Annotated in this window: 404 protein-coding genes, 5 pseudogenes and 3 riboswitches (2 of these 412 cut by a window edge); of the genes and pseudogenes, 245 read left to right on the forward strand and 164 right to left on the reverse strand. The window is 73.3% G+C overall.

Going from position 1 to position 461,373, the window contains the following annotated elements; genetic code table 11:
• On the forward strand, positions 1-615 hold the 3' portion of the coding sequence (locus tag OG989_RS20480) for a response regulator transcription factor (RefSeq protein ID WP_327028106.1). 132 nt of this gene lie to the left of the window's left edge; the window shows 615 of its 747 coding nt (coding positions 133-747); the start codon falls outside the window, past its left edge; it ends in the stop codon at positions 613-615.
• A 28-nt stretch (positions 616-643) separates the two neighbouring features.
• A complete protein-coding gene (locus OG989_RS20485) occupies positions 644-2,080 on the forward strand; it encodes a sensor histidine kinase (protein ID WP_225852400.1) in 1,437 nt (478 codons plus the stop codon).
• Between the two features lie 104 nt (positions 2,081-2,184).
• Here the strand turns inward: OG989_RS20485 and OG989_RS20490 are convergent, their stop codons facing one another.
• The gene (locus OG989_RS20490) at positions 2,185-3,039 is read right to left on the reverse strand and encodes an arginase family protein (RefSeq protein ID WP_151456522.1); all 855 of its coding nucleotides are present in this window, start codon (positions 3,037-3,039) and stop codon (positions 2,185-2,187) included.
• A gap of 37 nt (positions 3,040-3,076) precedes the next feature.
• Between OG989_RS20490 and OG989_RS20495 the strand changes: the two genes are divergently transcribed.
• Positions 3,077-3,760, forward strand: a complete 684-nt coding sequence (locus tag OG989_RS20495; RefSeq protein ID WP_151456521.1) for a helix-turn-helix transcriptional regulator — start codon at positions 3,077-3,079, stop codon at positions 3,758-3,760.
• 134 nt (positions 3,761-3,894) lie between these two features.
• On the opposite strand, the gene OG989_RS20500 is transcribed toward OG989_RS20495, so the two are convergent.
• Entirely contained in the window at positions 3,895-4,290 is a 396-nt protein-coding gene (locus OG989_RS20500) for a VOC family protein (RefSeq protein WP_151456520.1), read from the reverse strand.
• Between the two features lie 189 nt (positions 4,291-4,479).
• On the opposite strand from OG989_RS20500, the gene OG989_RS20505 reads away from it, so the two are divergent.
• The 4 genes from OG989_RS20505 (at position 4,480) to OG989_RS20520 (ending at position 10,249) form a co-directional block, all read left to right on the forward strand.
• Positions 4,480-4,629 (forward strand): hypothetical protein, encoded by a 150-nt coding sequence (locus OG989_RS20505; RefSeq protein ID WP_165947858.1) that lies wholly within the window; start codon positions 4,480-4,482, stop codon positions 4,627-4,629.
• Positions 4,630-4,638: 9 nt separating this feature from the next.
• Positions 4,639-6,063 (forward strand): class I SAM-dependent methyltransferase, encoded by a 1,425-nt coding sequence (locus OG989_RS20510; RefSeq protein ID WP_327028107.1) that lies wholly within the window; start codon positions 4,639-4,641, stop codon positions 6,061-6,063.
• An 82-nt stretch (positions 6,064-6,145) separates the two neighbouring features.
• Positions 6,146-8,248: a sulfatase-like hydrolase/transferase gene (locus tag OG989_RS20515; protein WP_442791960.1), complete on the forward strand. Its 2,103-nt coding sequence runs from the start codon at positions 6,146-6,148 to the stop codon at positions 8,246-8,248.
• Between the two features lie 717 nt (positions 8,249-8,965).
• Entirely contained in the window at positions 8,966-10,249 is a 1,284-nt protein-coding gene (locus OG989_RS20520; protein ID WP_151457762.1) for a citrate synthase, read from the forward strand.
• Between the two features lie 148 nt (positions 10,250-10,397).
• On the opposite strand, the gene OG989_RS20525 is transcribed toward OG989_RS20520, so the two are convergent.
• The 4 genes from OG989_RS20525 to OG989_RS20540 form a co-directional block, all read right to left on the reverse strand.
• Positions 10,398-11,792 carry a glycosyltransferase family 4 protein gene (locus tag OG989_RS20525; protein WP_327028108.1) on the reverse strand — a complete coding sequence of 465 codons (1,395 nt, stop codon included), beginning with the start codon at positions 11,790-11,792 and terminating at the stop codon, positions 10,398-10,400.
• 322 nt (positions 11,793-12,114) lie between these two features.
• Positions 12,115-12,789: a fasciclin domain-containing protein gene (locus OG989_RS20530; RefSeq protein ID WP_327028109.1), complete on the reverse strand. Its 675-nt coding sequence runs from the start codon at positions 12,787-12,789 to the stop codon at positions 12,115-12,117.
• An 88-nt stretch (positions 12,790-12,877) separates the two neighbouring features.
• A complete protein-coding gene (locus OG989_RS20535; protein ID WP_327028110.1) occupies positions 12,878-14,971 on the reverse strand; it encodes a M14 family metallocarboxypeptidase in 2,094 nt (697 codons plus the stop codon).
• A gap of 178 nt (positions 14,972-15,149) precedes the next feature.
• Positions 15,150-15,815, reverse strand: coding sequence for a response regulator transcription factor (locus OG989_RS20540; protein ID WP_327028111.1), 666 nt, complete (start codon positions 15,813-15,815; stop codon positions 15,150-15,152).
• A gap of 307 nt (positions 15,816-16,122) precedes the next feature.
• On the opposite strand from OG989_RS20540, the gene glgX reads away from it, so the two are divergent.
• Genes glgX through treZ form a run of 3 tightly spaced genes read left to right on the forward strand, consistent with a single transcriptional unit; the run spans position 16,123 to position 22,293 of the window.
• On the forward strand, positions 16,123-18,240 hold the full coding sequence (gene glgX / locus OG989_RS20545) for a glycogen debranching protein GlgX (protein ID WP_327031212.1): 2,118 nt from the start codon (positions 16,123-16,125) through the stop codon (positions 18,238-18,240).
• A gap of 1 nt (position 18,241) precedes the next feature.
• Complete coding sequence (gene treY / locus OG989_RS20550; protein WP_327028112.1) at positions 18,242-20,563, forward strand: malto-oligosyltrehalose synthase; 2,322 nt, start codon at positions 18,242-18,244, stop codon at positions 20,561-20,563.
• Entirely contained in the window at positions 20,560-22,293 is a 1,734-nt protein-coding gene (gene treZ, locus OG989_RS20555; protein ID WP_327028113.1) for a malto-oligosyltrehalose trehalohydrolase, read from the forward strand. The genes treY and treZ overlap by 4 nt, the downstream gene beginning before the upstream one ends.
• Positions 22,294-22,362: 69 nt before the next feature.
• Here treZ and OG989_RS20560 read toward each other — a convergent pair whose 3' ends face one another.
• On the reverse strand, positions 22,363-23,238 hold the full coding sequence (locus OG989_RS20560) for an alpha/beta fold hydrolase (RefSeq protein WP_327028114.1): 876 nt from the start codon (positions 23,236-23,238) through the stop codon (positions 22,363-22,365).
• Between the two features lie 100 nt (positions 23,239-23,338).
• On the opposite strand from OG989_RS20560, the gene OG989_RS20565 reads away from it, so the two are divergent.
• From OG989_RS20565 to OG989_RS20590, 6 genes and pseudogenes are all read left to right on the forward strand, one after another.
• The gene (locus OG989_RS20565; protein WP_327028115.1) at positions 23,339-23,887 is read left to right on the forward strand and encodes a YciI family protein; all 549 of its coding nucleotides are present in this window, start codon (positions 23,339-23,341) and stop codon (positions 23,885-23,887) included.
• Between the two features lie 141 nt (positions 23,888-24,028).
• Positions 24,029-24,382, forward strand: coding sequence for a nuclear transport factor 2 family protein (locus tag OG989_RS20570; protein ID WP_327028116.1), 354 nt, complete (start codon positions 24,029-24,031; stop codon positions 24,380-24,382).
• Between the two features lie 198 nt (positions 24,383-24,580).
• Positions 24,581-24,676: pseudogene (locus tag OG989_RS20575) on the forward strand (IS5/IS1182 family transposase); the annotation flags it as partial.
• A 99-nt stretch (positions 24,677-24,775) separates the two neighbouring features.
• A complete protein-coding gene (locus tag OG989_RS20580; protein WP_327028117.1) occupies positions 24,776-25,987 on the forward strand; it encodes a pectate lyase in 1,212 nt (403 codons plus the stop codon).
• A gap of 226 nt (positions 25,988-26,213) precedes the next feature.
• Positions 26,214-26,423: a hypothetical protein gene (locus tag OG989_RS20585; protein ID WP_327028118.1), complete on the forward strand. Its 210-nt coding sequence runs from the start codon at positions 26,214-26,216 to the stop codon at positions 26,421-26,423.
• Positions 26,424-26,468: 45 nt separating this feature from the next.
• Positions 26,469-26,816: a hypothetical protein gene (locus OG989_RS20590; RefSeq protein ID WP_327028119.1), complete on the forward strand. Its 348-nt coding sequence runs from the start codon at positions 26,469-26,471 to the stop codon at positions 26,814-26,816.
• Between the two features lie 286 nt (positions 26,817-27,102).
• Here OG989_RS20590 and OG989_RS20595 read toward each other — a convergent pair whose 3' ends face one another.
• Entirely contained in the window at positions 27,103-27,525 is a 423-nt protein-coding gene (locus OG989_RS20595; RefSeq protein ID WP_327028120.1) for a hypothetical protein, read from the reverse strand.
• Positions 27,526-27,537: 12 nt separating this feature from the next.
• Between OG989_RS20595 and OG989_RS20600 the strand changes: the two genes are divergently transcribed.
• A complete protein-coding gene (locus OG989_RS20600) occupies positions 27,538-28,266 on the forward strand; it encodes a hypothetical protein (protein WP_327028121.1) in 729 nt (242 codons plus the stop codon).
• 62 nt (positions 28,267-28,328) lie between these two features.
• On the opposite strand, the gene OG989_RS20605 is transcribed toward OG989_RS20600, so the two are convergent.
• Both OG989_RS20605 and OG989_RS20610 read right to left on the reverse strand, forming a co-directional pair.
• Positions 28,329-28,811 carry a cation:proton antiporter regulatory subunit gene (locus tag OG989_RS20605; protein ID WP_151453887.1) on the reverse strand — a complete coding sequence of 161 codons (483 nt, stop codon included), beginning with the start codon at positions 28,809-28,811 and terminating at the stop codon, positions 28,329-28,331.
• Positions 28,812-29,003: 192 nt separating this feature from the next.
• Positions 29,004-29,624 carry a hypothetical protein gene (locus tag OG989_RS20610; protein WP_327028123.1) on the reverse strand — a complete coding sequence of 207 codons (621 nt, stop codon included), beginning with the start codon at positions 29,622-29,624 and terminating at the stop codon, positions 29,004-29,006.
• A gap of 130 nt (positions 29,625-29,754) precedes the next feature.
• Here OG989_RS20610 and OG989_RS20615 point away from each other — a divergent pair, with 130 nt between their 5' ends.
• Positions 29,755-30,642: a GNAT family N-acetyltransferase gene (locus OG989_RS20615; RefSeq protein WP_327028124.1), complete on the forward strand. Its 888-nt coding sequence runs from the start codon at positions 29,755-29,757 to the stop codon at positions 30,640-30,642.
• Between the two features lie 72 nt (positions 30,643-30,714).
• Here OG989_RS20615 and OG989_RS20620 read toward each other — a convergent pair whose 3' ends face one another.
• A complete protein-coding gene (locus OG989_RS20620; protein WP_327028125.1) occupies positions 30,715-31,278 on the reverse strand; it encodes an RBBP9/YdeN family alpha/beta hydrolase in 564 nt (187 codons plus the stop codon).
• Positions 31,279-31,365: 87 nt separating this feature from the next.
• On the reverse strand, positions 31,366-32,040 hold the full coding sequence (locus tag OG989_RS20625; RefSeq protein WP_151453884.1) for a uridylate kinase: 675 nt from the start codon (positions 32,038-32,040) through the stop codon (positions 31,366-31,368).
• 426 nt (positions 32,041-32,466) lie between these two features.
• Here OG989_RS20625 and OG989_RS20630 point away from each other — a divergent pair, with 426 nt between their 5' ends.
• Positions 32,467-33,480, forward strand: a complete 1,014-nt coding sequence (locus OG989_RS20630) for a trypsin-like serine peptidase (RefSeq protein WP_370518926.1) — start codon at positions 32,467-32,469, stop codon at positions 33,478-33,480.
• A 93-nt stretch (positions 33,481-33,573) separates the two neighbouring features.
• On the opposite strand, the gene OG989_RS20635 is transcribed toward OG989_RS20630, so the two are convergent.
• Together OG989_RS20635 and OG989_RS20640 are read right to left on the reverse strand one after the other, a co-directional pair.
• On the reverse strand, positions 33,574-34,419 hold the full coding sequence (locus OG989_RS20635) for a CHAP domain-containing protein (protein ID WP_327028126.1): 846 nt from the start codon (positions 34,417-34,419) through the stop codon (positions 33,574-33,576).
• 144 nt (positions 34,420-34,563) lie between these two features.
• Positions 34,564-35,556, reverse strand: a complete 993-nt coding sequence (locus tag OG989_RS20640; protein WP_327028127.1) for an alpha/beta fold hydrolase — start codon at positions 35,554-35,556, stop codon at positions 34,564-34,566.
• A 170-nt stretch (positions 35,557-35,726) separates the two neighbouring features.
• Here OG989_RS20640 and OG989_RS20645 point away from each other — a divergent pair, with 170 nt between their 5' ends.
• From OG989_RS20645 to OG989_RS20660, 4 genes are all read left to right on the forward strand, one after another.
• A complete protein-coding gene (locus OG989_RS20645) occupies positions 35,727-36,362 on the forward strand; it encodes a TetR/AcrR family transcriptional regulator (protein WP_151453881.1) in 636 nt (211 codons plus the stop codon).
• A gap of 238 nt (positions 36,363-36,600) precedes the next feature.
• Positions 36,601-37,554 (forward strand): SRPBCC family protein, encoded by a 954-nt coding sequence (locus tag OG989_RS20650; protein ID WP_225852104.1) that lies wholly within the window; start codon positions 36,601-36,603, stop codon positions 37,552-37,554.
• A 26-nt stretch (positions 37,555-37,580) separates the two neighbouring features.
• Positions 37,581-38,753: a zinc-dependent alcohol dehydrogenase gene (locus OG989_RS20655; protein ID WP_151453880.1), complete on the forward strand. Its 1,173-nt coding sequence runs from the start codon at positions 37,581-37,583 to the stop codon at positions 38,751-38,753.
• Between the two features lie 66 nt (positions 38,754-38,819).
• Positions 38,820-39,398, forward strand: a complete 579-nt coding sequence (locus tag OG989_RS20660; RefSeq protein WP_151453879.1) for a GNAT family N-acetyltransferase — start codon at positions 38,820-38,822, stop codon at positions 39,396-39,398.
• A 112-nt stretch (positions 39,399-39,510) separates the two neighbouring features.
• Here OG989_RS20660 and OG989_RS20665 read toward each other — a convergent pair whose 3' ends face one another.
• Complete coding sequence (locus OG989_RS20665) at positions 39,511-40,509, reverse strand: hypothetical protein (protein ID WP_225852103.1); 999 nt, start codon at positions 40,507-40,509, stop codon at positions 39,511-39,513.
• Between the two features lie 432 nt (positions 40,510-40,941).
• Here OG989_RS20665 and OG989_RS20670 point away from each other — a divergent pair, with 432 nt between their 5' ends.
• Positions 40,942-42,567, forward strand: coding sequence for a pentapeptide repeat-containing protein (locus tag OG989_RS20670; protein ID WP_327028128.1), 1,626 nt, complete (start codon positions 40,942-40,944; stop codon positions 42,565-42,567).
• A gap of 63 nt (positions 42,568-42,630) precedes the next feature.
• On the opposite strand, the gene OG989_RS20675 is transcribed toward OG989_RS20670, so the two are convergent.
• Positions 42,631-44,109, reverse strand: coding sequence for a glutamate--cysteine ligase (locus tag OG989_RS20675; protein WP_151453896.1), 1,479 nt, complete (start codon positions 44,107-44,109; stop codon positions 42,631-42,633).
• A 183-nt stretch (positions 44,110-44,292) separates the two neighbouring features.
• On the opposite strand from OG989_RS20675, the gene OG989_RS20680 reads away from it, so the two are divergent.
• Positions 44,293-44,631: a DUF3817 domain-containing protein gene (locus OG989_RS20680; protein WP_132237982.1), complete on the forward strand. Its 339-nt coding sequence runs from the start codon at positions 44,293-44,295 to the stop codon at positions 44,629-44,631.
• A 4-nt stretch (positions 44,632-44,635) separates the two neighbouring features.
• Here the strand turns inward: OG989_RS20680 and OG989_RS20685 are convergent, their stop codons facing one another.
• Positions 44,636-45,496, reverse strand: coding sequence for an alpha/beta fold hydrolase (locus OG989_RS20685; protein WP_327028129.1), 861 nt, complete (start codon positions 45,494-45,496; stop codon positions 44,636-44,638).
• Between the two features lie 47 nt (positions 45,497-45,543).
• Positions 45,544-46,092 carry a hypothetical protein gene (locus OG989_RS20690; RefSeq protein ID WP_151453895.1) on the reverse strand — a complete coding sequence of 183 codons (549 nt, stop codon included), beginning with the start codon at positions 46,090-46,092 and terminating at the stop codon, positions 45,544-45,546.
• A gap of 142 nt (positions 46,093-46,234) precedes the next feature.
• On the opposite strand from OG989_RS20690, the gene OG989_RS20695 reads away from it, so the two are divergent.
• The 3 genes from OG989_RS20695 to OG989_RS20705 are packed head-to-tail and all read left to right on the forward strand — an operon-like array spanning position 46,235 to position 50,252.
• Entirely contained in the window at positions 46,235-47,359 is a 1,125-nt protein-coding gene (locus tag OG989_RS20695) for a baeRF2 domain-containing protein (RefSeq protein WP_151453876.1), read from the forward strand.
• Positions 47,352-49,112 (forward strand): thiamine pyrophosphate-binding protein, encoded by a 1,761-nt coding sequence (locus OG989_RS20700; RefSeq protein ID WP_151453875.1) that lies wholly within the window; start codon positions 47,352-47,354, stop codon positions 49,110-49,112. The genes OG989_RS20695 and OG989_RS20700 overlap by 8 nt, the downstream gene beginning before the upstream one ends.
• Before the next feature lie 51 nt (positions 49,113-49,163).
• Positions 49,164-50,252 (forward strand): iron-containing redox enzyme family protein, encoded by a 1,089-nt coding sequence (locus OG989_RS20705; RefSeq protein ID WP_327028130.1) that lies wholly within the window; start codon positions 49,164-49,166, stop codon positions 50,250-50,252.
• 222 nt (positions 50,253-50,474) lie between these two features.
• Here OG989_RS20705 and OG989_RS20710 read toward each other — a convergent pair whose 3' ends face one another.
• Positions 50,475-50,705, reverse strand: a complete 231-nt coding sequence (locus OG989_RS20710; RefSeq protein WP_311410258.1) for a CDGSH iron-sulfur domain-containing protein — start codon at positions 50,703-50,705, stop codon at positions 50,475-50,477.
• A gap of 223 nt (positions 50,706-50,928) precedes the next feature.
• Here OG989_RS20710 and OG989_RS20715 point away from each other — a divergent pair, with 223 nt between their 5' ends.
• Together OG989_RS20715 and OG989_RS20720 are read left to right on the forward strand one after the other, a co-directional pair.
• Positions 50,929-52,341 (forward strand): hypothetical protein, encoded by a 1,413-nt coding sequence (locus tag OG989_RS20715; RefSeq protein WP_151456369.1) that lies wholly within the window; start codon positions 50,929-50,931, stop codon positions 52,339-52,341.
• Between the two features lie 228 nt (positions 52,342-52,569).
• On the forward strand, positions 52,570-53,712 hold the full coding sequence (locus OG989_RS20720; protein WP_151456362.1) for a SigB/SigF/SigG family RNA polymerase sigma factor: 1,143 nt from the start codon (positions 52,570-52,572) through the stop codon (positions 53,710-53,712).
• Positions 53,713-53,771: 59 nt separating this feature from the next.
• Here OG989_RS20720 and ctaD read toward each other — a convergent pair whose 3' ends face one another.
• From ctaD to OG989_RS20745, 5 genes are all read right to left on the reverse strand, one after another.
• Positions 53,772-55,772, reverse strand: a complete 2,001-nt coding sequence (ctaD, locus tag OG989_RS20725) for an aa3-type cytochrome oxidase subunit I (RefSeq protein WP_151456363.1) — start codon at positions 55,770-55,772, stop codon at positions 53,772-53,774.
• A gap of 105 nt (positions 55,773-55,877) precedes the next feature.
• The gene (locus tag OG989_RS20730; protein WP_327028131.1) at positions 55,878-56,606 is read right to left on the reverse strand and encodes an STAS domain-containing protein; all 729 of its coding nucleotides are present in this window, start codon (positions 56,604-56,606) and stop codon (positions 55,878-55,880) included.
• Positions 56,607-56,710: 104 nt separating this feature from the next.
• Positions 56,711-57,163 carry a DUF4383 domain-containing protein gene (locus OG989_RS20735; protein WP_151456370.1) on the reverse strand — a complete coding sequence of 151 codons (453 nt, stop codon included), beginning with the start codon at positions 57,161-57,163 and terminating at the stop codon, positions 56,711-56,713.
• A 172-nt stretch (positions 57,164-57,335) separates the two neighbouring features.
• A complete protein-coding gene (locus OG989_RS20740) occupies positions 57,336-58,493 on the reverse strand; it encodes a glycosyltransferase (protein WP_327028132.1) in 1,158 nt (385 codons plus the stop codon).
• Between the two features lie 73 nt (positions 58,494-58,566).
• Complete coding sequence (locus OG989_RS20745) at positions 58,567-59,565, reverse strand: glucosyl-3-phosphoglycerate synthase (protein ID WP_192581519.1); 999 nt, start codon at positions 59,563-59,565, stop codon at positions 58,567-58,569.
• 208 nt (positions 59,566-59,773) lie between these two features.
• Between OG989_RS20745 and OG989_RS20750 the strand changes: the two genes are divergently transcribed.
• The 6 genes from OG989_RS20750 (at position 59,774) to OG989_RS20775 (ending at position 67,711) form a co-directional block, all read left to right on the forward strand.
• Complete coding sequence (locus OG989_RS20750; RefSeq protein WP_327028133.1) at positions 59,774-60,781, forward strand: Gfo/Idh/MocA family protein; 1,008 nt, start codon at positions 59,774-59,776, stop codon at positions 60,779-60,781.
• Positions 60,774-61,862 carry a zinc-dependent alcohol dehydrogenase gene (locus tag OG989_RS20755; RefSeq protein WP_151456367.1) on the forward strand — a complete coding sequence of 363 codons (1,089 nt, stop codon included), beginning with the start codon at positions 60,774-60,776 and terminating at the stop codon, positions 61,860-61,862. Before OG989_RS20750 ends, OG989_RS20755 begins: the two co-directional genes overlap by 8 nt.
• 51 nt (positions 61,863-61,913) lie before the next feature.
• Entirely contained in the window at positions 61,914-63,728 is a 1,815-nt protein-coding gene (locus tag OG989_RS20760; protein ID WP_327028134.1) for an ABC transporter ATP-binding protein, read from the forward strand.
• A 97-nt stretch (positions 63,729-63,825) separates the two neighbouring features.
• Entirely contained in the window at positions 63,826-66,117 is a 2,292-nt protein-coding gene (gene secA2, locus OG989_RS20765) for an accessory Sec system translocase SecA2 (RefSeq protein WP_151457510.1), read from the forward strand.
• A 183-nt stretch (positions 66,118-66,300) separates the two neighbouring features.
• On the forward strand, positions 66,301-67,041 hold the full coding sequence (locus OG989_RS20770) for a GAF and ANTAR domain-containing protein (protein ID WP_151457511.1): 741 nt from the start codon (positions 66,301-66,303) through the stop codon (positions 67,039-67,041).
• Positions 67,042-67,207: 166 nt separating this feature from the next.
• Positions 67,208-67,711, forward strand: a complete 504-nt coding sequence (locus tag OG989_RS20775; protein ID WP_132237952.1) for a DUF2231 domain-containing protein — start codon at positions 67,208-67,210, stop codon at positions 67,709-67,711.
• 225 nt (positions 67,712-67,936) lie between these two features.
• On the opposite strand, the gene OG989_RS20780 is transcribed toward OG989_RS20775, so the two are convergent.
• Both OG989_RS20780 and OG989_RS20785 read right to left on the reverse strand, forming a co-directional pair.
• Positions 67,937-68,896, reverse strand: coding sequence for a DUF3500 domain-containing protein (locus OG989_RS20780; RefSeq protein WP_327028135.1), 960 nt, complete (start codon positions 68,894-68,896; stop codon positions 67,937-67,939).
• Between the two features lie 45 nt (positions 68,897-68,941).
• Positions 68,942-69,340 (reverse strand): ankyrin repeat domain-containing protein, encoded by a 399-nt coding sequence (locus OG989_RS20785; protein WP_311414913.1) that lies wholly within the window; start codon positions 69,338-69,340, stop codon positions 68,942-68,944.
• 165 nt (positions 69,341-69,505) lie between these two features.
• Here OG989_RS20785 and OG989_RS20790 point away from each other — a divergent pair, with 165 nt between their 5' ends.
• From OG989_RS20790 to OG989_RS20825, 8 genes are all read left to right on the forward strand, one after another.
• Positions 69,506-69,961, forward strand: coding sequence for a cysteine dioxygenase (locus OG989_RS20790; RefSeq protein ID WP_327028136.1), 456 nt, complete (start codon positions 69,506-69,508; stop codon positions 69,959-69,961).
• Between the two features lie 110 nt (positions 69,962-70,071).
• The gene (locus OG989_RS20795) at positions 70,072-70,566 is read left to right on the forward strand and encodes a rhodanese-like domain-containing protein (RefSeq protein WP_327028137.1); all 495 of its coding nucleotides are present in this window, start codon (positions 70,072-70,074) and stop codon (positions 70,564-70,566) included.
• Positions 70,567-70,613: 47 nt separating this feature from the next.
• The gene (locus OG989_RS20800; RefSeq protein WP_151454318.1) at positions 70,614-71,168 is read left to right on the forward strand and encodes a winged helix-turn-helix domain-containing protein; all 555 of its coding nucleotides are present in this window, start codon (positions 70,614-70,616) and stop codon (positions 71,166-71,168) included.
• A gap of 382 nt (positions 71,169-71,550) precedes the next feature.
• A complete protein-coding gene (locus OG989_RS20805; protein ID WP_151454317.1) occupies positions 71,551-72,153 on the forward strand; it encodes a winged helix-turn-helix domain-containing protein in 603 nt (200 codons plus the stop codon).
• 163 nt (positions 72,154-72,316) lie between these two features.
• Positions 72,317-72,955: a uridine kinase gene (locus OG989_RS20810; protein WP_132237939.1), complete on the forward strand. Its 639-nt coding sequence runs from the start codon at positions 72,317-72,319 to the stop codon at positions 72,953-72,955.
• 162 nt (positions 72,956-73,117) lie between these two features.
• Positions 73,118-73,516: a TraR/DksA family transcriptional regulator gene (locus OG989_RS20815; RefSeq protein WP_089000644.1), complete on the forward strand. Its 399-nt coding sequence runs from the start codon at positions 73,118-73,120 to the stop codon at positions 73,514-73,516.
• A 48-nt stretch (positions 73,517-73,564) separates the two neighbouring features.
• The gene (locus OG989_RS20820) at positions 73,565-74,437 is read left to right on the forward strand and encodes a DUF72 domain-containing protein (RefSeq protein ID WP_327028138.1); all 873 of its coding nucleotides are present in this window, start codon (positions 73,565-73,567) and stop codon (positions 74,435-74,437) included.
• Positions 74,438-74,738: 301 nt separating this feature from the next.
• Complete coding sequence (locus OG989_RS20825; RefSeq protein ID WP_327028139.1) at positions 74,739-75,167, forward strand: DUF2267 domain-containing protein; 429 nt, start codon at positions 74,739-74,741, stop codon at positions 75,165-75,167.
• Positions 75,168-75,224: 57 nt separating this feature from the next.
• Here OG989_RS20825 and OG989_RS20830 read toward each other — a convergent pair whose 3' ends face one another.
• Both OG989_RS20830 and OG989_RS20835 read right to left on the reverse strand, forming a co-directional pair.
• Complete coding sequence (locus tag OG989_RS20830) at positions 75,225-76,034, reverse strand: DUF72 domain-containing protein (protein ID WP_327028140.1); 810 nt, start codon at positions 76,032-76,034, stop codon at positions 75,225-75,227.
• A gap of 10 nt (positions 76,035-76,044) precedes the next feature.
• On the reverse strand, positions 76,045-76,824 hold the full coding sequence (locus tag OG989_RS20835) for a PIG-L deacetylase family protein (RefSeq protein ID WP_327028141.1): 780 nt from the start codon (positions 76,822-76,824) through the stop codon (positions 76,045-76,047).
• A 191-nt stretch (positions 76,825-77,015) separates the two neighbouring features.
• Between OG989_RS20835 and OG989_RS20840 the strand changes: the two genes are divergently transcribed.
• Both OG989_RS20840 and OG989_RS20845 read left to right on the forward strand, forming a co-directional pair.
• The gene (locus OG989_RS20840) at positions 77,016-77,303 is read left to right on the forward strand and encodes a hypothetical protein (RefSeq protein WP_151454313.1); all 288 of its coding nucleotides are present in this window, start codon (positions 77,016-77,018) and stop codon (positions 77,301-77,303) included.
• 9 nt (positions 77,304-77,312) lie between these two features.
• On the forward strand, positions 77,313-78,581 hold the full coding sequence (locus OG989_RS20845; RefSeq protein ID WP_327028142.1) for a cupin domain-containing protein: 1,269 nt from the start codon (positions 77,313-77,315) through the stop codon (positions 78,579-78,581).
• A gap of 97 nt (positions 78,582-78,678) precedes the next feature.
• Here the strand turns inward: OG989_RS20845 and OG989_RS20850 are convergent, their stop codons facing one another.
• The 5 genes from OG989_RS20850 to OG989_RS20870 all read right to left on the reverse strand — a co-directional run bounded on the left by OG989_RS20850 (position 78,679) and on the right by OG989_RS20870 (position 84,226).
• Complete coding sequence (locus tag OG989_RS20850; protein WP_151454311.1) at positions 78,679-79,344, reverse strand: hypothetical protein; 666 nt, start codon at positions 79,342-79,344, stop codon at positions 78,679-78,681.
• Positions 79,341-82,013, reverse strand: coding sequence for an FtsK/SpoIIIE domain-containing protein (locus tag OG989_RS20855; protein ID WP_327028143.1), 2,673 nt, complete (start codon positions 82,011-82,013; stop codon positions 79,341-79,343). Before OG989_RS20855 ends, OG989_RS20850 begins: the two co-directional genes overlap by 4 nt.
• The gene (locus OG989_RS20860; RefSeq protein WP_442791878.1) at positions 82,006-83,424 is read right to left on the reverse strand and encodes a hypothetical protein; all 1,419 of its coding nucleotides are present in this window, start codon (positions 83,422-83,424) and stop codon (positions 82,006-82,008) included. Before OG989_RS20860 ends, OG989_RS20855 begins: the two co-directional genes overlap by 8 nt.
• Positions 83,425-83,433: 9 nt before the next feature.
• The gene (locus tag OG989_RS20865; RefSeq protein ID WP_089000636.1) at positions 83,434-83,694 is read right to left on the reverse strand and encodes a hypothetical protein; all 261 of its coding nucleotides are present in this window, start codon (positions 83,692-83,694) and stop codon (positions 83,434-83,436) included.
• 133 nt (positions 83,695-83,827) lie between these two features.
• On the reverse strand, positions 83,828-84,226 hold the full coding sequence (locus OG989_RS20870) for a hypothetical protein (protein ID WP_327028144.1): 399 nt from the start codon (positions 84,224-84,226) through the stop codon (positions 83,828-83,830).
• Between the two features lie 195 nt (positions 84,227-84,421).
• Between OG989_RS20870 and OG989_RS20875 the strand changes: the two genes are divergently transcribed.
• The 3 genes from OG989_RS20875 to OG989_RS20885 are packed head-to-tail and all read left to right on the forward strand — an operon-like array spanning position 84,422 to position 87,508.
• Positions 84,422-86,977, forward strand: a complete 2,556-nt coding sequence (locus OG989_RS20875; RefSeq protein ID WP_151454308.1) for an ATP-dependent Clp protease ATP-binding subunit — start codon at positions 84,422-84,424, stop codon at positions 86,975-86,977.
• Positions 86,978-86,990: 13 nt separating this feature from the next.
• On the forward strand, positions 86,991-87,158 hold the full coding sequence (locus tag OG989_RS20880; RefSeq protein WP_165947855.1) for a hypothetical protein: 168 nt from the start codon (positions 86,991-86,993) through the stop codon (positions 87,156-87,158).
• A complete protein-coding gene (locus tag OG989_RS20885; RefSeq protein ID WP_132237915.1) occupies positions 87,158-87,508 on the forward strand; it encodes a DUF3140 domain-containing protein in 351 nt (116 codons plus the stop codon). Before OG989_RS20880 ends, OG989_RS20885 begins: the two co-directional genes overlap by 1 nt.
• Before the next feature lie 49 nt (positions 87,509-87,557).
• On the opposite strand, the gene OG989_RS20890 is transcribed toward OG989_RS20885, so the two are convergent.
• The 3 genes from OG989_RS20890 to OG989_RS20900 all read right to left on the reverse strand — a co-directional run bounded on the left by OG989_RS20890 (position 87,558) and on the right by OG989_RS20900 (position 89,534).
• Positions 87,558-87,800 carry a hypothetical protein gene (locus OG989_RS20890; RefSeq protein WP_132237913.1) on the reverse strand — a complete coding sequence of 81 codons (243 nt, stop codon included), beginning with the start codon at positions 87,798-87,800 and terminating at the stop codon, positions 87,558-87,560.
• A gap of 19 nt (positions 87,801-87,819) precedes the next feature.
• Complete coding sequence (locus OG989_RS20895) at positions 87,820-88,815, reverse strand: LysR family transcriptional regulator (protein ID WP_151454307.1); 996 nt, start codon at positions 88,813-88,815, stop codon at positions 87,820-87,822.
• A gap of 110 nt (positions 88,816-88,925) precedes the next feature.
• Complete coding sequence (locus tag OG989_RS20900; RefSeq protein ID WP_327028145.1) at positions 88,926-89,534, reverse strand: hemerythrin domain-containing protein; 609 nt, start codon at positions 89,532-89,534, stop codon at positions 88,926-88,928.
• Between the two features lie 172 nt (positions 89,535-89,706).
• Here OG989_RS20900 and OG989_RS20905 point away from each other — a divergent pair, with 172 nt between their 5' ends.
• Positions 89,707-91,035 (forward strand): M20/M25/M40 family metallo-hydrolase, encoded by a 1,329-nt coding sequence (locus OG989_RS20905; protein ID WP_151454305.1) that lies wholly within the window; start codon positions 89,707-89,709, stop codon positions 91,033-91,035.
• A 60-nt stretch (positions 91,036-91,095) separates the two neighbouring features.
• The gene (locus tag OG989_RS20910; RefSeq protein WP_311414919.1) at positions 91,096-91,749 is read left to right on the forward strand and encodes a hypothetical protein; all 654 of its coding nucleotides are present in this window, start codon (positions 91,096-91,098) and stop codon (positions 91,747-91,749) included.
• A gap of 77 nt (positions 91,750-91,826) precedes the next feature.
• On the opposite strand, the gene OG989_RS20915 is transcribed toward OG989_RS20910, so the two are convergent.
• On the reverse strand, positions 91,827-92,018 hold the full coding sequence (locus OG989_RS20915) for a DUF5703 family protein (protein ID WP_121399254.1): 192 nt from the start codon (positions 92,016-92,018) through the stop codon (positions 91,827-91,829).
• A 139-nt stretch (positions 92,019-92,157) separates the two neighbouring features.
• Between OG989_RS20915 and OG989_RS20920 the strand changes: the two genes are divergently transcribed.
• The 3 genes from OG989_RS20920 to OG989_RS20930 all read left to right on the forward strand — a co-directional run bounded on the left by OG989_RS20920 (position 92,158) and on the right by OG989_RS20930 (position 93,084).
• Positions 92,158-92,637, forward strand: coding sequence for a DUF2975 domain-containing protein (locus OG989_RS20920; protein ID WP_151454303.1), 480 nt, complete (start codon positions 92,158-92,160; stop codon positions 92,635-92,637).
• Positions 92,637-92,843, forward strand: coding sequence for a helix-turn-helix domain-containing protein (locus OG989_RS20925; RefSeq protein WP_026874506.1), 207 nt, complete (start codon positions 92,637-92,639; stop codon positions 92,841-92,843). The genes OG989_RS20920 and OG989_RS20925 overlap by 1 nt, the downstream gene beginning before the upstream one ends.
• Before the next feature lie 85 nt (positions 92,844-92,928).
• Positions 92,929-93,084 (forward strand): hypothetical protein, encoded by a 156-nt coding sequence (locus OG989_RS20930; RefSeq protein WP_192581375.1) that lies wholly within the window; start codon positions 92,929-92,931, stop codon positions 93,082-93,084.
• Between the two features lie 22 nt (positions 93,085-93,106).
• On the opposite strand, the gene OG989_RS20935 is transcribed toward OG989_RS20930, so the two are convergent.
• On the reverse strand, positions 93,107-94,186 hold the full coding sequence (locus tag OG989_RS20935; protein ID WP_327028146.1) for an SseB family protein: 1,080 nt from the start codon (positions 94,184-94,186) through the stop codon (positions 93,107-93,109).
• The gene (locus tag OG989_RS20940) at positions 94,183-94,602 is read right to left on the reverse strand and encodes a YbaB/EbfC family nucleoid-associated protein (protein ID WP_151454301.1); all 420 of its coding nucleotides are present in this window, start codon (positions 94,600-94,602) and stop codon (positions 94,183-94,185) included. Before OG989_RS20940 ends, OG989_RS20935 begins: the two co-directional genes overlap by 4 nt.
• Positions 94,603-94,694: 92 nt before the next feature.
• Between OG989_RS20940 and OG989_RS20945 the strand changes: the two genes are divergently transcribed.
• Genes OG989_RS20945 through OG989_RS20955 form a run of 3 tightly spaced genes read left to right on the forward strand, consistent with a single transcriptional unit; the run spans position 94,695 to position 97,001 of the window.
• Complete coding sequence (locus tag OG989_RS20945) at positions 94,695-95,024, forward strand: hypothetical protein (RefSeq protein WP_121397959.1); 330 nt, start codon at positions 94,695-94,697, stop codon at positions 95,022-95,024.
• Positions 95,021-96,082, forward strand: coding sequence for a WXG100 family type VII secretion target (locus OG989_RS20950; RefSeq protein ID WP_327028147.1), 1,062 nt, complete (start codon positions 95,021-95,023; stop codon positions 96,080-96,082). The genes OG989_RS20945 and OG989_RS20950 overlap by 4 nt, the downstream gene beginning before the upstream one ends.
• A gap of 22 nt (positions 96,083-96,104) precedes the next feature.
• Entirely contained in the window at positions 96,105-97,001 is an 897-nt protein-coding gene (locus OG989_RS20955) for a hypothetical protein (RefSeq protein WP_151454299.1), read from the forward strand.
• Positions 97,002-97,029: 28 nt separating this feature from the next.
• Here the strand turns inward: OG989_RS20955 and OG989_RS20960 are convergent, their stop codons facing one another.
• On the reverse strand, positions 97,030-98,001 hold the full coding sequence (locus OG989_RS20960) for an aldo/keto reductase (protein ID WP_132237889.1): 972 nt from the start codon (positions 97,999-98,001) through the stop codon (positions 97,030-97,032).
• 177 nt (positions 98,002-98,178) lie between these two features.
• On the opposite strand from OG989_RS20960, the gene OG989_RS20965 reads away from it, so the two are divergent.
• Together OG989_RS20965 and OG989_RS20970 are read left to right on the forward strand one after the other, a co-directional pair.
• Positions 98,179-99,231: an LLM class F420-dependent oxidoreductase gene (locus OG989_RS20965; protein ID WP_151454297.1), complete on the forward strand. Its 1,053-nt coding sequence runs from the start codon at positions 98,179-98,181 to the stop codon at positions 99,229-99,231.
• The gene (locus OG989_RS20970) at positions 99,228-100,064 is read left to right on the forward strand and encodes an undecaprenyl-diphosphate phosphatase (protein ID WP_151454296.1); all 837 of its coding nucleotides are present in this window, start codon (positions 99,228-99,230) and stop codon (positions 100,062-100,064) included. The genes OG989_RS20965 and OG989_RS20970 overlap by 4 nt, the downstream gene beginning before the upstream one ends.
• Before the next feature lie 386 nt (positions 100,065-100,450).
• Here OG989_RS20970 and OG989_RS20975 read toward each other — a convergent pair whose 3' ends face one another.
• Complete coding sequence (locus tag OG989_RS20975; RefSeq protein WP_327028148.1) at positions 100,451-101,047, reverse strand: hypothetical protein; 597 nt, start codon at positions 101,045-101,047, stop codon at positions 100,451-100,453.
• A gap of 882 nt (positions 101,048-101,929) precedes the next feature.
• On the opposite strand from OG989_RS20975, the gene OG989_RS20980 reads away from it, so the two are divergent.
• From OG989_RS20980 to mshC, 4 genes are all read left to right on the forward strand, one after another.
• Positions 101,930-102,643 carry a histidine phosphatase family protein gene (locus OG989_RS20980; protein WP_327028149.1) on the forward strand — a complete coding sequence of 238 codons (714 nt, stop codon included), beginning with the start codon at positions 101,930-101,932 and terminating at the stop codon, positions 102,641-102,643.
• Positions 102,644-102,920: 277 nt separating this feature from the next.
• Positions 102,921-103,508, forward strand: coding sequence for a DUF3090 domain-containing protein (locus OG989_RS20985; protein ID WP_151457714.1), 588 nt, complete (start codon positions 102,921-102,923; stop codon positions 103,506-103,508).
• On the forward strand, positions 103,505-104,323 hold the full coding sequence (locus tag OG989_RS20990) for an SCO1664 family protein (protein ID WP_327028150.1): 819 nt from the start codon (positions 103,505-103,507) through the stop codon (positions 104,321-104,323). Before OG989_RS20985 ends, OG989_RS20990 begins: the two co-directional genes overlap by 4 nt.
• 87 nt (positions 104,324-104,410) lie before the next feature.
• Positions 104,411-105,649 (forward strand): cysteine--1-D-myo-inosityl 2-amino-2-deoxy-alpha-D-glucopyranoside ligase, encoded by a 1,239-nt coding sequence (mshC, locus tag OG989_RS20995; RefSeq protein ID WP_327028151.1) that lies wholly within the window; start codon positions 104,411-104,413, stop codon positions 105,647-105,649.
• 172 nt (positions 105,650-105,821) lie between these two features.
• Here the strand turns inward: mshC and OG989_RS21000 are convergent, their stop codons facing one another.
• Positions 105,822-106,613: a GntR family transcriptional regulator gene (locus tag OG989_RS21000; RefSeq protein ID WP_311412242.1), complete on the reverse strand. Its 792-nt coding sequence runs from the start codon at positions 106,611-106,613 to the stop codon at positions 105,822-105,824.
• A gap of 127 nt (positions 106,614-106,740) precedes the next feature.
• Positions 106,741-107,610, reverse strand: a complete 870-nt coding sequence (locus OG989_RS21005) for a PAC2 family protein (protein ID WP_101409578.1) — start codon at positions 107,608-107,610, stop codon at positions 106,741-106,743.
• A gap of 261 nt (positions 107,611-107,871) precedes the next feature.
• Here OG989_RS21005 and metH point away from each other — a divergent pair, with 261 nt between their 5' ends.
• Entirely contained in the window at positions 107,872-111,387 is a 3,516-nt protein-coding gene (gene metH, locus OG989_RS21010) for a methionine synthase (protein ID WP_327028152.1), read from the forward strand.
• Positions 111,388-111,919: 532 nt separating this feature from the next.
• Positions 111,920-116,239 carry a LamG domain-containing protein gene (locus OG989_RS21015; protein WP_327028153.1) on the forward strand — a complete coding sequence of 1,440 codons (4,320 nt, stop codon included), beginning with the start codon at positions 111,920-111,922 and terminating at the stop codon, positions 116,237-116,239.
• Positions 116,240-117,087: 848 nt separating this feature from the next.
• Here the strand turns inward: OG989_RS21015 and OG989_RS21020 are convergent.
• On the reverse strand, positions 117,088-118,869 hold the full coding sequence (locus OG989_RS21020; protein WP_327028154.1) for a family 43 glycosylhydrolase: 1,782 nt from the start codon (positions 118,867-118,869) through the stop codon (positions 117,088-117,090).
• A gap of 554 nt (positions 118,870-119,423) precedes the next feature.
• Between OG989_RS21020 and OG989_RS21025 the strand changes: the two genes are divergently transcribed.
• Positions 119,424-122,618, forward strand: coding sequence for a beta-N-acetylglucosaminidase domain-containing protein (locus OG989_RS21025; RefSeq protein WP_327028155.1), 3,195 nt, complete (start codon positions 119,424-119,426; stop codon positions 122,616-122,618).
• Between the two features lie 19 nt (positions 122,619-122,637).
• On the opposite strand, the gene OG989_RS21030 is transcribed toward OG989_RS21025, so the two are convergent.
• Positions 122,638-123,411: a GntR family transcriptional regulator gene (locus OG989_RS21030; RefSeq protein WP_151452717.1), complete on the reverse strand. Its 774-nt coding sequence runs from the start codon at positions 123,409-123,411 to the stop codon at positions 122,638-122,640.
• A gap of 160 nt (positions 123,412-123,571) precedes the next feature.
• On the opposite strand from OG989_RS21030, the gene OG989_RS21035 reads away from it, so the two are divergent.
• From OG989_RS21035 to OG989_RS21080, 10 genes are all read left to right on the forward strand, one after another.
• Complete coding sequence (locus OG989_RS21035; RefSeq protein WP_327028156.1) at positions 123,572-124,843, forward strand: ABC transporter substrate-binding protein; 1,272 nt, start codon at positions 123,572-123,574, stop codon at positions 124,841-124,843.
• Positions 124,822-125,772, forward strand: coding sequence for a carbohydrate ABC transporter permease (locus OG989_RS21040; RefSeq protein ID WP_225851932.1), 951 nt, complete (start codon positions 124,822-124,824; stop codon positions 125,770-125,772). Before OG989_RS21035 ends, OG989_RS21040 begins: the two co-directional genes overlap by 22 nt.
• Positions 125,773-126,669 (forward strand): carbohydrate ABC transporter permease, encoded by an 897-nt coding sequence (locus OG989_RS21045; protein ID WP_151452719.1) that lies wholly within the window; start codon positions 125,773-125,775, stop codon positions 126,667-126,669.
• Positions 126,666-127,595 carry an N-acetylglucosamine kinase gene (locus tag OG989_RS21050; protein ID WP_327028157.1) on the forward strand — a complete coding sequence of 310 codons (930 nt, stop codon included), beginning with the start codon at positions 126,666-126,668 and terminating at the stop codon, positions 127,593-127,595. The genes OG989_RS21045 and OG989_RS21050 overlap by 4 nt, the downstream gene beginning before the upstream one ends.
• Positions 127,596-127,642: 47 nt before the next feature.
• Complete coding sequence (locus tag OG989_RS21055) at positions 127,643-128,836, forward strand: hypothetical protein (RefSeq protein ID WP_327028158.1); 1,194 nt, start codon at positions 127,643-127,645, stop codon at positions 128,834-128,836.
• A complete protein-coding gene (locus OG989_RS21060) occupies positions 128,829-129,578 on the forward strand; it encodes an SIS domain-containing protein (RefSeq protein ID WP_327028159.1) in 750 nt (249 codons plus the stop codon). The genes OG989_RS21055 and OG989_RS21060 overlap by 8 nt, the downstream gene beginning before the upstream one ends.
• 282 nt (positions 129,579-129,860) lie before the next feature.
• Positions 129,861-130,955, forward strand: a complete 1,095-nt coding sequence (locus tag OG989_RS21065) for a golvesin C-terminal-like domain-containing protein (RefSeq protein ID WP_225851933.1) — start codon at positions 129,861-129,863, stop codon at positions 130,953-130,955.
• A 342-nt stretch (positions 130,956-131,297) separates the two neighbouring features.
• A riboswitch (cobalamin riboswitch) is annotated at positions 131,298-131,512 on the forward strand.
• Between the two features lie 140 nt (positions 131,513-131,652).
• Positions 131,653-134,064 carry a ribonucleoside-diphosphate reductase subunit alpha gene (locus OG989_RS21070; protein ID WP_327028160.1) on the forward strand — a complete coding sequence of 804 codons (2,412 nt, stop codon included), beginning with the start codon at positions 131,653-131,655 and terminating at the stop codon, positions 134,062-134,064.
• 35 nt (positions 134,065-134,099) lie between these two features.
• Complete coding sequence (locus OG989_RS21075; protein WP_151452723.1) at positions 134,100-135,095, forward strand: ribonucleotide-diphosphate reductase subunit beta; 996 nt, start codon at positions 134,100-134,102, stop codon at positions 135,093-135,095.
• A gap of 162 nt (positions 135,096-135,257) precedes the next feature.
• Positions 135,258-137,714 carry a right-handed parallel beta-helix repeat-containing protein gene (locus OG989_RS21080; protein ID WP_327028161.1) on the forward strand — a complete coding sequence of 819 codons (2,457 nt, stop codon included), beginning with the start codon at positions 135,258-135,260 and terminating at the stop codon, positions 137,712-137,714.
• 46 nt (positions 137,715-137,760) lie between these two features.
• On the opposite strand, the gene OG989_RS21085 is transcribed toward OG989_RS21080, so the two are convergent.
• Both OG989_RS21085 and OG989_RS21090 read right to left on the reverse strand, forming a co-directional pair.
• A complete protein-coding gene (locus tag OG989_RS21085; RefSeq protein WP_442791879.1) occupies positions 137,761-141,102 on the reverse strand; it encodes a hypothetical protein in 3,342 nt (1,113 codons plus the stop codon).
• 89 nt (positions 141,103-141,191) lie between these two features.
• Positions 141,192-143,615 carry a low temperature requirement protein A gene (locus tag OG989_RS21090; protein WP_327031213.1) on the reverse strand — a complete coding sequence of 808 codons (2,424 nt, stop codon included), beginning with the start codon at positions 143,613-143,615 and terminating at the stop codon, positions 141,192-141,194.
• Positions 143,616-143,799: 184 nt separating this feature from the next.
• Here OG989_RS21090 and OG989_RS21095 point away from each other — a divergent pair, with 184 nt between their 5' ends.
• On the forward strand, positions 143,800-144,468 hold the full coding sequence (locus OG989_RS21095; RefSeq protein WP_327031214.1) for a M23 family metallopeptidase: 669 nt from the start codon (positions 143,800-143,802) through the stop codon (positions 144,466-144,468).
• A 27-nt stretch (positions 144,469-144,495) separates the two neighbouring features.
• Here OG989_RS21095 and OG989_RS21100 read toward each other — a convergent pair whose 3' ends face one another.
• Entirely contained in the window at positions 144,496-145,224 is a 729-nt protein-coding gene (locus OG989_RS21100) for a DUF899 domain-containing protein (RefSeq protein WP_327028163.1), read from the reverse strand.
• Positions 145,225-145,658: 434 nt separating this feature from the next.
• On the opposite strand from OG989_RS21100, the gene OG989_RS21105 reads away from it, so the two are divergent.
• From OG989_RS21105 to OG989_RS21155, 11 genes are all read left to right on the forward strand, one after another.
• Positions 145,659-146,282, forward strand: a complete 624-nt coding sequence (locus OG989_RS21105; protein WP_327031215.1) for an alpha/beta fold hydrolase — start codon at positions 145,659-145,661, stop codon at positions 146,280-146,282.
• 144 nt (positions 146,283-146,426) lie between these two features.
• Entirely contained in the window at positions 146,427-147,188 is a 762-nt protein-coding gene (locus OG989_RS21110; RefSeq protein ID WP_327028164.1) for an SIR2 family NAD-dependent protein deacylase, read from the forward strand.
• A gap of 258 nt (positions 147,189-147,446) precedes the next feature.
• Positions 147,447-148,436, forward strand: coding sequence for a LacI family DNA-binding transcriptional regulator (locus tag OG989_RS21115; protein ID WP_327028165.1), 990 nt, complete (start codon positions 147,447-147,449; stop codon positions 148,434-148,436).
• 251 nt (positions 148,437-148,687) lie between these two features.
• On the forward strand, positions 148,688-150,286 hold the full coding sequence (locus tag OG989_RS21120) for a glycoside hydrolase family 64 protein (RefSeq protein WP_327028166.1): 1,599 nt from the start codon (positions 148,688-148,690) through the stop codon (positions 150,284-150,286).
• A gap of 174 nt (positions 150,287-150,460) precedes the next feature.
• Positions 150,461-151,597 carry a CaiB/BaiF CoA transferase family protein gene (locus OG989_RS21125; RefSeq protein WP_327028167.1) on the forward strand — a complete coding sequence of 379 codons (1,137 nt, stop codon included), beginning with the start codon at positions 150,461-150,463 and terminating at the stop codon, positions 151,595-151,597.
• 424 nt (positions 151,598-152,021) lie between these two features.
• A complete protein-coding gene (kdpF, locus tag OG989_RS21130) occupies positions 152,022-152,111 on the forward strand; it encodes a K(+)-transporting ATPase subunit F (protein WP_151452733.1) in 90 nt (29 codons plus the stop codon).
• Complete coding sequence (gene kdpA / locus OG989_RS21135; RefSeq protein WP_327028168.1) at positions 152,111-153,766, forward strand: potassium-transporting ATPase subunit KdpA; 1,656 nt, start codon at positions 152,111-152,113, stop codon at positions 153,764-153,766. The genes kdpF and kdpA overlap by 1 nt, the downstream gene beginning before the upstream one ends.
• Before the next feature lie 20 nt (positions 153,767-153,786).
• A complete protein-coding gene (gene kdpB, locus OG989_RS21140) occupies positions 153,787-155,973 on the forward strand; it encodes a potassium-transporting ATPase subunit KdpB (RefSeq protein ID WP_327028169.1) in 2,187 nt (728 codons plus the stop codon).
• Entirely contained in the window at positions 155,973-156,854 is an 882-nt protein-coding gene (locus tag OG989_RS21145) for a potassium-transporting ATPase subunit C (RefSeq protein WP_327028170.1), read from the forward strand. Before kdpB ends, OG989_RS21145 begins: the two co-directional genes overlap by 1 nt.
• A gap of 91 nt (positions 156,855-156,945) precedes the next feature.
• Positions 156,946-159,498 carry a sensor histidine kinase gene (locus OG989_RS21150; protein ID WP_327028171.1) on the forward strand — a complete coding sequence of 851 codons (2,553 nt, stop codon included), beginning with the start codon at positions 156,946-156,948 and terminating at the stop codon, positions 159,496-159,498.
• A complete protein-coding gene (locus OG989_RS21155) occupies positions 159,495-160,178 on the forward strand; it encodes a response regulator (protein ID WP_151452738.1) in 684 nt (227 codons plus the stop codon). Before OG989_RS21150 ends, OG989_RS21155 begins: the two co-directional genes overlap by 4 nt.
• An 87-nt stretch (positions 160,179-160,265) precedes the next feature.
• Here OG989_RS21155 and OG989_RS21160 read toward each other — a convergent pair whose 3' ends face one another.
• Positions 160,266-161,609 (reverse strand): carbohydrate-binding protein, encoded by a 1,344-nt coding sequence (locus OG989_RS21160; protein WP_327028172.1) that lies wholly within the window; start codon positions 161,607-161,609, stop codon positions 160,266-160,268.
• A gap of 221 nt (positions 161,610-161,830) precedes the next feature.
• Here OG989_RS21160 and OG989_RS21165 point away from each other — a divergent pair, with 221 nt between their 5' ends.
• Positions 161,831-162,190, forward strand: coding sequence for a hypothetical protein (locus OG989_RS21165; RefSeq protein ID WP_327028173.1), 360 nt, complete (start codon positions 161,831-161,833; stop codon positions 162,188-162,190).
• 57 nt (positions 162,191-162,247) lie between these two features.
• Here the strand turns inward: OG989_RS21165 and OG989_RS21170 are convergent, their stop codons facing one another.
• Positions 162,248-164,116 carry an adenylyl cyclase gene (locus OG989_RS21170; protein WP_327031216.1) on the reverse strand — a complete coding sequence of 623 codons (1,869 nt, stop codon included), beginning with the start codon at positions 164,114-164,116 and terminating at the stop codon, positions 162,248-162,250.
• 370 nt (positions 164,117-164,486) lie between these two features.
• Between OG989_RS21170 and OG989_RS21175 the strand changes: the two genes are divergently transcribed.
• On the forward strand, positions 164,487-164,681 hold the full coding sequence (locus tag OG989_RS21175) for a hypothetical protein (protein WP_327028174.1): 195 nt from the start codon (positions 164,487-164,489) through the stop codon (positions 164,679-164,681).
• A gap of 79 nt (positions 164,682-164,760) precedes the next feature.
• On the opposite strand, the gene OG989_RS21180 is transcribed toward OG989_RS21175, so the two are convergent.
• The gene (locus OG989_RS21180) at positions 164,761-165,048 is read right to left on the reverse strand and encodes a DUF1905 domain-containing protein (protein ID WP_151457058.1); all 288 of its coding nucleotides are present in this window, start codon (positions 165,046-165,048) and stop codon (positions 164,761-164,763) included.
• Between the two features lie 116 nt (positions 165,049-165,164).
• Between OG989_RS21180 and OG989_RS21185 the strand changes: the two genes are divergently transcribed.
• The 4 genes from OG989_RS21185 (at position 165,165) to OG989_RS21200 (ending at position 169,582) form a co-directional block, all read left to right on the forward strand.
• A complete protein-coding gene (locus tag OG989_RS21185) occupies positions 165,165-166,013 on the forward strand; it encodes an ATP-grasp domain-containing protein (protein ID WP_327028175.1) in 849 nt (282 codons plus the stop codon).
• A gap of 289 nt (positions 166,014-166,302) precedes the next feature.
• A complete protein-coding gene (locus tag OG989_RS21190; RefSeq protein ID WP_327028176.1) occupies positions 166,303-167,700 on the forward strand; it encodes an endo-1,4-beta-xylanase in 1,398 nt (465 codons plus the stop codon).
• An 82-nt stretch (positions 167,701-167,782) separates the two neighbouring features.
• Positions 167,783-168,811 (forward strand): SDR family oxidoreductase, encoded by a 1,029-nt coding sequence (locus OG989_RS21195; protein ID WP_327028177.1) that lies wholly within the window; start codon positions 167,783-167,785, stop codon positions 168,809-168,811.
• Positions 168,812-168,931: 120 nt separating this feature from the next.
• Entirely contained in the window at positions 168,932-169,582 is a 651-nt protein-coding gene (locus OG989_RS21200; RefSeq protein ID WP_151457690.1) for a dihydrofolate reductase family protein, read from the forward strand.
• Between the two features lie 115 nt (positions 169,583-169,697).
• On the opposite strand, the gene OG989_RS21205 is transcribed toward OG989_RS21200, so the two are convergent.
• Positions 169,698-172,328: a CHAT domain-containing protein gene (locus OG989_RS21205; RefSeq protein ID WP_327028178.1), complete on the reverse strand. Its 2,631-nt coding sequence runs from the start codon at positions 172,326-172,328 to the stop codon at positions 169,698-169,700.
• 187 nt (positions 172,329-172,515) lie between these two features.
• Between OG989_RS21205 and OG989_RS21210 the strand changes: the two genes are divergently transcribed.
• From OG989_RS21210 to OG989_RS21220, 3 genes are read left to right on the forward strand one after another with little or no spacing between them, the layout of a single operon-like run.
• Positions 172,516-173,826, forward strand: coding sequence for a S8 family peptidase (locus OG989_RS21210; RefSeq protein ID WP_225852317.1), 1,311 nt, complete (start codon positions 172,516-172,518; stop codon positions 173,824-173,826).
• Between the two features lie 34 nt (positions 173,827-173,860).
• Positions 173,861-174,499, forward strand: coding sequence for an RNA polymerase sigma factor (locus OG989_RS21215; protein ID WP_132237817.1), 639 nt, complete (start codon positions 173,861-173,863; stop codon positions 174,497-174,499).
• Positions 174,474-174,938, forward strand: a complete 465-nt coding sequence (locus OG989_RS21220; RefSeq protein ID WP_151455746.1) for a hypothetical protein — start codon at positions 174,474-174,476, stop codon at positions 174,936-174,938. The genes OG989_RS21215 and OG989_RS21220 overlap by 26 nt, the downstream gene beginning before the upstream one ends.
• Positions 174,939-175,051: 113 nt before the next feature.
• Here the strand turns inward: OG989_RS21220 and OG989_RS21225 are convergent, their stop codons facing one another.
• From OG989_RS21225 to OG989_RS21235, 3 genes are all read right to left on the reverse strand, one after another.
• Positions 175,052-176,095 (reverse strand): hypothetical protein, encoded by a 1,044-nt coding sequence (locus OG989_RS21225; protein WP_327028179.1) that lies wholly within the window; start codon positions 176,093-176,095, stop codon positions 175,052-175,054.
• A gap of 174 nt (positions 176,096-176,269) precedes the next feature.
• Positions 176,270-176,698, reverse strand: a complete 429-nt coding sequence (locus OG989_RS21230) for a hypothetical protein (RefSeq protein ID WP_327028180.1) — start codon at positions 176,696-176,698, stop codon at positions 176,270-176,272.
• A complete protein-coding gene (locus OG989_RS21235) occupies positions 176,688-176,879 on the reverse strand; it encodes a helix-turn-helix transcriptional regulator (RefSeq protein ID WP_121399264.1) in 192 nt (63 codons plus the stop codon). Before OG989_RS21235 ends, OG989_RS21230 begins: the two co-directional genes overlap by 11 nt.
• 288 nt (positions 176,880-177,167) lie before the next feature.
• Here OG989_RS21235 and OG989_RS21240 point away from each other — a divergent pair, with 288 nt between their 5' ends.
• Together OG989_RS21240 and OG989_RS21245 are read left to right on the forward strand one after the other, a co-directional pair.
• Positions 177,168-178,475 (forward strand): hypothetical protein, encoded by a 1,308-nt coding sequence (locus OG989_RS21240; protein ID WP_327028181.1) that lies wholly within the window; start codon positions 177,168-177,170, stop codon positions 178,473-178,475.
• 110 nt (positions 178,476-178,585) lie between these two features.
• Positions 178,586-178,882: a hypothetical protein gene (locus tag OG989_RS21245; RefSeq protein WP_151455739.1), complete on the forward strand. Its 297-nt coding sequence runs from the start codon at positions 178,586-178,588 to the stop codon at positions 178,880-178,882.
• A 128-nt stretch (positions 178,883-179,010) separates the two neighbouring features.
• Here OG989_RS21245 and OG989_RS21250 read toward each other — a convergent pair whose 3' ends face one another.
• Together OG989_RS21250 and OG989_RS21255 are read right to left on the reverse strand one after the other, a co-directional pair.
• Positions 179,011-179,733, reverse strand: a complete 723-nt coding sequence (locus OG989_RS21250) for a VOC family protein (RefSeq protein WP_327028182.1) — start codon at positions 179,731-179,733, stop codon at positions 179,011-179,013.
• Positions 179,734-179,893: 160 nt separating this feature from the next.
• The gene (locus OG989_RS21255; protein ID WP_192581466.1) at positions 179,894-180,295 is read right to left on the reverse strand and encodes a nuclear transport factor 2 family protein; all 402 of its coding nucleotides are present in this window, start codon (positions 180,293-180,295) and stop codon (positions 179,894-179,896) included.
• A gap of 79 nt (positions 180,296-180,374) precedes the next feature.
• On the opposite strand from OG989_RS21255, the gene OG989_RS21260 reads away from it, so the two are divergent.
• The 8 genes from OG989_RS21260 to OG989_RS21295 all read left to right on the forward strand — a co-directional run bounded on the left by OG989_RS21260 (position 180,375) and on the right by OG989_RS21295 (position 196,206).
• Positions 180,375-180,824 (forward strand): MarR family winged helix-turn-helix transcriptional regulator, encoded by a 450-nt coding sequence (locus tag OG989_RS21260; RefSeq protein ID WP_327028183.1) that lies wholly within the window; start codon positions 180,375-180,377, stop codon positions 180,822-180,824.
• Positions 180,825-181,170: 346 nt separating this feature from the next.
• Positions 181,171-182,028 carry a DUF4132 domain-containing protein gene (locus OG989_RS21265; RefSeq protein ID WP_327028184.1) on the forward strand — a complete coding sequence of 286 codons (858 nt, stop codon included), beginning with the start codon at positions 181,171-181,173 and terminating at the stop codon, positions 182,026-182,028.
• A 5-nt stretch (positions 182,029-182,033) separates the two neighbouring features.
• Positions 182,034-187,136, forward strand: a complete 5,103-nt coding sequence (locus tag OG989_RS21270; RefSeq protein WP_327028185.1) for a hypothetical protein — start codon at positions 182,034-182,036, stop codon at positions 187,134-187,136.
• 49 nt (positions 187,137-187,185) lie between these two features.
• Positions 187,186-188,376 carry an ATP-binding protein gene (locus OG989_RS21275; protein ID WP_192581506.1) on the forward strand — a complete coding sequence of 397 codons (1,191 nt, stop codon included), beginning with the start codon at positions 187,186-187,188 and terminating at the stop codon, positions 188,374-188,376.
• The gene (locus OG989_RS21280) at positions 188,373-192,053 is read left to right on the forward strand and encodes a vWA domain-containing protein (protein WP_327028186.1); all 3,681 of its coding nucleotides are present in this window, start codon (positions 188,373-188,375) and stop codon (positions 192,051-192,053) included. The genes OG989_RS21275 and OG989_RS21280 overlap by 4 nt, the downstream gene beginning before the upstream one ends.
• Positions 192,050-193,951, forward strand: coding sequence for a hypothetical protein (locus OG989_RS21285; protein ID WP_327028187.1), 1,902 nt, complete (start codon positions 192,050-192,052; stop codon positions 193,949-193,951). The genes OG989_RS21280 and OG989_RS21285 overlap by 4 nt, the downstream gene beginning before the upstream one ends.
• Positions 193,952-194,205: 254 nt before the next feature.
• Complete coding sequence (locus OG989_RS21290; RefSeq protein WP_327028188.1) at positions 194,206-194,985, forward strand: SDR family NAD(P)-dependent oxidoreductase; 780 nt, start codon at positions 194,206-194,208, stop codon at positions 194,983-194,985.
• 213 nt (positions 194,986-195,198) lie between these two features.
• Complete coding sequence (locus OG989_RS21295; protein WP_327028189.1) at positions 195,199-196,206, forward strand: hypothetical protein; 1,008 nt, start codon at positions 195,199-195,201, stop codon at positions 196,204-196,206.
• A 7-nt stretch (positions 196,207-196,213) separates the two neighbouring features.
• Here the strand turns inward: OG989_RS21295 and OG989_RS21300 are convergent, their stop codons facing one another.
• From OG989_RS21300 to OG989_RS21340, 9 genes are all read right to left on the reverse strand, one after another.
• On the reverse strand, positions 196,214-197,113 hold the full coding sequence (locus OG989_RS21300; RefSeq protein ID WP_327028190.1) for an ECF transporter S component: 900 nt from the start codon (positions 197,111-197,113) through the stop codon (positions 196,214-196,216).
• Positions 197,110-198,741: an ABC transporter ATP-binding protein gene (locus OG989_RS21305; protein WP_327028191.1), complete on the reverse strand. Its 1,632-nt coding sequence runs from the start codon at positions 198,739-198,741 to the stop codon at positions 197,110-197,112. The genes OG989_RS21300 and OG989_RS21305 overlap by 4 nt, the downstream gene beginning before the upstream one ends.
• Positions 198,738-200,000 carry a CbiQ family ECF transporter T component gene (locus OG989_RS21310; protein ID WP_327028192.1) on the reverse strand — a complete coding sequence of 421 codons (1,263 nt, stop codon included), beginning with the start codon at positions 199,998-200,000 and terminating at the stop codon, positions 198,738-198,740. Before OG989_RS21310 ends, OG989_RS21305 begins: the two co-directional genes overlap by 4 nt.
• Positions 199,993-200,913, reverse strand: a complete 921-nt coding sequence (locus tag OG989_RS21315; RefSeq protein WP_327028193.1) for a hypothetical protein — start codon at positions 200,911-200,913, stop codon at positions 199,993-199,995. The genes OG989_RS21310 and OG989_RS21315 overlap by 8 nt, the downstream gene beginning before the upstream one ends.
• Positions 200,910-202,376, reverse strand: coding sequence for a cell wall anchor protein (locus OG989_RS21320; RefSeq protein ID WP_327028194.1), 1,467 nt, complete (start codon positions 202,374-202,376; stop codon positions 200,910-200,912). The genes OG989_RS21315 and OG989_RS21320 overlap by 4 nt, the downstream gene beginning before the upstream one ends.
• Positions 202,377-202,513: 137 nt before the next feature.
• A riboswitch (cobalamin riboswitch) is annotated at positions 202,514-202,631 on the reverse strand.
• Between the two features lie 112 nt (positions 202,632-202,743).
• Entirely contained in the window at positions 202,744-203,229 is a 486-nt protein-coding gene (locus OG989_RS21325; protein WP_151455235.1) for a hypothetical protein, read from the reverse strand.
• A gap of 35 nt (positions 203,230-203,264) precedes the next feature.
• The gene (locus OG989_RS21330) at positions 203,265-204,332 is read right to left on the reverse strand and encodes a prenyltransferase/squalene oxidase repeat-containing protein (protein WP_327028195.1); all 1,068 of its coding nucleotides are present in this window, start codon (positions 204,330-204,332) and stop codon (positions 203,265-203,267) included.
• A 101-nt stretch (positions 204,333-204,433) separates the two neighbouring features.
• A riboswitch (cobalamin riboswitch) is annotated at positions 204,434-204,557 on the reverse strand.
• Between the two features lie 83 nt (positions 204,558-204,640).
• A complete protein-coding gene (rph, locus tag OG989_RS21335; RefSeq protein WP_327028196.1) occupies positions 204,641-207,238 on the reverse strand; it encodes a rifamycin-inactivating phosphotransferase in 2,598 nt (865 codons plus the stop codon).
• 213 nt (positions 207,239-207,451) lie between these two features.
• Positions 207,452-208,165, reverse strand: a complete 714-nt coding sequence (locus OG989_RS21340; protein WP_327028197.1) for a hypothetical protein — start codon at positions 208,163-208,165, stop codon at positions 207,452-207,454.
• A gap of 196 nt (positions 208,166-208,361) precedes the next feature.
• Here OG989_RS21340 and OG989_RS21345 point away from each other — a divergent pair, with 196 nt between their 5' ends.
• Entirely contained in the window at positions 208,362-209,255 is an 894-nt protein-coding gene (locus OG989_RS21345; protein ID WP_151455239.1) for an SGNH/GDSL hydrolase family protein, read from the forward strand.
• Positions 209,256-209,355: 100 nt separating this feature from the next.
• Here OG989_RS21345 and OG989_RS21350 read toward each other — a convergent pair whose 3' ends face one another.
• From OG989_RS21350 to OG989_RS21365, 4 genes are all read right to left on the reverse strand, one after another.
• Entirely contained in the window at positions 209,356-209,634 is a 279-nt protein-coding gene (locus OG989_RS21350; protein ID WP_327028198.1) for a hypothetical protein, read from the reverse strand.
• Between the two features lie 72 nt (positions 209,635-209,706).
• Positions 209,707-210,165 (reverse strand): hypothetical protein, encoded by a 459-nt coding sequence (locus OG989_RS21355; RefSeq protein ID WP_327028199.1) that lies wholly within the window; start codon positions 210,163-210,165, stop codon positions 209,707-209,709.
• Positions 210,166-210,168: 3 nt separating this feature from the next.
• Positions 210,169-212,604, reverse strand: a complete 2,436-nt coding sequence (locus OG989_RS21360; RefSeq protein WP_327028200.1) for a molybdopterin oxidoreductase family protein — start codon at positions 212,602-212,604, stop codon at positions 210,169-210,171.
• A gap of 242 nt (positions 212,605-212,846) precedes the next feature.
• A complete protein-coding gene (locus tag OG989_RS21365; RefSeq protein WP_327028201.1) occupies positions 212,847-213,560 on the reverse strand; it encodes an RICIN domain-containing protein in 714 nt (237 codons plus the stop codon).
• A 112-nt stretch (positions 213,561-213,672) separates the two neighbouring features.
• On the opposite strand from OG989_RS21365, the gene OG989_RS21370 reads away from it, so the two are divergent.
• The gene (locus OG989_RS21370) at positions 213,673-214,107 is read left to right on the forward strand and encodes a hypothetical protein (protein ID WP_327028202.1); all 435 of its coding nucleotides are present in this window, start codon (positions 213,673-213,675) and stop codon (positions 214,105-214,107) included.
• A gap of 28 nt (positions 214,108-214,135) precedes the next feature.
• On the opposite strand, the gene OG989_RS21375 is transcribed toward OG989_RS21370, so the two are convergent.
• Positions 214,136-214,927 carry a TioE family transcriptional regulator gene (locus OG989_RS21375; RefSeq protein ID WP_327028203.1) on the reverse strand — a complete coding sequence of 264 codons (792 nt, stop codon included), beginning with the start codon at positions 214,925-214,927 and terminating at the stop codon, positions 214,136-214,138.
• Between the two features lie 58 nt (positions 214,928-214,985).
• Between OG989_RS21375 and OG989_RS21380 the strand changes: the two genes are divergently transcribed.
• Positions 214,986-216,215: an erythromycin esterase family protein gene (locus tag OG989_RS21380; protein WP_327028204.1), complete on the forward strand. Its 1,230-nt coding sequence runs from the start codon at positions 214,986-214,988 to the stop codon at positions 216,213-216,215.
• Between the two features lie 60 nt (positions 216,216-216,275).
• Here the strand turns inward: OG989_RS21380 and OG989_RS21385 are convergent, their stop codons facing one another.
• From OG989_RS21385 to OG989_RS21395, 3 genes are all read right to left on the reverse strand, one after another.
• Entirely contained in the window at positions 216,276-217,604 is a 1,329-nt protein-coding gene (locus tag OG989_RS21385; protein WP_327028205.1) for an extracellular catalytic domain type 1 short-chain-length polyhydroxyalkanoate depolymerase, read from the reverse strand.
• Positions 217,605-217,767: 163 nt separating this feature from the next.
• Entirely contained in the window at positions 217,768-218,664 is an 897-nt protein-coding gene (locus OG989_RS21390) for a bifunctional helix-turn-helix transcriptional regulator/GNAT family N-acetyltransferase (RefSeq protein WP_327028206.1), read from the reverse strand.
• 164 nt (positions 218,665-218,828) lie between these two features.
• Positions 218,829-220,193, reverse strand: coding sequence for an endo-1,4-beta-xylanase (locus OG989_RS21395; protein WP_327028207.1), 1,365 nt, complete (start codon positions 220,191-220,193; stop codon positions 218,829-218,831).
• A 555-nt stretch (positions 220,194-220,748) separates the two neighbouring features.
• Between OG989_RS21395 and OG989_RS21400 the strand changes: the two genes are divergently transcribed.
• From OG989_RS21400 to OG989_RS21425, 6 genes are all read left to right on the forward strand, one after another.
• Entirely contained in the window at positions 220,749-220,955 is a 207-nt protein-coding gene (locus OG989_RS21400) for a hypothetical protein (protein WP_132239043.1), read from the forward strand.
• 138 nt (positions 220,956-221,093) lie between these two features.
• Positions 221,094-221,864, forward strand: coding sequence for a rod shape-determining protein (locus OG989_RS21405; protein ID WP_327028208.1), 771 nt, complete (start codon positions 221,094-221,096; stop codon positions 221,862-221,864).
• A gap of 113 nt (positions 221,865-221,977) precedes the next feature.
• Positions 221,978-222,244: a potassium transporter TrkA gene (locus OG989_RS21410; RefSeq protein ID WP_151454595.1), complete on the forward strand. Its 267-nt coding sequence runs from the start codon at positions 221,978-221,980 to the stop codon at positions 222,242-222,244.
• A gap of 31 nt (positions 222,245-222,275) precedes the next feature.
• The gene (locus OG989_RS21415; RefSeq protein ID WP_327028209.1) at positions 222,276-223,493 is read left to right on the forward strand and encodes a D-arabinono-1,4-lactone oxidase; all 1,218 of its coding nucleotides are present in this window, start codon (positions 222,276-222,278) and stop codon (positions 223,491-223,493) included.
• Complete coding sequence (locus OG989_RS21420) at positions 223,490-223,867, forward strand: sensory rhodopsin transducer (RefSeq protein WP_327028210.1); 378 nt, start codon at positions 223,490-223,492, stop codon at positions 223,865-223,867. Before OG989_RS21415 ends, OG989_RS21420 begins: the two co-directional genes overlap by 4 nt.
• 34 nt (positions 223,868-223,901) lie before the next feature.
• Positions 223,902-225,029, forward strand: a complete 1,128-nt coding sequence (locus tag OG989_RS21425; RefSeq protein WP_327028211.1) for an FUSC family protein — start codon at positions 223,902-223,904, stop codon at positions 225,027-225,029.
• 3 nt (positions 225,030-225,032) lie between these two features.
• Here OG989_RS21425 and OG989_RS21430 read toward each other — a convergent pair whose 3' ends face one another.
• From OG989_RS21430 to OG989_RS21445, 4 genes are all read right to left on the reverse strand, one after another.
• Entirely contained in the window at positions 225,033-225,614 is a 582-nt protein-coding gene (locus OG989_RS21430; RefSeq protein WP_327028212.1) for a TetR/AcrR family transcriptional regulator, read from the reverse strand.
• 14 nt (positions 225,615-225,628) lie between these two features.
• Complete coding sequence (locus tag OG989_RS21435) at positions 225,629-226,306, reverse strand: ABC transporter ATP-binding protein (protein ID WP_327028213.1); 678 nt, start codon at positions 226,304-226,306, stop codon at positions 225,629-225,631.
• Entirely contained in the window at positions 226,303-227,430 is a 1,128-nt protein-coding gene (locus OG989_RS21440) for an ABC transporter permease (protein WP_327031218.1), read from the reverse strand. Before OG989_RS21440 ends, OG989_RS21435 begins: the two co-directional genes overlap by 4 nt.
• 103 nt (positions 227,431-227,533) lie before the next feature.
• On the reverse strand, positions 227,534-228,649 hold the full coding sequence (locus OG989_RS21445; RefSeq protein WP_327028214.1) for a DUF4185 domain-containing protein: 1,116 nt from the start codon (positions 228,647-228,649) through the stop codon (positions 227,534-227,536).
• A 309-nt stretch (positions 228,650-228,958) separates the two neighbouring features.
• Between OG989_RS21445 and OG989_RS21450 the strand changes: the two genes are divergently transcribed.
• The 3 genes from OG989_RS21450 to OG989_RS21460 all read left to right on the forward strand — a co-directional run bounded on the left by OG989_RS21450 (position 228,959) and on the right by OG989_RS21460 (position 232,723).
• On the forward strand, positions 228,959-230,950 hold the full coding sequence (locus tag OG989_RS21450) for a SpoIIE family protein phosphatase (protein ID WP_327028215.1): 1,992 nt from the start codon (positions 228,959-228,961) through the stop codon (positions 230,948-230,950).
• Positions 230,951-231,074: 124 nt separating this feature from the next.
• Positions 231,075-231,425, forward strand: a complete 351-nt coding sequence (locus OG989_RS21455) for a YciI family protein (protein WP_151454603.1) — start codon at positions 231,075-231,077, stop codon at positions 231,423-231,425.
• Between the two features lie 5 nt (positions 231,426-231,430).
• Positions 231,431-232,723, forward strand: coding sequence for an RNA polymerase sigma factor (locus OG989_RS21460; protein WP_327028216.1), 1,293 nt, complete (start codon positions 231,431-231,433; stop codon positions 232,721-232,723).
• 87 nt (positions 232,724-232,810) lie between these two features.
• Here OG989_RS21460 and OG989_RS21465 read toward each other — a convergent pair whose 3' ends face one another.
• Positions 232,811-233,749 carry a MaoC/PaaZ C-terminal domain-containing protein gene (locus OG989_RS21465; RefSeq protein WP_327028217.1) on the reverse strand — a complete coding sequence of 313 codons (939 nt, stop codon included), beginning with the start codon at positions 233,747-233,749 and terminating at the stop codon, positions 232,811-232,813.
• A gap of 216 nt (positions 233,750-233,965) precedes the next feature.
• Here OG989_RS21465 and OG989_RS21470 point away from each other — a divergent pair, with 216 nt between their 5' ends.
• From OG989_RS21470 to OG989_RS21505, 8 genes are read left to right on the forward strand one after another with little or no spacing between them, the layout of a single operon-like run.
• Complete coding sequence (locus OG989_RS21470; protein ID WP_225852184.1) at positions 233,966-234,886, forward strand: ABC transporter substrate-binding protein; 921 nt, start codon at positions 233,966-233,968, stop codon at positions 234,884-234,886.
• The gene (locus OG989_RS21475; RefSeq protein WP_327028218.1) at positions 234,883-235,767 is read left to right on the forward strand and encodes an ABC transporter ATP-binding protein; all 885 of its coding nucleotides are present in this window, start codon (positions 234,883-234,885) and stop codon (positions 235,765-235,767) included. The genes OG989_RS21470 and OG989_RS21475 overlap by 4 nt, the downstream gene beginning before the upstream one ends.
• Positions 235,764-236,591: an ABC transporter permease gene (locus OG989_RS21480; protein ID WP_151454607.1), complete on the forward strand. Its 828-nt coding sequence runs from the start codon at positions 235,764-235,766 to the stop codon at positions 236,589-236,591. The genes OG989_RS21475 and OG989_RS21480 overlap by 4 nt, the downstream gene beginning before the upstream one ends.
• A 50-nt stretch (positions 236,592-236,641) precedes the next feature.
• A complete protein-coding gene (locus OG989_RS21485; protein WP_327028219.1) occupies positions 236,642-238,651 on the forward strand; it encodes a hydantoinase/oxoprolinase family protein in 2,010 nt (669 codons plus the stop codon).
• 3 nt (positions 238,652-238,654) lie between these two features.
• Complete coding sequence (locus tag OG989_RS21490; protein ID WP_327028220.1) at positions 238,655-240,232, forward strand: class I adenylate-forming enzyme family protein; 1,578 nt, start codon at positions 238,655-238,657, stop codon at positions 240,230-240,232.
• On the forward strand, positions 240,232-241,590 hold the full coding sequence (gene purB / locus OG989_RS21495) for an adenylosuccinate lyase (RefSeq protein ID WP_327028221.1): 1,359 nt from the start codon (positions 240,232-240,234) through the stop codon (positions 241,588-241,590). The genes OG989_RS21490 and purB overlap by 1 nt, the downstream gene beginning before the upstream one ends.
• Positions 241,587-242,348 (forward strand): enoyl-CoA hydratase/isomerase family protein, encoded by a 762-nt coding sequence (locus tag OG989_RS21500; protein ID WP_327028222.1) that lies wholly within the window; start codon positions 241,587-241,589, stop codon positions 242,346-242,348. Before purB ends, OG989_RS21500 begins: the two co-directional genes overlap by 4 nt.
• On the forward strand, positions 242,345-243,964 hold the full coding sequence (locus OG989_RS21505; protein WP_327028223.1) for a thiamine pyrophosphate-binding protein: 1,620 nt from the start codon (positions 242,345-242,347) through the stop codon (positions 243,962-243,964). Before OG989_RS21500 ends, OG989_RS21505 begins: the two co-directional genes overlap by 4 nt.
• A gap of 8 nt (positions 243,965-243,972) precedes the next feature.
• Here the strand turns inward: OG989_RS21505 and OG989_RS21510 are convergent, their stop codons facing one another.
• A complete protein-coding gene (locus OG989_RS21510; RefSeq protein ID WP_151454612.1) occupies positions 243,973-244,797 on the reverse strand; it encodes an IclR family transcriptional regulator in 825 nt (274 codons plus the stop codon).
• Positions 244,798-244,964: 167 nt separating this feature from the next.
• On the opposite strand from OG989_RS21510, the gene OG989_RS21515 reads away from it, so the two are divergent.
• The 12 genes and pseudogenes from OG989_RS21515 to OG989_RS21570 all read left to right on the forward strand — a co-directional run bounded on the left by OG989_RS21515 (position 244,965) and on the right by OG989_RS21570 (position 255,703).
• Complete coding sequence (locus OG989_RS21515) at positions 244,965-246,983, forward strand: hydantoinase B/oxoprolinase family protein (RefSeq protein WP_327028224.1); 2,019 nt, start codon at positions 244,965-244,967, stop codon at positions 246,981-246,983.
• On the forward strand, positions 246,980-247,963 hold the full coding sequence (locus OG989_RS21520) for a tRNA U-34 5-methylaminomethyl-2-thiouridine biosynthesis protein (RefSeq protein ID WP_132239083.1): 984 nt from the start codon (positions 246,980-246,982) through the stop codon (positions 247,961-247,963). Before OG989_RS21515 ends, OG989_RS21520 begins: the two co-directional genes overlap by 4 nt.
• Positions 247,956-248,795, forward strand: coding sequence for a 2-amino-5-chlorophenol 1,6-dioxygenase subunit alpha (locus OG989_RS21525; protein WP_327028225.1), 840 nt, complete (start codon positions 247,956-247,958; stop codon positions 248,793-248,795). The genes OG989_RS21520 and OG989_RS21525 overlap by 8 nt, the downstream gene beginning before the upstream one ends.
• A 35-nt stretch (positions 248,796-248,830) precedes the next feature.
• A complete protein-coding gene (locus tag OG989_RS21530; protein WP_151454615.1) occupies positions 248,831-249,121 on the forward strand; it encodes a BMC domain-containing protein in 291 nt (96 codons plus the stop codon).
• Positions 249,122-249,144: 23 nt separating this feature from the next.
• Positions 249,145-249,483, forward strand: coding sequence for a BMC domain-containing protein (locus OG989_RS21535; protein ID WP_089000517.1), 339 nt, complete (start codon positions 249,145-249,147; stop codon positions 249,481-249,483).
• The gene (locus tag OG989_RS21540; RefSeq protein ID WP_151454616.1) at positions 249,470-249,733 is read left to right on the forward strand and encodes a EutN/CcmL family microcompartment protein; all 264 of its coding nucleotides are present in this window, start codon (positions 249,470-249,472) and stop codon (positions 249,731-249,733) included. Before OG989_RS21535 ends, OG989_RS21540 begins: the two co-directional genes overlap by 14 nt.
• Before the next feature lie 20 nt (positions 249,734-249,753).
• On the forward strand, positions 249,754-251,265 hold the full coding sequence (locus OG989_RS21545) for a 2-hydroxymuconic semialdehyde dehydrogenase (protein WP_327028226.1): 1,512 nt from the start codon (positions 249,754-249,756) through the stop codon (positions 251,263-251,265).
• Positions 251,266-251,440: 175 nt separating this feature from the next.
• Positions 251,441-252,235 (forward strand): 2-keto-4-pentenoate hydratase, encoded by a 795-nt coding sequence (locus OG989_RS21550; protein WP_327028227.1) that lies wholly within the window; start codon positions 251,441-251,443, stop codon positions 252,233-252,235.
• 79 nt (positions 252,236-252,314) lie between these two features.
• Positions 252,315-253,229, forward strand: a pseudogene (locus OG989_RS21555) (acetaldehyde dehydrogenase (acetylating)); the annotation flags it as partial.
• A 110-nt stretch (positions 253,230-253,339) separates the two neighbouring features.
• Positions 253,340-254,410 (forward strand): 4-hydroxy-2-oxovalerate aldolase, encoded by a 1,071-nt coding sequence (dmpG, locus tag OG989_RS21560; protein WP_151456632.1) that lies wholly within the window; start codon positions 253,340-253,342, stop codon positions 254,408-254,410.
• A gap of 55 nt (positions 254,411-254,465) precedes the next feature.
• Positions 254,466-255,239: a 2-keto-4-pentenoate hydratase gene (locus OG989_RS21565; protein WP_327028228.1), complete on the forward strand. Its 774-nt coding sequence runs from the start codon at positions 254,466-254,468 to the stop codon at positions 255,237-255,239.
• Positions 255,236-255,703: a RidA family protein gene (locus OG989_RS21570; RefSeq protein WP_327028229.1), complete on the forward strand. Its 468-nt coding sequence runs from the start codon at positions 255,236-255,238 to the stop codon at positions 255,701-255,703. Before OG989_RS21565 ends, OG989_RS21570 begins: the two co-directional genes overlap by 4 nt.
• 47 nt (positions 255,704-255,750) lie before the next feature.
• Here the strand turns inward: OG989_RS21570 and OG989_RS21575 are convergent, their stop codons facing one another.
• From OG989_RS21575 to OG989_RS21595, 5 genes are all read right to left on the reverse strand, one after another.
• On the reverse strand, positions 255,751-257,397 hold the full coding sequence (locus OG989_RS21575) for a DUF2075 domain-containing protein (RefSeq protein ID WP_225852415.1): 1,647 nt from the start codon (positions 257,395-257,397) through the stop codon (positions 255,751-255,753).
• Between the two features lie 394 nt (positions 257,398-257,791).
• Complete coding sequence (locus OG989_RS21580) at positions 257,792-258,133, reverse strand: nucleotide pyrophosphohydrolase (RefSeq protein WP_151456629.1); 342 nt, start codon at positions 258,131-258,133, stop codon at positions 257,792-257,794.
• A gap of 137 nt (positions 258,134-258,270) precedes the next feature.
• Positions 258,271-259,041 (reverse strand): DUF4352 domain-containing protein, encoded by a 771-nt coding sequence (locus tag OG989_RS21585; RefSeq protein ID WP_327028230.1) that lies wholly within the window; start codon positions 259,039-259,041, stop codon positions 258,271-258,273.
• Between the two features lie 259 nt (positions 259,042-259,300).
• Positions 259,301-259,513, reverse strand: coding sequence for a DUF397 domain-containing protein (locus OG989_RS21590; RefSeq protein ID WP_151456627.1), 213 nt, complete (start codon positions 259,511-259,513; stop codon positions 259,301-259,303).
• A complete protein-coding gene (locus tag OG989_RS21595; RefSeq protein WP_151456626.1) occupies positions 259,506-260,393 on the reverse strand; it encodes a helix-turn-helix domain-containing protein in 888 nt (295 codons plus the stop codon). The genes OG989_RS21590 and OG989_RS21595 overlap by 8 nt, the downstream gene beginning before the upstream one ends.
• A gap of 262 nt (positions 260,394-260,655) precedes the next feature.
• On the opposite strand from OG989_RS21595, the gene OG989_RS21600 reads away from it, so the two are divergent.
• Together OG989_RS21600 and OG989_RS21605 are read left to right on the forward strand one after the other, a co-directional pair.
• Entirely contained in the window at positions 260,656-260,943 is a 288-nt protein-coding gene (locus tag OG989_RS21600; protein ID WP_327028231.1) for a DivIVA domain-containing protein, read from the forward strand.
• A complete protein-coding gene (locus OG989_RS21605; protein ID WP_327028232.1) occupies positions 260,940-261,191 on the forward strand; it encodes a hypothetical protein in 252 nt (83 codons plus the stop codon). Before OG989_RS21600 ends, OG989_RS21605 begins: the two co-directional genes overlap by 4 nt.
• A gap of 43 nt (positions 261,192-261,234) precedes the next feature.
• On the opposite strand, the gene OG989_RS21610 is transcribed toward OG989_RS21605, so the two are convergent.
• From OG989_RS21610 to OG989_RS21625, 4 genes are read right to left on the reverse strand one after another with little or no spacing between them, the layout of a single operon-like run.
• Entirely contained in the window at positions 261,235-261,558 is a 324-nt protein-coding gene (locus tag OG989_RS21610; protein ID WP_151454901.1) for a hypothetical protein, read from the reverse strand.
• Complete coding sequence (locus OG989_RS21615; protein WP_327028233.1) at positions 261,558-262,754, reverse strand: WXG100-like domain-containing protein; 1,197 nt, start codon at positions 262,752-262,754, stop codon at positions 261,558-261,560. Before OG989_RS21615 ends, OG989_RS21610 begins: the two co-directional genes overlap by 1 nt.
• A complete protein-coding gene (locus tag OG989_RS21620) occupies positions 262,751-263,071 on the reverse strand; it encodes a type VII secretion target (protein ID WP_327028234.1) in 321 nt (106 codons plus the stop codon). The genes OG989_RS21615 and OG989_RS21620 overlap by 4 nt, the downstream gene beginning before the upstream one ends.
• Complete coding sequence (locus tag OG989_RS21625; protein WP_327028235.1) at positions 263,058-263,459, reverse strand: YbaB/EbfC family DNA-binding protein; 402 nt, start codon at positions 263,457-263,459, stop codon at positions 263,058-263,060. Before OG989_RS21625 ends, OG989_RS21620 begins: the two co-directional genes overlap by 14 nt.
• Before the next feature lie 303 nt (positions 263,460-263,762).
• Here OG989_RS21625 and OG989_RS21630 point away from each other — a divergent pair, with 303 nt between their 5' ends.
• The gene (locus OG989_RS21630) at positions 263,763-264,092 is read left to right on the forward strand and encodes a hypothetical protein (protein WP_327028236.1); all 330 of its coding nucleotides are present in this window, start codon (positions 263,763-263,765) and stop codon (positions 264,090-264,092) included.
• 170 nt (positions 264,093-264,262) lie between these two features.
• Here OG989_RS21630 and OG989_RS21635 read toward each other — a convergent pair whose 3' ends face one another.
• Together OG989_RS21635 and OG989_RS21640 are read right to left on the reverse strand one after the other, a co-directional pair.
• The gene (locus OG989_RS21635) at positions 264,263-265,018 is read right to left on the reverse strand and encodes a formylglycine-generating enzyme family protein (RefSeq protein WP_327028237.1); all 756 of its coding nucleotides are present in this window, start codon (positions 265,016-265,018) and stop codon (positions 264,263-264,265) included.
• A gap of 69 nt (positions 265,019-265,087) precedes the next feature.
• On the reverse strand, positions 265,088-265,687 hold the full coding sequence (locus OG989_RS21640; RefSeq protein ID WP_327028238.1) for a hypothetical protein: 600 nt from the start codon (positions 265,685-265,687) through the stop codon (positions 265,088-265,090).
• Between the two features lie 430 nt (positions 265,688-266,117).
• On the opposite strand from OG989_RS21640, the gene OG989_RS21645 reads away from it, so the two are divergent.
• From OG989_RS21645 to OG989_RS21660, 4 genes are all read left to right on the forward strand, one after another.
• Complete coding sequence (locus tag OG989_RS21645) at positions 266,118-267,002, forward strand: carbohydrate ABC transporter permease (RefSeq protein WP_225852222.1); 885 nt, start codon at positions 266,118-266,120, stop codon at positions 267,000-267,002.
• Positions 266,999-267,829, forward strand: coding sequence for a carbohydrate ABC transporter permease (locus OG989_RS21650; RefSeq protein ID WP_151454906.1), 831 nt, complete (start codon positions 266,999-267,001; stop codon positions 267,827-267,829). The genes OG989_RS21645 and OG989_RS21650 overlap by 4 nt, the downstream gene beginning before the upstream one ends.
• A 20-nt stretch (positions 267,830-267,849) precedes the next feature.
• Positions 267,850-269,259, forward strand: a complete 1,410-nt coding sequence (locus tag OG989_RS21655; protein ID WP_327028239.1) for an ABC transporter substrate-binding protein — start codon at positions 267,850-267,852, stop codon at positions 269,257-269,259.
• Between the two features lie 130 nt (positions 269,260-269,389).
• Positions 269,390-270,754: an outer membrane protein assembly factor BamB family protein gene (locus tag OG989_RS21660; protein ID WP_327028240.1), complete on the forward strand. Its 1,365-nt coding sequence runs from the start codon at positions 269,390-269,392 to the stop codon at positions 270,752-270,754.
• 54 nt (positions 270,755-270,808) lie between these two features.
• Here OG989_RS21660 and OG989_RS21665 read toward each other — a convergent pair whose 3' ends face one another.
• Positions 270,809-271,573 carry an ABC transporter permease gene (locus tag OG989_RS21665; protein ID WP_327028241.1) on the reverse strand — a complete coding sequence of 255 codons (765 nt, stop codon included), beginning with the start codon at positions 271,571-271,573 and terminating at the stop codon, positions 270,809-270,811.
• Positions 271,570-272,301 carry an ABC transporter ATP-binding protein gene (locus OG989_RS21670; protein WP_327028242.1) on the reverse strand — a complete coding sequence of 244 codons (732 nt, stop codon included), beginning with the start codon at positions 272,299-272,301 and terminating at the stop codon, positions 271,570-271,572. Before OG989_RS21670 ends, OG989_RS21665 begins: the two co-directional genes overlap by 4 nt.
• A gap of 112 nt (positions 272,302-272,413) precedes the next feature.
• Between OG989_RS21670 and OG989_RS21675 the strand changes: the two genes are divergently transcribed.
• Entirely contained in the window at positions 272,414-273,520 is a 1,107-nt protein-coding gene (locus OG989_RS21675; protein ID WP_327028243.1) for a sensor histidine kinase, read from the forward strand.
• Between the two features lie 41 nt (positions 273,521-273,561).
• On the forward strand, positions 273,562-274,206 hold the full coding sequence (locus OG989_RS21680) for a response regulator (protein ID WP_151454911.1): 645 nt from the start codon (positions 273,562-273,564) through the stop codon (positions 274,204-274,206).
• A gap of 184 nt (positions 274,207-274,390) precedes the next feature.
• Here the strand turns inward: OG989_RS21680 and OG989_RS21685 are convergent, their stop codons facing one another.
• The 3 genes from OG989_RS21685 to OG989_RS21695 all read right to left on the reverse strand — a co-directional run bounded on the left by OG989_RS21685 (position 274,391) and on the right by OG989_RS21695 (position 281,707).
• On the reverse strand, positions 274,391-275,437 hold the full coding sequence (locus OG989_RS21685; RefSeq protein WP_327028244.1) for a hypothetical protein: 1,047 nt from the start codon (positions 275,435-275,437) through the stop codon (positions 274,391-274,393).
• Positions 275,438-275,589: 152 nt separating this feature from the next.
• A complete protein-coding gene (locus OG989_RS21690) occupies positions 275,590-281,052 on the reverse strand; it encodes an ATP-binding protein (protein ID WP_327028245.1) in 5,463 nt (1,820 codons plus the stop codon).
• A 274-nt stretch (positions 281,053-281,326) separates the two neighbouring features.
• Complete coding sequence (locus OG989_RS21695) at positions 281,327-281,707, reverse strand: MmcQ/YjbR family DNA-binding protein (RefSeq protein WP_151454914.1); 381 nt, start codon at positions 281,705-281,707, stop codon at positions 281,327-281,329.
• A gap of 324 nt (positions 281,708-282,031) precedes the next feature.
• On the opposite strand from OG989_RS21695, the gene OG989_RS21700 reads away from it, so the two are divergent.
• Both OG989_RS21700 and OG989_RS21705 read left to right on the forward strand, forming a co-directional pair.
• Positions 282,032-283,255 (forward strand): multidrug effflux MFS transporter, encoded by a 1,224-nt coding sequence (locus OG989_RS21700; protein ID WP_327031219.1) that lies wholly within the window; start codon positions 282,032-282,034, stop codon positions 283,253-283,255.
• 92 nt (positions 283,256-283,347) lie between these two features.
• Positions 283,348-284,184: a TIGR02452 family protein gene (locus OG989_RS21705; protein WP_327028246.1), complete on the forward strand. Its 837-nt coding sequence runs from the start codon at positions 283,348-283,350 to the stop codon at positions 284,182-284,184.
• 42 nt (positions 284,185-284,226) lie between these two features.
• On the opposite strand, the gene OG989_RS21710 is transcribed toward OG989_RS21705, so the two are convergent.
• Positions 284,227-284,757: an SRPBCC family protein gene (locus tag OG989_RS21710; RefSeq protein ID WP_327028247.1), complete on the reverse strand. Its 531-nt coding sequence runs from the start codon at positions 284,755-284,757 to the stop codon at positions 284,227-284,229.
• A gap of 267 nt (positions 284,758-285,024) precedes the next feature.
• Between OG989_RS21710 and OG989_RS21715 the strand changes: the two genes are divergently transcribed.
• The 5 genes from OG989_RS21715 to OG989_RS21735 all read left to right on the forward strand — a co-directional run bounded on the left by OG989_RS21715 (position 285,025) and on the right by OG989_RS21735 (position 289,941).
• Positions 285,025-286,350, forward strand: coding sequence for a flavin monoamine oxidase family protein (locus OG989_RS21715; RefSeq protein ID WP_327028248.1), 1,326 nt, complete (start codon positions 285,025-285,027; stop codon positions 286,348-286,350).
• Between the two features lie 158 nt (positions 286,351-286,508).
• Entirely contained in the window at positions 286,509-287,885 is a 1,377-nt protein-coding gene (locus OG989_RS21720; protein ID WP_327028249.1) for an FAD-dependent oxidoreductase, read from the forward strand.
• A gap of 137 nt (positions 287,886-288,022) precedes the next feature.
• Complete coding sequence (locus OG989_RS21725) at positions 288,023-289,003, forward strand: helix-turn-helix domain-containing protein (RefSeq protein WP_151455687.1); 981 nt, start codon at positions 288,023-288,025, stop codon at positions 289,001-289,003.
• Positions 289,004-289,103: 100 nt separating this feature from the next.
• A complete protein-coding gene (locus tag OG989_RS21730; RefSeq protein ID WP_151455688.1) occupies positions 289,104-289,538 on the forward strand; it encodes a hypothetical protein in 435 nt (144 codons plus the stop codon).
• Positions 289,539-289,593: 55 nt separating this feature from the next.
• A complete protein-coding gene (locus OG989_RS21735; protein ID WP_327028251.1) occupies positions 289,594-289,941 on the forward strand; it encodes a hypothetical protein in 348 nt (115 codons plus the stop codon).
• A 141-nt stretch (positions 289,942-290,082) separates the two neighbouring features.
• On the opposite strand, the gene OG989_RS21740 is transcribed toward OG989_RS21735, so the two are convergent.
• The 4 genes from OG989_RS21740 to OG989_RS21755 form a co-directional block, all read right to left on the reverse strand.
• On the reverse strand, positions 290,083-291,603 hold the full coding sequence (locus tag OG989_RS21740) for a VCBS repeat domain-containing M23 family metallopeptidase (RefSeq protein WP_327028252.1): 1,521 nt from the start codon (positions 291,601-291,603) through the stop codon (positions 290,083-290,085).
• A gap of 172 nt (positions 291,604-291,775) precedes the next feature.
• Positions 291,776-292,771 (reverse strand): alpha/beta hydrolase, encoded by a 996-nt coding sequence (locus tag OG989_RS21745; protein WP_151455691.1) that lies wholly within the window; start codon positions 292,769-292,771, stop codon positions 291,776-291,778.
• Positions 292,772-292,846: 75 nt separating this feature from the next.
• Positions 292,847-294,913 (reverse strand): N-acetylmuramoyl-L-alanine amidase, encoded by a 2,067-nt coding sequence (locus OG989_RS21750; RefSeq protein WP_327028253.1) that lies wholly within the window; start codon positions 294,911-294,913, stop codon positions 292,847-292,849.
• Positions 294,914-294,933: 20 nt separating this feature from the next.
• Entirely contained in the window at positions 294,934-296,385 is a 1,452-nt protein-coding gene (locus tag OG989_RS21755; protein ID WP_327028254.1) for an FG-GAP repeat domain-containing protein, read from the reverse strand.
• A 295-nt stretch (positions 296,386-296,680) separates the two neighbouring features.
• On the opposite strand from OG989_RS21755, the gene OG989_RS21760 reads away from it, so the two are divergent.
• The 7 genes from OG989_RS21760 (at position 296,681) to OG989_RS21790 (ending at position 309,091) form a co-directional block, all read left to right on the forward strand.
• Positions 296,681-299,956 (forward strand): DUF2961 domain-containing protein, encoded by a 3,276-nt coding sequence (locus tag OG989_RS21760; RefSeq protein ID WP_327028255.1) that lies wholly within the window; start codon positions 296,681-296,683, stop codon positions 299,954-299,956.
• Positions 299,956-302,079: a family 43 glycosylhydrolase gene (locus tag OG989_RS21765; protein ID WP_327028256.1), complete on the forward strand. Its 2,124-nt coding sequence runs from the start codon at positions 299,956-299,958 to the stop codon at positions 302,077-302,079. The genes OG989_RS21760 and OG989_RS21765 overlap by 1 nt, the downstream gene beginning before the upstream one ends.
• A 121-nt stretch (positions 302,080-302,200) precedes the next feature.
• Positions 302,201-303,757 (forward strand): sugar ABC transporter ATP-binding protein, encoded by a 1,557-nt coding sequence (locus OG989_RS21770; RefSeq protein ID WP_327028257.1) that lies wholly within the window; start codon positions 302,201-302,203, stop codon positions 303,755-303,757.
• A complete protein-coding gene (locus OG989_RS21775) occupies positions 303,754-304,836 on the forward strand; it encodes an ABC transporter permease (protein WP_327028258.1) in 1,083 nt (360 codons plus the stop codon). Before OG989_RS21770 ends, OG989_RS21775 begins: the two co-directional genes overlap by 4 nt.
• A gap of 26 nt (positions 304,837-304,862) precedes the next feature.
• Positions 304,863-305,864: a substrate-binding domain-containing protein gene (locus OG989_RS21780; RefSeq protein ID WP_151454158.1), complete on the forward strand. Its 1,002-nt coding sequence runs from the start codon at positions 304,863-304,865 to the stop codon at positions 305,862-305,864.
• Between the two features lie 63 nt (positions 305,865-305,927).
• Complete coding sequence (locus OG989_RS21785) at positions 305,928-307,460, forward strand: FGGY-family carbohydrate kinase (protein WP_151454159.1); 1,533 nt, start codon at positions 305,928-305,930, stop codon at positions 307,458-307,460.
• Positions 307,457-309,091, forward strand: a complete 1,635-nt coding sequence (locus OG989_RS21790) for a fucose isomerase (protein WP_151454160.1) — start codon at positions 307,457-307,459, stop codon at positions 309,089-309,091. The genes OG989_RS21785 and OG989_RS21790 overlap by 4 nt, the downstream gene beginning before the upstream one ends.
• A 25-nt stretch (positions 309,092-309,116) precedes the next feature.
• On the opposite strand, the gene OG989_RS21795 is transcribed toward OG989_RS21790, so the two are convergent.
• The 4 genes from OG989_RS21795 to OG989_RS21810 all read right to left on the reverse strand — a co-directional run bounded on the left by OG989_RS21795 (position 309,117) and on the right by OG989_RS21810 (position 316,300).
• Positions 309,117-310,169 (reverse strand): LacI family DNA-binding transcriptional regulator, encoded by a 1,053-nt coding sequence (locus OG989_RS21795; protein WP_151454161.1) that lies wholly within the window; start codon positions 310,167-310,169, stop codon positions 309,117-309,119.
• Between the two features lie 319 nt (positions 310,170-310,488).
• Positions 310,489-312,951: a DUF4127 family protein gene (locus OG989_RS21800; RefSeq protein ID WP_327028259.1), complete on the reverse strand. Its 2,463-nt coding sequence runs from the start codon at positions 312,949-312,951 to the stop codon at positions 310,489-310,491.
• A gap of 53 nt (positions 312,952-313,004) precedes the next feature.
• Positions 313,005-314,597 (reverse strand): hypothetical protein, encoded by a 1,593-nt coding sequence (locus tag OG989_RS21805; RefSeq protein WP_327028260.1) that lies wholly within the window; start codon positions 314,595-314,597, stop codon positions 313,005-313,007.
• Positions 314,594-316,300 (reverse strand): DUF4127 family protein, encoded by a 1,707-nt coding sequence (locus OG989_RS21810; RefSeq protein ID WP_327028261.1) that lies wholly within the window; start codon positions 316,298-316,300, stop codon positions 314,594-314,596. The genes OG989_RS21805 and OG989_RS21810 overlap by 4 nt, the downstream gene beginning before the upstream one ends.
• A gap of 187 nt (positions 316,301-316,487) precedes the next feature.
• Here OG989_RS21810 and OG989_RS21815 point away from each other — a divergent pair, with 187 nt between their 5' ends.
• Both OG989_RS21815 and OG989_RS21820 read left to right on the forward strand, forming a co-directional pair.
• Complete coding sequence (locus OG989_RS21815; RefSeq protein ID WP_327028262.1) at positions 316,488-317,546, forward strand: LacI family DNA-binding transcriptional regulator; 1,059 nt, start codon at positions 316,488-316,490, stop codon at positions 317,544-317,546.
• Positions 317,547-317,565: 19 nt separating this feature from the next.
• Positions 317,566-317,862, forward strand: a complete 297-nt coding sequence (locus OG989_RS21820) for a hypothetical protein (RefSeq protein WP_327028263.1) — start codon at positions 317,566-317,568, stop codon at positions 317,860-317,862.
• A gap of 15 nt (positions 317,863-317,877) precedes the next feature.
• On the opposite strand, the gene OG989_RS21825 is transcribed toward OG989_RS21820, so the two are convergent.
• The 3 genes from OG989_RS21825 to OG989_RS21835 all read right to left on the reverse strand — a co-directional run bounded on the left by OG989_RS21825 (position 317,878) and on the right by OG989_RS21835 (position 321,250).
• Positions 317,878-319,143 (reverse strand): glycoside hydrolase domain-containing protein, encoded by a 1,266-nt coding sequence (locus OG989_RS21825; RefSeq protein ID WP_327028264.1) that lies wholly within the window; start codon positions 319,141-319,143, stop codon positions 317,878-317,880.
• A gap of 103 nt (positions 319,144-319,246) precedes the next feature.
• Entirely contained in the window at positions 319,247-320,707 is a 1,461-nt protein-coding gene (locus tag OG989_RS21830) for an SDR family NAD(P)-dependent oxidoreductase (RefSeq protein ID WP_327028265.1), read from the reverse strand.
• A 318-nt stretch (positions 320,708-321,025) separates the two neighbouring features.
• Entirely contained in the window at positions 321,026-321,250 is a 225-nt protein-coding gene (locus OG989_RS21835) for a hypothetical protein (protein WP_327028266.1), read from the reverse strand.
• Between the two features lie 278 nt (positions 321,251-321,528).
• On the opposite strand from OG989_RS21835, the gene OG989_RS21840 reads away from it, so the two are divergent.
• From OG989_RS21840 to OG989_RS21870, 7 genes and pseudogenes are all read left to right on the forward strand, one after another.
• The gene (locus tag OG989_RS21840; RefSeq protein ID WP_327028267.1) at positions 321,529-322,077 is read left to right on the forward strand and encodes a TetR family transcriptional regulator; all 549 of its coding nucleotides are present in this window, start codon (positions 321,529-321,531) and stop codon (positions 322,075-322,077) included.
• On the forward strand, positions 322,074-322,451 hold the full coding sequence (locus OG989_RS21845; protein WP_327028268.1) for a DMT family transporter: 378 nt from the start codon (positions 322,074-322,076) through the stop codon (positions 322,449-322,451). The genes OG989_RS21840 and OG989_RS21845 overlap by 4 nt, the downstream gene beginning before the upstream one ends.
• Complete coding sequence (locus OG989_RS21850) at positions 322,448-322,777, forward strand: DMT family transporter (protein ID WP_327028269.1); 330 nt, start codon at positions 322,448-322,450, stop codon at positions 322,775-322,777. The genes OG989_RS21845 and OG989_RS21850 overlap by 4 nt, the downstream gene beginning before the upstream one ends.
• A 144-nt stretch (positions 322,778-322,921) precedes the next feature.
• Entirely contained in the window at positions 322,922-323,665 is a 744-nt protein-coding gene (locus OG989_RS21855) for a glyoxalase (RefSeq protein ID WP_327028270.1), read from the forward strand.
• A gap of 43 nt (positions 323,666-323,708) precedes the next feature.
• Complete coding sequence (locus OG989_RS21860) at positions 323,709-324,809, forward strand: calcium:proton antiporter (protein WP_327028271.1); 1,101 nt, start codon at positions 323,709-323,711, stop codon at positions 324,807-324,809.
• Between the two features lie 633 nt (positions 324,810-325,442).
• A complete protein-coding gene (locus OG989_RS21865; RefSeq protein ID WP_327028272.1) occupies positions 325,443-326,267 on the forward strand; it encodes an endonuclease/exonuclease/phosphatase family protein in 825 nt (274 codons plus the stop codon).
• A 148-nt stretch (positions 326,268-326,415) separates the two neighbouring features.
• A pseudogene (locus tag OG989_RS21870) lies at positions 326,416-327,207 on the forward strand (neutral zinc metallopeptidase); the annotation flags it as partial.
• 9 nt (positions 327,208-327,216) lie between these two features.
• Here the strand turns inward: OG989_RS21870 and OG989_RS21875 are convergent.
• The gene (locus tag OG989_RS21875; RefSeq protein WP_151454175.1) at positions 327,217-327,771 is read right to left on the reverse strand and encodes a hypothetical protein; all 555 of its coding nucleotides are present in this window, start codon (positions 327,769-327,771) and stop codon (positions 327,217-327,219) included.
• A gap of 184 nt (positions 327,772-327,955) precedes the next feature.
• On the opposite strand from OG989_RS21875, the gene OG989_RS21880 reads away from it, so the two are divergent.
• Positions 327,956-328,609 carry an HAD family hydrolase gene (locus tag OG989_RS21880; protein ID WP_151454176.1) on the forward strand — a complete coding sequence of 218 codons (654 nt, stop codon included), beginning with the start codon at positions 327,956-327,958 and terminating at the stop codon, positions 328,607-328,609.
• 79 nt (positions 328,610-328,688) lie between these two features.
• On the opposite strand, the gene OG989_RS21885 is transcribed toward OG989_RS21880, so the two are convergent.
• The 5 genes from OG989_RS21885 to OG989_RS21905 all read right to left on the reverse strand — a co-directional run bounded on the left by OG989_RS21885 (position 328,689) and on the right by OG989_RS21905 (position 335,374).
• Entirely contained in the window at positions 328,689-331,238 is a 2,550-nt protein-coding gene (locus OG989_RS21885) for an ABC transporter permease (protein WP_327028273.1), read from the reverse strand.
• Complete coding sequence (locus OG989_RS21890; protein ID WP_151454178.1) at positions 331,238-332,005, reverse strand: ABC transporter ATP-binding protein; 768 nt, start codon at positions 332,003-332,005, stop codon at positions 331,238-331,240. Before OG989_RS21890 ends, OG989_RS21885 begins: the two co-directional genes overlap by 1 nt.
• Before the next feature lie 339 nt (positions 332,006-332,344).
• Complete coding sequence (locus OG989_RS21895) at positions 332,345-333,031, reverse strand: response regulator (protein ID WP_132237447.1); 687 nt, start codon at positions 333,029-333,031, stop codon at positions 332,345-332,347.
• Positions 333,032-333,056: 25 nt separating this feature from the next.
• Positions 333,057-334,253 (reverse strand): sensor histidine kinase, encoded by a 1,197-nt coding sequence (locus OG989_RS21900; RefSeq protein WP_151454179.1) that lies wholly within the window; start codon positions 334,251-334,253, stop codon positions 333,057-333,059.
• A gap of 212 nt (positions 334,254-334,465) precedes the next feature.
• Positions 334,466-335,374, reverse strand: a complete 909-nt coding sequence (locus OG989_RS21905) for a RecB family exonuclease (RefSeq protein ID WP_327028274.1) — start codon at positions 335,372-335,374, stop codon at positions 334,466-334,468.
• A 248-nt stretch (positions 335,375-335,622) separates the two neighbouring features.
• On the opposite strand from OG989_RS21905, the gene OG989_RS21910 reads away from it, so the two are divergent.
• The 3 genes from OG989_RS21910 (at position 335,623) to OG989_RS21920 (ending at position 338,339) form a co-directional block, all read left to right on the forward strand.
• Positions 335,623-336,681, forward strand: coding sequence for a site-2 protease family protein (locus OG989_RS21910; protein ID WP_442791961.1), 1,059 nt, complete (start codon positions 335,623-335,625; stop codon positions 336,679-336,681).
• A complete protein-coding gene (locus OG989_RS21915; RefSeq protein ID WP_425855197.1) occupies positions 336,678-337,685 on the forward strand; it encodes a tRNA (adenine-N1)-methyltransferase in 1,008 nt (335 codons plus the stop codon). The genes OG989_RS21910 and OG989_RS21915 overlap by 4 nt, the downstream gene beginning before the upstream one ends.
• 81 nt (positions 337,686-337,766) lie before the next feature.
• A complete protein-coding gene (locus tag OG989_RS21920) occupies positions 337,767-338,339 on the forward strand; it encodes a hypothetical protein (RefSeq protein WP_327028276.1) in 573 nt (190 codons plus the stop codon).
• Positions 338,340-338,421: 82 nt separating this feature from the next.
• Here the strand turns inward: OG989_RS21920 and OG989_RS21925 are convergent, their stop codons facing one another.
• Complete coding sequence (locus tag OG989_RS21925; RefSeq protein ID WP_132237457.1) at positions 338,422-338,718, reverse strand: ferredoxin; 297 nt, start codon at positions 338,716-338,718, stop codon at positions 338,422-338,424.
• A gap of 177 nt (positions 338,719-338,895) precedes the next feature.
• Between OG989_RS21925 and arc the strand changes: the two genes are divergently transcribed.
• The 9 genes from arc (at position 338,896) to OG989_RS21970 (ending at position 347,693) form a co-directional block, all read left to right on the forward strand.
• Complete coding sequence (gene arc / locus OG989_RS21930) at positions 338,896-340,677, forward strand: proteasome ATPase (RefSeq protein WP_151457627.1); 1,782 nt, start codon at positions 338,896-338,898, stop codon at positions 340,675-340,677.
• 166 nt (positions 340,678-340,843) lie between these two features.
• On the forward strand, positions 340,844-342,361 hold the full coding sequence (dop, locus tag OG989_RS21935; RefSeq protein ID WP_151455852.1) for a depupylase/deamidase Dop: 1,518 nt from the start codon (positions 340,844-340,846) through the stop codon (positions 342,359-342,361).
• A gap of 104 nt (positions 342,362-342,465) precedes the next feature.
• Positions 342,466-342,681, forward strand: a complete 216-nt coding sequence (locus OG989_RS21940; protein WP_088993750.1) for a ubiquitin-like protein Pup — start codon at positions 342,466-342,468, stop codon at positions 342,679-342,681.
• A 105-nt stretch (positions 342,682-342,786) separates the two neighbouring features.
• Complete coding sequence (locus tag OG989_RS21945) at positions 342,787-343,185, forward strand: endonuclease VII domain-containing protein (RefSeq protein WP_327028277.1); 399 nt, start codon at positions 342,787-342,789, stop codon at positions 343,183-343,185.
• Positions 343,104-343,943: a proteasome subunit beta gene (gene prcB / locus OG989_RS21950; RefSeq protein WP_192581475.1), complete on the forward strand. Its 840-nt coding sequence runs from the start codon at positions 343,104-343,106 to the stop codon at positions 343,941-343,943. The genes OG989_RS21945 and prcB overlap by 82 nt, the downstream gene beginning before the upstream one ends.
• Before the next feature lie 61 nt (positions 343,944-344,004).
• Positions 344,005-344,826 carry a proteasome subunit alpha gene (gene prcA, locus OG989_RS21955; RefSeq protein ID WP_121398240.1) on the forward strand — a complete coding sequence of 274 codons (822 nt, stop codon included), beginning with the start codon at positions 344,005-344,007 and terminating at the stop codon, positions 344,824-344,826.
• Between the two features lie 457 nt (positions 344,827-345,283).
• A complete protein-coding gene (pafA, locus tag OG989_RS21960; protein WP_151455849.1) occupies positions 345,284-346,642 on the forward strand; it encodes a Pup--protein ligase in 1,359 nt (452 codons plus the stop codon).
• A gap of 70 nt (positions 346,643-346,712) precedes the next feature.
• Entirely contained in the window at positions 346,713-346,898 is a 186-nt protein-coding gene (locus OG989_RS21965) for a hypothetical protein (RefSeq protein WP_151455848.1), read from the forward strand.
• A 246-nt stretch (positions 346,899-347,144) separates the two neighbouring features.
• On the forward strand, positions 347,145-347,693 hold the full coding sequence (locus OG989_RS21970) for a carboxymuconolactone decarboxylase family protein (RefSeq protein ID WP_327028278.1): 549 nt from the start codon (positions 347,145-347,147) through the stop codon (positions 347,691-347,693).
• Positions 347,694-347,780: 87 nt separating this feature from the next.
• Here OG989_RS21970 and OG989_RS21975 read toward each other — a convergent pair whose 3' ends face one another.
• Both OG989_RS21975 and OG989_RS21980 read right to left on the reverse strand, forming a co-directional pair.
• Positions 347,781-348,866: a DUF3866 family protein gene (locus OG989_RS21975; RefSeq protein WP_327028279.1), complete on the reverse strand. Its 1,086-nt coding sequence runs from the start codon at positions 348,864-348,866 to the stop codon at positions 347,781-347,783.
• 63 nt (positions 348,867-348,929) lie between these two features.
• Entirely contained in the window at positions 348,930-349,886 is a 957-nt protein-coding gene (locus OG989_RS21980) for a cation diffusion facilitator family transporter (protein WP_151455845.1), read from the reverse strand.
• A 126-nt stretch (positions 349,887-350,012) separates the two neighbouring features.
• Between OG989_RS21980 and OG989_RS21985 the strand changes: the two genes are divergently transcribed.
• The 7 genes from OG989_RS21985 (at position 350,013) to OG989_RS22015 (ending at position 355,926) form a co-directional block, all read left to right on the forward strand.
• The gene (locus tag OG989_RS21985) at positions 350,013-351,011 is read left to right on the forward strand and encodes a helix-turn-helix transcriptional regulator (RefSeq protein WP_151455844.1); all 999 of its coding nucleotides are present in this window, start codon (positions 350,013-350,015) and stop codon (positions 351,009-351,011) included.
• Complete coding sequence (locus OG989_RS21990) at positions 351,008-352,072, forward strand: helix-turn-helix transcriptional regulator (RefSeq protein ID WP_327028280.1); 1,065 nt, start codon at positions 351,008-351,010, stop codon at positions 352,070-352,072. Before OG989_RS21985 ends, OG989_RS21990 begins: the two co-directional genes overlap by 4 nt.
• A gap of 10 nt (positions 352,073-352,082) precedes the next feature.
• The gene (locus OG989_RS21995; protein ID WP_151455842.1) at positions 352,083-352,331 is read left to right on the forward strand and encodes a DUF5320 domain-containing protein; all 249 of its coding nucleotides are present in this window, start codon (positions 352,083-352,085) and stop codon (positions 352,329-352,331) included.
• Between the two features lie 208 nt (positions 352,332-352,539).
• The gene (gene tatA / locus OG989_RS22000) at positions 352,540-352,866 is read left to right on the forward strand and encodes a Sec-independent protein translocase subunit TatA (protein WP_121398247.1); all 327 of its coding nucleotides are present in this window, start codon (positions 352,540-352,542) and stop codon (positions 352,864-352,866) included.
• Positions 352,867-352,884: 18 nt separating this feature from the next.
• The gene (gene tatC, locus OG989_RS22005) at positions 352,885-353,838 is read left to right on the forward strand and encodes a twin-arginine translocase subunit TatC (protein WP_327028281.1); all 954 of its coding nucleotides are present in this window, start codon (positions 352,885-352,887) and stop codon (positions 353,836-353,838) included.
• Between the two features lie 678 nt (positions 353,839-354,516).
• Positions 354,517-355,122, forward strand: a complete 606-nt coding sequence (locus OG989_RS22010) for a response regulator transcription factor (protein WP_225852331.1) — start codon at positions 354,517-354,519, stop codon at positions 355,120-355,122.
• A gap of 225 nt (positions 355,123-355,347) precedes the next feature.
• The gene (locus tag OG989_RS22015) at positions 355,348-355,926 is read left to right on the forward strand and encodes a response regulator transcription factor (protein WP_151455839.1); all 579 of its coding nucleotides are present in this window, start codon (positions 355,348-355,350) and stop codon (positions 355,924-355,926) included.
• Positions 355,927-355,950: 24 nt separating this feature from the next.
• On the opposite strand, the gene OG989_RS22020 is transcribed toward OG989_RS22015, so the two are convergent.
• The 5 genes from OG989_RS22020 to lanKC form a co-directional block, all read right to left on the reverse strand.
• Positions 355,951-357,819, reverse strand: coding sequence for an ABC transporter ATP-binding protein (locus OG989_RS22020; protein WP_327028282.1), 1,869 nt, complete (start codon positions 357,817-357,819; stop codon positions 355,951-355,953).
• Entirely contained in the window at positions 357,819-359,546 is a 1,728-nt protein-coding gene (locus OG989_RS22025; RefSeq protein ID WP_327028283.1) for an ABC transporter ATP-binding protein, read from the reverse strand. The genes OG989_RS22020 and OG989_RS22025 overlap by 1 nt, the downstream gene beginning before the upstream one ends.
• 72 nt (positions 359,547-359,618) lie before the next feature.
• Positions 359,619-359,738 carry a SapB/AmfS family lanthipeptide gene (locus tag OG989_RS22030; RefSeq protein ID WP_089003486.1) on the reverse strand — a complete coding sequence of 40 codons (120 nt, stop codon included), beginning with the start codon at positions 359,736-359,738 and terminating at the stop codon, positions 359,619-359,621.
• Between the two features lie 71 nt (positions 359,739-359,809).
• On the reverse strand, positions 359,810-359,929 hold the full coding sequence (locus tag OG989_RS22035) for a SapB/AmfS family lanthipeptide (RefSeq protein WP_013734295.1): 120 nt from the start codon (positions 359,927-359,929) through the stop codon (positions 359,810-359,812).
• A 6-nt stretch (positions 359,930-359,935) separates the two neighbouring features.
• Positions 359,936-362,536, reverse strand: coding sequence for a class III lanthionine synthetase LanKC (lanKC, locus tag OG989_RS22040; protein ID WP_327028284.1), 2,601 nt, complete (start codon positions 362,534-362,536; stop codon positions 359,936-359,938).
• A 245-nt stretch (positions 362,537-362,781) separates the two neighbouring features.
• On the opposite strand from lanKC, the gene OG989_RS22045 reads away from it, so the two are divergent.
• Positions 362,782-363,717 carry a diacylglycerol kinase gene (locus OG989_RS22045; RefSeq protein ID WP_327028285.1) on the forward strand — a complete coding sequence of 312 codons (936 nt, stop codon included), beginning with the start codon at positions 362,782-362,784 and terminating at the stop codon, positions 363,715-363,717.
• Positions 363,718-363,867: 150 nt separating this feature from the next.
• On the opposite strand, the gene OG989_RS22050 is transcribed toward OG989_RS22045, so the two are convergent.
• Together OG989_RS22050 and OG989_RS22055 are read right to left on the reverse strand one after the other, a co-directional pair.
• Entirely contained in the window at positions 363,868-364,578 is a 711-nt protein-coding gene (locus OG989_RS22050; RefSeq protein WP_327028286.1) for a TetR/AcrR family transcriptional regulator, read from the reverse strand.
• Between the two features lie 60 nt (positions 364,579-364,638).
• On the reverse strand, positions 364,639-365,412 hold the full coding sequence (locus tag OG989_RS22055; RefSeq protein WP_151456251.1) for an HAD family hydrolase: 774 nt from the start codon (positions 365,410-365,412) through the stop codon (positions 364,639-364,641).
• A gap of 86 nt (positions 365,413-365,498) precedes the next feature.
• Between OG989_RS22055 and OG989_RS22060 the strand changes: the two genes are divergently transcribed.
• The 3 genes from OG989_RS22060 (at position 365,499) to OG989_RS22070 (ending at position 371,217) form a co-directional block, all read left to right on the forward strand.
• On the forward strand, positions 365,499-368,294 hold the full coding sequence (locus tag OG989_RS22060; RefSeq protein ID WP_151456252.1) for a DEAD/DEAH box helicase: 2,796 nt from the start codon (positions 365,499-365,501) through the stop codon (positions 368,292-368,294).
• A gap of 165 nt (positions 368,295-368,459) precedes the next feature.
• A complete protein-coding gene (locus OG989_RS22065; protein WP_327028287.1) occupies positions 368,460-369,344 on the forward strand; it encodes an MHYT domain-containing protein in 885 nt (294 codons plus the stop codon).
• A gap of 223 nt (positions 369,345-369,567) precedes the next feature.
• Entirely contained in the window at positions 369,568-371,217 is a 1,650-nt protein-coding gene (locus OG989_RS22070) for an esterase/lipase family protein (RefSeq protein ID WP_327028288.1), read from the forward strand.
• A gap of 8 nt (positions 371,218-371,225) precedes the next feature.
• Here the strand turns inward: OG989_RS22070 and OG989_RS22075 are convergent, their stop codons facing one another.
• The 4 genes from OG989_RS22075 to OG989_RS22090 form a co-directional block, all read right to left on the reverse strand.
• Entirely contained in the window at positions 371,226-371,660 is a 435-nt protein-coding gene (locus OG989_RS22075) for a DUF7144 family membrane protein (protein WP_151456254.1), read from the reverse strand.
• Between the two features lie 216 nt (positions 371,661-371,876).
• A complete protein-coding gene (locus OG989_RS22080) occupies positions 371,877-372,548 on the reverse strand; it encodes a hypothetical protein (protein WP_327028289.1) in 672 nt (223 codons plus the stop codon).
• A 262-nt stretch (positions 372,549-372,810) separates the two neighbouring features.
• Positions 372,811-373,731: a 5'-3' exonuclease gene (locus OG989_RS22085; protein ID WP_327028290.1), complete on the reverse strand. Its 921-nt coding sequence runs from the start codon at positions 373,729-373,731 to the stop codon at positions 372,811-372,813.
• 52 nt (positions 373,732-373,783) lie between these two features.
• Positions 373,784-374,011 carry a hypothetical protein gene (locus tag OG989_RS22090; RefSeq protein ID WP_327028291.1) on the reverse strand — a complete coding sequence of 76 codons (228 nt, stop codon included), beginning with the start codon at positions 374,009-374,011 and terminating at the stop codon, positions 373,784-373,786.
• 113 nt (positions 374,012-374,124) lie between these two features.
• Between OG989_RS22090 and OG989_RS22095 the strand changes: the two genes are divergently transcribed.
• A complete protein-coding gene (locus OG989_RS22095) occupies positions 374,125-375,213 on the forward strand; it encodes a DUF4037 domain-containing protein (RefSeq protein ID WP_327028292.1) in 1,089 nt (362 codons plus the stop codon).
• 159 nt (positions 375,214-375,372) lie between these two features.
• Here the strand turns inward: OG989_RS22095 and OG989_RS22100 are convergent, their stop codons facing one another.
• On the reverse strand, positions 375,373-376,752 hold the full coding sequence (locus OG989_RS22100; protein ID WP_327028293.1) for a glycosyl hydrolase family 18 protein: 1,380 nt from the start codon (positions 376,750-376,752) through the stop codon (positions 375,373-375,375).
• Between the two features lie 222 nt (positions 376,753-376,974).
• On the opposite strand from OG989_RS22100, the gene OG989_RS22105 reads away from it, so the two are divergent.
• From OG989_RS22105 to OG989_RS22115, 3 genes are all read left to right on the forward strand, one after another.
• A complete protein-coding gene (locus tag OG989_RS22105) occupies positions 376,975-378,090 on the forward strand; it encodes a M24 family metallopeptidase (RefSeq protein WP_327028294.1) in 1,116 nt (371 codons plus the stop codon).
• Positions 378,087-379,229: an acyl-CoA dehydrogenase family protein gene (locus OG989_RS22110; RefSeq protein WP_327028295.1), complete on the forward strand. Its 1,143-nt coding sequence runs from the start codon at positions 378,087-378,089 to the stop codon at positions 379,227-379,229. Before OG989_RS22105 ends, OG989_RS22110 begins: the two co-directional genes overlap by 4 nt.
• Positions 379,230-379,311: 82 nt before the next feature.
• A complete protein-coding gene (locus tag OG989_RS22115) occupies positions 379,312-379,818 on the forward strand; it encodes an Lrp/AsnC family transcriptional regulator (RefSeq protein ID WP_151456848.1) in 507 nt (168 codons plus the stop codon).
• On the opposite strand, the gene OG989_RS22120 is transcribed toward OG989_RS22115, so the two are convergent.
• Positions 379,748-380,359 (reverse strand): histidine phosphatase family protein, encoded by a 612-nt coding sequence (locus tag OG989_RS22120; RefSeq protein WP_327028296.1) that lies wholly within the window; start codon positions 380,357-380,359, stop codon positions 379,748-379,750. The genes OG989_RS22115 and OG989_RS22120 overlap by 71 nt on opposite strands.
• A gap of 167 nt (positions 380,360-380,526) precedes the next feature.
• Here OG989_RS22120 and OG989_RS22125 point away from each other — a divergent pair, with 167 nt between their 5' ends.
• A complete protein-coding gene (locus OG989_RS22125; RefSeq protein WP_327028297.1) occupies positions 380,527-380,721 on the forward strand; it encodes a CsbD family protein in 195 nt (64 codons plus the stop codon).
• A 178-nt stretch (positions 380,722-380,899) separates the two neighbouring features.
• Here the strand turns inward: OG989_RS22125 and OG989_RS22130 are convergent, their stop codons facing one another.
• The 4 genes from OG989_RS22130 to OG989_RS22145 all read right to left on the reverse strand — a co-directional run bounded on the left by OG989_RS22130 (position 380,900) and on the right by OG989_RS22145 (position 384,042).
• Complete coding sequence (locus OG989_RS22130; protein WP_442791880.1) at positions 380,900-381,352, reverse strand: methyltransferase family protein; 453 nt, start codon at positions 381,350-381,352, stop codon at positions 380,900-380,902.
• A 38-nt stretch (positions 381,353-381,390) separates the two neighbouring features.
• The gene (locus OG989_RS22135; RefSeq protein ID WP_327028298.1) at positions 381,391-382,110 is read right to left on the reverse strand and encodes a cation transporter; all 720 of its coding nucleotides are present in this window, start codon (positions 382,108-382,110) and stop codon (positions 381,391-381,393) included.
• Positions 382,110-382,439, reverse strand: a complete 330-nt coding sequence (locus OG989_RS22140) for an ArsR/SmtB family transcription factor (RefSeq protein WP_151456844.1) — start codon at positions 382,437-382,439, stop codon at positions 382,110-382,112. Before OG989_RS22140 ends, OG989_RS22135 begins: the two co-directional genes overlap by 1 nt.
• A 196-nt stretch (positions 382,440-382,635) precedes the next feature.
• The gene (locus OG989_RS22145; protein WP_151456843.1) at positions 382,636-384,042 is read right to left on the reverse strand and encodes a KamA family radical SAM protein; all 1,407 of its coding nucleotides are present in this window, start codon (positions 384,040-384,042) and stop codon (positions 382,636-382,638) included.
• 154 nt (positions 384,043-384,196) lie between these two features.
• Here OG989_RS22145 and OG989_RS22150 point away from each other — a divergent pair, with 154 nt between their 5' ends.
• The 9 genes and pseudogenes from OG989_RS22150 to OG989_RS22190 all read left to right on the forward strand — a co-directional run bounded on the left by OG989_RS22150 (position 384,197) and on the right by OG989_RS22190 (position 394,525).
• The gene (locus OG989_RS22150) at positions 384,197-385,246 is read left to right on the forward strand and encodes a zinc-binding alcohol dehydrogenase (protein WP_192581549.1); all 1,050 of its coding nucleotides are present in this window, start codon (positions 384,197-384,199) and stop codon (positions 385,244-385,246) included.
• Positions 385,247-385,251: 5 nt separating this feature from the next.
• Positions 385,252-386,820, forward strand: a complete 1,569-nt coding sequence (locus OG989_RS22155) for an amidohydrolase (protein ID WP_327028299.1) — start codon at positions 385,252-385,254, stop codon at positions 386,818-386,820.
• 58 nt (positions 386,821-386,878) lie between these two features.
• Positions 386,879-388,462, forward strand: a complete 1,584-nt coding sequence (locus OG989_RS22160; RefSeq protein WP_151457593.1) for a lysine 5,6-aminomutase subunit alpha — start codon at positions 386,879-386,881, stop codon at positions 388,460-388,462.
• On the forward strand, positions 388,459-389,235 hold the full coding sequence (locus OG989_RS22165) for an OAM dimerization domain-containing protein (protein ID WP_132237542.1): 777 nt from the start codon (positions 388,459-388,461) through the stop codon (positions 389,233-389,235). The genes OG989_RS22160 and OG989_RS22165 overlap by 4 nt, the downstream gene beginning before the upstream one ends.
• A complete protein-coding gene (locus tag OG989_RS22170; RefSeq protein ID WP_151457592.1) occupies positions 389,232-389,624 on the forward strand; it encodes a hotdog domain-containing protein in 393 nt (130 codons plus the stop codon). Before OG989_RS22165 ends, OG989_RS22170 begins: the two co-directional genes overlap by 4 nt.
• Positions 389,621-390,958 (forward strand): glutamate mutase L, encoded by a 1,338-nt coding sequence (locus OG989_RS22175; protein ID WP_327028300.1) that lies wholly within the window; start codon positions 389,621-389,623, stop codon positions 390,956-390,958. Before OG989_RS22170 ends, OG989_RS22175 begins: the two co-directional genes overlap by 4 nt.
• Positions 390,959-391,559: 601 nt before the next feature.
• Positions 391,560-393,091, forward strand: a pseudogene (lnt, locus tag OG989_RS22180) (apolipoprotein N-acyltransferase); the annotation flags it as partial.
• Positions 393,092-393,099: 8 nt separating this feature from the next.
• Positions 393,100-393,906, forward strand: coding sequence for a polyprenol monophosphomannose synthase (locus OG989_RS22185; protein WP_327028302.1), 807 nt, complete (start codon positions 393,100-393,102; stop codon positions 393,904-393,906).
• A gap of 85 nt (positions 393,907-393,991) precedes the next feature.
• A complete protein-coding gene (locus OG989_RS22190; RefSeq protein ID WP_327028303.1) occupies positions 393,992-394,525 on the forward strand; it encodes an FxsA family protein in 534 nt (177 codons plus the stop codon).
• A gap of 62 nt (positions 394,526-394,587) precedes the next feature.
• Here OG989_RS22190 and OG989_RS22195 read toward each other — a convergent pair whose 3' ends face one another.
• The 4 genes from OG989_RS22195 to OG989_RS22210 form a co-directional block, all read right to left on the reverse strand.
• Complete coding sequence (locus OG989_RS22195) at positions 394,588-394,929, reverse strand: RNA polymerase-binding protein RbpA (protein ID WP_007460094.1); 342 nt, start codon at positions 394,927-394,929, stop codon at positions 394,588-394,590.
• 292 nt (positions 394,930-395,221) lie between these two features.
• Entirely contained in the window at positions 395,222-395,812 is a 591-nt protein-coding gene (locus OG989_RS22200; protein ID WP_151456917.1) for a pyridoxamine 5'-phosphate oxidase family protein, read from the reverse strand.
• Positions 395,813-395,865: 53 nt separating this feature from the next.
• Positions 395,866-396,966, reverse strand: coding sequence for a winged helix DNA-binding domain-containing protein (locus OG989_RS22205; protein WP_327028304.1), 1,101 nt, complete (start codon positions 396,964-396,966; stop codon positions 395,866-395,868).
• 78 nt (positions 396,967-397,044) lie between these two features.
• Positions 397,045-397,665, reverse strand: a complete 621-nt coding sequence (locus OG989_RS22210) for a DinB family protein (RefSeq protein ID WP_225852450.1) — start codon at positions 397,663-397,665, stop codon at positions 397,045-397,047.
• A 62-nt stretch (positions 397,666-397,727) separates the two neighbouring features.
• On the opposite strand from OG989_RS22210, the gene OG989_RS22215 reads away from it, so the two are divergent.
• Positions 397,728-398,717 (forward strand): helix-turn-helix transcriptional regulator, encoded by a 990-nt coding sequence (locus OG989_RS22215; protein ID WP_327028305.1) that lies wholly within the window; start codon positions 397,728-397,730, stop codon positions 398,715-398,717.
• Positions 398,718-398,728: 11 nt separating this feature from the next.
• Here the strand turns inward: OG989_RS22215 and OG989_RS22220 are convergent, their stop codons facing one another.
• Together OG989_RS22220 and OG989_RS22225 are read right to left on the reverse strand one after the other, a co-directional pair.
• Positions 398,729-399,853: a hypothetical protein gene (locus tag OG989_RS22220; RefSeq protein WP_327028306.1), complete on the reverse strand. Its 1,125-nt coding sequence runs from the start codon at positions 399,851-399,853 to the stop codon at positions 398,729-398,731.
• A 146-nt stretch (positions 399,854-399,999) separates the two neighbouring features.
• Positions 400,000-401,349, reverse strand: coding sequence for an MFS transporter (locus OG989_RS22225; RefSeq protein ID WP_327028307.1), 1,350 nt, complete (start codon positions 401,347-401,349; stop codon positions 400,000-400,002).
• 70 nt (positions 401,350-401,419) lie between these two features.
• Between OG989_RS22225 and OG989_RS22230 the strand changes: the two genes are divergently transcribed.
• The 4 genes from OG989_RS22230 to OG989_RS22245 all read left to right on the forward strand — a co-directional run bounded on the left by OG989_RS22230 (position 401,420) and on the right by OG989_RS22245 (position 404,825).
• Positions 401,420-402,070, forward strand: coding sequence for a TetR/AcrR family transcriptional regulator (locus OG989_RS22230; RefSeq protein ID WP_225852478.1), 651 nt, complete (start codon positions 401,420-401,422; stop codon positions 402,068-402,070).
• Between the two features lie 61 nt (positions 402,071-402,131).
• Positions 402,132-403,451, forward strand: coding sequence for a flavin-containing monooxygenase (locus OG989_RS22235; RefSeq protein ID WP_327028308.1), 1,320 nt, complete (start codon positions 402,132-402,134; stop codon positions 403,449-403,451).
• Positions 403,448-404,305 (forward strand): SDR family NAD(P)-dependent oxidoreductase, encoded by an 858-nt coding sequence (locus OG989_RS22240; RefSeq protein ID WP_327028309.1) that lies wholly within the window; start codon positions 403,448-403,450, stop codon positions 404,303-404,305. The genes OG989_RS22235 and OG989_RS22240 overlap by 4 nt, the downstream gene beginning before the upstream one ends.
• A gap of 10 nt (positions 404,306-404,315) precedes the next feature.
• Positions 404,316-404,825, forward strand: coding sequence for an NUDIX hydrolase (locus OG989_RS22245; protein ID WP_151457142.1), 510 nt, complete (start codon positions 404,316-404,318; stop codon positions 404,823-404,825).
• Positions 404,826-404,883: 58 nt separating this feature from the next.
• Here the strand turns inward: OG989_RS22245 and OG989_RS22250 are convergent, their stop codons facing one another.
• From OG989_RS22250 to OG989_RS22265, 4 genes are all read right to left on the reverse strand, one after another.
• The gene (locus tag OG989_RS22250; RefSeq protein WP_327028310.1) at positions 404,884-407,109 is read right to left on the reverse strand and encodes a glycosyl hydrolase family 95 catalytic domain-containing protein; all 2,226 of its coding nucleotides are present in this window, start codon (positions 407,107-407,109) and stop codon (positions 404,884-404,886) included.
• Positions 407,106-408,164 carry a LacI family DNA-binding transcriptional regulator gene (locus tag OG989_RS22255; protein ID WP_151456477.1) on the reverse strand — a complete coding sequence of 353 codons (1,059 nt, stop codon included), beginning with the start codon at positions 408,162-408,164 and terminating at the stop codon, positions 407,106-407,108. The genes OG989_RS22250 and OG989_RS22255 overlap by 4 nt, the downstream gene beginning before the upstream one ends.
• On the reverse strand, positions 408,161-410,617 hold the full coding sequence (locus OG989_RS22260; RefSeq protein ID WP_327028311.1) for a glycoside hydrolase family 3 C-terminal domain-containing protein: 2,457 nt from the start codon (positions 410,615-410,617) through the stop codon (positions 408,161-408,163). Before OG989_RS22260 ends, OG989_RS22255 begins: the two co-directional genes overlap by 4 nt.
• A 223-nt stretch (positions 410,618-410,840) precedes the next feature.
• Positions 410,841-412,061, reverse strand: coding sequence for an ROK family transcriptional regulator (locus OG989_RS22265; protein ID WP_151456475.1), 1,221 nt, complete (start codon positions 412,059-412,061; stop codon positions 410,841-410,843).
• A 193-nt stretch (positions 412,062-412,254) separates the two neighbouring features.
• Here OG989_RS22265 and OG989_RS22270 point away from each other — a divergent pair, with 193 nt between their 5' ends.
• From OG989_RS22270 to OG989_RS22280, 3 genes are read left to right on the forward strand one after another with little or no spacing between them, the layout of a single operon-like run.
• A complete protein-coding gene (locus tag OG989_RS22270; protein ID WP_151456474.1) occupies positions 412,255-413,916 on the forward strand; it encodes an extracellular solute-binding protein in 1,662 nt (553 codons plus the stop codon).
• Positions 413,913-414,950 carry an ABC transporter permease gene (locus OG989_RS22275; protein ID WP_151456473.1) on the forward strand — a complete coding sequence of 346 codons (1,038 nt, stop codon included), beginning with the start codon at positions 413,913-413,915 and terminating at the stop codon, positions 414,948-414,950. The genes OG989_RS22270 and OG989_RS22275 overlap by 4 nt, the downstream gene beginning before the upstream one ends.
• Complete coding sequence (locus tag OG989_RS22280) at positions 414,947-415,918, forward strand: carbohydrate ABC transporter permease (protein ID WP_151456472.1); 972 nt, start codon at positions 414,947-414,949, stop codon at positions 415,916-415,918. The genes OG989_RS22275 and OG989_RS22280 overlap by 4 nt, the downstream gene beginning before the upstream one ends.
• A gap of 49 nt (positions 415,919-415,967) precedes the next feature.
• Here OG989_RS22280 and OG989_RS22285 read toward each other — a convergent pair whose 3' ends face one another.
• Positions 415,968-418,307, reverse strand: a complete 2,340-nt coding sequence (locus OG989_RS22285; protein WP_327028312.1) for a TIM-barrel domain-containing protein — start codon at positions 418,305-418,307, stop codon at positions 415,968-415,970.
• A gap of 160 nt (positions 418,308-418,467) precedes the next feature.
• On the opposite strand from OG989_RS22285, the gene OG989_RS22290 reads away from it, so the two are divergent.
• Positions 418,468-420,504, forward strand: coding sequence for a beta-galactosidase (locus tag OG989_RS22290; RefSeq protein ID WP_327028313.1), 2,037 nt, complete (start codon positions 418,468-418,470; stop codon positions 420,502-420,504).
• A 76-nt stretch (positions 420,505-420,580) separates the two neighbouring features.
• Here the strand turns inward: OG989_RS22290 and OG989_RS22295 are convergent, their stop codons facing one another.
• Entirely contained in the window at positions 420,581-421,231 is a 651-nt protein-coding gene (locus tag OG989_RS22295; protein WP_151453162.1) for a LysE family translocator, read from the reverse strand.
• A 117-nt stretch (positions 421,232-421,348) separates the two neighbouring features.
• Between OG989_RS22295 and OG989_RS22300 the strand changes: the two genes are divergently transcribed.
• Both OG989_RS22300 and OG989_RS22305 read left to right on the forward strand, forming a co-directional pair.
• Entirely contained in the window at positions 421,349-421,915 is a 567-nt protein-coding gene (locus tag OG989_RS22300; RefSeq protein WP_327028314.1) for a GNAT family N-acetyltransferase, read from the forward strand.
• 63 nt (positions 421,916-421,978) lie between these two features.
• Positions 421,979-422,449, forward strand: coding sequence for a J-domain-containing protein (locus OG989_RS22305; protein WP_327028315.1), 471 nt, complete (start codon positions 421,979-421,981; stop codon positions 422,447-422,449).
• Between the two features lie 7 nt (positions 422,450-422,456).
• Here the strand turns inward: OG989_RS22305 and OG989_RS22310 are convergent, their stop codons facing one another.
• A complete protein-coding gene (locus tag OG989_RS22310) occupies positions 422,457-423,032 on the reverse strand; it encodes a maleylpyruvate isomerase N-terminal domain-containing protein (RefSeq protein ID WP_151453165.1) in 576 nt (191 codons plus the stop codon).
• A 319-nt stretch (positions 423,033-423,351) separates the two neighbouring features.
• On the opposite strand from OG989_RS22310, the gene OG989_RS22315 reads away from it, so the two are divergent.
• The 3 genes from OG989_RS22315 to OG989_RS22325 all read left to right on the forward strand — a co-directional run bounded on the left by OG989_RS22315 (position 423,352) and on the right by OG989_RS22325 (position 425,266).
• Entirely contained in the window at positions 423,352-424,182 is an 831-nt protein-coding gene (locus OG989_RS22315; protein WP_151453166.1) for a nitroreductase/quinone reductase family protein, read from the forward strand.
• 171 nt (positions 424,183-424,353) lie between these two features.
• The gene (locus OG989_RS22320; protein ID WP_151453167.1) at positions 424,354-424,794 is read left to right on the forward strand and encodes a DUF6194 family protein; all 441 of its coding nucleotides are present in this window, start codon (positions 424,354-424,356) and stop codon (positions 424,792-424,794) included.
• 106 nt (positions 424,795-424,900) lie between these two features.
• A complete protein-coding gene (locus OG989_RS22325) occupies positions 424,901-425,266 on the forward strand; it encodes a nuclear transport factor 2 family protein (RefSeq protein WP_327028316.1) in 366 nt (121 codons plus the stop codon).
• 11 nt (positions 425,267-425,277) lie between these two features.
• Here the strand turns inward: OG989_RS22325 and OG989_RS22330 are convergent, their stop codons facing one another.
• The 3 genes from OG989_RS22330 to OG989_RS22340 form a co-directional block, all read right to left on the reverse strand.
• Positions 425,278-426,117, reverse strand: a complete 840-nt coding sequence (locus OG989_RS22330) for a M55 family metallopeptidase (RefSeq protein WP_151453169.1) — start codon at positions 426,115-426,117, stop codon at positions 425,278-425,280.
• Positions 426,118-426,173: 56 nt separating this feature from the next.
• Entirely contained in the window at positions 426,174-427,124 is a 951-nt protein-coding gene (locus OG989_RS22335) for a hypothetical protein (protein WP_327028317.1), read from the reverse strand.
• 85 nt (positions 427,125-427,209) lie between these two features.
• Entirely contained in the window at positions 427,210-428,028 is an 819-nt protein-coding gene (locus OG989_RS22340) for a CPBP family intramembrane glutamic endopeptidase (RefSeq protein ID WP_327028318.1), read from the reverse strand.
• A 963-nt stretch (positions 428,029-428,991) separates the two neighbouring features.
• On the opposite strand from OG989_RS22340, the gene OG989_RS22345 reads away from it, so the two are divergent.
• The 4 genes and pseudogenes from OG989_RS22345 to OG989_RS22360 all read left to right on the forward strand — a co-directional run bounded on the left by OG989_RS22345 (position 428,992) and on the right by OG989_RS22360 (position 430,508).
• On the forward strand, positions 428,992-429,522 hold the full coding sequence (locus OG989_RS22345; protein ID WP_327028319.1) for a pyridoxamine 5'-phosphate oxidase family protein: 531 nt from the start codon (positions 428,992-428,994) through the stop codon (positions 429,520-429,522).
• A 29-nt stretch (positions 429,523-429,551) separates the two neighbouring features.
• Positions 429,552-429,737 (forward strand): hypothetical protein, encoded by a 186-nt coding sequence (locus tag OG989_RS22350; RefSeq protein WP_192581286.1) that lies wholly within the window; start codon positions 429,552-429,554, stop codon positions 429,735-429,737.
• A 278-nt stretch (positions 429,738-430,015) separates the two neighbouring features.
• Positions 430,016-430,177, forward strand: a pseudogene (locus OG989_RS22355) (DUF4158 domain-containing protein); the annotation flags it as partial.
• 73 nt (positions 430,178-430,250) lie between these two features.
• Complete coding sequence (locus tag OG989_RS22360; protein ID WP_225852000.1) at positions 430,251-430,508, forward strand: helix-turn-helix domain-containing protein; 258 nt, start codon at positions 430,251-430,253, stop codon at positions 430,506-430,508.
• Here the strand turns inward: OG989_RS22360 and OG989_RS22365 are convergent.
• Positions 430,451-431,143, reverse strand: a complete 693-nt coding sequence (locus OG989_RS22365) for a class I SAM-dependent methyltransferase (protein ID WP_327028320.1) — start codon at positions 431,141-431,143, stop codon at positions 430,451-430,453. The two genes, OG989_RS22360 and OG989_RS22365, sit on opposite strands and share 58 nt — an antisense overlap.
• A gap of 67 nt (positions 431,144-431,210) precedes the next feature.
• A complete protein-coding gene (locus OG989_RS22370) occupies positions 431,211-433,190 on the reverse strand; it encodes a Tn3 family transposase (RefSeq protein WP_327028321.1) in 1,980 nt (659 codons plus the stop codon).
• Here OG989_RS22370 and OG989_RS22375 point away from each other — a divergent pair.
• Positions 433,189-433,629 (forward strand): hypothetical protein, encoded by a 441-nt coding sequence (locus OG989_RS22375; RefSeq protein ID WP_327028322.1) that lies wholly within the window; start codon positions 433,189-433,191, stop codon positions 433,627-433,629. The genes OG989_RS22370 and OG989_RS22375 overlap by 2 nt on opposite strands.
• 215 nt (positions 433,630-433,844) lie before the next feature.
• Here the strand turns inward: OG989_RS22375 and OG989_RS22380 are convergent, their stop codons facing one another.
• Entirely contained in the window at positions 433,845-434,435 is a 591-nt protein-coding gene (locus tag OG989_RS22380; RefSeq protein WP_327028323.1) for a dihydrofolate reductase family protein, read from the reverse strand.
• Between the two features lie 66 nt (positions 434,436-434,501).
• Positions 434,502-435,341, reverse strand: a complete 840-nt coding sequence (locus OG989_RS22385; RefSeq protein ID WP_225851995.1) for a helix-turn-helix domain-containing protein — start codon at positions 435,339-435,341, stop codon at positions 434,502-434,504.
• A 181-nt stretch (positions 435,342-435,522) separates the two neighbouring features.
• On the opposite strand from OG989_RS22385, the gene OG989_RS22390 reads away from it, so the two are divergent.
• The gene (locus OG989_RS22390) at positions 435,523-436,005 is read left to right on the forward strand and encodes an NUDIX domain-containing protein (protein ID WP_327028324.1); all 483 of its coding nucleotides are present in this window, start codon (positions 435,523-435,525) and stop codon (positions 436,003-436,005) included.
• Here OG989_RS22390 and OG989_RS22395 read toward each other — a convergent pair.
• A complete protein-coding gene (locus OG989_RS22395) occupies positions 435,983-437,830 on the reverse strand; it encodes an ABC transporter ATP-binding protein (protein WP_327028325.1) in 1,848 nt (615 codons plus the stop codon). The two genes, OG989_RS22390 and OG989_RS22395, sit on opposite strands and share 23 nt — an antisense overlap.
• 232 nt (positions 437,831-438,062) lie before the next feature.
• Between OG989_RS22395 and OG989_RS22400 the strand changes: the two genes are divergently transcribed.
• The 3 genes from OG989_RS22400 to OG989_RS22410 are packed head-to-tail and all read left to right on the forward strand — an operon-like array spanning position 438,063 to position 441,035.
• Complete coding sequence (locus OG989_RS22400) at positions 438,063-439,271, forward strand: NAD(P)/FAD-dependent oxidoreductase (RefSeq protein ID WP_151453180.1); 1,209 nt, start codon at positions 438,063-438,065, stop codon at positions 439,269-439,271.
• Positions 439,272-439,318: 47 nt separating this feature from the next.
• Positions 439,319-440,215: an RNA polymerase sigma-70 factor gene (locus tag OG989_RS22405; protein ID WP_327028326.1), complete on the forward strand. Its 897-nt coding sequence runs from the start codon at positions 439,319-439,321 to the stop codon at positions 440,213-440,215.
• A gap of 52 nt (positions 440,216-440,267) precedes the next feature.
• The gene (locus OG989_RS22410; protein WP_425855286.1) at positions 440,268-441,035 is read left to right on the forward strand and encodes an MBL fold metallo-hydrolase; all 768 of its coding nucleotides are present in this window, start codon (positions 440,268-440,270) and stop codon (positions 441,033-441,035) included.
• A 40-nt stretch (positions 441,036-441,075) separates the two neighbouring features.
• Here OG989_RS22410 and OG989_RS22415 read toward each other — a convergent pair whose 3' ends face one another.
• The 3 genes from OG989_RS22415 to OG989_RS22425 all read right to left on the reverse strand — a co-directional run bounded on the left by OG989_RS22415 (position 441,076) and on the right by OG989_RS22425 (position 444,323).
• Positions 441,076-442,536: a hypothetical protein gene (locus OG989_RS22415; RefSeq protein ID WP_327028328.1), complete on the reverse strand. Its 1,461-nt coding sequence runs from the start codon at positions 442,534-442,536 to the stop codon at positions 441,076-441,078.
• Positions 442,537-442,626: 90 nt separating this feature from the next.
• Positions 442,627-443,307, reverse strand: coding sequence for an ABC transporter ATP-binding protein (locus tag OG989_RS22420; protein ID WP_327028329.1), 681 nt, complete (start codon positions 443,305-443,307; stop codon positions 442,627-442,629).
• Positions 443,304-444,323, reverse strand: coding sequence for an ABC transporter permease (locus tag OG989_RS22425; protein WP_327028330.1), 1,020 nt, complete (start codon positions 444,321-444,323; stop codon positions 443,304-443,306). Before OG989_RS22425 ends, OG989_RS22420 begins: the two co-directional genes overlap by 4 nt.
• A 231-nt stretch (positions 444,324-444,554) precedes the next feature.
• Here OG989_RS22425 and OG989_RS22430 point away from each other — a divergent pair, with 231 nt between their 5' ends.
• From OG989_RS22430 to OG989_RS22455, 6 genes are all read left to right on the forward strand, one after another.
• Positions 444,555-445,757 (forward strand): sensor histidine kinase, encoded by a 1,203-nt coding sequence (locus OG989_RS22430; protein WP_327028331.1) that lies wholly within the window; start codon positions 444,555-444,557, stop codon positions 445,755-445,757.
• Positions 445,754-446,386: a response regulator transcription factor gene (locus OG989_RS22435; RefSeq protein WP_151453187.1), complete on the forward strand. Its 633-nt coding sequence runs from the start codon at positions 445,754-445,756 to the stop codon at positions 446,384-446,386. The genes OG989_RS22430 and OG989_RS22435 overlap by 4 nt, the downstream gene beginning before the upstream one ends.
• 61 nt (positions 446,387-446,447) lie before the next feature.
• On the forward strand, positions 446,448-446,966 hold the full coding sequence (locus tag OG989_RS22440) for a DUF2087 domain-containing protein (RefSeq protein WP_151453188.1): 519 nt from the start codon (positions 446,448-446,450) through the stop codon (positions 446,964-446,966).
• A gap of 69 nt (positions 446,967-447,035) precedes the next feature.
• Positions 447,036-447,521 (forward strand): GNAT family N-acetyltransferase, encoded by a 486-nt coding sequence (locus OG989_RS22445; RefSeq protein ID WP_225851998.1) that lies wholly within the window; start codon positions 447,036-447,038, stop codon positions 447,519-447,521.
• Positions 447,522-447,616: 95 nt separating this feature from the next.
• The gene (locus OG989_RS22450) at positions 447,617-448,042 is read left to right on the forward strand and encodes an Hsp20/alpha crystallin family protein (protein WP_151453189.1); all 426 of its coding nucleotides are present in this window, start codon (positions 447,617-447,619) and stop codon (positions 448,040-448,042) included.
• A 150-nt stretch (positions 448,043-448,192) separates the two neighbouring features.
• On the forward strand, positions 448,193-449,191 hold the full coding sequence (locus OG989_RS22455) for a tyrosine-type recombinase/integrase (RefSeq protein WP_151453190.1): 999 nt from the start codon (positions 448,193-448,195) through the stop codon (positions 449,189-449,191).
• A 58-nt stretch (positions 449,192-449,249) separates the two neighbouring features.
• Here OG989_RS22455 and OG989_RS22460 read toward each other — a convergent pair whose 3' ends face one another.
• Entirely contained in the window at positions 449,250-449,735 is a 486-nt protein-coding gene (locus tag OG989_RS22460) for a cation:proton antiporter regulatory subunit (protein ID WP_327028332.1), read from the reverse strand.
• On the reverse strand, positions 449,735-451,255 hold the full coding sequence (locus OG989_RS22465; RefSeq protein WP_151453192.1) for a potassium/proton antiporter: 1,521 nt from the start codon (positions 451,253-451,255) through the stop codon (positions 449,735-449,737). The genes OG989_RS22460 and OG989_RS22465 overlap by 1 nt, the downstream gene beginning before the upstream one ends.
• A 650-nt stretch (positions 451,256-451,905) precedes the next feature.
• Here OG989_RS22465 and OG989_RS22470 point away from each other — a divergent pair.
• The 3 genes from OG989_RS22470 (at position 451,906) to OG989_RS22480 (ending at position 454,092) form a co-directional block, all read left to right on the forward strand.
• Complete coding sequence (locus tag OG989_RS22470) at positions 451,906-452,862, forward strand: HAMP domain-containing sensor histidine kinase (protein WP_327028333.1); 957 nt, start codon at positions 451,906-451,908, stop codon at positions 452,860-452,862.
• Entirely contained in the window at positions 452,859-453,506 is a 648-nt protein-coding gene (locus OG989_RS22475; RefSeq protein WP_132237626.1) for a response regulator, read from the forward strand. Before OG989_RS22470 ends, OG989_RS22475 begins: the two co-directional genes overlap by 4 nt.
• A gap of 127 nt (positions 453,507-453,633) precedes the next feature.
• On the forward strand, positions 453,634-454,092 hold the full coding sequence (locus OG989_RS22480) for an Rv0361 family membrane protein (RefSeq protein ID WP_327028334.1): 459 nt from the start codon (positions 453,634-453,636) through the stop codon (positions 454,090-454,092).
• Positions 454,093-454,096: 4 nt separating this feature from the next.
• On the opposite strand, the gene OG989_RS22485 is transcribed toward OG989_RS22480, so the two are convergent.
• The 3 genes from OG989_RS22485 to OG989_RS22495 form a co-directional block, all read right to left on the reverse strand.
• Positions 454,097-454,810, reverse strand: coding sequence for a thymidine kinase (locus OG989_RS22485; protein ID WP_151453195.1), 714 nt, complete (start codon positions 454,808-454,810; stop codon positions 454,097-454,099).
• Positions 454,811-454,872: 62 nt separating this feature from the next.
• Positions 454,873-456,261 (reverse strand): MFS transporter, encoded by a 1,389-nt coding sequence (locus OG989_RS22490; RefSeq protein ID WP_151453196.1) that lies wholly within the window; start codon positions 456,259-456,261, stop codon positions 454,873-454,875.
• Positions 456,262-456,279: 18 nt separating this feature from the next.
• Positions 456,280-457,041 (reverse strand): glycerophosphodiester phosphodiesterase, encoded by a 762-nt coding sequence (locus OG989_RS22495; protein WP_225851999.1) that lies wholly within the window; start codon positions 457,039-457,041, stop codon positions 456,280-456,282.
• 149 nt (positions 457,042-457,190) lie between these two features.
• Between OG989_RS22495 and OG989_RS22500 the strand changes: the two genes are divergently transcribed.
• From OG989_RS22500 to OG989_RS22510, 3 genes are read left to right on the forward strand one after another with little or no spacing between them, the layout of a single operon-like run.
• Positions 457,191-457,871 carry a hypothetical protein gene (locus OG989_RS22500; RefSeq protein WP_327028335.1) on the forward strand — a complete coding sequence of 227 codons (681 nt, stop codon included), beginning with the start codon at positions 457,191-457,193 and terminating at the stop codon, positions 457,869-457,871.
• 1 nt (position 457,872) lies between these two features.
• Entirely contained in the window at positions 457,873-459,576 is a 1,704-nt protein-coding gene (locus OG989_RS22505; RefSeq protein WP_327028336.1) for a hypothetical protein, read from the forward strand.
• A 19-nt stretch (positions 459,577-459,595) separates the two neighbouring features.
• The gene (locus OG989_RS22510) at positions 459,596-459,952 is read left to right on the forward strand and encodes a hypothetical protein (RefSeq protein ID WP_151453200.1); all 357 of its coding nucleotides are present in this window, start codon (positions 459,596-459,598) and stop codon (positions 459,950-459,952) included.
• Between the two features lie 31 nt (positions 459,953-459,983).
• On the opposite strand, the gene OG989_RS22515 is transcribed toward OG989_RS22510, so the two are convergent.
• Positions 459,984-460,763 (reverse strand): lysophospholipid acyltransferase family protein, encoded by a 780-nt coding sequence (locus OG989_RS22515; RefSeq protein ID WP_327028337.1) that lies wholly within the window; start codon positions 460,761-460,763, stop codon positions 459,984-459,986.
• Positions 460,764-460,936: 173 nt separating this feature from the next.
• Here OG989_RS22515 and OG989_RS22520 point away from each other — a divergent pair, with 173 nt between their 5' ends.
• Positions 460,937-461,373 carry the start of a cytochrome ubiquinol oxidase subunit I gene (locus OG989_RS22520; protein ID WP_327028338.1) on the forward strand. Its footprint extends 979 nt past the window's final position, so 437 of the gene's 1,416 nt are visible here — the first part of the coding sequence; the start codon lies at positions 460,937-460,939; its stop codon lies off the right edge, out of view.

A 461,373-nucleotide genomic window follows, 5' to 3' on the forward strand; every position in this document is an offset into this window, starting at 1 on the left:
GGCTGGCAGGTGCGTACGGCGGGCGACGGCACGTCGGCGCTGAACGCGGCGCGGCAGTTCCGGCCGGACGCCGTGGTGCTCGACGTGATGCTGCCCGACCTGGACGGCTTCCAGGTGCTGCGCCGGCTGCGTGAGCAGGCCCCGACGGTGCCGGTGCTCTTCCTGACGGCGCGGGACGCGGTGGAGGACCGGATCGCCGGGCTGACCGTCGGCGGCGACGACTACGTCACCAAGCCGTTCAGCCTGGAGGAGGTGATCGCCCGGCTGCGGGCGCTGCTGCGCCGCTCGGGCTTCGCCGTCGCCGCCCGCCCGGACGCGGTGCTCACCGTCGGCGACCTCAGCCTCGACGAGGACAGCCACGAGGTGCGCCGCGACGGCTGCCCCGTCACGCTCACCGCCACCGAGTTCGAGCTGCTGCGCTACCTGATGCGCAACCCGCGCCGGGTGCTCAGCAAGGCGCAGATCCTCGACCGGGTCTGGAACTACGACTTCGGCGGCCAGGCCAACGTGGTGGAGCTGTACATCTCGTACCTGCGGAAGAAGATCGACGCGGGCCGGAAGCCGATGATCCACACGTTGCGCGGCGCGGGGTATGTCCTCCGGCCGGCGGAGTGAGCGGGCCGCCGGCCGGCTGCGCCACCGGCTGGCCGGGGTGTCGCTGCGGACCCGCCTGGTGGTCACCCTGGTCGCCCTGCTGGCCCTGGTCAGCGTGGCCATTGGCGGGATCACCACGGTCGCGCTGCGGCAGTTCCTGATCGACCGGGTCGACGACCAGTTGACGCCGATGCGGACCGGTCCCGGTCGGGGCGTGCCGTCGCCCTTCGAGGCGCCACCCTTCGGGCCGGACGCCCGGATTCCCCGGGGGCTTCCGCCGGGGACCGTCGCCGCCGAGGTGGCCGACGGCCGGGTGGTCCGGGCCTGGACCCTCGCCGACCGGGAGGAACGCGCCGTCCCCGCCGGGGACCTGGCCGGCCTCGCGGACCTGCCCACGGACGGCCGCCCCCGCACCCGTGAGCTGGGCGAGCGCGGTGCCTACCGGGTGGTGGCGCGCCAGCTTCCGGGCGGGACCGTGCGGGTGCTCGGCCTGCCGCTGTCGGGCGTGTCGGAGACCGTCTGGTGGCTGGTCGCCGCGCAGGCCGGTGTGGCGACCGCGGGGCTGCTCGTCGCCGGCGGGGCCGGAGCCCTGATCGTGCGGGCGACCCTGCGCCCGCTGCGCCGGGTCGCCACCACCGCTGGCCGGGTCAGCGAGCTGCCCCTGGACCGCGGCGAGGTCGCGCTGTCGGTGCGGGTGCCGGCCGCCGACACCGACCCGCGCACCGAGGTGGGGCAGGTGGGCGCGGCGCTGAACCGGATGCTGGGGCACGTCGGCGCCGCGCTCGCCGCCCGCCAGGCCAGCGAGACCCGGGTACGCCAGTTCGTCGCCGACGCCAGCCACGAGCTGCGGACCCCGCTGGCGGCCATCCGGGGGTACGCCGAGGTCGCCCGGCGCGGCCGGGACGAGGTGCCGCCCGACGTGGCCCACGCGTTGCGCCGGGTCGAGTCCGAGAGCACCCGGATGACCCGCCTCGTCGACGACCTGCTGCTGCTCGCCCGGCTGGATTCGGGCCGGCCGCTCGTGGTCGAGCCGGTCGACCTGTCCGCGCTGGTGGTGGACGCGGTCGGCGACGCGCACGTGGCGGGGCCGGAGCACCGGTGGCGGCTCGACCTGCCGGACACCGTGGTCCGCGTCCCCGGCGACCCGGCCCGGCTGCACCAGGTGCTGGCGAACCTGCTGGCCAACGCCCGGGTGCACACCCCGCCCGGCACCACGGTCACCACCACCCTGCGGGTCGACGGCGACGTCGCCGTGCTCGGCGTCGCCGACGACGGGCCGGGCGTGCCGCCGGCGCTGCGGGCCGAGGTGTTCGAACGCTTCTCCCGGGGCGACAGCTCCCGGTCCCGGGCGCACGGCAGCACCGGCCTGGGCCTGGCGATCGTGGCCGCCGTGGTGGAGGCCCACCACGGCACGGTCGAGCTGGACGGTCGGCCCGGCCGGACGGTGTTCACCGTCCGGCTGCCGGGAGCCAGCTCCGGCGGGTGACCCGTGCCGGACCGGGCCACGGGCCGGCGCCGCTGCGACCGTCGGGCGGACCGGGCCACGGGCCGGCGCCGCGGTGACCGTCGGGCGGGCCGGACGGGCGACGGTCAGTCGGCCAGCAGTTCGGCGAGGGCCTGCCCGACACGCTCCGCGTGCCGCCCGTCGGGGTCCTCGTCTGCGTTGAAGTCGGTGACGCTCATCCCGATCAGCCGACCCGAGCGGACCAGCGGTCGGGCCAGCGCGACGAGGTCGGCCCAGTCCAGCCCGTCCGGCTCGGGATAGCTGACCGCCGGGAGTACCAGCGGGTCGAGCACGTCGAGGTCGAGGTGCAGCCAGGCCGGCGTCGTACCGGCGGCGAGATCCCGGCCCACCGCCGCGGCGTCGGCGCCCCGCAGCCGGGTGGCCGGCACCAGGTGGACGGCGGGGTCGATCCGGTAGGCCTCCTTCCCGTCCGTCGCGGCCCGGTCGAGCGGCCGGTGGCCGAGCAGGTGCACCTGGTCGGGGTCGACCAGCGGCCCCTCCCGGTCGAGCACTCCCGCCGGGCCGTGGTCGGTGACGATCGACAGGTCCATGTCCGCCGCCTCACCGGTGGGCGAGGTGCGGCCGTCCTCGAAGTCGAGGTGGGCGTCGAGGAACCACAGGTCGAAGCCGGCGGGCAGCCCCGCCAGGATGCCGGGCAGGATCGCGCAGTCGCCGCCGAGCACCAGCGGATGCCGTCCCGAGCCGATCAGCGTCGTCGTGCGGGCGGCGATCGCCCGGCCGGCGCGGCGCACCTGGTCGACGCCGATCACCCCGGTCTCCGGGTCCCGGACCGGGTCGGTGATCAGGGCGTCGACGGCGCCTGCGTCGGCCGCGCCCAGCCGGCCCAGCAGCCCGGCGGTCCGCAGCGCGGCGGGCGCCCGGTGCTCGCCCCGGCCGCGTCCGGAGGAGTCGAGGGGAGCGTCCAGCACCGACCATCGCACATCCGGAGGCTAGCCCGGCCGTGGCAGGCTGGGCGGCATGTACCGGGAACGTCCGGCCGGGTTTGCCGGCGCGGTGCTCTGGACCAGCGCCACGACGGCGGGCGCCGCACCGGCCAGGGTGCTCCCCGACGGCTGCCTCGACCTGCTCTGGTCGAGCCGCTGCGGGCTGACGGTGGCCGGGCCGGACCGCACCGCGCACCTGAGCGGCGGCGGGCCGCCGGAGCGCTGGGTGGGGCTGCGGCTGCCGTCGGGCACCGGACCGGCGGTGCTCGGCGTACCGGCCGTCGAGCTGCGCGACCGGCGGGTCCCCCTGGCGGAGCTGTGGGGCGACCGGGACGTCGCCCGGCTGGCCGAGCGGGCGGAGGCGGCCCCGGCCGACGTGCTGACGGAGATCGCCGTCCGGCGGCTGCGGGCGGCCGGCGGGCCCGATCCGATCGGCGCCCGGGTCACCGCCGCGTTGGCCGCCGGCGCCAGCGTGACCGCGACCGCCGCCGGGATCGGCCTCGATCCGCGCGCCCTGCACCGCCGGTGCCAGCACCTGTTCGGGTACGGCCCGAAGACCCTGGCCCGGATCCTGCGGATGGGGCGCGCGCTGGCGCTGGCCCGCGCCGGCACCCCGCTGGCAGAGGTGGCGGCCCGCTGCGGCTACGCCGACCAGGCCCACCTGACCCGCGACGTGCGGGACCTGGCCGGCGTGCCGCCCACCGCCCTGCTGAGCTGAACGCTCGGCGATCTTCCCGGCCGGGTGACCGCTGACGCTCCGCGCGTTCCCGGTGCGGTTCCGCGTGGATCCTCACCATCGACCACGAGGCCCGACGGGTCGGGTTTCCGGTGTCCGGCGGGGCCGGTCCGCGTTCAGCTCGCGGCGAGCGGGGCGAACAGGTCCACGCCGTTGCCGTCGGGGTCGAGCACCACCGCGTACCGCTGGCCCCAGTAGGCGTCCCACGGGGGCAGGTGACCCTCGTGGCCCTCGGCCACCAGCTCCGCGTAGAGCCGGTCCACCTCCGCCGGGTCGGCGCACAGGAAGGCGAGGCTGGCCCCGCCGCCGCCCCCGGGCTTCCAGCCGGGGTCGAACGCGCGGACGGTGTCGGCGGTGTCCCAGGCCAGCCGGATGCCGCCCGGCAGGGTGACCTCCACGTGCGGCGCGGTGTCGGCGTCGGCGGGAATGTCGAGGCCGAGCCGCCGGTAGAAGGCGAGGGAGCGGGACAGGTCGCTGCTGACCATGCCGATGAGATCGAGTCTGGGTGCCATGGCTCCCACCGTAGGGAGGCTCCCGGCGCCCGTCTTGAACGAAACGGACAACGGGCGGAGTGTCGGGTGTGCCCCTCACGACCGGGACGATCGGCGTAGCGTGTTAGACAAGTCCGGCTTTACGGGCAAATCCCTCAAGGATCCTGCCCGCGTACGCCGAACATCGAGACGCGAGGAAAGGAGCGGTCGGTGGAACACCTGGCCTACCTGGACGCGGGGTCCGGCAGCCTGATCGTGCAGGCGGTGGTCGGCGGGGTGGCCGGCGCCGCGGTGGCGGCCAAGCTCTACTGGCGGCGACTGGTCGACCGGTTCCGCCGCCAGCCCACCGACCAGCGCTGACCCTGGCCGATGGCGAACTCCCGCACCGGCCTGCGCGCCGAGCCAGGCTCCTTCCGCGACCCCGCCAACCGGGTCTTCCACCTCGACGGCGACGTGCTGCGTGGGCTGGACGAGCAGGCCGCCGGGGAGTGGCGCGCGCTGACCGCCAGCGAGTTCTTCCCGCCGCTGCTCGCCGCCGGCAAGGTGTGCGGCACCGAGGCGGTCGACTCGCCGGCCGTGCCGTCGGCCGACCGGTGGGCCGCCGTCCTGCGCCACGAGCGCATCCCGTTCGTCTCCCACCCGTACGAGTGGTCCTTCACCATGCTGCGCGACGCGGCGCTGCTGCACCTGGAGATCCTGCGCGCGGCCCTGCCGGCCGGGTTCACCACGAAGGACGGGTCGGCCTACAACCTCCAGTGGCGGGGCGCCGAACCCGTGTTCATCGACGTCGGCTCGTTCACCCCGGCCCGCGACGGCGAGCCCTGGGCCGGCTACCGGCAGTTCTGCCAGACGCTGCTCTACCCGCTGCTGCTCGACGCCCACCTCGGGCTGGACTTCCAACCCTGGCTGCGCGCCCGGGTCGACGGCATCGAGCCCGAGCAGATGCGCCGGCTGTTCGGCGGCGTCCGGCGGCTGCTGCCCGGCGTGCCCACCCACGTGCACCTGCACGACGCCATGCAGCGGCGCAACGCCCGGGCCAGCACCGCCGACGTCCGGTCCCAGCTGCGGGCCGCCGGCTACTCGCGGGAGCTGGCGCTGGCCACCGTACGCGGCATCGAGAAGCTCGTCCGGCGGCTGGAGCCCCGCCGTGCGGCCAGTCACTGGGTCGACTACCAGCGCACCTGCGCGTACACCGCCGACGACCGGGCCGCGAAGGAACGCTTCGTCGCCGAGGCGCTGGCCGACGGACCACGGCCCCGCCTGGCGCTGGACCTCGGCGCCAACGACGGCCGGTACGCCCGCCTCGCCGCCCGGCACGCCGACTACGTCGTCGCGGTCGAGCAGGACCCGGGCGTGGTGGACGGGCTCTACCGGGACCTGCGCGCGGCGGGGGAGCGGCGGATCCTGCCCCTGGTGATGGATCTCGCCGACCCGTCGCCCGGCGGCGGCTGGCGCGGCGTCGAGCGGGCCTCGTTCGCGGACCGGGTGGAGGCGGACGCGATCCTCGCCCTGGCCGTGGTGCACCACCTGGCGATCGGGCGCAACGTGCCGCTGCCCGAGGTGCTGGACTGGCTCGTCGGGCTCGCCGCCCCGGGCGCCCGGGTGGTGGTGGAGTTCGTCCACCCCGAGGACCCGATGGCCCGGCGGCTGCTGGCCAACAAGCCCGAGGGACTCTTCCCCGACTACCGGCCGGCCGAGTTCGAGCGGCTGCTCTCCGCGCGCTGCCGGATCGCGCGGCGACTCGACCTGCCCTCGGGTACCCGGACGCTCTACGCGGCGGTCGTGGGTGGCTGAGCCGGCGCCCCCGCCGGACCGCACGTGCGGCGACCCGCCGCCGGGCGACCCGCCGCCGGGCGACCGGCCGCCGGGCGACCGGGTGTCGGGCGACCCGCCGTCGGGTGACCGGCTGTCGGACGGCCCGCCGTCGGGTGACTGGCCGTCGGGCGAGCCGTCGTCGGGCGACCGGGTTTCCGTAGGCCAGGTTGCCGGTGGTCGGCCGGGTGGCTGGCGTACCGAGCTGGGTCGGCTGGCCGAGGTGGCGGGGCTCGTCGGGCTCGTGGTCACCCAGCCGCTGCTGGACGTCCTCGGGCGCAGCCCCGACTTCTTCCTGTTCCACCGGGCCGACCGGGGGGAGATCATGCTGCTGGTGGCGTTGGTCGCGCTGGTGCCCACCGCCGCCGTCGCGCTGCCCGGCGCGCTGTCCCGCCTGGCCGGACGCACCGCCCGCTCGGCCACGCACACCCTGCTGGTCGGCCTGCTGCTCGCCGCGCTGGCCGTGCAGATCGGCCGGCACGGTACGCCGCTGCGGGGCGTACCGCTGCTGCTGCTCGCCGCGGTGGCCGGAGCCGCCGGGGCCGCCGCGCACCGGCGCTGGCGCGCGCCCGGGCGGATGCTGCGGCTCGCCGCGGCCGGGCCGCTGCTGTTCGTGGGGCTGTTCGTGTTCGCCTCGCCCACCTCCACGGTGGTGCTGCCCCGGGGCGAGGGCGGCGCCGCCGGGGTGGCCGGGCCCGGCAACCACCCGCCGGTGGTCGTGCTGGTCCTCGACGAGCTGCCCCTGGTCTCCCTGCTCGGCGCGGACGGGCGGATCGACGCCGCCCGGTTCCCGCACTTCGCGGAGCTGGCCGGTGGCTCCACCTGGTACCGCAACGCCACCGGCGTCAGCGGCTGGACGCCCTACGCGCTGCCGGCCATGCTCACCGGCCGCTACCCGCAGCGGGCGGCCGCGCCGCACTACTCGCAGTACCCGGACAACCTCTTCACCGCCCTCGGCGGCCTGTACGACGTCCGCGCCGAGGAGAGCATCACCCGGCTCTGCCCGCCCAGCCGCTGCGAGCAGCCGGTCAGCCCGGAGCAGGGGATGGGCGTGCTGATCCGGCAGGCCGGCGGGCTGCTGCGGCAGGTCACCGCCCCGGTCGACAGCCGAGTCGACCCGGAGGACTCGTACCGCGAGCGGACCCGCGCGGAGGCGGGCGTCGACGCCGCCGAGCCGGTGCCGGCGGACCCGAAGTTCCGCTGGGACAGCCTCGACGACAACCAGCCCGCCCGCTTCGCCAGCTTCCTCGCCGGGCTCCGGCCGGCGCCCCGGCCCACCCTGCACTTCCTGCACCTGCTGATGCCCCACTCGCCGTGGGCGTACCTGCCCTCGGGGGCGCGCTACGACGCCCCGCCGGACCTGCCGAACGACGGCGACGGCTGGGCCGAGCTGGCCCGCCGGCGGCACCTCGCGCAGCTCGGCTACACCGACCGGCTGATCGGGGAGACCCTGCGTACCCTGCGCTCCACCGGCCTCTACGACCAGGCCCTGCTGGTGGTCACCGCCGACCACGGCGTCAGCTTCACCCCCGGCGCCCAGGGCCGGGGCATGGGCGCCATCCGGGCCGCCCCCGGCGAGGTCGCCTGGGTGCCGACGTTCGTCAAGGCACCGGGCCAGCGCGCCGGCCGGATCGACGACCGGAACTGGCAGCACGTCGACCTGCTCCCCACCATCGCCGACGAGGCGGCCATCCGGCTCCCGTGGCCCATCGACGGCCGGTCCGCCCGGCAGACCCCGCGCGCCGAGGCGGGCAAGGTCTTCTACGACCGCCCCGGCCAGCCGACCCCCGTCGCGGGCGGCCTGCCGGCCCCGATCGCGCCGCCCGCGCCCCACCCGCTGGTGGGCGCCGCCGTCGGCGACCGCCCGACGGGCGGCACCGCCCGGGTCGCCGACCTGGCCGCGTTCGACGCCGTGGACCCGGACACCGGACGGCTGCCGGCCGCCGTCTGGGGCGACGTGCCCGACGACGTACCCGACGGCACACAGCTGGCCATCGCCGTCAACGGCCGGATCGGCGCGGTCGTCCCCGTGGTACCCCGCGACGCCGGCGGCCGCCGCTTCGCCGCCCTGCTCGCCGACGACCGCCTCTTCCACGCCGGCGCCAACCGCCTCACCGTCTACCGCGTAGCCCCCGACAACACCCTCCTCACCCTCACCCTCACCTGACTCCACCGCCCCGCCCGGTCCCGCCCCGGTCCCGCCCGGTCCCGCCCCGGTCCCGCCCGGTCCCGCCCCGGTCCCGCCCGGTCCCGCCCCGGCCCCGCCCGGTCCCGCCCCGGCCCCGCCCCGGCCCCGCCCGGTCCCGCCCGGTCCCGCCCCGGCCCCGCCCCGGCCCCGCCCCGGCCCCGCCCCGGCCCCGCCCGGTTCCCGCCCGGTCCCGGCCCGGTCCCGGCGCCGCCCGGTCCCGGCGCCGCCCGGTCCCGGCCCCGCGCAGACCCGGCCTGGGGCCCTGGGCCCCGGCCCCCCGCCTTGTCCTGCCCGCGCTCCTCGCACCCTTCCCCGGCGTTGATCATGAAGTTATTGCCCTGGAATGCGCTTTCCGGAGGCAATAACTTCATGATCAACGTGCGCGGCGCGGCGCGGCGCGGCGCGGGGTGGGGTGGGGCAGTGCGGGCGGGCAGCGCGGGGCCGGGGCGGAGTGGGTGGCGTGGGGCGGGGTGGCGCGGCGGGGGCGGAGTGGGGGCGGGGCGGTGGGTGGTGTGGGGTGGTGTGGGGCTTGGCGGTGGGTGGGCGTCCGGATTGCGCGGGTTTCCCGGGTCGCTGGTCGGGAAACGGGTGACGCATGCCTCACCGTCGAACCACGACGGGCGGTATCTCCTCGACCGTGATTACGGTAAAAGCGAAGGCAATTCAACGCAGATCTGCCGGCGAAGCGAGGGAACCATGACGGAAGTCAAGCTCGATCACCCCGGTGGGCAGCTTTCGATGCCGGTGCAATCCGCGGTCGAGGGCCCCGCCGGCATCGGGGTGGGCAAGCTGCTGAAGGAAACCGGGATGACGACGTACGACCCCGGTTTCGTCAACACCGCCGCCTGCTCGTCCGACATCACCTACATCGACGGCGACGCGGGGATCCTGCGTTACCGTGGGTACCCGATCGAGCAGCTCGCGGAGAAGTCCTCCTTCCTGGAGGTCTCCTACCTACTGATCTACGGTGAGCTGCCGACCCAGCAGCAGTTGACCGAGTTCACCGAGCGGGTCCGCCGGCACTCGCTGCTGCACGAGGAGATGCGCCGCTTCTTCGACGGCTTCCCGCGCGACGCGCACCCGATGGCCGTGCTCTCGTCGGCCGTCAGCGCCATCTCCACCTTCTACCAGGACAGCCTGGACCCGTTCGACTCCTCGCACGTCGAGATGTCCACGGTGCGGCTGATGGCGAAGGTGCCCACCATCGCCTCGTACGCGTACAAGAAGTCGATCGGGCAGCCGCTGCTGTACCCGGACAACTCGCTGGGCTACGTGGAGAACTTCCTGCGGATGACCTTCGGCGTGCCGGCGGAGCCGTACGAGGTCGACCCGGTGATGGCCAAGGTGCTGGACATGCTGTTCATCCTGCACGCCGACCACGAGCAGAACTGCTCCACCTCGACCGTGCGGCTGGTCGGCTCCAGCAACGCCAACCTCTTCGCCTCGGTCTCGGCGGGCGTGAACGCGCTCTTCGGCCCGCTGCACGGCGGCGCCAACCAGGCCGTGCTGGAGATGCTGGAGAAGATCCAGGCCGACGGCGGCGACGTCGGGTCCTTCGTCCGCAAGGTGAAGGACAAGCAGGACGGCGTGAAGCTCATGGGCTTCGGCCACCGGGTCTACAAGAACTACGACCCGCGCGCGGCGATCGTGAAGAAGGCGGCCCAGGACGTGCTCGGCCGGATGGCCAAGCCCGACCCGCTGCTGGACATCGCCATGCAGCTGGAGGAGATCGCCCTCGCCGACGAGTTCTTCGTCTCCCGCAAGCTCTACCCGAACGTGGACTTCTACACCGGCCTGATCTACAAGGCCATGGGCTTCCCGACCAAGATGTTCACGGTGCTCTTCGCGCTAGGCCGGCTCCCCGGCTGGATCGCGCAGTGGCGCGAGATGATCAACGACCCGGAGACCAAGATCGGCCGCCCGCGGCAGATCTACACCGGTGCCCCCGAGCGGGCGTACGCCCCGTTCTCGGAGCGCTGAGTTCCGGCCGTACCGACGACGGAGGCCGCCGACCCGCACCGGGTCGGCGGCCTCCGTCGTCTCGTACCCACCGCCGTCGCGCCCGACGGGGTGCAAGGAAGGGCACCTTCCAACGCAAAGCGATAGGAAGGTGCCCTTCCTTGCCCCGTCAGCGGAGGCCGGCGGCGGCCAGCAGGTTGCCCTCGGCGATCGACGGCACGGCGCGACCCCGGGTCACCCGCTCGGCGGCGAACGACCCGGCGGTGGCGATCGCGGCCGCGTAGGCGGCGGCCGTACGCTGCGCGATGGCCGACCAGCCGTAGCGCTCGTGCACCATGACGCGGGCCCGGCGGGCGAGCTGACGGGCCCGCTCCCGGTCCGACAGCAGCGCGTCGATCGCGTCGGTCAGCCCGTCCGGGTCGTGCGGCCGGAAGGTCATCCCGGTCACCCCGGGCTCGACGATCTCGGCGAGCCCGCCGGTCGCGGCGACGGCCAGGGGCGCGCCGGCGGCGGCACCCTCCAGCGCCACCATGCCGAACGGCTCGTAGATGCTCGGCACGGCGAAGCAGTCCGACGCGGCCATCACGGCGGGCAGGTCGGTGCCGCCGAGGAAGCCCGGCAGGCTGACCGTGCCGCCGAGACCCAGGCGGTGCACCTCGGCCTCCAACTCGCCGCGGTACGGCCCGTCGCCGACGATGACGGCGCGCAGCCCGGGGTGCCGCTCGCGCAGCCGGGGCAGCCCGGCGATCAGGTGCTGCACGCCCTTCTCGTAGACCAGCCGGCCGGCGAAGGTGACCAGCGGCCCGTCCCCGGCGAAGCGGGCGCGGGCCTGCGCCACCGCGGCGGCCGGGACGCGCCAGCGGTGCGGCTCCACGCCGTTGGGCACCACGTCGACCCGGCCCGTCGGCACGCCGAACAGCCCCGTCACCTCGTCACGCATGTAACCGGAGCAGACGATCACCCGGCCCGATTCGCCGGCCAGCCAGTGTTCGACGCCGTGGATGGTGCGGTTCATCTCCTCGGGCAGCCAGCCCTGGTGTCGGCCGGCTTCGGTGGCGTGGATGGTGCTGACGAGGGGGATGTCGAGGTGTTCGCGCAGGGTCATGGCGGTGTGGGCGACGAGCCAGTCGTGGGCGTGGATGACGTCGTAGGTGCCGGCTTCGGTGGCGCGTAGTGCGGCGCGGGTGAGGGTGTGGTTGAAGGCCATGGTCCAGGCGAGCAGGGAGGAGGTGGCCAGGGGGAAGGTGACGGGGTCTTCGGCGGCGCGGACGATGCGGACGCCGTCGGCGTACTCCTCGAGGGGTGCGCCGTCGGTGTGGCGGGTGACGACGGTGACTTCGTGGCCGGCGGCGGCGAGGGCGACGGAGAGGGCGTGCACGTGCCGGCCGAGGCCGCCGACGAGGACCGGCGGGTACTCCCAGGAGAGCATGAGGATGCGGCGGGTCTGCGGGGGCGTGCCCGTCGTTCCGGACTGCGCCGGGACCTGGGGCCGGGAGGTGAGGGTGGGCCGGTGGACCCGGCCCGGGGTGCTGGTGGGCTGCTCGTCGACCCGCAGGGTCGTCACAATCGATCTCCGTCCGTGCATGGTGGGACGCGCCGGCAGCGGTGGCGGCGGAACGGTGCTGAGGGATGGCCGAATGGCCGGGCAGGGGCGCGCGGGCGCGCCCCTGGGAACAAGCAAAGGGCATCCCGACCGATCCCGCATCTCGAAAGGGGCCAAGGTGACGGAGGACACCTGAAAGTGCCGGTTCGTGTCAGTCGGGTGGATTCCGGTCGTCGGCCGGCCGGGTGAGAAGACGGCGGGACCTGCGGCGACCGCCCCGAGGACGGGAATGGCCGCCGACCCTCTTGTGCGGGGTCGGCGGCCGTTCGTCGGGCGGCACCGCTCAGTGGGCGTGGTCCTCCTCGTGGGCGGTCTCCGGCAGGTTGCCGAGCACCTTGTCGATCACGTGGATCCGGGCGCCGCCGGCCCGGAAGTCGGCGCAGATCGTCTCGGCCCGGTCGGCCAGCCGGACGCCCGACCCGGCCGTGGCGACGGCGAGGGTGGTACCCGCCAGGGTGGTGACGGTGCCGGCGGACGCCAGGTCGGCGACCGGGCGAGCCCCGGCGACCAGGTGCTCCCTCAGCAGCCCGCGCAGCGTCGCGGTGTCCTTGAGCAGCAGTTGGTCCAGGTTGGCGGTGGAGAACCTGGCCCGGAAGGCGTCGTCGGTGGGGGCGAGGATGGTGAGCCCGCCCGCGACGGACAGCTCCTCGGTCATTCCGGTGGCCCGCACCGCCGCCTCGAACGTGGTGAGCACGGGAATCCAGGTCAGGGCCTGGGCGGGGGACCGGTCCACCAGCGAGCCCGGACTACCCGGCTCGGTCCCCGAGGGCAGCGCGTCGCACAGCGGTCCCGTGACCGCGACCGGTGTGCCGTCGCCGGTGCGGTCGGCCGCGGCGGGGGACTCCTGCGAGCCGGTGCATCCGGTCACCGCGACCAGGAGGGCCAGGGCCGCCCCGGCCGCCGCCCGCCGACGGCGGGCGGCCCGGGGCGGGGGGCCGGGGATGAGGGTCTGGGACACGGTCTCTCCACTCCAGTACCGGTACGGCAGGTGCCGGCAGGTCGGCGGTGGGCCGACCTGCCGGCACCTCGGCGGGGGACTCAGCAGGTCACAGCTGGACGCACTGGCCGAACTTCGGACCATTCACGGAGTTGGCGACCTCCAGGTTCGTCGGTGCCGGGGAGTTGCCGGTGCAGTCCAGCGGGCCGTTGACGGTGTTGCCCGCCACCAGCGGGGCCACGGTCTTGCCGTTGACCACGCCGACCGGGCCGGTCAGCGTGTTGCCGACCACCACGACCGGGCCCTGGGTGCCGGTGGCGCGCACCGGGCCGTTGACCTTGCTGTCGGTCACGACGAACCCGGCGGCGCCGGTGGCGTCGACGGGACCGTTGATCGAGCTGCCGTTGACGATCAGCACGGCGCCGGGCTGAACCCGGATCGGACCCCGGACGGTGGCCCCGTCCAGGCAGGCGACGCCGGAGACGACCAGCGGGCCGTTGCGGGTACCGGTCAGGGTGGGGGCGACCCGCTCGCCGGCGACCAGGCCCTCCACGGCCTGCTCGTCGAGCAGCAGCGGGATCAGGCCCCGCTGCGGCTGGGACAGCGGAACCAGGTAGCTGTCGCCGACCTTGATCACCTTCCAGCCGTGGGCGGCGAGCCGCTGGGCCACGGTGGTGCGCTGGCCGGTCGGGCCGTCGGTGCGCTCGCCGTGGTACTGCTCCTCGGTCAGCCGGTACGCGCACGGCGCCTGCTCGAGGATCCGCTCCGGGGTGGGGGCGTCCGCGGGCGGCGGGGCCTCACCCGGGTGCGGGGCGGGGTACGCCTCGATCTTGCGGGAGCCCCGGAACACGATGCGTCCCTCGTTGGCGGACTGCGACAGGATCCCCTCGGCACGGGCCTTGGTGATGCCCTTGACGCTGGCGCCGTGGTACGTGAGGAACTGGTTGAACGTCCACAGCGCGGAGTAGGTCTTGCGCCGGCGGTTGTTCGCGGTGTTGGACTCGTCGGGCCGGGTCGGGCCACCGGAGCTGCGCAGCTCCAGCAGGGAGTTGACCACGTTCTTCAGGCCGAGGGTGTTGCGCAGGATGGTCTCCTCGCTCAGCCCCACGTTGGCCCCGGTGGTGCACCCGTACGGACAGGCCCACCAGCCGTCCCGGGCGCCCTCGGTGTACATGTGGCCCTCGATCATCTTCTGCGACTCGTCGAAGATGCCCTGCGCCACGTTCTGGTGCCGCGGCGGCAGCATCGGCAGGTCACCGGTGTTGGTGTTGCCGTACTCGTGGCCGTCGTAACCGGCGATCGGCCGGTAGTCGCGCACCATCTCGGCGAGGGCGCGGGTCTCCGGCTGGCGGATCAGCGAGTGGTCCCGGTTGAGGTCCTGGCCGGTGGAGTTGCCCCGGGAGTTGGCCGCCCGCCCGTCGCCGTTGAGCGTCGGCACGATGAGCATGGTGGTCTTCGACAGCAGGTCGAGGGTCTTGGCGTCCTTGGTGAAGGCGAGCTGCCGGGCCATGATCAGGCAGGCCTCGCGGTCACCGGGCTCGTTGCCGTGCACGTTGCAGTTGACCATCAGCGGGTTGGTCGCGGCCACCGCCTCCGGCGTCGCCGCCGGCCGGGGGTAGCCGATGACCAGCATGTTGATCGGCCGGTTCAGGACGGTACGGCCGATCTCGACGACGCGGACCCGGTCGCTGGCCCCGTCGAGCGCGGCGGTGTACGCGTACTCGTTGACGTCGCTGGTGTACTGCGCGCCCAGCGTCTCCTCCCACTGGGTGCGCAGGTTCTCACCCGGGGTGCCCGGGTCGCCCCAGTGGCCGCGGGTGGTGCCGCTGACCGGCGCCGAGTAGGGCTGGACCTCGGTGCCGAAGCGGGCCCGTACCCGCCACTGGAAGCCGTTGCCGGGGGCGAAGCCGGCGTCGGCGAAGGTCGGCTCGTCGTTGTTGACCTGCCGGTTCGGGCGCCACACACCGGCGATGACCGGCGTGCCGGGCGTGCCGTCCGTGGCGAGCGGGGTCCGCTCGATCTGGTAGTCGGTGGCCCCTTCCACCCGGGTCCACGCCAGCGTGGCGTACCCGTCACCCTGCACGACCGTGAGGCCCTGCACCTGGTTCGGCTCCGCCTGCTGCAGGGCCGCGCTCGGCTGCCCCTGCGCCTGCGCGGGCACCGCCGTCGCCACGAGGGCGGCGGCGAGCAGCGCGGAGAACACACCGGCCGTTGTCCGTCTGTATCTCAAAAGGATCTCCAAACAGGAGGGATGGCTGGGTGCGCCCAGCACACCCGTACTCGGCCCACCGGTGGCGGGCAGCCTGCGATTCTTGAGGATCACCTGAGATTCCCGACGCGGTAACCGGGACGCGGGTCGCGGTTCAGGTCACCAAGGGTCCTCACCCGGTACGCAACCGGTAGCCGACGCCGCGCACCGTCTCGACCAGGCCGGCGTCGTCGAGCTTGCCCCGCAGGGCCGCGACGTGCACGTCGAGGTTGTGTCGGGTGCCCCAGGTGGTCTGCCAGACGTCCAGCTGCAAGCGGTCCCGGGGCACCACCGTGCCGGCCTGCCGGGCGAGCGCCACCAGCAGGTCGAACTCCTTGCGGGCGAGGTTGACCTCCCGGTCGCCCACCCAGACCTGCCGGGCGTGCACGTCGATGCGCAGCCTGCCGGCCCGCAGCTCGCCCGTGCTGCGGGTGCCCCGGGTGCTGCGGGCGGTGCGGCGCATCACCGCCTCGATGCGGGCCTGCAACTCCACCATCGAGAACGGCTTGACGACATAGTCGTCGGCGCCGGCCCGCAGGCCGGCCACCCGGTCGTACTCCTCGGCGCGGGCGCTGACCGCGATGATCGCGACGTCCTCGTCGACCTGCCGCAGCCGCCGGCAGACCTCCAGGCCGTCCCGGTCGGGCAGGTTGAGGTCCAGCAGGACGAGGTCGACGGCGTCGGCCCGGATCGCCTCGGCGGCCGTCAGCGCCGACACCACCTCGTGTCCCCGACGGCGCAGCGCCTTGGCGAGGGCAGACGCCACGCGTAGGTCGTCTTCGACCAGGAGCACCCGCACGCACACCCCCCCGGACCTCGTCCCCCGCCGGATCCTGCGAGTCTGTCCGATGATCATCGACTTGACCAGTGCGGACGCAAGATGGTGACCGCAAGCATGATCCGTTCCGGACCGACTGCGGGGCCACGGTGACCGGGGGCGTCGAAACGTTCACCCGCTATCAGCCGGGTGCATTACGGTCATCCTCCGATCGGGTGGATTGGCGGCGGAGCGCGTGGGGCAATACCCGCACGCGCGCCACCCGGCCCCGTCGTGTGGTGCGCTCATGGTGCGGTGCGCGCTCATGATCTTGCGCAAAGGGAGCGACATGCAGGTCTGGCCGGGTGAGCGGTACCCCCTGGGGGCCACCTACGACGGGATGGGCACCAACTTCGCCATCTTCTCCGAGGTGGCCGAGCGGGTCGAGCTGTGCCTGTTCGACGAGTGGGACACCGGGGCCGAGCGGCGGATCGAGCTGCGCGAGGTCGACGCGTACGTCTGGCACGCGTACATCCCCGGCATCGAGCCGGGGCAGCGCTACGGCTACCGCGTGCACGGCCAGTACGATCCGGCGAACGGGCTGCGCTGCAACCCGGCCAAGCTGCTGCTCGACCCGTACGCCAAGGCGATCGACGGCGACGTGCGGTGGGACCCGGCCGTCTACGACTACGAGCACGGCGACCCGGAGCGGATGAACACCACCGACTCGGCGCCGTTCATGCCGAAGTCGGTGGTGGTGAACCCGTACTTCGACTGGGGCAACGACTCCCCGCCCCGCATCCCGTACCACCACTCGGTGATCTACGAGGCGCACGTGCGCGGCCTGACGATGCGCCACCCGGACATCCCCGACGAGCTGCGCGGCACGTACGCCGGCCTGGCCTCCCCGCCGATGATCGAGCACCTGACGAAGCTCGGCGTGACCGCCGTCGAGCTGATGCCGGTGCACCAGTTCGTGCACGACCACCGGCTGGCCGACCTGGGGCTGCGCAACTACTGGGGCTACAACACCATCGGCTTCTTCGCCCCGCACCACGGCTACTCGGCGCTCGGGCACCTCGGCCAGCAGGTGCAGGAGTTCCGGGGCATGGTCAAGGCGCTGCACGCCGCCGGCATCGAGGTCATCCTCGACGTGGTCTACAACCACACCGCCGAGGGCAACCACCTCGGCCCGACGCTGAGCTTCAAGGGCGTCGACAACCCCAGCTACTACCGGCTCAGCGAGGAGGACCGCCGCTACTACGTCGACTACACCGGCACCGGCAACAGCCTCAACGTACGCAGCCCGCACTCGCTCCAGCTGATCATGGACTCGCTGCGGTACTGGGTGACCGAGATGCACGTCGACGGGTTCCGCTTCGACCTCGCGGCCACCCTCGCCCGCGAGTTCTACGAGGTGGACCGCCTCTCCACCTTCTTCGAGGTGGTGCAGCAGGACCCGGTGGTCAGCCAGGTCAAGCTCATCGCCGAGCCGTGGGACGTCGGGCCGGGCGGCTACCAGGTCGGCAACTTCCCGCCGGTGTGGACCGAGTGGAACGGCAAGTACCGCGACACCGTGCGCGACTTCTGGCGCGGCGAGCCGGCCACCCTCGCCGAGTTCGCCTCCCGCATCTCCGGCTCCGCCGACCTCTACCAGGACGACGGGCGCCGCCCGTTCCACAGCATCAACTTCGTCACCTGCCACGACGGGTTCACGCTGCGTGACCTGGTGTCGTACAACGACAAACACAACGAGGCCAACGGCGAGGAGAACCGCGACGGGGAGGGCCACAACCGGTCCTGGAACTGCGGCGTCGAGGGCGACACCGACGACGAGACGGTACGCGCCCTGCGGGCCCGTCAGCGGCGCAACTTCCTGGCCACCCTGGTGCTCTCCCAGGGCGTGCCGATGATCGGCCACGGCGACGAGCTGGGCCGCACCCAGCGCGGCAACAACAACGCCTACTGCCAGGACAGCGAGCTGGCCTGGGTCGACTGGGACGCCGCCGACGCCGACCTGCTGGAGTTCACCCGCAAGCTGGTCGACTTCCGCCGCCGCCACCAGGTGTTCCGCCGGCGGCGCTTCTTCACCGGCCTGCCGGTGCGTTCCCGGCTCGTCGACGAGCCCCTGCCGGACCTGGCCTGGTACACCCCCGACGGGCGGGAGATGACCGGCGAGGACTGGGGCAACGACTTCGGCCGCTCGGTGGCGCTCTTCGTCAACGGCGAGGGCATCCGCGAACGCGGCCAGTACGGCCAGCGCCACCTGGACGCCTCCTTCCTGCTCTGCTTCAACGCCCACGACGCCCCGCTGGACTTCACCGTGCCCGGCCCCGAGTTCGGGCCGCGCTGGGAGGTGGTGATCAGCACGGCGGAACCGGAACCGGAGAAGACCACGGTCGTCGAGGCGGGCGGCACCCTCTGCGTGCCCGACCGGTGCGTGGTGGTGCTGGAGAGGAAGGCCTGACATGTCGAGCACCCCTCGACCCGACGCGCCCCGGGTGGGCACCACCTACCGGGTGCAGGTCCGCCCCGGCTTCGACCTGGACGCCACCGCCGAGCTGGCCGACTACCTGGCCGGCCTCGGCGTCACGCACCTCTACAGCGCGCCCCTGCTCACCGCCACCCCCGGCTCCGCGCACGGCTACGACGTGGTCGACCACCGTGCCGTCAACCCCGAACTGGGCGGCGAGGCGGCCCGGCAGCGGCTGCTGCGGGCACTGCGCGCCGCCGGGCTCGGGATGGTCGTCGACATCGTGCCCAACCACGCCGGCGTGGCCGTGCCCGCCGCGAACCCCGCCTGGTGGGACGTGCTGCGCCGGGGCCGCGACTCGGCGTACGCCGGTTGGTTCGACGTCGACTGGGACCGGGGCCGGCTCCTGCTGCCGATGCTCGCCGACACCCCGGACGCCCTCGACGACCTCAAGCTCGCCGACGGGGAACTGCGCTACCACGAGCACCGCTTCCCGATTGCCGACGACACGGGAGACGGCAGCCCCCGCGAGGTGCACGACCGGCAGCACTACGAGCTGGTCTCCTGGCGGCGCGGCGACACCGAGCTGACGTACCGCCGGTTCTTCGCCGTCTCGGACCTGGCCGGGCTGCGGGTGGAGGACCCGGAGGTCTTCGCCGCCACCCACGAGCTGGTGCTGCGGTGGGCGGCGGCCGGCGAGGTCGACGGCATCCGCGTCGACCACCCGGACGGGCTGCGCGACCCCTCGGCCTACCTGGCCCGGCTGCGCGCCGCCGCGCCCGACGCGTGGCTGGTGGTGGAGAAGATCCTGGAGTACGGCGAGGAGCTGCCGGACTGGCCGGTGGAGGGCACCACCGGCTACGACGCCCTCGCCGCCGTCTGCGGGCTCTTCGTCGACCCCGACGCGGAGGGCGACTTCACCGCCCTGGACACCCACCTCGTCGGCCGGCACACCTCCTGGCAGGACCTCACCCACGACACCAAGCTCGCCGCGGCCACCCGCCTGCTGTCGGCCGAGCTGACCCGCCTCGCCGCGCTCGCCGATGACGTCGAGCACGACGCCGCCCGCGCGGCGCTGGCCGAGCTGGCCGCCGCGTTCCCGGTCTACCGGGGCTACCCGCCGCACGGCGCCCGGCACCTGGCCGCCGCCCGCGCCGAGGCCGGCCGCCGCCGCCCCGACCTGACCGCCGTGCTGGACGCGCTCACGCGCCGGCTGCGCGACCCCGACGACGAGCTGGCGAAGCGCTTCCCGCAGCTCACCGGCGCGGTCATGGCCAAGGGCGTGGAGGACACCGCCTTCTACCGGTGGAGCCGCTTCGTCGCGCTCAACGAGGTCGGCGGCAGCCCCGCGCACTTCGGCGTGCCGCCGGCCGAGTTCCACCGCTTCGCCGCCGCCCGGCAGGTGCGCTGGCCGGCGAGCATGACCACCCTCTCCACCCACGACACCAAGCGCTCCGAGGACGTCCGGGCCCGCCTCGCCGTGCTCAGCGAGCTGCCGGGGCGGTGGGCCGACCTGGTCGCCCGGTGGACGGCCCGCGCGCCGCTGCCCGACCCGGCCTTCGCGCACCTGCTGTGGCAGACCGCCGTCGGCGCCTGGCCGATCGAGCGGGAGCGGCTGCACGCGTACGTCGAGAAGGCCGCCCGGGAGGCGTCGGCGTCGACGAGCTGGGCCGACCCCGACCCGGTCTTCGAGCGGGCCATGCACGACGTGGTCGACGCGATGTACGACGACGCGCAGCTGCACGCCGAACTGACCGCCTTCGCCGCCGAGATCGCGCCCGTCGGCTGGTCCAACTCGCTCGGGCAGAAGCTCGTGCAGCTCGCCATGCCCGGGGTGCCCGACACCTACCAGGGCACCGAGCTGTGGGACAACTCGCTGGTCGACCCCGACAACCGCCGCCCGGTCGACTTCGCCGTACGCCGGGAGCTGCTGGCCCGCCTCGACGCCGGCCCGCCCCCGCCGGTGGACGCCGGCGGCGCGGCGAAGCTGCTCGTGGTGTCGCGGACCCTGCGGCTGCGCCGCGACCGCCCGGAGCTGTTCACCGGCTACCGGCCGGTGCCGGCCCACGGGCGCGCCGGGCGGCATGCGCTCGCCTTCGACCGGGGCGGCGCGGTCGCGGTCGCCACCCGCCTGCCGCTCGGGCTGGCACGCGCCGGCGGCTGGGGCGACACGACTCTGTCACTTCCCGTTCACGAGGTGACCGACCTGTTCACGGGCCGGTCCTACAGTGGCGGGCAGACCCCGCTGGCCGACCTGCTGGCCACCTACCCCGTCGCGCTGCTGGCTCCCACCACCGAGTCCGTGGAGGCTTCATGACCGAGTTCACGGTGTGGGCGCCGCAGGCCGCCCGCGTCCGGCTGCGCCTGCCGGGCGTCGCCGACCACGAGATGCGCTCCGGCCCGGACGGCTGGTGGCGGGTCGAGGTGCCCGCCGCCGGCCCCGGCACCGACTACGCCTTCCTGCTCGACGACGACGAGCGGGCGCTGCCCGACCCCCGCTCGCCCTGGCAGCCGGAGGGCGTGCACGGGCCGAGCCGGCGCTACGACCACGCGGCGTTCGAGTGGACCGACCAGGCCTGGACCGGCCGGCAGCTGCCCGGCGCCGTCCTCTACGAGCTGCACGTCGGCACCTTCACCCCCGAGGGCACCTTCGACGCCGCCATCGGCCGCCTCGACCACCTCGTCGACCTCGGCGTCGACATGATCGAGCTGCTGCCCGTCAACGCCTTCAACGGCGAGCACAACTGGGGCTACGACGGGGTCTGCTGGTATGCCCCGCACCAGCCCTACGGCGGGCCGGACGGCCTGAAACGGCTGGTCGACGCCGCCCACGCCAAGGGCCTGGGGGTGATTCTCGACGTCGTCTACAACCATTTCGGGCCCTCCGGGGCCTACGCGCCGATGTTCGCGCCGTACCTCACCGAGCAGAGCAACACCTGGGGCCGCACCGTCAACCTCGACGGACCGCACTCCGACGGCGTGCGCCGCTACATCGTCGACAGCATCCTGATGTGGCTGCGCGACTACCACGTCGACGGCCTGCGGCTCGACGCCGTGCACGCCATGCCCGACTCCCGCGCCACACCCTGGCTCGAGGAGGTGGCGATCGAGGTCGAGGCCCTCGCCACCCACCTCGGCCGGCCGCTGTCGCTGATCGCCGAGTCCGACCTCAACGACCCCCGGCTGATCACGCCCCGGGAGGCCGGCGGCTTCGGCCTGCACGCCCAGTGGAACGACGACGCCCACCACGCCCTGCACACCCTGCTCACCGGCGAGCGGCAGGGCTACTACGGCGACTTCGGTTCGCTGGAATGCCTCACCGACGTGCTCACCGGCGGGTTCTTCCACGCCGGCACCTGGTCCAGCTTCCGCAACCGCCAGCACGGCCGGCCGGTGGACCGGCAGCGCACCCCCGGCCACCGGTTCGTCGCGTACCTGCAGAACCACGACCAGATCGGCAACCGGGCCACCGGCGACCGGATCTCCGCCACCCTCTCCCCGGGGCTGCTGCGCGTCGGCGCGACGCTGCTGTTCACCGCCCCGTTCACCCCGATGCTGTTCATGGGGGAGGAGTGGGCCGCCAGCACCCCGTGGCAGTTCTTCACCAGCCACCCCGAGCCGGAGCTGGCGACCGCCGTCGCCACCGGACGCAAGCGGGAGTTCGCCGCGCACGGCTGGCCGGAGGGCGACGTGCCGGACCCGCAGGACCCGCAGACCTTCGTCCGCTCCCGGCTCGACTGGGCCGAGCTGGACAAACGCGAACACCGCGAGATGTACGAGTTCCACAAGCGGCTCATCGCGCTGCGCAAGAGCCGCCCCGACCTGTCCGACCCGAGGCTGCACGCCGTGGACGTACGCCCCGGCGACCAGTTCCTGGTGATGCGCCGGGGCGGGACCCTCGTGGCGGCGAACCTGGCCGCCAAGCCGCAGCGGATCACGCTGCCGGGGGTGGCGCGCCGGGTGCTGCTCGCGACGGGGGAGGGGGTCACGGTGATGCGTGACCGCATCGAGCTGCCGGCGGAGACGGCGGCGATCGTGGCGCTCTGAGCGGCGCCCATCGTCGCTTTGCCGCCGGCAGCACGGTGGCGGCTGCCGGCGGCGACCGGCCGTCGGCGGTCAGCCGGCGTCCAGCACCTCGCGCAGCCTGGCCGCGAACTCGGCGGGCTTGCCGGCGTAGCCGAACTCGCCGTCGAGGAAGCCGCCGTGGTGGCTCGGGAACACCACGGCCTCCTGGCCGAGCAGCGCCGCGGTGGCGACGGCCGTACGCGCCGTGTAGGTCCCTTCCGTCTCCTCGCCGACCGCGATCACGATCCGGGTCGGCGCCGCCGTGAGCGCCGCCGCGTCGGGCCGGTAGTCGGTGACCGTCCCGGAGGCCTTCGACAGCAGCGGGTCGTCGCGGGAGCCGTCGTCCTCGGTCGGCAGGCCGAACGCCGCCGGGTCGGGCGCGGGCTGGGCGAAGTAGGCGTCGGTGAACTCGCCCTGCCAGGAGACCAACGCCATGAAGGCGGCCATGCCCGCGCCCATGCCCTTCGCCTGGTACGCCTCGTGGACGGCGGCCTGGGCGCGCTCGGCCGCGGCGGCGTCGGGCAGCACGGTGGTGATCGGCGGCTCGTGCGCCACCAGCGTCGCCACGTCGCCGGGGTGGACCGAGACCAGCTCCAGCGCGGTCACCGCCCCGCCGCTGCTGGCGAACACGTCGACCGGAGCTGCGCCGAGCGCCTCGATCAGCAGGTGCAGGTCGGCTGCCTGCTGCTGCGGCGTGTGGTCCGACCGCCCGTCGCTGCGGACGCTGCGGCCCAGGCCGCGCGGGTCGTAGGTGACGACCGTCCGGTCGGTGAAGTGGGTCGCGAGCGCGTTGAAGCCCTCCGCCGCCATCGGTTGACCGATCATGAGCAGCGTGCGGTGCCCGCCGGAGGCCGACAGTGGACTGCGCACGTCGTAGACCAGGTCGACGCCGGGCGCGGCGAGGGTGTGGGTCTCCATCGTCGTCATGACGGCGAGCGTACGACCGACGGGTGACAGATCCGGTGCTACGCGCGGGAAGCGGCACCCACCCGCCCCGGGTTTCGGCACCGGCGTCAGGATCTGCGGTATGGAGTTCTTCTGCTACCACCGCGACCGGCGCGACTCCCTGGCTCTGCGCGAGGAGCTGCGCGAGGAGCACTGGTCCTACATGGACCGGTACGCGGAGCGGATGATCGCCCGTGGGCCGACGTTCGCCGCCGACGGGAAGACGCCGACCGGCAGCGTGCACATCGTCGACCTGCCCGATCCCGCCGCCGCCCGGGCGTTCGCCTTCGACGAGCCCAACTACCAGGCCGGCGCGTACCGGGACGTGCTGCTGCGCCGGTGGCACAACACGCTGGGGCGCACCATGTGGGACTTCCCCGGCGGCCGGACGGGCGGTGACCGGTACCTGGTGCTCGGCCTCGGGGCGGGGGAGGCCGCCGACCTGGACGTGAGCGCGGACCGGGACGACCTGATCGCGTACGGGCCGCTGCTGTCGGACGACGGTGTCAGGTGGCTCGGCACGGCGGCGCTGGTCCGTGCGGAGGACCCGGACGAGGCCCGTGCTGTGCTGACCCCGGACCGGTACGCCGAGATCGAGGTCCACGCGTGGGCGTTCGGCGGACGACCGTGACTCCATTGGCCCTCTCAGTTGGGCCGTCCAGGGTCGTGCCGAGGTTCGCTTGTGCCGTGAACGCCCTACCGGGCTGACGTCGCCGTTCTGCCGCGAGCGAACCTGCTTGTCTTGTTGCGGCGCGCTGCGGAGGATCGGTGGATGGATCTCCTCGCCGCGGAACGGCAACTCCAAGCCGCCCAGCGCGCCGCCGACGTCGAGTCCCTCGACGCGCTACTGCACCCGCAGGTCGTGGGTGCCGGACCGGACGGCACGGTCTTCACGAAGGAAGACGACTTGGAGGGCTACCGCTCCGGTGCACTGCGAATCACCAGCCTGGTGGAGGAGTCGCTCGACGTTCAGGAAGACGGTCAGACTGGGGTGACTCGCATGGTCGCTGCGGTGGATGCCGTTCAGGGCGGTGCCGCCATGTCCGCGCGGTTGCGCTACACCCGACTCTGGGTGCGTGAGGGCGGCAGCTGGCGGGTGTTGGCCGCCACCTTCGTCCCGGTCTAGGGGACGTCTCGTAACTGGGTGAAGGCGTTGCCCGGCATCGGACCGGTGGTCAGCCGGCGAGGATGATGTCGGCTTAGGCTGCGCTGCCCGGGGGCTTGGGCGACCGCCGACACGCGTGCGCCTGGTTGCCTGCTGTGCGACCCCACGCCCATCCATTGGCCGTTTTCGCCCTGACCTTGCAGGTCAGGGCGATACGCCCCGGCCCACCTGCGCAACGGTGACACCTACACCCGCCTCGCCGCCGGATCCGCCGTCGGGGTCACCACCGCATGGCACTACGCACAGGAAGCGATCGTCAACAAGAAGTGATCCTTGCCTCTTCATTGGTCAGTCTCTATCGTTGTCGGAAAGCGCTTTCCCGTCCCCGTGCTCATGCCTGAAAGGTGAACTCAGATGAGACGCAAAGTCGCCACGCGGTGGCTGGCCGGTGGTGCCACTGCGGTCGCAGGTGCCGTCGTCGCCCTGGCGCTGCAGGTTCCCAACGCCTCGGCCGCCACGAACCTGAGCCTCGGCGCCAGCGCTGACGGATCCAGCAAGGCCAGTGGTACCAGCTATGGCAACGTCATCGACGGCAACCCCAGCACCTACTGGTCGCCGAGCGGCTCGACCGGCACGGTCTCGGTCAAGTGGGGCAGCGCCACGACGGTGTCCTCGGCCGCCATCGTGCAGGCCTCGGGCGGCGGCTCGATCAGCGGCTGGCAGCTCAAGAACCACGACACGGGCTCCGTCCTGGCCAGCGGCAGCAGCGCCCCAGGCACCATCAACTTCTCCTCGACGTCGCTGAAGAAGATCTCCTTCGTCATCACCAGCGCGTCCGGCACCCCACGGATAGCCGAGTTCGAGACGTACTCCAGCGGCGGGTCGACCCCGACCACCAGTCCGACCAGTGGCCCCACCAGCAGTCCGACGGCCAGCCCGACCAGCAACCCAGGCACGCCGACTGGTGCGTGGCCGTCGTCGGCCGGCTCGGTGAGCATCTCGGGCACGGTCAACGTCTCCGGCACCTTCGACGGCGGGATGAAGACGTACTGCTGCATCGGTGACGGTGGACAGGGCGAGTCGCAGGACCCGATGTTCAAGATCGCCAATGGTGGCACGCTGCAGAACGTCATCCTCGGTTCGCCCGCCGGTGACGGCGTGCACTGCGAGGGCACCTGCACCCTCCGCAACGTGTGGTGGAACGACATTGGTGAGGACGCCGCCACCTTCAAGCAGACCAACGGCGGTACCTCCTACGTCATCGGTGGCGGCGCGCGCAACGGCAGCGACAAGACCTTCCAGCACAACGGCAACGGCACGGTCAGCATCTCCGGCTTCTACCTCAAGGGGTCCGGCAAGCTGTACCGGGGCTGTGGCAACTGCTCCACCTCGCACACCCGTCACGTGCGTATCGACAACGTCCTCGTCGACGACATCGACATGCTCGCCGGCATCAACAGCAACTGGAACGACACCGCGACGATCACTCGCGTGGTCGTAATCGGCTCGGCCACCATCTGCGGCAAGTACAAGGGTGTGCCCAAGGGCAGCGAACCCAGCTACCTCGGTGAGGGCTGGAACGACGCCAACTGCAAGGTCAACAGAAGTGACGTCACCTTCCGGTAGTCACTAGACACGTATGTTCGCGAAGGGGCACCCGCCGCCAGGCGGGCGCCCCTTCGGTGTCCGTCGTGCGGGGGCGAGTTCACTGAACCCGTGCTCCACTTCGGCGGCATTCTGATGTCTTCGAAGCCATAGATTCTCCCTGTCAAGGGAGGGCACGGCCTTCGGGCTGGGCGAGAATCGCAACTCTACGGTCCACACTCCGCGTGGCGTCGATGCGCTCGAGGGCGTGAACGGCCTGGGCCAGGTGCGCGGGGTTGATGGCTTCGAGAGCCTGTTGAAGGAGCTGCCGGCGCGCGGCGTGGACGCTTTCGAGGGCACGGATGCCTACAGGCGTGATCGTGATGAGGAAGGCTCGGATCCGGTTTCTGTTTGGTTGACACAGAAACTTTCTGGATGGATCGTGGCATCGACGCCGATAAGTTTGGTCCTGGGTTGAGCCGAGCTTCGGTCTCTCCCCGAGCACCATCCCGGAAGGACACTCATGCGCAGGTCCGCCTACCGAGTCGCCTCAGGTCTCGCCGCCGCCCTGCTCACCATGCTGACCGCGACGCTGTCGGCGTCACCGGCCGCTGCTGGCGAGCCGTTTCAGAGCCCCGACGCGGGCCTGGTCTTCTACTCGAGCTACCCGACCGAGGTGGTCGGCAGGCAGGCCACGCCTGACGGCGTCTGCCGTCAGGTCCCGGCCGACGCGACCTGGCTGCTGGCCTGGAGCGGTGGCTTCCAGAGCGTCCCCGGCTACCGGACCCCCGACTGCAGCGGTCAGGCCTCTGAGCTCAACAACTTCCACAGTTGGCCGAAGGGCTATTACCTCACCTACAAGGCCAGTTGACCAGTGCTTCCCTGTGGTCGTTCGCGGCCGGCCACCGGGAAGGCGGCGACCCGCGTTGCGAAGGGCCGCGTTTCCGAACGCGGCAGCGACGGCCGCATCCTGTTTGTTCCGCACGACCTCTCGACGGTGACTGCTTGCCGTCCATGGACAGAACCACCGTTACCGCAGACCAGAACGGATCACCTGCTGGAGTGCCAGTTCTTGGTTGACGCCGATTGGCGTGTGGGGCGCCGCCGGCAGACGACGACCCCACACATTGCCTACCGTTGTCGTCGGACGGTTCGCTTCAGTAGATTCGGCCGCTAGAAAGGTTGATGCAGTTGGTGTTGTTGTTCACGAGGCACTCCTGCCCTGTGATCCTCGTGACGTTTCCGGCGAAATTGAACTCTTTGGTGACGGTCTTGCCGGCCCCGCTGGAGTTCCCCACGCCCTCGGTCCGCGTGCCGCCGTCGTTGTAACTGGCAGTAAGGCTTACGACGGCCGCGTAGCCGTCGGATTTGGTGTCCTTGACCTTCACCTCCACGTACAGGCGCCCGCCGGACCACCACCAGGTGCCGTACGCCCAGGCGCCGGCGACGTCACCGGGAGTGCCGGTCAGGTCCCAGCCGGTTGCCGCCTGGGCGGGTGCCGGGGCAATAGCCACCGCACCGAACGTCGTGACTGTCGCTGCGGTCAGGGCGGCGACGAACCGGCGCATCCTCTGCTGCACGCCGCGCAGGGCGTGCGGGCGCAGGAGCCGGTGCTGCTGGTGCAGGCGTACCGGATCACCTCGGCGGTGCTCGTGAAGCTCGGCGAGGCCGACCTGGGGTGGCTGGCCGCCGACCGGGCGGTGGCCGTGGCCGGTGGCGATGCGGTGCTGGCGGTGGCGGCGACGGTGGCGGTCGGTCAGGCGCTGCGTGCGCTGGGCCGGGACCGGCTGGCGCTGGTGGCGACGCTGGCCGCCGCGCGTCGCGTCGCGCCCGCGTCGGAGCCGGTGCACGGGACCCTGCTGATCCAGGCCGCGCTGGCCGCCGCCGGCTGCGGCGACACCGGCCGCAGCGAGGAGCTGGTCGAGCGGGCCGCCCGGGTGGCGGCGCGGGTCGCCGGTGACGACCTGTACCGGACCGGCTTCGGGCCGGACGCCGTTGAGGCGGCCCGGGTGGTCGCGGCCCTCGAGCGGGGGGACGCCGGGGAGGCGGTGCGCCGGCACGAGCAGGCGGTACGGCAGGAGGCGTGGCGGCGGCTGCCGGCCGAGTACCGGGCCGCCTACCTCGTGGACGCCGCGCGGGCGTACCTCCAGGTCGGCGACCTGTGCGGCGCGGGCCGGGTCCTGGTCCACGCGGATGCCGTCGCGCCCGCCGAGGTCCGGTGCCGGCCGTTGGCGCGTACGGTCGTCGCCGAGGTCGCCCGGGCCCACCCGGCGCCGGCCGGCGTGGCGCGCCTGGCGACGCTGGTCGGCCTGACCCGCTGACCGGACCACCAGACGGGCGTTCGGCGGGTGGCCAATGCTCCCGTCACCGTTGGCGGCGGTCGTCAGCCGTTGGTGAAGAGCTCGCGGAGCTTGACGAGGCTGGCACCGTCGCCGACGACCACCAGCGAATCACCGGACTGGATGGTGAAGTCGGTGTCCGGCGAGGGGATCACGTGATCGCCCCGGACCACCGCGACGATCGACGCGCCGGTGCGGGTCCGCGCCCGCGTCTCACCGAGCCGGCGCCCGACGAACGGCGACCGGGCGGGAACCGGCATGCGTACGGTCTCGACGCCTTCCAACGGCGGCGTCAGCTCCGTCAGGTGGTCCATGACCAGGGGCAGACCGAGCAGTTCCGCGATCGTCCGCGGCTCCGTGCCCTCCAGCGTCAACGTGTGCCTGACCCGTTCGGGGTCGCTGGGGTCGTAGAGCACGATGTCGCGTCGGCCGTCGAAGTGCACGATCACGGCGCCTCGCTGGCCCGCCGCGGTGGTGAAGCCGTACGACTCTCCCACGCCGAACAGCCGGGTCCTCTCCAGGTCCACGTTTTCACCTTCCGAGGATGAGGCGTCGCGGTCGAACACCTTGCCGCCCAGACTAGTACTCCGGCCGGCATCATGAGGATGGCGCGGTGGAGGCCTGCCGGGCGTGGTAGCTGTGCAGGGTCTGGCTCCGGTGACGGCGACGGCCAGGACGTCCGGGCCGGGGCCGTCAGGTGTTGACCGGGCGGCGGGCGATCAGACGATCTCGAAGCCGACGTCGGTGAGCAACGACTTCCAGTCGGCGTACTCCAGGCCGCAGAACTGTTCCTGGGTCTCCGACAGCCAGTTGTCGGTGTAGTCCTTGCGGGTGAGGAAGTCCATCGCCGCGCCGAGGGTCAGCTCGACCACGCCGTCCGCCCCGTCCACCGGGCGGTACGCGAACGGGAACCGGTAGTCGACCGCGAACTGGTCCAGCCGGGCCCGGGTCGACAGCGCGTCGACGTACGCCGTCACCTCACCGGGCGGCCCGGCCGCCAGGTCGGTACGCGGCGCTGGCGGGTTGACGCCGTCCGTCGTGGCCAGGCGCAGGTGCACCGTGCGGTCCCGGCCGTCCGGCCCGCACACGTCGCTGTTGATCCACACCCCGCCGGGCACGGTGTGGTCGTAGAGGGCCTGCACGAACCGGCGCAGCGAGGCCATCCGCTCGCCGTACGACCAGATCTCGTGGGTCAGCGCGAAGGTCATCGTGGTGTCCACCGAGCGCGGCGCGAACACCGCCCCGCCGAGCACGTTGCGCCGGTAGAAGAAGACGTTCGGGTTGGCGAAGACGCCCTGCGCCTTCTTGTGGACGCACTCCTCGAACAGGTGCCGGGCCACCTCGACGTTCCGGATCGGCTATCGACAGCCTGGTGACGGCCTGGAACAGGCATTCGGCGAACCGTGACGAGAACGCCGGCTCCCTACAAAATCGATGGTGCCAGGTCGCTCTTTGGGGTTTGGATGCACCGTGAGCATCATCTTGAGCACCCCGAGCGTTGATGAGTTGTCACCAGCGGTGGACGCGCTCAAGGGGTGGCAGTACGACGGGGGACCGCTGCATCTGCATTCCGGCGATCTCGGGTGGCACTCGTTAGGTGGTGCCGAGGCTACGGCGGCTGCCATCCGGATGTGGTCGCGCGACGGGGAGGTTCTCGCGATCGGGCTGCTGGACGGCCCCGAACTGGTGCGCATGGCCGTCGCTCCCGACTGGCGTGATGACGAGGCACTGGCCCGTCGGCTCGCCGCTGATCTGGACGAACCAGGGCGTGTCCTGGCTCCCCACGGTGCGACCGTCGAAGCCCGAGGTGCGGGGCTTTTCACCCAGTTGCTGCTGAAGCGGGGTTGGGAGCGGGATGAGCCGTGGACAACGTTCCACCGCGGTCTCTCGGACCCGGTACAGGACTGCGGTCTGCGCATCGAGACGATCGAGCCCGATCGCGCCGAGGTGTGGGTCGCCGTCCACTGGTCCGCGTTCCGCGGGTCGCCCTTCACCGATGCCGACCGGCGCCGTACGGTCGGAGGTTGGCTCGCGATGGCCGGTGGCCCGTTCTACGCTGACGCACGCTGCCTCGCCGCATTTGATCAGAATGACGACGCCGTGGCGGTGGCGGCTGTGTGGTCAGCCGGCCCGGGGCGGCCTGGACTGCTGGAACCGATGGGCGTGCACCGCAGTCACCGAGGCCATGGTTACGGCACTGCGATCACGCTTGCCGCCGCTGCGGCGCTTCGCGACATGGGTTCGTCCAGCGCGAGTGTGTGCGTGGAGAGTTCCAACGTCGGCGCCGTAGCTACCTACGCCTCGGCCGGCTTCACGCCGTCAGACGAGGTGGCCGATCTGCGCCGCGGTTCCCGGTGAACACCGGGCGAAGGTCGATACCCCTCGTGCAGATAGTCGTAGCCAGCGGGCCGCACTGATCTTGGTTCCAGTCTAGTACTCCAACGTCACCTGTGCGGGCTGGGCCAATGATCGGACCAGGCGCTCGCCGTCGGGCCACGCGCCGAACCCGGTCTTGGAGTCCAGGTGCCCGACTGCGCCCGCGTCGAACAGTTCCGAGCCCCAGTCTCGCGCGTACGCTTCGAATTGCTCGAGCGTGGTAATTGGGTCGTTGTGACTGGCGACCAGGATCGAGCGAAAGGGCAGTGGCTCGCGTGGCACGTGGTCGATGACGACATCGACGGTCTCGTGAGGGTCGGGAGTCCAGTCCGGATCCAGGTACGGTGGCGTGACCAGCAGGGCGGCACGGACGGGACCGACATGCTGGCTGGCCCAGACGGCGACGGTCAGGCATCCCGCACTGTGCGCCACGAGGATCGCCGGCTCATCGTCGGCGCTTATGGCAGCGTGCAGCGCGGCGACCCGTTCGGCGGCGACGTACGGTGGCCCGGGCGGTTCGGGCGCCCACTGGTACTTCGGGTAGTCCCTGACCCAACTGCGCGACCAGTGGTCGGGGAATGGAACGCCTCGACCGGGCACGACAAGGTAACGCGTCATGCTGGGGAGGGTAGCGCGACGATCCCCCGGACTCTTGCGGTGCCAAATGTCGTGGTTGAGTCGAGGGCTTTGCCGAATCGGGTGCGGTCAGCGTCTTCGAGTCTCCCAGATCGGCCGCTGAGGCTCGTCGTTGTGCACGACGATGTCGGCGTGATCGGTCGGGCGGACGGTAGCGAAGTACAGCTGCTGGGAGGGGATGTAACGCTCGCGCCAGCGCCGTTCGATTTCAGCCCGGGACGACGTCCGGCGCTCTCGGATCACGGCACGGTCCACGGTCTTCTCAAGCGCGGTTGACACGAAGATGCGCAGGTCCCACCTGTCGATCAGCTCCGGACGCATGAGGAAGACGCCGTCGAAGACCAGCACGGCGTCGGCGGTGGCAGTGGCGGCCGGCGGGGACAGCACACTATCCGCGGTACGGTCGTAGACCGCGTGTCGAAAGCGTCGATCCCCGCCCGGGCCGAGCGGATCGAGCAGAACCCGGTTCAGCGCGTCGTAGTCGTGGGTGTCGAAGTAGCAGCCTTCGGCCGAGAATTCGCCGCGCGGATAGCGCTGTGCCCGGGGAAAGAGGAAATCGTCGATCGTCGCGCGGATGACGTCGCGGCCCTGGTCGCGCAGGATGACGGCGAGCTCGTCGGCGAGGGTGGTCTTGCCTGCGGCGGGCGGTCCGTCGACGGCAACCCGCGTCGGGTGCGCGACGGTGATGGACCCGACTGCCTCAGCCAGGCGGCCGAGCACCTCGTTGCGGGTGCCTTGGTCCATGTGCTGTCCCGTCCTGTCCTCGCGAAGGTTGCCGGGTCGAGCCGACCTTATGCGCGTCAGCCCCTCCGTGCCGGCCCCTCCCCGGGTGAGCGAGATTGCCGCGTGCACGGGTGGCTGCGGTCGCGGCGCGAATGGGCAGCCGGACGCGTCCGGGCAACGTCTCAACTGCCGCGGTCCGCAATTCCCACCTGTCGACAGCGGTGAGCGTCCTCAAATTGAGAGTGCGAATTCGCGGCGATGGGATTTGCGAGTCAATTTTGACGCTTCTGTTCGGGGTGGGGGTGCTTTGTTTGCCCGCCGGCTGTGGTCCTTTTCGGACGCCAGAAAGTCAATGTCAATTACCTGTCATTCGATCACGTTGTGATCAAAGCAATTTGATCGATAGGTTTCGCTGGTCCGAGTTGGAGTACCCGAAAAAGGGGGCAACTGTTGAGATCAACCCTGCGCTGGTCCGCATCGGCCAGCCTGGCACTTGCGCTGGTCGTGACCGCTCCGGCGGTCGCCCAGGCGAAGCCGACCACGGTCGAGAGGAACGGCAACACCACCGCCGTCGCCCGCACCAGTGACGGTCGTGCGATCACCAACGAGAAGATCGCCGAGGAGGTCGCCAGGTTCTGGACGCCGGAGCGCATGGCGAACGCCGTCGACCTCGACATCGCGAAGTCGGCGAAGGCCACCGAATCCACGAGCCGGGCGCCGAAGCCCGACGGACCGGCGGGCTCGGTCGCGCCGGTGCGACCGAGCGCCGCCAGCGGCGCCGACGTCGGCATCCAGCTCAACGAGTCGGCGGTCGTCGGCAAGGTCTACTTCACCACCCCCAACGGTGGCGGCGCCTCGTGCTCGGCGAGCGCGGTCGCCAGCGGCAAGGCGCGACTGGTCATGACCGCCGGGCACTGCGTGCACCAGGGCGCCGGCGGGCAGTGGTACAGCAACTGGCAGTTCGTGCCGCGCTACCGCGACGGCGCGCGGCCGTTCGGCACGTTCGTGGCGTACCAGCTCGCGGCCCGCACCGCGTGGATCAACAGCAGCAGCTACGACGAGGACATGGCCATCGCCATCATGCACAACGGCGGTAACTGGGGCCTGAAGGTCGTCGAGACGGTCGGCGGCCACGGCATGCGCTGGAACTGGGGTTACAACATCTCCCTGATGACCGCGCTGGGCTATCCGTCCAACCTCGGCGGCGGCGAGAGCCAGTACTTCTGCCAGAGCGGCACCTGGCACGCCGGCGCCCAGCAGATCCGGATGTGGTGCAACATGACCTACGGCTCCAGCGGCGGTCCCTGGCTGCAGGAATACAACGACCAGAATGGTCTCGGATTCATCAACAGCGTCGTGAGCCACGGCGACAACCCGGGCAACGGACAGTTCGACGGCCCGTACTTCGACAACGACATCAAGAGCCTCTACGACTTCGTGGAGGGTCTCTCCCCGGCGTAAGGGCACGTGATCGGCAGAGCCCCGGCCATGCGGCCGGGGCTCTGCGCGCGGTGTTCCGTCATCGGCGGAGAAGTTTCCGTCCGAGGCGCGGGGTCACTTGAAGCGGATGAACTTGGAGAACTGGTTGTTGGCGGTTCCCACCGACACCGTCCGGTGGCTGTACCTGTCGGCCGAAACGTAGTTGTACTCGTCGATCTCGAAGGTGCCGTTCGCGTTCACCCTGGTCACGAACGCGACGTGACCGTAGGTGCCGCCCAGGCGTACCGCGACGTCACCGGCCTTCGGGCTGTTGTACACCGGCACGCCGGCGCGTCCGGCGGCGGCGACCCACTCCTTGGCGTTGCCCCACCGCGCCTGGCCCTTGTACTGGTTGTGGAAGGCGACGCCGACCCGGCTGCGCACCGCCCAGGCCGCGAAGCTGGTGCACTGCCCCTTGTAGAAGTTCCACGGATCGATGCCCGAGGTCTGACCCTTGTAGGGGTAGTCGTCCTTCGCCGGGTAGCTGGCGCCGGCGGAGATCAGCTGGTGGGAGGCGTTGTTGTTCTTCAGCGTGGAGCTGAGGTTCTTCTTCGCCCCGGGCGCGAAGTCCTGGTGCGCCTGGGAACCGTTGTAGCCGGTGTTGTAGTAGACACGCACCGTCTTGCCGGTGCGGTTCCACGCCGAGGCGGCGTTGTTCTTGATGCACTGGCCCTTGCCGCTGCCGGCGCCCTTGAACTCGTAGCAGCCCGGCTGGGCGGTGCCGTAGTCGGCCAGCGAGCCGGCGTGATCGGAGATCGAGCCCGCGTGGTTGCTGTTGTAGTAGTAACAGAACTCGCCGGTGTTGCAGGCGCCGTCGCGGGACGCGGCCTGGGCGGGCGCGGCGACCGCCAGGACGCCGAGAGTCGCGCTCAGCACGCTGGCGCTGAGGGCACCGAGAACGCGAACGGTGACCGTGGGCATGATCACTTCCCTCCTGGGGTGGGTGAGGAGGGCCCACGCTACAAGCCATCGATCGATTGCCATACCCCTCAATTGAGGGCGGTCCGTCGCCGCGCCGCGAACCGGTACCGGGGGCGGCGGCCGGTCGGGCGTGTGGGTCCTGCGTCAGGGCAGGGGTGCCAGGTGCGCGGCGACGTCGGCGGCGATCTGCTCCGGATGCTCGCCGTTGATGGCGTGCGAGGCTTCCGGGTAGACCTTCACCGCGGCGTGCGGCAGGACGCGCCGGGCGTGCGCCGCCCCGGCCGCCGTGTCGTGCATCCGCGACCTGCCGGCGAGCAGGGTGAGGACCGGCACCCGCACGCCGGCGAGCTGTTCGTCGGTGAGTCGTTCGGGAGCGGAGAGCTTGAGCACGTACGACTGCATCCCGGCCTCGATCATCTCGGCGACCGGGACGTCCTCGACCGGCGCGCCGTTCGCCGTCCAACTCGCGAAGTCGTCCCGCCAGGACCGGGGGAACCAGCGCACGCTCGCCGGGATGGAGCGGACGATCGCTGCCGGCGACAGATCGGTGAAGACCAGGACCGGATCCAGCAGGACCACGCTTGCGACCTTCTCCGGCCGGTGCGCCACGAGGTTCATCGCGGTCCAGCCGCCGATGGACAGGCCGAGCAGGTGCAGCCGCTCGTCGGGCAGGCCCCGCATCAGCTCGTGCAGCCACTGCGCGTGGTCACGGGCGGAGCCGATCGGTCGTTGCTGGACGCTCATTCCCGGCTCGCCGAGCAGGTCCACCGTGTACACGCTCCGCGTGCGCAGCAGCAAGGGCAGGTTGTCGGCCCACACGGGGGAGGGCGCGGCCCGGCCCGGCAACAGCAGCAGCGGAGCGGCGGGGGAGGAGTCGGCGCCCGCGAAGTGGTAGACGCGGACCACCCCGTAGCTGGTCCGCACGTCGAGCGTGCGGTCCGGCTGGGGCAGGTCGGCCATCGCCCGTTCGTAGGCGCGCAGGAAGCGGTCCTGCGCCCGCGCGGAGACGTAGTAGCCGACGGGCGCGGGGTGGTGCAGGGCGACCCCCGCGGCCACCGCCAGGGTGGTGACGAGCGCGACGCCGCCGCCGACGATCCAGCGCCGGCGATGCCTGATCCGAGGTACGCGCGCTCGCATGGTGCCCCCCTCCGTTTCCGTGGTGGTCGTGGACGTCGTTGCCCATCCCAGGATTCTACCGGTCGGTCAGATTTTCAACCAGTCGGTAGAAAGTCTGACCGGGGGGTTACCCTGTCCGTGCCGCGGCTACCCGGCCCGGCAGGGCCGCCACGACACCCCGAGGACACCGAATGACGCCGGACGCCACCACCCGCAAGGACCGTTCGCGCCGGCCGCTGACCATCACCGAGCAGGCCCGTCGCGCCCAGCTCGTCCGGGTGACCACCGACCTCGTCGCCCGCCACGGCTACGCCGGCACCTCGCTGGCGCGCATCGCCGAGGCGGCCGGCCTGTCCAAGGCGGCGGTGCTCTATCACTTCCCTTCCAAGGACGCCCTGGTCCAGGCCGCGTACGCGGCGGTGATCGAGGCCCTCACCACCGACGTCGGCGCGGCCGTCGAGCGTGCCCGCGGGGCCGCCGCGCTGGAGGCGTACGTCCGCTCGCTCGTCGCCCACCTGCGGGAGCACCCCGAGCACGCCCGCATGATCATCGAAGCCATCACCGAGGAGACCGGCATCTCCGACGGGCCGGACGCGCCCAGCCGGCGGCAGAGCGTCGTGGACCTCATCGGGGCGGCGCGCTCGGCCGGTGACTACCGCGAGGACACTGACGCCGAACTGCTCGCCGTCATGATCAACGGCGCGATCGACGCCATCGTCGCCGAGCAGCTCGCCCGAGCCGGGTTCGACGGCGCCCGCGCCGCCGACGAACTGATCGCGATCCTGGACCGGGCGTACCGCCGCCGGCCGGAGTCCGACGGGCGCTGACGGATACGGCGGTGCCCGCCCGCGCCGCAACGGTGCTGGCGGCGCCCGTGCCGGCGAGCGTGAGACGGTCGCCGGCGCGGCCCCGGCCGACGGGCGGAAACAGGGCGGCAGCGGGCGTCGAGTTGTGTGCCGATTCGGGGTTCGTTAGGCGATTCGCGGGCATAGCGTCAGGCGTGGCGGCTTCCCGCCGCCGGGCCTGCCCCGGGGGCGGGTCAGGACGATCTGACGGTGGTGCGACGTGGACGAGACCGATCCGATGATGCTGGACCAGCGGGGACGACGCGGCCAGGGCGCCGGGCTGCCCCGGCTGCTGGGCGCGGTCAGCCTCGCCCTCGGGGCCGGCAGCCTGCTCGCCCCGCGCGCGGTGGCCCGGCTGACCGGCGTGGACGACTCACCCGCCGCGGGCGGGGTGATCATGGCCGTGGGCGCCCGCGAGCTGATCCACGCGGCGGGCCTGCTCGGCGGCCGCCGGCCGGCCGGCTGGGCGTGGACCCGGGTGGCCGGCGACGCGCTGGACCTCACCCTGCTCGGACGGGCCTGGGCGGAGCGGTGCGGCGAGCGGCGCCGGCGGGTCGGCCTCACCACCGCGGCCGTCGCCGGCATCGCCGCCGTCGACCTGATCGCCGCCGTGCGCGCCGGACGGGCCCGGGCCGCGCACCGGCGGGTGATCGACATGGAGGTCTCGGTCACCGTCAACCGGTCCCCGGCCGAGGCGTACCGCTTCTGGCGGGACCTGGAGAACCTGCCCCGGTTCATGTCCCACCTGGAGTCGGTACGCGCCGACGACCTGCGCCGGTCGCACTGGACCGCGCACGGCCCGGCCGGCCGCCGGATCGAGTGGGACGCGGAGATCGTCGACGACCAGCCGAACCGGTCGCTCGCCTGGCGGTCGCTGCCCGGCACCCGCGTGCCCAACGCGGGTCGGGTCCGGTTCGTGCCCGCGCCGGGCGATCGCGGCACCGAGGTCCGGGTGCGGCTGCGCTACGCCCCGCCGGCCGGCGCGCTGGGCCGGGCCGTGGCGAAGCTCTTCGGCGAGGAACCCGAGCAGCAGGTACGCGACGACCTGCGCCGGTTCAAGCAGGTGGTGGAGACCGGCGAGGTGGTCCGCTCCGAGGGCAGCCCCGACGGCATCTCCGTACGCCAGCAGGTCATGCAACGCCCCGCCCAGCCGCTGCCCATCGCCCGCCGCTGACCGCCCGCCACCCGAGAGGACGAACGATGAAGGCCACCGCCTGGATGGGCAAGGACAGCGTCAAGGTCGTCGACGTACCAGACCCGACCATCATGAACGCGCGCGACGCGATCGTACGGATCACCTCGACCGCCATCTGCGGCTCCGACCTGCACCTGTACCACGGGTACATCCCCGCCATGCGCAAGGGCGACATCCTCGGCCACGAGTTCATGGGCGAGGTCGTGGAGGTCGGCCCGCAGGTGCGCAACCTGCGCCCCGGCGACCGGGTGGTGGTGCCGTTCCCGATCGCCTGCGGGCACTGTTCCTCCTGCCAGCGCGGGCTCTTCTCGGTCTGCGAGAACTCCAACCCCAACGCCGGGGTGGCCGAGAAGATCATGGGGCACTCGCCGGCCGGCATCTTCGGCTACTCCCACCTGCTCGGCGGCTACGCCGGCGGCCAGGCCGAGTACGCCCGGGTGCCGTTCGCCGACGTCGGCCCGATCAAGGTGCCCGACGAGGTCCCCGACGACCAGGCCGTGATGCTCGCCGACGTGCTGCCCACCGGCTTCATGGGCGCGGAGATGTGCGACATCAAGCCGGGTGACGTGATCGCCGTGTGGGGGGCCGGCCCGGTGGGCCTGCTCGCCGCCGCCAGCGCCCGGATGCTCGGCGCGGAGCGGGTGATCGTCATCGACCGGTACCCGTACCGGCTGCGGCTCGCCGAGGAACACACCGGCGCGGAGACCATCAACTACGACGACACCGACGTGCTCGACGCGCTCAACGCGATGACCGCCGGCCGGGGGCCCGACGCCTGCATCGACGCCGTCGGCCTGGAGGGGCACCACGGCAACACCGCCGTCTACGCGTACGACCGGGCCAAGCAGGCCGCCCGGGTCGAGACGGAACGCCCGTTCGCGCTGCGCCAGGCCATCCTCGCCTGCCGTAGCGGCGGCGTCGTCTCGGTGGTCGGGGCGTACGGGGGCTTCGTCGACAAGTTCCCGATGGGCGCGTTCATGAACCGGTCGTTGATCATGCGTACCGGTCAGTGTCACGTCCAGCGCTACACCCGTCCGCTGCTCAACCGCATCCAGCGCGGCGACATCGACCCCAGTTTCATCATCAGCCACCGGATGCGGCTCAAGGACGCGGCCAAGGGCTACAAGATCTTCCAGAAGAAGCAGGACGAGTGCACCAAGGTCGTCCTCAAGGTCTGAGCCGGCGGTCGGCAGGGCCCCGCCTTCGGGACCGCGCCGGTGCCGGCGGGTGGGTACCGTGCCGGGATGGTGACGGACCGATCGAGGTACCCGGGCGCGGAGGTGGCCCGCGACGGCGTGCGGCTGCGCCCGGTGGCCGAGGGGGACCTGCCGATGCTCGTCCGGTTCGCCGTCGAGCCGGGTCTGGTCGGGCTGGACTGGCACGGGTTCCGGGACCCGGGGGCGCCGGCGCGACGATTCGCCGCCGACGGCTGGCTCGGCGAGGAGGATGGCCGCCTGGCCGTCGAGGTCGAGGCGGAGCAGGCCGCCGCCGGCGTCGTCGGCTACCGTGCCGGCCGGTACGGCGGCGCGGCGATCCACTGGGAGATCGGCATCGTGTTGCTGCCGGAGTGGCGGGGGCGGGGAATCGGCTGGCGGGCGCAGGCGCTGCTCTGCGACTACCTGTTCTGTCACACCCCGGCGCAGCGCGTCCAGGCCGGCACCCACCCCGAGAACGCCGCCGAGCAGCGGGCGCTGGAAAAGGCCGGATTCCAGTTGGAGGGCGTGCTGCGCGCCTGCGAGTTCCGGGCCGGCCGGTGGCGCGACGGTTGGCTCTACAGCCGGCTGCGCGACGACCCGTCGCCGTGGGACCGCCCGGAGGACTGACCGAGCCGGACGCCGGTCCTGTGGGACGGACGCTCCGGTGGGTCGTGCTGCCTCGCGGTCGGCCGGGTCCGGGGACGACGGGGCACCGCCGTCCCCGGACCTCGTCACCGGCTCAGGCCCAGGGGGCCGTCGGGTACCAGGGGATGATCTCGCGGCGGGCGAGCAGCCGCACGTCCCAGTAGAGGAACGTGAAGGCGCCGGCGACGATGAACGCGACCGCGGTCAGGACCGCCAGCCGGCTCGGCCGGGCGCTGAACCAGCGTTGCAGGCGGGAGCCGGCGAGCCAGGCCAGCAGCAGGAACAGCACCGCCATGATGACGATGTTGCCGAGGGACTGAAGCGTGAACGCCGCCGCGCCGTAGAGCGGGTTGCCGCTCTCGGCGGCGTCGCGGAACATCTGCCGGAACAGCGCGAAGGGCCGGCCGATCAGGAAGCCGGCGATCAGCGCGCCCATGAAGACCATCGGGGCGTTGGGGAACCGTCGGGCGATTCGGGCGAACGGGTCCGGCACGACGCCCAGCGCGGCCAGACCGAGATAGATCATGATGATCCCGATCACGCCGAAGACCACCATGGACTGGATGCTCCTTGGTGACAGCCCGCCGGGGGCGTTGGGAGCGGTGGAGAACTGCGGCATCGACGTGCCGACGAGGCCGACGACCGCGCCGTAGGCGGCCGACACCGCGACCATGCCCACCGACATCCAGCCCAGCGGCTTCAGCGGCGCGACGATCCGGCTGAACCTGCCGCCCGTGGTGCCGGTCAGCGGGGCCAGGGCGCCGAACGCGGCGATGTTGCAGGCGGTGAACGTACCCGCGATGCCGGAGACGAAGGCGAACATGATGCCGGCCGCGATGCCCTGGATGGGCGTCTCCTTGGCGTCGTGGCCGAGCATTGTGTTGGCGACGTTGTCGCCGATGGTCCGGTCCACGAACTCCGCCGACCAGATGACGGTCAGCAGGAACCCGCCGAGGACGCTGAGGAGGATGATCAGCCCTCGCCGCCGGGGAAAGTGCCCGTTGACGAACGCGGACGTCGCGGTCCGCGCGGTGTCGGGGCCGAACCGGACGGGCGCGTCGGGTCGCTGGGGGGACCTCTGGGTCTGCGTCACATGCGCTCCTCGAAGGTGAGGGAGGGGCCGGTGGGAAGGGAAGGCGGGCGCCGACGCCCGCGACGAATGGCCACCGGTCGACGTGGACGCGCCCACGCGACCCTCCGTGAGCGGCGAGTCACGTGGAGCGATGTCCGCGTTTCATGATGGGCCGACCGTCGTCACCTCGTTTCTTCAATCGTGCGCGATTTCCTGACCCGATCTGCCCCCGTCAGGGCGCCGGCGACTCCGAAACAGGCCGACCGGCCGCCTCCGGCAGCGGGTGGGCCGACGGTCGCGGTTGGCAGCCGCGGGGCAGGCGGTGACGCCGTCGGAGAGCGCCATGACGACGGGGTGTGTCGCCCCCAGCCGCTATCCTGCGCCGGCACGTCGGGGGACGGCCCCGGCGGGAAACCCCGGCGGGCGGGCTGTCGCGTCGGTTCTGGAGGGCGCATGGCAGTCGAGGAGAGGGGCGTCGAGGCGTGCCGGACCGCCGCCCAGGTCGTCGAGGCGACGGGCCCGGAGCGGGGGTCCGCCCTGCGGCGGCTCGCCGAACTCGGCGCGGCCCGTCCCGCGCTGCGCCAGGTCGCGGCCGACGCGGTCTGCGCCTACCTGCGTACGCCGCCCGCCCCGGACGGCACGGACGCCGACGCGCGACGCGAGGCGTCGCGGGTGCTCGCCGGGCTGCTGCTGCGCCCCGCTGCCGGGGCGGTCGACGGCGCGGGCGAGGGCGCCGGGGCGGGCGAGGGTGCCAGGACGACCGACGCCGCCGGAGCGGCCGAGGGCGCCGGGGCGTCGCCGGGGCCGGACCTCGCCGTGGACCTGTCCGGGGCGACCCTGGTGGATGCCGACCTTGGCCGCTGCGAGCTGGCCGAGGCCCGCTTCGCCGACACGCGGTTCTTCGGGTCGACCTCCTTCGCCTTCGCCCGGTTCACCGGCGACGCGGTCTTCGCCCGTGCGGTCTTTCACGGCGAGACCCGGTTCGACGACGCCCGGTTCGCCGCCGACGCCGTGTTCGGCCGAGCCCGGTTCCGGGGCCCGGCCAGCTTCGACCGGGTCGCCTTCGCCGGGATGGCGTGGTTCGGGCGGGGCGAGGAGGAGCTGTGGGAGGACGACCCGGCCTGGGACGACGTCGAGAACGTCGACCCCGCCCCGTGGGACGAGCCGAACGAGGACGACCCGGGCTGGCCGGCCGCGGTCCTGATGGGTGACTACCAGGGCTGGGCGGAGGGCGGGGACGGGGCACGTTTCGTCGGGGCCGCGTCGTTCCGGTGGGCCCGCTTCGACGGCCCTGCCTGGTTCGGCAAGGCGCGGTTCGGCGCGGAGGCGACGTTCCGGGACGCCGAGTTCGGCGGGCTCGTGCACCTGGACCAGCCCGCCGTGGACCTCACCGGCGCCCGGTGGGCCGGCGCGGCCGACGGCGAGCCGATGTGCTGGCCCCTCGGCTGGGTGCCCGAGCCTGGGCCGGACGGCGCGAGCGTGCTCGTGCGGGACGGACCCGTCGCGCCCCGCACCCGCCAGCTCGCCGACCGGGATTCCGCTGTCCGCCGCGTGGGGCTGCGGGCTCTCGGCGAACTCGGCGACGCGAGGCCGGAGCTGCGCCAGCGCGTGGTCGACGCCGTCTGCGCGTATCTGCGGGTGCCGCTGCCGTTCGACGTGACCGGCGAGCTGACCCCCGCCCAGGCCGGGGAGGTCCAGGCGCGGCGCGACGCGCAGCGGCTGCTCGCCGAGCGGCTGCGTCCGGCGAGCGCAGTGCCGGGCGGGGCGCGGCCACCGCACTGGCCGGAGACGAACCTGCCGCTGTGCGGCGCGACGCTGGTCGACCTCGACCTCAGCGGCTGCCAGGTCGGCTACGCGGACTTCACCGGCGCTCAGTTCCACGGAACCACCCGGTTCGACGCCAGCGGGTTCGCCAGCGCCGCCTTCCGGCTCGACGGTCGGCAGGGGCGGGCCTCGTTCCACGGCGACGTCACCTTCGCCGGGGCGCGGCTCGACCGCTGGCACAACGTCCGGGAGGTCCTCGGCGGCGTCGTGTTCCACGCCAAAGCCGTGCTCGACGACCCGGACGTCGAGCCCTGACCGTGTCCCGGACCGACGCGCGTCCGGGCCGGCGGGGCACCCCCGCCCCCGTCGTGGTCCCGGTCAGGGGATGGGCCACTCGTGGACCGGCCGGTTGGTGTGCATCAGCGTCACGTAGTGCCGCACCACCTCACGCAGCGCCTCCGGCCGGTCGAGATGGTCGGCGGACTCCAACCGGTGCAGGGTCTCCACCTGCCAGCTCGCCCCGTTGCGGCCGGTCAGGCAGCGTTGCTCGATGACGCCGAGCAGCCGGTCCCGCTCGGCGGGGTCGAGGCCCCACCGGTCCAGCCCGTGGTGGGCCAGCGGCAGCAGCCGGCGCAGCACCAGCTCGGTGACCGGGAGATAACCGAGGCCGGGCCAGAAGACCTGGGCGTCGATGCCGTAGCGGGCGCAGGCGTTGAAGTTCTCCTCGGCCGCGCTGAACGACATCTGCGACCACAGCGGCCGGTCGGCCTCGGCGAGCGCCCGGACGAGACCGAAGTAGAAGGCGCCGTTGGCCACGGTGTCGAGCACCGTCGGCCCGGCCGGCAGCACCCGGTTCTCCACCCGCAGGTGCGGGCGGCCCTTCAGCACGTCGTACACGGGGCGGTTCCAGCGGTAGACGGTGCCGTTGTGCAGCCGCAGCTCGGCGAGCCTCGGCACGTCCCCCCGGGCCAGGGCCTCGGCCGGGTCCTCCGCGTCGCAGACGGGCAGCAGCGCCGGGAAGTAGCGCACGTTCTCCTCGAACAGGTCGAACACCGTGGTGATCCAGCGCTCGCCGAACCACACCCGGGGGCGTACGCCCTGGGCCTTGATCTCCTCCGGCCGGGTGTCGGTGGCCTGCTGGAACAGCGGGATGCGGGTCTCCCGCCACAGCTCCCGGCCGAAGAGCAACGGCGAGTTCGCCCCGAGGGCCACCTGGATACCGGCGATCACCTGCGCGGCGTTCCAGTAGTCGGCGAACTGGGCCGGGCTGACCTGGAGGTGGAACTGGGTGCTCGTGCAGGCCGCCTCCGGGGTGATGGTGTCGGCGGTGACCGCGAGCCGTTCCACGCCGTTGATCGCGATCCGCAGGTCCTCGCCGCGGGCGGCGAAGATCTGCTCGTTGAGCAGCGCGTAGCGCGGGTTGGCCGACAGCGTCTCGGCGGTCAGGTGCTCCGGCCGCAGCGTCGGCAGGACGCCGATCATCACCATGTGCGCGCCCACGTCCCGCGCCTTGGTCTCGGCGGCGTTGAGGCTGGCCCGCACGGACTCCTCGAACTCGCGGGTGCCGGTGCCGGCCAGCCGGCGCGGCGCCACGTTGATCTCGACGTTGAACTGGCCCAGCTCCGTCTGGAAGGCCGGGTCGGCGATGGCGGCCAGCACGTCGGCGTTGCGCATGGTCGGCAACGAGTCGTCGTCGACCAGGTTCAGCTCGATCTCCAGCCCGGTCATCGGCCGTTCGACGTCGAACCGGGACTCCCGGAGCATCTCGGCGAAGACGTCCAGGCACCGCCGTACCTTCTCGCGATAGCGGGCCCGGTCCTCGCGACTGAAGGTCCGTACGCCGACGTCCTCGCCCATGGTCACCGCCCTGTCACCGTTGGTTCCCCTAACCTCGCACGCTTAGGGCGGGCCGGGGAAGACCCGAAGCTCCTTGTACGTACCCAGCTCGGGCCCGCGTGATCCCTGTCGCCTCCGCCCGTCGTGCCGTCGGCGCGGCCGGCGGGGTGGTTAGCATGTGCGGCAACCGGTGGGGGAGTGACGATGCGCGAGAAGATCACCAGGCTCTTCGTGGCGGCGGCGATCGCCGAGGCCTGCTCCTGGCTGGCCCTGCTGATCGGCATGGCCGTCAAGTACGGCCCCCCGGGCAACGAGATCGGCGTGCAGATCTTCGGCCCGATCCACGGCGCGCTCTTCGTCGCGTACGGCCTGCTGGTCCTCGCGATGGCCCGGCTGCACCGGTGGCGGCCCTGGCCCACCCTCGTGGCCCTGGCCTGCGCCGTACCGCCGTTCGCCACCCTGATCTTCGAACGCTGGGCCGCCCGGCGCGGGATGCTGCGCACCGCGGGCGAGCCGGACCGGCCGCTGACGCCCGTCGGCTGACCGGTCAGCCGGCGAGGAAGTCGGCCAGCGCGGCGGCGAGCTGCTCCGGGGCCTCCTCGGCCATGTGGTGGCCCGAGTCGATCGCGGCCACCCGCACGTCGTCGGCCCAGTCCCGCCAGATCGCCGCCGGGTCGCCGTACAGGTCGACCATGTCGTCCCGCTCCGACCAGCAGAACAGCACCGGGCAGGCGATCCGCCGCCCGGCGGCCCGGTCGGCGTCGTCGGCCGCCCGGTCGGGGCCGAGCCCGGCGCGGTAGTCCTCGCACATCGCGTGCACCGTCGCCGGGTCGTGGATGGCCCGGCGGTAGTCGGCGTACGCCTCCTCGCCCATGGCCGCCGGCGACCCGCCGTACCAGGCGTCCGGGTCGGCGGTGATCACCCGCTCCGCCGGCTTGTCCGACTGGCCGAGGAAGAACCAGTGCCACCAGCGGGCCGCGAACCGGGCGTCGGCGCGCGCCAGGGCCTCGCCGATCGGCACCCCGTCGAGCACGCCCAGCCGGCTGACCCGCTCCGGGTGGTCCAGCGCCGTGCGCATCGCCGCGTAGCAGCCCCGGTCGTGCCCGATCACCGCCGCGCGGTCGTGGCCGAGCGCGTCGAGCAGGCCCACCACGTCGCGGGCCATCGCCCGCTTGGCGTACGTGGTGTGCCCCGGGTCGCTCGGCGGCTTCGACGAGCCGCCGTAACCGCGCAGGTCCGGGCAGATGACGGTGTGCCCGCGGGCGAGCAGCGGCGCGACCCGGTGCCAGGTCGCGTGGGTGCGTGGATGGCCGTGCAGCAGCACCACGGGTGGCCCCGAGCCGCCGTGGCGTACCCGCAGTTGGACCTCGCCGACGTCGATCCGCTCCAGCGTGAATCCCTCGAACATGTCCGCCACCGTGCCCGCGGGCGCGCCGCCGGAAACCGCGCCGGCCGTCAGGTCAGCGTGGACCAGGCCAGCACGGCGGCGACCAGCGCCGCGCCCAGCACCGCCTGGAGCAGCAGCGGCGGCCCGAGGTGCGACCACAGGGTGGCGGTACGCGGGGTGAGCAGCTGGCCCGTCGTCAGGTTCACGATCCGCTCGATCTTCGGCGGCAGGTCCGGGTCGCCCTGCGGGCGCAACGTGAGCTGCACGTGGTCGGCCGGGTGCAGGGCGCTCTGCGGCAGGTGCCCGTGCAGCTCGACCTCGCAGAGCCGCCCGGCGGCGTCGCGCAGCCGCACCGGGGTGACCAGGTATTCCGGGCCCTTCTTCAGGTCCTTGAAGCTTCGTCGGGCCGCGCCGGAGCTGGCGGAGAACAGGGAACGGGCCAGCGCCATCAGCAGGCCGGCGATCCCGGCCGCCACGAGCACCGCGACCAGCACCGGCTGGCCGATGCGCACCTCGCGCGGGTAGCCGTCCATCAGCCGGACGATCCGCCCAGTGACGATCCGGCCGGTCGGATGGACGATCCGCCGGATGTGCAGGTCGCTGTCCATCTCCACCACCCAGAGTCCGGTTGCGTTCACTCATGGTATCGGTCGTCCGGGTTGAACGACATGAATGAAATGCGGTCACGCGCTCGCGGCGGCCAGGTGACAACCGCAGCGGCACGGGTAAGCGGGGGGCCGAGCTGGAAAGGGGTCGAGCATGCAGCTGTCCTTCCTGCGCCCGCTCTACGACCGGCCGGGGCCGTGGGTCTCGGTGTACCTGGACGCGTCCGCCAACACCGAGGACGCCCACCCGGCGCTCGATCTGCGCTGGCGCGCCCTGCGTGACCAACTTCAACAGCAGCGCGCCGACGTGGACACCATCGACGCCGTCGAACGCGTCGTGCGGGGCCACGATCCGATGCCCGGCGGCTACGGGCTGGCGGTCTTCGGCGCCCGGGGCCGGGTGGTGCTGTCGGAGTACCTCTCCGCCCCGCCGCTGCGGGACCTGGCCGCGTACACCTCGTTGCCGCACGTGATGCCCATGCTGGCGCAACGCGGCGAGCAGGTTGCCTGGGTCCGGGTGCTGGCCGACCGGACCGGCGCCGACGCCATGGCGATCAGCGCCGGCGGCGTGCCGCGCCGGGCCCACGTGAGCGGCCGGGAGGACTTCCAGCTGCGCCGGGTGCAGCCCGGCGGCTGGTCGCAGTCGCACCACCAGCGGGCCGCCATGGAGGCCTGGCACCACAACGCGGGCGACGTCACCGCCGCCACGGTGGAGCTGGCCGAGAAGGTCGGCGCGGAGGTGGTGGTGGTCGCCGGCGACGTGCGCGCCACCGGCGTGATCGCCGCCCAGATGCCCGAACGTTGGCAGGACCTGATGGTGCGCACCGACGCCGGGTCCCGGGGCGGCGGCGCCGACCAGAGCCTGCTCGACGACCTCACCGTGCAGACCATCGCCGAGGTGGCCGACCAGCGGATCACCGCAGTGCTGGACCGGTTCGGCATGCAGGAGGACGTCGGCGCCGGGCTGGACGCCGTGGTGTCCGCCCTGCAACGCAACCAGGTCGAGACGATGCTCATCGTCGACGACCCGTCCGCCACCGGGGAACTCTGGATCGGGCCGGACCCGACCGAGATCGCCACCGACCCGGGGCAGCTCGCCGCCATGTCCGTACGCGACCCGGAGAAGGTCCGCGCCGACGCCGCCCTCGTGCGCGCGCTGGTCGGCACCGACGCCGAGCTGACCGTGCTGGGCCCGGACGAGGCACCGGAGCTGACCGACGGCGTCGGCGCGGTGCTGCGCTACGTCGACTCCGGCACCCCGGGGCGTGGCGATGGCTGAGCGTACGGTGGCCGACCTGGTGGTCGAGCGCCTGCGCGCCTGGCGGGTGCCGCGGGTCTTCGGCTACCCCGGGGAGGCCATCGCCCCGGTGGTCGAGGCGTTGGACGCCTCGGGCGGGGACCCGGAGTTCGTGCCGGCCCGGCACGAGGAGACCGCCTCCTACATGGCCACCGGGCACGCCAAGTTCACCGGCGGGATCGGGGTCTGCCTGGCCACCCAGGGGCCGAGCGCCGTGCAACTGCTCAACGGCCTCTACGACGCCAAGCTGGACAGCAAGCCGGTGGTGGCGATCGTCGGCGAGGACGTCTCGGGCCCGCTCGGCGGCGCCCACCAGGAGATCGGCCTGAGCCGGCTGTTCGCCGACGTGTGCAACCAGTTCGTCCGCTACGGCCGTACGCCCGACGGGGTGCCGGCCCTGCTCGACCAGGCGTTCCGCACGGCCGCCGCCACCCGCAGCCCGGTCTGCGTGGTGCTGCCGCGGCAGTTGCAGGAGGCCACCGTGCCCGACCTGCAGTCCCACGCGGCCGGGGTGCTCTCGGCGACGCCGGGCGAGCCGCTGGCCCGGGTCCTGCCGCACGACGCCGACCTGGACGCGGCCGCCCAACTGCTCGCCAACGGCCGGCGGAGCGCGATCCTGGTCGGCCAGGGCGGCCGGGGCGCGGCCGGAGAGATCGTCGCCCTCGCCGACCGGCTCGGCGCCGGGGTGGCGACCTCGCTGCTGGGCAAGCCGGTGCTCGACGAACGGCTGCCCTTCCACGCCGGCGTGCTCGGCGAGGTCGGCACCCCGGCCGCCGCCGAGCTGATGGGCGGCTGCGACACGCTGCTGCTCATCGGCACGAACGATCCGTGGACGGACTACTTCCCGATGCCGGGGCAGGCCCGCACGGTGCAGATCGACATCGACGGCCGCCGGATCGGCACCCGCTACCCGGTGGACGTGCCGCTCGTGGGCGACGCCCAGGAGACGCTGCGGGCGTTGCTGGCCCGGGTGCCCGACCGGCCGAACGCCCGGTGGCGGGAGACCGTCGAGGGCTCGGTCGACCGGTGGCGGGCCGAGCGGGCCGACCGGGCCGCCGCCCCCGCCGAGCCGGTGAACCCGCAGCTCGTGCTGCACGAACTCTCCACCCGGGTCCCGCCGCGCGGGGCGGTGGCGGTGGACGTCGGATCGGTCATGTACTGGTACGCCCGGCACCTGGAGCTGCCGCCGGGCGTCAACGCGCAGCTCTGCGGCACGCTCGGCACGGTGGGCTGTGCCCTGCCGTACGCCGTGGCGGCCAAGCTCGCCGCCCCGGACCAGCCGGTGGTCGCCCTGCTCGGCGACGGCGCGATGCAGCTAAACGGGCTGGCCGAGCTGATCACCGTGGCACACCACTGGCGGGAGTGGCGCGATCCCCGCCTGGTGGTGCTGGTGCTCAACAACCGCGACCTGTCCGGCATGGGCGGCGGTCGTACGCCGACCGACCCGACGCGCCGCCGGCCCGACGTGCCGTACGCCGGCTGGGCTCGCCTGCTCGGCCTGCACGGGGTGCGGGTCGACCGGCCGGAGCTGGTGGGGGCGGCCTGGGACGAGGCGCTGGCGGCCGACCGGCCCTGCGTACTGGAGGCGGTGGTCGACCCGGCGGTGCGGCTGGCGCCGCCCGAGCCCGCGTTCGCGGACCTGCGCGAGGTGTTCGCCGAGGGCGACGCCGCCCGGCGGGTACGCGACCGGATGCTCGCCGCCGGGGTGGCCGTGGAGGTCGACGACCTCGTTTAACGCTCCAGTCGAGGGGCACTGAGGACGGGCAGTACGACGCTGGAGGTCACCTTGTCAGAAGCCCCGGACCGCCGGTACGGCCCCGCGCCCCTGCCGCAGCCCCGTGGGCCGGTGTCGACGGCGCTGCTGGACGCGCTGCGGCGGGCGCCGCACGACCTTCCGGCGGGGCTGGGCGCCGGGCTCGCCCCCGCCGACGCCCTCACTGACGAGGACCTCCAGCTCACCCTCTTCTGCTGCTACGAGCTGCACTACCGGGGCTGGCAGGGCGTCGACGAGGACTGGGAGTGGCAGCCGTCCCTGCTCGCGCTGCGCGCGTACGCCGAACGGCACTTCGAGGCGGCGGTGCGCGCGCTGGTGGGGCTCCTGCCGGCGGCGCTGCCCGGCGGGGTGCCGGCGGCGCTGGCCGACGTGGTCGCCGCCGACGACGGGCCGTCGCTCGCCGGCCACCTGCAACGCCGGGCGTCGCTGGCCCAGTTCCGGGAGTTCGTCACGCACCGCTCGATCTACCACCTGCGCGAGGCCGACCCGCACAGCTGGGCCCTGCCGCGCCTCGGCGGGCCGGCGAAGGCCGCCCTGGTGGAGATCCAGATGGACGAGTACGGCAACGGGCGGCTGGACCGGATGCACGCCGAGCTGTTCCGGGTCACCCTGGCCGAGCTGGGACTGGACACCGGATACGCCGCCCACCTGGACACCGTACCGGCGGTCACCCTGGCCACCAACAACCTCATGTCGCTGTTCGGGCTGCACCGGCGGTTGCGCGGGGCGCTGCTGGGGCACCTCGCCGCGTACGAGATGACCTCCTCGCTGCCGAACCGCCGGTACGGCAACGGGCTGCGCCGCTTGGGCCTGGGCGAGGCGGCCACGCGCTTCTACGACGAGCACGTCGAGGCCGACGCGGTGCACGAGCAGATCGCCGCCTACGACCTGTGCGGCGGGCTGGTCCGGGTGGAGCCGGCGCTCGCCCCGGACGTCCTCTTCGGCGCCGCCGCCGCGCTGGCGGTGGACCGGCTCTTCGCCGCGCACCTGCTGGACGCCTGGACCGCCGGCCGCACCTCCCTGCGCGCCACCGCCGCGCCGATCCGCATCGACCTGCGCGACCGCCCGCGCCCCGGCGGCAGACCCGCCGCCGTCGCCTGACCCACCCGGCTTCACCCCGCCCCGCCGTGCGGCCCGCCCCGCCCCGCAGTGCGGCCCGCCCCGCCCCGCCGTGCCGTCCGTGGATCATGCAGTTGTGGCGCCCCGTAAAAGCCCCGAAACACCAGCTTCCGCCCACCAGAAGTGCATGATCGACGCGTCCAATCGCCGCAGCCGGCCACCGGGGCGCGCGTGGGTGGGGGCAGGGCGGGGCAGGGGCAGGGGTCAGGGGGTTTCGCGGGTGGGGGCGGCGCGGAAGTTGACGGCCTTGTGGGTGCCGTCGCAGAACGGCTTGAGCGCCGACTTCCCGCAGCGGCACAGGGCCACCGTGCCCCGCCGCGCGTCGATGGTCTCCCCGTCGGGGGTGACCAGGGCGAAGTCGCCCCGGACCAGCAGCGGGCCGTCCTGGTAGGGGGTGATGGTGGCTGCCGCGGGAGTGTCGTCGTCGGTGCGCATGGGCGCTGAAGTGCCCCTTGCTCCGGCACTGAAACCCCAGCTCACCGGCGTGCCGTCGCGGTGCGTGACCGGCGTCGTCACCCGGTTCGGCGGTTCGGCGGCGGCCCGCCCGGGATCTTCTGATTGCTCCCGCCCGGTGGGGGATGCCCCGTTTGAACCCCATCGGGACGGGAAGCCGGGCCGCGTGGTGAGCGAACGAGGCAAGGTGGAGCCGGGGCACAAGGTGCGCAAGGGGCTCACGGCCGAGGGTGCCGGGCTGGCGGGCGACCGGGTGGTGGCCGCCGGCAGCGCCGCGCGGGTGCTGGTGGCCGCCACCGCGCGGGCGCTGCGCGGCACCGACTGCGCCGACCTCGGACACCCGGGACACCCGGGGCCGCTGTCTCGGTTCGTCGGCGCGCCCGAACCGGTGCGCCGGGCGGCGGTGATCCGGGCGGCCGGCCGGGTGGCGCTCACCCCCGGCCAGACCGCCGAGGTCGACGCGGGCCGGGTCGCCCGCTGGTTCGCCGAGCAGTACCCGCGCCGCCGCTACCCGGGCGCCCTGATCGGCTCCCCGCACGGCGCGGCCGCGCACCTGGCGATGGCGCTCGGCGTACCCTGGCTACCGGCCGGGTTCGAGATGACCGTGCACTGGGCGCAGGGCGCCGTCGACCGGCCGCAGGCCGCCCTGGACCACGGTGCCGCCCTCACCGCCCGTCTCCTCGGCGGCAACGCCGACCTGCACGTCCGTCAGGTGCACTGCCCCGCGAGCCGGGGCGCGCTGGCCGGCGCCACGGTGTCGCTGGCGGCCCGGTGGCGGTCCCTGCCGGCCGCGTACGCGCGGTTCCTGGCCGACCGGCTGGAGCCCGGCGCCCCGGTGCTGCTGCTGCGCGACGCCCGCACCTGGCCGGTCTTCGACTCCGCCCCGGGGCACAGCTTCCAGGTCGGCTGCCCGGGCAGCGGCCTCGACCCGGTCGACTTCCACCCGGACAGCCATGCCCTGCGCCAGGTGCTCCGTTCGGCTGGCGGGGACGGCGCGCACTGGGAGCCGCCGGAGGTCGCCTCGCCGCCCGAGCCGGCGGAACACGGCGTGGAGTCCGGTTTCGAGGCCGGCGTCCAGGAGTGGGCCGGCGGGCACGGGCATCCGCTGCACCGGGTCCTCGTGCCGCGGCCGGAGGCGCTCAGCGCCGCGACCGCCGACCTGTACCGGCGCTGGCTGCGCGCGGCCGGCAAGACCGGTGACCGGCTGGTGGTGGAGTGCGGCCGGCTCCTCGACCCGTGGCAGGTGGTCCGGGCCGGCATGGTGCCGTACTGGTGCGAGAACGCCACCCGGCGCAGCGTGGAGGCGGCGGAGTGGTGGCTCGCCGGGAGCGAGCCGTTCAGCTCGGTGGACGTGCTGCCCGAGCCGCCCGGCCTGCGGTCGCCAGCGCTGGCCGGGCTGCCCCAGTGGCTGGCCGTCGCCGGCTTCGGGCGCCGCCGGCGGGCGCTGGACCGCACCTCGGCGCGCGGCTACCCGGTCACCTCGGTGCCCACCCGCCGGGCGACGGAGGTGCTGCGGGCGCAGCCGTACGACCTGCCGACGCCGCCGCCGATGACCGTCCCCGAGGCTCTCGCGGCGCTGCGCGACGGCGGCTCCCACCAGGGGTTACTCGTCTGTTGAGTCGGCCCTTTCGAAACATCCTCGCGAACCCCGGGTCCCGTGATTGAGTACCTACGGAGCGGGAACACCGCTGGCTGCGACGGCCTGATCACGCCGTCCGGCGTGGCGCCGTCGCCCGCTGACATCCCAGTCATGTGACCCATTTTCCGGCCCGGGCGTGGTGCGACCACGCGCGCGCACGACCGGTTTCCTGAATCCGGGCGGGGGACCTTCCTGAGGGAGGCGCGGATGTTCGGACAGACCACCACGACCACACCACCTCCGACCGATCGGGGTCTGGAGGACCTCGACGCGGCCGCACTGGCGTACGCGGCGCGGATCGAGGGCCTACCGCCCGAACGACGCCAGGAGGCACGTGACGACCTCGTCCGGTTCGCCCTGCCGTTCGCGGGCCGGCTGGCCCGCCGCTACCGGGGGCGGGGCGAGCCGCTGGAGGACCTGGAGCAGGTCGCCCGGCTCGGCTTGGTCAACGCCGTCGACCGGTACGACCCCGAGCGGGGCTCCTTCACCGCATACGCGGCCATCACCATCGTCGGCGAGATCAAGCGGCACTTCCGCGACCGCACCTGGGGCGTGCACGTGCCGCGCCGGCTGCGCGACCTGATCCTGGAGGTCGGGCAGGCCACCTCCGCGCTGACCAGCGAGCTGTCCCGGGCCCCGACGGTCGCCGAGCTGGCGGAACGGCTGGAGACCCCGCAGGAGGAGATCCTCGCCGCGCTGGAGTCGGCCGCCGGCTACAGTCCGGCCTCGCTGAACGCCCCCGTCGGCGGGGAGAGCTCGGCGGAGTTCGGCGACCTGGTCGGCGAGTCCGACAACGCGCTGGAGTCCGTCGACGACCGGGTGACGGTCAGCGGGCTGCTGCACCGGCTGCCCTGGCGGGAGCGGCGCATCCTGGCCATGCGCTTCTACGGCAACCAGACCCAGGCGGAGATCGCCGCCCGCTTCGGCATCTCCCAGATGCACGTCTCCCGGCTGCTGTCGCGGGCGCTGACCTGGCTGCGTCAGGCGATGCTGGCCGACGCCCCGCCGCCGTGGCAGAACGGGACCGCCGAGTCGTCCGAGCCGGCGAAGACCAGGATCTCGGTGCGGCACAACGGCGACCGGGTGGTCGTGGAGGTCGGCGGGGAGGTCGACCGGGACGGCGCGGACCAGCTCCGCCGGGCGATGCTGGAGGCGGTGACCGGGCAGCCCGCCGAGGTGGTGGTCGACCTGGTGGGCGCCGGTGGCTTCGACGCCGGCGGCATCGCCGCGCTGATGGCGGGCCGCGAGGCCGCCGCCCGCACCGGGGTACCGCTACGGCTGACCCGCGTCCAGCCGGCCGTGCGCCGCTCACTCACCGCGGCGGGCCTGGCGGCGGCCCGCGAGGGCTGAGACCACGTCGCGAAGAGGGCCGGCACCCCCGGGGTGCCGGCCCTCTCGCGTACGCCCGCTCAGCGCTCGGGCGTGTCGCCGGGCCCGCGCGGATGCCGCCAGCGCTCCCTGGCCTGCGGCTCCCGGTCGCCGCCGGGGCGGGTCTCCTCCGGCTCGTCGGTCTGCTCGAAGCTGGGCCGACGGATGTCGTCCGGCTCGGGGACGTCCACGGGCCGGGCCCCGGACTGCGCCGCGGGCTGGAACGCGGCGGCCTCCCGCGCGCCGTGCGCCCCCTCGGCGGCCGGCGCCTCGGGCACGTGCCTCTCGCGGTGCAGCTCGTCGCCGAAGTCCTGCGGCGGCTTCGTGGTGCGCTGGGGCAGGTCCCGGCCGAGGTCGGCGACGAGCGGACCGTACTTGGCGTCGAAGGCGGGTCGCTCCGAGCGGATCCGGGGCATCCGGTCGAAGTTGCGCAGCGGCGGCGGGCAGGTGGTGGCCCACTCCAGCGAGTTGCCGAAGCCCCACGGGTCGTCGACGTTCACCATCGCCCCGTAGCGCCAGGACTTCCAGGCGTTCCAGATGAAGAAGAGCGTGGACGCGCCGAGCACGAAGGCGGAGATGCTGGAGATGGTGTTCAGGGCGGTGAACCCGTCGGACGGCAGGTAGTCGGCGTACCGGCGGGGCATGCCCTCGTTGCCCAGCCAGTGCTGGACGAGGAAGGTGCCGTGGAAGCCGAGGAACATGGTCCAGAAGTGGGCCTTGCCGAGCCGGTCGTCGAGCAGCCGTCCGGTCATCTTCGGCCACCAGAAGTAGAAGCCGCCGAAGAGCGCGAAGACCACCGTGCCGAACAGCACGTAGTGGAAGTGCCCGACGACGAAGTACGTGTCGTGGGTGTGCCAGTCCGCCGGCGGGCTGGCCAGCAGCACCCCGGTGAGGCCGCCGAAGAGGAAGGTGACCAGGAAGCCGATCGCGAAGAGCATCGGCGTCTCGAAGGTGATCTGCCCCTTCCACATGGTGCCGATCCAGTTGAAGAACTTCACGCCGGTGGGCACCGCGATCAGGTAGCTCAGGATGCTGAAGAACGGCAGCAGCACCTGGCCGGTGGCGAACATGTGGTGGGCCCACACGGTCATCGACAGCACGGTGATCGCGATGGTGGCCAGCACGAGGCCGGTGTATCCGAAGATCGGCTTGCGGGAGAAGACGGGGATGATCTCGGTGATGATGCCGAAGAACGGAATCGCGATGATGTAGACCTCGGGATGGCCGAAGAACCAGAACAGGTGCTGGTAGAGCATCGGGCCGGCGGTCCCCGGGTCGTACACGTGGGCGTTGAGCAGCCGGTCGGCCGCGAGCGCCAGCAGCGCGGCGGCGAGCAGCGGGAACACCAGGATCACCAGCACGCTGGTGAAGAGCATGTTCCAGGTGAAGATCGGCATCCGGAACATGGTCATGCCCGGCGCGCGCAGGGTGAGGATCGTGGTGATCAGGTTGACGGCGCCGAGGATGGTGCCCAGCCCCGAGATCACCAGGCCGATCACCCACATGTTGGCGCCGACGCCGGGGGAGTGCTCCTGGCTGCTCAGCGGCGAGTACGCGGTCCAGCCGAAGTCGGCGGAGCCGCCCGGGGTGAGGAATCCCCCGAGCACCATCAGGCCGCCGAACAGGTAGAGCCAGTACGCGAGGGCGTTGAGCCGGGGGAACGACACGTCGGGGGCGCCGATCTGGATCGGCACGATGTAGTTGGCGAACCCGAACGCCGCGGGGGTGGCGAACAGCAGCAGCATGACCGCGCCGTGCGAGGTGAAGAGCTGGTTGTACTGCTCGGCCGAGAGGAACTGCAGGTTGGGCCGGGCCAACTCGGCGCGCATCAGCATCGCCTGGATCCCGGCGACCAGGAAGAAGCCGAACGAGGTCAGCAGGTAGAGCAGGCCGATCTGCTTGTGGTCGGTGGTGGCCAGGAACCGGGTCAGTTTGCCGCCGGGAAGCGCCTTGCGCAGCGGCCCGGGGTAGCCGCCGAAGCGTGCCGGCGCCAGGATCGCCGGTCCTCGGTCGCGTGGTTCCGTGGTTACCCGCTTGGGCATGTGACTCTCACCCCGCCAGACGACAGATAGGACGGCGCGGCTACCCGCCCCGCATCCCATGAAACCAGGCGACAGCGGTTATTCAGGCGAGAGTGGTAAATTCGGTCAATTCGCGGGCAGTATGGCCCAGACGACCTTCCCGTCGCCGGCGGGGGCGCTGCCCCACCGCTGGGCCGTCTCGCGGACGAGCAGCAGCCCCCGGCCGCCCTCGGCGCGCAGGTCGGCGGCGCCGGCCCGGACCGCGGTCCGGCTGCCGTCGGCGACGACCAGGTGCAGGTACGGCCGGCACAGGGTCAGCGTCACCTGCATCGGCGTGCCGGCGTGCCGGACGACGTTGCCGACCAGCTCGCTGAGCACCAGCGACGCCGGCCCGACGGTCTCCGGCAGGTTCCAGCGGGCGCACGCGTCGGTGACCAGCTCCCGCGCCCGCCGGCAGGCCTCCGCCACCGGTTCGAGCCGGGCCCGCAGCCGGGGCGCCGCCGCCGCGTTCGCCACCCGGGTCGCCTCGTCGCAGTCGCGGCGCACGGGCACCACCCGGCAGGCGGTCGACTGGGCCAGCCAGGTCGCCGCCTCGCCCGGCGGGGCGCACAGCACGACGGGCACCGCCGGCCAGCCGGCCGCGCGACGGGCGATGGCGGCGAAGACCGAGAGGGCGAGCCGGTCACGGACGGTGACGTCGGTGAGGTCGACCACGAGCGCGTCGGGCTGGCTGGCGAGGCAGCCGTCGAGCGCGTCGTGCACCGTGCGCATCGTGCCGAGATCGAGGTCGCCACGCAGGCGTACGACGGTCACCGGCGACTCGTCGTGCACCTCGCAGGTGATCCGGCTCGGCATCGGGCGCCCTCGTTTCGCATCGTCGGGGATCTGCGAACTACCCGGCCGCGCGGAGGGTCAAACGGACCGGCCGGGGCGTCGCCGCCCCGGCCGGTCACGATGCGTCACCGGCGGGTCCGGTCCCGCGTGGTCAGGATGCCGAGCGCGATCATGCCCAGGCCCAGGAACAGGTGCAGCCAGTTGTCGGCGTTGTTGACCGGGATGAAGTTGGCCGCGCTGTCATGGTCGATCACCAGGCCGTAGAGCCAGAGCACCAGGTAGATCGCGCCGCCGCCGACCAGGTACGTCCGCGCGCCCGTGACGGTGCGGGCCAGCAGCAGCCCGGCCACCCCGAAGAGCAGGTGGACGATGTTGTGCAGCACCGAGACCTGGAACAGGCCGAGCAGCTTGGATTCGGAGTCGTGCCCGGCGAAGCGCAGGTCGCCGAAGTTGCTGGTGATGCCCGGCACGAAGCCGAGCACGCCGACCAGGAGGAAGACCACCGCCACGGCGGTGGCGGCCCGCCGGACGGGAGCCCTGCCGTCGGCCGGGTTGTGCCGGGCGCGGGAGTGCGCCATGGGACCGGTCACCGCCGTCTCCTCACTGTGCGAGAACGCTGAGTGGATCGCGCCTTCCCGCTGCCCCCACCGTCAAACCCCACCGCCGGGGGACCGCCCCATCCAGGCGCCGGCACACAGCCGGGGCCGGCCCACCGTGACGGCGGGCCGGCCCCGGGGTGCGGATCGCCGGTCAGGCCGGTTGCAGGCGCGGTGCGGCGGCGAGCTGGCGGACCCGCTCGTAGAGGCCCACGTACTTCTCGGCCATCACCGCGGGGGTGAAGCGGACGGCGGCCTCGCGCCGGCACTCGTCCGGATCCAGCAGGCCGGCGGCCAGCAGCAGATCGCCCAGCTCATCCTCGTCGGCGGTGAGCAGGCCGGTGCGGCCGTGCTCGATCAGCTCGGGCAGGCAGCCCCGGGCGGTGGCCACCACCGGCGTGCCCAGGGCCAGCGACTCGACCACCGCCGTGCCGCCCGGCTCCTCCCAGCGCAGCGGGAACAGCGAGGCCCGGGCGCCGGCCAGCAGGTCGTCGCGTTCCTGCCCGGCCACGGTGCCCACCCAGCGGACCAGGTCACCATCGACGTGCGGCGCCACCTCGTCGTAGAAGAACCGGACGTCCGGGTTCTGCCGGGCCTCGTCCCCGGCGGCGGCCAGGTCCTCCGGCCGGTGGTACGGGCCGACGGGCCCGGCGAGCACCAGCGGCACCCCCACCCGCCGGGCGAGGCGCGCGCCCACGTCCTGGCCCTTGCCCGGGTTGATCCGGCCGAGGATGATCAGATAGTCGCCCTTCTCCACCCGGGGCCGACGGTCCGCGTCGACGGCGAGCGGGGTGGACAGGTGCACGTGGCCCACCGAGTGCTCCCGCAACGCTTGGGGCGCGCGGGCCAGCTGCGAGGCGGAGACCCCGTTGACCCGGACCCGGTCGCCGCCGTCGACGTTGCCGTAGAGCGCCGGGTGCTTGGCCAGGTCCCAGTGCAGCGTGTGCAGGGCCGGCGGGGCGTCCGGGCCCATCGCGGCGAGCGTCGCCAGGCCGACCGCCTCCACATGGTCGTGCACCAGGTCGATGTCGTCGCGCGAGTGCAACGCGCGCACCACGCCGTTCAGGTGCGCCTGGGAGATGCCGCAGACCTGGTTGTACGGCCGTTGCAGGGCGTGGAACTGCCCGTCGGGAAAGACGGAGAACTTCTCGTCGACCGGCAGGGTGCTGCTGTCGACCGACGCGAGCACCACCCGTACGCCGAGCCGGCGCAGCTCCGGCACCAGCGTCGCGATCACGTTCTCGATGCCGCCGTAGCCGGGCGGCGGCACGGACAGCCACGGACCGGCGTTCATCAGGACGGTGAGGCTCATGCGGGATTCCTTCCCTCGGCGGGGGCCTGGGCCGTCCGCGTCCGGTCGTTCGCGGTCACGGGGGGTCGCGTGGTCACGCCGCGGCGACCCGTCGGCGGGGGATCCGGTGCCGCAGCTCGGCCAGGGGCGGCCGTTCCTCGACGGAGACGTCGCTGACGACGATCTCCCGGTCCAGGTTCGGCAGGGCGTCGGAGCCGCCGCGCCGGAACTGGGTCAGCAGCGCGGCGGGCATCGCCCCCGGTGCCGCCCAGCCGCGCCGCTGCAGCCGCGACCAGGCGGTGAGCATGATCTGGGCCGACATCCGGCCCAGCGCGGCCGTGTCCTGGTGGCGGTGCTTGCGCTCGCCCAGGTCCACCTGGGCCAGCGCGTCCAAGCCGACCAGCTCGAGCAGGTCGATGAGCATCGCCGTCTCGACCCCGTAGCCGGAGACGAACGGCACCCGCTCCAGCACCTCCCGGCGGCCGGCGTACTCACCGGCGAGGGGCTGCACGAAGCCCGCCAGCTCGGGCCAGAACAGGTTCAGCATCGGCCGGGCCATCAGCTCCGTCACCCGCCCGCCGCCGTCGGCCTCCACACTCGACGCCCCGACCAGCGGGCGGTGGTAGAAGCCCTTCACGAAGTCCACCGAGGGATCGGTCAGCAGGGGACCGATCAGCCCGGTCACGAAGTGCGGACGGAACTCGCGCAGGTCGGCGTCGATGAACGCCACCACGTCGCCCTCGGCCGCGGCCAACCCGGCCCAGAGCGCGTCGCCCTTGCCGGTCAGCCGGGGCAGGCCCCGGGTCATCGCGTCCTGGCTCACCACCTCCGCGCCGGCGGCGCGGGCCACGCTGGCGGTGCGGTCGGTGGACCGGGAGTCCACCACGATCAGCTCGTCGACCAGGGCCACCCGCTCCATCAGGTGCTCGCGGATCGTCGACACGATCGCACCGACCGTGGCCTCCTCGTTTCGGGCCGGCAGGACCACGCTGACCCTGCTGTCCCCCTTGGCGCGGATCAGCCGCCGCGCCGGCCAGTCACCCGCCGACGTGGTGCGGTAGGTGGCCCACGCCTCCACCACCGGTGACACCATCGTTTCCGTATTCCGCACAGGCACCCCCAGATCGTGGCGGAAAAACCTTCCCTGTTTTTCCCACTACCGCACTCGCGCTAACGCAGCATGCCTAACAGCTTGATCACGTCAGTGACGTGACCGGGTTCCGCCCTGGTGAACGTTTGGTTGCGCGCACGCGGGGGGAGTGCAGTCGCCGAACGCGAAACTGTGGCGAAGGGGCTCTTACATGCGCACGTGCCGGGTGGGACTGGTTGGGGCCGGCGGGGTGGCGCAACGCCACGCCCGGGTGTTGGGCGGCTTCGCGGACGTGGAACTGCTCGGGGTGACCGACGTGGTGCCGGAGGCGGCGGCGGAACTGGCGGACGCGCACGGCGCCCGGACCTTCGGCGACGTCGGGGAACTGCTGGCCGCCGGGCCGGACGCGGTCTACGTCTGCGTGCCGCCGTTCGCCCACGGGCCGGCCGAGGAGACGGTCGTCGCGGCCGGTGTGCCGATGTTCGTCGAGAAGCCGGTCGCCGTCGACCTGGTGACCGCCGAGCGCATCGCCGACCTGGTGGCCGGGCGGGGGCTGCTCACCGGCGTCGGGCACCACTGGCGGTACCTGCCGGTGGTGCAGCAGGCCCGGGAACTGCTCGGCGACCGTCCGGTGCGGATGGTCAGCGGCGCGTGGTGGGACAAGGTGCCCCCGGTGGCCTGGTGGTCGCGGCGGGACCGCTCCGGCGGCCCCGTGGTCGAGCAGGCCGCCCACGTGCTGGACCTCATCCGGTGCCTGGTCGGCGAGGCCACCGAGGTCACCGCGTACGGCAACGGCACCCCGCCGTCCGTCGACGGCGCCGACATCGACTCGGTGACCACCGCGACGCTGCGCTTCGCCGGCGGCGCGGTCGGCACGCTCACCGCCGCCTGCGTGCTCGGCTGGAAGCACCGCGCCGGACTGGAGATCCTCGCCGACGGGCTGGCCCTCTCGCTCAGCGAGGACGGCCTGGTCGTACGCGACGCCGACGGGGAACGCCGCTTCGACGCCGACCCCGAGGCCGCCCGGGTGGCCGTGGACCGGGCCTTCGTCGACGCGGTCCGGGGCGTCGGCGACGACGTCCGCGTCCCGTACGCCGAGGCCCTCGGCACCCAGCGGCTCGCCCTCGCGGTCGCCGACTCCGCCCGCACCGGCCGGCCCGTACGGCTGGACACGCCCGTCGCCGCGCCGCTCGCCGCGGGGGTGACCGTCGATGCGTGACCACGTCGTGGTGGTCAGCGGCCCGGGCCGGGTGGAGCTGGTCGAGCAGGACGCCGCCGAGCTGACCGACGGCACGTTCCGGGTCGAGACGCTGTTCAGCGGCGTTTCCGCGGGCACCGAACTCAGCTACGTCAAGGGCACCAACCCCTACCTCAACGTCACCTGGAACGCCGACCTCGGGCTCTTCCAACCGGGCGCGGCCAGCACCCCGTACCCGGTGACCCGGCTGGGCTACATGCAGGTCGGCCGGGTGGTGGAGAGCCGTACGCCCGCCGTCGCCGTGGGCACCGTCGGCGCGATGACGTACGGACACCGCACCGGTTGGGTCGCCGACCCGGTCGCCGAGCGGTTCGTGCCGTTGCCCGAGGACCTCGACCCGCTGCTCGGCGTCTACGTCGCGCACATGGGGCCGATCTGCGCCAACGGGGTGTTGCACGCCGCCGCCGACCTGCACGGCGCCGACGTGCGGTCGCTGGGCGACGGGGTGCGGGGCCGCCGGGTCGCGGTCGTCGGCAGCGGGGTGGTGGCCCTGCTCACCGCCCTGTTCGCCAAGCGGCACGGCGCCGCCTCGGTGGTGGTGCTCGACCCGACCCCGCAGCGGCGGGCCGTCGCCGAGGCGCTGGGCCTGGAGACCCTCGACCCGGAGGCCGACGACCCGGCGGTGGTGCTCAAGACCCGCTGGGCGCACGGCCCCGGCGACCGGGGCGCCGACGTGGTGTTCCAGTGCCGGGGGCAGGCGTGGGCGTTGCAGCTCGCGCTGCGCCTGCTGCGCCCCCAGGGCACGGTCGTCGACCTGGCCTTCTACCAGGCCGGCGCGGACGCGGTCCGGTTCGGCGAGGAGTTCCACCACAACGGACTGTCGCTGCGGTGCGCGCAGATCGGCCGGGTGCCGCGCGGGCTCGCCCCCACCTGGGACCGGGAGCGCCTCTCCGCCGAGACGATCGACCTGCTGCGCGCGTACGGGGACGTGATCCGCAAGCACCTCGTCTCGGCGGTGGTGCCGTTCGAGCAGGCCCCGGCCCTGCTGACCGATCTCGCTGAGCGGCGCCGCCAGGAGCTCCAGGTGGTGCTGACCGCCTGAGGCCCCGCGTCGCCCCCCGGGCGGATGGTGCGGCCCGATACCGTGCCAGCCATGACCGCCGCCGCTCCCGTGACGACCGCCGACGACCCCGTGCCGACCGCCGCCGGCGGTCCGGGCGCCCCCGTGGACGACCGGCGGATCGGCCTGGTCGCCCTGCTGCCGTACCTGCGCGCCCACCGCGGCACCCTCGCCGTGGTGGGCGCGCTGTCGCTGGCCGGCGCGGCGGCGTCACTGGCACAACCGCTGCTCACCCGCTCGGTGCTGGACGGGCTCTCCGGCAGCCGATCGGTGGCCGGCCTGGTCGCGGCGCTGGTCGCCCTGGTGCTGGTGGCCGCGGCGATCGGCGGGGTGCGGGACTACCTGCTGCAACGCACCGCGGAGGGGGTCGTGCTGGGCACCCGGCGGCGGCTGGCCGGCCACCTGCTGCGGCTGCCGATCGCCGAGTACGACCGCCGCCGCACCGGCGACCTGCTCTCCCGCGTCGGCTCGGACACCACCCTGCTGCGCGCGGTGGTCACCTCCGGCCTGTTCGAGGTCGTCACCGGCGCCGTGATGGTGCTCGGCGCGGGGGGCGCGATGGTCCTGCTCGACCCGGTGCTGTTCGGGGTGACCCTGCTCGGGGTGGCCGCCGGCATCGGCATCGCCGTCGCCTTCGCCCACCGGGTGCGGGGCCTGGCCCGCGCCGCCCAGGAACGCGTCGGCGAGATGACCTCGGCGGTGGAACGCGCCATCTCCGCCGCCCGGACGATCCGGGCGGCGCGGGCGGAGCGGCGCGAGGCCGACGCGATCGGCGTCAGCGCCGCGCGGGCGTACGCGGCGGGCCTGCGGGTGGCCCGGGTGCAGGCGTTCGTCGGCCCGGCTAGCAGCGTCACCATCCAGGGGGCGTTCCTGCTGGTCCTCGGGGTGGGCGGGGCGCGGGTGGCGGCGGGCGCGATCACCGTCGGCGACCTGGTCGCCTTCATCATGTTCCTGTTCTTCCTGGTCCTTCCGCTCGGGCAGGCGGTGCACGCCTACACCCAGTTGCAGACCGGGCTGGGTGCGCTCCAGCGCATCGAGGAGATGCTCGCCGTGCCGGTCGAGGGGGCCGCGGACCGGCCCGCGTCCGTCCCGGCCCGGGCGCTGCCCGGCGGGGCCCCGGCGTCCGTCGAGTTCGACCGGGTGGGCTTCGGCTACCCCGGCGGCCCGCCGGTGCTGCACGAGGTGAGCTTCACCGTGCCGGCCGGCACCCGCACCGCCCTGGTCGGCCCGTCGGGCGCCGGGAAGTCGACGCTGCTGGCGCTGGTCGAGCGCTTCTACGAGGTCACCGAGGGCGCGCTGCGCATCGACGGGGTCGACGTGCGGGACCTGCCCCGCGACGCGCTGCGCGCCCGGATCGGCTACGTCGAGCAGTCCGCGCCCGTGCTGGCCGGCACGCTGCGGGAGAACCTCCTGATCAGCGCGCCGGAGGCCACCGAGGCCCGGCTGCGCGCGGTGCTCGACGAGGTCAACCTCGGCCACCTCGCCGAGCGCGCTCCCGAGGGGTTGGACGTGCAGGTGGGCGAGGGCGGGGTGCTGCTCTCCGGCGGCGAGCGGCAGCGGCTGGCGATCGCCCGCGCCCTGCTGGCCGGACCGCCGGTGCTGCTGCTCGACGAGCCGACCAGCAACCTCGACGCCCGCAACGAGGCCGCGCTGCGCCGGGCCATCGACGCGGTCGCCGCCCGGCGCACCCTGCTGATCGTGGCGCACCGCCTCTCCACCGTCGTCGACGCCGACCAGATCGTGGTGCTCGACGGCGGCCGGGTGGCGGCCACCGGCACCCACGACGAGCTGACCGGGACCAGCCCGCTCTACCGTGAGCTGGCCACGCACCAGCTCCTGGTGAGCTGAGCGGTCCACGACCGCGACCCGCCCGGCGACGACACCCGCGCGGCGGCGCGCCGGGCGGGCCGCCAACGCGGGCTCCGGTCGCGTACCGTTGCCGCTCATGGGTGTGTCGCAACGCTTGAAGACCAGGTTCCGCCGGTTCCTCCAGCGCCCGGGGACGACGGTCGACCTGGGGCCGCTGGAGAAGCTGCTGCCGGCCGTCGAGGCGCGCGAGGACGAGCTGTCGGCGCTCGACGACGCCGAGCTGACCGAGGCCGCCGGCAAGGCCACGGGCTACGAGGAGATCTGCGCGATCGGCCGCGAGGCCGCCCGCCGCGGCCTCGACCAGCGGCCGTACGACGTGCAGCTGCTGGGCGCGATGGCGCTGCTCTCGGGCAAGGTCGCCGAGATGGCCACCGGTGAGGGCAAGACGCTCACCGCGACCATCGCCGCCTACGGGCACGTCCGGCTGGGCAACGGCCCGGTGCACGTGCTCACCGTCAACGACTACCTGGCCCGGCGCGACGCCCTCTGGATGGAGCCGGTCTACAAGCTGCTCGGCCTGAGCGTCGGCTGGGTCAACGAGGCGTCCACCCCGCAGGAGCGGCGCGACGCGTACGCCTGCGACGTCACCTACGTCTCGGTCAGCGAGGCCGGCTTCGACTACCTGCGCGACCAGCTCGTCACGGACGTGGAGGACCGGGTGCAGCCGCCGCTGCGCACGGCGATCGTCGACGAGGCCGACTCGATCCTCATCGACGAGGCCCGGGTGCCGATGGTCCTCGCCGGCTCGGTCGCCGGCGAGCAGGACCCGGTGCACGCCGCCGCCGCGCAGGTGCGGGGCCTGCGCAAGGGCAAGCACTACACGGTGGCCGAGGACGGCCGCAGTGTCGCCTTCACCGCCGCCGGCCTGGCCGCCGTCGAGGCCAAGCTCGGCATCGACCTGTACGACGAGGAGCACGTCGCGCAGCTGTCCGCCGTGAACGTGGCGCTGCACGCGCACGCCCTGCTGCACCGCGACGTCGACTACATCGTCCGCGACGGCTCCGTCGAGCTGATCGACGAGATGCGGGGCCGGGTCGCCCAGCGCCGCCGGTGGCCGGACGGGCTCCAGGCGGCCGTGGAGGCCAAGGAGGGCCTCGACGCCACCGCCGAGGGCGAGGTGCTCGGCACGATCGCCGTGCAGGCGTACATCGCGCTCTACCCCAAGGTGTGCGGCATGACGGCGACCGCGGTGCTGGTCGGCGACCAGCTCCGCGAGTTCTTCGGCCTCGAGGTGGCGGTGATCCCGCCGAACACCCCGTGCGTGCGCGAGGACGAGACGGACCGCATCTACGCCACCCGGGCCGAGAAGGAGGAGGCGCTGGTCGACGAGATCAAGCGCCACCACGAGCGCGGGCGGCCGGTGCTGGTCGGGACCCTGGACGTGAAGGAGTCCGAAGGGCTGGCGGCCGGCCTGAACGCCATCGGGGTGCCCTGCGTGGTGCTCAACGCGAAGAACGACGACGAGGAGGCGACGATCATCGCCGAGGCCGGCGCGTACGGCGCGGTGACCGTCTCCACCCAGATGGCCGGCCGGGGCGTCGACATCCGCCTCGGCGGCAGTGACCAGACCGACCGGGACCGGGTCGCCGAGCTGGGCGGCCTCTACGTCATCGGCAGCGGCCGGCACGACAGCCGGCGCGTCGACGACCAGCTGCGCGGCCGGGCCGGGCGGCAGGGCGACCCGGGCGGATCGGTCTTCTTCGTCAGCCTGGAGGACGACCTGGTCGCCCGGCACGCCGGCGACGCCGTTCCCGCCTCGCCCCGGATGAACGCCGACGGCCTGGTCACCGACGACCAGGTCGAGTACGCCGTCGAGCACGCCCAGCGGGTCGCCGAGGGCGTCAACCACGAGATCCACCGCAACACCTGGCGCTACAGCGTCGTCATCGAGCAGCAGCGCAAGGCCCTCGCGGAGCGCCGGGAACGGCTACTGACCAGCGACGTCGCGGCGCTGATGCTGCTGGACCGGGTGCCGGAGAAGGCCGGCGAGATGGACGAGGACCTGCTCGCCCGGGTCGCCCGCTCAATCGCCCTCTACCACCTCGACCGGCTCTGGACGGACCACCTCGCGGAGCTCTCCGAGGTGCGCGAGGGTGTGCACCTGCGCGCCCTGGGTCGGCTCGACCCGCTGGACGAGTTCCACCGGGCGGCCGTGCCGGCGTTCAACAACCTGATCCCGGAGATCGAGCGGCGGACGATCGAGACCTTCGAGGAGACCGAGTTCACCGACGACTGGGAGCCGGACGAGGCGAAGCTGGTGCGGCCGAGCGCGACCTGGACGTACCTCGTGCACGACAACCCGTTCGGCTCGGAGCTGGACCGGTTGATCGCCTCGGTGGGGCGGCGGCTCAGCTCCGCGTCGCGCTGACGCTCCGGGCCCCTTCCGGCGCCTTCGGGCACCGGAAGGGGCCCCTTTTGCGCCGTTTCGATCCCGGTTTGCGAGGGTAGTAGGCCGGGTCCGAGGAGTCGGGAGAGACCAGACGATGGAACACGTGACGGCGCCGGTCGGCCGTGCGGAAGCACGCCCCGGGACGGTGGGGGCTGTGGAGCGGTGAACCTGGAGATGTGGGACCCGGCGGTGGAGCGGCTCGGTGTCCTGGAGACCGCCGCCCTGCTGCGCGAGCTGACGGCCGCGCTGATCGCGGTCGAGGACTTCGACGAGGCGCTGGACGCGCTGGTGCGTACCGCCCGCGAGGCGGTGGCCGGCGTGAGCTGGTGCGGCTTCACCGCGCTGCGCGCCGGCGAACCGGCCGGGGTGGCGGCCTCCGACGCGCGCCTGGCGGGGCTGGACGACCTGCGGCACGGCCCCGACTCGCCCGCGATGGACGCGATCCGGCGGCGGGAGATGATCCTCTCCGACCGGCTGGACCGCGAGGTGCGCTGGCCGTCCTGGACGCCGCGGGCCCGGGAGTTGGGCGTGCACGGGGTGATCTCCGCGCCGGTCGACGTCGACGAACAGGTGATCGGGGCGATCAACCTGTACGCCGGCCCCGACGACCTGCTCACCCCGGGGCACCAGCTCACCGCGATGCTGCTCGCCGAGCACGCCGGGCTGCTCCTCGCGGCGGTCCGCGACCGGGCGCGCAAGGCGGCCGAGGCCGGGGAACTGGAGCCCTCGGTGCTCGGCGACGGGGTGATCGGCCAGGCGATCGGCGTGATCATGACCCAGCGCGGCTGCGCGGCCGGCGAGGCGCTCGACGTGCTGCGCAGCGCGGCGTCGTCGCTGGACATCCCGCTGCGGGAGGTGGCCGACCGGCTGGTCGCCACCGTGTCGCGCCCCCGGGACAACTGAACCCGCCAGCCGGCCGGTGCTGCGGTGACGCCGCGGGCCCTCCGTGGCCGGCGTGACCATCGGGACCTGCGTGACGCTGGTGGCCGGCGGGCCGCGTGTCGTTTCGGCGTACGGGCGCCCGGGTAGCACCCTGGACTGGTGACGTGTGCCTACCTGGGGAGGAACCATGCAGAGCCGGCTGCGGGTGCAGGGGCACCCGATCCAACCGATGCTGGTGACGTTCCCGTTCGGGCTCTTCGTGAGCGCGACCGTGTTCGACCTGACCGACGTGCTCGGCGGGCCGGCCTTCCTCGGTGAGGTGGGCTACTGGACGTCCGTGGCCGCCCTGGTCGCCGCCGCGCTGACCGCCGTGGCCGGCATGATCGACCTGTGGGACGTGCCGGTCGACCGGACCCGGCGCACGGCGGTCACCTTCAACCTGGTGAACGTGGCGATGGCCGCGCTGTTCCTGATCTCCTGCCTAGTCCGCGCGGACGCGCCGCAGCGGGGCGCCTCCGTCGTGCTGCTGCTCACCGAGCTGGTGGCCCTGGGCATCGGCGCCGTCGGCGTCGCGCTGGGCGCCCGGCTGGTGCGCCGCTTCGACGCCGGTCGCCGGGCCGAGCCCACCACCTTCGACGCGCTCTCCAGCGCCTCCGACTCCACCGTCGACCTGGCTCACCACCGCCCCTGACCCCCCACCCCTGCCCGGCCCCGCTCCGTCCGTCCCGCCCCGCCCCGCTCCGTCTGCCCCGCCCCGCCCCGCTCCGTCCGCCCCGCCCGCCCCGGCGGCGCCGATCATGCAGCTGTGGTGGCCGGTTGAGGACTGTTCGCCCCTTTCGCGGGGCGCCACAACTGCATGATCGACGAGGCTGGGGGTGGGCGGGGCGGTGCTGGGGGCAGCTAGCGGGGGAGAGGGCTAGCGGGGGTGGGGGTGGGATTCGGCGTGGTGGGCGGCGAGGACGTCCGCGCCGAAGTCGCTGGCCGGGCGGCGCAGGACGGTGTGCGCGTGGTTGCCGTCGTCGGTGGTGTTGTCGTACTCGATGAGCAGGTCGTCGCCCTGCACGCGGTAGTAGTGGCGCCGGCCGGGCGCCGTCGGGCCGGCCCAGGCGAAGTGCAGCTGCCCGGAGTCCAGCCGGCGCGCCTCCCGGACCGCCAGCTCGGGTGGGAGCCGGTCCAGGTAGAGCGCCACGAGCTGGTCCAGCAGGGCCCGCCCGGTGGGCCCGAGCCGGTCGGCGGGCACCCCGAGCGGCTCCAGCGGCCCGTCCACCCGGGCGCGGGTGGCGCTGATGATGTCCCCGGGCGCCTCGTCGGCGACGATCGCCGCCGTCCGGCCCGCCGGGCCCATCGCGTCGAGCAGGGCGCGGGCCAGGTCCTCCTCCACGCCCAGCGGCCGGGAGACCGGGCGGCCGGCGTACCGGACGGTGGCCGGGTTGGCGCCGAGGAAGATCGGCGCGGGGGAGACCTGGTCGGCCACCACGGTCATGCTCACCGAGAGGTGGTGCCCCTCCAGGCGCCACGCCCAGGCGTCGTCGCGGGCCGGGTCGCCGAAGACTGCCACCCAGTAGTCGCCGCTGTGCCGGCCCCGGCGCCATCCCTCCGCCCGGTCCAGCACCTCCTCCAGCGCGACGATGGCCATCGCCTGGGCGTACGCCGGTGGGCTCAGCGCGGTGGCCAGCAGCCGGTGCGCGGCCTTGCGCCCGGCGCGGTCGAGGTCGGCCAGGCAGACCCCGGGCCGGGGTCGCGGCCGGTACTCGAGCCAGCGGCGGGCCGCCTCGTCGTCGAACCGGTGGGTGGCCTGGGCGCGGGCGGGTTCGTCCAGCGCGGCCAGCAGCGCCGTGGCGGCGGTGCGCATCTGTTCGGGCAGCGGATCCTCCACCGACCCTGTATACCGGGCGCGGACCGGATGCGCCGGGCGTCGGCGTCAGCCGGTCGGCGCGGCCAGCAGCGCGAGCATCTCGGGCAGGTCGAAGAAGCGGGCGGTCTCCACCGCCGACGGGTTGCCGTGGTGCGGGTCGGCCCCGGCGGCGAGCAGCGCCCGGACGGCCTCGGCGCTGCTGCGGAAGGTGGCGGCGGCCAGCGCCGTCTGGCCCCGGTCGTTGGTCCGGGAGTGGTCGGCGCCGCGGGCGAGCAGCGCGGCGACGGTCTCGGCGTGGGCGTGGTACGCCGCGAGGATCAGCAGGGTGTCGCCCTTGTCATTGGTCAGGTCGATCGGCAGCCCCGCGTCGACGTAGTCGGCGAGTTCGGCGGTGGCCCCGTCGCGGGCCAGGTCGAACATCCGGTGCGCGAACGCCAGCGTCTCCGCGTCGAGTTCCTCACTCACCGGTCCAGGTTAGTCGGACGCTCCCCTGGTGCGTTGCTCGGCCGGCCTGCCGGGTGGATCCGCCGGTCCGCCGCTGCCGCGTCCCAGCCCCTGGGAATGCCTACTAAACCAATAGGGTTTGCAGCCTATGCTTGGTCGACGCACCGCCGAACCGCGAGGACCGCCATGCCCGACCGACGCCCACCCGACCTGCTCGCCACCGCCCGGCGGTGGGCCGCCGACCCCGCCCGCTGGCCGGTGCCGCTGCGCTTCGACCCGGTCTCCCGCTGGTACGCCCGGCTCGCGCACGAGACCGACCACGAGGTGTGGGCGCTGAGCTGGCTGCCCGGCCAGGGCACCGATCTGCACGACCACGGTGGCTGCGGCGGCGCGTTCCTGGTCGTCTCCGGAGTCCTGACCGAGGAGGCGGTCGGCGGGGGCGTGCTCCGCCCGCACCGGCTGCCGGCCGGGTCCGGGCGTCGCTTCGGCCCGCGGCACGTGCACCTGGTGTCCAACCGGGACGACGAGCCGGCGGTGAGCGTCCACGTCTATCGGCCCGCACTGCGCCGGATGACCAGCTACCGGCTCACCGACGGCCGGCTGCGCGTCGCCGAGGTGGCCGAGGCCGGGGTGGCCTGGTGAGCGCGGCGCCGTCGCGCCCGGGCCGCCCGCGACCCCCTGCGCGCCGCCCGCCCCGCGCCGGCGGCCCGCCGTCGTACGTGCACCGTCAGCAACCAGTGGAGGGAACGACCATGCCGCAGACCGACGACCCGCACGCGTGTCCGGCCCCGGTGGCGCCGCCGGGCTCCCGGGGCATCGACGAGATCCTGGCCGCCGCCCGGGTGCGGCTGGACCGGCTGGACCCGGAGCGCGCACACCTGGCGCACCGGGGCGGGGCCCTGCTGGTGGACATCCGCCCGGCCGCCCAGCGGGCCGCCCACGGCACCGTGCCCGGCTCGCTGGTGATCGAGCGCAACGTGCTGGAGTGGCGGTTCGACCCCCGCTGTCCGGCCCGGCTGCCGCAGGCCGTCGGCTACGACCTGCGGGTGATGGTCATCTGTCAGGAGGGCTACACCTCCTCGCTGGCCGCCGCCGCCCTCCAGGATCTCGGGCTGCGCCACGCCACGGACGTCGTCGGCGGCTTCGTCGCCTGGCGGCTCGCCGGCCTGCCCGTGCTCGGCCCCACCCCGCCGCAGCCCACGTCCACCCCCGCGCCCCCGGTGACCGCCGGTCGGGCGCCGTCCTGACCGTCACGCTCCACCGGGCGTGGCGGCACCGCCGCCCAGGAGGCTCCATGTCCGTCGTCGCCATCCCCACCCGACACCACTCGACCGCGCGCCCCGAGCGGATCGGAGCGGGCCGACCGCGCTCCGCCCCGACCGTCACCATCACCCTCGACCTCGTCCCGGGGCCGGTGAGCCCCCGCCTGGCCCGGCTGCTGGAGCTGATCGGCGAACTCGCCGAGTCGGGGGAGGGGCGGCTGGGTCCCGGCGTCGCCGAGGACCGGCCGGCGGCGCCCCGGCCGGTGCCGGCCGTCGTGGACCCCCAGGCGATCCGGATCGCCACCGGCTCGCGGGTGGTCCACCAGGGCTCCCGCGTGATCCCGCTGACCCGCATCGAGTACGACCTGCTGCTGTTCCTGGCGGAGCAGCCCCGCCGGGTGTTCACCCGGCTCCAGCTGCTGAGCCGGGTGTGGGGCTACGAGCACGCGGTGGCGCGCACCGTCGACGTGCACGTCCGCCGGCTGCGCGCCAAGCTCGACCCGGACATGCCGGTGGTGACCACCGTCTACGGCGTGGGCTACCGCCTCGCCGACGAGGCCCGGATCGAGATCGAGCGCAGTCGCTGACGGCGCCACCCGCGCGGCGTGCCCGGCCTTGGGCGCGCCGCGCCGCCGCGTCCGCAGTGTCCCGTCGCCGGTACGCCGCGAGGCGCCCCGGTCGCGCGCCCACGACCCTCCGGAGGGCCGACGCGATCCACGCTCATCCATTCCCGGCGCACCCGCGCCGACCACCGTGAACCGGGCGGGCACCCCCCTATCGGGTCAACCCGGCGGCTCTGCTGTAATCATCAGGCTTCGTACGCAGAGCGAGCATCCGGCTCCGATGCGTTCGTCAATTGTCACATTCATGCAACGCAGCCGCCCCTTGACCCTCGCCCGGGCGCCGGGAAGCATCGATGGAGCGGCGTCCCGGGCCGTGGGGAGATACCCGGACCAGCCAAGGAGGACCATGTCGGTCAGCCCCGCCTCGTCGCGCGCCGGATGGCATACGTCCCAGCCCGCTGTTCCCGGACGACCCCCGGGGGGCCAGCGTCGCCCCGCCAACACCGCCGCACCGATGCTCACGGTGACCCTGAACATCCCGTTGGCATCCGAGGAGTCGCTGACCGCGCCCGCCCGACGGCTGCTGGAGGCCGCCCGGGAGATGCTGGAACGCGGCGAGGGCACCGTCATCACCGCCACCGTCGAACGCCGCCCCGACCCGGTGCCCGCCGGCCGCGCGCCGTCGCGCCCGGTCGCCGCCACCATCCCGACCCTGCACATCCTCGCCTCGTCCCGGTCGGTGCTGCGCGACGGCGAGCCGTTGCCCCTGACCCGGCTGGAGTTCGACCTGCTGCTGCACCTCGTCGCCCACCCCCGCCGGGTCTTCACCCGGTTGCAGCTGCTCAACGCGGTCTGGGGCTACGAGCACGCCGGCGTGCGTACCGTGGACGTGCACGTCCGTCGGCTGCGTGGCAAGGTCGGCGTCGACGTCCCGCTGGTCACCACCGTCTACGGCGTCGGCTACCGGCTCGCCGACGACGCCCGCGTCACCATCGACCGCAACGGCTGACGCCACCCACCGCGCGGGCACCGTCCACGGCGCGAGCACCGGCTGCGCGAGCACCGTCCACCGCGCGCGTTCGGCCGCGCGAGCACTGGCCTTACGAGCACCGACCGCGCGGGCGCCGGCCGCCGCGCCCCGTCCGGGGCGGCCGGCGGGGCACCATGGTCGGATGCGGATCCGACCCATCTCCCCGGAGCTGCTCGTCGCCGAGCTGACCGAGCGCCTCGCCGGCACCGACGCCCCCGGCCGGCTGCGGGTGGCCGTCGACGGCGCCCCGGCGGCCGGCCCGGACGAACTCGCCGCCGCGCTGGTCGACCCGCTGCGCGCGCTCGGCCGGCCCGTGCTGCACGTACGCGCCGCCGACTTCCTCCGCCCCGCGTCGGTGCGCCTCGAGTTCGGCCGGACCAACCCCGACGCGTTCTACGAGGGCTGGGTCGACGAGCCGGGGCTGCGGCGGGAGGTGCTCGACCCGGCGGGGCCCGGCGGCTCGGGACGGGTGCTGCCCTCGCTGTGGGACGCCACCACCGACCGGGCCAGCCGCGCCGCGTACGTCGACCTGCCGCCCGGGGGAGTCGTGCTGGTCAGCGGGGCACTGCTGCTCGGCGGGGGCCTGCCCTTCGACGTCACGGTCCACCTGGTGCTCTCCCCGGCCGCCCTGGACCGGCGCACCGACCCCGCGCAGCGGTGGACGCTGCCCGCCTTCGCCCGGTACGCCGACGAGGTCGCACCGGCCTCCTTCGCCGACGTCGTGGTCCGCGCCGACGATCCCCGGCATCCGGCGCTGGTGGAGTCCCCGGTGTCGCCCTGACGCCGTGACACGGCGAAAAGTCGTCGGTTTGACGGTCGACGTGCCGGGGTATTCGCCCGGCTCACAGAGCGCGGGTGATCCGCCCGCGCGCAGACCACCACGGCGCCGGGCGCACCTACCCGGTGCCCCGGCGGATCTTCCAGGCCAGAAAGGCAGGCAGCGATGCTCGTCCACGACACGATCGGTACGGGCCGATCCCAGGCGGAGATCGACCAGATCCGGCGCTCCCTGCAGGCCCGCTACGACGAGCTGTCCGCGGAGTACGAGCAGGCGGTGCTGCAGAGCCAGGTGCTGCGACTGGTGGAGGTGGGTGACACCGCCGGTGACGACCAGGCCGACAGCGGCACCAAGACGGCGGAGCGGGACACCGCGCAGTCCCTGCTGCGGACCATCCTCGACCGCCGCGCCCAGTACGAGCACGCCCTCACCCGGCTGGAGGAGGGCACCTACGGCTTCTGCGAGGGCTGCACCTCGGCGATCCCCGTCGAGCGGCTGGAGATCTTCCCCTCCGCCACCACCTGCGTGCAGTGCAAGCAGAACCGGGAACGTCGGGCGGCCTGATCCCCGCCAGCGGTTGCCGGTCGGTCCGGACCGCGGCGAGGTCGACCGATGGGTGAGATCAAGGTCGGCACCGCCTCCTGGACCGACCGGACCTTGTTGGACTCCGGCTGGTATCCGCAGACCGCCGACACCCCGGAGAAGCGGCTGGCGTACTACGCCCGCCAGTTCCCGCTGGTCGAGGTCGACGCCACCTACTACTCGCCGCCCGCCGAGCGGACGGCGAGGCTGTGGGCCGAGCGCACCCCGGCCGGCTTCACCTTCAACGTCAAGGCGTTCAGCCTGCTCACCGGGCACCCGACCCGGGTCGGCGCGCTCTACAAGGACCTCCGGCCGGACACGGGGAAGAAGAACCTGTACCCGGACGACCTGCCGCCGCAGGCGTACGAGGAGGTGTGGACGCGCTTCCTCGCCGCGCTGGACCCGCTGGTCGAGGCGGGCAAGCTCGGCGCGCTGCTGTTCCAGTTCCCACCCTGGTTCACCATCAGGCGCGACAACAAGCAGTACCTGCTGGAGGTGGCGAAGCGCTGCGCCCCGCTGCGCCCGGTCTACGAGTTCCGGCACGCCTCCTGGTTCGACGGCGACAACGCCGACGAGACCCTCGCCTTCCTGCGCGAGCACCGGCTGGCGTACGTCTGCGTGGACATGCCGCAGGGGCACCGCTCGTCGGTGCCCCCGGTGTTGGCCGCCACCGCGGACCTCGCGGTGGTCCGCTTCCACGGGCACAGCGACAAGTGGACCAGCAAGGACATCCACGAGAAGTTCGGCTACCGCTACGCCGACCGGGAGCTGCGCGACTGGGCGCCGAAGCTGCGCGAGCTGGCCGACTCGACCGGGCAGACCCACGTCCTCCTCAACAACTGCTACCGCGACTTCGCGCAGACCAACGCCGCGACCCTCGCCGGGCTGCTCGACGCGGACTGAGCCGGGCGGTTCACTCCGTCGGGGTGAGGGCCGCTCACCCCGGCGCCACGCAGCATGGACGGTGTGTGCGGCAGACCGTGGCCGCGGCAGGCGACACCACGGAGGTGGGTGGAGATGACGGTTCGGGTGGTCCCGGGTCGACGACGCGGCCCCGTGCTGCACGTCGTCGGGTCGTCCCCCGACGCCCGGTGGGCGCCGCGCCCTGCCCGGGTCGGTCCGACCCGGCAGCCGCGCGGCCCGGTGGGGCCGCCGCGACGTGACGACGACCGACGGTGGGAGACCGACGTACGGGGGTGGACAGATGGCTGAGCAGCTGCATTCCGCGTTCGAGTCCTCGATGGACAAGACCAACATCATCCTCAAGGACATCGAGCAGGCCTACGGCTGGCCCAAGGAGCAACGCAACCAGTCCTACTGCGCGCTGCGCACGGTGCTGCACCTGCTGCGCGACCGGATGCCGGTGCAGGAGAGCGTGGAGTTCGCCGCGCAGCTCCCGGTGCTGGTGCGCGGGATCTACTTCGACGGCTGGAAGCCGTCGGACGTGCCGATCAAGCTCAACCGGGACGACTTCCTGCTGGAGGTCCGGCAGGGCTTCCCGTACGACGCCGAGGGCGGCCCGGAACGCGTGGTGCAGGTGGTGCTGGACACCCTGCGCCGCCACGTGACCCAGGGCGAGTGGGAGGACGTGAAGGCCACGATGCCCCGGGACATGGCGAACATCCTTCCCTGACGCGCCGCACGTCCGCGACGGTCCGCTCCGCCCCTGGCGGAGCGGGCCGCGCGCCGTTCACGCCGGCCCGCTCGGCGCCACTTCTCCCTCGCCCTCGTCGTCGGGGGCCGGGGGCGTCCCGGGTACGCGGCTGACCGACCGGCCGGCCCGGCGGGCGAGCGCGGCGAAGGCGGTCGCGTCGACGATGGCGGCGCCGCCCGGGTCGTTGTTGAAGTAGACGTACGCGGGCTCGTCGTCGCCGAACGCGTCGGCCAGCCGGCGCACCCAGGAGGCCAGCGACGTGCGGCCGTAGCGGGGCCAGGGCTTGGCCCGTCCCTCGTGCAGCCGCAGGTAGCCGAAGTCTGCGGTACGCCAGCGGGGCGCGACGGGCCGGCCGAGCCGGTCCGCCCAGACCAGCGCCGCCCGCCGCCGCTCCAGGACGGCGCGGGTGGCGTCGGTCCACCATGACGGGTGCCGCGGCTCGACCGCGACCCGCACCTCGGCGGGGAAGAGCCGCAGCGTGGCGTCCAGCGCCGCCGGGTCGGCGGGCAGGTTCGGCGGCAGTTGCACCAGCACGGGGCCGAGCCGGTCGCCGAGCGCGGTGGCCCGGCCCAGGAAGCGGGCCACCGGCTCGGCGGGGTCGCGTAGGCGCTTGACGTGGGTGAGGTAGCGGCTCATCTTCACCGCCACGCAGAAGTCGTCGGGGGTACGGGCCCGCCAGGCCGCGAAGGTGTCGCGCTCGGGCAGCCGGTAGAAGGCGTTGTTGACCTCCACCGTGGCGAACCGGGCGGCGAAGTGCTCCAGCCAGAGCCGCTGCGGCAGCCCGGCCGGATAGAAGCGGCCCCGCCAGTCGCGATACTGCCATCCCGAGGTGCCGAGCAGGATCATCCGCCGTCCCTCACCAGAGGTCGAAGTGGAAGACCTCGAAGGCGGTGCCGTAACGGACGCCCAGTCGGGCGCCGACGGGGCGGCAGAGCCCTTCGAGGAACTCCTCGGGGTCGAAGCTGCCGTCGCCCAGCCCGCTCAGGTACGCGTCGTGCGCCCGCAGCGAGGCCACGCCCCGCGCGAAGGTGTCGGTGACGTCCACCCCGTGTGCGGCGAGGGGCGAGGAGGCGGCCCAGACCTGGCGCACCCCGTTCCACGGCCCGATCCCGTCGACGAGTTGCTCCGGGAACACCCACCGGTTGCCGGCGTCGCGGACGGCGTCCAGCACCGCCCGGCCGGTGGCGATGTGGTCGGCCTGGTTGAGGGCGTACGCACCGTCCCAGGTGTCCCGGAAGTTGTTGGTGACGACGATCTCGGGGCGGTGCCGGCGGACGACCCCGGCCAGGGCGCGACGCAGCGGTACGCCGTACTCCAGGATGCCGTCGGGCAGGCCGAGGAACTCCACGGTCTCCACCCCGACCAGGGCGGCGGACTCGCGTTGCTCCCGCTCCCGCACCTCCCTGGCCCGCGGCGGGGGCATCGCGTCGATGCCGGCCTCGCCGCTGGTGACGAGGCAGTAGACGACCTGTCTGCCCTGCGCCGTCCAGCGGGCGACCGCGGCGGCGGCGCCGAACTCCAGGTCGTCGGGGTGCGCCACGATCGCCAGCGCGCGCTGCCACTGCTCGGTCACCGGTTCCAGCGGGCGCGGTCCGGTCGGCTCGATCATCGCCACCTCCTGCTCGAACAGGACCATCCTGTCACCGTCGGAGCCGCACCGCGCGCCGCGACGTGCCTGCTGGCGGCCCTGACCGGGCACGGCGAACCGCCGGTGTGAACCGGAAAGGACGTCTACGGTGTGGTTAGAGAAGATCGCGTGTGGGGTACCACCCGCTGCACGACGGACCCCGGCGCAACGGCGGGGCGGCACATCCCTAGGGAGCACCGATGGCACTCAACGACGACGACATGCAGACCAGCAGCGGTGGCGGCCCCGAGGGCCCGGCCGACGGCGGCGCGACCCCGGGCCAGCAGGACGGTGGCGCCGACGGCGGTGCCGACCGCGGTGCCGAGCGTGGCGCCGACCAGGGCGCTGACCAGGGCGCGGAGGGTCCCGCCGACGGCGGTGCGACCCCGGGCCAGCACGACGGTGGCGCCGACGGCAGCGCGGAGGGTCCCGCCGACGGCGGTGCCACGCCGGGCCAGCACGACGGTGGCGCCGACGGCAGCGCCTGACGGACCGCCATGACCGACATCGACCCGCCGGGCGGCGACGGCCGCCCGGCGGTCCCGTCCGAGGCCTCGGCCGCGCTCGCCCGCTGCGTGTCGGTCGAGCCGGCGAAGTTCGCCGCCGCCCACTGGGGACGCACCCCGCTGCTCTCCCGCGCCGACGAACTGCCCAACCGGGCCGGCTTCACCGACCTGCTCAGCCCCGCTGACGCAGACGAGTTGCTCAGCCGCCGCGGCCTGCGTACGCCGTTCCTGCGGATCGCCAAGGACGGCCAGCTCGTGCCGGCGGCCCGCTTCACCGGCGGCGGCGGCGCCGGCGCCGAGATCGCCGACCAGGTCCTCGACGAGCGGGTGCTGGAGCTGTACGCCGGCGGCGCCACCCTCGTCCTGCAGGGTCTGCACCGCACCTGGCCGGCCCTGACCGACTTCACCCGCGAACTCGGCACCGCCGTCGGGCAGCCGTTGCAGGTCAACGCCTACCTGACCCCCGCCGGCAGCCAGGGTTTCGCCACCCACTACGACACCCACGACGTCTTCGTCCTCCAGGTCGACGGCCGCAAGCACTGGCGGATCCACCCGCCGGTGCTGCCGGACCCGCTGGAGAAGCAGCCGTGGGGCGGCCGGGCCGACGAGGTCGCCGCCACCGCCGACGGGCCCGCCACGCTGGACGTCGTGCTCGCCCCCGGCGACGCGCTCTACCTGCCCCGCGGCTGGCTGCACAGCGCGCAGGCCCAGGAGTCCAGCTCGCTGCACCTGACCGTCGGCGTCCGGGCGCTGACCCGCTACGCCCTGGTCGAGGAGCTGCTCGCCCTCGCCGCCGAGGACCCGCGGCTGCGCGCCACGCTGCCGTTCGGCACCGACGTCGCCGATCCGGACGCGATCGAGCCGGAGCTGACCGAGACGGTGGAGGCGCTGCGGGACTGGCTGCTGCGGGCCGACCCGGCGGCCGTCGCCGCCCGGCTGCGGCAGCGCGCCTGGCCGGCCGCGCGGCCCGCGCCCATCCGACCCCTGGCCCAGGCCGCAGCGCTGGCGGCGCTGGACGCCGACACGCGGCTCGCCCCGCGACCCGGCCTGCGCTGGCGGCTCACCCCACGGGGCGACCAGGTCGCGCTCGTGCTGTTCGACCGCACGATCACCCTGCCCGCGTCGTGCGCGCCGGCCGTGCACGCCCTGCTCGGCGCCGGGTCCGTCCGGGTCGGCGACCTGCCGGGCCTGGACGACGACGCCGACCGGATCACCCTGGCCCGCCGCCTCCTGCGCGAGGCGGTGCTGGTCCCCGCCTGAGCGGGCCACCGTTTCGGCGGCGGGGCGACGACCCCGGCTGCCGTCGGCCGCGTGTGCGGCCGGCCAGCCGGCGCTGGCACGGCGACGGAGCCGCGGTTCAGCGGCCGGCGACCAGCAGCGCGACCGTGGTCACCAGCCCGGCGACGAGCACGACGGTCATCGGCCGGGGGCCGAGCACGGCGTGCCGACGGTCGGCGAGGACCTTCGCCGGCACCAGACCGACCAGCGGACCCAGCAGCGTCACCACCAGGGCCAGCACCGGCAGCCCGACCCCGAGCTCGCCGCCGTACCGCTCGCCCGCCGCCCGGGCCGCGCCACCGAGGGCGTACGCGAGCACCGCGCCCGCCACCCCGCACAACGCCAGCAGCGGGTTGACCGAGCCCGGCAGGTCACCCGGCTGGCGGGTGCGGTTGAGCAGGTCCCGCACGCCGGCCAGCAGCGGAGCCGGGTCGCCCGTCGCGCCGGGCACCGGCGCCGGTGGCCCGCCCGCCCGGCGACCCGAGCCGCCGAGCCGGCCGCGCAGCAGTTGCCACAGGTCGGCGACCTCGGCGTCCACCCGTTCCTGCTCCTCCCGCGCGTCCACCAGCTCCCGCTCCGCGCGCCGCAGCTCGGCCTCCGCCTCGGCGACGGCCCGCTCGGCCGCCGCGCACTGCTGGGCGTGCCAGGTGTGCGCCTCGGCCCGCTGGACGCGCACCCGCGCGCTCAGCTCGGCCAGCCGACGGATCTGGGCCGCGTACGACTCACTGGTCACCGGTTCGTTCATCGCGCCGGCCCGTAGGGAATGATCACCTGGCCGGTGCGGTGCACCGCCCGATCGAAGAACAGCCCCCGCCAGGGCCGGGGATACCAGTCCGGGCCGCCCGTCCCCGGATACAGCGACGAACCCAGCTCGCCGCCGTGGGCGTCCAGCGCCACCCAGGCGCCGATCTGGTCCGTCCGGGCCGCCGGCCCGCCCAGGTCGGCCCGCATCCGGGCGACGCCCCGCCACCAGGCCAGCACGTGGGTGCGCCGCTCCGGCCCGTCGTGCAGGATCCGGCGCAGCTCCTCCAGCCCGGTGCGCCGGCCGATCCGCGTGGCCAACGCCCCGGCCGCCGCGTCGACGGCGAACAGCAGCAGGTAGTGCGGCATGCCCGGCGCACCGAGCCCCTCGGCGGTCTCGGCCATCAGCTCGCCGACGGTCTCCTCGTCGTACCAGGCGGCGTCCTCGGCGAGATCCTCGTAGAGGGACCGGGCGGCCGGGTCGGCGTCCGGGTCGAGGCAGGCGATCGAGAACCGGGCCGTGCCGGGGCGGTGCTGGCGGGCCAGGGAGCGGGCCGCCGCGTCGAGCACCGCGCACGCCTCGTCCACCCGGGTGCCGAGCACCGCCAGGTTGCGGCCGGGAGCCCGGGGCAGCCGCAACGCCGCCGAGCGGGACTGCACGTCGATGATCTCGCCGAGCAGCGCGACCGGCGTACGCGGGTGCCCCGTCTCCGGCGCGGCCAGCGCCCGGAAGTCCGGCGCGTCGGCGAGGCGGGGGATCGCGTCGCCGTCGAAGAGCCGGGCCGGCGCGGCGTCCTGCGGGCGCATCCGCCACAGCCGGTGCTGCAACTCGCTCCACGTCTCCCAGTCGCTGGCCGACGGGATCCGGGCCACCTGGTTGCCCTCCGCCATGCCGGACTCCGCGTTGACCACCGCGTGGTGGCGCGGCAGGGACTGGGCGGCGTCGTTGCGCTCGGCGAGGATCCGCAGCGCCTTCGGCAGCGCGATGCGCAACGTGAACTGCGCGACCAGGGCCGGCCGTCCCCACAGCGCCTCGATGCCGCGTACGTCCTGCGAGGCGAGCACCAGGTGGATGCCCTGGGACCGGCCGCGCCGGGCCAGGTCCTCCAGCAGGTCGGCGGCCTCCCGGGCGACCACGTCCCGCCCGGCCAGCAGCATCTGGAACTCGTCGACCACCGCGACGATCCGCGGCCAGTGCCCCGTGGGGTCGACCGCGCGCAGCTCCGCGAGCTTGGTGACCTCGTGCTTCTTCGCGGCGTCGGCCCGCCGCCGCAGCTCCTCGGCGAGGAAGCGCAGCAACGCCAGGCCGAACTCCCGGTCGGTGTTGACGTTGATCCCGACGAGCCGCATGTGCGGCAGCCAGCTCGGGTCCCGCCGGCCCTTGGCGAACCGGGCGAACGACACCCCCTCCTTGAAGTCCAGCAGGTAGAACTCCAGCTCGCTGGGGGAGTAGCGGGCCGCCAGCGCGCCGATCCAGGCGAAGATCAGGTTCGTCTTGCCGGTGCCGGACGGGCCGCCGATCAACGCGTGCGGCGGGTAGTCGCCCAGGGTGAGCAGCACCGGCCGGCCGTGCGGGCCCTCGCCGATCGGGGCGGTCAGCCCGGTGGCGGAGTCCTCCCGCCACATCTGCTCCACCGGCGGCAGCAGGTCGGTGAACGGAGTCGGGGCGGGGCCGGCGTTGACCCGCGCCGCCACCTCCCGGCAGGTCTCGGTGACCAGGACCGGCGGGGGCGGCGGATCGAGGCGTACGGGCAGGCCGTTCGGCCCGCCGATCCGGGCGCCGTCGGCGTACGCGCCCACCCGGGTCACGGTGGGATCCTCGGGCAGCGACACGCCCCGCACCACCAGGTGCACGCCGCAGGCCGCCCCGGTGCGGACCACCCGGTCGAGCTGGCCGCGTTCGTGCCGCGACAGCTCGTCCCCGCCCAGCAGCACCGCCACCCGCCACGGCTCGGGCCGGCGACCGGTGGCGGCGGCCAGCTCGCGCAGCGAGACGTACTCCCCGGCCAGCACCGTCTCGTTGATCCGGCGGATCTGCTCCACCAGGTCGTCGAGGAGCCGGGCCAGCCCGCCCGGGCCGACGAAGGTGAGCAGCCCGGCCGTGCCGAGGGGGGCGAAACCGGCCAGGCCGCCGCCCAGGTGCTCGGGGTCGTAGCCGACCAGCCGTACGGCGCCCGGATCGGCGCGCCCGACGCCGCGCAGCAGCAGCGCCGACACCACCGCGTCGCAGCCCTCCCGGTCGTCCCCGGTCAGCTCGACGTGGCCGGCGTCGAGCAGCGGCACCAGCGCCGGCACCGGTTCGGCGCCGGGGATGCGTACCGTGCCGATGCGCAGCGCGCCCGGCGGTTCGGCCCGCCGGGTCGGGGTCGGGTGCCACCGCGTCCAGTCCGCAGAGGCCGCCCCGGGGGCCTCCCGCTGCGCCGCGTCCGCCGCCCGCCGGGCCAGCTCCGCGATGCGTGCGGCGTGCCGATCGTCGATCTCGGCCAGCCGCCGGTCGCGCTGCGCGCCCACCCGCTCCGGTACGACCGACGCGGCCCGCCGGACCTTCGCCAGCCGCTCCCGGGCCGTGGTCAGCTCGGCCTGCGCGCTGGACAGCCGGGTCCGGGTGGCGCCGAGGGCCTCGCCCAGCATGCCCCTGGCCCGGGTGACCAGCTGGCTCCGCCGGTCAGCCATCGACGCCCCGCCCGCGCGGGCCCGGGGTGCCACCCGACGCCGGCCGGCCCGCGGGCGGGCTCGACCAGACGCGGCCGGCCGATCCGGGCCGTCCCGCGGCGGCACCGTCGGCGGCCGGTCCACCGCGGCCCGCCCACGCGCCGCCATCGCCCGTCGATCCGCCGCTGCCCGGTGCGCCACCGTTGGCCGGCGCGCCGCCAGCCGACCCGCCGTTGCCAGCCGACCCGCCGTTGTCCGTCGACCCGCCGGGCCGGCCGTGCGCCGCCGCCCGGTCGGCCGTCGGATCGGGCCGGCCTTGTGTCGTCGTCCGGTCCGGCTTCGGGGCGGCCTGGCCGGCGGTCGCCGCCCGCTCCCGGGCCGCGGTCGACTGGTCGTGTGCCGCCTCCGCCCGGTCCCGTGCCGCCGCGACCCGCTCCCGTGCGTCGGCAAGCCGGCCCTTCGCGGCGGCGGCGCGTCGCTGCCACTCGGCGTCGTCGGCCCGGTCGCGGGCGGTCTCCGCCTGCCGGTCCCGCTCGGCGGCGGCGCGTTGCTCCCGGGCCGTCTCGGCCTGCCGGGCCCGCTCGTCCTCGGTGGGCAGGTCCCGGCCGAGCCGGGCCAGCAACACCCCGGTGAGCACCCCCGCGGTGACGGCCGGGTCGGCGGCGTGCGGCTGCTCCGCCTCGCCGCGCCGGGGCGGGGGCATCCGGCAGATCCGGGTCAGCAGCGTGTCCAGCACCGCGGGGGGCAGGCCGGGCAGCAGGTCCCGCACCCGGCCGTCCAGCTCGCGGTGCAGCCGTCCGAGGTCCTCGGCGCGCGGCGGGTGCCCGAGCAGCTCACCGGCCAGCTCGCGCAGCAGCGGCGGGGCGACCGCCGCCAGGCCGAGGCCGACGTCGGCGTGCGCACGACGCAGTTCGGTGTGCAGCCGGTCGCGGTCGCCGGCGCGGACCCCGCCGACGACCCGGCGCAGCAGCTCCCGGGCGTCGTCGACCTTCTCGTCGGGCTGCTCGGGCGCACCCTCCCGGCCGCCCGTCAGCTCGGCCACCCGTACCGCCCACCAGCGGCGGGGCGTCACGTCGGCGGCCGGCTCCGGCGCCGGCTCCCCGGGGGCCGCCTCGCGCGGCGCGTCGTGCGCGGGCCGGCGCCGCTGCTCCTGCGGCCTGGGGGCGGGGGAGCCGTCGGCGGCCAGCCCGATCGCGGCCAGGTACGCCGAGAGCTGCTCCTGCGCGACGCGTAGCGCGTAGCCGGCGGTCTCGGCGTGCTCGGTGGCGGCGGAGAGCTCCGGCACCCCCATCGGGTCGGCCGACTCCTGGCGGACCCAGCGCAGCCGCTCGGCGGCCAGCCCGAACTTCTCGAGCGCCAGGGCCAGCTGCGCGAGCGGCAGGTCATCGGCGGCGGCGCGGACCTGCGCGCCGACGTCCTCGACGATGGACACGGCCGAACCTCAGAGCGTCGCGACGTAGAGTTGCGCCTGCTCGACGGCGACGAGTGTCGCGGCGAGGCACTCCTCCAGCTCCTGGCTGGCCTGGGTCAGCGAGGACTGGGCCGCCTCGACGGTCTCGTGCCCGCTGCCCTCCAGCGCGCCGGCCAGCGTCTGCTGCGCCTCGGCCAGCTTCTCCCCGGCCGCCTGCACGGCACTCTGGCCGTCGCCGATCTGTTGCAGCGCGACATCGATGGCTGCCTTGAGCTCGGCGACGCTCGCCACGGCGAAACCTCCTGGGGGCGGGGAGGCCTCCATTAGAGCCTATCCCTCACGGTGAGAGAACATCCGCCCTGTCAGTGTTCCTGCCCCGCTGACCGGTTGTCGACCGGAAGCGCTGCTAGTCCGGTTGACGGGACTACCCGGGCGGGGCCGGACGGTCCCGCAGCCAGCGCGGCCCGTACACCTCCGCGCCCTGCGCGACGACGCGTTCCCGCAGCTCACGGTCGGCGGTGACGACCAGCCGCCGGCGCTGCGGCGCGGCGGCGACCAGGTCGACGACGGCGTCGTCGCCGGACCCGGGCGCGGCCACCACCCGGACCCCGGCCGTGCCCGGCACGTCCCGCGCCCGGCCCTCCACCACCAGCACCACCTCCACCGGGGGCGGCAGGTGCGGGGGCAGCCCGGCGGCGGCCACCGGGGCCAGCGAGTCGCGCAGCCGGGCGGTCGCGCCCGCGCGGTCCCGCCACCAACCATCCGGGCGGGACCCCACCACGTTGGCGGCGTCCACGATCAGCAGCGGCATCGTCGGCTCCATCCCGCCAGCCTGCCACCCGCCGGCTGAGGTGCAAGGAAGGGACCCTTCCGCTACCGCAGGCGTTTGACGAGGGGCCCTTCCTCGCACACATCGCACGGGGCCATCGTGGCGGGTCGCGGCGCGGGTGGTGGCGTTTGTCGGGCGGACCGCCGGGTAGCCCCTGGCGACCGTCGCGCCCGACTGCGGAGGACAGACATGATGGGACCCGGTGACTTCGGCTCCGACCCCTGGGACGAGTTCCTGGCCCGGTACTTCGGCCGGGGCGAGGGTGGGCGCCGACCCGCGCACCGGGTCGACATCACCCGGCTGATGACCGCCGACGCCAGGGAGATGCTGGCCGACGCGGCCCGCCGGGCCGCCCAACGCAAGAGCAGCGATCTCGACACGGACCACCTGCTCTGGGCCGCGCTGCAACGCGAACCGCTGCGCGACCTCGTCCGGCGCGCCGGCGCCGACCCGGACACGCTGCTCAACGCGCTCGGTGGGCGCGGCGACGGCGCGCCCAAGGGCGAGGTGCCGCCCAACCTGTCGCTCACCCCCGCGGCCAAGCGGGCGCTGCTCGACGCCCACCAGCTGTCCCGGGCGATGGGCGCCAACTACATCGGCCCCGAGCACATCCTGATGGCGCTGCCGCTGAACCCGGAGTCTCCGGCCGGCCGGATGCTCGCCGCCGGCCGGATCCAGCCGGAGTCGTTGCAGGCGGCCAGCGCCGAGCGCGGGCCGATGACCGGGCCGAAGCCCGACCGCGGCACCCCCACCCTCGACCAGTACGGCCAGGACCTGACCGACCTGGCCCGCAACGACCAGATCGACCCGGTGATCGGCCGGGCCGACGAGATCGAGCAGGCCGTCGAGATCCTGTCCCGGCGGACGAAGAACAACCCGGTGCTGATCGGTGAGGCCGGCGTCGGCAAGACCGCGATCGTGGAGGGCCTGGCGGAGCGGATCTGCGACGGCGACGTGCCGCAGACGCTGCTCGGCAAGCGGGTGATCCAGCTCGACCTGGCCGGCCTGGTGGCGGGAACCCGCTACCGGGGCGACTTCGAGGAGCGGCTGAAGAAGGTCATCGACGAGATCCGGGCGCACCGCGACGAGCTGATCGTCTTCCTGGACGAGATCCACACCCTGGTCGGCGCGGGCGGGGCGGGCAGCGAGGGCGGCATGGACGCCTCGAACATGCTCAAGCCGGCGCTGGCCCGGGGCGAACTGCGGGTGATCGGCGCGACCACGCTGGACGAGTACCGCAAGAGCATCGAGAAGGACGCGGCGCTGGCCCGCCGCTTCCAGCCGGTGTTCGTGCCGGAGCCCACCGTCGACGACACCGTGGCGATCCTGCGCGGGCTGCGCGACCGCTACGAGGCCCATCACCAGGTGCGGTTCACCGACGAGGCGCTGGTCGCCGCGGCCGAGCTGTCCGACCGGTACGTGACCGACCGGTTCCTGCCGGACAAGGCGATCGACCTCATCGACCAGGCCGGCGCGCGGGTCCGGCTGCGCACCCGCACGCCGGCGTCCGACGTGCGGGAGCTGGAGACACAGCTCGAGGAGGTACGCCGGGACAAGGAGCAGGCCGTCGCCGACGAGCAGTACGAGAAGGCGTCCACGCTGCGCGACCAGCTCGCCGAGGTGGAGGAGCAGATCCGCCGGGCCCGGGGCGACGAGGGCGGCCCGTCGCAGGTGCCGGCCGTCGGGCCGCAGGAGATCGCCGAGGTGGTCTCCCGCGCCACCGGCATCCCGATCAGCCAGCTCACCGAGGAGGAACGCGACCGGCTGCTGCGCCTGGAGGGCCACCTGCACGAGAAGGTGGTCGGCCAGGAGGACGCGGTCACCGCGGTCGCTGAGGCGGTCCGCCGCTCGCGTGCCGGGCTGGCCGACCCGGACCGCCCGATGGGCAGCTTCCTCTTCCTCGGGCCCACCGGCGTCGGCAAGACCGAGCTGGCCCGGGCCCTCGCGGAGGCGCTGTTCGGCGAGGCCGACCGGATGGTCCGGGTGGACATGAGCGAGTTCCAGGAGCGGCACACGGTCAGCCGGCTCGTCGGTGCCCCGCCCGGGTACGTCGGCTACGAGGAGGCCGGCCAGCTCACCGAGGCGGTCCGCCGCCGCCCGTACGCGGTGGTGCTGCTCGACGAGATCGAGAAGGCCCACGCCGACGTGTTCAACATCCTGCTCCAGGTGCTCGACGACGGGCGGCTCACCGACAGCCAGGGCCGGACGGTCAACTTCAAGAACACCGTACTGATCATGACGAGCAACCTCGGCTCGGAACTGATCACCGGCGCCCAGCGCGCCGTCGGGTTCGGCACCGGCGCGGAGGGCGGCGAGCAGGAGCGCGACGAGCTGCGCGAGCGGCTGATGCGCCGGCTCCAGGAGAACTTCCGGCCGGAGTTTCTCAACCGCATCGACGAGGTGATCATCTTCCGCCGGCTGGAGGCCGAGCAGCTGCGCCAGATCACCGGCCTGCTGCTGGAGGAGACCCGCCGCCGCCTGCACGCGCAGGACATCCAGGTCCACTTCACCACCGCCGCCGTCGACTGGATCGCCGAGCACGGCTACCAGCCGGAGTTCGGCGCCCGGCCGTTGCGCCGGGTCATCCAGCGGGAGGTGGACAACCAGCTGTCCCGGATGCTGCTGGAGTCGGCGGTCTCACCCGGCCAGAAGATCACCGTGGACGCCCGCGACGGGCGACTCGCCTTCGACGTGACGGCCGGCGAGCGCGGCTACACCCCGGCCACGACGTCCCATCCCCGATGACCGGAGGGCGGACATGAGCGAACCCGAGGAGACCCGGGACGAGAGCGAGCGCACCGATCCGATCGTGGCCCCGCCGACCGCCAACCCCGCCCGGGTGCGGATGCCGCCGGAGGGCGTGGGCCAGCAGGGCGACGACCCGGAACCGGCGGAGTCCGACCGCCGCCGTCGAGAGGAGGGCTGATGGTACGCGAGCAGCGGCTCGAACCCGAGGTGGAGGTGCTCTGGGACGACTTCCACGCCCAGGTGAACGTCCCGTCGGAGCAGTTGCGGCAGTGGTTGCTCACCCGCGGCTCCGGGGAGGAGTCGTTCGGGCCCGACCCGGACCTCGACCTGCCCGGGATGGGCCGGCGGATCCTGCGGGTGCTGGCCAAACGCAAGGTGGACCTCACGCCGGAGGACATCCGGGTGATGCGGGACGCGATCGACGAGATCCAGTCCCTGCTCGACGAGAAGCCGCCCCGCGGCAACGCCGACGACGAGTGGCGGCACGCCCTGCTCGACCTGGGCCACGACGTCCTCGTCGAACGCTGAGCCGGCGGTAGGGCGGCGCCCGGGAGGACCCGGGCGCCGCCCGCCGTGGTCAACCGTGGTCGCTCTCCAGGCTGCCGATCGTCAGGCCCGCGGCGTCGGCAGCCGCCTCGCGGTCGGCGCGCGCCCGCTCCTCGCGGGTCAGCAGGTTGGCGTACTCCGTGACGTCCGCCGGGTCGGGCACCTCGGGCAGGCGACGCAGGAACGCCTCCACGTCGCGGGCGGCGGCGGTGTGCGTGGCGGCGGCCTGCCGGAGGATCTCCCGGTCGTCGGCGGCGGGGTAGGCATCGGTCATGTCCGCCTGATACCCGGCGCTACGCCGTTCGCACCCCGTCGGCCCCGGCGGCCGTCAGCCTCCGGGCCCCGTAGCTCGGGTTGCGCAGCAGCCAGGCCAGGTATTCCGGGTGCGCCGCCAGCGAGTCGGTGTACGCGGCCAGCGCGAACTCCAGCACCAGTTCGGCGTCGCGGGCGGCGGGGGAGTCGGGATGCCAGCCCAGCATCAGCCGCCAGCGCAGCGGAGTCCCGGTCAGCATCCGGGTGACCAACCCGGCGACCGGGCGGAAGGTGGCCTGGCAGAGCGCGATCGCCTCGCCGGAGTCCACCATGTCGATGCAGCAGCGCACGTCGGTCTCGTACACCTTGCGGGGGGTGAAGCCGGCGCGGGCGCAGGCGGCGGCGAAGCAGTCGCCGAAGCAGCCGTCGCCGGGCGCGGCGACCCACTGCTCGTGGCTCAGGTCCACCAGGCTCACCTCGGCGTGCTCGGCCAGCGGGTGCTGCTCCGGCAGCAGCACCAGCACCGGGTCGACGGCCACCTCCCGCCAGCTCAACCCGAGCTCGGCGGGCGGGGCCGCGTCGCCGCACACCCCGATCAGCGCGAAGTCCAGCCGGCCGCCCGCGACGAGCTGGGCCAGCTCGTCGGCCGACCAGGAGGCGTGGGTGGTGATCTGGGCCGGTGGGGGCTCCGCGGCGAGCCGGTGCACGAGCCGGCCGAGGATGGGGCTGTTCACCCCGCCGAACCGGTAGCGGCGGGGCACGTCCCCGGCCCCGGCCAGCCGCGCCGCCTCGTCCTGCAGGCCCTTCATCGCCGGCAGCAGCACCCGCGCCCGGGCGAGCACCAGCTCGCCCAGGGCGGTCGGGCGGGCGCCGCGGCGGTCCCGCTCGAACAGGGGCCCGCCCAGGGTCCGCTCGATGCGCTGGAGCTGGGCGGTGAGTGCCGGTTGGGCCAGGCCGAGCGTCGATGCCGCCTTGGTCACGCTCCCCGTCTCCGCGATCGCGCAGACCACCCTCAGGTGTCGCAGCTCCAGATTCATACCGTGACGGTATGACCCCGTAGCGGCCGACGGAAGGCCCTGGACGGATCAACGCCTCCCAATGTGTGCCCGATCTGCTCCGGCGCGCCGCGTCCGCGCCCGCCGCCGGCTCAGCCCGGCGGCCGCTCGGTGAGATCGGCCAGGTAGGTGGGCCGGCCGGTGACGGCGTCGCGGACCTTGTCGACGACGCCCACCGCGGGCTCGACGACCCGGTTCCACGGCGGGGTCGCCGGGGTGCCGGGGTGCGGGCGCGTCGGGGCCGCCTCCTCGGCGATCTCCAGCCGGTTGCCCAGGCGGATCAGCTCCTCGGCGCTGGCCACCTCGCGCAGCGCCGCGACGAGCGCGCCGGCCTCCTCGAGGTGGCGGCGGACCCGCGCGGCGACGTCGGCGAGCCCCTCGTCGGCGAGCGCCTTCAGGGCGGTCAGCAGGGCCCGGTCGTCCGCGATGGCCCGGTCGATCCGCTCCGCCGCGTCGGGCAGCGCGGCCCGGACGGCGGGCAGCAGGTACTGCTCCTCGGCGGACAGGTGCCGCGACAGCGCCGCCGTGAGCACCTCCAGGCCGCGCTCGGGGGCGGGCTCCGGGCCCGGGTCGGTGAGCCGCCGCAGCAGCTCCCGCAGTTGCCGGTGCTCGGCGTCGAGGATGTCGGCGATGCTGCGGCCGCCCGGCCGGAAGCCCTCGTCCTCTCCGGTCGGCGGCAGCGGTGGCAGGGGAACGGTCATGGTGCCCTCCTCTGTGGCGGGCGGCGTAGGTGGTGGGGAGCGGTCGCGAGCGGCGGTACCCGGCGGCGTCGGCGGCGAAACCGGGCCCGCTCGCCGGTCGTGCCCCGCCATCGGCGTCGATACGGCGGGGCGGGGCGACCGCTGCGGGCCCGTGGGCTGGTATGAAGAACCGATGACGAGCGACGCCGCCTCCGCCCGACCAGACCCCACCGACGAGGTCGTCGACCTCTGCCGTGACCTGCTGCGGATCGACACCACCAACACCGGGGACAACGACACCAGCGCCGGGGAACGCCTCGCCGCCGAGTACGTGGCGGAGAAGCTGGCCGAGGTGGGCGTCGAGTCCGTCATCCACGAGTCGGCGCCCGGCCGGGCCAACCTGGTCGCCCGCATCCCCGGCACCGACCCGAGCCGCGGGGCGCTGCTGGTGCACGGCCACCTCGACGTCGTCCCCGCCGACGCCGACGAGTGGTCGGTGCACCCGTTCTCCGGTGAGCTGCGCGACGGCTACCTGTGGGGCCGGGGCGCCATCGACATGAAGGACTTCGACGCGATGGTGCTGGCGGTGGTGCGGCACTGGCAGCGCACCGGGGTCCGCCCGCCCCGGGACATCGTGCTCGCGTACACCGCCGACGAGGAGGCGGGCAGCGACTACGGCGCGCACTTCCTGGTCAACCGGCACCGTGGGCTGCTCGACGGCTGCACCGAGGCCATCGGCGAGGTCGGCGGCTTCTCGTACTCGGTCAACGACAGCCAGCGGCTCTATCTGATCGAGACCGCCGAGAAGGGCATCGACTGGCTGCGCCTGCACGCCAAGGGCCGCCCCGGGCACGGCTCGATGATCCACGACGACAACGCGGTCACGGCGCTCGCCGAGGCGGTGGCCCGGGTCGGCCGGCACCGCTTCCCCGTGGTGGTCACCGACACCGTCCGGGCGTTCCTGGAGGAGGTCTCCGACCTGCTCGGCGTCGAGCTGGACCCGGAGGACCCGGAGACCGCCATCGCCAAGCTCGGCCCGATCGCCAACATCATCGGCGCGACGATCCGCAACACCGCCAACCCGACCCGGCTCGCCGCCGGTTACAAGGACAACGTCATCCCCGGCCGGGCCACCGCCACCATCGACTGCCGCAGCCTGCCGGGGCAGTCGGAGCTGCTGGAGCGGCAGCTGCGCGAGCTGGTCGGCCCGGACATCGTCATCGAGTACCTCCAGCGCCAGCCGGCGCTGGAGACGACGTTCGACGGCGACCTGGTCGACGCGATGTCCGCCGCGCTGCGCGCGGAGGACCCGGGGGCGCGGCCGGTGCCGTACATGCTCTCCGGCGGCACCGACGCGAAGGCGTTCTCGCAGCTCGGCATCCGCTGCTTCGGCTTCGCGCCGCTGCGGCTGCCGGCCGACCTGAACTTCTCCGCGCTGTTCCACGGCATCGACGAGCGGGTTCCGGTGGACGGACTACAGTTCGGCGTGCGGGTTCTCGACCGGTTCCTCCGCACCTGCTAGCCCCCGCCAGGAACCCCGGTGTCCCGGCGGGAACCACTGATCGTGAAGGGACTGACCCACATGACCGACCAGCACGGTGAGCTGGACGCCGCCCTCGAGCGCGTGATCGATGCGGCCCGCCACCACCTGGCCGCCGTCCGCGCCGCACAGGGCCGCGTCGACGACGACGACGTCTGGCAGGCGTACGTCGCGCTCAACAACGCGTCCTTCGCGTACGACGAGCAACTCCTGGACGCCTTCGGCGAGGTCACCCCGTGGGACGTCGAGTCGATCGACCCGGAGGAGGCCGACCAGCGCTTCGGGGCCGCGGAGGGCGTGGAGCCCACCGACCCGCACCCGCGGGTGATCTCGGTACGGCAGCGGCGCGACTACCGGGTGCCGAGCGTGTCGGCGCTGATCCGGGTCGCCGAGGCCGCCCGGCGGGAGGGCACCCCGGCCGAAGACGAGCCGGAGCCCGTCGAGGGGGTCGGCGAGGCGGTGCTGGAGCTGCTCCAGAGCGGTGACGGCTCGCTGGGCGCGCTGGACGTGCCGGAGCTGGAGCCGCTCGACGGCGTGGTGATGGTCAGCGAGGTCGGCACTCCGGTGGACCTGGAGTCCTTCGACGACGACGACCCGGTGGGCCCGTTCCAGCCGGCGGCCGACGACCGACTGGTCGGCCGGCTCGACGAGCACCCCTTCATGGAGCTCGACGAGGAGCACGACCACGCCCACTAGGCGGTGACGGCCCGCCAGTCAGGCGGCGCAGGCCCGGGGCCCGACCGGACGGTCGGCCCCGGGCCTTGCTGTCGTGGTCAGTACGACAGTCCCGGCTGCGGCTGGTTGACCCGGCGGCGGCGCAGCACCACCTGCCGCGTGCCGTCGCGGTACAGCCGTACCCGCGCCAACTCCCACCCGGAGAACTCCGCCTGGATCGCCAACTGCGCCGCGGCGGTCAACCGGTCGACGTCCGGCGGCAGCCGCAGCGGCGCGTACTCGTAGTCCATGACCTCCATGCTGCCCAGCCCGGGAGGCCTTCGCCACCCCCTCGCCGGTGACCCGCGCCGCTGCCAGGCGTGGCCGCCCGGCTTCCCGGCCATCGCCAAACCGATTGACTTTCGATAGGTTAAGAGCGATAGTCGATGCATGTTCAACGAGCATCGAGCGGTAGCCCCGCTCAGAGTCTTCCTCGTCGTGCTGTTCGGGATCCTGGTCATGCTCCAGACCTTCTCGCTGCCCGGGCAGTTCGCCCACATGGCAGAGGAGTCCCCGGAGCAGGCCTACCTCAGGTGGCCGATGACCGCCGTGGCGGTGTTCTGGGTGCTGTGCGTCCAGGTGGTGGTCGTGTCCACCTGGAAGCTGCTCACCCTGGTCAAGCGCGACCGCATCTTCAGCGACGCCTCGCTGGCGTGGGTGGACGCGATCGTCTGGGCGATCGTCGCCGCCTGGGTGGTGCTGCTGGGCGTCTTCCTCTACGTCGGCTTCAACGCCACGGACCCCGGGCTGCCGCTCCTGCTGTTCCTGCTGCTGGTGGGCGTCGCCGTGCTGGGCCTGCTGATGGTGGTGATGCGCGCGCTGCTGCGGCAGGCCACGACGCTGCGCACCGACATGGAGGCGGTGATCTGATGCCCATCGTCGTACGCATCGACGTCGAACTGGCGAAACGCAAGATGAGCGTCGGCGAGTTCGCCGAGCGCGTCGGACTCACGCCGGCGAACGTGGCGGTGCTGAAGAACGGCCGGGCCAAGGCCGTCCGGTTCAGCACCCTGGAGGCCATGTGCCGGGTGCTCGACTGCCAGCCCGGTGACCTGCTCGAGTGGGTCGACGAGTGAACCCCCACGGCGCGCCGCCCCGGACCGACGGCCACGAACCGCCCACCAGCAGGTCCGAGACCCCGGCCGCCACCAGGGAGACGCCGTGAAGTACCTGCTCGCCCTCCTCGCCGGCGCGCTCGGCGTCGCCGGCGTCGTGCACGGGGAGGCCGACGACTCGCCCGGCCTCCAGTTCCTGGGCGTCGTGCTCGTCGTCGGCGCGGTCGTGTTCGCCGTGCGGCTCGCGCGGCGCGGCCGGTAGCGGTAGGACTGCCGGCCGGCGGTCAGCCGGCGGGCGGGTTCGCCGCCAGCAGGGCCGCCAGCGACGCCGCCCCCAGGGCCAGGGCGCGCGGGGTGCCCGCGTCCACCACCAGCCCCCACGCCGGGTCGGGCCAGTCCGCGAGCAGGTCCGCGCAGGGCACGGCGACGAACGGCACGCCCTCCCCGGCGAACGCGGTCAGCGCGTCCGGGGAGGTGAAGACGGGCAGCAGCGGCGCGCCGGTAGGGTCGGTGACGATCGTCCACGGCACCTCGCGGTCCGGCCCCGGCTCCGCCGCCAGCGGTACGCAGACCGCCGCGGCGGCGAGGATGCCGAGGTAGCCGGGCAGGTCCCGCCGCGCGCCGGCCTCGCTGAGCAGGTCGAGCACGGACGGCCCGCCCGGGTCCGCCCCGTTCCGCGCCTCGTCCACGGCGGGGCCCGCGGGCGGATCCGCGGGCAGTTCCGCGGGCGGCGGGTCGGGCACGCGCGCGTCCCCGGCCCCGGCCGCCGGCTGCTCGACCCCGGCGACGGGCTGCTCGACCCCGGCCACGGGCTGCTCGACCCCGGCCACGGGCTGCTCGACCCCGGCCACGGGCCGCTCGACCCCGGCCACGGGCTGCTCGACTTGGGCAGCGGGGCGTTCGGCTCCGGCAGCGGCGTGCTCGGTTTCGGCGACGGGCTGCCCGGCTCCGGCAGCGGGGTGCCCGGCCTCGGCATCGGGCGCCGCGACCCGGACGCGGGGCACGGTCGGCTCCGGGCGCACCCGGGGACCGGTGGGCGGGAGGATCTGGCAGGACAGCGCTGCGGGCTCCGTGGTGAGCACCGTGGCGGCGGTCTGCGCCGCGAACCCGCTCCACCAGCGCAGGCCCTCGGCGTTGCGCGGCGTCTCGTACCACCAACCGCCGACCCCGCGCGGCGCCTGCCAGCCGAGCTCGGCCAGGCGTCGCTCGTCGTAGGGCGGGCAGACCCCGCGGACGGTGTCCCGGCGTACCATCAGGTGCAGCCGGCGGGGGCCGGCGGCGAGTTCCAGGTCGGTGTCGCGGTCGCAGCCCGACAGCGTGTCGTGGAGCCGGGTGACGATGTCTGGCCAGCCCGGCGACGTCATGCCGGCGGTCCCGGCAGGCGGCCGTCGAGCCGGCCGAGCCGTCCCATCGCCTCCTCCAGGCGGCCCAGCGAGGCGAAGTCGCCGGGGGTGCCGAAGATCCCGTTCAGGCCCGCGCCGAGCGTCGCGTCGAGACCCCCGGTGCGCTCTTCGAGCTGCGCGGTCGCCGCCGTGCGGGCCTGCCGGTACGCCTGCAGCACCATGGCCGCGAGGTCCTCGGTGCCCACCCGCAGCGCGGTCGGGGCGAGGCTCAGGTCGGTCAGCTCGCCGGTGGCGTCGACGGTCGCGGTGACCAGCCCGCTGTCGTCGGTGGCGGTGGCGCTCAGCTCCTCCAGGTCGTCGGTGAGCCCGGCGAAGCGGCGTTCGATGTCGGCGAGCCGTCCGGCGAGTGCGTCGAACGCGGACAGCGGGTCAGACATGAGAACCTCCCGTGCGCGGTGCCGTCCGGGGTGGCGCCCGGCGGCGGCATGATCGTATCGTCGTCCCGCCGGGCGAGTGGGGGAGGAACGGCGTGCCTGACATCGACGTCGACGTGCAGGCGGTGCGTCGGCTGGAGGCGGCGGCGAAGCGGGTGGCCACCTCGCTGACCGCGCTGGAGAGCCGGATCACGTCAGCGGGCGACATACCGGACGGGGCCTTCGGGCACCTGCCGTTCGTCAGCGACATGCTCCGCGAGAAGTACGCCGAGCAGGTCACCGGGGGGATGGAGCTGTTCCGGTCCGGCCACGACGCGTTCGAGCGGGTCGGCGGCGCGCTGGGCGGGACGGCCGAGGCCTACGAGCGCAACGAGCAGGACATCGACGCATCCTTCCGCGCCATCGGCGCCGGGATGCCCCGGTGAGTGGGCCCGCGGGCACCGCCGTCGAGCTCTGGAACGGCATCGACAACGCCCTGTCCGGCGTGGACAAGGTGGTCGACAGCGTCTGCCGCACTCTCGCCTGGCCGTTGATCCAGCTCGTCGACCTCGTCGACGGCGAGCCGGCCGCGCTGCGCGCCAAGGCCACGGAGTGGGACGCGCTGGCCGGGCAGGTGCGGGAGCTGGCGATGGGCCACCGCAGCGTGCGCGAGGCCGAGCAGGCCGGCTGGCGCTCCCCGTCCGGCCAGGCGTACGGGCGGCGGATGGCCGAGGTCGAGCAGCAGCTGCTGGACGTCGCCGAGCAGTTCGCCGCCACGGCCGAGTACCTGCGCGGGGTCGCCGACGCGCTCCAGACGGTGCACGACGTCCTGGTCGACATCTGCGTCGAGTTCGTCAACTTCCTGCTGGTGACGCTGGTCACCGCGCTGCTGATGGCCCCGTTCACCGCCGGGGCGTCCTGGGCGGCCGGGGTGGCGCTGGGAGTCACCCGGGGCATGATCGCGCTGACCCGGATGTTGAAGATCATCCGGCCGCTGGCGACGCACCTGCAGAAGGTCATCCGGCTGCTGCAACGGGTCCTGCTCCACCTGCGCAAGCTGCGCAACCACCTGGACAAGCTGGTCGACAAGCAGAAGGCGCTGCGCGCCGGCCAGAAGTACGCCGACAAGCGCCGTGCCGCCGGCGCCGCCGACAAGTGGCACCACAAGTTCATGGACCCGGCGAAGGGCACCTGGAAGCTCGGCAAGTCCGGTTCGCCGTTCGACATGAGCACGTTCGAGCGCCTCGGGGCGCTGCGGGCGCACGGCATGGCCGACGGGGCGCGGATGATCGGCCGGGACTGGGCCACCAACCTGCCGTGGAACATCCCGAACTCCGTCGTGCACGGCGCCACCTGGGGCACCGTCGCGATGGTCTCCGGCCTGTCGGTGCCCGGCATGGACCAGGTCGGCGACAAGGTCGACGCGGCGGTGCAGGGCGGCGCCGAGTGGATCGACCAGAATGTCTTCGGGCAGCCGCCGGCGCAGCAGCCGGCCGGCAGGTGACGGCCGATCGAGGGGGTGGGGCGTGTCCGAGGGGCGCAGTCGGCTGGGCCGGCTGACCGACGCGGTGCTGGGCGGTGCGCGGGCCGCCCGGGACAAGGCCCGTGAGCTGCGCGACGAGTTCCGCACCACCGACGAGCCCGAGCGCGCCCTGGTGGCGCCCCTGCTGCCCGACGAGGAGATCCGCTACGTCGGCCTGGCGCCGGTCCGGGCCCCGGAGAACCACCGGGCCGGCAGCCAGCTCGCCGACCGGGTGAACGCCGAGCTGGCCGAGGCGCTCGATCCGCGCGCGCTGTTCGGGCTGCTCAACATCGTCAACCCGGTCGCCTGGGTGGACGCGGTGCTGACGCCCGTACGCATCGCCGCGGGCGTCCTGCTGCTGCCCGGCAAGGCCGCCCTGCTCGCCGCCGGCACCCCGGAGACGGCCGAGCCGGAACCGGCGCCGGGCGGCGCGCCCCGGGAGCCGCTGCCGCTCACCGACGAGCAGGAGGCGTTCCGGGCGCTGTTCCGGCTCAGCCGCTACCGCCCGCTGGCCGACCAGCTCGCCGAGATCGCCTACCGGCGGCGGTACGTCTTCAGCGGCGACCTGGCCACCCTCGCCGGCAGCCTGCTGCTCTTCCTCGAGCGCTACACCGGCACCCCGCTGGCGGTCACCGACACCCACCTGCACCTGCTGCGGATGGGCCGCCGCCCCGACCCCGACCGCGAGGACCGGCGGCGCCCCCAGGTGCTGTGGAGCGTGCCGCGGCGGCGCATCGCCCGCATCGAGTCCGAGCACGGGGCCCGCCTCATGCAGTTCCCGTCCACCATCGTGTTCGACGACGGGTCCTGGATCCGGATCGTCAACCCGGCCACCCGCGACGACCAGTCCCGCTTCCTCGCCGCCGTACGCGACCTGCCCGGCCAGCGCCCCACGGCCTGACCGCGCACTCGCCCCGCGCGACGCGGGGTCAGCCGTCGCGCTCGGGGTAGCCCACCGGCACCGCCGACACGTCGTCCAGCGCGGTGACGATCTCCTCCGGCAGGGTCACCCGCTCGACCTGGAGCGCGCCGAGCAGCTGCCCGACCGTCCGCGCGCCGAGGATCGGGGCCACCACCCCGGGCCGGTCGCGGATCCAGGCCAGCGCCACCTCCGTCGGGGAGACGCCCAGCCCGCCCGCGGCGATTGCGACCGCCTCCACGATGCTGGAGCAGCGGGGCTCCAGGTAGGTGGCGACGAAGCGCTCGAAGTGCGGCGAGGCCGCCCGCGAGTCGGCGGGCCGGCCGTGCCGGTACTTGCCGGTGAGCACCCCGCGGCCCAGCGGCGACCACGGCAGCACCCCCAGCCCGAGGGCCTCGCACGCGGGCAGCACCTCCCGCTCCACGCCCCGCTCCAGCAGCGAGTACTCCACCTGCGCCGCCACCACCGGGGCGCGCCCCGGCCAGGCGGTCTGCCAGGCCGCCGCCCGCGCGGTCTGCCAGCCGGCGAAGTTCGACACCCCGACGTAGCGGACCCGGCCGCTGGCCACCGCGTGGTCGAGCGCAGCGAGCGTCTCCTCCAGCGGCGTGTCGGGGTCGTAGCCGTGCAGTTGGAAGAGGTCGACGTGGTCCGTGCCCAGCCGGCGCAGCGAGGCGTCCAGCGTGCGCAACAGGTGCCCCCGGGAACCGTCCCGACGCCGGCCGCTGCCCGGCCGCAGGCCCGCCTTGGTGGCGATCAGCAGCTCCTCGCGCGGCACCAGGGAGCCCAGCAGCGACCCGATCACCGACTCGGCGTCGCCGTCGCCGTAGACGTCGGCGGTGTCGATCAGGTTGCCGCCCGCGTCGAGGAAACTCTTCAGCTGGGCGGCCGCATCGTCGGCGTCGGTGTCCCGGCCCCACGTCATGGTGCCGAGCGCGAGCCGCGAAACCGCCAGCCCGCTTCGGCCGAGCGGTCGCTGTTGCATGGGTGAACCTTATTTCGAACGAGGGCCCGCCGATATCCTCGCTCCCGTCAAGTGAGCCGGGCGCGTCGCGTTTCCGACCGTCCGGGCACCGCCCCCGGTGGTGGCGACCGGTGAACGGGTCGACTTGCGGCATTGCGTAACCTGATGCGACCTGTGGTGCGGATGGGGGAGGACCTAGTGCGACTCGGGCTCAGCCTCGGATACCAGACGGCGTGGAGCACGCCGGCCGATCACCTGGCTTTCGCCCAGGAGGCGGACCGGCTCGGCTACTCGGTGGTGTGGGCGGCGGAGGCCTACGGCTCCGACTCGCCGAGCATGCTCGCCTGGATGGCCGGGCAGACGGAGCGGATCGACCTGGGCAGCGCGGTGATGCAGATCCCCGCCCGTACCCCGGCGATGACCGCGATGACCGCAGCGACCATCGACGCGCTGTCCGGCGGCCGGTTCCGGCTGGGCCTCGGCGTGTCCGGCCCGCAGGTCTCCGAGGGCTGGCACGGCGTACGGTTCGCCAAGCCGCTGGCGCGGACCCGCGAGTTCGTGGACATCGTGAAGCTGGCCGTCGCCCGCAAGTCCGTCGCGTACGACGGCGAGTTCTACACGCTGCCGCTGCCCGACGGGCCGGGCAAGGCGCTGAAGCTGGGCTTCCACCCGCCGCGCGAGCACATCCCGATCTACCTCGCCGCCGTGGGCCCGAAGAACCTGGAGCTGGCCGGCGAGATCGCCGACGGCTGGCTGGCGATCTTCTACGCCCCCGAGTTCGCCGAGGAACAGCTCGCGTCGGTGCGCGCCGGGCGGGCGAAGGCCGGCAAGGAACTCGCCGGCTTCGACGTGGTCCCGTCGGTGCCCGTGGTGGTCGGCGACGACATCGCCACCTGCGCCGAGCTGGTCCGTTGGTACGCGGCCCTCTACGTCGGCGGCATGGGCAGCCGCCAGCAGAACTTCTACAACCAGCTCGCCACCCGGATGGGCTACGGCGACGCCGCCCGCGAGGTGCAGGATCTCTACCTGGCCAAGCGGCAGCGCGACGCCGCCGCCGCGGTGCCGCTGGAGTTCATCGACCGCACCTCGCTGCTGGGCCCGAAGGAGCGCATCGCCGAGCGGATGCGGGAGTACGCCGCCGCCGGCGTCACCACCCTGTCGGTGACCCTGTTCGCGGCCGACCGGGACAGCGGCGTGCACACCCTGCGTACCGTCGCCGAGGCGCTGGACCTCTCGGGAGTCGGGGAGTGACCTGGATCGAGGCCATCGTCCTGGGCATCGTCCAGGGACTGACCGAGTTCCTTCCGGTCAGCTCGTCCGGTCACCTGCGGATCACCTCGGCGATCTTCTTCGACCGGGACGCCGGGGCGTCGTTCACCGCGGTCACCCAGTTGGGCACCGAGGCGGCGGTGTTGATCTACTTCGCCAAGGACATCTGGCGCATCACCCGTACGTGGCTGGTCGGCATCAGGGACAAGTCGGTGCGTTCCAGCCTCGACTACCGGATGGGCTGGTACGTCATCGTCGGCTCGATCCCGATCGGGCTGTTCGGTTTCCTGTTCAAGGACCAGATCCGCACCGCCGGCCGGAACCTGTGGCTGGTGGCGACCACGCTCATCGTGTTCGCGTTCGTGCTGGCGTTCGCCGAGTACTGGGGGCGGCAGACCCGCACCCTGGTGAACTTCAAGATGCGCGACGGCGTGGTGATGGGCTTCGCCCAGGCGATGGCGCTCATCCCGGGGGTGTCGCGCTCGGGCGGCACGCTCACCGCCGGGCTGTTCCTCAACCTCACCCGGGAGGCGGCGGCGCGCTACTCGTTCCTGCTGGCCATCCCGGCGGTGGTGATGTCCGGGATCTTCAGCGTCGGCGACGTCTTCGAGCCGGCGGCGCCCGGCACGTCGGTGCCGAGCATGGCCCAGATGATCATCGCCACGATCATCGCCTTCGGCGTCGGCTACGCGGCCATCGCCTGGCTGCTGCGCTACGTCGCCCACCACACCCTGTACGTGTTCGTGCTGTACCGGGTCGCGGTGGGCACCCTGGTGCTCGCCCTGCTGATGACGGGCACCATCAGCGCCACCTGATCCGCCCGAGCCCGCGCCGGCCCCCGTCCCCGCACCACCGGACGGGGGCCGGCCCGTGTCCGACCCACCGCCGGCCGTCACCGCCTGCCTGGCGCCTTTGCGCTCTGGCATCTGGCGCCGCGATTCGCACCCGGACCACAACCCCGGCGACCCGAAGGCCGAGGGGCGTATTCTCTCTCGCCGGATCGCGTAAGCCGTGCTCGCCGTCCTCACGTCGAGATCTTGGACGGTTGTCGTCGGGTGCGAGCGGTAACTGTCCAAGATTTTCAGGTGGAGATGCCGGCGCCCCTGTCGGGGTGCCGGCCGTGTCGTGTGGACGTGCCGCTGGCCGGCACCGATTGATCGGTGCCGGCCGGCGGTCCCCCTTGTGGTGGAAAGTCTGTGTGTCAGCTGTTCCAGTGCCCGGTGACGAGGTCGGCGGCCTGCTGCTCCCACTGGGCGTAGTGGTCGGGGTACGCCGACACCTGCACCGTCTGGGCGGCCTTGGTCAGGGGCATGTCCTGCCACCCGTCGACCTGCTTCAGACCCTTCAGGAACGCCATGGTCGAGTACTCGGGGTCGGTGATCTGCTCGATCGTGCCCCACCCGCTGGACGGGCGCTGCTGGAACAGGCCCTGCGAGTCGTGGTCGTTGCGGTCACCGAGGTGACCCAGGTTCTCCAGCTTCGACTCCTGCAGTGCGGTGGCGATCGACACGACGGCGGCGCGCTCGTCCATGCCGGCCTTCTTCGTCGCGGCGATGATGGCCTTGACGTTGGCGACCTGCTCGTCCGAGAGGTCGACGTGCGACTGGGCGCCCTGCACACCGTGCGGGATCAGCTTGGCCTTGTCGACCGACGGCTTGTCAGCCTGCATGGCCACAGCCGCCACGGGCGTGGTGTCGACAGTCGTCGGGGTGCTGTCGGTCATCGGGCCGGCGGCCACACCACCGGCGAACGCGAGACCAGCAATACCGAGAACGCTGTTACGAATGAACGTGTTCATGGGGGACGCTCCATTCGGGGGTTGGCACCACACACCGAAGGGGGATCGGCTCTGTGTGCGGGTGCAAGCACCGTCCGGCGCTCGATGAACAACGGGGAACCTCCGGCGTCCTGCCGGAGGAAAGATCAGAGTCGGCCGCGTGGGGCGGAGGGGGATGCCCTGCACGTGGGCCGGGACCATGTGTAACGACCGGCCGGCCGCCATCATTCCGGGGCCCGGGCTGACCACCTGCCCGGGAGGCGGGGCGTGCCCTTACTCGGTCGTACGCATGGTGTAACGACCCGGGGCCGGCCACGATTCCGCCCCCACGATGCCCCCGGTCACACCCTGAAACCGGACAAAGCGTCTCGTCGTCGACTCGTTTCGGGCGGGTGTGGTGCGGGTCGTGGTGGGCGTTCCGGATTGGTGTCGGACAGGGCGATCGGTCGGGGTGGAGGGCTGCTGAAGCCGCGTGTGAGGGGATGAACCGGACATGCGGGCGTCGAGTGATGTCCGTTGGTGCCCCCGGGCATGGTCAACGGTTAGTCGAGCCTGTCGGGCCGGCCCCTGTTGCGAGATCTTGGCAAGGATCGGCCCCTGGAGGGGCACTCTCGTTCCAAGATCTGCCGACGCCGACGCCGACGCCGACGCCGACGCCGACGCCGACGCCGACGCCGACGCCGACGCCGACGTGGTGTGGCGCGGGGCCGGCAGACGCGGGGGCGGTGCGGGATAAGTGCGGGCCGTGGGTGTTGCGCCTGGTGTGGGACTGCCATCGTCGATTGGGCGGTCAGCGCCGTCGAGGTGAGTCGGGCCCGGGGCCGTAGCGCAGATGGGGGAGCGCGGGTCATACCGCGCACCGGGGAGGCACCCGTGGCCGGACGCAGGTCATAGGGTGGTCCCGTGGCGACCCTTCTGCTTCTGCGACACGGCCGGACGACCGCGAACGCCGACGGCGGGCTGGCCGGCCGTCAGCCCGTGGAACTGGACGAGACGGGCCGGGCCCAGGCGAGCGCGGTCGGCGAGCGGCTGCGGACGGTGCCGCTCGCGGCGGTGGTGACCAGCCCGCTGATCCGGTGCCGGCAGACCCTGGAGCTGGCGTTGCCCGGGGCCGCCCCGGTGGTGGAGGAGGGGCTGATCGAGTGCGGCTACGGCGCCTGGGAGGGGCAGCCGCTGAAGAAGCTCGCCAAGGAGCCGCTCTGGCCGGTGGTCCAGCAGCACCCGAGCGCGGCGGTCTTCCCGGAGGGGGAGGCGATGGCGGCGATGGCGGCGCGGGCGGTCACCGCGGTGCGTACGTGGGACGCCCGGATCACGGCGGAGCACGGCCCCGAGGCGGTCTGGCTGGCGTGCAGCCACGGCGACGTGATCAAGGCGATCGTCGCCGACGCGCTCGGCGTACACCTGGATCTGTTCCAGCGGATCGTGGCCGACCCGGCCTCCGTGACGGCGATCCGCTACACGCCGCTGCGGCCGTTCCTGATGCGACTCAACGACACCGGCGGCGACCTGGCCGGGCTGGTGCCGCCGCCGCGTAAGCGGCGCCGACGGGCGACGCGGGCGGCCGGCGCGGCCGACTCCGACGCGCCGGTCGGCGGCGGCGCGGGGGCGGGCCGGTGACGGGCCGACGGCGCCCCGACCCACGGCCTCGCGGCGGGGCGCCGCGTCCGGTGGGGCGCTCGGCCGTCCCGCTCGCGACGCTCGCCCCAGCCGACGAGGAGTCCGCGCGCCGCTGCGGGCCGAGAGTCCCGTCCGCGACCACGCTGCGGCGCGGGCCCGGGGCCTCGCCGGCCGCCACGCCCGGGCGCGGCGCACGGTGTGCCGGGCGCGGCGGGGGTACGGCGATTCGCGTCGGTGGGGTGCGCGGCGCTGTGGCGCGCCGGATAGGGTCGTGGGTATGACCCACCAGGTGCACGCCTTCGAGCCGCCGGAGCGGTTCGTCGCCGGGACGGTCGGGCCGCCGGGGGAGCGCACGTTCTTCCTCCAGGCGCGCGGCGGTGGCCGGCTGGTCAGCGTCGCGCTGGAGAAGGTCCAGGTGTCGTTGCTGGCCGAGAAGCTCGAGGAGCTGCTCTCCGAGGCGCAGCGCCGCTTCGGGGTGGACCTGCCCGAGCCGGTGGCCGTCGTCGGCGACAACGACCCGCTGGACACGCCCGTCGACGAGGAGTTCCGGGTCGGCACGCTCGGGCTGGCGTTCGACGTCGACACCGCGACCGTGGTGATCGAGGCCATCGCCGTGGGCGAGGCGGAGGTCGAGGTCGAGCTCGGCGAGCCCGACGACGACGATGAGGACGCCGAGGACGAGGACGAGGAGCCGGACGAGGACCTCGACCGGCTCCGGGTGCGGCTGACCCCCGAGGCGACCCGACAGTTCATCGAGCGGGCCCGGCGGGTGGTCAACGCCGGTCGTCCGCCCTGCCCGCTCTGCGGCCAGCCCCTCGACCCCGCCGGTCATCTCTGTCCGCGCCACAACGGTTATCACCGGTGACGTCGTCGGATCTCCAGCCCCGACAGGACGGCGAGGCCGCGCTCCGCTTGCTGCGTGACGGTCACCTCGACCTGGAGGGGCGGCTCGTCGACGCCTCCAACACCACCCTGCGCGGCATCCTGACCCTCGACGGGGTGACGGCCCGCTGCGTCTACAAGCCGGTGCGGGGCGAGCGCCCGCTGTGGGACTTTCCGGACGGCACGCTGGCCGGTCGGGAGGTCTCGGCGTACGTGGTCTCCCGGGCCACCGGCTGGGATCTGGTGCCGCCGACCGTGCTGCGCGACGGCCCGTTCGGCCCGGGATCGTGCCAGCTCTGGATCGACGAGCCGGAGGCGGCCGAGCCCCTGGTCGGGTTCGTGCCGGCCGACTCGCTACCGCCCCGGTGGTTCCCGATCGCGGCGGCCCGCGACGACGACGGCACACCGTACGCGCTGGCGCACGCCGACGATCCGCGGCTGGCCCGACTCGCGGTGCTCGACGCGGTGATCAACAACGCGGACCGCAAGGGCGGGCACGTGCTGGTCGGTCCGGACGACCGGATCTACGGCGTCGACCACGGGGTGAGCTTCCACGTCGAGGAGAAGCTGCGCACGGTGCTCTGGGGCTGGGCCGGCCGGCAACTGCCGGCGGACGCCGTGGAGATGCTCGACGCCCTCGCCGGCCAGCTTTCCGGGGCACTCGGCGACGAGCTGGCCGACCACCTGACCCTCCGGGAGGTCGCCGAGCTGGCGGCCCGGGTCGACCGGCTGCGGCACACCGGCCTGTTCCCGCAGCCGTCGCAGGACTGGCCTGCGGTGCCCTGGCCCCCCATGTGAGCGCGCCCGGTCCGTCCCTCGGCGCTGTCATGTTGATCACTGTGGGCCGGGCCTGCCGCGCCGCGCCGGCTGGTTAGGCTGACGGTCATGGACTCTTGGGCGGGACATGAGGTGCCGCGGCTGCCGGGCAGGGGCCAGCCGCTGTCGTTGTTCGACTCGGCGCGGCAGGGCGCCCACCCGAGCGACCCGGCCGGCACCGCGACCATGTACGTCTGCGGCATCACCCCGTACGACGCCACGCACCTGGGCCACGCCGCCACCATGATCGCGTTCGACCTGGTGCAGCGGGTGTGGCGGGACGCCGGCCGGGACGTGCACTACGTGCAGAACGTCACCGACATCGACGACCCGCTGCTGGAGCGGGCCGAGCGGGACGGCGAGGACTGGAAGGTCCTGGCGATGCGGGAGACCGCGCTGTTCCGCGAGGACATGGAGGCGCTGCGGATCATCCCGCCGGCGCACTACGTCGGCGCGGTGGAGTCGATCCCCGACATCGCCGACAAGGTCCTCCTGCTGCTCAAGGACGGGGCCGCGTACCGCCTGGAGGACGGCACCGGCGACGTCTACTTCGACATCGCCGCCACCCCCCGCTTCGGCTACGAGTCGAACCTGACCCGGGAGCAGATGCTGGAGATCTTCCCCGAGCGCGGGGGCGACCCGGACCGGGCCGGCAAGCGCGACCCGCTCGACCCGCTGTTGTGGCGGGGCGCCCGCGAGGGTGAGCCGTCCTGGCCGGGTGGCGAGCTGGGCGCCGGCCGTCCCGGCTGGCACATCGAGTGCACGGTCATCGCGCTCAACCTGCTCGGCGACCGGATCGACGTGCAGGGCGGCGGCAACGATCTGATCTTCCCCCACCACGAGTGCTCCGCCGCACACGCCGAGCGGCTCACCGGCGCCGCGCCCTTCGCGCAGCACTACGTGCACGCCGGCATGATCGGCCTCGACGGCGAGAAGATGTCGAAGTCCCGGGGCAACCTGGTCTTCGTCTCCCGGCTGCGCGCCGACCAGGTCGACCCGATGGCGGTCCGGCTGGCCCTGCTCTCGGGGCACTACCGCACCGACCGCGCCTGGACCGACGAGCTGCTCGCGACGTCGCTGGAGCGGCTGGCCCGCTGGCGGCGGGCCGCCGCCGCGCCCGCCGGTCCGTCGGGCGAGGAGTTCCTGGCCGGCGTACGCGCCCGCCTCGCCGACGACCTGGACTCGCCGGGCGCCCTGGCGCTGGCCGACGGATGGGCCGAGGCGACCCTCGCGGGCACCGCCGACGACCCGGCCGCCCCCGCCCTCTTCGCCGCCACCCTGGACGCCCTCCTCGGCATCCACCTCTGACAGTGATGATGTGGGAGCGGGTCACCCGGTCGGTCTGACTCAGCCTCTGACTGACCGTGGGCCCCGCCCCTCGCGACGTCGATCATGCAGTTGTGGTGCCCCGCAAAAGGCGCATAACGGCGGTAGCCGCCCACCCCAAGTGCATGATCGACGGGGTGGGGTGGAGGGTTGGTTAGCCGAGGACGAGGCCCGGGTCCGGGGTGGGGTCGGGGGCCGGGGCGGGGATCTTGTACTCCTCGGTCAGCGTGGTGACCGGGCCGGGCCAGGTGGCCTGGGCGACCTCGATCGGCTTGCGGTGGCCGTCGTAGGCCACGTGCAGCAGGTGCAGCACGGGGGTGTCGGGGCGGATCTGGAGGATCTCGGCCTCCTCCCGGCTGGGCTGACGGGCGCTGATGGTGTCGGTGGCGGAGACGTACCGCCGGCCGGTTGCCTCCTCGGCCTCCTGGTAGAGCGGCCGGCCGAACGCCTCGGCGCGCTCCAGCGAGGTGCCGGCGGTGTCGGCGGGCAGGAACCACGAGGCGCCCACCTCGACGGGGGAGTCCTCGGTGCGCACGAGGTGGCGGCGGCAGAGCAGGTCGGTGCCGTCGGCGACGCCGAACGCGTCGGCCACCTCCGGCGGGGCGGGGGCCCTGCCGACGGAGACGAGCTGCTGCCGGTACCGCGCGGCCAGGTCGGTGTGGTAGCCGCGGAAGCCGCCGTAGCGGCCCCGGGAGAGCCGGTTGAGCCGCCGCCGGGTGCCTCGGACGTACGTCCCGGAGCCGGGCTTGGTGATCAGGATGCCCTCGACCCGCAGCTGGTCGACGGCGCGCTGCACGGTCTGCTTCGCCACGCCGAACATCTCGGCGATGGCCGGGATGGACGGCAGCCGCTCGCCCGGTGCCCAGTCGCCGCGGCGGATCTGGGCCTTGAGCTGCGCGGCGATCTGCCGGTGCGGGAACTCGGCCGCCCCCGGATTGATCTGCATGCCCGCCTCCTCGATGACAGCTAGGTTCCTAGGATGCCCTAGGGGTGGTGACCGCGCCACCCCGGACACGCCAAAAGACCGGCCCCGGACGACACGCGTCCGGGGCCGGTGCGGCAGGGGATGGGTGCTACCAGGAGCCGGCCGTGGGGCCGGCGGAGCCGCCGCGACGGCGCAGGTACTTCTCGAACTCCTGGGCGATCTCGTCACCCGTCAGCGGGGTGATGCCCGCGTCGCCGACGCGTTCCTCCAGCTCGCGCACGTATTCGCCGAGCTCGGCGTCCTGCTCGGCGGCGCTGCGCACCCGCTGCTCCCACTCGGCGGCCTCCTCGGCCAGGTCGGCCATGGGCACCGGCAGGTCGAGCACCTCCTCGACCCGGTGCAGCAGGGCGAGGGTGGCCTTCGGGCAGGGCGGGTTGTTGGCGTAGTGCGGCACGTGCACCCAGAACGAGACGGCGTCGACCTCGGCCTTGTTGCAGGCGTCGTGCAGCACGCCGACGATCCCGGTCGGCCCGTCGTAGCGGGTGGGGGTGAGCTGGTAGCGCTGGGCGGCCTCCGCGTCGGAGGCGCTGCCGCTGATGGGCAGCGGCCGGGTGTACGGCACGTCGGCCAGCAGCGCGCCGAGCACGACGACCCGCTCGACCTCCAGGCTGTGGCAGATCTCCAGCACCTGCTCGCAGAAGGTGCGCCACCGCATGCTCGGCTCGATGCCGCGGATCAGCACGACGTCCCGTTCGGTGCCCTCGGGGCTGGCCACCATGAAGCGCGTCGTCGGCCACTCCACCCGGCGGGTCTCGCCCTCGGCCATGGTGATCGTGGGGCGGCTGACCTGGAAGTCGTAGAAGTCCTCCGGGTCCAGCTCCGTGACCTGCCGGGCCTGCCACACCTGCTCCAGGTGCTCGACGGCGGCGGTGGAGGCATCGGCGGCGTCGTTCCAGCCCTCGAACGCGGCGATCGCCACGGGGGACCGCAGCACCGGCAGTCCGTCGAACTCGGTCACGCCGTCACCTCACCCTGCTCGTCGGGGCCGGCGCCGGGACCGGACCCGGTCGTCCGCCCGCCGGGCGTGGTGCTGTCGCTGTAGTCCTTCACGTCCGTCAGCCTACGTGTCGGGGCGGGATGCGGCCCGCCGGCCGCGCCGGTCGAGCCCAGCGACGGTCGGCCATACCACGATGAACCGGACAGCGTGATCCCGCTGACACAATGTGGGAAGGCACGTGCGGGGGAATCCATCGGCCGGCGACGGCACTAACCTGATCCTGTGCGGACCTCATTGCTCGACGTACTGGCAGACCGGATTCTCATCGCCGACGGCGCGATGGGCACGATGCTGCAGGCGGCCGACCTCACCCTGGACGACTTCGAGGGCTACGAGGGCTGCAACGAGGTCCTCAACGCCACCCGACCGGACGTCGTGCGCGGGGTGCACGAGGCGTACCTGGCCGCCGGCGCGGACTGCGTCGAGACCAACACCTTCGGCGCCAACCTGGCCAACCTGGGTGAGTACGACATCCAGCACCGCATCCGCGAGCTCTCCGAGGCCGGGGCCCGCCTCGCCCGGGAGGCCGCCGACGCGTACGCCACCCCCGAGCGGCCCCGCTTCGTGCTGGGCTCGATCGGCCCGGGCACCAAGCTGCCCACCCTGGGGCACGCCGACTACGCGACCCTGCGCGACGCGTACCAGGAGAACGCCGAGGGCCTGATCGAGGGCGGGTCGGACGCGCTGATCGTGGAGACCTGCCAGGACCTGCTCCAGGTCAAGGCCGCCGTCGTCGGCTCGAAGCGGGCGATGGCCCGGCTCGGCCGGACGGTGCCGATCATCTGCCACGTCGCCGTGGAGACCACCGGCACCATGCTGGTGGGCAGCGAGATCGGGGCGGCGCTGGCGGCCATCGAGCCGCTGGGGGTCGACCTGATCGGGCTGAACTGCTCGACCGGTCCGGCCGAGATGGGCGAGCACCTGCGCTACCTGTCCCGGCACTCCCGGATTCCGCTGTCGGTGATGCCGAACGCGGGCCTGCCGGTGCTGACCGCCGACGGGGCGTACTTCCCGCTGACCCCCGTGGAGTTGGCCGACGCGCTGGAGCGGTTCGTCACCGAGTACGGCGTCTCGCTGGTGGGCGGCTGCTGCGGCACCACTCCCGAGCACATCCGGGTCCTCTCGGAGCGCCTGCACGGCACGCGCCCGGCACCCCGCGAGCCGCGGCACGAGGCCGGTGTCTCGTCGGTCTACCACCCGGTTCCGTTCGCCCAGGACGCCTCCCTGCTGATGGTGGGGGAGCGCACCAACGCCAACGGCTCCAAGGCGTTCCGCGAGGCCATGCTCGCCGGCGACTGGCGGGCCTGCGTGGAGATCGCCCGCAGCCAGGCCCGCGACGGCTCGCACCTGCTGGACCTGTGCGTCGACTACGTCGGCCGCGACGGCACCCAGGACATGCGGGAACTCGCCGGCCGCTTCGCCACCGCCTCCACCCTGCCGATCATGCTCGACTCGACCGAGCCGCAGGTGGTCGAGGCGGGCCTGGAGATGCTCGGCGGCCGGTGCGTGGTCAACTCGGTCAACTTCGAGGACGGCGACGGGCCGGAGTCCCGCTACGCCCGGGTGATGCCCATCGTCAAGGAGCACGGCGCCGCCGTGGTGGCGCTGCTCATCGACGAGGAGGGACAGGCGCGTACCGCCGACTGGAAGGTGCGGGTCGCGGGGCGGCTCATCGACGACCTCACCGGGCGGTGGGGGATGGACCGCGCGGACATCCTGATCGACGCGCTGACCTTCCCGATCGCCACCGGCCAGGAGGAGACCCGGCGCGACGGCATCGAGACGATCGAGGCGATCCGGGAGATCGCCCGCCGCTGGCCGGGCGTCAACTTCACCCTCGGCATCTCCAACGTCTCGTTCGGGCTCAACCCGGCGGCCCGGCAGGTGCTCAACTCGGTCTTCCTGCACGAGTGCCGCGAGGCCGGCCTGACCAGCGCCATCGTGCACGCCAGCAAGATCCTGCCGTTCAACAAGATCCCCGACGAGCAGCGGGAGGCGGCGCTGGACCTCGTCTACGACCGCCGCCGCGAGGGCTACGACCCGGTGCAGAGGTTCATCGAGATCTTCGAGGGCGTGGACGCCGCGTCGGCGCGGGCCGGGCGGGCGGAGGAGTTGGCCGCGCTGCCGCTGGAGGAGCGGCTCAAGCGGCGGATCATCGACGGCGAGCGCAACGGCCTGGAGGCCGACCTGGACGCGGCGATGGCGCAGGGGCGCAGCCCGCTGTCCATCATCAACGACATCCTGCTCGACGGCATGAAGGTCGTCGGCGAGCTGTTCGGCTCCGGTCAGATGCAGCTGCCGTTCGTGCTCCAGTCCGCCGAGGTGATGAAGACCGCCGTGGCGTACCTGGAGCCGCACATGGAGACCGCCGAGGACGGCGGCAAGGGCCGCATCGTGTTGGCCACGGTGCGTGGTGACGTGCACGACATCGGCAAGAACCTGGTGGACATCATCCTGTCCAACAACGGCTACGAGGTCGTCAACATCGGCATCAAGCAGCCGATCAACGCGATCCTGGAGGCCGCCGAGCAGCACCGGGCCGACGCGATCGGCATGTCGGGCCTGCTGGTCAAGAGCACCGTGATCATGAAGGAGAACCTCGCCGAGATGGCGTCGCGCGGGGTCGCGGAGCGCTGGCCGGTGCTGCTGGGCGGGGCGGCGCTGACCCGGGCGTACGTCGAGGACGACCTGCGGGCGATGTTCCCCGGCCAGGTGCACTACGCCCGGGACGCCTTCGAGGGACTGTCCCTGATGGACCGGGTGATGACGGCCAAGCGCGGTGGGGCGCCCGTGATCGACGCGGAGCGGGAGGCGGCCCTGGCGGCCCGGCGGGCGCGCCGCGAGCGGCAGCGCGCCATCGTCAGCGAGTCGTTGCCGGAGCTGGACGACGCCTCGGTGCGCTCCGACGTGGCCACCGACGTGGAGGTGCCCGCCGCGCCGTTCCTGGGCACCCGGGTGGTCAAGGGCGTGCCGCTTGCCGACTACGCGGCGCTGCTCGACGAGCGGGCCACCTTCCTCGGGCAGTGGGGCCTGCGGGGCGCCCGCAGCGGGCAGGGACCGTCCTACGAGGAGCTGGTGGAGACGGAGGGCCGGCCCCGGCTGCGCTACTGGCTGGACCGGCTGATCGCCGACCAGGTGCTGGAGGCGGCCGTGGTGTACGGCTACTTCCCGGCGTACGCCGAGGGCAACGACCTGGTGGTGCTGGACGAGAACGGACACTCCGAGCGGGCGCGGTTCTCCTTCCCCCGGCAGCGGCAGGAGCGGCGGCTCTGCCTGGCCGACTTCTTCCGTCCGCGCGGCGACGAGCTGGACGTGGTGGCGTTGCAGCTGGTCACCGTGGGGCAGCCGATCAGCGAGTACACGGCGAAGATGTTCGCCCGCAACGAGTACCGCGACTACCTGGAGGTGCACGGGCTGTCCGTACAGCTCACCGAGGCGCTCGCGGAGTACTGGCACCGGCGGATCCGCGCCGAGCTGACCCTGCCGGGCGGCCGTACGGTGGCCGACGACGACCCGGCGGATCTGGCGGGTCTGCTGCGCACCGACTACCGGGGCTGCCGGTACGCGTTCGGCTACCCGGCCTGCCCCGACCTGGAGGACCGGGCGAAGATCGTGGAGCTGCTGGGCGCGGAGCGGATCGGTGTGCAGCTGTCGGAGGAGTTCCAGCTGATGCCGGAGCAGGCGACGGACGCGATCGTGGTGCACCACCCGGAGGCGAGCTACTTCAACGCCAAGTGACGCCGTCACCCTGTCCGAGCTGCGCGAACATCCCCTCGGGTCCTGCCGGGCGTCGAAGGCGCCCAGGCTGTGGCCGAAAGGCCGCATCGATTGCGGCGGTGCGGTCGTCGCTGCCGGCGTGCTGACCTAGCCCGTCACCCTGGTACTGCCGTGAGTGGGGACATCTTCCTGACCGGCGATCCTGCTCATCGGGGTTGAACGCGCGTGCGGGCCGCAGGGGCGGAGCGCACGCGCAGTTCCCTCGACGCCCTGTTCGGCGAACATCTGCACACCTCCTCGACCATCCGCACCGCTCGCTCCCGCAGCACTGAGGATTCGATTCCGTTTCTGCTGTCTGGCGGTTCCTCCGAATCCGGGAAGTCTCTCCAGGAGCCGGGACGGTACACAGCAGACAGCCCGCGCTCGGGTCGATCGTCGTGACGCGCCCTCGTGAAAGGGGTGGGCAGTCGGAGTGTTGACACCGGCGAGGAGGGTGCTCCAGAGTTACTGGACTAGTCCAGTATTCGCAGTACTCCACACGAAGGTGGATCGAATGGCCACAAGATCGAGATCGAGGGCCGCGCTGTCGCTGCTGACGGTGGTGACGTTGGCGGCCGGCCTGCTGGCGCAGGAATCCGAGGACGTCCAGGCGGCCGGCGTCCAGGCGGCCGGCGAGCGGGCGGCCGGCGAGCGGGCGGCCGGCGAGCAGAAGGCTCACGGCCAGTCCGGCCCCCGCGATGACCTGACCCTGCCCGACGGCTACGCCGATCGAGTGAACCACGCGCTGGAGCAGGGATCCGACCACTGGGGCGAGAAGTTGCTCGGCCTGCCCGACGGTCCGACCCTGACCAACGTCAAGCCGCTGCTGGTGCCGGCCAACCACGGTGGCACGACGGACGCCGCCTCGCCCTGGTACTACCTGCCCTTCACCTACCCGGCACCGGACCCCACCCGGTGGGCCGAGGAGCGGGACTTCTCGCTGCACGTCGCCGACGGCAGCGAGCTGATGTCGCAATGGTCGGACTCGCGGGCGACCCAGCGCGTCCGCTTCTTCGTCGGCGCGGACGGGGCCGAGCGCTACGGCCAGGCCGAGGCGAGGTCGGGTGCCCCCCGCCTGACCGGCGGATACCTGCCGATCCTCGCCAACACCTATCGTGACGCCGCCGGGGTCCGCTACGAGCGCGAGTCGTTCGTCACCGAGCTCACCCCGGGTGGCCCGGCAGTCAGCATGCTCCGGTTCGTCGTCAGCGGGCCGGCGAAGGCGCGCCCGAGGCTGCGGCTGAACGTGAGCCGTGACAAGGTGGCGGACGTCGTCGCCACGCCCGGACGGCTGACCCTCGATGGGAAGACCGTGGTCGCGTACAGCGGTGCGGCGACCTGGTCCGCGCCCGACCTGAGCTTCACGCCCGACCTGAGCCGCGGGAAGGCCGAGTTCTATCTGGTCGTGCCGAACGAGCCGGCCGAACTGCCCGCCGACCGTCCGTCGGCCAAGCTCTACGACGCCGCGAAGTCCCGCACCGGCGCCTACTGGACGGCGCAGCTCAACGCCGGCGCCAAGGTCCGGCTTCCGGAGCGGTACGCCGCGGACGCCATGCGCAGCACGCTGCTGAACAACCTGGTGATGGGCTTCAACCTCACCGTCGGGAACGGCTACGAGTCGCTGGACAAGTCCTTCGCCTGGGTGCCGGAGATCGCGGCGACGGTCACCTCGCTCGGGGACTTCGGCTACCAGGACAAGGCGCGCGCGAACCTCACCGAGATGCTGCGACGCGGCCAGGGCAGCTTCTTCGTGTCCTGGGAGCGCGGGATCAAGCTGCAGACGGTGGCGACGTACTACCTGCAGAGCAACGACGGGTCGTTGCTGCTGGAGAACCTGCCGACGTTCCGTGACTGGCTCGCCGACTTCAAGCGGCAACGCGTCGCGGACCCGAACGGTCTGCTGGCCAAGACCCGCTACGCCTCCGACATTCCGGAGCCGGTCTACGGCCTGCACCACCAGTCGGAGGTCTGGCGCGGACTGCGCGACGTCGGTGTCGCGTTGCGGCTGATGGGCCGTGCCGACGAGGCGAAGCCGTTCCTCGACGAGGCGGCCGGCCTGCGCGCGTCACTGCTGGGCGCGGTGGAGAAGTCGAAGACGGTGCTGCCGGACGGTTCGGTGTTCGTGCCGATCGCGCTGCTGGATCCGGCGTCGTCGAAGCCGTACGACAAGGTCACCACCGACTTCCTCGGCAGCTACTGGAACCTGATCATGCCGTACGCACTCGCGACCGGGCTGTTCGAGCCGGGCAGCGCGACGGCGACCGGACTACGGGACTACCTCTACAAGCACGGGTCGCTGTTCCTTGGCCTGACCAGGTTCAACCTTTCGACCGCCGATCCCGGCGTCTGCCAGAACATCCGGCACAACCAGTGGCCGGCGGTGCCTGGATACAAGTCCAGCGGCATCGACCAGCAGTACGGCTACTCGCTGATGCGGTTCCTGGCCGACAATGCCGAGTCCGATCGCCTCGACCTGAGCTTCTACGGGATGCTCGCGCACAACTTCACGCCGCACACCTACGTCGGCGGCGAGGGCGCCACGATCTCGCCGTGCCCGCAGTTCGGTGAGTACTACCGGTCGCAGTACTGGCCGCCGCTGTCGCCGAACAACGCCACCTATCTGGAGGCGGTGCGCGGCCTGCTGGTCAGCGAGGACCTGAACGCCGACGGCGTGCCGACCCGGCTGCACCTGGCGCCGGCCACGCCGCGCCCCTGGCTCGCGGACGGGGAGCGGATCGAGGTCGCCGACCTGCCGACGTCCTTCGGCCCCGTGGGGTTCGCCTCCTCGTCGGAGCTGACGGACGGCCGGCTGACCGTGCGGGTCGACCCACCGCGCGCGGCCACCGGACGGGCGCCGCTGACGGACGTGGTGCTGCACCTGCGTGCGCCGCGCGGTCACCGGCTGACCGGGGTCACCGTCGACGGCCGTTCGGTGACGTTTGACGCCGAGCGCGAGCTGGTCGACCTCGGCCGGCCGACGACGGCGGTCACGGTCCGGGCGACCTACCGGGCGGTGAAGGTGGCCACCGCGCCGAGCGCGGAGGCTACGAAGGTGACGACCCCGCGTATGTTGCTGGAGCCGGGTGAGACGTTTGCGCTGGACCTGGAGGTCGAGGCGCTCGGGCAGGGCACGGTCGGCGGCACCGTCGGTGTCGGTGTTCCGACCGGGTGGACGGTGCGCGACCCGAAGCTGCCGTTCCGCGTGAGCAGCAACCAGAGGCTGGCCTGGTCCGAGCTCGCGACCTCGGTCCGGATCCCCACCGATGCGGCGCCCGGGAGCTACCGGATCGACGTGGTCACCCGTCCGTCCGGTGGTACGGCGCGGACCACCTCGTTGTCGGTCCGGGTCGCCCGACCGGATCCGGCTGACTACGCCGCGCTGGTGAAGCGGGACGCGCCGGTGGGCTACTGGCGGCTCGGCGACGCCCAGGGCCAGCCGGTGGTCGATGCCTCCGGCAACGGAAACGCTGGTGCCTACCGTGGCAGCGTCGGTCGGTCCCAGCCAGGGGCGATCGCCGACTCCGCCGACACCGCGGTCCGGCTGGACGACGGCTACGCCGAGATTCCGGACAGCGCCTCGCTCAGTGTCACCGGGGCCTACACGCTGGAGGCGTGGGTCAAGGACGCGGCGGGTGGACCGCAGGGCATCGTCGAGAAGTACGACGGCGGCGACTGCCTGCCGTCGCGCAACGGCTACGCCCTGCGCCTGGTCAACGGCAACAAGCTGCAGGCGCTCACGATCGCCGACGAGGCGCAGTCCGGCGCGTCCAGCCCGCGCAGCGTGCAGCAGGTGCGATGGCACCACGTGGTGGCAGCGTATGACGGGACGACGCTGCGGACCTACCTCGACGGGCAGCTGCAGACGTCCACCCCGGTGGCCAAGGCGCCTACCGACGGCAGGAGCAGCCTCAAGCTTGGCGCCCGTGGAGACGACGCGGCGGACCGCTTCTTCGGCGACCTCGACGAGGTCGCGATCTACCACAAGGCCCTGACTCCGGGGCAGATCGACTCGCACTACGTCAAGGGTGTGCTCGGCAACCCCGGCCCCTCGCCCAGTGCGCAGCGCTCGGGTGGGAGTGCCGTGCAGGGCAGCTCAGCGCCGGCTCCGGCGGTTTCGGCAGCCGGGCAGACGCCGACGAGCAGGCAGCCGGCGGCCATCGCCCAGTCCTCCTACGCGGCGCAGGTGCTGGCCGACAAGCCGGTCGGCTACTGGCGGCTGGGTGAGCGATCCGGCACGAGCGCCGAGGACTCCTCCGGCACCGGCAACCGTGGCGCGTACGCGGACGCGGTGGCACTGGGCCGCCCGGGCGCGCTGACGGGCGATCCGGATACCGCCGCCGAGCTGACCGGCGGCTACGTCGCCGTACCGGACTCGGCCTCGGTGAGCGTCAGTGGCTCGTTCACCCTCGAGGCGTGGGTGAATCTCAACGACGTCTGCGGTCAGTACGGCGTGGTCGAGAAGTACGACGCGCCCGCCTACAACGGCTACGCGCTGCGCGTCCTGCCCGGAGGCAGGATCAGCGCCCTCACGTTGGGCGCAGCCGGGCAACTGGCGTCGGTCGAAGGGCAGACGGTGGTCACGCCGGACAAGTGGCATCACGTGGCCGTGGTCTACGACGGGTCGACCCTGACGGTCTACCTCGACGGACGACCCGACGGCTCGGCCGCCACGAAGGTGAGCCCGACCGACGGGGCCGGAAGCCTCAAGCTGGGGGCCCGTGGTGACGATGCCGGTGCCAGGCTCGCCGGGCTGCTCGACGAGGTTGCCGTCTACGACCATGCCCTCACCGCCGACGAGGTCGCGCGACACCACTCGGCCGGCACGACGGGCTGACCCCGGACGCCACGTGTGAGGCGTGGCGAGGGCATGAGGGCGGCCACCGCACGATCGTCGACAGTCCGTGAGGACCACCGGAGATCGTGCGGTGGCCGCGGCGTAGACCCTGGCCGGTGGCACGTCATGCGCAACAAGGTGGCGTGTCACCGGCCGTCTCGTGCGTGCGCGTGGAGCCGGGCCGCACCGCGACGGCGTCCGTGCGGAGGCTGCTGTCGACGGGTGGAACGCACGACGTGTTGGTCCCTGGCCGACCGCGGGCCCGGCGACCCCGGCGGGCGCACGCGTCGCGGAGGCACCGCGATCCGCAGGCGATGCGGCGGCAGCACACCGGCACTGTCGGGCGCATCGAGAACGCCCAGGCCAGGCCGTTCCTGGGCCCCTGGACCGCGGACGGCCGACCGCCGGCTCCACCTACCCGAGACGACCTGGTGCGCCCGGCCGGCCCCGAGCCGCGGAGCGGCCGGCGTCCACGACGGGGCGACCGCGGCCATGGCGATATCACTGCGGCGCTGGCCTGCGGTGTCGCCGCACAGGGGATGACCGGCGACGACGTCCACGGCGCCGGGGCTGGGCTCCGGGCCGAGCAGGAGCGTCGCGGCCCGGGTCGGCTCCGTGCGGTCGGCTGCGGCCGGCGTCGTACCGTCGACGCCGGCCGCACCGCGCCGTACGAAGATCGACTGGGCGGCGGCGGCCTCCGTGCGAGTCGACGACCACGCCGGCTCACCGCTGAGGGTGGCCGCGCGGCTGCGGACCCGGCGGCGCGAAAGGACCGGCCCCGAGTTCACCGGACCGACGTAGCCGCGCCGAGCAGCGCCCTGCTCGTGGTGCTGGTGTCCGAGCCCGGATCAGATGAAGATCGTGCGGGCCGGGTCGAGGAAGTCGGTCGCGATGACCTGGGCGGCGCCGTACGGCATGGTGTCGAAGCCCCTGTAGTTGTGCCAGGCCTTGATCTGCCCGTCGGTCTGTATCAGCGCGATCTCGGAGCGGCCGTCGTCGTTGAGATCCATGAACCGCACCCTCGCGGGGTCGGTGAACCCGGCCGCGATGACGACGGTGTAGCCGTACGGCGAGGCGGCGAAGCCGAGGTCGTTGTGCCAGGCCTTGATCTGGCCCTCGGTCTGGATCAGGGCGATCTCGGACCGGCCGTCATCGTCCAGGTCGGTGAACACGGTCCGGGTCGGGTCGGTGAATCCGGTCGCGATGACGACGGAGTTCCCGTACGGCGAGGCGGCGAAGCCGAGGTCGTTGTGCCAGGCCCTGATCTGGCCGTCGGCCTGGATCTGGATCAGCTCGGACCTCCCGTCGTTGTCCAGGTCGGCGAGGCGTACCCGGGTCGGGTCGGTGAATCCGGTCGCGATGACGACGGAGTTCCCGTACGGCGAGGCGGCGAAGCCGAGGTCGTTGTGCCAGGCCCTGATCTGGCCGTCGGCCTGGATCTGGATCAGCTCGGACCTCCCGTCGTCGTCGAGGTCGGCGAAGCGCACCCGGGCCGGGTCGGTGAAGGAGGTCCCGATGACCGCGGCGGCGCCGTACGGCATGTTGTCGAAGCCCTTGTAGTTGTGCCAGGCCTTGATCTGCCCGTCGGCCTGGACCAGGGCGATCTCGGCGCGGCCGTTGCCGTCGAGCGAGGACTTGCGGCTGCCGCCCTGCACCGGGAGGCCGTTGACCCAGCGGAGGTTGATCGAGTACATGTGCCTGCTGCCGTCGGCGACCGCCGCGTGCATCACGACCTTGTCGCCGCCGCCCAGCCCGTCCTGGGCCGTCACGACGTCCGCGCCACCCGGACCGCAGAGTCCCGTGTCGGCCTGGGTCATGAAGGCGTTCGGCGCCGGCGTCCAGGGGCCGATGACCGTCGGCGCCGTGGCGTACGACGTGTAGTAGCCGCAGCTGGCGAAGGACCCACCGGAGTAAAAGAGCACCATCTTGTCGTCACGCTGGACCAGGTCCGGCGCCTCGATGATCTGGCCTGCCGCGACGGTCAGCATTGCCGTCGTCGGACCGACCAGGGCGGTGCCGTTGTTGGTGACCTGGCTGACCCAGAGCGTGGACGGCCGGTTGATGGCGTTGCCGTCGTTCTTCCAGGTGAGGTAGCGCGTTCCGTTCCGCGCGACGAAGGTGTTCGCGTCGATCGCGCCGCCCTGGCTGAGGGGGCAGATGAGCGGCCCCGATCCGTAGGGCACGAACCCACCGAGCGGCGAGGACGCGAGCGCCACACCGATGCACTGACGGCCAGAGGCGGCGTCCTGGGCCGTGTAGGTGAGGGTCAGACTGCCGTCAGGGTTGGGGTGCACGTCGGGTGCCCAGGTTCTGCCGGCGACGGCCCAGCTGCCGGGTCCGCCCGGCATCGCGTCACCGAGGACCTGCCACGGCCCGTCGATGGTGGGCGCGCTGGCCACCGGGAGGTGCCTGAAGTCGTTGGTGGCGTAGGCGTACCAGGTCTGGCCGATGCGGACCACGTCCGGGTCTGCGAACCCTTGTGCGATGAGCTTTCTGGGACCTTCGGCTACCGCGGTGACGGCACTCGGGCCCGCCGCGACCGGCGCGGCCGGCACGACGAGGGCGACGGAGGCAAGCGCTGCGAGCATGGCCGCGTGGGCCTGGCCGCGGCGGATGGGCGGGATACGCATGGCGATCTCCCTTCGGGGTCGGCCGTCGATGTCCACGGCACGACCAGATACCGGCCTAGGCCAGTATCGTGAAGTCCGACCGAGTTGATGTCAATGGCTCGCTACGCGCAGCGACCCGGACCAGCGCTGTCGTACGACGGTAGGGGGTTGACGTGACCGGGTGTGGCATGGATCCTCGTCATCGGTATAGACCGGTCGGCCACAACCGATCCCACGCGCGGATGCCAGCCCGGCCCGGACGATCCTCCGGGAGCCCCTTTCGCGCGGCCGTCGGCTCCGACCCCGACGGCCGGCCTCGTCCCTGCTGACTCGACCAGACCGGCGGTTGCCATGTCGGCCGGTCCTCGCGGTGGTCCGCTCACCGCACGCCACGCCGGACCCTTTACGGAACCACGGCTGGCCCATATCGCATGAGTGGAGGTTCGATGTTTCTGTTGCGCTCGTTTCGCGGCTGTCGCCGCACCGGCGTGTTGGCCGGATCGGTCGTGCTCGCCGTTGGCCTGGTGAACCCCGTGCCGGCTCGGGGGGAGGCCCAGGCCCCTGATCGGGTGGGCGTGGCGCGCGTCCTTCCGACGCCGCAGCGCGTGCAGGCGCGTGCGGGATCGGTCGTCCTGCCCGACCACGTCGACGTCGTCGCGGGTGCGGCAGCCGATCCGGCCGCCCGGCAGTCTCTCGTGGACGTGCTCGACGCGCGCGGGGTCACCGCCAGGGTCGTCGGAAGCGCGGACATGTCGACATCGCGTCCGGTGATCCTCCTCGGCGGCCCGAACGAGACGTCGGCGAGCGTCGCCGCGCTGAGTGCCCTCGGGGTGCAGGGGCCAGCGGGACTGCCCGGTGAGGGGTACGTGCTGGCGGCCGGGCACGATCGGCTCGGGCGACCGCGGATCGTCCTCGCGGGGGTGGACGGCGCGGGCACCTTCTACGCGGTCCAGTCGTTGCGTCAGCTGCTCGTGTCGCGAGGCGCCCGGGTGGCCGTCGACGGCGTGGCGGTGCGCGACTGGCCGGGTTACCGGATCCGTGGGGGCATGGAGTCGTTCTACGGACCCGTGTGGTCGCAGGAGGACCGGCGCTCGCAGATCGAGTTCCTGGCCCGGCACAAGATGAACCAGTTCTTCTACGGGCCGGCGGACGACCTGCGTACCGGATCGCACTGGGACTCCCTGTACGACGAGGCGGAACTGGGCCGGTTGAAGGAGATCCTCGACCTGGCGACGTCCCGTCATGTCGATTTCGTGTACCGGATCTCGCCGGAGGCGCCCCTGGCGCCGGGCAGGGGGATCTGCCACGTACGCGACACCGATCGGGCCAAGTTGCTGGCGCGTCTGGCGCAGTTGTGGGAGATCGGGGTCCGCAGCTACGTCATCGCCTGGGACGACGTGTCCGGAAACTTCGCGTGCCAGGAGGACCGGGACGCCTACCAGGGCGATCCGTCGCCGCTCGCGGCGGCCCAGGCCGGGGTCACCAACCTGGTCCAACGCGAGTTCATCGAGAAGCGCCCCGGCGCCAGCCGCATGGTGACGGTGCCGACGGAGTACTGGGGCATGACGCCCACGCCGTACAAGAACCGGTTCGACGAGTTGCTCAGCACCGAGGTCGACCTCTACTGGACGGGCTCGGAGGTGGTCTCGCCGCGCATCACCGAGGACGACCTGCGGGCCGCTCAGGGCGTCTGGCCGCGGCACCGGATCATGATCTGGGACAACTACCCGGTCAACGACTACAGCCCCAACCGACTCCTGCTGGGCCCACTGGTGAACCGCGACGCCGGCATGGCGGACGACGTCCTGGGCATCTCGTTCAACGGACTCGTCCAGCACCAGGAGGCCTCGCAGATCCCACTCGGCACGCAGGCCGACTACGCCTGGAACCCCGGGGCCTACGACGCCGAGCGCTCATGGACGCGGACTCTCGAGATCATCGGCGGCGACGCGTACGCGCAGCTGCGACTCTTCGCGGAGAACAACAAGGCCAGCGCCCTGGACAACACCGCGCGGCCCCAGTTCGCCGCGCTCGTCAACCGGCTCATCGCCGACTACTCGGCGGGCCGAGCGGTGGACGCCCAGCTCGACCAGCTCGACCGCGAGCTGCGCCGTCTGGAGGAACTCCCCACCACGCTGCGGGCGCAGCTAGACAACCCTCTGCTGCTCAAGCAGATCGAGCCCTGGCTGGACCGGGTCGGCACGACCGGCCAGGCGGGCCGGGCGGCGCTGGCGATCCTGCGGGCGCAGGACCGGGGGAACGGCGAAGCCGCCTGGCTGGCCCGGCGGGAGCAGGCGCGTGCCCGCGGCATCCTCGACAGGACATCGCACCAGATCAGCCCCGGCCCGGTCGACGAACTGCTCAGCTTCGCGGCCGCGCAGAGCGACGGCTACATCGGCGACCGCTGGTACGGCGACCTCGGGGCCCCCACGGGCCTACCGGCTGCCGCCCAGGGGTCCGCGCTGGGCAACCTGACCGACCGGCGCGACGACACGGCCTACGTCGCGGCCGGCAAGCCGCAGGACGGCGACGCGATCACGGTTGCGATCACCAAGCCGCACCGGCTGTCGGCGGTGACCGTGGTGCAGGACGCGACCGCTCCCGCCGACGGCGTGATCCAGGCGCTGGTCGACGGCGCCTGGGTGGATCTCGGACCGCTCGCTGACGGGTTCACCAAGGTGCCGGCGGCGGACCTCTCGGCCGGCGCGGTGCGGATCCGGTGGGCGTCGGGCAGCGCGGCCCCGCGCGTCTACGAGATCGTCCCGCACTACTCCGACGTGTTCAGCGGTGCCGTCTCGGTCGATCCGCCCGGGTCGCTGATCGCGCCGGGGGAGACGAAGCGGTTCCAGGTCGCCGTCGAGGTGTTCGCGGATCACCGGCTCAGTGGACGGGTGACCGCCACCGGCCCGGACGGCTGGACCGTCGACCCGGCGACGCAGGTGTTCCGTGCCCGGCCGGATGGCCGGACCATCGTCGCGAGCGTGCCGGTGAAGGTGAGCGTACCGGCCGGCGCGGAGCCGGGGCGCCACCAGGTCACGGTGGCCTTCAACGAGGACGGCGCGCCCCCGGTGAAGGTGTCGCTGCCGATCCTGGTCGGGCAGCAGAGCTACCCGAACCTCGTGACCGGGGCGGACCCGGCCGGCTACTGGCGCCTCGGCGACCCGGCCGGCTCAAGCACCGCCGTGGACAGCTCCGCCAGCGGACGGAACGGGACCTACCTCGCCGGCGCCCAGCCGGTCGCCGAGGGCGCGATCACCGGTGACCGGGCGGCGGACCTCTCCGCCGGCTACATCGAGGCGCCGCGAGGCCCGCGGACCGACCTTCAGGGCGCCTTCACGTTGGAGGCGTGGGTGAAGCTCGACAGGCTCGCCCCGGCGCCGGGGCAGGCGGTCATCGAGAGCTACTCCGGGCCGGCGGTCAACGGTTACGCCCTGCGGGTGACCGACGGCGTCCTGCAGGCGTGGTCGCTCGGCGCCGCCGGGAAGGGGCACGGCCTCGTGACCGGCCGTACCCGGCTGACGGTCGACGAGTGGCACCACGTCGCCGCCGTCTTCGACGGATCGCGACTGACCGTGTACCTCGACGGCGTCGCGGACAACAGCGTCGCGACGTCGGTGCCGCCCGGCAGCGGTACGGCGAGCGTCAAGCTCGGTGGCCGTGGGGACGACACGTCCCAGCGGTTGCAGGGTGACCTCGACGAGGCGGCGATCTACGACCGCGCCCTGACGGCAGCCGAAATCGAGGCGCACCATCTCACCGGTCTGCGCTGACCGGCCCTGCGGATGCGCGTCAGCCGCCCTGGGACGGGGGGCTGACGTGCATCTGGATGGCGTACCGGTCGCCGCGGTAGAGCGAGCGGCCGTACTCCACGACCTTGCCCATGTTGTCGACCGAGATGCGCTCTATCAGGAACGCCGGGGTGTCCTCGCCGACTTCGAGCCGTTTCGCCTCGGTGCCGGTCAGCCGGGCGATGGTGACGGTCTGCCGGGCCGATTCGAGCCGCACCCCGAAGACACGGCCCAGAACCTCGTACAGCGAGTCGTCGCGCTCCATCACCTTCAGCAGGCTGGGGAACCGTGCCGCGGCGAGGTTCGTCCGCTCCAACGCCATCGGGATGCCGTCCGCCGTGCGGATCCGCTCGATGTAGTGGGTCGGGTCGCCCGGGGCGATGTCGAGGTTGGCGGCGACCTGGCGGGCGGCCGGGCGGGTGCGGGCGCGGTACGACTTGGCGCCCGGTGTCATGCCGCGCATCCGCATGTCCTCGCTGAACGAGCGGAAGATCTCCGAGTGGGTCAGCGTGGGGTGCTGCACGAAGGTCCCACGCCCGGGCACGCGCCGGACCATTCCCTTCGACTCCAGCGCGTCGATGGAGCCCCGGACGGTCATCCGGGCGACTCCGAACCGTTCGGCGAGGACCCGCTCCGAGGGGAGCAGCGCACCGTCCCGCGAGTTCAGGACCATGGCGGTGAGGACGTCCCTGATGTGCTCGCCCTTGCCGCCGTTGCGCTCCGCCGGCAGGGACTCAAGGGCCCCGTCGCTCGGCTCATGTCGCGTCCTTGGCACGAACCAGTTCTCCTTCCTACGCAATTCAAGCCATCGTACGGGCAAACGCCCGGACGGCTGGTGAGGTCGGCGTAACCGTTGACCTCCGGTCTATACCAGTATTAGCCTCGGCTGGTCCGCCACGTCCAGCGGGGTGGCGGCCACGACGATCGGAGATGCGATGCCCAGAAGACGCGGTGTGCTGGGGGCGGCAGCGCTGCTCGCCATCACCCTTACTGCGTGTGCGCCAGGCAGCGGGGACGGCGGCGACGACGCCGTCAACCTGAAGGTCTGGGGCTGGCGGCAGGAGGATGTCGCGGCATACAACAAGATCTTCCAGATCTACGAGAAGGCCCATCCGGGCGTGACGGTGGAGTACCTGCCCTACAAGAACACCGAGTACGACACGATCCTCAAGACCGGCCTCACCGACTCCAGCGGCCCCGACGTCGCGCAGCTGCGCTCCTACGGGCTGCTCCAGCCGCTGGTCGCCGCCGGCAGCCTGGTGCCCCTCGACGACCAGGTCGACAAGCTCGGCGGCTTCCCGAAGCCGGTCCTCGACGGCGCGAAGGGCGAGAAGGACGGGCGCGTCTACGGCGTTCCGTTCGCGCTCCAGACCCTGCACGTCATCTACAACAAGAAGATCTTCGCCGACAACGGCATCGCCGCCCCCACCACGTGGGCGGACATGATCGCGGGCTTCGACAAGCTCAAGAAGGCCGGCGTCACCCCGCTGGCGAACACCGTCACCGACAAGTGGATGCTCCCGATCGAGCAGGAGATCTTCGGCGCCACGACGTACGGCGGCCCCGACTACCTGACCAGGATGCTCGACGGCTCGGCGAAGTTCACCGGCACGCCCTGGGTGAACTCCCTCGAGGCGTGGAAGAGCACCCAGAAGTACTGGCCGGCGCAGGCGTCCGGGGTGAGCTACGCGGACGCGCAGGCACTCTTCACCTCCGGCCGGGCCGCCGCGTTCCCCGGCGGCGTGTGGGAGATCGCCGGGTTCAAGAAGGCCAATCCGCAGCTGGACCTGGGCATCTTCAACGTGCCGCCCGCGCCCGGCGCGGCGGTCGACAAGACGCTGGTTCCCGGCTACGTCGACGGGTCGTTCGGCGTCTCGGCGAAGTCGCCCCGGCGGGACGCGGCTCTGGAACTCGTGCGGTGGATGGCGACCGAGGAGTTCGGCCGCGCCCTGGCCACCGAGCTCCACCAGATCTCCGCGGTGCCGGGCGTCCAGCCGCAGGACGAACTGCTGGCCCAGGCACTCCGGGAATACCAGGCGAACCCGAGTCCGTACGTCACCTACGCGTACTTCTCCGGCGGCACACCCACCGGCTGGGACCTCGCCTCCGAGGCGTTCTCCGACTACGTCCTCGGTCGACGCAGCGCCGCTGACACGGCCGCCCACGTCCAACGAGGGGTCGATCAGTGGTTCCGGCCCAAGAACTGACGGTCCGTCCTGCCCGGCGGTCACGCCGCCGGGCGGGACGGGTCTCGGCAGGGTGGATCACGACCTTCTGCCTGCCGGCCCTCGCGCTCTACGGCCTCTTCGTCGTGGTGCCGCTCGTCACCGCCTTCTACTACGGGCTGTTCCACTGGGACGGCACCCGGCAGGGGGAGTTCGTCGGGATCGGCAACTACCAGGAGGTTCTCGCCCGCTATCCGTTACGCGACGAGATCCCCGCCGCGCTGGGGCACAACGTCCTCTTCTTCGTCGGCACCATGGCGATCCAGAACACCGTCGGACTGGGCCTGGCGGTGCTCCTGCACCGCAATCCCTGGGGCAAGCGGCTGTTCCAGACGCTCTTCTCGCTTCCCTACCTGATCAGCCCGCTGATCGTCGGGTACATCTGGTCGCTCCTGCTGAGCCCCACCTTCGGCCCGATCAACTTCGCGCTCCGCGCGGTCGGCCTGGACGCATGGGCGCGTCCCTGGCTCGGTGAGCCGGACCTCGCCCTGCCCGTACTGATCCTGGTCAACGCCTGGCAGTGGATCGGCGGACCGATGCTCATCTTCGGCGCCGCCCTGGGCGGCATCCCCCAGGAGCTGGAGGAGGCGGCCGCGATGGACGGCGCGTCCGCGACCCGGGCGTTCTGGAGCATCCGGTTCCCGCTCCTGATGCCGGCGGTCGGCGTCATCACCGTGCTGACGTTCATCGGGTGCTTCAACATCTTCGACCTCGTCTACGCGCTGGGCGGCTCCGACGGCGGACCCGGCGGCGCGATGGACGTGCTCGGCCTGCTCTACTACCGGACTGCCTTCCAGGGCGGCAGCAACGCGATCGGAGAGTCCTCGGCGTTGGCCATGCTCATCTTCGTGTTCATCTTCGGGGTCTCCCTAGGCCTGGAGCGGGTGCTGCGCCGCCGGGAGGTCCACTAGATGACGACCCTGCGCGCCGCCCCCCGCACGGCACAAAAAGCCAGGGGCGATATTGAACCTCCGCGTGGCACCCGCCAGCGTTCGCTGCTGCGCACCGCCGGCGGCCAGTTCGTCCTGTGGGCCTACGCCGCGATCGCCTTCGGCCCGCTGCTGCTGGTGCTGATCGGATCGCTGCGGAGCAACGCGGAGATCCTCCAGGCACCGGTCGGGCTGCCCAGCTCGTTCGACCTGAGCAACTACACCCGGGCCTGGCAGACCGCGTCGATCTCGACGTACTTCGTCAACTCCCTGACCGTCACCTGCGCCTCGGTGGCGCTGTGCGTCAGCGTGTCGGCGATGGCCGCCTACGCCCTGTCCAGGTGGAAGTTCCGGGGCCGCGCCCTGCTGGCGGCGTTCTTCCTGTCCGGGTTGATGATCCCCGCGAAGCTCGGCCTGCTGCCGGTGTTCTACATGTTCCAGTCGATGGGTCTGATCGACAGCCGGATCGGGTTGGTGCTGCTCTACGCGGCGAGCGGAATCCCGTTCTCGATCTTCGTGATCATGGGCTTCATGCGGGGACTACCCGGTGAGCTGGAGGAGGCCGCGCGCATCGACGGGGCACACGAGGGCCGGCTGTTCGTGTCGGTCGTCCTGCCCCTGATGCGGCCGGCGCTCGCGGTCGCCACGGTCTTCCAGTTCGCGCCGACCTGGAACGACTTCTTCTATCCGTTGGTGCTGCTGCGCAGCGGGGACAAGTACACCGTACCGGTCGGGCTGACCCGGTTCTTCGGCGAGTTCGCCGCCGACCGCGGCACCCTCTTCGCCGGACTCGTGATCGCCCTGGTGCCGCTGGCCGTGGTGTTCGCCCTCGCGACCAAGCAGATCGTCGCGGGCCTGACCGCAGGGATGTCACGTTGACGACGACGATCACCATCGACGGCGGCAAGTCGGAGCTTCGGCTGCTGCTACGCGCGGCGGCGGGCCGCCAGCTCGGCGTCGGCCCGGGCTTCTCCTACCAGCCCCACGAGGACGGCGTCGACCGGATCCTGGCCGCGGTTCGTGGCGCCGCGGCGACGATCTCCCTTCCCGAACAGGTGGCGGGCGTGGTGGCCGGCCTGACCGGCGTGCCAGGGGAGTCGGCGGAACGCCGGCGCCTCGCCCTCGCCCTCGAACGGCAGTTCGGCGGTCCGGCCGTGGTCGTGGAGGACAGCATCCTCGCGCACGCCGGCGCTCTCGGCGGCCCCGGCGTACTGCTGTGTGTCGGGACCGGAACGACCGTGCTCGCCGTGGACGCCGACGGCGACCACGCCCGGCTCGACGGATGGGGTCCCCACCTCGGTGACCGGGGCAGCGCGCACGCCATCGGGCTGGCCGGAATGCGCGCCGCGACCGCGTCGTACGACCGGGTGGGGCCGGCCACCGGGCTGGCCGACCGCCTCGTCGCGGCGCTCGGCGGCGTGGACCTGGCCGCGCTGCAGCGGTACTACCGGGACCCGGCCATGATCTCGCGTACGGCGGCCTTCGCCCGCGAGGTGCTCGACGCGGCCGCCGGGGCCGACCCGGTGGCGGGCCGGATCTGCGCCGGGGCCGCGGCCGACCTCGCCGACGCGGCACAGGCGGCAACCGAACGGCTCAATCTCGGCGGGCCAGCCCGCCGGGTGTCCTTCAGCGGACGGCTGCTGACGCCGGGTAACCCTCTTCACCAGGCGCTGTCGGCCGAACTCGAGGCCAGAGGGCTGCCCCTGGTGACGCCCAGAGCGGAGCCGCTCGACGGCGGTCCGGCGCTCCTGAGCGGTGCCGCCCCCTACGCGCGCCTGCTGGCGCGCCAGGGCGGCGACGCGTGAGGGCCGGGCACGGGGTGGCGCGACTCGAGGTCGTGCCGGGGGAACCCATGGGTGGGTACGCCGACCGCTCGGACGGCGTGCGGAACGTGCTCGACCCGCTGGAGGTCCATGTCGTGACCTTCGCCGACGAGGGCCACCGCTTCGCCCTGGTGGTCGCGGACCTGATCTGCGTCAACGTCGACGTCGTCGACCGGATCCGGGCCGCCATGCGAGACGTCGGCGTGCAGTCCTGCTGGGTCGCCGCCACCCACACCCACGCGAGCCCCGAGGCGGGCTGCAGCCCTGGCGGCGACGCCACGCCACGGCACGTCGCCGACCGGCTCGAAGCCGCGTCCCTCGTGGCCGCGCGGTCTGCCGTGGCGTCCGAGCGTGCCGCCCGACTCGGCTCCGCCCGCACGCTGGTTCCCCAACTGGCCGGTCACCGTAACGTCGCTGATCCGGCTCCCCTGGACATTCCCGTCGACACCATCGTGGTCACCGCGGGCACCGAAGTGGTGGGGCTGGTCGTGGTCTCACCGGTCCACCCGACCATCCTTCCCGCCGACAACAACCATGTGAGCGCGGACCTCAACGGCGGCATCCGCCGGGCGCTGGCCACGCCGGACCGGTGGGTGGTCGTCGCCACCGGTGCGGCCGGCGACATCAGCACCCGGCACACCCGTCAGGGGCGGGGGCTCGACGAGGCGGACCGGCTCGGCGCCTGGCTGGCCGACCGGGTCGAACCGGTGTCGCCGCGCGTCGGCGAGGGTGCGGCGCCGCCGGTACGCCCGCCGGTCGTGCGGACGGTGACGCTCGCGCCGAAGCAGCCGGCGGAACTCGACGTCGCCGTGCGTCAGACCCCGCCGCCGGGGGGCGGGAACGAACGCATCCACCGGGTCATGCAGCAGGGGCTGCGGATCGCGGCGGAACAGGCTGCCCGGCAGCGCACGGAACCGTACGTGATCGACGTGGAGGCGGTGGACCTCGACGGCGTCACGGTCGTGGCCGTTCCCGGCGAACTGTTCCTGGAACTGGGCGAGACGATCCGGGCCGCGGCGCCGGACCAGGCACGGGACGTCGTGGTCCTCGGCTACACGAACGGCTACCTCGGCTACCTACCCGCCCGTGACACGCAGCCCTGCTACGAAACCTATGCCAGTCCGGTCACCTCGGGCAGCAGCGAGATCGTCGTCGAGGCCGCAGTGGCGGCCGTCGCGGCGGCCGTCGGCAACCGGGACCACTCCAGGAGGATCAATGCCTGAGCCTGCCTACGCCAACATCGCCCGGACCGCACTCGAACAGGTCCTGTCAACGCAGCTCGACGCCATCGAGGCAGCGGCCGGGCTCGTCGCCGACGCCATCGCCGCCGGTGGTGTCCTGCAGGCGTTCGGGACCGGCCACTCGCGGATCGTCACCCTCGAACTCGCGGGGCGTGCCGGCGGGCTCGCCGCCGTCAGCATGCTGGCGGTCAAGGATCTCGTGATGTTCGGTGGCGCCGAGCCGGGGCCGATCCTCGATCCGACGTACGAGCGCGAGCCCGGCCTCGCCGAGCGGATCTACCAGCTCGCCGCACCCTCCGCGCACGATGCCTTCCTGATCGTCTCGAACTCCGGAATCAACGCCGCCGTCACCGAGATGGCGGTGCTGGCCCGCGAGCGCTCCCATCCGATCGTGGCGGTCACCTCACTGGCACACACTCGCTCGGCCGGTGCCCGTGCGACCCAGGGACCGCATCTCGCCGACCTGGCGGATGTGGTGATCGACAACCAGGCGCCGGCGGGGGACGCGGCGCTGGAGATCACCCCAGGAGTTCGGATCGGGGCGGTCTCGTCGTTCACCGGAGTCCTCATCGCGCAGCTACTCACCGAACTGGTCTGCCGCCGGTTGCTGGGCCGCGACATCGACCCGCCCGTGCACGTATCCGCGAATCTCGCGCAGGGCGACGCGCACAACCGCGTCCTCTACGAGCGGTACCGCGATCAGGTCCGCCCGATCGAACCCTGATCGGCCGGGACGAAGGCTCCGGGGGCGTGAGCCTCCCGGTCGAGTTGGCCCTTCAAGCGGGCCGTCGACCGGCTCGGTGGGCCGGCGGATCGGTGTGAGTGGGTGCTCGCCTGGGCGTGGGATGCGGTCGCGGCACGACGGCCGTGCGACCGCACCCACGCTCAGCCGGCCAGCGGTCGGGCTCGGCGGTCCGGCGGGCCGTAGGAGGAAACCTTCAGATCTCAGATCAAGGGACGTAGACATCTTTCATGTTGTATCGATGTCCCGCTATATTGCCGAGCAGTGTCGATCTCTCCCGATGACGAGGTGCACATGTTCGACAACCCGACGCTTCGGCGGCGTACCCTGTTGGCGGCCGTCGCTGGCGCCGCGGCCGTCCCCATCATCGCCGGCCCCGCGTGGGCGGCGTTGCCGAAGGTCTACATCGACCCGGGCCACGGCGGCACCGACCCCGGCGCGGTCGGCAACGGGCTGCAGGAGAAGGCCCTGACGCTCGACATCTCCCTGCAACTGCGCAACATCCTGCTGGCCAACTGGGCCGTGGACGTCCGGATGTCCCGCACGACCGACATCACCCGCAGCCTGGCGTACCGCACCGACGACGCCAACGCGTGGGGCGCGAACCTGCTGGTGAGCGTGCACATCAACTCCGGCGGTGGCACCGGCTTCGAGAGCTACCGTTACCCGACGTCGGACGCCGCCACCGTCAATCTGCACAACGCCCTGCACCCGAGGGTGATCGGCGGCATGCGGACGATCGGTGGGGTCACCGATCGGGGGCTGAAGACCGCGAACTTCCACATGCTGCGCGAGTCGGCCATGCCCGCGGTGCTGACCGAGAACCTCTTCATCGACTCCGTCGCCGACTCGAACCTGCTCAGGCGCGCCGACTTCATCACCGCCACCGCCCGTGGCCACGCCGAGGGCATCGCCGCCTACCTCGGCCTGAGCGCCCCCAACCCGCCCACGTTCAGCACCATCGTGGACAACACCACGGCGGGACGGTTCACGGCGAGCACCAACTGGGGGACCTCCTCGTACTCCGCCCAGCGCTACGGCGCCGACTACCGCTTCGCCAACCCCACGCTGGCCAGCGACTCCGCCTGGTTCAAGGTGAACATCCCGGCGGCCGGCAACTACCGCGTCGAGGTGCGGCACCCGGCCGACCCCGGCTACAACAGCTCGGCCCCGCACGTCGTCGTCACCGCCTCGGGCAACCGCACCGTCAACGTGGACCAGCGCTCCAGCGGCGGCGTCTGGCGCTCGCTGGGCACCTTCGGGCTGGCCGCCGGCGACCGTAACCTGGTCGCGGTCAGCCGCTGGACCAGCAGCACCGGCTACGTGGTGGCCGACGCCGTCCGGGTCACCCGGGTCTAGGAACGCTGCCGGGCTGAGGCCGGGCGTTCGGCAGGCGTCGCCGCGCCACGCCTCGCGGCCCTCCTCCACCGCCACCAGCGCGCCGACAGACCCACCCGAACGTGATCAGGACGCCATGGACGTGACCCGGCGGCTTTAGGGTCCATGGCGTCCTGATCACCGTTTGCGGGGCGCGGCCGGCAGAGAGCTGCGGCAGAGAGCGGCACCGCGTCGCGGTGCGCCGGTGCGCGGGGTCGGTGCATCGACGCGGGCTTCTGGCCGGCGATCGACGGGCGTGACCCGCGCCGCCGACGACACGCCCGGGACCGACATGTGGGGTGTGACAACGGCGCCAACCCTATATATGGTGTCGGCGCAGCTGGTTCGGCCGCTCATCCGGAGTGGTCGAGGCAAGAGGGAACCCGGTGGGAATCCGGGACTGCCCCGCAGCGGTGAGTGGGAACGACCGCCGTCATCAGCACTGGGCCGCCAGCGGCCTGGGAAGCGACGGCCAGTAGGAGACCGGCGAGTCCGGTCGCGCCCGCGAGTCCGAAGACCTGCCAGTGCGCCGTACGCCCGCTTCCGGGTGTGTGGCGGTCCGAGGCCGCGTGGGACGGCCGACGCCATCCCGACGCGTTGCCCTGCGGCGCGTCGTCGTCGGTGTCCGCTCCCCGCGTGCCCAGGAAATCCGTCTGGGATCAAGGCTCGCGAGGAGTGAGTGGTGACAGTCACCGAGGTTTTTCCGGCCGACGATGCGGTCGTGGTGGGCCAGCGGCGGCCGCAGATGCGGGTCCGCAAGCGCGACGGCGGCACCGAGGCGGTCGACGTCAACCGGATCGTCCGCGCGGTCGAGCGGTGGGCCGACGACCTCGCCGACGTCGACCCGCTGCGGGTGGCGACCCGGACGATCAGCGGCCTGTACGACGGGGCGACGACTGCCGAACTGGACCGGCTGTCCATCCAGACCGCCGCGGAGATGATCGGTGAGGAGCCGCAGTACTCGCGGCTGGCCGCCCGCCTGCTGGCCGGGTACGTCGACAAGGAGGTCCGCCGGCAGGGCATCGGCTCCTTCAGCGAGGCGATCCGGCACGGCCACGCCGAGGGCCTGATCGGCGACGACACCGCGGCCTTCGTCGCCGCCCACGCCGGCGCCCTCGACGCCGCCGTCGACCCGCGCGGCGACCTGCGCTTCGAGTACTTCGGGCTGCGTACGGTCTACGACCGGTACCTGCTGCGCCACCCGACGAGCCGGCTGGTGCTGGAGACCCCGCAGTACTGGCTGCTGCGCGTGTCCTGCGGCCTGTCGCAGGCACCGGACGAGGCGATCGGGTTCTACCGGTTGATGTCGAGCCTGGCGTACCTGCCGAGTTCGCCGACGCTGTTCAACTCCGGCACCCGGCACACCCAGATGTCCTCCTGCTACCTGGTCGACTCCCCGCGCGACGAGCTCGACTCGATCTACCAGCGGTACGCGCAGGTGGCGAACCTGTCGAAGTTCGCCGGGGGCATCGGCATCGCATTCTCCCGGGTCCGCTCCCGGGGCGCGCTGATCAGGGGCACCAACGGGCAGTCCAACGGGATCGTGCCGTGGCTGCGGACGCTGGACGCCTCGGTGGCGGCGGTCAACCAGGGCGGCCGGCGCAAGGGCGCGGCCTGCGTCTACCTGGAGCCGTGGCACCCGGACGTCGAGGAGTTCCTCCAACTGCGCGACAACACCGGCGAGGACGCCCGGCGCACCCACAACCTGAACCTGGCCAACTGGATCCCGGACGAGTTCATGCGGCGGGTCGAGTCCGACGGGGTGTGGTCGCTGTTCGACCCGGATGTGGTGCCGGAACTGCCGGATCTGTGGGGCGCGGAGTTCGACGCGGCGTACCGGGCCGCCGAGGAGCAGGGCCGCTACGTGCGGCAGGTCCCGGCGCGGGAGCTGTACGGGCGGATGATGCGTACCCTCGCCCAGACCGGCAACGGGTGGATGACGTTCAAGGATGCCGCGAACCGGCTGTGCAACCAGACCGCCGAGGCGGGCAACGTGGTGCACCTGTCCAACCTGTGCACCGAGATCGTCGAGGTCTCCAGCGACGCCGAGACCGCCGTGTGCAACCTCGGTTCGGTCAACCTCGCCGCCCACCTGGGCGCGGACGGCATCGACTGGGAGCGGCTGCGCGCCACCGTCCGGACCGCCGTGACGTACCTCGACCGGGTCATCGACATCAACTACTACCCGACGGCGCAGGCGGCGGCGAGCAACCCCCGCTGGCGACCCGTCGGGCTCGGGCTGATGGGCCTTCAGGACGTGTTCTTCGCGCTGCGGCTGCCGTTCGACTCGCCGGCCGCCCGGGAGCTGTCCACCCGGATCAGCGAGGAGCTGTACCTGACGGCCCTGGAGACCTCCGCCGACCTGGCGCGACGCTCGGGCGCCCACCCGGCGTACGGGCAGACCCGGGCGGCGCGCGGGCAGCTGCAACCCGACCTGTGGGGCGTCACGGGCACCCAGACGGCGCGGTGGAGCGCGCTGCGGGAGCGCGTCGCCGCGTACGGGCTGCGCAACTCGCTGCTGGTGGCGATCGCGCCGACGGCCACCATCGCCTCGATCGCCGGCTGTTACGAGTGCATCGAGCCGCAGGTGTCCAACCTGTTCAAGCGCGAGACCCTGTCGGGGGAGTTCCTCCAGGTCAACACCGCCCTCGTGCGGGAGTTGAAGGCGCGTGGCCTGTGGACGGAGCGGATCCGCTCGGCGATCAAGCGCGCCGAGGGCTCCGTGCAGGACGTCGCGGAACTGCCGGCCGAGGTGCGGGAGCTGTTCCGTACCGCGTGGGAGCTGCCGCAGCGGGCGCTGATCGACCTGGCCGCGGCCCGCGCCCCGTACATCGACCAGTCGCAGTCGCTGAACCTGTTCCTGGCCGCGCCGACGATCGGCAAGCTCTCCTCGATGTACCTGTACGCCTGGAAGGCCGGGCTGAAGACGACGTACTACCTGCGGTCGCGGCCGGCCACCCGGATCCAGCAGGCCACCGTCGCGCCGGTCGGACCGGCCCGTGCCGCCGGTGTCGTCGCGCCGGTGGCGACCGTGGACGAGGCGCTGGCCTGCTCCCTGGAGAACCCCGAGTCGTGCGAGGCCTGCCAGTGACCACCCCGACCACCAGCGAACCGAGGACCACACACATGCTGCTCGACCCGGGGATGGATCTCACCCTGCGCCCGATGCGCTACCCGCACTTCTTCGATCGCTTCCGCGACGCCATCCGCAACACGTGGACGGTGGAGGAGGTCGACCTGCACGCCGACCTCGCCGACCTCGACCGGCTCTCCCCGGCCGAGCGGCACCTGGTCAGCCGCCTCGTCGCGTTCTTCGCCACCGGCGACACCATCGTCGCCAACAACCTCGTGCTCAACCTGTACCAGCACGTCAACTCGCCGGAGGGCCGGCTCTACCTGTCGCGGCAGCTGTTCGAGGAGGCCGTGCACGTCCAGTTCTACCTGAACCTGCTCGACACCTACGTGCCCGACGAGGCCGAACGCTTCGCCGCGTTCGCGGCCATCGAGAACATCCCGTCGATCCGGCGCAAGGCCGAGTTCTGCTTCCGCTGGATCGACTCGCTGGGCGAGCTGCGCCAGCTGCGTACCCGGGAGGACCGGCGGGCCTTCCTGCTCAACCTGATCTGCTTCGCCGCCTGCATCGAGGGGCTGTTCTTCTACGGCGCCTTCGCCTACGTCTACTTCCTGCGCTCCCGGGGGCTGCTGCACGGCCTGGCGTCCGGCACCAACTGGGTGTTCCGCGACGAGTCCATGCACATGGCCTTCGCCTTCGACGTGGTGGAGACGGTACGGGGGGAGGAGCCGGACCTGTTCGACGACGAGCTGGCCGCTCAGGTGCGGCAGATGCTCGCCGAGGCCGTCGAGTGCGAGGTCCAGTTCGCCGAGGACCTGCTCGGCCAGGGCGTGCCCGGGCTGTCCCTGGTCGACATGCGCGAGTACCTGCAACACGTCGCCGACCGGCGGCTCGCGCAGCTCGGCATCCCCGCCCACTACGGGTCGACCAACCCGTTCGCGTTCATGGAGTTGCAGGACGTCCAGGAGCTGTCGAACTTCTTCGAGCGACGCGTGTCGGCGTACCAGGTCGGGGTGAGCGGCACGGTGGCCTTCGACGACGACTTCTGAGCACGGGGGCCGCGCAGGCCGTGCGGCCGTCGCGCCGGGACCGGACGGGCGTGGGCGCCCCCCGTTCGCGGCCCCCGTGGCCGCGAACGGGGGCAGGCCCGATCTATGCTCCTGGTGCCTCGCCGCCGTCGGTGGCGCGGCCTGGGCGGGGGGACGGGTCAAGTGGGTGTGCCGACGCTGCTGGTCTCGCTGAGCAGGGCGAACGCCTACCGGGACATCGGGGCGGCGGTGGCGGCGGCACCGCACGGCGCGGTCGTCGTCGTGGAGCCGGGCCGCTACGACGGGCAGGTCGTCGTACGGGCCAAGGCGGTCACGATCCGCGCGGCCGTACCGGGCGGGCCACCGGTGCTGGTGGAGAGCGGCGCCGCCGCCCCCGCCGTGTACTGCGAGGACGCTCAGGTCGTCCTCCAGGGGCTGACCCTGCGCACGTGGAGCGCGGACGCGCCGGCGACGGTGTCGGCGCTCCGCGCCAGCCTGACGATCGAGTCCTGCGTCGTCACCGGGCAGGCCTTCAACGCCGTGCTCTGCGAGCGGAGCACCGCGCACGTGCGGATGTGCGACGTCAGCGGGATGCGTCGGGGCGTGGCGTTCGTCGACGGCAGCGGGGTCGTCGAGAACTGCCGGCTGTGGGACCTCGACGAGTACGCCGTGCTGTCCAAACGGGACAGTCAGCCCACCGTGCGGCACTGCCATGTCCGGGACACCGACCGGGGCTTCGATGCCTTCGAGGGCGGTGGCGGCACCGTCGAGGACTGCCACTTCACGGGCGTACGCATCGGGGCCGTCACGGCAGGCGGGCGCTCCCGGCCGACGGTGCGGCGGTGCCGGGTCTCCGGCGGACGCGGCAGCGGGCTGGTGTTCAGCGGGTCCGCCGGCGGGCTGGTCGAGGAGTGCGAGCTGACGGACCTGGAGGGCTGCGGCGTCGAGGTCTCCGGCGGCGCCGAGCCCGACGTGCGTCGCTGCCGGATCGAGGGCGTCGGCCGCAACGGCATCTACGTCAGCGGTGCGCGCGGCACGTTCACCGACTGCGACGTGACGGCCAGCCGGCTGCCCGCGATCGCCGTGGTCGACGGGGCGGCGCCGCTGGTGCGCGGCGGCGTCCTGCGCCGGGCGCGGGAGGACGCCCTGCTGGTCCGGGCCGCCGCCGGCCGGTACACCGGCGTGCGGATCGAGGCTCCGGGCCGCTACGGGGTGATCGTGCAGGGCGGCGACCCGACCCTGACGGACCTGACGGTCGACGGTGGCGAGGCGGGAGTGGTGCTCGACGGCGCCGTCGAGGCCGACGTCCGCCTCGACGGCGCCACCATCCGGGGCGCGACGAGCAGCGGGATCGCCGCCGGGGGAGCGGGCCGGCTCACCGGTACGAACGTCCGGGTGGAGAACGCCCCGGTGGGGCTGGTCGGCACCGACGCGATCGCGGTCACCCTCACCGACGCGGTGTTCTCCGGCGGCACCGTCGGTGTGACCGGGGCGGGCGAGGCCGCCCTGCACCTCACCGCCAGCACGGTCACCGGGACCACCGGTTCCGGGATGCTGCTGCGGGAGCAGTCCCGGCTGACCCTGCGGGCCAGCACGCTGCGCGCCTGCGGCGGCGACGGCGTGCAGGTGGAGACCGACGCCCCGGTGCTGGTCGACCGGTGCGAGTTCGTCGACGTGGCCGGCGAGTCCGTCCGGGGCGCCGACCGTGCGCGGGTGTCGGTGACCGCCCCGGAACAGCCGGCCGCCCCGGTCGTACCGGCTCCCGGGGACCGGGCCGGCTCCGCCGACGAGGCAGGCGTGCCCGCCCGTCCGACGTCGGCCAACGTCGACGTCGACGCCGTGCTGGCGGAGTTGGACGGCATGATCGGCCTGGCCGCGGTCAAGCGGGACGTGCGGACGCTGGTCCAGCTCATCCGGGTCGGCGAACAGCGCCGCAGGGCCAACCTGCCGGTGCCGCCGGTGAGCCGGCACCTCGTCTTCGCCGGCTCACCGGGCACCGGGAAGACGACCGTCGCGCGGATCTACGGGCGGCTGCTCGCGCAGCTCGGCGTCCTCACCAAGGGGCAGGTCGTCGAGGTGGCGCGGGTCGACCTGGTGGGCGAGTACCTGGGCAGCACCTCGCTGAAGACCGCCGCGGCCTTCGAGCGGGCCCTCGGCGGGGTGCTCTTCGTCGACGAGGCGTACGCGCTGGCCCGCACGTTCGGCACCAACTCGGACTTCGGGCTGGAGGCCATCGACACGCTGGTGAAGCTGATGGAGGACCACCGGGACGAGACGGTCGTCATCGTCGCCGGCTACTCCGACGAGATGGTGCAGTTCCTGGCCACCAACCCCGGCCTCGCGTCCCGGTTCACCAAGACCATCGAGTTCGTCGACTACGCCCCCGACGAGCTGCTCGCCATCATCTCCGCGCTGGCCGGGCAGCACGGCTACGACCTGACCGGGCCGACCGCCGACGCCCTGCTGGACCGGCTCGTCGAGGCCGTCCGCGACCCGGTGTTCGGCAACGGCCGGGGCGCGCGGAAGCTGTTCAACGCGATGATCGAACGGCAGGCGGGACGGCTCGGGGACGTACCGGCGCCGACCGCCGAGCAGCTGCGGACGCTGCTGCCGCAGGACATCCCCGCCGCCGACGACTGACCGCGAACCGCCGCTGACCCGCGCCATCGGTGCGGTCCGGCCTGGATCACGCCTGCATCGAGATGTCGAAGGCGGCGTCGCGGACATCGGCGACCGGGTGCCCGCGCAGCAGGTGGAGCACGTCGCGCCAGGGAGCGGACCAACCGAACGCCCTGCCGCCGGCGGCCAGTGCCACCGCGAACAGGCCGGTGGCGGCCTCACCCCGGGCGGCGAGCGTACGAGCCGTGTCGAGTATCGGCTCGGCGTCCAGGGCCGTCGGGGAGGCGGTGCGCTGGGCGAGGAGGTGGGCGAGCCGGGCGGCGAGCGCCGGCCGGCCCGCCACCAGCTCCGCGATCGTGAGGATCTCGGCGGTGAGCCGCGCCGACGTCGTGTCCCTCAACGGCAGCGCGCTGGTCAGCAGGGTGCCCGCCTGGGCAACGTATGCGCGGTGCCGGCCCAACTCCGCCGCCGCCCGCCGGACCGGCGCCGGGTCGGCCAGTGGCCCGAGCGTCCAGGACGCCGTGGCCACGATGTCGTCGATCCGCCGACGGGCGAGGCGGTCCCCGGCGGGGCCACCGAGGTCCGCGTCGGCGCCGTCGATCCGGACGAGGGCGTCCAGCGCGGCGACGGGCACCTCCCGTTCGGCGCGGTCCGGGTGACGGAGCACCGCGGTCAGCATCGGGCGCACCGACTGCCAGTCGTACTGCCCGCCCAGGTCGGTGAGCGCCGCCGTGAGCAGGCCGGTGAGGTCGGGCGCCCAGGGCAGCCAGTGCACGAGCCGGGGCCAGGCCAGCCGGCTGAGCTCCCGGTCGGGGCTCGCGCAGGCCCGGGCGACGAGGGCGGCGTAGCGGGGGCGATCCGGTGCGGCGATTCCGCCGGGCGGGGTCGCCAGCACGGCCAGCGACTCCTCCCGGCTCCCGACGATCGCCTCCTCGAGGATCGGCCAGCTCTCCGGCGCGTGCAGCCGCTGCCGGGCGGCGTCGACGATCGCGGCCCGTACGTCGCGGTGCTGGCCGGGCTGGCGCCACGCCGACACCAGTACCGCCATCGCCTCCGGGGGACCGAAGCGGCCGAGCAGCCGGACCGCCTGCTTGCGGCTGGTCACCTTGCCCCGCCCCAGGGCGACGCCGGACAGCGGGGCCACCAGGTCGGCCGGGCGGGTGAAGCGGACGGCGCGGGTGGCGGCGTACAGGGCGACCCTGGCCCGATCGTCGTCGGCGTGCGACAGCAGCAGCGGCAGCGCCTCGGCGGGCCGGTCGGTCCACGGCAGCGCCTCCAGGGCCGCCTCGGCCAGGGTCACGTTCGGCGAGCCGACGTGACGCAGCACCAGCTCCCGCCCGGCGTCGGGCACCCGCGCGGCGGCCCGTACGGCGGCGGCCCGGTGGTGCAGCGGGGTGCCGGCGTCGGCGGCGAGGCGCGCCTGCAGCCGCACGAACGCCTCCTGCTGGCGGGGCAGCCACCGCTCGACGCGCACCGGTCGGCCCGGAATCCAGCGGGTGCCGGCGGTGAGGAAGGCCCCCTTCGGCGGGTGACGCAGCACCCGGTCGAGCAGGTCGGTACGTCGGGCGCTGACGGTCCGCCACACCGTGGGGAGGGTGACGGTGGAGCTGTCGGAGTCCAGCACGTACGCCACGCGCTGCGCCCGGGTCCTCGGGTCGGCCAGCCACAGCTCGACGGCCTCCCGCACGACGGCGGCCACGGTGCCGGGGGTCGTCGCGCGGCGCAGCAGCTCCTGGAGTTCGGGCAGCTGCCACGCCCGCCGCCCCAGGGCCCGGGTCACCGCGAACAACGCGGTGAACTGCCCCCGGGCCACACCGGCTTCGATCCATCCGCGGAGCCGGGCGAAGACCAGCGTCTCCTGGCCGCGGCGCAGCGTCTCGTCGAACCGCCCGAGCGGCGGCAGCCGGTGCCCGCCGAAGAGCCGGTCGAGCGTGTCCAACGCCCACCGCAGCAGGGCCGGCTCGTCGACGTGCCGACCCAGCACCCGGGCGGCGAGGGTGCCGAGCGCGGCGAGGGTGCGTGTCGACGCGTCGCGGGTGGTCGTGGCGTCGACGGTGATCCGGGTCAGCGCCTCGACGGCGTCCGCGCGCAGCAACGGGGCCAGGTCCGCCAGCTCCGTCAGCGCCACGGCCCGGACCGGGTCCTGCTCGTTGCGCAGCCGATCCAGCCTGGTCAGGGCCTCGGCCGCCGCCGCGGGGTGGCGGCTGCGCCGGGCGGCGGCCAGGAGCAGCTGGTACGCGACGGCCCGGTCGTGCGCGTCGGCGGCGCGCAGGGCGGGGGTGAGCGCCGCCGACGCCGCCGGCCAGGGCAGCAGGGCGCTCCACGACCGCACCTGCGCCTCGTCGTGGCGGACGTCGTCGAGGGCGAGCACCCGACGTGCCTCCCGCTCCCGCCAGTCGTGCGGCAGCACCTCCATCAGCGACGCGTCGGGGATCCGGGTGGCCGTCTCGACGTCGGCGAACACGGCGTCGTACAGGTCGCCCCGGCGCGCCGGGGGTAGCGCCCCCAACAGCCGGTCCAGGGCGTTGTTGTGGCCGCGTACCCGCCGGCCCAGCGCGACCAGGTCCGCCTGCGGCAGCCGGGCGATCCGGCGCAGCAGCGCCGGGGGCAGCCACTGGTAAGCCACCCAGTCCGCGCGGGACGGCGCGGTCAGCAGGGCCAGCACCCGTCGTGGCGCGGACGCGGCGAGCGGGCCGTAGTACGCGAGGTCGCCGGGGAGGTGCCCGGTGGGCGCGTACCGTTCGAGCAGCGTCAGCGCGCGTTCCGGTCGGCGCCGGCCGGCGACCAGGACCCTCTTGCCGTGCGCCGTCCACCAGCGGTCCCGTTCGTCGGGTTGGAGGTGGGGCAGCGTCGACTCGGCGTGGTCGAGCACCACGTCGCCGTGGCGACGGGCCAGGCAGACCGAGCCCGGCAACGCGTGTTCGACGACCGGCAGCAGCCGGCGGACGGTGTCCGCCCTGCAGGCGGGCAGCAGGGCGACCGCCTCGACGGCCCCGAAGCGCCCCAGCACGCCGTCGACCAGGTCGTCGGCGACCGCCGGCCGGCGCAGGTGCCGCAGCGACCGGTAGACCAGGTGCCGCAGGTCGGCCGGCGCGTCCCGGACGAGTGCGCGCAGGTCGTCGCCGGCGAGCCAGCCGGCGCGCAGGCCCGCCTTCACGGCGACCGCGCGGATCGTGCCGTGCCGGTCGCCCAGCGCCGCCCGCACCGCCGCGTGGTCGCCGACGATCTCGGCGGCGGTGACGGCCAGGAACCGGTGGTACGACGACGCCTCGGCGCGCAGGTCCGCCAGGGTCTCCGGCAGCTCCCCCGTGGCGGCCGCCTCGCGGGCGCGACGGGCGAGCGTCGCCATCCGCTCCGGGTGGGCCAGCGCGTCCAGTTCGCCGAGCAGCCGTCGTGTCGATCTCCGCACGCCGACCATTGTGGCGGTCGGGGGGCCGCCCCGCCGACCCGTTATCCGCCCGGCGCCTGGCGACGACCACCGTCCTGCCGGTCCACCGGTCAAGGGCCGCCGGGCGGCGCGACGGCGGGCAGCGAGGTGGTGGTGGCGACCGCGACGCCGACCGCCGCGAGCAGCACCAGCGACGCGAGGCTGGGCAGCGCGGCGGTCGCCGGAGCCGCGAGCGCCACCACCAGCAGCCCGAGCATCCGTCGCCGGCAGAACCGGCCCGTCGCGCGTCGCCAGATCAGCTGGTCGGCGGCGAGGAAGACGAGCACGCCGCCGTGCAGGGCGGCGTGTCCCAGCGACGCCAGCGGCGCGCCCGGCCGCTGGGCCGCCTGGGCCAGCGCCGTCGTCAGGCCGAGGGCGACCAGGACCAGACCGGCGACGGTCAACAGGTGCAGGTAGGTGTAGACGTCCCGGGCCAGGGCCGCGCCGCGAGGGCCGGTCGACACCTGCGACAGCCGCCGGTCGAGGACACGGTCGGTGCCGACGTACGTCCACCACAGGGCGGCGAGCAGGGTGACGATCAACGCGACGGTGACCAGGGAAGCCGCTGAGATCGACGTGTCGGCCAGTGCGACGCCGGTGGAGATGAATCCCTCTCCGAGGGCGACGAGCACGACGAGGTTGTACCGGTGCGGCCACTGCCCGATGGAGCGGATCCCCTGGTCGCGGGCGCTGGTCAGGTAGCCGCCCGCCAGGTCCACCACCACCGCGGCCGTCCAGCACACGGCGGTGGCCGGGGGGATCGGCCGACCGAGCGGGGGAAAGGTCAGCGTCGCGCCCACCAGCAGCGCCAGCGCCGCCGCGGTGGGTACGGCGGCCCGGGCCGCCTGGGCCCGCAGCACCGGATCGCCCCTCGCGACCCGGAAGAGCGCGGCGAGGTGCAGCGCCCGCAGCGCCACGTAGCAGGCCACCACGATCAGCGGGCCGGGAAGCCCACCGGGAACGCGGCTGAACGCCTGCGGGATGGCGACGCCGAGCACGAAGGTCAACGCGCCCGCCGCCAGCACCGTCGCCCGCACCAGGGTGCTGACGCGGGGCGCCACGCTCTCCAGCCAGGCGTACATGCACCAGGACCACCAGAGCAGGGCCAGGACACCGAGGCCCTGCGCCAGCCCCGCCGGGGACGGCTGACGGGTCACCAGGACGGTGATCTGGATGAACGCGTACACGACGATCAGGTCGAGGAAGAGTTGGTGGGGGCGGACCGCCGTCACCCGCCGCACCGTGCCGGCGACCGCCTCGTGCAGCCGGCGGTGCCGCCCGGCGAAGACGGTACGGTCGGCGATCACGGCGGTGCCGAGGCAGGCGGCGAGGATCGCCAGCGATCCCAGCGCCGGCGCATTCAGGGCCACCGGTGCGGCGGCGAGCAGCAGCCCGATGCCGAGCGCGACACTGCGCCCCACCAGGTCGAACCCGCGCTTCTCGAAGGCCAGCAGCCCGAGCAGGTAGAGCAGCGCCCCGCCGTGCAGGGCGAGCACGCTGCCCGTGCCCCAGCGGCCGGCGGTGCTCACCTCCGTCGCGCTCAGGGCGTGTTTGAGGCCGAGCGCGAGCAGGATCAGGCCGCCGACCATCGGCAGGTGCAGCAGCGCGTAGGCGTCGCGGCCGACCAGCGACGTGGCGCCGCCGGGCAGACGCCGCAGCGACTGTTCGGCGGCGAACCGGGCGAGGTCGAAGTAGGTCCACCACAGCATGATCACCACGAGGACGCCGAGGGCAGAGCCGCCGAGCACCGACCAGGTGATCGGCGGGTCGCCCACCAGTCCCCGGCTGGTGCCGATCGAGATGATCGTCTCGCCCAGGGCGACGAGCACGATCAGGCTGTGCCGTTCCGCCCAGTGCCCGACGGACCCGATCCGCCAGTCGCCCGAGCCGAGCCCCGCCAGGCCGGCGTAGTCGACGGCGGTGGCCACGGTGAACAGCACCACCTGCGCGAGGCGCACCGGCGGCCGGTCCGGCAGCAGCGCCGGCAGGGACGCGGCGGCCAGCAGCAGCGGCGAGGTGACGCACAGCGGCAACCACGCGCGTCGGGCGAACAGGGGCCGGTCGCCGGCGTTCAGCCCGGCGAGGGTGGTGACCGCCACCGGCACGAGGCGCACCAGGACGAACGCGACGGCGAAGACGAGGGGCCCCCACCGGCCACCCGGCCGGTCCGCGTACGCCACCGGCAGGGTGACAGCGACCACGAAGATGCCGGCCGCCGCCCCGAAGACGACCAGCGGCATGATCCCCCGGTCGAAGCGCACCGTGTTGCCGAACCAGGCGTACGACGCCCAGCACCGCCACAGCAGCGCGACCACCAGGAACCCCTCGAACAGCCCGACGGGGTGGAAGTTCGCCGACATCAGCGCGGTGACGTTGAAGAACGCGTAGACGAAGACCAGGTCGAGGAACAGTTCCAGGCGTGTCACCCCGCCCGGACCGGGCTGGATCCGCCCGGACACCGCGGCGCGGATCCGCCCGGCCCCCGACGCGCTCATCGCCACCCGCCCACTCTGCCAACCGGCGGGCGGGCGCCACGCGGGATCCCCGAAGCCGCGCCTGGTGCGTCCGGGGAGCCGTCGGGCGTGCGGGTCGTCGACCGCCGCGTTGGTCCGCCATACCGTCGAAGGGCCTGCGGGTGACGCCGGCCGCCCGGGGAGGGGCGCCTTGCCGGTGTCTGCCATGCTCGGGCCGGTGACGACCGGTCGCCCCACCACCCCCCGCACCCACCGCCGCGTCCGCAGCCGCCGCACCCGGATCGCGCTCGTCTCCGGCGCGGCCGCGGTGGTCCTCGCCGTCGCCGTCCTCGTCGCCGCGGTGGTGGTGCCGCTGGTGCGGCCGGCGGGCCCGCGCCCGCTGTTCCAGCTTCCCGTCGCGTGCGGGGAGACGTGGCAACTGGGCACCTATCCCGGTCACGACGACTACGACGTGGACCTGTTCCCGACCGAGGGCAGGGCGTGGGGGCGGCCGGTGCTCGCGTCCTACGCGGGGGAGGTCACCGTGGCGGGGATCAACGGATCGCTCGGTGGCCGTACGCCCGACGACCCGGACGGGCCGCGTGGCCGCGGCGGCGGCTACTGGGTGAAGATCGACCACGGCGGCAAGTGGGAGACGCAGTACCTGCACCTGCTCGAACCGCCGCTGGTCCGGGTCGGTCAGCGGGTCGCCCAGGGTGAGCAGATCGGGCGGGTCGGCAGCACCGGCAACTCCGGGGCGCCGCACCTGCACTACGAGCAGCGCCGGGGCTGGGAGAAGGTCGAGGCCTACTTCGACGGGGCGCCGTCGGGCATCACCCACGACGACACCGAGTACACGGTCAGGCGCAAGAGCAACAACTGCGTGCCCGAATGACCGACGCCGCCGGTCGGCGGCGGGTGGTCAGTGGCTGTGGCTGCCGGCCGCGTCCGTGTCGTAGGTGTCGTGGTGGGGGAACTCGTTGACGTAGCGCTGCCGGCCCAGCGGCGTGAGGTCGAGATAGTTGTACGTGTTCAGCAGCGGGTCGAGGCCGCGGCCGTACACGGAGTAGGTGTGCAGGACCCGTTCGCCGTCGCGGACGAAGACGCTCAGGCCGTGGGCCTCGCCCTGCAGGTGGTGGGTGAGGCCCTGGGCCGCCAGGGTCTCGGCGTCCTTGTAGTTGTATTCCACCGGGGCGATGGCCGGGTCCATGGTGACGTGGAAGTCGTAGTTGAAGTCGCTGCCGTGCGAGGAATACCAGGGAAAGCGCCAGCCCATCCGGCTCCTGAAGGCCGCGAGGGTCGTGAACGGCGCGCGGGAGACCACGGCGAGTGTCGTGTCACTGGCGTGCAGGTGCGTGAGGTGCCCGAAGTTGTCGACCAGCAGGGAGCAGCTCGTGCATCCCTCGGCCCATTCCGGATCGAACATGAAATGGTAGACGATCAACTGTCGTCGTCCCTCGAACATGTCGGGCAGCCGGACGGCGCCGGCGGGACCGGTGAAGGAGTAGTCCTTCTCGACGGCGACCGCCGGCAGTTCGCGCCGGAGTGCGGTGACCCTGTCCCGCAGGCGGGTGATCTCCTTTTCGCGGTCGAGCAGTTCCTTTCGGGCGTCGACCCACTCGTCCCGGGACACGACCTTCGGTGCAATCATGGACGACACGCCTTTCCGCTGGAGCGCCTGGCCCATTCTTGTCGGGCCGTACGCGATCACACCAGCCTCACCCGGTGTCGTGGGATTCCCATTTCCGGATACCGTTCCGGCGATTCGCGCCGGCCGGTGGAGCAAATTCGCAGGTCGGCTTGTTCGCCCTCGACGCCCGGCCGGTCCGCGTGCCGGAAAACGGCACCGGCGTGAGTCGGTGAAGTGCGCACTATCGAATAAGGCCGCGCGTCGCGTTCGTCGCCCACGCTCGACGACGGGGAGCCGCCCGCACCCGGCCCTCCAGCGGTCGGGGGCGACGCCTCGCCGGCCCCGGCGATACGGTGTGGCGCGTGGACGAGTCGAACATCGGGGCGTTGCGGGCCGTCACGGTCGACGGAGTGGCCCTGGCCTATCGCGTCGCCGGCGACTCGACCGACCCACCCATGGTGCTGCTGCACGGCCTCGGCGAGGACGAACGCGACTGGCACGGCGTCCTGGCCGCGCTCGCCGCCAGGCACCGGGTGTACGCGCTGGACCTGCGCGGCCACGGCCGCAGCGACCACCCCGGCCGGTACTCGCTCGAGTCGATGCGCGACGACCTCGTCGGGTTCCTCGACGCGGTGGGGGTCGAGCGGTGCGTGGTGATCGGCCACTCCATGGGTGGGGCCGTGGCGATCCTGCTCGCCGAGGCCGCCCCGCACCGACTCACCCACCTGATCCTGGAGGACGTGGCAGCACCCCGACCGGGCGCTTTCGAACGGCCGCCCCTGCCCCCGCCGGACGCGCCCACGCCGTTCGACTTCGCCGCCGTCAACGCCATCCGCGCCCAGCTCAACGACCCCGACCCGGCCTGGTGGGACCGTACCGACGCCGTCGACGTGCCGACCCTGGTGGTCGGCGGCGGCCCGGACAGCCCCATCCCGCAGCAGCTGCTCGCCGAGATGGTCGACCGGATGCCCGACGCCACCCTCGTCACGATCCCGGCCGGGCACGACGTGCACGCCAGCCGGCCGGCGGAGTTCCTGGCCGCGGTCGACGGCTTCCTCGCCGCCCGCGCCCAGCACTGAACCGCCCGACCCGTGGCGTCCGCCCGCCGGGGCCCGCAGCCGGCGAGCGGTCCGGCGCTGCCCCGCTGAACCGGCACGGAGACCGCACTAGTCTTGCCCAGCGGGACCGGGTCGAAGGGAGCAGGTCAGATGGGGGAGCGGTCGATGCGGGAGGCCGCAGCGCTGTTGGCGCAGGCGCGGCGCGTCGTGATCTTCACCGGCGCGGGCGTCTCCGCGGAGAGTGGTGTGCCGACCTTCCGCGACGCCCTCACCGGCCTGTGGCGCAGCTTCGACGCGCAGCGGCTCGCCACGCCGGAGGCGTTCCGCGAGGATCCCGCGCTGGTCTGGGGCTGGTACGAGTGGCGACGCGCCACAGTGCGGCGGGCCCGCCCGAACGCCGGTCACGTGGCCGTGGCCGCGATCGAGGCACGCGTACCCGGCGCGGTCGTCGTCACGCAGAACGTCGACGACCTGCACGAGCGCGCCGGCTCGGTCGCGCCGATCCACCTGCACGGCAGCCTCTTCGCGCCGCGCTGCTCGGCCTGCGCCCGTCCGGCGCCGATGCCGGACGAGGCTGTTGAGGAACCGGACGACGGCCGGCGCGTGCCTCCGCCCCGGTGCGCGCACTGCGCGGGCCCCGTCCGGCCCGGGGTGGTGTGGTTCGGTGAGGCGTTGCCGACCGCCGCGTTGGAGGCCGCCGTGGAGGCGGCGTCCACGTGCGACCTGCTGGTGACCGTGGGCACCTCGGGCCTGGTGTATCCCGCCGCCGAGATCCCCCAGGTGGCTGCCCGCTTCGGCGCCACCGTGCTGCAGGTCAACCCGCAGGAGACGCCCCTGGACGCCGTGTCCGACGTGAACCTGCGCGGTCCGGCCGCCCAGGTGCTTCCCGCCCTCGTGCACGCCGCCTGGGGTGCCGATCCGGCGTGACGACGCGCGGGAGCATCCGGTGCGGGACGGCCGGCCGGGCCATGTCGTGGGCAGGCGCCTCGGTTGCCGGTTCAGCCCCACCAGGGCCGGCGTACCGCTGACGTAGACTGTCGGCGGTCCAGCCCCGGCCGTCCGACACGCGCCGGCTGGCGGCGGAGTGTGTTTCCGTGTCACTGAGGCGCTCCGTCGAGGTCGGACGTGGCGCAGTCGCCGGACGGGGCGGGCGGGAGAGGTGAGGTGGCCGTGCGCGGTCCTGCGATGACGGACGTGGCTCGCCTCGCCGGCGTCTCGCACCAGACGGTGTCCCGGGTCCTCAACGGGCACCCGAACGTACGCGAGCAGACCCGGCTGCGGGTCCAGGCGGCCATCGCGGAACTCGGCTACCGGCCCAACCGCGCGGCGCGGGCGCTGGTCACCGGCCGGTCCCAGGTGATCGGCGTGGTCGCGCAGAACACCACTCTCTACGGCCCGGCCTCGCTGCTGGCGGCCCTGGACCAGGCGGCCGCCGAGGCGGGGTTCGCGGTCAGCGTCGGCAGCGTGAGCGACCTCGACGACCAGTCCATCTCGGCGGCGGTGGAGCGGCACCTCGCGCACCGGGTCGCCGGCATCGTGGTGATCGCGCCGGTCGAGTCGGCGGGGGAGGCCCTCGAACGGCTCCCCAAGGACGTTCCGCTGGTCACCGTCGACGGCGACCCGCGCCGTCCGGTGCCCCTGGTCACGGTCGACCAGGTCGCCGGTGCCCGCGCCGCCACGCAGCACCTCCTCGACGCCGGGCACCGGACGGTCTGGCATGTCTCCGGGCCGGCGGACTGGTTCGACAGCGCCGGCCGGATCGACGGATGGCGGGAGACGTTGCAGGCGGCGGGCGCCGAGTTGCCGCCGCTGCTGCCGGCGGACTGGTCGGCGGCAGCGGGGTACCGGTGCGGACAGATGCTGGCCCGGATGCCCGAGGTCACCGCGGTCTTCACCGCCAACGACCATCTGGCGCTGGGCGTGCTGCGGGCGTTGCACGAGCACGGCCGGCGGGTGCCGGACGACATCAGCCTGGTGGGCTTCGACGACGTGCCCGAGGCGGCGTACTTCATCCCGCCGCTGACCACCGTGCGGCCCGACTTCGCCGCGGTCGCCCGGGCGAGCCTGGACCTGCTGCTGGCACAGATGGAATCCGACATCACCGGCCCGCTGCGGCAGACGGTCGCGCCCTCCCTGGTCTCCCGTCGCAGCGTCGCCGCCCCGCCACGGCGCTGATCCCGCCGGAGATCCACTTCATCACCACCTGCGCCACCGCGACGTCGCCCTGTGCGTCGAGCGCGACGACGGCTCGACGCTCTTCCGCGGCGACGCCGACCGCGCCTCCGCCACCTTCCACCCGGAGTAGACGGTCCGCGAGCCTGGTGCGGGGGTCGCATTGGTCTGTGTCTATTGACAGGAGAGCCGCCTCGGCCCGACGCTGAGAGAGCGCTCTCTCGCGCCGCCCACCACCCCGAGGAGGACCTTTCGTGAAGCTTCGAAGAAGGCTGCTCGCCGCCGTGTCCGCGCTGGTCGCCGCCGTCCCGGTGACCCTCGCCGCAGCCCCCGCCCACGCCGTCGGCCCCGCGCTGCTGCCCGTCACGGTCACCAACAGCACCGGCCGGGGTGAGGCCGTCCACCTCTACGTGATCGGCGTGCAGCTCTCCAGCGGCCGCCTCGGCTACGTCAACCAGGGCGGCACCTTCGTCCCGTGGTCGGGCGGGCAGCTCCCGCCGTCGCCCGCGCCGGACGCGTCCATCCCGGGGCCCGGAAACGGCGGCAGCACGACCATCCGTTTCCCGCGCGGGTTCTCCGGCCGCGTCTACTTCTCCTTCGGCGAGAAGCTCAAGTTCTTCCTCACCCCGGACGGCCTCGTGCAACCCGCCCCATGGGCGGCCGGCGACGCCAACCGCGACATCCTGTTCGACTGGAGCGAGTTCACCTACAACGACGCCGGACTGTGGCTCAACAGCTCACAGGTCGACATGTTCGCGGTGCCGCACGCGGTCACGGTGACCGGAGCCACCGGCGTCACCAAGCGCACCGGTGACGTCGTCGCCGGGGGCCGCAACGCGATCATCGAGGGCATCCGGTCCCAGTCGGGCTGGGCCAACACGGTCCACACCCGCTCCGACGGGACCGTGTTGCGGGTCCTCGCGCCCGGCAAGGCGGCCGGCGCCGGCCTGTTCAGCGCCACCTACCTGGACTCCTACATCGCGTCGGCCTGGAACGCGTACACGACCAGGACGCTGACCGTGGTGCCGTTCGCCGACCAGCCGAACACCCGCTACTTCGGGCGGACCTCGGGCAACGTCATGACCTTCACCAACAGCGCCGGCCAGCGGGTCGCCTCCTTCAACCGGCCCTCCTCGGCGAGCGTCTGGGGCTGCGACGGGGACCTGCCCGCACCCAACGACCCGGTCGTCGGCCCGATCTCCCGGACGCTCTGCGCCGCGCTGAACCGGGGCACGCTCGGCACCATCGACACCCAGCCCAGCACCGACGCCGCCCAGTTCTACCGCAACAACCCGACGAACCACTACGCCCGCGTCATCCACGCCAACATGACCGACGGCAGGGCGTACGCCTTCGCCTTCGACGACGTCGGCGCGTTCGAGTCGCTGGTCCACGACGGCGACCCCCGCGCGGCCGGACTCGTCCTGAGCCCGTTCGGCGCCGGGAGCGGCGGACCGGGGAACCCCGGCAGCGCGGTGCCCGTGCTGAGCAACTGGAACAACAAGTGCATCGACGTGCCGAACTCGAACTTCGTCGACCGCGCGCAGTTGCAGATGTGGAACTGCAACGGCACCGCCGCGCAGAAGTGGACGTTCACCGGCGACACCCTGCGCAGCCAGAACAACAAGTGCATGGACGTCGACGGCGGCGCCACCGGCAACGGCGCGGTCGTCCAGCTCTACACGTGCAACGGCACGGGCGCACAGCGGTTCACCCTGACCGCGACCGGTGACCTGGTCAACATCCAGGCCGGCAGGTGCGTCGACATCCGGGAGTGGAACAGCGCCGACGGCGCGAAGCTCCAGCTCTGGGACTGCGCCGGCACCGCCAACCAGAAGTGGCGCAAGGGCTGACCCGCTCGGCGGATGGCGACGACCCGTCGCCATCCGCCCCCGGCCCGGACCGTCGGGGCGACCGACGTCCGTCTCGCCCGCTGTGCCATCGTGGTCCTGCCATCGCCACGCGCCCCCGGCAGGTGCCACGACGCCGCCGCGCCGGCCGTGGCGTCGACGGGAGGGGGAGCGGCGATGGGGGAGCAAGGGTCCGGGCCGCTCAGCGGCATCCTCGTGGCCGACTTCTCCCGGATCCTCGCCGGACCGTACGCGACCATGCTCCTCGCCGACCTCGGCGCCGAGGTGGTCAAGGTCGAGGGGCCCGGCGGGGACGACACCCGGACCTGGCTGCCGCCCGTGCGGGAGGGCACCTCCACCTACTACCTCGGTGTCAACCGCAACAAGCGGTCCATCGCCCTCGACCTCGCCGACCCCGACGACCTGGCCGTCGCCCGGGAACTGGCCCGCCGCGCCGACGTCATGATCCAGAACTTCCGGCCCGGCGGCCTGCGGCGCTTCGGCCTCGACTACGACAGCGTCGCCGCCGTCAACGAGCGGATCGTCTACGCCTCGATCAGCGGGTTCGGCGCCGGTGCCGGCGCCAACCTGCCCGGCTACGACCTCGTGGTCCAGGCCGCGTCCGGCCTGATGAGCCTCACCGGCGAGCCGGACGGCCCGCCCTACAAGGCCGGGGTCGCCGTGTTCGACGTGATCGCGGGCCTGCACGCTGCCGTCGGCATCCTCGCCGCCCTGCACCACCGCGACCGCTGCGGCACCGGCCAGCACGTCGAGGTGGACCTGCTCTCCTCCGCGCTGTCCGGCCTGGTCAACCAGACCAGCGGCCACGTCGCCGGCGGCGCGACGCCGTTCCGGATGGGCAACGGGCACCCGAGCCTGTTCCCGTACGAACCGCTGCCCACCGCCGACGGCGACCTCGTCGTCATCGCCGGCAACGACGGCCAGTTCCGCAAGCTGTGCCAGGTCCTCGGCCTGCCCGAACTGCCCGACGACCCCCGGTTCGGGCGCAACCAGGACCGCACGGTCAACCGGGAGACCCTGCGGCCCCTCCTGGTCGCGCGACTGGTCCTGCGCAGCCGCGACGAGTGGTTCCGGGACCTGCGCGCGGCGGGCGTGCCGTGCGCCCCGATCAACACGGTCGCCGGGGGCGTCGACCTGGCGCGGGAACTCGGGCTGGACCCGGTCGTCACCACCGGCGGCGTGCCCGGCATCCGCCACCCGATCGGCCTGAGCGCCACCCCGGCGCGCTACGACCTGCCGCCGCCGGGCCTCGACGAGCACGGCGACGAGATCCGGAACTGGCTGGCCGGCTGACGCCCGCCCGAGTGACCCACGCCTGCACGCCCGGCTGACGCCCGCCCGAGTGACCCACGCCTGCACGCCTGGCTGACGTCCGCCCGCCTGGCTGACGCCCGTCCCCGTCCGGCCGGTTGTCGGACCTCGCCCGGCTGCCGCGTCCCGTCCGCGTGCTCCGGCGGAGGGGGCGCCGGTGAGCGGCGTCACCGCCGCAACCCGGCCGCGTGAAGAGCGCGTCAAGAAACGCGCCGCCGCCGTCATGATCGCGTGATGACCCCTGTCCCTCGCGCGGGCACGGAGTTTCGATTGCCCGGCACGGCCGGAAGGCGGTCGTGACGAGCGGTTCCGGCAGAGGAGTCAGTGTGTCCGACGTGGTGTTCGTCCTGGTGACGGTGGGGCTGTTCGCCGCACTCGCCCTCGTGGTGAGGGGCGTGGAGAAGCTGTGAACGTCGTCGATGCCGTCGGCCTGGTGCTGGCGCTGGGACTGGGTGTGTTCATGGTGGTCGCGCTGCTGTTCCCGGAGCGCTTCTGATGTCCGCCACGACAGCCGGCGCCCTCTTCGTCCTGTCCCTGGTGGCGGCCCTGGTCGTCGTCCACCGCCCGTTCGGTGACCACCTGCACCGGGTGGTCGCCGGAACCCGGCACTCGCGCGTCGAGCGGGGGATCTACCGCCTGGTCGGGGTCGACCCGGCCGCCGGGCAGACCTGGGGCGTGTACGCCCGCGCCGTACTGGCCTTCTCCGCCGTGTCGATCCTGTTCCTGTACGCGTTCCAGCGCTGGCAGGACCACCTGTGGCTGTCGCTCGGCCTCGACCCGGTCGTCGCCCACGGCGCCTGGAACACCGCCGTGTCGTTCGTGACCAACACGAACTGGCAGTGGTACTCGGGCGAGTCGACGATGGGCCACCTGGTGCAGATGGCCGGCCTGGCGGTGCAGAACTTCGTCTCCGCCGCCGTCGGCATCGCCGTGGCGGTGGCCCTGGTCCGCGGCTTCGCCCGCAGCCGCACCGGTGAGCTGGGCAACTTCTGGGTCGACCTGACCCGGATCACGCTGCGGGTCCTGCTGCCCGTCGCGGTCCTCGGCGCGCTGGTGCTGATGGCCGGCGGGGTGGTGCAGAACCTCTCCGGCGGCACCGAGGTCGCCACCCTGACCGGCGGGACCCAGACGGTCACCGGCGGGCCCGTGGCCAGCCAGGAAGTGATCAAGGAACTCGGCACCAACGGCGGCGGCTTCTACAACGCCAACAGCGCGCACCCCTTCGAGAACCCGAGCCCCTGGACGAACTGGATCGAGATCTTCCTGATCCTGCTGATCCCGTTCAGCCTGCCGCGCGTGTTCGGCCGGATGGTCGGCCAGACCCGGCAGGGCCACGCGATCGTCGCGGTCATGGCCGTCCTCGCGCTCGCGAGCGTCGCGCTGACAAACGTCTTCGAGCTCGCGGCGGGCGGCACCGTCCCGCAGGCCGTCGGCGCCGCCATGGAGGGCAAGGAGGTGCGCTTCGACGTGTCGAACTCGGCCACCTTCGCCGCCGCGACGACGCTGACGTCGACCGGGGCGGTGAACTCGTTCCACGACTCGTACACCGCGCTGGGCGGCATGATGACGCTGGGCAACATGATGCTCGGCGAGGTCGCGCCGGGCGGCGTCGGCGCCGGCCTCTACGGGATGCTGGTGCTCGCCGTGATCACGGTGTTCGTGGCCGGGCTGATGGTCGGCCGCAGCCCCGAGTACGTGGGCAAGCGGATCGGCTCCCGCGAGATCCGCTTCGCCTCGCTGTACTTCCTGGTCACCCCCGCCCTCGTGCTGATCGGCACGGCCACCGCCTTCGCCACCGGCAACCACGCGACCGCGCTGAACGTCGGCCCGCACGCCCTCACCGAGGTGCTGTACGCGTTCACCTCCGCCAGCAACAACAACGGCTCGGCCTTCGCCGGCATCACCGTGAGCACGCCCTGGTGGAACACCGCGCTGGGCCTGTGCATGCTGCTCGGCCGGTTCCTGCCGATCATCTTCGTGCTCGCCCTGGCCGGGTCGCTGGCCCGCCAGCGACCCGTACCCGCCTCCGAGGGCACCCTGCCGACCCACCGGCCCCTGTTCGTCGCGATGGTCGCCGGCGTCACGGTGATCCTCGTGGCGCTGACCTTCCTGCCCGCGCTCGCCCTCGGCCCGCTGGCCGAAGGGCTGTGACCCCGATGAGGAAAGAGACCATGACCGTCGACACGCGGGCACCCGAGGCCCGGGCCGACGCGGGCACCCCCGCCGTACGCGGTGGCCGGGGCGGCGGCCTGCTGGACGCGCGGCAGCTGCTGCGGTCGCTGCCCGACGCGCTGCGCAAGCTCGACCCCCGCACCCTGTGGCGCAACCCCGTGATGCTGATCGTCGAGATCGGCGCGGCCTGCACCACCGTGCTCGCGCTGGTCGACCCGTCGGCGTTCGCGTTCGCCGTCGCGGCCTGGCTGTGGCTGACCGTGCTCTTCGCCAACCTCGCCGAGGCCGTGGCCGAGGGGCGCGGCAAGGCACAGGCCGCCAGCCTGCGCCACGCCAGGAAGGACACCGTGGCCACCCGCCTGCGCGACTGGACGCCGGGCGCCGCGGCCGGCACCTACCGCGACGAGGCGGTGCCCGCGCCGGAACTCGCGCAGGGCGACGTCGTCCTGGTGGCGGCCGGGGAGCTGATCCCGGGCGACGGCGACGTGGTGGAGGGCATCGCCAGCGTCGACGAGTCGGCCATCACCGGCGAGTCCGCCCCGGTGATCAGGGAGTCCGGTGGCGACCGCAGCGCAGTCACCGGCGGCACCCGGGTGCTCTCCGACCGGATCGTCGTACGGATCACCCAGCGGCCGGGAGAGAGCTTCGTCGACCGGATGATCGCGCTGGTCGAGGGCGCCAACCGGCAGAAGACGCCGAACGAGATCGCGCTGAACGTCCTGCTCGCCGCGCTCACCGTCGTCTTCCTGCTGGTGGTGGCGACCCTCCAGCCGCTTGGCGTCTTCGCCAAGGGCCACCAGGCGGCGGCGCCCGACAACGGCGCGATCACCGACGCCGGCGTGACGGGCGTGGTGCTGGTGTCGCTGCTGGTCTGCCTCATCCCCACCACCATCGGCGCGCTGCTGTCGGCCATCGGCATCGCCGGCATGGACCGCCTGGTCCAGCGCAACGTCCTGGCCATGAGCGGCCGGGCCGTGGAGGCGGCCGGCGACGTCGACACCCTCCTGCTGGACAAGACCGGCACCATCACCCTCGGCAACCGGCAGGCCGCCGGGTTCCTGCCCGTCGACGGCGTCGACGCGAGTTTCGTCGCCGACGCGGCGCAGCTGGCCAGCCTCGCCGACGAGACCCCCGAGGGCCGCTCGGTGGTCGTCCTGGCCAAGCAGGAGTTCGGGCTGCGCGAGCGCGAGCCCGGTCTGCTCCCGCACGCCACGTTCGTGCCGTTCACCGCGCAGACCCGGATGAGCGGCGTCGACCTCGACCCCGACGGGAGCGCGCTCCGGCCGGCCCGGCGGATCCGCAAGGGCGCCGCCTCCGCCGTCACCGGGTGGGTCCGCGAGCACGGCGGCGAACCCGCCGGGCAGCTCGGGCGGATCGTCGACGAGATCAGCGGCGCGGGCGGCACCCCGCTGGTGGTCGCCGAGCACGTCGACGGCGAGCCGGCCCGGGCCCTGGGGGTGATCCACCTCAAGGACGTGGTCAAGGCCGGCATGCGGGAGCGCTTCGACGAGATGCGCCGGATGGGCATCCGCACCGTGATGGTCACCGGCGACAACCCGCGTACGGCCGCGGCGATCGCCGCCGAGGCGGGCGTCGACGACTTCCTCGCCGAGGCCACCCCCGAGGACAAGCTCGCCCTGATCCGGCGGGAGCAGCAGGGCGGCCGGCTGGTCGCGATGACCGGCGACGGCACCAACGACGCCCCCGCCCTCGCCCAGGCCGACGTCGGCGTCGCGATGAACACCGGCACGTCGGCCGCGAAGGAGGCCGGCAACATGGTCGACCTGGACTCCGACCCGACCAAGCTGATCGAGATCGTGGAGATCGGCAAGCAACTGCTGATCACCCGGGGCGCGCTGACCACCTTCTCGATCGCCAACGACGTGGCGAAGTACTTCGCGATCGTCCCCGCCATGTTCGCCGGCATCCACCCGGGCCTCGACGCGTTGAACGTCATGCGGCTGGCCAGTCCCGAGTCGGCCATCCTCGCCGCCGTCGTCTTCAACGCCGTGGTCATCGTCGCCCTGATCCCGCTGGCCCTGCGCGGTGTGCGCTACCGGCCGGCGTCGGCCTCGCGGCTGCTGCGCCGCAACCTGCTGGTCTACGGCCTCGGCGGCATCGTCGTGCCGTTCGTCGGCATCAAGCTCGTCGACCTGCTCCTGCAATTCCTCCCGGGGGTCTCCTGATGCGTCTGCCCACCTGGCTCTCCGCACACGTGGCCGCGCTGCGCGCGCTGCTGGTCTTCACGGTGCTGCTCGGCCTGGCCTACCCGCTCGCCCTGGTCGGCGCCGGTCGGCTGCCCGGCCTGCGCGACAGGACGGACGGGTCCCTGCTCGCCGCCGACGGCCGGCCGGTCGGCAGCGCCCTGATCGGCCAGGCGTTCACCGATGCCGACGGTGCGCCCGTGCCCCGGTACTTCCAGTCCCGGCCGTCGGCCGCCGGCGACGGCTACGACCCGACGGCCACCGCGGCGTCCAACCTCGGCCCGGAGAGCGTGGTCGACACGCTCGCCGTGGACCCGCGCGCGTCGAGCCGGAGCCTGCTCAGCCAGGTCTGCGCCCGCAGTCGCGCCGTCGGCGAACTCGACGGCGTCGACGGCCGGCGTCCCTACTGCACCCCCGACGGCGTGGGGGCGGTGCTGGCGGTGTTCCGCGCCGACGGGCTGACCGGCACCGTCACCCGGGTCGTCAGCGTCAACCAGAGCGCGCCGGCCACCCCGTTCCTCGCCGCGTACGAGGGGGTGGCCGTGGAGCTGGCCCGGCCCGGCGAGGACCTCGTGGCCGCCGGCGCTCTGATCGTGCCGGTGCGGGGCGACGCGCCACAGACCCCCGCCGTGCCCGCCGACGCGGTCACCGCCAGCGGCAGCGGCCTCGACCCGCACATCAGTCCGGCGTACGCCGACATCCAGGTGGCCCGGGTGGCCCGTGAGCGGGGCGCGGACTCGGCGGCGGTCCGGCGCCTCGTCGCCGCGCACACCCGGGGCCGGGTGCTCGGGTTCATGGGCGCCCCCGCCGTCGACGTGCTCGCCCTCAACCTCGCCCTCGACGAGGCGCTGCCCGTCGCGTGAGGGCCGGCGTGGGGTGGGGCCGGGCGTCCCGCCCCACCCGTGGTCCGTGGTCCGACGACCGGCCGTGCCGGTGATCAGGGAGGATGGCTGCGTGCCCAGGGGAGAACTGCGCATCTACCTCGGGGCCGCGCCCGGCGTCGGCAAGACGTACGCGATGCTGGAGGAGGCCCGGCGGCGCGCCGAGCGCGGCACCGACGTGGTGGTCGGCCTGGTCGAGACCCACGGTCGCGCCCAGACCGCCGCGATGGTCGGCGACCTGGAGGTGCTGCCGCGTCGGGTGGTGACCTACCGCGGCGCCGCGTTCACCGAGATGGACCTCGACGCGGTGCTGGCCCGGCGGCCCGAGGTCGCCGTGGTCGACGAACTGGCCCACACCAACGTGCCCGGCTCGCGTCACGAGAAGCGCTGGCAGGACGTGCGGGAGCTGCTCGACGCCGGCATCACCGTCCTGTCGACCGTCAACGTCCAGCACCTCGAATCGGTCAACGACGTCGTCGCGCGCATCACCGGCACCACCCAGCGCGAGACGGTGCCCGACGCGGTGGTCCGCGCCGCCGAACAGGTCGAGCTGGTCGACATGACCCCGGAGGCGCTGCGCCGCCGGATGGCGCACGGCAACATCTACCGGCCGGACCGGATCGACGCGGCCCTGGGCAACTACTTCCGCGTCGGCAACCTCACGGCCCTGCGCGAGCTGGCCCTGCTGTGGCTGGCCGACAAGGTCGACGAGCAGCTCGGCGCCTACCGCGCCCAGCAGGGCATCTCCGAGACCTGGGAGGCCCGCGAGCGGGTGGTGGTGGCGCTCACGGGCGGACCGGAGGGTGCGCCGCTCATCCGCCGCGCCGCGCGGGTCGCGGCCCGCAGCAAGGGCGCGGACCTGCTGGCCGTACACGTCGCCCGCAGCGACGGGCTGGCCGGCGCCGATCCGGCGCAGCTCGCCCGGCAGCGCGTGCTGGTGGAGAGCCTCGGCGGCACGTACCACCAGGTGCTCGGCGCCGACATCCCGGCGGCGCTGCTCGACTTCGCCCGGGGCGTGAACGCCACCCAGCTGGTGCTCGGCGCGAGCCGGCGCGGCCGGTTCGCGCAGCTCTTCTCCCGTGGCGTGGGGGTGACCACCACGGCGCTGTCCGGGCCGATCGACGTGCACCTGGTCACCCACCCGGAGATGGGCCGGGGGCGGCGCGGCGCGGGCGTGCCGGCCGCGCTGTCGCGGCGGCGCCGGCTGCTCGGCCTCGGCCTTGCCGGGCTCGGCATGCCGCTGCTGACGGTGCTGCTGCGGGCCCTGCCGGACCTCAGCCTCACCAACGACATCCTGCTCTTCCTCACCGGCGTCGTCGGGGTCGCGCTCGTCGGCGGGCTGTGGCCGGCGCTGGTCGCCGCGCTGGGCGGTTCCCTGCTGCTCAACTGGTTCTTCACGCCCCCGTTCCGCACGCTGACCATCGCCGAGGCCGACAACCTGCTCGCCCTGGGCGTCTTCGTCGCCGTCGCCGTCGCCGTCAGCGGGGTCGTCGACGTCGCGGCGCGGCGCACCAGGGAGGCGGCGCGCGCCTCCGCCGACGCGCAGACGCTGGCCACGGTGGCCGGTGGCGTCCTGCGCGGCGAGCGGCCGCTGCCGGCGCTGCTGGACCGGCTGCGCGAGACGTTCGGGCTGCGCGCGGTCAGCGTCCTCGAACTCGTCGCCGACGCCGGGGGACGGCCCGGGCACGCCAGCGAGGACGGGGCGTGGCGGATCGTGGCCAGCGTCGGCGAGGACCCGGCGGGCAACCCGGGCGCGGGCGAGACGGCCGTGCCGGTGGACGACGGGCTCACCGTGGTGCTTTCCGGCCGGCGGCTGGAGGCGGCGGACCGGCGCGTCGTGGAGGCGTTCGCCGCGCAGGCAGCGGTCGCGCTGCGGCAGGAACGCCTCGCCGAGGAGGCGGCCAGCGCCCGGCCGCTCGCCGAGGCCGACCGGATGCGTACGGCGCTGCTCGCCGCGGTCAGCCACGACCTGCGTACGCCGCTGGCCTCGGCGAAGGCCGCGGTGAGCAGCCTGCGCAGCCACGACATCGAGTTCGACGCGGACGACCGGGACGAGCTGCTGGCCACCGCCGACGAGTCCCTGGACCGGCTCGGGCGGCTCGTGGCGAACCTGCTGGACATGAGCCGCCTGCAGGCCGGTGCCCTCGGCGTGACCCGCGTGCCGATCGGGCTGGAGGACGCGGTGCCGAGGGCCCTGGACGAGCTGGGTCCGCAGGCCGCCGACGTCGGCACCGACATCCCCGCCGACCTGCCCGCCGCCGTCGCCGACCCGGGGCTGCTGGAGCGGGTGCTGGTCAACATCGTCGCCAACGCCCTGCGGCACAGCCCGCCCGGGCGGCCCCCGGCCATCACCGCCAGCGCCCACGCCGGCCAGGTGGAGCTGCGCGTCATCGATGTCGGTCCCGGCATCCCGCAGGACCAGTGGGAGCACGTCTTCCTGCCGTTCCAGCGCCTGGGCGACCGGGACAACGCCACCGGCGTCGGCCTCGGCCTGGCCCTCTCCCGCGGCCTCGCCGAGGCGATGGGTGGCAGCATCACTCCCGAGACCACCCCCGGGGGCGGCCTCACCATGGTGCTGCGGTTGCCCGCCGCCACCTCGAGCGCCGCGGAGGGGCAGCAGGAATGACCCGCATCCTGGTCGTCGACGACGAGCCGCAGATCGTCCGTGCCCTGCGGATCAACCTGCGGGTCCGGGGCTACGAGGTGCAGGCCGTCGCGACCGGCACGGCCGCGCTCAAGGCAGCCGCCAGCGACCCGCCCGACCTGGTGGTGCTCGACCTCGGCCTGCCCGACATCGACGGGGTGGAGGTCATCCGGGGCCTGCGGGGCTGGACGCACGTCCCGATCATCGTGCTCTCCGGCCGCGCCGGCAGCCAGGACAAGGTCGCGGCCCTGGACGCCGGCGCCGACGACTACGTCACCAAGCCCTTCGGCATCGACGAACTCCTCGCCCGGATCCGCGCCGTGACCCGGCGACTGCACGTCAGCGCCGACGCGACCACCGCCACGCTGCGCGTCGGCCGGCACACCGTCGACCTCGCCGCCCGTACGGTCACCCGGGACGACGGCGCCGACGTCCGGCTCACCCCAACCCAGTGGGGGGTGCTCGAACAGCTGCTGCGTCACCCGGGCAAGCTCGTCAGCCAGCGCCAGCTCCTGCACGACGTCTGGGGTCCCGAGTACCAGAACGAGACCAACTACCTGCGCCAGTACATGGCCCAGCTGCGCCGCAAGCTGGAGGACGACCCGGCCCGCCCGCGCCACCTCATCACCGAGCCCGGCATGGGCTACCGGTTCCGGCCCTGAACGCGACGGAGGCGCCGCGCGTTCCGGGGCGCCGACCGCCGGCCGCGGGGGTGCGGCCGGCGGTTGACGCGCGGGGTGCGCGGCGGCTCAGCGGCCCTGGAGGGTCCGCACGTTGTCGCCGAAGGTCCAGCCCTTCGACCCGTCCCAGTTCAGCGACCAGGTCATCAGGCCCTTCAGGCCACCCCGGTAGGTGTTCCACGCCTGGGCCACCGTCGCCGGGGCCATGTGGCCGCCCCCGGCGCCGGGCTGCGCCGGCAGTCCGGGGACCTGCTTGTCGTACGGGACCCGGATGGTGGTGCCCTGCACGACCAGCCCGGCGTTGAGGCAGTCGGTCTGGGCGGTGAAGCCCTGCACGGTCCCGGCCGGGTAGGAGTCGCCGGAGCAGCCGTACATGCTGCCGTTGTAGTACTGCATGTTCAGCCACCAGAGCCGGCCGTTGTCGGCGTACCGCTTGATGATCGGCAGGTACGCGCCCCAGATGGAGCCGTAGGTGACGCTGCCGCCGGTGACGTACGCGGTCTCCGGCGCCATGGTGAGGCCGAAGCCGGCGGGCATCCGCGCCAGCACCCCGTCGATGATGCGGATCAGGTTCGCCTGCGACGGGGAGAGCTGGGAGATGTTCCCGCTGCCGGTGAGCCCGGTCTCGATGTCGATGTCGATGCCGTCGAAGTTGTACCGCTGGAGGATCGGTACGACGGTCGCGACGAACCGGTCGGCGACGGCGGCCGAGCTGAGGTCGATTCCGGCGGTCGCGCCACCGATCGACAGGAGGATGGTCAGGCCGGCCGCCTTGGCGCGGCACATCTCGGCGGGAGTGGGCACCTTGACGGTGGCGTCCATGCCGTCCTCCCAGAGCACGGTGCCGTCGGCGCGGATGACGGGGAACGCCGCGTTGATCACGTTGTACCCGTGCGCGGGGATCCGGGCGTCGGTGATCGGGATCCAGCCCAGCGGCGGGTGGACGCCGTTGGCCGCGCCGTCCCAGTTCTCCCAGTAGCCCTGGAGCACCTTGCCGGCCGGCTTCGGCTTGCCGGCGCAGGTGCCCGGGCCGGGCGGGGTCGGCGTCGCGGTGGGCGTCGGCGTCGGGGTGGGGGAGGGCCCCGACGTGGCGGTCGGGGTGGGGGAGGGTGTGCCGCCGCCGGCGCAGGCGCCGAGGTCGGTCCAGAGTGAGGGCGTCGCGGCGGGGTTCCAGCCGGCGCCCGGCGGGGGCGTGTGCGTCACCAGCGCCTGGTAGGAGCGCCCCGCATAGCTGACCCGGCTGCCGGCGGCGTACGTGGTCCCCTCGGCCCAGGCCGGCGCGGTGCAGGCCGCGGCGGCGACGTCGGGGGCGGTCTTCGCGGCGGCGCGGCCGTGCACGGCGGGCATGGCCGCCAGGGTGGCGGTGAGCGCCGCGCCGGCCAGCAGGGCGGGCATCGTACGTCGAAGTCGCATGGCATTCCTCCTCGTCGATGGCGGGAGGCTATCAATTAACTTTGTTTAATGTAAACGGTGGGCGGGGGTGGCGTGCCGGCGAGGCCGTAGCGGGGCGGCCGACGCCTGCCGGAGGAGGCCGGTAAAACTTTTCGCCAATATCGACGATGGCCGTGGAGCTAATCTCCGGAACGGGATACCCTCCGGTGGACACCTGCCGTCCATCGTGGAGGAGATCGAGCATGCGTAAGTTGATGTCGGCGGTCGGAGCCGGAGCGATGCTGACCGTGGGCCTGCTCGCCGGCGCGAGCCCGGCGCAGGCGGCGAGCTGCACGCTCGTGCAGTCCGAGATCTACAACGGGGCCAACATCATCGCCTGGTCGCAGGGCCTGCAGGGCTGCTCCGGCGACGTCTACTGGGAGATCCAGTCGGGGGACGCCGGCGGCTGGCAGGTCGCGCAGAGCGGCACCACGCACTACGCCAACGAGGTACAGAGCTACTACGGCGACGTCGAGCTGCCGTGTTACCTGCGGGTCTACGCGAAGTTCGGCAGCCAGGAGAAGCTGACCCAGCCCGCGCGCAACAACAACTGCGCCGGCTGACGACCGGGTCGGACGGGGCGGGGTGCGCGCCCCGTCCGACCCGGACTCCCGCAGGGGTTACGCGGCGGGATACCGCGTGACGTAGACGGGCTCGCCGACCCGCGTCGTGTCGGCCGCCGCGCCCACGCCGTTGACCACGTGGTCGATCGTGCCGGCGCTCAGGTTCACGGTCATGACGTGGTGCAGCCTGACGCCCGGGGCGGCGGGGACCTCGAAGCCGTTCTCCGTGCGGATCGACGGGTTGTTCTGGTTGAACACGTAGACCCCGCCGCCGTGCAGCGTGTGGTGCCGCACCCGGTCGCCGACCTTGTAGCCGGCCCAACCCCTGGTCTTGCCGTTCATCCAGTCGGCCTGCGTCGGCGGGTCGTACGGCAGCTCGTTCTGGTAGAGGACCGTCGTGCCGTGCTCACCGTTCCAGACCGTGTTGTACCGCTGGAAGTGCTCGACGAACAGGCCGGTGGCCGTCACGTGGTCGCCGTTGATGACGGCGCCGTAGCGACCGGTGTTGGTCCGCCAGCGGTCGGTGTCGCCGTTGACGCCCTCGGTGAAGCCCTCGACGCCGTGGTCCCCGCGCCACACCCAGGTGTGGTCGATCAGGACGTGGTCGGCGTTGACCTCCAGCGCGGTGTGCGTCCTGCCGATGTGCGGCCCGCCGACGCGGAAGTACACGTCGGAGAGCGTGATCGGGTTGCGCGGGGTGCTGGCGTTGCGGCCGTGCTCGCGCCCCACCCGCAGCAGCACCGGCGACTCGGTCGGGCCGGCGTCGATGGTCACCCCGGCGACGACGACGCCGGGCACGCCGGCGACGTCCAGCGGTACGGCGCCGTTCACGGCGGTGAGCGTGGCGTGACCGATGCCGAGCACCACGGTGTCGGGCCGTCGGACCTCGATGCTGCGGGCGATGTCGTACACGCCGGGGGTGAGCAGCAGGTGCTTGCCGCGGGCGAGCTGGGCGTTGATGACGTGCACCGGATCGGACGGCTTGGCGATGAAGAAGTCCCGGATGCCGATGGTGCGCCCCGGCGTCATGCCGTCGCCCCAGGAGATGCCCCGGCTGTCACGCCGGACGGCGGGGACGCGGACCTGGTAGCGGCCCCGGTCGTCGACGAACAGGTACGGCTTCTCCCTGCTCAGGGGCGTGGTGTCCAGCGTGGTGTACGGCGGGTCGGGAAAGTCGGCGTCGTCGGGGGCGCCCACGGTGCCCGCGAAGACCTGGTTCCACACCGCGTTGGACCAGCTCTCGACCTCGCTGTTGCGGGTGAGCCACTGCTGCTGGGAGCCGTTGGTGGTGGCGGGCAGCCGGGAGTCGGCGATGAAGCCGCCGCTGGCGTACTGCGGGCCGGCGGTGCAGTAGTCCATCAGGGACAGGCCGCCGCCGCTGATGTCGAGACGGCGCATGGACACCGCCTGGGAGACCGCCCAGAAGTTCGCCGAGGAGCGGCAGCCGTCCTGGCCTGTGGCGTTGACGGACAGCGACAGGTTGGACAGGGTGCGCCAGAAGTTGACCAGGGCGATGCAGTTGCCGGTCCCGCCGCCTTCGAGGCAGCGGTTGTAGGTCTCGATCTTGCCGTTGACGGTGACGTCGGTGGGGGAGGCGCCCAGGCCGGAGACCTCGGTGTAGTAGCCGACCTTCACGTGCAGGGGCTGCGTGTCCGTACCGTAGCTGCCGGGCTTGAAGAGGTACGCGTGCCGCGCGGTGCCCATCTCGGCGTCGACCTGCCGGGCGTGCGCCCCGTCGAGGGTCGCCTGGATCTCGGCGACCGGTGTGTCGGGGTCGAAGATCGTCACGTTGGGCCCGAAGTCCGGGGCGCCGTGCCGGGCCGGTCCGGCGGCGGCGGCCGTGCCGGTGGTGCTGGCGACGGCCGTCAGCACCAGGCCGAGGGCGAGCGTCCGGCGGAGCCGCCGTCGCGGGTCGGGGGACTGCATTCTCATCGTTCGTCCTCTCCGCCGGCCGGGGCGGGTGCCGGGCTCGGCGACGTGGTGGGGGAGGTGTTCCGGCGCGGCCCGGGTGGGCGCGCCGGTGGCCGGACCGCGGTCGTCGTCGACCTGCCTCGTGGGGGCGGCGGCGGGGGACGACGCCTTTGTGAGAGCGCTCTCTCGCCATCGCGACTTCTATCACGCCGTGAAAGAAGGGTTGGCATGTTTCTACCCTGTCGATCCGCCCGGCGCTACTGCTGCGCCGCCGCGATCAGGGCGGGTTCTCGTGGAGCGACCGCGCCGGGCCGCGCACCGCACGACGCCGGTGGCGTGCCCCTCGCGGCTCGATCGATGTCGGTGTCGGCCGTCGATGGTAGGAATGTGCCTTCCGGTACGGGGGACGGCGGAGGCGCTCGCGGGCCTCGACTTCGCCGACCATCACCGTGGCAAGGAGCTGATGGGCCTGGTCGCGGTGCAGCGGTTCACCGGCCACGGCATCACCGCCGAGGACCTTGCCCGGATCGAGTCCGCCGACGTCGCCTTCCGGATCCTGCCGGACCCACCCACGCTGTAGCCGCGCCGGCCGCAGCCCGGTGTGTCGTGTCAGGGGTGTCGTCGGCCGCGGTCGCGCTGCTGCGTGTGGTGTGGGCCGGTCACCCGTCGACGACCAGTCGGACCGTCACCGTGTCTCCCACCGCCAGCCCCTCGGCCCGTCGCACGGCCGCCTTCACCGGCACGATGTAGCGCCCGTCCTTGGGAAACAGCGACGTGCTCCAGCCGGTCTTCCCGATTCGGGCCGCGACCGGGATCATGCCCCAGCCGTAGCTCACGCCCGCGGATCGCGCGGCCAACTCCTGGCAGCCGTCCTCGGGGACGGTGACGAAGTGCCACGGCGCAGGGCCCCGCCAGAACCACAGCTCACCACCGAACTCCAGGTCCATCGGCTCAGCATAGGAGCGGGCACCGACTTCCTCGGGACGGGCGGAGTGCCGCCGGCCGGTCCCGCGCCGGCCCGGCGGCGCTCGCGTCGGCAGCGCCGATGGGGCAGCATGCACCCGTGCTCCTGATCGTCGCCTCGGACCCGCTACGACCGCGCCACCCTGACGCCCACTTCGCACCGGAGGCACGCGCCGCCCGGGAGGCCGGCGTCGAGGTTGCTGTTGTCGACCACGACGCGTTGACCCGTGGTGACGACGTGTCGCGGGCGGTGTCGCGGGTGAGGGCCGAGGGCGTCGCGGTCTACCGCGGTTGGATGCTGCGCGGCGAGCAGTACGCCGCCTTCGCGGACGCGTTGGCCCGACGGGGCGTCAGCCTGCGTACGAGCGCCGAACAGTACCGGCGCGCCCACGAGCTGCCGGGCTGGTACCCGGACCTGATCGAGCTGACGCCACGCTCGGCGTGGACGGTCGGCACCGAGCGTGCCGAATTCGACCGGGCGAGGCGTGCGCTCGGGGGCGGGGCGGCGGTGCTGCGCGACTTCACCAAGTCGATGAAGCACCACTGGCACGAGGCGGCGTTCATCCCGGATCTCGACGACGGTGATGCCGCCTGGCGGGTCGCCAGCCGCTTCCGCAACCTGCGCGGCGACGACCTCGTCGGCGGCCTGGTGCTGCGCCGGTTCGAGCGGTTCACCACCGCCGAGGTCCGCACGTGGTGGGTCGACGGCGTCTGCGTCCTCGTCGGCGCCCATCCCGACAGTCCGCACGACACGCCGCCGGAGGCGTTCGACGCGGGCCCGGTGAGCGGTTCGGTGGCGGCGCTGGGGCTGCCGTTCGTGACCGTGGACCTGGCCCTGCGCGCCGACGGCGTCTGGCGGATCGTCGAACTCGGTGACGGGCAGGTCAGCGACCGGCCGTCCACCATCGACCCGGCCGCTCTGGTCGACGTCCTGCGTCGCGGATCCTGACCTCCGAAACTTCCGGTGCTCCGGTAGGCGTCGGTCCGGCTCGCGGGCAGGGTGTGACCCTGCCCGATGCGGCGATGCGGCGCACACCCGTCGGAAGAATCCGATAACCGGGCGTTGAGGTTCCGGAGATGTTCCGATACGGTCCGATGGAAGGGCTTCGATCAACTCACGGTGTCGAGGATGCTGACGGCGGCGTGGTCTCCGGGCGACCACTCCACCTGCCCCACGCCGTGGCGGGCGGTTGCCGAGGCGGCCTTCTCATCCATTCGGCTCATCGAAAGGCTCTGCCATGGACAACATGCTCGCCCGTGCCAGCGGGCGCCCGGTGACCCGCCGGCGGCCACGCGTCGCGCTGGCGTCGGTCGTGGTCGGTCTCGCCGTCGCCGCCACGACGGTCGCGGTGGCGTCCGGCGCCAGCGCCGGCACGACCCTGGGGGCGTCCGCCGCCGAGAAGGGGCGCTACTTCGGCGCCGCGGTCGCCGCCAACAAGCTCTCCGACGCCACGTACGTCGGGATCCTCAACCGGGAGTTCACCTCGGTCACCCCGGAGAACGAGATGAAGTGGGACGCCACCGAGCCGTCCCAGGGCCAGTTCACCTTCGCCAACGCCGACCGGATCGTCAACCACGCCCGCGCCAACGGGATGCAGGTGCGCGGCCACGCCCTGGCCTGGCACTCCCAGCAGCCGGGGTGGGCGCAGAACCTCAACGGCAGCGCGCTGCGCCAGGCGATGGTCAACCACGTCACCCAGGTGGCGACCTACTACCGTGGCAAGATCCACTCCTGGGACGTGGTGAACGAGGCGTTCGCCGACGGCGGCAGCGGGGCCCGCCGCGACTCGAACCTGCAACGCACCGGTAACGACTGGATCGAGGTGGCGTTCCGCGCCGCGCGCGCCGCCGACCCGACCGCGAAGCTGTGCTACAACGACTACAACACCGACGGGCAGAACGCCAAGAGCAACGCGGTGTACGCCATGGTGCAGGACTTCAAGGCCCGGGGCGTGCCGATCGACTGCGTCGGCTTCCAGTCGCACTTCAACAGCGCCTCCCCGGTGCCCGCCGACTACCAGGCCAACCTGCAGCGCTTCGCCAACCTCGGCGTGGACGTGCAGATCACCGAGTTGGACATCGAGGGCTCGGGCCAGGCGCAGGCTGACAACTACGGCCGGGTGGTGCGTGCCTGCCTCGCCGTGACCCGCTGCACCGGCATCACCGTGTGGGGCATCCGGGACACGGACTCCTGGCGGGCCAGCGGCACCCCGCTGCTCTTCGACGGCAGCGGCAACAAGAAGCCCGCGTACACCGCCACCCTCGACGCCCTCAACGGCGGCACCACTCCGCCGCCCACCACGGCGCCCCCGACCACCGTGCCGCCCACCACCCCGCCGCCGTCCGGCGACTGCGCCGCGACGGTGTCGCTGAACTCGTGGAACGGCGGCTTCGTCGCCACGGTACGCGTCACCGCAGGCACCGCGGCGATCAACGGCTGGGCGGTCGCCCTCACCCTGCCGGGCGGCGCGACGATCACCAACACGTGGAGCGCGCGCGCCACCGGGACCAGCGGCGCCGTGACGTTCCGCAACGTCGACTACAACGCCCGACTCTCCGCCGGAGCCACCACCGAGTTCGGCTTCCAGGGCACCGGGACCGGCCCGACCGGCACGCCCACCTGCACCGCGAGCTGACCCGTCCGACGGCCCGGCGCGGGGAACCACCCACGCCGGGCCGCCGACGCCGTATGCACCTTCCGCCCGCCCGGGCTCTGCGGTGTCCGCCCTGGATGGTCGTCGGGACTGCCGGAGCCCCAGCCGACCGTGGTGCCGGTCCTCCGGCACTTGCCCTCAAGTCCACTTCAACTTCTACCGTCGACACGGCAGGTTCGATCGAGCGGATCAGGGCGTGGTTGGTATGAGCGTGAAGCGGACGGTACTGGTGACCGGGGGGACCGGGCGAGTGGGCGGGCAGGTCGTCGCCCGGCTCGTCGAGGCCGAGGGCGTGCGGGTGCGCGTGTTGTCCCGCGATCCGGCGAGGGCATCGGCGGCCCTGGGGCCGCAGGTGGAGGTGGTCGGCGGTGATCTCACCGTGCCCGACGGCCTGAGCGCCGCGCTGGACGGTGTGGATGCGCTGTTCCTCGTCTTCCCGTCGGTCACGGCCGACCATGCGGCAGGTCGGTTGGTGGCGACGCTGGCCGAGCGGGTCGGGCGCATCGTCTATCTGTCCACTCACGGCGTGCCGGACGACCCCGACGGTGCCGCTGGGCCGGACGGGACCATCCTGGGCTCCCACGCCCATCTGGAGGGCCTGCTCGCAGGATCGGCCGCCGAGTACGCCTTCCTGCGCTCCAGCGGCTTCGCCGCGAACACCCTGGCGTGGGCGCCGCAGATCCAGCAGTCGGACGTACTGCGGTGGTTCGTTCCCCAGGCCAGACGGGCCCTGGTGCACGAGGCGGACCTCGGGGCGGTGGCGGCGCGGCTGCTGACGGACGATCGGCACCAGCGCGCGGCCCACCACCTGACCGGCCCCGAGCAACTGACGCAGGTCGATCAGCTCGCGGCGATCGGTGCCGCGCTCGGCCGGACACTGCGTTACGAGGAGATGGACTCCGCACAGGCCGCCGCCGAGCTCTTCCCCACGATGCCGGCGGGCGTAGCCGCCGCGATCATCGCCGGCCACGCGGCGATGATCACGCACCCCGAGCCGGTCACCGACACCGTCCGGCATCTGCTGGGCCGGCCCGCACTGACGTTCGCGCAGTGGGCTCGCGACCACGTCGAGGACTTCACCGGCCGGCGGTAGGGGCCGCCCGGCCGCTCGCGGGTCATGTCGAAGACGGGCGCCCGGCTCCGTCCTCGAGGGTGACGGGGCTGTTCCGCCGTGCGGGCGGAGCGGCGGAACCAACGATCGGTAGGAGCCGGGATGCGGAAAGTGATCGCGAACGAGTGGATGACGCTGGACGGGGTGGTGCAGGCTCCCAGCTATCCCGACGAGGATCTGACCGGTGGCTTCCAGCACGGCGGCTGGCATGCCCACTACTTCGACGACCTGTCGATGGGCTGGGTGATCGAGAACGTACGCGGCGCGGGCGGCTACCTGTTGGGACGGGGCACGTACGAGATCTTCGCGGCCCACTGGCCGAACGCGCCGGAGGAGCAGCAGGTGCTCGCCGGGCCCCTGAACGCGCTACCGAAGTACGTCGCCTCGACGACTCTCGACGAGCCGCTCGGCTGGTCGAACTCGACACTGCTGCCAGACGACATCGAGGCGGCCGTGCGCGCGCTGAAGGCCGAGACGGGGAAGGACCTGCATCTGATCGGCAGTCCCGGTCTCTTCCAGACCCTGCTGGACCTCGGCCTGGTCGACGAACTCCGGGTGATGATCGATCCGCTGGTGGTGGGCGGCGGCGGCAAGCGCCTGTTCGGCGCCGACGGCGCACACCGTCCGCTGCGGCTGGCCGACAGCCAGGTGACCAGCACGGGCGCGATCATCGCGACCTACGTCGCCACGAACCCGAGTCGACCGGGTGGCGGCAGGTCGCCGAACTCGCCCAGTGCGAGTGGGCGGCGATAGTGCTGGCTGTGCCGTTGTGTATCCGAGGTGGACGAGTCCACTGATCGTCGCCCACGTCGCCGTTCTCCTGCCGGTCGCTCGACACCAGGCGGCTCCCCACCGGCTTGGGCTCCTCTCAGCCGGCGCCGAAGCAGACGAACGCGGCGGCGGTGGCATGGGCGCCACCACCACCGGCGGTGTCGAACGCGCGCTGGGCCTCGGCGAGCGCCACCGCCGGCGGAGCACCGGCATGCATCCGCCGGTGCAGGTCCAGCATCAGCGCGGTGGTCAGGTCGGCCGGGACCGGCAACACGGTGGCGATCAGGCTGCGGGTGCCCAGGGCCAGCAGCACGGCGGTGAAGCCCATCACCTCGTCGCCCGGCCGGACGCCGGAGAGGCCGGAGTCGCACGCGGAGAGCACCACGCAGCCCGGTGGGCGGGTCAGCCGCTCCAACTCGTACGCGGTCAACGGCCCGTCGGCCAGTTCGAGGGTGGAGAAGAGCGGGTTGTCGGCGCGGAAGGCGCCGTGCGCGGCGATGTGCGCCAGCCCGGCCCCGTTCAGCGCGTCGGTGACCGCGTCGGCGGTGGCGGCGCAGCCGGTGAGGGGGCGGGAGCCGGGCAGGGCCGCGCCGAGCTGACGTACCTCGGTCTCGGCGGCGGGCAGCCGGGGCCCGGCCACCAGCACCGGCGGGCCGGCCGGGACGATCCGCCCGACGGCGCGCAGCCAGACCGTCGCCGAGGGCGCTACCGTCACCGGCCGGCCGGCGCAGGTCGGCAGGCCCGACCAGGGCACGGCGTGCAACGCGGCGATCGGGACGATCACCAGTGGCCGGTCGCGCAGCAGCCGGCGTACCGGGTCGAAGAGCTGCTGGTCCAGCGCGGTGGTGGCGAACTCGACCCCGGCCCGGGCACTGGCCGAGTCGCCGGTGGTGACCAGCCGGCGCAGGCCGAACCGGTGCAGGCGGGCCCGGCCCAGCGCCTCGTCGAGCGGGCCGAGGTCGTGCAGGCTGGTCCGACCGTCGCGGACCAGTACCGCCCGCAGCCGTGGCCCGTGCGCCACCAGCTCCAGCAGCACGGCGTCACCGAGCGCGGCGGCGAGGGCGCCAACCGTGGGCGGTGCCACCAGGTCGCCGCCGTCCGCTCCCCGGGCCCCGCCGTCCGCCCCCCGGGCCAGTTCGCGGATGCGCTGTTCGAGTCGGCCCTGGCTGCGCCGCAGCGCGTACCCGGGGTGCCCGGCGAGCAGCGCGTCCTCCAGGGCGGTGCTGACCATCCGCAGCTCGGCCAGGGCGGCGGCCAGCTCGGGGTCCTGCGGCGGCTGCACCGCGCGCATCCGCAGGGCGTTGGCCCGCCAGCGTTCCGCCCAGGCCAACACCTGGGCGGGCGTGCCGGTGCGCACGGCGATGTCCAGTCCCTCGGCGGCGAGTTCGTGCCCGTACGCCCCGCTGTGCGCGCGCAGCTCGGTGGCGCCCAGGGAGGCCCGGTGGCCGTCGAGCACCCCCAGCCCCCGGCGCAGGGCCCGGGCTGCCCCGCGCAGGTCACCGTCGAGCCGGCGCCGCAGCGCGAGCGCGTACCAGCCCTGGGCCCGGTGGGGCGCGGTGCCCCGGCGGTGCGCGCGGGCCGCCACCGCCAGCAGTTCGGCCGCCCGGGCGGGCCGGCCCATCGCCTCGGCCAGCCGGGCGGCCTCGATCCGGGTGGTCAGCGCCGGCGAGGGCCAGCCGGTGGCGTCGAGCTGCCCGGCGGTGCGCACCATGGCGGTGAGCAGGGCCGTCGACCGGGTGCCCCGGGCGAACTCGGCGCGCAGTTCGACGTGCCGGGCGAAGGCGGCCCAGATGCGGCGTCCCTGGCGGCGGAAGCGGGCCCGGGCCGAGGCGGCGGCGGTCGCGGCGGTGTCCAGGTCACCGGCGAGCAGCGCCGCCCGGGCCCGCGCCAGCAGCGCCTCGGCGAGATCCGAGGCCATGCCGCGCCGCCGTAGCTCCGTCACGGCGGACGTAGCGACCTCGACCGCCTCGTCGACCAGCGGTACGGAGAGCAGCAGTTCGAAGCGGTCCAACAGCAGCGCCGGCCGGGGCACCGACAATCGGCGGTACTCGTCGCCGACGGTGGCGAAGCTGCGCAGCGCGCCCGCGACGTCGCCGCGCTGGCCGGCGGCGATGCCGATGTTCCAGCGGGTGTCGGCGGCGGCCAGGTCGAGCCCGAGCCGGCTGAAGATGGCCGCGGAGCGGAACAGGTCGTCGTCGGTGTCCCGGCTGGTGCCCCGGTGGGCGTTGAGCAGCCCACGGTTGTTGCGCGCCCGTGCCTCCAGTAGCAGGTCGCCCTCGCGCTGGGCGATCTCCACCGCGATGCCGTAGTCCCGGACCGCCTCGTCGAACCGTCCCCGGTAGTGCAGCACGACGCCCCGCTGCATCCGGGCCCGGCCGGCGTCGGCACCGGTCAGTCGGGGCAGTGCCAGGGTCACCGCGCGGAGCGCCGCGCCGGTGCGCCCGGCGTTGGCCAGGACGTACCCGAGGCTCATCCGGGCCAGTGCCCGTGCCCGGGGCGAGTCGGTGACCCGCACCGCCCGGCGCAGGTGCCGCAGGGCGCCCGGCAGGTCGTTGAGTTCCCGCAGGGCCAGCCCGATGGCGCGTTCGGCGGTGGACCGCTCGTCGGCGTCGGGCTGCCCGGCGGCGAGGACCTGCCGGGCGATCGCGATCGCCTCGCGGGGGTAGCGCTGGACGGCGTCGAGTGCGGCCTGGGCCTGGACGGCACCGGGATCGGTGCTGTCGGCCATGCCAAGAAGAATCTCGCAGTCGCGCTCCCCGGTCAATCGCCTCGAGGCGGATCGGACATCAGTCGCCTGACCGACGATCAATTGACACTCGACTATCCTTTGAAATAATCGTCCGGTGCCTCGGAGAGCGCTTCCGTAGCTGCCCGGCCCGCCGCCGACCACGCATCTTCGACCGCCTGGAGGACCGGTGCCGTCTGACGACTCCTTCGCGTCGCGCCCGCCCGCCGGGCTGTCCCGCCGGCAGGTCATGGCCTGGTCCACCCTTGCCGCCGCGGCGGCGCCGCTCGGTCTCGTCGGGCGCGGCGCCCCGGCCGCCGCCGGCGAGTCGCCCGACGAGACCTACCAGCGGGTCTTCCTGGAGGCCCTGGCCGCCGACCCCGACCTGCGCCGCCACGCCGTCACGGGCCGGGAGTTCCTCTACCGGCCCCGGCAGTTGCTCGTGGCCCACCCCGACGTGCAGCGGGTCGTGGGTCGGCTGCGCAGCTACGGCCACCCGGTCACCGAGGGCGTCGGCTTCGGCGGGGTGGCCCGACTCCTCTTCGCCACCGAGACCGACATCCCGTCGGTGGTGACCAGGCTCCGCGACCCGAAGCAGTGGCCCGGGCAGCCGGCGCCCCTGGTCCAGCCGCACCACGCCCTGCTCGGCTTCGGCAACATCATGGGCAACCCGGGCGGTCCGCCGCGGTCCGCCGCTGCCCTGCCCGCACCGGATCCGGCGCGTGCGGGTGAGGGGGCGGGGGTGACGGTGGGGATCTGCGACACCGGCATCTGGCGGCTGGCCGGTTCCCGCCATCCGCAGTGGTTGGCCGGCAGCTACCTTCCCGAGGTCGACGACGAGGACGCCCTCTACGTCGGCGCTGACGTGCTCGCACTCCAGGGCGGCCACGGCACCTTCGTCGCCGGAGTGGTCCGGCAGGCGGCGCCGGGCGTACGTCTCGATCCCGAGGCCGCGCTGAACGCGACCGGCGTCGGCGACGAGGAGATGCTGGTCGCCGCCCTCGGTCGGCTCGGCCCGCAGGTGTCGGTCGTCAACCTCTCGTTGGGCTACTTCACCCAGGACGATCAGCCTCCGCTGCCGCTGGTCAACGCCCTGGCCGGGCTGCCCGGCAGGGCGGTGGTGGCGTCGGCGGGCAACGCCGGCACCAGCCGGCGGGCCTGGCCGGCCGCCCTGGACCGGGTCCTGGCGGTGGGCGCGGTGAGTGCCGGCGCCACCGGCCCGGTCCCGGCGCCGTACAGCAGCTACGGGTCGTGGGTGGACGCCTGTGCCCTGGGGGACCGGACCAGCACCTACGTCAGGGGTCGACTGCAACTGCCGGGCCAGCCGATCCGGTACTTCGACGGCTTCGCGGCCTGGACCGGCACCTCGTTCGCCACCGGCCACGTCGCCGGCCGGCTGGCCGCGCTGATGACCAGCGCCGGGCTCGGCGCGGAGGCGGCCCGAGCCGTGCTGGTCGCCGGTCCCCGCTGGCATCCCGACTACGGCGTGCTCGTCGCGTGAGGTCGTCGGCAGCGGCGCGCCGGGCGTCGTACCGGTGAGCGAGCGCAGCACCGTCGGGCTGGTCGCCGCCGCCTCCTGCGGTGACGAGCGGGCGTGGGGCGAGTTGGTGCGCCGCTACACCCCGCTGGTGCTCTCGGTGATCCGGTCCCACGGGCTCGACCAGGTCGACGCGGCGGACGTGAACCAGACCGTCTGGCTTCGTGCGGTGGAGCACCTGGGACGGCTGCGGGAGTCGAACGCCCTGCCCGCCTGGCTGGTCACCACCACCCGACGCGAGTGTTACCGGCTGCTTCGCCTCGGCCGGCGGACCCAGCCGTTCGACCCGTACGACGACTCGGTCGACCGGCACGTCGGCGCCCATCTGCTGGTGGACCCGGTCACCCCGGACGAGGACCTGTTGCGCGCCGAGCGGCAGCAGGCGCTGCGGGAGGCGTTCGCGCAGTTGCCGCCGCGCTGCCGGGACCTGCTGGCCCTGCTGCTGGCCGATCCGCCGGTCAGCTACCGCGAGATCGGCGCGCGGTTGGGCATGCCGGTGGGTAGCGTCGGTCCGAGTCAGGCCCGGTGCCTGCACAAGCTGCGGAACTGTCCGGCACTCGCCCCTTTCCTCAGGGCGCGCCCGGGTGACGAGGGGAGCGGAGGTGACCGGGATGGAGCCGTGGCCGCCAGCCGCTGACGACGCCCTGCTGGCCGAGTTGAGGGCCGCCCTGCGGGACTCCGGCCCGGTGCCGGAGGAGTTCCTGGCCGCAGCGCACGCCGCGTTCAGCTGGCGGACCGTCGACGCCGAGTTGGCCCTCGCCGAGCTGACCTTCGACTCGGTCTGCGACCCGGAACCGGCCGGTCCCACCCGCTCCGCCGGCTCGGCCCGCACGCTGACGTTCCGCACCGGTGCGGTGGTGGTCGAGATCGAGCTGACCCCGACCGGCATCGTCGGGCAGCTCTCACCGGCCCGGGGCGGGCGGGTGGCGGCCCGGACCGCCGTCGGCCCGTACGAGGAGGTGCCGGTGGACGCGGTCGGCTACTTCTCGATGGGGGTGCCGCCCGCCGGCCCGGTCCAGTTCTGCGCCCGCACCGCCGGGTACGCGGTGGCGACCGCCTGGGTCACGCTGCGCTGAGCGGACACCGGGCGGGACCGGGCGATGCGGCGACCGCCCGGGACACCGGCCGGACGGGTGGAACGGAGGTCGCGGGCCCCGTCCGCGACCTCCGTCCCTGCCCCTCGAGGGCGTTACTTGGCCCGCTGGGCCACCGTGATGTCGTACCGCACGCCGCCGAGGTCGGCCCGTGCGGCGCCGGTGGTGTCCGGTCCGATCTGGGTCACGTTGACGGCGGTCTGTTCCCGGGTCGGCACGGCCGCCGTGAAGTTCAGCGAGAAGGCGAGCCGCTCACCGGGGTTGAGCTCCAGGTTGTCCAGGCTGGCCTGGCCGATGTCGACGATCTCGACCTGGTTGCGGCCCACCTCGCGGACACCCTTGCCGGCCTTGCCGCCCTTGGCCCAGCGCTCGAACAGGGTCGGTCCGAGGTCGGCGACGAGCCGGCCACCGGCGGCCTGGAACGGTGCCCCGGTCTGGCTGAAGACCACGCTGCTGCGGGCCGGCCGGGTCAGCGTGTTGCCGATGGCGAACGGCCGGATCTGCGCCAGGCCGCCGGCGGTCACCGCCACCGAGTCCACGTTGCGCCAGGCGATGTTGTTGTTGTTGCGGGTGTTGACGCCGATGTCCGGTCCCTCGAAGGTCATCGGGTCGTTGGCGGAGACCCAGCGGGCCAGCAGGCAGAAGTGACCCGGGCCGGGCACGTTGTCCCACGGGATGGTGACCGTGGTGACGCCCGGGTAGACCGGCACCGCCATCGCCCCGATCTGCGTCCACGCGCCCGGCCAGCCCGCCCCGCCGCCGGGCGTGGTCCGGTAGACCCAGATCGTGCCCTCCTCCATGACGCTGTCGCCGTACGGGCCGGGGTTACGCAGCTTGATGAAGATGTAGTTGCGCTGGCCGACGATCGGGTTCTGGCTGGTCGCGCACTCGATGGCGGTGTGGCAGACCTTGATGTCCGGGCTCTGCCAGAGCGGGTTCAACGCGTGCGGTTCGAGGCCCACGTCGGCGGCGGTGTCCTTCATGTACACGTCGACCGCGGCGGCGGTGGCGGGGCCGTCCGCCGGCCCGGCCAGTGGTGCGGCACCGGCCGCGGTGACGGACAACAGCGTCGCCAGTGCCGCGCCGGTGAGCAGGGCGAGCGTCGAACGGCGCGCTCTTCCTGCGAGTCTGGTAGACACATTTCCTCCCGATGATGGGGGATCGCCGTTCGCCCCGAGGTGGTGGCGTGGGCGGGTGGACACCCTTACGGAGTCCGATCGATGCGAGTAGATACATCTGGTGCTGGTGGGTGATGTCAGATGGCGTGACTTGCCGTCAAGCCGGCGAAAGCCGCAGAGCGCTCGGATGCGCGCTCAACTGCGTCGGTTGATGACCGCGAAGGCGGTCGCCCCGACCAGGACCTCCGTCAGGATCAGCAGCGCCAGCATCATCTCGACCGCGGCGCCGAGCCCGATCGCGATCCCCGCCGCACCGGTGAGCGGTAGCGCGAGCAGCCCGAGCACGGCCAGGGCGCGGGTGAGGACGGCGTCGTCCCGCTCGTCGCCCGACTGGGACCACGCCCGCTCGAAGGCCGTCGTACGGTCCGGTCGCCTGCTGAGCCGCCACGCCATCACCGCGGCACCGATCAGCCCGACCGCCGCGCCCAGGAGGAAGCCCACTCCCATGTTTCCGGGAGCGTGCTCGCGCAGCAGCAGGCCCACGGCGATCAGCAGCGCCACGATCGCCATGCCGACGCCGAGAGCCAGGGCCCTGCGCTTGTCCGTGTGTCGATCAGTCGACATGGAAGATCTCCTCGACGGTGCGGTGGAAGTGGCGCGCGATGGCGATGGCCAACGGCAGGGAGGGGTCGTAGCGGCCGTTCTCGATCGAGTTGATCGTCTGTCGCGAGACGCCCAGCGCCTGGGCCAGCTCGCGCTGGGACAGCCCGGTGGCCAGCCGGAGCGCGCAGAGGTCGTTCTTCATGAACACCCCCTGATGTCAAGTGACCTTGTCGTGACAAGCGTGCTTGACACCCTCCGGGATTGTCAAGCACGCTTGTCTCCGGCGAGGGCTCGCCGGCCCGATCGGCACCCCCGTGGCGACATGCCGGCTGGGAACGCGGGCGACGGATCACTCACTGTCCGATGACCGACGCGCTACTGACTGCCACGGCCCTTCGGGTGCTACCTCTCTGCGGGCGTTCGGCCGACCGGGCCGGGCCGGCAGAGCGAAGGAGCCCTCCACATGTTCCCGTTTCCCGACGAAGCGACCATGAAGGCACTCGATCTCGGCCGGCGCGAGGTGTTCCAGACCCACCGGGTGCTGATGGCCTGCGAACTGCAGCGGCTGCGTCCCGTCGTCGGGGCACTGCCGGCAGGGCTGCGCCGCGAGCAGTTGACCGCCCGGCTCGACAAGGTCGCCGCCCTGGCCGTCGGGACCTGGCTGCAACAGATCTCGGAACGCGGCGCGACGATGCACCAGGCGGCCACGCTGTTCAAGGAGGTGCAGGACTCGCTCGACGGGGTCGTGCCCTCCGCCGTCGGCAACCCGTATCTCGTCGCCGCTGTGGACGAACTGAAGACCAGGATCGTCGATGTCATGAACGACGACAGGAGCCCCACGCACGTCGCCGTCAACACCGCGTTCGCGCGTCTGTTCGGGTCCGCCTCGTCGGTGGCCAAGGCGCGTTTCGCGCAGACGGTCACGGCCCTGCGGGCAGTGCTCGAGCGCACCGACGGCCGACGGTCGGGATTCGTGTGCAACCTGTCGTTGCCCGACGGGATGGGTGCACTGGCCAGCGGTCAGGGTGACACCGCCATCATCAACGTGGGTCGCTCCGCGCTCGACGGGACGATGCACCTGTGGGAGCTCGCCGCCACGCTCGCTCACGAGGGCACGCACATCCTGGCGGACAATCCGACGGTCGACATCGTCTACCGCCGCCGCAACGCCGCCTACTACCTGCAGGGCCAGATCGCCCTGCAGAACGCCGCCAACTTCGAGCAGACCGTCTGCGAGGCGTTGGGCCAGGGTGGCCCGTTCCCCACCGACGAGCAGGTGGCCGCCATGCGGGGACGCACCGCGCCCCGGATGGACTCGCTGCACACCGTGCTCGCCTCCCGCATCACCCGCGCGTGGGTGCGCACCTACGACTTCACCCGCCTCGACTTCACCAGGTCCGACCTGCCCAAGCCGGTCGCTCTCGTGCTCACCGACCTGCCGCAGGACCGGGCGTACGCGCCGTTGATCGGGGCGTACATGGAGGCGCTGCACGCGGCGATGCTGGCGCTGATGCGGGCGGAGGGGCGGCTGGTGGTGCGGGTCGAGCCGAAGATGCTGAACCACTCGACGGTCATCAACTCGGACGGCACCATCCGGTTCACCATCAACTCCGACCTCGCCGCCCGGACGCCCGTCGCCCAGGTCCTGCACTGGATGCTCGACGAACTCGTCGCCGAGGCGAAGTGCCAGATCCCCAAGGACACGGCGCAACTGCTCGCCCTGATCCTGGGCATCGAGAAGTTCGACCGGGACAACGTGCACGACGTGCTGAACGACTTCTACGACTCCTTCCACTGACCGGCGGCTGCCGAGCGGTGCGCCGACGTGATGCTGGCCCCCGTGGCGTCGGCGGCGTACCCATCGACCACAATCGGAGGCCGTCATCATCCACAGTCGAAGGGACGCGAGTGAAACGCCGCCTTCTGCACATCCTGACGGTCGCGACCGTCGTCTTCTCCGGTACGGCTGTGGTGGCCGCGCCGGCCTCGGCGAGCGACGCGTGGGGCATCGTCTGCAACCTCCGGGAGAACACCTGGCTGCGCGCCGCGCCGCACAGCCACGTGCTGCTCACCCTGACTGCCGGCCGCGGGTTCCGCTGGCACGGTCAGGTCTCGGCGGTCGACGACGACGCCTGGATCTACGGTCACGGCGCTGAGAACCCGTCCGTGGACGGCTGGGTCCCGGCCCGCAACACCACCTGCTGAACCGGTAGTTCCGCCGGGACGGCCGCCGACCGCTGCCGTCCCGGCGCACCGTGGCAGCCGAAAGTCGCTGACCATGCCGGTCCCCGGTCGTCCGTGCAGCCGACCCGGCGACGGGTGCCCGGGGGTGGCTAACGGGGCGTCAGCACGCAGAACTCGTTGCCGTCGGGGTCGGCCATGACCACCCAGCTGACCTCGCCCTGGCCGATGTCGATCCGGGTGGCCCCGAGGGAGAGCAGCCGGTCGACCTCCGTCTGCTGGTCGCCGTCCGCAGGCGGAGCGAGGTCGAAGTGCAGTCGTTGCTTGCCTGTCTTCGGATTCAGGGGTGGACCACCCCACGTGATCTTCGGGCCGCCGAGCGGTGAACGGATCGCGGTCTCCTGGTCCTGGTCCCAGACCAGCGGCCACCCCAGCGCCTCGCTCCAGAAGTAGCCGACCTCCTGCGAGCCGTCGCAGGCCAGCGCCCCGACGAATCCGCAGTCGGCGAGGAAGTTGTTGCCCGGCGCGATGACGCAGAACTCGTTGCCGTCGGGATCGGCGAGCACGATGTGACCCTCTTCGGGCCGTTGGCCGACGTCGATGTGCTCCGCGCCGAGTTCCAGCGCCCGGGCCACCGTCTGCCGCTGGTCTTCGAGGGATGTGCTCGTCAGGTCGAAGTGCATCGGGTTCGGGCCGACCTTCGGTCTCCCGGTCGGAAGGAAACGGATCCGGAACCCGATGTCGTCACCGGGCAGCAGCGCGACACCGTCGTGTGGGTCGTCGGCCACGTCCCAGCCCAGGACCCCGGACCAGAACCGGGCGAGCCGCAGGGGTTGGTTCGCGTCGAAGCTGAGCGCGAACAGTTGACTCGTCATCTCCTGCGCATCTCCGATCGGCGGTGTGACCGCTGTCGACAGCACGCCTCGCCGGCGCGTAGCTCGGGAGCCTAGGGGCGGGCCGCGTCGTGCGCAGCCGAGTATTCGCGGGCCGCCGGCCACCTCGCCGCCGGCGGCGAGGTGGCTCCGTTCGTGGCGGCTACGAGACGTGCTGCCAGAGTGGGGAGATCCGGGCCCGCGCGAAGCGCCAGCCGGTCGGCGTACGCGTGGCGGTGTAGCGGGCCTGGACACCGGCGACCCGGTGCGGCGCCTCGCCCCGGCGGAAGAAGTACACGAGCTGATGGGTGCCGACCTCGGCGTGGTCGCCGTCGAGATCCACCACCACGTCGGTGTTGAGGTGCTGGGTCGACTCCTCCTCGGGGCTGGTCCGCCGTAGGACGTCGACGATGTCGTCGATGCCGTGCAGGGCCCCGCGCGGGCTGCTGGTCTCGGCGTCCGGGGCATAGACGCCCCGCAGGTCCTCGAAGCGCCGCTCGTCCAGTGCCTGGGCGAGCCGGGCGACGAGTTCGGCGATCTCGGTGCGGTCGGTCACGGGTGACATCTCATCCTCCATATCGTTGGTGGCGCCAACGATATGGCAGATCGTTGGTGCGGCCAACGGCCTGTTAGCGTGGTCACCCGTGGAACCGACACCGGATCGTCTCGCCACGAAGGCGAGCTGGCTGATCACGCAGACCGCGGTGCACGCGCGGCGGCTCGTCGCCCAGGGGTTCGCCACCGCAGGCGCACGGGGCTACCACTATCGGGTGCTCGCGGCGTTGCAGGAGTTCGGTCCCGCGAGCCAGGCGGAGCTGGGGCGGCGCTGCCGCATGGACCGCAGCGACGTCGTCGCGGCCGTGACCGAGCTGGAGGGGGCGGGCTTCGTCGAGCGCAGCGCCGACCCGGCGGACCGCCGACGCAACATCGTCAGCAGCACCGAGGCGGGCGTGCGACAGCTGCGGCGGCTGGACCGCGCGCTCGACGACGTGCAGGACGAGCTGCTCGCCCCACTGTCGGCCGCCGAACGGCAGGCCCTGGTCGCGTTGCTCGGCAAGGTGCTCGACCACCACGGCGGCGCGCCGACGTCGTGATCCGGCCTGAGCGCCACCAGGCCGCACCCGCCGGCGCTCGCGCTACCGATCAGCCGACGTGTCGATGCGGACGCAGGCGCCGGCCGCCGACTGCCGGCCGGCTGGTGTGACCTAGGTCATCACCTCTTCTCCCGTCGGGGCCGCGACTGACCGTTCGCGGTGCGCTCGGACCGCCCGGACCTGCGGCTTCCGCGGATCGCGTCCGCTCGTCCCGCTGACCGGGCCTCGGCTGCTCGGCCGATGGGTCGCTGTCGTGTCGGTCACTACTGTTAGCGTGCCCTCGTTGTCGATCACGGCCGATTCCTCACGAAATCTGGCTGTTCTGCCACTGCGGAGGGTATTCCTGATGGCCTGGCTACCGGTGGGAGACTCGTACGAGATCTCCCTCGTGGACGGAAAGGTGGCGGCCCGGTCCACCGGCCCGCGCGCCGGTGGCCGTCCCCTGAAGACGTTGCCGAAGGCGCTGCGCGACGACCCCGAGGTGGACCGGCTGCGCCAGCTCGCCCAGTGGCTGGACCGGCACGCCGCCGAATGCCTGGCCCGGGTCGACGCCTGGGTGGTGTCCTCGCTGCCGGTGCCGACGGGGCTGCTGGCCCGGGTCTGGCCGGACCCGGCCTGGCAGGACGCGCTGCGCGACCTCGTGGTCCTCGGGGACGACCCGGCCGAGCCGGGCTTCCTGCGCGACGTCACCGACACCGGCGACCTCCGCGTGGTCAACCTCGACGGGGACACCGTCCGGCTCTCGCCGACGACCGCCACGCTGCCGCACCCGGTGCGCCTGCCCGACCTGCCCGACCTGCGCGAGTTCGCCGAGGAACTGGACGTCACCCAGCGGATCGAGCAACTGCACCGGGGCACCTGGGGCAAGCCCGACGTGCTGAAGCAGCGCGACACGGCCATCACCGACTTCCGCGGCACCACGGTCCCCAACCGGCTCGCCGCCCGGGCCGCCACGCTCGGCTTCCGGGTCTCCGGCTCGCAGGTCAGGTGCCGGATCTGGGAGGCAGGCCGCACGGTCGAGGCCGCCATGCGGTTCGACGAGGACTACTGGGACTCCGAGGCGACCCTGGGCAACCTCTCCTGGTCGGCGGTGGACGGCCCGACGTTGCGGTTGACCGAGGTCGGGCCGGTGGCCTGGTCGGAAGGAATGCGAATGGCGACGGCCCTGTCCGGTGCCGTGACCGGAACGGGGAAGAAGGCGTGACCGGGATGACGACGACCACCGGCGACGGCTCGGTCGAGAGCCTGCTGACCGCCGGCGCGGTGCTGCCGGCCGACACCGCCGGGGCCGGCGACCGGGCGGTGCCCCTCACCGCCCGCACCTACCGGCACCCGGTCCTCGGCGACCGACCGGTGGTCCGCCTGGTCGACGCCGCACTCGGCGAGGGCGAGGACATCGCCGTCGAGTTCCTCGGCCTGACGCCGGGCGCCGAGCCGGTCGTCGTCGGGCTGGGCCCCCGCCGGCCGCTGGCGTTCCCCGAGTGGGTGCTGGTGCACCACCCGGCGGACGGCCGGCACGCGTTGGCGGTGGTGCCGGAGTTGCAGAAGCTGGCCAAGCAGGTGCGGTCGCGGCCGAAGGCCGCCCTGGACGGGCACCAGAGCATCGCCGACCGGCTCGCCCGCACGCTGCCGCACTTCCTGCCGACGTTCTTCGAGCAGGCGGCGCGGGTGTTCCTGGCCGCCGGGCAGGACGCGTACGCGACGCAGCTGTTCAACAAGGCGCGTAAGGCGGAGGCGCAGCACGGCCTGCCGGTCGACCTGAACCGGCTGGACGAGGTCTACGTGGAGTTCGCCTCGGCCAAGGTCGTGTCCGCGACCGCGTTGGCGGGCTACGCCAAGGAGCTGTCCGCCCAGTTGCCGGCAGGCGAGGCGCTGGAGCGGTTCTGCCGGCTGGCGCTGCGGGCCGCGACCGCCGGAGTGGTTCCGTCCACCCAGTCGGCCGGCGTGGTGAACCGGCTGGTCCGGGCCGCCACCAAGGCCGCCGGTAAGGCCGGCACGGCCGCCGTCGCCGAGCGCGAGGCGGCCTACCTGACCGAGCTGCTCCGGTTGCCGGTGGCCGCCGAGGCGCCGGCCGGCTGGTGGAAGGCGCACCTGCCGGCGGTGACGGCGCTGGCCGGCCGTGACCCGGCGATCCGCGGCAGCCTGCTCGACCTGATGCCCGCCGACCGGGACGACCTGGTCACGTGGCTGGCCCTGCTGACCGACACCGGTGCGCTCGCCGGGCTGTCCGACGCGGACGTGCCGGACCCGGCCCGCCCGCAGGACGGCTCCGTCGGCTGGCTGCGCCGCTTCGTGGGCCGGGTCAACTCCGGCCACCACCGCCGTCGGCTGCCGCAGCTGTACCCGCTCGTCGAGCGGATGGCCGACCGGCTGCGCGTCGAGCTGGCCGACAGCGGCGAGACCCTCGGCGCGGACGGGGACCTGGAACTGCTCGACCTGCTGCTCGCCCTCGACCTGCCGGTGGCCGCGCCGAAGGAGCGCGAGGCCCTGGACCTGGCGAACTGGGTCAAGCGCGGGGGAGAGCGCGACCTGCTCGCCGTGGCGGGCGACGACCGGTTCACCGGTGCCCTGCGCCGGGGCCTCGACCAGCTCGACGACCAGCAGGCCGCCCTGCGCCGGATGGTCGAGACGCCGGGCGTCCGGCCGATGCTGATCGACTGGCTGCGGGCCCGGGTCCGCGACCGGTTCGCCGCCGGGCTGCCGTACCTGCCGGCGTCGGTGGACTGGCTGGGCCGGCTCCCGGTCGAGGCGCTGCGCCTGGTCTCCGACGAGCTCGACGGAGCGGGCGAGCCCGGCAGGGGTGGCGGCCTCGGGCAGGCCCTCGGCGTCGACCTCGCCGAGCGCGTCGCCCGCAGCCTGCGCGGCGGACTCCTCGCCGAGCTGGGCTGGCCGGACTGGGAGCTGGCCTGGCAGGAGGTCACCGGCGGCGACCGGCAGGTCGAGGTGATCCGGCAGGAGGCCTGGCCGTACGCGATCCTGGGCGGGCCGACCACGGTGCGCGTGATCGGCGCCGAGGGCATCGTGCTCCGCCACGACCTGCGCATCCCGGCCGGCGACATGTGGGGCCAGCCCGGCTACCACTACGTCGACGGCCAACTGCTGGTCTACTGGCGTTCCAAGGCGCTCAACTACGACCTGCGCGGCTACTGGCACTCGTCGCCCGGCGAACCGCAGCTCATCCAGGGCCGTCACCACGGCAGCCAGCCGCGCGGGAAGCAGATCACCCTGCCGCTGGCCGGCGGCGGCCGGACCACCGGCGACGGCGTGCTGCACGCCGGTGACACCGCTGTCCCGTCCGAGCTGCCGGTCATCACCGACGGCACCTCGCACTGGGTGTACCGGCACGGCGAGGACGACGACACCCACGGCTGGCGCGAGTACGACCCGGTCGCCAACACCCATGGCCGGCGCGGCCTGCCCGGGTTCCTGGCCGACCTCCCGGTCGACGGGAGCCGCCTCCAGGAATCGGCCAGCTGGCTGCGGCCGGCCCTGTCCGACCGGGCCACCCCGGCCGCCGTCCCCGTGGACGGGCTGCTCGGCTGGCGGGTGGTCACGCTGCCGGACGGCTCGGTACGCGGTACGGACCTGGCCGGTCGTACCGTCACCGTCGCCGCGGGCCAGGAGCCGGTCGCGGCGCTGGTGCTGCCCGGCGACGACCGACCCCGAGCCGTGCTCAAGGGCCTCGTCCTGGTCGACCCGGACGGGGTGGTGTCGGCCGCCGCCGGACCGCCGTCCAGCCGGGACTACAGCCCCGGCACGGTCCCGCTGCCGGCCCGGCAGTTCCTCGGCAACCTGCTGCCCCGCGACCCGGCCGGCTCCACCGCCCTGCGCCGGATGGACCGGGAGACCGCCGCCGCACTGCTGAAGGTCGCCCTCGACGAGCGCCGCGCCGTCCTGGCCGAAGAGGCGGCACGGGCCGCGGCCCGCGCGGCGGCGCGGTCCGGGCTGACCGTGGCCACCCAGGCCATCACCGGCCTTCCCGTCGCCGTTCCCGCGTCCACGGTCGGCGCCGGCTCCGGCCCCGCCACCACCGCCGTCGAGGACGACACGGACGCGCTGGTGGAACTGGTCCGCTCGACGGTGCCGGCGCTCGGCCACGACGCCCTGCTGGCCGGAGTGGTCGGGGCGCTGCGGCTGGCCGCCCGGGTACGCACCGACCTGGAGGCGGTGACCGAGCGGCTCACCAGGTCGCTGTCCGCCCCGGTCGCGGTGGTGCCGACGGCCACCGTGACCGGACCCACCGACCGGCAGCTCAGCGCGGCGCTGGACGGCCTGCGCGGATCGGCCCACGGGGCGGGCACCGCGACCGGCGTCTTCACCCAGTTCCAGGCGTTCACCATCCGGCGCTCCGCCACGGACGGGAACGGCTCCGCCACGGACGGGAACGGCTCCGCCACGGACGGGAACGGCTCCGCCACGGGCGGGAACGGCTCCGCCGTGCGGCTGCACCTCGACGGGCCGTCGCTGCCGTCCACGCTGGACTGGTGGTCCCTGCTCGGGGGCGTCGCCGCGGTCGCCTACCGGGCCGTCGCGGCGGTCACCCCGGACGAGCACCGGGAGACGCTGCGGGCCCTGCTCACGGAGCTGGACGGGCTCGACCTGAGCACGGCGGCGGAGCCGGGGCGGTGGCGCCGGTGCAGGCTGCACCTGCTCGACAACGAGCTGAAGAACCCGGACGGCTCGCGCCGCTACCCCAGGCCCGGCATCCTGCCGTTGCCCGACGGGGCGTTCGTCGCCGTCCTCAACTCCAGCGGTACGGCCACCGGCTACTTCTTCGACGCGCTGCACCACGACCCGGCCGGTGTGTTCGCCGTGCCCGAGCCGTACACGGTGCACTCCTCGGAGCCGGTCGGTGACGGCCGGCCGGCCGGCTGGCTGGCCGGGTTCCTCGCCGAGTCGGCCGCGCGCGGCCCGCTGCCCTGGCGGCCGGAGGCGGCCGAACAGTTCGCCGAGCTGACCGGCGTCACCCCCACCGCCGCGAAGCTGGTGCTGGCCGGCCTGCCGTACGCGGACTCGGCGAACACGATGCCGGCCGAGCTGCGCAAGGCGCTCGGGATCAGGCAGGTCGGGGAGGTCAAGCTGGCCTTCGGGGTGCTGCGGGAGGCCAGGGCGACGCTGCGGCGGGCCGTGGTCTCGGCGCTGCTGCCCGAGGAACCGGCCCGGCTGTGGACCGAGGGCCCGGACGTGGCCGCCGCCGCGGCGGTGTGGAACGCCGCCCTGGGGCGCCGGGTGGTGGTGCCCGAACACCTGCTCGCCGAGGCGACGCGCGCGGTCCGCACCGGCTGGGCACCGGCGAAGGCGTTGCCGGCGCTGCTCGACCCGGCCCGTTCGGCCGAGCTGAGCACCGACCTGGCCTTCGAGGTCAGGGGCGACCGGGCCCGGCCGGTCGACGCAAAGGCGGCGGGCTTCACCGGTCACGTGCTGCGCTCCACGGTCGCCCTGGCGGCCTGGGTCGCCCACCACACGCCGGCCGGCGACGCGTGCCGGGCCGCGCTGCCCGGCGCGCTGGCCGCGATCCGGAACCGGCTGGCCAGCCCCGGCCTGCTGCTCGACCTCGACCAGTACGTGTCCCTGCCCGCGTTCCGGCAGGTGGCGGGCACCCCGTCGGAGACCGGCCCCGGCTGGGAACGGTACGGCGCCATCGTCCTGTCCACCTACGACAGCCAGCCGTCGCCCGCGCTGCGGCCGGACCTGCTCGACGCCGACGGGACGGACCCGTACCTGCCGGCGCTGCGCGGGGACGCCGCCAAGCCGTACCCGGTCGAGGTGGCGCTGCGCCTGGTCCGTGACCCACGCTTCGTGGCGCTGCTCGGCGATCCGGGGGAGCCGGCCGGCGGTGCGCGGGCGGCGGACGGCACCTGGTGGCCGCAGGACCCGACCCGGTCGGTGCCGGACCTGGTCGCCGAGGTGGCCGGGGCGCACGGCCTGGGCGCCGACGCGGCGGCGGTGTACCTGATGCTGCTGGCCATGCCGGACCCGACCGACCGCAACACGGCGAAGTGGACCGGCTGGAAGCCGGCGCGGCTGAAGGCGGCCCGCGCCGAACTGGCCGGCACCGACCTGGTCGTCGAGGCCAGCCGGTCCCGGGCCGGCCGGTCGCTGTTCCTGCCCGGCCCGTGGCTGGAGCGCGGCAGCGGGCAGGCACCGATCGAGGGCTGGAAGGCCGCCCTGTTCGACCTCGCACCCGACGGCACGGCCGCGCTCGGCGTGACGGTGCCGTTCGTCCCGGCCGCCGAGCTCCACCGGCGCGCCTGGCAACGCCTGCGCGACGGTGACCGGCCCCGCTTCGACCACCTGCCCACCTCCCGCTGACCCACCCCTGACCACCCCCATCCGAACCGAAAGAGATCGAGGAACGCCCGTGACCGTGACGGAACACGTCCGCCCCACCGTGGCGCCGGAGACCGCCGCCCAGGTCCTCTCCGCCGAGCAGCGGTACGCCGACGAGCTGGCCTTCCTGGCCGCGTACGACGACGGGGCCCGGCCCCCGGGCTGGGCGCTGACCCCGCGCGCCGTGGTCACCTTCATCCAGGGCAGCGACGGCGAGGCGTTGAAGCTGCCCGCCGAGCGGCGCACCGGCGCGGACGGCACCGGACTGCCGGCCAGCATGACCATCCCGGCGAAGTTCGTCGGCGAGCGGAGCCTGGTCGAGCGGTGCGTGGTCACCCTGGCCGGCGAGCGGGGCCTGCTGCTGGTCGGCGAGCCCGGCACCGCCAAGTCCATGCTGTCCGAGCTGCTGGCCGCCGCCGTCTGCGGCACCAGCGCGCTGACCGTGCAGGGCACCGCCGGCACCACCGAGGACGCCTTCCGGTACGGCTGGAACTACGCCCTGCTGCTCGCCCAGGGGCCGACCCCGCAGGCGCTTGTCGACTCGCCGGTGCTGACCGCGATGCGCACCGGCCGGGTGGTCCGGATCGAGGAGGTCACCCGCTGCCTGCCCGAGGTGCAGGACGCGCTGGTGTCCATCCTGTCCGACCGGCGGATGAACGTGCCGGAGCTGTCCGGCACCGAGGACGGGCTGATCCGCGCCACGCCCGGGTTCACCGTGATCGCCACCGCCAACCTGCGGGACCGGGGCGTGTCGGAGATGTCCTCGGCCCTCAAGCGCCGGTTCAACTTCGAGACCATCCACCCGATCTCCGACGCGGACGTCGAGACCGACCTGGTCCGCCAGCAGGCCACCGCCGCCGTGCAGCGCGCCGGCGCGGCGTACACGGTGGACGACGCGGTGCTGGACGCCCTGGTCACCGTGTTCCGCGACCTGCGTTCCGGCCGGTCGGGCGAGGGCTGGGACGTGGAACGGCCCGGCACGGTGATGTCCACCGCCGAGGCGGTGCAGGTGGCGGTGTCGCTCGGCCTGGCCGCCGCGTACCTGCCCGGCGGGGAGGCACTCGACCTGGTGCCCGGGCACCTGCTCGGCGTGGTCCGCAAGGACGACCAGAACGACCACGCCCGGCTGCTCGGCTACTGGGACGGCCCGGTCCGTCGCCGCGCCGAGGACGGCTCGGCGATGTGGCGCCGGCTCTGGGACCTGCGGGAGAGCCTGCGGTGACGACCCTCTCCAGCACGACGCCCGGTGCGGCCCCGCCGGCCGCCGACCCGCCGAGGGCCGATGCGACGTCGGCCGATCCGCGCGCCGTGGTCGACGCGCTCGCCGGTTCGGTGCGGCCGTACCTGATCGGGGTGCGGCACCACAGCCCGGCGCTGGCGGCGGTGGTGCCGGCGCTGCTGGACGCCGCCGGGGCCGAGGTGGTCTGCATCGAGCTGCCGGCCGACTTCCAGCGCTGGCTGCCGTACCTGTCCGATCCGGCCGCCCGGGCCCCGCTGGCCCTGGTCGGCAGCCACGGCGCGGACGGGCCGATGGGCTTCTACCCGTTCGCCGACTTCTCCCCGGAACTGGCCGCGATCCGCTGGGCCCGGCAGCACGGCGTGGAGGTGGTCTGCTGCGACCTGCCGCTGGCCGACCCCGGCTGGAGCGCCGGCGCCGCCGACCCCGACCCGACTGCCGGTGCCGAGCCGGCCGCCGGTGACGAGCCCGCACCGGACGCGGGGGAGCCGGTGCCCGGCCTGCGCCGGTCCTACGCCGCCGCGCTCAGCGCCAGCGGCACCGGCCGCGACGGCGACGACCTGTGGGACCGGGTGGTCGAGGTGCGCGCCCCGGGCTGCCCGCCCGAGGCGGTCCGCCGGGCCGCGCTCGGCGTCGGCTGGGCGATGCGTACCGACAGCGCCAACCGCGACGGCGTACCGGGCCGGGACCTGGCCCGCGAGCGGCACATGCGCCGGGTACTGGCCGAGGCCGGCGTCGACGGCCGGCGGGTCGCCGCCGTCGTCGGCGCCTTCCACGCCCCGGCCCTTGTCCCCGCCCCGTCGACCGCCGCCGTCGACGTCGCGTCCACCCGGCCCGGCACCGCCCCGGCCGATCCGGTCCGGTCCGTGACGACCCCGCCCGGACCGGCCGCCACCGACGGCGACCGCACGGCGGTCACCTCGCTGGTGCCGTACGCGTTCGACCTGCTCGACTCCCGGTCCGGCTACCCGGCCGGGATCCGCGACCCGCGCTGGCAGCAGTCCGTCTTCACCGCCGCCGGCGACCCGGAACGGATCCGGGCCGCCGCCGCCCGGGCGGTCACCGACCTGTGCCGGGAACTCCGCGCGGCCGGCCACACCGCCGGCACCGGCGAGGCCACCGAGACGGTACGGCTCGCCGACGACCTGGCCCGGCTGCGGAACCTGCCCGCCCCCGGCCGGGGCGAGGTGCTGGAGGCGGTGACCACCGTGCTCGGCCAGGGTGAACTGCTCGGCCGCGGCCGGGCGCTGGCCAGGGCCCTGGAGAACGTGCTGGTCGGCGCCGAACGGGGCCGCATCGCCCCCGGCACGCCGCGCTCCGGGCTCGGCCCGGCGGTCGAGGCGGAACTCGCCACGCTGCGGCTGCCCGACCCGGGCAGCCCCAAGGCCCGCGAGGTGCGGCTGGACCCGCTGCGCACCGACCTGGACGGGCGGCGGGAGATCCTGCTGCAACGCCTCCAGATCTGCGGCGTCGGCTACGGCGAGCCCGTCGCGGTGTCCGGCACCGGCGACGGCGCCGCCCTGACCACCCGCTGGCAGCTGGCCTGGACGCCGTCCGTGGCGGCCCGGCTGGACCTGGTCGGCGTACGCGGGGTGACCGCCGCGCTGGCCGCCGCCGGCACCCTGCGGGAGCGGTTCCGCCGGGAGGCCGCCGACGGTGGCCCCACCGCCGCGCAGCTGCTCACCGGGCTGCGCGACGCCGCCCGGTGCGACCTGCCGGAGCTGGTCACCGACCGGCTCGACCTGGCCGCCACGGTGCTGCCGGGCACCGGCACGCTGCCGGAGCTGCTGGCCGCACTGGACCTGCTGGAGGCGCTGCGCCGCGAGCACCTGCCCGGCACCACCGCCGACGGCCGGGCCCGGGCGGCCGAGCTGGCCGTCGTGCTGCTGGACGCGGCGGTGCGCGGGCTGCCTGGCCTGGCCGGCAGCGACACCCCGGCCGACGCCGCCGCGCTGGTCGACCTCGCGGTACGGGCCGGCGAGGACCGCATCGGGCTGCGCCTGGACGAGGCCCTCGACCACCTGGCCCGCGCCGGTGCGCCGCTGATCCAGGGCGCCGCCCTGGCCGCCCGGGTGCTGCTCGACCTGACCGACCTGGAGACCCTGGGCACCCGGGTGGCCGGCTGGATCGACGCGGCGACAGGACCGGACACCCGACGGCACCTGCACCGGCTGCTCGGCGGCCTGCTCACCGGGGCACACCCGCTGTTGCAGTCCGCCCCGGCCGCGCTGGACCCGCTGCTGGAACGGATCGAGCGGCTCCCCGACGCCGACTTCCTGGACCGGCTGCCCGCGCTGCGCGGGGGGTTCGACGTGCTCACCCCGGCGGCCCGGGACCGGCTGCTGCACACCGTCACCGAACGGCTGGGTGACCGGCTCGACCTGAGCCTGTCCGCCCCGCCGGAGCTGCTGGCCCGCTGGGCCGCCGCCGACGCGGCCGGCCGGGCCGCCCTGCTCGCCCGCCACCTCCCCGTCCCGGGCACGCCGACCGGCCCCACCGAGGTCGACGCCGATGCCGATGTCACGCCCGGGCCGGACACCCCGGACGCCCGGCTCACCGCCAGCGACCGGTGGCGGCTGCTGCTCGGCCGCCAGCCCGACCGGTTGCCGGCCGACGCCCGCCGCTACGCCCGCGCCCTGGACGAGCTGTACGGGGCGGGCCAGGGCGAGGGCGCCACCGACCTCGGGCAGGCGGCCGGCGGCGGCCAGGAGGCCTCCTTCCCGACCGCCCGCGAGTGGGCCGACGAACTCGAGGCGCTGTTCGGCACCGCCGTACGCGAGGAGGTCATCGCCCGGGCGGCCGAGAGCGGCCGTACCGACGTGCTCACCGAACTCGACCCGGCCGCCGTACGCCCCTCGATGGAACTGCTGACCTCGGTGCTGTCGCTGGCCGGTGGCCTGCCCGAGGGGCAGTTGGCCAAGCTGCGGCCACTGGTACGGCGGCTGGTCGAGGAGCTGACCAGGCAGCTCGCCACCCAGGTGCGTCCGGCGCTGACCGGGCTGACCAACCCGCGTCCGACCAGCCGTCCCGGTGGCCGGATCAACCTGGCCCGTACGCTGCGGGCGAACCTGGCGCACACCCAGCGGCTCGGCGACGGCCGGACGGTGGTGGTGCCGCAACGCCCGGTCTTCAACAGCCGCACCCGCAAGGAGGCCGACTGGCGGCTGGTGCTGGTGGTCGACGTGTCCGGCTCGATGGAGGCGTCGGTGGTGTGGTCGGCGTTGACCGCCGCCGTACTGGCCGGGGTGCCCACCCTGTCCACCCACTTCCTCGCCTTCTCCACCGAGGTGGTCGACCTGACCGACCGGGTCGACGACCCGCTGTCGCTGCTGCTGGAGGTGCGCGTCGGCGGCGGTACGCACATCGCCGCCGGGCTGGCCGCCGCCCGCTCGCTGGTGACCGTGCCGAGCCGCACCATCGTCGCGGTGGTCAGCGACTTCGAGGAGGGTTATGCGCTGGCCGGGCTGCTCGGCGAGGTCCGCACGCTGGTCGGTTCCGGCGTGCACCTGCTCGGCTGCGCCGCGCTGAACGACAGGGGAGTGCCCTGCTACTCGGTGCCGGTCGCCGAGCAGCTCGTCGCGGCCGGGATGCCGGTCGCCGCTCTCAGCCCGCTCGAACTCGCCCGCTGGGTGGGCGACCGCATCCGCGGAGGATCACGTTGACGGACCGCACAGCCACCGCCGTGGACACCGACCGGTTGCCGCCGGTGCTGCCGGCGGTCGCCGCCGCGGCGGTGGCGGCCCTGCCACCCCGGCTGCACAGGCGGCTCGACGCCGCCGTCGAACGGCTGGCCGGCGTACCGGTCGGCCCGGTCGACGGCGGCGTGTCGGTCGACTGCGGTCCGGAGTCGCTGGTCACCCTGACGCCCGGAGCGACGGGCGCGGTCACCGACCCGCACCAGGCGCGGTGCAGCTGCCTGCTGGCGCCCCGCTGTCTGCACCGCACCGCCGTCCTGCTCGCCTGCCCCGTCGCCGACCCGGCCGCCCACCCCGATCCGGCGTCCACCGCCGCGGCGTCCCCGGCGTCGGACAGCGCCGCCGCGGCGTCCGGCCGGACCGCGCGTACCAGGAAGTCGGCCGGCGCGGCACTGACGAAGGCGCAGCGGGCCGCGGCCGGCGCGCTGTGGCGGGCGGCCGCCGCGGTGCTCGCGGCCGGCGTGCCGGCGGCCGGGGCGGTGCCCCAGGCCGAACTGCTGCGGGCCGCCCACGGCGCCCGGCTGGCCGGCCTGCCGCGGGCCGAGAGCGCCGCGCTGCGCACGGTACGTGGGCTGCGCGCACACCGGGGACGGCAGAACGGCCACCGGTTGGCCGAGCTGGTCGAGGTGCTGCACGACCTGCTGTACGTCACCGGCCGGCTGGCCGCCGGCGACGCCGACCCGGCGCTGGTCGGCGTCCTGCGGCGGGCCTACCAGCCGGACGGCACCCTGGAGGTGTACGGCGTCTGCCGGGAACCGGTGATCAGCGCGACCGGGTACGCCGGGGTGGTCACCCACCTGGTCGCCGCCGACGGGCGCCAGCTCTCCTTCGGCGACGTGAAACCGGGCGGTCCGGACCGGGCACGCGACTGCGCCCGGGCGGTCACCGAGATGGGCGCGGTCGCGGTCAACCACGCGGTACTGGCCCGTGGCGGCCTGCGGATCACCGGCACCACCGTCTCCCCGGACGGCCGGCTCGGCGCCGGTAAGGGGGTCCGGGCCACCCCGCTCACCGGGGCCGACTGGTCCACCGGGCCGCTGGCGCGACTGTTCGCCCGCCCGCTCGCCGAGGTGGTGACCGCGCAACTCGCCACCGACGACCCGGAGGACCCGGCCCGGGCGGGGACCGCGCTGTTCGGCGGTGACCTGATGGTGGTGGGCGCCGTCGGTGACCAGGTGCTGGCCCGCGAGCTGGCCCCCGCCACCGACGCAGGAGGCGAGCGGGCGCCGGTGCCGGACGGGCCGCTGATCCGGCTGGTGCCGGTCGACTCCCACCCGATGCTGGCCCACGTGGCCAACCTGCGGCGGCTCGCCTCCCGGCCCGGCCTGCGGGTCCGGGTGGTCGGCCGGCTGGACCCGGACCGGGCCAGCACGCTGCGACCGCTCGCGGTCGGCCCGGTGCCCGGTGCCGCCGCCACGTTGCGGCTGCCGGTGGACTGGCACGGCCGGGCGGACCTCGGCTACGACGAGCTCCAGGGCGGCCACCTGCCGCCGCGCGACCCGGCGGAGACGACCGGACCCGTCCTGGCCGTCGGCGCCGACGCGGTTGCGGAGTCCCCGCTGTGGCGGGTCCGCCGGCTGGTGGAGTTGGCCGTCTCGGGCGGTCGCCGCGCCGTCGCCGAGGCGGCCCGCGGCGACGGCACCGGCCTGGCCGGCCCGCTGCGCCGCGCCGGCTTCACCACCGCCGCCGCGCTCACCACCGCGTTGGCCGACGAGTCCGACCGGCGCGGCCGGGACGCGTTCGGCCGGCGTACCGATCCCGACCCGGACCGGTACGCGTGGGCCTGGCTCGCCGCGACCGCGCATCTCGCCGCCGCCGAGCGGGAGCTGATCCGATCCTCCTGGACCGCCCCGCCGCTCGGCTGACCTGCGGGAACCCGGGGCGATCGCGCTCCGGGCCGGTGACCGCGGGCCAGGCGATCGCCACCGAGGCTCCGGCACCCCGTCCGAACCCGGGCGGGTGCCGGGGCCGTCGGGCGAGGGAACGCACACCTGGCGACCGTGTGCGTCACGACCCGCCCGCCGGGCGATCCTCGGGGACATCGGGGGAAACCCGGTGGCCGTCTGTGACGCGGGACTAGATTGAATCCGCGTGGTCGAAAACGGACGGGAGATGGATCGTGCGTGGACTCACCGACAAGGTCGTGCTCGTGACGGGGGGCGGATACAGCCCCGAGCAGGTCGGTTCCGGTCTCGGCCAGTCCATGTGCGTGGAGCTCGCCCAGGAGGGGGCGAAGATCATCGTGTCCGACCTCTCCCTGGAGCGCGCCAACGCGACGGTGGAGCGGATTCGCGACGCCGGGGGAGACGCGACCGGGGTGGCGGCGGACGTCACCGACGAGGCTTCGGTCGACGCCATGGTGAGCGCCGCTCTCGACGCGTACGGCCACGTCGACGTGCTGGTGAACAACGCCGGTGTGTTCGGCGCCTACCTCCCGCTGCTCGAGATCGAGACCAGTCAGTGGGAGCGCGTCATGGCCGTCGACCTGAAGGGCGTCTTCCTCGCGACGAAGGCCGTGCTTCCCCACATGCTGGAGCGCGGCAGCGGCGTCGTGATCAACGTTTCGTCGGCCTCCGGTCTGGTCGCCAGCGAGGTCGGGGCCGAATACACCACGGCCAAGCACGGCGTCATCGGGCTGACCAAGCAGATCGCCTACGACTACGGCCACCGCGGCATCCGCGCCGTGGGCATCGGGCCCGGCGTCATCAAGACCGCAGCGTTCGAGGGCGCGGAGATCACCAGCGACTTCCCGTTCTACGACCTGACCATGCAGGCCCCCGCGGGCCGGTACGGCGAACCCCACGAGGTGGCCCGGGCGGTCTGTTTCCTCGCGAGCGACGACGCCTCCTTCATCCACGGCCACACCATCCCGGTCGACGGTGGGTCTCCCGTCAGGTGACCGAGCCTGCCGGCGCGGCCAAGGCCCGCCGGAGCGTTTGCTAATTCGTATTAGCGTCTTGACGCCGCCGAGACGGCGCGCGCAGACTCATCGACCAACGAACCCGTTCCGCGCCGAGCGTCCACACCGTCCGGTCGCTCAGCGCGGGGTCGAGTGACGCCTGCCCGCACCCCCTTGCCCCCGTCGGCGCGCCCCACGAACGGAGGGAACGCGATGACGCGTACCCCGGAAGGCTCCTTCTCCCGACGCACGCTGCTGCGTGGCGCGGCAGCCGCCGGTGTCGCGACCGCGACCACCGGCGCCGGCCTTGCCGCGACCCCCACGCCGGCGCTCGCCGCACCGGCCGGCTTCCCCAACTACCGGTACGTGCGCGACGCGTTCGACAGGCCGTTGCGTTACAACCCGACCGGCGAGTTCATCTTCCCGTGCGTGCGCGGGGTCTACGACAAGATCAGCGGTGCCCTCGGCCGCTACTACCTCTACTACGCGCCACACGACGCGCCCGGCGGGATCTGCCTCGCCTACGCCAACCGGCTCGAGGGCCCCTACACCGAGTACGCCAACAATCCCGTCGTCGACCGGGTGCTGCCGTCCACGACGGTGAGCCACGTGTCGTCGCCGCACGTCGTGTGGGATGCGCCGACCCGGCAGTTCTACCTGTACTTCCACGGCGAGAACCACACGACCCGGGTCGCCCGCTCGAGCGACGGCGTCCGCTTCACCAACGAGACGCCGATCCTGTCGACGAACCTGGTGCCCAACACGACCGAGACCTCGTACGCGCGGGTCTTCGAGCACTCGGTGGCCGGCAAGGGAAACCGCTACGTGATGGTGTTCATGGGCGCACACACGATCCGGCCGGGCACCCGGAAGATCTTCTGGGGCTGGTCGCCGAACGGCTGGAGCGGCTGGCAGTTCTCCCCGAACCCGCTGGTGTCGCCGTCGGGCGACGGGCTCACCGACATCTCCGCGCCGCACCTGTTGAAGCGAAACGGCACCGCGTACATCGCGTACCACGGCAGCAGCGGCAACATGTACCTGACCGAGGTCGGCAACAACTTCGACCGGGAGGTCCACCTCGGCGTGTTCCACCGGCCGATCGCGTCGGACAACGGCCGGGTGGCCTCGCCGACGTTCGGCACCGACGGCGGCGTGGAGTACATGCTCTACGAGGCGGGGCCCCGCCTCGACGCCAGGATCTGCGTGGCCCGCGCGGTCTAGGACCACATCAGGGGACGTCGCCCGGTCGGTCGGTGGTCGCGGCTCCGGCCACCGGCCGGGACGAACCCGCCCGGTCGTCCCCACCCGTGCGAGGTGGGTCCGGCTGTGGTTCGGGCGCGGCGAAGGTGACCGGAGCGTCGAACGCGGCCCGCCGTGCGGCGCGGCGCAGCGCGGCGAGCACCGCGGGGCCGGCGAGGACGATCGCCACGGCGGTGGTGATCGCGCGTCCGGTGTCCCAGCCGAAGGTGGAGGTGACCGCCGTGAAGACGGCGAAGCGGTGCAGGTTCTCCAACAGTGGCGCTCCGGCGACGTAGGAGAGCTGGGTGTCCGCGCCGATGCTGAACGGCCAGAACCACAGGTTCATCAGCAGTCCGTAGCCGTAGGCCGCGAGGACGCCGTAGCCGGCCAGGGCAGCGATCTCGGCCCGGCCCCGCAGCCTCGCCGGTAACAGGCCGGCGCCGAGACCGATCCAGGACGCGGCCAGCATCTGGAACGGCAGCCACGGCCCGACCCCCGCGGTGAGCAGCGCGGAGGCGAACAGCGACGTCGAGCCGAGCAGGAAGCCGAAGCCGGGCCCGAACACCCGGCCGGCGAGTACGAGAAGGAAGAACACCGTCTCGATGCCTGCGGTGCCGGCGCCGAGCGGGCGCAGCGCGGCGTTGACGGCCGCGAGCACCCCGAGCATCGCCAACGCCTTGCTGTCGATGCCGCCGGAGCTGAGTTCGGCCAACACCAGCGCGACGAGCACCGGCAGCACCACGAGGAACACCAGCGGCGCCTCGCCCGTGCGGGCGGTGCTCTCGGGATGGGCGGGGACGAAGAACGGCCAGGTGAAGGTCGCCAGTGCGGCGGCCGAGGCCAGGACCAGCACGACAGCGGTACGCGGGGCGACCCGCAGCACGCTCACCCCGGCTCCCCGGTCGTGGCCAGTGCGGCCGCGACCTGCTCCACGGTCAGCCACGGCGCGGGGGCGAGGACCTTGGCCACCTGCGGGGCGAACGCCGGCGAGGCGAGCATGACCTCCGCCGTGGTGCCGGCGGCGACGATCTCCCCCTCGGCCATCACCACGACCTGGTCGGCGAGGGCCGCGACGAGCTCGACGTCGTGCGTCGCGATCAGCACCGCCCGGCCGTCGGCGGCCAGCCGTCGGACGACGGCGGTGAACTGCCGCTTGGCGCGGTAGTCCAGGCCGCGGGTCGGCTCGTCGAGCAGGACCACCGGCGGGGCGGCGGTGAGCTGTACGGCGAGCGCGAGCGCGAGCCGCTGCCCCTCGGAGAGGTCACGGGGGTGCCGGTCGGCGGGTAGCCCCGGGGTGAGCTGGTCGAGCATCGTCCAACAGGTGCCGGCCGGTGCTCCGGTCTCCCGGTCGGCCTGATCGCACTCGGCCTCCACCGTCTCCAGGTACAGCAGGTCACCGGGGGTCTGCGGGACCAGACCGACATGCCGGCGGGCCCGGCCCGGCGGCAGGGCCTTCGGGTCGACGGTGCCCTGCGCGCCGACGACGGCGACGGTCCCGCCCTGGCGGGGGCCGCTGCCCTGCACCGCCCAGAGCAGGCTCGACTTGCCGGAGCCGTTGCGCCCCATCAACGCCACGATCCGGCCGGGAGACAGCTCCATGTCGACGCCGGCCACGGCGACCGTCCCCGGGTAGCGCACGACGACGTCGCGGGCCGTCAGGACGGGGGGCGCGTCCGGGACCGTCGCCGCGGCCGGCACGGCGGCGTCGGCGAGCCGGTGGCGCAGGGCGGCCGCCCGCCGGCGGGCATCGCGTACGGACAGCGGCAGCGGCGTCCAGCCGGCGAGACGGCCCAGCTCGACCAGCGGTGGTGCGATGTCGACGTCGGCGAGCACGGCGGCCGGTTCCCCGTCCACCACCCGACCGTCGCCGGGCAGGTAGAGCAGCCGGTCGGCGTACTGGACGACCCGTTCCAGCCGGTGCTCGGCCAGCACCACCGTCACGCCGAGGTCGTGCACCAGCCGGGTCACCACGGCGAGCACGTCCTCCGCCGCGGTGGGGTCCAGCGCGGAGGTGGGCTCGTCGAGCACCAGCACCCGCGGGTGGGCGGTGAGGACCGACCCGATGGCGACGCGCTGCTGCTGCCCGCCGGACAGCGTCCGCAGCGGCCGGTCGCGAAGCTCGGCGATGCCCAGCAGGTCGAGGGTCTCCTCGACCCGTTTGCGCATCACCGTCGCCGGCAGGGCGAGCTGCTCCATCCCGTAGGCGAGCTCCTCCTCGACGGTGTCGGTGACGAACCCGGACAGCGGATCCTGCCCGACCACGCCGACGACGTCGGCGAGGTCACGCGGCGGATGACGGCGGGTGTCCCGGCCGTCGACCGTCACGCTGCCGTGCAGGGTGCCGCCGGTGAAGTGCGGCACCAGCCCGTTGATCGCCCGCAGCAGCGTGGACTTGCCCGTGCCGGTGCGACCGACGACCAGGCAGAGCTCACCCTCGTCGATGCGCAGCGTCACGTCCCGCAGGGTCGGGCGGTCGCTCTCGGCGTAACGGACGGTCACCCGGTCGAAGTCGATCACGAAGGGCCTCCCTGCGTGGGGGACGACGACGCCAGCCGACCCGCTCCGCCCGCCGGCGCGGCGTCGACCGGACCGCGGGGTGCGGTCGCCGGGCCGGCGGTGCGCGCGGCGGACGTCCGCGCGAGCGCGGGAGGTGGCGCCAACCAGGCCGGTGCCGCCGCGACCACGACGGCGAGCAGCGTCAGCGGCGTCAGCTCGGGCCAGGTGAGTGGGCTCACCGGCGGATAGAGAAGCTCCGGATCGACCGAACCGGCCAGTACCGTCAGCGCGGCGGCACCCACCCCGCAGCCGGCCACGAGCAGTTCCGCGCCCCGCCAGTGGTCCGGCCGGTAGCGGCTGCGCCGCACCCGACGGCCGGCCAGCAGCATGCCGGCCACGGCGGTCGACAGGCCGACGAGGAGCATCGGCAGACCCAGGTACGCGGGGCCGGTGGCGTCGAGCAGCCCGTACGTGCCGGCGCAGACGCCGACCAGCCCGCCGAGCACCAGCGCACCGGTGACGGCGCGCTGCCCGGCCGGCACCGCCGGGGTGCGGCCGTAACCCCGGGAGTCCATCGCCGCGGCCAGTGCCAGCGACCGGTCCAGCGCGTCGGCCAGCACCGGCAGCGCGATGCCCCGCAACGCCCGTACTCCCCGGCCGGAGGCACCCCGCAGCCGCCGCGCCCGGCGGACCCGCAGCACGCTCTCGACCAGTTGCGGGGCGACCGACAGGGCCACCACCACGGCGGTGACCACCGCGTACAGGGCCCCGGGCACGGCTTTGAGCAGCCGCTTCGGGTTGGCCAGGGCGTTCGCCGCGCCGAGGCAGACCAGCATCGTGGCCAGCCGTAGCCCGTCGTAGAACCCGCCGAGGAGCTGCTCGGCGGCGACCGGCCCGAACAGGCGGATTCCCGCCGCCCACGCGGGCAGGGGGATCTCGGGAAGCCGGACGAGCACGTGGTCGCCCTGCCCGCCGCCGAACACGATCCGGAACAGCACCCGCATCGCCACGATCACCGCGCCGAGCACCAGGTACATCCGGAATGCCAGCGCCCACGGCGCGTCTCCCCGCCGCCGGACGACCACCAGCGCGGCGACGGCGACGAGCAGGCCCAGCGGCAACGGGTTGGTGGTGTGGCTGGCCGCGGTGGCCAGGCCGAGCGCCCACAGCCACCACGCGCCGGGGTGCAGCGCCCGGGGCAGGCGCGTCGCCCGTCCCACCGAACCTGCCCGGTCCGCTCCGGCGGGCCTCTCCACCCGGCGGGTGCTCCGGTCAGTCATCCGGCTCGACGGTCCGCCGCCGCCGTGCGGCCAGCAGACCGCCCGCGCCGAGCGCGACCAGCAGCAGCACGCCGGCTGCCGTCCCCAGCGGGATCCCGCGAGCGTCACGGGGGGCGGCCACCTCGGTCACCGCCGGCTGGTCGACGGAACTGCCCGCCGGTGGGCTGACGGCAGCGCTCGCGGGTGGCGTCGCGACGCCCGCGCTCGGTGTCGGGACCGGGCCGCCGGCGGTCGGCGTACCGGTGGGGAGCGGCGCGGGCCCGGCGGAGCCCGGCACCGGTCCTGCCACGCCGGGCCGGCCCGCGGTGGCAGGTGGTGGCGCGACCGGCCGACCGTCTCCTGCCGGCGGTGGGGCGACCGGGCCGCCCCGGGTGGGCGGTGCCGGGGGCGGAGGGGACGGTGGTGGCGGCGGTGGCGCGGGACGCCTCGGTGCGGCGCCCGGCCGGGGCGCGTCGTTGGCGTTGCGGTTGAGGGAGAACGACCAGCCCTCGAAGCTGCCGGCCGGCGGCTTGCGGTTGAGCACACCCTTGTCGCTGTACGTCCAGCTGCCGCCGCTGGTCGCATGCCAGTACGACCAGTAGGCGCTGGCGGGAGGCGTGTCGACGCACTTCTCGGACGCCGTCGACGGCTTGCCCTCGATCCGGCAGACGAACCCCTCGCCCCAGCGCAGCGTGCCGGTCATCTGGAACCCGGCGTTCTTGAGCGCCGCCAGCCCGGTGGACTGCTCGCCCCGGGCGCACCGCACCACGGTCCCGCCGCCGAGTTCGTTGAAGTCGACCACCACGGTCACACCGGAGGCGTCCGGGCAGTAGCCGGCCGATCCGGCGGCCCTCGCGGGGGTGCCCGATCCGACCATCGTGCCGGCGGCGGTGAGGGCGACGACCAGTCCGGCGCGGGCGGCCCGGACGGTCATGCCGCCCGCCGACGGCCGAGTACGACGAGCAGCACCCCGCCGCCGACCAGCAGGAACGCGATCAGCACGTAGCTGGTGATCGCCGCGCCGGTCGTCGGCAGCCCGCCCAGGCCCGGGGTGGTCGGGGTCGCGCCCGGGGCGGCGGTCGTCGACGCCGTGGCGGACGGGGTCGACGGCACGGTGGTCGCGGACGGGCTCGGTGTCGGGACGGCCGTCCCGGTGGGCGTCGGTGACCCGGTGGGCGTGGGGGAGGTGGTGGCGCTGGGGGAGGCGGTGGCGGTGGGCGGGGCCGTGCCGGTCGGGGTCGGCCCGGGCGACGACGGCGGCGGGTCGAGGCCGATGCCTCCCAGCGGCACCTGGACGAGGCCGAGCACGGCCTGTGCGGTGCCTCGACGCCACTGGTCCCGGTCGGTGTCGGTGATCCCGGACGCGACCGCCGTCGTCAGGCTGTCGGTGTTGTAGGCGACGGCGCCCGCGTCGGCGGCGGCCGCGCCGCCGTTCGCTGCGGTCAGCTGTAGTGCGGCCAACGCGCCGGCGGCCCGCGCGGCCTCGGCGTCGCGGCCGGCGGCGGCGAGGGCCTGTCCGGCCAGGCCGGTGCTGTTGGAGTTCGCGCCGGTGGTCGGGCCGGAGCCGCCGAACGAACCGTCGGCGCGCTGCTGATCCACCAGCCAGGCCACGCCCCTGGCGGCCGCCGCGGTGGCGCCGGCGGCGCCGTCGGCGGCGGCGGCGAGCAGCGCCTGCACGGCCATCGCGGTCGAGTCGACGTCGAGGGTGGCGCCGGCCTGCTCGTCGCAGGACGGGGACGGGCCGTCGGCGGTGTCGGGGTATAGCCGGAACCCACCGGCCGCGCACTGCTGGCGGATGAGGAAGTCGACGGTGTCCTGCGGTACGTCGCCGCTGCGAGCCAGGCCCAGCACGGCGAAGGACTGGTCGAAGGCGTTGCTGGCGTCCGGACCGGTGTCGGCGGTGGTGCGGCTGGTGATCCGCCCCCGCTGGTGTCCGGCGTCCGCCCCGGCGACCAGCGACAGGGTCTCCGTCCGCAGGTCGAAGCCGCCGAAGTCGGTGGGATCGGCGCCGGCGGCGGAGGCGGCGTACAGCAGCTTCGCGGTCGACCCGCCGTCGATGAAGCCGGGGATGCCCCAGTCGTCGAGGCTGTTGTAGGACCGCACGTGCGCCGCGACCTGCGCCGTCGCGGCCTGACGGACCGGCGCGTCCACCCCGGTGGCGGACAGGGCGAGGAGCCCGTCGATGGTCAGACCCCAGTCCGGACCGCCGAACGGGCCGGGCAGCACCCCGTCGGCGAACTCGCCGGCCAGCCAGGAGGCGGCGTCGCGCGCGGCGGCGGCGTGGGTCGGGGCGGGCGCGGCCACGACGGTCAGAGGTACGGCGGTGAGCGCGGCGATCGTCGCCGCCGTGGCGGCGACGACGCCGGCGCCGAGACGCCGGGAACGGGACCGGGACATGAGGGGTGCCTTTCGCGGAGCGGTCGGTGGAAGCTCCGGAAAGCACCCGGGGACAGCGACACCCCGCTCGCGTGATGCGATGAGCGGGGTGGAACGGACCTCGGTGGCCCGGACTTCACCCTGTAAACCTCGACAGTGGAAGCCGCTCGTCCCGGGCGAGGCATTCCGGCTCGCGAGGCCCGGGGCCTCGCTCACGGTTGCGGGTCAGCGCCGGCTTCGAACCGGCTTCCCCCCACTCGGGACGTATGCAGTTGTGGACCGGCGTGCACCGGGTGCCGACACCGTACCGCCCGCACGTCGCGCGACGCCAGGGGAGGTGGCCGGCACCCGGTGCACCACTACGGTGACACCCCGTGTGCGGCCACGGTCAGGGCGCGGCGATGCTCGGCGGGGCGCCCGCGCCGAACGACCAGCCCTCGACGGTGCCCGGGGCCGGGTTGTAGCTGCTCGCGCCGGACGTGCTGTAGGACCAGGCGCCGCCGCTGGGGGCATGCCAGTACGACCAGTACGCCGTGGCGGGCGGGGTGTTGACGCACGGATCGGCTGCGGCGGTCGGCTTGCCGTTGATCCGGCAGACGAACGCCAGCCCCCAGCGCTGGGTGCCGGTCACCGTGAAGCCGGCACCCTGGAGGGCGGCCAGCCCGGAGGCCGGGTCGCCCGGAGCACAGGCGACCTGGACGCCACCGCCGAGCGCGGCGAAGTCGACCACGACGGTGACACCGGAGGTGCCGGTGCAGGCCGCGGCGTACCCGGCCCGGGGGGCGGGTTCGACGGCGGTGAGGGCGACGGCGGCGACGGCTGCTGCCAACAGGCCGGCGAGCCGGGTGCGGACGGTGGATCGGTGACGGAACACGGTTCCTCCTGGAATCGGTGGAGCGACGGGACGGGTCACGGGCAGGCGGGGACCGGTGCGCCCGGGGCGGCGCCGGCCGCGGACAGCCTGGCGTACCCGGTGCCGGTCAGGCCGAGGACAGCCTGGCCGGTGGCCCGGGCGGCGGTGCCGGGGTCGAAGGCGCCGCCGTCGAAGTCGACCGCGCCCCGGTCGGCCGGCGCCCCGGCGCAGCCGACCTGTAGTCCGGCGAGGAACACCCGCGCGCGGGCCCAGGCCAGCGGCCGGTTGCCGTCGCGCAGCGCCTGCGCGACGAGGCCGGTGCTGTTGGCGTTCGGGATGCCGGCGGCGTTGGCGAAACCGCCGTCGGCGCGCTGCACCGACAGCAGCCAGCGCAGCCCGGCGGCGGCGTCGGACGGGCGGCCGGTGGCCCGCAGCGCCTGCACCGCGAGTGCGGTGGCGTCCACGTCGGAGGCACAGACCGGTTGCGCGGGCAGCAGCGGGTAGCCGCCGTCCGGGCAGCGGGTGGCGGCCAGCCAGGCGGCGGCCGCCGGGGGCGTGCCCTGCGAGGTGCGGCCCAGGGCGAGTAGGGCGAAGGACTGGCTGAACGTGTTGCTGTAGTCCCCGTACGCCGACCGGTCGGTGAACCGGCCGGTGGGGGCCTGCAGCGAGCGCAGTCGGGCGACCAGGTCCACGCCGCCGACGTCGGTGGGGTCGCCGCCGCGTACCTGGACGGCGAGGGCGAGCTTGGCGGTCGCGCCCGCGTACGCCTCGGTCGCGCCGTCGCCGAGGTAGGCGTCGCGGATGTCCGGCCGGGTGACCCAGGCCAGCGCCCGGGCTCCCGGGTCGTCGGCGACGCCGGCGGCGGCGAAGGCGAACACCGCGTCGAGGGTGAGGCCCTGGTCGGGGTAGGTGACGCCGTCGAAGACGACCTCGAGGCGCTCGCCGTCGACGAGTTGGCGGGCCAGCCAGCCGGCCGCGGCCTCCGACCGGCCGACCGCGGCAGGCGAGGTGGGGGAGACGTGAGCGGATGCCGGCGCGGCGAGGGTGAGGGTGGTGAGGGTGAGGGCGGCGAGCACGCCGCGGAACAGGGTGAGCAGGCGGTGCCGGCTCAGGCGGACGACCATCGGAAGCGCCTTTCCGGCCCGGCGGTCGTCAGAAGCCCGGCCACCCGCCGCAGCGCGGGGGTCGACCGGGACTCCGACCCGTGGGCCACGACGGGTGGGGAGCGGATTCTGCGCGTACGTCGGGTATTCGGGCTCGCCGTCGGAGATGCATCTCGACGGCCTACCGTTGCGGGCCAGCGCCGGACTTCGACCGGACTTCCCCCGCACGCACGCGCGTTGGTTGAGTTGTGGCGCCAGTCTGGAGTGGAGGGACGCCCGATGTCAATGCGTGATCGGCGGCGCGCGTCCGGTCGCAGCCCCGTGGCCGGTCAGGACAGGATCTCGACGTACCCGTCGGTGGCGTGCACGCGGATCCGCTGTCCGTCCCGGATCAGCCGGGTCGCCTGCGCCACCCCGACGAGGGCGGGCAGGCCGTACTCCCTTGCGACCACCGCCCCGTGGGTCATGAGGCCGCCCACCTCCGTCACCAGTCCCGCGATCGCGACGAACAGGGGTGACCAGCTCGGGTCGGTGTAGGCGGTGACCAGGATGTCGCCCGGTTCGAGGTCGGCCTCGGCCAGGTCCAGGACGACGCGGGCCCGCCCCTCGACGGTCCCGCCGGAAACCGGGAGGCCGACCAGCGCGCCGGTCGGCACGTCCTCGCGCCGGTATGCGCCGGCGATGCCCTCGCCCTCCGACGTGAGCACCCGGGGCGGGGTGAGCGTCCGGTACGACCTGAACGCGTCCTTGCGCCGCTGGATGAGCTGGTCGTCCACCTCGTGCGTACGCACGACGTCGTGGAGCTCCTGGAACGTGAGGTAGAAGATGTCCTCCGGCTCCGGGAGCACGTGGGCCCGCACGAGGCGCCCGGCCTCTCTCAGCAGGGCCTGCTTGTAGCTGAGGTAGCGGCTGACGATGACGTACTTCGGATACTCGCGGTACCCGATGAAGGTCCGGACCCGGTCGATCATCCGCTTCGTCTCTTCCGCCTTGCGCTCCCCGTCCGGCAGGGCCCGCAGGCGCTCCAGGACCTCCCGTTCCTTCCGCGCCGCCTGCTGGCGCCCCTGCGCGAAGCGCCGCTCGCGGGCGCCCGGCTCGAGGTTCCTGACGTTGTCGAGGATGAGGGGCACGAGCGTGCTGGGGCGCTCGCTCCAGCGCGGCCTCGTGATGTCGATCTCGCCGGCGCAGCGCATGCCGTACCTGTCGAGGTAGGCCCGGATGGCGTCGCGCGCTTCCCGGCCGCCCGGGAGCCGTGGCAGCTCGTCCACGAAGCCCTCGTCCTCGACCTCCCGCAGGAAGGCCACCACCTCCGGGTGCGGGCGGATGACGTCGGCGACGTCCAGCAGCGCCAGTCCCATCTCCGACGTGACGTTGTCGGGCGCGGAGAGCGTGAGCGTGTCGGCCGCGTTCTTCTCACCCAGCCACTCGTACAGCCTGTCGTTGAGCCACCACGTGGCCTCCATCCCCGCCATGATCGCCTGCATGCTCAGCGGATCGCCGAGGCCCCGCTTGTGCTCCTGGAAGGCCTTCAGCAGGAAGTCGAACAGCGCCGGCCCGGACTTCGTCCGGATGTCGCGCCGCAGGGTGGCGAGGGCCGCCTGGCTGCGTTCGACCAGCTCGGCGACGATGGCCGGATCGGTCTCGATCGGGGCGGGCGCGCCGCCGGCGGGCGGCCCTGCCGGCCCTTGGTCGGGGAGCGACGGGACGAAGTCGCCGCGACCGAGGACGGTCTCCAGCGCGTCCCTGATCAACGGATCGGACCGCCCTACCATCTCCAGAAGGCCGGCGCGGCTCGCGGGCGCGGCCAAGCGCCCGGTCACGTCGACGAACAGCCTCCCGCCGGCCTCGTGCATCGGCGCCATGGCCGTCAGCTGCCACATGGAGATCCCCAGGGGCTTCATGGGGTCCGTCATCATCTGCTGGTGACCGACGGAGACGTAGACGTGGTTCGCGCCGTCGCCGGTTTCGGGGATGGGGAACAGCGTGGTGATCGGCCGGCTCTGGACGATCTGGAAGTCGTCGTCGACCAGGCACCACTCGATGTCCTGGGGGTGGCCGAAGTGGGCTTCGATCCGCCGGCCCAGCCGCACCAGCCGTACGACCTGCGCATCCGTCAGGGCCGGCTGCTCCTGCCGCTCCGAGTCGATCGCCTGTTGCCTCGTCCCGCCGGCCGGCAGGGCGTGGATGGCCAGTCGCTTGGCGGCGATCGCCTTTTCGACGATCTGACCGTCCCGCACCCGGTAGGCGTCGGCGTTCACCAACCCCGAGACGAGGGCCTCGCCGAGGCCGAAGCTCGCCTCCACGACAGCGACCTTCCGGTGGTGCGTGACGGGGTCGGCCGTGAACAGGACGCCGGCCGCCTGCGGGAAGACCATCTTCTGCACGACCACGGCCATGTGGACCGTGCGGTGGTCGATGCCGTTGCGTCGACGGTAGGTCACGGCCCGCTCGGTGAAGAGCGAGGCCCAGCACCGGCTGACGTGCTGGAGGACCGCTTCCTGCCCCACCACGTTCAGGTACGTGTCCTGCTGGCCCGCGAAGGAGGCCGTCGGCAGGTCCTCCGCCGTCGCGCTGGACCGGACGGCACAGGCAGCCCCCTCGCCGAGCCGGGCGAGGGCCCGGACGATCGCCGCCGCCACGTCGTCCGGGAGGACGACCGCTTCGATGGCCCGTCGGATCTCCGCACCGAGCGCGCGGATCGTCTCCCGGTCGTCCGGGTCCAGGCGCGACAGCCGGTCGAGCCGATCGTCGATCGACGGCGCTTCGGCCATGATCCGCCGGAAGGCGTCCGTCGTCACGCAGAAGCCAGCCGGCACGCGGATGCCGTCGACCCGCGACAGAGCCGCCAGGTGCGCGCCCTTGCCGCCGACGGAAGCGACCTGCGCGTCGTCGACCTCGTGGAGGTCGCACACGTACTGCTCGATCATCGCGACCCCTCCGAGGCAGCCGGCATCCGTCGCGACAACGACACTCGCACGTCGTGCCCCGCTTCTTCGCCGGTTTCCGGTTCAGCGGACGATTCTGCGGCAGGACACGGGTCTTGCGGCAAGCCCTCCAGCCCGATATACGTTGAAGCGGGACAGTTCTCTTCGCGGTTGTCCGCTGCGACCGAAGTGGCGCGATCACCCGCCGCGATGTCCTCAGGCCAGCAGTTGCTCGCGCATCCTGGCGCCCGGGTTGAACCCACCCACCACCCGAGGGCTGGCCGGATCGTGCACGTCGAGGGTGTTGTTGCGGCGCATGAGCTCACGGACCGGAGGTGGCAGCCGGGGCGGGTCGTCCATGGCTGCGAGGATCTGTCCGGCGCTCGTGATCAGCCTGTCGGCGAGGGCGGCGGCGTCGGTGTCCACCCGCACCCGGCCGTACTCCCAGCCGGCGGTCGTGAGGTCGAGCACCTCGAACACGCGGGTAACGAGAGGATTCGGGTCGGTCACCCGGTCGAGCCGGGCCGCCTGGCCGCCGAGCACCGCGACGGCGGCGGCCACCTGCGCGTACGGGTGCAAACCGCTCGGCAACGCGAACAGCGGCCAGCGCAGGGCCCGGCCGGCCTCCATCCACAGCGGCCGATAGTTGCGGCGGTGCACCAGGAGCCGCCGGCCCGTTCGTCGGTGGACGTCCTGGGCCTGGGCCTGTAGGTCCACGTAGGCCTCGTCGGCGACCTGGCTCACGATCCGGGCCGCCACCACCACGCCGTCGTCGTCGTTCAGCATGCCGGCGACGGCCTCGACCTGCTCGGGAAACCGGAGCTGCGCGTGGGCGCCGTACCGGTGCTGGACGTCGCGTAGCAGAGCCTGCTGCCGTTCCGGATCGAGCTGGACCCGCCCGCCGCCCAGCAGTCGCTGGAGCCAACGCATTTCGCCTCGTTTCAGCAGAGCCGTCCCGGACTGCGGCAATGCTAGTGCGTCGGACCTTCCCGCGCGCGGAAGGGGTGGCCGAGCCGCCGTCGCGTTCCGCCCGACGGCCCGTGGCAACAATGGCCGTCGATATTGACGTGCGACGACGGCGCGGACAGAATCACGGCACCCACCATGATCCCCGCTGGGAGATGCCATGACCCGTCCCCGCCTGCCGTTCCTCCGGGCCGCCAGCCGGCTGGCCGCGTTCGCCGCGGCCACCGCCGGTGTGCTGCTCACCCTCGCCGCACCGGCCAACGCCGCCGCGCCCACCGGGCGCTACGTCGCCTTGGGTGACTCGTACACCTCCGGCCCGCTGATCCCCACCCAGGTCGACCTGAACTGCCTGCGCTCCAACCGCAACTACCCGTCGCTGGTCGCCGCCTCCGTCGGCTCGTCGGCGCTCGCCGACGTGAGCTGCTCCGGCGCCACCACCGAGGACATCCTCGTCGGCGGCAGCGGCGCACTGGGCATCTCGTTGCCGCCGCAGCTCAGCGCGGTCACCCCGGACACGACACTGGTCACCGTGCAGATCGGCGGCAACGACATCGGCTTCTCCGGCATCATCACCGACTGCGCCGAGGCGAGCCTGAGCAGCCCCCTCGGGTCTCCGTGCAAGAACCGGTACACCGCCGGTGGCGTCGACCAGTTGCAGGCCAGGATCGCCGCCACGGCGCCGAAGGTGACCGCCGTGCTGCAGGCCGTCCACCGTGCCGCGCCGGGCGCCCGGGTCGTGGTGCTCGGCTACCCGGCGATCGTGCCGGACAGCGGCTACGGCTGCTGGCCGGTGGTCCCGATCGCCTACCAGGACGTGCCGTACCTGCGCGGCGTCCAGAAGTCCCTGAACGGGATGCTCGCCAGCACCGCCGCCGCGAACAACGCCACCTACGCCGACGTCTACGCCCCGTCGGTCGGCCGCGACACGTGCAAGAGCAGCGGCACCCGCTGGGTCGAGGGGCTGGTCCCGCAGAACGCCGCCGCCCCCTTCCACCCCAACGCCAGGGGCGAGCAGGGCATGGCCAACGCGCTGCTGGCCAGGCTGAACAGCTGACCGACGATTCCCATCGCCGGCGCGACCTGACCCGACGAGACACCGGCCACCCGCCCCACCGCCCATCCGGCGGCGGGACGGGTGGCCGGTGCCGGGCGAATCAGCCGACGGCAGGGCCCCCGGCTTCCGCCGTCGGCACCACCAGGTCGGGCAGGTCGCCCAGGGCCCGGACCGCGGTGACGGCGGCGTACCCGTCGGCGAGCCAGGCCAGGTCGGTGCCGGGAACGCGGCGGGCGCCGTTCTCCTCGAAGGCCGTACGGACGTAGCCGTGACCCCTCTCGGCGACAGCCACCTGCACCTGACCGAACGGGGCGAGGGCAGTCCGGCGACCCGGTCGGCCGGCCGGTGCCGGGGCGAACAGCATCACCTGTTCATCCATCGCCACCTACTGCCCCGCGACGGCCCCGCCAATCGGGCGCATGGCCGCGATCTGGGGGCGGGTCGGCGGCGGTCAGTCGGCGACGACGAGCGCCTGGGGTGCGGCGGCCTTCATCCGGGTGCGCAGCCACTTGAGCTGGATCGCGGTCTCTCCCTCGCAGCGCTTCACGAGCGCGATCAGGTCCTCGTCGCGCGCGCCGTAGGCGGCCTGGCCGACGACGGTCCAGGCGATGTCGCACTCAGCGGCCATCAGGTAGAGGTCCTGCAGGTCACGCAGCAGGCCGATGCCGCCGGTGCGGGTGCCGGTGAACAGCTGCGAGTGCAGCCGGTCGGGTTCGGTCGGGGCGTCCTCGGCGTAGCGGTCGGCGAACGGGCGCAGGCCTTCGGCGTGCGCGTCGCAGCGTTTCGCCTGTCGCTCACACAGGTGGCGGATGTCGGGTTCCTCGGCGTGCGCGTCGGCGACCTGCCGGAACGCGTCGGCGAGGTTGACCTGGGCGCGGTGCAGCAGGCCGAGGTAGTGAGCGAGGTGCACGGTTCACTCCTTCCCGCTGGTGGCCTGCGCCGCCGGTCCACCGACGGTCGGGGGGATGCCGGCGTCCGGGGGCGGCGCGCTGCCGCCGACCGTCGGCGCCGGTGCGGGTACGCCGCGGCCGTCGGCGAGCTTCTCGACCGCGACGGCGGCGACCTTGAAGAGGGGCTGCTTGGAGACCGGGTCCCAGGCGGTGACGGTCAGCTCGTTGGCGGCGCGGGGTGTGCGCTCGTGCGGGTCCTGGTCGAAGTAGCCGTAGTGGAACGGCAGGAACACCACGCCGGGGCGGATGCCGCAGAGGCGGGCGCGGGCCTGGATGCCGCCGCGCGCCGAGGCGACGCCGACCAGGTCGCCCTCGGCGATACCGAGCCGGGCCGCGTCGGCCGGGTTGAGCTCCACCCACACGTCCGGCGCGGCCCGGTCGAGTTGTGGGGCCCGGCCGGTCTTGGTGCGGGTGTGGAACTGGTAGACGGTGCGGCCGGTGGTCAGCAGCATGGGGTGTTCGTCGTCGGGCACCTCGGGGGAGGGCTGGTAGTCGACGGTGTGCAGGAACGCCCGCCCGTCCGGCTCCTTGGCGCGGTACTCCGGCTCGGTGAACTCGGCGCCGGTGGCGAGGTCGTGGCCGTACGTCTCGCAGTAGTCGGGGTCGGTGGGGAAGCGCCCGTCGGTGTAGAGGCGCTCGGTGCCGTCGGGGTGCTCGTCGGTGCAGGGCCACTGGACGCCGGAGCCGCCGCGCAGCTTGGCGTAGGTGATGCCGGTGTAGTCGCACGGGCGCCCCCGCGAGCACTCCTTCCACGCCTCGAACACCTCCTCCGGTCCGGTCCACCGGATCAGCGGTTGCCCGTCGCGGTCCCGGAAGTCCATCCGCCGGGCGTAGTCGAGGAAGATGTCCAGATCCGGCTTCGCCTCGCCCGGTGGGTCGACGGCCTTGTCGGAGATGTGCACGGTGCGGTCGACGCTGGTGAACGTGCCGGTCTTCTCGCCCCAGGTGGCACCGGGCAGCACCACGTCGGCCAGCTCGGCGGTCTCGGTCAGGAACAGGTCCTGCACCACCACGAACAGTTCCGGCTTCGCCAGGACGCGCCGGATGCGCGACAGGTCGGGCAGGGACACCGCCGGGTTGGTGGCGCTGATCCACAGGAGCTTGATCGAGCCCTGCTCGGCGTACCGGAAGATCTGCATGGCGTGCGTCGGGGGCGCCCAGTGCGGGATGACGTCGACGTCGACGTTCCAGAGCCGGGCCAGTTCCTCGATGTGCGCGGTGTTCTCCCAGTTGCGCAGGCCCGGCAGGTCACCGTCGGCGCCGGTCTCCCGGGTGTTCTGCGCGGTGGGCTGGCCGTTCATCTGGTAGATCCCGGCGCCGGGGCGGCCGATCATGCCCCGGATCAGGTGCAGGTTGTTGACGCCGCAGGCGGCAGCGGTGGCCTGGTTTGACTGGTAGAAGCCCTGTAGCACCGTCGACAGCAGCCGCTGCGAGGTGCCGAGCAGCTCGGCGGCGCGTTCCACGTCGGCGGCCGGCACGTCGCAGATGTCGGCTACCCGCCGGGGCGGGTAGCCGTCGACGATGCGGCGTAGCTCCTCGAAGCCGAGGGTGTGCGCGTCGACGTAGTCGCGGTCGTACCAGCCGCGCCGGATGATCTCCCGGAGCAGGCCGTTCATCAGGGCCATGTTCGTGCCGCTGCGCACGGCGAGGTGCAGGTCGGCCTCCCGCGCCACCGGGGTGGCGCGCGGGTCGACCGCCAGCATCGCCGGCGGGTTGGGGCCGCGCCGCCGGTCCAGCATCCGCATCCAGAGCACCGTCTGGGTCTCGGCGACGTTGTGGCCCCACAGGGCGATCGCGTCGCAGTGATCCACGTCGGTGTACGAGCCGGGTTGCCCGTCGGTGCCGAAGCTCGCCTTCAGGGCGGCGGCGGCGGTGGCGGTGCAGAGCCGGGTGTTGCCGTCCATGTGCGGCGTGCCCAGCCCGGCCTTGCCGATCACACCCAGCGCGTAGTACTCCTCCAGGAACAACTGGCCGGTGGTGTAGAAGCCGAAGTGTCCCCACCCGCCCGGACCGTCGAGGAGTTCCTTCGAGCGGGCCACGATCCGGCCCATCGCGGTGTCCCAGTCCGTCTCGACCAGCCGGCCGCCCTCGCGCACCAGTGGCCGGGTCAGCCGGTCGGGGCTGTGGTTGGCCTGCCAGCCGTACAGGTCCTTGGGGTCGAGCCGGCCCCGGTTGATCCGGTCCACCGCCCGGCCCCGCACCCCGACGATCCGGCCGTCGGCGACCGCGATGTCCAGCGCGTCACCGTTGGAGTGCAGCACCGACGCCGACTGCACCCACCGGTCCACGTCCGCATCGGTACGCCCGTCGGCCAGATAGCGGTCCACCCGCACCGGCCACTCCTGCCCCGGCCCGTACGGGGTCCGTTCACCCCACGGGTCGGCGATCCGGTCCACCATGACGCGCTCCCTTCTCCCGGGCCTCGGTCGTCACATCCGTCCCGCCGTCAGCAGGCGCACCGCATCCGGCCCACGTCCCGGGCCGCCGACCGGCCACCACCGGATCCGGCACCGTCGCGCCCGCCTCCTCGCCTCGCCCCTATGAGCATGTGGCGATACCCCGGACCAGCACGCCGAACCGGACCGAGAGCACCGGTTCGGGTGTCCGTGCCGGCCGGAGGCCGTGACGGGGGCGCCGGCGCTCAGTCGCCCGGGCCCGCGGGCGCGGCGCCGTTGTCGACGAAGTCGAAGCTCAGGCCCTCGCCGGCGGCCCCCTCGCCCACCCGTTGAGCCACCAGGCCCTGCCTGTCGGTCGCGCGGAGGCGGACCTCGCCCTCGCCGCTGATGGTGTAGGTCGGGCGGCCCTGGCTCTTCTCCCGCGTCTTCTCGATGGTGAACAGCTGGCCGGCCCGGCCGGCGTCGCAGGCGGCGGCCACGACCGTCGCCGGGGCGCTGCCGTTGTCGCGCAGACCCATGCAGTCGGGCTCGCCGCCGCTGTGTGCCTTCGCGGTCCGGATCTGGTAGCGGTTGTCGCCGGCGGGAAGCAGCACGAACAGGCTCTTGTCCGTGTCACCGTCGGTCAGGTTCAGCCGGCCCTTGGCGTCGACCGCCAGGATCGACTCGAACGACCCGACCGGCCGCAGGACGATCTGCCGCTCACCCCGCATGATCGGGTCCGCGTCGTCGGGCGCCCCGGGGCCGGTCGTCTGCGCGCCGCCCGCAGGGCCGGAGCCGGTGGGCGAGGGCGTGCCCGCGGTCCCGCCGTCGGGTGCGGGGGTCACCGGCGAGGCGGTGGGCTCCCCGGTCGTGGGAGCCGTCGAGGCGCAGGCAGGCATGGACGCGGCGACACCGACGGCAAGGGTGGCCGCGACGGCGGCCCGACGGACGACCGTGGCAGGGGACGACAGGTTCGGCATGGCCAACTCCTCAAGTCGATCTTCACGAGCCTAATCCGCCACCGACCGCCGCGCAGAAGTCGTGCTGCCGCAGGGGTCTGGGCAGGGCCACGAAGGTGGCTAGCATCTGCGCATGACGTTCTGGGTGCACTACGTGGTCCCACCCGGGGTGGCCGCCGGGGGCATGCTCGTGCCCCCGGGCGACGACGTCCTCGTCTTCGCCCAAACGGTCGAGGTGGGCGGGCGGGACCGGACCGTCGAGTTCTCCGTCCTCGCCGCCGGCGACGGGATCCAGGTCGCCACGGACATCGACTGCACCGCGTTGCTGCGGGGACGGGCCGAGGAGGTGGCCGTCGTCCGCGCCGTGGACGGCCTGGTGCTCGAACACGCCGCACAGGCTGTCCGGATCCACGAGCTGCTGCTGCACAGGTGGTACGAGGTCAGTTCGGCGTCCCACCGGGCGTCGCTGGAAGCGCTCCGGCGATGGCTCACGGCTCACGACCGAGCGGGCGACTACTGGCAACTGCTCGTACGGCCAGGTGACCGGGCAGCGGGTGACCCCGTCTGAGTGGCGGCGACGCCCGCTCGGGTGACGATCAGCGGGAGCCACCCGGTGGCTGGATCGGATCCGTGGCCGGTGAGGCGGTGCCGGGGGCGCTCGGCCTGTCGCCGGGCGGGACCGGTCGGCAGTTGAGGTAGGCGTCCAGGGCGGCGGCGCCGGTCAGCATGGCACGGCTGCGGGCAGCGAGGCGGGCGCGCCAGTCGCGCAGCATCGACCCGAGCGGCGCGACGCCTCCGGCGGAGCGGACCTGGGCGATCAGCGGGGCGATCTGCGCCAGCAGGTAGCCACCCCGCCTGAGCTGGTGGGCCAGCCGGGCGTCGCGCACGTCGGCGGCGCTGTAGACCCGGTAGCCCGTCTGCGGGTCGCGGCGCGGCTGGAGCACGCCCGCGCGTTCCCACTTCCGCAGGGTGGCCGGGCGGATGCCGAGCCTTCTCGACAGGGGACCGACGAACGTGTTGCTCCGTCCCTGCGGCACCGGATCGAGGTCACCGACAGCGGCTTCGGCGGCCTGAAGGGTGCGGCGGTCGTCGAGCAGCTGCGCGTGACTCTCGTCGACGAGCCGGAGGGCGTCCTCGGTCGCGCCCCGGTTGACCGCCTGCATGATCGATGTGGCGGTCGCATGCCCGTGTCCGGGCACGAGGGCGAGGAACGCGCGCAGTGCCTGCGCGTGCAGCGCCGTGTAGGTGCGGTAGCCGTGCGGGGTGCGGTCCGCGGCCGGAAGGATGCCGGCCGCCTCGTAGTTCCTGACCGCCTGCGTCGACAGGCCGTGCGCGCGCGCCAGATCGACCGGCCTGAGCCTGCCACTGCTTTGAGGGTTTGGCGTCATCACTCTGCTGGCATCGAGGAGAAGTTTGCACCGACGGTTCAACGATACCGTTGAGGGCATGACTGCTGGTATCGCAGACGCCGCCCAAGCCGTCGACCCCGCTGCCGTCATGGGGTTGCTCCCGGGCAGGCCGCGGCTGCTCGCCCTGGGCGAGCCCACCCACGGCGAGGACGCCCTGCTCGACCTGCGCAACGAGCTCTTCCGTCAACTCGTCGAGCAGGAGCACTACCGGACGATCGCGATCGAGAGCGACTGCATGATGGGGCTGGTCGTGGACGACCACGTCACCTCGGGCACCGGCGTCCTCGACGACGTCATGGAGCGCGGGTTCAGCCACGGGTGGGGCGCCTTCGCCGCCAACCGCGAGCTGGTGCGCTGGATGCGCGCGTACAACGACGGGCGGCCCCCGGCGGAGCAGGTGCGGTTCGCCGGGTTCGACGGCCCGCTGGAGATCACCGGCGCCGCGAGCCCCCGGCAGGCCCTCACCGCGCTCCACGCCTACCTCGCCGCCCGGGTCGACGCCGACCTGCTTCCCTGCGCGGCGGAGACGCTCGACCACCTGCTCGGCGCCGACGGGCGGTGGACCGATCCCGCCGCGATGATGGACCCGTCCCGGTCCGTGGGGCGGACGCCCGACGCCGGCCGGCTGCGGCTGCTCGCCGACGACCTGGTGGCCCTGCTCGACGCGCAGACGCCACACCTGATCGGGGCGTCCACACCGGAGGACTGGCACCGGGCACGCCTGTACGGGCGTACGGCCGTCGGCCTGCTGCGCTACCACCACGCGATGGCCGACCCGTCGCCGAGCCGCATGGCGCGGTTGCTCGCCGTGCGGGATTCGATGATGGCCGCCAACCTGCTCGCCATCGCCGGACGAGGGCCGGCACTGGTGAACGCCCACAACGGCCACCTCCAGCGGCACAAGAGCAGCATGCGGATGGGCGGACTGCCGGTGCAGTGGTGGAGCGCCGGCGCGATCGTCGGCGCCCACCTGGGCGAGGAGTACGCCTTCCTCGCCACGGCCGTCGGCACGATCCGCCACCAGGGAGTCGACGCCCCGCCGCCGGACACTGTCGAAGGGCTGCTGTACGCGCTGCCGGCGGAGCGTCACCTCGTCGACGCCCGCCGACTGGCCGCCGCCCTCGCCGGCATGACGCCCGCCGCCCGGGTGTCGCCCTGGTTCGGATACGCCCCGCTCGACCCGGCCCACGTGGCCGGCACCGACGGGATCCTGTTCGTCAGGGACGCCGGGCGGGGTCAGGCCCCGTCAGCGTCCGGCAACGACTGACGGCACTGGTCCGCGCCTGCCGCCGGGGCGGCGCCGGGGGACGGCGCCGCCTCGGCCGGTTCAGGCGATCGCGCAGGTGGCGCCGTTGAGGGTGAACGAGGCGGGCCGTCCCGTGTCACCGGTGTGGGTGGCCTGGAAGCCGACGCTGACCGACGTGCCGGGCGCGATGGTGGCGTTGTAGGAGACGTTGCGGGCGGTGACCGCGCCGCTGGTCGGGGCGTACGTCGCGTTCCAGCCGTTGGTGATGCTCTGGCCGGCGGGCAGCGTGAAGGCCAGCGACCAGCCGTCCACCGTCGTGGTGCCGGTGTTGGTGACGGTGACCGAGGCGGTCAGGCCGGCGTTCCAGGCGTTGACGGTGTAGCCCACCCGGCAGGCGCCCGGCGAGGGCGGGGGAGTGCTGGGCGGCGGAGTGCTGGGCGGCGGGCTCGTCGGCGGCGGCGTGGTCGGCGGCGGCGTGGTGGGGGGCGCGGCGGTGTCGAGCCCGAAGAAGCGGATCGCCTGCGCGGCGTCGACCGGCAGGTTGTGCGACACCCCCTGCATGCTGATCGCCTCGACCGGCGCCCGGTCGCCGCTGCCGCCGTAGCGGGTGCGGGTGTAGCCGGCCTGCGGGCTGTCGGTGTACGTCGGCGTCTGGCTCAGCCCGTGCACGTCGGTCCACTGCTTGACCTGCTCGCCGAAGTTCGGGTAGCGCAGCACCTCGTCGTTAGTCCCGTGCCACGTCTGCATCCGGGGCCGGCGTCCGGTGTAGCCCGGATAGGCGTTGCGGACCAGGTTCCCCCACTCCCGCGCGGTCCTGGTGACCTGGCCGTTGGCGCACTCGCTGTTCCACTCGGAGCCGTTGGTGGTGGCGAAGCAGCCGAAGGGGACCCCGGAGAACGCCGCCCCGGCGCTGAACACGTCGGGGTAGAGCCCGAGCAGGACGTTGGTCATCATCGCGCCCGACGAGATGCCGGTGGCGAAGATCCGGTCGGGGTCGACGGCGTAGCGCTGCCGAACATGGTCGACCATCGACTTGATGCCCACCGGGTCGCTGCCGCCGTCGCGGCGCAGCGCCTGCGGGGAGGAGACGTCGAAGCACTGGCTGCTGCGGGTCACCGACGGGTAGACGACGATGTAGCCGTACCGGTCGGCGAGCGCCGCGTACTGGGTGTTGGCGTACATGGCAGGGCCGGTGCCGGTGCAGTAGTGCACCGCGACCAGCAGCCCCGGCCGGGGCGCGACGGAGTCCGGCACGTACAGGTACATGCGCAGGTTGCTCGGGTTGGGGCCGAAGCTCGTCACCTCGGTCAGGGTCGCGGCGGACGCCGGCGGGGCGACCGCCACCGCCGCCAGGGCGGTCAGCGCGGCGGCGGCCAGGGCGGCGCCCAGCACTCGGAGTCTGGTCCTCATGGATGGTTCCTCTTCCGCAGACGGTGGACAGGGCGGGGTTCCGATCGAGGGCTGCCCGGCTGCCCGATCACGTCCGGCTCAGGAACATCGACAAGTATCTATTAATATGGAGGGTCCGGCAAGTGCCGGCCGGGCGCGATCCGCCGTGCTGTCCCTCGCGCCGTCACCGTGCCAGGCGCTTCTCGAACCAGTGGTGGGCGTACGGCTCGGCGTTGTACGCCTCGACCTCGCGGTAACCGGCCGCCCGGTACATCGCGATCGCCTCGGTGAGGTTGCGGTTCGTGTCCAGCCGGACGGCGCTCCAGCCCCGCTCGGCGGCGTGGCGTTCCAGCTCGCTCAGCATCCGCCGCCCGAGCCCGAGCCCGCGTACGGCTTCCGCCACCCAGACCCGCTTGATCTCGGCGGGCGCGTCCCGGTGGAGCCTCACCGCGCCGCAGCCGACCGGCTCGGCGTTGAGGGTGGCGAGCAGGAACACTCCGGCCGGGGGGACGAGTTCCTCGTCGTGGACCGGGTTGCTCCGGGCCGGGTCGAACCCGCCGTCGAAGCGCCGCGCCACCTCCCGGGCGTAGGCCCGTACGCAGGCGCGGGCCCGCGGGTCGCCGGGCGGGCAGGGCGCGATCAGCACCATCGACGCGACGAGCAGCCGTTCCACCTCGGCCATCGCCGCGACGAGCCGCTCGCGGCGTCGCCCGGTCAGCGGGGCGAGGATCGACCGGGCGAAGTCGTCGGAGCGCTCGTCGAGCTCGGTCCACTCGGCACGGCCGGCGGCGGTGAGCGTGGCGACCCGGACCCGTCTGTCCCCGCCCACCTGGTCGGACGGCCCGACGGTGACGAGCCCGTCGCCCTCCAGGGCGCGCAGGAGGCGACTGAGGTGCCCCGAGTCCAGCCCGAGCCGGGACCGCAGCGCCGCGACCTCGGCGCCACCGGGGCCGATCTCCCACAGCAGGCGGGCCTGGGCGAGGGGGCGGGCGCGCGCCATGTACTCGTCGTCGAGCGCCCCCACCCGCTGGGTCACCGTCCGGTTGAACCGCCGCACGGCGGCGATCGACTCCGCTTCCATGAAACCTGACCTTAGTCAGCGATGTCCAGTCCGCGCCAGCACCGCCCCGGCGGCGCGTGCGGTCGCGTCCCGCGTACCGCCGGCGACCCGGCCAGGGCCGCCACCCGGCGGCCCCGGGGCGGCGCGGTGGGCGCCGTCCCCGGGGCCGTCCGGTCGCCCGACGGTCAGGAGGCGGTGCAGGAGCGCACCTGGGGGCGCGTCCAGTTGCCGTTGGCCATCGTGGTGAACCCGAAGACGTTGCCGCTGCCGTTGGAGCGCATCGTCATGACGTTCCCGCTGCCGTCCCAGCTCGGGGTGCCGTTCCAGGTGGCGGAGACCTTCTGCGGGGGCGTCACCTCGACGACCACGGTCCAGTTGGTGGCGCCGCTGACCGTGACGTCGCTGTTGAACCGGTCGCCCCACCGGGTGCCGTCGCGCAGGGTGGCGGTGCAGCTTCCACCCGGCGGCGGGGTGGTCGGGCCGGTCGTCGGCGGCGGCGTGGTCGGCGGGGGAGTGCCGTTGTTCAGGGCGGCGAGGACAGCGTCGTACGCGGGCTTGCGGTTGCCGTTGTTGTCGAACAGCAGCGGCGTGTCGGAGGCCCGCCAGGAGTCGCTGTCCCGGATGCCCCACACGGTGATGCCGGTGCACCGGGAGACCGCGAGGCAGTCGTTGACCACGTTGCGGTACGTGGTGGGCGAGGCCCCGGCGATGTCCAGCTCGGTGATCTGCACGTCGACGCCGAGCGCCGCGAAGCTGGACAGCGTGGTGCGGTAGTTGCCCGGGTAGGGCGAGCCGCTGTTGAAGTGCGACTGGAGGCCCACGCAGTCGATGGGCACGCCGCGCTGCTTGAAGTCGCGGACCATCGCGTAGACGGCCTGGGTCTTCGCGTGGCTCCAGTCGTCCGTGTTGTAGTCGTTGTAGCAGAGTTTGGCGCCGGGGTCGGCGGCCCGGGCGGCCCGGAACGCCGCCTCGATCCAGTCGTTGCCGGTGCGCTGGAGGTTCGAGTCGCGCCGGGCCCCGCTGCCGCCGTCGGCGAACGCCTCGTTGACCACGTCCCAGGCCACGACCTGACCCCGGAAGTGGGTGGCCACCTGGGTGACGTGGTTGAGCATCGCCTGGCGCAGCGCGCTGCCGCTCATGTTCTGCATCCAGCCGGGTTGCTGCGAGTGCCAGGCCAGGGTGTGGCCCCGCACGCTCATGCCCCGGCTGCGGGCGTGGCTGACGATCCGGTCCGCGTTGCCGAAGGTGAACTGCCCCTGCTGCGGCTCGGTGGCGTCGATCTTCATCTCGTTCTCGGGCGTCACCGAGTTGAACTCGCGGTTCAGGATCGTGACGTAGGTGTTGTCGCTGAGCTTGTTGGCGGCGACGGCCGCGCCGAAGTAGCGACCGCGCTCCGCCGCCGACGCGCCCAGCGTGGTCCCGGCGCTCGCCGCGCCGGGCAGGACCGTGGCGCCGGTCGCCGCGAGCAGTCCCACGGCGGCGACGACGATGGCCGCGCGCGCCCGCGAACGCGATCTCGACCGGGTGTCCCGGGGGTGCCTCTCGGTCATTCCTGCTCCTTCCGGGGCCGGTCCGCACCGTCGGGGGGACGGACCGGTGTGGTGGGGGTGTGCCGGATCAGGGCCGCCCGGCGGGCTGCGGCGCACGGGCCGCGGACCCGCCGTCATCGACCCTGATGGATGTGGAGTATGGCAGCGCGGCGCGCGGCCGAGCAAGAATTTCCGGAAAAGTTTCGGTAGTCTCCGAGCCTGTCGCGTCGGTCGATTGGTGGCACACGGCAGGTCAGCGGTCGGCCGGGAAGGGAGGCGGGCACGGCTGTTGATCTCAATGCTGCCGGGATGAGTGTCCGCCGGTCGGATTTTCCGGTACACCTCCGTAACGCGTCAGAGGTCGCGCCTGGCCAGGCCGCCCATCTGCACCGGCGTGCACCCGCCGCGGCCGGCGCGACGTCGGCGAACGGCATCAAACCGATCGCGTACGACCCCGCACGCCGTACGCCCAGCCCGTCATCAGCGGCGGGACGAGGTTGCCGAGCCCGCGGGCGGCGCCGACCACCGCGCGCAGGCGGCCACCCGGTCCGCACGACGCCCGGCTATGGTGGGGACATGCAGGATCGGCACGGCCTCCGCCGCGCCGGCAAGCGGGTCTCGCTGCCGGCGCTGCTGATGCTGACCGTGCTGCTCATGGTGCTCTCCGCGGCCCGGTCCGTCGGGCTGTGCATCGTCTTCCGGAGCACGCGGCGGGCCATTCCCGGCTGCGTGCCCGCCTGGTCGGCCGACCGCGCTCCGCCCGGGCTGACGTTCGCCGTCTGAAGCCCGTCCGCCTCCCCGCGTCCCGCGACGCGGGCCCGTGGCTTGGAGCACCATGCCGACCCCGCATCACGATCGATCCACCCTGCCCCGGTCCGTCGGCGACGGACCCCGGGTCACGCCCGCCCCACGACGGGGGCGATGAGCATGCTGGCCCCCGGCGCATACGCCCGCCTCGGTCTGCGGCATCCCGTCGCCCTCGACCTGGGCACCTCCACGGTGCGACTGTGGACGCCGGTCTCCGGCACGGTGGTCACCGAGCCCGCCGTCGTCGCGTGCACGTCGTCCGGCGCCCAGGCCGTCGGACGTGCCGCCATCGCCCTGCGGGACACCGGTGACGCGAATCTGCTGTGGCCGGTACGCCACGGCGTGGTGGCCGACTTCTTCGGCTGCGTACACCTGTTGCGGGTGCTGGCCGCGGCGAGCGGACGGCCGGGTGACGACGTCTCCCCGGTCGTGGTCGGCGTGCCGGCCACCGCCACCCTGCGGCAGAAGGACCTCCTGGTCGCGGCGGTCCGCCACGCGTTCGGCGGGCGGGTCGCCACGGTGGAGGAACCGCTGGCCGCCGCCCTGGCCTGCCGGGCCGACCTCGACCGCGACGACGTGGTCGCCGTCGACATCGGACACGGCCGGACCGAGATCGCGCACATCGCCGATCGCGCGGTCGAGGCGGTCGAGCGCGTCGACGCGCCCGACCCTTTCGACCGGGTGTCGCTGATCGCCGCCGCGGTCCGACGCGTGGGCGCCCGGCCGGCGTTCCCGGGGCGACGCCGGCTGCTGATCACCGGCGGCGGGGCGGTACACCCCGAACTCGGGGCCCGGCTGGCCGCGCTGACCGGCCGGGTCGTCACGATGCCCGCCGATCCGCACCTGGCCACGCTCGCCGGCCTGCGCCTGCTGCTCACCGGCTGACCACAGGCGGTGCCGCACGGCACCGTCGTGACGACGGTGCCGTGCGGCCCTCCGCCGCCAACCGGCCGCCCACCGGGCCGGGACCGACCTTCCCCGCACACCTGGAGCCTTCGATGGACGTCGAGCTGACCCCCCTGCCCGGTATCGGGCTGCGCCGCATGTTCACCACCGACGCGGGAGTGCGCGTCGGGGTGGTGACCCACCACGTCGGCGGCCGGCGTGAGCTGGTCTACCCCGACGGCGACGACCCCGACGCCACCCGCAGCATCACCCTCACCCACGACGAGGCCGTCGTGCTCGCCGGACTGCTGGGCCTGCTCGACGTCCTCGACGTCACCGGGCCCGGCGCCCTCACGACTACCCCACCCGGCGGCGGGTAAGCCGCCGGACCGGACGCGGGGGGGAGGGGACGTGGGACGCAAGTTCGTGAACTGGTCCGGCAGCCTGTCGTTCACCCCCGCCGAGTACGCCGAGCCCGCCGACGAGGACGAGGTGCGGGCGCTGGTGCGGCGGGCCCGCGAAACCGGCACGACGCTGCGGCCGGTGGGCTCCGGGCACTCGTCCAGCCCGCTGGTGCGCACCGACGGGATCCTCGCCAGCCTCGACCGGCTCGCCGGGGTGATCGCCGACGACGACGGGCTCGCCACCGTCCGCGCCGGCACCAAACTCAAGGCCCTCGGGGAGGGCCTGTACGACGCGGGGCTGGCGATGGACAACCTCGGGGACGTGGACTACCAGTCGATCGCCGGCGCGACCGCCACCGGCACCCACGGCACCGGCCTGGGCTTCGGCAACCTCTCCACCCAGGTCGCCGGCGTCCGGCTGGTCACCGGAACCGGCGACACGGTGGACGTCAGCGCGGACCACCACCCGGAGCTCCTGCCGGCGGCCCGGCTCTCCCTGGGCGCCCTCGGCGTCCTCACCCGGGTCACGCTGGCCGTGCAACCCCGCTACCAGCTGCACCGCCGGTCCTGGTGCGCGCCCGTCGCCTGGACCCTGGAGCACCTGGCCGAGTTGCAGCACACCAACCGCAACATGGACTTCTACTGGTATCCCCGCAACGACCTGACCCAGGTCCGGGTCATGAACCGGGTCGACCAGACGCCGGACGAGCGGGTGTGGCACGCGCCGCGGGTACCGGGCTCGGCGGCCGTGGACGAGCCCCGCGAGGTCCACGTGGCCCCCACCCACCGGGCCATCCCCCGCCACCGGGAGCTGCGGTTCGAGGAGATCGAGTACATGCTGCCGGTGGAGGCGTTGCCGGCCTGCTTCGCTGAGGTGCGGCGGCGCATCAGGCAGCGGCACCGCCGGGTCGCCGGCTGGCGGGTGCTGGTGCGCAGCATCGCCGCCGACGACATCTGGCTCAGCAACGCCTACGGCCGGCCGACCGCGACCATCGCCTGCCTGCAGAACACCACCCTGCCGTACGAGGAGTACTTCCGGGACATGGAGGCGGTCTTCCGGCAGTACGGCGGCCGGCCGCACTGGGGCAAGAAGCACTGGCTGACCGCCCGCGAGCTGCGTCCGCTCTATCCCCGCTGGGACGACTTCCAGGCGTTGCGGCGCCGACTGGACCCGGACGGGGTGTTCCTCACCCCGGACCTGGCCCGGCTGCTGGAGGAGGCGTGACGGCACAGCTCGGTGCCCGCACGTGGGTCGTCCCCGGCGGGCACGTGCCGTTCCCCGGCCACGGTCCCGAACCGCAGTTCACCAGCTTCGACCAGCTCTGCGTGCTCAACGCCACCGACCAGGACACCGAGGTCAGCCTGGACGTCTACTACGAGGACGCCGAGCCCGTCGGGCCGTACCGGATCCTGGTCGGGGCGCGACGGATCCGGCACATGCGGGTCAACGACCTGATCGATCCGGAGGCGGTCCGCCTCGACCGTCCCTACGGCTGCCTGCTGCGCTCGCCGGTGCCGGTGGTGGTGCAGTTCCTGCGCCAGGACACCCGGCTGCCCGGGGTCGTCGCGCTGACCGGCGTCATGGCCCACCCCGCCTGACGTTCGGGGCCGGGCGGGCAGGGTAACCCCGGCCATGCGCATCGTGGGGGACGCGGCGGCGGCGGAGTCGGACTCCCGGCTGCGCCGCACCGGCCGGGAGACCTACCGGCGCCTGCAGTCGTACCTCCTCCTCGCGGTGCAGGCCGGTCTGGCCGCGGCCCTGGCCTGGGTGACGGCCCGCGAGGTGCTGGGCAACCAGGACCCGACCTTCGCCCCGGCCGCCGCGGTCGGTGTGATCGCCGCGGCCATCGGCAACCGCACCCGCCGCACCGTCGAGCTGATCGCCGGGGTGGTGCTCGGCATCGCCGTCGGCGACGTGCTGATCGGCCTGCTGGGCACCGGGCCGTGGCAGACCGGCGTCATCGTCTTCCTGGCGATCGCCGTGGCGGTGCTGGTCCGCGGCGGCGGAGCCCTCATGACCCAGGCCGGCGGTACGGGCGTGCTGGTGGCCACCCTCACCCCGAACAACCCCGACCTGGAGCTGCCCCGGACCGTCAACGCTCTGGTCGGCGGGCTGATCGGCCTGCTGGTCGTGCTCGTCATCGTCCCGCTGCATCCGCTGCGGACCGTGCGCCGCGTGGCCGACTCCGCGCTGGACCTCTTCGCCCGCCAGCTGACCGCGTCGGCGGAGGCGCTGGCCCGCGGCGACGCCCGCGCGGCGGAGGAGGTGCTCGACCGGATGCGCGCCGCAGAGCCCGAACTCGACCGGCTCAGCGAAGCCGTCGAGGCCGCCGAGGAGGTCACCAGGTTCTCGCCGCTGCGCTGGCGCCGCCGCCGGGCGCTGCGGGCGTACCGGCACGGCGTGGAGCACATGGAACGGGCCTTCCGCAACAGCCGCACCCTCGTGCGCCGGATCGGCACCGCCCTGCGCGACGACGAGCCGGTGCCGCCCGGCCTGCCCGCCGCCGTCGAGCGCTACGGCGAGGCCGTCCGGATGCTGCACCGCGAGTTCCTGGCCGCCCGGGAACCCGTCGGTGCGCGCGAGCGGGTGCTGGCGGCGGTGCGGGAGGCCGGCGAGGCGTGCCGTCAGGACATGGGGTTCTCGGGCACCATCGTCGTGTCCCAGCTGCGGACCATCGCCAACGACCTGCTGCGCGCCACGGGCGTCCCCCGCGACGAGGCGCGTCGGCTGGTGCGCCGGGCCGCCGCCGGACATCCGTGACGCTCAGCCCTGCTGTCGCAGGTAGGGGCCCAGGAGATCCCGGGTGAGGGCGAGCACGGCGGCTTCCGAGGTGCCGTTCTCGATCATCTGTGAGGACGCGTAGACCACCGCCTGGATCAGCTCCGCCGCGGCGGCCGGGTCGCTCGCGCCGTGCTCGGCCAGGGCCGCCACCAGCGGCGTACGCAACTGGTCGTGCAGGACGCGGCTCTCCTCGGCGAGGACGGCGCCCGGCACGCTGGCGGCGAGCCCACGCATGACCGCGTGCTCCCCCTGGGCGACGAGGCGCAGGTTGGCCTCGACGTAGGCCAGCACCCGCCCGCCGGGGTCGGTGGCCAGGTCCATCTGCTGCGTGACGTATGCCGACCACTCCGGGAACATGTCGGCGATGACGGCGTTGAGCAGGTCCTCCCGCGACTTGAAGTACTGGTAGACGCTGGGGCGCGCCAGGCCTGTCCGCTTGCCCACCTCGGCCAGGCTCGGCGCCTGCGCCCCGCTCTCCGCGAGGATCTCCCGGGCCGCCGCCAGGATCGCCCGCCGCTGCCGGGCCCGGTGCTCGGCCACCGTGGGCGCCTGGATCTTCGGCACGGGAACCCCCATCGTCACGGCACGGGCATCAGTCGCCCGTCGATCATCTCGTACACCGTCGTGCAGTGGCGCAGCACGTCGTGGTCGTGGGTGACCATGACGGTGGCGACGTCGTTCTCCTTGGTCTCGCGGGCGAGCAGCTCCACCACCTCGTGACTGCGGGCACGGTCGAGGGCGGCGGTCGGCTCGTCCACCAAGAGTAGTCGCGGCCGGTTGACCAGGGCACGGGCGATGCCGACACGTTGCCGTTCGCCACCCGAGAGCTGGTGCGGTCGGCGGTTCGCCTTGTGGGCCATCCCGACCTCGTCGAGCAGGGCCGTCGCCTCGCGCGCCCGGGAGCCGTGACCGCCGAAGCGGGCCGGCAGCCGCAGCTGGTCCACGGCGGTCAACGCGGGAATGAGGTTGCCGGACTGGAACACGAAGCCGACGAACTCCCGGCGCAGCGCGGCCCGCGCCCGTGCGCTCGGCACGGTCATGTCCCGCCCGCCGAGGGTGACCGAACCCGACGTCGGGACGGTCAGCCCGCCGGCCACCGCGAGCAGGCTGGACTTGCCGGCGCCCGAGGGGCCGACGACCGCGACGAACTGCCCGGGGGCAACGGTCAGGTCGACGCCGTCCAAGGCCGGTACGGTGTCGTCGCCATCGCCGAAGCGAAGGGTCACACCGCGCATGACCAGGCCGGTGTCGGTCATCGGTTCGCTCCCAGTGCGGTCAGCGGATCCACTGCGGCGATCCGGACGATGGCCACGGCCGCTCCGAGCAGGCCGAGGACGAGCAGGAGGAGGGCGGCCACCGCGATCGCCGGCGCGCTGAGCGCGAACGGGATGCCGCTGCCGACCAGGCTGCCGGCCGCCGTGCCGACCGCGACGCCCGCGCCGACGGCGAGCAGCAACAACGCGAGGGCCTGGACCAGCCCGTCGCGCAGCAGGTACGCCGTCGGAGCGCCCATGGCCCGCAGCACGGCGATCTCCGCACGGCGCTGGATGGTCCACACCGTGAAGAAGGCGCCGACCACCAGCGCCGAGATGGCGTAGAGGAACCACTCGATCAGCCGCAGGGTCGACGTCTCGGCGGTGTAGCCGGGCGAGGCGCCGTACGACTGGGTGCGGGACAGGCTCTCGGTGCCGGCGGCCCGGTCACCAGCCGCCAGGTCGACCTCGGCACCGTTGGCGGCCCGCACCGCCACGGCGGTGATCTCCTCGTAGGTGCCGCCCGGTACGGGTTCGCCGGGGCGGACGCCGGCCTTGATCTCCTGCCAGATCCGCAGCGGTAGGTAGGCCACGTCGACGTGACCGAACGTGTGCTGCTCGGCCATGGTGCCCACCACCGTGAGCCGGGTGCCGATCCGGTCGACGGTGACCGTGTCGCCCACCCGCAGCCCGGCCTCGATGGCGGTCCGGCTCACCACGATGCCGTTCGCGGCGTCCAACCGGGCGCCCTCGGCCACGGGCGGGGCGAGGAACGAGTCGGTGGGCACGCCGAACAACGCGAGGTCGATCTCCACGCCCGAGTCGCTGCGGGCGTTGACCAGCGCGTTGCCGAAGGGCGCCGCGTCGGCAACGCGTGGTTGCGCCCGCCACGTGTCCACCGCGGAGACGTCGATGACGCTGCGGGAGAACGCCGAATCGTGCTGCACCCCGTCGGCGAAGGCGAAGGAGGTCGCCGGGATGCGCTGGAGCCCCGACACGCCGTCGTTCACCAGGCCCGTGGAGAGCCCGGACAGCAGCACCACCAGCACCGCGATGAGCGCGACGACGGCCCCCATCAGGCCGAACCGGGCCTTGGCGAACCGCAGTTCGCGTACCGCTAGGAACATGCCCACCACCGGGGGCGCAATTTTACCGACTGCATGTTGGCATCGTACCAACACGCTGTCGGTATCCTTCCCGGCGCCGTCGGTCGGTCGGGGCGGCCTCTGGCTACGCCGATCCGACGAACTGGCTGACGTGGTAGGCGGTGCTGCGGTTGTCGGGCGTCCTGGTCCACTTCGAGACCATGAGGTGCAGGTCGTTGGCCCGCCGGCTGGACCACGGGTGGATGAAGCCGCCGTAGAGGCCCGGTTCCTGCCAGGAGGTGACCTGGATCCGCTCGGCCGTCCAGACCCGGTCCGGCCCGTCCGCCGTGCGCGTGACGATGCACCCGGTGGCGCAGTTCAGGTACGACATCACCCAGGTGCCGTCGGCCAGCCGCCGCACCGAGGGCTCGCCGAAGCGGCCGGTGAGGATGGGCGTGCACGGGCGGCCCCAGCCCCAGTTGCTGCCGTTCCAACCCCAGCCCTCGTACGACTCGGGGGAGAACAGCCGGTCCCAGCGGACCCGGCGCAGCATCATCGGCCCGTGCTGGCGCCCGGCGCGCACCGAGAAGACGTACACCCAGTCCCCGTCGCGCTGCATCGTCCACATCTGGAACGGGTCGGTGTTGGTGCCGTCGTTCCACCACTTCAGCGGCGTACGGATGAAGTCGTTGCCGTTGTCGCTGTAGGCCAGCCCGGCGTAGCGCGAGCGCCAGTGCGGCCCGGCCGGGCCGGCGGAGTTCCAGTTCTCGATGCTCATGTACGACACGAGCTGCCGGCCGGTCTCGGGAAAGGCGATGCCGTCGTTGGGGATGACCGTCACCTCCCAGAGGCCGTCGATGCCGATGCCGTGGTGGCCGTTGTGCATCAGCTCCGGGGCCCGGCCGTTGCCCGCGACGCGGGCGGCGCTGTCGAAGACGATCCCGCCGGCTGCGCCGGGGTGCACGGCGGAGCGCAGCATCACCGGCGAGCGCCAGTCGTTGGGCACCGGCGGGCCCTCGGGCCACGGGGTGTCGAACGTGTCGCCGAACAGGTAGCCGATCGAGCCGTTCTCCAGCACGTACGGTATGCCCAGGTCCGTGCCCGCGACGCGCCACCGGTGGTTGGTGTCCAGGTCGGCGCCGGTCAGGCGCTTCTTCCAGGCGGCGGCCCGGGCCGTGCCGGGGGCGAGGACCGGCGCGACGGCCGTGGCCAGGCCGGCCGCGGCGACCGTGCCGAGCAGCGAGCGGCGGGTGATCGTCATGACCGTCCTTGTGGCGAGGGGGTTGCGGACGTGGGGGAACGGACCGGCCGCGCCGGCCACATCGAACTATCGATGTCGATGTAGGGCTGGAACCTACGGCCAACCGGCCGGCGTGGTCAAGGACCGCCGGTGCGCGCCCCGAGGTCACCTCGCGGGCCGGCGGCGGGGCCTGGTACCCGGCTCGCCGACGCGCTCACCGCGGCGGGCCGCCCCCGGATCCTCGACGGCGTGGACGCACGCGACGGATTGGACGGGCGGGCGCGGGCATGACAGGGTGCTGCTGGTGGGCACGGGTGAGGGTGGGCGTCGGTGACCGCTCCGCATGCACGCTGGTCCTCCGGTGACCCGCAGGCGGTGCTCGACGGGTTCGAGCAGCTGCCCGGATTCGTGTGGATCTTCGAGGGGCCCGAGCTGCGGGTGGTGGCCGCGAACCCGGCGGTGCGCGCCGCCGTCGGCAACCGCAGCGGCCTGATCGGTGAGCCCTTCCGTCGGGCGGTGCCGGAACTCGCCGGCCAGCACATCTTCGAACTGCTCGACCAGGCCCTGCACGGCATCCGCTCGCACGGCTACGAGCAGCGCGTCCTGACCGACCGCAACGGCGACGGCACGCTGACCGAGGCCTTCTACACGTTCGACATGGCGCCGTGGCGCAACCCGGACGGCTCGGTGCGCGGGGTGATCGTGCAGGCCGTCGACGCCACCCCCGTGGTGGCCGCCCGGCAGGCCGCCGAGACCGCCGCCGCCACCGCGGAGCGGCGCTACCGTCAGGCCGCCGGTCTGGTCCTGGAACTGCAACGCAGCCTCCTGCCCGACGTGCTGCCCGTCCTGCCGCACGTGCAGGTCGCCGCCCACTACCTGGTCGCGAGCAGCGACCTCGTCGCTGGCGGGGACTGGTTCGACGTGGTTCCCCTGCCCGACGGGCGGCTCGCGCTGACCGTCGGCGACGTCGTCGGGCACGGCGCCACGGCGGCGGCGGCCATGGGTCAGCTCCGTACGGTCGCCCGGCAGGCGTTGCAGTCGGGCGGCGGCCTGCCGCAGGTGCTGGCGGTCCTGGACGACTTCGCGGGCCGCGCCGACGTGACCCGGGCGGCCACCACCTGCCTCGCGGTACTCGATCCCGACACGGGGACGCTCGAAGCGGCCAGCCACGGACACCCCGCGCCGCTGGTGATCGGCGCCACCGGCGAGGCCCGGTACCTGCCCCTGACGCCCACGGGACCACTGGGCACCGGAGCGGACCCCGCCCCGGTGCAGACCCACCAGCTACGGGCCGACGACGTCCTGCTGCTCTACACCGACGGCCTGATCGAACGCCCCCGGCAGAGCCTGCACGACGGCGCCCGCATCCTGGCCGACGCCGCGGCGGCCGCCCGGCGGGCGATACTCGACGCGGCCACGACCGTCCCGCAGCGGCTGCCCGACCGGATCTGCACCCTGGTCACGGAACGGCTCGCCCTCGCCGGCGGCGGCTTCGGCGACGACACCACGCTCCTCGCCGCCCACCTCCTGCCGCAGCCCCTCGCACCGCTGCACGTGACCCTGCCCGCCGACAGGACGGCGCTGCGCCCGATGCGCCGGCACCTGAGCGACTGGCTCGTCCGGATCGGGGCCGGCGAACTCGACGCGAGCGACCTCGTCCACGCCGCGGGGGAGGCCGTCACCAACGCCGTCGACCACGCCTATCCGAGCGGTACGCCGGGGACGTTCACGCTGCACGGCACGCTGGACCACCAGGGCGTCGTGCACGTCACCTGCGCCGACCAGGGGCGGTGGCGCCCACCGGTCGCCGACCCGGGCGGTCGCGGCCGTGGGCTGACGATGATCCGCGGGCTCGTCGACCGCGCGGAGGTCAGCCACACCGAGGCCGGCACCACCGTCAGCATGCACCACCACATCGGCCAGGCCACCAACGTCACCACCGTGGCCGCCGCCCAGGCGGCCGGCCCCCACAAGCAGGCCGCCGTCGTCGAGGAGTTCACGGCCGCCGTCATCGAGGCGCCGACGGGCCGGGTGCTGCGCGTGCAGGGGCCGGTGGACCTGGTCACCGGCCCCCGGCTGCGCGCCGCGATCATGCAGGCCAGCCGCGGCGGCAGCCTCCCGCTCACCATCGACCTCACCCCGGTCACCCACCTGAGCAGCACCGGCGTACGGGTGCTGCACGAGGTCGCCCGGATCGTCGCGCACCTGCGCGTCACCGCCACCCCGCAGAGCCCCGCCCACGCCGTGCTGGAACTGACCGGGCTGGGTCACCTCCTGCCGGAGGCCCCCGCGAACGGCAGGGACGACGGGTTCCACCGGTAGCCCGAGCCGAACCGGGAAAGAATCTTCGGGCGGGCTGTCCAATCGGCCGTCCCCCGTCCGTAGTGATGTCGTACGGCGTCGCCCGGTACGGCAGCGGCGACGCGACACTGAGGGGAGTCGGATCATGAAGTACATGTTGCTCATCAACGCGAGTGCGGTCGACGAGGACGGCGGGGCCGCCGGCTGCGACGTCAGCGACTGGATGGCGTACGACAAGCAGGTGCGCGAGGCGGGGATCCTGGTCTCCGGCGAGTCGCTGGCGGACCTGGTCACCGCCACCACCGTCCGGGTCGGCGAGGACGGCAGGCGGACCGTCACGGACGGGCCGTTCGCCGAGACCCGCGAGATCCTCGGCGGCTTCTACGTGATCGACGTGCCGGACCTCGACGTCGCGCTCGACTGGGCGGCGCGCTGCCCCGGCGCGCGCGGGAACGGCGCCGTCGTGGTCCGGCCGGTCGCCGAGTTCGGGGGCTGAGCGCGGTGGGCGGAGCGCCCGCCGACACCGGGGGGACGGACGAGGCGCCGGCGGCGGTCGTGGAGGCCGTGTTCCGTGAGGAACGCGGCCGGCTGCTGGCGGCCCTCGTCCGCCGCTTCGGCGACCTGGACCTGGCCGAGGAGGTCACCTCCGAGGCCGTCGAGGCGGCGCTGACCCGGTGGCCGGTCGACGGCGTTCCGCCCAGGCCCGGCGCCTGGCTGATGACCACCGCGCGCCGCCGGGCGGTCGACCGGCTGCGCCGGGACCAGGCCCTCGCCGCGCGGCTGGCGATCCTCCAGGCGGAGGCGGACCGGGCGGAGCCCGCCCCCGCCCCGATGCCGGGTGGTGAGCTGCCGGACGAGCGGTTGCAGCTCTTCTTCACCTGCGCGCACCCGGCGCTCGCGGCCGAGGACCACGGGGCGCTGACGCTGCGCTACCTGGCGGGCCTGACCACACCCGAGGTGGCCCGCGCCTTCCTGGTGCCGACGGCGACGATGGCCAAGCGGATCACCCGGGCGAAGAAGAAGATCCACGAGGCCCGGATCCCGTTCCGCGTGCCCGGCGCGCAGGAGCTGCCGCAGCGGCTGCCGGGCGTGCTCCAGGCGGTGTATTCGATCTTCACGGAGGGGTACGCGGCCAGCGAGGGCCCGCGCCTGCAGCGGCTCGACCTCGCCGAGGAGGCCATCCGGCTGGCCCGGATCCTGCGCCGGCTGCTGCCCGCCGGCCGGGAGGTCGCCGGGCTGCTCGCGCTCATGCTGCTGATCCACGCCCGCCGCGACGCCCGCACCGGCCCGGACGACGAGCTGGTGCTGCTCGACGAGCAGGACCGTGGTCGCTGGGACCGCCGCATGATCGCCGAGGGCCTCGACCTGGTGCCCGTCGCGCTGGCCGGCGGCCCGCCCGGCCCGTACGGCGTGCAGGCCGCGATCGCCGCCCTGCACGTCGAGGCGGCGGACCTCGCCACCACCGACTGGCCGCAGATCGTCGCGCTCTACGACGTGCTGCTCGCCCTCGCGCCGTCCCCGGTCGTCGCGCTGAACCGGGCGGCGGCGGTGGCGATGCGCGACGGCCCGGAGGCGGGACTGGCGCTGCTGGACGAGCTGGCCGACGAGCCGCTGCTGCGGGGCCACCACCCCTACCCGGCCGCCCGGGCCGACCTGCTGCACTGCCTCGGCCGGCACGCCGACGCCGCCGAGGCGTACCGGGAGGCGCTCGGCCTGGCGGGCACCGAACCCGAACGCGCCCTGCTGCGCCGCAGGCTGGACGCGATCGAGCGGCTCCGCGCGCCGGGCACGTGACGGCGTGACCGCCGACCGCGGCCGGGCGGCCCCGTAGGACCCGCTCCGCCGTGTCGGGGCGCTACCGGAGGACGGACAGGCGGGTGGTCACCGGGCGGAGACCGCCAGCACGCCCCGGTCCAGGACGACCCGTCCGGTCCCGTCGGTGGCGCGGAAGACCACGCCGTACGGGCGCCGCCAGGCGTGCACCGTCAGGGTGTCGCCCGGGTGCAGCGGGGCGGCGAAGCGGACGCGGACGTGCCGGACGCGGGTCGGGTCGTCACCGACGAGGGGCAGCAGGAGCCGGCCGGCGAAGCCGAAGGTGCACAGGCCGTGCAGGATCGGACGGGGCAGCCCGGCCCGACCGGCGACCGCCGGATCGGAGTGCAGCGGGTTGCGGTCCCCGCTGAGCCGGTAGAGCAGCGCCTGGTCCGGGCGGACGGTGGCGACGATCCGGTGCTCGGGTGGGTCGGCCGGCGGCTGCCAGCGGGCGGGCCGGGCGCGACGCCCGCCGAATCCGCCGGCCCCGATGACGTACATGGCCCGGCGTACGGTGCCGACGAGCGTGCCCGCCGGGTCGTGGAGCCGGGAGACGTGCTCGACCAGGGCACCGCTGCCCTGGTCGTGCAGGGCGGTCACGGCGGCGGTGGTGTGCACCTGCCCGCCCGGTGACAGCGGGCGGAACAGGGTCAGCGCCTCCTCCGCGTGCCGGATCGCGGTGAGTTCGCCCAGGGGCGGCGGGTCGGCGGCCAGCACGCTGGCGAAGGTCGGCAGCACCCGCTGCGGGTGGCCGCTGGAGTTTTCGGTGGTGAAGCGGAGCTCCGCCGCCGGGTCGCGTTGTCCCGCGCCGACCCCGAGGGCGTAGAGGATCGTCTCGGTCGGGGTCCACGCCCGCTCCAGCGAGGTGCGCAGTCCGACGAGCGCCGGCGCGACAAGCCGGCCGCCGCCAGCGGATCCTTGGCTACGCAGAGTGGTCAACTCGGTCGCTTCGGCGGTGGGCGGCGGCTGCGTCCGGGCGGCATGGGCCCGTTTGTCCTGCGTGTTCATCGGACTCCCGGTTTGTGGTCGCGGGTTCGACCCGTCGGCTGGCGATGATCGACGGCTACTGTCTGTTGCAGGAAGGTGAGGCCGAATCTCTTGACTGCGCCCACCGTCCGGCAGTAGCGTCCCATATTAAGCAACGGTAACCATAATATGAGCCGCTAGGTATCTGGGGTAGCCATGAGAATGCGAGCATTGCGAGCTGCGGTAGCAGCCCTGCTGGTGACCGCCGCCGTTGCGGCATGCGCGGAGAACCAGACCCCGACCGAGTCCGGTGGCGGCGAGGCGGCCCCGTCGGCGGCGGTCAACTTCGGCGTCGGCGTCGACCCGGCGTACTCCCCGATCTACCTCGCCGACCAGGAGAAGTTGTTCGGGGCCAACGGCCTGAACGTCACCGTCACCCAGTTCCAGGAGGGCACCGGCGGCCTCGACGCGATCCTGGCCAAGCAGGGCCAGTTCACGGCCAGCACCGAGTCGAGCCTGCTGAACCGTGCCACCCGGGGTGACATCAAGGGTCTGGCCGTCTTCTCGCAGTCGCCCAGCTTCATCAAGCTCGTGGCGCGCTCCGGCGTCAACGACGTGTCGGGCATCAAGAAGTACGGCGTCGTCCCCGGCACCGTCAACGAGTACGCCACCAACAAGGTCCTCGCGGCGCGCGGCATCAGCCGGGAGTCCGTCGAGTTCGTCAACGCCTCGCCCGCCGAGATGCCGGCCCTGCTGCAACGCGGCGACGTGGACGGCTACATCATGTGGGAGCCGTGGCCGTCGCGCGGCGTCGCCAACGGCGGCAAGGTCCTGCTGACCAGCGGCGACATCGGCTACGTCTACAACCTGGTGATCGGGGTCGACGGCGCCTGGTACGAGGCCAACAAGGAGACCGCCAAGAAGGTCGTCCAGACCATCGGCCAGGCGTGCGAGCAGCTCACGAAGGACCCGGCCAAGGCGGGCACGGTCACCGAGAAGGCCATCAAGGTGCCGGCGAAGGAGGCCCAGACGCTGCTGGAGGGCGTCCAGTGCCAGGTCCGCGACTTCACCGACGACGACCTCAAGCGCTACGGCGAGATCGCCCAGTTCCAGCAGGACAGCAAGATCGTCACCCAGAAGGCGGACCCGGCGACCGTCATGGTCAAGGGGGTGGCGTGACAGTCGACGGCACCGCACCCGCCACGACCTTCGCCGGCCGACCCGCCAGCCGCGCCGGCTCCCCGATCCGTATCAGCGACGTCGACATCCGCTTCGGCGAGTTCGTCGCCGTCAGCGGCGCGAGCCTCGACATCGCCGCCGGTGAACTCGTCTGCCTACTCGGCCCGAGTGGCTGCGGCAAGTCCACGCTGCTCAACGCGGTCGCCGGCTTCGTCCGGCCGGCGGCCGGCGAGGTGACCTGCGGCGGCGAGCCCGTGACCGGGCCCGACGTGTCGCGGGGCGTGGTCTTCCAGAGCGCCGAGGCGCTGTTCCCCTGGCTGACCGTACGCCAGAACGTCGCCTTCGGGCCGCAGATGCGCGGCGTGCCGAAGGCCCAGCGCGAGGCGGTCGTCGAGCGGTACCTGGCGATGGTCGGCCTCGCGCACAGCGCCGAGCGGTTCCCCGAGCAGCTCTCCGGCGGCATGCGCCAGCGGGCCCAGCTCGCCCGGGTCCTGGCCAACGACCCCTCGGTCGTGCTGATGGACGAGCCGTTCGGGGCGCTGGACGCCCAGACCCGGCTCGTGATGCAGGTCGAACTCGACCGGATCTGGCGCGAGACCGGCGCCACGATCATCTTCGTCACCCACGACATCGGCGAGGCGATCCTGCTCGGCGACCGGATCGTCACGATGACCGCGGGACCGTCGGCGGCCATCAAGAAGGACTACCGCTGCGACCTGCCCCGCCCCCGCGACCTGACCGACCCGGCCTGCGCGGCGCTCTTCCGGGAGCTGCGCGAGGACATCGGCGCCGAGGTGGCCCGGACGCTGCGCGCCCAGGGGCTCGACGACGGCCACGACGGGCGGCCCGGCGCGGGCGACGACCGGACGGAGGGGCGATGACAGTCGAGGCACCCACCGTTCCCGACCGCACCAGGGCGTCGGCGTCGGCCGGCCCCCGCCGCAACCGCTGGCCCCGGCTGACCCGCATCGGGCTGTCGGTCCTGTCGGTGCTGCTCGGCGTCCTGATCTGGGACCTGGTCAGCCGCAACTACACGGCCTTCTTCCTGCCCTCGCCGCGGCTCACCCTCGACGGCGCGGTCGAACTCGTCCGCGACGGGACCCTGTGGGACTCGGTCAGCGCGTCCTCGACCCGCATCCTCACCGGCTGGCTGCTCGGCGTGCTCGTCGGCGTGCCGATGGGTCTGCTGATGGGCTGCATCCCCTGGCTGCGGCTGATGCTCGACCCGTACATCCAGTTCTTCCGCTTCGTGCCGCCGATCGCCTTCGTCACCCTGGCCATCATCTGGCTCGGGCCGGGGGAGGCGTCGAAGGTGGCGCTGATCTTCTACACCACCGTCTTCATCGTCGCCCTCAACACCCTGGCCGGGGTGCTGTCGGTCAACGAGATCCGGATGCGGGCGGCCCGCGCGCTCGGCGCCGGCCCCGTACGCAGCCTCGTCTCGGTCGTGCTGCCGTCGACGGTGCCGCACGTGGTCACCGGGGCCCGGCTGGCGATGGGCAACTCGTTCCTGACGATCGTCTCCGCCGAGATCGTCGCCGCCCAGAGCGGCCTGGGATCGCTGATCTGGACGGCACGGAACTACGCCAAGACGGAATGGGTCTTCGTGGGCATCATCGCCCTGGGCCTGCTCGGCTACCTCTTCGACTGGATCCTGCGTCTGGTCACGGGACGGACCCTGCGCCGCTACGGCGTGAACTTCTAGCGGCCCGACCCGTCGCCGACGCCATCCACCCCCTATCCGAAAGGCTCGCCATGCTCTGCATCGGCGTCGACATCGGTGGCACCTTCACCGACGTCATCGTCTACGAGCCGGCCACCGCCCGGCTCGCCGAGGCCAAGACCCTCTCCACCCCGCACGATCCGGCGGCGGCGATCTTCGAGGGCCTCGCCAAGCTCGGTGTCAGCCTGGACACGGTCGACCGCTTCGTGCACGGCACCACCCGGGTGACCAACGCGTTGCTCGAAGGCTCCGGCGAGCCGGTGTCGGTCCTGGCCACCGAGGGCTTCCGGGACGTGCTGGAGATGGGCCTCGGGCACCGGCCCCGCCTCTACAGCGTCAAGGAGAGCGGCCGGCCGCCGCTCGTCGCGCGCCGGCACCGGCACGTGCTGCGCGAACGCATCGGCGCCGACGGCAGCGTCGTCCGGCCGCTGGACACCGACGAACTGGACGAGGCCCTCGACCGGGTGGCCGCCGCCGGTCCCCGGGCGGTGGCGGTCTGCCTGCTGCACTCGTACCGCAATCCCGCCCACGAGCGGGCCGCGGCGCGGCGGCTGGCCGAGCGGTACCCCGACCTGGTCTGCACCGTCTCCTCCGACGTGGTGCCGGAGCAGGGCGAGTACGAGCGGTTCGCCACCACCGTGCTCAACGCCAGCGTGCGGGCGACCGTCGCCGACTACCTGCGCGGGCTCGGCGGCGCCCTCGCCGACGGCGGGTACGCCCACCCGCTGTCGATCATGACGAGCAGCGGCGGTGTCGTCTCCACCGAGGAGGCCGGGCGGCTGCCGATCAACCTCGCCCTCTCGGGGCCCGCCGGCGGGGTCGCGGCCACCGTGCACCTCGCCTCGCTCGCCGGCTATCCCAACGTCATCACCTGCGACATCGGCGGCACCAGCACGGACGTCTGCCTGATCAAGAACGGCGCGCCGTTGATGACCAACGACGGGAAGATCGCCGGCTACCCGAACCGCACCTTCCAGGTCGAGATCAACACGATCGGCGCCGGCGGCGGCTCGATCGCCTGGCGCGACCGGGGCGGGGAACTGCGGGTCGGGCCGCGCAGCGCCGGCTCGACCCCCGGCCCGGCCGCGTACGGCCGGGGCGGCACCGAGCCGACCACCACCGACGCGCACCTGCTCGTCGGCCACCTCGACCCGCAGGAGAGCCTGGGCGGGGAGGTGCCGCTCGACCCCGACGCGGCCCGCACCGCCCTGGCCGGGCTGGCCGGCACGTTCGGTCTCGACGAACTGGACCTGGCGCACGGCATCCTCACCCTCGCCACGGTCAAGATGACCAGCGCGATCAAGGAGATCTCCGTCGCCTGCGGGCACGACCCGCGCGACTTCGTGCTGATGCCCTTCGGCGGCGCCGGCCCGATGCACGCCACCGACCTCGCCGACGAACTCGGCATCCGTCGGGTCCTGGTTCCGCCGGTGCCGGGCAACTTCTCCGCGCTCGGCTTCGTCACCGCCCAGGCCCGCCACGACTACGTCCGTACCGTGCTGGTGCCGGCCGACGACGACGGCCTGGCGGCCGTCCGGGCGGCCCTGGCCGATCTGCGCGACGCCGCCCTGGCCCAGCTCAAGGCCGAGGACGACGTGGAGCCCGACCAGGTCAGCTTCGGCCTGTCGGTCGGCATGCGGTTCCGGGGCCAGAGCTTCGACCTCGCCGTCGCCCTGCCCGAGCTGCCGGCCACCGCCGACGAGCTGGTGGCGGCCTTCCACGCCGCCTACGCCGAGCGCTACGCCTACACCCGCTCCGACCACCCCGCCGAGATCGTCAACTGTCGGCTCACCGCGTTCGGGCCCCGCCCGGCCGTCCGCTTCGCCGCCCCGACCGGCGGCCCGGCGCAGCCCGGCAGGACCCGTCTCTACCGCCCGGGCGGCTGGGTCGAGGCGACCGTGTGGCGGCGCGCCGACCTGGGGCCGGGCTGTGCCGTCGTCGGTCCCGCCGTCGTACGCGAGAACGGCAGCACCACCGTCGTCGGCGGCGGATGGGCCGCCACGGTCGACGACCACGGAAACCTGCTGCTGACCAAGGAGTGATCCGTGATTCCGCCAGCCCTCGACCTCACTGTGCTGGAGCGCGCCGCGCGGCAGCCGGACCGCGCCCTGTACGTCTTCGACGATCCGGCCCGGCCGGTGACCACGGGGGAGTTCGCCGACCTCGCCGGCCGGGCCGCCGCCGTCCTGGCGGCCCAGGGCGTCGGCCGCGGCGACCGGATCGCGGTCTGGGCCGAGAACGGGCTGGCCTGGCTGGTGCTGCTGGCCGCCGCGGCCTGGCGGGGCGCCGCCCTGACCACCCTGCACCCCGGCCTCACCGGGCCCGAGCTGACCTCGGCGCTGGCCCGCAGCCGCCCCCGACGCCTCTACGCCGCCGAGCGGGTCCGCGACCGGCACGGCCCGTCCACCGTCACGCGGGTCCTGGCGGCGCTGCCGCCCGGCGAGCGCCCGGACGGCTGGCACGTCCTCGACGCGGACCTGGGACACGCGGGGCTGGCCCGGCTGCCCGGCTGGGACGGCCCGGTTCCCGCACCCGTGGGTGATCCCGACGCCGCCTGCAACATCCAGTTCACCTCGGGCTCCACCGGCCCGGCCAAGATGGTGTCGCTGAGCGCCGGCAACCTGCTGGCCAACGCGGCCTGGACGGCCGAGGCCGCGGGGCTGCGCGCCGACGACCGGATCGCCTCGCCGCTGCCCCTGGCCCACGCGGCGGGGCTCGGCAGCGGGGCGATGCTGGCGCTGGTGACGGGCGCGCTGTGGGTCTCCACCCGCCGGTTCCGCACCGAGCCGGTCCTCGACCAGATCCAGCGGCACGCGTGCACGGTGGTGCAGGCCGTGCCCACCATGGCGTCGATGCTCACCGACCGCGTCGAGCGGGACCCCGGCCGCTGGGACCTGTCGTCCCTGCGGGTTGGTTTCCTCGGCGGCGCCACGTGCACCCCGGCGCTGCTCACCCGCACCCGACGGGTGCTCGGCCTGGACCGGGTGGCGGTCGTCTACGGCCAGACCGAGGCCGGCCCGACGATCAGCCTGGACCCCGGCGACGGGACCTGCGGCGCGCCCGGTGACACCGTCGGCCGCGTCCTGCCGGCTCTTCAGGCCACCGTGGTCGACCCCGCCACCCGCGCCCCGCTGCCCGCCGGGCAGGTCGGGGAGCTGCTGGTACGCGGCAGGTCGGTCACCCGCGGCTACGCCGACGACCCGTTCACCACCGCCGCCACGATCACCAGCGACGGCTGGCTGCGCACCGGCGACCTGGGCGCGCTGACCGACGACCGGGTCCTCACCCTGGCCGGTCGGATCAAGGAACTGATCATCCGCGGCGGCGAGAACGTCCACCCCGCCGAGGTCGAGGCGGTGCTCGCCGACGACCCGGCCGTGGCCCGGGTGTGCGTCCTCGGCGTGCCGTCAGCCCGCTGGGGGGAGGAGATCGCGGCCCTGGTCGTGACCGTCCCCGGTGGGCACTGCGACGTCGACCGGCTCACCCGTACCGCCACCGAACGGCTGGCCCGGCACAAGGTGCCGACCCTGATCCGTACCGTCGCCGACCTGCCGCTGCTGCCGTCCGGGAAGGTCGACCGGCGGGCCGCCCGGGAACTGCTCGTCGCGGAGGGGGAACGCTGATGCAGCTCGGATCGTGCTTCCTGGACTCGCTGACCGTCACCAGCTTCTTCGGCAACGCCGAGATGCGCGGGGTCTTCAACGACCGGCAGCTCATGCAGTCCTGGCTCGACGTGGAGGCCGCCCTCGCCCGGGGCCAGGCGAAGCTGGGCATCATCCCGTCCGCCGCCGCGCAGGCGATCACCGAGGCGGCCCGCGTCGAGCGGCTCGACACGGCGGTGCTCGCCGCCGACGCCGCCGACACCGTGCACCCGCTGGTGCCGCTGGTGCGGGCGCTCACCGCCGCCTGCCCGGGCGACGCGGGTCGCTACGTCCACCTCGGCGCCACCACGCAGGACGTGATGGACACCGGGTTCGTCCTGCGGGCCCGCGACGGCCTGGACATCGTGCAGCGGCAGGTCGACGAGCTGGTCCGCGCGCTGCGGCGGCTCGCGCTGCGCCATCGGGCCACCCCGATGGCCGCCCGCACCCACGGGCAGCAGGCGCTGCCGACGACGTTCGGCCTGCGCTGCGCGGTGTGGCAGGACGAGCTGCAACGCCACCGCGTCCGGCTGCGGCAACTGCGCCAGCGGCTGCTGGTGACCAGCATGGGCGGCGCGGCCGGCACGATGGCCGGCTACGGCGCGCAGGCGTTCGCGCTGGAGCAGGCGGTCGCCGCCGACCTGGGGCTCGGCGTCGCCGACACCCCCTGGCACGCCACCCAGGACCGCTTCGCCGAGTGCCTGATGGTCTTCGGCCTCGTCGCGGCCAGCGCCGAGAAGCTGGCCCGGGAGGTCTACTTCCTCGGCCGCACCGAGGTCGGCGAGGCGTACGAGTCGCAGCGCTCCACCCAGGTCGGCAGCAGCACGATGCCCCACAAGCGCAACCCGATCCGCTGCGAGGCGGTGATCGCCGCCGCCGGCACCCTGCGGGCCCAGGTGCCCCTGGCGTTGCAGACCATGGTCGCCCAGGACGACCGGGACATGGGCGTCGGGATGACGCTGTGGAAGCTGCTGCCGGAGTGCTTCATCCTGCTCGGCGGCGCGATGCAGCGACTGGTCGACGTCTTCGGTGACCTCGGCGTCAACCCCGACCGGATGCGCGCCAACCTCGACCTCACCGGCGGGCTCGTGCTCTCCGAGGCGGTGATGCTGCGCCTGGCCGGTCCGCTCGGCCGGGAGCAGGCCCACCACCTGGTCATGCGGATCGTCCGCGACAGCCTCGATGCGGGCCGCCCGTTCGCGGAGACGTTGCGCGCCGACCCGCAGGTGGCCGCCGCCCTGCCCGCGACGGAACTCGCCGGCCTGCTGGACCCGCTGTCGTACGTCGGCCACGCCGCCGCGCTGGTCGACCGCGCCCTACTGAACTCGGAGTCGCCATGACCGCCGCACACCGTGCCGACGAATCCGTGCTGCTGCACCGCGACGGCCGACTGGCCCGGGTGACGCTGAACCGGCCCGCCCGGCGCAACAGCTTCGACCTGGCGATGCTCGCCCGCTTCGAGGACGTGCTGCACGAGCTGTCCCGCGACGACCGGACCGAGGTGGTCGTGCTGACCGGCGCCGGCACCGCGTTCTGCGCCGGCACCGACCTGCACGAGCTGGCCACCCTCGACGCCCGGGCCACGATGTCGGTGCAGCGCCGCACCGCCGAGCTGGTCGAACGCTGGTACCGGCTGGAGCAGAGCACCGTCGCGGCGTTCAACGGCCCGGCCATCGGCTCCGGGGCGGTGCTCGGCCTCGCCAGCGACCTGCGGGTGGCCGCCGACACCTGCTTCGCGACCTTCCCGGAGGTGGGCTTCGGCATCCCGCTGACCTGGAGCGGCATGGCGATCCTCGCCGACCTCGTCGGCGCCGACCTGGCCAAGCGCTGGCTGCTGCTCGGCGACCGGATCCCCGCCGACGAGCTGCGCGACCTGCGGCTGGTGACCGAGGTGGTGGAGCCGGGGCGGCTCGCCGACGCCGCGACCGGGATCGCCGAGCGGCTGCTGGCCACCTCCGCGGTCGGCCGGTCGATGACCAAGCGGGCCGCCCGCCTGGCCGGGCCCCGCTTCGAGGCGGCCGCCAACGACTCCTACCTTGGCGCGCTGAGCGTGGCGCTGCGCCCCGCCGGCGACTACCTCGCCCGGGACCCCCGGTGAGGGCCGGCGAGGCGATCGCCGACGCCATCGTGGCGCACGGGGTCGACACGATCTTCGGGCTGCTCGGGGACGCCAACATGTTCCTGGTCGCGGACCTGGTGCAGCGCCACGGCGTACGGTTCGTGGCCGCCCGCAACGAGAACGCCGCGGTGATGATGGCCGACGGCTGGGCCCGCGCCACCGGCCGGTGCGGGGTCGTCACCGTGACCCAGGGCCCCGGCCTGGCGGTCGCCGGCGCCGCGCTGACCATCGCCCGGCAGGCCGGCACGCCGCTGGTCCTGATCGCCGGCGACACCCCGCCCGGCGACCCGCTGCACGTGCAGAGCTTCCCGCAGCAGCCGTTCGCGCTGGCCACCGCCGGGGCGTTCGTGCCCGTGACGGCGCCGGCCACCGCCGCCCGCGACGTCGGCCTGGCGTTCCGGGCCGCCGCCGAACGGCCCGGCCCCGTCGTCCTCGACGTTCCCATCGACCTCCAGGACGAGCCGGTGCCGGCCGAGGCCGTGCCCGCGCCGGCCGTCGCCGCGTACCGGCCCGCCGCGCCGGCACCGACCGACGAGGCCGTCGCCGAGCTGGTCGGCCTGCTGGCCGCCGCCCACCGCCCGGTGCTGCTGGCCGGGCGGGGCGCCGAGGCGGCAGCGGAGGACGTACGCCGCCTCGCCGACCGCTGCGGCGCGGTGCTCGCCACCACCGTGCTGGCCGCCGGGCTCTTCGCCGGGCACCCGTACCACCTGGGGGTGGCCGGGGGACTGGCCCGCCCGCTGACCCGGCGAGTGCTGGCCGACGCGGACCTGGTGGTCACCTTCGGCGCCGGACTCAACCGGTGGACGGCCGACCACGGCGCGCTCTTTCCTGCGGCGCGGGTGGTCGCCGTCGACGCCGACACGCGGGCGTTGGGGGCGCGCTGGCCCGTCGACCTGGGGATCGTCGGGGACGCGGCGGTCACCGCGCGGGCTGTGACGGCCCGGCTCGACCCGGTCGAGCGCCCGGGCTGGCGCAGCCCCGCCCTGGCCGCGCAGATCGTGGCGGCCGACCCGTTCGACGGCATCGAGTTCGTCGAGGGGGCGGCGGGGATCGACCCCCGGGCGTTCATCCGGATCTGCGCCCGCCGGCTCCCGGTCCGGCGCACCACCGTGGTCGGGGTGGGGCAGTTCGGCGGCTGGCCCAACCTTCTGCTCGACTCGTCCGCCGTGGACCGCGCGTTCATCGCACCCTGGGAGTTCGGCAGCATCGGCGTCGGCCTGCCGTACGCCGTCGGGGCCGGCGTGGGCCGACCGGACCGGCCGGTGGTCGCCTTCGAGGGCGACGGCAGCCTGCTCACCGGCCTCGGGGAGCTGGACACCCTGGCCCGGGTCGGGGCGCCCGTGCTGCTGGTGGTCCTCGACGACGGCGGCTACGGCGCGGAGGTGCGCAAGTTCGGCCCGCGCGGGGTCGACCCGGCGCTGGCCCGGTTCCCGGCCCGGGACCTGGCCGCCGTGGCGCGCTCCCTGGGCGTACCGGCCTGGACGGTCACCGACCAGGCCGGCGCGGAGGCGGCGTTCGACGAGGTGCTGCCGGTGACCGGGCCGGGGGTGCTGCACGTGCGGGTCCTGCCCGAGGTCACGCAGGAGCGTTTCTGACGGTGCGGTCAGTCGCCCCACCGGTCGCCGAAGCCGTGGCCGAGCTGCCGGGACAGCTCGGCGGCGGTACGGCAGGCGGCGTCGGCGAGTTCGCGGGTGCGGGTGTCGTCCAGGCGGAAGATCGGCCCGGAGATGCTGATCGCGGCGGTGACCCGGTCGTGCCGGTCGCGTACGGGGGCGGCCACCACCCGCAGCCCGTGCTCGCTCTCCTGGTCGTTCAGGGCCCAGCCCTGCTGCCGCACGGCGGCCATGTGCGCCACGAAGGTGTCCAGGTCGGTGATGGTGTTGCTGGTCAGCGCCCTGAGCGGCACGGTGGCGAGCAGGGCGCGCAGGGCGTCGTCGTCGTGGTCGACGAGCAGCGCCTTGCCGGCCGCGCTGCACCACAGCGGGATGCGCCGGCCGAGGCGGCTGACGAGCTGCACGTTGCGGGTGCCCTGTACGACGTAGAGCGAGATGGCGTCGGACCCCTCCAGGACGGCGAGGTTGACGCTCTCGCCCTCGTGCTCGGCGAGCTGGTGCAGCAGGGGCCGGGCCAGCGCGTGCAGGTCGATGCCGGCGAGAAAGCGGGCGCCCAGCTCGAAGACGGCGACGCCGAGGCGGTAGGTGCCGTTCTCCTCGTTGCGTTGCAGGAAGCCGGCGTCGGCCAGCGCGCGGAACAGCCGGCTGGCCGTGGACTTGTGTAGGCCCAGTTCGCGGCTGACGTCGCTGACCTTGCGCTCGACGGCGTCACCCCGGAAGGCCAGCAGGACGCCCAGGGCGCGGTCCAGCGCCTGGGTGCCCGACTCGCGTGGGGCGACGCCCTCGTCGGGCGTCGGGTCAGTGGCGTACGACATCTTGCTTCCCTGCCTTTCCGGCTGCTAGGTTTCATAATATAACTCTAGGACCACATGATGGTCCACTCTACGGTGGTTCAACCCACGGTGGTCCACTCGCCCTGACCAGTCCAGGTCCACTCCGGCGGCAGATACGGACCGACACCGGAAATCAGTGAGGCATCCGCATGACTGTGAATCCGATCGACCTGGAAGTCGTCACCGAAAGTCTCATCTCGATCGTCCGCGAGATGCGACAGACGATCTTCCGTACCGCGCACTCGCCGGTGATCGCCGACGCCCAGGACTTCTCCTGCGCACTCTTCGACCCCTCGGGGCAGATGGTCGCCCAGGGCCGGGACATGCCGGGACACGTCATCGCCATGCCCGCCTCGGTGGCCGAGATCTTCGCCGACTTCGCCGCCGAGATGCGCCCCGGAGACCTCTATATCGTCAACGACCCGTACCGGGGCGGCAGCCACCTCAACGACGTCACCCTGATCAGCCCGGTCTTCGTCGACGGGGAGCTGTTCCTCTTCCCCTGCGTCCGGATGCACTGGGCCGACATCGGCGGCATGACCCCCGGCAGCGTCTCCGGCCAGGCCACCGAGATCCTCCAGGAGGGGCTGCGGATCCCGCCGATCAAGCTGATCGAGGCGGGCCGTCCCAACCGGGCCGCCTTCGACATCCTCTTCGCCAACGTCCGGATGGCCGAGGAACGCCGCGGCGACCTCGAATCCAGCATCGCCGCGTGCCACACCGCGCAGCGCCGGTTGAAGGAACTCGTCGACCGCTGGGGCACCGGGCTGATCCTCGACTGCGTCGCGGCCAACATGGACCGCACCGAGCAGCGGCTGCGCGACATGATCCGGTCGCTGCCCGACGGCACCTACCGCTACGAGGACTACCTCGACCTCTACACCGACGGCGACTACGACGCCGCGATCGTCCGCTGCCGGCTGACCGTCGACGGCGACGAGATCGAAGCCGACTTCCGGGGCTCCTCCACCCAGGTCGCCGCCGTGGTCAACTCGTCGCGGGCGATGACCGTGGCCGGGGTGTTCATCGCCGTCAAGTCCGCCCTCGATCCCGGCGGGCTGGTCAACCACGGCGCGTTCCGGCCCCTGCGGGTCCTCACCGAGCCCGGCACGGTCGTGCACGTCAGCTACCCCGCCCCGGCCAACGCCCACAGCGAGGTCCGCAAGCGGGTCATCTCCGCGGTGATGGCCGCGTTGAGCCAGGTGGCGCCCGACCTCATCGCCGCCGACCAGTTCGGCACCACCTTCCAGAACCTCATCGGCGGAGTGGACGAGCACACCGGCCAGCCCTACCTCTACTACGACTACCCGGCCGGCGGCAACGGCGGATTCCTCGAATCCGACGGTCCCAGCGCGATGAACCCGGTCGACCTCGGCGACATCTCCACCATCCAGTCCGTCGAGCGACTGGAGACCGAGATCCCGATCCTGGTCGAGGCCTGCGAGCTGCGCGCCGGCTCCTGCGGAGACGGTACGCACCGGGGCGGCCTGGGCAGCCGGCGGGAGACCCGGCTGCTGGCCAGCGGCGGGTCGTACTCGGTGCAGACCGACCGCACCACCGTCCCCCCGTACGGGCTGCGCCACGGCGGCCCGGGCGCCCCGACGGTCACCCACCTGCGTCGCGCCGACGGCCGACGGGTCGACTTCGACACCCCCGGCAAGATCGCCGGCTTCCCCATGCGGGCCGGGGACGTACTGGTCATGGAGTCCGCCGGCGGGGGCGGCTGGGGCGACCCGCTGGACCGCGCGCCCGACGCCGTCGCGGAGGACGTCCGGCAGGACTATCTGACCGGCGAGGAGGCCCGCCAGCGCTACGGCGTCGTCCTCGACGGCGACGGCGAGGCCGACCGCGCCGCCACCGCCGACCTGCGGCAGCGGCTGCGCGACGAGCGGAGCTGGTTGCGCCTCACCACCACCGACCGGCCCGCCTACACCGGCCGGCGCGGCCAGCGCCGGCTGGCCTACGTCGCGCCCGGCAGCGGCCTGGCCGAGGAGAGCCTCGTCGAACTGCACGGCGTGCACCCGGCACCACTGCGGGCCTGGCTGCGCCACGACACCGCGCTCGCCGCCGACGAGATAGCCCTCGACGACGACGGGATGCAGATCCTCGGCGGCACCGCCGAGCACCGCGCGTACGTGCGCGTCCTCACCGGGGAGGGGCGGTCATGAGCAGGGTCTTCCGGGTGCCGGTGGCGACCACCAGGCCCCGCACGGGTGGCGGCGCCGGCAACGCCCCGGCCCCGCAGGCCGCCCCGGCCCGCGCCGGCATCGTCGCCGGCTGCCTCAGCCCACATCCGCCCCACCTGATCTACGCGGAGAACCCGCCGCAGAACGAGCCCCGCTCCACCGGCGGCTGGGAGACGCTGCGCTGGGCCTACGAGCGGCTGCGCAAGCGCATCCAGGAGGTGCACCGCCCCGACGTGCTGATCGTGCACGCCCCGCACTGGATCACGATGGTCGGCCACCACGTCAACTGCGCGCCCAACCCGCGCGGCATCTCCGTGGAGCCGATCTTCCCGCACCTCTTCCGGTACCGCTACGACTTCCGCACCGACGTCGAACTCGGCGAGGCCATCGTCGAGGAGGCCAGCGGCCTCGGCCTCGTCACCCGCGCGATGCGCGACCCCCGGGTACGCGTCGACTACGCCACCATCGGCGCCCTGCACCTGGCCAACCCCGCCTGGGACATCCCCGTGGTGTCCCTGTCGGCGAACAACAACCCGTACTTCTACTCCGACGCGGCGCTGGAGGAGATGGAGGTGCTCGGCGAGGCCACCCGCCGCGCCGTCGAGGCCACCGGCCGCCGGGCCGTGCTGCTCGCCTCCAACTCCCTGTCGCACCTGCACTGGCACGAGGAGCCGGCGCTGCCGGAGGACATGGAACGCGAACACCCGTACAACAACCACCAGTACCGGTGGGACATGAAACTGCTCGAAGCGATCCGCCGGGGACCGACCGCCCCGCTGCGGGAACTCATCACCGAACACATCGAGGCGACCGCGTCGGAGACGAAGGCCGGCAGCCTCACCTGGCTGCTCGCCGCGATGGGCTGGCCCAAGGTCGCCGGTGACGTGCTCGGCTACGGCACGATCATCGGCACCGGAAACGCCGTCGTCGAGTGGCTGCCCGAGGGGAGCCCCCATGGCTGACCGGACCGGAATCGTCGCCGGCGCACTCGTGCCCGGCATGCCCCACCTGCTCGCGAAGGAACCCGCACCGAGCTGGGCGGCACTGGCCTCGGCCGCCCGCGACGTGGGCGAGCGCCTGCGCCGGCTGGAGCCCGACGTCGTCCTGCTGCTGTCCACCCAGTGGTTCACCGTCCTCGGCCACCAGTTCCAGTGCGACCCCAACCCGCGCGGCGAACACGTCGACGAGAACTGGTACGCCTACGACTACGGCCTGCTCCGCTACGACCTGCGCTTCGACGTGGAGTTCAGCGAGCGGTGGGCCGACCGGGTGCAGGCCGACGGCAAGCAGGCCCGCCGCACCCGCTACGAGGGCTTCCCGATCGACGCCGGGACCATCGTCACCTCCGCGCTGCTCGACCCGGAGCGCAAGCTGCGCTGGGCACAGGTCTCCTGCAACCTGTACGCCGACGCCGACACCCTCGCCGACGTCGGCCGGGCCGGTGCCGCCGCCGCCCACGAGGCCGGCGTACGCGCCGCCGTCGTCGTGGTGAGCGGACTGTCCTCAGGACTGATCCAGCAGTGGATCGAACCGGGCCAGGACCACATCGGCACACCCGCGCACGACCAGTGGAACACCCGCGTACTCGACCTGCTCACCGCCGGCAAGGTCGACGAGGCGCTCGCGATCCGCGAGGACTACGCCCGGCAGGCCCAGGCGGACAGCCAGTTCCGGGCCCTCGCGTTCGCCGCCGGCACCGGCGCCGCCAGCGGCCCGGCGCAGCTGCACTCGTACGGCCCGATCTGGGGCACCGGCGCCGCCGTCCTGTCCTGGAACCTGCCCGAGCGTCCCTGACCGAAGCCGACCCGCAACCAGAGCAAGGAGCAGACATGCGAAACGTGGCCGTGGGCTTCGTCGAAGCCGAGGGTTTCACCCCCATCTTCGACGCCGTCGACGCGATGGTGAAGGCCACCGAGGTCGAGGTGACGAAGGTCGTACGCCTCGGCGGCGGCATCGTCGCGGTCGCCGTGCGCGGCGACCTCGCCACCGTCGAGGAGGCGGTGGACATCGGCGAGGAGACCGCCCGGGCGCGCAGCCGCTCGGTGCGCTCGATCGTCTTCGCCAGCCCCTGCGACGCGGTGAGCGCGTTGGCCGTCGAGCCTGACCTCGTCGGCAACTGACAACCGGGTAAGGAGAATCAGCCATGTCCTCCGACATCGCGATCGGAATCGTCGAGACACGCGGCCTGGTGGCGCTCTCGGCGGGAATCGAAGCCATGATCAAGACCGCCGACGTCCGGTGCGTGGCCGTGGAACGGGTCACCAGCGGCTACCTCGCGGTCGCCGTCCGGGGCACCCTCGCCGCCGTACGCCAGGCAGTCTCCGCCGGCGAGGCCGCCATCCGCGCCCACGGCGAGCTGCGCAGCTCCCAGGTCTACCCGAAGCCCCACCCGACCACGGCGGCCCTGCTGGACGCGCCCGAACCGGCCCGCATCCGCGAGGTCATCGCCGGCCTACGGGGAGAAACCGATGGTGCTCGGTGACGTCGTCGGCAAGGTGTGGGCCGACCGCATCCTGCCGGCGTTGCAGGGCAGGCGGCTCGTCCTGGTCCGCCCGCACGGCGACGGGCCCGACCTCGTCGCCGTCGACCCCCTGAACGTCGGCGTCGGCACCACCGTCCTGGTCGTCACCGACGAGGCCGCGGCGGCCGTGACCGGCCAACCCACCGTGGACGCCGCCGTGGTCGCGCTCGTCGCCGACCTCGGCAGCGAGCGGACCGAACCCAGCACCTGAACCGGAAGGGACACCTGACGATGGCCGAGTCATCCTGGCCGGTGAGTCTGCGCGACGGCCACCCGGGCGCCGACCCGCCGACCCTGCGCAACTTCGTGGGCGGTGAGTTCGTCGAGGGCGGGCGGCGGTTCGTCAAGCGCAGCCCGGTGACGGGTGAGCCGGTCTTCGAGGTGGTCGAGGCGGACCGGGCGTGTGTGGACGATGCGGTGGCGGCGGCGCGGGGGGCGTTGCGGGGGCCGTGGGGTCGGATGGGGGAGCGCGAGCGCGCGGAGGTGTTGCGTCGGGTCGCCGTCGAGCTTGAGCGGCGTTTCGACGATCTGGTGACCGCTGAGGTGGCCGACACCGGCAAGTCGATCTCGCAGGCGCGGACGTTGGACATCCCGCGCGGCGCGGCGAACTTCCGCGCCTTCGCGGAGATCGTGGCGACGGCGCCGACGGAGTCGTTCACGACGGTGACGCCGTCGGGTGGGCGGGCGTTGAATTATGCGGTGCGTAAGCCGGTGGGTGTGGTGGCGGTGATCGTGCCGTGGAACCTGCCGCTGTTGCTGCTCACGTGGAAGGTCGCTCCGGCCCTTGCGTGCGGTAATGCGGTGATCGTGAAGCCGAGCGAGGAGACGCCGGCGTCGGCGACGTTGTTGGCGGAGGTGATGGCCGCCGCCGGGGTGCCGGAGGGTGTGTTCAACCTGGTGCACGGGTTCGGTCCGGATTCGGCGGGTGAGTTCTTGACCCGCCATCCTGGGGTGGACGCGATCACGTTCACGGGTGAGTCGTCCACCGGCGGGGCGATCATGCGGGCCGCCTCCGATGGCGTGAAGGCCGTGTCGTTCGAGTTGGGTGGCAAGAACGCGGGGTTGGTGTTCGCGGACGCGGATCTTGATGCGGCGGTGGCGGGGTCGGTGCGGTCCAGTTTCACCAATGGCGGTCAGGTGTGTCTGTGTACCGAGCGGATCTATGTGCAGCGGCCGGTGTTCGAGGAGTTCACGGCCCGGCTCGCGCAGCGCGCTGGTGAGCTGTCGTTCGGGTGGCCGGCGGACGAGGCGACGGTGAACATGCCGTTGATCTCGCGTCAGCATCGGGAGAAGGTGCTGGGCTATTACGACCTGGCTCGTGGTGAGGGTGCGCAGGTGCTGACCGGGGGCGGCGTGCCGGCCTTCGGTGACGCGCGTGATGGTGGTGCGTATGTGCAGCCGACGGTGTTGACGGGGTTGGGTGCGGATGCGCGGACCAACACCGAGGAGATCTTCGGGCCGGTGGTGCATGTCGCCCCGTTCGATGACGAGGATGAGGCGTTCGCGTTGGCGAACGGCACGGAGTACGGGTTGGCGGCGGCGGTGTGGACCCGCGATGTGGGTCGGGCGCACCGGGCCGGTATGCGGTTGGACGCGGGGATCGTGTGGGTGAACACGTGGTTCCTGCGGGATCTGCGGACGCCGTTCGGTGGGGTGAAGGCGTCCGGGATCGGGCGCGAGGGCGGCGTGCACTCCCTTGATTTCTATTCCGAGTTGACCAACGTCTGCGTGGACCTGACATGAGCGGCGGTGTTCGCATCGGCGTCGCGGGTGCGGTGGACGTGGCGAGCACATCGTGGGTCGGGCGCACCGGGCCGGTACGGGGTTGGACGCCGGCATCAGTGTCGCGGGGTGTCCGTCCGGCTTCCGGTCGACCCGCGGCTGTCGGTAGCGGCTCCGAGTGGAGTGGGGAGCTGACATGAGCGTTGATTACGAGGCGGCGGCCCGGGAACTGGTCGACGCGCGGGAGAACGGCAAGCCGTGTCCGCCGGTGCGCGGGCGGCTGCTGCCTGAGGGGGACGTCACGTCGGCGTACCTGGTGCAGCAGCTTCAGGTGCGGCAGTGGTTGCAGCGCGGCCAGCGGCGGGTGGGCGCGAAGATCGGGCTGACGTCGCGGGCGGTGCAGGAGAGCTTCGGTGTCTTCCAGCCGGACTTCGGGGTGCTGACCGACGACATGGCGGTGCCCGACGGGGCTGAGGTGCCGATGGGCCGGCTGCTCCAGCCCCGGGTCGAGGCGGAGGTCGCGTTCGTGTTGGGCGCGGATCTGCCGGACGAGCGGATCACCGGCGCGGACGTGATCCGGGCGGTGGATCACGTGTTGCCGGCGATTGAGATCGTGGATTCGCGGGTGGCGGGGTGGGACATCTCGATCGTGGACACGGTGGCGGACAACGCCTCCAGCGGCCTGTTCGTGCTGGGCACGACGCCGCGCCGGCTCACCGACGTGGACCTGCGGTTGTGCGGGATGGTGCTTGAGCAGGCCGGTGAGCCGGTGTCGGTGGGGGCGGGGGCGGCGTGTCTGGGTAATCCGTTGCACGCGGTGCAGTGGTTGGCGCAGACGATGGCGCGCTCGGGTGACCCGTTGCGTGCGGGCGACGTGGTGCTGTCCGGGGCGCTTGGTCCGATGGTGCCGGTGACGCCCGGCTCGGCGTACGAGGCGCGCATCTCCGGCCTGGGTTCGGTGCGTACCTGTTTCTCGGGGGAGGCGTCGTGAGCGCTATGGCGGTCTTCGCGGTGGTGCGTGCGTGGAATGGGCTGGCGACCGTCGCGGACTTCGGTGAGGGGGAGACATCGTGAGCGTTGGTGTGGCGGTGATCGGGTCGGGCAACATCGGCACCGATCTGATGATCAAGGTGTTGCGGTTGTCGGAGTCGTTGCGGATGGTGGCGATGGTGGGCATCGACCCCGATTCCGATGGTCTGGCGCGGGCGCGCAGGTTGGGTGTGGCGACGACCGCTGAGGGTGTCGACGGCTTGGTGGCGATGTCGGAGTTCGCGGATGTGGAGTTGGTGTTCGATGCCACGTCGGCGGGTGCGCACCGTTACAACGACGCGGTGTTGGCGGCGCATGGTCGGCTGGTGGTGGATCTGACGCCGGCGGCGGTGGGTCCGTATGTGGTGCCGCCGGTGAATCTGGACGAGCACCTGGGTGAGCGCAACGTGAACATGGTGACGTGTGGTGGGCAGGCGACGGTGCCGATTGTCGCGGCGGTGGGTCGGGTGACGCCGGTGGTGTACGGGGAGATCGTGGCGTCGATCGCGTCGAGGTCGGCGGGGCCGGGGACGCGGGCGAACATCGACGAGTTCACGGAGACGACGGCGCGGGCGATCGAGGTGGTCGGTGGTGCTGGTCGTGGTAAGGCGATCATCGTGTTGAATCCGGCTGATCCGCCGTTGTTGATGCGTGACACGGTGTACTGCCTGTGCGAGGACGCCGACGCCGACCGTGCGGCGATCGCCGGGTCGGTGGGGCGGATGGTGGCGGCGGTGCAGGAGTACGTGCCGGGGTATCGGTTGAAGCAGGACGTGCAGTTCGACCGGGTCGACACCTATGTGCCGTCGTTGGGTCGGCGTCTGCGCGGGTTGCAGGTGTCGGTGTTTTTGGAGGTTTCCGGCGCGGGGCATTATCTGCCGGCGTACGCGGGGAATCTGGACATCATGACGTCGGCGGCGCTGCGTACGGCGGAGCGGCTGGTCGGGCTGCGATCGGCAGCGACCGGCCATGACAGCGCGGGCCGCGACGGCGCTGATGGCGACAGCGCGGACCATGACGGCGCTGGTGGCGATGGCGTGGGTCGGAACGTCGTGGAGGTGACCCGGTGACTGATCTGTACATCCAGGACGTGACGTTGCGCGACGGCATGCACGCCGTGGCCCACCGCTACACGGTCGAGCAGGTCCGCACCATCGCGGCGGCGTTGGACGCTGCCGGGGTGGCGGCGATCGAGGTCGCTCACGGTGACGGGTTGGCCGGGTCGAGTGTCAACTATGGCCATGGTGCGGCCAGTGACGCCGACTGGATTTCGGCGGCGGCCGAGGTGATGACGAACGCGAAGCTGACGACGTTGCTGCTGCCGGGGATCGGCACGATCGCGGATCTGAAGGCGGCGAAGGCGCTCGGGGTGACCAGTGTCCGCATCGCCACGCACTGCACGGAGGCGGACATTTCGGCGCAGCACATCGCGTGGGCGCGGGAGAACGGCATGGACGTGTCCGGGTTCCTGATGATGTCGCACATGAACGACCCGGCCGGTCTGGCCGGGCAGGCGAAGTTGATGGAGTCGTACGGGGCGCACTGCGTCTACGTCACCGACTCCGGCGGCCGACTCCTCATGTCCGACGTCGCCGAGCGGGTGGACGCGTATCGGCAGGTGTTGGCACCGGATACGCAGATCGGTATCCACGCCCACCACAACCTGTCCCTCGGCGTCGCCAACAGCGTCGTCGCGGTCGAGCACGGCCGCATCCTCGGGGACGGGCCGCTCGGTTCGCCGTCGGGTCGCACGGTCCGCGTCGACGCGTCGCTGGCCGGGCAGGGCGCCGGAGCGGGCAACGCGCCGTTGGAGGTGTTCGTGGCCGTCGCCGAGTTGCACGGGTGGGAGCACGGCTGTGACGTGTTCGCCCTGATGGACGCCGCCGACGACATCGTGCGCCCGTTGCAGGACCGGCCCGTGCAGGTCGACCGCGAAACCCTCTCCCTCGGCTACGCCGGGGTGTATTCGAGTTTCCTGCGGCACGCGGAGCGGGCGTCGGACAAGTACGGGGTGGACGTGCGCTCGATCCTGGTCGAGTTGGGCCGCCGCCGCATGGTCGGCGGGCAGGAAGACATGATCGTGGACGTGGCACTGGATCTGGCCGACGGTCGCGCGCAGACGGGTGCGGCACAGTGAGCGCGAGGATTGAGCCGGGCGTGCGAGCCGCGCAGTCGCGAACGAGGGAGACGCCATGATCGGGCCGGACACCGCGGGTATCGCCGAGCGCCTCGGCGAGGCGGCCGACACCGCCACCGCCATCGCGCAACTGGCTGCGGAGACGGGCTTGGACGTGGACGCCGCGTACGGGGTGCAGACGGCGTTGATCCAGCGTCGCCTCGACCGGGGTGAGCGCCTGGTCGGGTTGAAGATGGGCCTGACCAGCAAGGCGAAGATGGCGCAGGTCGGCGTGGACGAGGTCATCTGGGGCCGCCTCACCGACACCATGCGCATCCCCGACGGCGGCACCCTCGACCCCACCAAGTTCATCCACCCCCGCGTCGAACCCGAAGTGGCGTTCCTGCTCGACCGTCTCCCCGAACCCGGCGAGTGCGTCGGGGACTTCACCGACGCCGTACGCGCGGTCGCCCCCGCCATCGAGGTCATCGACTCGCGGTACGCCAACTTCACGTTCTCCCTGCCGGACGTGATCGCCGACAACACCTCCGCCGCCGCCTTCACCATCGGCGCCTGGTCCCCGGTGCCGGACGGCCTGGACAACCTCGGGGTGCTGCTGGAGATCGACGGACGCGTCGCGCAGGTCGGCTCGACTGCCGCGATCCTCGGCGACCCCCGCCGCGCCCTCGACGAAGGCATCCGCCTCGCCGGACGCCACGGCGTACGGCTGCGCGAGGGCTGGGTGTTCCTCGCCGGCGCCGCCACCGCCGCCGTCCCCCTGAAACCCGGCGCCCACGTCCGCGCCGTCGTCGAACACCTCGGCACCACCTCCCTGAGAGCAGCAGCATGACCACGAACCAGGACACGACCACGAACCAGGACACGGCAGCAGGTCACGGCACGGGCGCACAGGCGCACGTCGTGGCCGGCAAGGCCGTACCCCGAGGCGCGTTCCCGCACGTCAAGGTCGCCGGCGGGTTCGTCTTCGTCTCCGGCACCTCCAGCCGCCGCCCCGACAACACCTTCGCCGGCGTGCAGGTCGACGAGCTGGGCACCACCAACCTGGACATCCGCGCGCAGACCCGCGCCGTCATCGACAACATCGCCGACCTGCTTAAGACGGTCGGCGCCGACCTGAGCGACCTCGTGCAGGTCACCACCTACCTCGTCAACATGAACGACTTCGGCGGCTACAACCAGGTCTGGGCCGAGTACTTCGACGCCACCGGCCCCACCCGCACCACCGTCGCCGTCCACCAGCTACCCCACCCGCACCTGCTCATCGAGATTCAGGCCGTGGCCGTACTGCCCTGACGGAGGGTGGACAAGGGGCCTCACGTGCGACCGTCGCGAGCAGCGCTTCAGTGCGATCCGAAGCCTCCGGCGGACGACGTGGCTTCGTAGACCGTCTCCAAACCCCGTTTCACGCGGACCAACGAAGTCAGCCACTCCCGCGTCTCCGGGTCGGTCGAATAGAGCAGCGTGCCACGCATGCCCCGGGTCATCAGCACCTTGTAGGTGTTGCGGATCAGCCGGTCCGCCTCGACATCACTGAGCGTCTTGCGGCTGCGGAACGCCGGGTCCTTCGACTCGGAACGTCGGGTGACCAACTTTCCGTCGCGGGCGACCAAATCCGGGCCGATGATGACGCCCGACCACTCGTACTCGAAGCCCTGGGCGGTGTAGACGCAGCCCACCTGGCCGAATCCATGGGGGTCGGTGGCCCAGAACGCGCTGCCCGGCGCCTCGCCGACGCTGCGGTCGCTCTTGACGTTCCACGGCCGGGCCCAACTGCCCACCTGCACATCAGGAACGAGGGTGTCATCCGGTCGCGGATCGCTCCACGGCCAGCAGTATCCCGCCGACATTCGTGCCGTTTCCCCGGCGGCCTGTTTCCCGGCGAGGAACGCCTCCAACTCCTCCGGCGAGTCAGCGAGCCGAAGGTCGAAGCGGCCGTCGCCGGTCCAGACCGTCGGCTCGCCACCCTCGAGGCCCAGGAGGTCAAGCACCCACTTCTCGTACGCCTCGCTGCCGCCGCAGCGGAACTGGTCGTGAAGCGAGACCACCTCGACCTCCAAGCCAAGTTGCTCGGCATATCGGGAGATGACGTCGACGCTGCCGAGTTCTCCTGGCTTCACGACCTGGTGCTCATCGAGCAGGAACACCGGCACCCGTGCGGCGGCGATCAGTTCGTCGACCTGCGGACGGGCCTTGTCGCGCTTTGCCTTGGGCGTGAACCTGTTGACCGACGTCTCCCGGATCCGGTGCGCCTCGTCGCAGATCAGCACGTCGAACCCATTGCGTTCCGCTGTCATGAAGCTGTTGAAGTAGGCGAACAGATTCTTGATTCGGGTTGATCCCTTGCCGGCGTACCGGCGCAGCGTCTGGGTGAACGACCGTGAGCCGGTGGCGTGCATGACTGATCGGTTCTGTCGGGCCAGTTCGCCGAGCACCGACAGGGCGATCACGCTCTTGCCGCTGCCCGGCCCCCCGGCGACGACCACGACCGACTTGCGCTCCGCCGACCGGGCCCGCTCCACCGCGTGCAGGACCAACTCGTACGCCAAGCGCTGGCGGTCCAACAACGTGAAGTGCGACCGTTCCTTCAGCTCCTGGGCCGCGTACGACAGAAGGTGCCTGCTGGGTCGGACGGAGCTGGTGAGGAAACGGTCCGCTGCGGCCGCGCCCGGAGCGGGTGCGAGGTGCATGCGGAGGTAGTCGAGGAACTGGCCGCGACGTTGTTTGGTGAAGATCCGGCTCTGCTCTGTGGGACGGCGCGCGAACAGATCGTTGACGTCGCGGTCGACGGCGTTGTGCAGGTACGCGGCACCCCGCACAGGATTGCGCCGGTCGGCGAGGACACCGAGAAAGTCCGTGAGGTACTCGCAGTAGTCGCCGACCTGCACGCCCGGGTGTAGGCGCGGGCCTCGGGCGTGCTCGACCAGGACGAGTCGGTCCGAGCCCTCGTAGGACTCGGCCTGGGACCACTGCTTCAGCTCCACCACCACGTAGGAGTCCTCGGCGGTCCCCGGATCGACGCCGGCGAGTACGACGTCCACACGCTTGCTCGTCAGCGGAAGCTGGTACTCGACCAGGACCTCGACCTGCCCCAACCCCGCGTCGGCGAGATCCTGACCGAGCACCAGGAGGCTGCGCGACCAGGAGCGCCGTTCACTCGGGCTCACGTGGTGACGGAGGCTCTCGGCGATCCGGTCGGCCAAAGTGCCGTTGGTGGCCAGTCGGAGCAGACCATCGGCGGAGGTACGGAACGCTGACAACACTTGCCCCCGGGCAGCACGAAATGATCGTGCGCATGGGGGGCGTGTCTGGCCACAGCCGGAAGCCCGTCGTTACGCGCCTGTATGAGGGGACTGTAGCGAAGAGATCAACTCATCGCCACAATCAGGACTGAGGCTTCGCGACCGAGCCCTTCGCCCGCTCCACCGGATAGCGGACAGCCACCTCGTCGAGCTTGGTCATGGCAGCTTCGACGAGGTCGATATCGAGCACGTCGGCCAGTCGTGTCAGATAGACCATGACGTCGCCGATCTCGGCCTTGACCCGGGCACCGGCCTCCGGTTCGGACATGACCTCAGCGGCCTGCTCGGGCGTCAGCCACTGGAACTCGGCGAGCAGTTCACCCACCTCGCCGGCAAGCGCCATGGCCAGGTTCTTGGGCGTGTGGAACTGTTGCCAATCGCGCTCGTCCGCGAACGCGCGTAAGCGTGCCGTCAGGAGATCCATTCGCGTGATCCTTCCATGCCAGGCGTGACTCGTCATGCGTCGTGGCGCCGGGCAGCCCATGGGAAAGTCGATCAGGTCGGCGGCGACGACGAACGCAGAACGGTCAGGTCCGTAAACCACGGGACCTGACCGATCTGTCACAGGCTGACTACCGCGTCCTCGGCGAGTGTGAAGAGTCCCGCATCGAAGGTGATGGTCTTCAACTTCGTGCCCTTGGGCACGTCGAAGAAGACGTTGGCGCGTACGGAATTGCCAGGGTTGATCTCGTCGAGAAAACCGCGGGCATCGTCGTTGCCGTACATCCCGGCTGCGCCGTCGGCGTCGTACTCGCGGCCAGCGGCATCTTGAACGGTCACCGTGCCGTCGGCGTGGAAGAGGTGAGCCGACTTGGTGACGTTCTTGACGGAAATGCTCACGCGACAGTACGTGCCCTGGGCCTTACGGTTGAGGAAGGAGTCGCCCACCTGCGAGATGCCGCACTTGACGCTGTTGACGGTGAACTCGAAGTCGCCGCCGCGAACCTTGTCACCAACGCGGTACACCTTCGGGCCGGTCTGCTTCGCCGGGCTCGGCTTCGCCGGAGCCGCGGCCGGCGGGGTCGCGGCGGCCGACGGTGCGGGCGCCGACTTGGCCGGGGAGGCGTCAGCCGCTGCGGCGGTCGGCTCCGCGCTCGACGACACGCTTGCCGGCTCGGAGTCGCCGAGGATCGCTCCGACCATGCCGACGCCGCAGCACAGCGCAACCATGGCGCCGAGGCCGATGAGCGTGGGAATCAGCCAGGACGGCCGCTTCCGTCGAGCCGGCGCGGCCGGATACGCCGCAGTCGGCGGCGGGCCGTAGGGCGGGGGCCCGTTGTCGGGCTGGCCTGCATACGGCTGGTTCTGGCTCGGGTGGCCAGGATCGGTCATGCTTCTGTCCCCACAGGTAGTCCGCGCGGCACCCACCGCGCGAGTCCTGTGAACGGTACTGAGGTAGCCGTGACGAATTCGATCACTGTCGGGTCGACGACAACGCCGTGGGTCCAAAGTGGCTGACTGGCCCACTGGCGACCGATCAGGGTGGGCGGGCGGCTACCGAATAGAGGTAGCGACCCTCTGATCGGGGAAGGCCGCCGCGACGAATGCATCGGGCTGCCGCCAAAGTGAGGAGGCGTTGCCCTCCGTCAGATCAGTCTCGTTGCTCCTTGTCGAAGCCGATGCGCGTCACCGTCACGAACCTCGCCCAGGCGGCCGGTGCGAACGTCAGGACAGCACCGCGCTCGTCCTTGGAGTCGCGCACGGCGACGAGGTGGCGGAGGTTGGTCGCCACCTCGACGCAGGCGCCGCCGTTGTCTCCGCTTCGGGTGCTCTTGTGCCAGACGGCGCCGGTCAGGTCAGTCATGCCGCATCTCCCCGATGATTGTTTTGATCATGTCCATTGAGTCTGTCTCGCCGAGAGCGAGCGCATCCAGCCCTCTCCATACACGCTCGTACGCCGAAAGCTCGTCGGGCTTGTCGAGGTACAGCGCTCCGGTCAACGATTCGCTGTAGACGACGGAGGGTTCCGGTGCCGCACGACCGCCTTTGGCGGGCGGGAAGTCGAGGATCATAAAAGTGCCAGCGACCGCCCCGGGCTGTGGGCCCGCCGCCAGCGGCAGTACCCGCACGGACACGTTCGGCAGTTCGGAGAGTCTGAGCAGGTGGTCGAGTTGAGCGGTCATGACAGCCGACCCGCCGACGGTGCGCCGGAGCACTGGCTCCGAAAGCACCGACTCAAGCCGGGGAGCTGCAGGAAGCCGTCGAGTGAGAAGCGCCTGCCGTTGTAACCGTACTTCGACAGCCCGCTCGCGTTCTTCGTCGCTGAGGATTCGCCCAAGACGGAAGAGCGCCTGGGCATAGTCCCTGGTCTGCAGAATGCCGGGAATCAGTGACTCGTCATATCCCCGGAGCCGCGCGGCGGCGGATTCCAGGCCGACGTACAGCTCGAACCAGCTTGGGACCGCGTCCCCGTACGCATGCCACCAGCCCTTGGACTTCGTCTCGGTGGCGAGCCCGCGCATCGCCTCGGTCATCTCGGCGGACACCCCGTACAGCTCGCACATCGCCTTGACGTCGAGCACCCGGACCGGGCCCATGCCGCATTCGATCCGCCAGATCTTCTGCCGGCTGTATTCGAGGGCCTCGGCGGCGGCGTCGAGGGTCACGCCCGCCTCGGTGCGGTACTGGCGTAGCAGCCGGCCGAGTTGCCGGCGCGGCACGGTCGATCCGACATCCTCGGTCACCCGGACACTCCCTGATTCCTTCGCGCAACGCTGCGTCACCTTGCCATGTAACAGCTATCGGTGACAGCAAAGAAAGTCAACACTTCTGGGAAGAATCCTGGTGTGGAACGTTGCTTCGCTGCTGCGCACCGTCACAGGATGACCACAGGCCCTGGTGTCGTACCGCTGATCGAAGCTGCGGCGGCAGGGCGGGGTGGCCCGTGCGTGCGGGGAGGACGGACGGGCCACCCCTTCCAGTCCACGAGGGAGAGGCAGGCAGCAGATGAGCGTCCGCAACCAGCGACCGGGAGCGACCTACCGCTCCTCGGCGTACACCAGTTTGCTGCCGTGGCAGGTGCGCGAGCGCCGCTTCAAGCCGGTCGGCCTCGGACGCCGCGGCCTGGAACCGGCCGACGTCTACGACTTCCTCGACCGCGTCGCTGGCGACATGGCCAACGTCTACGCCGCCCTGGCCGCCAGCCGCCGGGAGACCGCCGTCATCAAGGACGCGCTGCGCCGCTGGCAGTCCGAGCAGGCCCGCGCCCGCACCGACCGGGGACACGAGGCATGACCCAGCGGTACGTCATTCACCTGCCCGTCGCCGCCGCCGACCTGCCGGCCGCGCAACGGCTGGCTCGGGTGATCAGCCGTTGGCTGCTGGTGCTGCCGCAGGCCGACCCGGGGGAGATCACCGTTTCGGAAGAGGACAACCAGCACGTACGCCACCGGGTCTTCTGTGACCTACGCATGCCCGGCGGCCGGCGCTGCCTGCTCCGTGCCGACCACGACGGTGCCTGCTCCCGCCGCCTGCCCCGGTGAGCATTCGACCCAACGCCGGGTGATTTTAAGTCGAGCAGGTTCGCTACTCGGGATAGCCAGCGGAGTAGGTCGCGTCCACGAGCTCTTGGAGGTGTCGGATGACCGAGGCCTTGTGGTCCGTCTCCGGAAGTTGCTGCTCGCCGGCCTTGATGAGCCCGCTTCGCCAGTGGCGGACGATCTCGTGCTGAGCCTCTCTGGGTAACTGGTCGATCCAGAGAGACCCGAGGTTGTTGTCGATGATTTCTTGTAGGTGGTCGGCAGCTTCCCGGTCGGTGAGCCGTTCGACCAAGAACTCCAGAGTCCAGTCGAAGAGACCACCGGTGGCGGTCCAGTCGACCCCGGGCTTCAGCACGATCAGGCCGGCCATCAGTTCCCCACGATGAATACCCGTGGACCGAGATCACGGTCCGCTATGAACTGCTCGATCTTAGCTGTCTGCTCGACCGAGAACTTCGAGACGTCAACGGGCACGAGGTCAGCCTTGTCCAGGTGTCGTTCGATTTGATATTGAAGCTGCGGCCACTGCCGGTCGAAGAACTGGCCGGGGAAGTTACCGACGGCATCATATGTTCGCCCCGCGTCGTCGACCCAGTCGGCCGAGGAATCCGCAGGGGCGCGACTGAGTTGAACGCCGAGGAGTTGTTCCAGCCGTACCGCGGTTTCGGCCTCGCCTGGCCTGAACTTCCCGGTCGCCGGGTCCATGCCGAGCGCATGGACGCGTTCTTCCTCGCTGGCGTGTCGAGCGGGGGGCTCATGAGGCGTCCCGGGAGTCGAGGTGTCGTCCCCGGATCTGCCTGGTCGGCTGCTGGCAAGCCGCCCCAGCGCCTGCTTCAGCTTCTCGATCAGGTCACCGAGCCGCCGGATCTCCGGCATCAGCCGCCGCAGGCTTGCCAGCAGCCCTCGCAGCAGCCGCGCGATCCGCGCCGCCCACGACGCCACCAGCGTCGTCACCTGCTCCACCACCAGCGGCGCGGCGAGCCCGCCGGTGACGACCAGTTCGCCGGCGTACACGATGAGCCGGGAGACGCAGGTGGCGATGGCGTCGCGGACCAGCAGCCGGACGGCGGCGACCAGGCCGGCCGCGCCCTCGGTGATGGCGGCGAGGGTGTCGGCGCCCTGGGCCAGCCCGCCGATGGCCTGCTGCTGCTCGGCGGCCCAAGCCCGGTAGGCGGGACCGGCGCCGCCACCCCAGCTTGCGACGTCGGTGCGGACGGCGGCGCCCAGGTCGGCGGCTTCCCTGCGCAGCGACGCGGCGACGTTGCGCCAGGTCTGGGCGTGGGCGGTGATCTGCGCCGGGTCGCCCGCGAGCCAGTCCAGCGCCTCGCTGAGCGGCTTGACGTGCTCGATCAGCCAGGCGATGCCGTACTGGAGCAGCGCGCCGACCGGGTCGGAGACGAAGGCGAGGGCGTCCAGTCCGGCGCTGACGACGCCGAGGGTGCCGTCGATCCAGCTGCCGTTGCGGACGCCCTGGGCGATGAGCTCGATGTCCTCGCAGATCCAGATGCCGGCCCAGGCGCTGGGTGGGGTGTCGGCGGCCGTGGCGACGAGCGGGTTGGTGGTCACTCCTTGTGCCGTGTCCGCTGTAGCGACCGCTCGGCCCGAGCGTCGGCGGCACGGTAGCGGTCGGCGCCGGTCCGCAGCCTGTCGGCCGTGTCGCGTACCGAGCCGGCCGCGGTGCCGATGCCCTGGACCAGGGTCTGCTGGAGGCCGTCGAGCAGCGCCGGCATGATCGCGCAGAGTCGCCCGTACGCCTCGGCTCCCAACCGGACGTGCTGGCCGGCCTGGCGGGCGGTGTCGAGACTGTCGGCGCGGCGGTCGAGGCGTGCGGCGTGGCGGGTCAGGTCGTCAGGGTCGACCTGGATGCCGTCAGCGCCGGGCATCCGGTGTGTCCCGGTCGGGAGCCAGCCGGCGGCGGTACGACTCGACAAGCGCCACCGCTGTCGAATCCTCGGCACCGAGGACGCCCGTGGTCGCCTCGGTGATCCTGCTCAGGAGGTCGGCGTGAGCGGCTCGGGTGGTTGCGAGGATCTGCCGGGCGGTGTGCGCCGCGGAGTGCTGTCGGGTGCGTTCGTCCAGCCGCAGGTCGACCAGCAGGCCCGACGAGTCGACGGTGACCTCGGTCGTCCGATCGGGGCTGGTCGCCGTGCCCCTCATCGCCTGCACCCGCGAAGCCAGCTCCTTGGCCCGGGCCGCCCGGTCCGCGATGGACGCTTCCCAGTCGTCGAGCCGGCGCGTTGCCGCGTCCAGCGCGGCTTCGTCCGCCCACATGCCTGACCCTCCCCAGGGCATCGACGCCGACCGGTCGGTGTCGCCGTCACGCTACCAATCGGTGGCGCTGCGTGGTGTTCCGCTGAGGTTGTCCTGCTGCGGCATCTGCCGTGGTGCTCGACGGTCCTGCAATGGCGGGGCATCTTCCGACTCATGGCGGATCCGGCCGTGCCCCTTTCGGTGACCGCCGCCTTGCTTTCCTTTCGGGAATTGGCTGAATTGCAATCCTGGTCAGCGTAGCGAGCAATCCACTGTAGACAGACGGCTGAGGCCTGAAGTGTGGACGATCGATAGGTTGGGGGCATGGCATACGGGAGCTACACCGCCGACGGCAGCTACTGGACGGTGCGCAAGCACGGCTCGACCTTCTGGGTCGTACGTATCAGGAATGAGAACGGGACCTATCGGCGGTTGGAGTGGTGGGGTGGCTACCGGCATGCAGGTCACGCGGCGCGTGCAGCTGCGCAGCTGGCCTATCGGCAGGCCCGGGAGGACGTGGTGAAGGAACTGCGCGGCAGCCTGCACAAGGAGTTGGAACGTGTCGGCCTCGGTGCCCTGCCCACGCCCGCCCCGCTGCGCCCGGATGTGTCGGTGCTGCCGCCCGACGAGGAATCGTCCGACGCCGAGGAGTGACGGCTGGCTGCGTGCGCGGGCTCCGCGTACATCTCGGGGTGTTGCCGGCGGCGTGCTCAGCGCCGCCGTTCGGCGGCGCGGACGACGAGGATGGTGCCGTCGCGGCCCACGGTCGACGGGCGTACGGCTGTGGGCTTCTTCGCGAATCCGTCGGCCAGCCAGGACGCGGCCTACCGGGACGGCAGCGGTGCGGCCGGGCGGACCGCGGTGAACTGGGAGTGCTCGTACCGGGTGGCAGAGAGCAGCAGTAGCCACTCGTCGCAGCCCTGCCACGGGTGGAGGTCGGCGGCGCCGCCGCGTACGACGCGGGGCCCGTCGCCGGTGCGTGGCCGGGCATCCGCCGGCGCGTCCACGAAGCCGGGGATCCACACGTCGGCGCAGATCTCGCCAGCCGAGCCCATCGCCGCCAGACCGAAGGCGTTCTCCCCGCCGGCCGTGCGCTCCTCGTCGCTGAAGTCGTCGAGGATCTGGTCCTCGTCGGGCTTGTCGTCGCCGCGGAACGTCAGCGTGGTGGTGCCGGCGCGGGCCGCGTACTCCCACTCGGCCTCGCTGGGCAGCCGGAACGGCAGGGCGTCGAGCAGGTCGTCCAGGTCGTCCTCGAGCCGGGCCGTCGTGGTGTCCTCGTCGGCGTAGTCGTCCTCGTAGTCGGGCAGCCAGTGCCGGACCTGCGCGACCGTCAGCGGGTGCCGGGCGATCAGGAACGGTTCGACCCGCACCTCACGCACGGGCTGGGCGTCCTTGGCGGCGGCGAAGAAGGGCTCGAGCGTGTCCTCGACTCCTCCGTCGCGCTCGATGGCACGTACAGCCTCCAGTTCCGCGTCGGACAGACCCATGCGGAACGTGCCGCCGGGCACCTCACGGAACACCACGCCCGACGCGGTGTGCCGCCAGGCCGGACGCCCGGCCACGATCTCCTCGGTCCACACGGCACCGAACGCTAGCAGCCGAGGCTCTGTGTCCGAGGCGGTGCCGAGGAGCCAGGCAAGACGATCTAGTTAGAGGTCGGCCTGGATCTCCCGGATCGCCTGCTGAATCCGGAGGTTCCCGTCGGATGCTGCCAACCGCGCGAGCTCTCGCTGGAACTGCGGTGACCTGGGTTCGAGGACGCCCAGGAGTTCCAACGCACCGATCCTGGCTCCGAGATGTGATGAATGCAGCCAGGGGTGGTAGGCCGCCCGACCGCTGTGGATGATGGCCCGGGTTCGGGTGACGAACTCGGACAGGTGTGTGTCATCAGGGCGCAGGGGCACGGGATCGAATGGGCCATCGTCGCCGACACAGCTCAGCAGGAGGCGGAGCGACTCGGCGGCCACCTCGGGCCGTTCACTGCGGCATAGTTCGATCAGGAACGGAGCAGTCGGCTCGGCGGTGCGGAAGTACAGGCCGGAGTGGCCGTGGACCAGGGCCTCCTTCAGCGCCTCGCCCCACTCGCGCGTCGTCTGGCCGTCCGCCGCTGCCAAGCCGCGGATCAGGTCTGGGATCTCACACGCGTCGCGTTCGGCGTCTCTGGGATTGCGCGGTCGGAACGCCGCCCAGTCGACCAGGTCCAGCCCCGCAAAGGGTTCGGGACGCGAGCCAGGCGGCGAAGCAACCATCGATTCAGGGTACTGGGACCACGTGGGTCAAGGCGTGGCGCGAAGGTGTCCCAGGTTGTCGAACTCATTCGAGCATGCTCGCACCGCGCACCGGACCGCCCGCGACTCGTTTCGTCGGCAGCGGGCACTGCACCGTTGCGGGCCACCGGCCACGATCGTCTGCATGGTCTGGCTCCTCGGGCCGGTGGTGTCGGGACGCGGTGTCGACAACCGACCGTAGGGGCTCGACCACGCCCGGGCTGCCCGTTTGCGTCAAGAGCCGAGATATTCGCGGGCTCCTGCCCCCGCGCTGACGGCACATCACGCCCGAATGATGTCTATCCCTCAATGTCGTTGGTAGGGTGCTGCGGTGCCTCCCCCTGCCACTGTCGGCGCGCCACCGGGCGACCGCTCCCTGACCTCAGAATCCACGCCCTCCACCGCCCGACAGGTGCGGCGCGCACGCTTCAGCGAGTCCGGTCTCGCGTGGCTGATGCTGCTGCCCTCGGTGGGGGTCTTCGCACTGTTCGTGTTCTGGCCGCTCGGGCGGACCCTCTACCTGTCGGTGCACGGCAACGACATCTTCGGCGCCGCGTCGGAGTACGTCGGCGCGGCGCACTACCGGGACATGCTGTCCGGGGAGTTCGGCAAGGTGCTGGCCACGACGGCGCTGTTCACGCTCTTCTCGGTGGTGCCGGCCGTGCTGGGCGCGCTCTTCGTGGTGCTGCTGCTGGAGGCACGCATCCGCGGCGTACGGGCGCTGCGCACCGCGTTCGCCCTGCCGTTCGCGTTCTCGGTGGCGACCGCGTCGGTCATCTTCGCCGTCATCTACAACCCGGCGATCGGGGTGGCGAACGGCCTGCTCGGCTCTCTCGGCTTCGACCGGGTCAACTGGCTCACCGACCCGTCGATCGCGTTGCCCGCCGTCTGTGCCGCGACGGTGTGGATGAACTTCGGCTACAACATCCTCGTGCTCTCCGCCGGGGTCTCGGCGATCTCGCCGGAGGTGGTCGAGGCGGCGCGGCTGGACGGCGCGACCGGGTGGCGGCTGGCGACGCGGATCACCGTGCCGCTGCTCTCCCCGCAGCTGTTCTTCCTCGTCGTGGTGTCCACGATCCACGCCCTGCAGAGCTTCGGGCAGATCCACATCCTGACCAAGGGCGGGCCGGACCAGGCCACCACGACGCTGGTCTACTCGATCTACGAGAAGGCGTTCGCCTTCGGCTCCTCCGACTTCGGCGCGGCCAGCGCGCAGGCCGTCGTGCTGCTGGTCATCATGCTCGGCTGCACGGCCGTCCAATTCGGCGTCCTCGAACGGCGGGTCCACTACCGATGAAAAAGCTCAACCTCGGCCGGGTCGCCGTCTACGTCGTGCTCGGCCTGGCCGCGATCCCCGTGCTGTTCCCGGTCTACTACGGGTTCGTCGGCGCCGTGATGGGCCCCGGCGACCTGGCGACCTATCCGCCCGCGCTGGTGCCGAGCGCGCTGCACTGGCAGAACATCACCGACGTGTTCCGCTCGGTGCCGCTCGGCCGCTTCTACGCGAACTCCGCCGTGCAGGCCGGGATCATCACCGTGGCGCAGGTCGTCACCAGCATCTTCGCCGCGTACGCCTTCGCGTTCCTCCGCCTGCCGGCGAAGGCGGCGACGTTCAGCCTCTTCCTCGCCACCCTCATGGTGCCGTGGGAAGCGATCATCATCCCCAACTACCTCGCCATCTCCGACTGGGGCCTGACGCGCGGCGGGCTGACGTACCTCGGCCTGGTGCTGCCCTTCCTCGCCTCGGCGTTCGGCACGTTCCTGCTGCGGCAGGCGTTCCTGCAGTTCCCGACCGAGCTGCGCGACGCCGCGGTGATCGACGGGTGCGGCCACTGGCGGCTGCTGTGGCGGGTCATCGTGCCGCTGTCCAAGCCCTCCATCGCGGCGGTCGGGGTCTACGTCTTCCTCTCGGCGTGGAACCAGTACTTCTGGCCGCTGATCCTGATCCGCGACACCGAGTTCCAGACGCTGCAGATCGGCATCTCCCAGCTCAACGACGCCGAGGCGGCGCAGCCGGGCCTCGTCCTCGCCGGCGTCGCGTTGTCGCTGCTTCCCACGCTGGCCGTCGTGATCTTCGGCCAGCGCTACATCGTCCGCGGGCTGACCGCCGGGGCGCTGCGTTGAACCATCGAGAAGGAGAAGCAATGAGAAGACCTCGGCTCCGTCGGACCGCGGCGGCGTTCGTCGCCGTCGTGGCCGCCGCCGCGCTCACGGCCTGCGGCGACTCTGGGTCCGGCACCGACGGCGGCAGCGGCGCGCTCGACGCGCCCGGCGCCGAGGTGCTGGAGAAGGCCACGGACAAGACCACGATCGAGTTCTGGCACGCGATGAAGGGGGCCAACGCCACCGCCGTCGACCAGCTCGTGGCCGACTTCAACGCCCAGAGCGGCGGCAAGGTCGAGGTCAAGGCGGTCTTCCAGGGAAGCTACGACGAGACGATCGCGAAGTACAAGGCGTCGGTGCAGCAGAAGAGCACGCCGGCCCTGGTGCAGATCTACGACATCGGCAGCCGCTTCATGGTCGACTCGAAGCAGGTCGTGCCGATGCACAAGTTCATCGAGAAGGACGGCTTCAACGCCGGCGACATCGAGCCGAACATCGCCAGCTACTACTCGGTCGACGGCAAGCTCTGGTCGATGCCGTTCAACTCCTCGACGCCCCTGCTGTACCTCAACAAGGAGGCGTTCGAGCGGGCCAAGCTCGACCCGACGAAGCCGCCGAAGAACCTCGACGAGATCGGCGAGCTGGCGAAGAAGCTCACGGTCAAGGACGCCAGCGGCAAGACCGTCCAGTACGGCTTCAACGCCGCCATCTACGGCTGGCTGGTGGAGCAGCTGCTCGCCACCGACGGCAAGGAGTACTGCGACAAGGGCAACGGGCGCAGCGGCCTGGCCACGAAGGTGCAGTTCGACCAGGAGACGGCCGTGCGCGTCGCGCAGTGGTGGACGGACCTGGTGAAGGGCGGCTACGCGACGAACACCGGCCGCAAGACCGACGACGCCCAGGCCGCCTTCAAGTCGGGCACGGTCGCCATGCACCTGGAGTCCACCAGCGTGCTGCGCGGCTACGTCGACGCCGCGAAGGGCAAGTTCACCGTGCTCACCGCCCCGTACCCGAAGGTGAGCGCTTCCTCCACGGGCGGACCGATCATCGGTGGCGCGTCGCTGTGGATCAACGGCGTCGGCCACAACGACAAGGAGAAGCGGGCCGCCTGGGAGTTCGTGAAGTTCGCCTCCGGCCCGGTCGAGCAGGCCAAGTGGCACACCAGCACCGGGTACGTGCCGATCAACGCCAAGGCGCTCGACGAGCAGATCGACAAGGACTGGATGGCGAAGTTCCCCCAGTTCCGCACCGCCGTCGACCAGCTGCACGCGCTGCCGCCGTCGGTCGCGTCGGCCGGCTGCCTGCTGGGCGTGATGCCGCAGGCCCGCAAGGCCTCCGAGGACGGCCTGGAGGCGGCCATCGTGGGCAGCAAGCCGGCCGAGCAGGCCATGAAGGACGCCGCGGCGAGCGTGCAGGGCGCCATCGACAGCTACAACAAGTCGGTCAGCTGACCACCGCACCGCGCTGATCGTCGAGAAGGGCCAGTCCCGCCGGGACTGGCCCTTCTCCGCTGCCACCCCCAGGTCGTGGGGTGCGGGCGGATCCTATGGTGGGCTCTGCCACCGATCGAGGGAGAGACCGTTGTCACCGTCGCACCGCCCGCCCCGTTCGTGCGTCGCAGGGGCGGCCCTGAGCGTGCTCGTCGGGCTCGCCGCCTGCACCGCGCCACGGGCGGAGCCGCCCGAGCGGCCGGCGCCGGGGATCGCGGTGACCCAGGAGAGCCTGCGCGGCGGCGGGACCGGAGCGGAGGGGGAGGGCCCGGAACCCACCTGGTCGGTGACGGCCAGGCGGCTCGACCAGCCGTTGACGCAGCTCGGCCAGGTCGTCGTCGTGCCGGACGGGCGGGAACTGCGGGCGGTGGACCGCGCGACGGGGCAGGACCGCTGGCGTCGCCCGTTCCCGATGGCCTACCAGTACGCGGTCGCCGGCGACCTGATCGTGCTCAGCGCCAGCAACGGAGGGTTGCTGGAGGTGCTCGACGCGGCCACCGGCGCCACCCGCTGGCGGACCGAGGACACCCAGGACGTCGTCGTCCAGCAGCAGGTCGTGTACGACCGCGAGTGCGTCGGCACCGGACAGTCCGCGAAGTGCGTCGTCATCGCCCGGGACATCCGCGACGGTCGCCAACTGTGGAAACTGCCCGCCGACCGGTTCGCCCGGGTCAGCGACGAGGCGCTCGGCGTCCGCGCGCCGTACGCCGCGCCCACCCAGCGGTACGTGTCGGTGCGGCTGAACGGGCGAACCTACACGAGCGTCGCACCCACCACCGGCAAGGCCGGCGCCGGACGCCTGCCGAGCCGGGCCTGGCACGGCTTCGTGGCCGGCAACCTGCTGGTGACCACCGACCACGACCCGCCCCGGGACGACCGGCGGTGCACCGTCAGCATCGCCACCGTCGACGCGGCCACCGGCGCCGGAGGCTGGTCCGGCGAGGTCTTCAGCGGGCGTCGCGAGGACGGCGAGTGTGCCAAGCGACTGGCGCACGACCGCAGCGGGCTGACCCTGATCGGGGCCGGCACCCGGCTCGTCGCGGTCACGGACGCCGGCCGGCCGCAGATGATCGACCTGCGGACCGGTAAAGCGCAGTGGGAGGGTGTCGCCCCCGGCGTACCGATCGACGGGGACGACCGGTCCGTGCTGGTGCGGCGCACCGCCGACGAGGGCGAGCTGGCCCTGCTCGACATGGCCACCGGCGCGACGCGGTGGAGCGCGCCGGACCCGGGACTGTCCGGCACCTCGGCGAGCTGGCGGTCGAGCGTGACCGGACGCCTCGTGGCGGTCAGCGGCGCGGTGGAGCAACGACCGGTCGTGCTCGTCTACGACGTGTCGACCGGTCGCCAGCTCGGCCGGTACCCCGGTTGGCTCGCCGGCGCTGGGGACGACTGGGTCGCGGTGAGCCACTCCGGAGGCTCGGACGGGATCGCACTGGACCTGTACGCCTTCTGAACCGGCGCGGCGGGCCGGTCCCGGGCCGCCCGCCGCGTTCACCGCCGCCGCGCCCTAGTTCCAGCGGAACAGGAGCGCGGCGACGGTCGCACCGACGACTGCGGTGATCGCCAGACCCGCCAGGTTCGATGCGTCGACCGAGGTCCCCGCCCAAGCGCTGGAGAGCGCCTCGACGGTGGCGCCGAACGGCAGCCACGAGGCTGCCCGGGCCACCGGTTCCGGCAGGGAGGCGGTGCCGCCGAACAACCCGCCGACGGCCCCGAGGGCGAAGAAGGCGATCAGGCCGATGGCGACCGCCGAGTTCGGGGTGGGCGCCACCGAGGCGACGATCAGGCCCAGCCCGTACATGGCGGCCACCGAGAGCCCGACCACGGCGAGCGCCATGCCGACGTGGGCCGGCGGACGTGCGCCGAAGCCGACGACGGCGACGGCGTACGCCAGCCCGATCCCCACCAGCACCTGCGCCAGGCTCACCACCAGTTGGGCGACGAGCACCATCGCCGGCGACGCCGGAGTGACCGCGAGCCGGCGCAGCACCCCGCTGCGGCGGTAGTAGGCCAGGAAACTCGGCATGTTCACGATGCCGATCGTGGCGAGGACGATGGTGAAGACCAGCGGAAGGACGAAGAGGTCCAGCGCCGAGCGCCCGCCGGCAACCTCCTGGTCACCGGCGGCAGCGGCGTTCATGACCAGGATCAACAGCGGCAGCCCTATCGGTACGACCAGCCCGGCCGTGTCCCGGGCGACCATCTTCGCCTCGCACCCGATCAGGGTCAGCCACGAGCCTGCCCCGGGTCGTCGTACGGTCACCTCGTTCATGCGTCCTCCTCCGTGACGAGTTCCTTGCCGGTGAGGCGGACGAACGCCTCTTCCAGGTTCGCGGTGCCGGCCCTGGCGGCCAGCCCGGCCGGGGTGTCCAGGGCGACGATCCGGCCGGCGTCGAGCAGCACGACCCGGTCGCAGAGCCGTTGGACCTCGTCCATGGCGTGGCTGACCAGCAGCACGGTCTCGTCGCGCAGCCCCTCCACGCCCGCCCAGATGCGCCGGCGGGCACGGGGATCCAGCCCGGTGGTGAGTTCGTCGAGGATCACCACCCGCGGTCGGCCGACCAGGGCGAGGGCTATGGAGAGGCGCTGCTGCTGGCCGCCGGAGAGCTTCTCGAACCGCGTCCCGGCCTGCCCCCGCAGCTCGACCAGGTCGAGCAGTTCGTCGGCGGGGCGCGGATCGGGGTAGAAGCTGCGGTAGAGGCCGAGCAGCTCACCGACGGTCAGGGCCGCGTGCAGCTCGGCCTGCTGCAACTGCACCCCGAGCAGTTGGCGTACGGCGGCGCGGTCCCGGCGCGGATCCCGGCCGAGCACCCGGACGCGTCCCCGGTCGGGGACCCGCAGGCCGGCGATCAGCTCGATCATCGTGGTCTTGCCAGCCCCGTTGACGCCCAGGACGCCCAGCACCTCGCCGGGGGCCACCGTCAGGCTGATGTCGTCGACGGCGACGACGTCGCCGTACCGTTTGTGCAGGTTCTCGACCTCGATGGCGGGTTGGCTCATGCTCTCCATGCTGGTCGGCGCCACCCGTCCGCCGCCTGTGCCGGAGGTCAGCCCTGCCGGCCATGACTTTCGGCACCCGTGGCTCGCCGGCCGCGGCGGCTAGGGTTGCCGCATGCGGCGGCTCGGGCTCGATGAGTGGTCCGGCCTGGTGATGCTCGTCGTGTGCGTGGGCGTCGGGTCGCCGGTGATGCTCGGCCTGGTCGAGCCGGACATCCCGGCACCGGTGTGGGTGGGGCTCTTCGTCGTCACCCTGGGCGCGTCGCTCGGCGCCGTGGCCGAGTGGGGAGCACCCCGGACGAGGTGGGCGGCCTACGGCGCGGCGGTGGTCGCCGGCTGGGGCGTGGTCGCGACGGCCCCCCGCGCCGGCATGCTGCCGATCCTGCTGGTGGTGATCGCCGCGCTCGGACCGGAGACCCTCCGGCTGCCGGTCAACCTGCTGGTGGTGGCGCTGAACACGGCCGTGATCGCCCTGACCGTCGGCCGGGTCCACGACGACCCGGTCGCGCCGCTCGTGTCCGGGGTGTTCTACGGGCTGATCCAGATCGCCACGACGTTCAGCGTGACCGCGGTCCGCCGGGAGCAGCAGCACCGCCGGGAGCTGGCCCGGGCACACGTGGAGCTGCGGGCGGCCAGCCTGCTGCTGGCCGGGTCCGCCCGCACGGCGGAACGCCTGCGCATCTCCCGTGAGCTGCACGACCTGCTCGGTCACCAGCTCACCGTCCTCACCCTGGAGCTGGAGGCGGCCCGGCACCGTGCGGGCGACCCGGCGCGGGAGCACGTCGAACGGGCCGGCCGGGTGGCCAGGGAGGTGCTCGCCGACGTGCGCGACACCGTCAGCGCGCTGCGCGCCGGGTCTGCCGCCGACCTGGCCGAGGCGCTGCGCGACGTCGGCCGCGACATCCCCGGGCTCGACGTGACGGTCGAGGTGGGCGAGGACGTCGAGCCGAACGAGGAACAGACCGCGGCGCTCGTGCGGGCCGTACAGGAGATCATCACCAACACCCTGCGGCACGCCTGCGCGGGCGAGCTGCGAGTCACGATCGTCCGCCACGGTGCGGCGATCCGACTGACGGCGGTCGACGACGGGCAGGGCGCGCGGGGCGTGGTCCCCGGCAACGGCCTGCGGGGCCTCGCGGAGCGGTTCGCGGCACTCGGCGGGGAGATCGCGTACGACGGCAGCGCGGGCTTCCGGGTGACCGCCCGGATGCCGGCCCGGTGACCGGCATGCTCGATCCGGCCGGCCCGCGCGGCCGAGGCGACATGACCAGGGTGGTCGTGGTCGACGACCAGACGTTGGTCCGGCAGGGCATCCGCACCCTGCTCGACATTGCGGGCATCGAGGTGGTCGGCGAGGCCGACGACGGCGAGGCCGCCCTGGCCGCGATCGACGCGACCCGGCCCGACGTCGTCCTGCTCGACCTGCGCATGCCGCGCCGGGACGGCATCTGGGTCCTCCGACGGCTCCGCGAGCGCGGGGCGGACGTGCCGGTGCTGGTGCTCACCACCTTCGACGACGACACCCTCGTCCTCGACGCGCTGCGCGCCGGGGCGCGGGGCTACCTGCTCAAGGACGTCACGCTGGAGCAGCTGACCCGGGCGGTCGAGACCCTCGCCGCGGGCGGAACGCTCATCGCCGTGTCGATCACCGATCGGCTCCTGCGCGCCATCCGCTCGGCGCCGTCCCCGGTCGGGGTGAGCGCCCCGCCGTCGCAGGAGCTCACCGAGCGGGAGCTGGACGTGCTGCGGCTGGTCGCCGAGGGCTACACCAACCGGGAGGTCGCCGGCCTGCTCTTCCTCGCGGAGGGCACGGTCAAGAACCACGTGTCGGCGATCCTGCTGAAGCTCGGCGCCCGGGACCGCACCAACGCGGTGCTGCGGGCGCTGCACGAGGGCGTCCTGCGGTAGAGCTGACGGGGGACCCGTCCGCCGGTGCGTCCGGTCGTCACGCGGTGGGGGATCCGACGCTGTGGTCCCCGGCCTGCACTGGCCGGGGACCACACCGGAACTACCTGCTACTTGGCGGCGGCGGACGGCCGCGGCTTGACGCGGAACGAACCCAGGATGATGTGACGCATCTGTGCACCTCCTCTCAACTGGTGGTGGTCAGAGACCGGGCGTGTTCGAGGGCGTCCGTCAGCTCGTCCTCGTTCACGACCAGCCGTTCTGTCAGCAGGCAGGTGCCGACCGGCGTCGTCACCAGGCTGCTGCCGGCCCTGCGGTGGACGTCCACACGGGAGGCGGCGCCGGGCCGCTCGTCGAGCGGAAATCCGAAACTGAGCCGGTGTACGCCCTGCCGGCCGGGGCGGCGCATGTCCTTCTCCCGGCGCGCCAGCGGCCGGAGCGCGTCGGCGGTGCGCCGCCAGCGCTCGGACACGCTCACCCACTCATCCGTACGGACGACGAGCTGACGCAGCTCGGGTGCGAGTGCCAGGCGCACGGCGTGTTCGCAGATCACCTCGGTCAGGTCGTCGCCCAGCCGCTGCTCCAGGGCATCGGCCAGGACCAGCAGGTCCAGCAGGTCCTTGATCCGGAACTTGCGCTGGAACCGCTCCTCGGCCACGGCGAAGAGCCCGCACAGGTCGTCCTGTTCCACCGGCGCGACGCGCACCGGGACGCCACGAAGGTCGCCGGCGAAGGTGAACGTGGTGACGTCGGCGCCCATCGGCTTGTCGAGGTGCGGCTCGGTCGCGGGCCACTTCATCGCCACGCCGACGTGCGGCTCGTCGAGCCCCTCCAGGATGCTGACCGCCTGAGGTACGGCCCCCCGACGGTCGACCAGATCCCGTACGCAGGACCACAGGACGTCCTGGTTGGGGGCGAAGAGGTCGACGTCTCCCGACTGCCGCAGTAGCCCACGGGGATAGTGCCGGGCGATGCACGGGCCCTTGAGGACCGTCGCCCCGTACCGGCCGGCCAGCTCGGCGCCGGTCGCGTGGAGGGTCTCGACGCGCTGCTCCCACCGGCGCAGGTACGCGCCCTCCGCCTCGTTGAGCTCGACGCCCCGGGCCACCGCGGAGGAGAGCCAGGTGGCGAGGATCCCCTTGCGGTTGGCCATGTCGGCGACCCGCCAGGTGGGCAGGTCCGGCGGTGCTCCGAGCAGGCGGTCCACGACATCAAGATCGATCATGAAGATCATCAGCCTCACCGCGAGATCGGTCCATCGCGGTGAGGCTGACGTCGTCGGCCATATTTTCTCGATATCCGCTGCCGGTCGACGGTCGGCAGGGCCCGGAGGGACGGACGGCGTGACGCGCCACGGCGAGGACCTCGCCGTGGCGCGTCACCGCGTCAGCGCAGGCGGCCCTCGATGGCGTCGATGATGCGCGGGCGCAGCTCCGCCGCGCGGATGACGGCGTCGACGGAGCCGACCTCGACCGCGCGCCGGATGTTGTGCACCCGGTCGAACTCGGCGGCCACCTCGCCCAGCTTCTCCACGCGCACCGTCGAGCGCAGCTCGTCGAGCTCCGCGGTCAGCGCCGCGCGGTCGGTGCCGGAGGCCGCCGCGACGCGGGCCTCCAACTCCCGCACGCGCGGGTCGGCCGCGGTGCGGGCGTTGACGTCGCCGGAGAACACCACCGCGGCGGCGGGGGCGCCGCCGAGGACCGAGGCGAACGAGCCTTCCAGCGCGAGCACGGTCATGTTCGGGTTCAGCGCCTTCGAGAACACCACGAACGCGCCACCGTGGTATCGCGAGATCACGCAGAACACGATGGGCCCGCGGAAGTTCACGATCGCGCGGCCGATCTCGGCGCCGTACTCCAGCTGGAGATTGCGCATCGACTCCGGCGAGCCGTCGAAGCCCGACAGGTTCGCCAGCACCACCAGCGGCCGGTTGCCGCTGGCCGCGTTGATCGCCCGCGCGGCCTTCTTCGACGACCGCGGGAACAACGTGCCCGCGGTGTAGGTGTCCGGGCCGTCGGTGGGCGGGAAGCCGCGCCGCGGCACCGACCGTGACTCGATGCCGATCAGGCACACCGGCATGCCACCGAGGTGTACGTCCTGCACCGCCACGGTCTCCGCGTCGGCCATGCCCGCCCACCGTTCCAGGACCGGGTGGTCCTGGTCGGAGAGCGCCCGCATCACCGTCCGGATGTCGAACGGCTTCTTGCGGTCCGGGTTGGCCTCGGCGGAGAAGATCTCGCCGACGGTGGTGAAGTCGCTGCCCGCCACGACGTGCGGGAAGGCGGAGACGTCGCGGTCGACCGGGTCGGTCGTCCGCGCCCGCCGCGGCCCCTGCTCGCCGGGCGCGACGTACGTGTGCTCGTAGTGCGCCATCAGCACGTCGCGCGCCGCGGCCAGGTTCGGCGCCCAGTACTGCGCCTGCCCGTTCGGGCCCATCACCCGGTCGTAGCCGCCGATGCCGAAGTTGTCCTCGGCCGAGACCCCGCCGGAGAAGTCGAGCGACTGCTTGCCGGTGAGCACCATCGCCGAGTCCGGCGTCATCACCAGAATGCCCTTGGTGTGCATCAGCATCGTCGCCTCGGCGTTCCAGTACGGCTGCGCCCCGACGGTGATGCCCGCGACCACGATGTTGATCTCGCCGCCGTCCTGGGTGAACTCGACGATCCGCTTGAGCGCCGCGGCCACCCAGTCCATGTTCTCCGTGCCCGACTGCATGGAGATCCGGGCGCCTGCGGACAGCGCGTACCACTCCAGCGGCACCTGCATCCGCTCGGCCAGGTCCAGCGCGGCGATCACGCGGCGGCACTCCGGCTCCGACAGCGCGCCGAGCGCCTTCGTCGGGTCGCCTAGCAGCACGACCCGGGTGACGCCCTGCGGGTGCCGCCGGGTCGGCGTGGTCACCACGCCCGCCACGATCGCCGCGCTGTTACGCCCCTTCGGCCGCTCGACCGGCACCAGCGCGTGGTCGTCGTCGAGGTCGTGCTCGACGAAGGTGCCGAGCAGGGCGGTCAGCTCGTACGGGTAGACCGCGTTGCGGCTGCTCGCGCGCAGCACCTTCTGCCGGTAGTCGTCAAGCGGCTCGACCGGCTCGTCCGACGGCTCGCCGACGGTCAGCGCGGTGCCGCCCGTGGCGTCGAACGAGACGCGTACGGCGATCTTGGTCAGCTCGCCGGTCCGGCGGTCGCGCTGCCGCGCGATGAACAGGATCTCCTCCAGCCCGGCGCCCGCGGTCGTGGGCAGCACCCGCCGGGCGATCATCTCCAGCTCCGCGCGCGTGAGGTCGCTCGGCGGCCAGACGTAGACCACGATCCGGTTGGTGCTGAAACGCTTCCTCGACGGCCGCCGCGACTGCGCGCGACGGATCGAGTCGAGACACGTGGCGAGGACGTCCTCGGCGGTGGGCAGCGCCACCAGCCGCCCGTCGTGCTCGCGCAGCTCGGTCAGGTCGCGCACCTGCGCGAACGCGACGAGGCGGTCGTCCGACGGGTTCTCCCGCGCCACGCACTGGAAGAGGTAGACCTCTTCGTCCGACGACGGCAGCCGGGTGAGGTCGAACTTGCTCAGCCGCTCCATCTGCATCCGCTGCGCGATGTACGGGTGCAGGCCGCGGATCAGCCGCTCCTCCATCATCCCGATGGTCGACGGGCGGAACGTGAAGTGGTGGTGCATCACCGCGCCGCTGCGACCCGCGACGGTGGTGGTGAGCCTGCGGACCTGGTGCGGCAGCGGGTGCGCGCTGACGACCTCGTGCAGCGCCGCCGCCATCGCGTCGAAGTCCGCCGGCTGGTTCTCCCACGCCAGATAGATGTCGACGTCGATGGCGTCGTGGCCGCTCGCCAGCTCAGCGAGGCCGCGCAGCGCGCTGCCCAGCGCGTCGAAGCCCACGGCGGCGGAGACCACGCACGAGCCCGTCCGCTCGGCGACCACGAACGTGCAGCCCTCGACCTCGCTGGTGCGTACGCGGTTGAGGTCCTTGTTGCCGTAGTAGCGCCGGGTCAGCACCTCCAGCATGACCGCGTTGTCCACGTCGTCGCGGACCAGCCGCTGGCCGAGCAGCCGCACCAGCGGCTCGGTGGAGCGCACCATCTCGGCGACGCGCTCGGCGCGGTCCGGCGCGTCCGGGTGCGCGTCGAGGTGGCGCAGGTGCCGGCGCACGTCGGCGTAGACGCGGGCGCGGTTGCGGCGCAGCAGCGGCTGGGCGAACCAGGCGAACACCACGCCGCGCGCGAGGTCGCAGACCACCGGGAAGCGGACCTGCGTCGCGGCCACCAGCCGCTCCAGCGCGAGACCGGCGGGCTCGCGCAGCGACTCGTCCGGCGGCGGCTCCCGCAGCCAGGCGCGCAGCAGCGTCGCGACGACCGTGGCGTCGGCGGACGCGCGTTGCAGGGCGAGGAAGATCCGGAACACGGCGGCTTCGAGCTCGGGGCAGCGCTCCAGCTCGGTGACGCCGTAGTGCCCGAGCGCCTTGGCGAGCTTGGCCTGGAACGTCTCCGGCAGCCCGGCCCGGTCCACATCGAGGTACTGCAGGTAGGTGTGGAAGTACTCGCGGGCGCTCGGCACGTGGCCGGCGCCGCCGCCGTCCTCGCCCGTCGGCCGGTTGCGGCTGAGCTCGGTGAGGTCGGCGAACACGTCGATGAGGCCGAGTTCCTCGGCCAGCGGCCGGTGACCGTCCTCGGTGGCGGCCCGGCGCGCGGCGAGGTAGTCGTCGAGCAGCCGGCGCTCGTCGTGCGGGTCGACGTCGAAGCCGAGCAGCAGGCTGCGCAGGTCCTCCTGGCCGCGCGTGGCGCGCTCCCGCGCCGGGATCCTGGCGGGCGCTTCGGGCAGGTCCAGCTCGACGGACTCGGTCGCCGCGGTCTCCCCGGCCTCGGCGTCGTCGGCGAGCGGCTCCAGCCGCAGCAGCGGCGCGCCGGTCTCCACCTGGGTGCCCACGGAGACGACGCATTCCTTCAGCCGCGCCTTGAACGGCGCCCGCAGCACCGTCTCCATCTTCATGCTCTCCAGCACCAGCACCGGCGCGCCCGCCTCGACCTCGGCGCCGACCTTCAACGGCGTGGCGACGACCAGCGCGGGGCTGGGCGAACGCAGGACACCGCCCTCGTCGCGGGTGACCCGGTGCGCCACGCCGTCCACCTCGACCAGGTGGATCGGCCCGTGCGTGCCGATGAGCAGGCGGTAGCGGGTGCCGTTGACGACGACCTGCCCGGTGTGCCGGTCGAAGCGGTCCAGCTCGACGTCGGCGGTGCGTACGGTGCCGCCCGCTTCGACGCCGACGCGGAACCGGTGTGCGCCGACCCGCGCGACGCGCACGCGGTAGTCGACGCCGCGCAGCTTGAGGTCCAGCGGCCGGCCGCTCTCGTGTTGCACCTGCGGGCGGCCGCCGAACGCCGTCGACAGCAGCCGCTGCCGCTCGACGCGCTCCTCCTCCTCGTACGCCTCGATGGCGGCGGCCGCCAGCGCGACGGCGGAGTGCCGGTGCGTGACCAGCCTGCCCTCGCCCCGGACGCGGTCGATCCAGCCGGTGTCCGCGCTGGCGTCGATCACCTCGGGCTGGTCGAGCAGGTCGAGCACGAAGCTCTTGTTCGTCGCGCCGCCCTCGATGATCACCGTGGTCTGCGCCATCGCCCGGCGCAGCCTGCCGAGCGCCTCGTCGCGGTCGCGGCCGTACGCGATGATCTTCGCGATCATCGAGTCGAAGTCGGCGGGGATGGTGTCGCCCTCGCTGACGCCGGTGTCCACGCGGATGCCCGGCCCGGCGGGCAGGTCCAGCCGCGCGATGCGGCCGGGGGAGGGCGCGAAGTCGCGGTCGGGGTCCTCGGCGTTCAGCCGGGCCTCGATGGCGTGCCCGCGCTCCACCGGCGGCTCGCCCTCGAGCCGCCCGCCCGACGCCACGTGCAGCTGCGCCCTGACCAGGTCGAAGCCGGTGGTGGACTCGGTGATCGGGTGCTCGACCTGGAGGCGGGTGTTGACCTCCAGGAACGCGAACAGCCGGTCGCCGGGGTGGTAGAGGAACTCGACGGTCGCCGCGCCGCGGTAGCCGACAGCGACGGCGAGCCGCTCGGCCGACGTCTTGAGCTCGGCCGTCTGCTCAGGACCGAGCACCGGCGACGCCGACTCCTCGATGACCTTCTGGTTGCGCCGCTGCACCGAGCAGTCGCGGACACCGAGCGCCCACGCGGTGCCCTGGCCGTCGGCGATCACCTGGACCTCGACGTGCCGGGCGCCGGTGACCAGGCGTTCCAGGAACACGACGCCGCTGCCGAACGCCCGCGCGGCCTCCTGGCTGGTGCGCTCGTAGGCGTCGGCGAGCTCGGCCTCGTTGGTGATCACGCGGATGCCGCGCCCGCCGCCGCCCGCGGTCGCCTTGAGCATCAGCGGGTAGCCGATCCCGGCCGCCGCCGCCAGGGCGGCGTCCAGGGTCTCGACCGCGCCACGGCTCCACGGCGCGACCGGTACGCCGACCTCCTCGGCGATCAGCTTCGCGCCGATCTTGTCGCCCAGCTTGCGCATGGCGTCCGGGCTCGGTCCGACGAAGGTGACGCCGATCCTCTCGCACAGCTCCGCGAACGCCGGGTCCTCGGCGACGAAGCCCCAGCCGACCCACGCGGCGTCGGCCCCGCTCTCCACCAGCGCGCGCTCCAGCACCTTCAGGTCGAGGTACGGGCGCGCGGACGCGGGACCGAGGTCGTAGGACAGGTCCGCCTCGCGGACGAAGGTGGCCGTACGGTCGACGTCGGTGTGCAGGGCGACGGTCTCGATCCGTGTCCCGGTCTCCGCGGCGATGTCCCGTACGGCGTGGATGAGCCGCATGGCGGCCTCACCACGGTTGACGATGGCGACACGACTGAACACCGATCGAGCCCTCCTTTTAGACCAATGATGCGCGGGCCGCGACGCGGCGGCACCTTCGGCAGTGTCCACCCTCGTGCCTGTGGATCAAAAGGTCAGGGGTCCGAATCCGTTCGGCGAACGGACGATGTTGCGGCGTTGACCAGCCAAAACGCCTGACACAACCGTGATCGTTTCCCGGCATGTGTTGCGGCCGTCCACTTCGTGGGAGGGTGATGCGCCCGGGGCGCGCTTATGTTACTGGCGGGTTCGTGTCGAACGGTGTCGCGACGGAGCCTCAGCCGGGACCGGTGCCACCGTCGACGTCGCTGAGTAGCGGGCCCGGGACACGCATCCGCCACGCGTCGGTGACGAGCTCCGTCAGGCGGTCGACGTCCACCTGCGCCAGCCGCAACATGACCAGGGGCAGCCCCTCGTACGAGGGCGTGGTGAAGAAGACCTCGGGCTCGCCGAGGAGCAACGCCTGCTTCTCCGCCTCGTCGCCGACGTAGAGCACCGCGACGTCCGTCCGGATCAGGCGCGACGTGCCGGGTCTGCGCTCGGGGTAGGACCAGACGAACCCCTTGTCGGCGACCCGGAAGTCGAAGCCCTCGCTGTCGATCTCGACCACGTGCGGCAGCGCCAGCGCCAGGTGCCGGACGTCGTCGGCGTCAGCCATCGGGGTCGCTCCGCACCATCGTTTCCCACACCCGCGCAGATTAGCTGCCACGGGTGACAACATGGTGCTGGCGCGAGGGCCCGACCGGCGGGACCCGGCCGCGCGCAGCGGCTCCGATCGCCGTTCGGCCGCCGCCGCCCGACTGTGAACTCCGTTACCTCGCCGCCCGGCGGGAATGAGATCACCGGATCCGGATTTGGAGCCAGATGTGACTCCTGCACTCTTCCCAGCCCGGCTGCCCACCGACCGGCCGGCGGCGAGCCGATGACGGCCGCCGTCGACGCCCCGCAGGGGCCGGCAGCCCCGCTGACGCCCGGTGACCTGATGAGCCCCCGGCAACGCCTGCGGCTCGTCCTCGTCCTCGGGTCGCTGATCGCGGTGGGTCCGCTGACCATCGACATGTACCTGCCCGCGCTTCCCACGATCGTCGACGAATTCCAGACCACGTCGGCGGCGGTCCAGTTGACCCTCACCGGCACGCTGGCGGGCCTCGCCCTCGGCCAGTTGCTGATCGGCCCGCTGTCCGACGCCGTCGGCCGGCGCGCGCCGCTGATCGCCGGCATCGCGCTGCACGTCGTGGCGTCGCTGCTCTGCGTCGTCGCGCCGAGCATCGCGGTTCTCGGCGCGTTGCGGGTGGTGCAGGGCCTCGGCGTCGCCGCGGCCTCGGTGGTCGCGATGGCCGTCGTCCGCGACCTGTTCGACGGTGCGGCCTTCGCGAAGCTGCTCTCCCGGCTGCTGCTGGTCATGGGGGCGGCGCCGATCCTCGCGCCGACCCTCGGCGGCGGGCTGCTGCGCTGGACGGACTGGCGCGGCGTCTTCGTGGCGCTGGCCGCCTTCGGCGTGCTGCTCGTGGTGGTCGCCGCGTTCGGCCTGCGCGAGACGCTGCCCGCCGAGCGGCGCCGGCGCGGCGGCGTGGTCGCGACCATCGGCGTGTACGGCTCGCTGCTGCGCGACCGCACGTTCGTGGGCCTGGTCCTGGTCGCCGGGCTGGCCATGGCCGCCCTGTTCGCGTACGTCGCCGGGTCGTCGTTCGTCTTCCAGGACCAGTACGGCCTGGACGAGCAGCAGTTCGGGTTGGCCTTCGGGGCGGGCGCGGTCGGGCTGATCGCGGCGACCCAGTTCAACGTACGGCTGCTGCGCCGCCACCCGCCGCAGCGGATCCTCGTGGTCGCCCTGGCCGCGGGGAGCGTGGCCGGACTGGCACTGCTCGCCTTCGCCGTGACCGGGTTCGGCGGGCTGCCGGCCCTGCTGGTGTCGTTGTGGGTGGTGCTCGCGGCGGCGGGCCTCGCGATGCCGAACGCGCCGGCCCTGGCCCTGTCCCGCCACGGCGAGGCGGCCGGCACGGCCTCCGCCCTGCTCGGCGCCGTGCAGTTCGGCGTCGGGGCGCTGGCCGCACCCCTGGTGGGCGTCCTGGGCACCGGCGCGGTCGCCATGTCCGTCGTCGTCGCGGGGGGCATGCTGGCCGCGACGGCGGTCCTGTTCGTCGTCGTGCGACCGTCCCGGCTCGCCGGCCTGGAGCCGGACGGGGTGGTCGTGGCAGCGCACTGAGCGGGCTCGGAAAGCAGTTGTCGGCGGAACGGGTGGCGGCCTAGCCTGCTGGCTGTGCACGCCCCCTGCCGGCGGATGCGCCGGGTGCGCCGGTGAGCAGCCGCCTTCGTGAGATCGCCCGACAGACGGTGGCTATCGCCGAGTCGGGCCGGTACCGCAACGGCGCCGGCGACGAGGTCGTCATCGGTGCGCAGGTGCGGGCCGCGGTCGCCGGCACCCGCCACCACCTTCCCGACGGGACGCTCACGATCGGCGACACGCGGGTCGGGGCCGGCGACGTCGAGGTGACGTACCAGTCGACGTTGCAGGCGGCCCGCCGGCTCGGTCCGGATGCGGCGTGTCTGGTGTTCGCGTCGGCCAAGAACCCGGGCGGCGGGTTCCTCGGCGGGGCGAAGGCGCAGGAGGAGAGCGTCGCACGATCGTCGGCGCTCTACCCGTGCCTGCTCGCCGCGCCCGACTTCTACGCGTTCCACCGCGGCCAACGCGACCTGCGGTACAGCGACCGAATCATCTACTCCCCGGGCGTGCCGGTGTTCCGCGACGACAAGGGCGGGCTGCTCGATGTGGCGTACCAGACGTCCTTCCTCACCGCCGCGGCGCCGAACCTCGGCGCGATCGTGCGCAACCAGCCCGCGCACGCCCCCGACGTGCCGGCGGTGCTGCGCCGGCGTGCGCGGCGGGTGCTCGAGGTGGCCGCCGCGCACGGGCATCGGACGATCGTGCTGGGCGCGTGGGGGTGCGGGGTGTTCCGCAACGACCCCGCCACGGTGGCGGACGCCTTCGCCGACGCGCTGCGGATGGTGGACCGGTTCGACCGGGTGGTGTTCGCCATCCGCGACAACCTGTCGGGCACACCCGTGTACGGCGCGTTCGCGGAACGTTTCGGCACCTCCGCGCCGGAGCCGGCAGGCGACGCCCGTCGGGGTTGAGTGGCTCACCCGCCGGCGCCGCCCAGCCCGCCGGCGCCGTGGTCAGCGTGGCTGCTCGGCGAGGTCCCGGATGCCCTGCAACGTGCCGGTCATGGCGTCCCGCAGGGCGTCCAGCCGGCGTGCGATGACCTGCTCCTCGTTCTCCGGGGCCCGGTCGATGACCAGGCTGAGCCCGGTGCGGCCGGGGCCGATCCGCACGGAGTGGGACACCCGGCACCCGCCGTCCTCGGCGGTGAGGCGGTACTGCCAGGTGGCACCCGGTTGGTCGAGGTCGGTGGGGCCGCCGCCGAAGCGGTCGTCCGGGTCGAGCACCACCCAGCCGAAGACCCGCGGCGCGTCGAACCGCACGACGTGCGAGATGGTGCGCCACTCGCCCAGCGCCGGATGGTGGTTGTGCCCCTCGAACCGGGCGCCGAGCGTCGGCCCTTGGCTGCCGTTCAGCCAGCGCACCCGGCGCAGCTCCGGACTGAACCGCGCGGGCAGCTCGATGTCCGTGACCAGCTCCCACACCCGGGCGGGATCGGCTGCCACGTGCAGGTCGCACTCGACCGCCGGGCCGTCGACGTAGCGCACGGCATCCTCCTTCGTGTCCTTCACTGACTTCCGGTCCGCGCGCCGCACCCACCGTCGTAGGACGGGCGACACCGCACCGGACAAGGATGGCCTGTCCGGGGCCGACCGCGCAGCCCCGCACGCTCACGTGTCTCGATGCCGACGATCGACGCGCATCGCGACGGCCGGCGGTCGACCCGCCCGATCGCCGGGGCTGCACGCCGCTCCGCCGGCTGCCGCGATCCGGCGTCGCGGTCATGGCGGCGGCGTAAACGGGTATGCCGCCGCATGGGTACCGAGGTCGTCGTGGTCGGCGCCGGCTTCTCCGGGCTGGCCGCCGCGCTCGCGCTGGCCCGCGCCGGGGTGCGGACGCGGGTGCTGGAGGCGCGCGACCGGGTGGGCGGGCGGGTGCTCACCCGGTGGCTGGCCGACGGCACCCAGCTCGACCTGGGCGCCCAGTGGGTCGGCCCCACCCAGGACCGGGTCAACGGGCTCCTCGCCCGCTACGGGATCGCCACCTTCCCGTCCGCCGCGCACGGCGCGTCGCCGGTGATCCTCCCCGACGGCCGGCACGCCGGTGCCCCCGAGGCCGCCGCGCGGGTCCTCGATCTGCTCGACGCGTACGCCGAACGGGTCGACCCGGTCGCGCCGTGGGCGGGGGCCGAGGCCACCGAGTGGGACCGTACGACGCTGGCCGGCTGGCTGCGCACGGCCGCGCCGGACCCGGCCACCGCCCGGTACCTCGGGCGGCTGCTCGCGGGCGGGCTGCTGGCCGCCGGCCCGGACGAGATCTCCGTGCTCCAACTGGCGTTCTACCTGCGCTCCGGCGGCGGCAGCCGGGCGCTGCTCGCGATGGTCGGCGGCGCGCAGCAGGACCGGATCGTCGGCGGACCGCCGGTGCTGGCCGAGGCGCTGGCCGCCGCCCTCGGCCCGGACGCGGTGCGGCTGTCCGCGCCCGTGCGGGCCATCGCGCAGGACCGCGCCGGGGTGGTCGTGCACACCGACACCGACCGCGTCGAGGCGGACGCGGTGGTGGTCGCCGTGCCGCCGACGCTGGCCGGGCGCATCCGGTACGGCCCACCGCTACCGCCCCTGCGCGACGCGCTCACCCAGCGGATGCCGATGGGCTCGGCGATCAAGGTGCACGCGGTCTACCCGGAACCGTTCTGGCGCGCCGACGGCCGTTCCGGCGTCGCGTTCTGCCTCGCCGGGCCGGTGACCGAGACGGTGGACAACAGCACCCCGGCCTCCCCGCGCGGGGTGCTCACCGCGTTCAGCTACGGCCCGGAGGCGAACGCGCTGCGCCGGATGCCGCCGCGGGACCGCAGGGCGCGCCTGCTCGACGCCCTCGCCGCCGTCGCCGGCCCGGCCGCCCGGCGGCCCGAGGAGTTCGTCGAGTACGACTGGTCGGCGGACGAGTGGACGCGCGGTTGCTTCTGCGGGGCGCCGACCCCCGGCTCCTGGTGCGGCTACGGCCCGGAGCTGCGCCAGCCGGTGGGACGGGTGCACTGGGCCGGCACGGAGACCGCCACCCGGTGGGCGGGTTACCTGGACGGGGCGATCGAGGCCGGCGAGCGGGCGGCTGCGGAGATCCTGGCGCGGACGGGCGGCTGACCCGCCCGGACACCCCGCGAACCTGCTCGAAGGTGGCCGATGTCTGTGCGACGATCGTCGGACGTCGTGCCGTCCGGTCCGCCCCGCCGGTCCACCCACACACCGATCTCTGGCAGGCATGCGGGAAGGCCCCCACCTCGTACCCCTTGGAGAGCACGATGTCCTTGTCCCCGGCCCGGGTCCTCGCCGCGCTGAACGCGGTGCGGCCACCCGACCAGCCGTCGCCGGTCATCGGCAGGGCCGTCGTGGTCGGCGGCAGCGTCGCCGGGTTGCTGGCGGCCCGCGTGTTGTCCGACTACGCGGAGAGCGTCGTCATCGTCGACCGCGACGATCCACACGTGACCGGCGGTCGGCCGGGCGTGCCACAGGGATCGCAGCTGCACGCGCTGCTGCCCGGCGGCTTCCTCCAGCTCGAACGCCTGTTTCCGGGATTCCGCGAACGGGCCGTGGCCCAGGGGGCGATCGAGGCGCCACCGGCGGCCAGGCGGAACTACCTCGACGGCCGGCTGAAGGTCGTCGTACCCGACGACGCCGACAGCCTGGCGGGTACCCGGCCCCTCCTGGAGGGGCTGATCCGCGAGCAGGTGCTGCGGCTGCCCAACGTCAAGACGGTCACCGCCCGCGCCACGGGTCTGGTGTGCGACGGCGGCGTGGTCACCGGCGTCCACTGCGAGACCGGCGGGGCGACGGGCGTCGAGTCGGGTGACCTCGTGGTGGACGCGATGGGACGTTCGAGCAGGCTCTCCGAGTGGTTGGAGCAGGCCGGCTGGGACCGGCCCGCGCTGCGGCGGATGACCGTGGACCTCAACTACGCGACCGCGCTGTTCCGGCGTCCGGAGGCGGAACCGGAGGCCACGGTCGTCCTGGCACTGCACACCGCGAGGATGTCGTCGGACGTGGCCGGCGCCGCGTTCTTCGCCGTGGAGGACGGCCGGTGGATGGCCATGATGGCCGGCTACGGCGCCAACCGCCCAGGGCGCACGGCGGACGACTTCGTCCGCCGGCTGCGGGAGCAGTTCCCGCCGGAGTTCGGCGAGGTCGCCGCGAACGAGATGCTCGGCGAGGTGCAGACCTACCGCCACGCCGACAGCCGGCGACGCGACTTCCACGGGCTGAGGCGCCTGCCGGCCGGGCTCGTCAGCGTCGGCGACGCGGTCGCGTCGTTCAATCCGGTGTACGGGCAGGGGATGACGGCGGCGGCCCTGCACGCGGCCTGCCTGTCGGCGTACCTGCGGTCGGGCCCGGACCTGGGCGCGCCCGCGCGCCGGTTCTTCGCCCTGCAGAAGGTCGTGGTCGACGTCGCCTGGTCGATGTCGACCTCCGCCGACCTGGCGCTGCCGCACGTCGACGGGCCCTACCCGCGCGGCTACCGGCTCTCCAGTTGGGCCAGCAGGCAGATCGTCACGGCGACCGTCACCGACGTGCCGACCGCCCGGCGCTTCAACGAGGTCGTCTCCATGCTTGCGCACCCGAACTCGCTGGCCACCCCCGGCGTGCTCCTGGGCGCGCTGCGCGCCAACCGACGGGCCCGCTGACCGCGCCGTCCGCCGCCCCGACCGCCCGCGTCCGGGGCGGGGCTGCGCGTCCGGCCGGGGTTCCTTCGGCGAGTACGGGGTGGCCGCTGGGCGGTTCATCGGATGGGCTCGGCCGTGTCGGTCACTATGGTTGGTCGATGGACGTTGTCAGCACTGCCGACGTCTCGCCGGGTGACCGGTTCGCCTTCTGGCGCGAGGTCAGCGCGAAGCTCTGGGTGCCGTACGAGCTGGCCCGGCAACGGCAGGCGGAGACCGGCTTCGAGGCGCGGGTCGGCATCAGTGAGTTCGGCCCGGTGCAGGCGACCCTGATGACGACGATGGCGCACTCGGTGCGCCGCACGCCCCGGCTGATCCGGCAGGCCGACCCGGAAGTGTTCAAGGTGAGCTGCATGGTCAGTGGCAGCGGCACGCTGACGCAGGACGGCAGACGCGCCGATTTCGGCGCCGGAGATCTCGTGCTCTACGACACCTCGCGTCCGTACGTGGCCGAACTCCGGCCGGACGATTCGACGAGCCGGATGCTGCTCCTGCGTTTCCCACGGGCGCTGCTGCCGTTTCCTCCCCGGGAACTGCGTGAACTGAGCGCCGTCCGCATTCCCGGCGCCCGTGGCGTCGGCGCGCTGTCGTCGCGTTTCCTGCTACAGCTCGCCGACCAGATGGACGAGCTGACCCCGGCCGAGACCGCGCGGCTGGCCACCCTGACGCTCGACGTGCTGATCGCGGCGTTGGCCGACGCGCTGGACACCCGGAGGATCGTCCCCGCGGACACGTGCCGGCGGGCGCTGACCGCCCGCATCCGCGCCTTCATCCAGGACCATCTCGGCGACCCGGACCTGACCCCGGACATGATCGCCGCAGCGCACCACATCTCCGTGCGCTACCTGCACAAGCTGTTCCAGCGGGAGGAGCACACCGTCGCCGGCTGGATCCGCGAACAGCGCCTCGAACGGTGCCGACGCGACCTCGCCGAACCCCGGCTCGCCGCCCGTACGATCAACGCGATCGCCGCCCGGTGGGGTTTCACCAGCGCCGCGCACTTCAGTCAGGCGTTCCGCGCCCGTTACGGCCGATCGCCCACCGAGTTCCGCCAGCGGTTCCGCACCGTGCACGGAGACTAAACACCTGTGCGCCCAGCCACAGCGACATGAGTGGATGCGGCGGGCAGTCTCGTCTCAGGTAGTCGGCTCATCCGAAGCGACAGCACTGAGAAGGGAAATCATGCGCTTGTGGGCAAGGAAACTTTGCCGGGTCACCGCCGTGGTCCTGGCCCTCGCCATGCTGCCGGTCGTGTCCGGCACGGCGCAGGCCGCCGACGTGGCCTACAACCAGAAGAACCAACGCCTGGAAGCCAGGCCGAACAGCGGGATGCCGATCGCATCGGTCAGCCGCGAGATCACGTTGCGGGACGGCACCTACGGCTGGTGGACGTTCCCCACATCGGCACCGTGCCAGACCTACACCGGCCGCATCCTGCCCGGCACGTACACCTGGACGGACCAGCTCTGGCCCGGCGTTCCCAGCGTCGGAACCTACCGGCACCACAGCTATCTCACGGAGGAGGACGGCGGCTGGTCGTACCACATCCAATGTGACTTCCAACTGTCCGCCACCGGTTCGTACACCTGGGGTAGCGGTCTCGATCCCCACTTCTGATCCCGCATCCACCGGCGGAGCTGACAGTTCCGTCACGTCGTCAAGGGAGATCCGCATGAGACTCGTACGCATCTCGATCGCCGCCGTCATGCTGGGCAGCGCCGCCGTGCTGGCGGTGGCCGCTCCGGCCCAAGCGTCCTGCCCGCAGGGGATCGCCAGCTTCGAGCCGCAGGTCAACGGCACGTTCGCCGGGACCGGCATCAACATCCGCACCGGGCCCGGCTCCGACTGCACCTCGCGCGGCCAGGGTCAGCCCGGCCAGACCGCGACGTTCCGCTGCTGGCGGACCGGGCACGACGGCGCCCGCTGGACCTACCTGCACAACCGCGCGACCGGCGTGTCGGGCTGGTCCCGAAGCGATCTGCTCTCCGGTGGGGGTGCCAGGGTCTCGTGCGGCATCTGATCCGCAGCGCGGGGCCTCCCGAGGTGACATCGTCTCGGGAGGCCCTCGCCTCGTTCAGTCCGCGCACCACCGCCGATTCACGGTCGTCCGAGACTCGGCGCCTCCTGCCCCGGACCCGCTACGTAGGAATTCGAGCCACCCTCACAGGGTGGTTTCGCCGTTGAGGCCGAAGAAGTCGTGCCATTTGGTGCTGGGGTTGAAGGTGGTGCCGGTGGAGAGTCCTACGTAGACGTCGTTGGTGGTGCCTTTGGTGAAGACGATGATGTCGTCTTTGTTGTCGCCGTTGACGTCGGCGAGGTAGGGGAATTCGCCGGTGAGGCAGAAGAAGTCGTGCCATTTGACGGTGGTGCCGGTGAAGGTGGTGCCGGTGGAGGTGGCGGCGTAGACGTCGGCGTTGGTGTTGCAGGTGAAGGTGACGATGTCGTCGCGTCCGTCGCCGTTGATGTCGCCGACGCGGGGTTGTTCGGTGCCGACGGCGAAGAGGTCGTGCCATTTTTGGGGTGGGCCGAAGGTGGTGCCGGTGGAGAGGGCGACGATGACGTCGGAGGCGGTGTTGGGGCCTTGGGTGAAGGTGATGATGTCGTCTTTGCCGTCGCCGTTGACGTCGCCGATGGCGGGGTGTTCGCCGGGGATGGAGAAGTATTCGTGCCATTTGATGGCGGTGCCGGTGAATGAGGTGCCGGTGGAGAGGGCGACGTAGACGTCGGCGTTGGTGTCGTGGGTGAAGGTGATGATGTCGTCTTTGCCGTCGCCGTTGACGTCGCCGACTGCGGCGACTTCGTTGTGGGGGGCGAACCAGTCGTGCCATTTGGTGCTGGGGCTGAAGGTGGTGCCGGTGGAGAGTGAGACGTGGACGTCGGCGAGGGTGCCGTGGGTGAAGGCGACGATGTCGTCGCGGTTGTCGCCGTTGAAGTCTCCGGTGAGCAGGGTTTCGCCGTTGAGGCCGAAGAAGTCGTTCCATTTGTTGGAGGTGCCGGCGAAGTTGGTGCCGGTGGAGGTGGAGACGTAGACGTCGTTGAGGGTGCCCTGGGTGAAGGTGACGATGTCGTCGCGTCCGTCGCCGGTGAAGTCGGTGGGCGAACCCGCCAGATACCGGCCACCCGTCGGCGACGTACCGCAGTTGTCGCTGACCAGGTACTTCTGGTGGTACTGGCCGGGGTAGGGCGCCAGCGATGTTCCGTTGATCACGATCGTCTGCCCCACGCCGTTGTAGAGCTGTTCGTAGTGGATGTGCGGCCCCGACGAGTTGCCGGTGCTGCCCGTGGTGCCGATCTGCTGGCCCTGCTGCACGTACGCCCCGTCCGGCACGGAGTAGGTGCTGAGGTGGAAGTAGTAGGTGGTCCAACCGCCGCCGTGGTCGATGACGATGTAGTTGCCGGCGCCGCTGGGCTGCGAGTACCGCCGGGCGACGCCCGCCGCGGAGGCGACCTGCGGCGTGCCCGCGGTGGCACCTCCGTCGGCCCGCACGAAGTCCAGGGCCTGCCGGACCTCGGCGCTGTGGTGGTCGTAGGTCCACCGCTGCCCGCACGGGAACGGGGCCTTGAAGTTCGGCGCGGCGAGCGCGGGGGACGATGTCGCCACCGCGCCGGTCAGGACGCCCACCGCCAGGGTGAGCAGGGCGGCCAGGACGCGACGCGCCCCGGTCCTCGGAGGCCGTGACATGGGGTGACTCCCGTCAGGGAAGGCTCGGATGGGGTCGGGGGAGCGGGCACGCCGGTCGGCGTGGCGGATGCCACCCGGTGGGCGGGACGGTCGGGCCGCGGTGGGGCGCCGTCGACGACGCGCCGCCGGGCCGCGACGGATGTCTGCGGTGGCGGCGCGTCGTCGACGAGGCTCAGCCGGCGCGGCGCAGGCGGCCGAGCATCCCGTTGAGGTCCTGGACGAAGATGTCGTGCCGGAAGAAGTGGCCGCCGGGGAGCTCACGCCACTCGTGCGGGATGCCGGCCCGACCCAGGGCCGCCCGGAATTCGCGCTGACCGGCCAGCACCTGCGTCTCGTTGACGTAGTCGAACCAGTTGATCGGGTCGGGCGAGGTGCCGGCGACCAGGAAGATGCGCTTGTTGCGGTAGCTCTCGATGCGCTGGACCGGGTTGTCGGCGGTGACCCGCGCCTCGTCCCACAGCGGCGCGCCGTAGACGGTGCCGCCGCCGAGGTCCATCGCGGCCGAGGTGGTGTTGGCCCAGTGCACGACGAGGCCGAAGTCGCGGCGCAGGCTGGCCGGCCCGGAGTGGGAACTGACCGAGCAGAAGTGGCCGTAGTACTTCGCGGTGTACTTCAGGGCGCCGAACCCGCCCATCGAGAAGCCGGCGACGGCGCGACCGTTGTACTCCGGGAAGGTGCGGAAGTTCGACTCGATCCAGGGCAGCAGCTGCGCGATGTGGAAGGTCTCCCAGTTGCGGGGACCGGTGTTGCTGTGGACCGGGTTCGAGTACCAGCCGGTGGAGGCGTCCGGCATGACGACGATGATCTCTCTGCCGGCGGTCAGGTTGATGATGTTGTCCTGCATGTGGAAGGTCCGGAAGTCGGCTGCCCCGCCGTGCAGCAGGTACAGCACCGGGTAACGCTTGCCGCTGGTGTGGTAGCCGTCGGGCAGCAGGACGTTGACCGCCGGGTCCCACTCGATGGCGTCGGTGGCGAACCGGTAGTACTGAAGGCGGCCACCGTTCTCGTTGCGGTCGACGATGCGCAGGCCGTGGCCGTCGCGGGCCGCGGACGCGGGCAGCGGTGCGGCGAGGGCGCCGGCGAACGTGCCGGCGGCGGCGACTCCCGCGGCGCCGGTCAGGAGCCGGCGGCGGCTGACGGGCCGGCGGGCGGCAGGGGTGTTGTCCATGGATCCTCCATCGGGTGAAGCCGCGCCGGGCGGACGCGAACTGTGGCGCGGAGCGTGCTGTCTACGCGGGACGGTTCAGAGGGTGGTTTCGCCGTTGAGGCCGAAGAAGTCGTGCCATTTGGTGCTGGGGTTGAAGGTGGTGCCGGTGGAGAGTCCTACGTAGACGTCGTTGGTGGTGCCTTTGGTGAAGACGATGATGTCGTCTTTGTTGTCGCCGTTGACGTCGGCGAGGTAGGGGAATTCGCCGGCGAGGCAGAAGAAGTCGTGCCATTTGACGGTGGTGCCGGTGAAGGTGGTGCCGGTGGAGGTGGCGGCGTAGACGTCGGCGTTGGTGTTGCAGGTGAAGGTGACGATGTCGTCGCGTCCGTCGCCGTTGATGTCGCCGACGCGGGGTTGTTCGGTGCCGACGGCGAAGAGGTCGTGCCATTTTTGGGGTGGGCCGAAGGTGGTGCCGGTGGAGAGGGCGACGATGACGTCGGAGGCGGTGTTGGGGCCTTGGGTGAAGGTGATGATGTCGTCTTTGCCGTCGCCGTTGACGTCGCCGATGGCGGGGTGTTCGCCGGGGATGGAGAAGTATTCGTGCCATTTGATGGCGGTGCCGGTGAATGAGGTGCCGGTGGAGAGGGCGACGTAGACGTCGGCGTTGGTGTCGTGGGTGAAGGTGATGATGTCGTCTTTGCCGTCGCCGTTGACGTCCCCGACTGCGGCGACTTCGTTGTGGGGGGCGAACCAGTCGTGCCATTTGGTGCTGGGGCTGAAGGTGGTGCCGGTGGAGAGTGAGACGTGGACGTCGGCGAGGGTGCCGTGGGTGAAGGCGACGATGTCGTCGAGGTTGTCGCCGTTGAAGTCTCCGGTGAGCAGGGTTTCGCCGTTGAGGCCGAAGAAGTCGTTCCATTTGTTGGAGGTGCCGGCGAAGTTGGTGCCGGTGGAGGTGGAGACGTAGACGTCGTTGAGGGTGCCCTGGGTGAAGGTGACGATGTCGTCGCGTCCGTCGCCGGTGAAGTCGGTGGGCGAACCCGCCAGATACCGGCCACCGGACCCGCCACCCGCGTTGACCAGGGAGATGTAGTGGTTCCAGTTCCAGTGCGGACCCGGGTCGGTGTGGTCGTTGCCCGGCAGTTCGTGGTGCCCCTTGATCGCGGTACGGTTCTTCGGCAGGCCGTACTTGTCGCAGAGATAGCGGGTCAGCGCGGCAGACGAGCGGTACATGGACTCGGTGAACCAGCTCGGGTTGTCGACGAAGCCCTCGTGTTCGATGCCCACCGAGTACGGGTTGGCCGACCGCGCGTGGTAGGCGGTGTCGCCCTCGCGCACCATCTGGGTGATCTCGCCGTTGCTCGACTTCACCACGTAGTGGGCGCTCACTCCCGCCGACGGGTTCTGGAACCAGCTCACCGTGCCGGCGTACGAGCCCTGGGTCACGTGCACCACGACAGTGGTGATCCGCGAGGAGCGACCCGCCGCGTAGTTGCCGCCGTACGCCGAGATCCACCGGGCGGGCGCGTACTCCGGCACTGCCGCGGCGAGGGCACCCGGTGCCGCCACCCCGGCGGGGGCGACGCGGGCGTACCGGCCGAGTTCCGGCTGCACCCGCTGGGGCGTGACCCGCGCGGAGGGCGCGGTGATGCCGGCCCGCAGGAGGTCGTAGACGTGGTCGGCGTACAGGCGGGCCGTTGCGTCGTCGGCGGCGTGCGCGTACCGCGCGACCACCGGGTACCAGGCGGAGATCCGGTCCCGGTCGGCGGCCGTGAGCCGCTCGGCGTCGGCGATGTCCCGCAGGAGGGCCGCGCCGCCCCTGATGTTGGCCGAGGTCACCGACTTCAGGGCGGCCACCGGTTGCCCGGTCAGTGCGGCCGCCCGTTCCAGCGTGCGCTGGCGGGGGTTGCTGACCAGGTGCATGACGCCGTAGCCGTTGGCCTGGCTGGGCTGCCCCTCGTGTCCGTCGAGCCGGGTCTCGCCGTAGCCGACGGCGACCAGCAGGTCCCTGGGTACGTCGAACTCGCCGGCCGCTCGCGTGAAGGCCGTGTCGAGCGGACCGGCGGGCCTGGCCGGCGCGGCGGCGGCCGGCGCGACGGGGCTCAGCAGCGCCGCCGCGAGGACGACGGCGGCACCCCCGCGCCAGGAGAGTCTGTCGGGTCTCATGGTGGTCTCCCGTCCGCGGTTCACAGGGTGGTCTCGCCGTTCAGGCCGAAGAAGTCGTGCCACTTGGCGCTGGCGCCGAAGGTGGTGCCGGTGGAGAGCGCGACGTGGACGTCGTTGGTGGTGCCCTTGGTGAAGACGACGATGTCGTCCTTGCCGTCGCCGTTGACGTCGGCGAGGTAGGGGAACTCGCCGGCGAGGCAGAAGAAGTCGTGCCACTTGACGGTGGTGCCGGCGAATGACGTGCCGGTGGAGGTGGCGGCGTAGACGTCGGCGTTGGTGTTGCAGGTGAAGGTGACGATGTCGTCGCGTCCGTCGCCGTTGATGTCGCCGACGCGGGGGAGTTCGGCGCCGACGGCGAAGAGGTCGTGCCACTTCTGGGGCGCGCCGAAGGCGCTGCCGGTGGAGAGGGCGACGATGACGTCGGAGGCGGTGGCGGGGCCCTGGGTGAAGGTGATGACGTCGTCGCGGCCGTCGCCGTTGACGTCGCCCAGGGCGGGGTACTCGCCGGCGATGGAGAAGTACTCGTGCCACTTCACGGCGGTGCCGGCGAACGATGATCCGGTGGACAGCGCCACGTAGACGTCGCCGGCCGCGTTGTGGGTGAAGGCGACGATGTCGGCGCGGCCGTCGCCGTTGACGTCGCCGACCGCGCCGATCTCCGCGCCGGGGGCGAACCACTCGTGCCACTTCTGGCCGCCGCCGAAGCTGGTGCCGTTCGACAACGCCACGTACACGTCGCCGGTGTTGCCGTGCGCGAAGGTGACGACGTCGTCGCGTCCGTCGCCGTCGACGTCGCCGGTCGAGGCGGTCTCGCCGCCGATGGAGAAGAAGTCGTTCCACTTCACCGAGGTCCCGGCGAAGCCCGCGCCCGTGGAGGTGCTGACGTAGACGTCGGCGAGCGCGTTCTGGGTGAAGCTGACGATGTCGTCGCGTCCGTCGCCGCTGACGTCGGTGGCGGATCCGCCAGCGATGGCGTGGGTCCGTGCCGCCTCGTCGAGCAGGGTCCGCGCCTTCGTCGCCACCTGGTCGTAGCGGTCGGGGAAGCCGGAGCGCTGGACGCACTGGGCGACCTGGCCGGCGGTGTAGCGGGGGTTGTTGCGGTCGCAGACGATCGCGCGGGTGACGTACTGCGTGCTGGCGTAGACCGGGTCCATGATCTGCTCCGGCGTGCCCCAGCCGTAGTCCCACCGTTGCTGGAACACCCCGAGCGAGGACTTGTCGCCGCACGGCAGGTTGTTCATGTGCGACTCGACCCAGCCGGCCTCGAACGCGGAGAGCATGACCTTGTCGTTGACGTTGTGGGCGCGGGCGACCCGGTAGACGATCACGCTGATCGCGGGGTCGTGGTTGGCGGGGATCGAGGTACAGGCCAGCGTGCCGATCGGGGCGTCGGCCTGCGCCGGCGCGGTCGCCACGACCGACGCCAGCGCGGTGCAGAGGCCGACCAGCAGGGCGAGGGGAGTACGTCTCACGATGCTCCTCTGAGGGGTGTCAGCGGTGCGGCGAGCGGTTCCGCCACGGAGGCGCGCTGCCGCCAGGAGGGCCGCCCGGGCTGACGGGTGCGTCGCCGCGTCGACACCTCCCCGTCGGTGGGAAATCGATTGCCGAGGAGTATCGCCAGGACCCCGACGGCTGTCAATGCGTCCTGGAATCTTCCTTCGGCAACTGAGCGGTGGCGGTAAAGTATTGACATCTCGCGATGCCCCCCGGTTAACTCCCGAGCAATCGATTTCTCGCGGCTCCGACGGTCATCCTGGAGGGACATCCATGAAGCCCCACCTCCGCCGCTGGCTGGCTCTGGCCGCGGCGCTGGCGACCATGATCCCCCCGGCGGCGGCGCACGCCGCCGAGCCCGCCCCGGTCCCGCGCGGTGTCGGGGCGCTCGCCGTCGTCGACGACAAGGGCCCGGTCGGCTGGGACGTCTACCGCCGCCTCGACCGGCTGCCCGAGCTGGCGGCCGGCAGCCGGACCCGGCAGTTCTCGAGCTTCGCCCGGGACGGCTCCAACGACGACGGCTTCGTCGGCACCTACTCGTGCCTTCGCCAGGCCGGCGGCTGCGTCATCGCCGAGGACCGCGGAGCCGGCGAGGTGCAGTCGATCTGGTTCACCCGCGACGACGGCAACGTCAGCGCCACCGGCTGGATCCGCGTCGAACTCGACGGCGTCACGGTGGTCGACACCAGCCTCCAGCGCCTCGTCGACGGTGGCCTCGGCCACCCGTTCGTGTTCCCGCTGGTCACCAACGCCGACCAGACCTCCGGCGGGGTCACCGTCAAGGTCCCCATGCCCTACCGCGAGTCCATGCGGATCACCACCCAGTCCAACCCGCTCTTCCACCACGTCACCTACCGCACGTTCGCCGACGCGGTCGGGGTGTCCACGTTCGACCCCACCGACCCCGCCACCGACGTGGTGGACAGGCTGCGCGCCGCCGGCCAGCGCGACCCGAAGCCGAGCCAGCCCGGCGCGAGCACCAGGACCGCCCGGGTCGACGTCCCGGCGGGCGGGCAGGCGACACTCGCCACGCTCACCGGCCCCGCCGCGGTCACGGCGCTGCGGCTGCGGCTGCCCGACGCGGCGGCCACCGCCTCGACGCTGTCGGGCCTGCGGCTGCGGATCGCCTTCGACGGGCGCGCCACGGTCGACAGCCCGGTGGGCGAGTTCTTCGGCGCCGGACTCGGCGAGCGCTTCGTACGCTCGCTGATGTTCGCCATGGACTCCGCACCCGGCGGCTGGTACAGCGCCTGGTGGCCGATGCCCTTCCGCTCCACCGCGACGATCTCGGTCGCCAACACCACCGGCGCCCCCGTCGCCGGCGTCCAGGCGGAGGTGACCACCGCGCCGGGCACCGCCTGGACCGGCGCCCTCGCCCCCGACGGCGCCGCCGGCTACTTCACCACCCAGTCCCGCCGCGCGGAGACGGTCGGGGGCGGCGACTGGATCGTCGCCGACCAGGCCGGCCGGGGACGGTTCGTCGGCGTGTCCCAGACCGCCCGCGGCCACATCATCGGCGGCAACACCCGCAACTACCTGGAGGGCGACGAGCGCGTCCACGTCGACGGCTCGCCCACGCCGCAGATCTACGGCACCGGCACCGAGGACTTCTACGAGTCCGGTTGGTACTTCAACCGCGGCGAGTACAGCGGCGTCTTCACCGGCAACACCGCCCACCTGCTGCGCTCCGGCGGCTGTGCCGACGAGTGCGACGCCATGTACCGGCTGATGATCGGCGACGCGGTGCCCTACGCCACGGGGCTCCGTTTCGGCATCGAGCACGGCCCCGCCAACGACATGCCGGCGAACTACGCCTCGACCGCCTTCCTCTACACCCAGCCGACCGTCGCCCTGCGCCGCACCGACACGCTGGTCACCGGCGACGCCGCCAGCCGCGCCGGGCACGCCTACACCGACTCCGGAACCCAGTACCCGCTGACCGCCGCGTACGAGGGCGACGACGACAACGCTCCCGTCGCGGGCCAGGTGCGCGCCACCGGCGGCGCCGCCAGCTTCCGGCTCGCCGTGGACCCCGCCAACCAGGGCGTACGGCTGCGCCGGCACGGCGACCAGGCCGGCGCGTACCAGCAGGTCGCCGTGTCGGTCGACGGCCGCCCGGCCGGCGTGTGGCGGCAACCGCTGGGCAACGACAGGCAGCGCTGGCTGGCCGACGAGTTCGTCCTCCCGCCCGCGCTGACCGCCGGCCGCGCGACGGTCACCATCACCCTCACCCCGGCGGCCGGCGCACCGGCCTGGACGGCGGCCCGCTACGAGGCCGACAGCATGGTTCCCCCGTTCCTCGACGTCACCGGGCCGGGCGCGGTCACCGGGCTCGGCCTGGCCGGCGGTCGGGTGCACGCCCTCGGCCTGTCCTGGTCGGCGTCGCCGGACGACGTGGGCGTCGCCGCCTACCGGGTCTACGCCTCGCGCAATCCCAACGTCGCGACCACCCCCGCCAACCTGGTCGGCACGACCCGGACGACCACCTTCCGGCACGGCCCGCTGCCGGCCGGACAGACCCGCCACTACCGGGTCGTCGCGGTCGACGGCGCCGGCAACGCCTCCGCGCCCTCGGCCGAGGTGTCGGCCACCACCCGCACCCGCAACACCAGCGACGCCAACGGCGACCGCCGCGACGACGCCGTGGCGTTCACCCGGGGCGCCACCGCCGACGTGACCACGTCGGTGTCGGACGGCACCCGGTTCGTGCCGGACGGCCGGAGGTGGAACGACTTCTTCGCCGTCGGCGAGGAGCTCCCGTTCACCGGCGACGTCGACGGCGACGGTCGGGCCGACGTCATCACCTTCACCCGGGGCGACAGCGCCGACGTCTACGTGGGGCTCTCCACCGGCACGACGTACGCCGCCGGGGCCAAGTGGCACGACTTCTTCGCCACGGGTACGGAGATTCCCGCCGTCGGCGACGTCAACGGCGACGGGCGCACCGACATCATCACCTTCACCCGGGGCGCCGCCGCCGACGTGTACGTGGCGCTGTCGACCGGCAGCGGCTTCGGCCCCGGCGTCAAGTGGCACGACCACTTCGCGCTCGGCGACGAGCTGCCGGCGGTGGGCGACGTCGACGGCGACGGGCGCGACGACATCGTGACGTTCACCCGGGGCGCCACCGGCGACGTGTTCGTCTCCCGCTCCGACGGGACGCGGTTCGTCGAGGACGGCTGGAAGTGGCACGACTCGCTCGCGCTCGGCGACCAGCTGCCGGCGCTGGGCGACGTCGACGGCGACGGGCGTGACGACGTGGTGACGTTCACCCGGGGGACCGCCGGCGACGTGTTCGTGGCGCTCTCCGACGGCACGCGCTTCGGCGCGCAGGCCGGCAGGTGGCACGACTGGTTCGCGGTGGGCGACGAACTGCCCGGCATCGGCGACTTCAACGGCGACGGAAGGGCGGACCTCGTGACGTACACGCGGGGAACCAGTGCGGACACGTACGTGGCGCTGTCGACCGGCGGCGGCTTCGGTCCGGGCGTCAGGTGGCACGACCAGTTCGCGCCCGGCACCGACCTGCCCCGCCCGAGCGTGTCGTGATGCGCGCGCCCCGGATGCTCGCGGTGCTCCTGCTCGGCGCCGCCCTGCTGGCCGTCCCGGCCACGCCGGCCGCCGCCGAGGACGTGGTCCGGGCCGAGGCGGAGTCGCTGACGGTGCTCTCGTCGACCGCCCCGGTCGAGGCGCAGGCCAACTGCTGCGGGGTCGCCTGGTCGGCGGGCCGCCAGCTCTGGCTGCGTGCCGCCCGGGCGGGGGACTCGGTCACCGTGTCGCTGCCGCCGGTGCCGGCCGGGCAGTACGACATCGGCGCCGTGCTCACCCGCGCCGCCGACTACGGCACCCTGCGCTTCGCCGTCGACGGGGTGGCCGTCGGCCAGCTCTTCGACGGCTACGCCCCGACCGTGCGGCGCGTCGAGGCCGTACCGCTGGGATCGGCCTCGCTCGCCGCCGGCAGCCACCGGCTGACGGTGACGGTGACCGGCCGCTCCGCCTCCTCGACGGGGTTCTTCGCGGGCCTGGACACGCTCACCCTGCGCCGCGTCGGCCCGCTGGCGGCGGTCACCACGACGGCGTACGAGACGGTGGCCGAGACGCCGGCACGGGGGCCGCTGACGCGGGTCTACGACCCGGGCGTGGGGGAGCCGACGGCGTGGTACTACAACGACCACACGATCGTGCGCGACCAGCGGACCGGGCTGTGGCACGCCTTCGCCATCGCCCACGCCGAGCCCGGCGCGCCGCAGGACGAGAAGAGCTTCGGCCACGCCACGGCGCCCACGCCCACCGGGCCGTGGACGAAGCGGCCACCGGCGCTGACGGCCGACCCGTCGAGGGGCGAACAGTGGATCTGGGCGCCCCACGTCGTCCACGACCAGGGCGTCTACTACATGTTCTACGCGGCCGGCAGCCCCGACTACGCGAACTACCGGATGCACCTGGCCACCTCGACCGACCTGTTCACCTGGACCCGCAGCCCCGCCAACCCGCTGTTCAGCGACGGCTGGGAGGCGCGTGACCCGATGGTGACCCGGGTCGGTGACCGCTGGGTCATGTACTACACGGCGACCTCGAATCCGCAGGGCGGCAACCACGTGGTCGCGTACCGCACCAGCGCCGACCTGCGGACGTGGAGCGGGCGTGGTGTGGCGTACGCGTCGCCGCACACCGGCCGGGCCGCCGGTCAGACGGAGTCGCCGTTCGTGGTGCGCCGGGGGGACTGGTGGTACCTCTTCGTCTGCTGCGACGGCACCGACTACGGCGCGGCGTACCGGCGCACCGCCGTCTACCGCAGCCGCGACCCCCTGCGCTTCGAGGGGGCGGAGAAGGTGACCGTGCTCGACGCGCACGCCGCCGAGGTCGTGGTCGACGGGGAGAACTGGTACCTGAGCCACGCCGGCTGGGGCCAGGGCGGGCTGTGGCTCGCCCCGCTGACCTGGTCCACCCAGGTGGTCGCCCGCGGCTACCAGGTGAGCACCGGTTTCCTGCGCGCCGACGTGCGCACCTGGCCGCACACCCGGATCGCGTCCCTGGCGGTCGACCCGGCCGGCGCGGGGGCGTACCGGCCGGCGTTGGACTCGTCGCACCGGGGCACCGGTCCCTATCTGGCGGTCGGCCGCTTCGACGTCACGGACCGGGCGGGCCCGCCGGCAAGGGTGGACGTCTCCGCCGACGGTTCCCGGATCAACCTGGTCGGCATGCGGATGGGCGACGAGCCGGTCACCGCCGACTGGCTGCTGACCGTGGCGCCCCGCTGGACCGGGCCGGCGCTGCAGAGCGACGTCACCTGGTCGGTGACCGGCCAGACGACGGCGCCGGTGTGGGAGGTGGCGTTCAACGTCGACGGTGCCCTGCCGGCGGTCGGGGATCCCGCCGTGGCGGCCCGGCCGACGGGGGACGTGCCGGGGATGCCGACGTGGTCGATGACCTCCGGCGCGAATCTGTCCCTTGTGGCCGCCCACCGCTGGGCCTCGGCGTGGCGCGGCGACAACACCTGGTACGACGCCGGCCACGCGATGGCGTCCTGGCAGCCGCTGTGGCGCAACGGGGGCGCCGCGTGGCCGCCGGGGTCGTACCCGGGCGGGACGTGGCGGTTCGCCGCCAGCGGGGTGGGGCGGGACACCGCGTTCGCCGAGACCGTGCACGCGGCGGTCAACGCGGTGCCCTGAGGGGCCGCCGGTGCGGGTCGGGCGGCGGGGCGGCGGCCCGGCCCGCACCGGGGGCGTTGACATCACTTCGACGCCCGTCTATGTTGCCAGAAATCGATTTCCGATCTACCCGGAGGCCCGCGTGAGCGACCAGGTGACCGTCGCCATGTCGGGCATCACCAAGCGCTTCGGCGGCGTCCACGCCCTGCGCGGCGTGGACCTCACCCTGCGCGCCGGCGAGGTCCACGCCCTGCTGGGGGAGAACGGGGCCGGGAAGTCGACCCTGATCAACATCCTGTCCGGCGTCGTCACCGACCACGGCGGGGAGATCTCGATCGGCGGCCAGCCCGTGCGCTTCGCCGGCCCGGCAGCCGCCCAGGCCGCCGGCATCGCCACGATCCACCAGGAACTCGACCTGGTGCCGGCGCTCTCCGTGGCCGAGAACCTGGTGCTCGGCCGGGAACCGCGCACCAGGCTGCGGACGCTCGACCGGCGGGCGATGGCCCGCGCCGCCCAGGACTGGCTGGGCCCGCTCGGCGCCCGGATCGATCCGCGCCGGCCCGTCGGTTCGCTGCGCGTCGGCGAGCAGCAGCTCGTCGAGATCGCCAAGGCGCTCTCCCTCGACGCCCGCGTCCTCGTCATGGACGAACCGACCGCCGCGCTCGCCGACGCCGAGGTGCGGCGGCTGATGTCCACCATCCGCGCGCTGCGCGAGCGCGGCGTGGCCGTCGTCTACATCTCCCACCGCCTCGAGGAGATCGAGCACATCGCCGACCGGGCCACCGTCCTGCGCAACGGCGAGGTGGCCGGCACGCTGCGCCCGGACCGCGCCGACCGGCAGCGGATCATCACGCTGATGGTCGGCCGCCCCGCCGAGGCGCTGTTCAGCGCGGGATCCGCCGGGCCCGCCCGCCCCGCGGGGCGGGCGGTGCTGGAGGTCGACGACCTCGCCGTACGGCCCCGGGGCACCCGGCCCGGACGCTGCGAACCCGCCGGCGTCAGCCTGACCGTGCGCGCCGGGGAGATCGTCGGCCTGGCCGGCCTGATGGGGGCGGGCCGCACCGAACTGCTGGAGACCCTGTACGGCGCCGGCCCGCCCGGTCGCCGCAGCGGCCAGATCCGGCTGGCCGGCCGCCCGTACGCCCCGCGCGGCCCCCGCGCCGCCCTGCGCGCCGGCGTCGGCTTCGTGCCGGAGGACCGCCGCCGCTCCGCCCTGGTGCTCGAGCACCCCGTCGGCCGCAGCATCGTCCTGGCCGCCCTGCGCCGGGTCAGCACCGCCGGGGTCGTCCGCGCCGGACGCGAGCGGGACGCGGTACGCCAGCAGGTCGCCGCCCTGGCGATCAAGACGTCGTCCGCGGCCGCGCCGGTCGGCTCGCTCTCCGGCGGCAACCAGCAGAAGGTCGTCTTCGCCCGGCACCTGCTCACCCGCCCCCGCCTGCTGCTGCTCGACGAGCCGACCCGGGGCGTCGACGTCGGCGCCAAGGCGGAGATCTACCGGCTGCTGCGCCGGCTCGCCGACGACGGGATGGGCATCCTGCTCGCCTCGTCGGAGCTGCCCGAGCTGACCGGCGTCTGCGACCGGATCGTGGTCCTGCGGCGCGGACGGGCCGTCGCGGAACTCGCGGCCGACGGGTGCACCGGCGAGGACATCCTGACCGCGGCCATGGGCGGCACGGCCGCCGGAGGGGACGACCGATGACCCACCTGCGCGCACCGGACAAGGGGCCCGGCACGCCACTGGCGCCGGCCGGCGGCGACCCGGCGGCCGGCGCCGGCCGGTGGCGTTGGGCCGGCGGCCGGGGCGACCTCGTCGAGCGGCTCTTCGCCGTGCAGAGCCTCTTCGCGCTGCTGCTGGTGTTCGTGCTGGCCATCGCCGTCTCGCCCCGCCGCGACGGTGAGATCCTCTTCCTCTCCACGGAGAACCTCGGCAACATCGTCCGCGCGGTGTCCGAGATCGGGATCATCGCCATCGGCATGACGTTCGTCGTCCTGCTCGGCGGCATCGACCTCTCCGTCGGCGCCATCCTCGGCCTCTCCGCCGTCGGCACCGCTACGCTGATGGTCGACTCCGGGCTCGGCATCCTGCCCGCCGTCACCGTCGTGCTGCTGATCGGCGCCCTCTTCGGCGCGTTGCAGGGCTACGCGACAGCCCGGCTCGGCATCCAGTCGTTCATCGTCACCCTCGCGGGACTCCAGGTCGCGCGCGGCCTCGCCCGGATCTGGTCGGGCGGGCTCGGCATCCCGATCGCCTACGGCGACGGCCCGCAGGAGGCGCCCCCCGCGTTCGAGATCCTCAACGGCACGATCAACGGGGTGCTGCCCGTCCCGGCCGTGCTGTTCATCGGCATCGGGGTGGCCGCGATCGTCGTGCTGCGCAAGACCGCGTTCGCCCGCCACGTCTACGCCATCGGCGGCAACGAGAAGGCCGCCCGCCTCTCGGGCGTGCCCGTGCTGCGGGTCAAGGTCGCGGTCTTCGCGATCGCGGGCCTGCTCGCCGCCGTGGCCGGCATCATCCACGCCGGACAGCTCAACCAGGGCAGCCCCAACGACGGCGCCGGCTACGAACTCGACGCCATCGCCGCCGTGGTCATCGGCGGCACCAGCCTCGCCGGGGGCACCGGCTCGATGGGCGGCACCCTCGCCGGGGCGCTGCTGCTCGGCATCCTCAACAACATCCTCGCGCTCAACAACATCGACGCCAACGTGCAGCTACTGATCAAGGGGCTGGTGATCGTGGCCGCCGCCGGGCTGCAGAAGCTCCGCCGCAGCATCGTCTGAACCGCCACCGAACAAGGAGCGTCATCATGCGCACCCGTACCGTCCTTCTCGCGCTGCTGTGCACCGGCGCGCTCGTCACCTCCACCGCGTGCAGCGTGGAGAAGCCGTCCGACGGCGGCGACGCCACGGCCGCGAAGTGCGGCGCCGGCAAGGACTTCCTCATCGGCATGTCACAGGCCAACAACGCCGAGCCCTACCGGCAGGTCATGAACAACGACGTGCAGACGGCGGCGAAGTCCGTCCCCGGGTTCACCGTGGTGGTCGCCGACGCGGCGCAGGACAACAGCAAGCAGGTCGCCGACGTGGAGAACTTCCTCACCCAGAAGATCGACCTGCTGGTCATCTCGCCTAACGAGGCCAAGCCGCTGACCGCGGTGGTGCGCAAGGCGTACGACCGGGGGGTCCCGGTGATCGTGCTCGACCGCAAGGTGGAGGGCGAGGCGTACACCGCCTTCATCGGCGGGGACAACGTCGCCATCGGCAGGGCCGCCGGCGAGTTCTACGCCACCACGCTGCTGCCCGCCGGCGGCAAGGTCATCGAGATTGCCGGGCTGCCCGGCTCCACGCCGGCGGCCGAACGCGCCCAGGGCTTCCGGGAGGGCATCGCGGCCAACCCGAAGATCGAGGTCGTTGCCTCCCAGCCGGGGGACTGGCTGCGGGAGAAGGGCCAGTCGGTGGCTGACGCGCTGCTCAAGGCCCACCCCGACGCCGCCGCCGTGTACGCCCACAACGACCCGATGGCCGAGGGCGCGTACCTGGCCGCGAAGGCGGCCGGGCTGCACACGAAGGTGAAGTTCACCGGCATCGACGCCCTGCCGGTGCCGTCGGGCGGGATCAAGGCCGTCGAGCAGGGCCGGCTGGCGGCGACCTTCCAGTACGCCACGGGTGGCCGGGAGGCCGTCGACCTGGCCCGCCGGATCCTGGTCGACTGCGCCGAGGACGTTCCGCGTACCACCACCCTCGACACGATGCGCGTCACGAAGGAGAACGCCGCCGAGACGTACGCGAAGCTCGGTGGCGTCGCCTGACCGCCGGGCCGGCGCGGCCCGGCGGGCCACGACCCGGACCTGGAAGAGCGGAGGAGACCTGGCATGACGGTGGCCGCGGTGCTCGGGGTCGACATCGGCACGTCCAGCAGCAAGGGCGTCCTCGTCGACCTGGCTGGGCGCGTGCTGCGCTCCCGCGTCCGGGAACACCGGGTGGACCGGCCACGACCCGGCTGGGTGGAGATGGACGGCCGCGTCTGGTGGGACGAGTTCGTCGCCCTCACCCGTGAGCTGTTGGCCCCCGGCGACGCCCACGTGGTGTCGGTCGGGGTCAGCGGGATGGGGCCGTGCGTGCTGCTCACCGACGCCGCCGGCACGCCCCTGCGCCCGGCCGTCCTCTACGGCGTCGACACCCGGTCCACGCCGCAGATCGCCCGGCTGACCGAGCGCTTCGGCGCGGACGAGATCCTGCGCCGGTGCGGCTCGACGCTGTCGACCCAGGCGGCGGGGGCGAAGGTCGCCTGGGTCGCCGACGCCGAGCCGGAGCTGTTCGCCCGGGCCCGGCGGCTGTTCATGCCGAGCTCCTGGCTGGTCTGGCAGCTGACCGGCCGGTACCTGCTCGACCAGCACTCGGCCAGCCAGTGCACGCCGCTGTACGACAGCGCGGCGCAGACCTGGTACCGGCCCTGGGCCGACGAGATCGCCCCGGGGCTGGAGCTGCCCGAGCTGCGGTGGCCCGGCGACGTGGCGGGTGCGGTCACCGCCGGGGCCGCCGCGACCACCGGGCTGCCGCCGGGCACCCCGGTCGTGACCGGGACGATCGACGCCTGGTCGGAGGCGGTCAGCGTGGGCGCCCAGGGCGTCGGCGACCTGATGCTCATGTACGGCACCACGATGTTCCTCGTGCACACGGTGCCGCACCCGCTGACCAGCCCGGCGCTGTGGGGCACGGTCGGCGCGCTGCCGGGCACCCGCAACCTGGCCGGCGGCATGGCGACCTCCGGGGCGATCACGGGGTGGCTGCGGGAGCTGTTCGACGCCGCCGACTACCCCGAGCTGCTGCGCCTGGCCGAGCGCTCCGGGCCGGGCGCGCGTGGCCTGCTCATGCTGCCGTTCTTCGCCGGCGAGCGGACCCCCATCCTCGATCCCGACGCCCGGGGCGTCATTGCCGGCCTGACGCTCTCCCACGGGCGCGGCGACATCTACCGGGCGGCGCTGGAGGCGACCGGGCTGGCCGTGCGCCACAACATCGAGACCATCGAGGCGGCCGGCGGCGACATCCGCCGCGTCGTGGCGGTGGGCGGCGGCACCCGGGGCGACCTCTGGACGCAGATCGTCTCGGACGTCACCGGCCGGGCACAGCACATCCCGTCGGTCACCATCGGCGCGAGCTACGGCGCCGCGTTCCTCGCCGCCGGCGCGGTGCAGCGGGTCGACATCCACCGGTGGAACCCGATCCGGGAGGTCCGGGAGCCGCGCCCGGCGCTCGCCGCCGACTACGCGGAGCTGTACGGGCTCTACCGGCAGCTCTACGCCGGCTCGAAATCCGTCGCCCACGTGTTGGCCGCCCGGCAGACGCGCCTCGCGACCCCGCCCCAGCCAGGTACCGACGAGCCAGTGGAGGAAGTCAACCCGTGAGCAACTACACCATGCCGGTGCTGGTCGACCCGCCGGCCGCCGCCCCCCGGACGGTCTACACGGTCGCCAGCGGCGACCTGCGGCCGGCCGCGAACGTCACCGGTTGGCCGACCCAGCAACGCCTGGAGGCGGACCTCGCCGACGCGGTGACCGCCCTGGGCTGGCAGACCCGGCGGGCCCATCCGGTGGACGCCGGCGCGGGCCACGGCTTCATCGACAGCCAGCGCGCCGGCATCGAGATCTTCCAGGGGATCCCGGTCGACGCCCCGCTCGTCGTCGTGGAGGCGGTGTGGCAGTACAGCCACCACGTGCTGGCCGGGCTGCGCGCCCACCGCGGCCCGATCCTGCTCGTGGCGAACTGGAGCGGGGAGTTCCCCGGCCTGGTCGGCCTGCTGAACCTCGCCGGCAGCCTCACCAAGGCGGGCGTGCGGTACTCGGCGCTGTGGAGCGAGGACTTCACCGACGAGTGGGCGCGCGACGGGCTGAAGGCCTGGCTGGAAACCGGCGAGGTGGTCCACGACGAGAGCCACGTGCGGGACCTGCCGCCGTTGCCGCCCGATCCCGAGGTCGCGCTCGGCGTGGCGCTGGCCCGTCAGCTGCGACGCCGGCCGGCCGTCGTCGGCGTCTTCGACGAGGGCTGCATGGGCATGTACAACGCGATCATCGACGACGAGCTGCTCAACCCGCTCGGCATCTTCAAGGAGCGGCTGTCGCAGAGCGCGCTGGTGGCGGAGATGTCGCGGGTGTCCGACGCGGAGGCGCACGCGGTGCGGGCGTGGCTCGACGCCGCCGGGATGACCTTCCACACCGGCACGGACGAGGCCACCGAACTGACCGACGCCCAACTGCACAGCCAGTTCAAGATGTACGTCGCCGCGCTGCGCATCGCCGACGACTTCGGCCTGGACGCGGTCGGCATCCAGTACCAGCAGGGGCTCAAGGACACGGTGCCGGCGAGCGATCTGGCCGAGGGGCTGCTCAACGACGTGTCCCGGCCGCCGGTCACCAGCCGGGACGGCACACGCGAGCTGTACGCGGGACAGGCCCTGCCGCACTTCAACGAGGTCGACGAGGGCGTCGCGGTGGACTCGCTGGTCACCAACCGGATCTGGACCGCGATGGGGATGGACCCGGCCACCACCCTGCACGACATCCGCTGGGGGGAGCCGTACGGGACGGACTTCGTCTGGGTGTTCGAGATCTCCGGCTCGGTGCCCGCGTCCCACAACGGCGGCTACGACCGGTCGTACAGCATGCGGCAGCCGCCGATGTACTTCCCGCTGGGCGGCGGCACCCTCAGCGGCGTCTCCCGGCCGGGCGAGATCGTCTGGTCGCGGATCTTCATCATGGACGGGGTGCTGCACGCCGACCTGGGCCGGGGCACCGTGGTCGAGCTGCCGGCCGCCGAGACGCAGCGTCGGCTGCGGGCCACCACCCCGCAGTGGCCGATCATGCACGCCGTGCTGCACGGCGTGGGTCGCGACCAGCTGATGGCCCGGCACAAGGCCAACCACGTCAACGTGGTCTACGCCGACGACGCCGACGCCGCCGACCGTGCCCTGCGGGTCAAGGCCGCGATGCTCGACGCGTTGGGGGTGCGGGTGCACCTGTGCGGCGACGTGGCGCTGTGACCCGTCCGGGTGGCCCGCCGCCGGCTCACCGGGCCCGGGCGGGCCCACCCGCGCCGGCGGCGGGCTGTCCGTCGGGCGGGGGCAGGGACCGGACCGAACTCTCGCGGACCCGCAGGGTCGTCCGCAGGGTGACGGTCGAGGACGCCTTCGCGGGGTTGGCGATCCGCTCGGTGAGCAGCGACGCCGCGGCCCGCCCCAGGTCGTACGTGGGCTGCGCGACGGTGCTCAGCGAGGGCCGCACCAGGTGGGCCCAGGGGATGTCGTCGAACCCGACCACGCCGCACCGGGTGGGCACGGCGACACCCCTGTCGACCAGGCACTCCACCGCGCCCACCGTCATCAGGTTGTTGGTGACGAAGACCGCGTCCGGCGGCTCGGCGGCGTTCAGCAGGGACGCCATGGCCCGGTAGCCGCCGTCCTCCCGGAAGTCGGCGTACCGGACCAGGTCCTCCGGCACGCTCCGGCCGGCCGCGCGAAGGGCCTGCTGGTATCCGCGTAACCGCTGGACGGCGGTGGAGATCCGCCGCGGTCCCGTGACGCAGGCGATCCGGCGGTAGCCGCTGTCGATCAGGTGGGCGGTGGCCGTCTCGGCGCCGTGGACGTTGTCCACGAGCACGGTGTCCACGGCCACCCCGTGCGGCTGCCGGTCGATGGCCACGACCGGCATCCCGGCCTCGGTGAGCCGGTTGATCAGGGCCGGTCGTCCCGACGGCGAGATGATCACGCCGGCCATCCGCTCGGCCAGGGCCGCCGTCACGTAGCGGGTCTCCTTCTCGGGATCCTCGTCGCCGTTGCACAGGACCACGGAGAAGCCCGCCTCCTGCGCCACGTCCTCGATGCCGCGCACCAGCGAGGTGAAGAACGGGTTGCCGATGTCGGAGATGATCACCGCCCAGAGACTGGTGCGTTGCCGGCGCAGGCTGCGGGCCACCGCGTTGGGTCGGTAGTCCAGGTCGAGCACCACCTGGCGTACCCGCGCGGCCAGGTCCGGATCCACCGACGAGTGCCCGTTGAGCACCCGGGACACCGTCGACGCCGAGACCTCGGCCACCCGGGCCACGTCGTAGATGGTCGTCATGCGGTCGTCCCCTGTCGGTGTCTCGCGCCCGGTCCCGCACCGGACCCCCGGATGCGACCGCACGAGCACCACCGTCCGTTGCGGCCCGCCGCCCGAGAGTGGTCGGCCCTGAGATCCTATATGGCAGGGAATCGATTTCTTCTGCGCGTCGTGGCCGCGCCCCGCGACGCAGCGTCGTCCGCCTGCCGCGTACGGCGCTGCGCCACACCGGCCGGCGGCACGCGTACCGCCGGCCGGTCCGGTCGCCGGGGGCGGGAAGCCACCCGGTGACCGGACCTGGACGCGGCGGTGTGTCGACGCCGCCTCGGCGGTGTCGGCGTCAGCCGCAGGAGGCGGCGCGGCAGGTCACCTCGATCTCGTAGAGCCGGGCCTGCCGGTCCCGGCTGGCGAGGACGTCGAGGCGCACGGCGGTCGCGCGGACCGGCGTGAAGGTGTGCGTGGTGACCTGGGTCGTGTTCCCAGTGACCTCGTCGAGCACCCGCCAGGTGCCGTCGACCAGGCCGGAGATCCGGTACGACGTCAGCTCGTACCCGCCGTACTGGTGCAGCCGCACGGTGTCGACCAGTTCCGCACCGACGAAGTCGATCCGCAGCCAGTGGCTGTCGGCCGGGTCGGTGATCCAGCGGCTACCGGAGCTGACCCGGTTGCCGTCGATCACGTGCGCCGGCATGTACTGCCGCCACCAGCCCGACGCGCTGGCCTTCGCGCCCTCGGCGGCCAGTGCCACGTTGCGCCACACCGCACCGACGGTCGTGGTGGCGCTCGCGGTGAACTGTCGGGGCTGGTCCGGCAACACCCCGTGCGCGGCGTCGACCCTGACGGTGGCGCTCTGCTCGGCCGCGAGCCCGCGTACCCCCACGGTCAACGGAACCTCCACCACCGCGAACGGCGCGAGGCGCACCTCGGTCGGCGCCGGGGCCACCCACCCCTCAGGTACGACGGCGCTGAGCTGTGCCGTCACCGGCGTGCCGACGTCGTTGCGGAGCACCGCGGTGATCCGGGTGTCCACGTCCGAGTCCGGCCGGACCGTGGTGCGCAGGGGCAGGGCCGAGACGGTGAGCAGCGCACCGCGATCGGTGGGGGCCGTGCTCAGGGCGAGCGTGGGGAAGGCCTCCAGCTCCTGGTAGCGCGACCAGGCCAGCGTCATCTGCCAGGACGTCAGCCGGTGCACGACCGCCGTCACCTCGTGCCGGCCGTCGTTGCCGGCGCGGAGGGGAGTGCCGGCGAACTCGTCGGCGAAGAGCTGGTCGGCCAGCGCCCTGGTCCGCTGCACCGCGAGCTGGTTGGCGCCCTCGAACACCTTCGTCATGTACTGCGGATCGTCGCCGTTGTCCCGGGCGTACGCCTGGACCTGGCTGAGCACCTGGTTGCGGTAGACGTCGGTGTGGGCCAGCTCCTGCAGCGTCAACTCGACGTGCGCGGTGGCGGCGTTCAGCAGGATGGCCTGGCGCGCCTGCTGGAAGGGGATCCCCTTCGACCTGCCCGGGAAATTGGGCAGGCGTCCGGTCCGGCTCGCCTGCAACAGCGCCGCGCGGACCACCGACTGGGAGATCGACAGACCGATGTTCCAGCCGGACCAGCCGGCGAGCTCCCCGAACCGGATCCGGGGGGCGAGCAGCGACCGCAGCTCGGCGTCCACCTTGCCGGCCAGCGCGTCGTCGCCGACCGCGACGAGCCGGCCCCGGGCCACCGCGTCGTGGATCCGGTCGGCGAAGGGCTCCAGGTCTCCGCCCCCGGCGGTGTTCGCCATCAGCAGGATGTCGGCGTCGGGACCGTCCGAGGATCGGGCGCCGAGGGTACGCACGTACTCGTCGACCAGGGTGGCGTAGGGGACGTCCTGGTAGGGCGCCACCCACTGTTCGCCCGGGGTGCGGGACCACTCGACGTCGACCGTCGGGGCGGCGCCGAGCCGTTCGGTGACGTGCTTGGCGACCAGCAGCGCGCCGAGGATGTCGGCGCCCGGGTAGATCCTGACCCGGTCCTGGACCCCGAGCTGGGCCGTGAGCGCGGCCAGGCCCGCCTTTTCCAGGCGGTGCGGGCCGTGCTCGGTGGCGTCGTCCTGGCCGAGGATCAGGTAGTCGATGGTGCCCTTGGCGACCCGTTCGATCATGTCCCGGTTGATCTGGTGGTCCCGGGCCCGGGCACAGAGGAAGTCCGCCTTGATCTCCTCGGGGATCTCGCTGGCGACCTGCTCGTACTCGGCCCGGCGCTCCTCCTGCCCGAGGTTCTCCACCTGGTCCATCAGGACGGCCCAGCGGCGGATGGGACCGGAGTGGATGCCCGGGTAGCTGCTGGTCGGCTCGATGGTGAGGCGCATGATCACGTCGAACGCGTACAGCGGCTTGTCGGGGTTGCTCCGCTTCACCTCGTCCAGCACGGCGAGCCGCCGCCGGGCGTCGGCCAGGCTGGTCTGGCAGGTCCGGGAGGCGACCAGGCCGCCGTAGGCGAGCATCGGGGCCGCGACGACCGAGCCGTCCGCGTCGGCGGCGGCCTTGCGCCACCAGGCGCCGACCGCGTCGGCCTGGCCGTAGGTGAAGTACTCGCCGAGCAGGTCCTTCGGGGGTGTGAGCGCCTCGTGTCCGCCGGCCTCGGCGACCGCGACGGGCGTGTGCGCGGTGAACGGCCGGTCGTCCAGCGGTACGACGGCGAGCCGGCCCAGGTTGGCCGGCGGCGCGGCGGCTGCGGCCGGGGTCCCCGCCGGGGCGACCGCGAAGGTGAGGGCCACCGCGGCGGCGGCGATCACGCTGAGGGTTCGAGGTGTCAGTCGTCTGGTGCGACGCATCGGTTCACTTTCGTCATGGTGGTGGACGAGGTCATCGGGGATCGGTGGCGCGGTCACCGGGTGGCGGCGTACCCGACGGCCTTGAGGATGCCGAGGCCGTTGTGGGCGACCGGGAGGGTGCCCCGGGTGCCCTTGCACAGGTGTTCGGTCGTGTCGCTGTCACCGTCGAGGTCGTCGGCGTCGCGGGTGGGCAGGAACATCGCGGCCAGCGAACGGTCGAGCAGGGCGTAGAGCGCGTCCTGCCGGTCGGCCTGCTGCAACCGTTGGTAGCCGGCGGCGAACTTGGCCGGCACCAGCTCCTCGCGCAGCTCGGCGAGGATGCCGAAGCCGACGATGTCGTAGTACTTCGCCTCGGCGTTCTCGTTGGGCGGGGTGAGGCGGAAGAAGCCACCGAAGGACAGGTGCGGGTCGTAGTCGCGGGCGTCACCCGTCGGCGTCGCACCCTGGTTGTCCGGTGGGTAGTACGGGTCCACGGCCCCGGACGCGGTGTCGTCGACGCAGTCGAGCGGGTCGCTGGCCGAGGCGGTGTGCCAGCCCGGGAGGCTGGTGTACGTGGTGTAGAGGGTCGTCACGGCGGCAGCCGCGGAACTGGCGCCGTTGAGCTGGCGTTCGTGGTCGTAGAGTCCGGCCAGCCCGTACTCGATCATGTCGGTGCCCAGGGTCCCGCCGGCGATCCGGCCGTCGGTGTAGGTGCAGGAGCCCTTGCGGTGCCACCGGTTGTCGCGGCAGTCCGCGCGGTACGCGCTTTGCGCCACCACGCGGTTCTGGCTGGTGGCGGGGGAGTCGAAGTCGAAGGTGTACCAGTCCGCGCCGAGCTGTAGTCCCGTGGTGAGGAACTGCCGGGCGGTGGCGGCCGACTGGCCGTACCGGTTGTCCGGCGGCGCGACGGCCGTCTGCAACCGCTGCATGAACGCGATCGCGGTGAGGTTCCAGGTGGAGATCGTCGAGTAGAGGTTGCTCCAGCTGGAGATCTGGTCGACATAGCCGCCCGGCGGGGTGGTGGGCTGGCCGAGTGCGTCGACGAACGGATGCACGCCATGGGTCAGGTAGTAGGCGCGTGGGTCCTGCATCCGGAGCAGGAACTCGCCGATGCCGACGGCCGCGTCGAGGTACCCGGCGGTGCCGGTCGCCTGGTGGGCGGCCAGCAGCGCCTCTCCGCACGCCGCGTTGCCGAACGAGGTGAAGTAGCGGAGCTGGCCGTCCGGGGTGCTCGCCACCGCGTCGTCGAAGATCTTCGGCGCGTTCGGGTCCTTGGCGAGCCGGTGGGCGAGCACCGCGCCGGCGAACTCGTCGACGAGCGCGGTCTCCACGCTCGACAGGGACCGCTGCTCGTACGCCGCCCGCTGGTCGAGGTAGACCGAGATGAACTGGAGCGAGGTGCAGGCGGCGGTGCTCTGCCGCGGCCCGCCGATCGTGCACGGGCTCGCCGTGGTGCAGGTCTTGCCGGCGATCGCCAGCTGGTCGCCGTGGACGTGTTCGATGTCCCGGCGCAACCCGTTGCGGACCCCGTCGTGTGAGGCCACCAGCCAGTCGAAGTAGCTGTCGACGAGCGGGACCGGGGTGGCGGCGACGGCCGGGGCGGTCGGGACCGGCGTCGCGGCGGCGACGACGAGCGCGGCCAGCAGCGCGGCCGCCCGCGCCCTCACCGTCGTCCCCGATCCGGGGTCAGGACGATCCGGGGCTCGGCGGCGATCTCGCCGGTGCGGTTCCAGGGCAGGTAGAGGTGCCAGGCGTCGAGCCGGTCCACGCGGGCGGTCACCGGCGCCCGTCCGTCGCTGCCGAGGGCGAGCGTGGCCCCGGCGAACTCGTCGGCGAACAGCTTCTCCGCGTGCGGGACGGTGTTGTCGACCGCATAGGCGTTGATCTCGGCGAAGTGGGTGGCGATGTTCTGCGGGTCCGGCTCACCCAGCGCGGACGCGTAGGCGGTGGTGGCGGTGCGGACGTTCGAGGCGCGGTACGAGTCGGTCTGCACCAGTTCCGAGATGGACAACTCGATGGTGGCTCGGGCCGCGTCGTGCAGGAGTGCCCGCCGGGCGGCCAGGACCGGCTCACCGACGGTGCGGGGCGCGCCGGGCGGCAGGTCACCGCGGAGCGAGCGTTGCCGCAGAGCCCAGCGGGACGTCGCCTGGGCGAGGCTGATGCCGATGTTCCAGCCGGAGTAGCCGGCCAGCTCGACGTACCGGATCCGGCCGTTGAGCAGGGACAGCAGCCGCCGGTCGGAGTGCCCGGCGATGGCGTCGTCGCCGAGGGCCACGAGGCGTCCGGCCCGGACGTGGGCCACCAGGCGGTCGGCGAACGGCGCCACCGACGCGGAACTGCCGCCCGTGTTGGCCATCAGGACCAGGTCGGCCTGCTCCGGCCGGTCCGCGACCGTCCCGCCGAGGATGTCGACGTAGCCCTTGACGAGCTGGGCGTACGGGATGTTCTGGTAGGGCGCGGTCCACTCCTCGCCGGGCACCCGGGAGTACTCGACGCTGACCCGGGGGCGCACGTCGGCGTCCCTGACGGTGATCTTGGCAATGAGCAGGGCGGCCACCACGTCGGCGCCCGGGTAGATCACCACCCGGTCGCCGACGCCGAGTTCGGCGATGCGGGCGGCGAGTGCCTGGGACTCGGGTCGATGCAGGCCGTGGCCGGTGGCGTCGTCCTGGCCCACCACGAGGAAGTCGAAGATCCCGTCGGCCGCCCATTCGATCATCGTCAGGTTGATCCGGTGGTTGCGCGCCCGGGTGGCCAGGTAGTCGTCGCGCACGTCGGCCGGGATCTGGGACTCCAGCGCGTCGAGCTGCGGGCGCTTCTCCACCATCCCGAGGTTGTCGACCTCGTCCTTCACCGTGGCCCAGGCCCGCAGCTCGTTGCGCCACGGCCCCTCGGGGGTGAGCCGCATGATGGTGTCGAAGGCGTAGAGCCGCCGGTGTGGGCGGCGCTGTCGGACGGTCCGTACCGCCGCCAGCCGGGCGAACGCCTCGGCCTCCGGCACGGAGCTGTTGCGGGAGTTGAGCAGTCCACCGTAGGCGAGCATCGGTAGGGCGACGACCAGCGCGTCCGCCTGCGTGGTGGACGAGGTGAGCCACTGGCCGACGGCGCGGCCGTCGCCGGGGGTGAAGTGCCGCCCCAGGGTCTCCCGAAGCGGCAGGAGGGTGTCGTAGCCGGCGCCGGTGGCGATCTGTTGCGGGGCGTACCAGGTGTAGGGCCGGTCGTCGAGCGGGACCAGGGCGATCGTGCCGAGCCGTGGGGTCTTCTGCCGGGCGTGCGCCGGCGGACCGAGGGCGGTGAGGCCGGTGCCGGCGAGGCCGGTGAGGCCGGCGGCCCGGAGAAGGCCACGGCGGGACAGGGCGTGATCAGGCATGTCGGCTCCTCGCGTTGCCGGGGGATGCGCTGAGTCTTGGATCAGCGAGAGGCCCGGGTCAATACCGCCGGAGGCCGTAATACGTATTACTGCGTCCGTCGGCCCTTGACACCGGTTCTGCGGGCCGGGCAGCATCCTCCGCGACAACCATCGGCGATACGTGATGCTGAGAAGGTGGCCGATATCCGTGTCCGCAGGGCGGGGCAGGCTGACGCAGCACGAGATCGCGCGGATGGCCGGAGTGAGTCAGACGACGGTGTCGCTCGTGCTCAACGACCGGACCGAGGCGGCCTGGCGGATCGCCCCGGAGACCCGGGAACGGGTGCTGCGCGTCATCCGCGAGACGGGCTACGTCGCCGACCCGCTCGCCCGGCGGCTGCTGCAACAGCACAACCAGATCCTGGGCGTGTTCACCTACGAGTCGGTGTTCCCGAGCACCAGCGCGAACTTCTACCACCCGTTCATGTCCGGCATCGAGGCGTGCGCGGAGAGCATCGGGTGCGACCTGCTGCTGTTCACCAGCGCCCCCGTGAGCGGCGGCAGCCGCCGGATCTTCCACGACAACAACCGCATCCGGCTCGCCGACGGTTGCGTGCTGCTCGGTCGGGAGATCCCCCGCGACGAGCTGGCCCGGATGGTCGCCGGGGACATGCCCTTCGTGTCCGTCGGTCGACGCGACGACGCCCACCTGCCGTCCGGGGCGGGCGGTCCGGTGCCCTACGTCGGCGCGGACTACGCCCGGGCCACCGCCACCCTCGTCCATCGCGCCGTCGGCCTCGGGCACCGGGCGCTGGCGTACGTGGGCGCCGGCGCCGGGGCCGAGTCCGCCACCGACCGGCTCGCCGGCTTCACCGCCGCGGTCCGGGAGACCGGTGTGGACGGCCGGCACGAGCCGGTCGGCGACAGGACCACGGCGGAGCTGCTCGACGCACTGCGCGCGGCCCGGGTCACCGCCGTCCTCTGCGAGGAACTGGTCGAGGCGGTGGCGGTGGCCGAGGCGGCGCGGGCCCGGGGCATGTCCGTGCCCGGCGACCTGTCCCTGGTGGCCCTCGGCGATCCCACCCGGCAGGCCGAGACCGACCTCGACTTCACGGGCTTCCACATCGCCCGCAGGGAGATGGGCTGGCAGGCCATCGAGGTGCTCGACGACATCCTGCACGGCCGCGACAGCGACCACCAGCGGCTGCTGCCCTGCACCCTGGTCGAGGGCGAGACCCTCGGGCCCCCGGTGACCGGCCGGGCGTGACCGACCACCGGAGGGCGCCGTGGGCGGGGCGCGGGACGTGACGCCGGGCGGCGCGGACGACCTCGCGGGGGACACCGCTCGGACCATCGGGCTGGCGAGCCGGATCCTGCTCGCCTACTTCGACGACGACATGGGCCAGGTCGCCGCCCTGGTCAACCCCCGGCCGCAGGAGGCGGTCGAGGCGCTGATCATCCTGGCCCAGTCGGCGATGGTGCAGGCCACCGGCGGGCCCGCCGAGGCGATCACCAGGCTGCGCGAGTTCGCCGTACGGGCCGAGATCGAACTGGGTGAGAACTACCCGGATCGACGGCGCTGACCCGGCAGCGTACGGTCAGGCGCGGGTGATGCGTACCGCGTCGGCGACCACGTAGCCGCTGCCGCTGGTCCAGCGGCTCACCCCGACCTTGTTGCCGTCGCCGGCCGCGAGCGTGAAGACGCCGATCGACACCCACCGTCCACCGTTGACGCGCTGGTCGACCGTCACCGACCGGTTGCCCGAGGCGGTGGCGACGACGTACGGCGTCTGGGCGTTGTATCCGGGGTCGGCGGGGTACCAGACCGAGATCTCGTAGGTCCCCGTCTCGGGGACGTTCGCCCGGTACCAGGCGACGTCGCTGGCCGAGGTCGGGTTCGCGAACCGGTAGTCGGTGCCGAAGCGCTGCCCGGAGTACGACGACGTGCTCCAGTTGGCGCCCGCCGTGAACCGGCCGGACGTGGTGTTGTCGATAGTGGTGGTCCACTGCTGCGGGGGCGGCTGCTGCGACGTGCTCACGTCCAGGTAGTTGCGGTCGATCTTCATCGTCACGCCGCCCCAGGTCTCCGTCACGTCCCCGGCGTACTGGTGCAGCCGCTGGTGGTTCGCGTAGTAGGCGTCGGAGCAGTAGCTCCCGGCGTCGGTGTCGGCCACGCCGTTCCACCAGGCGATCCAGATCTGGTCCAGCCTGGTGTAGCTCGCGTTGTTGTACTCCAGGCAGACGTCCTTGATGCCCGAGGATCCGCTGGAGTACATGCCGGCCAGGTAGCCCTTGGTGTGCAACCGCTCGACCCAGCCGGACAGGAACGACAGCACCGCGGCGCGGCACGACGCGGTCGTCGGGTAGTGCTCGATGTCGTTGTAGATGGTGCTGCCGGCGCCGATGCCCAGCGCCTGCGCGGCGCTGGCGGCGCTGTCGGCGGCGGTGCGGCCCTGCGAGCGCGCGGTGGCGGGGTCGGCGGACATCTTCGGCGCGCGGGTGCCGCAGGGGGCCTGGTAGCCGAGTTCGATGGGGATCAGCCGCCAGCCGTTGGCGACCTGGTTGGCGACCCAGGTCGCCGTCAGGTTGGGCTGCGCGCAGGTCCGGCTGGCCCCGCTGATGTAGATGCCCACCGCGCGGTACGGCGAGCTGGCCCGCCAGGCGTTCATCGCCGACTGCGACGGGGCGGTGCAGGTGTCGAAGCCCTTGCCGACGAAGGTGCCGGGCTGCGGACCGACGGCGGACACCGCCACGGACTGCGGCTGCGGGGCCGGCGCCGACTCGGCCACGGCCGCAGAGCCGAGCGTGACGGTGAGCCCCGCCGCGGTGGCGAGGCCCAGCAGCCAGGTGGTGGTCCTTCTCATCCCGGTCTCCCTCGAAGGTTTTCTTGCACGAGGTTGAAGTCAGTGAAGAACTTTTACACACCCATCGAAGGTTGGCAATAGTGTCAGATTGGTGACGCGTCGGTTACCAGTCGCAGGGTGCGTAGTCCTTGAGGAAGCAGCCGTACAGGTCCTCGCCCTGCTCGCCGCGGACGATCGGGTCGTACACCCGGGCCGCGCCGTCGACCAGGTCCAGCGGGGCGTGGAAGCCGGCATCCGCCAGCCGCATCTTCGTCGGGTGGGGCCGCTCGTCGGTGATCCAGCCGGTGTCCACGCTGGTCATCAGGATGCCGTCGGTCAGCATCTCCTGGGCGCTGGTGCGCGTCAGCATGTTCAGCGCCGCCTTGGCCATGTTGGTGTGCGGGTGCCCCGGCCCCTTGTAGCCGCGGCCGAACTGGCCCTCCATCGCCGACACGTTCACCACGTACTTGCGGCGGGCCTTCGCCGCGGCCATCGTCGTCCGCAGCCGACTGACCAGTACGAACGGCGCCGTCACGTTGCACAGTTGCACTTCCAGCAGCTCGACCGGGTCGACCTCCTGCACCCGCTGCACCCAGCTGTTGACCGGGTCGAGGTCCGGCACCAGGCCGCCGGCGTCGATGGCGGTGGCCGCCGCGATCCGTTCCGGCGAGGCGGAGCCGCTGGTCAGCGCGAGGGCGGTGAGCGCGTGCGGGGTGAGCGGGGTCGACTGCGGCGAGGCGGTCAGGCCGCCCGCCGTCTCGCCTCGCCCGGCCGGCTTGGCGAACGTGACGATCTCCGGCAGGGGGCCCTCGGGCAGGGCCGCCGCCTCCGCGGCGACGAGCTGCGCGTACGCCCCGGGGCTGCGCCGCACGGTCTGCGCCGCGTTGTTGATCAGGATGTCGAGGGGGCCCTGGTCGCTGACCGAGTCGGCGAGCGCGATCACCTGGGCGGGGTCGCGCAGGTCGATCCCGACGATCCGCAGGCGGTGCAGCCACTCCCCGCTGTCGGGCATCGCCGCGAACCGGCGCACCGCGTCGTGCGGGAACCGCGTGGTCACCGTGGTGTGCGCGCCGTCGCGCAGCAGCCGCAACGCGATGTACATGCCGATCTTCGCCCGGCCGCCGGTGAGCAGCGCACGCCGGCCGGTCAGGTCGGTACGGGCGTCGCGGCGCTCCCGGTTCAGCGCCGCGCAGGACGGGCAGAGCTGGTGGTAGAAGGCGTCCACCTCGCGGTAGCGCTGCTTGCAGACATAGCAGCCGCGCGGGTTGTGCAGGAAGCCCGCAGTGGTGCCCTCGGTGGGGGAGGCGAGCGGGATCCCCTGGGTCTCGTCGTCGATCCGGCCCGGCGCGCCGGTGGCGGTGGCCGCCGTCACCGCGCGGTCGGCCGCCGCGAGCGCGTCCCGCCGCTCCTCGCGCCGGCGCTGCTTGATCACCTTGTAGAGCCGCGCGGTGGCCCGCTGTACGCGCACCACGTCGGGGTGATCGGGGGGCAGGTCCTCCAACGCCTCGAAGACGCTGAGGCAGGTCTCCAGTTGGCTCCGGTCGATGCCGTCGTGGCCGGTTTCGGTGATGTTGTCCGCCGTCATGCCGTCGCTGTCTCGTCCCGTTTCCGCGCCGTGTCTTCCCGGCCCACGCCAAGTCCGACCCGGAACTGTACGTCACCGCCCGGCTGTCGGCGCATCCCGCGCCCGCCGACCGGCCGGGGGCCCACGCTCGGGCGGACGATCCGCGCGGCCCCGGCCCGCGCCTGCCCACGGGTGAACGACGACGGCCGTACGGCGAACGCCTCCGCCCTCACCCGCGCCGACGGGACGGGCGCTCGTGTTCGATGCCGGCGGGCGCGCCGCCTGGTCACGCCGGGCCGGCGCCGTGCCGGCTCGGGCGTGGGGCGGCGCTCCCCGTCCTCACCGCGTCGCGGCCGCCGGCGACGCCGTCCGCTTGTCCCGGGCAGCCGCGCCGCCGGGGACCGGCACCCCGCCGGTGCCCGCATCGGCGAACGCGCTTTCCCCGAGGCCCGGAACACCAGCGACCGCCGCGTTGTTCGCGGCGCGGCGGCGGCGGGCCCGTACGACGGCTGCCGCCGCCACCATCGCCGCCAGGGACATCGCTGCCGCCTGTAGCAGCGGCACCCTCCTGCTGCGTCGACGCCTCATCGCGCACTACCCCTCTCAGTTCCGAGTCCGACCTTGTTCACATCGTGGGGACACCGCAGCGGCGGCGAGGGACGATTCGCCGCAATCGACACAATCGGGTCATGCTGTCGCCCTCGCTGTGGACCGGTCTGTGCCCCGCCGCCGTGCCGGGACATGGAAACCCGCCAGCGGGTCCCCGACCGCTGCGGCTTCCTCGCTCTGATCGTGCTCACGGGCGCCTGGTTACTTTACCGTCCGGAAGGTAAAGTAACGGGGTGCGACCGAGCCAGCGAACCGCCGTTCTCGACGCGGCCATGACCCTGATCTCCGCCGAGGAGGGCGCGAACATCACCCTCGACGCCGTCGCCCGGCAGGCGGGGATGACCAAGCCGGGACTGATGTACCACTTCCCGACCCGCGACGCCCTCCTGCTGGCGATCGTCGAGCACGCCGCGCGACGGGTCGAGGACGCGATGCTCGCCACGCTCGCGGTGCCCTTCGACCAGGCGACCCCCGCCGCGCGGATCCGGGCCTACGCCCGCGTGGCGTACGGCGGCGACGCCAGCCGCGCGGAGTACGCGGTCGCCGCGGAAGCCGCCTACCGGCCGGCGCTGTCGGGGCCCTGGGTCGGGCGGCTCGCCAAGTGGTTCGACCTGCCACCGGACCTGCCACCGACCACGCGCGCCCGGCTCACCCTGGCCCGGCTGGCCGCCGACGGCCTCTGGAGCGCGTTCGCCACCGGCCTGTTCCCACCCGAACCGCAGGACCGCGACGCCCTCGTCGCGCTCATCGAAGACCTGACCGCGGAAGGCGACGTTTCGTGAAGCAGTGGCTGTACCTCGCCGGAGCCATCGGCCTGGAAGTGAGCGGGACCCTCGCGTTGCGGGCGGCCAACGACCACCCCGCGTGGATCGCGCTGGTCGTCGTCGGCTACACCCTCTCCTTCGTCCTCCTCTCGCTGGTCCTGCGCGCGGGCATGCCGATCGGCGTCGCGTACGGCATCTGGGCCGCCAGCGGGGTCACCCTCACCGCGCTGCTGGCCGCGCTGCTGTTCGGCGACGCCCTGACCTGGGTGATGGGGCTCGGCTTCGCCGTCATCGTCGCCGGGGTCCTGCTCGTCGAACTCGGCTCCCACCAGGCGGAATCGGGGCACACCGCGCCGCACGACGTCCACCACGAGCCAGAGGGGGCGCGATGAGCTGGGTCTTCCTGGCCGCCGCGATCGCCTTCGAGGTCACCGCCACCATGGCACTGCGCGCCTCCGAGGGGCTGCGCAGGAAGGCATGGGCGCCCGTCGTCGTCGGCGGCTACGTGACGTGCTTCGTCTTCCTCAGCCTGGCCCTCCGCGCCGGCATGGCCGTCGGCGTCGCCTACGGCGTCTGGGCGGCGGCCGGCATCGCCCTGACCGCGATCATCGCGCGGTTCGCCTTCAACGACCCGCTCACCAAGGTCATGATGCTCGGCATCGGTCTCATCGCCGGCGGTGTGCTCCTCGTCGAACTCGGCGCCACGTCGGCGCACTGAGCCGGCACCTCGGCCCTTCGGCGTCATCCGCCGGGCGAGGCCGGTCACGCTCGTCCTCGCCCCCCGCCGGGGGGCGTGCGTGGCGGCACGCGCGTTGGCACAATGGCCGGGCTGTCGACCCGGATGGGGGAGTGGGTGCCGACGATGACCGAGAACCACGTCCAGCCGAACGAGACCACGGTGCCGCTGCTGCACTGCGTGTCGGCGGAGGAGACCCTGGCGTTCTGGCGTGCGCTCGATTTCGAGGTCACGTACGAGCAGACGAAGCCGTACGTCTACCTGGCGTTCCGGTGGAGCGGGTTCGAGCTGCACTACGGCGGCGCGCCGAGGGGCGTGGACCCGTCGGCCGAGAACACCGGCGGTTGCCTGGTGATGGTCGACGAGGTCGCGCCCTACCACGCGGCGTTCAGCGAGGGGATGCGCCGCACCTACGGCAAGGTGCTCGCCAAGGGACGCCCCCGGATGACCCGCTACCGTGCCGGTGCGTCGCGGTTCAGCGTCGTCGATCCGTCGGGGAACACCATCATCTTCATCCGACGCGACGAGCCGGCGGAGCTGGAGTACGGCGGTTCGAAGCGGTTGCAGGGGCTGGCCCGGGTCCTCGACAACGCGCGGATCCTGCGCGAGTTCAAGACCGACGACCTGGCCGCCTTCCGGGCGCTCAACTCGGGGCTGCGTCGGCACGGCGGGGCAGCCCCGGCCGTCGAACAGGCGTTGGCGCTGGCCGGGTTGATCGAGCTGTCGCTCGCGCTGGGGAAGCCGGAGCTGGTGCCCGACTGGGGCGGCCGGCTCGCGACCCTCCCGTTGACCGCACCGGAACGTGCCAAGGTACGCCAGGCGGTCGCCGATCCCGCCGCGCTCGGGCCGTGGTTGCCGGACCCGGACTGACGGTCCGGGGCCGGATGATCGTCGCCTCTGCGAAGGTGGGGGCATGGCCGCGCTGTTCCGCACCCGTCTGACCGACTGGACCGTCGTCACGCCGCTGCTGGCGATCCTGGTGTTGATCCTGACCTGGGGGCGCGACCTGTCCGGCCCCGTCGTGGTCGTGGTGGCCGTGTTGCTGGCGGGCGCGGTGCTGGCCGCCGTGCACCACGCCGAGGTGGTGGCCCACCGGGTGGGGGAGCCGTACGGCTCGCTCGTGCTCGCCGTGGCCGTCACCGTCATCGAGGTCGCCCTGATCGTCACGCTCATGATCAGCGGTGGCGAGAAGACGCAGTCCCTGGCGCGCGACACCGTCTTCGCCGCCGTCATGATCACCTGCAACGGCATCCTCGGGCTGTCGTTGTTCATCGGGGCGCTGCGCCGCCGGGTGGCGGTGTTCAACTCCGAGGGCACCGGCGGGGCGCTGGCCACCGTGGCGACCCTCGCCGCGCTGAGCCTCGTGGTGCCGACCTTCACCACCGGCCAGCCGGGCCCGCAGTTCACCTCTGCGCAGCTCGCCTTCGCCGCCGTGGTCTCGCTCGCCCTCTACGGCCTGTTCGTCATGGTGCAGACCGGCCGCCACCGCGACTACTTCCTGCCCGTCAACAGCCAGGGCCGGGTGCTCGACGCGGAGGGACACGCCGAGCCGCCGTCGGACCGGGCCGCCCTGCTCAGCCTCGGCCTGCTGCTGGTGGCACTGGTCGCCGTGGTGGGCGACGCCAAGTCGGTGTCCCCGGCGATCGAGTCCGCCGTCGCCGGGGCGAACCTGCCCCCGTCGTTCGTCGGCGTGATCATCGCGCTGCTGGTGCTGTTGCCCGAGACGATCGCCGCCGCGCGGGCCGCCCGCCGCGACCGCGTGCAGATCAGCCTGAACCTGGCCCTGGGCTCGGCCATGGCCAGCATCGGGCTGACCATCCCCGCGATAGCGATCGCGTCGATCTGGTTGGAGGGCCCGCTGCTGCTCGGCCTCGGCGGCACCCAGGTGACCCTGCTCGCCCTCACCGTCGTCACCGGCGTGCTGACCGTGGTGCCGGGGCGGGCCACCGTGCTCCAGGGCGGCGTGCACCTGGTGTTGCTCGCCGCCTTCGTCTTCCTCGCCGCCAGCCCCTGACCGTCGCCGCGACCATCCGCCCGACCCACGCGCCGCCGAGCCCGCCGCCTGACCCACGCGCCTGGGCGACACGGAGAATTGCGGCGGGGGTGTTCGACGGCCTTGGCCGGACGGATCTCGCCGAGGGCGGGCACCACCGCGCGGTCGGGAACTTCGAACGGTCGCTGCGGTATTTCCGCGACAGCGCCAGCCGACGCGGCCCCGACGGCCCGTTTCTGCACGGCCCCGACGGCGAAGGCGGCCCGTAACCGATCGACACGAGCCGGTCAATTTCTTGATGCCGCCTGCTGAAGAAGTGCCTGGCCGTGTCCACAAAGGTCAAATCAGCGCGTCCGAGCAGCGCGTTCGGAACTGTTCCGAACGGCGCAGACCCTTTTCCGCATCACCGACCGCCGGTGACACTTTCAGCAGATCTGGCCACACGGGACGACCTTTCGCACTCGGAGCCGAATGGCGGAGTGAAGGCAGACGGCGAATGTCCGCCCGAAGCGAGAAGTACCGGCGCCCCTGGCACGTCGCCCGGCCAGTCCGACACTGATCCACAGGAACAGGGGAGACATGAGCAGGTCGAGCAGCACAAGACGCGCAGCATGGCGCATCGCGAGGGTATGGCTGGCCGGGTCGGTGGCGGCGGTGGCGGGGCTCGTGGCGCCCGCGTACGCCGGCCCTGCCCACGCCGCCGAGGAGGCCCTCAAGCCGATCCCCAACCGGTTCATGACGTGGAACACGAACGGTCAGAAACTCGGCACGCCGAAGTCGGTCGCGGATCAGATCAAGCGTTTCCGGCCGCAGGTGGCCGCGTTGCAGGAATCCTGCCTGAACGAGGTACGCGAGGCCGTCCGGCAGCTCAACGAAGCGGGCTTCAAGTACGAGTACCGGACCGGAACGGCCGCGCAGAACATCGGATGTCCAGGTCGGCTCGGCACCGCGATCGTCTACGCCAAGGGCACCACGGTCAGGGCCCACAACAAGAAGGGCTACAGCGTGGACGAGGGGTGGTGGGAGGCGCGCGGCATGCAGTCGTTCACCACGAAGGTCGACGGCCAGTGGGTCCGGGTGTTCAACACGCAGCTCAGTGAGCCGACGAGGGAACGCGAAGAGATGAGGCAGAAGCAGGTCGGCGAGTTGGTGAGCGCCACGCGGGCGTACCCTCGCGCACTCGTTCTTGGTGACCTCAACACCCGGCCGTACGTCACGAAGGTCATGGGCCCGATCTGGCAGGCCGGGTTCAGGGACGTCGACCCGTTCTGCGGGCCAGCCGAGGACACCCGCTGCGTCAAGACCCTCCCGCACACCGGGCCCGGGTTTCCCACCGCTGCGGCGAAGTTCGACTACCTGCTCGGCCGAGGCGTGAACTTCCGTAGCTGCAGGCTGCACACGCCCACCACCGACCACCGGATCGTGATCGGCGATCTCACGATGGCCGAGGGTCCCCGGCCGATGTGCAACGTGACCTGACGGAGGCCGAGAGTCAGGGCGGGCGGGTCTCCCGTCCGCTCTGCCCCGTCGACCGGGCAGTCAGGCCGGCGGTGCTGCACGGCCGGACCGGTGAACCGTCGCCGTCCGCGGCGTCGCCCACCTCCCTGCCCCGGTATGGCGGGCCCGCCGCGGGGGTACTGGACGTCGTGACGCCGACGCTGGGGAGGGCACTGTGACGACGCGTGTGCAGGGCCGGTCGCGAAGCGCGCTGGCCGGCCTGCTGGTGGCCCTCGTCGCGGCGGCCGGGTGCGTGGTCGGCGGGGTGTCCGAGTCCGACGGACAGCCCGCTCCGGGGCGCCCGGGCGGCCCGGCCTCGCCCGGCGCCGAGCAGACCCGGGCCGACGGCACCACCAGCGTCGCGGAGTTCCGGCAGGACGTCGCCGACGCGCAGAGCATCGCCGAGCGGTACTGGGCCGCCCAGTTCCGTGCCTCGGGGCAGCGCTTCCGCCCGATCAGCCGGATCGTGCCGTACCAGCGCGCCGGGGAGGTCTCCTGCGGAGGGCAGCCGCTACCGCGCAACAACGCCGTCTACTGCTCGGCCGGCGACTTCATCGCCTACGACGTGAGATGGTCGGTGGGCGCGTTCCGACAGGTCGGCGACGCGTTCGTGTTCTACCTGCTCGGCCACGAGTACGCGCACGGCATCCAGGCCCGGCTCGGCATCCGCCACTCCTACACCATCCAGCAGGAGTTGCAGGCCGACTGCATGGCCGGGGCGTACCTCGGCGACTCGGTGCGCTCGAAGGCACTGCGGCTCGCCGACGGCGACCTGGAGGAGTTCCGCGAGGGGCTGCTGGCCGTCGGCGACGCACCCGACCAGCCCTGGTTCGCCGAGGGCGCGCACGGCACCGCCGAGCAGCGCACCGAGTCGTTCTTCCGCGGCTACGAACGGTCCCTGGCCGCCTGCGGCCTCACCTGAGCGGGCCGGTCAGAACTCGCCCCACCACTGCCGCACCCACACCGAGGCCCCGCCGCCGTTGTCGCCGAGGTTCGGGTCGTTGAAGGAGAAGACCAGCCGCGACGGCGCACCGGCGTTGTAGTAGAGCATGCAGCCGCTGCCGGCGCCGACCGGGAACCACCGGCCCGAGCCGTAGAACAGCCCGGTGCTGAGCACCAGCATGGAACCGGAGGTCACCTTCGCGATCAGGGCGTACCGGGGAGCGTCCGGCGCGGGCCAGCCGCTGCCGGCCAGCGGCAGCTCGCCGGCGATCGACTTCTGGGTGCCCCAGTGGTCGATGCGGACCTTGCCCAGGGCGGACACCCGGAACACGTCCCGGTCGACCATGCCCACCGGGGAGGGCCACGTGGTGTGCACGTTGCCCGGGGCGAACCAGTCCCGCTCATCCTCGTGCTGGGGGGTCTCCAGGCCGTAGCACCGCTCCAGCGGCAGGCTCGCGGCGGCGGCCGGCCCGGCCGGCCAGATCGCGGCGGCGGCGGCCAGCAGGATCACGGTGCACCGGGAGACCAGGGATCGGACGCGCATGGCGACCTCCGGGCGAGGGACCGCCGTGGCTGGCGGCCGGTTGTCCCGAGTCTCGCGCCCGCGCGCAACCCGTCGGCCAGGTCACCCCGCGACACCTGGGCGCGCGCCGGGGGCGTGGGGGCTGAGAGGATCCCGGGGTACGCACCCGAGGGAGGACCCGCTGAACAGCCACCACCCCGCCGCCGTGCTCTTCGACATGGACGGCACCCTGGTCGACAGTGAGAAGCTGTGGGACGTCGCGCTGCACGAGCTGGCGGCGGAGTACGGCGGCACCCTCTCCGATCCGGCCCGCAAGGCGATGATCGGCTCCAGCATGGCCGCGTCGATGCGCCTCCTGCACGACGACCTGGGCCAGCCGGGGCGCGACCCGCAGGCCAGCGCGGCGTGGATCAACGCCCGGATCCTGGAGCTGTTCCGCACCGGGCTGCGCTGGCGCCCCGGCGCGCTGAACCTGCTGCGGGCCGTCCGGGCGGCGGGCATCCCGACGGCGCTGGTGACCTCCAGCGGCCGGCCCCTGGTGGAGGTGGCGCTGGACACCCTCGGCCGCGACAGCTTCGACGCGGTCGTCTGCGGCGACGAGGTCGAGGCGGCCAAGCCGCACCCGGAGCCGTACCTGACCGCCGCCCGGCTGCTCGGCGTGCCGATCGCCCGCTGCGTGGCGATCGAGGACTCACCCACGGGGGTGGCCAGCGCGCTCGCCGCCGGCGCGGCGGTGCTGGCCGTACCGGCGGAGGTGCCGATCGCGCCGCTGGACGGCGTACACCAGCTGGAGAGCCTGACCGGCGCGGACCTGGAGCTGCTGGCCGCCCTGCTCGGCGCGCCGCCGCCGGGCGCCTGACGGACGAGGGGCGCCGCCGCCCGGCGCCTGAGACGACGAGGGCCCCGCCGACCGGCGGGGCCCTCGTCGTGCGGTGGGATCAGTCGTGGGCGATGGCGCCGAGCACGTTGATCCGGGCGGCCCGGACCGCAGGCAGCGCCGCGGCGACCACCCCGACGATCGCGGCGAGGCCGAGGAAGATCCCCATCTGGGTCCAGGGCAGCACCAGGTCGGTGATGCCCTCGTCGCGCAGCGCCTCGACCACGGCCGCGCCCAGGCCGGCGCCGACGACGACGCCGAGCAGCGCGCCGAACACCGAGATCACCACCGCCTCCACGGTGATCATCCGCATGGTCTGCGCCCGGCGCAGGCCGATGGCCCGCAGCAGCCCCAGCTCCCGGGTGCGCTCCAGCACCGACAGCGCCAGGGTGTTGATGATGCCGAGCACGGCGATCACGATGGCCAGCGCCAGCAGGATCTGGATCATCATGAGCAGCCCGTCGAGCTGACCGGTCTGCTGCTCGATGAACGCCTCCCGGTCGGCCACCGACACCTCGGGGGAGTCGGCCAGCAGCGCCTCGATCTGCGGCTGCACGTCGGCCACCCGGGTGCCCGGCGCCAGCTGGATGAATCCCTGGATGGGCTGCGGGATGGCGAAGCCGCTCGCCGCCTCCGCCGGCAGCACCACCGGGTTGGTCAGCTGGGAACTGGCGTAGATGCCGGTCACGGTGTACGTCCGCGCCTCGCCCCGGGACGTCTGCACCGGCACCTTCGACCCCACGGAGAGGCCGCGCGCCGTCGCGGTGTCGGAGCTGACCAGCATCCCGTCCGGCGCCAACCGGTCGATGTCGCCGGCGGTCGGCTCGGCCCCGAAGATCAGCCGCAGCGCGGCGACGTCACTGCTCGCCGCCACCCAGGTGCGCTCGCCGCCGACCATCGCCAGGTCGCCGTACTCGCCGTCGGCCAGGCGCACCCCCGGGATCGCGGCGGCCTTTTCCAGCACGGCCGGGTCGAAGCTCGGCGGCCGGGGGCCGCTCTGCGCCCCGGCGATCACCAGCTCGGCCTTCAGGCTGTCCTGGGCGAGCCCGCCGATGCTGCTCTTCGCGGAGTCCAGGATCACCGTCACGCCGGTGACCAGCGCGATGCCGACCATCAGCGCGGCGGCGGTGATGGCGGTGCGGCGCGGGTTGCGCCCCGAGTTGAGCCGGCCCAGCTTGCCCGGCACCGACCAGGCGAAGAGCGCGCCGAGCAGGCTCACCACCGGCCGGCTGATCAGCGGCGTCAGCAGGGCCACGCCGATGAAGGCGAACAGCACCCCGCCGAGGATGGTGGCGAGGGTGTTGCCCCCGGCGTTGCCGGTGAGCCCCAGCGCCAGCAGCGCCCCGCCCACGGCCGTGACGATCGCGCCGGCCACGGTGACCTTGGTCAGCGGACGGTCGGGGGTGGCCACGTCCTGCATCGCCGCGATGGGCGGGATCCGCGACGCCCGCAGCGCCGGCAGCAGCGCCGCCACCACGGTGATCACGAGACCGACGGAGAACGCGCCGACCACGGCGGAGAGCGGCACGCCGATCCCGGCCAGGGTCAGCCCGCCGGCGAACGTGCTGAACAGGTACGCCAGCAGCGCGCCGATGCCGATGCCCGCGCCGAGGCCGAGCACCGAGGCGACCAGCCCCACCGCGATGGCCTCCAGCACCACCGAGCCGATGATCTGCCGGCCGCTGGCCCCCACGGCTCGCATCAGCGCCAGTTCGCGGGTGCGCTGCGCCACGATGATCGAGAAGGTGTTGAGGATCAGGAAGGTGCCCACCAGCAGCGCCACCGCGGCGAAGCCGAGCAGGATCCGGTTGAAGAAGGACAGCGCCTCCTTCATGCCGGCCGCCGCGTCCTCGGACAGCTGCGTACCGGTCTTGACCTCGAAGTCGGCGCCCACCGCGGCGGCCACGGCGTCGCGCAGCGCCTCGTCGGACACCCCGTCGGCGGCGGTGACCGAGAGGTTGCTGAAGGTGTCCGGCGCGCCGAGCATCAGCTTCTGCGCCACCGGCGTGGTGAACATGATCTCGTTGGCGCCACCGATGGAGTCCCGGCCGCCGCTGTAGCCGAACACGCCGACGATGGTGAACTCCTGCTTCGGCTGGAGGGTCAGCACGCCGACCCGGTCGCCGACCTTCACCTTGCCGGCCGTCGCGAGCGCCTTGTTGATGACGATCTCGTCGTCGGCCTGCGGGGCCCGCCCCTCGCGCAACTGCACCAGGTCGCTCTCGCCGGTCCAGTTCTCGCCGAGCTGCGGCGGGCCGAACGAGGCGACCACCTTGCCGTTGCCACCGATCAGCCGCGCCCCGTCGACGCCGACCACGCCGGTGGCCTCGGCGACGCCGGGCACCGCCCGGACCTTGTCGAGGGTGGCCGCCGGCACCGGCGCCGCCACCGGCATGCCCTCCGTCTCGCCGATGTCGATCTTCGGCTTGGCGGCGACGTTGACGTCCACGCCCTCGTACGCGTCGGCGAAGATCGCGTCGAACGAGCGGCCGAGGGTGTCGGTGAGCACGAACGCGCCGGAGACGAACATGACGCCCAGCACCACGGCCAGGCCGGAGAGGATCAGCCGGACCTTGCGGGCCAGCAGGCTCTTCAGGGTCGCGCGGAACATCAGCGCGCCACCTCGGCGGGGGTGTCCAGCTTCTTCATGGTGTCCAGCACCGTGTCGGCGGTCGGCTCGATCAGCTCGGAGACGATCTGCCCGTCGGCGAGGAAGACCACCCGGTCGGCGTACGCGGCGGCGGTCGGGTCGTGGGTGACCATCACGATGGTCTGCCCGTGCTCGCGCACCGAGTTGCGCAGGAAGTTCAGCACCTCCGCGCCGGCCCGCGAGTCCAGGTTGCCGGTCGGCTCGTCGGCGAAGATCACCTCGGGCCGGGCGACCAGCGCCCGGGCGCACGCCACCCGCTGCTGCTGGCCGCCGGAGAGCTGCGCCGGCCGGTGGTCCAGCCGGTCCCGCAGCCCGACCGTGGCGATCACCGTGTCGTACCAGGCCGGATCCGGCTTGCGTCCGGCGATCGACAGGGGCAGCAGGATGTTCTCCTTCGCCGTCAACGTCGGCAGCAGGTTGAACTGCTGGAAGATGAAGCCGACCTTGTCGCGGCGCAGCTTCGTCAGGCCCGCGTCGCCCAGGCCGGTGACCTTCGTGTCGCCGATCGACACCGTGCCCCGGGTCACCGAGTCCAGGCCCGCGAGGCAGTGCATCAACGTCGACTTGCCCGAGCCCGACGGCCCCATGATCGCCGTGAACCGGCCCCGCTCGAACTCCGCGCTGACCCCCCGCAGCGCGATGACCTGCGCCTCGCCGCTGCCGTACACCTTCCACACGTCGTTCGCCCGGGCCGCGGCCTGCGCCTGCTGGCCTACCGTCGCGGTCACGTCATCTACCTCTTCCGTCTGTCTTCGGTCCGCGCCGCCCCCGCTGGTCCGGCACGGCAGTCCCATCATCTGCGCTCGCCAGCCCCGATCCCTCCGACTCCGGTCGGAGCCGTGGCGGATTTCGCGCTGCGGGTGCCCCCCAATGCCGACTCAGGGTTGCCCCTGAGTGGGCGGCCGGGCGAGGGCGTTCCGCCGGCCGGGACCGATCCTGCACAGTGACGCCGCGTCAGGGTCAACCGCGCGGCGACGTCTCCGGTCACGGTAGGTGACGGCGGCAACCGCGCCGCGTGCCGTGGCGAATCCCCGGGTACGCGGCCCGCGCCGGCCGGCGACGAGGCGCTACGCCCGTGGGCGGACCAGACCCGACTCGTACGCCAGCACCACGGCCTGCACCCGGTCGCGCAGCCCCAGCTTCGTCAGCACGTGCCCGACGTGGGTCTTGATGGTGGTCTCGCTGACCGACAACGCCCGGGCGATCTCGGCGTTGGACAGGCCCCGGGCCACGTGCACGAGCACCTCCCGCTCCCGCTCGGTCAGCGCGCTCAGCGTGCGGGGCGGCGCGGCCGCGGGGTCGGGCAGCGCGTCGGCGAAGCGGTCCAGCAGGCGCCGCAGGATGCGCGGCGCGACGACCGCGTCCCCGGCGGCCACCGTGCGGATCGCCGCCACCAGGTCGTCGGCCGGCACGTCCTTGGCCAGGAAGCCGCTCGCCCCGGCCCGCAGCGCCCCCACCACGTACTCGTCCAGGTCGAAGGTGGTCAGGATCAGCACCCGCACCGGCAGCCGGGCGTCGACGATCGCCCGGGTCGCGGCGACCCCGTCCATCCGCGGCATCCGGATGTCCATCAGCACCACGTCGGGCAGCAGCCGGCGGGACAGCTCCACCGCCTCCAGACCGTCGGCGGCCTCGGCGACGATGTCCAGGTCGTCCTCCGTGCCCAGCACCATCCGGAAGCCGGTACGCAGCAGCGGCTGGTCGTCGGCGAGCAGGATGCGTACCGGCCGTGCCGGCACCGTCGCATCGGTCACCTGATTCCCCCGTCCCGATCCCCGGTCACGCCGCCGCGCCCCGGGGTTCCACCGGGATCCTCGCCGACACCCGGAAGCCCCCGCCCGGCCGCGCCCCGGTACGCAGGACACCACCGTAGAGGGCGACCCGCTCCCGCATCCCGACGAGGCCGTGCCCGATCCGGTCGCCGTCGGGCCCGGGGCCGCGCCCGGTGTCGGCGATCTCCACGTCGACCGTGTCCCCGTCGAAGCTCAGCAGCACCTGGGCGGTGGCCGCGCCGGCGTGCTTGAGCGCGTTGGTCAGCGCCTCCTGGGTGATCCGGTAGAGGGTCAACGCCACCCCCTCCTCCAGCGTCGCCGGGGTGCCCTCGACCCGCAGGGTCACCGGCAGGCCGGCGTCGCGCACCTGCTCCACCAGCGCCTCGATGCCGGCGAGCCCCGGCTGCGGAGCCAGCTCGGCGGCCGGCTCGGCGTCGGTACGCAGCACGTCGAGCAGCCGGCGCATCTCCCGCAGCGTCGCCCGGCTGGTCTCCTCGATGGTGGCGATCGCCCCGTCGGCCGCGTCCGGGTCCTTCGGCAGCACGCGACGGGCCCCCGTGGCCAGCACCCCCATCACGCTGACGTGGTGCGCGACCACGTCGTGCAGCTCGCGGGCGATGCGGCGGCGTTCGTCGGCGACCGCCCGCTCGGCCAGCGAACGCTGGTTCTCCTCGGCCGCCCGGGCCCGCTCCCGCAGCGCCTCCGTGGAGGCCCGACGGGCGTGCACCGCGCGTCCCACCGAGTACGCCACCGCCCCCACCAGCAGGTTGTTCAGCACCAGGTAGGCGGGACTGACGTTCGCCAGCAGCTCGTCGGGCGGCGGCGCGAGGGCGCTGGTGGTGGCGACCGGTATCCACAGCACCAGCGCCGCCACGACCGCCGTACGCGGTGGCCCGGCGGCGGCCGCCGTGTAGGTGAGCACCATGAAGGTCATGCCCTGCGTGGTCGGCGCGGGGCCGAGCAGCAGGGGCACCGCCAGCGTCGCCACCGCCAGCGCGACCGCCGCCCACGGCGCCACCCGCCGCCACGCCACCGGGGCGGCGCAGACCACGCTCCAGCCCAGCGCCGCCAGCAGGCGCCCCGGCCAGTACTCGCGGGGGGTCAACGCGGTGAGCACCACCTCCGCCACGACGAGCCCGCCGGCGAGGAGCACGTCCGCGGCGAGGGGGTGCTGGCGCAGCCATGCCCGGGGGCCCGAAGTCATACCGCGACGCTATCCGCCGTCGCGGCCGATTGATCGTCGCCGGCGGTGAGCCCGGCCTCATCCCTCAGGAGGAGAGCAGCTCGTCCCCGTCGGGGCGGCCGACGAGGGTGTCACCCGCCGCGTGAGCGCCAGACGACCGGCCGTGCGGCGGCTTCGAACCCGTTGCCGAGTGGCGGAGGACCTCACCGGATGGTGGTGCGCCGGTCAGCCGGTCACTCGTCGGCGCCGGGAGGCGTCGGGCGGGACCGGGCGTCGCGCAGCGGATCCGGCGCCGCCTGCGTCGGGAACGGCGGCGGGGTGCCCCCGAAGGTCGGGCAGAGCGCCTGGTGGCTGCACCAGTCGCAGAGCCGGCTCGGGCGGGGACGGAAATCCTGCTGGGCGGTCGCCTGCTCGATCGCCCGCCACAACGCCACCACGGTGCGCTCGAAGCGCAGCAACTCGTCGGCGTCCGGGGCGTAGTCGCAGACCTCCGAGTCCTTGAGGTAGAGCAGCCGCAGCACCCGGGGGACCACGCCCCGGGTGCGCCAGAGCACCAGCGCGTAGAACTTGAGCTGGAACAACGCCCGGGCCTCGAACGCCTCGCGCGGCGCGCCGCCGGTCTTGTAGTCGACCACCCGCAGCGCCCCGTCGGGCGCCACGTCGAGCCGGTCGACGTAGCCCCGGATCAGCAGCTCCTCGTCGACCACCGCCGAGATCAGGCTCTCCCGCTCGGCCGGCTCCAGCCGGCGCGGGTCCTCCACCGCGAAGTAGCCCTCCAGCAGCCCGGCGGCGGAGCGGAGGAACTCGGTCGCCGCCGGGTCGCCGTCGGCGAACAGCGCCGCCAGCTCGGGCTGCTCGGTGACGAGCCGGTCCCACTGCGGGGCCACCAGGTCGCCGGCGGCCGTCGGGGTGCGCCCGGCGGCCGGCAGGTCGAACAGCCGCTCCAGCACCGCGTGCACGAGCGTGCCCCGGGCCTGCTCGACGGTCGGCCGCTCGGGCAGCCGGTCGATGCTGCGGAACCGGTAGAGCAGCGGGCAGGTCTTGAAATCCGCCGCCCGCGACGGCGACAGCGAGGCCCGCACCGTCGCCGGGACATCGGCCGAGGTCGGGGAATGCTGCGTGGTCACCGGTTCCGCCGTCATGCCCGGAAGGTTAGGGCACCGGTGTGACACCACCGCCGTCGCCGCACCGGTGCATGATCGCGTGGCAGGACGGTGCACCAGCGCGTCGCCGCGCCGGCGCCCGGTCCCGTCACCACGCCGGCGCATGATCTCCGCCGCGTAGCATCGATCCGATGGAGCAGACGAGGCGACCGCGCCGCCGGCCCGACGCGCGGGGCGGCCTGACCGTGGGCCGGGTGTTCGGGGTGCCGCTGCACCTCAACGGCTCGATGGTGCTGCTCACCCTGCTGGTGACCGTGCTGTACGCCGAGTTCGCCCGCCGCCAGCTCGACCTGTCCCAGCTCGCCGGCTACCTGATCGGCTTCGGCTTCGTGGTCTCCCTGCTCGGCTCGGTGCTCCTGCACGAGCTCGGCCACGCCCTCACCGCCCGCCGCTACGGCATCGGTGTGCGCGGGATCACCCTGGAGCTGCTCGGCGGCTACACCGAGATGGACCGCGACGCCCCGACGCCCCGGATCGACCTGCTGGTGTCACTCGCCGGCCCGGCCGTCTCCGCCGTGCTCGGCGTGCTCGCGGTCGCCGCCACCCTCGCCCTGCCCGACCGCACCCTGGCCAACCAGCTCGCCTTCCAACTGGCCGTCAGCAACGTCATCGTCGCGCTGTTCAACATGTTGCCCGGCCTGCCGCTCGACGGCGGCCGGGCGCTGCGGGCGGCGGTCTGGGCGGTGACCCGCGACCGGCACCGCGGCACCGAGGTCGCCGGCTGGGTGGGACGCGTCGTCGCCGTCGGCACCGCCGCGCTGGTCGCCCTGCTCACCCTCACCCGCGACCTGGCGCCGCTGGCGCTGCCGCTGATGCTGCTCGTCGCGTTCACCCTGTGGCGCGGCGCCGGGCAGTCGATCCGGATGGCCCGGATCAGTCGCCGCTTCCTGCTGATCGACCTGGCCCGGCTGGCCCGGCCCGTGCTCGCCGTGCCCACCGGCACGCCGTTGGCCGAGGCGCACCGCCGGCGCGCCGACGGGAGCACCCCGGGCGCCGCCCTCGTGGTCACCGACACCGCCGGCCGGCCGGTCGCCCTGGTCGACCCGGCGGCGGCGGACGCCGTGCCCGTGGAACGCCGCCCCTGGCTGGCCGTCGACGCGGTCGCCCGATCCCTGCCCGACCTGCCCGCGATGCCGGTGGGACTCGACGGGGAAGGCGTGATGGAGACCGTGCAGACCCACCCGGGCGCGCAGTACGTGGTGACCTCAGGCGAAGATGTCGTGGGCATTCTGCACATCGCGGATCTGGCTCAGCTCCTCGAACCTCAACGGAAGATGAACACGTGACCGCAACTCCCCCCGCCGCCCCGGCAGACCCGGGCACCCCGGTGCCCGCCGACACCCCGGCGCTGCCCCCCGTGCACCGCGGCCCGTTCCGGATCGGCGACCGGGTGCAGCTGACCGACCCCAAGGGGCGGATGCACACGGTCACCCTGGAGCCGGGCAAGGCGTTCCACACCCACCGCGGCATCCTGGAGCACGACGCGCTGATCGGCCTGCCCGACGGCAGCGTGGTCACCACCACCGGCGGCGGCACCGCGTTCCTGGCCCTGCGACCGCTGCTGTCGGACTACGTGCTCTCCATGCCGCGCGGCGCCCAGGTGATCTACCCGAAGGACTCCGCCCAGATCGTCGCCATGGGCGACATCTTCCCCGGCGCCAAGGTCCTGGAGGCCGGCGCCGGCTCCGGTGCGCTGTCCTGCTCCCTGCTGCGTGCGGTCGGCACGGGGGGCGAGCTGCACTCGTTCGAGGTGCGCGACGACTTCGCACAGATCGCCCGGCGCAACGTCGAGGCGTTCTTCAACGGGCCGCACCCGGCGTGGCACCTGCACGTCGGCGACGTCGCCGGGTGCGCCGAGACCGGCTTCGACCGGATCATCCTCGACATGCTCACCCCGTGGGAGACCCTCGACATGGTCGAGCGGGCGCTGGTGCCCGGTGGCGTGTTCATCGGCTACGTCGCCACCACCCCGCAGCTGTCCGAGCTGGTCGAGGCGCTGCGTGAGCGCGGCGGCTGGACCGAGCCGCGGGCCTGGGAGTCGCTGGTGCGCGACTGGCACGCCGAGGGTCTGGCCGTGCGCCCGGACCACCGCATGATCGCGCACACCGCGTTCCTCGTCTCCGCGCGTAAGCTCGCCCCCGGCGTCACCGCACCGCCGCGGCGCCGCAAGCCCAGCAAGGGCGCCGAGGCGTACGCCGAACGCCGCCAGGCGCTGCGCGAGGCCGAGGCCGCCAGGCAGGCGGCGGCTGCCTCGGCGCAGCAGGCGGCCGAGGACACGGAACGGCCGTGACGGTGCAGCGGGGCGACGAGGAGTGAACGGACGGATCCCGCCCGTCGGCGCGTGCCGGCGGGCCGGGCACGGGGAGGTGTCATGAGCCGGCCCGGCTTCGGCGGGGGTGACCTGCCGGCGGTGTTCCCGGACTGGTCGCCCTACCAGGACCTCGAATCGGCGGCCCGGGCGTACCTGCGGGACCCCGACGTCGCGCTCGAGGCGCTCGGTGGGGTGCTGCGCGGCGCTTCGGTGCTCGGCTTCACCCTGGAACGCTTCGTCAACGAGGTCAACGGGGTGTGGCAGGAGGTCGTGGTCTGCGACGGCAGCAGCCTCGTCCTCTGGCACGGCGAGGACGTGCCGCCGGAGGAGGGGCCACCGGGCTCGATGACCTCGTCGTTGCGGGTGGTGCCGGTCTCCACGGTGACCGAGGTCGGCTGCCGGCGCCGGCTCACTCGCGCCGAGGACGGCGGGATCCGGGTGGACAGCATCGACGTCTACCTACTGCTCACCTCGCTGGACGAGGCGCCGCCCAGCGACGAGGCGGTGGGCGCGCCCCGGCACGACGCGCTGCGCTTCGGCAAGACCCTCGACGACGGCGGCGCCGGACAGATCGCCCGCCTGGAGGAGTTCGCCCGCCTGGTCGCCTCGGTGGTCGGCCGACCGATGCTCTGAGGCGTACGCCCGGGTGGTCCGCGCAGGCGGGGTTCCCGGACGTCTCGATCCTCCCGCGCGCTCGCGCGGGAGGGCCGGGCCGTCAGTCCTCCTCGGCCTCCGGGCCGGCCACCTCGACGCCGTCGCTGCCGCGCACCACGTGGATGCACTCGCCCGGGCACTCCTTCGCCGAGTCGATCACCTCGAGGCGCAGGTGCTCCGGCACGTCGACCCGGCTGCCCGGCGCCATCCGCAGCTCGCCGTCGGGGCCCTTGACGTACGCCAGCCCGTCGACGTCGAACTCGAAGACCTCGGGCGCGTACTGCACGCAGAGCCCGTCGCCCGTGCAGAGATCCTGGTCAACCCAGACCTGCAACTCGTCCGTCACGACCTGCGCCACGGCGCACCCCCCATGTTCTCCCGTCCCACGCCTCGACGGTACCCGAACGCCCGTACCGGCCCCCCGGGCCACCCTTCGCGATCAAGGTTCGGTGACGAGCGCGTTGCGTGGGACCGAATCGGCCTCATAGCGGCTAGTGTTAGGGCAGAACGTTCAAGCCCCCCGGGGAGGTGGGACGTGGCACGCAGCGACGACGCGGACTCGCGCGCCGCACGGTGGGAGAAGGAGGCCCACGATCTCTCCACGCAGGTCGCGTTCCTTCAAGAGGAACTCGCTCTGGTGCGGCGCAAGTTGACCGAAAGCCCCCGACACGTCCGGCAGCTCGAAGAGCGGCTGGCGGCCACCCAGGCACAGTTGGCGCGGCTGACCGAGAACAACGACCGGCTCGTGAGCACCCTCAAGGAGGCTCGCGCGCAGATCGTGACGCTCAAGGAGGAGATCGACCGCCTCGCGCAACCGCCGAGTGGTTACGGCGTCTTCCTTGCACGGCACGACGACGGCACGGTGGACGTCTTCACCGGCGGACGCAAGCTCCGTGTCGCCGTCTCGCCCTCGCTGGACGTCGCCGAGCTGCGGCGCGGCCAGGAGGTCCTGCTCAACGACGCGCTCAACATCGTCGACGCGTTCGGTTTCGAGCGGGTCGGCGAGGTGGCGATGCTCAAGGAGATCCTCGCGGGTCCCGACGGCAGCCCGGGCGACCGGGCCCTGGTGGTCTCGCACTCCGACGAGGAGCGCATCGTGCACCTCGCCGACACCCTGATCGGTTCGCCGATCCGGGCCGGCGACTCGCTCATGATCGAGCCCCGCTCGGCGTACGCGTACGAGCGGATCCCGAAGAGCGAGGTCGAGGAACTGGTCCTGGAGGAGGTGCCCGACGTCGACTACACCGACATCGGTGGCCTTCACTCGCAGATCGAGCAGATCCGCGACGCGGTGGAACTGCCCTTCCTGCACGCCGACCTGTTCCGCGAGCACCAGCTCCGCCCGCCGAAGGGCATCCTGCTCTACGGTCCGCCCGGCTGCGGCAAGACGCTGATCGCCAAGGCGGTGGCCAACTCGCTCGCGAAGAAGATCGCCGAGCGGGAGGGCAAGGAGAAGCACACCAGCTTCTTCCTCAACATCAAGGGCCCGGAGCTGCTCAACAAGTACGTCGGCGAGACCGAGCGGCACATCCGGCTGATCTTCCAGCGGGCCCGCGAGAAGGCCGGCGAGGGCACACCGGTCATCGTGTTCTTCGACGAGATGGACTCGATCTTCCGGACCCGGGGCTCCGGTGTCTCCTCCGACGTGGAGAACACCATCGTCCCGCAGCTGCTCAGCGAGATCGACGGCGTGGAGGGGCTGGAGAACGTCATCGTCATCGGCGCCTCCAACCGGGAAGACATGATCGACCCGGCGATTCTGCGACCCGGCCGACTCGACGTGAAGATCAAGATCGAGCGGCCGGACGCCGAGGCGGCCAAGGACATCTTCACCAAGTACATCCTCGCCGGGCTGCCGCTGCACCCGGACGACCTGGCCGAGCACGGCGGCGACCCCCAGGCCACCGTCGCGGCGATGATCGACGCGGTCGTGCTGCGGATGTACTCGGAGACCGAGGAGAACCGCTTCCTCGAGGTCACCTACGCCAACGGCGACAAGGAAGTCCTCTACTTCAAGGACTTCAACTCCGGCGCGATGATCCAGAACATCGTCGACCGGGGCAAGAAGATGGCCATCAAGGAGTTCCTCACCTCCGGACGCAAGGGTCTGCGCCTGCAGCACCTCCTCGACGCCTGCGTCGACGAGTTCCGGGAGAACGAGGACCTGCCCAACACCACCAACCCCGACGACTGGGCCCGGATCTCCGGCAAGAAGGGCGAGCGGATCGTCTACATCCGCACGCTCGTCTCCGGCGGCAAGGGCGCGGAGGCCGGCCGGTCCATCGAGACCGCCAGCAACACCGGCCAGTACCTCTGACGGACACCCGCACGGGGCCCGTGGCGCGACGCGCCACGGGCCCCGTCCCGTCCGTGCCCGCCTCTCCGCCCCCGCCGCCCCGGTCCGCCGCGCCCCCATCCGCCGCGCGGCCGACTACGCTCGACGTGACGGGGGACCGGGTCGGGCGAGCGAAGCGGGTAGGTCGATGAGCGTAAGACGGATCATGGGCACCGAGGTCGAGTACGGCATCTCCGTTCCCGGCCAGGCCGGGGCCAACCCCATGGTCACCTCCTCCCAGGTGGTCAACGCCTACGGGGCGCGCCCGGAACTCAACCGGGGCGGCCGCGCCCGCTGGGACTACGAGGAGGAGTCGCCGCTGCGGGACGCGCGCGGCTTCACCTACTCCGGTGCCGCGTACGACCCGGCCGAGGCGCTCGCCGACGAGGACCTCGGGCTGGCCAACGTGATACTCACCAACGGCGCACGGCTCTACGTCGACCACGCCCACCCGGAGTACTCCACACCAGAGGTGACCAACCCGCTGGACGTGGTGCGCTGGGACAAGGCGGGGGAGCGGGTGATGGCCGAGGCGGCCCGGCGCGCCGCCACGATCCCCGGCACCCAGCCGATCCACCTCTACAAGAACAACACCGACAACAAGGGCGCCAGCTACGGCTCGCACGAGAACTACCTGATGCGCCGGCAGACGCCGTTCGCCGACATCGTCGCGTACCTGACGCCGTTCTTCGTGACCCGGCAGATCGTCTGCGGCGCCGGCCGGGTCGGCATCGGCCAGGACGGCGGGCAGAGCGGCTTCCAGATCTCCCAGCGTGCGGACTTCTTCGAGGTCGAGGTCGGCCTGGAGACCACCCTCAAGCGGCCGATCATCAACACCCGCGACGAGCCGCACGCCGACGCCGACAAGTACCGCCGGCTGCACGTCATCATCGGCGACGCGAACCTGTCGGAGATCTCCACCTACCTGAAGGTCGGCACCACGGCGCTGATCCTCACGATGATCGAGGAGAAGGCGCTCGGCCCCGACCTCGGCATCGCCGACCCGGTCAGCGAGCTGCGTGCGGTCAGCCACGACCCGTCCCTGACGCACCGGATGCGGCTGCGCGACGGGCGGCGGCTGACCGCCCTGGACCTCCAGTGGGCCTACTACGAGCGGGTCCGGTCCTTCGTGGACGACCGCTACGGCACCGACGCCGACGAGCAGACCCTCGACGTGCTCGCCCGCTGGGAGCGCGTGCTGGACAGGCTGGGCCGCGACGTCATGCTCTGCGCCGACGAGCTGGACTGGGTGGCCAAGCTGCGGCTGCTGGAGGGCTACCGGGAGCGCGAGCAGCTCGGCTGGGGCTCGCACAAGCTGCAACTGGTCGACCTCCAGTACTCCGACGTCCGCCCGGAGAAGGGCCTCTACCACCGGCTGGTCTCCCGGGGCGCGATGAAGACGCTGCTCGACGACGAGCAGACGCGTACGGCGATGACCGAACCGCCGGAGGACACCCGGGCCTACTTCCGCGGCCGCTGCCTGGCCCAGTACGCCTCCGAGGTCGTTGCGGCCAGCTGGGACTCGGTCATCTTCGACGTCGGCCGGGAGTCGCTGGTGCGGGTGCCGATGATGGAGCCGGAGCGCGGCACCCGCAAGCACGTGGGGGCGCTCTTCGACCGCTGTGCGAGCGCCAAGGATCTGCTGGAGACCCTCACCGGCGGCTGACCGGGTCGACGATTGCCCGTCGGGTGCCGAACGCGGCGCGCGGCGGGCTTTTCGTCGCCTCCGCGAGGTAAGTTGATCGCAGGGCGATCGTGGAGGAGGCAGCAATGGCCACTCGTGACAGCGGCGGGCAGTCGCAGTCGGGCAAGTCGCGTCAGGGCGAGGAGATCGAGGACGTCACCACGGAGGCGAACCCGGAGGTTGCCGAGCGGCACGCCGAGATCACCGAGGACGTCGACGACCTGCTCGACGAGATCGACTCCGTCCTCGAGGAGAACGCCGAGGAGTTCGTCAGGGGATACGTCCAGAAGGGCGGGGAATAGCACTTATGTCCGATTTGCCTCCGGCATCGGACAAGGTGTGCCCCCAGTGCAGCCGCTTGCTGCCCGTCGCCGAGTGTCATCGCAGTCGGCGACGGGCTGACGGGCTTGCCTAGGGCACAGCTACTGCAAGCCCCGTCGCCATGCCCGGGGCAAGGAGACGGCTCAGCGGCTCCATGGCGGTACCGCGAGTACCACCTGCGGCGGCGCTACGGCATCGGCGAGAAGGAGTTCCAGGAGCTCCTGGCCGAGCAGGGCGGGGTGTGCGCGATCTGTGGCACACCGGATCCCCAACATCTCGACCACGATCATCGCACCGGGTGGGTGCGCGGGATATTGTGCTTCAACTGCAACGGTGGCCTTGGCCAGTTCCGTGACGATCGGTCGCGGCTGGCCGGGGCGATCACATATCTGAGAGGAACCACGTGGCAGCGGGTTTTGATCCATCCGGGCGTCTACCAGATGTGTTCACCAACGCGGGGACGTCCTCCTTCACCTCGTTCCTGAGCAAGGTGGCCCCCGAGATGCTGCCCGGCCGCCGGCCGCTGCCGCCGGGTATGGCCGCCGACATGGCGCCGCACGCGACCACCATCGTGGCCATCTCGGCCGCCGGCGGTGTCGTGATGGCCGGCGACCGGCGGGCCACCATGGGCAACCTGATCGCCCAGCGCGACATCGAGAAGGTCCACCCGGCCGACGCGTACTCCCTGGTCGGCATCGCCGGCACGGCGGGGATCGGCATCGAGCTGATGCGACTGTTCCAGGTGGAGCTGGAGCACTACGAGAAGATCGAGGGCGCGATGCTCTCGCTCGACGGCAAGGCCAACCGGCTCGCCTCCATGATCCGTGGCAACCTGGGCGCCGCGATGCAGGGTCTCGCGGTGATCCCGCTCTTCGCCGGCTACGACCTGGCCGCGAAGGACCCGGCGCGGGCCGGCCGCATCTTCAGCTTCGACGTCACCGGCGGCCCCTACGAGGAGACCGGCTACGACGCGATCGGCTCCGGCTCGCTCTTCGCCCGGTCGGCGCTGAAGAAGCGCTTCCAGCCGGGACTCTCCATCGACGAGGCGGTCCGGCTCGCGGTCGAGGCGCTCTACGACGCGGCCGACGACGACACCGCGACCGGCGGCCCGGACCTGATCCGGCGGATCTACCCGGTGGTGATGACGGCGACGGCGGAGGGCACCCACCGGCTCACCGACGAGGAGATGTCGGCGATCGCCGAGAGCGTGGTCTCCGGCCGGATGGAGAACCCGGGCGGTTGATCCGCTCCCGCCCGTACCAGTCAGCAGCCGTCAGCACAGCGCCCTAAGGAGAACCGCCGCCGTGGCCATGCAGTTCTACGCCTCGCCCGAGCAGATCATGCGCGACCGCTCCGAGCTGGCCCGCAAGGGCATCGCCCGGGGCCGCAGCGCGGTGGTCCTGAGCTACGAGGGCGGGGTGCTCTTCGTCGCCGAGAACCTCTCCAGCGCCCTGCACAAGGTCAGTGAGATCTACGACCGGATCGGCTTCGCCGCCGTCGGCCGCTACAACGAGTTCGAGAACCTGCGCCGCGCCGGCGTGCGGATGGCCGACCTGAACGGCCTCAGCTACGACCGGCGTGACGTCACCGGCCGGGCCCTGGCGAATGCCTTCGCGCAGACCCTGGGTGCCATCTTCACCGAGCAGTCGAAGCCGTTCGAGGTGGAGATCTGCGTGGCCGAGGTCGGCACCACCGCCGAGGACGACGAGCTCTACCGGCTCACCTACGACGGATCCGTCAACGACGAGCCGGGCCGGATGGCGATGGGCGGGCAGGCCGAGGCGATCACCGGCGTGCTGAAGTCCCACCACCGTCCGGACATGTCGCTGGGCGAGGCGGTGAAGGTCGCGATGCAGGCGCTGAGCAGCGTCGGGGGAGAGGGCGGCGCCGCCCGGACCATCGCCGCCAACCAGTTGGAGGTGGCGGTCCTGGACCGTCGCCGGGTGGGGCGGACGTTCCGCCGGATCACCGGGGCCGCGTTGACCGCGCTGCTCGACGGCGACAAGGCCGAGGAGCCGGTGTCGGCCCGCCCGGAGACGCCGACCTCGCCGACCGAGGAGGCGAAGAAGCCCACCACGTCCGCCGGCTCGGCGGACCTGGAGGGCCGGGACACCCCCGAGGCGTAGCGGGGCACGTCCCGGGTGGCCGGTCGGGCGTGGACACGCCCGACCGGCCACCCGGTGTGGCGCGCGGGTCGAGCGCGGCCCGCGCGCCGTCGTGCAACCCCACCGCGCCCGCCGCCCGCTGTTCCCGGCCGTCTCACGGGTCGCCCGCCGTTCCCGCGCGTTCAAGGGTCACCCCGCGCCGTGCCGGCCGGCTCAGGGGCCCTCCGACGCCGCCGTCCGGGACCCGCCCGCCCGTCGCGGCTCCGCAGCCCGGAGCGTCCAACCGGGACGCCCGGGCGGAAGGGCGGCGGCAGCGACGCACCGCACCCCGCCGGCGGCGTACGGACGAGCGGCCGTGGCCGCCGTGCGCCCGCCGGGACCGGCGCTGGGGTGCCCGGGGTCGACCGTCACCGATCCCGTGTGAGACCGGCACGGTGTGCGCTGCCCATCTGGGGCCTCGGGCGGCTAATGTCTCATCATGGAGCGGCGAATCTTCGGCCTCGAGACCGAGTACGGCGTCACCTGCACCTATCGCGGGCAGCGGCGGCTGTCCCCTGACGAGGTCGCCCGGTACCTCTTCCGCCGGGTGGTGTCGTGGGGCCGGTCGAGCAACGTTTTCCTGCGCAACGGCGCCCGGCTCTACCTGGACGTCGGCTCGCACCCGGAGTACGCCACCCCGGAGTGCGACTCGGTGGTGGACCTGGTCGCGCACGACCGGGCCGGCGAGCGGATCCTGGAGGGTCTGCTCGTCGACGCGGAGAAGCGGCTGCACGACGAGGGCATCGCGGGCGAGATCTACCTGTTCAAGAACAACACCGACTCGGCCGGCAACTCGTACGGCTGCCACGAGAACTACCTGGTGTCGCGGCACGGGGAGTTCGGCCGGCTGGCCGACGTGCTGATCCCGTTCCTGGTCACCCGGCAGTTGATCTGCGGGGCGGGCAAGGTGCTGCAGACGCCGCGTGGGGCGGTCTACTGCCTCTCGCAGCGGGCCGAGCACATCTGGGAGGGCGTCTCGTCGGCGACGACCCGGAGCCGGCCGATCATCAACACCCGCGACGAGCCGCACGCGGACGCGGAGCGCTACCGGCGGCTGCACGTCATCGTCGGCGACTCGAACATGAACGAGGTCACCACGCTGCTGAAGGTCGGCACCGCCGACATCGTGCTGCGGATGATCGAGGCCGGGGTGGTGATGCGTGACCTGACGCTGGAGAACCCGATCCGGGCGATCCGCGAGGTGTCGCACGACATCACCGGCCGCCGCAAGGTCCGGCTCTCCTCCGGCAAGGAGGTCAGCGCGCTGGAGATCCAGCAGGAATACCTGGCCAAGGCGACCGAGTTCGTGGAGCGGCGCGGCGGCGACCAGACCGCCAAGCGGGTGGTGGAGCTGTGGGGCCGGGTGCTCAGCGCGGTGGAGACCGGCGACCTGGAACCGGTGTCGCGGGAGATCGACTGGGTGACCAAGCTGCGGCTCATCGAGCGCTACCAGCGCAAGCACGACCTGCCGCTGTCGCACCCACGGGTGGCCCAGATGGATCTGGCCTACCACGACCTGCGCCGGGGCCGTGGCCTCTACGGGCTGCTGGAGCGGCGCGGCGAGGTGGACCGGGTGGCGACCGATCCGGAGATCTTCGAGGCCAAGGAGACCCCGCCGCAGACGACCCGGGCCCGGCTGCGCGGGGAGTTCATCCGGCACGCCCAGGAGAAGCGGCGCGACTTCACCGTCGACTGGGTGCACCTCAAGCTCAATGACCAGGCGCAGCGCACGGTGCTCTGCAAGGACCCGTTCCGGGCGTACGACGAGCGGGTGGAACGGCTGATCGCCAGCATGTGACGGCGGCGGGCCGGCCCGGTGCGGTGGCGATCACCGTCCGGGCCGGCCGGGCCGGTAGGCTGACCGCGCCATGACGACTTCCGAACCCCCCGAGCGCGGCCAGCAGCGACAAAACTGGGCCGAGCGCCGCCGCGAGAAGATCCGCGCCGAGATCGAGCGCAACCGGCGCGGCGAGTACACGGTGCCCACCTGGGTGCTGGCGCTCGCGCTGGTGCTGATCGTGGGCGCCTGGCTCGCCCTCATCTTCCTGGTCTGACCCCGGCCGACGGCGCGGACGGGCGCCATGGGCCGGGTCGGCTTCCACGCTGGACGCCGAACCAGGTCTCCCCGGCGGCCGCGAAGTGGGGCGCCAGGCCGCCGGTCCGACACGGCCACCCCGGCCGGGGCGACGCCGCATTCTGGAAGTTGTGCCGTCCCGGCTGAGCTGGAACCGTCGTGCCCGTTCGGCATTGTCGGTGACGGGCCACGCGCGCTGCGTGGTCGCGGCAGGGAGGGTGACCGTATGGCACACATCGACCTCGGCCTCGACGAGCGGGAGCATCCGGGCATCAACGGCCCGCTGCGGTTCCGTCCCGAGACGGCCAAGCCGCTCGGCGAGCTGGCGGAGGCGCTGCTGCGTGCCCCGCATCCCACGCTGACGGCGGGGGAGCGGGAGCTGATCGCGGCGTACGTGTCGGGGCTCAACGACTGCAACTTCTGCTGTGCCTCGCACTCGGCGTTCGCGGCGGCGCAGCTGCCCTCGGGCATGCGGCTGGTGGAGCAGGTCCGTGCCGATCCGGCGGCCGCCGAGGTCAGCGAGAAGCTGCGGGCGTTGCTGGACATCGCCGGTGCCGTGCAGCGCAGTGGCCGGGAGGTGACGGCGGACCTGGTCAAGGTCGCCCGGGGCGCTGGCGCGACGGATCTGGAGATCCACGACACGGTCCTGATCGCGGCGGCGTTCTGCATGTTCAACCGGTACGTGGACGGGCTGGGCACGCTGGCCCCGGAGGACCCGGCGGTGTACGAGATGGCCGCCGAGCGCATCGTGCGGTACGGCTACGGGGCGAGCTGACCGATCACCACCGGGTCCCGGCACCTGCCGCTCGGGGGCGGGCGACCGCCGCACCCGCAGGCACCGGGGCCCGGTGGTGGCCGCGGGTCAGGACAGCAGGCGCGCGGCGTGCCGGCCGGCTGCGGCGGCGGCCAGGAAGTAGGCGTGGTCGGCGTCGAGGCCGCGACCCATGGTGGACAGCGTCACCGGGGTGTCCCGCAGCGCGGCGTCCAGCCCGTCGGTCGGGACCCGGACGACGGTGTGCCGCGCCGTGAGGGGCGCCAGCGCCGCGTCGACCTCGCCGGCCAGCGCCGGGGCCAGTCCGTCGGGCACGACCAGTTCGGCGGGGGCGAGGGCCACCCGGCCGTACGCGGTCAGGCTGTGGTGCGACACGCCCCGGTGGCGGGGCCGGGGGTCGGCGTCGGAGATCCGCAGCGACCCGATCGGACGCCCGCCCAGCGTGGCGACGGCGTTGACGGCCTCCCCGACGGCCACCCCGGAGAAGCCCCACCGGGTGCCGGTGCCCAGGTTGCCCGGTCCCTGGGCGACGATCGCCACGTCGGCGCGCAGCACGTGCCGGGCGGCCAGCAACCCGCTGTGCACGGTGCTCGCCTCCAGGTCCCCGCCGAACGCCTGGCCGACGGTGACCGTGCCGACGAGGTGGTCGCCCAGCGCGGCGAGGGTGCGGGAGAACCAGGCCGGCAGCGCCCCGCCGTCGGTCAGCAGGTAGGCGACCCGGGCGGCGGGGGCGTCGGCGTGGATGCCGGCCAGGACGGCCGGCAGCGCGGAGTGCAGGTCGGCGGTGACGACGGGCAGGCCGGCCAGGTCGTCGGCGGCCTCCATGACCTCCCGGTGCGGGGACGCCTCCTCGTCGACACCGAGCAGGATCGGCTGCAGCGGGGTGTAGCGGGCCTTGACGAGGTGACCGGCGTCGCGGCTGTCGAGGGCCTGCGGCGGGTCCGGGGGCAGCCGGTCGGGCAGCGCCACGACCAGGGCGTATCCGCCGGTGCCGAGGCCCATCAGCAGCGCGCCGGCGTTGAGCAGCACCCGGTCGCCGGGCTCGGGCCGCCCGACGAGCGCGGGGTAGGCCAGGGCGCGTACGGTGCCGCCGTCGGGCAGCTCGACGTCCAGTTCCACCGCCCCGGTCCACTGCCGCCGCAGCGCCGTCACCGTTCCTGACCGCCATCGCACCATGCCCGGCACGCTAGCGTCGCCACCCGCAGCGGGCGCGCCCGGGGCGGTGCGGCCGGTCGTCGGTCAGCCGCCGGGGCCGTCGGGCTCCGGGGCGTCGCCGGTGCGGGTGGGGTCGAGGAAGACGTACCGGATCTGTGGGTAACGGGCGGTGAGCCGCCGCTCGGCCTGGTCGGCGGCGTCCTCGATGGTGGCGCCGCTCGCGTCGTCGTCGAAGTCCACCTTCGCGGCGACCAGGACGTCGCTCGGGCCGAGCTGCATCGTCAGCAGCGTGTCGATGCGCCGCACGGCGGGCAGGCCGGCCAGTTCCTCGGTGATCTCGCCGCGCAGTCGTTCCGGTACGGAGCGGCCGACCAGCAGCGAGATGTTGCTGTGCGCCAGGACGGCGGCCACCACGAGCAGCAGCACGCCGATCAGGATGGAGGCGGCGCCGTCCCAGAACTCGTCGCCGGTGAGCTGGGACAGGGCCACCCCGGCGGCGGCCAGCACCAGCCCGATCAGAGCGGCGCTGTCCTCCAGGAACACCGCCTTCAGGGGGGTGTCGGAGGTCAGGTGCAGGAACCGGCGCGGCGAGGTGCGCCAGCGCCGGGACTCGGCGCGGACCTGGTGCACGGCGCGGGCCAGCGAGACCGACTCGATGGCGAACGACACCGCCAGCACTATGTAGGTGACCAGGTACTCGCCGCTGTGCTTGTGCACCAGGATGGTGGTGACGCCGTGGGTGATCGCGAATCCGGCGCCGGCGACGAACGTGAACAGCGCCGCGAGGAACGCCCAGACGTAGCTCTCCTTGCCGTACCCGAAAGGGTGCCGGGCGTCGGCGGGCCGCGCCCCGCGGCGCAACGCGAGGTACAGCAGCACCTCGGTGGTGGTGTCGGCGACGGAGTGCACGGCCTCGGAGAGCATCGCCGCCGACCCGGAGATCACCCCGGCGATGAGCTTGGCCACCGCGATGGCGAGGTTGGCGGCCCCCGCCACCACGACGGTGGCGACGCTCTCGGTCCTGACCTCCGGCTGGGCCACCACGTCACTGTAGGGTCGTCGGTGGCCGGCCGCCCGGCGACCGGTGAACCGGCCGGGCGCGACGCGGGGCACGTCCTGCCCGCGTGGGTGCACGGGCGCGGCGGGTGGGCTGCTAGCGTCTACCGCGTGTCGCGGACCCGCACCGAACGCCTGGTCAACCTGGTTATCTGCCTGCTGTCCACGCGGCGGTTCCTGACCGCCGCGCAGATCGCCGCGACCGTGCCCGGCTACGAGCACGATCCGGATGACGCGCGTGACCACGAGGCCTTCCAGCGCAAGTTCGAGCGGGACAAGGCCGAGCTGCGCGAGCTGGGCGTGCCGCTGGAGACCGGGACGGCGAGCGTCTTCGACGCGGAGCCCGGCTACCGGATCGCCCACCGGGAGTACGCGCTGCCCGACATCCCCCTCGAACCGGACGAGGCCGCCGCGGTCGGCATCGCCGCCCGGCTGTGGCAGCACGCGGGCCTGGCCGCCGCCGCCTCCTCCGGGCTGGCGAAGCTGCGCGCCGCCGGCGTCGACGTGGACCCGCAGGCCACGCTGGGCCTGGAGCCGATGGTCACGGTGGACCCGGCGTTCGCGCCGCTCACCGCCGCGGCCCGGGACCGGCGCGAGGTCAGCTTCGACTACCGGGTGCCTGACCGCGACGACTCGACCCGCCGCCGCCTCCAGCCGTGGGGCGTGGTCTGCTGGCGGGGCCGCTGGTACGTGGTCGGGCACGACCTCGACCGCGAGGCGACCCGCTGCTTCCGGCTGTCCCGGGTGGTCGGCACGGTCCGGGCGACCGGCGCTCCCGGAGGCTACGAGCCACCGGCCGGGGTCGACCTGATCAGCCACGTGGCCCGCTGGTCGGGGCCGGCGGAGCGCACCGGGCGGGCCACCGTGCTGGTCGCCGCCGGCCGCGCCGCCGGGCTGCGCCGCTGGGCCGTTGACGTCACCGCCTGCCCGGAGGGCGACCGGCTCGTCCTGCCCTACGCCGACGCGGACGTCCTCGCGGGCCAGCTCGTCGGCTACGGCCCGGACGTGCGGGTGCTCGATCCGCCGGAGGTGCGCGACGCGGTGATCCAACGGCTCAAGGAGATCGCCGCCCGGCACGACGACCTCGCGGTCGCCGGGGGTGTCCGGTGACTCGGCCGGCCGCCCGGGGCGGCTCCCGCGCGTCGGCCGATCGGCTGGCCCGGCTGCTGAACCTGGTGCCCTACCTGCTGGCCCGGCCCGGCATCGAACTCGCCGAGGCGGCCGGGGACCTGGGCGTCACCGAGCGGCAGCTGCGCGAGGACCTGGAGCTGCTGTGGGTGTGCGGGTTGCCCGGTTACGGCCCCGGTGACCTGATCGACATGGCCTTCGACGGCGACCGGGTGACGATCACCTACGATGCCGGCATCGACCGGCCCCTGCGGCTCACCCCGGACGAGGCCCTCGCGTTGGTGGTGGCGCTGCGGATGCTCGCCGAGACGCCCGGGGTGACCAACCGGGAGGCCGTCGAGCGGGCCCTCGCGAAGATCGAGAATGCTGCCGGTGACCTGGTGGCGGCACCGGTCGAGGTCCGGCTGCCCGCCGACACCCGGCGGGTGGCGGAGCTGCGGACGGCCGTCGAGAGCGGCCGGGCGCTGCGCATCACCTACTACACGGCCGCGCGGGACGAGACCACCGACCGCGTCGTCGACCCGCTGCGGATGCTGATGGTCGGCGGGCGGGCCTACGTGGAGGCGTGGTGCCGCCGGGCGGAGGCGGTGCGGCTGTTCCGGGCCGACCGCATCGACGCCGTCGCCGAGTTGGAGGAGCGGGCGGTGGTGCCGCCGCAGGCCCGCCCGCACGACCTCACGGAGGGCGTGTTCCGCCCGTCGCCGGATCTGCCGCTGATCACCCTGCGGATCGGTCGGGGCGAGCGGTGGCTGACCGAGTACTACCCGTGCGAGCGGGTCGAGGCCGGCGGCGGCGACCAGTGGCTGGTGTCGCTGCGGGTCACCGACCTGGGCTGGGCCCGCCGGTTCGTGCTGGGCCTGGGCCCGGACGTGGCGGTGGTCGCCCCGGTCGAGCTGGCCGAGCAGGTACGGGCCGCGGCGGTCGCCGCCCTCGACGCGTACGCGTTGCCGGTGCCGGCCGAGCCACCCGTGCCCGTCGGCGGGCCGGACCCGGCGCGGGCGGTCTCCCCGGCCGACCCGGCGGTCACCGCGGGCACGCAGTAGGCTGACCGCCGTGGTGAAGTGGATCGTGCTCGCGGTGGTGCTGTTCGCGCTCGTCGTGTTCGCCCTGGCCCTGCGGCCGGTGCTGGCGCGGCTGCCCCGGCTGCGTCGCGCGGCCGTTGCCCTGCAACGCCGGGCGACCGAGGCGGAGTCGCTGCGGGAGACCGCCGAGACCCTCCAGGCACGGGCAGAGGCTCTCCAGGAGCAGCTCGACACCACCCAGCGGCGGCTGGCCGTGATCAAGGCGAAACGCGGCGGCTGATCGATCGGTGCCCGGTTCCTGCGCGTACCGCTCCGGTTCACGCAGGAACGATCCTGCGGCAGATGGTTGACGGGACGTCCCGCGTTGGTCAAGACTTCACCGGCCGGGACGAACCACCACCACCCGGCGGGGTGGCAGCGGCCGTCGACGGACGTACGATGGGCTGCGGTACACCCCTCACGACGACACAGAGCGACTGGAGCTTCCCATGGGTGCCCTCAAGCCGTGGCACATCGCCGTACTCGTGGTCGTGCTGATCCTGCTCTTCGGCGCGAAGCGGCTCCCTGACGCGGCCCGTTCGCTGGGCCGTTCGCTGCGGATCATCAAGGCCGAGACCAAGAGCCTGCACGACGACGACCGGGACCTCGCCGAGAAGGCCGACGCGCAGTCCGGCTACCAGCCGCTCCCGCCGCAGACCGTCCAGGGTCAGCCGTACGCGCCGCCGCCCGCCGGGCAGCAGCCGCACGTCGCCCCGCAGCAGCAGCCGTACGCACCCCCGGTCAACGACCCGGTGCAGCGCGTCCGCGACAACTGACCGAAGGGCCCGAGACCCGTGGCCTTCGCCCTCAAGAAGCGCGGTCCGAGCAACTTCGAGCGGGCCGCCGACGGCTCGATGACGCTCATCGAGCACATCCGCGAGCTGCGCAACCGGCTGTTCAAGGCGTCCCTGGCGATCCTGGTCGGCTTCGGATTCGGCATCTGGCTCGCCGGTCCGGTCCGGATTCTGCTCTCGAAGCCGTACTGCGACCTGCCGGCGTCGATCGATGTCGCTAGCGGCAAGTGCAAGTTCGTGCAGCTCGGTGTCGCGGACGTCTTCCTGCTCAACCTGAAGATCGGGCTCTGGGTGGGGTTGATCATCGCGGCCCCGATCTGGCTCTACCAGCTCTGGGCGTTCATCGCGCCCGGCCTGCACCGGAAAGAGCGGCGCTACGCCTACGTCTTCGCCGCGCTAGCCGCGCCGCTGTTCGCGGCGGGTGCCCTGCTGGCGTTCTTCGTCACGACCAAGGGCCTGGAGTTCCTGCTCAACATCTCCGGCGACGACATCGCCACGAACCTCGAGGTCACCCGCTACATCTCGTTCGTCACCAACCTGATCCTGCTGTTCGGAGTGGCGTTCGAGTTCCCGCTGCTGGTGTTGATGCTGAACTTCGTCGGCATCGCCAGCGCGAAGCGGCTGCTCAGTTGGTGGCGGATCGCGGTCTTTGTGTTCTTCGCGTTCTCCGCCGTGGTCACGCCGACCCCCGACCCGTTCGGGATGACCGCGTTGGCGCTCTGTCTCTGCGCGCTCTACTTCGCGGCGGTCGGCGTGGCGTTCCTCAACGACAAGCGCAGGGGACGTGGCAAGGAGGTCTACGCGGGCGTCGGCGACGACGAGGTGTCGCCGCTGGAGTTCGACCCCGAGCCGGTGGAGGCCGGGCAGCGGGTGGACGCCAGCGCGCCGATCACGGCCCCCGAGCCGGTCGCCGCGCCGGCGCCGATCGAGCGCCGCTACGACGACATGACCTGACCGGCCGGTCGTCCCCGACGACGAACGGACACAAGCCCTCCTTTACCGGGGGGCTTGTTCCGTTGCCGCCCCGGTGCGTACGGCACCACGGGCGGGCTCTCTAACGCACGGCGCGTCAGCCGTCAGCACCCAGTCGGCAATCCGTCACGAGGCATCCACGAGCTGCAATCGGGTAAGCAGATCTTTACGATGTGTCGACGTGTCCGACGAGGGAGGTCGCTGTCCAGTGCGTCGCCCGACGTTTGGTCGTCCACCCGTCCCCGGGCCGGAGGCCGCCTCCCCGCTGCGGCGGCCGAGGGTGCCCGTCGCCCGGCTCGTCGTGCGGCGGGGAGCCGCCGTCCCGGCCGCCACGCACGGCCGCGCCCCGGCGCCGCCCGGGCACCACGCCGTCCCGGCCCTTCCGGCGGGAGCCGACGGCGGGCCGCCTCCCGCGCCGTCCGCCCCGGGTGACCGGTCTCCCGGGGTGAGTGCCCGTCCCGGCTGAGTCCCGGCGGGCCCGCCCGCGCGCTCGTCCGGTCCCTCCGGCCGTTCCGCGCCGCGTCGGGCCACCCGGATGCCCCTGACCGTCGGTCGTCGTTGTCGCGCTTGATGATCCAGTCGTTCCGTCCGGCCGGCCTGCGTAGTCCCGTCAACGGGACCGCCCGCCGCCCCCGCACCCCCCAAGATCGGAGCTACCCGTTGATCCGCGTCGTCGTTGTCGAGGAGATGGGCCTGCTACGCACCGCGCTGTGCGCGGCACTGTCGAGCGAGGAGGAAATCGAGGTCGTCGCCGAGGTGACCGGGGTGGCGGAGCTGCCCGCCCTGGTGCGCCGGCTCCGGCCGGACGTGGTGCTGGTGGACCTGGCGCCGGACGCCCCGCATCCGGTCGAGGTCGTCGCCGAGATCACCGGGGCGATGCCCGACACCGCCGTGCTGGCCATGGGCCGCCGGTGGAGCCAGCGGATCGTCGGGGACCTGCTGGCCGCCGGCGTACGGGGCCTGGTGGGCAAGGACGCGTCCCTGGAGGCGCTCGTCGACGCCGTCCGGGAGCTCGCCGCCGGGGGGAAGGTCATCGACGCCGCCGCCGCCGTGACGGCGCTGCGCCCCGCGTCGAGCCCGCTGACGCGCCGGGAGGTGGAGGTGCTGCGGGTGGCCGCGGAGGGCCTGCCGCTGAAGGAGATCGCCCGCCGGCTCTACCTGGCGCACGGGACCGTACGCAACCACCTGTCGGCGATCATGCGCAAGACCGGTGCCCGCAACCGGATGGAGGCGGTGTGGCGCGCCCGCCGCGACGGCTGGATGTAGCGGGCCGGCCCCCGCCCGCCCGGGCCGGGCCGTGCCAGCGCCGTCCCGCCCCTCGTCCGGCCTGGACGGTGGCGGGTCGCCCGCCGAATACGGCCTGGACGGTGGCGGGTCGCCCGCCGAATACGGCCTGGACGGTGGCGGGTCGCCCGCCGAGCGGAATCTGGCGGGACGTGTTTGAATTCTGACGGTCCGTGATCTGTCTGACGACGCTCCGGAGGGTCAACGGTGATCCGTACCCTGCTCGCTCTCGACGGCGCCCTGGTCCGTGGCGCCCTGTCGCTCGTGCTCGCCGCCGAGGCGGACATCAGCGTGGTGGCGGAACTGGACCGGGGCGACGCCCTGCCACCGGCGGTCCGGACGCAGCGTCCCGACGTGGCGGTCGTGGACCTCGACCTCATCGGCGACACGGGCGTGGCGGGGCACTGCCCGTTGCTGGTGCTCGCCGACCGTCGCCGGGCGCGCAGCCTGCACCGGGTCTTCGTGCCGGGGCGCACGGTCGGGATCCTCGGCGCCGACGTCTCCCCGCACCGGGTGCTGGACGGCATTCGGCGGCTGGCCCGCCGCGAGTCGGTGGTCGACGCCGACCTGGTGATGGCGGCACTGAGCCGGGACAGCCCGCTCACCTCGCGGGAGACGGAGATCCTCGACCTGACCGCGGCCGGGGCGCCGGTCGTGGAGGTCGCCCGGGCGCTCGGGCTCGCCCCGGGAACCGTGCGCAACCACCTCGGCCGGATCGCCCGCAAGGCGGGCGCGCGCACGAGGGTGGAGGCGGTGCGGGTCGCCCGCGAGGCCGGCTGGATCTGACGACGGGCGCCGGCCCCGGGACCGTCAGGGCCGGCCGAGCGGCACGCGGTCCGGCGGCGTCACGTCCTCCCAGTGCCCGACCAGCTCGCGGTAGGTGGTCGAGCGGGTCAGCAGGTCGTCGTGGCTGCCGACGAGCGGCCGGTCGCCGTCGAACACCAGCACCCGCCGGGCCCGGGTCGCCGAGCTGATCCGGTGCGCGATGACCACCAGGGTGCCGCCCCGGCGGGCGAAGGCGTGCTCGACGGTCGCCTCCAGGGTCGGGTCCAGGTGACACGTCGCCTCGTCGAGGATCACCAGCGGTGCCGTGGCGAGGTAGGCCCGGACCGCCGCGACGAGCTGACGCTCCCCGGCGGAGAGGGCGGCGGGGTCCAGTTCGGCGTCCAGGCCACCGAGGCGGGCCACCAGGGGACCGGCGCCGAGGGTGCGCACGGCGGCCAGGACCGTCGCGTCGTCGGCGTCGGCGTGCAGGTAGCGGAGGTTGTCGCCGACGGAACCGGTGCGCACGTACGCCTCCTGCGGCACCAGCACCCGCAGCCGGGCCAGCGCCTCCGGCGGTGTGCCGTCGACGGGTACGCCGGCCAGGTGGACCGTGCCCGACTCCGGTGACGCCAGCCCTGCGACCAGCGCGGCCAGGGTGGACTTCCCGGCGCCGCTCGGCCCCACCACGGCCAGATGGTCGCCCGCCGCCACCGTCAGGGTGAGGTCCGCCAGGACGGGGCGGGCGTGCGGGCCGTACCGGAAGGTCAGCCCCCGAAGCGCGACCGCCGGCGGGTCGCCGACGGCGGCGGCCCACGGCGCCGGGCCGGCGGCGGCCGGTGAAGGACCGGCCGGGACGGCGGCGACCGGTGAAGGACCGGCCGGGACGGCGGCGACCGGGGGCGACGGGACGGCGGCGGGGCGGGACGGCGGGGCGGTGGGCGGCGGGAGGTCCGGCCCCGGGGGCGGGCTGGTGCGCAGGATGCGGCCCAGGGTGACGGCGTAGCGCAGGCCGCCGCCACCGACGCCCTGCACGACCGCGTGCAGGGCGGGTTGCAGCCCGGTGGTGACGTAGACCAGCGCGCCCAGCACGGCGCCGGCGCTCAGCCCCTGCCGGACCAGCCACGGCGCGGCCAGCACCAGCACCACCACGGGCAGCCAGCCGCCCACGCCGAGGCTGAGGCTGCGCAGCGCCGCCATCCGGGCCAGCGTCCGCTCCGCGTCGGCCTGCGCCGTGACCCGCCGGTCCACGTCGGACACCACGCGCTCCTGCGCGCCGCAGGCGACGACGTCGCGGTGCCCGGCCAGCGCCGACGCCGCCGAGCGGCCGAGCCGCTCGCCGGCGGTCACCTGGGCCCGCTGGTGCGCCACCATGGCCGGCAGTGACGCCCCGAACACGGCCAGCCCCACCACCAGCGGGGCCGCCACCGCACCGGCCAGCGGCGGGGCCAGGGCGAGCAGGCCGAGCAGCGCCGCCCCGGCGGTGAACAGGAACCCGCGGACCACCAGCAGCAGCCCGCCGAAGGTGTCCCGGACCACCTCGACCTGGTGGGTCAGCCGGGCCACGGTGGCGCTGTCCGCCCGGCCGCCGGCCCGGGTGGCGTCGTGCAGGGCCCCCCGCACCACCCGGGCGGCCAACTCGTCGCGGAACGGTTCCACCACGGCCCCGAGGCTGCGGTACACCTGCCCGGTGGCCGCCGCTCCCACCAGCACGGCCGCGGCGAGCCCGGCCAGCCAGGCCAGGCCGGTGCCGAACTCACCGGCCAGGAAACCCCGGTCGACGGCGCGGGCCACGAACACCCCGCCCAGCAGCGCCGGCAGGGCCTCCACCGCCGACCAGGCAGCCAGCCGGCCCAGGGCCCGCCGGCGGGCCCGCAGTGCCGCCCAGGTGCTGCGACGTACGCCGGGGCCGCTCATCAGGCGTCTCCGCCGGGCGTGAAGACCGACCGGTAGGCCGGGTCGGCCCAGAGCTGCCGGTGCGGCGCCACGGCCCGCAGCCGCCCGCCGTCGAGCCACGCCACCAGGTCGGCCGCCGCCGCCGTCGTCGCGCGGTGGGTCACCACGAGTCGGGTACGCCCGCCGGCGCCGGCCGCCACCGCCCGGGCGATCCGGTGTTCGGTCGCGGTGTCCAGGCTGGACGTGGCGTCGTCGAGGACGAGCAGCCGCTCGGCGGGGAACGCGCGGGCCAGCCCGAGGCGCTGCGCCTCGCCGCCGGAGAGCGGCGCGTCCGTCAACCGGGTGCGGAAGCCCTCGGGCAGCCGGGCGACGACGTCGGCGACCTGCGCCGCCCGCGCCGCGGCCAGCACCGCCGGGGTGGCCGGGGCGGTTCCGGCGGGCGGTCGTGCCGAGCCGGCGGGCAGCCCGAGCCCGATCGCGTCGTGCACCGTCTCGCCGACCAGCACGGGCCGGTCGAAGGCGTGGCCGACGGCCCGGCGCAGCGCGGACGGGTCGAGCCGGCGCAGCGGCACCCCGTCCAGCAGCACCTCGCCGGTCTCCGGGTCGTGCAGGCGGCCGGCCACCGCGGCGAGGGTCGACTTGCCGGCGCCGGAGCGGCCGACGACGGCCACCGTGGCGCCCGCCGGGACGGTCAGGTCGATCCCGTCGAGGACCACCCGCCCGTCCTCGGTGCGTACGCCCACCCCGCGCAGCCGCAGTTCCCCCCGACCGGGCGGCAGCGGCTCGGTGCCGTCGGGGCGTACCGGGTGGGCCAGCGGCTCGGCGATCCGGCCGGCCGCCGCGCGGGCGCGGACGAGGCGGTTCAGGGTGGCCAGCACCGCGCCCAGTCCGGCGCCGAGGGCCGCGTACTGCACGGCGGCGACGAGTTGGCCGGGCGAGAGCCAGCCGACGGTCAGCGCGTACCCGCCGACGGCCACGACGGCCACCTGGAGCAGCGGCCCCACGGCGGCGGTGCGGGCGCTCGCCCTGGCCAGCAGCCGCCAGCTGAGCAGTCCGTACCCGCGCAGTTCCGGCAGGGCCGCGAGCACCCGGTCGCGTTCCCGGTCGACGGTCGCGGCGGCGGCGATGGTGCGGGCGCCGCCGAGGGCCTCCAGCAGGCGCCCGGCGATGTTCCCCAGCACCCGCTGGTAGCCGGCGACGGCGGCGGAGGCGTCGGTGACGAAGGCGCGCATGAGCAGCGTGAGCAGGGCCAGCCCGCCGAGGAGGGTGACGCCGAGCAGCGGTTCGAGCAGGGTGAGCGCCACGACGCTGCCGACCGGGGGGAGCAGCGCGACGACGCCGAGCACCACGGCGGTGCCGGCCTGCCCGGCCTCGGCGGCCTGCCCGACGAGCCGACCGACCAGGTCGCCCACCGGGTGGCGGCGGACGGTGCGTACGTCGCAGGCGAACAGGTGCCGCAGCAGGCGCCGGCGCAGCCGTGCCGTGGCCCGGGCCGCGCCGTACCCGCTGGCCACGTCGGCGAGGATGTCGGTGACCATGAGGACGGCGATCAGGCCGCAGGCGGCGGCCGGCCACCGCACGCCGCCGTCGCCGCCGACGGCGGAGTCGACCGCGAGCCCGAGCGCGGCGGGCAGGGCGAGTTCGGCCACGGCGCCGGTGAGCGCGACCGCGCCGAGCAGGACCGTCCACCCGCCGCCGTCGCGGACCACCCGCCGCAGCAGCCGGTCGGAGCCGGTCGGCGTCCCCATGGCTTCTCCCGCGAAAGACGTGCGGCCCTGGGCGGACACGGCGTCCGCCCAGGGCCTCGCGTGATGACCTGGTCAGTTGCAGGTCGTGACGGACAGCGAGCTGTCGCCGCAGAGCAGCAGGCTCGCGCGGCTGCCACCGCCGGTGCGGTCGGCGGGGGCCATCTCCATGCCCTGAAGGTCGAGAAGCGCCATGTCGATCATCTCCTTCTGTGCTGGTCGGTCGGATGGTCCTGCGCTGGATGTCGCCCGTGAGGGCGTCCGGCTCAGTTGCAGGTCGTGACGGACAGCGAGCTGTCGCCGCAGAGCAGCAGGCTCGCCCGGCTGCCACCGCCCGTGCGGTCGGCGGGGGCCATCTCGAGGCCCTGGAGGTCCAGAAGCGCCATGTCGTGTCACCTCCTTCCGTGTTGATCGGATGGGTCGGTCGCCCTCGCCGAAGCGAGGGAGTCGGGAGCGCCCGCCAGGGGCGCGAGGAACGGCAGGCGCACCGGGTCGTCGGGCCGCGCGGCGGCCAGCGCCAGCAGCACGCCGGCGGTGCCGGTGCCGAGGTCCATGGACAGCCGCAGCAGCTGCTCGCCCGGGAAGGCGGTGCCGTCGCGGTAGGGCAGGGCGTGCCAGGCCAGCCGGGCCACCTGGGCGTCGCGTTCGCGGCAGAGCCCCGGATCGTCGGGGTACGCCGCCAGGTAGGCGATGATGCCGGCTCGTCCGGCGAAGAGGCCGGACTGCGCGTAGAACGGTGACCGGGCGGCGCGGCGTACGCCGGCGCTGGCCTCGGCGAACCGCTCGTCGGCGCGGTGCCGCAGGTACTCGTCGAGCACCAGCCCGATGCCGACGCTGCCCTGCCCGAGGTAGGGCATGGTGCGCCAGCCCTCGTTGACCTCCAGCGCGCCGTCGGGGCGTACCACGCAGCGGCGCAGGTCCTGGCGCAGGGCAGTGGCGGCGTGGTCCAGCAGGGCCTCGTCGCCGGTCAGCTCGTGCAGCCGCACCAGCAGCAGCGCCGGCCCGGTGCGGCCGCGCAGCAGCCCGGCGTACGGGTTGCGCCCGCCGCTGATGTCCGGCCCCGGGTCGTCGGCGAGCTGGTCGACCACCCGCTCGGCAACCCGCCAGGCCGCGTCGCGCAGGGCCGTCTCGCCGGTGCGTCCGGCCAGCTCGGCCAGGTTGAGCGCGATGCCGGCGAGGCCGCCCGAGAGGCTGTGGTCCAGGCCGTCCAGCGGCTGGCGCAGGCAGATGTCGAGCACGTCGAGGGCGTCCTGCCGGCGGCCGAGCGCATCGAGGGCGTACGCGACGCCGTGCAGGCCGTCGTAGAAGCCGCACCGGGTGCCGGAGGGGGGTGCCGTGGCGTGGCGCACCAGCCACTTTTCGTGTTCCGGCCACCGTCCGGCGCCGCTGACGTGCAGGGCGTACAGGACGCCGGCGGCACCGTGGGCGAGGTTGAGCCCGCCGCTGCGGAACTGCTCGATGTCGCCGGGGAAGAGCCGGTCGTCCCGGTCGGGTGTCGCGCTGGCGAGGATCGCCCGGGCGAGCCGGTCCCGGTGGGCCGGCCCGACGTCGACGGTGAGGTCGGGTGCCCCTCCGGCGTCCGCCGGGGCGGGGCCGGTGATCTCCCGTACGGCGTCGTCGAGGAGATCCCTCGGCACCGGGAAGTGCGCGGCGATCACGTCGGCGAGGTGCGCGGCCTTGTCCGGCCCGAGCCGGACGAGCTGGGTCAGCGGCAGGAACAGCGCCAGCCGCAGGCAGGCCAGGGCGTACCGGTCGACGGCGGGACCCGTGCGGTCCCGGGGCGCGGCGAAGCCCTGGTTGCGTAGTCCCGGCCGGCGGTGGCCGTCGATCGGCGCGGCGACCTCGAAGTCGACGAGCGCGATCCGGTCGTCCGGGCGGACCATGACGTTGAACAGGTGCAGGTCGCCGTAGACCAGGCCGCGGTCGTGGATCGCCGTGACGACCTCCTCGACCTGCCGGTGCACGTCCAGCGCCCAGCGGGTGTAGGCGGCGCGGTCGGCGTCCGTGGCGTCGGCGTCGATCAGCGGGTACCGGTCGACCAGGACCTTGTTGAGCGGGCGGCCCTCGATGAACTCCAGCGCGAGGAACCGGTGCTCGCCGAGGGCGAACTCGTCGTGCACCCGGGGCACCTGCGGCAGGTCGGCCAGCCGGCGCAGCGCGTCGGCCTCCCGGGCCAGGCGGGCGACCGCGTCGGCGCCGTCGGCGTCGAGACCGGCGTGCGGCCGGGCCTCCTTCAGCACCAGCTGGGTGTCGGTCCGCACGTCCCGGCCGACGTAGAGGCCGCCGCCGTTGGAGAAGTGGATGACCTTCTCGATCCGGTACGGCACCTCGTCGGTGCTGGTGGCGTTGCGAGCGGCCAGGTGCGGGCCGAGGAAGTCGGGCAGCGTCACCCAGGACGGCACGTGGAACACCGGGTCGCGGCGGTCGGGCACCAGCGTGCCCGTGTCGTCCTCGATCGCCGGGACCACCTGGCCGTCGGGGGAGTGGCAGTAGCGCGCGGCGAAGCCGCCGTAGCGTACGTGCACCGGGCCGGCGCCGTGGCGCAGGTCGCTGAGGATGTACGGGCCGGGCTCGCCGGCTAGCAGCTCGTCGAGCTCCTTGCAGACCAGCTCCAGCTCCGCGTCGTCGCGGGGGTACACGGTGACGAACTTGCCGCTGGCCGCCCGGGAGGCGTACTTGGAGTTGCGCAGCAGCAGGGTGCGCGGGCCCCGCAGGAACTTGAAGGACAGTCCGCGGGGGACGCAGTAGTCCCAGACGGCGTCCAGCACCCGCTCGGCGTTGTCGAGCGTCGCCGACACGTGGATCTTCCAGCCCTGCTGGGGCAGCGTGCCGCCCTCGGGGGCGTAGATCAGCCAGTCGTCGAGCGGCTCGGAGCGCCAGCCGCCGGGGACGGGCCGCTTCGCCGCCGCGAAGGTGGGCTGCTCGACCGCGCTGCCGAGGGAGTCGTAGAAGAGCCGGTCGGCGGCGCAGTAGCTGTCGTAGCGTTCGTCCACCCTGACCACTCCCTCCGCTGTTCGGTCGGTGCCTGCGTCGTTCGACCGATGTCATCGCCCTGCTGACGGATCTGAGTCTGTCCGTTCGGGCCATGGCGGTTCCAGTGCGTTCAGTCATGACGACGAATGCGTGCCGCACGGGTCGGCCGTGACAAAAGTCAGTTGCGCCCGAGGTGCGCGGTGCTCCGCCGGCGGGTCGCCGACCGCACGGTGGGCGGTGCCCCCGTCCGTCCCCGGGCGGTACGGTGCTCGCCGTGACCGCAGACGATCACCCCTCCGTCGCCGGCGCCGGGCCCGTCGCCGTGCTGGCCAACCCGACCGCTGGCCGGGGTCGGCACCGAGGGCTGCTGCCGCAGGTCCTGCACCGGCTCGCGGCTGCCGGCCGGCCGGTACGCCCGCTGCGCGCGCGTACCGCCGACGAGGCCGAGGCGGCCTGCCGGGCGGCGGTGCGCGACGGGGCGTCGGCCCTGGTCGCGGTCGGCGGCGACGGGACCGTGCACCGCGCGGTGCAGGCGGTCGCCGGGACGGGGGTCCCGTTCGGCCCGGTGCCCGCCGGGACCGGTAACGACTTCGCCGCCGACACCGGCTTCCCGGCCGACCCGCTCGCCGCCGTCGACGTGATCGCGGCGGCGCTGCGCGACGGCCGCACCCGCCTGGTGGACCTGGCCCGGATGACGGGGGCCGACGGTGCGGACCGGTGGTACGGGGCCGTGCTCGCGGCCGGCTTCGACGCGATCGTCAACGAGCGCGCCAACCGGATGCGCTGGCCGAGCGGCCCGCGCCGCTACGACCTGGCGATTCTGGTGGAACTGGCCCGGCTGCGCCCGCGCCGCTACACCCTGCGCCTCGACGGGGTGCCGCACGAGGTGGACGCCGTGCTGGTGGCGGTGGGCAACTGCGCCAGCTACGGCGGCGGCATGCGGATCTGCCCGGACGCGGACCCGACCGACGGCCTGCTCGACGTGGTGGTGGGCGGCCGGTTCCACCGGCGCACCCTGATGCGGGTCAAGCCGCGCATCTACCGGGGCACCCACGTGACCCACCCGCTGGTGCGCAGCTACCGCGCCCGTACGGTCGAGCTGAGCGCCGAGGGCATCACCACGTACGCCGACGGCGAGCGTGCCCTGGCCCTCCCCCTGACCGTCACGGCCACCCCCGCCGCCCTCCACCTCCTCCGCTGAGCCCTCCCTCCCACCCGCCCTCCCCTCCCTCCTCCCTCCTTCCCTTCTGGCGCCGATCATGCAGTCGTGGTGCCCCGCACAAGCCGCGTATGCCCGCAAAACCGGCACCAGAAGTGCATGATCGACCAGTCGAGGGCGTCGAGGGCGTGGTCAGGGGGTTGTGCGGGTGATGCGGTCTAGCCATTCGGCCAGCAGGGTTCGTTCGGCGGGGGTGAAATCCGTGGTGAGGGTGTCGAGGGCGGCGCGCAGCGCCACCGCGTGCCGGACCGGACGGTCGGCCCGGGAGGTCGCCCGGGCGGCGGGGGAGTCGGTGACCAGGACGGCGAGTACCGCCTCCCGGGTCCGGGTCGACAGGGCCGGGTCGCGCCCTGGCGGCTGCGTCCGGATCAGGGTGAGGGTGACCCCGCACGCGGTGGCGTGCAGCATCTCGGTCGCCTGGTCGACGCTCGTGCGCAGTCGACCCGCCTCGGCCACCCGGTGCACGAGCTGGCGCAGGATGTCGGCCGCGACCCGGGCCGCGGTCGGGGTCTCGCCGGGGCGGGGGTCGCCGTACATGAGGGCGTGGAAGGCCGGGTTGGCCACGCCGAAGCCGACGTGCAGGTCCCAGCCCCGGCGCAGGTCGTCGACCGGGTCGTCGGCGAGGTCCCCGGCCGCCTGGGCGTGCAGGTACGCGGCGAACCCGTAGCTGGCCGCCGCATCCAGCAGGCCGCGCATGTCGCCGAACTGCCGGTAGATGGTGGGCGCCTGCACCCCCGCCGCCCGGCTGACCGCGCGGGTGGAGACGGCCTCCCGGCCGCCCTCGGCGAGCAGTGCGGCGGCGGCCCGGACGATCCGGTCCCGGGGCGACGTCTCGGTGATCATGGCAGCGACGATAACGCCTTCGCGTTAGCGCCAGGTGTTAACGGCGCTGTCGGCATGCCGTTAGCGCTGTTGCTCGACGCCGGCCAGGTCCAGCACGGCGCCCAGCCCGTTGGCCCGACCCGCCTCGGCGGCCGGCAGCACCAGCACCGCACACCCGGCCGCGACCGCCCCCGCGTCGGCCGGGGTGTCGCCCACCATCAGCGTCCGCTCCGGATCGACGCCGAGCATCCCGCAGGCGCGCAGGAAGATCCCCGGGTCCGGCTTGCAGCGTCCCACCTCGTACGAGAGGACGAACGCGTCGACCAGCCCGGCCAGCCCCCAGGCCTCGAAGTGCGGCCGGATGTCGAAGCCGATGTTGCTGACGACGGCCACCCGGACGCCCCCGGCCCGCAGCGCGTCCAGCGTCGCCGCGGTGTCCGGGTAGGGCACCCAGCCCTCGGGCACCAGCACCCGCTCGTAGAGCGCCTCCGCGAAGCCCTCGATGCCCGCGTCCACGGTCTCGGCCAGCCCCGTGTAGGCGCCGCGGTGGGCGTACGGGTAGAGGTCCCGGTCGGCCCAGAGCTCGGCCAGCCGGGGCGGCACCCGGGTGGGCAGCGGCCCGCCCGCCCGGCCGGCGGTCAGCAGCCGGTCGGCCAGCGCGGTGGCCCGCATCCGCTCCAGGGTCACCCCGCAGGCGGCGGCGGCCGCGAGCACCCAGTCCCGGGGCTCCTCCACCTGGGCCAGGGTGCCGTGGAAGTCGAGCAGGACCGCCTCCACCGGCCGGCGGGACGGACCCGGGCGGACGGCGTCGTCGGCGCCGCGCGAGGCGTGGGGCGGTTCGGCATGATCCGGCACGTCGTGCACCCTACCGACCGCCTCCGACCCCCCTGCCGGTCGGCCTTGTCCGGTGGCTGTCGGCGGCACGCATTAATCTTGGAGGCATGTCGAGCCCCGCCGAGCGGTACGCAGCGGCGCGCCGCCGGGCCGCGCAGGCCTCACAGTTCCCGGCACTTGACGAGTTCGCCCTCGATCTGGGGTTCGACCTCGACGACTTCCAGCGGGAGGCGTGCCAGGCGCTGGAACGGGGCAGCGGCGTCCTGGTCTGCGCCCCGACCGGCGCCGGCAAGACGGTGGTCGGCGAGTTCGCCGTACACCTGGCCCTGCGCGGCACGCCGGCGCCCCCGGCCGGCGACGGGGCCGCCCCGCCCCGCCGGCGCAAGTGCTTCTACACCACCCCGATCAAGGCGCTGTCGAACCAGAAGTACCACGACCTGGTCGACCGCTACGGCGCCGAGCAGGTCGGGCTGCTCACCGGCGACAACGCCATCAACGGCGACGCCCCGGTGGTGGTGATGACCACCGAGGTGCTGCGCAACATGCTCTACGCCGGCTCGGCCACCCTCGACGGCCTGGCCTACGTGGTGATGGACGAGGTGCACTACCTCGCCGACCGGTTCCGTGGCGGGGTGTGGGAAGAGGTGATCATCCACCTGCCCGCCTCGGTCACCCTGGTCTCCCTGTCGGCCACCGTGTCCAACGCCGAGGAGTTCGCCGACTGGCTGGTCACCGTGCGCGGCGAGACGGCCGTGGTAGTCAGCGAGCACCGCCCGGTGCCGCTGTGGCAGCACATGCTGGTCGGCAAGCGGATGTTCGACCTGTTCCATGACGCCGACGCCGCCCGCAAGCACGACGTGCACCCCGAGCTGCTGCGCTACACCCGCGACACCATGCGCCGCCTCGAGCTCGGCGAGGGGCGCAGCGCCGGTCCCGGCGGCGGCCGGCGCGGGCCCCGCTGGCGCGGCCCGATGCGCCCCGACATCGTCGACCGGCTCGACCGGGAGGGGCTGCTGCCGGCGATCCTGTTCATCTTCAGCCGCGCCGGCTGCGCCGCCGCCGTGCAGCAGTGCCTCGCCGCGGGCCTGCGGCTCACCTCCCCCGAGGAGCGGGCCGAGATCCGCCGCGTCGTCGAGTCGCGGGTCACCGCCATCCCCGGCGAGGACCTGACCGTCCTCGGCTACTGGGAGTGGCTCGACGGCCTCGAACGCGGCCTGGCCGCCCACCACGCCGGCATGCTGCCGGTGTTCAAGGAGGTCGTCGAGGAGCTCTTCGTCCGGGGCCTGGTCAAGGCGGTCTTCGCCACTGAGACGCTCGCCCTGGGCATCAACATGCCGGCCCGCTGCGTCGTGCTGGAACGCCTGGTGAAATACAACGGCGAGGCGCACGTCGACCTGACGCCGGGGGAGTACACCCAGCTCACGGGCCGCGCCGGCCGGCGCGGCATCGACGTCGAGGGGCACGCCGTCGTCGTCTGGTCCCCGGAGACCGATCCCCGGCACGTGGCCGGTCTGGCCTCCACCCGCACCTACCCGCTGCGGTCCAGCTTCCGGCCGTCGTACAACATGGCGGTCAACCTGGTCGGCACGGTCGGCGCCGAGCCGGCCCGCGCGCTGCTGGAGTCCTCGTTCGCCCAGTTCCAGGCGGACCGCTCGGTGGTCGGCCTGGCCCGGCAGGTGCAGCGCAACACCGAGACCATCGAGGCGTACGGCGCGGAGGCGGCCTGCCACCACGGCGACTTCGACGAGTACTTCGCGCTGCGGGTGGCGATCGGCGAGCGGGAGCGGGCCATCGCCCGGCAGGGGCAGAGCCAGCGCAAGGCCGCCGCGGTGGCCTCGCTGGAGCGGCTGCGGATCGGCGACGTGATCCGGGTGCCGTCGGGCCGGCGGGCCGGCCTGGCCGTCGTGCTCGACCCGGCCACCGGCGGCTTCGGCGAGCCCCGGCCGCTGGTGCTGACCCAGGACCGCTGGGCGGGCCGGGTCAGCCCGGGGGACTTCACCACCCCGGCCGAGGTGCTGGCGCGGATCCGGGTGCCGAAGCACTTCAACCACCGGTCCCCGGCGGCCCGGCGCGATCTGGCCGCCGAGGTCAGCGGCACCGGGCTGGACCGGCACGGCGGCCGCCGCGGCGGCCGGTCCCGGCAGGCCGTCGGCGAGGACCACCGGCTCAGCCAGCTCCGCACCGAGCTGCGCCGGCATCCCTGCCACGCCTGCCCCGACCGCGAGGAGCACGCCCGCTGGGCGGAGCGGCGCCGCCGCCTGGAGAACGACACCGAGGAGCTGCGGCAGCGGGTGGCCGGCCGGACCGGCTCGCTGGCGCGCACGTTCGACCGGATCGTGGCGCTGCTCACCGCCCGGGGCTACCTGGCGCCCGACGGCGCGGTGACCGACGCCGGCCGGATGCTCGGCCGGATCTGGACCGAGGCGGACCTGCTGGTCGCCGAGTGCCTGCGGCGCGGGGTGTGGGACGGGCTCTCCCCGGCCGAACTGGCGGCGGCGGTCTCCGTGGTGGTCTTCGAGGCGCGCCGCGACGTCGACGAGCGGGCGTCGCTGCCGCGCGGCCCCGTGGCCGAGGCGGTCGACGAGACGCTCAAGCTGTGGAGCGAGATCGAGGCCGACGAGGCGGCCCGGGGCCTCACCGTCACCCGGGAGCCCGACCTCGGCTTCGCCTGGCCGGTCTACCGCTGGGCGCGGGGCGAGGCGCTCGCGAAGGTCCTCGGCAGCGGCCACGAGATCGACGGCGAGATGCCGGCCGGCGACTTCGTCCGCTGGGCGCGGCAGGTGGTCGACCTGCTCGGCCAGCTCGCCGACTCCGGCGGCGCCCCGGCGGAGCTCAGGTCCACCGCCCGGCAGGCGATCGGCGCCGTGAACCGGGGTGTGCTGGCCTACCACGCCCCCGCCTGACCGTCACTGTCCGTCACCAGATATCGAAATCGACGCATCGCTTAGTCACCGCGACGGCACCCCCCGAATTGTCCGGGGGGTGCCGTCGTGCCTGGTCACGGCATCCCTGATCATTGCTGCGGCGCGGGATCGCGCGTCGGTGGAACGATCTGGGAGAAGGCCGCCGTGGCGGAGATCAATCACTTCGAGTACGGGTGGATCACCCCCGCGCTCAGCTACGTGCTGTCGGTGCTGGGCTCGGCCCTGGGGCTGATCTGCGCGGGCCGGATCCGCACGGCGGGCAGCGCGGGCCAGCGTGCCTGGTGGGGAACCCTGGCGGCCTGGGCCATCGGTGGCACCGCCATCTGGACCATGCACTTCATGGCGATGCTCGGCTTCGCCGTCGAGGGCACCCGGATCCGGTACGACGTGCCCATCACCGTGGCCAGCGCGATGATCGCGGTGATCGCGGTCGGCATCGGCCTGGCCATCGTGGGCACCGGGCGGTTCTCCGCCGTGCGGCTGCTCGCCGGGGGCCTGTTCACGGGCGCGGGGGTCGCCGCGATGCACTACACCGGCATGGCGGCCATGCGGCTCAACGGCCGGATCGACTACGACACCACCCGGGTCGTGCTGTCGGTCGTGATCGCGGTGGTCGCGGCCACGGTGGCGCTCTGGCTCGCGATGACCGTCCGCCGGGGGCTGGCGATCGTCGGCTCGGCGCTGCTGATGGGTGTCGCCGTCAACGGCATGCACTTCACCGGGATGAGCGCCATGTCGGTGCATCGGCACGCCGGGCAGGGCGAGGTGTCCGGCGCCGGCGTCAGCACCCTGCTCGTGCCGATCATCCTCGCGGTGGTGTTCGGCGTGGTCGGGCTGGTCTACGCGCTGCTGGCCGCCCCTACCGCCGAGGACCGGGCCGCCACCGCGTACTTCGACGACCTGCGGGGCCAGGAGCCGGCCGAGGCGTCGCCGCCGCCGGCGCCGGACCCGGTGGGGCTGCGGGCCCGGTCCACACTCGGCCAGCCGGGCACCCCGTTTCCGTCCCGCCGGGGCAACCCGCCGCGCTGACCCGTCCAGCGGGTCGACGCCGCCCGCCGTGCCGCGGCACGGCGGGCGGCGCTTGCTGGTCGATGGCGCGGGCTGCCACCACGATGAGCGCACCGCCGCCGACCACGAGGTGGTGTCGGCCGGATCGAGGTCGTGGGAGCGGTTGATTTTCGGGCATACGGCTTAGCGGCCAGCCGGTACCAGGGAGAGTCGGCGCAGAGGCCCGCGTGTCGAAGGAGGACTCGTGCGACCCACCCGCCGGCTACTGGCGCTGCTCGGGCTCGCTGCGGCGATGCCCCTGGTCGCGGCCGTCATCCTTGTCTGGATACCGTTCCGCAATGCGCAGGGTCTGATACCACAGAGCTCTGCGGTATGGCCGTACGACTCGTACCACGACATGCGCTGGCTGCTGGTCTACCACAACTCCTGGTTGATGTTCGGGCTCCTCTTGCTGGGCGCGATCGTGCTGCGAGGGCTCTACTCCGCGGCCCTGGTCGGCCTGGCCTGGCCGGCAGGCGTACGGCGGCCGCCGTTCCGGGCGTTGGCGCGGCGCAACCTCGAAGTCGCGGCGTTCACGGCGGTCCTCGTCCTACCGTTCGCTGCGTATGCGGTCGCCGCGTCGGTGGTGTCGCTGTCCTGGTTCCTGTTCGCCTCGCTGGGCCCCATGATCATCCTCGCCCCCTTCCTGCAGCGGATGGCCGTGGGCCGGGGCCTGTGGCGGGGACTGCCTTCGGCCGAGCTCGTCGGCTGGTCGCTGCTCGACTTCGTGGTGATCTCGGTGGCCGGTGGCGCGGTGTGGCAGGTTCCCGCGTTGATGACGCCGCTCGTCGCCGCGGGCGCGGGCGCGGCCAACGGCCTGCTGTGGAACCGGACGGTGCGGGCGGCCGTGCTGCAGCCGCGGGTACGGTGGCGGCGGGTGCCGGTGGTGCCGATCGCTGTGGTGCTCGCGCTGGCCACTCCGCTGGTGTCGCAGGTGATCACCTCGCCCCGCCACGAACGGAGCACCTTCGTCCCGCCCGTCTTCGACCGGCCGCTGCCCGCGAGGGTGCGCTACGCGGTGATCCTGCTGGCCGGGCACGAATCCGCGTACGACGGCCGCCCGTTGGGGGACCCGGCGGCCGAGTGGTTCTCATACGCTGGCCTGGACGCGGGTGGCCGCCCGCTGCCGTACCGGCGGTATGACACCCACCGGTCGCTGGACTCCAGCGCGGAACTGCTCGCCGCGCAGGTGGACGCGCTGCATCGGCGGACCGGCAGGCCCATCGCCCTGGTCGGCCGAAGTGAGGGGGCGATGGTGGCCCGGCGCTACCTCGGCGATCGGCCGGACCCGCGGGTGCAGGCACTGGCGATGTTCAGCCCGCTGGTCCGCGCCGGACGCGCGTACTACCCACCCCCGGACGTCAGCACCGGCTGGGGTCTGGCCGCCGGCTGGCTGCTGCGGGGGATGTTCGCTGTCACGCAGGTCGGCAGGACAGCCGCCACCACGCCGGACGAGCCGTTCATCCGTTCACTGATGGACGAAGACGGGCCCTTTTTCCGCCTGCACATGATGTGTCCCGTCCCGGGGGTCCGGGCGATCGCCTTCCTGCCGACGGTCACCGCGTCCGAGGCGCCACCGGACCCGTACATCCGCATCCCGACGGTCGAGGCACCGTCCTTCCACGGGGGGCTCATCGGTCGCCCGGTCATCGAGGACCAGTTGATCGACTTTCTCGCCGGCGAGGATGTCAACGTCCGGCGCCGGGAGTACGGCCTCCTGGAGCGGCTGGGTGCGGCCTGGCACGCACCCAACCTGGCGCTGCGCATCAACCCGGTCTGGGAACCCACCGTGCCGTCCGGCACGCCGGCCTTCTCGACGGCACTCTACTGCCGTCCGCTGCGGCAACCAGACTGACAACCAGTTCAGACCCGCGAAGCGGGGGTCCGGCTCGCCGCGCGCAGCTGCCCGGCGAGCAACCAGAGGGCCACGGCGGCGAGCGCCGCCGTCATCCAGACCGCCAGCGGACGGTACGGCAGCAGCAGGATGCCGAGCCCGATGCCCACCGTTGCGGTGACGATCGCCGCGACGGTGGTGGCGCGCCGGTCGACGAGCACCGCCAGCCCGGCCACGGCGGTCGCCACCCCGCCGACCAGTCGGACCCAGCCCCAGCTGGTGATGTCGAGGTGGAACATCTCCGCGCTGGCGATGTCGACGTACGGCTCGAGCGGAACGATGGCGAGCCCGGTGAGGAAGTCGATCCCCCCGGCCGCGCCCAACAGCACCGCCGCCAGGTAGCGCCGGCTCCGTCGCTCGCTGTCCGGGCCGATGCCGTCCGGAGCTGGCCCGTCTCCCGGCATGCTTCCTCCGCCCGTCGTCTTCGCCGCCGTGCAGCCCGTACCCGAGCCGCCGCAGGGGATTCCACCAGGCTATCGAGGCTCGCCCTGCCCCGCCGCCGGTAGCGGAGCCTGTTGGCTCAGGGACGGACCGGGAGGTTTCCGGGGCGTCGCGCCACTGGCCGCGGTGCGCGGCGGTGAGGATCTTGGCTTTGGGGCTGTGATCGAGGATGCCCCCGCTCAGTCGAGCGCCGACTCACCGCCGGGGTAGGCGAAGGACGAGCGCGGTGAATAGAAGCCCCACACGATTTCGAGCGGCTCGGCGGGACGCAGGGCGTGGACCGGGTGGTCGGGTGCCAGGAACTCCACCGACTCGATCTCGAAGGGATCGACCGGTTCCGCGACGAAGGGGTAGTTCCCGCTCAGCAGCCTGCCGTCGAGCCGGGTCAGGTAGCGGAGCTGTCCACGGTTCACGGCGTCACCGGTGCGTCCGACCCGGGCCGTCGTGCGGATCACCGGTACGCCGTCCGCCTCGGTGGTGGCGACCAGCCGATGCCCCTTCACCTCGATCGTGGTGGTACCGGCGCTCGCCGGGGCGCCCCGCGCGACGGCGTAGTCGCGGACCACCGGGCTGGAGTTGACGTAGTGCGTCCACCAGCGGCCGGGGGTCACCCCGTCCGGGGCGTCGACCCCGGACAGGTCCGGACCGAGATACGTCAGCGAGTAGGCGCCGAAGCCGGAGGTCTGCACGGCGTCGTCAACGACGTACTGGTTCATGAAGACCTGCCGGTTCGGGGCCGGCTCGAGGCCCTGCGGCACCAACGCGGCAACCGCGTCGGGGTCGGCCGGAACCCAGCCGAAATAGATCATCCGGCTGTTCACCACGAGCTGCGGTGCGGCGAGCTCAGTCATGAGGGCTCCTTCCACGCAACTGATCGGTCGCTACGACGCTACGTGGCACACCCCGTGCGGAGACCGACGGATTGGCGACACCGGCAGCGCTGCGCCACCGCCCTGATCGCGCGATGACGGGTGAGCGCATCGACGGGTCGCCCGACCGTCGGGCCGACACCTTGCAGGCGTGGCCGCGCGAGCACCCGGCGTCGAGACGGTGTGCCGGGACAGCTCCGGCGCCCGCACCGGGGCCACGGGCCTGCCCCGGTGGCCGCGCGGGTCAGGCGCGCTGCGCGAGGGCGTCGACCAGGCGGCGTGCCGAGCCCGCGAGGTTCCACTCGCCGGCCAGCTCCAGCAGCCGGTCGGGATCGGCCGGCGCGGTCGGCAGCGCGGTGGCCAGCTCGGGCAGCGGCACGTCGAGGGCGACCCGGACCACCTGCGGCGCGACGGCCAGGTAGTCACGCGCGGCGGCGAGCTTCGTGCGCAGCCCGGGGGCGAAGCCGGAGTTGGGCTCGTCCAGGGCGGCCAGGATGCCCGCGATGTCGCCGTAGCGCTCGACGAGCCGGGCGGCCGTCTTCTCGCCCACACCCGCCACCCCGGGCAGCCCGTCGCTGGGGTCGCCCCGCAGGGCGGCGAAGTCGGCGTAGCGGTCGGCCGGCACCCCGTAGCGGGCGCGCACCGCGGCGTCGTCGCAGTCGTCCAGCTTGGCCACGCCCCGCCCGACGTAGAGCAGCCGCACGGGGCGTGCGTCGTCGACGAGTTGGAACAGGTCCCGGTCGCCGGAGACCACCTCGACCGGCGCCGGCTGGGTCACCGAGAGGGTGCCGAGCACGTCGTCGGCCTCGTAGCCGGTCGCGCCGACGTGGGCGATCCCGACGGCGTCGAGCACCTCCAGGATCAGCGGGACCTGCGGGCTGAGCGTGTCGGGCACCACCTCGCCGCCCTCGGGGGCCACCCGGTGCGCCTTGTAGGACGGCAGCAGCGCCACCCGCCAGTCGGGCCGCCAGTCGTGGTCCATCGCGCAGACCATCCGGTCGGGCCGGCGGGTGCGGATCAGGCTCGCCAGCATGTCGAGGAAGCCGCGCACCGCGTTGACGGGGCTGCCGTCGGCGGCCCGGGCCGCCGACTCGGGAATGCCGAAGTAGGCCCGGAAGTAGAGACTGGGCGCGTCGATGAGCAGGATCGGGGGTCGCTGTGCCACGCCCGACAGCCTGGCACACCCCACCGACGATCAGGGGGCGCGGCGCGGCGGGTCAGGGACGTTCGTGGTCGCGGTACAGCGTCTCGCGGCGGGCCACGTACTGCAGGCCGTAGCTGGCGAGCAGCAGCACGATCGCGACCGACACCTCGAGCCAGGCCGCCGTGCCGTCGGCGACGGTCACCCCGACGGCCAGCAGCACCAGGCCCGCGACGGCGAGGATGCCCGCCCAGAGCAGCCGGCGGCGTCGGGTCGCGGCGCGCTCCCGGTCCGTCGCTGCCACGGCGGTCGGTCCTCTCCGTCGGCGACCCGTCCGCGCCCAGCCTATCGGCGCGTACGGCCGCCGGCGGCGGAACCGGGCTGCGGGCCCGCCGCTCCGCGCGCAGACTTGCCGGTGTGACGTTCGTTGCGGGCCTGATGCTCGGCCGCCGGTTCCACGACGAGGTGCTCGCCCCGATCCTGCGTCGACGCTTCCCCGACCTGCGGTACGCGGCCGGGCTGCTCGACGGCGGCTCGGAGCTGCTCGGCCTGGACACCCCGCGCTCCACCGACCACGACTGGGGGCCGCGCGGGCAGCTCTTCGTCGGCGCGGCCGACGCGGCCCGGATCCCGCACCTGCGTGCGGCGCTGGACGCCGACCTGCCGGCGGAGTTCCTCGGCTGGCCCACCCGATTCACCGGGGAGGGCCGGCTGGGGGTCGCCGACCGGGCGGGCAGCCGCCACGGCGTCACGATCGACGAGCCGGGCGGCTGGTGGCGCGAGCGGCTGGGCTTCGACCCCGCTGCCGGCGTCACCACGGCGGACTGGCTGGCCACGCCGACGCAGCGGCTGGCCGAGGTGACCGGCGGCGAGGTGTTCCACGACGGTCTCGACGGCGCGCTGACCGGGGCCCGGGCGGCGCTGGCGTGGTACCCGGACGACGTGTGGCGGCACGTGCTCGCCGCCGCGTGGACCCGCGTCGCCCAGGCCGAGCACCTGCCCGGCCGCTGCGCCGAGACCGGCGACGAGCTCGGCAGCCGGGTGGTCACCGCCGGGCTGGCCCGGGACCTGATGCGGCTCGGCCTGCTGTTGCACCGCCGCTGGCCCCCGTACGACAAGTGGCTGGGCACGTTGTTCGCCCGGCTGCCCGACGCGGCGCCCCTGGTCGCGGCCCTGGCCGACGCGCTGGGCCCGGGCGACTGGCGCAGGCGGGAGGACGGGCTGGTCCGGGCGCTGGAGGACCTCGCCGCCCGGACCGACGACACCGGCCTGGCGGCCCCGGTGCGCGCCCGGTCCCGGCCCTTCCACCGGCGGCCGTTCCTGGTCCTGGACGCCGGTCGGATCGCCGGCGCGCTACGGGCCGCCATCACCGACCCGGTGCTGCGCGGGCGTCCGCCCCTCGGCGCGGTCGACCAGTACGTCGACAACGTCGACGTGCTGACCCACGCGCACCGGGTCCGCCGGCTCGCCGCCGCGCTGCCGGTCGCGGCGGACCGACCGGGCTGACGCGGGCCGGGCCGAGGGGGAGATGGCGGCTGTCGCTGCGGATCGGCGGCGCACGGGGGCCGGGCCGACGTGCGGGTGGTGCCGAGGGCCAGCCGATGGCGGGCGGTGCCGGCGGGGTGGGGCCCCGCCCCGCCGAGGCGGTGACGGGGCCCGTGCCGATCAGGCGGGCAGCCGCCAGACCTGGTTGGCGCCGCCGAAGCAGTCCCAGATCTGCAGCCGGGTGCCGTCGGCGGAGCTGTTGCCGGTGGCGTCGAGGCACCTGTTGGACGCCGGGTTGCGCAGCGTGCCGTTGGACTGGGCCTGCCAGACCTGCGCGCCGGTGCCGTTGCAGTCCCACAGCTGCACCTTGGCGCCGTTGGCGGTGGAGGCGCTGGTCACGTCGGCGCACTTGCCGAGGGCGCGCAGGGTGCCGTCGGTGCCCACCGTCCAGGTCTGGGCGTTGGTGCCGTTGCACGCGTAGAGCTGCACGGCGGCGCCGTTGGCGGTGCCGGCGGCGGCCACGTCGACGCACTTGCCGCCGATGCCGGTGATCGGGCCGGTACGCCCGACGGGCGGCGGGGTGGTGCCGCCGGTGGCGGTGTCGTAGATGGCGCTGACCAGGGAGGTGGCCCCGGTGGTGTCCTGGCTCAGTTCCCAGTTCATCATGCCGCCGGCGTTGGCCATGGCCCACAGGGTCTTGCGCTTGACCGTTGGGATGCCGTTGTAGCACTGCTGGGTCCCGCCGACCGTGGTGCAGTCGCGGTTGGCGTTGGCCGGGTCCATGGCGACCAGTGCGACGTACGTGTGGTAGCCGGGTCGGCTGTAGAACGGCACGCCGAGTACCGCCTTGCGGGCGGGCAGGCCCCGGGACTTCCAGTAGTTGACGGCGTTGATCGACCAGTCGTAGTTGGCGTGCGGGCTGCCGCCGTCGTACGCCATGATGTTGAGCCAGTCCACGTGGCCGAACACGGCCGGCTGCACGCCCTCGGCGTACCAGCCCTCGGAGACGACGGCGGCGGTGAGCAGCTTGCCCCGGCTGTGCAGGGCGCCGGCCAGCTGCTGCATCAGCGCCGTGTAGTTGGTGGCCGAGGCGCCCGGGTCCGGGTACTCCCAGTCCATGTCGACGCCGTCGAGGTTGTACTGGTTGACGAAGTTGACGACGTTGTTGACGAACGTCGTGCGGCTGCCGGCGTTGGCGGCGAGCGCCTCGAAGGCGGAGTCGTCGCCGTTGTTCCAGCCGCCGATCGCGATCGACACCTTGACGTTGCTGGCGTGGCCGCGGGACACCAGCTGGGAGAGCTTGGCGGGGTTCTCCACCGGGCGGAGGCTGCCGTCGCCGTTGGGCAGCACGAACGCGTAGTTGACGTGGGTCAGCTTGGCGTACTGCACCGCGTTGACGTCGCCGGTCCAGGACGGCAGGTAGCCGACGCTGCGGAAGTCGTTGGGCAGCGCGGCGGCCTGCGCGGGGGCGGGGGCCAGGGTGAGGGTGGTGGCGGCGGTGGCGAGGGTGAGCAGGCCGGCGGCGAGGGCCGACCTGAGGTGGGAGAGCGATGAGGGCATCGGGGGCCTTCCCGTGGGCGGGTCGTGGCGGCTGTGCCGCCCGCGTCGGCGGCGGGGCGCCGGGTGCGGGCGTACGGGTGGGGACGGGGTGGACATCCTCGAGGCAGCCAAATCCTAAGGATTGTTAACTGTCACGTCAACGATGATGTTCGATGGATGCGGGCACTGCCCACGACCTCGGGTGGGCTGGGTCCGGCCCCGAACGACCGTTAAGCTGAGCGCGTGGGATCCGACGAGCTGTATCCGCCACGGCGGCTGGACGATGCCCGGCGCGCCACCGCCGCCGCGGGCCTGGACGCGCTACTGCTGACCCCCGGCTCCGACCTGCGCTACCTGACCGGCTACGACGCCCACGAGGGGGAGCGGCTCACCTGCCTGGTGCTGCCCGCGCAGGGCGAGCCGACGCTGATCGTGCCCACCCTGGAACGGCCGGCCGCCGAGGCGTCCCCCGCCCCGGCCACCGGCGTACGCATCGTCGACCACGCCGACGGCACCGACCCGTATCCGCTGCTCGTCGCCGCGCTCGGCGGACCGGTGGCGACGGTCGGCCTGGCCGACCGGATGTGGGCCGAGCAGGTCCTGGCCCTGCGCGCGGCGCTGCCCGGCGCCACCCAGCGGCTGGCCTCCGAGGTGCTGTGCGAGATGCGCCTGCGCAAGTCCCCGGCCGAGGTCGCGGCGCTGGCCGAGGCGGGCGCGGCGATCGACGCCGTGCACGCGCGGATGGGCCAGTGGCTGCGGCCGGGACGCACCGAGGCGGAGGTGGGCGCCGACATCGCCGCGGCGATCCGGGCCACCGGCCACGTGAGCGTGGACTTCGTGATCGTCGCCGCCGGCCCGAACGCCGCCAGCCCGCACCACGGCACCTCCGACCGCCCCATCGGTGCCGGCGAGCCGGTCGTCGTGGACATCGGCGGGACGATGCCGTCGGGCTACCGCTCGGACTGCACCCGCACCTACGTCGCGGGCGCCCCGGCGCCGGCCGAGTTCGTCGACTACTACGCGGTCCTGCACGCCGCCCAGCGGGCCGCGGTGGCCGCGGTCCGCCCCGGGATCACCGCCGGGGACGTCGACGCGGCGGCCCGGGAGCCGATCGCGGCCGCCGGCTTCGGCGCGGCGTTCCTGCACCGGACCGGCCACGGCATCGGCCTGGACGGCCACGAGGAGCCCTACGTGGTGGCCGGCAACGCCCGCCCCCTGGAGCCGGGGATGGCGTTCTCCGTCGAACCGGGCATCTATCTGGCGGGCCGCCACGGCGCCCGCATCGAGGACATCGTCGTCTGCGCCACGGACGGCGTGCAACGGCTCAACACCACCCCCACGGAGCTCATCGCGCTATGACTGTCGACCGGATCCTCCCCACCGACGAGGCTAACGACCTGCTCGACCTCGCCACCGAACTCGCCGACCGGGAGCTCGCGCCGCGGGCCGCCGGGTTCGAGGAGCGCGCGGAGTTCCCCCGCGAGGTGCTGCGCACCCTCGGGCGGGCCGGCCTGCTCGGCCTGCCCTACGCCGAGGAGCACGGCGGCGCCGCCCAGCCCTACGAGGTCTACCTCCAGGTGCTGGAGATCCTGGCCAGCCGCTGGCTGGCGGTCGCCGAGGCGGTCAGCGTGCACACGCTGTCCTGCTACCCCCTGGCGCAGTTCGGGACGAACGAGCAGCGCAAGCTGCTGCCCGACATGATCGGCGGGGAGCTGCTCGGGGCGTACTGCCTGTCGGAGCCGCAGGGCGGGTCGGACGCCGCCGCGCTGACCACGAAGGCCGTGCGCGACGGCGACGACTACGTGGTCGACGGCACCAAGGCGTGGATCACCCACGCGCAGGTGGCGGACTTCTACAACATCTTCTGCCGCACCGGCGGGCCCGGCCCGAAGGGCATCTCCTGCCTGCTGGCCGACCGCGCCACGGCAGGCATCGCGCCGCAGGCGGCCGAGCGCACGATGGGGCTGCGCGCCTCCCCGGTGGCGCAGATCGCCTTCGACTCGGCCCGGGTGCCGGCGGAGCGGCTGATCGGCGGGGAGGGGGCGGGCTTCACCATCGCCATGTCCGCCCTCGACTCGGGACGCCTCGGCATCGCCGCCTGCGCGGTCGGGCTGGCCCAGGCGGCGCTGGACTACGCGGTCGGCTACGCCCGGGAGCGCCAGCAGTTCGGCAAGGCGATCATCGACTTCCAGGGACTGGGCTTCACGCTCGCCGACCTGGCCACCCAGATCTCCGCGGCCCGGGCGTTGATGCTGGCCGCGGCCCGGCTGCGCGACGCCGGCCGGCCGTACTCGATCGAGGCGGCGAAGGCGAAGCTCTTCGCCACCGACGTGGCGATGCGGGTGACCACCGACGCGGTGCAGGTGCTCGGCGGGGCCGGATACGTGGCCGACCACCCGGTGGAGCGCTACATGCGCGAGGCCAAGGTGCTCCAGATCGTCGAGGGCACCAACCAGATCCAGCGGCTGGTCATCTCCCGGGCGTTGGCGAAGGGCTGACGGGCGTCGCCCCGCCGGCGCCGTGTCGCGCCGGCGGGCCGCCTCGTCGCCGCGACGCCGTTTTCCCGGTAGGTTGCACGCCGTGGAGGAGATCGACCGCGCCATCATCGCCGCGCTGACCGCTGACGGTCGGCTGTCGTACACCGATCTGGCGGAGCGGGTGGGCCTGTCGGTCTCCGCCGTGCACCAGCGGGTGCGCCGCCTGGAGCAGCGCGGCGTGATCAAGGGGTACGCCGCCCGGGTCTCCTTCGAGGCCCTGGACCTGCCGCTGACCGCGTTCGTGGCGATCCGGCCCTTCGACCCGTCGCAGCCCGACGACGCGCCGGAGCGGCTGGCCCACCTGCCCGAGATCGACTCGTGCTACTCGGTGGCGGGGGAGGACTTCTATCTCCTGCTGGTGCGCGTGGCCAGCCCGGCCGACCTGGAGCGGCTGCTCCAGGAGATCCGGACGGCGGCGAACGTGACCACCCGTACGACGGTGGTGCTGTCGACGCCGTACGAGAACCGGTCGCCGAAGATCAGTGCCGAGCCCCAGCTTCGGGTGCGCTCGCGGGGGTCGGGGGAACCGGCTGGTTCCAGCGCAGGATGACCCGCCGGCCGTGCTCGTGGCCGAGCACGCTGACCGTGGCGGTGTCCAGGCGCAGCAGCCCGCCGGCCGACGGGGGCAGGCCGACCCAGCGGGCGCCGAGCACGCGCAGGCTGTGGGCGTGCCCGACGAGGGCGACGGTGCCCCGGTCGAGTAGCGGATGGACCCGGGCGAGCACCCGGTCGAGGCGCTCGCCGACCTGGTTCGGGGACTCCCCGCCGGGGCAGCCGTCGGCCCAGATGGACCAGTTGGGGTGGTCGTCGCGGATGTCGGCGGTGGTACGCCCCTCGTACTCCCCGTAGTTCCACTCGGCCAGGTCGTCGAGCGTGTCGGTGACCGTGAGGCCGGCGAGCCGCGCGGTGTGCAGCGCCCGGGCGCGGGGGCTGGTCAGGACCGCGGCGCAGCGGCGGCCGGCGAGGAATCGGCCGAGGGCGCGGGCCTGCCGCTCGCCGTCGGGGGTGAGCTGGAGGTCGGTGTACGAGGTGTGCCGGCGGCTGGCGCTCCAGGTGGTCTCGCCGTGCCGGATCAGCTGAAGCTCTCCCATCCGCCCAGTCAACCAGACGGCCTCTTCCCACCGTTCACCTAGTGTCCTAGGACGCCTTAGCGGGTGTGGCACCCGCCACGACATCACCGCCGGGTTTCCCACGGGCTGATGAGGGCACCCGACCAGACGAGGGCCGGGGGAGGCCCGGCCCGTGCTGAGGAGGCGACATGGGCTTCACCGGCAAGGCGAAGAACAAGGTCCAACAGGTGGCGGGTGCCGCCAGGAAGCGACTCGGCGGCGCCACGCACAGCGAGCGGATGCGCGACGAGGGGGCCGCGCAGCAGAGCGACGCGCGTGCCCGACAGGCCGGGGAGCACCTCACGGACGCTGGCCGGGACGTGAAGGACGCCTTCACCAGGTGACCCGAGCACGGCGGCGGCTCCCGGCACCCTCGCCGGGGGCCGCCGGACGTCCTGGCCCGCGGCTGCGGCTTTGCGCGGCGAGAACGTCGGGGCATCAGGGAGGGCTTCGATCTGTGCGTGCCCGTCCCGCTGCTCGCCTGGTGGCGGCCGATGGCCGGGACGGGCTCGGCTGGGGGGCTTACCGCATGACCGGTCCGTTGACCGGGGTCGTGCGGCGGCCGAGGCCGGGCCAGAACCGTCCGGTCCGGGTGGCGTACATGAGGTAGGTGGCGCCGTGGGTGCGGATGAGGTAGGGATCCTCGACCGCGCGGACCTGCACCTGTACCGACGCGACGAGGACCGCGGTCGCGGCAAGACTGATCGGGTTGGGCACCATCGCGGCCAGGCCGAGGCTGGTGACGGCCATCGCGGTGAAGATGGGGTTGCGCGCCAACGCGAACGCGCCGGTGGTGACCAGCCTGGTGCGCTCGCGGGGGTCGACGCCGATACGCCACGAGGTGCCCATGGACGGTTGCGCCGTGAGTGTCGCTGCGACGCCTGCGGGGGCCAGGACCAGTCCGGCGTCCAGCCGCAGCCCGGTGTCGCCGGTAACCCGCCACCGCGCCAGGGTGCGACACCCGAACGCCAGCACCAGGCCCAGCAGCTACAGGGCGAGTGCCAGGCCGGCCGTCACCGCGAACCCTCGTCAGCGCAGCAACTGTCCACGCAACCGTCCGTGCTGCCTGTCGCCGGCTCGGCCGGGGGGAGCCCGGGTGTGCAGCAGGCGTCACCGCGCCACGCTTCACGGCCCTCCTTGACCGCCACCACGGCGATGACCAGCGCGGCGACCGGGTCGGCCCAGGACCAGCCGAACAGGCTGTTCAGACCCAGGCCCACGAGGAGGACGGCGGACAGGTAGGTGCACAGCAGGGTCTGTTTGGAGTCCGCGACCGCCGACCGCGAACCGAGTTCCCGGCCGGCGCGGCGCTGCGCGTACGACAGGCCCGGCATGATCGCCAACGACAGTGCCGCCAGCACGAGACCGATGCTGGAGTGCTCGGCGTCGGCGCCGCCGAGCAGGGCACGCACCGACTCCACCGTCACATAGGCGGCGAGAGCGAAGAACGAGACCGCGATGATCCGCAGCGCCGCCTTCTCCCGAGCTTCCGGATCGCGACCGGCGAACTGCCACGCCACCGCGGCTGCCGACGATACCTCGATCACGGAGTCCAAGCCGAAGCCGAGCAGGGCGGTCGACGACGCGATCGTGCCGGCGGTGATCGCGACGACCGCCTCGACGACGTTGTAGGTGATCGTCGCGGCGACCAGCAGCCGCACCCGGCGGGCGAGCACCGCGCGGCGCGCCAGCGACGGTTCCGCCGGTGTCAGGTCGATGAGGGGGAGGGTCATCAGCAGCAGCCCTTTTCGCCGGAATCCGGACACGCGGCCGGGTCTACCGTCAGGACGAGGCCGAGCAGATCTGCGAGGGCGTGTGCCAGCCGGGCGTCGGCCAGCTCGTACCGGGTGCGGCGGCCCTGGGGCACGGCGACCACCAGGCCGCAGCCGCGCAGACACGACAGGTGGTTCGACAGGTTCTGCCGGGTCGTGCTCAGTAGTTCGGCCAGCTCCGCCGGGTATCCCGGTCCGTCGCGCAGCGCCAGCAGCAGTCGCGCCCGGGTCGGGTCGGACAGGGCATGACCGAAGCGGGCCAGCACCTGCCCGTGCGTCAACGTCTCCACATCGCCGATAGTACATTCGGCGATGTACTAAGAAGGGTGGGGCCTCACCCGTGCAGCATGGTGTTCCTGTTCAAGGTAAAGCGTGCGCTGTACCCTCGCGGTCGCTCGAGCCGAGGAGCGGCGGTGCCGTCGTGGGTCGGAGACGCGGCACCCCCGGGCCGGTGTCGGCTCCGGGGGTGCGGGTGTCGCGGGTTGGTCAGTCGTTGCGGTGCTCGGCCCACCACTGCTGCCCGGTCTCGGGCAGGGTGTCGATCGGGTCGTAGTAGGCGTGGCGCTTGTTGAGCGCCTCGGCGTCGGCGGACTCGATGGAGGTGCGGTAGTTCTTCGTCCAGTACGAGATGCCGCGGTCGCGGTCGTACTCGGTGAGCATGTGCACCCAGCGCTTGCCGACGAAGGGCACGTCGCACACGATGCGCGGGGTGGCGTAGCCGGGCAGGTAGCCCATGATGTCGTGCTGGAGCTGCTGGGCGTGCCAGACCGGGACCCGCCAGTGCTCGGCGTTGGGGATCATGTCGCACATGTAGAAGTAGTACGGCAGGATGCCCGCCTCGCCCTGGAGGGCGAAGCAGAGGTCGAGCAGGTCGGGGGCGGTGGCGTTGACGCCGCGCATGAGCACGCCCTGGTTGCGGACGTCGCGTACGCCGACGTCGAGGGCGGTCTGGGCGGCCCTGGCGACCAGCGGGGTGAGCGACTGGGCGTGGTTGACGTGGGTGTGGATGGCGAGGTTGACGCCGCGGCGGGCGGCGGTGCGGGCGACCCGTTCGAGGCCCTCGACGACGTCGGGCTGGAGCCAGTGCTGGGGCAGGCCCATGAGGGCCTTGGTGGCGAGCCGGATGTCGCGGATGGTCTCGATCTCCAGCAGCCGCATCAGGTAGGACTCGAGGTTCTTCCACGGGACGTTGGCCACGTCGCCGCCGGAGACGACGACGTCACGGACGCCGGGGTGGGCCTTGAGGTAGCCGATGTGGGCGTCGTAGCGGTCGACGGGCTTGAGGGTGAGCTTGAGCTTGTCGACGGCAGGCGTGGAGTTGCCGACGAGGTCCATGCGGGTGCAGTGCCCGCAGTACTGGGGGCAGGTGGAGAGCAGCTCGGCGAGGACCTTGGTGGGGTAGCGGTGGGTGAGGCCCTCGGCGACCCACATGTCGTGTTCGTGCAGGGAGTCGCGGCTGGCGTACGGGTGGGAGGGCCAGTCGGTGCGCCGGTCGGAGGCGACGGGGATCATGTAGCGCCGGATGGGGTCGGCGAGGAACGCCTCGGTGGTCATCGGCGCGAACGGGACCATGGTGTTCATCATCTGTGGCGGCACCAGCATGGACATGGTGGCCAGGGCCTTCTGGTCGGCCTCGAGGTCGGCGTAGAAGGTCTCGTCGACCGTGTCGCCGAGGACGGTGCGCAGCTGCTTGATGTTCTTGACGCAGTTGACGCGCTGCCACTGGGCGTTCTCCCACTGGTCGCGGGTGACGTGGCGCCAGCCGGGGAAGCGGGTCCAGTCGGGTTCGACGAGGGGCGCGCGGCGGTACTCGTAGGGCTGTCCGGCGGTGGGGACGGCGACCGGCGCGGGGCGGGGCGCAGGCGGGGTCTCTACCGGTTGGGTCTGGGTCACGGCCCCTCCTCGATGTGGTGCGGTTGATCAGCGACCCCGAAGGCTACTGGAAAATATTCGGTGAAGAAATTAGTCTGCCGTAAGTTTTCCCGCTACGCGAGCCCTGGTCGGGGCTTCGAGCGGCGTGACAGGGGAGGTCGGCGTGACGTCACCGGTGGGTCTGCACCGCGTTGTCGAACCGGCGGGGGTGCTGCCGCAGGCCGCGTGGCGGCTGGACGCGAGTCCGGAGATCGCGCCGAACGAGGTGCGGATCCGGGTGGAGCGGCTGAACCTGGACGCGGCGAGCTTCCGGCAGCTGTGGGAGAAGCACGGCGGGGACGGCGACGCGGTCCGCGCCGAGGTGCTCCAGATCGTGTCGACGCGCGGCAAGATGCAGAACCCGGTGACCGGCTCGGGCGGGATGCTGATCGGCACCGTGGAGGAGGCGGGACGGCGGTCCCCGCTGGGGCTGCGGGCGGGGCAGCGGGTGGCGACCCTGGTGTCGCTGACGCTGACGCCGCTGACGATCCTCGACGGGCTGGCCCGCTGGGACGGGCGCAGCGAGCAGGTGCCGTGCGACGGGTACGCGATCCTGTTCGCCCGGTCGATCGCGGCGGTGCTGCCGGCGGATCTCGATCCGCAGTTGTCCCTGGCGGTGCTGGACGTGTGCGGGGCGCCGGCGCTGACGGCGCGGGTGGTGTCGCGGTACGTGGCGGAGCGGGAGCGGGCGGAGGATCCGACGCCGGTGCGGGTGGCGGTGATCGGTGGCGCGGGCAAGAGCGGGTCGCTGTCTCTGGCCGCGGCGCGGCGGGCGGGTGCCGCCCGTACGGTCGGGGTGGTGCCGGTCGTGGCGGAGCGTGACGCGCTGGCGGCGGTGGGTCTGGCGGACGTGGTGGCGTTGGCCGACGCTCGGGATCCGGTGGCGTTGTCGTCGGCGGTGACGACGGCGTTGGGGGCGCCGGCGGACGTGACGGTGGTCTGCGTGGACGTGCCGGGGTGTGAGCACGGTGCGGTGCTGGCGACGGAGGACGGCGGCACGGTGGTGTTCTTCTCGATGGCGACGAGTTTCGCGGCGGCGGCGTTGGGGGCGGAGGGCCTGGCGGCGGACGTGACGATGCTGGTCGGCAACGGGTACGTGCCGGGGCACGCCGAGTTCGCGTTGGGTCTGTTGCGCTCGGAGTCGGGGGTGCGGGCGTTGTTCGAGGCGCGTCTGGCGGCAGACTGATGGTCATGACGAACCCCTCGACTCTGTACCGCGGCGGGACGCTGCACTGCCCGGCCGATCCGAGCGCGACGGCTCTGCTGGTGACCGATGGCCGGATCTCCTGGTTGGGGGTGGACGCGGACGCGCCGGTCGCCGAGCGGGTGGTGGATCTGGACGGGGCGTTGGTGACGCCGGCGTTCGTGGACGCGCACGTGCACGCCACGGACACGGGGTTGGCGTTGTCGGGGCTGGATCTGTCGGCGGTGCGTTCGGCGGCGGAGTTGCTGGACGCGGTGGCGGGGTTCGCGGCGGGGTTGCCGTCGGACGCGGTGGTGTTGGGGCACGGCTGGGACGAGTCGAGTTGGTTGGTGCCGCGGTTGCCGGACGCGGCGATGTTGGACCGGGCGGCCGGGGGTCGGCGGCTGTATCTGTCGCAGGCGTCGATCCATTCGGCGTTGGTGTCGGCGGCGTTGCTGGCGGCGTGTCCGCAGGTGGTGTCGGCGGCGGGGTACGACGCGTCGGGGTGGTTGCGTCGGGACGCGCACCACGTGGTGCGGGCGGCGGCGTTCGCGTCGGTGACGGGGGCGCAGCGGGTGGCGGCGCAGCGGGCGGCGTTGGCGCACGCGGCGTCGCTGGGTATCGCGGCGGTGCACGAGTGCGGTGGTCCGGAGATCTCCGACGAGGAGGACTTCACGGGTCTGTTGGCGTTGTCGGGTGACGGCGTGGCGGAGGTGTACGGGTACTGGGGTGAGCTGCTGGGTGCGGCGCGGGCCCGGGAGTTGGGTGCGGTGGGTGCGGGGGGTGATCTGTTCGCCGACGGGGCGTTGGGGTCGCGTACGGCGCACGTGTCGCGTGACTACCTGGATGGTGAGGGGGGTTGCGGGCACGGTTACCTGAGTGCGGAGCAGGTGCGTGAGCATCTGTTGGACTGTGCGGCGCACGGTGTGCAGGGTGGGTTCCACGCGATCGGTGACGCGGCGATCTCGACGGTGCTGGAGGGCTTCGCGGGGGCGGCGGAGAGGTTGGGCACGGACCGGGTGCGGGCGGGTCGGCACCGCATCGAGCACGCGGAGATCATGAACAAGCGGTTGATCGCCGGGTTCGTGGAGTACGGGATCGTGGCGAGCATGCAGCCGGCGTTCGACCGGTTGTGGGGTGGCGCGGGGCGGATGTACGAGTCGCGGCTGGGCCTGGAGCGGTCGTTGGAGTCGAATCCGATGGGTGCGATGCACGGTGTCGGGGTGGCGTTGGCGTTCGGGTCGGATTCGCCGGTGACGCCGCTGGATCCGTGGGGTTCGGTGCGGGCGGCGGTGTGGCACCACAGTCCGACGCAGCGGATGAGTGTGCGGTCGGCGTTCGCGGCGCACACCCGTGGCGGGTGGCGTGCGGTGCGGCTGGACAACGAGGGTGTGCTGGCGTTGGGGGCACCGGCGACGTTCGCGGTGTGGTCGACGCCGGCGGGGGTGGACCGGGGGTTGCCGGTGTTGTTGGCCGCGGACCCGGAGGCGCGTGGTCCGCAGGACCCGACGCCGCTGCCGGTGTGTCGGCGCACGGTGTTGCGCGGTGACGTGATCTACGAGGAAGGGTCTTCGTGAGCGAGCGAACCATCGGTACGGCGTGTGGCGCCGTCGCGGGGCAGGGTCGGGTGACGGTGTGACGGGCAAGCTTGACCTTGATCCGCGGCTGGTGGCGCGGGCGCGGGAGTTGGCGCGTCGCGCCGGGCAGCCGGTGGTGGATCTGGCGCGCAGCCACACCACGGTGTCGGTGGAGCGGGCGGTGCTGCGGCTGGCCGGGGTGGCCGGCGCGGATCCGGACGGTATTCCGTGGGTGAACCGGCTCGTGGACGCGGTGGTCGCGGACGTGGGGTTGGGGCACGGGGTGGCGTTGCCGGTGTTCGACGCGCTCGCCCGGGAGCAGCTCGGGGACGTGACGTTGCTGGCGCAGAAGGCGGCGGCGGGGTCGGTGCGGTTCGAGGTGCCGACGGGGAAGGCGGCCACGGCGGCGCGGAAGGCGGCGCGGCGGGCGGTGGGTGCGGGGATCCGGGCGATCGACCGGCGGCGTGCGGAGCGCGACCGGCTGGTGAAGCGGTTCGGGGATCCGGCGCAGCGGCCGTGGATCTATCTGATCGTGGCGACGGGCGACATCTACGAGGACATTCCGCAGGCGCAGGCGGCGGCGCGGGCGGGCGCGGACGTCATCGCGGTGATCCGGTCGACGGGGCAGTCGCTGCTGGACTACGTGCCGGAGGGGGCGACCCGGGAGGGTTTCGCGGGCACGTACGCGACGCAGGAGAACTTCCGGTTGATGCGGGCGGCGTTGGACGAGTCGTCGCGGGAGTTGGGCCGCTACGTGCGGTTGACGAACTACGCGTCGGGTCTGTGCATGCCGGAGATGGCGACCCTGGCGGGCCTGGAGCGGCTCGACATGATGTTGAACGACTCGATGTACGGGATCCTGTTCCGGGACATCAACCCGATCCGCACGTTCGTGGACCAGCGGTTCTCGCGGCAGGTGCACGCGCGGGCGGGGATCATCATCAACACCGGTGAGGACAACTACCTGACCACGGCGGACGCGGTGGACGAGGCGCACACGGTGACGGTGTCGCAGCTGCTCAACGAGTTCTTCGCGCACGAGGCGGGGTTGGCGGACTGGCAGTTGGGCCTTGGGCACGCGTTCGAGATCAACCCGGACGTGCCGGAGTCGTTGCGGCTGGAGTTGGCGCACGCGTTGCTGGCGCGGGAGTTGTTCCCGGACGCGCCGTTGAAGTGGATGCCGCCGACGAAGCACATGACGGGCGACGTGTTCCGGGGCAATCTGCTGGACGGGTTCTTCAACCTGGTGGGCACGATGACCGGTCAGGGGATCCTGCTGGTGGGGATGATGACCGAGGCGGTGGTGACGCCGTGGTTGTCGGACCGGGACATCGCCCTGCAGAACGTGCGGTACGTGCTGGGTGCGGCCGGTGGGTTGCACGAGGACTTCGTGCCGGCGTCGGGCGGGTTCATCCAGCAGCGGGCCAACCGGGTGCTGGGTGAGGCGGTCGACCTGCTGGAGCGCATCGGTGATCAGTCGCTGTTGACGGCGATCGCCGAGGGCACGTTCGGGATCATGAAGCGGCCGGCGGACCGGGGCAAGGGGCTGGCGGGGGTGGCCGCGCACGAGGCCGGCTACTTCAATCCGGCAACGGAGATCCTGGAGGCGCCGGTGGCGGGTGGAGAGGTGGCACGGGCGTGAGCGCCGTCGAGGCCGGCGGGGACGCCGGGAAGAAGATCGTCCGGCCGTACGGGGACACCACGGGCGATGGCATGGTGCAGGTGTCGTTCACGTTGCCGGTGCCGCACGACAAGCGGGCCGAGGGCGCGGCGGTGCAGTTGGCGAACAAGATGGGCATCGATCCGGCGATGCTGGTGCACGCCAAGCCGATGAGTGACGGGTTCACGTTCTTCGTGGTGTACGGGCGGGTGAACCATCTGGTGGACCTGTCGGCGGTGCAGGTGGTGGAGCGTGACTTCCCGCTGCTGAGCGCCAAGGAGGTCAACGCGGTGGTGAAGCGGCGGTTGCGGCGCAAGTTGTCGGTGGTGGGGGCGTGCATCGGCACGGACGCGCACACCGTCGGCATCGACGCGATCCTCAACGTGAAGGGCATCGCGGGGGAGAAGGGCCTGGAGTACTACCGGGAGTTGAAGGTCACGAACCTGGGTGCGCAGGTGAGCGTGCCGGAGTTGGTGGAGGCGGCGCGGGTGGAGCGCGCGGACGCGGTGCTGGTGTCGCAGGTGGTGACGCAGCGCGACGCGCATCTGCACAACACGCGGGAGATGTCGGCGGCGTTCCGGGAGGCGATGCCGGCGGGGCGTCGGCCGTTGCTGATCGTGGGTGGGCCGCGTTTCGACGAGTCGATGGCCGGCGAGTTGGGCGTGGACCGGATCTTCGGTCGGGGGACCACCCCGGGTGAGGTGGCGAGTTTCCTGGTGCACGCGTTGGTCACGGAGAAGAAGGCGAAGGCATGAGTGATTCCCGGGTGGGTCTGACGGTCGTGCACCGGCGGTACGTGCCGTATTCGCACGCCCACTACGCCGGCAACCTGGTCGACGGGGCGTACGCGCTGGGGTTGTTCGGGGACGTGGCCACGGAGGTGTGTATCCGCACCGACGGTGACGAGGGGTTGTTCGCGTCGTACTCGGACGTGCAGTTCCGGGCGGCGATGCGGGCGGGTGACGTGTTGGAGGTGACGGCGACGGTGACCCGGGTGGGTACGCGTAGCCGCACGATCGACTTCGTCGCGGCCGTGGTGTGCCGGGGGCGTCCGGATCGGGGTGAGTCGGCGGCGGAGGTGCTCGGCGAGCCGATCGTGGCGGTCACCGCGACCGGCACGGTGGTCGTGCCGCCGGTGGCGTGAGGTACGCGGTCTGCGCCGACGTCGGGTCCACGTACACGAAGGTGGCGGTGGTGGACCTCGACGCGGGCGCGTTGGTGGCGGGGGCGTCGGCGCCGACGACGGTGGGCACGGACGTGCTGCACGGCCTGGACGCGGCGGTGGCGGCGGCCACCGCCGGCCTGGCGGCGGGTCAGGCGCCCTGGTACGTGTGTTCGTCGGCCGGTGGTGGGTTGCGGCTGGCGGTCGTCGGCTACGAGCGGCTCGTGACCGCGCAGGCGGGCCGGCGGGTGGGTCTGTCGGCGGGCGCGAACGTGGTGCACGTGGCCGCGGGTCGGCTCGGTGCGGCGGACCTGACGGGGCTGCGGGCGGCCCGCCCGGACGTGGTGCTGCTGGTAGGTGGCACCGACGGTGGTGACGCCGAGACGTTGACGCACAACGCAACGCGACTGGCGCGGGCCCGCTGGCGGGTGCCGGTGGTGTTGGCCGGCAACGTCGACGTCCGCGACGACCTGCACGCCGTGCTGGCTGCGGCGGGGGTGCCGGTGACGGTGGCCGACAACGTGCTGCCGCGCATCGGGGTGCTGGCGCCGGCGTCGGCGCGCTCGGCCATCCGGGAGGTGTTCCTGCGGCACGTGATCGGGGGCAAGCGGCTGTCGCGGGGGCCGCGGTTCGCGCGGCTGGTGCGGGCGGCCACCCCCGACGCGGTGCTGACCGGCGTGGAGGTGCTGGCCGACACCCTGGGTGGTGATCTGGTGGTGGTGGACGTGGGTGGCGCCACCACGGACGTGTATTCGGTGCTCACGCCGGACGAGCGGGCCACCGGGCCGGGGCGGGAGGTGGCGGGGTCGCTGTGGCGGGCCCGTACCGTCGAGGGGGACCTGGGCATGCGGTGGAGCGCGCCGGGGGTGGTGCGGGCGGCAGTCGAGGAGCGGCTGCTGACCGACGCGCAGGGCGACGACCTGGCGGCGGGGGCGGCGGTGCGCGCGGGTGATCCGGGGTTCCTGCCGGTGGGGGACACGGAGCGTGCGGTGGACGCCCGGATCGCGGCCCTGGCGGCGACGGTGGCGTTGCGTCGGCACGCCCGGGGGGCGGCCACGGGTGAGCGGGCCGGGCGGGACCTGCGCGACGTGCGGCTGCTGGTGGGTTCCGGTGGGGTGCTGCGGCACGCCGCGCCGGCGGATGCGGCGGGTGTGCTGGGTGCGGTGCTGGCCGACCACGCCGGTGGGTGGCCGTTGCCGCGTGCGGCGCGGCCGGTCGTCGACGTCGACTACGTGCTGGCCGCCGGTGGGCTGCTGGCCGCCGAGCATCCGGCGGCGGCGGGGACGTTGCTGCGCCGGCACCTCGCGACGGATTGAGACTCGCCGACGCGACACGCCGTGGTGCATCACACGACAGGCCCGGGTGGGTTGACAGCGGCGGGGGTCCACGCCGTACCGTCTTTGAGTCCTACTACGGGAAGCGGCTGTTGTTCGCTTCGTCCCTTCGTCCGCTGGCCGAGCGACATGTGAGCAGTGCGTCGCGGCGGCCAGGTCCAGCGGGCGGGGGTCGGCGGGGCGGCGCGAACCGGCCGCGGTTACCGGTGTACGGGCAGGGTGAGGTGCACGGCCAGTAGACAACGGCCAGGCGGGGGCAGCCAGTCCACGTCGGGTCGGTCCGAAGGTCGGCGCAGCTCATTCTCGCCCCACCGGCCGGGAAGGGCCTGGGAGCATCGGGGCGCGGCGCGAGCCGCGCCCCGATTTGTGTCTGCGGCCCCCTGCCGGGAGGAACCGCCCTTACGCGCCGCGACGGGGCGTCGGGTGCGGCGCCGGGCCGGGCGGGAACTCGTGGGCGGGTAGCCTTCGGCCCGTGATCGTGGGCAACGTGCCGGCGCCGGCCGGGGACAGCAGCCAGCCGGGCGCCGTGGGGGCGGGGACGCCCGAGGTGGCGCGGCCGCTGCCGCTGCGGGTGGCCGTGCCGATGGCGGTGGTCGCCGGGTTGGCGTTGCTGGCGGCGTTCCCGCCGTACGGGCTGTGGCCGCTCGCGCCGCTGGGCGTGGCGTTGCTGGCCGCGGCGACGCACCGGCGTCGGGTACGCGCTGGCGCCGGGCTGGGTTTCCTGACCGGGGTGGCGTTGTTCGCGCCGCTGCTGAGCTGGACGAACCTGCACACCGGCTACCTGCCGTGGGTGTTGCTGTCGCTGTTGCAGGCCGGCTACCTGGCGCTGCTGGGCGCGGCGGGCGCGTACGTGTCGCCGCTGGTCGAGCGGGCGCGGTGGAGTTGGCCGTTGGTGACCGGCCTGTTGTGGGTGGGGCAGGAGGCGCTGCGCGACCGCACCCCGTTCGGCGGGTTCCCGTGGGGGCGCTTGGCGTTCAGCCAGGACGGCTCGCCGCTGCTGCGGCTGGCCGCGTGGGGTGGCGCGCCGCTGGTGACGTTCGCGGTGGCGCTGACGGGCGGGCTGCTGGTCGCGGCGCTGTGGCGGCCGTGGGGCGGGCGGCGGCGCTGGTGGGTGCCGGTGGCTGGGCTGGCCGCCGCGGCGGTCGCGGTGCCCGTCGTGGGGCTGCTGGTGCCGGTGTCGGGCGCGGGGGGCGGCGCCGCGGTCACGGTGGCGATCGTGCAGGGCAACGTGCCGCGGCTCGGGCTGGACTTCAACGCCCAGCGGCAGGCGGTGCTGAACAACCACGTCGACGCCACGATCGAGCTGGCCGGGCAGGTGTCCGCGGGCGTGCGGCCCCGCCCCGACCTGGTGGTGTGGCCGGAGAACTCCAGCGACATCGACCCGCTGCGCGACACCGACGCCGGGGCGCGCATCTCGCAGGCCGCCGACGCGGTCGGCGCCCCGATCCTCGTCGGTGCGGTCCTGCGCGGCCCCGGGGAGGGGCAGGTGCGCAACGCGGGGATCCTGTGGCGGCCCGGCAGCGGCCCGGACCTGGAGCAGCTGTACACGAAGCGGCACCCGGTGCCGTTCGCCGAGTACGTGCCGATGCGTGATCTCGCCCGGATGGTCAGCAAGCAGGTCGACCGGGTACGCGCCGACTTCGTGCCGGGCAGCGAGCCGGGGGTGCTGCGGACCGGGGCGGCGGTGCTCGGCGACGTGATCTGCTTCGAGGTCGCCTACGACGAGGTGGTGCGTGACACCGTCGTCGGCGGCGCGCAGCTGCTGGTGGTGCAGACCAACAACGCCACGTTCGACGTGGCCGAGGCGCGCCAGCAGTTGGCGATGGTGCGGCTGCGGGCGGTCGAGCACGGCCGGCCGGCGTTGATGGCCTCCACGGTCGGGGTGTCCGGGTTCGTTGCCCCGGACGGGCGGGTAAGCGACGCCACCGGGTTCAACACCCGAGCGGTCGTGGTGCGGCAGCTGCGGCTGGACGACGGGCGCACCCTGGCCACCCGGGTCGGGTTGTGGCCGGAGGTGGCGCTGGCCACCCTGGCCGTGGCGGTCCTGGTCGGCGCGGGCGTGCTGCGCCGCCGGCCGCGCGCCGGGTGACACCAGCCGGTACGCCGGCGAAGGGGGAGCGACGGTGGGCGAGACGACCGGCACCCGGGCCGACACCGGTCATCCGGGAGTGGGTCGGGTGCTCGTGGTGATCCCGACCTACAACGAGGCCGACAACGTGGCGCGGATCGTGGCGCGGGTGCGTCGCGCCGCGCCGGCGGTGGAGATCCTGGTCGCCGACGACGACAGCCCCGACGGCACCGGTGCGCTCGCCGACGCCCTGGCCGGCGCCGACCGCCGGGTGCACGTGCTGCACCGCGAGGGCAAGCAGGGCCTCGGCGCGGCCTACCTGGCGGGGTTCGCGTGGGCCCGCGAGCGCGGCTTCGACGCGGTGGTGGAGATGGACGCCGACGGTTCGCACGCCCCGGAGGACCTGCCCGCGTTGCTGTCCGCCGCCCGCGACGCCGACGTGGTGATCGGCTCCCGGTGGACCGCCGGGGCACGGGTGGTGAACTGGCCGCTGCGGCGGCTGCTGCTGTCGCGCTGCGGCAACCTGTACGCGCGGCTGGTGTTGGGCATGCCGCTGTCCGACGCCACCGGCGGCTACCGGGTGTACCGGCTGGCGGCCCTGGACGCATTCGACCTGGCGTCGGTCTGTTCCCAGGGGTATTCGTTCCAGGTGGAGTTGTCCCGGCTGGCGCACCGGTCCGGGGCGCGCATCGTGGAGGTGCCGATCACGTTCGCCGAGCGGGAGCGCGGCAGCAGCAAGATGAGCCCGCTGATCGTGGCGGAGGCGTTGTGGCGGATCACGACGTGGGGGGTGCAGGACCGGCGGCAGGCGGTACGGCGTGGCCTGCACGGCACCCCCACCGGTCAGGTGCGGTGGCCCTGAGCGGCGGCGTGTCATGCTGGATGGGGCGCCGGCGCCCGCGCGGGGTGGCCCCGCCGTAGGCGCCGCTGATGGCGAATGGGGTGAGATGCGCCGAGGACTGAGGTTTGTGCCGTTGGCCCTGTTGGCGGCGACGCTGCTGGAGCTGGCGGTGTTCGTCGTGGTGGGGCGGGCGATCGGGTTCGGCTCGGCGCTGCTGGTGGTGTTCGCGGTGTCGCTGCTGGGGCTGGTGCTGCTGCGTCGGGAGGGGATGCGCGCCTGGCGTGGCTTCAAGGCCTCCGCGCAGGCCGGTCAGCCGCCGGGCCGGCAGGTCACCGACGGCCTCGTGGGGCTGCTCGGGGCGCTGCTGCTGGCGATGCCGGGCCTGCTCAGTGGCCTGGTGGGGGTGTCGTTGCTGGTGCCGCCGGTGCGTCGGCTGGCCCGCAACGGGGTGCAGCGGGCCGCGGAGCGGCGGGTGTCGTCGATGGTCGCCGGTGACCTGTTCGGGCCGCGCCGGGTGCGGGTGCACCGGGGTGCGCCGCAGCAGCAGCAGCCGCCGCAGCCGCAGCCGGCTGCCGAGCCCACCGTCGTCGACGGGGGCCGCGCCATCGAGGGGGAGATCGTGGAGCCCGGCCGAAGCTGACCTGGACACGACGGCGCCCCGGGAGCGATGCTCCCGGGGCGCCGTGGCGTTGACGGTGCGGCTCAGGCGCGGCCGCGGCGGGTGCGGACCTCCTGCAGCCGCTCGGCGAGGATGTCCTCCAGCTCGGCGATGGAACGCCGCTCCAGCAGCATGTCCCAGTGGGTGCGCGGCGGCTTGGCCTTCTTCTGCTCCGGCTCGTTGCCGTCGACCAGCCGGGCCACGCTGCCGTCGAACTTGCATTCCCAGGTCGTGGGGACCTCGGCGTCGACGGCGAACGGAACCTCGAACTGGTGGCCCTTGGCGCAGAGGTACTCGCGGGTCTGACGCGGCGCGAGCTCCGTGTTGCGGTCGGATTCGTAGCTGACCGCGCCCAGACGGCTGCCACGCAGCATACGCTCGCCCATGATCGACTTCCCCTCGTTCGTGGTGCTGGTCTTCTCGGTGTAACGGTCCGTTCCCGCCGGGCCATTCCCGCCCGTACGCCGGGCGAGCCTGCACAAGGGTAGCCGGCCACGCCAGCCGCCCGGCGGCGTCGCCCCGGGCCGGGTCGGGCGGGTGGAGGGTTTCCGCTGTGCCACCGGCGATGGTAGCCGCCCCGAAGCCGCGCAGGTCGCCACGGCCGGTGACGCGCCGGTCGCGCCCCTCGCCGTCGCCCCGCTCGCCCGTGAGCCCGCGCCGGGAACGCCGGCGGCCGGCTCAGGTCGCCGGGGTCGGTGGCAGCGGCAGCGGCAGGCCCGGCAGCCCGTCGATGCTGCGGGCCACGTGGTCCTTGCCGGCGAAGTAGTCGCTCAGCGACGCGTCGTCCTCCCGGGCGAACCGCCGGGCGTGCAGGTCGCGGTCGGCGTCGTAGGACATGAACGGCACCGCGTAGCCGCAGGTGTCGCGGATCAGTTCGGCGCGTACGACGATGATCGCCCGCAGGCCGTGGACGCTGGTGTCGATGTCCGGGAAGTGGCCCGTCAGCTCCGCCCAGCGGGGGTCGTCGCGAAACACCGGCTCGCCGCGCCCGTGCACCCGCACGATGTTCGGCGGCCCGTCGAACGCGCACCACATGAGCGTGATCCGCCCGTTCTCCCGCAGGTGCGCGATCGTCTCGGCGTTGCTGCCGGCGAAGTCCAGGTAGGCCACGGTGTGCGCGTCGACGACCGCCCACGAGCCACGCAGCCCCTTCGGGGACAGGTTGATGGTGCCGTCGCCCGACAGCGGCGCCGTGGCGGTGAAGAACAGGGGCTGGTCCTCGATGAAGCTGCGCAGCCGGCCCTCGATGCGCTCGTATGTCTTTCCCACCCCGGCATCATGGCCTGGTGACGGTCCCTGCGCTGCCCCGGGCGGTGCGGTGCTCAGGGCGTGGACGCGGCGATGCGTACGCGGTCGCTGGCGTCGTCGGAGAGGAACGACGCCACCGCCCGTCCCTGCTCGGCCACGGCGGCGCGTTCGGCGCGGGAGAGGCGCCGCAGCGGGGCGACGGTCACGGTGTCGGCCGCGACGCTCCAGGTGGCGGCGACCCGGCCGTCGACCAGGACGACGCGCTCGCCGGCGACCGACAGGCCACGGTGGGCGTCGTCGACGATGCGGCTGCGGTCGTCGTAGCCGAGCAGCGCGTTGTCGAACGCCGGCAGGAACCGCACCGGCGCGGGTGTGTCGGCGTCGGGGCGCGGCGCGTCGGGCAGGTCCCACAGCCGCCGCCCGCGCTCGTCGCGCAGGACGACCAGCTCCTCGCGGATCGCGGTCACCGCCGCCGGCAGGCCGGCGAGGCCGGACCAGGCGCGCAGGTCGGCCGTCGAGGCCGGACCGAAGGCGGCCAGGTAGCGCCGCACGATCGCCTCGCCGACCGGGTCGCAGCCCGGCGGGGCCGGCGGGTCGATCTCGCGGCCCAGCCAGGAGGAGAGCAGCGCGTTGCGTACGCCCGCCGTCGTGCGCCACAGCCCGCGCGGCGGCAGCTGCACCACCGGGACGAGGGCGGCGAGCAGCATCTCGCCCAGCGCCCTCGGTCCCGGTGCCGGCCACCGGTCGGCGAGCGCCCGCGCGAGCCCGGTCATCGAGCGTGGCTCGCCGTCGGCCAGCACCTCCCGGCCCGCCGTGGCGAGCTCGTCGAGGTCCACGCCGGCGAGTTCGCGACGGTAGACCCCGAGTACCCGCTGGCGCAGCATGCCGTCGTGGCGGGCCCGCCACGCCAGTGCGTCGTCGGCGGTGACGAGGTGCACGGTGCGGCGCATGAGGTGCATCCGCACCACGCGCCGGCAGGTCAGCAGGTCCGACAGCGCCGTCGGGTCGAACCCGCGCACCCGGGACCAGAGCCCGACGAACGGCTCCTGTGGTTCCTGCGCCTGCAGGCCGCACAGGTGCGCGACGGCGTCGAGGACCGGCACGTCGGCGCGGTCGAGCAGCAGCTGCCGGGCCAGCGTGGCGCGGTTGAGCGCCCGGGCGTCCAGAACGGTCATCGGTGCACGTCTTCCCTGCGGGTCGGCGGAGGCGGGTGCGGGCGGGTCCCGGTCAGGTGGCCGGAACCCGCCGGGCGCTCAGGTGGCCCGCTGCCCGTCGAGGCTCTCGCGCAGGATGTCGGCGTGCCCGGCGTGCTGGGCGGTCTCGGCGATGACGTGCATCAGCACCCCCCGTACGCTGAGCACCCCCGTCACCTCGTGCCACGGCGCCGACGGCAGCGGGTGGGTCGCCGACAGGTCGGCGACGGCGGCGACGGTCTCCTCGGTGCGGGCGGCGACCTGCGCGTAGTGGTCGAGGATCCCGGCCAGGGTGTCGCCGGGCAGCATCCGGAAGCCGGCCTCGTGCTCGACGAGCCACTGCGGCACCTCGCGGGCCGTGCCGGCCGTGATGTCGGCCCAGGTGACCCCGTCGGGCAGGGCGAAGGACATGGCCGAGGTGCCCTCGACCACGAAGCGCAGCCACGATCGCTCCATGGCCGCGACGTGCTTGACCAGCCCGCCCAGGCACAGCGCGCTGGCCGTCGGGCGCTGGCCGAGCTGCTCGTCGGTGAGGCCGCGGACGGTGCCGGTCAGGGCGGATCGGGCGGTCGAGAGCGCGGCGAGCAGGTCGGCCCGCTCGGGGTCGAGGGTCGTCGGGGGCGTGGCGGTGGCGGTGTCGGTCACGGCGTTCGGGTCCTTCGTGTCGTCATCGGTGGGCACGTGACCTACGTTCGCAGCCGAAGCGGACAGGATGTGTCCGCTTCTGCGGGCACCATGGGGGAATGCCGAAAACTTCCGCACGCCTGCTGGCGTTGCTGTCGCTGCTGCAGGCACGCCGGGACTGGCCGGGAGGGCTGCTGGCCGCGCGGCTGGACGTGAGCGCGCGCACCGTACGGCGCGACGTCGAGCGGCTGCGCGAGCTCGGCTACCCCATCGCGGCCGTCAAGGGACCCGACGGTGGCTACCGCCTCGCCGCCGGCGCGCAGCTGCCGCCGCTGCTGTTCGACGACGAGCAGGCCGTGGCCCTGGCCATCGCGTTGCAGAGCGCCACGACCGCCGGTGCCGGCATCGAGGAAGCTGCGGCGCGCGCACTGCACACGGTCCGGCAGGTCATGCCCGCCCGGCTGCGCCACCGCATCGACATCCTCCAGGTCACCGCCGTCGAGCGGTCCCCGACCCGGGCGGCCCGGCAGGTCGACAGCGGCGTGCTCATGGCGCTCGGCGCCGCCGTGCACGCCCGCGAGGTGCTGCGCTTCGACTACACCCCCGTGACCCCGCCGGAGGCCGACGGCGACGGTGGGCTGCCCGCGCCGCGCCGGGTGCAGCCGCACCACCTCGTCACGTGGGGCGGACGCTGGTACCTGGTGGCGTGGGACCTCGACCGCGGGGACTGGCGCACCTTCCGCGCCGACCGGATCAGCCCGCGTACCCCCACCGGGCCCCGGTTCACCCCACGTGAGCTGCCCGGGGGTGACGTGGCGACCTTCGTGACCAGCCGCTTCCAGGGCTCCGGGGGCGCCGACGGCTGGCCCTGCCGCGGGGAGGTGATCCTCGACCTGCCGGCCGCTGTGGTGTCCGGGTACCTGCACGACGCGCTCGTCGAGGAACTCGGCCCGCACCGCTGCCGGCTCGTCCTGGGTTCGTGGTCGTGGGTGGGGCTGGCCGCCTCCATCGGCCGCTTCGACGTCGACATCGAGGTCGTCGGCCCGGCCGAGCTCAGGGACGCCTTCGCGCGGCTGGCCCGCCGCTACACCGCCACCGCCCGTGGGTGACCGGAGATAGCTCAGCCGGTCGCGCGGGGGCCCAGGTGGGCCAGGGCGGCGGCGAGGTGGCTGACCTGCTCGGCGAGCTGGGCCGCCCGCCGCTGCGCCTCGTCGCGGTCGGTCTCGGCGGCGCGCAGCCGTACGGTCAACTCGGCAGCGCGGCCCTCGGCGGCGCTCGCGGCCTCGCGCGCGGCGGCCAGGTCGGCGCGCAGCGTGTCGTGCCGGCCGGTGAGCGCGGCCAGTTCCGTGCGGGCCTGCTCGGCGGTGGCCTCGGCGCGCCGCCTGGCGGCCTCGGCGTCCCGGTGCGTGGCTTCGGCGCGTTGCCGGGCCGCGTCGGCCTCGGCGGCGGCCGTGCGGGCGGCGTCGGCCTCGGCGCGGGCCTGACCGGCGCGCTCACGGGCCTGCTCGGCCTCGGCGTGCAGGCGCTGCGCGCGGTCGAGGGCCTCGGTTGCGGCGCGGGTCGCCCGGTCGGCGTCGGCGCGGGCGGCGTCGCGTTCGCCGGTGAGTTCGGTGCCGCGGCGGCGTTCGGCGTCGATCTCGACGCGTAGCGCGCGCAGCTCGTGGCGGGCCGTGTCGCGGTCGCGTTCGGCCTGGGTGCGCAGGGCCTCCGCGGCGCTGGCCTGCTGACGGGCGTCGTCGCGGGCGGCCTCCGCCCGGTCGGCGCGTTCGACGGCGGCCGTGGCCCGCTCGCCGGCGCGCCGGGCCTCGTCGTGGGCGGCGTTGCGTTCGGCGGCGGCGGACCGGGCCTCCTCGCGGGCCCGGACGGCGGACGCGGCGGCGTCCTCGGCGTCGCGGCGGGCCTCGTCGCGTTCGGTCTGGGCCGCCGCGACCTGCGTCGCCGCGTCGGCGCGGGCCTGCGCGAGCTGGCGTTCCACCCCCACCGGGGACAACTCGGCGTGCAGGGCGTCGGCGAGGGTCTCCGCGACCTGCTCCAGCCGGTCGACCGCCTCCCAGGTGCGGGCCACCTGGCCGGGCAGGCCGGGGGCGTTGCGGTGCCGCATCCGGCTGTTGCGTGAGGCCCGTTGGCAGGCGCCGTCGTTGTCGCGGCAGTAGCGGAACGGCCGGCCGGCGCCGACGCGCTGCGGCACCTGGCGTCCGCAGTGGGCGCAGGGGCGGGTCTCGGCGGGGGTGGGCTCGGCGTCCATCGAGGGCGGAGTCTACTGCCGGGTCCGGTGGCCACCAGCGGTGCGCCCGCCGCCCCCGGGTCGCCGCGATCCCGGCCTGCCCGACCCGTGACGAAGACGGGTGCGCGACGGCGGCGGACCTGTGACGGGCGGCGGCGGTCGGCCGCTCAGCCGGCCGGGCGGGCCGTGCGGTCCAGGGTGTAGCGGCGTTGCAGCAGCAGCGCGACGAGCATCGCCGCCGCGGGCAGCAGCCCGAAGCCCCAGCGGATCGCGGTCAGCGCGCCGTCGGGCTGCGTGACGCCCTCGCCGGCAGTGGAGGCGACGAACCCGCCCGCGGCCAGGCACAGCGAATACGCCCACGGGCCCAGCGCCGCGCCGGTGGCCTCGGTGGCCGTCCAGACCCCGGTGTAGGTGCCGGCGGCGCCGCCGCCCGCGCGGATGACGTCGGGCACCATCGAGAACGGCAGCAGTTGCATGCCGGCGAAGGCGACTCCGAGCACCGCGACGGCGGCCACCAGCAGGGGCAACCCGGCGGGACGGCCGACGGCGAGGACCAGCGAGCCGGCCGCGAAGGCGCCCTGGGCGCCCAGCAGCGCCCGCTGCTTGCCGACGCGGCGGGCCAGCACCAGCCACGCCGGGGTGACCAGCAGCGCCGGGGCGACGAACGCGGCCACCAGCACGGTGGTCAGGGCGGGGCGGCCCAGCTCGTACTCGGCGTAGTAGGGCACCGCGGCCAGGACCAGGTGGGTGGTGGTGGACATGGCCAGGTACGCGGCGACCAGCCAACGGAACTGCCGGTCGCGCAGCGCCACGACGAGCGCCCGCCAGCCGCCGCCGTGCGGTGCGGGTGTCGCGGCGGCGGCCCGGCGCAGCCGGGCGATGCCGGCCACGCCGACCAGCATGGCGGCCAGCATCCCGACGGCCAGCAGCACGCCCATCCGCTGGTAGCCGGCCCGGGTGGCGTCCTCGCCGCCGGTCAGCAGGGGCGCCAGCAGCCCGGAGACGAGGATGCCGAGGGTCAGCACCACCATCCGGAAGGCCATCAGCCGGGTGCGCTCGTGGTAGCCGATCCGCAGGTCGGCGGGGGTGGCCAGGTAGGGGACCTGGTAGGCGGCGAAGAGCAGGTTGCCGGCGACGAAGGCGAGCGCCACCCAGGCGGCGGCCGGCGCGCCGGTGAGCCCGCCGGGCACGGCGAACAGCGTGGCGAAGGCCAGCGGCAGGGCGCAGCCGAGCAGCAGCAGCCGGCGCCGGTCGCCCCGGCGGGCCTGTTCGACGTCGCAGCGGTGCCCGATCCAGGGGTGCAGCAGCACGTCGGCGATCTTCGGCAGCAGCAGTGCCAGGCCGGCCAGCCAGGGGGCGACGGCCAGCACATCGGTGAGGAAGTAGAGCAGCAGCAGGCCGGGGACCGTCACCCAGACGCCCATGCCGAGGGAACCGGCGGCGAAGCCGAGCAACGGCCCGCGGGGCAGGGCGGTGGTGGTGTCCGTACCGGCCGACTGCTGGTCGAGCCCGGTCATGGCGACCTCCTCGGCGGGCACGCCGCCCGCAATCCAACGGATGCTGGATTGTAGGGGCAGAATGGCGGCCATGACCATGCCCCGCCGTCGACCCGGGCGGCCCCGCCGCGAGGAGACCCGACCGACCCGGGAGGTGGTGCTCACCGCCGCGACCGCGCTGTTCGCCCGGCGGGGCTTCGACGCCGTCGGGCTGCGGGAGGTCGCGGCGGCCGCCGGCGTCGACGTCGCCACGGTCTCGCACCACACGGGTACGAAGGCGCAACTCTACGACGCCTGCTTCGCGCGGGTCTTCGCCGCCGAGCGGGAGGCGCTCGAGGCGGCGGCCGGGCGCGCCCGGCAGGCCCTGCACAGCGGGCCGGGCGAGGTCCGGCGCGCGCTGCACGACCTGGTGGACGTGTTCGTGGACTTCCTGGAGGACCGGCCCGAGACCACCGCGTTGTGGCTGCGCCGCTGGCTGGAGCCGCAGCGGCACGCCGAACTCGACGAGCGCTACGCGGCGCCGCTGTACCGGCTCGTCGCCGACCTGCTCACCGCCGCCGCGGCGGCCGGGGCGCTGGTCGAGCCGGCGCCGCACGTGACGGTGCGCAGCCTGGTGTGGGCGGTGCACGGGCACGTGGTGGCCCTGGCCGCCGGCGGGGGGTCGCAGGCGCGCGAGCGGCGGGAGTTCCGCGCCTTCGTGCACCGCTTCCTCGACGGGCTGTACGGGCCGGCGACGCCTTGACGTGCCGGCCCGCACCGGGCCATTATCCAACGCACGTTGGATTAACGGGGAGGAGCCGGCGATGGGTGCACAGCCCCGGGTGGCGGTCATCGGCGCGGGCGCGGCCGGACTGGCCACCCTCAAGGCGCTCGCCGACGTCGGCGTGCCCGCCGTCTGCTTCGAGTCGGCCGACCGCGTCGGTGGCCTCTGGGTGTACGGGACACCCGGCTCGCCCGCCTACCGAACCCTGCACCTGAACACCAGCAAGGCCCGCACCGAGTTCGTCGACCACCCCATGCCGGCGCACTGGCCGGACTACCCCGACCACGCCCGGGTCGCCGGCTGGCTCACCGACTACGCCGACCGGTTCGGGCTGCACGACGCGGTGCGGCTGCGGCACACCGTCGACCGGGTCAAGCGGGGCGGCGACGGCCGGTGGACGGTGCACGCCGACGGACCCGACGGCGGTGTCGAGGTCACCGTCGACGCCGTCGTCGTCGCCAACGGCCACAACCGGGTGCCGAAACCGCCCGCCCCCGCACACCCGGGCGACTGCACCGCCGAGCAGCTGCACAGCCACGCCTACCGGGGCCCCGACCAGCTCGCCGGCCGGCGGGTGCTGGTCGTCGGCGGCGGCAACTCCGCGATGGACATCGCCGTGGACGCCTCGTACGCGGCCCGGCGCACCCTGCTGTCGCTGCGCCGGGGCGTCTGGGTGGTGCCGAAACACCTGCTCGGCCGCCCGTCGGACACCCTCAACGGTGCCCTGGCCCGCAGGTTGCCGTGGCGGCTGCGCCAGCGCATCACCGAACGGATGCTCGCCGCCACCGTCGGCGCGCCCACCCGCTACGGCCTGCCCGCCCCCGCGCACGGCTTCCTCCAGGACCACCCGACGCTGTCGGACGGGCTGCTGTCCCGGCTGACCCACGGCGAGATCGAGCCCCGCCCCGGCATCGCCGGCTTCGACGGCGACCGGGTCACCTTCACCGACGGCCGCGTCGACGAGGTCGACCTGGTCATCTGGTGCACCGGCTACCGGGTCGAGATCCCGTTTCTCGACCCGGCGTTGCTCGGCGACGGGGCGGACACCCTGCCGCTGTACCGGCACGTGTTCCACCTCGACGCGCCCGGGCTGGCGTTCGTCGGGCTGATGCAGTCCACCGGTGCGGCGTTCCCGCTGGTCGAGGCGCAGGCCAAGCTGGTCGCGGCGCAGCTGTCCGGCCGCTACGCGCTGCCCGAGCCGCACCGGCAGCGCGCCGCCTGCCGGGCCGAACTGCGCGCCGCCACCGCCCGGTGGGGGCAGCGCCGGCCCGCCATGCGGGTGGACTTCGACGCGTACCTGGCCGAGCTGAGGCGGGAACTGGCCGCCGGCACCCGCCGCGCCCGCGGAGCCGCGGCATGAGCGGGCTGGCGGGTCGCCGGGTGCTGGTCACCGGGGCCAGCGGCACCTTCGGCCGGCACCTGTGCGCCGCGTTCACCGCCGCCGGGGCACGGGTCGTCGGCATCGACCGCCAGCCGGGCACCGTCGCCGTCGACCGCGACCCGGGCGAGGGCGAGGGCGAGGGCGTGCCGGTGCTCGGCTGCGACCTGACCGACCCGGCCGCCGTGGCGCCCACGGTCGCCGCCGCCGTGGACCGCCTCGGTGGGCTGGACCTGCTGGTCAACAACGCCGGCGTCGGCGGACCCGCCCCGGCCGAGCTGCCGCCCGACGAGGTGGTGCGCCAGCAGCTGGAGGTGAACCTGCTCGCCGCCTGGCGCACCACCGCCGCCGCGCTGCCCGCCCTGGAGGCCGCCCGTGGGCGGGTGGTCTTCGTCGCCAGCCGGATGGCCCTGCTGCCGCTGCCGCTGGCCGCCGCGTACGGGGTCAGCAAGCGGGCGCTGGTCGCCTACGCCGACGCGCTGCGCCACGAGGTGGGCACCCACGTCGGGGTGAGCGTCGTCTACCCGAGCATGGTCGCCTCGCCGATCCACGACAGCACCGCCGACGCCGGCCTGTCCCTGAACGGGGTGTCCCGCCCGGAACCGGTGGCGGGGGTCGTCGCCGCGATCCTGCGCGCCGCCACCGCCCGGCGGGCGCCCCGGGACGTGGCCACCACCCGGCGCGGGCGCCTCGAACTGGCCCTCGCCCGGCACGCGCCGACGCTGGCCGACCGGCTCGTGCGCCGTACCGTCGCCGCCCGGGTCGCCGCCGGCGACCTGGACGCCGCGCCGCTGGCCGCCGGGATGCTGCGCCGGCACCGCGACGCCACCGGCTAACGTGGCCGGCGTGGCCATCTCCCCGTACGTCGCCCGGCTGCGCGCCTACGTCGGTCACGACCTGCTCCTGCTGCCCGGGATCAGCGCGGTCGTGCGCGACGACGCCGGGCGGGTGCTGCTGGCCCGGCGCGCCGACAACGGCCGCTGGTCGGTGCCCGCCGGCCTCATCGACCCCGGTGAGCAACCCGCCGACGCGGTAGTGCGGGAGGTGTACGAGGAGACCGGCGTGCACGTGCGCGTCGACGGGGTCGCCGGCGTCGCCACCCACCCCGTCGTCTACCCCAACGGCGACGTCTGCGAGTACCTGAACGTGTGGTTCCGGTGCCGGGCGGTGGGCGGCGAGCCGCGCGTCAACGACGACGAGTCCACCGAGGTGGCCTGGTTCGACCCTGCCGACCTGCCGGAGATCAACGAGTGGGCGCGGCTGCGCGTCGACACGGCGCTGCGCGAGGACGCCCCCGTCTGGCACGCCGCTCCCGGCGAGCGGCATCCGGCGCTCGACCGGCCCGACGCGCTCTGACCGCCCGTCGGCGCAGGGCGTGCGGAGGCGGCCCCCGGATCTCGACGCCGAGCGCCGCTCATCCGGGGGCGTCGAAGGCCACCTCGACCGGCGTCGCCGCGGCCAGGTCCACGTCCCGTGCGCCGTACGGGCTGCGCACGCTGATCCGCTGCGCGACGGGGGAGCGCAGCCGGGCCCGCACCCGCCCCGCCGACCAGACCAACTCCTCGACGCCGACGCGGCCCCGGCAAACCACCCCGCGCAGCACCCCCGCGTCCAGGCCCGGCAGTGCGGCCGGCAGCAGCCGCAGCAGCCCCGGGCGGGACTGCACCAGCGACTCGATCAGCACCGCCGGCAGGGCGTGCGCGGCGTCGGCGTTGTACGTCACCAGGTGCGGGTTGTGTGCGCTCATCAGGGACCGGAAGAACATGTCGTTGCCGACGATCTTCAGCAGGTTCGCGGCGGTCAGCGCCCCGTCGTGCAGCCGGGCGGCGGCCAGCGCCCGGTGCAGGCTGCCGTGCGCGGAGAGGTTCTCGTCGCCGCGCAGCGTCAGCGCCCGGTGCGCGGCCCGGGCCAGCTCGGGGGTGTCGTCCGGGTTGATCTCGTCCAGCGGCCACACCGGGTAGAGGTGGCTGACGTGGCGGTGGTCGTCGTCGCCGTGGTAGCCGGGCCACGCCCACTCGGCCAGCGCCCCGCGCCCGTCCACCCGGTACGCGGGCAGCCGCCCCAGCAGCCCCGCCCACCGGTCCGAGCCGGTCACCTCGGCGGCGGTACGCAGGGCGTGCCGGGCGGCGGCGATGTCCATCGTGGCGTTCACCGCCACGTGCACCGCCCGCCCCCGCTCGTCGTGCGGGCCGGTCTCCGCCGAGTACGACGGCACCACGACCACCCTGCCCGCCTCGTCGGTGACGGTGAGCAGGTCCGCGAAGAAGTCCGCCACCTCCGCCAGCCAGCCGGCCACCTCCCCGAGGGGCGCACCGGTGACCAGGTGCTGCTCGTGCAGCGGGTGCAGCAGCCAGTCCGCGCCGGGCAGCCACGCGGCGAAGGGCCAGTCCTCGTGCAGGTGGAACAGGTGGCCGTGCTCGCCGTCGGTGCGGCTGGGCGCCAGCAGGCCCCGGGCCCCGTAGATCGCCCGCGCGTTGCGCCGCCAGTCGTCGACCTGGCCGCGTACCAGGTTGGCGTGGGCCGCGGTCACCTCCGGCAGGGCGCCGACGTTCGCGCCGGCCAGTTGCAGGTTCAGGTTGGCGTCGGTGGTGAAGTCGCCCGCCCAGGCGGCGTCCCACGAGCCGAGCCACAGCCCGGTCAGCCGGGGCGGCAGGACACCGCTGGAGCTGAGCAGCAGGTACCGGCCGGCGTGGAACAGCCGCTCCAGCAGGGCCGGCCGCAGCGTGCCCGCGTCGGCGTCCTGCGCCGCGAGCAACTCGCTTACGGGCAGTTCCCGCTGTGCGTCCGGCACCCGCAGGTCCAGGCTCACCCGTCCGTAGGCGCGGCCGTGCAGCACGACGTGCCGGGCCAGCAGGCTCTCGTAGCCGTCGCCGGCGTGGGCCGCCAGCCGCTCCTCCAGCTCGCCGGTGCGCCACGGCGGCGTGTCGGGGCGGTCGAGCGCCGTGGTCAGCAGCGCCGGGCCGCGCACCGCCACCCGGTCGTCACCGAGGACCGCCACGTCGCCGCGCAGCAGGGTGAGCCCCTCGAAGCCGTACGCGCCGCCCGCGTCGGGGTAGCGGCCCCGCACCCGCAGGAAGACCAGCTCCCCCCGGCGGTACGCGGCGACGGTGTAGCGCACCGAATCCGGCCGGCCCGGCAGGTCCCCCGTGACGCCCACCTCGCAGGTGCCCGCGTCGACGTGGGTGACCACCAGCGCGTCGGCCCGGGAGACGAACGAGCGTCGCCGGCCGCCGGCCCACTCGACGACGACCTCCCCGGTGGTGAACTCGGTGCGGCGCCGGTAGTCGTCGACGGGGCCGGGCGCCACGGCGTCGACGGTGAGGGCGAAGCCGGGATGGAACGACTGCGTCCAGCGCAGCACGCCGTCGCCGGCGAGCAGCCGGCTGGCCTCGGCGCGCCGGTCGGCGAGGATCAGCTCACGGACGCGGGGCAGCAGGGCGGCCAGCTCGGGCGGCCGGGCGTCGCGGGTGCCGTTGGGCAGGACGAAGCGGTGGTGGTTGACGATGATGCGTTCGGCGTGCGGCCGGCCGTACACCATGATCCCGGCCTCGCCGTTGCCGGAGAGGAACGCGTCCTCCCAGCGCTCGGCGGGGGCGGTGTCGACGATGCGGTGCGCGGCGGGGGACGGTCCGGCCGTCACCGGCCGGCCCTCGCCGCCGGGGCGGGGGCGGCGGTGCTGCCGCGTACCGTCAGCCGGGGCGGCAGCAGGGTGACCTCCGGCACCGCCTCGCCGTCGAGCTTGCGCATCAGCAGCGACACGGCCTGCGTGCCGATCTCCTCGGCGGGGACGGGCACGGCGGTGAGCATCGGGCTGGCCTGCTCGGCGAAGCGGTCGGGGCAGACGGCGACCACCGACACGTCCTGCGGCACCCGCCGGCCCAGCGCGGGCAACGTGGCCAGCACCGGGTCCACGGCGGCCTCGTTCTGCACGATCAGCCCCGACACGTCAGGGTGGCGTTCCAGCAGGTCGGCGAGGGTGCGGCGCACGGCCGCCGCCCCCTCCTCGCAGGGCAGCGCCACCGCGTCGACGCCGTGCACGGCGGCGGCCTCGACCACGCCGGCGCGGGTGCGGTGCGCGAAGCCCGTGCCCCGGTCGTAGACGGCGGCGGGCGCGCCGAGCAGCGCCACGCGCCGGTGCCCCAGCCCGGCCAGGTGCGCGACGCAGGCCCACCCGGCCCGGTGGAAGTCCAGGTCCACACAGGTCAGGCCGGTGGCGTCGGCGGGCAGGCCGATGAGCACGCTGGGCCGGGCCAGCGCCCGCAGCAGCGGCACCCGCGGGTCGTCCAGCTCCACGTCCATCACCAGGACGCCGTCGACCAGGGCGGTGGCGGCGACGCGCCGCAGGCCGGCGGGCCCCTCGTCGGAGGTGACCAGCAGCACGTCGTGGTCGAAACGGCGGGCGGTGGTGACCACGGCCATGGCGAACTGCATCACCACGGGCACCTGCATCCCCGCGCGCAGCGGCAGGACCAGCGCGATCACGTTGGCCCGCCGGCTGGCCAGAGCCCGCGCCCCGGCGTGCGGGTGGTAGCCGAGCAACCGGATGCTGGCCAGCACCCGGTTGCGGGTCACCTCGGAGATGACGCGCTTGCCGCTGAGCACGTACGACACGGTGCTCACCGCGACCCCGGCGTGCCGGGCGACGTCGGCGATGGTGGGCTGCCCGGGCGACGGGCGCCCCCGCGCCCCGCTCACCGCGCCCGCCCCGACGCCGGCACGGCCGCCCGGCCGTCGCCCGCCGCCTCGTCGCCGCGTACGGCGAGGGTGCCGACCAGCCGCACGTCGCGCGCGGAGCGCCCGACGAGGACGGTGTGGGTGGCGTCCTCCACCACCCGCCGGCCCCGGGTCTCGTCCCACCAGCTCAGCTCGGCGGTACGCAGCCGCAGCCGGACCACCTGCCGCTGCCCCGGCGCGAGGCTGATCCGGGCGAAGTCGCGCAGCTGGCGCAGCGGCTGCTTGACGCGGGAGCGGCGCTGGCGCGTGTAGAGCTGCACGACCTCCTCGCCGGGGCGGTCGCCGGCGTTGGTGACCTCGACGCTCACCTCGACCTCCTCGCCGGCGGTGGCCTCGTCGACGCTCAACCGCAGGCCGGCGTACTCGAAGCGGGTGTAGCTGAGCCCGTGGCCGAACGGGTACAGCGGGTCGCCCCGGTGGTACAGGTAGGTGGCGTCGGAGCCGATCACGTCGTAGTCGAGCAGGTCGGGCAGTTCGGCGGCGTCGGCGTACCAGGTCTGGGTGAGCCGGCCGCCGGGCTCGGCGTCGCCCAGCAGCACGTCGCCCAGGGCGGTGCCGTGCTCCTGGCCGCCGTGCGCCGACCAGAGCACCGCCGGCAGGTGCCTCTCGGCCCACCCGACGGCGTACGGGTAGCTGCTGGTCACCACCAGCACCGTGCGCGGGTTGGCGGCGTGCACCGCCCGCAGCAACGTCTCCTGGCCGGTGGGCAGGGCCAGGTCGACGCGGTCCTCGGTCTCCCGGCCGTTGACCATCGGGTGGTTGCCCAGCGCCACCACCGCCACGTCGGCTTCGGCGGCCAGGGCGGCGGCCTCGGCGGCCCCGTCGGCCAGCAGCTCCACCGTGAAGCGGGTCGCGTCGCCCGGGGTCGGGGCGTCGGCGCGCAGCCGCCCGTCCGCGTCGACGGCGACGTACCGGCCGGTGGCGAGGTGGTGCAGCAGCACCGTGCCGTCGGGGCCGTCGTGGAAGCGGAAGGTCTCGCGTACCACCCAGCCGCCCGGTCCCGGGCGGTCGTTGGCGAGTGCGCCGGCCTCGTCGGCTCCGACGTGCCGGCCGTTGCCCGCGGCGCGCAGCGCCACCACGTCGCGTCCCCAGTCGAAGACGTCGAACCCGGTGGCGTCGGCGCCGACGGTCAGCGGGCCGCCGTCGGGGCTGTCCGGGCAGCCGACGTAGCGCCCGCCGACGCGCAGCGCGATCCGGTCGGTGCCGGGGTGGGTGGTGACAGTGGACAGTCGCTCGGCCAGGCCCTGGTACGCGGTCACCGCGTACGGCAGGGTGCCGCTGTACCAGTCCTCGTGAACGGCGTCGGCCAGCGGGCCGAGCACGGCCACCCGCAGGCCCGCGTCGGTCAGCGGGAGCAGCCCGTCGTTGCGCAGCAGCACGATCGACTGGCGGGCGGCCTCGCGGGCCAGGTCCCGGTGCGCGGGGCGGTCGACGGCGTCCGGCGCGACGCCGGCGAAGGGGTCGTCGCGCGGCGGGTCCAGATCGCCGAGGCGGACCCGGACGGCGAGGATCCGCCGGACGGCGCGGTCCACGTCGGACCCGGTGATCAGCCCCCGGTCGAGCGCCTCGGTCAGTCGCGCGACGGTCGGGGCGCTGTCGGCGTCGTCCTCGGTGAAGCTGTCGATCCCGGCGCGCAGGGCGGCGGCGAAGCCGCTGACGTGGTCGGGCAGGTGGCCCTGCACCCCGGCGATGTTGGTCACCGCGCCGGCGTCCCCGACGATCAGCAGTTCCTCGGGCGTCCAGCGGCGCAGTTCGTTCTCGATGAGCGGGCTCAGGTGCGCGGGCACCCCGTTGACCAGGTTGTAGGAGGCCATCACGGCGACGGCCGCGCCGGCGGCGAGGGGGGCGCGGAAGGCGGGCAGCTCGTACTCGTGCAGCACCCGGGGGGACAGGTCGCTGGAGGTGGTGGCCCGGTCGGTCTCGTTGTTGTAGGCGAGGAAGTGCTTGACCGTCGGCGCCGTACGCAGCCGCTGCGGGTGGTCGCCGCGCAGTCCCTGGGCGTACGCGGTGGCGAGCCGCCCGGTCAGCCACGGGTCCTCGGACCAGCCTTCCTCGTTGCGTCCCCAGCGGGGGTCGCGCAGCGGGTTGACCACCGGCGCCCAGACGTTGAGGCCGACCCGCTCGGGGTCGGCGTGGTGCTTGGCGCGCACCTCGTCGCCGACGGCGGCGCCGACGGCCCGGACCAGCTCGGGGTTCCAGCTGCTGGCAAGCCCGACCGCCTGCGGGAAGACGGTGGCCTTGCCGAGCCAGGCCACCCCGTGCAGCGCCTCGGTGCCGGTGCGGAAGGAGGGTAGGCCGAGGCGGGGCACGGGCGCCTGCCACTGGTGCAGCAGGCCGAGCTTCTCCGGCAGGGTGAGCCGGTCCAGCAGGTCGTCGACGATGGCCTGCGGGGAGGGGGCGGGGTGGTCGGTCATGGTCGGGTCGCCTTCCGTGGGTCCGCGTCACGACCGTGTCGAAGCGCTTCGACGAACGGTGGCGCGAGCGGCGTCGCGGTGGGGGTGGCGGCCGCCGGCCCGGAAGCGTTGAAGCGCTTCGACGACTGCGCGAGACATGCCGCCCCGGGTGCCCGAGCCACAGGGCGGCGGTTCGAGGTTGGCACCCCGCGCCGGTCCGGTCAAGGCCCGCTGGCCCCGGGGGTCACGCCGCGGGGAGCCGACCCGACTCGACGGCGGCGAGCGAGGCGGTGGCGCCACCGAGCGCGGTGGCCGCCGAGTCCAGGGTGGAGGCGTCCAGCAGGCAGCCGCCGGCCTGCGGAGCGTGGGTCCGCGCGGCGAACTCCGTGCGGGCCGCCGGCAGCAGCCACGGGGCCAGGGTCGCGAGGTGCCCGCCGACCACCACGGCCTGCGGGTTGAGCAGATTGGCCAGGACGGAAGCGGCGTGCCCGAGCCGGCAGCCGACGTCGGCCAGTCCGGCCAGGACGCCGGGGTCGCCCTGGCGGGCCAGCGCCTGGATCCGTTCGATCTCCGGCAGGAAGTCGGTGACCGGCCCGTCCTGCTGGGTGTCGGGCAGCAGGCGGCCGACCACCGCCGGCAGCCCGGCGTACGCGGCCAGGCAGCCGCGCCGCCCGCACCCGCAGGCGGGACCGGCCGGGTCGAGCGTCAGGTGCCCGATCTCGCCCGCGAATCCCCGTCCGCCGCGCAGCAGCCGGCCGCCGGCGACGATCCCCGCGCCGACGGAGGCCCCGCCGGTGAGGTGGACCAGGTGGGCGGCCCCGGCGTACGCGCCGTGGCGGTGCTCGGCGAGGACGGCGAGGTTGGCGTCGGTGTCGACGTCGATGGTGAGACCGGGCTCGCGCAGTGCGGCGCGCAGGTCGGCGGCGAGGGGCACGTCCCGCCAGCCGAGCGCGGTGGCCCGGGGAACGGCGCCGTCGGCGTCGACGAGGCCGGGCACGCCCACGGTCAGGCCGAGCACGCGGCGGTCCTGCCCGGTCAGCCGGGTGATCGCCCGCCGGGCCAGGGCCGCCAGCGCGCGGACCGTCTCGGCGGGGGAGGACGTCGGCGCGGCGAAGGCACGCCGCCAGGTGAGCAGCCGGGCGCCGGCCAGGTCGACGGCCACCACCACCAGTTCGTCGGCGGCGATCTGCATGCCCAGGGCCGCGTACGGGGCGCCGTCGAGGACGAGCATGGTCGCGGGGCGTCCGACCCGGTTCTCGGTCAGCCCGGTCTCGCGCAGCAGCCGCCGTTCGATCAGCTCGCCGACCAGGCTGGACACGGTGGCCTTGTTCAGGCCGGTGTGCGCCGCGATGTCAGCCCGGGAGCAGGGGGCGTGGCGGCGGACGTGCCGCAGCACGACGGCCCGGTTGGCCGTACGGACGTCGCCGAGGTCGCTCGGCCGCGGTTCGCTGTGGCTGCTGATCACGATCTGTCCGCTCCCTGGGCGACGGTGCGCGATCCCGGTGGTGCCGCGCGCCCCATCATCGCGTACGTGGCGGGTGCCGCTGTCTTGTGGGACGGATCACCGTCGATTAGTTTGTTTGGCTAGAACCCCAACTAATTCTAGCCGGACACGAACGGTCCGCGAAACCGTTATCCGATGACGAAGGGAGTGCGCCGTGAAGCCGTCCCTGCCGGGCGTATCCACCGACCGACGGTCCCTGCTGCGCCTGCTCGGCCTCGGCGCCGCCACGACGATGGGCGGCGCCACCCTGGCCGGTTGCAGCAAGGAGGCCGGGAGCAAGGGCAGCGCCACGAAGGGCGACGCCATCCGGTCGGTGCTGCCCGCCCACAAGCCGGCCGAGTTGCTCAAGCCCGACATCGTCGGGGAAGGGCCGATCCCCGACGGCTACCTCAGCTACCCCCGCAGCCTGGTCGACGCCGTCACCGAGCAGCCCGGCCGGGGCGGCCCGGCGATCCGCAGCATGAGCCCGTGGTGGGGGCCCACCCCGCCGACGCTGGGCCGCAACTCCTACCTGGCGGCGGTCAACGCCAAGCTGGGCGTGGATCTGGACCCGAGCCTGCAGGACGGCACGACCTACGCCGACAAGCTCAACGCGATGCTCGGCGCCCGCGACGTGCCCGACCTGCTCATGGTCCCCAACTGGGAGGTCGACAAGGTCGCCCGGTTCTCCGACGCCGTCAAGGCGCTGTTCGAGGACCTCACCGACCACCTCAAGGGCGACAGCGCCGCGAAGTACCCGTACCTCGCCGCGCTGCCCACCGGCGCGTGGGAGTACTCGGTCTGGGCCGGCCGGCTCTACGCCGTGCCGTACCCCACCGACGGGGTGTTCGCGTGGGCGCTGTTCCACCGCAAGGACCTGCTCGACAAGGCCGGCCTGACCGCGCCCACCTCGCCGGAGGAGCTGCACGAGCTGGGCAGGAAGCTCACCGACCCGGGCAAGGGGGTGTGGGCGTTCGGCAGCATCTTCGACATGGTGCAGCAGTTCTTCGGCTGCCAGCAGACCTGGCGCAAGAAGGCCGACGGCGGCCTGGAGCACAAGTTCGAGAACCCGGGCTTCCGCGCGGCCCTGGAGTTCACCGCGAAGCTCTTCGCCGAGGGGCTGGTGCACCCCGACACGGTGGCCAGCAAGGGCGCCGACGAGAAGCAGCTCTTCAAGGCCGGCAAGATCATGATATTCCAGGACGGGCTCGGCGCGTGGCAGGGCCTGCAGGGCGAGCAGTCCAAGATCCTGCCGAGCTTCGACATGCAGCCGCTGCCGGTGTTCGGCGCGGCCGGCGCTCAGCCGGTCATCTGGGGCAGCGAGAAGCCGATCTTCTTCACCTTCGTGAAGAAGGGCGTCGGCGCGGAGCGCGTCGACGAGCTGCTGCGGGTGCTCAACTGGTGCGCCGCGCCGTTCGGCAGCCGCGAGTTCGAGCTGCGCGAGTACGGCGTGGAGGGCAAGCACTTCACCCGGGGCCCCGACGGCAGCCCGCTGCCCAGCGACCTCGGCCGCAAGGAGCTGGGCGGCCAGTACAACTTCTGCCGGGTCGCGGTGAAGGTGAAGAGCAGCGACACGCCGAACTACGTCCAGCAGTACCTGGACTACTACAAGAAGAACATCGGCCTGCTGGAGAAGGACCTGTTCGCCGGGATCAAGCTGGAGCTGCCGGCCAACTGGTCGAAGATCATCCAGCCGACGGAGGACAAGATCCGCGACATCCTGCGCGGCCGTCGCCCGATCAGCGACCTCGACCAGGTGACGAAGGAGTTCCTCGCCTCCGGCGGTGAGGAGGGGCGCGCGTTCCACGAGAAGGCGCTCGCCGACAACGGCCGATGAGCGGCCCGGGCACCGCCGGCGCGGTCGACGCGCCAGCGGACCACCGCCCGGCCCGGCCCGGCCGTCGGGGCCGGGCCGCCGGTCGTACGCCGCCCGTCCGGCCCCGGCGTACCCTGCGGGACCGGCTGCGCCGGGACTGGCCGCTGCTGGCCATGACAGCGCCCGCCGCGTGCCTGTTGCTGGTCTTCCACTACCTGCCGACGCTGGGCAACGTCATCGCCTTCCAGGACTACAACCCGTTCGTCGGCGACGACCCGCTCGAGGCGTTCCTCTACAGCGAGTGGATCGGCTTCGGCAACTTCGAGGCGCTGTTCGTCGACCCGCTGTTCTGGGACGCGGTCCGCAACACCCTGACCATCACCGCGTTCCAGCTCGTCTTCTTCTTCCCGCTGCCGATCATGTTGGCGATCCTGCTCAACAGCCTGGTCTCCGGCCGGGTGCGGGGCTTCGTGCAGAGCGTCGTCTACCTGCCGCACTTCTTCAGCTGGGTGCTGGTGGTCACGTTCTTCGTGCAGATGCTCGGCGGGGCCGGCCTGCTGGCCCAGGAGATGCGCGAGGCCGGCATGCAGCCCTGGGACGTGATGACCAACCCGGACACCTTCATCGTCCTGGTCACCGCCGAGTCGGTGTGGAAGGACGTCGGCTGGGGCGCGATCGTCTTCCTGGCCGCGCTGTCCGCGATCGACCCCAATCTGTACGAGGCGGCGGCCGCCGACGGGGCCGGCCGGTGGCGGCGGCTGTGGCACATCACCCTGCCGGGCCTGCGCCCGGTGATCGTGCTGCTGCTCATCATGCGGCTGGGCGACGCGCTGTCGGTCGGCTTCGAGCAGTTCATCCTGCAACGCGAGGCGGTCGGTCGGGAGGCCGCCGAGGTGCTGGACACATTCGTCTACTACCAGGCCATCAGCACCCAGCAGTGGGGTCTCGGCGCCGCCGCCGGCCTGTTCAAGGCAGTGGTGGGGCTGGTCCTCATCCTCGCCGCCAACAAGGTGGCGCACCGCTTCGGCGAGCAGGGGGTGTACGCAAGATCATGACCGCACAGCTCAGTGGCGTCGGCCCCGTGTCGGCGCGCCCGACACCCGATCCCCTGCCCAGGCGGCGGCGGTCCCAGCGACCCGCCTGGGAGGAACCGCCCACGCCGCTGGGCACGCTGGCCAAGGGAGCGGTGCTCACGGCGCTCGTCGCGGCCGTGCTCGTGCCCATGTGGGCGGTGCTGGTGACCAGCCTCGCCTCGCGCAGCACGATCGACGAGGCCGGCGGGATGGTGATGGTGCCCCGCGAGATCGACCCGTCGGCGTACATCACCATCTTCAGCGGTGGGCAGATCACCCAGGCCGTGTGGATCAGTACGCTGGTCACCGTCCTCGGTACGACCGTGAGCCTGGTGCTCACCGTCCTCGCCGCGTACGGGCTGTCCCGGCCCGGGTCGGTGGGACACCGGGGGTTGCTCTTCTTCTTCCTGCTGACCTTCCTGATCTTTCCCGGCCTGGTGCCCAGCTACCTCGTGGTCACCGGCCTGGGGCTCAAGGACAGCATCTGGTCGCTGATCCTGCCCAGCGCGATCAGCGTGTTCAACCTGGTGGTGATCCGGGCGTTCTTCATGAACGTCCCCGGTGAGCTGCTCGACAGCGCCCGCATCGACGGCGCGGGGGAGTTCCGCATCCTGTGGCGCATCGTGCTGCCGCTGTCCAGGGCGGTGATCGCCGTCGTCGGTCTCTTCTACGCCGTCGGCTACTGGAACGCCTACTTCAACGCGGTGCTCTACATCGACGACAACGACAAGTTCCCGATCCAGCGGGTGTTGCAGAGCTACATCCTCGCCGGCCAGTCGCCGAACGTGTCCGGGGCGGCGGTGAGCCTGCCGGGCATCAGCGCGTACCCGCCGACCCTGGCGGTGAAGATGGCGGTGGTGATGGTGACCGTCGTGCCGGCGGTGATCGTCTACCCGTTCGTGCAGCGGCACTTCACCAAGGGTGTGATCACCGGCGCGGTGAAGGGCTGACCGGGCCCGCGCGGCGCCCGACCCCTGACGGGTCGGGCGCCGCTCGCCGTCACGCCGGGTCGGGGAACCATCCGTCGAAGGGCGCCGGGGTGACCGGCTCGCCGTTGAGCAGCAGCCGGGCCGGCAGGTCCGCGCCGGCGACGCTGACGTGCGCCACCCGCAGCGGGCCGTCGGTGTCCACGCGCAGGGTGTCGCCGTCGCGTACGGCCGTCACGACCGTGTCGCCGTCGACGTCGTGCAGCACCGTACGGGCGTCGACCGCGCCCCAGCTCACCAGCGTGACGTCGGCGAACGGCCCGTCGCCGACCGTGTCGCCCGGCGCCACGACCGGGACGAGCGCGCCGTGCCGGACGTAGAGCGGCGACCGGTGCAGCGGCACGGTGACCCGCAGGCGTTGCCCGCCGCGGTGCCGCTCGCCGGTGGCAGCGTCGACCCAGTCGTCGCCGACGGGCAGGTAGACGTCGCGCCGCCCGGACGGGTCCGTGACGGGGGCGACCAGCAGGTCGGTGCCGAGGCGGTACTGCAGGTCCGTCGTCCACGCGGTCGGGTCGTCGGGGGTGTCCACCAGCAGCGCGCGCATCATCGGCGTGCCGTCGGCGGCCGACCGTACCGCCGCGGACCACAGGTAGGGCATCAGCCGGTAGCGCAGCCGCAGGGCGGCCACCGCGTCGCGTTCGGTCTCGGCGGGGAAGTCCCACGGCAGCCGGCTGGTGGTGCCGTGCAGGCGGACCAGCGGCGACAACGCGCCGAACTGGGTCCACCGGACGTACAGCTCGGGCGTCGGGGTGCCGTGGAAGCCGCCGGTGTCGTGACTCCAGAACGGCACGCCGGAGAGCCCGTGCGACAGCCCGCCGCGCAGGGTGCTGGCCAGCCCCGGCCAGGTGGCGTTGACGTCGCCGCTCCACTGTGCGCTGTGCCGCTGCCCGCCCAGGTACGACGAGCGGGCCCACACCGTGCGGTGCCCGGTCACTTCCTCGGTCACCTGCGCGACCACGTCGTTGAACAGCAGCGCGTACACGTTGTGCAGTTCGACGCCGGTCATCCCGTTGTGGGCGACGGCGTCGACGGGCACGCCCTCGGCGAAGTCGGTCTTGAAGACCGCCACCCCCTGCACCAGCAGGGGCCGCAGCAGCCCGGTGAACCATTCGACGGCGGCCGGGTTGGTGAGGTCCACGATGGCGCTCGCCGGGTGGCTGCCGTGCCAGACGTCGGCGACGTACGGGCTGCCGTCGGCGTGGCGCAGGAAGTAGCCGGCCTCGGCCGCCGCGGCGTAGAGCGGGCTGTCGGTCATCAGGTACGGGTTCATCCAGAGGCAGACCCGGAAGCCCTGCCGCGCGAGGCTCCGCAGCATCGCCGTCGGGTCGGGGAACGCCTCGGCGTCCCACTGCAGGTCCGACCAGCGGCCGGCGACCTGCCAGTAGCAGTCCAGGTGCAGCACGTCGCAGGGGATGCCGCGTTCGCGCAGCAGGCGGGCGCGCTCGAGTACCCGCTCCTGCGAGTCGGGGAAAAAGCCGGAGGAGACCCAGGCGCCGAACGCCCACTTCGGCGGCAGGTACGGACGGCCGGTGAGCCGGTCGAAGCGGTCGAGCACCTGCGCCGGGGTCGGGCCGGCCAGCACGTAGTAGTCGAGCAGGTCGTCGGGGACCAGGATCTGCACGCTGCTGTGGGTGGACTGGCAGACGTCGAACTGCACCGGCAGCCCGCTGTCGACCAGCACCCCGTAGCCCCGGTCCGACAGGTAGAACGGCACGTTCTTGTGGGAGCGGTCCGACTCGCCGCCGAAGGCGTCGAAGTTCCACATCAGCGGCCGCTGGCCCCGCTTGTCCAGGGGGGTGAACTTCTCGCCGAAGCCGACGAAGCGTTCGTCGCCGGGCGCGACGAAGCTCTCGTGCCAGGCGACGGGCGCGCCGTCGACGGTGGAGCGGCCGAACGGCAGGGTGCGCCGCCGGCCGCTGATGTCGCGGGTGCCCGGGTCCTGCTCGAGCAGCAGCCGCCCGTCGGCGCCGAGGAAGCGCAGGTGCCACGGATCCAGGCGGATCTCGGCGACCACGGCGCCGGTGTCGACCCGGACGCGGGCCTCGTCGACGGTGACGGTGGCCGGGTGGGTGCCGGGGTGCACCAGCGGCAGCGCCCGCGCGGAGCGGCTGCGGGCCTGCGGATCGTCGGACAGGCGTACCCGGATCACCCCCTCGCCGGCGGCGTCGACGCGCACCACCATGCTCGCGCCGTCGGAGAGGGCGGCCTTGAACGTCACCCCGTGCGCGTCGGTCGCGACGACCTCGGCCCGACCGACGACGGCGGCCGCGTCCTCGCCGGGGCCGCGCACCGGCAGGTCGGGTGGGTCGGCCACGAAGGTCTCGTACGGGACCAACGGCGGTCGGTAGGGCATCGGCGTCTCCTCCAGGATGGTTCCGGCGGTCCCGTCAGTTTCTTTGGCTCCTCAACTAACTGTCAACGAAAACCTGCACCGGATCGGCGAAGCATCGGCGTTGACAGGCGCAAACGTCGTCAATATTTTGGACGCTTCCCCAACAAACTGGCGGTGAGCGATGTGGGGTGACGGTGCGGGGCTGCGCTACGGCGGCGACTACAACCCCGAACAGTGGCCGGCCGAGGTGTGGCGCGAGGACGTCGCCCTCATGCGCCGCGCCCGGGTCAACCTGGTCACCGTCGGCGTGTTCGCCTGGTCGCGACTCGAACCGGAGCCCGGCCGGTACACCTTCGACTGGCTGGACCAGGTGCTGGACCTGCTGCACGACAACGGCATCTCCGTCGCCCTCGCCACCCCGACCGCGTCGCCCCCGCCCTGGTTCTCGCTGGCCCATCCCGACGCCCTGCCGGTGACCGCCGACGGCGTACGCCTGCACCACGGCAGCCGGGACACCTACTGCGCCGCCGCGCCCGCCTACCGGGCCGCCGCCCGGCGCATCGCCGCCGCCCTCGCCGACCGCTACGCCCACCACCCGGCCCTCGCGCTGTGGCACGTGCACAACGAGTACGGCACCACCTGCCACTGCCCGCACACCGCCCGGGAGTTCCGGCGCTGGCTGGCCGACCGGCACGGCGACCTGGTCGCGCTCAACGCCGCCTGGGCCACCAGCTTCTGGAGCCAGCACTACACCGACTGGGCGCAGGTCGACACGCCCCGCGCCACGCAGTACCTGGCCAACCCGGGGCACCTGCTGGACTTCCGCCGCTTCTGGTCGGACACCCTGCTCGCCGCGTACGCCGAGCAGCGCGACCTGCTGCGGGCGGCCAAGCCGGCGATCCCAATCACCACCAACCACGTCCTCGGCGACTGGGTGCCGGTCGACCACGCCCGCTGGGCCGCCGAGGTGGACCTGGTGGCGATCGACCATTACCCGGACGCCACCGACGGCGGCGCGGAGGAGCAGACCGCCCTCGCCGCCGACCTGGCCCGGGGCTGGGCGCGGCACGGCGCCGGCGACGTCGGCCACCCGGCGCGGTGGCTGCTGATGGAGAGCGCCCCCAACCAGATCCACAGCGGCGGCCGGATGCACACCAAGGAGCCCGGCCGAATGGCCCGGCACAGCCTCTCCCACGTCGCGCGCGGCTCACGGGGGGCGATGTTCTTCCAGTGGCGGGCCCCGGCCGGCGGGGCGGAACGTTTCCACTCCGCGCTGGTGCCGCACGCCGGCCCCGATACCCGCGTGTTCCGGGAGGCCGTCGACCTCGGCGCGACGCTGGAGCGGATCTCGGAGGTCGACGGCACGGTCGACGCCGCCGTCGCGATCGCCTGGGACGCCGCGAGCGGCTGGGCCCTGGGCCACCCGGGGATGCCGTCGCCGCGACTCGACCACCGCGACGAGGTGTCGGCGGCGCACCGGGCGCTGTGGCGTGCCGGATTCGGCACCGACATCGTGCTGCCCGGCGACCGGCTCGACGGGTACCGCCTGCTGGTGCTGCCAGCCCTCTACCTGGCCTCCGACGCCACCGCCGACTGGGTGCGCGCGTACGTCGACGGCGGCGGTCACCTGCTGGTGACGTGGCTCAGCGGGGTCGCCGACGAGCACGCCCGCGTCCGGCTCGGCGGTCACCCCGGGGCGTTCCGTGAGGTGCTGGGCGTACGGGTCGAGGAGTTCCACCCCCTCGCCGACGGCGAGACGGTGCCGCTGTCCGACGCCGGGACCGGTCGCCTCTGGGCCGAGACGGTACGCCTCGCCGGCGCGGAGCCGGTGGCCTCGTACGCGGGTGGCCCGCTCGCGGGGCTGCCGGCGGTCACCCGCCACCGCAGCGGCGCCGGCACGGCCTGGTACCTGTCCACCCGACCCGACGACGCCACCTACCGTCGACTGGTGACGCGGGCGGCGCGAGCGGCCGGCGCGACACCCGTCTGCCCGGCGGCCCCGGCCGGGGTCGAGGCGGTCCGCCGCCGCGCCGTCGGGGCGAGCTGGCTGTTCCTGCTCAACCACACCGACCGGCCGCAGCGGGTCCCGGCGGCCGGGGTCGACCTGCTCACCGGCGCGACGGCCGACACGGAGGTGCACCTGCCCGCCGGGGGCGCGGCTGTGCTCCGGGAGACCGGCGCCGGCCGCCCTGGCGACCCGGGTCGCCAGGGCGGCTGACCCGTCCTCGCGAACCTCCCGTCGCCGCCCGCCGCGCTGTCGGGGCGGGCCCGCTGGTCAGGGGTAGGGCTGGCGGTCAGGGCATGGCGACGGCGGCGCGGGAACGGTCGGCGGCGATCCGCACCGCCAGCCCCGCCAGCACCGTGCCCATCACGAGTCGCTGCACCCGCAGCCACAGCGGCCGGCGGGCGAAGAACCCGGCGAGCGCGCCGGCGCTGAGCACGATCAGCGCGTTCACCGTCAGCGCCACCGCGATCTGGGTCAGCCCCAGCAGCAGGCTCTGCGCCGCCACGTGGCCACGGGCCGGGTCGATGAACTGCGGCAGCAGCGACACGTAGAGAATCGCGATCTTGGGGTTCAGCAGGTTGGTGACCAGGCCCATGGTGAACAGCCGCCGGGCCGGGTCCGGCGGCAGCGGCGCCGGGGCGAACGGTGACTGCCCGCCCGGTCGCAGCGCCTGCCAGGCCAGCCACAGCAGGTACGCCGCGCCGGCCAGCTTGACCGCCGTGTAGAGGGCCGGGACCAGCACGAACACCGTGGCGATGCCGGCGACCGCAGCGGCCAGGTAGATGCCGAACCCGGCGGCGACGCCCAGCAGCGACACCAGCCCCGCCCGCCGGCCCTGCGTCACCGACCGGGACACCAGGTAGACCATGTTCGGCCCGGGGGTCAACACCATCCCCAGCGCCACCAGCGCGATGCCCACCAGTGCACCCGTACCGACCATGGTTCCCCCCGTTGCCGATGCTCGCGCCGACCCTACGCCGTACGCCGCCGCGCCGCCGACCCGTGCCGGCGTGCCGCGCGCCCCCACGGTCGACACGACGTTGGGCACACTGGGCCGATGCTGCACGCCCCCGCCACTGCGACCCTGCCGGAGCTCCTGCTGCGTCCCTGGCGCGACGCCGACGCCGACGCCCTGATCGCCGCGTACCGCGACCCGGTGCTGCTGCGCTGGACCCGGGCGCCGGTGACCACGACCGCCGAGGCGCGCCGGTTCCTGGCCGCGGCACACCGGGACTGGGACGACGGCCACCGGTTCTGCTTCGCCGTGCTGGAGCAGCACCCGGTCGGCGAGACCCTGGTGGCGCAGGTGGTCCTCAAGAACGTCACCGAAGGCGGCGGGGACGCCGAGGTCGGCTACTGGACCGCCGCGCCCGCGCGGGGCAGGGGCGTCGCCCCGCACGCCCTGAGCGCGGTCACCGACTGGGCGTTCGCCCGGTTCGCCGGCCTGCGGCGGTTGGACCTGCTGCACCAGATCGACAACCCCGCGTCCTGCCGCGTCGCGGAGAAGGCCGGCTACGTCTTCCAGGAGGTGCTGCCGGCCCGCCCGCCGTTCCCCCGCGACGGTCACCGGCACGCCCACTGGGCCCGGTCAGACCGGGAATGCCCGGCCGGGTCGGGGCGCTGACGTCTTCCGTCGGCCCCGACGCGGTGGCCGCGTTACCGTGGGGTCCGGGGGAGGTGTCGGCAGGTGGACAGCTGGGAAGCGACGGTCGAGGCGCGCATCCGCGCGGCGCAGGAGCAGGGGGAGTTCGACGACCTGCCGGGCATGGGCAAGCCGATCCCCGGTCGCGGCCAGCCGTACGACGAGTCGTGGTGGATCAAGAGCTTCCTGGAGCGGGAGAAGCTCCCCACCGACCTGCTGCTGCCGACGCCGCTGCAACTGCGCCGCCGCATCGAACAGGTGCCCGACGAGGTGCGGGACCTGCCGACCGAGGAGTCCGTGCGCGCGTTCGTCGCCGACCTCAACGCCCAGATCCTCTCGTGGCTGCGTACGCCCACCGGGCCCCGGGTCGCGGTGCGCCCGGTCAACGCCGACGAGGTGGTCCGCCGCTGGCGGGACGAGCGGCAGACCACCGCCGCCGCGATCCCGGTCCCGGCCCCGGCGGCTGCGCCGCGCCGGCGGGGCTGGCGACCGCCCTGGCGCCGCCGGGTGGCGTAGCCCTCGGTCAGTCCACCGCCGCCCGCCACGACCAGGACGTGCGCCGGGGGCGGCCGGGCAGTTCACCACGGCCGGTCAGCCACCGCAGCACCTGCGGCGCGGGCCCGGCGGGCGCGTCCGGAAAGAGGCGCCGCACCACGGCGGCGCTCAGTGGCTGCGGCGGCTGCCAGGACACCCCGAGGCCGCGGGCGATGTCGTCGGTGTGCAGCAGCGTCTCCGCCACCCCCATCGCCGCGAAGCCCGCCGGGTCGCAGGGCCCGTAGTGCCAGGCCCGCGTCTCCGGCGGGGCAGCGTCGACGGCCGCCCGCAGCAGGCCGCCGCAGGCGACGACGACCCGTAGCACCTCGGCCGGGCCGGCGGCGGGGGAGACGGCCAGGTCGAACGGCAGGTAGCCGTCGTCGGGTCGCCCGCTCACCTGGCCGGCGTACGCCAGCAGGTCGTGCGCGACGTGCGCGGCGGTGGTCCAGCAGCTCCAGTCCAGCCCGCCCGCCGGCACGCCCCAGTCCCGCCCGGTGTGCGGGCCGAGGACGGCCGTCATCTCGGTCACGGCGCGGTCCACGTCGACGCCGGTCAGCTCGGGCATCTCCCGACCGTGCCACCGCGCCACCGCTGCCGCAACCAGATGACGCTTGCCAGCCGTCGTCACCCGCACTACGGTCGGATCCGTGACTGCCGGGTCGGCCATGGGCCACGAGCGGACAGGGCACCCGGCCGTCAGGTGAGCCGGGGGCGGGCCCGTGGCCCGCCGTTCCCGCGATTGCCGGTGTCGACGCCACGTCCACCGCAGCGCGCTTCCACCGTCCACGCCGGTCGTCCGGCGTATCCGCATCCTCGCCGCCACCGGTCGCCGGGCGGGCGATCCATCGTGGCCGCACATCCCTGCCCGAGCAGAGAGCAGAGCATTGCCCAACGACTTCAACCAGCAGATCATCGCCGAGTTCCGCGCCAACCACGGCCGGGTCGGGGGTCCCTTCGAGGGGGGCCGGCTGATCCTGCTCACCACCACCGGGGCCCGTTCCGGCACCCCGCACACCACCCCGGTCGGCTACCTGCCCGACGGCGAACGCATCCTCGTCATCGCCTCGGCCGGGGGCGGCCCGAGACACCCGGACTGGTACCACAACCTCCTCGCCGACCCGCTCGCCACCGTCGAGGACGGGGTCTTCACCTACCAGGCCCACGCGGTCGTGCTGGCCGGCGCCGAACGCGACGAGATCTTCGCCCGGGCCGTGGAGGCCGACCCCGGTTGGGCCGCGTACCAGGCGAAGACCGCGCGGATCATTCCCGTGGTGGCGTTGCACCAGGTGGCGGGCGGGCCGCCGGAGGCGGCGTCCTGGGGTGCGGCGCTCAAACTCGTCCACGACGCGTTCCGCCGGGAGCTGGCGCTGATCCGCGACGAGGTCGCCCGCTCGGGCCCGGGCCTGGGCGCGCAGCTGCGGGTGAACTGCCTGACCTTCTGCCACGGCCTGCACCACCACCACCGCAACGAGGACGACGGCATGTTCGCCGGCCTGGAGGGGCAACGGCCGGACCTCGCCCCGGCGCTGGCCCGGCTACGCGAGGAGCACCAGCGCATCGCGGCCCTCGTCGAACGCCTCCAGCAGGTGGTCGGCGACCCCGACGCCGACCCCGACGAGGCCCGCCGGGAGGTCGAGCGTCTCAGCACCGAGCTGGAGGCCCATCTGACGTACGAGGAGGAGCAGCTCATTCCCGTCCTCGACGGCATCGGCTGACGGCAGGCGACTCCGTCCCGCGACCGGTCCGGGTCGCGGGACGGAGTCCGCTCCGATCGTCGTGGGTTGCCGTGCGCGACCCGGTTGTGCCCGGATTTGAGGGTTCGCCGCCTACTGGCGGCCGAAAACCGGCGTAAGCCTCAATAAGCATTTCAATGAAAAACTTGAGGCATGGACGTTGGGGACATGAAGCGGTACATCTGCGAGACCTTCGACGGGGTGAACGCCCTGGAGGCGAACGGGGACACCTTCTACATCTACGACCCCGGGCGGGACCTGCCCGCCGAGCGACAGATGCCGTTCGCGACGATCGTGACCGGTGACCACTACGACGACGCCTCCGACCTGGGCCGACCGGGTGCGTGGCGGCTCAACGTCGGGCTGACCCGCTCGGCGTACGGGGCGCTGTTTCCGCAGGGGCACGGGCCGGACGTCGACCACTCGGTGCCGGACACCGTGCTGCCGCATCCGGTCTACGCCCCGCAGCACTGGGTGTGTGTCGTGAACCCCGGCGAGGCGAGCGTGGACACGGTGCGGCAACTGCTGGCCGAGGCGTACGACTTCGCGGCCCGCAAGCACGCCAACCACCGGTCCCGGCGGGGCTCGTCCTGAGTTTCGTGGCGGCCGGCGCGTCCCACGCACCGGCCACCACACCCCGGGGTTAGTTTCGGCAGGTCTGTCGTCGGGCAGGCTCGCCGAGACGAGGGGACACCGCGCGATGTCGCGTAACACGCAGACCGTCGAGACCTACCTGGACGGCTTCCGGAAGAACGACCACGCGCTGATCCTGTCCTGCCTCACCGACGACATCGAGTGGACGGTCTACGGCGCCTTCCACCTGAAGGGCAAGGAGGCCTACGACGCCGCGATCGAGGGGCCGGGCTTCGTGCCGCCGCCCCGGTTGGAGGTCGTACGCATGGTGGAGCAGGGCGACACCGTGATGGCGGAGCTGGTCGGCTCGGTGCGGCGCGATACCGGCGAGGAGATGCGCATGTCGATGGCGGAGGTGTTCGTCATGCGCGACGGCAAGATCGCCGAGCGTCGCGCGTGGGTCATCGAGCTGAAGGAGAACGACCACCGCTGACGGGCGAGAGGTCAGCCGGGCTTGATCTGGCCGAGCTGCACCAGCAGCTGCACCCCCCGGTACACCTCGACCATGTCCTGCCCGGTGAATGTCACCGTACGCGCGCCGGGAGCGCGGGCGAAACCGGGCACCAGCGTCGCCTGGTCCACGGTCGTCGGGCTGTACAGGTCGACCTCGACGTCGACGGGCCCGGCGAGGGTCAGCGGCGGCACCTCGGCACGCCGTGCCACCGCCGTGGCGGCTGCCCGCCGAAGGCGCTCCTGGGCCTCACCGGGGTGCAGCGTCACCGCCGCTGCCTGGCCCAGCGCGCACTTCACCTCGACGGTCACCGCGTCGGGGACCAGGTCGCGCAGCTCGGCGCACGCGACGTCGTCACCGCTGAGCAGCACCACGGGCACGCCGAAGTGCCCCGCGACGGCGGTGTTGAGGCCGATCTCGCCCGCCGGCCGCCCGTTGAGGCGTACGTCGAGCACCGCGTCGCTCATGGTGTGGGCCAGCACCGCCGGTCCCGCACCGGCGCGCGCGTGGTACCCCACGAGCAGCAGCGCGTCGGCGCCCATCTCGAGGCCGGCGACCATGCTCAGGGGGCGGGGCCTGCCGCGGACGAGTCGCGCCCGGCGGTCGAGTTCCTCGGGCAGGATGTTGCGGAAGGGCCCGTGCGCGTCCGCCACCAGCACGTCGGCGTCAGGCTCCGCGTCGAGCACACCAAGGATGGCCGCGTTCACCTCGGCCGTCATCAGCCTGCGGGCACGCTCGTAGTCGTAGCCACCCGGATTCGTCTCGGTCGGGTGGACGATCCCCGAGATTCCCTCCATGTCGGCCGAGATCAGCACCGTGGGTTCCGTCGTCATCACCTCACCGTACCGACGCCGATCGGGCCGTAGGGGGCACCGCGAGCGCGCTGCGGTCAGCTCTGCTGGTAGTTCACCGCCGCGACGCCGCAGGGCGCGTGCAGGTGCAGGTAGTAGGCGCCCTCGCCGAAGTCCACGTCGGCTCCGCCGACCAGGCCGAGATAGTCCATCGGCTGCCGGCAGGCGGGGCAGTCGATGTGCTCGGCGTCCTGGATCCAGTCGGGATGGCCGCCCAGGGTGGAGCCGCCCTCCTGCCACGCGCTGGCCTCGAACGGCGTGGCCCGGCGGGGGCCGACGGCGGGAAGCACGGCCGGCGGGTCCTCCGGCTCGGTGGTGGCCGGCGCCCAATCCGGGCGGCTGTTGCCCGTCCACCAGACGGCGTCGCCGTCGGTCGTGACCTGGCAGTACAGCGTGGTGTAGCAGGCGCAGAGGTGGCAGGTCACGATTCTCAGCCGGCCGGCCCAGCCGGTGTGGGCCAGGACCTCGCCCACCTCGGGGGCGTCGGTGTCGAGGTCGGCGATGGTCCACAGCGGGGAGGCGCACCACGGACAGGTGGGGGCGCCGGCGGGCCGTGGCACCTCGTTCATGACCAATCGGTACGCCGAAGGTGCGCACAGCTCCCGGCGACTGCCGTCGGGAGCGACCGTCCAACCGGCCTGGTGGGCGTAGGCCAGCGCCCCGACGTGCAGTCTGTCGGCACCGGCCGGCGGCTGCTCCTGCCATCGCCGCAGGGCCTGCTCGGCGCGCGGGTCGCCGGAGTGCGCGAGGATGAGCAGCAGATGGTTGAGCCGGAGGGGGGACTGGCCAGCGTCGACGTCGTCGACGATCCGGCGGACCACGTCTCCGGTCGCGCCGCGATACAAGGTCGGCGGCCACAGTACGCCCGCGTCGAGCAGCAGGCTCAGGTGTCCGGCGAGGCGTGCCGGCTCGGCGGCGGCGATCTCGATCAGTTCCTCGAGCGCGGCGTCGTCGCCGGCCCCGGCCGCCCGGACCAGTTCCTCGATCATGGCAGCATGGTAGCCAGGGGGTACGTCGACCAGGCCTGGCGGCGTGCTTCAGGGGTGGCGGCGTCCCACACCGCGTGGTGCCTGTTCAGGCGTTGATCGTCGGCTTGGCGGTCGCGTTGCCGCGGATGAAGAACATGGCGACGACGGCGAACAGCATGAACCCGATCGTGGCGAGACCCGTGAGCGCCGACCAGGCGTCCGTTCCGCCGGCGTTGACGGCCTGGTCGATGCCACCGCTGGACAGGATCGTCGTCGGGTCGGTGATGCCGTGCAGGATGATGGCGGCCCAGATCGTGCCGGTCACGCGCATGACCAGGTACATGCAGACGCCGAAGCAGAAGGTGTAGACGATCGTGATCGCGACGGTCGAGAGCCGCATGCCGGAGAGCAGGTTGACCGAGTGCATGAGGGCGAACAGCAGAGACGACACGATCGCGACGAACCGTTCGCCGTGTCCGGCGTCGCGCAACATCTTGACGGCGAGTCCGCGGGTGGCCAGCTCTTCCGCGACGCCGACGCACAGACCGAGAAGAGCGATCAGCGCGATCTGCTGACCGCTCCAGTTGCTCCAGTTGGTGGCCCCGACATGGCCGATGACCGCGAGGAGCGCCAGCACCGGCCCGATCCACATCCAGCCACGGCCGCGGATCGGTTGAGGTCCGAAGATGGCCCGGAGCCAGCCCACCCGCCAGGCGAAGGCGATGAGGGCGGCCGCGCCGATCGCGATGGGCAGCACCAGGGCGAGGAAGATGCTGGCCGGGTCGGCGAGCACGTTGTCCTTGTCGATGTCGTCACCGGCCAGCACGCCGACCAGCTGTCCGACGGCAAGGAAGAAGACGAGGTAGGCCCCGACCAGCAGGAACGCCTTCCACGTCGCTGGTCGGTTCCAGAAGGTGGCGGTCACGATCGGAGTCTGTCAGAGCGTTGTTGCTGCGGGGAATGACTCGTGACACTGGTCAGCGGGGTTTGACCGCGGTCCGGGCGCTCGGTTCCAGTTGCGCTGCGTAAGCCGACCCGTCTGAACGCCTTGCCTCAACTCACCTGGAACGGGACGAGCGCCCCTCCTCGTGGATTATCGGATTACCGGTAACGATAAACCAGTAAAGAGTCGTCGCGAAGCGGGCAAATCGGTCGCACATCATAATGACTGTTATGTGCGACCGTTCGACGGGATGCGGGTGCCGGCTGGCCTTCTGTCCTGGCTCGGCGCAACTGATGCGGGTCGGGAGAGGTGATGCCATAGCGTCACCGGGGTGGGTCTGCTGTTGGTGCTGGGCCCTCCGCAGCCGCGTCCGAAGAGCCTGCGCCGTGCTACCCGGAACGCAGCGGCGTGAGCGCCACCGCGCTGACGCCGGAGAGTGGGCCGCGGCGAAGGAACGCGGTTTACTGCTCGAAGTGTCTGTGGAGCAGCTGTTGCCGTTGATGAATGCGGCCGGCGGAAACCAACTTCCGATCTTGGGTCAGCTTGACCCCATGGCCAGATGGCGTACTCAGCCGTGAGGATCTGCCGCAGCTCGACGCCGAAGTGGACCGTCTGGAGGCAGCGGCGGGAAACGACGTGGAGCGTGGGCTGGCGGCGGCGCTACGGGCGTTACTGGGTTGTTGGTAAGAACGGCGACACCAGGGGCCAAACAGTGGATCTCGGTAGGTGGTGTGGGGCTCGGCGCATGGGCGTCTGTGCTGGCGTCCCGTTAGGGGATCCATGGCCGGGCGTCCTGCCGATGACTACCGGGGCGGTGATGTCCGCAAGACAGAGAAAGAAATATGACACAAGGTGTCAGCCTTTGGGTCGAGTATGGCTTTACCGGTCGGCGTCGATGGCGCGGACTGGGCACCACGGATACATATGGGATAGATAAGGACCTCCATGCGCGAAACTTCAGAAGATCTCCAAGAGCTTCAGGCCCTCCTTGACGCCTCTCTCTCCCGTTCCACCTCGCACCTCCGCTCGATCATCAAGGCTGAAAGCACACTGACCGCGGAGCAGCTCACCCAGGTCCTCACCGGTATGCGCACCCTCGCCCTGTCCACCGTGACGGCGAAGGGCGAGCCACGGATCAGCGGTGTGGACGGGCACTTCCTGCACGGGAAGTGGCACTTCGGCACGGCGCGCAACGCCGCCAAGGCGCGCCATCTCGCGGCGCGGCCCGCCGTCAGCGCCGCGCACCTGCGCGGTGAGAACCTGGGCGTGTTCACGCACGGCAAGGTGGAGATCCTCAACCCCCAGGACGGCGAGCCGGCCGCGGACTGGCTCGACCTGCTCGCGTACTTCAAGGACTTCTACGGCGACGACTCCTTCGACTGGGAAAAAGACGTGGTCTACTACCGACTACATCCGCACTGGATGACCGTCTACGCCCCCGACATCGCGAAGCTCACTGCGGCGTCCCAGTCCTGATCCGGCTGGACTACCACAGCGACCTGATCGTGGTGAACACCCCAACCATCCAGGAGGTCGTCAAGACCGTCCGCAGGCTGCTGATCCTCAACCGCCGGCAGATATCGGCCCGCCGGGGGCTGATCATCACCGGCGGCGCAGGCACCGGCAAGACGACCGCCATCACCCAGCTCGGCCGCGCCCACGACCTGTCCGTCGCGCTGGCAACCCGATGACCGGCCCGCGGGTCCCGGTCGTCTACGTCACCGTTCCACCAGCGGCGACACCCCCGCATGCTCGCCGTTGAGTTCGCCCGATTCCTCGGCCTCCCCCTGGCATCCAGGTCCAACCTGCCGGGCATTCGCTCTCAGAGCGCCACCGCGACGGGAGGGAACGTTCACGCCACCCGATCCCGGGGTTGAGGAAGATCGGTACAGCGGTTAGCGGTAGCGATGATCTTGGTTAGGGGTCTGCCCAAGCAGATGAAATCGACGTACGTTGTTCCGCTGTGCCCGTGGAGTTCTTGTCCGATGACCAGGTAGCCGCGTACGAGCGGTTCGTCGGTGACCTGACCCGTTCGGAGCTAGAAGGGTTCTTCCTGCTCGACAGCACTGCCTTGGACCTCCTGGCGAACAAACGCGGCTCGCACAATCGGCTCGGCGCGGCGTTGCAGATCGGGACAGTGCGTTTCCTGGGTCACTTCCTGACCGAGGATCCCCTCGACGTGCCGTGGTCCGCGGCAGGCCCACCTGGTCAAACTGCACGCCGCGGGCGAACACACCATCGCCGAGCTGGCCGAGTTGTTCGAGGTTTCGCGACCTACCGTCTACCGCGTCCTCGAACGCGCCACCGCCGTCGGCACCCCCAGGTCTCGCGCTGACCCGCAGCGCGCTCCTGCTCAAACGACTGCACCGAGCACGTATCGGCGTACGAGTTGCAGTGAGCGTCGTCAGGGCCGGCGTAGGCGCAGGGCTACGAAGCTCGGGCGCTCGGTCAGCCGCTCGTAGCGCTCCAGGTTGATAGCGCGCAGCGTCTCGACTGCCCTCGGCTCGACCAGCCGCTCCAGCACGAACCCGGCGTCGAGCACCTCGGTCACCAGAGACTCAAGGGTCATCCGCTGGAAGCGCATGGTGATCCCGTCGGCCACAGGGAACTCGACCCAGCTCTCATCGAAGTACGACCCGCCGAAGTACCCCCAGTCCGACACCGGATGTGTCGTCGACAGCAGGAACCAACCGCCCGGCCGCAGCACTCGCCGCACCTCACCGAGGAACCGGGCCCGGTCGGTCAAGTGATGCAGTACCAGCGCGCAGACAACCCCATCGAACGACGCATCGGCCGCGAATGCCAGCGGCGCGTCCAGGTCGTGCTGCTGGACTTCGGCGCGGTCGCCGAGCAAGGCCTGGGCGTGCCCGACCAGCGTCGCGCTACCGTCCACAGCCACCACCTCGGCTCCCCGGCCGACCAACGCGGCCGCATAGTGGCCGCCGCCGCAGCCGGCGTCCAGGATCCGGAGACCGGCAACGTCGCCGGCGAGCGTCAGCATGGCTGGCCGGTCCGTGTAGGCGTTGTGCGGACCGTCGGCGGCGTGTGCCGCGAAGAAGTCACCGGCCTGGTCGTGATACGCGTGGGCTGCGGGCATCCGGGAAGCTTGCCCGGGTGGTAGCGCGGGCCGCAACCCGAATCGGGCCACACGGCACGTCAACGGGTCAACCTGCGGCGGCGTCGGGATCGCGAAGCGGCCGCAGTTTCTGCTCGGTGCTCGGGGCAGGGAAGCTGTAGCGGCCGAACATGTTGATGTGGGCGTAGCCGAGCGGGGAGAGCCGGGCGGCGTCTTCGTCCCGGACCGGGTAGCCCTGGCCGCGGAGCACGTTGACGGCTAGGTCGATGTAGCGGGTATTCCAGAGCACCACGGCGTTGAGCATGAGCCCGAGCGCGCCGAGCTGGTCCTCCTGCCCGGCCCGGTAGGGCTGCATGATGTCGCCACGGTGCCCATGCAGGATCTTGCGGGCCAGAGAGTGTCGGGACTCGCCGATGTTCAGCTGCCGGGTAACGGTGCGCCGGTAGGTCTCGTCCACGGGGTCGACCATGGCGAGCAGGTGCAGCGTCTTCGCGATCCGGCCGTACTCGGCCAGAGCCTGACCGAGCGGGGTTGGATGCCCGTCGCGGGTCAGCATGCGCAGCAGGTCGTAGGCGCGGACCTGGTTGGTGACCAGGGAGCAGGCCACCCGCAGCATGTCAGGCCAGTGCGTGATGATCCGGTCGAGGTTGACCTTGTTGCGGGCGATCGCGTTCAGCGGGCCGTAGTCGCCGGCGGGCTGGCCCGGGATGTCGGCACGCCAGAAGCCGGTGCCGCCCACATCGGCGATCCGTGGGGAGAACCGGTAGCCCAGCAGTCGGAATAGGCCAAAGAGGATGTCCGAGTAGCTGGCGGTGTCGGTCGCGACCATCTCCGGCTTGGGCCCGGCGTCGAGGTTCAGCAGCGTGTCCAAGATGCAGAGGCTGTCGCGGACGGTGCCGGTGACGATGATCGCGCCGAGGCCGGCGAACCGGTCGTTGACCGCGATCAGCCAGGTGATGCCTCGCTTGTAGCCGAAGAACCGTGGGCTCGGCGCGGCGTGGATCGACTGCACCGGCACCCGGAAACGCAGCCCGTCGGCCGAGGCGACCAGGCCGCCACCCCACAGGTCGGTGATCCCGATCCTGGCCTGGTAATCGACCAGGCGGGCGTTCGCTGCGGCGTGGGAGTCCGGGCGCACGTAGCTCTGGTCGACGTGCGAGCGCCGGTCGCGCGTCAGCGCCGGGTCGCCCGGACGGATCACCGGGACCAGGCCGACGTTGCAGGCGTCGGCGACCAACAGCCCGGCGACCGTGACCGGCAGCTGCTCCATGCGGGTGGCCAGCCCACCCACGTGGGTATACGCGTCGAGCATCCCGGTCCAGGAGTGCACGTCCATCAGCAGCTCGGGCAGGTCGACGATCGGCATCATCGCGTCGACCCGGCGGTGCAGGTCGACTAGCGACGGCGGGTCGCCCAGCTTCTCCAACCGTTGCACCGACAACCGCGTCCTGCCGGTATCGCCATCGGGCACCCGCACGCTGGCGTCCGGGCCGGCCTCCTCGATCCGCTGGGCGAGCAGCCGCCACCCCGCGTCGAGCGTCGTGGCGTACTCGGCCAGGTGCTCCTCCACCGGCGCGGTCAAGCCCAGACCCGCCAGGACCTCGCCGCGAACCGCGCTCCAATCGGCACCGTCCAGCAGCCTCGCCCGCGGGTCGGCCCAGCGCAGCGACGGGTCGGCGAAGATGTCGCGCCGGCGCAGCGCCGCATGTAACAAGGTGAGCAGGCACATCACGTACCCGTCGCGGTCAGCGGCGCCATCGAGGGCGGGGTTGTGCAGCACGGCCCGCCGCCACATCGGTGGCACCAACGCCATGTTCAGGTCTGCCTCGGTCAGCGGCTTCTGATCCACCCGCCGGCGCAACAGCCCGGGAACCCGGCCCCGGATCTCAACGAGCAACTCGGTGCCGGCCGGCGCCGCACCCAGCGGCAACTCCTCGGCCAGCAGCCGGACGAACGGGCGCACGACCCGGTACCGGGCGGCGATAGCCTGCCGGTTGCCGGCCTCCCACGAATCCGGATCGGGCACCAGCTCCGCCACCGTGGCCACCGCCTCCGCGACCGCGGTCATGGCGCTGCACAGCGTCGTTCTTACGCTGGTGCTTCCGTTGTGGATCGCCGCCCAGACGTCGGCGCCCCGGGCGGTGGTATCGGCGGTTCTGGTCACGAACGCCATCCTGACGGTGCTCCTGACAGTCCGGATCAGCGCGCAGGCGGAGAACGCCCTGACGGCCGCCCGTGCAATGCGTCGTGCTGGCTTGGTGCTGGCGGTGGCGATGCTGCTCTATCCGGTATCCGCCTGGCTCGGCACGGGCGGCAGTGTTGTGCTGCTCTTGCTCGCCACCGTGGTCTACACCGTCGGCGACTTGTCCCACGCGACTGCTGCCGCCGACCTGGCCTACGAACTGGCCAGGCCCGACGCGCTGGGGCAGTATCAGGGAGTCACCAGACACGCCCTGGGTAGCCATCCGCCTCATCAGACTCCAGCAGCGCCCGTTGTCAGCCGGTGAGGGCTACCGCTGTTGGCCTGGCCAGTAAACATAGCGGGCGTTAAGTACCTGGTTGGTCGAGAAGTGAAACCTGTGCGAGCTGTTGCTGGCGATCGGCCAGGGACTCCGCAGAATTTGAAGTCGGGGTGTCGGTAAGACTCGTGCAGCCAGGTACACGCGATTGAGTACGCCCAGGTCAGCGGTGGCCCTGCTGATCAGTGGTGAGACGTATCCGCTCAGGTCGGTCGTCGGTGCACCCGATAGCGCAGGTGAAGCACCCGGTTGCCCTGGATCACCACGTCAGGATCCTCCAACAGGTGCTGCGCGTGGACCGACCCGAAGTAGCGCCTGCCGGACCCGAACACGACGGGCACGACGTCCATGCGCACCTCGTCGACCAGGCCCGCGGCAAGCACCTGGCCACCGACGTCGCCAGCGGCGACCTCGACCATGCGGTCACCCGCAAGCTCCTGCGCCTTGGCCACCGCTGCCTCGACGCCATCGACGAAGTGGAACGGCGCCTCGGGGTCCCAGCCGTCGGGCTTCGGCCGGTGCGTCACGACGACCACGTGGTCGACCCCACCCGGAGGCTTCCCGTCCCAGCCGTCCGTCATGTCGAAGACCCGGCGGCCGACGATTGTCGCCCCGATCTGGTCCCAGTACGGCCGGGTGTAGTCGTAGGACGTCTGCGACACCTTCAACTCGCCGCTGGAGTCCAACGGCACGTCACCGCTGGACAACCAGTCGAACAGCGGTCCGGGCTGGTCATTCTCGTCCGCGACGAAGCCGTCCACCGACACCGAGCTGTACATGACCACCTTGCCCACGCGGCTCTCCTCTGCTTCGGCGTGCCCCCAAATTAGCGTGTCGTGAGCTGTTGCTCTTGTAAGAAATCAATCGGCCGGCAGTGGCCAGCCGTCCAGCACGTGGCCGGGATGTTCGCGCAGGAACCGCCGCCGGACTTCGACGTACCGGGTCGGTGTGAGCCCGGTGAACGCCCGGAACTCGTGGCCGAAGTGGGCCTGGTCGAAGTAGCCCGCGCCACCGGCGAGGTCGCCCCAGTCGATCGGTCCGGCGGGGTTGATCGCGAACACGGTGGCGGCGAAGCGGTGGGTGCGGGCCAGCCGCTTCGGCGTGACGCCGATGAGCTCCTTGAACCGCTGTGCCAGATGAGTGCTGCTGACACCGGCTGCCACGCTCAGGTCGCCGATCGCCACCGCCCCGCTGGTCGCCGCGATGACGCTGCTCGTGCGGCGAACCAGCCCGAGGCCGGCGGTCTCGCACAGCCGTCGCATCAGCTCCTCCTCGAGCAGCGTCAGCATCTCGTGCGGTCCGCCCGCCGTGGCCAGCCGGTCTCGCAGCTCAGCAATGGCGGGCCGGCCCCAGACCTGCTCCACCGTCACCGGCCGGTCGCACAGCTCGGCCGCGGGCATCGGCAGGAACGGCGCCAGCCCCCACGGCTTGAAGTGCACGCCGACGGACCGGGTCTCCGGCGGATAGCCGAACTCGAAGGCGCGGGTGGGCATGGTGACCACGCAGCCGTCGGCGTACTCGGCCGGCTCGATGTCGATGCCGGCGCGGATACGGAACGGCGCCCCGAGGTTGACGATGAGCAACGCCGCCGGCATCGGCGGCAGCGCCAGCCGGGCGTACGGCGACGCACCCTCCAGGTAGTAAAGGTCGTCGATCAGCCCGTCCAGCGGCGGTCGCGGCACTCTGGACACGTACTCCACGCCCACAGCATCGCCGATCCGCCGGCATCGTGCGCCGGGACGGTCCAGCCGCGCTGCCGCCGGAACGGGCGAGCGTCCGGCGTCCCGTTCCACGCGACTACCCTGGCGGTGCCGCGCCTGACATGCGGGCGCTGGATGGCGAGCGGTCGGTTGTCGGCCTCGGGTTCGGAAGGGGAGCTAAGTGGTCGCGCAACGGCTGCGGGTCGCCGCGTACGGCGTGTGTCTGCGGGACGGACATCTGCTGCTTGCCCGGTACGTGTCGCCCGACGGGTCCCAGCGACACTGGACGCTGCCGGGTGGGAGGGTCGAGCACGGCGAGGATCCGTTCGACGCGGTCGTCCGCGAGGCGGCCGAGGAGACGGGCTACGAGGTCCAGGTCGAGCGGTTGCTCGGTGTGGACTCGCGGGCGAGGTACGTCGAGTGGGGCGGCCCCGACGGCGCGGAGCTGCACAGCGTGGGCGTCTTCTACCGCGTACGCGTCACCGGCGGTGAGCTTCGTGACGAGACGGGCGGTTCGACCGACCTGGCGCGGTGGATCCCGATGCCGCGGGTGGGTGCCCTGGAGCGGTCCGTCGTCATCGACGTCGGGCTCGAGTTGCACCGCCGGGCGCCGCTGACCGGGCACGTGGAGCCGATCGAGGTCACCGGACCGCTGCGGCACTGACCGAGGCCGTGCCGAGGAATCCGCCGGACTGCCGCGACCACAGGTCCGCGTAGAGCCCGCCGCGTTCCAGCAGCTGCGCGTGGGTGCCCTGCTCGGCGATCCGGCCGGCGTCGAGGACCACGATCCGGTCCATGCGGGCGATGGTGGAGAGTCGGTGGGCGATCGCGATCACCGTACGGCCGGTCATCACCTCGCTGAGCGTGCCGTGGATGGCGGCCTCCGCCTCGGAGTCGAGCGCGGACGTGGCCTCGTCCAGGACCAGGATCGGCGCGTCCCGGTAGAACGCGCGGGCCAGCGCGATCCGCTGCCGCTGGCCACCGGAGAGGCGCACGCCCCGTTCGCCGACATGCGCGTCCAGGCCGGTCCGACCGTCCGCGTCCCTCAGCGTGGCGACGAACCGGTCGGCGGACGCCCGGCGTACCGCTGCTTCGACCCGTGCGTCGTCGGCGTCGGGGCCGGCGATGTTCTCCCTGACCGAGCGGTGCAGCAGGGTGGCCTCCTGGGCGACCATGGCGATCTGGCCGCGCAGGCTCTCCTGCGTCACGTCCGTGATGTCGGTGCCGTCGATCATGATCGTGCCGGACTCCGCGTCGTGGAACCGCAGCAGCAGCCCGACCAGCGTGGACTTGCCCGCACCCGACCTGCCGACGATGCCGACGCGCTCACCGGCGGCGACGTCGAGGCTGAGCCGGTCGAGCCCGCCCCCGCCACGGCCGTAGTGGTGGCTGACCTGCGCGAAGGTGATGGCACCACCCCGTACCCGCAGCTGGGTCGCCTGGGGTTTGTCCGCGACCGCGAGCGGTTGCGCGACGGTCCGCAGGGCCCGCCGGAGCGCGCCGACCGACCTGAACAGCGACGACACCGCGTCCAGGAGCCACTCCGCCATCGCGGTGATCCGGAAACTGAGCGCCAGCGCGGCCGCGACGAGACCCAGGGGCGCGGCATCGGTACGCCAGAGCGCGATCCCGTATCCGACCAGTCCGACGAGCAGCGCGCTGCTCAGCGCCATCATGGTGCCGTTGATCGTCACCTCGACCCGCTGCAGGTCCAGGTGTGCGCGCCTGGACAGCGCGAACACCCGGCGGTCGTGTGCGGTGCGGCTGTCCTGGCCGCCGAGCAGCGCGAGCGTGTCGACGTTGCCGTACGAGTCGACGAGCAGGCCGGTCAGCGCGGACTCCGCGTCCTGCAGGCGCTCCGACGCGCGCCGGTAGCGCGGCACTATCCACCGCATGAGCAGCGCGTACGCCAGTATCCAGGCCCCCAGTGGGAGCAGCAGGCGCACGTCGATCGTGGACATCAGCCACACCGAGCCGGCGATGTAGGCGATCACGAACACCAGCGTGTGGACGACCGAGTACGCGGCGGTGCTGGCGGCATCGCCGCCGTCGCGTACCAGGGTGGCGATGCGTCCGGCGAGATCGGCGCGGAACCAGCCGACGGACTGCCGGGACACGTGCCGGTGTGCCCGCCAGCGGGCTAGCGGGCGGGCGTTGGCGCGGAACGCGATGTCGTCCAGCGCCTCGCCGATGACGTGGATCAGCGGCCGGACCAGCAGCACGAACACGGCGACGGTGAGCAACCCGGTGCCGTGGTCGGCCCAGAGCCGGTCCGGGCTCGCGGCGGCGAGCGTGTCGACGAGGCGTCCGGCGTACCCGATGAGCCACACCTCGATCGCGGCGGCCAGCACGGTGGTGGCGACGGCCGCCGTCACGACCGGTCGTAGCGGTCGGAACTCCTCCAGGAGGAACCGCCGGGCGCCGGCGGCCGGGGTGCGGTCGTCGCCGGTCGGGAAGGGATCAACAGGGTTTTCGAACAGACCGAACACGAAGTGCCTTTCCGGCGGTGGAGACGGATAGGGAACCGGGGAAACCGCCGGACGTTCTCATGATCGATCTCCGCTTCGTGTCGGTGGGTGTCCTCGCGAGGCTAGGCGACATCGCGGCGCGCCACCTTCCTTTTTCGTGCCGGGGCTCGGGCAGTGATCTGGCCCACGCATGTCACAACGGTCGGTCACGCGGTGTCTTGAGACCGAAGGCCCAGGAAACGGAGGAGACACCATGAACGGGAACACCGATGTGATCGTGATCGGCGGCGGGTACGCGGGCGTCATGGCGGCCAATCGCCTGACCCGGCGCGACGACGTGACAGTGACCCTGATCAACCCGCGGCCGACCTTCGTCGAGCGGATCCGCCTGCACCAGTTGGTGGGTGGGACCGACGACGCCGTCGTCGACTACCGGGACGTCCTGGCCGGGCGCGTGCGGCTGGTCGTCGACAGCGTGACCCGGATCGACGCTGCGGAGCGCCGCGTGACGCTGGCGACGGGCGGCACGGTCGGCTACGACTACCTGGTCTACGCGGTGGGCAGCGGCAGCGCCGCCCCGGACGTGCCCGGGGCGGCCGAGTTCGCCTACCCGGTGGCGAGCCTGGAGGAGGCCCAGCGGTTGCGGCCCGTCCTCGCCGCCGCTCCCGCCGGGGCCCCGGTGACGGTGGTCGGCGGGGGCCCGACCGGCATCGAGACCGCCGCCGAGCTGGCGGAGGCGGGGCGCGCCGTGACCCTGGTCTGCGGTGAGGTGCTCGGTCCGTACCTGCATCCGCGGGTCCGGCGCTCGGTGGCCGCGAGGCTCGCCCGGCTCGGAGTGACCGTGCTCGACGGACCCGACGCGACGGTGACGGCCGTCGCCGGCGATGCCGTGCGGCTCGGTGGCGGTCGCCGGCTGCCGAGCACGGTGACCATTTGGACCGCCGGATTCGGCGTGCCGGACCTGGCCGGCCGCAGCGGGCTGAGCACCGACGCGTCGGGCCGGCTGCTCACGGACGAGACGTTGACGAGCGTGGACGACGTGCGCATCGTCGCGGCCGGGGACTCGGCGGCGCCGTCGGACCTGCCGTTCCGGATGAGTTGCCAGGCCGCGATGCAGCTCGGCCCGCAGGCCGCCGAGACGGTGCTCAGCCGGCTCGCGGGTGAGCAGCCCGCGCCGGTCCACGTGGGGTTCGCCGGCCAGTGCGTCAGCCTGGGGCGTCGCGCCGGCCTGTTCCAGTTCTCCCGCCGGAACGACACCGCGGTGCGACTGCACCTCGGCGGCCGCCCGGCCGCGAAGCTCAAGGAACTCGTCTGCAGGAGCATCATCTGGCAGTTGGCGTACGAGGCACGCAGACCCGGTTCGCTCGCCCTGCGGATCAAGGACGACACGCGCCAGCAGTTGCTGCGGGCCAGGCGCGTCGAGGCGACGGCCACCACCGCACGGGCGGCCCGGCCGTCATGAGAGCCCTCGACCACCGGGGGCCGACCGCGAAGGAGCGCAGGGGGGACATGAGCGACCACGGCACCGACGCGGCGACGGAGACCTTCGTCGCCCACCGCAACCTGCTCTTCACCGTCGCGTACGAGATGCTCGGATCGGCGGCCGACGCCGAGGACGTCCTGCAGGAGACCTGGCTGCGGTGGGTCAAGGTCGACATGGACCGGGTACGCGACCGGCGCGCCTACCTGGTCCGGATCACGACCCGGCAGTCGCTCAACCGGCTGCGCGCGATGAAGCGCCGCAGGGAGGCGTACGTCGGCCCGTGGCTGCCCGAGCCGCTGCTCACCGCGCCGGACGTGGCTCTGGACGTCGAACTCGCCGAGAGCGTGTCGATGGCGTTGATGCTCGTCCTGGAGACGCTGTCGCCGACCGAGCGCGCCGTGTTCGTGCTGCGGGAGGCGTTCGAGGTCGGCTACGACGAGATCGCCGCCGCCGTCGGCAGGAGCCCCGCCGCCGTCCGGCAGATCGCGCACCGCGCCCGCGAGCACGTCGACGCCCGCCGCCCCCGTCGGGTGGTCTCGCCGAGCGAGGCCCGGGCGGCGCTGGAGTCGTTCCGACACGCGATCGAGACCAGGGACCTGCGGGGCCTGCTCGACGTGCTCGCCCCCGAGGTCGTCCTGGTCAGCGACGGCGGCGGTGTCATGCAGGCCGCGTTGCGGCCGGTCACGGGCGCGGAGAAGGTGGCCCGGATGTTCTTCGGTGGTCTGAGCAGGCTCGACGGCGTGCTCACCGGCGGGCCGACCGTGGTCAACGGCAACCCGGCACTGCTCGTACGCCTCGACGGCGAGATCGACGGCGTGCTGGCGCTGCGTGTCGAGGACGCACGGATCACCGGCCTCTACTATGTCCGCAACCCGCAGAAGCTGACTCGCATCGGGTCGGAGACCCCGCTCACCCTGCGATGAACGGTCGATTACGGTTCCTCACGGCAGAGCCATCCCCCGACCGTGAGGAACCGTGGTGACCGACACCAGCACGACGACCGTCCCCGTCCGCGTCTTCGGCGGCCCGACCGCCCTCATCGAGTACGGCGGCCTCAGGTTCCTGACCGACCCGACCTTCGACGCCCCCGGCGACTACCCGCTGGGTCCCGGCATGGTCCTGACCAAGACGGCCCCCGCCGCCGCCGGCGCGGCCGACCTCGGCCCCGTCGACGCGGTGCTGCTCTCCCACGACCAGCACCCCGACAACCTCGACCACGCCGGTCGAGCCCTGCTGGCCGACGTCGCCCTGACCGTGACGACTCCCAGCGGCGCGGGTCGTCTCGGCGGCACCGCCCGGGGCCTGGCGCCGTGGGAGTCCGTCGAGCTGGAGCGCCCCGGCGGGGGCACCGTGACCGTGACGGGCGTGCCCGCCCGGCACGGCCCGGAGGGCTGCGAGCCGCTCACCGGCGAGGTCGTCGGGTTCGTCCTGACCGCCGCCGACCTGCCCACGGTCTACGTCAGCGGCGACAACGCCTCGCTGGACCTGGTCCGGCAGATCGCCGAGCGCTTCGGGCCGGTCGACACCGCCGTGCTGTTCGCCGGGGCCGTGCGTACCCCCATGTTCGACGGCGCGCTGCTCACCCTCGACAGCGCCCAGGCCGCCGAGGCCGCCCGCATCCTGGGCGCGCGGCGGGTCGTGCCGGTGCACGTGGACAGCTGGGCCCACTTCACCGAGGGGCGCGACGACGTGGTCGCCGCGTTCACCCGGGCCGACCTGGCCGACCGTCTCCAGCTCGGCTGAGCTGAGCGGCCGGCACGGAGCCGTCGGCGGTCGGGGCAGGTCAGGTCCGCGCGCCGCCGAGTCCGAGCAGGACGGCGAGGCCCAGGGCGCTGCGCGGGGCGTACGGCACCCGCCACAGTCCGCCGTGCGCGGCGCCGTACGCCTCGTCCTGCCACGGGTGCGGCAGCGCCGGAGCGCCCGTACGCAGGTGGTGCACCAGGAGCGCGGCCATCAGTGTGTTGCTGGTGGCCGGGTCGAACACCTCGATGCCGAAGCGGTGCGCACCGGCGTACGCGGCGGCCAGCGCCCGATTGCGCAGCACCGAGCGGGTGCGGGTGGGCGGGGCGACGGTGAACGACACGGTCGCCCCGCCGTCGCGGGCCACCGTGGCCCGCCACCGTTGCAGGCGTTTCGCCAGCGCGTAGTTGGGCCCTTGCTGGGGGACGAGGCTGTCGTTGACGCCCGGGTCGACGCCCGGCGGGTAGTTGCGGTGCAGGAGCCTGCCGCCGGAGGCGACCCGCAACGACCGGCGGACGACGCCGCGCGCCGCGTAGCCGCGTTCGGCGTGGTGCACCGCGTCGCCGGGGACGGCGAAGACGTCGGTGGGGGTGGCCAGGAACGCGAGCGCCACGTCGTCGCGGCGGTCCTGCAACCGGAGGGTGAGCGCGTCGACCGCCGTGGCGACCCGGACGTTGGTTGCGCCGTCGGCGTAGACGTAGTTGCCCAGCACGAGCCGGCCGTCGACGCCGAGCAGCCAGTCGGCCACCTGCGGAAGGTTGTGCAGCAGGTCGGCGCCGGCCCGGGCGGCCAACGCGCCGTCGTCGGGGTCGGTGCCGGCCGGGACGGGCAGGTGCAGCCGGCCGCCGCCACGGCGCGTCGTGTCCAGCAGACGCCGCCAGATCTCCGGGCGCGGCAGGTCGACCGCGACGACGTCGCCGCCCCAGCGCAGCACGGACGGCAGCGGGCCCATCTCCGCGCCCGCGCCGAGCACCACGATGCGCTGGTCGCGCAGGTCGAGCCAGTCCGGGTTGGCCATGACGGCGCGTACCGCCTCGGCGCAGGAGGGCTCGACGACGCCGGCGGTCACCCACGCGTCGAGCCGGCGGCGCAGCTCGTCGCCGCGCAGCCGCCGGCCCCGGTACGGCAGGGAGAACTCGCGGTCGACCTCGCCGGTGCCGGCGACCGTCGCCGTGCGCAGCGGCGCGACCTCGGTGGGCGCGTCGAACACCTCGCCGAGGCCGGTCTCGGTGCCGTCGGCGCGCACCACGGCCATCCGGCGGTGCAGCGAGGCGAGCCCGTCCCGGGCGATCGTCACCGCGGCCTCGCGGGAGAGCAGTCCGGCCTCGACGAGCCGCCGGAAGTGCCCCAGGTAACCGTGGCGCCAGTTCGTCTCGTGTTCCGCCGAGCGCGCGCCGACCGGATCGACGGCGCGCAGGGCGTCGGCGACGACCGCCCGCCCGAGCGTGGACGTACTGCGTCCCGCGTCGGTCTTCGGGAACACCACCCCGGTCGGACCCTCCACGCGCAACCGCCCTTCCTCGCTCGCCGGCCAACGGTGTCACTCTGCCGCACCGGGGGCCGCCGCGCAGCGCCGGACCTGCGGAGCGGGCGCTCAGACCGGGGTCGGCAGGCGCAGCCGGCCGTCGATCATCTCGGCGACCGCGTCGACGCGGTGCAGGTGCTCCCGGTCGTGGGTGACCAGGACGGTGGCGGTACCGCGCTGGCGGGTGAGGTCGGTGACCAGCTCGACGATCGCCGCGCCGCGCTCGTGGTCCAGCGCGCTGGTGGGTTCGTCGACCAGCAGCACCGCGGGATCGTTCATGAGGGCGCGGGCGATGTTGACCCGCTGGCGCTGCCCGCCGGAGAGCTGGTGCGGGCGACGGGCGGCCTGGCCGGTGAGCCCCACCGCCGCCAGCAGTTCGGCGGCGCGGGCGCGGCCGGCGCGGCGGGAACCGCCAGCGAGGTGGGCGATCACCTGCAACTGTTCGGCGGCGGTCAGCGAGGCGATGAGGTTGGGTTGCTGGAAGACGATTCCGATCTTCTCCCGCCGCAGCGCGGCCGTGCCCGCGCGGCCGAGCCCCGAGGTGTCGGTGCCGGCGACGAGCACCGTTCCCGAGTCGGGGGTGATCAGGGTGGCGGCCACCGCCAGCAGGCTCGACTTGCCGGAGCCGGAGGGGCCGATGACGGCGGTGGTGCTGCCCGCCGGCACGCACAGGCTGACCCGGTCGAGCGCGGTCAGCCGGGCGTCGCCGTCGGGGTAGGTCAGCGTGACGTCGGCGAGTGCGAGGCTCATCGGGCGCTCCCCAGGGCGATCAGCGGGTCGACGGAGGTGATGCGGCGGATGGACAGGGCGCCGCCGGCCGCACCGAGCGCGATCGTCACGGCGGCCGGGAACAGCACCGATTCGGCGGTGAGCGCGAACGGCACCGTGCCGGCCGCCGCGGCGCCGAGCGCGACCGCGAGCGCGGTGCCGGCGGCGGTGCCGGCGAGCAGCAGCACCAGGGCCTGCCCGAGAGCGTCGCGCAGCAGGTGGCCGGTGGTGGCGCCGAGCGCCTTCAGCACGGCGACGTCGGGGGCGCGCTGGATGGTCCACACGGTGAAGAACGCGCCGACGACCAGGGCGGAGATCCCGAACAGCATCCCGCGCATCAGTTGCAGCGACCCGTTCTCGGCGGTGTAGGAGCCGATCGCGGACAGCGCCTGCGTGCGGGTGACCGTACGGGTGCGCAGGTGTCGGTCGGCGGCGGCCAGGTCGGCGTCGCTGGTGGTGCGCAGCGCGACGACCGTCGCGGCGTCACCGTTGGCGACGGGGGCCAGGACCTGCCAGTCGTGCAGGTCGGTCCAGATCACCGGGGTGTGGCTGTGGGAGGCGTCGCCGGCCACCGCGTCGACGGTGAGGCGGTGTGTGCCGACGGACACGGTCTGTCCGGGCCGGGCGTGCAGCGCGTCGGCCGCGCCCCGCGACAGCACGGCCCGTCCGGTCGCGAGGGTGGCGGGTGCCAGGCCCGAGCCGGACGGGACGCCGAACACGGACAGCGCGGCGCTGCGCTCGCCCGCGTCGACGCGGGCGGTGGCGATTCCCAGCGGCGCGGCGGCGCTCACCCCCGGGATGTCCTGCCAGCGTAGCCACTGCTCGCGGCTGACGGTGGATTCGGTGAACGAGAGCTTCTGCCCGTCGGCCGGGGCGGAGAACACCAGGTGGTCGGCGGGCAGGTCGCTGATCGCCGAGGTGCTGCCGCGTCCCAGGCCGGCGGTCAGCCCGGACAGCAGGACCACCAGCAGCGTCATCAGCGTCACGACCGTTCCCATCAGGGCGAAGCGGCCCTTGGCGAACCGTAGATCTCTCCACGCGACGAACACGATCGCATCAGCCTTCCGGTAGGTGCCTGAAGCCGCGGCGGCGGCCCGGCACCAACCGTCGTCCGGATGACGGCCGGTGCCATCGCGCCGCCGATCGGTTTCGGGGCGTCGCACTGCGTACGTCGGGATCAACCTTTTGGTTGATGGCGGCGGCCGTCGGCGTCCTAGCCTGGAGGCATCGTGAACGCGGAATCGCTCGCTCGTCCGCTGCGGGTGCTGCGCGTCTGCCTGCACCTGCTGGTCGGGCTCCTCCTCGCGGTGGCCGCCGTGCGTGCCGTCACCGGGCCGGGCCCGCGGCGTGCCGCCGTGCTCGCCGCGGCCGTGGCGCTGGCCGTCGTCTACGCCGTCGGGGCGGCGCTGCCGCTGGTGCGCCGGCATCGACCTGCCGCGCTGGCCTGGCTGGCGGTGCTGACCGGCGGGTGGCTGGTGCTGCTCGCCCTGACCCCGGACGGGGTGTGGTTCGCGTTTCCGCTGTTCCTGCTGCATCTGCACCTGCTGCCCGTGCGCTGGGGGATCGTGGCGGTGGCGGCGACGACCGTGGCGGCGGTCGCCGGTGTCGCCGGCCACCAGGGGGCGCTCACGCCGGGCGCGGTGATCGGTCCCGCCATCGGCGCCGCGGTGTCGGTGGGCACGGTCCTCGGCTACCAGGCTCTGTACCGGGAGAGCGAGCGCCGCCGGCGGTTGATCGAGCAGCTGACCGCCACCCGTGCCGAACTGGCCGCCGCCGAGCACGCCGCCGGGGTCCTCGCCGAGCGGGAACGCCTGGCCCGCGAGATCCACGACACCCTCGCCCAGGGGTTGTCGAGCATCCAACTGCTGCTGCGTGCCGCCCAGCGTGGGTTCCCCGACCGGCTCGACGTGGCGGCGGGCCACGTCGAGCAGGCCCGCCGCACCGCGCAGGACAACCTCGTCGAGGCGCGCCGGTTCGTACGCGCCCTGACACCGCCGGGCCTCGACGGCGCTTCGCTGCCGGCGGCGCTGCGGCGGCTGTGTGACGCGACCGCCGCCGCGTCCGGGCTGACCGTACGCCTGTGGGTCGACGGGACGGCGGTGCGTCTGCCGACCCGCCAGGAGGTGGCGCTGCTGCGGATCGCGCAGTCCGCGTTGGCCAACACCGTGCGCCATGCCGGGGCGAAGCACGCCGACGTGACGCTGCGGTACGGCGCGCGCGAGGTCGGCCTCGACGTGGTCGACGACGGGTGTGGCTTCGACGTGAGCGCGGCCGGCGACCGGCCGGACGACGACGGCGGGTTCGGGCTGGCCGCCATGCGGGCCCGGGCCGAGGAGCTGGGCGGCAACCTGATCGTGGAGTCGGCGCCCGGGCGCGGCGCCCGGCTGGCCGTCGGCTTCGCGCGCCCGGGCACCGAGGAGGCGGGCGCGTGAGCGGTCCGATCCGCCTGTTGCTGGCCGACGACCATCCGGTCGTACGGGCCGGGCTGCGCGCCGTCCTGGCCACCGAGCCGGACTTCGAGGTGGTCGCCGAGGCCGCGACCGCGCAGCGGGCCGTCGCCCTCGCCGAGGGGGAGCGGGTCGACGTGGTGCTCATGGATCTGCGCTTCGGCGCGGGGATGGACGGCGCCGAGGCGACCGCCGCCATCACCGCCCGCCCCGGCGGCCCCGCCGTGCTGGTGCTGACCACCTACGACACCGATGCCGACATCCTCGCCGCCGTGGAGGCCGGTGCGATCGGTTACCTGCTCAAGGACGCCCCGCCCGAGGAACTCGCGGCGGCCGTGCGCGCCGCCGCCGCCGGCCGTTCCGCCCTCGCCCCGGCCGTCGCCCGTCGCCTCATGGGTCGGGTGCGTGCCCCGGGCACCGCGTTGAGTCGCCGCGAGACAGAGGTCCTGCAGCTCGTCGCCGACGGCCTGTCCAACCAGCAGATCAGCCGGCGGCTGCACCTGAGCCAGGCCACGGTCAAGACGCACCTGGTGCACGTCTACGGCAAGCTCGACGTCGACTCGCGTACCGCCGCCGTCGCCGTCGCCCGGGCCCGCGGGCTGATCCGTCGGTGACCGGGCCACGCGGGCGGAATTGACGTGCGGTGCGCGTACGCCGGCTGGCAGGGTGGCCGGCATGACAGCGCAGGCTCTGGCGGGGGCACTCGCCGACGACGTACGGCGGCAGGTCTTCGCGGCGATCGTGCTGGGCGGCGCCGACGCCCCGGCGGTGGCCGACCGGACGGGCCTGTCGGCGCGGCAGGTGCTCACCGCGATCCGCCGGCTCGTCGATGCGGGCCTGGTGGCCGGCGGCGACGGTGGCCTGCGGGTCGACGCCGGGCGGCTGCGGGAGGCGGCCCGTACGCCGGCGGCGCCCCGGCCGGCCGGCGACTCCACGGACCGCGTGCTGCGCACCTTCGTGCGCGACGACAGGCTGACCGGCCTGCCGGCGCAGCGCGGCCGTCGGCGGGTGGTGCTGGCGCACGTGGCGAGGTCCTTCGAGCCGGGGGTGCGCTATCCGGAGCGGGCGGTCGACGAGGTGTTGCGGCGCTGGTGCGAGGACGGCGGCTCCGACCACGTGGCGCTGCGCCGCTACCTGGTCGACGAGCAGTTGCTGGCCCGGGAGCAGGGCGTCTACTGGCGCGTCGGCGACTGACCGCCGGCGTCGAGCCCGCCCTCGTCGCGGCCGGCGTTATCCCGTTGACCCGAGGGCGAGGATCGACGGGTGAGCGCGACAGACTGGACGACGGTGCCGACCCGTCCCGACCGGCCCGAGGCGACGACCCTGCTCGAGGAGTACTTCGAGGAGATGGTGCGCCGCTACCACGCTCGCCCGGTCCGGCCGGGTGAGGTCGCGGCGGCGATGGCCGACGACCCGAGCGATGACCTGGCCGCGCCCACCGGGGTCCTCCTGCTCGCGTACCGCGACGCTCGTCCGGCCGGCTGCGCGGGGCTGCGGTACCGGCCGGGCTGGGCGGAGCTGACCCGGGTGTACGTGCGCCCCGCTCATCGCGGCCACGGCGGCGGGGCGGCCCTGCTCGCCGCCGTGGCGCAGCGGGCCCGGGCTGCGGGGGCCGACCGGATCCGGCTGGACACCCGCGGCGACCTGGTGGAGGCCCGCGCCCTGTACGCCCGGCACGGCTACCGGGAGATCCCGGCGTACAACGACGGCGCCTACGCCGAGCACTGGTTCGAGAAGGTCCTGAGTTGACGTCGCGGCCGGAACGCGCTAAATAAAGAGCAGGAAGTTGAGTCTCATCGGCTCAACTCAAGGACCTTCGGCCAGGAGAACCGAGGAGGCAGGCCATGTTGATGCGCACCGACCCGTTCCGTGAGATCGACCGGATCACCGAGCAGTTCTTCGGCACCGCCGCGCGCCCCGCGGTCATGCCCCTGGACGCCTACCGCGACGGCGACTGGTTCTACGCGGCGTTCGACCTGCCGGGCGTCGACCCGGACAGCATCGACTGCACCGTCGAGCGCAACGTGCTGACCGTGCGCGCCGAGCGCCGCCGGCCCGCCGGCGAGCACGTCGAGCTCGTCGCCGCCGAACGCCCGATGGGCACCTTCACCCGACGGCTCTTCCTCGGCGACACCCTCGACACCGACAAGCTCGAGGCCGGCTACGACAACGGCGTGCTGACCCTGCGGATCCCCGTCGCGGAGCGGGCCAAGCCCCGCCGGGTCACCGTCACTGCCACCGCCAACGGCCGCAAGGAGATCAACGCCTGATCCCGGCGGGCGAGGGGCGGGACGGCCGGTGCGGCCGCCCGCCCCTCGCTCTTTCTCGCCACCGGCCCGTCCCGCCCCCGGGCGGCCCAACACGATCGCGTAGGGCGCGCCTCCTCCCGTTCCCGACCCGAAGCTGAGAACCTTTTTCACATGTTCTCCCCGAACGCTCCGGCGCGGCCAAGCCGGCCCACCCCGCTGGCCCTGCCCGGGGGGCCCGTCGACTTCACCGAGGCGTGGCTGCGCAACCGGCGGCTGTCCGAGCACACCCGCGACGCGTACCGGCGGGACGTCGCCGGCTGGCTCGCGTGGTGCGCGGCCCGCGAACTGGACCCGTTGCAGGCCAACTTCCTGCACGTCAACGAGTACGGCCGGGCACTGGAGGCCACCCTCGGCGCACGCACCGGCAAGCCGCTGACCCCCGCCACCGTCGCCCGCCGGCTCTCCGCCCTGTCCAGCTGGTACGACTTCCTGGTCAAGCTGCGCGCGGTCGAGGCCAACCCGGTCGCCGGCGCCGACCGCCCTCGCATCGACCGGGACCACTCCGCGACCGTCGGGCTCACCCCCGAGGAGGTCGACGCGCTGCTCGCCGCCGCCGAGGCCGACACCGGGCCGACCGCCGCCCGCAACCGGGCCGCGATCGCGTTGCTGGCCGACCTCGGACTTCGCGTGGGGGAGCTGGTCTCACTCGACCTGGCCGACCTCGGCGCCGAGCGGGGCCACCGCAGCGTGCGGTTCGTCGGCAAGGGTGGCAGGTCCCGCCGCCGCGCCCTGACCCCCGGCACCGCGTACGCGGTCGACGCGTACCTGGCCCAGCGGGCCGCCGCCCAGGGCGTGGCGGTGCACGAGCTGACCGGCCCGCTGCTGGTCACCGCCAGCGGGGCCAGGCTGGACCGGCACGCGATGTTCCGGCTGGTGCGCCGGCTGGCCCGCACGGCCGGCATCCCGGCCTGGGCGAGGCTGTCGCCGCACTCGTTGCGGCACGCGTTCGCCACCACCGCCCGCGCCGAGGGCGTGCCCCTGGAGGACGTGCAGGACGCGATGGGCCACGCCGATCCGCGCACCACCCGCCGCTACGACCGGGACCGGCACAACCTCGACCGCGATCCCGCGTACGCCATCTGGGCGGCCCGGGCCCGCCGCCGCGGCTGACGTGCGGTGGCCGGTGGATGCCGCGCGTACGTGGCATCCACCGCCCGGTGCTCGCGGCCTACGGGTCCGTGTGGATCAGCGCCCGGCTCAGCGCCTCGATGCTCTGCTGGCCCCCGGCGACGATCAGGACGTCGCCGTGGGCGAGGACGTGCCCCAGCCCCGGTGCGGTGACCGTCCGCCCGTCGCGGACGACGGCGACGACGCTCACCCCGTGGATGCGCGCGACGGCCTCGGCCAGGGTCCGGCCGTCGTAGGGCGAGGCGGCCGTCACCGGCAGCTCGACGACGCTGATCGCCTCCCGGTGGCGTTCCAGGTGCGTGACGTGGTCGATGGTGGCGATGGGGTGCAGCAGTTCCGCCACCTCCTGCGCCTCGGTCGGGCTGAGGGTCACGGACCGTTCCACGGTGTCCGGGTCGCCGGGGGCGTAGACGACGACGTCGCGCCGGCCGCCGCGATGGCAGACGACCCCGATCATCTGTCCTTCCCCGGTGTGCAGGGTGTAGCCGACCCCGATGCCGGGCAGCGGCATGCGTTCTATCTGCATCATTGCCTCCTGTTGTCAGGTGGAGCGAAATGGCCGGCCTCGCCGAACCAGGTGGCCAGCCGCCCGGCGCGGGAAACGGCCCGCAGGCGCCGTTCGGTGGCGTCGCGTACGGGTGGGGTGGTGAGCACGACCAGTTGGTCGCCGACGCGCAGCCGGGTGTGCTCATCGGGCACGAACGAGTCGTCGCCACGCACGACGAGGGTGGTCGCCGCCGGCGGCGGCAGCCGCAGCTCGGGCAGGTAGACCCCGTGCAGGCGGGAACCGGGTTCGACGGTGACGTGGATGAGGTCGGCGTCCATGGCGTCCAGCGGCGCCAGCTCGATCTGCAGGTCGGGTCCCAGGTCGTGCGAGTCGAGGCGTAGCCGCCGTGCCAGCCAGGGCAGGGTCGGGGCCTGGATGAGGGTGAACACCACGACGAGCACGAAGACGATGTTGAAGACCTGTTCGCTGCCCGGCGCCCCGGCGACGACCGGGATGGTGGCCAGCACGATCGGCACGGCACCGCGCAGTCCGGCCCACGACAGGAACGCCTGTTCGCGCAGTGGAATCCGGAACGCGGCCAGCGCCACCAGCACGGAGGCGGGCCGGGCGAGCAGCAGCAGTGCCGTACCGACCACGATCGCGGGAACGATCGCGGCGGGCAGTTCGCTGGGCGTGGCCAGCAGACCGAGCATGACGAACAGGCCGATCTGAGCGATCCAGCCCAGCCCTTCGGCGACCGAGTGGGTGGCCCGGCGGTGCGGCAGGCCGGCGTTGCCGAGCACCAGTCCGGCCAGGTACGCGGCCAGGAATCCGCTGGTCTGGGCCAGGCCGGCGGCGGCGAACGCCAGCACCCCGCAGGCGACCGTCGCGATGGGGTACAGGCCGGAGGTGGGCAGGGTCAGCCGCCGCAGCAGCCACACGCCGGTAGCGCCGGTCACCACGCCGATCGCGCCCCCGGCGACCAACTGGTAGGCCATCGTGGCGACCAGCGGCAGGGGCGCGACCGCGTCGAGGGTGGCGGCGCTGAAGGTGAGCACCAGGATCAACGTGGGAGCGTCGTTGAGTCCGGACTCGGCCTCCACCAGGCTCGTCAGCCGCCGGGGCAGCGGCACCGCCCGCAGCACGGAGAACACCGCCGCGGCGTCGGTGGACGACACGACGGCTCCCAGCAGCAGCGCCATCTGCCAGCCGATGTCTAGCAGCAGGTACGCCGCCGCGGCGGTGACGGCGACGCTGACGAACACGCCGACGGTGGCCAGCACCGACGCGGGTGCCAGCACCTCGCGTACGTCGCTGAACCTGGTGGTCAGGCCGCCCTCGACCAGGATGACCGCCAGCGCGGCCAGGCCCAGGGCCTGGGCCAGGGCCGCGTCGTCGAACGGGAAGCCGGCCAGGTCCTGGCCCAGCAGCAGGCCGACGGCCAGGTACGCCAGCAACACCGGCATGCCCAGCCGGGTGGCCAGCCGGGCCGCGCCGACGCTGGCCAGGACCACGCCGGCGCCGACGGCCAGCGTCACGTACAGCTCACCGAGATCCACGGCGGCCCCCTGGCCCGCGGGTTCCGGCTACGCCGCGACGGAGCGCGGCCACACGTACACCCGGGCGTTCACCGTGGTCACGAACATCGTGAAGGCGACGGCGACCGGCGAGATGACGATCGCGGCGGGGGCGGGCCGCGCGCTCACAGGCATCCGCCCGGCGGGCCGTTCTCGGCGTTGGTGGGCCGGTAGGCGCAGGCGGGCGTGTCGGTCTCCGGTGGTGTGGGCTCGACCACCATCAGGTGACGGTTCACAAGATCCTCCGGGGTCTCGGCGTGACGGGCGACGTCCGCGCGGGCGGCGACAGGTGGAGCCGGGCAGCAGGAAGCGGAGCCGCAGCGGCTCCCGGCTCGCCTCCATGGTCATCGGAGCGGGCCGGGTCGACATCGGGGCTGACACCCATTTGCCGCCGGCGCTGCCGCAGGGCTCTGCGCCGGCTGCCCGGCGCGATGCGCCCGCGTCCCACCCCGGCCGCAGGCGCGGGCGCGGCGGATAATGGGTGCGCGCACGCATTTACAGGACGCACCCGGGCCGACAGGCTGACCATGATGAGGGTGATCACCGCCGCGGGACGGGCTGGCCTGGCCCCTGGCGGGCCGCAAGGAACTGCCGGCGCCGGGCGGAGCCGGGCCGCGAGGGGAGGTGCCGTCGTGTCGCTGTTCTGGCGGATCTTCCTGCTCAACGCCGCCGTACTCGTCGCCGCCACGCTGCTGCTGCTCGGCCCGGTCACGGTGTCCACCCCCGTGCTGCTCACCGAGGCCCTCGTGCTGACCGTGGGCCTCGCCGCGATGCTGGTCGCCAACGCCGCGCTGCTGCGCGTCGGCCTCGCGCCGCTGCACCGGCTGACCCGGGCCATGACCACCATCGACCTGCTGCAGCCGGAACCCCGCCCGGTCCCGGCCGGGCAGGCCGGCATCGCGGACCTGATCCGCGCCTTCAACGCCATGATCGACCGGCTGGAGGCGGAGCGGGCCACCAGCGCGGCCAGCGCCCTGTCAGCCCAGGAGGCCGAGCGTCGGCGCGTCGCCCAGGAACTGCACGACGAGGTCGGCCAGACCCTGACCGCGGTCCTGCTCGAACTCAAGCAGGTCGCCCGGCACGCGCCCGAACCGGTCCGCGCCCAACTCGCCCAGGTGCAGGAGACCACCCGCGACAGCCTCGACGAGATCCGTCGCATCGCGCGCCGGCTGCGCCCCGGCGTACTGGAGGAGCTCGGCCTGACCAGTGCCCTCAAGGCGCTCGTCACGGAGGTCACCGGGCACACGGACCTGTCCGTGCGCCAGCACCTCGACGCCGACCTGCCCGCCCTCGACGGCGAGGCCGAACTGGTGATCTACCGGGTGGCGCAGGAGGCGCTCACCAACACCGTCCGGCACGCGCGGGCCGCCGCCGTCGAGCTGTCGCTGACCCGTCGACCGGGCCACGTGCAGCTGCGGATCCGCGACGACGGCCGGGGCATCGGCGACGCCGCCGAGGGCGCCGGCGTACGCGGCATGCGGGAGCGGGCCCTGCTCATCGGCGCCCAGCTCAGCGTGGGGCCCGGCCCGGGCGGCGGCACCGAGGTGCGGCTGCGGGTGCCGGTCGGCGACCGGGAGGGCCGGCCGTGACCACCCGCATCCTGCTCGCCGACGACCACGCCCTCGTCCGCCGTGGCGTGCGCCTCATCCTCGACAGCGAACCGGACCTGACCGTCGTGGCGGAGGCCGGCGACGGCGCGGAGGCCATCGCCCTGGCCCAGACCGAGCGTCCCGACCTGGCCATCCTCGACATCGCCATGCCGCGGCTGACCGGCCTCCAGGCGGCCCGGGAGCTGTCCCGGCAGCAGCCGGGCCTGCGCATCCTCATCCTGACCATGTACGACAACGAGCAGTACTTCTTCGAGGCCCTCAAGGTCGGCGCCAACGGCTACGTGCTCAAGTCCGTCGCCGACCGCGACCTGGTGGAGGCCTGCCGCGCCGCCGTACGCGACGAACCGTTCCTCTATCCCGGCGCCATCAACGCCCTCATCCGCACCTACCTGGAACGCAGCGCGCGGGGCGAGAGCGTGCCGGCCAGGGCCATCACCGAACGCGAGGAGGAGATCCTCAAGCTCGTCGCCGAGGGCCACTCCTCCAAGGAGATCGCCCGCCTGCTGTTCATCAGCGTCAAGACCGTCGAGCGGCACCGGGCCAACCTGCTGCAGAAGCTCGGCCTCCGGGACCGGCTGGAACTGACCCGCTACGCCATCCGGGCCGGGCTCATCGAGCCGTGACCGCGCGCGGCGGAGCCGGCCCCGGCAGTGCTCGGCGGCGACGGCGACCACGACCCGACCGGCCGGTACGGGAACGACAGAGCCGACTTTCCTGCGGGCGGGCCCACCGGTTCTCTACGGTCGACGGGTGGGCGCTGAGCAGCCGTGGAGCCGGCCGGCCCGTCGGAGCCGCCCGGTGCGTACCGGGTTGGTGTTCGCGGGCGTGACCGTGCTGCTGTGCTGCATCGGGGTCGCCGGGCTGGGCGCCTGGAACGTGCAGGTGGTCACGCAGGCCAGCGGCCCGGTGCGGGAGACCGCGGACGGGTTCCTGCGGTCGGTGGCGGCGGGCGACACCGACGGCGCGTACGACCGGCTCTGCGCCGACGCGCGCAGCCGGTGGAGCCCGATCGGGTTCACGAGCTGGCTGCGCACCCCGCCGTTGGTCAACGGCTACGAGATCGTCGACGTGTCGGTGGCGACCCGGGGCGGCAGCCCGCACGGCACGGTGGCGGTGCGGCTGACCCGCGACAGCGGCCTCACCGAGGAGCGGAAGCTGTCGGTGGTGCGCGAGGACGGCGACTGGCGGGTGTGCGGCGACCCGTACTGACTCCTCAGCGGCGGGGACCGAGCTCGCCCGCGCGGTAGTGCCGGCGGCAGAGCACCTGATAGCGCACCTCGGCGCTGTCCACGGTGTCCCCGATGACCACCTGCAGGCCCTCGCGGACCACCCGGCCGTCGACCACCCGGGCGTTGAGCAGCCCCTCCCGGCCGCACCAGCAGAGCACCTCGACCTGGATGCGGGCCACCTCGTCGGCCAGTTCGAACAGCCGCTGCGCGGCCGGGAACAGGCACGAGCGGAAGTCGGTGGCCAGTCCGAACGCGTACACGTCGACGTCGTAGCTGTCGACCAGCTCCGCCATCTGCTCGACGTGCTCCAGGTTGTAGAACGACGCCTCGTCGCAGATCAGGTAGTCGACGCGGACGCCCTCGGCCCAGGTGTCGCGCACCAGGGTGCGCAGGTCCAGCGTGTCGGTGACCTCGACGGCCTCGTGCGCCAGACCGATGCGCGTGGTCACCTGCGGGCCGAGCGAGCGGTCGATGCGGGTGGTGACGAGGCCGCGGCGGCCCTGCCGGGAGTGGTTGTAGTTCATCTGCAACGCCATCGTGGACTTGCCGCAGTCCATCGGCCCCCAGAAGAACTTCAACGCCGCCGCGTGCAGCGGACGCCCGTCCACGCCCCGCGCCGCGGCACACCCGGCGGGGGAGTCGTCGGGGCCCAGCGGCGGGCGCGCCAGGCAGGTCGGGGCGGTGGCGTGGACGGTCACGGTCGGGCAGCCTAGCCGATCGACGCCCGCTGATCCGGCCCGTGCGGACGGGCCCGCGTTCCTCAGAGCACCCGGGGCGGGGTGTTGCCGGCGGCGACGATCGCCCGGCGGATCGGCACGGCCAGCAGCAGCAGGAACCCGACGACGAAGAAGATCAGCAGGGAGACCAGGCCCACCCGGTAGGAGTTGGTGAGCTGGAACACGATGCCGAAGGCCAGCGGGCCGAGCCAGCTGGTGCCCTTGTCACTGATCTCGTAGAAGCCGTAGTACTCGCCCTCCTTGCCGGCGGGGATGAGCTGGCTGAACAGCGACCGGCTCAGGGCCTGGCTGCCGCCGAGCACCAGGCCGATGGCGGCGCCGAGAACCATGAACGGCACCGGCGCCTCGGCGGGCAGCCGGAACGCGCCGAGGATCACCCCGGTCCACAGCACCAGGCTGATCAGCACGGTCTTCCAGGCGCCGATGCGCTTGGCGAGGGCGCCGAGCAGCAGCGCGCCGCCGAAGGCCAGGAACTGCACCAGCAGGATGGTGACGATCAGGGTGCTCTGCCCGAGCTTCAGCTCCTCGGTGCCGTACTGGCTGGCCAGGGCGATGACGGTCTGGATGCCGTCGTTGTAGACGAGGAACGCCAGCAGGAAGAACAGCGTCAGCGGGTACGCCTTGATCTCGCGCAGGGTGCGGCCGAGCTGCCGGAACCCGTCGGTGACCGGGTTGCCGCCGGCCCGCGCGGCGGCCGTGGGGTGCTCGCGCAGCCAGCGCAGCGGGATCAGGGTGAACACCGCCCACCACACACCCGCGGACACGATCGACCAGCGGGCCAGGTCGAGGGTGCGCTGGTGGTTGCCCTCCTCGCCGAGCATGCTGACCGCGACGAGGTTGAGCGCCAGCAGCAGGCCGCCGCCCAGGTAGCCGAGCGCCCAGCCGCGGCTGGAGATGCCGTCGCGGTCGTCGGGGCCGCCGAGCTGCGGCAGGAACGAGTTGTAGACCACGACACCGGCGCCGAAGGCGATGTTGGCGACCATGAACAGCGCCCCGCCGAGCAGGTACCGGTCGCCGGTGACGAAGAGCATGCCGACGGTCGCGCCGGCGCCGATGAAGGCGGCGGCGGCGAGCAGCCGCTTCTTGTGCGCCGAGCGGTCGGCGATCGCGCCGACGATCGGCAGCGCGAACACGGTGAGGAACACCGACAACGACACCAGGTACGGGAAGTAGGAGCCGGCGGCGACCTTGATGCCCAGCGGGTACACGTAGCCGCCGCAGGTGTCGGCGCCGAGTTCGCAGCCGGCGGCGAGTTCGGTGACGGTGGTCAGGAACGGGCCGAGGAAGACGGTGATGACGGTGGTGGAGAAGGCGGACATCGCCCAGTCGTAGAAGTACCAGCCGCTGCGTTCGCGGCGGGTGCTCGCCGGGGCGGGGGTGTCGCCCACGGCGGGGGTGACGGTCTCGGCCATCGGGGTCCTTCGAACGGTTCAGGCGGCCCAGTGACCGCGGCTGTGATACACGTCGCGCAGCACGCCGACGTGATCGGTCATGATGCCATCCACTCCGAGGTCGAGTAACTCGTGCATCTCGGCAGGTTCGTCGATCGTCCAGACATGCACGTGCAGTCCGAGTCGGTGGGCGTGGCGCAGGAACCGGCGGTCCACCACGGGCACCCGCCCGTAGCGCACCGGCACCTGCGCGGCGACCACCGACGGGGGCAGTCGCAGCGCCCGCCCGGTCAGCGACGCCATCCGCAGCCGGGCCACCCCGCGCATGCCGAGGCTGCTGGCGACGCGCCCCTGCGTCAGGGCGCGCAGCCGGGCCAGCCGGGCGTCGCTGAACGAGGCCAGCAGCACCCGGTCGCCGGCCTTGACGCGCGCGACGGTGGCCACGGTCGGCTCGACGCCGCCGTCGGCCTTGACGTCGATGTTGAACCGCACCTGCGGCCAGGCGTCGAGAACCTCGTCGAGGCGGGGGACCACGGCGGCGCCGCCGACGCGTACCGAGGCCAGGTCGGCCCAGCGCAGGTCGGCGATGCGCCCCGGCTCGCCCGTGACCCGGGTCAGCGTGGCGTCGTGGAAGACCACCGCGACGCCGTCGGCGGTGCCGTGCACGTCGGTCTCGACGTACCGGTAGCCGAGCCCGATCGCCCGGGCGAACGCCGCGGCGGTGTTCTCGTCGCCCTCGGCGGCGCCGCCCCGGTGGGCGAAGGCCAGCGGTGCGGGGCCGTCGAGGTAGGCGTGGGTCACGCGGGGAGTATGCCCGGCCCCGTTGGCCGCCGGGTGGCCGCCCGGTTGCCACCTCGTCGCCCGCCGCACCGACGCGCGGCTGGCGGATGTCGGACAGTGACGACGGTGTTGCGCTGCGGTGCGGTGAAGATGTCCGGGTGATGCCATGGATGCCTTCTCCCCGGCCGGGAGGGGCCGAGCAGCCGCTGGCGCCCGCGCCCGGGGTGGCGGCCCGGGCGTTGGACCCGCTGCCGGCCCGTATCGCGCTGCCGTCGCCGGAGCGCCCGCACCGGCGCGTCCCGCCGGAGGCCCGGCCGCTGCTCTGGCTGGTCCTGCTGGTCGGTAACCCGTGGGCCGCCCGGCTGATCATCGAGTGGCGCTATCGACTGCCCCGGGGCGACGGGCTGCCGGGGCTGGTGGGGGCGCTGGGCGAGGCGACCCTGGCGGGGCTGGGCTGGCCGAGGTGGGACGTGCGGCCGCTGCGGGCCGACCATGTCGCCTGGTGGCTGGCGGAGAACGCCCGCACCGTGCTGTTCGTCGTGGTCGCGGTGGCGCTGCTGCGTCGGCTGGCCACCCCGGCGTTCTCGCCGCGGCGTACGCACCGGGTGCTCGCGGTGATCGGCGCGAGCGTGACGGCGGCGGTGCTCGCGGCGGTGGGCGGCGTGACGATGCACGTCCTCACCGACAGCGGCATGCTGCGCGGCGTGGACCTGACCTCGACTGTGCTCGGCGCGATCTCCGGGGCGCTGTACTGCGGATTCGTCGTGGGTGTCCTGCTGGCCTGGGCGGCGGTACGGGGGCCGGGGCCGCGCCGTGGGGGATTCCCGGCGACCCGGCACGGAGGTGGCTGACATGGTGGTACGGCAGCACAGCGGCCCACGCGACGAGGCGCCGTCGGCACGCTCGCACCCGGACGCCGGCAGCGAGGCCACCCGCTACCTGTGCGCGGCCGCCCACACCGACGACGCGTTCACCGAACGGGTGCTGGCCGAGGTGTTCGACGACGACCTGCGCGCGGTCGCCCCGTCGGTGGGCTTCGACCTGGGCACGGTGCTGCGGCACTGCCTGTCCGCCCGCCGGCGGCGTCGTCTGCGTGACGTCGGGCTGCTGGTCGTCGGCGGCCTGGCGGTGCTGCTCGCCCCGCTGGCGACGGTGCTGGTCGGGGTCACGATGGCGGTGGGCAGCTCACTGGCCCCGCTGCGGCCCGGCCGCAACGGCCCGGTGGGCCCGTTCCTGTCGATGATCGCGATCGCGACGGTCTCGCTCGTGCTGGTCTTCCAGCTCGGCGCGGCCACGCCGGGCGACGACCCGGCGGGCCTGCCCGGTTGGGTCGTAGGCCGGCCGTGGCTGGCGTTGCCGGCCGGCCTGGTCGCCTACCTGGTGCTCGTGGGGCACCTGCTGGGCACCCGGCGGCTGCTGGTGACCCGGTTGCGCCGGGCCCGGTTCCGGCCCGGGCCGCCCGACGTGGCATCGCTGCCGGCGCGCGACGCCGAGCGGCTGGCCGCCGTCGACCGCGCCCAGGGCGGCAACGTGACGGTCTACGGCGGCTACACCCCGTTCGTCGGGCACGGCACGCCGGTGGCGGGGTGGTCGTTCGCCCTGCCGATCCTGGCGGACGCCCACGGGCCGGTCGGGAGCGTCCCCACGGGCGACGTGTCCGCCCCCGCGCCGTTCACCGTCGTGGAGCTCATCGACCACGTGCGGGCCCGGCTGGCGGCGGTCCGGCTGGGCCAGGCCGGCGATCCCACCCCGGAGCGGCTCGCGGGGTTGCTGCTCGAGGACCGGGTGTTCGTCTGCGGCGACCGGCTCACCGGCGACGCGCGGTTGCTGCCGCACCGGGAGCGGATGCCGCGCCAGCGGTGGTCCGACGACGAGGTACGCGAGGTCGCCGGCCGACCGCAGGGCGCGGCGCGGCACTACCTGTGCGCCCTGGTGCCGTCCTGGGGCGGGGAGGTCGTCGCCTCCACGTTCCTGCACTTCTCCACCGACGGCCAGGTGCTCTATCTGGAGTGCGCCCGCACGGTGCTGGAGCCGCCGCGGCAGGGCTACCACGACGTGGACCGGCTGACCGAGTGGCTGCCGGTGAGTCAGCTCGCGCAGGTGCTGGCCACCGGCACCGAGCGGTTGCTGCCCACCGCGCTGGGCGCGCCGCTGCGGCTGCTGCGGGACCTGGTGCGGGGTGCCGCGCGCGGGCGGCGTCAGGCGCGGCTGCGGCAACTGGCCCGCGAGGACCTGGGCTACGACTACGGTGCCCAGGTCGGCGTGCGGGAGGTCGCCTCCGGCGCCGAGTACCACAACTACTTCCAGGTGCTCGACGCCGCCAAGCACCTGAAGGTCGTCGAGCGGCACGTGCTGGCCGCCATCATGGACTTCCTGGACGCCCGGGGGGTGGACACGGCCGAGTTCCGCAACCGGCAGACGACGATCCTCAACCAGGGCGTCATCCAGACCGGCGGCCTGAGTGTGGTCGGCAACCAGGCGGTGGGCCAGGGCGCCCGGGCCGAGCAGCAGACCGAGGGGGCGCCGCCGCGCAGCCGCCGGCCGCGTGACGACTGAATCGCAGGGGAGGAAGGGCATGCCCGAGGCGACCAACTACGGCATCCAGCAGTCCGGCGGGGTGAGCCAGGTGGGCAACCAGGCGGTGGGTCCGGGCGCGTACGCCAGCGGCGGCAGCCTGTGGGCCACCGCGCCCGCCGGTGTCGACGCCACGGCGCTGGTCCGGCAGTTGCTCGAGGTGCTCGACCGGCACCGGGGCGAGCTGTCGGAGCCGGCCCGGGTGACGGCCGCGCAGTTGCGTGCGGAGCTGACCCGCCCGGACGCCGAACCGGGCCGGGTCACCGGGTTGTTGCAGCGGCTGGCGGTGGTGGCGGCTCCGGTGACGCCGGTCGCGACGGCGGTCGGCGAGCTGCTGCGGCTGGCGCAGGCGCTCTGACGGCGCTCGCGGTGACCGGCGGTCCGGCGGGTCAGTCGGGCGAGCGGTGCCGGCGGTGCGCGCGGCTGGTGTCGCTCGGGCGGCCGGGGTCGACGTGGCGGGGGCGCTCCGGTTCGTCGGGGCGCAGCGGCAGGAGGGCGTCGGTGATGGCGTCGATGATCCGGTCGGTGGCCTGCCGGGCGGCGCCGGGCGCGCCGTGGGCGAGGTCGGTCAGGTGCACGGGCTCGCCGAAGTGCACGCGCAGCACCGGGCGGCGCCACACCGCGCGGGCGATGCCGCGCAGCAGCCCCTTCGGGGCGCGGTAGGGCACCACCTCGTGGGAACCCCACTGGGCGACCGGGATGACCGGCGCCCCGCAGGCCAGGGCGAGGCGGGCGGTGCCGGTCTTGCCGCGTTCGGGCCACAAGCCGGGGTCCAGGCCGATGCGGCCCTCCGGGTAGACCAGGATCACCGAGCCGGCGGCGACCGCGGCGGCGGCGTCGTCGAGGGCCCGGCCGACGGCGGCAGTGCCCCGGTCGACGCGCAGGTGCCCGGCGTGGCGCATCAGGGCGCCGATGACGGGGGTGCGGAACAGCCCGCCGGTGGCCATGATCCGGGGGGCGACGCCCCGGGCGCGGCAGGCGGCGGCGAGCACGACGGGGTCGCACGGGCTGATGTGGTTGGCGGCCAGGATCAGCGGGCCCCGGCGCAGCGCCTCGGGCACGTCGCCGCTGACCTCCAGGCGGGCCAGGAGCGCGACGACGACGCGGGCGAGCAGTTGCGCGGCACGCCAGATCAGCGGTGGCTGCCAGGCCGGGCGGGTGGTGTCCATCAGCGCGCATGGTCGCACGCGCGGGCCACCCCGCGGAGTGCCGGGGCCGTCCGGCAGAGGTGATCAGGGTCATTGGTCCCGGGTCGCTTCGGGACCCCCGCCCCTGCCGATTCGTCTACGACGCGCAGTAGTATTTACTACGTCTCGTAGTATGCACAGCCTGGGGGTTACTGGTGGACGCGTTGGACGTCGCCCGCTGGCAGTTCGGTGTCACCACCGTCTACCACTTTCTCTTCGTGCCGTTGACCATCGGCCTGTCCGTGCTGGTGGCGATCCTCCAGACGATGTGGCACCGCACCGGCGACGAGAAGCACCTGAAGCTCACCAAGTTCTACGGCAAGCTCTTCCTGATCAACTTCGCGATGGGCGTGGTGACCGGCATCGTGCAGGAGTTCCAGTTCGGCATGAACTGGAGCGACTACTCCCGCTTCGTCGGCGACATCTTCGGGGCCCCCCTGGCGATCGAGGCGCTTGTCGCGTTCTTCCTGGAGTCCACCTTCATCGGCCTGTGGATCTTCGGCTGGGACCGGCTGCCCAAGCGGCTGCACCTGGCCAGCATCTGGGCCGCCGCGATCGGCAGCAACCTCAGCGCGTACTTCATCCTCGCGGC

It is taken from the genome of Micromonospora sp. NBC_01740 (assembly GCF_035920365.1).
Taxonomy (GTDB): Bacteria; Actinomycetota; Actinomycetes; order Mycobacteriales; family Micromonosporaceae; genus Micromonospora; species Micromonospora reichwaldensis.

Coding starts and splice junctions, on each gene's coding strand:
- OG989_RS21715 (WP_327028248.1), top strand. CDS start 285,025: ATGGGTACCGAGGTCGTCGTGGTCGGCGCCGGCTTCTCCGGGCTGGCC.
- OG989_RS22235 (WP_327028308.1), top strand. CDS start 402,132: ATGGGTGCACAGCCCCGGGTGGCGGTCATCGGCGCGGGCGCGGCCGGA.
- OG989_RS21730 (WP_151455688.1), top strand. CDS start 289,104: ATGCGCTTGTGGGCAAGGAAACTTTGCCGGGTCACCGCCGTGGTCCTG.
- OG989_RS20815 (WP_089000644.1), top strand. CDS start 73,118: ATGCTCGTCCACGACACGATCGGTACGGGCCGATCCCAGGCGGAGATC.
- OG989_RS22335 (WP_327028317.1), bottom strand. CDS start 427,124: ATGATCGAGGAACTGGTCCGGGCGGCCGGGGCCGGCGACGACGCCGCG.
- OG989_RS21230 (WP_327028180.1), bottom strand. CDS start 176,698: ATGTCGACTGATCGACACACGGACAAGCGCAGGGCCCTGGCTCTCGGC.
- OG989_RS22425 (WP_327028330.1), bottom strand. CDS start 444,323: ATGGGAACGGTCGTGACGCTGATGACGCTGCTGGTGGTCCTGCTGTCC.
- OG989_RS21580 (WP_151456629.1), bottom strand. CDS start 258,133: ATGGATCTCCTGACGGCACGCTTACGCGCGTTCGCGGACGAGCGCGAT.
- OG989_RS20635 (WP_327028126.1), bottom strand. CDS start 34,419: ATGCCCACGGTCACCGTTCGCGTTCTCGGTGCCCTCAGCGCCAGCGTG.
- OG989_RS21160 (WP_327028172.1), bottom strand. CDS start 161,609: ATGCGACTTCGACGTACGATGCCCGCCCTGCTGGCCGGCGCGGCGCTC.
- OG989_RS21015 (WP_327028153.1), top strand. CDS start 111,920: ATGGCCACAAGATCGAGATCGAGGGCCGCGCTGTCGCTGCTGACGGTG.
- OG989_RS21765 (WP_327028256.1), top strand. CDS start 299,956: ATGCGCGCGCCCCGGATGCTCGCGGTGCTCCTGCTCGGCGCCGCCCTG.
- OG989_RS22110 (WP_327028295.1), top strand. CDS start 378,087: ATGACTGTCGACCGGATCCTCCCCACCGACGAGGCTAACGACCTGCTC.
- dop (WP_151455852.1), top strand. CDS start 340,844: ATGAGCGTAAGACGGATCATGGGCACCGAGGTCGAGTACGGCATCTCC.
- OG989_RS22225 (WP_327028307.1), bottom strand. CDS start 401,349: ATGACCGGGCTCGACCAGCAGTCGGCCGGTACGGACACCACCACCGCC.
- OG989_RS22500 (WP_327028335.1), top strand. CDS start 457,191: ATGCCTTCTCCCCGGCCGGGAGGGGCCGAGCAGCCGCTGGCGCCCGCG.
- OG989_RS21265 (WP_327028184.1), top strand. CDS start 181,171: ATGGCCTGGCTACCGGTGGGAGACTCGTACGAGATCTCCCTCGTGGAC.
- OG989_RS20885 (WP_132237915.1), top strand. CDS start 87,158: ATGGTACGCGAGCAGCGGCTCGAACCCGAGGTGGAGGTGCTCTGGGAC.
- OG989_RS21090 (WP_327031213.1), bottom strand. CDS start 143,615: ATGAGCGCGTCGGGGGCCGGGCGGATCCGCGCCGCGGTGTCCGGGCGG.
- OG989_RS21180 (WP_151457058.1), bottom strand. CDS start 165,048: ATGGACCTGGAGTTCGGTGGTGAGCTGTGGTTCTGGCGGGGCCCTGCG.
- OG989_RS22455 (WP_151453190.1), top strand. CDS start 448,193: ATGTTCTCCCCGAACGCTCCGGCGCGGCCAAGCCGGCCCACCCCGCTG.
- OG989_RS21875 (WP_151454175.1), bottom strand. CDS start 327,771: ATGCGCGTCCGATCCCTGGTCTCCCGGTGCACCGTGATCCTGCTGGCC.
- OG989_RS20755 (WP_151456367.1), top strand. CDS start 60,774: ATGCGTGACCACGTCGTGGTGGTCAGCGGCCCGGGCCGGGTGGAGCTG.
- OG989_RS21940 (WP_088993750.1), top strand. CDS start 342,466: ATGGCCACTCGTGACAGCGGCGGGCAGTCGCAGTCGGGCAAGTCGCGT.
- kdpA (WP_327028168.1), top strand. CDS start 152,111: ATGTCCGCCACGACAGCCGGCGCCCTCTTCGTCCTGTCCCTGGTGGCG.
- OG989_RS22215 (WP_327028305.1), top strand. CDS start 397,728: ATGCCGAAAACTTCCGCACGCCTGCTGGCGTTGCTGTCGCTGCTGCAG.
- OG989_RS22310 (WP_151453165.1), bottom strand. CDS start 423,032: ATGCCCGAGCTGACCGGCGTCGACGTGGACCGCGCCGTGACCGAGATG.
- OG989_RS20895 (WP_151454307.1), bottom strand. CDS start 88,815: ATGAATCTGGAGCTGCGACACCTGAGGGTGGTCTGCGCGATCGCGGAG.
- kdpB (WP_327028169.1), top strand. CDS start 153,787: ATGACCGTCGACACGCGGGCACCCGAGGCCCGGGCCGACGCGGGCACC.
- OG989_RS21725 (WP_151455687.1), top strand. CDS start 288,023: ATGGACGTTGTCAGCACTGCCGACGTCTCGCCGGGTGACCGGTTCGCC.
- OG989_RS20840 (WP_151454313.1), top strand. CDS start 77,016: ATGGCACTCAACGACGACGACATGCAGACCAGCAGCGGTGGCGGCCCC.
- OG989_RS21310 (WP_327028192.1), bottom strand. CDS start 200,000: ATGACTGACCGGAGCACCCGCCGGGTGGAGAGGCCCGCCGGAGCGGAC.
- OG989_RS20685 (WP_327028129.1), bottom strand. CDS start 45,496: ATGTTCGAGGGATTCACGCTGGAGCGGATCGACGTCGGCGAGGTCCAA.
- OG989_RS22280 (WP_151456472.1), top strand. CDS start 414,947: ATGACCGCACAGCTCAGTGGCGTCGGCCCCGTGTCGGCGCGCCCGACA.
- OG989_RS21650 (WP_151454906.1), top strand. CDS start 266,999: ATGAAAAAGCTCAACCTCGGCCGGGTCGCCGTCTACGTCGTGCTCGGC.
- OG989_RS20925 (WP_026874506.1), top strand. CDS start 92,637: ATGCCCATCGTCGTACGCATCGACGTCGAACTGGCGAAACGCAAGATG.
- OG989_RS22120 (WP_327028296.1), bottom strand. CDS start 380,359: ATGGGAGAGCTTCAGCTGATCCGGCACGGCGAGACCACCTGGAGCGCC.
- OG989_RS21295 (WP_327028189.1), top strand. CDS start 195,199: ATGACGCGTACCCCGGAAGGCTCCTTCTCCCGACGCACGCTGCTGCGT.
- OG989_RS20910 (WP_311414919.1), top strand. CDS start 91,096: ATGACCGACCAGCACGGTGAGCTGGACGCCGCCCTCGAGCGCGTGATC.
- OG989_RS22320 (WP_151453167.1), top strand. CDS start 424,354: ATGGACGTTGGGGACATGAAGCGGTACATCTGCGAGACCTTCGACGGG.
- OG989_RS21640 (WP_327028238.1), bottom strand. CDS start 265,687: ATGGTTGCTTCGCCGCCTGGCTCGCGTCCCGAACCCTTTGCGGGGCTG.
- OG989_RS22135 (WP_327028298.1), bottom strand. CDS start 382,110: ATGACCCTCCCCCTCATCGACCTGACACCGGCGGAACCGTCGCTGGCG.
- OG989_RS22275 (WP_151456473.1), top strand. CDS start 413,913: ATGAGCGGCCCGGGCACCGCCGGCGCGGTCGACGCGCCAGCGGACCAC.
- OG989_RS21700 (WP_327031219.1), top strand. CDS start 282,032: ATGAGCCCCCGGCAACGCCTGCGGCTCGTCCTCGTCCTCGGGTCGCTG.
- OG989_RS21530 (WP_151454615.1), top strand. CDS start 248,831: ATGCGAAACGTGGCCGTGGGCTTCGTCGAAGCCGAGGGTTTCACCCCC.
- OG989_RS20890 (WP_132237913.1), bottom strand. CDS start 87,800: ATGACCGATGCCTACCCCGCCGCCGACGACCGGGAGATCCTCCGGCAG.
- OG989_RS20720 (WP_151456362.1), top strand. CDS start 52,570: ATGTTCGGACAGACCACCACGACCACACCACCTCCGACCGATCGGGGT.
- OG989_RS20520 (WP_151457762.1), top strand. CDS start 8,966: ATGACGGAAGTCAAGCTCGATCACCCCGGTGGGCAGCTTTCGATGCCG.
- OG989_RS21200 (WP_151457690.1), top strand. CDS start 168,932: ATGCGGAAAGTGATCGCGAACGAGTGGATGACGCTGGACGGGGTGGTG.
- OG989_RS21075 (WP_151452723.1), top strand. CDS start 134,100: ATGCTGCTCGACCCGGGGATGGATCTCACCCTGCGCCCGATGCGCTAC.
- OG989_RS21175 (WP_327028174.1), top strand. CDS start 164,487: ATGTGCCTTCCGGTACGGGGGACGGCGGAGGCGCTCGCGGGCCTCGAC.
- OG989_RS21170 (WP_327031216.1), bottom strand. CDS start 164,116: ATGCAGTCCCCCGACCCGCGACGGCGGCTCCGCCGGACGCTCGCCCTC.
- OG989_RS21060 (WP_327028159.1), top strand. CDS start 128,829: ATGCCTGAGCCTGCCTACGCCAACATCGCCCGGACCGCACTCGAACAG.
- OG989_RS21810 (WP_327028261.1), bottom strand. CDS start 316,300: ATGCCTGATCACGCCCTGTCCCGCCGTGGCCTTCTCCGGGCCGCCGGC.
- OG989_RS22100 (WP_327028293.1), bottom strand. CDS start 376,752: ATGCCCTCATCGCTCTCCCACCTCAGGTCGGCCCTCGCCGCCGGCCTG.
- OG989_RS21385 (WP_327028205.1), bottom strand. CDS start 217,604: ATGAGGACCAGACTCCGAGTGCTGGGCGCCGCCCTGGCCGCCGCCGCG.
- OG989_RS21750 (WP_327028253.1), bottom strand. CDS start 294,913: ATGAGACCCGACAGACTCTCCTGGCGCGGGGGTGCCGCCGTCGTCCTC.
- OG989_RS21360 (WP_327028200.1), bottom strand. CDS start 212,604: ATGGTGGACCGGATCGCCGACCCGTGGGGTGAACGGACCCCGTACGGG.
- OG989_RS21390 (WP_327028206.1), bottom strand. CDS start 218,664: ATGGAAGCGGAGTCGATCGCCGCCGTGCGGCGGTTCAACCGGACGGTG.
- tatA (WP_121398247.1), top strand. CDS start 352,540: ATGGGTGCCCTCAAGCCGTGGCACATCGCCGTACTCGTGGTCGTGCTG.
- OG989_RS21680 (WP_151454911.1), top strand. CDS start 273,562: ATGACCAGGGTGGTCGTGGTCGACGACCAGACGTTGGTCCGGCAGGGC.
- OG989_RS21375 (WP_327028203.1), bottom strand. CDS start 214,927: ATGACGCCAAACCCTCAAAGCAGTGGCAGGCTCAGGCCGGTCGATCTG.
- OG989_RS22290 (WP_327028313.1), top strand. CDS start 418,468: ATGTGGGGTGACGGTGCGGGGCTGCGCTACGGCGGCGACTACAACCCC.
- OG989_RS21270 (WP_327028185.1), top strand. CDS start 182,034: ATGACGACGACCACCGGCGACGGCTCGGTCGAGAGCCTGCTGACCGCC.
- OG989_RS20760 (WP_327028134.1), top strand. CDS start 61,914: ATGACCGCCGCCGCTCCCGTGACGACCGCCGACGACCCCGTGCCGACC.
- OG989_RS22125 (WP_327028297.1), top strand. CDS start 380,527: ATGGGCTTCACCGGCAAGGCGAAGAACAAGGTCCAACAGGTGGCGGGT.
- OG989_RS20740 (WP_327028132.1), bottom strand. CDS start 58,493: ATGAGCCTCACCGTCCTGATGAACGCCGGTCCGTGGCTGTCCGTGCCG.
- OG989_RS20850 (WP_151454311.1), bottom strand. CDS start 79,344: ATGAACGAACCGGTGACCAGTGAGTCGTACGCGGCCCAGATCCGTCGG.
- OG989_RS21825 (WP_327028264.1), bottom strand. CDS start 319,143: ATGAGAAGGACCACCACCTGGCTGCTGGGCCTCGCCACCGCGGCGGGG.
- OG989_RS21220 (WP_151455746.1), top strand. CDS start 174,474: ATGGAGCCGTGGCCGCCAGCCGCTGACGACGCCCTGCTGGCCGAGTTG.
- OG989_RS22325 (WP_327028316.1), top strand. CDS start 424,901: ATGTCGCGTAACACGCAGACCGTCGAGACCTACCTGGACGGCTTCCGG.
- OG989_RS21055 (WP_327028158.1), top strand. CDS start 127,643: ATGGGTGGGTACGCCGACCGCTCGGACGGCGTGCGGAACGTGCTCGAC.
- OG989_RS20655 (WP_151453880.1), top strand. CDS start 37,581: ATGAAGGCCACCGCCTGGATGGGCAAGGACAGCGTCAAGGTCGTCGAC.
- OG989_RS20935 (WP_327028146.1), bottom strand. CDS start 94,186: ATGACGTCGCCGGGCTGGCCAGACATCGTCACCCGGCTCCACGACACG.
- glgX (WP_327031212.1), top strand. CDS start 16,123: ATGCAGGTCTGGCCGGGTGAGCGGTACCCCCTGGGGGCCACCTACGAC.
- OG989_RS20560 (WP_327028114.1), bottom strand. CDS start 23,238: ATGACGACGATGGAGACCCACACCCTCGCCGCGCCCGGCGTCGACCTG.
- OG989_RS21395 (WP_327028207.1), bottom strand. CDS start 220,193: ATGACCGAGAGGCACCCCCGGGACACCCGGTCGAGATCGCGTTCGCGG.
- OG989_RS21855 (WP_327028270.1), top strand. CDS start 322,922: ATGACCGAGAACCACGTCCAGCCGAACGAGACCACGGTGCCGCTGCTG.
- OG989_RS22155 (WP_327028299.1), top strand. CDS start 385,252: ATGACGAACCCCTCGACTCTGTACCGCGGCGGGACGCTGCACTGCCCG.
- OG989_RS20920 (WP_151454303.1), top strand. CDS start 92,158: ATGTTCAACGAGCATCGAGCGGTAGCCCCGCTCAGAGTCTTCCTCGTC.
- OG989_RS20810 (WP_132237939.1), top strand. CDS start 72,317: ATGCGGATCCGACCCATCTCCCCGGAGCTGCTCGTCGCCGAGCTGACC.
- OG989_RS21695 (WP_151454914.1), bottom strand. CDS start 281,707: ATGGCTGACGCCGACGACGTCCGGCACCTGGCGCTGGCGCTGCCGCAC.
- OG989_RS21975 (WP_327028279.1), bottom strand. CDS start 348,866: ATGGTGCGATGGCGGTCAGGAACGGTGACGGCGCTGCGGCGGCAGTGG.
- OG989_RS21620 (WP_327028234.1), bottom strand. CDS start 263,071: ATGCCCGGCGCTGACGGCATCCAGGTCGACCCTGACGACCTGACCCGC.
- OG989_RS20510 (WP_327028107.1), top strand. CDS start 4,639: ATGGCGAACTCCCGCACCGGCCTGCGCGCCGAGCCAGGCTCCTTCCGC.
- OG989_RS21545 (WP_327028226.1), top strand. CDS start 249,754: ATGGCCGAGTCATCCTGGCCGGTGAGTCTGCGCGACGGCCACCCGGGC.
- OG989_RS22230 (WP_225852478.1), top strand. CDS start 401,420: ATGACCATGCCCCGCCGTCGACCCGGGCGGCCCCGCCGCGAGGAGACC.
- OG989_RS20825 (WP_327028139.1), top strand. CDS start 74,739: ATGGCTGAGCAGCTGCATTCCGCGTTCGAGTCCTCGATGGACAAGACC.
- OG989_RS20845 (WP_327028142.1), top strand. CDS start 77,313: ATGACCGACATCGACCCGCCGGGCGGCGACGGCCGCCCGGCGGTCCCG.
- mshC (WP_327028151.1), top strand. CDS start 104,411: ATGGACTCTTGGGCGGGACATGAGGTGCCGCGGCTGCCGGGCAGGGGC.
- OG989_RS20750 (WP_327028133.1), top strand. CDS start 59,774: ATGCGCACGTGCCGGGTGGGACTGGTTGGGGCCGGCGGGGTGGCGCAA.
- OG989_RS21970 (WP_327028278.1), top strand. CDS start 347,145: ATGGCACACATCGACCTCGGCCTCGACGAGCGGGAGCATCCGGGCATC.
- rph (WP_327028196.1), bottom strand. CDS start 207,238: ATGATCGAGCAGTACGTGTGCGACCTCCACGAGGTCGACGACGCGCAG.
- OG989_RS22060 (WP_151456252.1), top strand. CDS start 365,499: ATGTCGAGCCCCGCCGAGCGGTACGCAGCGGCGCGCCGCCGGGCCGCG.
- OG989_RS22220 (WP_327028306.1), bottom strand. CDS start 399,853: ATGGACGCCGAGCCCACCCCCGCCGAGACCCGCCCCTGCGCCCACTGC.
- OG989_RS21625 (WP_327028235.1), bottom strand. CDS start 263,459: ATGTGGGCGGACGAAGCCGCGCTGGACGCGGCAACGCGCCGGCTCGAC.
- OG989_RS21405 (WP_327028208.1), top strand. CDS start 221,094: ATGAGCATGCTGGCCCCCGGCGCATACGCCCGCCTCGGTCTGCGGCAT.
- treZ (WP_327028113.1), top strand. CDS start 20,560: ATGACCGAGTTCACGGTGTGGGCGCCGCAGGCCGCCCGCGTCCGGCTG.
- OG989_RS20830 (WP_327028140.1), bottom strand. CDS start 76,034: ATGATCCTGCTCGGCACCTCGGGATGGCAGTATCGCGACTGGCGGGGC.
- OG989_RS21190 (WP_327028176.1), top strand. CDS start 166,303: ATGGACAACATGCTCGCCCGTGCCAGCGGGCGCCCGGTGACCCGCCGG.
- OG989_RS21445 (WP_327028214.1), bottom strand. CDS start 228,649: ATGACGATCACCCGCCGCTCGCTGCTCGGCACGGTCGCCGCGGCCGGC.
- OG989_RS22190 (WP_327028303.1), top strand. CDS start 393,992: ATGCGCCGAGGACTGAGGTTTGTGCCGTTGGCCCTGTTGGCGGCGACG.
- OG989_RS20795 (WP_327028137.1), top strand. CDS start 70,072: ATGCCGCAGACCGACGACCCGCACGCGTGTCCGGCCCCGGTGGCGCCG.
- OG989_RS21585 (WP_327028230.1), bottom strand. CDS start 259,041: ATGACCGATCCTGGCCACCCGAGCCAGAACCAGCCGTATGCAGGCCAG.
- OG989_RS20940 (WP_151454301.1), bottom strand. CDS start 94,602: ATGTCTGACCCGCTGTCCGCGTTCGACGCACTCGCCGGACGGCTCGCC.
- OG989_RS21235 (WP_121399264.1), bottom strand. CDS start 176,879: ATGAAGAACGACCTCTGCGCGCTCCGGCTGGCCACCGGGCTGTCCCAG.
- OG989_RS22375 (WP_327028322.1), top strand. CDS start 433,189: ATGGCGCTGCACAGCGTCGTTCTTACGCTGGTGCTTCCGTTGTGGATC.
- OG989_RS20975 (WP_327028148.1), bottom strand. CDS start 101,047: ATGAACACGTTCATTCGTAACAGCGTTCTCGGTATTGCTGGTCTCGCG.
- OG989_RS20735 (WP_151456370.1), bottom strand. CDS start 57,163: ATGGCGCACTCCCGCGCCCGGCACAACCCGGCCGACGGCAGGGCTCCC.
- OG989_RS22510 (WP_151453200.1), top strand. CDS start 459,596: ATGCCCGAGGCGACCAACTACGGCATCCAGCAGTCCGGCGGGGTGAGC.
- OG989_RS21345 (WP_151455239.1), top strand. CDS start 208,362: ATGACCCGTCCCCGCCTGCCGTTCCTCCGGGCCGCCAGCCGGCTGGCC.
- OG989_RS21720 (WP_327028249.1), top strand. CDS start 286,509: ATGTCCTTGTCCCCGGCCCGGGTCCTCGCCGCGCTGAACGCGGTGCGG.
- OG989_RS22025 (WP_327028283.1), bottom strand. CDS start 359,546: ATGGGGACGCCGACCGGCTCCGACCGGCTGCTGCGGCGGGTGGTCCGC.
- OG989_RS22450 (WP_151453189.1), top strand. CDS start 447,617: ATGTTGATGCGCACCGACCCGTTCCGTGAGATCGACCGGATCACCGAG.
- OG989_RS21125 (WP_327028167.1), top strand. CDS start 150,461: ATGGGGGAGCAAGGGTCCGGGCCGCTCAGCGGCATCCTCGTGGCCGAC.
- OG989_RS22020 (WP_327028282.1), bottom strand. CDS start 357,819: ATGAGCGGCCCCGGCGTACGTCGCAGCACCTGGGCGGCACTGCGGGCC.
- OG989_RS21455 (WP_151454603.1), top strand. CDS start 231,075: ATGAAGTACATGTTGCTCATCAACGCGAGTGCGGTCGACGAGGACGGC.
- OG989_RS20900 (WP_327028145.1), bottom strand. CDS start 89,534: ATGACCGTTCCCCTGCCACCGCTGCCGCCGACCGGAGAGGACGAGGGC.
- OG989_RS21610 (WP_151454901.1), bottom strand. CDS start 261,558: ATGGCCGGCCTGATCGTGCTGAAGCCCGGGGTCGACTGGACCGCCACC.
- OG989_RS22440 (WP_151453188.1), top strand. CDS start 446,448: ATGACAGCGCAGGCTCTGGCGGGGGCACTCGCCGACGACGTACGGCGG.
- OG989_RS21605 (WP_327028232.1), top strand. CDS start 260,940: ATGACCCAGCGGTACGTCATTCACCTGCCCGTCGCCGCCGCCGACCTG.
- OG989_RS21535 (WP_089000517.1), top strand. CDS start 249,145: ATGTCCTCCGACATCGCGATCGGAATCGTCGAGACACGCGGCCTGGTG.
- OG989_RS21465 (WP_327028217.1), bottom strand. CDS start 233,749: ATGAACACGCAGGACAAACGGGCCCATGCCGCCCGGACGCAGCCGCCG.
- OG989_RS20620 (WP_327028125.1), bottom strand. CDS start 31,278: ATGACGCGTTACCTTGTCGTGCCCGGTCGAGGCGTTCCATTCCCCGAC.
- OG989_RS21590 (WP_151456627.1), bottom strand. CDS start 259,513: ATGACTGACCTGACCGGCGCCGTCTGGCACAAGAGCACCCGAAGCGGA.
- OG989_RS21900 (WP_151454179.1), bottom strand. CDS start 334,253: ATGACTTCGGGCCCCCGGGCATGGCTGCGCCAGCACCCCCTCGCCGCG.
- OG989_RS22300 (WP_327028314.1), top strand. CDS start 421,349: ATGCTGCACGCCCCCGCCACTGCGACCCTGCCGGAGCTCCTGCTGCGT.
- OG989_RS21365 (WP_327028201.1), bottom strand. CDS start 213,560: ATGCCGAACCTGTCGTCCCCTGCCACGGTCGTCCGTCGGGCCGCCGTC.
- OG989_RS21800 (WP_327028259.1), bottom strand. CDS start 312,951: ATGCGTCGCACCAGACGACTGACACCTCGAACCCTCAGCGTGATCGCC.
- OG989_RS21370 (WP_327028202.1), top strand. CDS start 213,673: ATGACGTTCTGGGTGCACTACGTGGTCCCACCCGGGGTGGCCGCCGGG.
- OG989_RS22515 (WP_327028337.1), bottom strand. CDS start 460,763: ATGGACACCACCCGCCCGGCCTGGCAGCCACCGCTGATCTGGCGTGCC.
- OG989_RS21045 (WP_151452719.1), top strand. CDS start 125,773: ATGACGACCCTGCGCGCCGCCCCCCGCACGGCACAAAAAGCCAGGGGC.
- OG989_RS22365 (WP_327028320.1), bottom strand. CDS start 431,143: ATGCCCGCAGCCCACGCGTATCACGACCAGGCCGGTGACTTCTTCGCG.
- OG989_RS22345 (WP_327028319.1), top strand. CDS start 428,992: ATGCGCGAAACTTCAGAAGATCTCCAAGAGCTTCAGGCCCTCCTTGAC.
- OG989_RS20905 (WP_151454305.1), top strand. CDS start 89,707: ATGACGAGCGACGCCGCCTCCGCCCGACCAGACCCCACCGACGAGGTC.
- OG989_RS20820 (WP_327028138.1), top strand. CDS start 73,565: ATGGGTGAGATCAAGGTCGGCACCGCCTCCTGGACCGACCGGACCTTG.
- OG989_RS22260 (WP_327028311.1), bottom strand. CDS start 410,617: ATGACCGACCACCCCGCCCCCTCCCCGCAGGCCATCGTCGACGACCTG.
- OG989_RS20660 (WP_151453879.1), top strand. CDS start 38,820: ATGGTGACGGACCGATCGAGGTACCCGGGCGCGGAGGTGGCCCGCGAC.
- OG989_RS21600 (WP_327028231.1), top strand. CDS start 260,656: ATGAGCGTCCGCAACCAGCGACCGGGAGCGACCTACCGCTCCTCGGCG.
- OG989_RS21675 (WP_327028243.1), top strand. CDS start 272,414: ATGCGGCGGCTCGGGCTCGATGAGTGGTCCGGCCTGGTGATGCTCGTC.
- OG989_RS21775 (WP_327028258.1), top strand. CDS start 303,754: ATGACCCACCTGCGCGCACCGGACAAGGGGCCCGGCACGCCACTGGCG.
- OG989_RS21785 (WP_151454159.1), top strand. CDS start 305,928: ATGACGGTGGCCGCGGTGCTCGGGGTCGACATCGGCACGTCCAGCAGC.
- OG989_RS22400 (WP_151453180.1), top strand. CDS start 438,063: ATGAACGGGAACACCGATGTGATCGTGATCGGCGGCGGGTACGCGGGC.
- OG989_RS21965 (WP_151455848.1), top strand. CDS start 346,713: ATGACGACTTCCGAACCCCCCGAGCGCGGCCAGCAGCGACAAAACTGG.
- OG989_RS21100 (WP_327028163.1), bottom strand. CDS start 145,224: ATGATTGCACCGAAGGTCGTGTCCCGGGACGAGTGGGTCGACGCCCGA.
- OG989_RS20805 (WP_151454317.1), top strand. CDS start 71,551: ATGTCGGTCAGCCCCGCCTCGTCGCGCGCCGGATGGCATACGTCCCAG.
- OG989_RS21095 (WP_327031214.1), top strand. CDS start 143,800: ATGCTCGGGCCGGTGACGACCGGTCGCCCCACCACCCCCCGCACCCAC.
- OG989_RS22050 (WP_327028286.1), bottom strand. CDS start 364,578: ATGATCACCGAGACGTCGCCCCGGGACCGGATCGTCCGGGCCGCCGCC.
- OG989_RS20790 (WP_327028136.1), top strand. CDS start 69,506: ATGCCCGACCGACGCCCACCCGACCTGCTCGCCACCGCCCGGCGGTGG.
- OG989_RS22505 (WP_327028336.1), top strand. CDS start 457,873: ATGGTGGTACGGCAGCACAGCGGCCCACGCGACGAGGCGCCGTCGGCA.
- OG989_RS21685 (WP_327028244.1), bottom strand. CDS start 275,437: ATGATCTTCATGATCGATCTTGATGTCGTGGACCGCCTGCTCGGAGCA.
- OG989_RS20915 (WP_121399254.1), bottom strand. CDS start 92,018: ATGGACTACGAGTACGCGCCGCTGCGGCTGCCGCCGGACGTCGACCGG.
- OG989_RS21350 (WP_327028198.1), bottom strand. CDS start 209,634: ATGGATGAACAGGTGATGCTGTTCGCCCCGGCACCGGCCGGCCGACCG.
- secA2 (WP_151457510.1), top strand. CDS start 63,826: ATGGGTGTGTCGCAACGCTTGAAGACCAGGTTCCGCCGGTTCCTCCAG.
- OG989_RS21020 (WP_327028154.1), bottom strand. CDS start 118,869: ATGCGTATCCCGCCCATCCGCCGCGGCCAGGCCCACGCGGCCATGCTC.
- OG989_RS21435 (WP_327028213.1), bottom strand. CDS start 226,306: ATGACCGACACCGGCCTGGTCATGCGCGGTGTGACCCTTCGCTTCGGC.
- OG989_RS21145 (WP_327028170.1), top strand. CDS start 155,973: ATGCGTCTGCCCACCTGGCTCTCCGCACACGTGGCCGCGCTGCGCGCG.
- OG989_RS21520 (WP_132239083.1), top strand. CDS start 246,980: ATGAGCAGGGTCTTCCGGGTGCCGGTGGCGACCACCAGGCCCCGCACG.
- OG989_RS20645 (WP_151453881.1), top strand. CDS start 35,727: ATGACGCCGGACGCCACCACCCGCAAGGACCGTTCGCGCCGGCCGCTG.
- OG989_RS20875 (WP_151454308.1), top strand. CDS start 84,422: ATGATGGGACCCGGTGACTTCGGCTCCGACCCCTGGGACGAGTTCCTG.
- OG989_RS20675 (WP_151453896.1), bottom strand. CDS start 44,109: ATGGGCGAGGACGTCGGCGTACGGACCTTCAGTCGCGAGGACCGGGCC.
- OG989_RS21540 (WP_151454616.1), top strand. CDS start 249,470: ATGGTGCTCGGTGACGTCGTCGGCAAGGTGTGGGCCGACCGCATCCTG.
- OG989_RS21500 (WP_327028222.1), top strand. CDS start 241,587: ATGACCGCCGCACACCGTGCCGACGAATCCGTGCTGCTGCACCGCGAC.
- OG989_RS20640 (WP_327028127.1), bottom strand. CDS start 35,556: ATGCGAGCGCGCGTACCTCGGATCAGGCATCGCCGGCGCTGGATCGTC.
- OG989_RS21480 (WP_151454607.1), top strand. CDS start 235,764: ATGACAGTCGAGGCACCCACCGTTCCCGACCGCACCAGGGCGTCGGCG.
- OG989_RS21860 (WP_327028271.1), top strand. CDS start 323,709: ATGGCCGCGCTGTTCCGCACCCGTCTGACCGACTGGACCGTCGTCACG.
- OG989_RS21165 (WP_327028173.1), top strand. CDS start 161,831: ATGCGTAAGTTGATGTCGGCGGTCGGAGCCGGAGCGATGCTGACCGTG.
- treY (WP_327028112.1), top strand. CDS start 18,242: ATGTCGAGCACCCCTCGACCCGACGCGCCCCGGGTGGGCACCACCTAC.
- OG989_RS20680 (WP_132237982.1), top strand. CDS start 44,293: ATGCGCGAGAAGATCACCAGGCTCTTCGTGGCGGCGGCGATCGCCGAG.
- OG989_RS20800 (WP_151454318.1), top strand. CDS start 70,614: ATGTCCGTCGTCGCCATCCCCACCCGACACCACTCGACCGCGCGCCCC.
- OG989_RS21740 (WP_327028252.1), bottom strand. CDS start 291,603: ATGTCACGGCCTCCGAGGACCGGGGCGCGTCGCGTCCTGGCCGCCCTG.
- OG989_RS21670 (WP_327028242.1), bottom strand. CDS start 272,301: ATGAGCCAACCCGCCATCGAGGTCGAGAACCTGCACAAACGGTACGGC.
- OG989_RS20500 (WP_151456520.1), bottom strand. CDS start 4,290: ATGGCACCCAGACTCGATCTCATCGGCATGGTCAGCAGCGACCTGTCC.
- OG989_RS20625 (WP_151453884.1), bottom strand. CDS start 32,040: ATGGACCAAGGCACCCGCAACGAGGTGCTCGGCCGCCTGGCTGAGGCA.
- OG989_RS21850 (WP_327028269.1), top strand. CDS start 322,448: ATGAGCTGGGTCTTCCTGGCCGCCGCGATCGCCTTCGAGGTCACCGCC.
- OG989_RS21205 (WP_327028178.1), bottom strand. CDS start 172,328: ATGGCCGACAGCACCGATCCCGGTGCCGTCCAGGCCCAGGCCGCACTC.
- OG989_RS21240 (WP_327028181.1), top strand. CDS start 177,168: ATGAAGGCACTCGATCTCGGCCGGCGCGAGGTGTTCCAGACCCACCGG.
- OG989_RS21115 (WP_327028165.1), top strand. CDS start 147,447: ATGACGGACGTGGCTCGCCTCGCCGGCGTCTCGCACCAGACGGTGTCC.
- OG989_RS20695 (WP_151453876.1), top strand. CDS start 46,235: ATGCAGCTGTCCTTCCTGCGCCCGCTCTACGACCGGCCGGGGCCGTGG.
- OG989_RS21830 (WP_327028265.1), bottom strand. CDS start 320,707: ATGACGGCGGACAACATCACCGAAACCGGCCACGACGGCATCGACCGG.
- OG989_RS21320 (WP_327028194.1), bottom strand. CDS start 202,376: ATGTCCCGGTCCCGTTCCCGGCGTCTCGGCGCCGGCGTCGTCGCCGCC.
- OG989_RS21525 (WP_327028225.1), top strand. CDS start 247,956: ATGGCTGACCGGACCGGAATCGTCGCCGGCGCACTCGTGCCCGGCATG.
- OG989_RS21885 (WP_327028273.1), bottom strand. CDS start 331,238: ATGTTCCGCGCGACCCTGAAGAGCCTGCTGGCCCGCAAGGTCCGGCTG.
- OG989_RS20590 (WP_327028119.1), top strand. CDS start 26,469: ATGCGCAGGTCCGCCTACCGAGTCGCCTCAGGTCTCGCCGCCGCCCTG.
- OG989_RS21780 (WP_151454158.1), top strand. CDS start 304,863: ATGCGCACCCGTACCGTCCTTCTCGCGCTGCTGTGCACCGGCGCGCTC.
- OG989_RS21425 (WP_327028211.1), top strand. CDS start 223,902: ATGCGCATCGTGGGGGACGCGGCGGCGGCGGAGTCGGACTCCCGGCTG.
- pafA (WP_151455849.1), top strand. CDS start 345,284: ATGGAGCGGCGAATCTTCGGCCTCGAGACCGAGTACGGCGTCACCTGC.
- OG989_RS22075 (WP_151456254.1), bottom strand. CDS start 371,660: ATGCCGGGAGACGGGCCAGCTCCGGACGGCATCGGCCCGGACAGCGAG.
- OG989_RS20670 (WP_327028128.1), top strand. CDS start 40,942: ATGGCAGTCGAGGAGAGGGGCGTCGAGGCGTGCCGGACCGCCGCCCAG.
- OG989_RS20580 (WP_327028117.1), top strand. CDS start 24,776: ATGAGACGCAAAGTCGCCACGCGGTGGCTGGCCGGTGGTGCCACTGCG.
- OG989_RS20710 (WP_311410258.1), bottom strand. CDS start 50,705: ATGCGCACCGACGACGACACTCCCGCGGCAGCCACCATCACCCCCTAC.
- OG989_RS22370 (WP_327028321.1), bottom strand. CDS start 433,190: ATGACCGCGGTCGCGGAGGCGGTGGCCACGGTGGCGGAGCTGGTGCCC.
- OG989_RS20775 (WP_132237952.1), top strand. CDS start 67,208: ATGCAGAGCCGGCTGCGGGTGCAGGGGCACCCGATCCAACCGATGCTG.
- OG989_RS22295 (WP_151453162.1), bottom strand. CDS start 421,231: ATGGTCGGTACGGGTGCACTGGTGGGCATCGCGCTGGTGGCGCTGGGG.
- OG989_RS20855 (WP_327028143.1), bottom strand. CDS start 82,013: ATGGCTGACCGGCGGAGCCAGCTGGTCACCCGGGCCAGGGGCATGCTG.
- OG989_RS21910 (WP_442791961.1), top strand. CDS start 335,623: ATGGTGCTGCTCACCCTGCTGGTGACCGTGCTGTACGCCGAGTTCGCC.
- OG989_RS20700 (WP_151453875.1), top strand. CDS start 47,352: ATGGCTGAGCGTACGGTGGCCGACCTGGTGGTCGAGCGCCTGCGCGCC.
- OG989_RS21255 (WP_192581466.1), bottom strand. CDS start 180,295: ATGTCACCCGTGACCGACCGCACCGAGATCGCCGAACTCGTCGCCCGG.
- OG989_RS20880 (WP_165947855.1), top strand. CDS start 86,991: ATGAGCGAACCCGAGGAGACCCGGGACGAGAGCGAGCGCACCGATCCG.
- OG989_RS22405 (WP_327028326.1), top strand. CDS start 439,319: ATGAGCGACCACGGCACCGACGCGGCGACGGAGACCTTCGTCGCCCAC.
- OG989_RS20960 (WP_132237889.1), bottom strand. CDS start 98,001: ATGCAACAGCGACCGCTCGGCCGAAGCGGGCTGGCGGTTTCGCGGCTC.
- OG989_RS21035 (WP_327028156.1), top strand. CDS start 123,572: ATGCCCAGAAGACGCGGTGTGCTGGGGGCGGCAGCGCTGCTCGCCATC.
- OG989_RS21510 (WP_151454612.1), bottom strand. CDS start 244,797: ATGTCGTACGCCACTGACCCGACGCCCGACGAGGGCGTCGCCCCACGC.
- OG989_RS21380 (WP_327028204.1), top strand. CDS start 214,986: ATGACTGCTGGTATCGCAGACGCCGCCCAAGCCGTCGACCCCGCTGCC.
- OG989_RS21570 (WP_327028229.1), top strand. CDS start 255,236: ATGACCACGAACCAGGACACGACCACGAACCAGGACACGGCAGCAGGT.
- OG989_RS21655 (WP_327028239.1), top strand. CDS start 267,850: ATGAGAAGACCTCGGCTCCGTCGGACCGCGGCGGCGTTCGTCGCCGTC.
- ctaD (WP_151456363.1), bottom strand. CDS start 55,772: ATGCCCAAGCGGGTAACCACGGAACCACGCGACCGAGGACCGGCGATC.
- OG989_RS21515 (WP_327028224.1), top strand. CDS start 244,965: ATGACTGTGAATCCGATCGACCTGGAAGTCGTCACCGAAAGTCTCATC.
- OG989_RS21550 (WP_327028227.1), top strand. CDS start 251,441: ATGAGCGTTGATTACGAGGCGGCGGCCCGGGAACTGGTCGACGCGCGG.
- OG989_RS20745 (WP_192581519.1), bottom strand. CDS start 59,565: ATGGTGTCACCGGTGGTGGAGGCGTGGGCCACCTACCGCACCACGTCG.
- OG989_RS21905 (WP_327028274.1), bottom strand. CDS start 335,374: ATGACGGCGGAACCGGTGACCACGCAGCATTCCCCGACCTCGGCCGAT.
- OG989_RS21155 (WP_151452738.1), top strand. CDS start 159,495: ATGACCCGCATCCTGGTCGTCGACGACGAGCCGCAGATCGTCCGTGCC.
- OG989_RS22420 (WP_327028329.1), bottom strand. CDS start 443,307: ATGAGCCTCGCACTCGCCGACGTCACGCTGACCTACCCCGACGGCGAC.
- OG989_RS21315 (WP_327028193.1), bottom strand. CDS start 200,913: ATGACCGTCCGGGCCGCCCGCGCCGGACTGGTCGTCGCCCTCACCGCC.
- OG989_RS20835 (WP_327028141.1), bottom strand. CDS start 76,824: ATGGTCCTGTTCGAGCAGGAGGTGGCGATGATCGAGCCGACCGGACCG.
- OG989_RS22080 (WP_327028289.1), bottom strand. CDS start 372,548: ATGACTGAGCTCGCCGCACCGCAGCTCGTGGTGAACAGCCGGATGATC.
- OG989_RS20565 (WP_327028115.1), top strand. CDS start 23,339: ATGGAGTTCTTCTGCTACCACCGCGACCGGCGCGACTCCCTGGCTCTG.
- OG989_RS21745 (WP_151455691.1), bottom strand. CDS start 292,771: ATGGACAACACCCCTGCCGCCCGCCGGCCCGTCAGCCGCCGCCGGCTC.
- OG989_RS20495 (WP_151456521.1), top strand. CDS start 3,077: ATGTACCGGGAACGTCCGGCCGGGTTTGCCGGCGCGGTGCTCTGGACC.
- OG989_RS22460 (WP_327028332.1), bottom strand. CDS start 449,735: ATGCAGATAGAACGCATGCCGCTGCCCGGCATCGGGGTCGGCTACACC.
- OG989_RS21250 (WP_327028182.1), bottom strand. CDS start 179,733: ATGACGAGTCAACTGTTCGCGCTCAGCTTCGACGCGAACCAACCCCTG.
- OG989_RS21000 (WP_311412242.1), bottom strand. CDS start 106,613: ATGCAGATCAATCCGGGGGCGGCCGAGTTCCCGCACCGGCAGATCGCC.
- OG989_RS21795 (WP_151454161.1), bottom strand. CDS start 310,169: ATGACGACCATCTACGACGTGGCCCGGGTGGCCGAGGTCTCGGCGTCG.
- OG989_RS22240 (WP_327028309.1), top strand. CDS start 403,448: ATGAGCGGGCTGGCGGGTCGCCGGGTGCTGGTCACCGGGGCCAGCGGC.
- OG989_RS20570 (WP_327028116.1), top strand. CDS start 24,029: ATGGATCTCCTCGCCGCGGAACGGCAACTCCAAGCCGCCCAGCGCGCC.
- OG989_RS21340 (WP_327028197.1), bottom strand. CDS start 208,165: ATGCGTTGGCTCCAGCGACTGCTGGGCGGCGGGCGGGTCCAGCTCGAT.
- OG989_RS22285 (WP_327028312.1), bottom strand. CDS start 418,307: ATGCCCTACCGACCGCCGTTGGTCCCGTACGAGACCTTCGTGGCCGAC.
- OG989_RS21760 (WP_327028255.1), top strand. CDS start 296,681: ATGAAGCCCCACCTCCGCCGCTGGCTGGCTCTGGCCGCGGCGCTGGCG.
- OG989_RS21105 (WP_327031215.1), top strand. CDS start 145,659: ATGGTGCTGCTGCACGGCCTCGGCGAGGACGAACGCGACTGGCACGGC.
- OG989_RS22030 (WP_089003486.1), bottom strand. CDS start 359,738: ATGGCGCTTCTCGACCTTCAGGGCATGGAGATGGCCCCCGCCGACCGC.
- OG989_RS22035 (WP_013734295.1), bottom strand. CDS start 359,929: ATGGCGCTTCTGGACCTCCAGGGCCTCGAGATGGCCCCCGCCGACCGC.
- OG989_RS22205 (WP_327028304.1), bottom strand. CDS start 396,966: ATGACCGTTCTGGACGCCCGGGCGCTCAACCGCGCCACGCTGGCCCGG.
- OG989_RS21485 (WP_327028219.1), top strand. CDS start 236,642: ATGCTCTGCATCGGCGTCGACATCGGTGGCACCTTCACCGACGTCATC.
- OG989_RS22170 (WP_151457592.1), top strand. CDS start 389,232: ATGAGTGATTCCCGGGTGGGTCTGACGGTCGTGCACCGGCGGTACGTG.
- purB (WP_327028221.1), top strand. CDS start 240,232: ATGCAGCTCGGATCGTGCTTCCTGGACTCGCTGACCGTCACCAGCTTC.
- OG989_RS20730 (WP_327028131.1), bottom strand. CDS start 56,606: ATGCCGAGCCGGATCACCTGCGAGGTGCACGACGAGTCGCCGGTGACC.
- OG989_RS20985 (WP_151457714.1), top strand. CDS start 102,921: ATGACCCACCAGGTGCACGCCTTCGAGCCGCCGGAGCGGTTCGTCGCC.
- OG989_RS21565 (WP_327028228.1), top strand. CDS start 254,466: ATGATCGGGCCGGACACCGCGGGTATCGCCGAGCGCCTCGGCGAGGCG.
- OG989_RS22330 (WP_151453169.1), bottom strand. CDS start 426,117: ATGACGACGGAACCCACGGTGCTGATCTCGGCCGACATGGAGGGAATC.
- OG989_RS22490 (WP_151453196.1), bottom strand. CDS start 456,261: ATGGCCGAGACCGTCACCCCCGCCGTGGGCGACACCCCCGCCCCGGCG.
- OG989_RS21110 (WP_327028164.1), top strand. CDS start 146,427: ATGCGGGAGGCCGCAGCGCTGTTGGCGCAGGCGCGGCGCGTCGTGATC.
- OG989_RS21920 (WP_327028276.1), top strand. CDS start 337,767: ATGAGCCGGCCCGGCTTCGGCGGGGGTGACCTGCCGGCGGTGTTCCCG.
- OG989_RS21330 (WP_327028195.1), bottom strand. CDS start 204,332: ATGGTCGTCCGCCTGAGCCGGCACCGCCTGCTCACCCTGTTCCGCGGC.
- OG989_RS21665 (WP_327028241.1), bottom strand. CDS start 271,573: ATGAACGAGGTGACCGTACGACGACCCGGGGCAGGCTCGTGGCTGACC.
- OG989_RS20870 (WP_327028144.1), bottom strand. CDS start 84,226: ATGGAGCCGACGATGCCGCTGCTGATCGTGGACGCCGCCAACGTGGTG.
- OG989_RS22195 (WP_007460094.1), bottom strand. CDS start 394,929: ATGGGCGAGCGTATGCTGCGTGGCAGCCGTCTGGGCGCGGTCAGCTAC.
- OG989_RS21630 (WP_327028236.1), top strand. CDS start 263,763: ATGGCATACGGGAGCTACACCGCCGACGGCAGCTACTGGACGGTGCGC.
- OG989_RS21400 (WP_132239043.1), top strand. CDS start 220,749: ATGCAGGATCGGCACGGCCTCCGCCGCGCCGGCAAGCGGGTCTCGCTG.
- OG989_RS21735 (WP_327028251.1), top strand. CDS start 289,594: ATGAGACTCGTACGCATCTCGATCGCCGCCGTCATGCTGGGCAGCGCC.
- OG989_RS21410 (WP_151454595.1), top strand. CDS start 221,978: ATGGACGTCGAGCTGACCCCCCTGCCCGGTATCGGGCTGCGCCGCATG.
- OG989_RS21440 (WP_327031218.1), bottom strand. CDS start 227,430: ATGTTCCTAGCGGTACGCGAACTGCGGTTCGCCAAGGCCCGGTTCGGC.